Origin of the sequence: Microbacterium sp. Yaish 1 (assembly GCF_002245215.1) — a bacterium.
In the GTDB taxonomy this organism is placed as follows: domain Bacteria; phylum Actinomycetota; class Actinomycetes; order Actinomycetales; family Microbacteriaceae; genus Microbacterium.
In genome coordinates, this window is record NZ_NPMR01000001.1 from 1,524,858 (window position 1) to 1,924,248 (window position 399,391).

Annotated in this window: 365 protein-coding genes, 4 tRNA genes and 2 riboswitches (1 of these 371 running past the window's edge); of the genes, 201 read left to right on the forward strand and 168 right to left on the reverse strand. The window is 70.8% G+C overall.

What is annotated here, in order from left to right:
- The 6 genes from CI089_RS07290 to CI089_RS07315 all read right to left on the reverse strand — a co-directional run.
- Positions 1–622 carry the 5' end (the start) of a sensor histidine kinase gene (locus CI089_RS07290; RefSeq protein ID WP_094260861.1) on the reverse strand. It extends 1,898 nt beyond the left edge of the window, so the window shows 622 of its 2,520 coding nt (coding positions 1–622); its start codon is at positions 620–622; its stop codon lies beyond the left edge, outside the window.
- Between the two features lie 35 nt (positions 623–657).
- Positions 658–1,266 (reverse strand): potassium-transporting ATPase subunit KdpC, encoded by a 609-nt coding sequence (gene kdpC, locus CI089_RS07295; protein ID WP_094260862.1) that lies wholly within the window; start codon positions 1,264–1,266, stop codon positions 658–660.
- Between the two features lie 21 nt (positions 1,267–1,287).
- Entirely contained in the window at positions 1,288–3,468 is a 2,181-nt protein-coding gene (kdpB, locus tag CI089_RS07300) for a potassium-transporting ATPase subunit KdpB (RefSeq protein ID WP_094260863.1), read from the reverse strand.
- Positions 3,468–5,150 carry a potassium-transporting ATPase subunit KdpA gene (kdpA, locus tag CI089_RS07305; RefSeq protein WP_094260864.1) on the reverse strand — a complete coding sequence of 561 codons (1,683 nt, stop codon included), beginning with the start codon at positions 5,148–5,150 and terminating at the stop codon, positions 3,468–3,470. Before kdpA ends, kdpB begins: the two co-directional genes overlap by 1 nt.
- A 1-nt stretch (position 5,151) precedes the next feature.
- Complete coding sequence (gene kdpF, locus CI089_RS07310) at positions 5,152–5,238, reverse strand: K(+)-transporting ATPase subunit F (RefSeq protein ID WP_064955215.1); 87 nt, start codon at positions 5,236–5,238, stop codon at positions 5,152–5,154.
- A gap of 306 nt (positions 5,239–5,544) precedes the next feature.
- Positions 5,545–5,760, reverse strand: a complete 216-nt coding sequence (locus tag CI089_RS07315) for a hypothetical protein (protein ID WP_094260865.1) — start codon at positions 5,758–5,760, stop codon at positions 5,545–5,547.
- Between the two features lie 73 nt (positions 5,761–5,833).
- Here CI089_RS07315 and CI089_RS07320 point away from each other — a divergent pair, with 73 nt between their 5' ends.
- The 4 genes from CI089_RS07320 to CI089_RS07335 all read left to right on the forward strand — a co-directional run bounded on the left by CI089_RS07320 (position 5,834) and on the right by CI089_RS07335 (position 8,771).
- Positions 5,834–6,169 carry a TraR/DksA family transcriptional regulator gene (locus CI089_RS07320; RefSeq protein WP_094260866.1) on the forward strand — a complete coding sequence of 112 codons (336 nt, stop codon included), beginning with the start codon at positions 5,834–5,836 and terminating at the stop codon, positions 6,167–6,169.
- A gap of 164 nt (positions 6,170–6,333) precedes the next feature.
- On the forward strand, positions 6,334–6,699 hold the full coding sequence (locus CI089_RS07325; protein ID WP_094260867.1) for an ArsR/SmtB family transcription factor: 366 nt from the start codon (positions 6,334–6,336) through the stop codon (positions 6,697–6,699).
- Positions 6,700–6,754: 55 nt separating this feature from the next.
- A complete protein-coding gene (locus tag CI089_RS07330) occupies positions 6,755–7,732 on the forward strand; it encodes an SRPBCC family protein (protein WP_094260868.1) in 978 nt (325 codons plus the stop codon).
- 4 nt (positions 7,733–7,736) lie between these two features.
- On the forward strand, positions 7,737–8,771 hold the full coding sequence (locus CI089_RS07335) for a DUF1266 domain-containing protein (protein ID WP_256977625.1): 1,035 nt from the start codon (positions 7,737–7,739) through the stop codon (positions 8,769–8,771).
- 33 nt (positions 8,772–8,804) lie between these two features.
- Here CI089_RS07335 and sufU read toward each other — a convergent pair whose 3' ends face one another.
- The 8 genes from sufU to CI089_RS07375 all read right to left on the reverse strand — a co-directional run bounded on the left by sufU (position 8,805) and on the right by CI089_RS07375 (position 18,782).
- Positions 8,805–9,263, reverse strand: coding sequence for a Fe-S cluster assembly sulfur transfer protein SufU (gene sufU / locus CI089_RS07340; RefSeq protein ID WP_094260869.1), 459 nt, complete (start codon positions 9,261–9,263; stop codon positions 8,805–8,807).
- Positions 9,260–10,588: a SufS family cysteine desulfurase gene (locus CI089_RS07345; RefSeq protein WP_094260870.1), complete on the reverse strand. Its 1,329-nt coding sequence runs from the start codon at positions 10,586–10,588 to the stop codon at positions 9,260–9,262. The genes sufU and CI089_RS07345 overlap by 4 nt, the downstream gene beginning before the upstream one ends.
- A 149-nt stretch (positions 10,589–10,737) precedes the next feature.
- The gene (locus tag CI089_RS07350; RefSeq protein WP_094260871.1) at positions 10,738–12,801 is read right to left on the reverse strand and encodes an APC family permease; all 2,064 of its coding nucleotides are present in this window, start codon (positions 12,799–12,801) and stop codon (positions 10,738–10,740) included.
- Positions 12,802–12,880: 79 nt separating this feature from the next.
- Complete coding sequence (locus CI089_RS07355) at positions 12,881–13,636, reverse strand: hypothetical protein (RefSeq protein ID WP_094260872.1); 756 nt, start codon at positions 13,634–13,636, stop codon at positions 12,881–12,883.
- A 168-nt stretch (positions 13,637–13,804) separates the two neighbouring features.
- On the reverse strand, positions 13,805–14,770 hold the full coding sequence (locus tag CI089_RS07360) for a hypothetical protein (RefSeq protein WP_094260873.1): 966 nt from the start codon (positions 14,768–14,770) through the stop codon (positions 13,805–13,807).
- Entirely contained in the window at positions 14,767–15,981 is a 1,215-nt protein-coding gene (locus CI089_RS07365; RefSeq protein ID WP_094260874.1) for an amidohydrolase, read from the reverse strand. Before CI089_RS07365 ends, CI089_RS07360 begins: the two co-directional genes overlap by 4 nt.
- A 65-nt stretch (positions 15,982–16,046) precedes the next feature.
- Positions 16,047–17,051, reverse strand: a complete 1,005-nt coding sequence (locus CI089_RS07370) for a LacI family DNA-binding transcriptional regulator (protein WP_094260875.1) — start codon at positions 17,049–17,051, stop codon at positions 16,047–16,049.
- Positions 17,052–17,066: 15 nt separating this feature from the next.
- Entirely contained in the window at positions 17,067–18,782 is a 1,716-nt protein-coding gene (locus tag CI089_RS07375) for a glycoside hydrolase family 13 protein (RefSeq protein WP_094260876.1), read from the reverse strand.
- Between the two features lie 78 nt (positions 18,783–18,860).
- Between CI089_RS07375 and CI089_RS07380 the strand changes: the two genes are divergently transcribed.
- The 8 genes from CI089_RS07380 to CI089_RS07415 all read left to right on the forward strand — a co-directional run bounded on the left by CI089_RS07380 (position 18,861) and on the right by CI089_RS07415 (position 28,196).
- Positions 18,861–19,379 carry an adenine phosphoribosyltransferase gene (locus CI089_RS07380; protein ID WP_094260877.1) on the forward strand — a complete coding sequence of 173 codons (519 nt, stop codon included), beginning with the start codon at positions 18,861–18,863 and terminating at the stop codon, positions 19,377–19,379.
- Positions 19,380–19,438: 59 nt separating this feature from the next.
- Complete coding sequence (locus CI089_RS07385; protein WP_143738935.1) at positions 19,439–20,080, forward strand: helix-turn-helix domain-containing protein; 642 nt, start codon at positions 19,439–19,441, stop codon at positions 20,078–20,080.
- Positions 20,081–20,220: 140 nt separating this feature from the next.
- Positions 20,221–21,825 (forward strand): NCS1 family nucleobase:cation symporter-1, encoded by a 1,605-nt coding sequence (locus CI089_RS07390; protein WP_094260879.1) that lies wholly within the window; start codon positions 20,221–20,223, stop codon positions 21,823–21,825.
- Entirely contained in the window at positions 21,822–22,541 is a 720-nt protein-coding gene (locus CI089_RS07395; RefSeq protein WP_094260880.1) for an aspartate/glutamate racemase family protein, read from the forward strand. The genes CI089_RS07390 and CI089_RS07395 overlap by 4 nt, the downstream gene beginning before the upstream one ends.
- A gap of 83 nt (positions 22,542–22,624) precedes the next feature.
- Positions 22,625–24,031 (forward strand): allantoinase AllB, encoded by a 1,407-nt coding sequence (gene allB / locus CI089_RS07400; RefSeq protein WP_094260881.1) that lies wholly within the window; start codon positions 22,625–22,627, stop codon positions 24,029–24,031.
- The gene (locus CI089_RS07405) at positions 24,028–25,647 is read left to right on the forward strand and encodes an AtzH-like domain-containing protein (RefSeq protein ID WP_256977626.1); all 1,620 of its coding nucleotides are present in this window, start codon (positions 24,028–24,030) and stop codon (positions 25,645–25,647) included. The genes allB and CI089_RS07405 overlap by 4 nt, the downstream gene beginning before the upstream one ends.
- A complete protein-coding gene (locus CI089_RS07410; RefSeq protein ID WP_094260882.1) occupies positions 25,644–26,882 on the forward strand; it encodes a pyridoxal-phosphate-dependent aminotransferase family protein in 1,239 nt (412 codons plus the stop codon). Before CI089_RS07405 ends, CI089_RS07410 begins: the two co-directional genes overlap by 4 nt.
- Positions 26,883–26,885: 3 nt before the next feature.
- Positions 26,886–28,196: an allantoate amidohydrolase gene (locus CI089_RS07415; protein ID WP_143738937.1), complete on the forward strand. Its 1,311-nt coding sequence runs from the start codon at positions 26,886–26,888 to the stop codon at positions 28,194–28,196.
- A 329-nt stretch (positions 28,197–28,525) separates the two neighbouring features.
- Here CI089_RS07415 and CI089_RS07420 read toward each other — a convergent pair whose 3' ends face one another.
- Genes CI089_RS07420 through purS form a run of 3 tightly spaced genes read right to left on the reverse strand, consistent with a single transcriptional unit; the run spans position 28,526 to position 30,427 of the window.
- Positions 28,526–29,455, reverse strand: coding sequence for a 2-hydroxyacid dehydrogenase (locus CI089_RS07420; RefSeq protein WP_094260883.1), 930 nt, complete (start codon positions 29,453–29,455; stop codon positions 28,526–28,528).
- Between the two features lie 25 nt (positions 29,456–29,480).
- Complete coding sequence (gene purQ, locus CI089_RS07425; protein WP_094260884.1) at positions 29,481–30,185, reverse strand: phosphoribosylformylglycinamidine synthase subunit PurQ; 705 nt, start codon at positions 30,183–30,185, stop codon at positions 29,481–29,483.
- Entirely contained in the window at positions 30,182–30,427 is a 246-nt protein-coding gene (gene purS / locus CI089_RS07430; RefSeq protein WP_023953132.1) for a phosphoribosylformylglycinamidine synthase subunit PurS, read from the reverse strand. Before purS ends, purQ begins: the two co-directional genes overlap by 4 nt.
- Before the next feature lie 233 nt (positions 30,428–30,660).
- Here purS and CI089_RS07435 point away from each other — a divergent pair, with 233 nt between their 5' ends.
- The 5 genes from CI089_RS07435 (at position 30,661) to CI089_RS07455 (ending at position 36,500) form a co-directional block, all read left to right on the forward strand.
- On the forward strand, positions 30,661–31,923 hold the full coding sequence (locus tag CI089_RS07435; protein WP_094260885.1) for an ABC transporter substrate-binding protein: 1,263 nt from the start codon (positions 30,661–30,663) through the stop codon (positions 31,921–31,923).
- A 72-nt stretch (positions 31,924–31,995) separates the two neighbouring features.
- Positions 31,996–33,051 carry a carbohydrate ABC transporter permease gene (locus tag CI089_RS07440; protein ID WP_370877331.1) on the forward strand — a complete coding sequence of 352 codons (1,056 nt, stop codon included), beginning with the start codon at positions 31,996–31,998 and terminating at the stop codon, positions 33,049–33,051.
- Positions 33,048–33,965: a carbohydrate ABC transporter permease gene (locus CI089_RS07445; RefSeq protein ID WP_094260886.1), complete on the forward strand. Its 918-nt coding sequence runs from the start codon at positions 33,048–33,050 to the stop codon at positions 33,963–33,965. Before CI089_RS07440 ends, CI089_RS07445 begins: the two co-directional genes overlap by 4 nt.
- Entirely contained in the window at positions 33,962–35,479 is a 1,518-nt protein-coding gene (locus CI089_RS07450) for a GH1 family beta-glucosidase (RefSeq protein WP_256977629.1), read from the forward strand. Before CI089_RS07445 ends, CI089_RS07450 begins: the two co-directional genes overlap by 4 nt.
- A 7-nt stretch (positions 35,480–35,486) precedes the next feature.
- The gene (locus CI089_RS07455) at positions 35,487–36,500 is read left to right on the forward strand and encodes a LacI family DNA-binding transcriptional regulator (RefSeq protein ID WP_094260887.1); all 1,014 of its coding nucleotides are present in this window, start codon (positions 35,487–35,489) and stop codon (positions 36,498–36,500) included.
- Between the two features lie 107 nt (positions 36,501–36,607).
- On the opposite strand, the gene CI089_RS07460 is transcribed toward CI089_RS07455, so the two are convergent.
- Together CI089_RS07460 and CI089_RS07465 are read right to left on the reverse strand one after the other, a co-directional pair.
- Entirely contained in the window at positions 36,608–37,948 is a 1,341-nt protein-coding gene (locus CI089_RS07460) for a uracil-xanthine permease family protein (RefSeq protein ID WP_094260888.1), read from the reverse strand.
- A gap of 133 nt (positions 37,949–38,081) precedes the next feature.
- Positions 38,082–38,963, reverse strand: a complete 882-nt coding sequence (locus CI089_RS07465; protein WP_094260889.1) for a phosphoribosylaminoimidazolesuccinocarboxamide synthase — start codon at positions 38,961–38,963, stop codon at positions 38,082–38,084.
- An 86-nt stretch (positions 38,964–39,049) separates the two neighbouring features.
- Between CI089_RS07465 and CI089_RS07470 the strand changes: the two genes are divergently transcribed.
- Both CI089_RS07470 and CI089_RS07475 read left to right on the forward strand, forming a co-directional pair.
- Positions 39,050–39,673, forward strand: a complete 624-nt coding sequence (locus CI089_RS07470) for a PadR family transcriptional regulator (protein WP_094260890.1) — start codon at positions 39,050–39,052, stop codon at positions 39,671–39,673.
- The gene (locus CI089_RS07475; protein ID WP_094260891.1) at positions 39,670–41,160 is read left to right on the forward strand and encodes a DHA2 family efflux MFS transporter permease subunit; all 1,491 of its coding nucleotides are present in this window, start codon (positions 39,670–39,672) and stop codon (positions 41,158–41,160) included. Before CI089_RS07470 ends, CI089_RS07475 begins: the two co-directional genes overlap by 4 nt.
- A 23-nt stretch (positions 41,161–41,183) precedes the next feature.
- Here CI089_RS07475 and CI089_RS07480 read toward each other — a convergent pair whose 3' ends face one another.
- From CI089_RS07480 to purD, 5 genes are all read right to left on the reverse strand, one after another.
- Positions 41,184–41,717, reverse strand: coding sequence for a hypothetical protein (locus CI089_RS07480; RefSeq protein WP_094260892.1), 534 nt, complete (start codon positions 41,715–41,717; stop codon positions 41,184–41,186).
- Between the two features lie 8 nt (positions 41,718–41,725).
- Complete coding sequence (locus tag CI089_RS07485; RefSeq protein WP_094260893.1) at positions 41,726–42,250, reverse strand: hypothetical protein; 525 nt, start codon at positions 42,248–42,250, stop codon at positions 41,726–41,728.
- Between the two features lie 2 nt (positions 42,251–42,252).
- The gene (locus CI089_RS07490; protein ID WP_094260894.1) at positions 42,253–43,941 is read right to left on the reverse strand and encodes a hypothetical protein; all 1,689 of its coding nucleotides are present in this window, start codon (positions 43,939–43,941) and stop codon (positions 42,253–42,255) included.
- A gap of 232 nt (positions 43,942–44,173) precedes the next feature.
- A complete protein-coding gene (locus CI089_RS07495) occupies positions 44,174–44,539 on the reverse strand; it encodes a hypothetical protein (RefSeq protein WP_143738939.1) in 366 nt (121 codons plus the stop codon).
- 55 nt (positions 44,540–44,594) lie between these two features.
- Entirely contained in the window at positions 44,595–45,866 is a 1,272-nt protein-coding gene (gene purD / locus CI089_RS07500; protein WP_094260896.1) for a phosphoribosylamine--glycine ligase, read from the reverse strand.
- A gap of 35 nt (positions 45,867–45,901) precedes the next feature.
- Here purD and CI089_RS07505 point away from each other — a divergent pair, with 35 nt between their 5' ends.
- The 7 genes from CI089_RS07505 (at position 45,902) to CI089_RS07530 (ending at position 53,556) form a co-directional block, all read left to right on the forward strand.
- Positions 45,902–46,270: a sterol carrier family protein gene (locus CI089_RS07505; protein WP_023953115.1), complete on the forward strand. Its 369-nt coding sequence runs from the start codon at positions 45,902–45,904 to the stop codon at positions 46,268–46,270.
- 51 nt (positions 46,271–46,321) lie between these two features.
- Positions 46,322–47,245 carry an HtaA domain-containing protein gene (locus CI089_RS16590; protein WP_256977632.1) on the forward strand — a complete coding sequence of 308 codons (924 nt, stop codon included), beginning with the start codon at positions 46,322–46,324 and terminating at the stop codon, positions 47,243–47,245.
- Positions 47,242–48,351, forward strand: coding sequence for a heme/hemin ABC transporter substrate-binding protein (locus tag CI089_RS16595; RefSeq protein WP_306426962.1), 1,110 nt, complete (start codon positions 47,242–47,244; stop codon positions 48,349–48,351). The genes CI089_RS16590 and CI089_RS16595 overlap by 4 nt, the downstream gene beginning before the upstream one ends.
- Positions 48,348–49,397: a FecCD family ABC transporter permease gene (locus CI089_RS16600; protein ID WP_373441584.1), complete on the forward strand. Its 1,050-nt coding sequence runs from the start codon at positions 48,348–48,350 to the stop codon at positions 49,395–49,397. The genes CI089_RS16595 and CI089_RS16600 overlap by 4 nt, the downstream gene beginning before the upstream one ends.
- Complete coding sequence (locus CI089_RS07520; protein WP_373441592.1) at positions 49,388–50,179, forward strand: heme ABC transporter ATP-binding protein; 792 nt, start codon at positions 49,388–49,390, stop codon at positions 50,177–50,179. The genes CI089_RS16600 and CI089_RS07520 overlap by 10 nt, the downstream gene beginning before the upstream one ends.
- Positions 50,180–50,283: 104 nt before the next feature.
- The gene (locus CI089_RS07525; RefSeq protein ID WP_179223266.1) at positions 50,284–53,169 is read left to right on the forward strand and encodes an HtaA domain-containing protein; all 2,886 of its coding nucleotides are present in this window, start codon (positions 50,284–50,286) and stop codon (positions 53,167–53,169) included.
- Between the two features lie 63 nt (positions 53,170–53,232).
- Entirely contained in the window at positions 53,233–53,556 is a 324-nt protein-coding gene (locus CI089_RS07530; RefSeq protein WP_094260900.1) for a potassium transporter Trk, read from the forward strand.
- 20 nt (positions 53,557–53,576) lie between these two features.
- On the opposite strand, the gene CI089_RS07535 is transcribed toward CI089_RS07530, so the two are convergent.
- Together CI089_RS07535 and nagE are read right to left on the reverse strand one after the other, a co-directional pair.
- Positions 53,577–54,188 carry a zinc-binding alcohol dehydrogenase gene (locus CI089_RS07535; protein WP_094260901.1) on the reverse strand — a complete coding sequence of 204 codons (612 nt, stop codon included), beginning with the start codon at positions 54,186–54,188 and terminating at the stop codon, positions 53,577–53,579.
- Positions 54,189–54,261: 73 nt separating this feature from the next.
- A complete protein-coding gene (gene nagE / locus CI089_RS07540; RefSeq protein ID WP_094260902.1) occupies positions 54,262–56,181 on the reverse strand; it encodes an N-acetylglucosamine-specific PTS transporter subunit IIBC in 1,920 nt (639 codons plus the stop codon).
- Between the two features lie 98 nt (positions 56,182–56,279).
- Here nagE and CI089_RS07545 point away from each other — a divergent pair, with 98 nt between their 5' ends.
- The 5 genes from CI089_RS07545 to CI089_RS07565 all read left to right on the forward strand — a co-directional run bounded on the left by CI089_RS07545 (position 56,280) and on the right by CI089_RS07565 (position 62,455).
- A complete protein-coding gene (locus CI089_RS07545) occupies positions 56,280–57,425 on the forward strand; it encodes an ROK family transcriptional regulator (protein WP_094260903.1) in 1,146 nt (381 codons plus the stop codon).
- 51 nt (positions 57,426–57,476) lie between these two features.
- Positions 57,477–58,262, forward strand: coding sequence for a glucosamine-6-phosphate deaminase (gene nagB, locus CI089_RS07550; protein ID WP_094260904.1), 786 nt, complete (start codon positions 57,477–57,479; stop codon positions 58,260–58,262).
- A 387-nt stretch (positions 58,263–58,649) separates the two neighbouring features.
- On the forward strand, positions 58,650–59,768 hold the full coding sequence (purM, locus tag CI089_RS07555; protein ID WP_094260905.1) for a phosphoribosylformylglycinamidine cyclo-ligase: 1,119 nt from the start codon (positions 58,650–58,652) through the stop codon (positions 59,766–59,768).
- A 6-nt stretch (positions 59,769–59,774) separates the two neighbouring features.
- Entirely contained in the window at positions 59,775–61,235 is a 1,461-nt protein-coding gene (gene purF, locus CI089_RS07560) for an amidophosphoribosyltransferase (protein ID WP_094260906.1), read from the forward strand.
- Positions 61,232–62,455 carry an MFS transporter gene (locus CI089_RS07565; RefSeq protein WP_094260907.1) on the forward strand — a complete coding sequence of 408 codons (1,224 nt, stop codon included), beginning with the start codon at positions 61,232–61,234 and terminating at the stop codon, positions 62,453–62,455. The genes purF and CI089_RS07565 overlap by 4 nt, the downstream gene beginning before the upstream one ends.
- Positions 62,456–62,464: 9 nt before the next feature.
- Here the strand turns inward: CI089_RS07565 and CI089_RS07570 are convergent, their stop codons facing one another.
- The gene (locus tag CI089_RS07570) at positions 62,465–62,641 is read right to left on the reverse strand and encodes a DUF3073 family protein (protein WP_023953093.1); all 177 of its coding nucleotides are present in this window, start codon (positions 62,639–62,641) and stop codon (positions 62,465–62,467) included.
- A gap of 148 nt (positions 62,642–62,789) precedes the next feature.
- Between CI089_RS07570 and CI089_RS07575 the strand changes: the two genes are divergently transcribed.
- Positions 62,790–63,320: a universal stress protein gene (locus tag CI089_RS07575; protein ID WP_094260908.1), complete on the forward strand. Its 531-nt coding sequence runs from the start codon at positions 62,790–62,792 to the stop codon at positions 63,318–63,320.
- A gap of 51 nt (positions 63,321–63,371) precedes the next feature.
- Here CI089_RS07575 and CI089_RS07580 read toward each other — a convergent pair whose 3' ends face one another.
- The 4 genes from CI089_RS07580 to CI089_RS07590 all read right to left on the reverse strand — a co-directional run bounded on the left by CI089_RS07580 (position 63,372) and on the right by CI089_RS07590 (position 66,820).
- Entirely contained in the window at positions 63,372–63,980 is a 609-nt protein-coding gene (locus CI089_RS07580) for a PadR family transcriptional regulator (protein WP_094260909.1), read from the reverse strand.
- Between the two features lie 2 nt (positions 63,981–63,982).
- Positions 63,983–64,933: a DUF4097 family beta strand repeat-containing protein gene (locus CI089_RS07585; RefSeq protein ID WP_094260910.1), complete on the reverse strand. Its 951-nt coding sequence runs from the start codon at positions 64,931–64,933 to the stop codon at positions 63,983–63,985.
- Positions 64,934–65,108: 175 nt separating this feature from the next.
- Positions 65,109–65,273, reverse strand: a complete 165-nt coding sequence (locus CI089_RS16430; protein ID WP_023953086.1) for a hypothetical protein — start codon at positions 65,271–65,273, stop codon at positions 65,109–65,111.
- A 197-nt stretch (positions 65,274–65,470) separates the two neighbouring features.
- On the reverse strand, positions 65,471–66,820 hold the full coding sequence (locus tag CI089_RS07590) for an HNH endonuclease signature motif containing protein (RefSeq protein WP_094260911.1): 1,350 nt from the start codon (positions 66,818–66,820) through the stop codon (positions 65,471–65,473).
- 150 nt (positions 66,821–66,970) lie between these two features.
- Between CI089_RS07590 and CI089_RS07595 the strand changes: the two genes are divergently transcribed.
- Both CI089_RS07595 and CI089_RS07600 read left to right on the forward strand, forming a co-directional pair.
- Positions 66,971–67,240, forward strand: a complete 270-nt coding sequence (locus tag CI089_RS07595; RefSeq protein WP_023953083.1) for a DUF7218 family protein — start codon at positions 66,971–66,973, stop codon at positions 67,238–67,240.
- A 1-nt stretch (position 67,241) separates the two neighbouring features.
- Positions 67,242–68,204, forward strand: coding sequence for a DNA topoisomerase IB (locus CI089_RS07600; protein ID WP_094260912.1), 963 nt, complete (start codon positions 67,242–67,244; stop codon positions 68,202–68,204).
- Between the two features lie 116 nt (positions 68,205–68,320).
- Here CI089_RS07600 and CI089_RS07605 read toward each other — a convergent pair whose 3' ends face one another.
- The 8 genes from CI089_RS07605 to CI089_RS07640 form a co-directional block, all read right to left on the reverse strand.
- Positions 68,321–69,715 (reverse strand): MFS transporter, encoded by a 1,395-nt coding sequence (locus tag CI089_RS07605; RefSeq protein ID WP_023953080.1) that lies wholly within the window; start codon positions 69,713–69,715, stop codon positions 68,321–68,323.
- 161 nt (positions 69,716–69,876) lie between these two features.
- Complete coding sequence (locus CI089_RS07610) at positions 69,877–70,647, reverse strand: SDR family NAD(P)-dependent oxidoreductase (RefSeq protein WP_094260913.1); 771 nt, start codon at positions 70,645–70,647, stop codon at positions 69,877–69,879.
- Between the two features lie 11 nt (positions 70,648–70,658).
- Positions 70,659–71,630, reverse strand: coding sequence for a 3-hydroxyacyl-CoA dehydrogenase family protein (locus CI089_RS07615; protein ID WP_094260914.1), 972 nt, complete (start codon positions 71,628–71,630; stop codon positions 70,659–70,661).
- Positions 71,631–71,653: 23 nt separating this feature from the next.
- The gene (locus CI089_RS07620; protein WP_256977638.1) at positions 71,654–72,547 is read right to left on the reverse strand and encodes a sugar phosphate isomerase/epimerase family protein; all 894 of its coding nucleotides are present in this window, start codon (positions 72,545–72,547) and stop codon (positions 71,654–71,656) included.
- A gap of 147 nt (positions 72,548–72,694) precedes the next feature.
- Positions 72,695–73,417 (reverse strand): GntR family transcriptional regulator, encoded by a 723-nt coding sequence (locus tag CI089_RS07625; protein WP_094260916.1) that lies wholly within the window; start codon positions 73,415–73,417, stop codon positions 72,695–72,697.
- Between the two features lie 31 nt (positions 73,418–73,448).
- Positions 73,449–74,189: a triose-phosphate isomerase family protein gene (locus CI089_RS07630; RefSeq protein WP_094260917.1), complete on the reverse strand. Its 741-nt coding sequence runs from the start codon at positions 74,187–74,189 to the stop codon at positions 73,449–73,451.
- Positions 74,190–74,199: 10 nt separating this feature from the next.
- Positions 74,200–74,655, reverse strand: a complete 456-nt coding sequence (locus CI089_RS07635) for a ribose-5-phosphate isomerase (protein ID WP_023953069.1) — start codon at positions 74,653–74,655, stop codon at positions 74,200–74,202.
- Position 74,656: 1 nt separating this feature from the next.
- Positions 74,657–76,387 (reverse strand): dihydroxyacetone kinase family protein, encoded by a 1,731-nt coding sequence (locus CI089_RS07640; protein ID WP_094260918.1) that lies wholly within the window; start codon positions 76,385–76,387, stop codon positions 74,657–74,659.
- Positions 76,388–76,503: 116 nt separating this feature from the next.
- Between CI089_RS07640 and CI089_RS07645 the strand changes: the two genes are divergently transcribed.
- The 4 genes from CI089_RS07645 to CI089_RS07660 all read left to right on the forward strand — a co-directional run bounded on the left by CI089_RS07645 (position 76,504) and on the right by CI089_RS07660 (position 83,876).
- On the forward strand, positions 76,504–76,908 hold the full coding sequence (locus CI089_RS07645; protein ID WP_256977640.1) for a fluoride efflux transporter FluC: 405 nt from the start codon (positions 76,504–76,506) through the stop codon (positions 76,906–76,908).
- On the forward strand, positions 76,905–77,291 hold the full coding sequence (locus CI089_RS07650) for a fluoride efflux transporter FluC (protein WP_256977642.1): 387 nt from the start codon (positions 76,905–76,907) through the stop codon (positions 77,289–77,291). Before CI089_RS07645 ends, CI089_RS07650 begins: the two co-directional genes overlap by 4 nt.
- A gap of 120 nt (positions 77,292–77,411) precedes the next feature.
- Positions 77,412–80,861: an efflux RND transporter permease subunit gene (locus CI089_RS07655; RefSeq protein WP_256977643.1), complete on the forward strand. Its 3,450-nt coding sequence runs from the start codon at positions 77,412–77,414 to the stop codon at positions 80,859–80,861.
- A gap of 774 nt (positions 80,862–81,635) precedes the next feature.
- Positions 81,636–83,876 (forward strand): DEAD/DEAH box helicase, encoded by a 2,241-nt coding sequence (locus CI089_RS07660; protein WP_094260919.1) that lies wholly within the window; start codon positions 81,636–81,638, stop codon positions 83,874–83,876.
- Between the two features lie 867 nt (positions 83,877–84,743).
- On the opposite strand, the gene CI089_RS07665 is transcribed toward CI089_RS07660, so the two are convergent.
- Entirely contained in the window at positions 84,744–85,808 is a 1,065-nt protein-coding gene (locus CI089_RS07665; RefSeq protein WP_094260920.1) for an Rv2578c family radical SAM protein, read from the reverse strand.
- An 88-nt stretch (positions 85,809–85,896) separates the two neighbouring features.
- On the opposite strand from CI089_RS07665, the gene CI089_RS07670 reads away from it, so the two are divergent.
- Positions 85,897–87,096: a M15 family metallopeptidase gene (locus CI089_RS07670; RefSeq protein ID WP_256977644.1), complete on the forward strand. Its 1,200-nt coding sequence runs from the start codon at positions 85,897–85,899 to the stop codon at positions 87,094–87,096.
- A gap of 121 nt (positions 87,097–87,217) precedes the next feature.
- On the opposite strand, the gene CI089_RS07675 is transcribed toward CI089_RS07670, so the two are convergent.
- The 5 genes from CI089_RS07675 to CI089_RS07695 form a co-directional block, all read right to left on the reverse strand.
- Entirely contained in the window at positions 87,218–87,787 is a 570-nt protein-coding gene (locus tag CI089_RS07675) for an ECF transporter S component (protein WP_094260921.1), read from the reverse strand.
- Positions 87,784–88,695, reverse strand: a complete 912-nt coding sequence (locus CI089_RS07680) for a siderophore-interacting protein (protein WP_256977645.1) — start codon at positions 88,693–88,695, stop codon at positions 87,784–87,786. Before CI089_RS07680 ends, CI089_RS07675 begins: the two co-directional genes overlap by 4 nt.
- Before the next feature lie 108 nt (positions 88,696–88,803).
- Positions 88,804–89,622 (reverse strand): energy-coupling factor transporter transmembrane component T, encoded by an 819-nt coding sequence (locus tag CI089_RS07685; RefSeq protein WP_094260923.1) that lies wholly within the window; start codon positions 89,620–89,622, stop codon positions 88,804–88,806.
- Complete coding sequence (locus CI089_RS07690) at positions 89,619–91,418, reverse strand: ABC transporter ATP-binding protein (protein WP_094260924.1); 1,800 nt, start codon at positions 91,416–91,418, stop codon at positions 89,619–89,621. The genes CI089_RS07685 and CI089_RS07690 overlap by 4 nt, the downstream gene beginning before the upstream one ends.
- A gap of 75 nt (positions 91,419–91,493) precedes the next feature.
- Positions 91,494–92,036 carry an ECF transporter S component gene (locus tag CI089_RS07695; protein WP_094260925.1) on the reverse strand — a complete coding sequence of 181 codons (543 nt, stop codon included), beginning with the start codon at positions 92,034–92,036 and terminating at the stop codon, positions 91,494–91,496.
- 191 nt (positions 92,037–92,227) lie between these two features.
- On the opposite strand from CI089_RS07695, the gene CI089_RS07700 reads away from it, so the two are divergent.
- The gene (locus CI089_RS07700; protein WP_094260926.1) at positions 92,228–95,839 is read left to right on the forward strand and encodes a S8 family serine peptidase; all 3,612 of its coding nucleotides are present in this window, start codon (positions 92,228–92,230) and stop codon (positions 95,837–95,839) included.
- Positions 95,840–95,929: 90 nt separating this feature from the next.
- On the opposite strand, the gene CI089_RS07705 is transcribed toward CI089_RS07700, so the two are convergent.
- Positions 95,930–96,577, reverse strand: coding sequence for an FMN-dependent NADH-azoreductase (locus tag CI089_RS07705; RefSeq protein WP_094260927.1), 648 nt, complete (start codon positions 96,575–96,577; stop codon positions 95,930–95,932).
- A 72-nt stretch (positions 96,578–96,649) separates the two neighbouring features.
- Here CI089_RS07705 and CI089_RS07710 point away from each other — a divergent pair, with 72 nt between their 5' ends.
- Positions 96,650–96,979: a winged helix-turn-helix transcriptional regulator gene (locus tag CI089_RS07710; RefSeq protein ID WP_094260928.1), complete on the forward strand. Its 330-nt coding sequence runs from the start codon at positions 96,650–96,652 to the stop codon at positions 96,977–96,979.
- A gap of 7 nt (positions 96,980–96,986) precedes the next feature.
- Here CI089_RS07710 and CI089_RS07715 read toward each other — a convergent pair whose 3' ends face one another.
- Positions 96,987–97,427, reverse strand: a complete 441-nt coding sequence (locus CI089_RS07715; RefSeq protein ID WP_094260929.1) for a hypothetical protein — start codon at positions 97,425–97,427, stop codon at positions 96,987–96,989.
- 483 nt (positions 97,428–97,910) lie between these two features.
- Positions 97,911–98,279, reverse strand: a complete 369-nt coding sequence (locus CI089_RS07720; RefSeq protein ID WP_094260930.1) for a nuclear transport factor 2 family protein — start codon at positions 98,277–98,279, stop codon at positions 97,911–97,913.
- Positions 98,280–98,703: 424 nt separating this feature from the next.
- Here CI089_RS07720 and CI089_RS07725 point away from each other — a divergent pair, with 424 nt between their 5' ends.
- Positions 98,704–98,883, forward strand: coding sequence for a hypothetical protein (locus CI089_RS07725; RefSeq protein WP_094260931.1), 180 nt, complete (start codon positions 98,704–98,706; stop codon positions 98,881–98,883).
- A 245-nt stretch (positions 98,884–99,128) separates the two neighbouring features.
- Here CI089_RS07725 and CI089_RS07730 read toward each other — a convergent pair whose 3' ends face one another.
- The gene (locus CI089_RS07730) at positions 99,129–100,133 is read right to left on the reverse strand and encodes a pirin family protein (protein WP_256977646.1); all 1,005 of its coding nucleotides are present in this window, start codon (positions 100,131–100,133) and stop codon (positions 99,129–99,131) included.
- On the reverse strand, positions 100,130–100,471 hold the full coding sequence (locus CI089_RS07735) for a GNAT family N-acetyltransferase (protein ID WP_094260932.1): 342 nt from the start codon (positions 100,469–100,471) through the stop codon (positions 100,130–100,132). The genes CI089_RS07730 and CI089_RS07735 overlap by 4 nt, the downstream gene beginning before the upstream one ends.
- A 128-nt stretch (positions 100,472–100,599) precedes the next feature.
- Between CI089_RS07735 and CI089_RS07740 the strand changes: the two genes are divergently transcribed.
- The 3 genes from CI089_RS07740 to CI089_RS07750 all read left to right on the forward strand — a co-directional run bounded on the left by CI089_RS07740 (position 100,600) and on the right by CI089_RS07750 (position 104,365).
- Positions 100,600–102,855 (forward strand): carbon starvation CstA family protein, encoded by a 2,256-nt coding sequence (locus CI089_RS07740; RefSeq protein WP_094260933.1) that lies wholly within the window; start codon positions 100,600–100,602, stop codon positions 102,853–102,855.
- A 3-nt stretch (positions 102,856–102,858) separates the two neighbouring features.
- Positions 102,859–103,152 (forward strand): YbdD/YjiX family protein, encoded by a 294-nt coding sequence (locus tag CI089_RS07745; protein WP_094260934.1) that lies wholly within the window; start codon positions 102,859–102,861, stop codon positions 103,150–103,152.
- A gap of 238 nt (positions 103,153–103,390) precedes the next feature.
- Entirely contained in the window at positions 103,391–104,365 is a 975-nt protein-coding gene (locus CI089_RS07750; protein WP_256977647.1) for a glycoside hydrolase family 3 N-terminal domain-containing protein, read from the forward strand.
- Positions 104,366–104,405: 40 nt separating this feature from the next.
- Here CI089_RS07750 and gtfA read toward each other — a convergent pair whose 3' ends face one another.
- Genes gtfA through CI089_RS07775 form a run of 5 tightly spaced genes read right to left on the reverse strand, consistent with a single transcriptional unit; the run spans position 104,406 to position 110,017 of the window.
- The gene (gene gtfA / locus CI089_RS07755; RefSeq protein WP_094260936.1) at positions 104,406–105,884 is read right to left on the reverse strand and encodes a sucrose phosphorylase; all 1,479 of its coding nucleotides are present in this window, start codon (positions 105,882–105,884) and stop codon (positions 104,406–104,408) included.
- Positions 105,885–105,906: 22 nt separating this feature from the next.
- Entirely contained in the window at positions 105,907–106,872 is a 966-nt protein-coding gene (locus CI089_RS07760) for an alpha/beta hydrolase (protein ID WP_094260937.1), read from the reverse strand.
- Complete coding sequence (locus CI089_RS07765; RefSeq protein WP_064955134.1) at positions 106,869–107,693, reverse strand: carbohydrate ABC transporter permease; 825 nt, start codon at positions 107,691–107,693, stop codon at positions 106,869–106,871. The genes CI089_RS07760 and CI089_RS07765 overlap by 4 nt, the downstream gene beginning before the upstream one ends.
- Entirely contained in the window at positions 107,690–108,652 is a 963-nt protein-coding gene (locus tag CI089_RS07770) for a carbohydrate ABC transporter permease (protein ID WP_094260938.1), read from the reverse strand. Before CI089_RS07770 ends, CI089_RS07765 begins: the two co-directional genes overlap by 4 nt.
- A gap of 9 nt (positions 108,653–108,661) precedes the next feature.
- Positions 108,662–110,017, reverse strand: coding sequence for an ABC transporter substrate-binding protein (locus CI089_RS07775; RefSeq protein WP_094260939.1), 1,356 nt, complete (start codon positions 110,015–110,017; stop codon positions 108,662–108,664).
- A 134-nt stretch (positions 110,018–110,151) separates the two neighbouring features.
- On the opposite strand from CI089_RS07775, the gene CI089_RS07780 reads away from it, so the two are divergent.
- The 15 genes from CI089_RS07780 to CI089_RS07850 all read left to right on the forward strand — a co-directional run bounded on the left by CI089_RS07780 (position 110,152) and on the right by CI089_RS07850 (position 138,019).
- Positions 110,152–111,240 carry a LacI family DNA-binding transcriptional regulator gene (locus tag CI089_RS07780; protein WP_094260940.1) on the forward strand — a complete coding sequence of 363 codons (1,089 nt, stop codon included), beginning with the start codon at positions 110,152–110,154 and terminating at the stop codon, positions 111,238–111,240.
- A gap of 14 nt (positions 111,241–111,254) precedes the next feature.
- A complete protein-coding gene (locus CI089_RS07785) occupies positions 111,255–113,840 on the forward strand; it encodes a DEAD/DEAH box helicase (protein WP_094260941.1) in 2,586 nt (861 codons plus the stop codon).
- A gap of 945 nt (positions 113,841–114,785) precedes the next feature.
- The gene (locus CI089_RS07790; protein ID WP_094260942.1) at positions 114,786–115,322 is read left to right on the forward strand and encodes a DUF1697 domain-containing protein; all 537 of its coding nucleotides are present in this window, start codon (positions 114,786–114,788) and stop codon (positions 115,320–115,322) included.
- 73 nt (positions 115,323–115,395) lie between these two features.
- Positions 115,396–117,501 carry a DNA helicase RecQ gene (recQ, locus tag CI089_RS07795; RefSeq protein ID WP_256977648.1) on the forward strand — a complete coding sequence of 702 codons (2,106 nt, stop codon included), beginning with the start codon at positions 115,396–115,398 and terminating at the stop codon, positions 117,499–117,501.
- Between the two features lie 195 nt (positions 117,502–117,696).
- Complete coding sequence (locus CI089_RS07800; protein ID WP_094260943.1) at positions 117,697–119,817, forward strand: acyl-CoA dehydrogenase family protein; 2,121 nt, start codon at positions 117,697–117,699, stop codon at positions 119,815–119,817.
- 60 nt (positions 119,818–119,877) lie between these two features.
- A complete protein-coding gene (locus CI089_RS07805) occupies positions 119,878–120,525 on the forward strand; it encodes a DNA-3-methyladenine glycosylase I (protein ID WP_094260944.1) in 648 nt (215 codons plus the stop codon).
- Positions 120,506–122,881 carry an ATP-binding cassette domain-containing protein gene (locus CI089_RS07810; protein ID WP_094260945.1) on the forward strand — a complete coding sequence of 792 codons (2,376 nt, stop codon included), beginning with the start codon at positions 120,506–120,508 and terminating at the stop codon, positions 122,879–122,881. Before CI089_RS07805 ends, CI089_RS07810 begins: the two co-directional genes overlap by 20 nt.
- A 151-nt stretch (positions 122,882–123,032) precedes the next feature.
- The gene (locus CI089_RS07815) at positions 123,033–129,104 is read left to right on the forward strand and encodes an Ig-like domain-containing protein (RefSeq protein ID WP_094260946.1); all 6,072 of its coding nucleotides are present in this window, start codon (positions 123,033–123,035) and stop codon (positions 129,102–129,104) included.
- A 56-nt stretch (positions 129,105–129,160) separates the two neighbouring features.
- Positions 129,161–130,132 carry an AAA family ATPase gene (locus CI089_RS07820; protein ID WP_023953002.1) on the forward strand — a complete coding sequence of 324 codons (972 nt, stop codon included), beginning with the start codon at positions 129,161–129,163 and terminating at the stop codon, positions 130,130–130,132.
- Complete coding sequence (locus tag CI089_RS07825; protein WP_094260947.1) at positions 130,132–131,565, forward strand: DUF58 domain-containing protein; 1,434 nt, start codon at positions 130,132–130,134, stop codon at positions 131,563–131,565. The genes CI089_RS07820 and CI089_RS07825 overlap by 1 nt, the downstream gene beginning before the upstream one ends.
- A complete protein-coding gene (locus tag CI089_RS07830; protein WP_094260948.1) occupies positions 131,565–133,856 on the forward strand; it encodes a transglutaminase-like domain-containing protein in 2,292 nt (763 codons plus the stop codon). The genes CI089_RS07825 and CI089_RS07830 overlap by 1 nt, the downstream gene beginning before the upstream one ends.
- On the forward strand, positions 133,853–134,236 hold the full coding sequence (locus tag CI089_RS07835; protein ID WP_094260949.1) for an FHA domain-containing protein: 384 nt from the start codon (positions 133,853–133,855) through the stop codon (positions 134,234–134,236). Before CI089_RS07830 ends, CI089_RS07835 begins: the two co-directional genes overlap by 4 nt.
- Positions 134,237–134,241: 5 nt before the next feature.
- Positions 134,242–135,057: a PP2C family protein-serine/threonine phosphatase gene (locus tag CI089_RS07840; RefSeq protein WP_094260950.1), complete on the forward strand. Its 816-nt coding sequence runs from the start codon at positions 134,242–134,244 to the stop codon at positions 135,055–135,057.
- Entirely contained in the window at positions 135,057–136,352 is a 1,296-nt protein-coding gene (locus tag CI089_RS07845; protein ID WP_094260951.1) for an FHA domain-containing protein, read from the forward strand. Before CI089_RS07840 ends, CI089_RS07845 begins: the two co-directional genes overlap by 1 nt.
- On the forward strand, positions 136,349–138,019 hold the full coding sequence (locus CI089_RS07850; protein ID WP_094260952.1) for a serine/threonine-protein kinase: 1,671 nt from the start codon (positions 136,349–136,351) through the stop codon (positions 138,017–138,019). Before CI089_RS07845 ends, CI089_RS07850 begins: the two co-directional genes overlap by 4 nt.
- Positions 138,020–138,026: 7 nt before the next feature.
- Here CI089_RS07850 and CI089_RS07855 read toward each other — a convergent pair whose 3' ends face one another.
- The 4 genes from CI089_RS07855 to CI089_RS07870 form a co-directional block, all read right to left on the reverse strand.
- The gene (locus CI089_RS07855) at positions 138,027–139,406 is read right to left on the reverse strand and encodes a serine/threonine-protein kinase (protein ID WP_094261308.1); all 1,380 of its coding nucleotides are present in this window, start codon (positions 139,404–139,406) and stop codon (positions 138,027–138,029) included.
- Positions 139,407–139,522: 116 nt separating this feature from the next.
- A complete protein-coding gene (locus tag CI089_RS07860; protein ID WP_094260953.1) occupies positions 139,523–139,978 on the reverse strand; it encodes a recombinase family protein in 456 nt (151 codons plus the stop codon).
- Between the two features lie 47 nt (positions 139,979–140,025).
- Complete coding sequence (locus CI089_RS07865) at positions 140,026–141,726, reverse strand: cation:proton antiporter (RefSeq protein ID WP_094260954.1); 1,701 nt, start codon at positions 141,724–141,726, stop codon at positions 140,026–140,028.
- Positions 141,727–141,741: 15 nt separating this feature from the next.
- Positions 141,742–142,746 (reverse strand): malate dehydrogenase, encoded by a 1,005-nt coding sequence (locus CI089_RS07870; RefSeq protein WP_094260955.1) that lies wholly within the window; start codon positions 142,744–142,746, stop codon positions 141,742–141,744.
- A 258-nt stretch (positions 142,747–143,004) separates the two neighbouring features.
- Here CI089_RS07870 and pip point away from each other — a divergent pair, with 258 nt between their 5' ends.
- Positions 143,005–143,982, forward strand: coding sequence for a prolyl aminopeptidase (pip, locus tag CI089_RS07875; protein WP_071919453.1), 978 nt, complete (start codon positions 143,005–143,007; stop codon positions 143,980–143,982).
- Positions 143,983–144,054: 72 nt separating this feature from the next.
- Here the strand turns inward: pip and CI089_RS07880 are convergent, their stop codons facing one another.
- Positions 144,055–145,041, reverse strand: coding sequence for a LacI family DNA-binding transcriptional regulator (locus CI089_RS07880; protein ID WP_094260956.1), 987 nt, complete (start codon positions 145,039–145,041; stop codon positions 144,055–144,057).
- 220 nt (positions 145,042–145,261) lie between these two features.
- Between CI089_RS07880 and CI089_RS07885 the strand changes: the two genes are divergently transcribed.
- The 5 genes from CI089_RS07885 to CI089_RS07905 all read left to right on the forward strand — a co-directional run bounded on the left by CI089_RS07885 (position 145,262) and on the right by CI089_RS07905 (position 150,258).
- On the forward strand, positions 145,262–146,083 hold the full coding sequence (locus tag CI089_RS07885) for an ABC transporter permease (protein WP_036304705.1): 822 nt from the start codon (positions 145,262–145,264) through the stop codon (positions 146,081–146,083).
- Complete coding sequence (locus CI089_RS07890) at positions 146,080–146,877, forward strand: ABC transporter permease (protein WP_094260957.1); 798 nt, start codon at positions 146,080–146,082, stop codon at positions 146,875–146,877. Before CI089_RS07885 ends, CI089_RS07890 begins: the two co-directional genes overlap by 4 nt.
- Positions 146,874–147,866 carry an ABC transporter ATP-binding protein gene (locus CI089_RS07895; protein WP_094260958.1) on the forward strand — a complete coding sequence of 331 codons (993 nt, stop codon included), beginning with the start codon at positions 146,874–146,876 and terminating at the stop codon, positions 147,864–147,866. Before CI089_RS07890 ends, CI089_RS07895 begins: the two co-directional genes overlap by 4 nt.
- Positions 147,867–147,954: 88 nt before the next feature.
- Positions 147,955–149,037 carry an extracellular solute-binding protein gene (locus CI089_RS07900; protein WP_094260959.1) on the forward strand — a complete coding sequence of 361 codons (1,083 nt, stop codon included), beginning with the start codon at positions 147,955–147,957 and terminating at the stop codon, positions 149,035–149,037.
- Between the two features lie 99 nt (positions 149,038–149,136).
- Positions 149,137–150,258, forward strand: a complete 1,122-nt coding sequence (locus tag CI089_RS07905; RefSeq protein WP_256977656.1) for an adenosine deaminase family protein — start codon at positions 149,137–149,139, stop codon at positions 150,256–150,258.
- A gap of 114 nt (positions 150,259–150,372) precedes the next feature.
- Here CI089_RS07905 and CI089_RS07910 read toward each other — a convergent pair whose 3' ends face one another.
- From CI089_RS07910 to CI089_RS07925, 4 genes are all read right to left on the reverse strand, one after another.
- On the reverse strand, positions 150,373–151,977 hold the full coding sequence (locus tag CI089_RS07910) for a DEAD/DEAH box helicase (RefSeq protein ID WP_094261310.1): 1,605 nt from the start codon (positions 151,975–151,977) through the stop codon (positions 150,373–150,375).
- A gap of 331 nt (positions 151,978–152,308) precedes the next feature.
- Positions 152,309–152,569 carry a glutaredoxin family protein gene (locus tag CI089_RS07915; RefSeq protein WP_023952954.1) on the reverse strand — a complete coding sequence of 87 codons (261 nt, stop codon included), beginning with the start codon at positions 152,567–152,569 and terminating at the stop codon, positions 152,309–152,311.
- Positions 152,570–152,708: 139 nt separating this feature from the next.
- Complete coding sequence (locus CI089_RS07920; protein ID WP_094260960.1) at positions 152,709–153,836, reverse strand: glycosyltransferase; 1,128 nt, start codon at positions 153,834–153,836, stop codon at positions 152,709–152,711.
- A gap of 95 nt (positions 153,837–153,931) precedes the next feature.
- Positions 153,932–155,089 (reverse strand): polysaccharide deacetylase family protein, encoded by a 1,158-nt coding sequence (locus tag CI089_RS07925; protein WP_094260961.1) that lies wholly within the window; start codon positions 155,087–155,089, stop codon positions 153,932–153,934.
- A gap of 261 nt (positions 155,090–155,350) precedes the next feature.
- Here CI089_RS07925 and CI089_RS07930 point away from each other — a divergent pair, with 261 nt between their 5' ends.
- The 7 genes from CI089_RS07930 (at position 155,351) to CI089_RS07960 (ending at position 161,959) form a co-directional block, all read left to right on the forward strand.
- On the forward strand, positions 155,351–157,372 hold the full coding sequence (locus CI089_RS07930; protein WP_094260962.1) for a glucose PTS transporter subunit IIA: 2,022 nt from the start codon (positions 155,351–155,353) through the stop codon (positions 157,370–157,372).
- Between the two features lies 1 nt (position 157,373).
- Positions 157,374–158,855, forward strand: coding sequence for a glycoside hydrolase family 1 protein (locus CI089_RS07935; protein WP_094260963.1), 1,482 nt, complete (start codon positions 157,374–157,376; stop codon positions 158,853–158,855).
- Between the two features lie 24 nt (positions 158,856–158,879).
- Positions 158,880–159,728, forward strand: a complete 849-nt coding sequence (locus CI089_RS07940) for a PRD domain-containing protein (protein WP_094260964.1) — start codon at positions 158,880–158,882, stop codon at positions 159,726–159,728.
- Between the two features lie 51 nt (positions 159,729–159,779).
- Complete coding sequence (locus tag CI089_RS07945) at positions 159,780–160,661, forward strand: DUF72 domain-containing protein (RefSeq protein WP_094260965.1); 882 nt, start codon at positions 159,780–159,782, stop codon at positions 160,659–160,661.
- Positions 160,662–160,705: 44 nt separating this feature from the next.
- A complete protein-coding gene (locus tag CI089_RS07950; protein ID WP_094260966.1) occupies positions 160,706–160,981 on the forward strand; it encodes a hypothetical protein in 276 nt (91 codons plus the stop codon).
- 62 nt (positions 160,982–161,043) lie between these two features.
- Positions 161,044–161,181 carry a hypothetical protein gene (locus CI089_RS07955; protein ID WP_256977658.1) on the forward strand — a complete coding sequence of 46 codons (138 nt, stop codon included), beginning with the start codon at positions 161,044–161,046 and terminating at the stop codon, positions 161,179–161,181.
- A gap of 82 nt (positions 161,182–161,263) precedes the next feature.
- Complete coding sequence (locus CI089_RS07960) at positions 161,264–161,959, forward strand: SOS response-associated peptidase (protein WP_094260968.1); 696 nt, start codon at positions 161,264–161,266, stop codon at positions 161,957–161,959.
- A gap of 400 nt (positions 161,960–162,359) precedes the next feature.
- On the opposite strand, the gene CI089_RS07965 is transcribed toward CI089_RS07960, so the two are convergent.
- The 3 genes from CI089_RS07965 to CI089_RS16255 all read right to left on the reverse strand — a co-directional run bounded on the left by CI089_RS07965 (position 162,360) and on the right by CI089_RS16255 (position 164,413).
- On the reverse strand, positions 162,360–162,860 hold the full coding sequence (locus CI089_RS07965) for a hypothetical protein (RefSeq protein ID WP_143738942.1): 501 nt from the start codon (positions 162,858–162,860) through the stop codon (positions 162,360–162,362).
- Between the two features lie 579 nt (positions 162,861–163,439).
- Positions 163,440–163,778, reverse strand: coding sequence for a hypothetical protein (locus CI089_RS07970; RefSeq protein WP_143738944.1), 339 nt, complete (start codon positions 163,776–163,778; stop codon positions 163,440–163,442).
- Positions 163,779–163,795: 17 nt separating this feature from the next.
- Entirely contained in the window at positions 163,796–164,413 is a 618-nt protein-coding gene (locus CI089_RS16255; RefSeq protein ID WP_143738946.1) for a hypothetical protein, read from the reverse strand.
- Between the two features lie 549 nt (positions 164,414–164,962).
- On the opposite strand from CI089_RS16255, the gene CI089_RS07975 reads away from it, so the two are divergent.
- Positions 164,963–165,406 carry a CPBP family glutamic-type intramembrane protease gene (locus CI089_RS07975; protein WP_094260971.1) on the forward strand — a complete coding sequence of 148 codons (444 nt, stop codon included), beginning with the start codon at positions 164,963–164,965 and terminating at the stop codon, positions 165,404–165,406.
- Here the strand turns inward: CI089_RS07975 and CI089_RS16605 are convergent.
- From CI089_RS16605 to CI089_RS08025, 9 genes are all read right to left on the reverse strand, one after another.
- Complete coding sequence (locus CI089_RS16605) at positions 165,363–166,184, reverse strand: histone-like nucleoid-structuring protein Lsr2 (RefSeq protein ID WP_256977660.1); 822 nt, start codon at positions 166,182–166,184, stop codon at positions 165,363–165,365. The genes CI089_RS07975 and CI089_RS16605 overlap by 44 nt on opposite strands.
- A 250-nt stretch (positions 166,185–166,434) precedes the next feature.
- Positions 166,435–167,031 (reverse strand): TetR/AcrR family transcriptional regulator, encoded by a 597-nt coding sequence (locus CI089_RS07990; RefSeq protein ID WP_094260972.1) that lies wholly within the window; start codon positions 167,029–167,031, stop codon positions 166,435–166,437.
- Between the two features lie 182 nt (positions 167,032–167,213).
- Positions 167,214–168,269: a hypothetical protein gene (locus CI089_RS07995; RefSeq protein WP_094260973.1), complete on the reverse strand. Its 1,056-nt coding sequence runs from the start codon at positions 168,267–168,269 to the stop codon at positions 167,214–167,216.
- A 457-nt stretch (positions 168,270–168,726) separates the two neighbouring features.
- Complete coding sequence (locus CI089_RS08000; protein WP_094260974.1) at positions 168,727–169,155, reverse strand: ester cyclase; 429 nt, start codon at positions 169,153–169,155, stop codon at positions 168,727–168,729.
- The gene (locus tag CI089_RS08005) at positions 169,152–171,311 is read right to left on the reverse strand and encodes a GMC oxidoreductase (protein ID WP_179223267.1); all 2,160 of its coding nucleotides are present in this window, start codon (positions 171,309–171,311) and stop codon (positions 169,152–169,154) included. The genes CI089_RS08000 and CI089_RS08005 overlap by 4 nt, the downstream gene beginning before the upstream one ends.
- Before the next feature lie 59 nt (positions 171,312–171,370).
- On the reverse strand, positions 171,371–171,778 hold the full coding sequence (locus CI089_RS08010; RefSeq protein ID WP_094260976.1) for a Dabb family protein: 408 nt from the start codon (positions 171,776–171,778) through the stop codon (positions 171,371–171,373).
- Positions 171,775–173,034 (reverse strand): MFS transporter, encoded by a 1,260-nt coding sequence (locus tag CI089_RS08015; protein WP_094260977.1) that lies wholly within the window; start codon positions 173,032–173,034, stop codon positions 171,775–171,777. The genes CI089_RS08010 and CI089_RS08015 overlap by 4 nt, the downstream gene beginning before the upstream one ends.
- A 411-nt stretch (positions 173,035–173,445) precedes the next feature.
- The gene (locus CI089_RS08020; RefSeq protein WP_218823025.1) at positions 173,446–173,760 is read right to left on the reverse strand and encodes a VOC family protein; all 315 of its coding nucleotides are present in this window, start codon (positions 173,758–173,760) and stop codon (positions 173,446–173,448) included.
- A 51-nt stretch (positions 173,761–173,811) separates the two neighbouring features.
- Positions 173,812–174,258 (reverse strand): MarR family winged helix-turn-helix transcriptional regulator, encoded by a 447-nt coding sequence (locus tag CI089_RS08025; RefSeq protein ID WP_179223268.1) that lies wholly within the window; start codon positions 174,256–174,258, stop codon positions 173,812–173,814.
- A 79-nt stretch (positions 174,259–174,337) separates the two neighbouring features.
- Between CI089_RS08025 and CI089_RS08030 the strand changes: the two genes are divergently transcribed.
- Positions 174,338–174,724, forward strand: a complete 387-nt coding sequence (locus CI089_RS08030) for a hypothetical protein (RefSeq protein ID WP_094260979.1) — start codon at positions 174,338–174,340, stop codon at positions 174,722–174,724.
- Positions 174,725–174,883: 159 nt separating this feature from the next.
- Here CI089_RS08030 and CI089_RS08035 read toward each other — a convergent pair whose 3' ends face one another.
- Together CI089_RS08035 and CI089_RS08040 are read right to left on the reverse strand one after the other, a co-directional pair.
- Complete coding sequence (locus CI089_RS08035) at positions 174,884–175,186, reverse strand: ArsR/SmtB family transcription factor (RefSeq protein ID WP_094260980.1); 303 nt, start codon at positions 175,184–175,186, stop codon at positions 174,884–174,886.
- Positions 175,186–175,635, reverse strand: coding sequence for a MarR family winged helix-turn-helix transcriptional regulator (locus tag CI089_RS08040; RefSeq protein WP_094260981.1), 450 nt, complete (start codon positions 175,633–175,635; stop codon positions 175,186–175,188). The genes CI089_RS08035 and CI089_RS08040 overlap by 1 nt, the downstream gene beginning before the upstream one ends.
- 27 nt (positions 175,636–175,662) lie before the next feature.
- Here CI089_RS08040 and CI089_RS08045 point away from each other — a divergent pair, with 27 nt between their 5' ends.
- Together CI089_RS08045 and CI089_RS16260 are read left to right on the forward strand one after the other, a co-directional pair.
- The gene (locus CI089_RS08045; protein ID WP_218823026.1) at positions 175,663–176,451 is read left to right on the forward strand and encodes an SDR family NAD(P)-dependent oxidoreductase; all 789 of its coding nucleotides are present in this window, start codon (positions 175,663–175,665) and stop codon (positions 176,449–176,451) included.
- Between the two features lie 424 nt (positions 176,452–176,875).
- On the forward strand, positions 176,876–177,244 hold the full coding sequence (locus CI089_RS16260; protein ID WP_143738949.1) for a hypothetical protein: 369 nt from the start codon (positions 176,876–176,878) through the stop codon (positions 177,242–177,244).
- Positions 177,245–177,630: 386 nt separating this feature from the next.
- Here CI089_RS16260 and CI089_RS08055 read toward each other — a convergent pair.
- From CI089_RS08055 to CI089_RS08065, 3 genes are all read right to left on the reverse strand, one after another.
- Positions 177,631–177,703: transfer RNA gene (locus CI089_RS08055), tRNA-Phe, on the reverse strand.
- 68 nt (positions 177,704–177,771) lie between these two features.
- Positions 177,772–177,845, reverse strand: a tRNA-Asp gene (locus CI089_RS08060).
- A gap of 21 nt (positions 177,846–177,866) precedes the next feature.
- Positions 177,867–177,939, reverse strand: a tRNA-Glu gene (locus tag CI089_RS08065).
- A 227-nt stretch (positions 177,940–178,166) separates the two neighbouring features.
- On the opposite strand from CI089_RS08065, the gene CI089_RS08070 reads away from it, so the two are divergent.
- Positions 178,167–179,585 carry a M23 family metallopeptidase gene (locus tag CI089_RS08070; RefSeq protein ID WP_256977662.1) on the forward strand — a complete coding sequence of 473 codons (1,419 nt, stop codon included), beginning with the start codon at positions 178,167–178,169 and terminating at the stop codon, positions 179,583–179,585.
- 77 nt (positions 179,586–179,662) lie between these two features.
- Here the strand turns inward: CI089_RS08070 and CI089_RS08075 are convergent, their stop codons facing one another.
- The gene (locus tag CI089_RS08075) at positions 179,663–180,196 is read right to left on the reverse strand and encodes an inorganic diphosphatase (RefSeq protein WP_094260985.1); all 534 of its coding nucleotides are present in this window, start codon (positions 180,194–180,196) and stop codon (positions 179,663–179,665) included.
- Between the two features lie 565 nt (positions 180,197–180,761).
- On the opposite strand from CI089_RS08075, the gene tilS reads away from it, so the two are divergent.
- The 17 genes from tilS (at position 180,762) to CI089_RS08160 (ending at position 196,380) form a co-directional block, all read left to right on the forward strand.
- On the forward strand, positions 180,762–181,763 hold the full coding sequence (tilS, locus tag CI089_RS08080) for a tRNA lysidine(34) synthetase TilS (RefSeq protein ID WP_094260986.1): 1,002 nt from the start codon (positions 180,762–180,764) through the stop codon (positions 181,761–181,763).
- A 9-nt stretch (positions 181,764–181,772) separates the two neighbouring features.
- Positions 181,773–182,324 carry a hypoxanthine phosphoribosyltransferase gene (hpt, locus tag CI089_RS08085; RefSeq protein WP_023952935.1) on the forward strand — a complete coding sequence of 184 codons (552 nt, stop codon included), beginning with the start codon at positions 181,773–181,775 and terminating at the stop codon, positions 182,322–182,324.
- An 84-nt stretch (positions 182,325–182,408) separates the two neighbouring features.
- On the forward strand, positions 182,409–184,424 hold the full coding sequence (gene ftsH / locus CI089_RS08090) for an ATP-dependent zinc metalloprotease FtsH (RefSeq protein WP_094260987.1): 2,016 nt from the start codon (positions 182,409–182,411) through the stop codon (positions 184,422–184,424).
- Between the two features lie 9 nt (positions 184,425–184,433).
- Complete coding sequence (gene folE, locus CI089_RS08095; RefSeq protein WP_023952933.1) at positions 184,434–185,024, forward strand: GTP cyclohydrolase I; 591 nt, start codon at positions 184,434–184,436, stop codon at positions 185,022–185,024.
- The gene (gene folP / locus CI089_RS08100) at positions 185,021–185,848 is read left to right on the forward strand and encodes a dihydropteroate synthase (RefSeq protein ID WP_094260988.1); all 828 of its coding nucleotides are present in this window, start codon (positions 185,021–185,023) and stop codon (positions 185,846–185,848) included. The genes folE and folP overlap by 4 nt, the downstream gene beginning before the upstream one ends.
- Complete coding sequence (gene folB / locus CI089_RS08105; protein WP_094261311.1) at positions 185,845–186,213, forward strand: dihydroneopterin aldolase; 369 nt, start codon at positions 185,845–185,847, stop codon at positions 186,211–186,213. Before folP ends, folB begins: the two co-directional genes overlap by 4 nt.
- On the forward strand, positions 186,210–186,758 hold the full coding sequence (gene folK, locus CI089_RS08110; RefSeq protein WP_094260989.1) for a 2-amino-4-hydroxy-6-hydroxymethyldihydropteridine diphosphokinase: 549 nt from the start codon (positions 186,210–186,212) through the stop codon (positions 186,756–186,758). The genes folB and folK overlap by 4 nt, the downstream gene beginning before the upstream one ends.
- The gene (locus CI089_RS08115; protein ID WP_023952928.1) at positions 186,755–187,243 is read left to right on the forward strand and encodes a DUF3180 family protein; all 489 of its coding nucleotides are present in this window, start codon (positions 186,755–186,757) and stop codon (positions 187,241–187,243) included. The genes folK and CI089_RS08115 overlap by 4 nt, the downstream gene beginning before the upstream one ends.
- Positions 187,191–187,799 carry a PH domain-containing protein gene (locus tag CI089_RS08120; RefSeq protein ID WP_094260990.1) on the forward strand — a complete coding sequence of 203 codons (609 nt, stop codon included), beginning with the start codon at positions 187,191–187,193 and terminating at the stop codon, positions 187,797–187,799. The genes CI089_RS08115 and CI089_RS08120 overlap by 53 nt, the downstream gene beginning before the upstream one ends.
- Entirely contained in the window at positions 187,796–189,547 is a 1,752-nt protein-coding gene (locus tag CI089_RS08125; RefSeq protein WP_094260991.1) for a PH domain-containing protein, read from the forward strand. The genes CI089_RS08120 and CI089_RS08125 overlap by 4 nt, the downstream gene beginning before the upstream one ends.
- The gene (locus CI089_RS08130) at positions 189,544–190,248 is read left to right on the forward strand and encodes a DUF2520 domain-containing protein (protein WP_094260992.1); all 705 of its coding nucleotides are present in this window, start codon (positions 189,544–189,546) and stop codon (positions 190,246–190,248) included. The genes CI089_RS08125 and CI089_RS08130 overlap by 4 nt, the downstream gene beginning before the upstream one ends.
- A complete protein-coding gene (locus CI089_RS08135) occupies positions 190,245–190,883 on the forward strand; it encodes a formylglycine-generating enzyme family protein (protein ID WP_094260993.1) in 639 nt (212 codons plus the stop codon). The genes CI089_RS08130 and CI089_RS08135 overlap by 4 nt, the downstream gene beginning before the upstream one ends.
- A 198-nt stretch (positions 190,884–191,081) precedes the next feature.
- On the forward strand, positions 191,082–192,599 hold the full coding sequence (gene lysS, locus CI089_RS08140) for a lysine--tRNA ligase (RefSeq protein ID WP_094260994.1): 1,518 nt from the start codon (positions 191,082–191,084) through the stop codon (positions 192,597–192,599).
- 96 nt (positions 192,600–192,695) lie between these two features.
- Positions 192,696–193,862, forward strand: coding sequence for a DUF4192 family protein (locus CI089_RS08145; RefSeq protein ID WP_094260995.1), 1,167 nt, complete (start codon positions 192,696–192,698; stop codon positions 193,860–193,862).
- 5 nt (positions 193,863–193,867) lie between these two features.
- A complete protein-coding gene (locus CI089_RS08150) occupies positions 193,868–194,056 on the forward strand; it encodes a hypothetical protein (RefSeq protein ID WP_094260996.1) in 189 nt (62 codons plus the stop codon).
- A gap of 65 nt (positions 194,057–194,121) precedes the next feature.
- Positions 194,122–195,591: a cardiolipin synthase gene (cls, locus tag CI089_RS08155; protein WP_256977738.1), complete on the forward strand. Its 1,470-nt coding sequence runs from the start codon at positions 194,122–194,124 to the stop codon at positions 195,589–195,591.
- Between the two features lie 60 nt (positions 195,592–195,651).
- On the forward strand, positions 195,652–196,380 hold the full coding sequence (locus CI089_RS08160) for a hypothetical protein (protein WP_094260998.1): 729 nt from the start codon (positions 195,652–195,654) through the stop codon (positions 196,378–196,380).
- Between the two features lie 22 nt (positions 196,381–196,402).
- Here the strand turns inward: CI089_RS08160 and CI089_RS08165 are convergent, their stop codons facing one another.
- The 3 genes from CI089_RS08165 to CI089_RS08175 all read right to left on the reverse strand — a co-directional run bounded on the left by CI089_RS08165 (position 196,403) and on the right by CI089_RS08175 (position 200,704).
- Positions 196,403–197,770, reverse strand: a complete 1,368-nt coding sequence (locus tag CI089_RS08165; RefSeq protein ID WP_094260999.1) for a pyridoxal phosphate-dependent decarboxylase family protein — start codon at positions 197,768–197,770, stop codon at positions 196,403–196,405.
- A 67-nt stretch (positions 197,771–197,837) separates the two neighbouring features.
- Positions 197,838–199,559 (reverse strand): amidase, encoded by a 1,722-nt coding sequence (locus CI089_RS08170; protein ID WP_094261000.1) that lies wholly within the window; start codon positions 199,557–199,559, stop codon positions 197,838–197,840.
- Positions 199,556–200,704 (reverse strand): agmatine deiminase family protein, encoded by a 1,149-nt coding sequence (locus CI089_RS08175; RefSeq protein ID WP_094261001.1) that lies wholly within the window; start codon positions 200,702–200,704, stop codon positions 199,556–199,558. Before CI089_RS08175 ends, CI089_RS08170 begins: the two co-directional genes overlap by 4 nt.
- Before the next feature lie 63 nt (positions 200,705–200,767).
- Here CI089_RS08175 and CI089_RS08180 point away from each other — a divergent pair, with 63 nt between their 5' ends.
- Positions 200,768–201,475 (forward strand): TetR family transcriptional regulator C-terminal domain-containing protein, encoded by a 708-nt coding sequence (locus CI089_RS08180; RefSeq protein WP_094261002.1) that lies wholly within the window; start codon positions 200,768–200,770, stop codon positions 201,473–201,475.
- Here CI089_RS08180 and CI089_RS08185 read toward each other — a convergent pair.
- Both CI089_RS08185 and CI089_RS08190 read right to left on the reverse strand, forming a co-directional pair.
- Positions 201,444–203,063 carry an amidohydrolase gene (locus tag CI089_RS08185; protein ID WP_094261003.1) on the reverse strand — a complete coding sequence of 540 codons (1,620 nt, stop codon included), beginning with the start codon at positions 203,061–203,063 and terminating at the stop codon, positions 201,444–201,446. The two genes, CI089_RS08180 and CI089_RS08185, sit on opposite strands and share 32 nt — an antisense overlap.
- Positions 203,060–204,307, reverse strand: a complete 1,248-nt coding sequence (locus CI089_RS08190; RefSeq protein ID WP_094261004.1) for an MFS transporter — start codon at positions 204,305–204,307, stop codon at positions 203,060–203,062. Before CI089_RS08190 ends, CI089_RS08185 begins: the two co-directional genes overlap by 4 nt.
- Before the next feature lie 154 nt (positions 204,308–204,461).
- On the opposite strand from CI089_RS08190, the gene CI089_RS08195 reads away from it, so the two are divergent.
- Positions 204,462–205,088, forward strand: a complete 627-nt coding sequence (locus CI089_RS08195) for a TetR/AcrR family transcriptional regulator C-terminal domain-containing protein (RefSeq protein ID WP_179223269.1) — start codon at positions 204,462–204,464, stop codon at positions 205,086–205,088.
- Positions 205,089–205,181: 93 nt separating this feature from the next.
- Positions 205,182–205,850, forward strand: coding sequence for a ThuA domain-containing protein (locus CI089_RS08200; protein ID WP_094261006.1), 669 nt, complete (start codon positions 205,182–205,184; stop codon positions 205,848–205,850).
- A gap of 27 nt (positions 205,851–205,877) precedes the next feature.
- Here CI089_RS08200 and CI089_RS08205 read toward each other — a convergent pair whose 3' ends face one another.
- The 6 genes from CI089_RS08205 to CI089_RS08230 all read right to left on the reverse strand — a co-directional run bounded on the left by CI089_RS08205 (position 205,878) and on the right by CI089_RS08230 (position 212,878).
- Complete coding sequence (locus tag CI089_RS08205) at positions 205,878–206,576, reverse strand: sirohydrochlorin chelatase (RefSeq protein WP_094261007.1); 699 nt, start codon at positions 206,574–206,576, stop codon at positions 205,878–205,880.
- Positions 206,573–207,718 (reverse strand): uroporphyrinogen-III synthase, encoded by a 1,146-nt coding sequence (locus CI089_RS08210; protein WP_094261008.1) that lies wholly within the window; start codon positions 207,716–207,718, stop codon positions 206,573–206,575. Before CI089_RS08210 ends, CI089_RS08205 begins: the two co-directional genes overlap by 4 nt.
- Positions 207,715–208,944, reverse strand: coding sequence for a uroporphyrinogen-III C-methyltransferase (gene cobA / locus CI089_RS08215; RefSeq protein WP_094261009.1), 1,230 nt, complete (start codon positions 208,942–208,944; stop codon positions 207,715–207,717). Before cobA ends, CI089_RS08210 begins: the two co-directional genes overlap by 4 nt.
- Positions 208,941–209,348 (reverse strand): nitrite reductase small subunit NirD, encoded by a 408-nt coding sequence (gene nirD / locus CI089_RS08220; RefSeq protein WP_094261010.1) that lies wholly within the window; start codon positions 209,346–209,348, stop codon positions 208,941–208,943. Before nirD ends, cobA begins: the two co-directional genes overlap by 4 nt.
- Positions 209,345–211,921: a nitrite reductase large subunit NirB gene (gene nirB, locus CI089_RS08225; protein WP_094261011.1), complete on the reverse strand. Its 2,577-nt coding sequence runs from the start codon at positions 211,919–211,921 to the stop codon at positions 209,345–209,347. The genes nirD and nirB overlap by 4 nt, the downstream gene beginning before the upstream one ends.
- A gap of 75 nt (positions 211,922–211,996) precedes the next feature.
- Complete coding sequence (locus tag CI089_RS08230) at positions 211,997–212,878, reverse strand: formate/nitrite transporter family protein (RefSeq protein WP_094261012.1); 882 nt, start codon at positions 212,876–212,878, stop codon at positions 211,997–211,999.
- Positions 212,879–213,055: 177 nt separating this feature from the next.
- Here CI089_RS08230 and CI089_RS08235 point away from each other — a divergent pair, with 177 nt between their 5' ends.
- The 7 genes from CI089_RS08235 to CI089_RS08265 all read left to right on the forward strand — a co-directional run bounded on the left by CI089_RS08235 (position 213,056) and on the right by CI089_RS08265 (position 219,242).
- Entirely contained in the window at positions 213,056–213,853 is a 798-nt protein-coding gene (locus tag CI089_RS08235) for an MOSC domain-containing protein (protein WP_094261013.1), read from the forward strand.
- Between the two features lie 247 nt (positions 213,854–214,100).
- Positions 214,101–215,138 carry an Ldh family oxidoreductase gene (locus tag CI089_RS08240; RefSeq protein ID WP_094261014.1) on the forward strand — a complete coding sequence of 346 codons (1,038 nt, stop codon included), beginning with the start codon at positions 214,101–214,103 and terminating at the stop codon, positions 215,136–215,138.
- Between the two features lie 44 nt (positions 215,139–215,182).
- A complete protein-coding gene (locus CI089_RS08245) occupies positions 215,183–215,767 on the forward strand; it encodes a methyltransferase (protein WP_094261312.1) in 585 nt (194 codons plus the stop codon).
- A 42-nt stretch (positions 215,768–215,809) separates the two neighbouring features.
- Entirely contained in the window at positions 215,810–216,577 is a 768-nt protein-coding gene (locus CI089_RS08250; RefSeq protein ID WP_094261015.1) for an IclR family transcriptional regulator, read from the forward strand.
- A gap of 255 nt (positions 216,578–216,832) precedes the next feature.
- The gene (locus CI089_RS08255; protein ID WP_094261016.1) at positions 216,833–218,179 is read left to right on the forward strand and encodes a TRAP transporter large permease subunit; all 1,347 of its coding nucleotides are present in this window, start codon (positions 216,833–216,835) and stop codon (positions 218,177–218,179) included.
- Between the two features lie 11 nt (positions 218,180–218,190).
- Positions 218,191–218,430, forward strand: coding sequence for a hypothetical protein (locus CI089_RS08260; RefSeq protein ID WP_143738951.1), 240 nt, complete (start codon positions 218,191–218,193; stop codon positions 218,428–218,430).
- The gene (locus tag CI089_RS08265) at positions 218,430–219,242 is read left to right on the forward strand and encodes an NAD(P)-dependent oxidoreductase (protein WP_094261018.1); all 813 of its coding nucleotides are present in this window, start codon (positions 218,430–218,432) and stop codon (positions 219,240–219,242) included. The genes CI089_RS08260 and CI089_RS08265 overlap by 1 nt, the downstream gene beginning before the upstream one ends.
- 48 nt (positions 219,243–219,290) lie before the next feature.
- Here the strand turns inward: CI089_RS08265 and CI089_RS16435 are convergent, their stop codons facing one another.
- On the reverse strand, positions 219,291–219,464 hold the full coding sequence (locus tag CI089_RS16435; protein WP_179223271.1) for a hypothetical protein: 174 nt from the start codon (positions 219,462–219,464) through the stop codon (positions 219,291–219,293).
- 3 nt (positions 219,465–219,467) lie between these two features.
- Between CI089_RS16435 and CI089_RS08270 the strand changes: the two genes are divergently transcribed.
- Positions 219,468–220,166, forward strand: coding sequence for an alpha/beta hydrolase (locus CI089_RS08270; RefSeq protein WP_179223272.1), 699 nt, complete (start codon positions 219,468–219,470; stop codon positions 220,164–220,166).
- Between the two features lie 38 nt (positions 220,167–220,204).
- On the opposite strand, the gene CI089_RS08275 is transcribed toward CI089_RS08270, so the two are convergent.
- Both CI089_RS08275 and CI089_RS08280 read right to left on the reverse strand, forming a co-directional pair.
- Positions 220,205–220,930, reverse strand: coding sequence for an SDR family oxidoreductase (locus CI089_RS08275; RefSeq protein ID WP_094261020.1), 726 nt, complete (start codon positions 220,928–220,930; stop codon positions 220,205–220,207).
- Positions 220,923–221,615, reverse strand: a complete 693-nt coding sequence (locus CI089_RS08280; protein WP_094261021.1) for a TetR/AcrR family transcriptional regulator — start codon at positions 221,613–221,615, stop codon at positions 220,923–220,925. The genes CI089_RS08275 and CI089_RS08280 overlap by 8 nt, the downstream gene beginning before the upstream one ends.
- A 99-nt stretch (positions 221,616–221,714) precedes the next feature.
- Here CI089_RS08280 and CI089_RS08285 point away from each other — a divergent pair, with 99 nt between their 5' ends.
- The 7 genes from CI089_RS08285 (at position 221,715) to mhpA (ending at position 228,634) form a co-directional block, all read left to right on the forward strand.
- Positions 221,715–223,070, forward strand: a complete 1,356-nt coding sequence (locus tag CI089_RS08285) for an MFS transporter (RefSeq protein WP_094261022.1) — start codon at positions 221,715–221,717, stop codon at positions 223,068–223,070.
- A gap of 62 nt (positions 223,071–223,132) precedes the next feature.
- The gene (locus CI089_RS08290) at positions 223,133–224,068 is read left to right on the forward strand and encodes a 3-carboxyethylcatechol 2,3-dioxygenase (protein WP_094261023.1); all 936 of its coding nucleotides are present in this window, start codon (positions 223,133–223,135) and stop codon (positions 224,066–224,068) included.
- 23 nt (positions 224,069–224,091) lie between these two features.
- Entirely contained in the window at positions 224,092–224,955 is an 864-nt protein-coding gene (locus CI089_RS08295; RefSeq protein WP_218823027.1) for an alpha/beta fold hydrolase, read from the forward strand.
- The gene (locus CI089_RS08300; protein ID WP_218823028.1) at positions 224,952–225,779 is read left to right on the forward strand and encodes a 2-keto-4-pentenoate hydratase; all 828 of its coding nucleotides are present in this window, start codon (positions 224,952–224,954) and stop codon (positions 225,777–225,779) included. The genes CI089_RS08295 and CI089_RS08300 overlap by 4 nt, the downstream gene beginning before the upstream one ends.
- Before the next feature lies 1 nt (position 225,780).
- A complete protein-coding gene (locus CI089_RS08305) occupies positions 225,781–226,245 on the forward strand; it encodes a nuclear transport factor 2 family protein (RefSeq protein WP_094261024.1) in 465 nt (154 codons plus the stop codon).
- The gene (locus CI089_RS08310; RefSeq protein WP_094261025.1) at positions 226,242–227,012 is read left to right on the forward strand and encodes an HpcH/HpaI aldolase family protein; all 771 of its coding nucleotides are present in this window, start codon (positions 226,242–226,244) and stop codon (positions 227,010–227,012) included. Before CI089_RS08305 ends, CI089_RS08310 begins: the two co-directional genes overlap by 4 nt.
- Positions 227,009–228,634: a bifunctional 3-(3-hydroxy-phenyl)propionate/3-hydroxycinnamic acid hydroxylase MhpA gene (gene mhpA, locus CI089_RS08315; protein WP_094261026.1), complete on the forward strand. Its 1,626-nt coding sequence runs from the start codon at positions 227,009–227,011 to the stop codon at positions 228,632–228,634. Before CI089_RS08310 ends, mhpA begins: the two co-directional genes overlap by 4 nt.
- Positions 228,635–228,820: 186 nt before the next feature.
- On the opposite strand, the gene CI089_RS08320 is transcribed toward mhpA, so the two are convergent.
- From CI089_RS08320 to CI089_RS08345, 6 genes are all read right to left on the reverse strand, one after another.
- Positions 228,821–228,894, reverse strand: a tRNA-Gly gene (locus CI089_RS08320).
- 25 nt (positions 228,895–228,919) lie between these two features.
- On the reverse strand, positions 228,920–229,285 hold the full coding sequence (locus CI089_RS08325) for a hypothetical protein (RefSeq protein ID WP_094261027.1): 366 nt from the start codon (positions 229,283–229,285) through the stop codon (positions 228,920–228,922).
- A 43-nt stretch (positions 229,286–229,328) separates the two neighbouring features.
- The gene (locus CI089_RS08330) at positions 229,329–231,554 is read right to left on the reverse strand and encodes a beta-glucosidase family protein (protein WP_094261315.1); all 2,226 of its coding nucleotides are present in this window, start codon (positions 231,552–231,554) and stop codon (positions 229,329–229,331) included.
- A 78-nt stretch (positions 231,555–231,632) separates the two neighbouring features.
- Positions 231,633–232,529 (reverse strand): carbohydrate ABC transporter permease, encoded by an 897-nt coding sequence (locus tag CI089_RS08335; RefSeq protein WP_094261028.1) that lies wholly within the window; start codon positions 232,527–232,529, stop codon positions 231,633–231,635.
- Complete coding sequence (locus CI089_RS08340; protein WP_094261029.1) at positions 232,526–233,542, reverse strand: carbohydrate ABC transporter permease; 1,017 nt, start codon at positions 233,540–233,542, stop codon at positions 232,526–232,528. Before CI089_RS08340 ends, CI089_RS08335 begins: the two co-directional genes overlap by 4 nt.
- 8 nt (positions 233,543–233,550) lie before the next feature.
- A complete protein-coding gene (locus CI089_RS08345) occupies positions 233,551–234,855 on the reverse strand; it encodes an ABC transporter substrate-binding protein (RefSeq protein WP_094261030.1) in 1,305 nt (434 codons plus the stop codon).
- Between the two features lie 206 nt (positions 234,856–235,061).
- On the opposite strand from CI089_RS08345, the gene CI089_RS08350 reads away from it, so the two are divergent.
- Entirely contained in the window at positions 235,062–236,075 is a 1,014-nt protein-coding gene (locus CI089_RS08350; RefSeq protein ID WP_094261031.1) for a LacI family DNA-binding transcriptional regulator, read from the forward strand.
- A gap of 46 nt (positions 236,076–236,121) precedes the next feature.
- The gene (dcd, locus tag CI089_RS08355) at positions 236,122–236,727 is read left to right on the forward strand and encodes a dCTP deaminase (RefSeq protein WP_094261316.1); all 606 of its coding nucleotides are present in this window, start codon (positions 236,122–236,124) and stop codon (positions 236,725–236,727) included.
- Between the two features lie 68 nt (positions 236,728–236,795).
- Here dcd and CI089_RS08360 read toward each other — a convergent pair whose 3' ends face one another.
- Positions 236,796–237,404 (reverse strand): hypothetical protein, encoded by a 609-nt coding sequence (locus CI089_RS08360; RefSeq protein WP_094261032.1) that lies wholly within the window; start codon positions 237,402–237,404, stop codon positions 236,796–236,798.
- 112 nt (positions 237,405–237,516) lie between these two features.
- On the opposite strand from CI089_RS08360, the gene CI089_RS16610 reads away from it, so the two are divergent.
- From CI089_RS16610 to CI089_RS08375, 3 genes are all read left to right on the forward strand, one after another.
- Positions 237,517–238,041: a MarR family winged helix-turn-helix transcriptional regulator gene (locus tag CI089_RS16610; RefSeq protein ID WP_256977680.1), complete on the forward strand. Its 525-nt coding sequence runs from the start codon at positions 237,517–237,519 to the stop codon at positions 238,039–238,041.
- Positions 238,042–238,119: 78 nt separating this feature from the next.
- A complete protein-coding gene (locus tag CI089_RS08370; protein ID WP_094261033.1) occupies positions 238,120–239,787 on the forward strand; it encodes a BCCT family transporter in 1,668 nt (555 codons plus the stop codon).
- Between the two features lie 70 nt (positions 239,788–239,857).
- Positions 239,858–240,304, forward strand: a complete 447-nt coding sequence (locus CI089_RS08375; protein ID WP_094261034.1) for a GNAT family N-acetyltransferase — start codon at positions 239,858–239,860, stop codon at positions 240,302–240,304.
- A gap of 6 nt (positions 240,305–240,310) precedes the next feature.
- Here CI089_RS08375 and CI089_RS08380 read toward each other — a convergent pair whose 3' ends face one another.
- Both CI089_RS08380 and CI089_RS08385 read right to left on the reverse strand, forming a co-directional pair.
- The gene (locus CI089_RS08380; RefSeq protein WP_256977681.1) at positions 240,311–241,768 is read right to left on the reverse strand and encodes an MFS transporter; all 1,458 of its coding nucleotides are present in this window, start codon (positions 241,766–241,768) and stop codon (positions 240,311–240,313) included.
- 110 nt (positions 241,769–241,878) lie between these two features.
- A complete protein-coding gene (locus tag CI089_RS08385) occupies positions 241,879–242,598 on the reverse strand; it encodes a response regulator transcription factor (protein WP_094261035.1) in 720 nt (239 codons plus the stop codon).
- A gap of 329 nt (positions 242,599–242,927) precedes the next feature.
- On the opposite strand from CI089_RS08385, the gene dnaK reads away from it, so the two are divergent.
- The 5 genes from dnaK (at position 242,928) to CI089_RS08410 (ending at position 247,552) form a co-directional block, all read left to right on the forward strand.
- Positions 242,928–244,796: a molecular chaperone DnaK gene (gene dnaK, locus CI089_RS08390; protein ID WP_094261036.1), complete on the forward strand. Its 1,869-nt coding sequence runs from the start codon at positions 242,928–242,930 to the stop codon at positions 244,794–244,796.
- Positions 244,797–244,798: 2 nt separating this feature from the next.
- The gene (locus CI089_RS08395) at positions 244,799–245,425 is read left to right on the forward strand and encodes a nucleotide exchange factor GrpE (protein WP_071918640.1); all 627 of its coding nucleotides are present in this window, start codon (positions 244,799–244,801) and stop codon (positions 245,423–245,425) included.
- 11 nt (positions 245,426–245,436) lie between these two features.
- Positions 245,437–246,441 (forward strand): DnaJ C-terminal domain-containing protein, encoded by a 1,005-nt coding sequence (locus CI089_RS08400; protein ID WP_094261037.1) that lies wholly within the window; start codon positions 245,437–245,439, stop codon positions 246,439–246,441.
- Between the two features lie 92 nt (positions 246,442–246,533).
- Positions 246,534–247,019 (forward strand): heat shock protein transcriptional repressor HspR, encoded by a 486-nt coding sequence (locus tag CI089_RS08405; protein WP_094261038.1) that lies wholly within the window; start codon positions 246,534–246,536, stop codon positions 247,017–247,019.
- 80 nt (positions 247,020–247,099) lie between these two features.
- Positions 247,100–247,552 (forward strand): DoxX family protein, encoded by a 453-nt coding sequence (locus CI089_RS08410; RefSeq protein ID WP_094261039.1) that lies wholly within the window; start codon positions 247,100–247,102, stop codon positions 247,550–247,552.
- A gap of 38 nt (positions 247,553–247,590) precedes the next feature.
- On the opposite strand, the gene CI089_RS08415 is transcribed toward CI089_RS08410, so the two are convergent.
- Positions 247,591–248,184: a hypothetical protein gene (locus tag CI089_RS08415; protein ID WP_094261040.1), complete on the reverse strand. Its 594-nt coding sequence runs from the start codon at positions 248,182–248,184 to the stop codon at positions 247,591–247,593.
- Between the two features lie 255 nt (positions 248,185–248,439).
- On the opposite strand from CI089_RS08415, the gene CI089_RS08420 reads away from it, so the two are divergent.
- Positions 248,440–249,588: a glycosyltransferase gene (locus CI089_RS08420; RefSeq protein WP_373441593.1), complete on the forward strand. Its 1,149-nt coding sequence runs from the start codon at positions 248,440–248,442 to the stop codon at positions 249,586–249,588.
- A gap of 2 nt (positions 249,589–249,590) precedes the next feature.
- Positions 249,591–250,697 (forward strand): glycosyltransferase family 4 protein, encoded by a 1,107-nt coding sequence (locus CI089_RS08425; protein ID WP_094261042.1) that lies wholly within the window; start codon positions 249,591–249,593, stop codon positions 250,695–250,697.
- Here the strand turns inward: CI089_RS08425 and CI089_RS08430 are convergent.
- Positions 250,627–250,887: a hypothetical protein gene (locus CI089_RS08430; RefSeq protein WP_094261043.1), complete on the reverse strand. Its 261-nt coding sequence runs from the start codon at positions 250,885–250,887 to the stop codon at positions 250,627–250,629. The genes CI089_RS08425 and CI089_RS08430 overlap by 71 nt on opposite strands.
- Before the next feature lie 71 nt (positions 250,888–250,958).
- Between CI089_RS08430 and CI089_RS08435 the strand changes: the two genes are divergently transcribed.
- From CI089_RS08435 to CI089_RS08450, 4 genes are all read left to right on the forward strand, one after another.
- The gene (locus CI089_RS08435; protein ID WP_094261044.1) at positions 250,959–251,957 is read left to right on the forward strand and encodes a helix-turn-helix domain-containing protein; all 999 of its coding nucleotides are present in this window, start codon (positions 250,959–250,961) and stop codon (positions 251,955–251,957) included.
- Positions 251,958–252,021: 64 nt separating this feature from the next.
- Positions 252,022–254,256 carry an ATP-dependent Clp protease ATP-binding subunit gene (locus tag CI089_RS08440; protein WP_094261045.1) on the forward strand — a complete coding sequence of 745 codons (2,235 nt, stop codon included), beginning with the start codon at positions 252,022–252,024 and terminating at the stop codon, positions 254,254–254,256.
- Positions 254,257–254,658: 402 nt separating this feature from the next.
- Complete coding sequence (locus tag CI089_RS08445; RefSeq protein ID WP_143738953.1) at positions 254,659–255,357, forward strand: immunoglobulin domain-containing protein; 699 nt, start codon at positions 254,659–254,661, stop codon at positions 255,355–255,357.
- Positions 255,358–255,480: 123 nt separating this feature from the next.
- Positions 255,481–256,305, forward strand: a complete 825-nt coding sequence (locus tag CI089_RS08450; RefSeq protein ID WP_094261047.1) for a UbiA family prenyltransferase — start codon at positions 255,481–255,483, stop codon at positions 256,303–256,305.
- Positions 256,306–256,313: 8 nt separating this feature from the next.
- On the opposite strand, the gene CI089_RS08455 is transcribed toward CI089_RS08450, so the two are convergent.
- From CI089_RS08455 to CI089_RS08495, 9 genes are all read right to left on the reverse strand, one after another.
- On the reverse strand, positions 256,314–257,471 hold the full coding sequence (locus CI089_RS08455) for an FAD-dependent oxidoreductase (RefSeq protein ID WP_094261048.1): 1,158 nt from the start codon (positions 257,469–257,471) through the stop codon (positions 256,314–256,316).
- The gene (locus CI089_RS08460; RefSeq protein ID WP_094261049.1) at positions 257,464–258,162 is read right to left on the reverse strand and encodes a methyltransferase domain-containing protein; all 699 of its coding nucleotides are present in this window, start codon (positions 258,160–258,162) and stop codon (positions 257,464–257,466) included. The genes CI089_RS08455 and CI089_RS08460 overlap by 8 nt, the downstream gene beginning before the upstream one ends.
- Positions 258,153–259,370 (reverse strand): type III polyketide synthase, encoded by a 1,218-nt coding sequence (locus CI089_RS08465; RefSeq protein ID WP_094261050.1) that lies wholly within the window; start codon positions 259,368–259,370, stop codon positions 258,153–258,155. The genes CI089_RS08460 and CI089_RS08465 overlap by 10 nt, the downstream gene beginning before the upstream one ends.
- A 101-nt stretch (positions 259,371–259,471) precedes the next feature.
- Positions 259,472–260,053 (reverse strand): nitroreductase family protein, encoded by a 582-nt coding sequence (locus CI089_RS08470; RefSeq protein WP_094261051.1) that lies wholly within the window; start codon positions 260,051–260,053, stop codon positions 259,472–259,474.
- 171 nt (positions 260,054–260,224) lie between these two features.
- Positions 260,225–261,313: an ABC transporter permease gene (locus CI089_RS08475; RefSeq protein ID WP_094261052.1), complete on the reverse strand. Its 1,089-nt coding sequence runs from the start codon at positions 261,311–261,313 to the stop codon at positions 260,225–260,227.
- Positions 261,310–262,206 (reverse strand): ABC transporter ATP-binding protein, encoded by an 897-nt coding sequence (locus CI089_RS08480; protein WP_094261053.1) that lies wholly within the window; start codon positions 262,204–262,206, stop codon positions 261,310–261,312. Before CI089_RS08480 ends, CI089_RS08475 begins: the two co-directional genes overlap by 4 nt.
- 136 nt (positions 262,207–262,342) lie before the next feature.
- Positions 262,343–263,107, reverse strand: a complete 765-nt coding sequence (locus CI089_RS08485; RefSeq protein WP_094261054.1) for an ABC transporter ATP-binding protein — start codon at positions 263,105–263,107, stop codon at positions 262,343–262,345.
- On the reverse strand, positions 263,104–264,162 hold the full coding sequence (locus tag CI089_RS08490; RefSeq protein ID WP_441338598.1) for a FecCD family ABC transporter permease: 1,059 nt from the start codon (positions 264,160–264,162) through the stop codon (positions 263,104–263,106). The genes CI089_RS08485 and CI089_RS08490 overlap by 4 nt, the downstream gene beginning before the upstream one ends.
- Positions 264,132–265,175, reverse strand: coding sequence for an ABC transporter substrate-binding protein (locus CI089_RS08495; protein WP_094261055.1), 1,044 nt, complete (start codon positions 265,173–265,175; stop codon positions 264,132–264,134). The genes CI089_RS08490 and CI089_RS08495 overlap by 31 nt, the downstream gene beginning before the upstream one ends.
- A gap of 128 nt (positions 265,176–265,303) precedes the next feature.
- Between CI089_RS08495 and CI089_RS08500 the strand changes: the two genes are divergently transcribed.
- Together CI089_RS08500 and CI089_RS08505 are read left to right on the forward strand one after the other, a co-directional pair.
- Complete coding sequence (locus CI089_RS08500; protein ID WP_094261056.1) at positions 265,304–267,115, forward strand: glycoside hydrolase family 15 protein; 1,812 nt, start codon at positions 265,304–265,306, stop codon at positions 267,113–267,115.
- Positions 267,116–267,188: 73 nt separating this feature from the next.
- The gene (locus CI089_RS08505; protein ID WP_256977685.1) at positions 267,189–268,523 is read left to right on the forward strand and encodes a DUF2029 domain-containing protein; all 1,335 of its coding nucleotides are present in this window, start codon (positions 267,189–267,191) and stop codon (positions 268,521–268,523) included.
- Positions 268,524–268,535: 12 nt separating this feature from the next.
- Here CI089_RS08505 and CI089_RS08510 read toward each other — a convergent pair whose 3' ends face one another.
- The 3 genes from CI089_RS08510 to CI089_RS08520 form a co-directional block, all read right to left on the reverse strand.
- A complete protein-coding gene (locus CI089_RS08510; RefSeq protein ID WP_373441594.1) occupies positions 268,536–269,177 on the reverse strand; it encodes a response regulator in 642 nt (213 codons plus the stop codon).
- Positions 269,178–269,233: 56 nt separating this feature from the next.
- A complete protein-coding gene (locus tag CI089_RS08515; RefSeq protein ID WP_094261058.1) occupies positions 269,234–270,520 on the reverse strand; it encodes a sensor histidine kinase in 1,287 nt (428 codons plus the stop codon).
- Between the two features lie 72 nt (positions 270,521–270,592).
- A complete protein-coding gene (locus CI089_RS08520) occupies positions 270,593–271,432 on the reverse strand; it encodes an exodeoxyribonuclease III (RefSeq protein WP_094261059.1) in 840 nt (279 codons plus the stop codon).
- Between the two features lie 63 nt (positions 271,433–271,495).
- On the opposite strand from CI089_RS08520, the gene CI089_RS08525 reads away from it, so the two are divergent.
- From CI089_RS08525 to CI089_RS08535, 3 genes are all read left to right on the forward strand, one after another.
- The gene (locus CI089_RS08525) at positions 271,496–271,990 is read left to right on the forward strand and encodes a metallophosphoesterase family protein (RefSeq protein WP_094261060.1); all 495 of its coding nucleotides are present in this window, start codon (positions 271,496–271,498) and stop codon (positions 271,988–271,990) included.
- Positions 271,991–272,054: 64 nt separating this feature from the next.
- Complete coding sequence (pyrE, locus tag CI089_RS08530) at positions 272,055–272,633, forward strand: orotate phosphoribosyltransferase (RefSeq protein ID WP_094261061.1); 579 nt, start codon at positions 272,055–272,057, stop codon at positions 272,631–272,633.
- A 113-nt stretch (positions 272,634–272,746) separates the two neighbouring features.
- The gene (locus CI089_RS08535) at positions 272,747–273,838 is read left to right on the forward strand and encodes an alkene reductase (RefSeq protein WP_094261062.1); all 1,092 of its coding nucleotides are present in this window, start codon (positions 272,747–272,749) and stop codon (positions 273,836–273,838) included.
- A gap of 314 nt (positions 273,839–274,152) precedes the next feature.
- On the opposite strand, the gene CI089_RS08540 is transcribed toward CI089_RS08535, so the two are convergent.
- A complete protein-coding gene (locus CI089_RS08540; RefSeq protein WP_256977687.1) occupies positions 274,153–274,557 on the reverse strand; it encodes a winged helix-turn-helix transcriptional regulator in 405 nt (134 codons plus the stop codon).
- A gap of 76 nt (positions 274,558–274,633) precedes the next feature.
- On the opposite strand from CI089_RS08540, the gene CI089_RS08545 reads away from it, so the two are divergent.
- Positions 274,634–275,044 carry a RidA family protein gene (locus tag CI089_RS08545; protein ID WP_094261064.1) on the forward strand — a complete coding sequence of 137 codons (411 nt, stop codon included), beginning with the start codon at positions 274,634–274,636 and terminating at the stop codon, positions 275,042–275,044.
- Between the two features lie 22 nt (positions 275,045–275,066).
- Here the strand turns inward: CI089_RS08545 and CI089_RS08550 are convergent, their stop codons facing one another.
- Positions 275,067–275,252, reverse strand: coding sequence for a hypothetical protein (locus tag CI089_RS08550; RefSeq protein ID WP_094261065.1), 186 nt, complete (start codon positions 275,250–275,252; stop codon positions 275,067–275,069).
- 109 nt (positions 275,253–275,361) lie between these two features.
- Positions 275,362–276,171: an HAD-IIA family hydrolase gene (locus CI089_RS08555; protein WP_023952774.1), complete on the reverse strand. Its 810-nt coding sequence runs from the start codon at positions 276,169–276,171 to the stop codon at positions 275,362–275,364.
- Positions 276,172–276,213: 42 nt separating this feature from the next.
- Here CI089_RS08555 and CI089_RS08560 point away from each other — a divergent pair, with 42 nt between their 5' ends.
- A complete protein-coding gene (locus CI089_RS08560; RefSeq protein ID WP_094261066.1) occupies positions 276,214–277,176 on the forward strand; it encodes an SDR family NAD(P)-dependent oxidoreductase in 963 nt (320 codons plus the stop codon).
- Between the two features lie 6 nt (positions 277,177–277,182).
- Here CI089_RS08560 and CI089_RS08565 read toward each other — a convergent pair whose 3' ends face one another.
- A complete protein-coding gene (locus CI089_RS08565; protein WP_094261067.1) occupies positions 277,183–277,821 on the reverse strand; it encodes a metal-dependent transcriptional regulator in 639 nt (212 codons plus the stop codon).
- Between the two features lie 38 nt (positions 277,822–277,859).
- On the opposite strand from CI089_RS08565, the gene CI089_RS08570 reads away from it, so the two are divergent.
- Positions 277,860–278,507, forward strand: coding sequence for a TrmH family RNA methyltransferase (locus tag CI089_RS08570; protein ID WP_094261068.1), 648 nt, complete (start codon positions 277,860–277,862; stop codon positions 278,505–278,507).
- Positions 278,508–278,525: 18 nt separating this feature from the next.
- Here CI089_RS08570 and CI089_RS08575 read toward each other — a convergent pair whose 3' ends face one another.
- Both CI089_RS08575 and CI089_RS08580 read right to left on the reverse strand, forming a co-directional pair.
- On the reverse strand, positions 278,526–279,035 hold the full coding sequence (locus CI089_RS08575; protein WP_143738954.1) for a hypothetical protein: 510 nt from the start codon (positions 279,033–279,035) through the stop codon (positions 278,526–278,528).
- Between the two features lie 82 nt (positions 279,036–279,117).
- Entirely contained in the window at positions 279,118–280,434 is a 1,317-nt protein-coding gene (locus CI089_RS08580; RefSeq protein WP_094261070.1) for an MATE family efflux transporter, read from the reverse strand.
- 70 nt (positions 280,435–280,504) lie between these two features.
- Between CI089_RS08580 and CI089_RS08585 the strand changes: the two genes are divergently transcribed.
- Genes CI089_RS08585 through CI089_RS08600 form a run of 4 tightly spaced genes read left to right on the forward strand, consistent with a single transcriptional unit; the run spans position 280,505 to position 286,218 of the window.
- Positions 280,505–282,301 (forward strand): alpha/beta fold hydrolase, encoded by a 1,797-nt coding sequence (locus CI089_RS08585; RefSeq protein ID WP_094261071.1) that lies wholly within the window; start codon positions 280,505–280,507, stop codon positions 282,299–282,301.
- Positions 282,302–282,347: 46 nt separating this feature from the next.
- Entirely contained in the window at positions 282,348–284,345 is a 1,998-nt protein-coding gene (locus CI089_RS08590) for a M13 family metallopeptidase (protein ID WP_179223273.1), read from the forward strand.
- 46 nt (positions 284,346–284,391) lie between these two features.
- Positions 284,392–285,315, forward strand: a complete 924-nt coding sequence (locus CI089_RS08595) for a serine hydrolase (RefSeq protein ID WP_094261073.1) — start codon at positions 284,392–284,394, stop codon at positions 285,313–285,315.
- Positions 285,316–285,345: 30 nt separating this feature from the next.
- Positions 285,346–286,218: a hypothetical protein gene (locus CI089_RS08600; RefSeq protein WP_094261074.1), complete on the forward strand. Its 873-nt coding sequence runs from the start codon at positions 285,346–285,348 to the stop codon at positions 286,216–286,218.
- 50 nt (positions 286,219–286,268) lie between these two features.
- Here CI089_RS08600 and purU read toward each other — a convergent pair whose 3' ends face one another.
- The 6 genes from purU to CI089_RS08630 form a co-directional block, all read right to left on the reverse strand.
- Positions 286,269–287,141, reverse strand: a complete 873-nt coding sequence (gene purU, locus CI089_RS08605) for a formyltetrahydrofolate deformylase (protein WP_094261075.1) — start codon at positions 287,139–287,141, stop codon at positions 286,269–286,271.
- Positions 287,142–287,273: 132 nt separating this feature from the next.
- Positions 287,274–287,909 carry an alpha/beta fold hydrolase gene (locus CI089_RS08610; protein WP_094261076.1) on the reverse strand — a complete coding sequence of 212 codons (636 nt, stop codon included), beginning with the start codon at positions 287,907–287,909 and terminating at the stop codon, positions 287,274–287,276.
- A 168-nt stretch (positions 287,910–288,077) separates the two neighbouring features.
- Positions 288,078–289,271 carry a cobalamin-independent methionine synthase II family protein gene (locus CI089_RS08615; RefSeq protein WP_094261077.1) on the reverse strand — a complete coding sequence of 398 codons (1,194 nt, stop codon included), beginning with the start codon at positions 289,269–289,271 and terminating at the stop codon, positions 288,078–288,080.
- Between the two features lie 102 nt (positions 289,272–289,373).
- Positions 289,374–289,643: a hypothetical protein gene (locus CI089_RS08620; protein ID WP_094261078.1), complete on the reverse strand. Its 270-nt coding sequence runs from the start codon at positions 289,641–289,643 to the stop codon at positions 289,374–289,376.
- Positions 289,644–289,664: 21 nt separating this feature from the next.
- On the reverse strand, positions 289,665–291,158 hold the full coding sequence (locus tag CI089_RS08625) for a peptide MFS transporter (RefSeq protein WP_094261079.1): 1,494 nt from the start codon (positions 291,156–291,158) through the stop codon (positions 289,665–289,667).
- A gap of 20 nt (positions 291,159–291,178) precedes the next feature.
- Entirely contained in the window at positions 291,179–292,576 is a 1,398-nt protein-coding gene (locus CI089_RS08630) for an MFS transporter (protein WP_094261080.1), read from the reverse strand.
- 75 nt (positions 292,577–292,651) lie between these two features.
- Between CI089_RS08630 and CI089_RS08635 the strand changes: the two genes are divergently transcribed.
- A complete protein-coding gene (locus CI089_RS08635) occupies positions 292,652–293,383 on the forward strand; it encodes a GNAT family N-acetyltransferase (protein WP_179223274.1) in 732 nt (243 codons plus the stop codon).
- A 21-nt stretch (positions 293,384–293,404) separates the two neighbouring features.
- Here the strand turns inward: CI089_RS08635 and CI089_RS08640 are convergent, their stop codons facing one another.
- The gene (locus CI089_RS08640; protein WP_094261081.1) at positions 293,405–294,211 is read right to left on the reverse strand and encodes an SDR family oxidoreductase; all 807 of its coding nucleotides are present in this window, start codon (positions 294,209–294,211) and stop codon (positions 293,405–293,407) included.
- 153 nt (positions 294,212–294,364) lie between these two features.
- Positions 294,365–295,771 carry an SPFH domain-containing protein gene (locus CI089_RS08645; protein WP_094261082.1) on the reverse strand — a complete coding sequence of 469 codons (1,407 nt, stop codon included), beginning with the start codon at positions 295,769–295,771 and terminating at the stop codon, positions 294,365–294,367.
- 140 nt (positions 295,772–295,911) lie between these two features.
- Between CI089_RS08645 and CI089_RS08650 the strand changes: the two genes are divergently transcribed.
- The gene (locus tag CI089_RS08650) at positions 295,912–297,300 is read left to right on the forward strand and encodes a glycine--tRNA ligase (protein ID WP_094261083.1); all 1,389 of its coding nucleotides are present in this window, start codon (positions 295,912–295,914) and stop codon (positions 297,298–297,300) included.
- 104 nt (positions 297,301–297,404) lie between these two features.
- On the opposite strand, the gene CI089_RS08655 is transcribed toward CI089_RS08650, so the two are convergent.
- Positions 297,405–301,004, reverse strand: coding sequence for an endo-1,4-beta-xylanase (locus tag CI089_RS08655; RefSeq protein ID WP_094261084.1), 3,600 nt, complete (start codon positions 301,002–301,004; stop codon positions 297,405–297,407).
- Between the two features lie 97 nt (positions 301,005–301,101).
- Positions 301,102–301,680 (reverse strand): HhH-GPD-type base excision DNA repair protein, encoded by a 579-nt coding sequence (locus CI089_RS08660; RefSeq protein ID WP_094261085.1) that lies wholly within the window; start codon positions 301,678–301,680, stop codon positions 301,102–301,104.
- A 40-nt stretch (positions 301,681–301,720) separates the two neighbouring features.
- On the opposite strand from CI089_RS08660, the gene CI089_RS08665 reads away from it, so the two are divergent.
- From CI089_RS08665 to CI089_RS08690, 6 genes are all read left to right on the forward strand, one after another.
- A complete protein-coding gene (locus tag CI089_RS08665; RefSeq protein WP_179223275.1) occupies positions 301,721–303,115 on the forward strand; it encodes a protoporphyrinogen/coproporphyrinogen oxidase in 1,395 nt (464 codons plus the stop codon).
- 94 nt (positions 303,116–303,209) lie between these two features.
- Positions 303,210–303,569 carry a hypothetical protein gene (locus CI089_RS08670; protein ID WP_094261087.1) on the forward strand — a complete coding sequence of 120 codons (360 nt, stop codon included), beginning with the start codon at positions 303,210–303,212 and terminating at the stop codon, positions 303,567–303,569.
- 1 nt (position 303,570) lies between these two features.
- Positions 303,571–303,981 carry a phage holin family protein gene (locus tag CI089_RS08675; RefSeq protein WP_094261088.1) on the forward strand — a complete coding sequence of 137 codons (411 nt, stop codon included), beginning with the start codon at positions 303,571–303,573 and terminating at the stop codon, positions 303,979–303,981.
- Positions 303,971–304,237, forward strand: coding sequence for a hypothetical protein (locus CI089_RS08680; protein ID WP_094261089.1), 267 nt, complete (start codon positions 303,971–303,973; stop codon positions 304,235–304,237). Before CI089_RS08675 ends, CI089_RS08680 begins: the two co-directional genes overlap by 11 nt.
- A 230-nt stretch (positions 304,238–304,467) precedes the next feature.
- Positions 304,468–305,268, forward strand: a complete 801-nt coding sequence (locus CI089_RS08685; RefSeq protein ID WP_094261090.1) for a uroporphyrinogen-III synthase — start codon at positions 304,468–304,470, stop codon at positions 305,266–305,268.
- A gap of 70 nt (positions 305,269–305,338) precedes the next feature.
- Positions 305,339–305,758, forward strand: a complete 420-nt coding sequence (locus CI089_RS08690; RefSeq protein WP_094261091.1) for a hypothetical protein — start codon at positions 305,339–305,341, stop codon at positions 305,756–305,758.
- Here CI089_RS08690 and CI089_RS08695 read toward each other — a convergent pair.
- Both CI089_RS08695 and CI089_RS08700 read right to left on the reverse strand, forming a co-directional pair.
- Entirely contained in the window at positions 305,725–306,546 is an 822-nt protein-coding gene (locus CI089_RS08695; protein ID WP_094261092.1) for an ABC transporter permease subunit, read from the reverse strand. The two genes, CI089_RS08690 and CI089_RS08695, sit on opposite strands and share 34 nt — an antisense overlap.
- Positions 306,543–307,475: an ATP-binding cassette domain-containing protein gene (locus CI089_RS08700; protein WP_094261093.1), complete on the reverse strand. Its 933-nt coding sequence runs from the start codon at positions 307,473–307,475 to the stop codon at positions 306,543–306,545. Before CI089_RS08700 ends, CI089_RS08695 begins: the two co-directional genes overlap by 4 nt.
- 86 nt (positions 307,476–307,561) lie before the next feature.
- Between CI089_RS08700 and CI089_RS08705 the strand changes: the two genes are divergently transcribed.
- The 3 genes from CI089_RS08705 (at position 307,562) to CI089_RS08715 (ending at position 310,289) form a co-directional block, all read left to right on the forward strand.
- Positions 307,562–308,632 carry an enoyl-CoA hydratase/isomerase family protein gene (locus CI089_RS08705; RefSeq protein WP_094261094.1) on the forward strand — a complete coding sequence of 357 codons (1,071 nt, stop codon included), beginning with the start codon at positions 307,562–307,564 and terminating at the stop codon, positions 308,630–308,632.
- A gap of 65 nt (positions 308,633–308,697) precedes the next feature.
- Positions 308,698–309,621, forward strand: coding sequence for a DnaJ domain-containing protein (locus CI089_RS08710; RefSeq protein WP_094261095.1), 924 nt, complete (start codon positions 308,698–308,700; stop codon positions 309,619–309,621).
- Entirely contained in the window at positions 309,621–310,289 is a 669-nt protein-coding gene (locus CI089_RS08715) for a class I SAM-dependent DNA methyltransferase (protein ID WP_143738958.1), read from the forward strand. Before CI089_RS08710 ends, CI089_RS08715 begins: the two co-directional genes overlap by 1 nt.
- Here the strand turns inward: CI089_RS08715 and CI089_RS08720 are convergent.
- The gene (locus CI089_RS08720) at positions 310,252–311,604 is read right to left on the reverse strand and encodes a D-alanyl-D-alanine carboxypeptidase (RefSeq protein WP_179223276.1); all 1,353 of its coding nucleotides are present in this window, start codon (positions 311,602–311,604) and stop codon (positions 310,252–310,254) included. The genes CI089_RS08715 and CI089_RS08720 overlap by 38 nt on opposite strands.
- 37 nt (positions 311,605–311,641) lie before the next feature.
- Positions 311,642–311,751: riboswitch (TPP riboswitch) on the forward strand.
- On the opposite strand from CI089_RS08720, the gene CI089_RS08725 reads away from it, so the two are divergent.
- The 3 genes from CI089_RS08725 to CI089_RS08735 all read left to right on the forward strand — a co-directional run bounded on the left by CI089_RS08725 (position 311,746) and on the right by CI089_RS08735 (position 314,704).
- Positions 311,746–312,381 carry an ECF transporter S component gene (locus tag CI089_RS08725; RefSeq protein WP_094261098.1) on the forward strand — a complete coding sequence of 212 codons (636 nt, stop codon included), beginning with the start codon at positions 311,746–311,748 and terminating at the stop codon, positions 312,379–312,381. It overlaps the preceding riboswitch by 6 nt.
- A gap of 2 nt (positions 312,382–312,383) precedes the next feature.
- Positions 312,384–313,916: an ABC transporter ATP-binding protein gene (locus CI089_RS08730; protein WP_441338597.1), complete on the forward strand. Its 1,533-nt coding sequence runs from the start codon at positions 312,384–312,386 to the stop codon at positions 313,914–313,916.
- The gene (locus CI089_RS08735) at positions 313,913–314,704 is read left to right on the forward strand and encodes an energy-coupling factor transporter transmembrane component T family protein (protein ID WP_094261099.1); all 792 of its coding nucleotides are present in this window, start codon (positions 313,913–313,915) and stop codon (positions 314,702–314,704) included. The genes CI089_RS08730 and CI089_RS08735 overlap by 4 nt, the downstream gene beginning before the upstream one ends.
- A gap of 25 nt (positions 314,705–314,729) precedes the next feature.
- Here CI089_RS08735 and CI089_RS08740 read toward each other — a convergent pair whose 3' ends face one another.
- Entirely contained in the window at positions 314,730–315,710 is a 981-nt protein-coding gene (locus CI089_RS08740) for a sugar-binding transcriptional regulator (protein WP_094261323.1), read from the reverse strand.
- 121 nt (positions 315,711–315,831) lie between these two features.
- Here CI089_RS08740 and CI089_RS08745 point away from each other — a divergent pair, with 121 nt between their 5' ends.
- The 3 genes from CI089_RS08745 (at position 315,832) to glpK (ending at position 319,968) form a co-directional block, all read left to right on the forward strand.
- On the forward strand, positions 315,832–317,550 hold the full coding sequence (locus CI089_RS08745; protein WP_094261100.1) for a glycerol-3-phosphate dehydrogenase/oxidase: 1,719 nt from the start codon (positions 315,832–315,834) through the stop codon (positions 317,548–317,550).
- A 104-nt stretch (positions 317,551–317,654) separates the two neighbouring features.
- Positions 317,655–318,407: an MIP/aquaporin family protein gene (locus CI089_RS08750; protein ID WP_094261101.1), complete on the forward strand. Its 753-nt coding sequence runs from the start codon at positions 317,655–317,657 to the stop codon at positions 318,405–318,407.
- Positions 318,408–318,453: 46 nt separating this feature from the next.
- Positions 318,454–319,968: a glycerol kinase GlpK gene (gene glpK / locus CI089_RS08755; protein WP_094261102.1), complete on the forward strand. Its 1,515-nt coding sequence runs from the start codon at positions 318,454–318,456 to the stop codon at positions 319,966–319,968.
- Positions 319,969–319,977: 9 nt separating this feature from the next.
- On the opposite strand, the gene CI089_RS08760 is transcribed toward glpK, so the two are convergent.
- Together CI089_RS08760 and CI089_RS08765 are read right to left on the reverse strand one after the other, a co-directional pair.
- On the reverse strand, positions 319,978–320,487 hold the full coding sequence (locus CI089_RS08760; RefSeq protein ID WP_094261103.1) for a GNAT family N-acetyltransferase: 510 nt from the start codon (positions 320,485–320,487) through the stop codon (positions 319,978–319,980).
- A complete protein-coding gene (locus CI089_RS08765; RefSeq protein ID WP_094261104.1) occupies positions 320,472–321,209 on the reverse strand; it encodes an aminoglycoside 3'-phosphotransferase in 738 nt (245 codons plus the stop codon). The genes CI089_RS08760 and CI089_RS08765 overlap by 16 nt, the downstream gene beginning before the upstream one ends.
- A gap of 146 nt (positions 321,210–321,355) precedes the next feature.
- Here CI089_RS08765 and CI089_RS08770 point away from each other — a divergent pair, with 146 nt between their 5' ends.
- The 3 genes from CI089_RS08770 to CI089_RS08780 are packed head-to-tail and all read left to right on the forward strand — an operon-like array spanning position 321,356 to position 323,750.
- On the forward strand, positions 321,356–322,117 hold the full coding sequence (locus CI089_RS08770; RefSeq protein WP_094261105.1) for an SDR family NAD(P)-dependent oxidoreductase: 762 nt from the start codon (positions 321,356–321,358) through the stop codon (positions 322,115–322,117).
- Positions 322,114–322,911 (forward strand): enoyl-CoA hydratase/isomerase family protein, encoded by a 798-nt coding sequence (locus CI089_RS08775; RefSeq protein WP_094261106.1) that lies wholly within the window; start codon positions 322,114–322,116, stop codon positions 322,909–322,911. Before CI089_RS08770 ends, CI089_RS08775 begins: the two co-directional genes overlap by 4 nt.
- On the forward strand, positions 322,908–323,750 hold the full coding sequence (locus CI089_RS08780; protein WP_094261107.1) for an SDR family oxidoreductase: 843 nt from the start codon (positions 322,908–322,910) through the stop codon (positions 323,748–323,750). The genes CI089_RS08775 and CI089_RS08780 overlap by 4 nt, the downstream gene beginning before the upstream one ends.
- A gap of 20 nt (positions 323,751–323,770) precedes the next feature.
- On the opposite strand, the gene CI089_RS08785 is transcribed toward CI089_RS08780, so the two are convergent.
- Genes CI089_RS08785 through CI089_RS08810 form a run of 6 tightly spaced genes read right to left on the reverse strand, consistent with a single transcriptional unit; the run spans position 323,771 to position 330,941 of the window.
- Positions 323,771–324,766 (reverse strand): ornithine cyclodeaminase family protein, encoded by a 996-nt coding sequence (locus CI089_RS08785; RefSeq protein WP_094261108.1) that lies wholly within the window; start codon positions 324,764–324,766, stop codon positions 323,771–323,773.
- Positions 324,763–325,983 (reverse strand): amidohydrolase family protein, encoded by a 1,221-nt coding sequence (locus CI089_RS08790; protein WP_094261109.1) that lies wholly within the window; start codon positions 325,981–325,983, stop codon positions 324,763–324,765. The genes CI089_RS08785 and CI089_RS08790 overlap by 4 nt, the downstream gene beginning before the upstream one ends.
- A complete protein-coding gene (locus CI089_RS08795; RefSeq protein ID WP_094261110.1) occupies positions 325,980–327,524 on the reverse strand; it encodes an ABC transporter substrate-binding protein in 1,545 nt (514 codons plus the stop codon). Before CI089_RS08795 ends, CI089_RS08790 begins: the two co-directional genes overlap by 4 nt.
- A complete protein-coding gene (locus CI089_RS08800; protein WP_094261111.1) occupies positions 327,521–329,131 on the reverse strand; it encodes a dipeptide ABC transporter ATP-binding protein in 1,611 nt (536 codons plus the stop codon). The genes CI089_RS08795 and CI089_RS08800 overlap by 4 nt, the downstream gene beginning before the upstream one ends.
- Positions 329,128–330,027 carry an ABC transporter permease gene (locus CI089_RS08805; protein ID WP_094261112.1) on the reverse strand — a complete coding sequence of 300 codons (900 nt, stop codon included), beginning with the start codon at positions 330,025–330,027 and terminating at the stop codon, positions 329,128–329,130. Before CI089_RS08805 ends, CI089_RS08800 begins: the two co-directional genes overlap by 4 nt.
- Positions 330,024–330,941, reverse strand: a complete 918-nt coding sequence (locus CI089_RS08810; protein WP_179223277.1) for an ABC transporter permease — start codon at positions 330,939–330,941, stop codon at positions 330,024–330,026. Before CI089_RS08810 ends, CI089_RS08805 begins: the two co-directional genes overlap by 4 nt.
- A 188-nt stretch (positions 330,942–331,129) precedes the next feature.
- Here CI089_RS08810 and CI089_RS08815 point away from each other — a divergent pair, with 188 nt between their 5' ends.
- Complete coding sequence (locus CI089_RS08815; protein WP_094261114.1) at positions 331,130–331,819, forward strand: GntR family transcriptional regulator; 690 nt, start codon at positions 331,130–331,132, stop codon at positions 331,817–331,819.
- Between the two features lie 21 nt (positions 331,820–331,840).
- Here CI089_RS08815 and CI089_RS08820 read toward each other — a convergent pair whose 3' ends face one another.
- Complete coding sequence (locus tag CI089_RS08820; protein WP_094261115.1) at positions 331,841–332,323, reverse strand: GNAT family N-acetyltransferase; 483 nt, start codon at positions 332,321–332,323, stop codon at positions 331,841–331,843.
- Positions 332,323–333,192: a Cof-type HAD-IIB family hydrolase gene (locus tag CI089_RS08825; protein ID WP_094261116.1), complete on the reverse strand. Its 870-nt coding sequence runs from the start codon at positions 333,190–333,192 to the stop codon at positions 332,323–332,325. The genes CI089_RS08820 and CI089_RS08825 overlap by 1 nt, the downstream gene beginning before the upstream one ends.
- A 35-nt stretch (positions 333,193–333,227) precedes the next feature.
- On the opposite strand from CI089_RS08825, the gene mmuM reads away from it, so the two are divergent.
- Entirely contained in the window at positions 333,228–334,112 is an 885-nt protein-coding gene (gene mmuM, locus CI089_RS08830) for a homocysteine S-methyltransferase (RefSeq protein ID WP_094261117.1), read from the forward strand.
- On the opposite strand, the gene CI089_RS08835 is transcribed toward mmuM, so the two are convergent.
- The 4 genes from CI089_RS08835 to CI089_RS08850 all read right to left on the reverse strand — a co-directional run bounded on the left by CI089_RS08835 (position 334,105) and on the right by CI089_RS08850 (position 339,566).
- On the reverse strand, positions 334,105–334,980 hold the full coding sequence (locus tag CI089_RS08835; protein ID WP_094261118.1) for an HAD family hydrolase: 876 nt from the start codon (positions 334,978–334,980) through the stop codon (positions 334,105–334,107). The genes mmuM and CI089_RS08835 overlap by 8 nt on opposite strands.
- 83 nt (positions 334,981–335,063) lie before the next feature.
- Positions 335,064–336,479, reverse strand: a complete 1,416-nt coding sequence (locus tag CI089_RS08840; RefSeq protein ID WP_094261119.1) for a glycoside hydrolase family 1 protein — start codon at positions 336,477–336,479, stop codon at positions 335,064–335,066.
- Positions 336,480–336,607: 128 nt separating this feature from the next.
- Positions 336,608–338,467 (reverse strand): beta-glucoside-specific PTS transporter subunit IIABC, encoded by a 1,860-nt coding sequence (locus CI089_RS08845; RefSeq protein ID WP_094261120.1) that lies wholly within the window; start codon positions 338,465–338,467, stop codon positions 336,608–336,610.
- A 187-nt stretch (positions 338,468–338,654) separates the two neighbouring features.
- Positions 338,655–339,566 (reverse strand): PRD domain-containing protein, encoded by a 912-nt coding sequence (locus CI089_RS08850; protein WP_094261121.1) that lies wholly within the window; start codon positions 339,564–339,566, stop codon positions 338,655–338,657.
- A gap of 94 nt (positions 339,567–339,660) precedes the next feature.
- Between CI089_RS08850 and rlmN the strand changes: the two genes are divergently transcribed.
- From rlmN to CI089_RS08900, 10 genes are all read left to right on the forward strand, one after another.
- A complete protein-coding gene (gene rlmN, locus CI089_RS08855) occupies positions 339,661–340,902 on the forward strand; it encodes a 23S rRNA (adenine(2503)-C(2))-methyltransferase RlmN (RefSeq protein WP_094261122.1) in 1,242 nt (413 codons plus the stop codon).
- 55 nt (positions 340,903–340,957) lie between these two features.
- Complete coding sequence (locus CI089_RS08860; RefSeq protein ID WP_094261123.1) at positions 340,958–341,971, forward strand: aldo/keto reductase family protein; 1,014 nt, start codon at positions 340,958–340,960, stop codon at positions 341,969–341,971.
- A gap of 12 nt (positions 341,972–341,983) precedes the next feature.
- A complete protein-coding gene (locus CI089_RS08865; protein WP_094261124.1) occupies positions 341,984–342,475 on the forward strand; it encodes an NUDIX domain-containing protein in 492 nt (163 codons plus the stop codon).
- A 48-nt stretch (positions 342,476–342,523) separates the two neighbouring features.
- Complete coding sequence (locus tag CI089_RS08870) at positions 342,524–342,826, forward strand: hypothetical protein (protein ID WP_023952676.1); 303 nt, start codon at positions 342,524–342,526, stop codon at positions 342,824–342,826.
- Positions 342,823–344,094: a hypothetical protein gene (locus tag CI089_RS08875; RefSeq protein WP_094261125.1), complete on the forward strand. Its 1,272-nt coding sequence runs from the start codon at positions 342,823–342,825 to the stop codon at positions 344,092–344,094. Before CI089_RS08870 ends, CI089_RS08875 begins: the two co-directional genes overlap by 4 nt.
- A 23-nt stretch (positions 344,095–344,117) precedes the next feature.
- On the forward strand, positions 344,118–344,732 hold the full coding sequence (locus CI089_RS08880) for a hypothetical protein (protein WP_094261126.1): 615 nt from the start codon (positions 344,118–344,120) through the stop codon (positions 344,730–344,732).
- Positions 344,729–345,613 (forward strand): hypothetical protein, encoded by an 885-nt coding sequence (locus CI089_RS08885; RefSeq protein WP_094261127.1) that lies wholly within the window; start codon positions 344,729–344,731, stop codon positions 345,611–345,613. Before CI089_RS08880 ends, CI089_RS08885 begins: the two co-directional genes overlap by 4 nt.
- A gap of 9 nt (positions 345,614–345,622) precedes the next feature.
- Positions 345,623–346,252 carry a hypothetical protein gene (locus CI089_RS08890; RefSeq protein WP_094261128.1) on the forward strand — a complete coding sequence of 210 codons (630 nt, stop codon included), beginning with the start codon at positions 345,623–345,625 and terminating at the stop codon, positions 346,250–346,252.
- Between the two features lie 62 nt (positions 346,253–346,314).
- The gene (locus CI089_RS08895) at positions 346,315–346,923 is read left to right on the forward strand and encodes a hypothetical protein (protein WP_094261129.1); all 609 of its coding nucleotides are present in this window, start codon (positions 346,315–346,317) and stop codon (positions 346,921–346,923) included.
- Positions 346,924–347,024: 101 nt separating this feature from the next.
- Complete coding sequence (locus CI089_RS08900; protein ID WP_143738960.1) at positions 347,025–347,492, forward strand: hypothetical protein; 468 nt, start codon at positions 347,025–347,027, stop codon at positions 347,490–347,492.
- Positions 347,493–347,674: 182 nt separating this feature from the next.
- On the opposite strand, the gene CI089_RS08905 is transcribed toward CI089_RS08900, so the two are convergent.
- Complete coding sequence (locus CI089_RS08905; RefSeq protein ID WP_036304688.1) at positions 347,675–348,205, reverse strand: ribonuclease H family protein; 531 nt, start codon at positions 348,203–348,205, stop codon at positions 347,675–347,677.
- Positions 348,206–348,311: 106 nt separating this feature from the next.
- Between CI089_RS08905 and CI089_RS08910 the strand changes: the two genes are divergently transcribed.
- Genes CI089_RS08910 through CI089_RS08925 form a run of 4 tightly spaced genes read left to right on the forward strand, consistent with a single transcriptional unit; the run spans position 348,312 to position 352,649 of the window.
- Entirely contained in the window at positions 348,312–348,974 is a 663-nt protein-coding gene (locus CI089_RS08910; RefSeq protein ID WP_179223278.1) for a GntR family transcriptional regulator, read from the forward strand.
- The gene (locus CI089_RS08915) at positions 348,971–350,491 is read left to right on the forward strand and encodes an MmgE/PrpD family protein (protein WP_094261132.1); all 1,521 of its coding nucleotides are present in this window, start codon (positions 348,971–348,973) and stop codon (positions 350,489–350,491) included. The genes CI089_RS08910 and CI089_RS08915 overlap by 4 nt, the downstream gene beginning before the upstream one ends.
- Positions 350,491–351,417, forward strand: coding sequence for a methylisocitrate lyase (gene prpB, locus CI089_RS08920; protein WP_094261133.1), 927 nt, complete (start codon positions 350,491–350,493; stop codon positions 351,415–351,417). Before CI089_RS08915 ends, prpB begins: the two co-directional genes overlap by 1 nt.
- Positions 351,418–351,458: 41 nt before the next feature.
- Positions 351,459–352,649, forward strand: a complete 1,191-nt coding sequence (locus tag CI089_RS08925; protein ID WP_094261134.1) for a bifunctional 2-methylcitrate synthase/citrate synthase — start codon at positions 351,459–351,461, stop codon at positions 352,647–352,649.
- A gap of 38 nt (positions 352,650–352,687) precedes the next feature.
- Here the strand turns inward: CI089_RS08925 and CI089_RS08930 are convergent, their stop codons facing one another.
- The gene (locus CI089_RS08930) at positions 352,688–356,473 is read right to left on the reverse strand and encodes a choice-of-anchor I family protein (protein ID WP_094261135.1); all 3,786 of its coding nucleotides are present in this window, start codon (positions 356,471–356,473) and stop codon (positions 352,688–352,690) included.
- A 119-nt stretch (positions 356,474–356,592) separates the two neighbouring features.
- Here CI089_RS08930 and CI089_RS08935 point away from each other — a divergent pair, with 119 nt between their 5' ends.
- Positions 356,593–357,369 (forward strand): enoyl-CoA hydratase-related protein, encoded by a 777-nt coding sequence (locus tag CI089_RS08935; RefSeq protein WP_094261136.1) that lies wholly within the window; start codon positions 356,593–356,595, stop codon positions 357,367–357,369.
- A gap of 45 nt (positions 357,370–357,414) precedes the next feature.
- On the forward strand, positions 357,415–358,308 hold the full coding sequence (locus CI089_RS08940) for a cytochrome b/b6 domain-containing protein (protein ID WP_256977700.1): 894 nt from the start codon (positions 357,415–357,417) through the stop codon (positions 358,306–358,308).
- A 49-nt stretch (positions 358,309–358,357) separates the two neighbouring features.
- Here the strand turns inward: CI089_RS08940 and CI089_RS08945 are convergent, their stop codons facing one another.
- The 3 genes from CI089_RS08945 to CI089_RS08955 all read right to left on the reverse strand — a co-directional run bounded on the left by CI089_RS08945 (position 358,358) and on the right by CI089_RS08955 (position 361,542).
- A complete protein-coding gene (locus CI089_RS08945; protein WP_094261137.1) occupies positions 358,358–359,749 on the reverse strand; it encodes an HNH endonuclease signature motif containing protein in 1,392 nt (463 codons plus the stop codon).
- A gap of 225 nt (positions 359,750–359,974) precedes the next feature.
- Positions 359,975–360,481 (reverse strand): GNAT family N-acetyltransferase, encoded by a 507-nt coding sequence (locus CI089_RS08950; protein WP_094261138.1) that lies wholly within the window; start codon positions 360,479–360,481, stop codon positions 359,975–359,977.
- 62 nt (positions 360,482–360,543) lie between these two features.
- Positions 360,544–361,542: a hypothetical protein gene (locus CI089_RS08955; protein ID WP_143738961.1), complete on the reverse strand. Its 999-nt coding sequence runs from the start codon at positions 361,540–361,542 to the stop codon at positions 360,544–360,546.
- 117 nt (positions 361,543–361,659) lie between these two features.
- Positions 361,660–361,756: riboswitch (TPP riboswitch) on the forward strand.
- Here CI089_RS08955 and thiM point away from each other — a divergent pair.
- From thiM to CI089_RS09005, 11 genes are all read left to right on the forward strand, one after another.
- Positions 361,747–362,571, forward strand: a complete 825-nt coding sequence (thiM, locus tag CI089_RS08960; RefSeq protein ID WP_094261140.1) for a hydroxyethylthiazole kinase — start codon at positions 361,747–361,749, stop codon at positions 362,569–362,571. It overlaps the preceding riboswitch by 10 nt.
- Entirely contained in the window at positions 362,568–363,215 is a 648-nt protein-coding gene (gene thiE / locus CI089_RS16440) for a thiamine phosphate synthase (protein ID WP_179223279.1), read from the forward strand. Before thiM ends, thiE begins: the two co-directional genes overlap by 4 nt.
- A gap of 32 nt (positions 363,216–363,247) precedes the next feature.
- Complete coding sequence (gene thiD / locus CI089_RS08965) at positions 363,248–364,714, forward strand: bifunctional hydroxymethylpyrimidine kinase/phosphomethylpyrimidine kinase (RefSeq protein ID WP_256977703.1); 1,467 nt, start codon at positions 363,248–363,250, stop codon at positions 364,712–364,714.
- A gap of 9 nt (positions 364,715–364,723) precedes the next feature.
- Complete coding sequence (locus tag CI089_RS08970) at positions 364,724–365,776, forward strand: LacI family DNA-binding transcriptional regulator (protein WP_094261326.1); 1,053 nt, start codon at positions 364,724–364,726, stop codon at positions 365,774–365,776.
- A 121-nt stretch (positions 365,777–365,897) separates the two neighbouring features.
- The gene (locus tag CI089_RS08975; RefSeq protein ID WP_094261141.1) at positions 365,898–367,229 is read left to right on the forward strand and encodes an extracellular solute-binding protein; all 1,332 of its coding nucleotides are present in this window, start codon (positions 365,898–365,900) and stop codon (positions 367,227–367,229) included.
- Positions 367,226–368,197 carry a carbohydrate ABC transporter permease gene (locus CI089_RS08980; RefSeq protein WP_023952636.1) on the forward strand — a complete coding sequence of 324 codons (972 nt, stop codon included), beginning with the start codon at positions 367,226–367,228 and terminating at the stop codon, positions 368,195–368,197. The genes CI089_RS08975 and CI089_RS08980 overlap by 4 nt, the downstream gene beginning before the upstream one ends.
- Positions 368,194–369,111, forward strand: coding sequence for a carbohydrate ABC transporter permease (locus CI089_RS08985; RefSeq protein ID WP_094261142.1), 918 nt, complete (start codon positions 368,194–368,196; stop codon positions 369,109–369,111). The genes CI089_RS08980 and CI089_RS08985 overlap by 4 nt, the downstream gene beginning before the upstream one ends.
- Before the next feature lie 59 nt (positions 369,112–369,170).
- Positions 369,171–370,712, forward strand: coding sequence for an arabinosylfuranosidase ArfA (gene arfA, locus CI089_RS08990; protein WP_094261143.1), 1,542 nt, complete (start codon positions 369,171–369,173; stop codon positions 370,710–370,712).
- Between the two features lie 81 nt (positions 370,713–370,793).
- Positions 370,794–371,354, forward strand: coding sequence for an acyl-CoA thioesterase (locus CI089_RS08995; protein ID WP_094261144.1), 561 nt, complete (start codon positions 370,794–370,796; stop codon positions 371,352–371,354).
- 54 nt (positions 371,355–371,408) lie between these two features.
- On the forward strand, positions 371,409–375,104 hold the full coding sequence (locus tag CI089_RS09000; RefSeq protein ID WP_094261145.1) for a bifunctional proline dehydrogenase/L-glutamate gamma-semialdehyde dehydrogenase: 3,696 nt from the start codon (positions 371,409–371,411) through the stop codon (positions 375,102–375,104).
- 36 nt (positions 375,105–375,140) lie between these two features.
- Positions 375,141–375,422 carry a hypothetical protein gene (locus CI089_RS09005; protein ID WP_094261146.1) on the forward strand — a complete coding sequence of 94 codons (282 nt, stop codon included), beginning with the start codon at positions 375,141–375,143 and terminating at the stop codon, positions 375,420–375,422.
- Here the strand turns inward: CI089_RS09005 and CI089_RS09010 are convergent.
- Positions 375,392–376,018, reverse strand: coding sequence for a TetR/AcrR family transcriptional regulator (locus CI089_RS09010; protein ID WP_094261147.1), 627 nt, complete (start codon positions 376,016–376,018; stop codon positions 375,392–375,394). The two genes, CI089_RS09005 and CI089_RS09010, sit on opposite strands and share 31 nt — an antisense overlap.
- A 49-nt stretch (positions 376,019–376,067) precedes the next feature.
- On the opposite strand from CI089_RS09010, the gene CI089_RS09015 reads away from it, so the two are divergent.
- Complete coding sequence (locus CI089_RS09015; protein ID WP_094261148.1) at positions 376,068–376,388, forward strand: hypothetical protein; 321 nt, start codon at positions 376,068–376,070, stop codon at positions 376,386–376,388.
- Positions 376,389–376,460: 72 nt separating this feature from the next.
- Here the strand turns inward: CI089_RS09015 and CI089_RS09020 are convergent, their stop codons facing one another.
- The gene (locus CI089_RS09020) at positions 376,461–377,351 is read right to left on the reverse strand and encodes an aldo/keto reductase (protein ID WP_094261149.1); all 891 of its coding nucleotides are present in this window, start codon (positions 377,349–377,351) and stop codon (positions 376,461–376,463) included.
- 185 nt (positions 377,352–377,536) lie between these two features.
- Here CI089_RS09020 and CI089_RS09025 point away from each other — a divergent pair, with 185 nt between their 5' ends.
- The 4 genes from CI089_RS09025 (at position 377,537) to CI089_RS09040 (ending at position 382,293) form a co-directional block, all read left to right on the forward strand.
- Positions 377,537–378,661, forward strand: a complete 1,125-nt coding sequence (locus CI089_RS09025; protein WP_094261150.1) for an aminotransferase class III-fold pyridoxal phosphate-dependent enzyme — start codon at positions 377,537–377,539, stop codon at positions 378,659–378,661.
- Between the two features lie 187 nt (positions 378,662–378,848).
- Positions 378,849–380,525 (forward strand): circularly permuted type 2 ATP-grasp protein, encoded by a 1,677-nt coding sequence (locus CI089_RS09030; protein ID WP_094261151.1) that lies wholly within the window; start codon positions 378,849–378,851, stop codon positions 380,523–380,525.
- Positions 380,519–381,451, forward strand: a complete 933-nt coding sequence (locus CI089_RS09035) for an alpha-E domain-containing protein (protein ID WP_023952605.1) — start codon at positions 380,519–380,521, stop codon at positions 381,449–381,451. The genes CI089_RS09030 and CI089_RS09035 overlap by 7 nt, the downstream gene beginning before the upstream one ends.
- Positions 381,448–382,293: a transglutaminase family protein gene (locus CI089_RS09040; RefSeq protein ID WP_094261152.1), complete on the forward strand. Its 846-nt coding sequence runs from the start codon at positions 381,448–381,450 to the stop codon at positions 382,291–382,293. The genes CI089_RS09035 and CI089_RS09040 overlap by 4 nt, the downstream gene beginning before the upstream one ends.
- Here the strand turns inward: CI089_RS09040 and CI089_RS09045 are convergent.
- The 6 genes from CI089_RS09045 to CI089_RS09070 form a co-directional block, all read right to left on the reverse strand.
- The gene (locus tag CI089_RS09045; protein ID WP_094261153.1) at positions 382,277–383,887 is read right to left on the reverse strand and encodes a DHA2 family efflux MFS transporter permease subunit; all 1,611 of its coding nucleotides are present in this window, start codon (positions 383,885–383,887) and stop codon (positions 382,277–382,279) included. The genes CI089_RS09040 and CI089_RS09045 overlap by 17 nt on opposite strands.
- 104 nt (positions 383,888–383,991) lie before the next feature.
- Positions 383,992–384,822, reverse strand: coding sequence for a hypothetical protein (locus CI089_RS09050; RefSeq protein ID WP_094261154.1), 831 nt, complete (start codon positions 384,820–384,822; stop codon positions 383,992–383,994).
- 177 nt (positions 384,823–384,999) lie between these two features.
- Positions 385,000–385,722 carry an ABC transporter ATP-binding protein gene (locus CI089_RS09055; RefSeq protein WP_023954398.1) on the reverse strand — a complete coding sequence of 241 codons (723 nt, stop codon included), beginning with the start codon at positions 385,720–385,722 and terminating at the stop codon, positions 385,000–385,002.
- On the reverse strand, positions 385,719–386,756 hold the full coding sequence (locus CI089_RS09060) for an ABC transporter ATP-binding protein (RefSeq protein WP_094261155.1): 1,038 nt from the start codon (positions 386,754–386,756) through the stop codon (positions 385,719–385,721). Before CI089_RS09060 ends, CI089_RS09055 begins: the two co-directional genes overlap by 4 nt.
- On the reverse strand, positions 386,746–387,726 hold the full coding sequence (locus CI089_RS09065; RefSeq protein ID WP_023954402.1) for a branched-chain amino acid ABC transporter permease: 981 nt from the start codon (positions 387,724–387,726) through the stop codon (positions 386,746–386,748). The genes CI089_RS09060 and CI089_RS09065 overlap by 11 nt, the downstream gene beginning before the upstream one ends.
- 5 nt (positions 387,727–387,731) lie before the next feature.
- The gene (locus CI089_RS09070) at positions 387,732–389,006 is read right to left on the reverse strand and encodes a branched-chain amino acid ABC transporter permease (protein ID WP_179223280.1); all 1,275 of its coding nucleotides are present in this window, start codon (positions 389,004–389,006) and stop codon (positions 387,732–387,734) included.
- Between the two features lie 251 nt (positions 389,007–389,257).
- On the opposite strand from CI089_RS09070, the gene guaB reads away from it, so the two are divergent.
- The gene (gene guaB / locus CI089_RS09075) at positions 389,258–390,763 is read left to right on the forward strand and encodes an IMP dehydrogenase (RefSeq protein WP_094261156.1); all 1,506 of its coding nucleotides are present in this window, start codon (positions 389,258–389,260) and stop codon (positions 390,761–390,763) included.
- A gap of 117 nt (positions 390,764–390,880) precedes the next feature.
- On the opposite strand, the gene CI089_RS09080 is transcribed toward guaB, so the two are convergent.
- Both CI089_RS09080 and CI089_RS09085 read right to left on the reverse strand, forming a co-directional pair.
- Positions 390,881–391,714 carry an endonuclease domain-containing protein gene (locus CI089_RS09080; protein ID WP_094261157.1) on the reverse strand — a complete coding sequence of 278 codons (834 nt, stop codon included), beginning with the start codon at positions 391,712–391,714 and terminating at the stop codon, positions 390,881–390,883.
- 207 nt (positions 391,715–391,921) lie between these two features.
- Positions 391,922–393,031, reverse strand: a complete 1,110-nt coding sequence (locus tag CI089_RS09085; protein ID WP_094261158.1) for an FAD-dependent oxidoreductase — start codon at positions 393,029–393,031, stop codon at positions 391,922–391,924.
- A 76-nt stretch (positions 393,032–393,107) separates the two neighbouring features.
- On the opposite strand from CI089_RS09085, the gene CI089_RS09090 reads away from it, so the two are divergent.
- The 5 genes from CI089_RS09090 to guaA all read left to right on the forward strand — a co-directional run bounded on the left by CI089_RS09090 (position 393,108) and on the right by guaA (position 398,952).
- Positions 393,108–394,796: an ABC-F family ATP-binding cassette domain-containing protein gene (locus CI089_RS09090; RefSeq protein ID WP_094261159.1), complete on the forward strand. Its 1,689-nt coding sequence runs from the start codon at positions 393,108–393,110 to the stop codon at positions 394,794–394,796.
- Between the two features lie 57 nt (positions 394,797–394,853).
- On the forward strand, positions 394,854–395,972 hold the full coding sequence (locus tag CI089_RS09095; RefSeq protein WP_023954414.1) for a GuaB3 family IMP dehydrogenase-related protein: 1,119 nt from the start codon (positions 394,854–394,856) through the stop codon (positions 395,970–395,972).
- 70 nt (positions 395,973–396,042) lie between these two features.
- Complete coding sequence (locus CI089_RS09100; RefSeq protein ID WP_094261328.1) at positions 396,043–396,843, forward strand: SURF1 family protein; 801 nt, start codon at positions 396,043–396,045, stop codon at positions 396,841–396,843.
- 10 nt (positions 396,844–396,853) lie between these two features.
- Entirely contained in the window at positions 396,854–397,375 is a 522-nt protein-coding gene (locus CI089_RS09105) for a DUF3817 domain-containing protein (protein WP_023954418.1), read from the forward strand.
- The gene (guaA, locus tag CI089_RS09110; protein ID WP_094261160.1) at positions 397,372–398,952 is read left to right on the forward strand and encodes a glutamine-hydrolyzing GMP synthase; all 1,581 of its coding nucleotides are present in this window, start codon (positions 397,372–397,374) and stop codon (positions 398,950–398,952) included. The genes CI089_RS09105 and guaA overlap by 4 nt, the downstream gene beginning before the upstream one ends.
- The last annotated feature ends 439 nt before the right edge of the window (positions 398,953–399,391 follow it).

The window sequence follows — 399,391 nt, forward strand, 5'->3', positions numbered from 1 at the left end:
CGAGCCACAGCAGCGCGAGCTCTCGCAGCGCCGTCAGATTGCCGAGCCGGAAGTAGTTCGACAGGGCGGCGTCGATGCGCTCGGCCGGGTAGACGAGGCCGGCGGCGAGGCGGTCGCGGAGCGACGGCGGTGCGAGATCGACGAGCTCGATCGGGTCGGCCGAGCGTACGACGGCATCCGGCACCGTCTCGCGCTGCGCGACGCCGGTGATCTGCTCGACGACGTCGCCGAGTGACTCGATGTGCTGGACGTTGACGGTCGTGATGACGTCGATGCCGGCATCCCGGAGTTCCTCGACGTCCTGCCAGCGCTTCTCGTTGCGCGATCCGCCGACATTGGTGTGGGCGAGCTCGTCGACGAGCGCGACACGCGGGGCGCGGGCGAGCACGGCCTCGAGGTCCATCTCGTCGAGCGTGACGCCGCGGTGCTCGAGGCGGCGGCGCGGAACGATCGGCAGGCCCGCGGTCATCGCGGCGGTCGCGGCGCGGCCGTGGGTCTCGACGATCGCGACGACGACGTCGATCCCGGCATCCTGAAGCCGGCGTCCCTCCTCGAGCATCTCGTAGGTCTTGCCCACGCCCGGCGCCGCTCCCAGCAGCACCCGCAGCCGTCCCCGCTTCACGGCATCACCCTAGTTCTCCGCGTGCCCTGGAGAGCTCATCGCGCGAGGCCGTCCAGCGCCGCGTTCAGCTCGACGACGTTCACCCGCGGCTCGCCCAGGAACCCGAGGTCGCGGCCGGCCGTGTGCTCCGCGACGAGGTCGCGCACCTCGGCATCCGACAGTCCGCGCTCCGACGCGACGCGGGCGACCTGCAGCTCGGCGTACTCCAGCGAGATGTGCGGGTCGAGGCCCGACGCCGAGGCGCTGACGGCATCCGCGGGCACATCCGAGACGTCGACGCCCTCGCGGTCGGCGATCGCCGTGCGCCGCTCCTCGATGGCTGCGACGAGGTCGGCGTTGTTCGGACCGAGGTTCGAGCCGCTCGAGGCGGCCGCGTCGTAGCCATCGCCGGCCGCCGAGGGGCGCGACTGGAAGTACTGCGGCAGGGCTTCGCCGTCGGCATCGGTGAACGACTGGCCGATCAGCGACGAGCCGACGACCTGGCCCTCCGCATCACGCAGCAGTGATCCGTTCGCCTGCGCCGGCAGCGCGAGACCGACGAGCGAGATGAGCAGGGTGTAGCCGACCCCGAGGACGAGGGTGAGAACGACCATCGCGCGGACGGCGACGGCGGAGGTGCGCAGTGAGGCGCGAGCGGTGGACATGACAGGTCTCCAGGAGGGGGCTCAGAAGCCCGGGATGAGGCTGACGACGAGGTCGATCAGCTTGATGCCGACGAACGGGGCGATGACGCCGCCGAGCCCGTACACGACGAGGTTGCGGCTGAGGATCGACGAGGCGCTCGCCGCGCGGTATCTCACGCCGCGCAGCGCGAGCGGGATGAGCACGATGATGACGATCGCGTTGAACACGATCGCGCTCGTGACGGCGGATGCCGGGGACGACAGCTGCATGATGTTCAGCGCCGCGAGCCCCGGGAACACCCCCATGAACATCGCGGGGATGATCGCGAAGTACTTGGCGATGTCGTTCGCGAGCGAGAACGTCGTGAGGGCGCCGCGCGTGATGAGCAGCTGCTTGCCGATGCGGACGATGTCGATGAGCTTGGTCGGATCCGAGTCGAGGTCGACCATGTTGCCGGCCTCCTTCGCCGCCGACGTGCCCGTGTTCATCGCGACACCGACGTCGGCCTGCGCGAGGGCGGGGGCGTCGTTGGTGCCGTCACCGGTCATCGCGACGAGGTGACCGCCCTCCTGCTCCTTGCGGATCAGGGCGAGCTTGTCTTCGGGCGTGGCCTCGGCGAGGAAGTCGTCGACACCCGCCTCTTTCGCGATCGCGGCGGCGGTCAGCGGGTTGTCGCCCGTGATCATGACGGTGCGGATGCCCATCGAGCGCAGCTCGTCGAAGCGTTCGCGCAGGCCGTCCTTGACGACATCCTTCAGGTGGATGACGCCCAGCAGCGTCCCCGCGCCTTGCGGGTCGAGGGTCGCGACGGCGAGCGGCGTGCCGCCGGACTGCGCGATCGCGTCGGCGTGGTGCAGCAGCTCGGCGCGGGCCTCGGCCGAGACCGGCCGCGCCGAGGCGTCGAGCCAGGCGAGCACCGACCCCGACGCGCCCTTGCGCACCTGCGTGCCACCCGGCAGGTCGACGCCGCTCATGCGGGTCTGCGCCGTGAAGGCGACCGCCACGGCGTCGCGCGGCAGCTCGGCCACGACGTGCTGCGAGGCGGCGAGTTCGACGACCGAGGTGCCTTCGGGCGTCGGGTCGGACAGCGACGACAGGGATGCCGCGCGGGCGAGCTCCGCACCGTCGACGCCGGTCATCGCGACGAACTCCGACGCGCGGCGGTTGCCGTAGGTGATCGTGCCGGTCTTGTCGAGCAGCAGGGTCGTCACGTCGCCCGCTGCCTCGACGGCGCGGCCCGACATCGCCAGGACGTTCCGCTGCACGAGCCGGTCCATGCCCGCGATGCCGATCGCCGACAGCAGGGCGCCGATCGTGGTCGGGATCAGGCAGACCAGCAGCGCGACGAGCACCGGGATGCTGACGGGCGAGGCGCTGTACGACGCGATGGGGTTCATCGCCAGCACGACCACGACGAAGACGATCGACAGGCTCGCCAGCAGGATGTTGAGGGCGATCTCGTTCGGCGTCCGCTGCCGCGCGGCGCCCTCGACGAGGGCGATCATCCGGTCGACGAAGGTCTCGCCGGGCTTCGAGGTGATCTTCACGACGATGCGGTCCGACAGCACGCGCGTGCCGCCCGTGACGGCGCTGCGGTCGCCGCCCGACTCGCGCACGACGGGAGCGGACTCGCCCGTGATGGCCGACTCGTCGACCGTCGCGATGCCGTGCACGATGTCGCCGTCGCCGGGGATCAGCTCGCCGGCCTCGACCAGCACGACATCCCCGAGCCGGAGGTCGGCCGAGGGCACATCCTCGGTCGCGGCGCCGCGGGCCGCGGCATCCGTCCGCTCGTCGTACGAGACGACCCGCCGGGCGGTCGTCGTGGTGCGGGTCTTGCGCAGCGCCTGGGCCTGCGCCTTGCCGCGGCCCTCGGCGACCGACTCCGCCACGTTCGCGAAGAACACGGTGAGCCACAGCCAGATCGCGATGCCCCAGGTGAACCCCGCCGGGACGGCCGTGCCGCCCGAGGTCTCGGGACCGCCGAGGAACGGCTCCGCGATCGCGATCGCCGTCGTCAGGGCCGCGCCGACCCAGACGAGGAACATGACGGGGTTCCGCCACTGCGCCGCGGGGTTGAGCTTGCGGAGGGCGCCGGGGAGGGCGGCGCCGACCTGCTCGAGGCTGAAGGCGCCGCGGCGGCGGGTCGCCGCGGTGGTGGCGTCCGGGTCCGCGGCGGACGGGCCGGATGAGGGCCGGGTTTCGGTCAGAGGGGCAGACATCAGGAGAGTCCTTCGGCGAGGGGGCCCAGGGTGAGGACCGGGAAGTAGGTGAGCGCGGTGATGATGACGACGACGCCGGCGAGCAGGCCCGCGAACTGCGGACGATGCGTCGGGAGCGTGCCGGCGCTCGAGGGCACGGTGTCTTGAGCGGCGAGCGACCCGGCGAGGGCGAGGACGAGCACGATCGGGATGAACCGGCCGAGCAGCATCGCGACGCCGAGCGCCGTGTTGAGCCACGGGGTGTTGGCGGTGAGACCGGCGAAGGCCGAGCCGTTGTTGTTCGCCGCGGAGGTGAACGCGTAGAGGACTTCGCTGAGGCCGTGCACGCCCGGGTTCCAGATCGAGGTGCTCTCGACGTCGGCGCGGACGGCCGGGATCGCGAAGCTCAGCGCGGTGCCGGCGAGCACGAGCGCCGGCGTCACGAGGATGTACAGGCTCGCGAGCTTGATCTCGCGCGGCCCGATCTTCTTGCCGAGGTATTCGGGCGTGCGCCCGATCAGCAGACCGCCGACGAACACCGCGAGGATCGCGAGCACCAGCATCCCGTACAGCCCTGAGCCGACGCCGCCGGGCGCGATCTCGCCGAGCATCATGTTGAGCATCGGCATCATGCCGCCGAGGGGCGTGAAGCTGTCGTGCATCGCGTTGACCGCGCCGGTCGAGGTGAGCGTCGCCGCGCCGCCGAACAGCGCCGACGCGGCGACGCCGAACCGGGTCTCCTTGCCCTCCATCGCGGCGCCGGCGAGCTGCGTCGCCGTGCCGCCGCCGGACGCCTCGGCCCACGAGCCGAGGGCGATCGACGTGAGGAGGATCCCGCCCATGACCGCGACGATCGCGTAGCCCTGGCGGTCGTCGCCGACGATGCGGCCGAAGGCGCGCGGCATGGCGAACGGGATGACGAGGAGCAGCAGGATCTCGAACAGGTTCGTCCACGGCGCCGGGTTCTCGAACGGGTGCGCGGAGTTCGCGTTGAAGAACCCGCCGCCGTTCGTGCCGAGCAGCTTGATGGCTTCCTGGCTGGCGACCGGTCCGCCGGGGATCGACTGCGCCCCGCCGGCGATCGTCTGCACGTCGGTGAAGCCCGCGAAGTTCTGGATCACGCCGCCCGCGAGCAGCACCACGGCCGCCACGATCGCCATCGGCAGGAGGATGCGGCCGAGCCCGCGCACGAGGTCGACCCAGAAGTTGCCGATCGTGCCGGAGCGGCGATAGGCGAACCCGCGCACGAGGGCGATGGCGACGGCCATGCCCACCGCGGCCGAGACGAAGTTCTGCACGGCCAGGCCCGCGAACTGCACGGTGTAGCCGAGCGTCGTATCGGGCGAGTACGACTGCCAGTTCGTGTTCGTGACGAACGAGACGGCGGTGTTGAACGACAGGTGCTCGCTCGGCGCGGGAAGACCGAGGCTGAAGGGGAGGAGCGGCTGGAGGCGCTGCAGCCCGTAGACGATCACGACGCCGACGAGCGAGAACAGAAGCACGCCCCGGGCGTATGCCTGCCAGGTCTGTTCGGCGCGCGGGTCGACCCCGATCAGGCGGTACACGCCCCGCTCGACGGCGAGGTCGCGCGGCGAGGTGTAGACGCGGGCGATGTAGTCGCCGACCGGCCGGTACAGCAGGACGAGGATGAGGACGAGGGTCGCGATCTGCAGCGACGCGAACCCGATCTGCGCGGCATCCACGTCAGAACCGTTCGGGCCGCACGAGGGCGACGACGAGGTAGACGATGGCGGCGACGGCCAGCACCGCCGCGAGGAGCGAGAAGACCATCACAGCTTCTCGACCCCCCGGGCGATGAGGCCGGCGAGGGCGAAGAGCGCGAGGATCGCGGCGAGATAGATGAGGTCGAGCACGAGACCCGATGCAACACCCCGTCGGATGCCGCGACCGCGGTCCTCACGGAATCCATACGGCCTCGCGCCCGCTCCTCACGCCGCCCTCACGGTTCGATGGCGATACATCCGTCGGACGGGCGGTGCTGGTGTCGCCTCGTACCTGCGCAAAGACGACACCAGCACCACCGGTCCTGCAGATGTAGCGCAAGCCCGGGCCTCCCGGCCGGATCAGGCGGCGGGGTCAGGGGGCGAGCGGCGGCATCTCGTCGTCGATGACCCCGATGCCGACGGCGTGGTGGCTCGGCTCCTCGTCCTTCTGTTCGGGGGCCTTGGGCTCTTCGCCCGGCTCCTTCGCGACGCTGGGCTCTTCGAGCTCCTCCGTCGAGGGGTTCTCGTCGGGGGCGTGCTGGGCGCCCTCGTCGGCGTGCTCGGCCTCGTTGTCGTGGTGATCGGTCATGTCGTACTCCCTTCCACTTCCAGCGTGCGCCGATCCGGCCGCCGATGTCACCGGCTTGACGTAGGGTCGCGGGATGGACCCGGAAGCGCGGCTGCACGAGCGCAAACGCGAGCTCACCGTGCAGCTCGACCGGCTGGATGCCGACGACGACAGCCTTCGTCACGACCGCGCCGACGCCACCGCCGACGACGAGCACGACCCCGAGGGGTCGACGCTGTCGGGGGAGTGGCAGCGGGTCGAGGCGCTGCGCCGCGCGGCGCGGGCCGAGCTCGCCGAGGTCGAGGCCTCCCTCGCCCGCGTCGCCGCGGGCACCTATGGCGTGTGCGCGAGCTGCGGCCGCGACATCCCGGTCGAGCGCCTCGAGGTGCGCCCCCACGCGACGATGTGCGTCACCTGCGCTTCGCGCTAGCCACGCCCGTAGCTGTCCACGCCGCCCGCGTCCGGCCGAACGTCGGCGAATCGCGCGAGATTCGGGCGGATGCGGCATCCCGGTCCGAGTTTCGCGCCGATCTCCGAAATTCGTTCCGCCGCGGGTGTTGACACCGACCACCCCGAGCCCTAACGTACAACCAAATGGTTGCACGAAACGAACCCCGGGCGAGCGAGCGGAGCGAGCTGAGCGATGACGACATCGACCGCCTCTTCCACGCGCTCGCGACGGCGACGCGTCGCGACATCCTCCGCCGCACGATCGAGCACGAGCAGTCGGTGTCGGCGCTCGCGGCCGACTACGACATGTCGTTCGCCGCGGTGCAGAAGCACGTCGGCGTCCTCGAGACGGCCGGCCTCATCGTCAAGCGGGCCGAGGGGCGCGAGCGCCTCGTCCGCGCCGATCCGGCCATGATCGCCCGCGCGCGGGCCCTGCTCGCCCGCTACGAAGACCTCTGGCGTGCCCGCGTCGACCGGCTCGACGCCCTGCTCGCCGAGCCCGAAGACTGACACCCGCAGGCCCGCACACCCACCCACGCGCACCATCCGTTCGAAGGAGAATCCGATGCCCGTCACCGACATCACCACCGATGCCGAGAACCTCACGATGACGCTCGTGGCGGATGTCGCCGCGCCCGTCGACCGCCTCTGGCGCGCGTTCACGCAGCCTGCACAGCTCGAGCGCTTCTGGGGTCCTCCCGGCTGGCCCGCGACCTTCACGCGGTTCGACTTCACCCCGGGCGGACGAGCGCAGTACGCCATGTCGAGCCCGCAGGGCGAGAAGTCGCGCGGCACCTGGGAGTTCATCGCGATCGACGAGGGCCGCAGCTTCGAGGTGCTCGACGCGTTCGCCGACGAGAACGGCGAGCCGATGGAGCAGTTCCCCGCAATGCGCATGGTGTTCTCGTTCGAGACGACCGACGCCGGCTCGCGCCTGACGAACGTCACCTACTTCACCTCGGCCGAGGGGCTCGAGCAGGTCATCGCGATGGGCGCCATCGAGGGCTCGCGCCTCGCCATGGGCCAGCTCGACGCGGTCGTGCAGGACCTCCGTGCCTACGCGCAGGGGCAGGGCACGCGCGTCGAACTGCTCGACGACACGCACGTGCGCATCACCCGGTTCATCGACGGTCCGCGCGAGCTCGTCTGGCGCGCGCACCACGAGACCGAGCTGCTGAAGAAGTGGATGCTGGGTCCCGACGGCTGGACCATGACGGTCGCCGAGCCCGCCACCGAGGTCGGCGGGACGTTCCGGTACGCGTGGGAGCAGGAGGGCGCTCCCGAGACGGCGTTCGGTTTCGAGGGTGAACTGCTGCAGCTCGACGCGCCGCGCCGCGAGGTCACGACCGAGCGGATGTCGGGAGTCGAGGGGCCCGGCACCGTCAACGACCTGCAGCTGTACGAGGAAGACGGCGCGACCCTGCTCACGCTCCTCGTCGAGTATCCCGACAAGGAGACGCGCGACACGGTCCTCGCCACCGGCATGGCCGACGGCATGGAAGACTCCTACGCCCGCCTCGAGGCGGAGGTGCTGTCAAAATGATGGGGTGACCGAACCCGTGATCGCCCTGCAGAATCATCCCGGCGACGTGGAGTTCCCCGTCCGCCCTCGGCGGCGGTACACGCGGATGCTGGACGCGCGGCGCAAGGCCGACCCGAAGGCCATGCGCAAGCGGGCCCTCCCCGTGACGGCGATCGCGGTGCCGATCGGCATCCTGGGCTTCGTGCTGTCGTACGTGTGGGTGGGCAGCGAGGATTTCGGGAACAACCTGTTCGGTCTCTTCCTCGGGATGTGCGCGGGCCTGCTCGTCGCGTCGATCGTCCTCGCGGTGCGCGACGCCCGCGCTCCGCGCAACGCGCAGCGGCAGTATCTCGCGCTCGCCGCGCGGAGTCCGCTCACGCCGCGGCAGCAGCAGATCCTCGCGCTCGACGCCGCCAGTGACTTCTCGATGCGCGGGTGGAACTCGTCGCTCGCCTTCACACCGACCTTCGCGGAGCTGCCGCAGGACCTGCGTGCCAAGCACCGTGACGGCGCCGATGGATCGCCGTGGTTCGCGATGCCGCTGCCCGGCATGCAGCAGCTCCGCGCTGCGCTCGACGAGCAGTTCAAGATCGTGTCGCGCTCCGACGCCGAGCTGCTGGTGGCCGACACGCTCGCCCGCGGCGTCCTCTCGACACGGTTCGCCGAGGTCGCGCGGAGCGATGCAGCCGAGCACATGATGTCGCGCATCGCGGCCCTCACCGACCTGCCGGTCTTCGACATCCACGATCTCGCGCGTGGCGACGAGGAGCGTCCGCCCCGGCTGCTGCTGGCCGCCGACATCGAGCGCGCGATCGGCGGTGTCCGCTACGCCTACGTCGCCGGCTACCTGACCGCCGACGAGGCGTGGGCGCTGCTCGAGCCCCTCGCGACGCGCGCGTTCACCACGTACCGCGATCGCGACGAGTACTGGCGCGAGGTCGTCATCGCGACGGCGTTCCGCACGGACTCGCTCGAGTCGGTGCAGCGCCAGCGCGAGACGCTCGCGGAATTGCAGCGATCGGACTGGCCCGCGGCATCCGTCGCCTGGCCCGCGGCCTGACCGGCGCCCGGCTTGCCCGGACGCGGCGCGCGTTCAGGCCCGGCCGAGACCGTCTTCGAGGGCGACCCAGGCGAGCATCGCGCACTTGACGCGCGCCGAGAACTTCGAGACGCCCGACAGGGCCGCGGCATCGCCGAACGTCTCCTCGTCGAGGGGGATGCTGCCCCGCGAGCGCAGCGCTTCGCGGAAGCGTTCGATGAGGGCGGCCGCGTCGGCCCGCGTCATCCCGGCGCCCTCAATCTCCTCCTCGACCAGCGCGGCGAGCATCGACGCCGAGGCCTGCGAGATCGAGCAGCCGGTGCCCTCCCACGAGACCTCGGTGATGCGGTCGCCGTCGACGGCGACGCGCAGCGTGATCTCGTCGCCGCAGACGGGGTTCTTCTGGTGCGAGTCGGCGTGCGCCGCGTCGCCGACGTCGTGGAGCGGGTTGCCGACCGGGTGCTTGGAGTGGTCGAGGATGAGCTCCTGGTACAGCGAGTCGAGCCCGGTCATGCGTGCGCCCCTTCGGCCTGATCGGTGACGCCGAAGAAGCCGCGGATGCCGCGCACCGCGTCGAGGAACAGGTCGACGTCGTCCTCGGTGTTGTACAGCGCCGTCGAGGCGCGGACGGATGCCGTCATCCCGAACTGCCGGTGCAGCGGCGCGGCGCAGTGGTGTCCGACCCGCACGGCGATGCCCTGGGCGTCGAGGAACTGTCCCGCGTCGTGCGCGTGCACGCCCGCGACGTCGAACGACCACAGGCCCACGCGCTCGGCGCCCGGTGCGTCGCCGAGCAAGCGGACGCCGGGGATCTCCCGGAGGCCCGCGCCCATGCGCTCGGCGAGGGCGACCTCGTGCGCATGGATGTTCTCGGGGCCGACGTCCTGCAGGTAGCGCACGGCCGCGGCGAGACCGATCGCGGGACCGACGGCCTGCGTTCCCGCCTCGAACTTCTGCGGAGCCGGAAGGTACTCGGCGTGGTCGAGCGTGACGGTGGTGATCATCGACCCGCCGGTGAGGAACGGCGGCAGCGCGTCGAGCACCTCGGCCCGGCCGTACAGCCCGCCGATCGCGTAGGGGCCAAGCATCTTGTGGCCGCTGAACACGGCGAGGTCGACGCCGAGCGCGGGGAGGTCGAGCGGCAGATGCGGGGCCGACTGGCACGCGTCGAGCACGGTCGTGGCTCCCACCGCCTGCGCGAGCGCGACGATCTCGGCGACCGGGTTGACGATGCCGAGCACGTTCGAGACGTGCGTGAAGGCGACGATCCGGGTGCGTTCGCCGACGATGGATGCCGCGGCATCCAGATCGAGCGTGCCGTCGGCCCGCGCCGGGATGTGGCGGAGCACCGCGCCGGTGCGCGCGGCGAGCTCCTGCCACGGGATGAGATTGGCGTGGTGCTCGATCGCCGTCGTGACGATCTCATCGCCCGGGGCCAGCGCGTAGGGGGCGGACGCCGGCGCGCCGCGGCCGAGCGTTGCGTTGCCGATCGCGTAGGCGACGAGGTTGAGGCCCGCTGTCGCGCCGCTCGTCCAGACGAGCTGCTCGGGCTGGGCGCCGACGAAGCCGGCGACGGCGGCGCGGGCATCCTCGAAGAGATCGGTCGCCTCGGCGGCGAGGGTGTGCGCGCCGCGGTGGACGGCGGAGTTGGCGTGCGTGAGGAAGTCGCGCTCGGCGTCGAGGACCGCGGTGGGCTTCTGGCTCGTCGCGGCGGAGTCGAGGTACACGAGCCGGTGCCCGTTGACCTGCTCCGAGAGGATCGGGAAGTCGGCGCGCAACGACACCGCGTCGAGCGGGCTGACGCGCGGCGAAGCGGCGGGAACGGCGGGAGAGCTCACCCCTCTAGGCTACGCCCGCCCGTCGGGCCGGGCTCGGGCGCGGGTCGGCGGGCGGCGAGAACGTACCGCCGCCACCAGAACGCACCGTGCCGGGTACGCGCTCAGCGAGAGGGTGCGTTCTCGCGGCGGCCCGGGCGCCGGGCCCCGGGTCAGCGCTCGTCGGGCGAATCGGTGTGTGCCACGAGGCCGTAGGTGGCGGAGGCGCGGCCGGCGCGGTCGTCGCCGGGCATCGGGCGCGAGCGCCGACCGTAGACGATCTCCGACGAGTCGAGCAGCCAGGGCACGAGGGTGATCTGCACGCCGTGCACCATCATGAGCTGCTGCGCGATGCGGCGGGCGCGCCGGTTGTGCAGGAACGTCTCCCACCAGTGCCCGACGATGTACTGCGGCAGGTAGACCGTCACCACCGACGAGCCGTGCTTCTCGCGGTACTTGCGGATGAAGGCGGCGAGGGGAGCGGCGTACTGGCGGTAGGGCGACTCGATGATGACCAGCGGCACCGGCATCCGGTGCACCTCCCAGTCGGTCTGCACCTCCTGCGCGGATTCCTTCGACACCGCCACGTGCACGGCGATCGTCTTGTCGTGCTTGGCCGAGAGGGCGTAGTCGACGGCCTTCGCGACGGGCTTCTGCAGGCGGTTCACCAGGACGAGGGCGACGTCGCCCGTCGAGCCGTAGTGCACGTCGTCGTCCATCGCGATCTCGTGCTCGACGTCGCGGTAGTAGCGGCTGACGCCGACCATGAGGAACGCCAGGATCGGGATCGCGATGAACACCAGCCAGGCCCCGTGGGTGAACTTCGTCACGGTGACGATGACGAGCACCGCGACGGTGAAGGTCGCGCCGATGCCGTTGATGAGCAGCCCCCGGCGGGCCTCCGCGCGGTCGGCGGCGGTGGAGGGATGCAGCAGCCGCAGCTCGCGCCGCCAGTGCTTGACCATGCCGACCTGGCCCAGCGAGAACGACACGAACACGCCGATGATGTACAGCTGGATGAGCGTCGTCAGGTCGGCCTGGAACACCACGAGCACCAGGATCGCGGCGAGCCCCAGGATGATCATGCCGTTGGAGAAGACGAGTCGGTCGCCCCGGGTGTTCAGCGACTTCGGCGCGTACCCGTCGCGGGCGAGCACAGCGCCCAGCAGCGGGAAGCCGTTGAACGCGGTGTTCGCAGCGAGCAGCAGCACACACGCGGTCGCCGCCTGGATGATGAAGAACGGGATCGACCCCATGCCGAAGGTGGCAGCCGCGATCTGGGCCATGAGGCTCGGCTGCGGTTGGTTGACGCAGTCGAAGCCGACGAGGGCGCAGGGATCCTCCGCGTAGTGGACGCCGGCGATGAGACCGAGCGCCGTCAGGCCCGAGAACAGCAGGATGGCGATCGTGCCCATCATGACGAGTGTCTTCTGGGCGTTCGCGATCTTCGGGGCACGGAAGGCCGGCACACCGTTCGAGACGGCCTCGACACCGGTCAGGGCCGAGCAGCCGCTCGAGAACGCCCGCAGGATCAGGAGGATGAGCGCGACCTGGCTGAGGCTCTCGGCCTCCATCGCGAACTGCGCGCTCGAGGCGACGGGGGCGTCGCCGAGCAGCGTGCGGATGAGCCCCGTCGCCACCATGACGCCGACGGAGCCGATGAAGATGTAGGTCGGCACGGCGAACGCGGACGATGCCTCGCGGACGCCGCGGAGGTTGACGATGATGATGAGGACGACGAACCCGACGGCCAGTTCGACCCGCCAGGGGGCGAGGCTCGGCAGCGCCGAGATGATGTTGTCGACACCGGATGCCACCGACACGGCCACCGTGAGGATGTAGTCGACCAGCAGTGCGGCCGCGACGACGACTCCGGCCTTCTCGCCGAGGTTCGTGCGCGCGACCTCGTAGTCGCCGCCGCCCGACGGATACGCCTTGATGAGCTGCCGGTAGCTGAGCACGACCACGATGAGCAGGGCCACGACCGCCAGTGCGACCCACGGGCTGAACGCGAGCATCGCCGTGCCGCCGATCGCCAGGATCATCAGCAGTTCCTGGGGTGCGTAGGCGACCGACGACAGGGCGTCCGAGGCGAAGATCGGCAGCGCTCGGCGCTTGGGGAGGAGCTGCTCGTCGAGCTTCTCGGAATCGAGCGGATCGCCGATGAGGATGCGCTTGGCGATCGGCGTGGAATCCTCGCCGGGCTCGCGACTGTCAGTGGTCACGGCGGGCGACATTACGCCTGGCGCGGCATCCTGCGCAATCTCGCCGCGCCGAGCGTCACCAGAGTGTTGCCGAACCGCGTCTTCCGCTGACCTAGAGCCGCGAGTACGGGGCGTAGTCGATGGCGGTCACGTGCGTCGCGTCGGGGTCCGAGTCGGCGAAGACGCTGTAGGTGAGGTCCTCGGTCGACCCCGCCTCCGGCCAGCGGCCCGTGCGCTCGATCTCGAAGGAGAACCGCAGCCCGCCGTCCCGGAACTCCGACTCATCGTCGGGGCCGGCCGCGCGCGCGGCGTCGACGTCCATTCCGATCGCGAGGCCGAACTCAGGAGCGAGCGCGACACCTCCCACCTCATTGGCGGTGATCGCCGCGCGGGTCGGGATGCCGTACTCGTTCCGCGGCTTGTCGCCGGGGACCTCCACCATGTCGTAGAGGGTGAAGCCTCGCCAGTCGTAGATCGTGTAGTCGGGGAAGTGATTGCCGTCTCCGGTCTGGACGCCGAGCTCGGGCTCGGCGCCGAACGCCTCGGTCAGTGCGGCGACGGCAGGCCCGACCTCATCGCGCCAGCGGAACTCGAGCAGCGCCGATCCATCGTCGGCGAGGATCGTGAAGCCGGTCGCCGCCATGACCACCTCGGCCGCGACGGGAGCCGCATCCGTCGGCGGGGGTGTCGGCGTGGGCGTCGGGGTCGGCGCCGGTGCCGCGCTGGTCGGTGCAGGGGACGACGGTGCCGCCGCAGGCTCGTCGTCACGCTGCGTGAGCAGGAACACGACGACCGCCGCCACGACCAGCAGCACCCCCGCCACGATCGAGAGCACGATGAGGGGCCGCCGCGGTGTCGCTGTGGTCATACTCGCCATCCTGGCAGGGGAGTCACCGACGGCGGCATCCCGGGGCGGTACACGGATGCAACGAATCGGTTACGACGCGCCGGGTACGGATGCCGCGCCGCGGCGTGTCGGCGACGATCCCTTGCATCGCGGCGCGGGGCCCCACCCGGGGACCGACCCGCGACCAGGTCAGCGGCCGGCGCGGAAGGTGTAGGTGACGGTGACCTTGCTGCCCTCGACCGTGACGGCTGCTCCGAAGCGGCGCTGCCCGTCCTGGTAGAAGGTGTTGCGGTCCGAGCCGAACACGAACGAGCCGCCCTGGCCGGAGTCGGGACCGAGCGCCGCGACCTCGTCGGCCGACATGTCGAGCTCGACGCCGAAGTCGTCGGTCACCGGCACGTCGATGTCCGAGTCGTAGGAGATGAACGTCGGTGCCGGAACCTCGGCTCGCGGACGGTTGCTCTCGCTGAGGTAGACGTCGTAGAGCCGGAAGCCCTCCCACGCGTAGATCTTGTACGCGTAGTTCTCCGCGTCACCGTTCTGGAAGTCCTCCGTCGGCGCCGCGCCGAAGAGTTCGGTGAGGGCGGCCACGGCCGGGGCCGCGTCATCCGCCCACGCGTGGGTGAAGACCGTCGAACCGCTCGCGTCGCGGATGGTGAACCCGTCGGCTGTCACCGCGACGCCCGACGTCGCGGCTGCGCTCGGGCTCTCCGACGGCTGCGGGGTCGCCGACGACTGCGGGATCGACTGCGTCGCCGGAGCCGTCGGCACCGGGTCGGCCGCGGGCTCCTGACGCTGCGACTGCTGCGACAGGTAGATCGCGAACACCACGACGACCGCGACGACCAGCAGGCCGGCGATGCTGGAGAGGATGACGAGCAGACGACGATCGCCGCCGCCGCCGTCGTCGCTCCGCTCTGCCGGACGCGGCGCGAGGGGCTCGTCGGGCCAGTCCGCCATGACGGACGGCATCCCCGACCCCTTCTCGCGCTTGGGGCCGGGCTCGCGCGACGCGCGGGGCTTCTTCGCGCGGGGCTCGCGGGGCCCCCGGGGTTCGCGGGGCTCCCGCGGCGCCTTCTCGCGCTTCGCGCGCTCGGGCTTGGCCGGCGGCTCGTAGGGCTCGAAATCGGCGAACGGGTCGTTGGGGTCGCTCATGCGAGGAACTCCTTGGCTGCCACGACGAGGTTCTCGACGCCGCGCTCGATCGTCGGATGCATGACCGGCGCGAAGAACGGGGAGTGGTTTGTGGGGATGTCGCGCTCGACGGTGCCCGCCGCGACGGCATCCGCGAACTTCTGCGGGTCGACGCCGCCCCAGAACCAGAACACGAGGGGGACGCCGGCCTCGCGCGCGAACCACGAGACGTCCTCGCTTCCGGTGAACATGCCGGGGTCGACGACGCTGCCCTCGCCGAACGCGCGCTCGAAGGCGGCGGTCAGACGGGCCGTCGCGGTGTGGTCGTTGATCGTCGGCGGCAGGGTGTGATCGGTCGTGATCGTCGGCTCGGTCTCGGCGCCGGATGCCGCGGCCTCGGCGCGCACGATCCGCTCGACCTTCGACATGACGCGCTCCCGGGCCGCGTCGTCGGGGTATCGCAGGCTGAGCTCGAGCTTGGCCTCGGCGGGGATGATGTTGTTCTTCAGGCCGGCGTGGATCGAGCCGACCGTCACGACGGCGACGTCGCGAGGGTCGACCTCACGCGAGACGATCGTCTGCAGCCGCATGACGGTGGCCGCCGCCATCACGACCGGGTCGATCGTGGAGTGCGGGCGCGAGCCGTGTCCGCCGCGGCCGTGGAGCACGACCGTCAGGCCGTCGGATGCCGCCATCTGCGTGCCGGGTCGCACGCCGATGACACCGGCGGGCAGCGGCGTGACGTGCTGGCCCAGCACGATGTCGGGCTTCGGGAAGCGGTCGAGCACGCCGTCGGCGATCATCGCCTGCGAGCCCGCGCCGTACTCCTCGGCGGGCTGGAAGACGGCGACGACGGTTCCCGACCACTCGTCGCGCGTCGCGAGGAGCTGCTCGAGCGCCCCGAGGAGCGCCGTGACGTGCATGTCGTGGCCGCACGCGTGCATGACCGGCACGTCGTTGCCGGCCGGGTCGACGCCGCGCGCCGTGGAGGCGTAGTCGAGGCCGGTCTGCTCGGGAACGGGCAGGCCGTCCATGTCGGCGCGGAGCCACACGACGGGACCGTCTCCGTTGCGGATCGCGGTCACGACACCGGTGCGGCCGATGCCCTCCTCGTACTCGAGACCGAGCTCGCCGAGCCGAGCCGCGATGACAGCGGCCGTCCGCGTCTCCTGGAACGACAGTTCCGGGTGCCGGTGCAGGTCGGTGTAGAGGGCGTCGAGGTCCAAGGCCATGCTTCGAGCCTACGGGAGGGTGCCTGCGCGCCGCCCGGGCGCCGTTGCGGGGCCCGCGGCGCGACTCAGGCGGGTGGCGCCGTGCTCGACCGCTCCACGAGGGCGAAGTCGAGGTCGGCCGGGGGCTCGGACGCCGCCCCGCGCAGCGCGGCGATCATCGCCGAGGCCACACGCTCGCCCTGCCGTCCCGGGAACTGGTCGACCGTCGTGAGGCCGAAGAACCCGCCGAGGTCGTGACCGTCGACCCCGATGACCGACACGTCCTCCGGCACGCGCAGCCCGAGCTCGCGCGCCGCCAGCATCGCACCGATCGCCATCTCGTCCGAGGCCGCGAAGATCGCCGTCGGTCGTGCTTCCGCGTCGCGGAGCAGCCGTGTCGCGGCGTCGTGCCCTCCGGCCATCGTGAAGTCCCCGGCGGCGAACCGGTCATCACGCACCGGCAGGCCGGCCTCGGCCAGGGCCGCCTCGAAACCGCGGCGACGCTGCGACGGGATGTGGAAGTCGCCCTCGAACTGCGGATGCAGACCGATGTGGGCGATGTCGCGGTGCCCGAGGCCGAGCAGGTGCTCGGTCGCCGTCCGCGCCACCTCGATCTCGTCGACGGTGAGCGATCGCAGGCCGGGCAGCTGCCCGCCCATGGCGATGACCGGCAGGCCGAGGTCGCCGAGCTGCGCGATCTCGTCGCGCGCGAGCGCCATCGACACGACGATCACCCCGTCGACCCGCTGACGTCGGAGGGAGGTCGCGAACACCCGGCGGCGCTCGTCGGCCTCGGCGGTCAGGGCGTACAGCGCGACGTCGTAGCCGTCGCGCTGGAGTGTCGCGGCGATGCCCGTCAGCACGCGCGAGAAGAACCAGCGGTCGAGGATCGGCACGAGCACACCGATGTTGCGGGTGCGTCCGGACGCGAGGCTCGATGCCGCCGACGAGACGACGTACCCGAGGTCGGATGCCGCACGCAGCACGCGCTCGCGCGTCGTGGGCGACACCGGGCCGCGGCCGCTGAGGGTGCGGGAGACGGTCGCCGTCGAGACCTCGGCGCGTCGCGCGACGTCGTCGATGCCGACCATCTCCCGCTCCTCTCGTCAGCTCGCGCGGATCCAGACCGCCGCGTCGACGGGCAGCTCGGAGCCGTCTCCGGCGCTCGCGGCGAGGCCGGCGACGCTCGAGACCAGGATCTCACCGGCGGGCAGTGCGACCGCGCTCGTGCCGGTGTTGGCGACGACGAGCACGTCGCCGTTGCGGAACGCCACGACGTCGTCGCCCAGCTGCAGGTCGACCCACTCGAGTGATCCGGCGCCGAGGTCGTGCCGGCGGCGCGCCGCCAGCAGTTCGCGGTACAGCGTCAGCGTCGAGGTCGGGTCGCCGTCCTGGGCGGATCGGGCCAGCCCCTTCCAGTCCTCCGGCTGCGGCAGCCACGAGGCGCCCGTGGGGCTGAAGCCGTAGCCGGGGGCGTCGGCCTCCCACGGGATCGGGACGCGGCATCCGTCGCGGCCGTAGCGCTCGCCGTCGGTGCGGAACCAGGTCGGGTCCTGGCGGGCGTCGTCGGGCAGGTGCACGACCTCGGGCAGCCCGAGCTCCTCGCCCTGGTAGAGGTACGCCGAGCCGGGAAGGGCCAGCATGAGCGTCGTCGCGGCGCGGGCACGGGCGAGGCCCACGACGGGGTCCGGCTGGCCGGGGGAGTCGGGTCCGAGGCCGTGACCCTGGGGGTTCTCGGCCGTCAGCGCCAGGCGGGAGGCGTGGCGGACGACGTCGTGGTTCGACAGCACCCAGGTCGCCGGCGCGCCGACGGCGGGGAAGGCGCGCAGCGACTCGGAGATCACCTCGGTGAGATGGTCGGCGTCCCACTCGGTCTGCAGGTACGGGAAGTTGAACGCCTGGTGCATCTCGTCCTGGCGCACCCACAGGGCGGTCTCGTCGACCGTGGGCAGCCACGCCTCGGCGCACAGGGCCCGGTCGCCTTCGTACTCGGCGAGGATGCGGTTCCATCGGCGGTAGATGTCGTGCACGCCCTCCTGGCCCCAGTAGGGGACGTCGAGGCTGTCGCCGCCCATCGATCCGGCGTCCTCGGCCGGCACGAAGTCGGGCAGGCCGTCGGACTTGACCAGTCCGTGGGCCACGTCGACGCGGAAGCCGTCGACCCCGCGGTCGAGCCAGAAGCGGAGGATGCGCTCGAACTCGTCGCCCACCTCGGGGTTGGCCCAGTCGAAGTCGGGCTGGGTCGAGTCGAAGAGGTGCAGGTACCACTGGCCCGGCGTGCCGTCGGGGTTCGTCGTGCGCGTCCAGGCGGGGCCGCCGAACACCGACTCCCAGTTGTTGGGCGCCTCGTCGCCGTTCTCGCCCTTGCCGTCGCGGAAGATGTAGCGCGCGCGCTCCGGGCTGCCCGGCTCGGCGGCGAGGGCCTTCTGGAACCACGCGTGCTGATCCGACGAGTGGTTGGGGACGAGGTCGACGATGACCCGGATGCCGCGGGCGTGCGCCTCCTCGAGCATCGTGTCGAAGTCGGCGAGCGTGCCGAACAGCGGGTCGACGTCGCAGTAGTCGGAGACGTCGTACCCGGCATCCTTCTGCGGCGACCGGAAGAAGGGACTCAGCCACACGGCGTCGACGCCGAGGTCGGCGAGGTCGCCCAGGCATGAGGTGATGCCGGCGAGGTCGCCGATGCCGTCACCCGACGCGTCGGCGAAGGAGCGGGGGTAGATCTGATAGATGACGGCGGTGCGCCACCACTCGGCGCCGGGCCGGGAGATCCCGATCGGGGCGAGGGTGGATGCCGCCGTGTCCACGGAGGAGGAGGTCATGGCGCTCACTCTAGTGCAAGCGCTTGCAGTCGCGCCGTCACCGTCGGTGGCCTCTCGAAACGGGCCTAGGGTGGTTCGGTGACTTCCGACCCCCTCGAGCACGCCGAGTCGCTCATCGCGCTCATCCCGGACTTCCCCGAACCGGGCATCCTCTTCCGTGACATCTCGCCGCTGCTCGCCGACGCCACCGCGCTGCGCAGCGTCATCGACGCGATCATCGCGCCCTTCGCCCGGGAGTTCGACGTCGTCGCCGGCGTCGAAGCACGCGGATTCCTCATCGCCGGCGCCGTGGCCGCCGCGAGCGGCGTCGGCATGGTGCCGATCCGGAAGGCCGGCAAGCTGCCGCGCCCGGCGGCATCCGTCTCGTACGACCTCGAGTACGGTCAGGCGACGATCGAGATGGCGGACGACCTGCCCCGCGGTACCCGCGTGCTGCTCGTCGACGACGTGCTGGCCACGGGGGGAACCCTGCGTGCCGCTCAGCGCCTGCTCGAAGGCCTCGGGCACCGGACCGTCGGGACCGCCGTCCTGATGGAGCTCACCGAGCTCGGCGGGCAGGACGTCTGCGGTCCGGTGCACACGATCTTCCGCGTCTGACGCCGTCCGCGGATCGGATCCGCGCGGCCGTGGCGCCGGCGCCGTCTATCATCGGTGCCGTGGGAGCCGATCGCGCGGAGGCCGACCTGCCCGCGTCGATCGGGCGGAGGCTCCGAGCGCTGCGCGCGCGGACCGGGCGATCGCTCGCCTCGGTCGCCCGTGAACTGGGCATCTCGGCCAGCGCGCTCTCGCAGATCGAGACCGGGGCCATGCAGCCCTCGGTGCACCGGCTCGTCGAGCTGGTGGGCGTGCTGGGCGCGCCGGTGTCGGCGATCTTCGACGATCACGCCGTCGCGGCCTCGCCCGACCCGGGTGCGCCGGGCGACCTCGCCGAGCCGGTGCCCGGGGTGTTCGTCGCCCGGAGCGGCACCGAGACCACGGCCCACCTCGGGCAGGGCGTGACCTACCGCCGGCTGACCCCCGTGCCCATCCCCGGCGTCGAGCACTTCGAGTCGACCTACCCGCCCGGCGCGAGCTCGAGCGCCGACGGCGGCCTGCTCGTGCACGCCGGCTACGAGAGCGGGCGGGTGGTCAGCGGAACCCTGACCTTCGAGTTCGTCGACGGCGAGGTCGAGCTCGGCCCCGGCGAGTCGCTCTCGTTCGCGGCATCCCGTCCGCACCGCGTCGCCAACCGCACCGACCGCGTGGCCGTGGCGACGTGGCTCACGGTCGTGGGCGCCACCGCTCCCGCCGCCGACTGACCCGCGCCGGGCATCTTCACACCGTCGTTACACGGCGGAAACCAGCCCGCGCGCGTTAAGTCATAGCTTCATGTCTCAGCTCCACCTCACCCAGGCTCCACCTCGCCGGGGCATTGCGCCCCTCCCTGGAAGGCACGCACATGACAGCTCCCGACAACACCCTCGCCCCGGTGACGGCGCCGCACGACCTCGTCGCCGCCGCCGGCCATCCCGGGGGAGGAGGCGACGTCCGGCCCGGCTACGACCCGCGGCTGGCGAACGAGGATCTCGCTCCGCTCCGCAAGCAGAAGTGGACCTGGTACAACATCTTCGCCTTCTGGATGTCGGACGTGCATTCCGTCGGCGGCTACGTCACGGCGGGCTCGCTCTTCGCGCTCGGCATCGCCGCGTGGCAGGTGCTCGTGGCTCTCGTGGTCGGCATCGTCATCGTGCAGGTCTTCGCGAACATGGTCGCCAAGCCCAGTCAGAAGACGGGCGTGCCGTATCCCGTGGTCAACCGCGCCATCTTCGGGGTGCGCGGCGCGAACATCCCCGCGGTCATCCGGGGCATCATCGCGATCGCCTGGTACGGCGTGCAGACCTTCCTGGCGGCGCAGTCGCTGAACATCATCTTCCTGAAGTTCATCCCCGGATCCGCGGCACTGCTCGACGTGAGCTTCCTCGGCCTCTCGGCGCTCGGGTGGATCTCGTTCTCGATCCTCTGGGTCGCCCAGGTCGCGCTGTTCTGGAACGGCATGGAGGTCATCCGCCGCTTCATCGACTGGGCCGGTCCCGCCGTCTACGTCGTGATGATCGTGCTCGCGGTGTACCTCGTCAGCCAGGCCGGCTGGGAGAACATCGACCTCAACCTCTCCGACCCCGCCGCCGCACCGCACGACGTGTGGGGCACCCTCGGACTCATGGCGATGGCCGTCGGCATCGTCGTGGCGTACTTCGCGGGGCCGATGCTGAACTTCGGCGACTTCGCGCGGTACGGCCGGTCGTTCAGCCAGGTCAAGAAGGGCAATTTCTGGGGCCTTCCGGTGAACTTCCTGTTCTTCTCGATCCTGACCGTGCTGACGGCGGCCGCGACCGTGCCGGTGTTCGGCGAGCTGCTGCTCGACCCCATCCACACCGTCGAGGCGATCGACACCCCCTTCGCGATCCTGCTCGGCGGGCTGACCTTCGTCACCGCGACGGTCGGCATCAACATCGTCGCGAACTTCATCGCGCCCGCCTTCGACTTCTCCAACGTCGCGCCCCAGAAGATCTCGTGGCGCATGGGCGGGATGATCGCCGCGGTCGGATCGGTGTTCCTCACGCCGTGGAACTGGTACTCGGACGCCACCGCGATCCACTACTCCCTCGGCATCCTCGCGGCCCTGATCGGTCCGCTGTTCGGCCTGCTGATCGCCGGGTACTACATCGCGGCCAAGCAGCGGATCCGCACCGACGACATGTTCACGATGAGCGAGAGCGGGGCGTACTGGTATCGGAAGGGGTACAACCCGAACGCGATGAAGACGCTCGTCGTCGCCGGCGTGCCGACGATCCTGCTGGCCATCCTGCCGAAGACCTTCGCCGACATGGGGCTGTTCGACGTCTCGTGGATCGGGAACTTCACCTGGTTCATCGGGTGCGGTCTCGCGTTCGCGGTGTTCGTGCTCTTCGAGCGTCGCGACCCGCAGGTCCCCACGTTCGCGGGCGAGACCGAGGGCATCTCGGACGGCACCCTGCCCGAGCCCGCGCCGGGGTCCGTCGCGTGAGGATCACCCTGATCAACCCCAACACCTCCCGGGCGATGACGGCGAAGATCGGCGCCGCCGCCCGGGAGGTCGCCGGGCCCGGGGTCGAGGTCGTCGCCGTGAACCCGACCGACGGCGCGGCCGCGATCGAGAGCCACCTCGACGAGATCGCCGCCGCCCGCTCGGTCGTCGAGATCATCGAGGCCGACCTCGCCGCCGGCGGCAGCGACGCGTACGTCATCGCGTGCTTCGGCGACCCCGGGCTCGACGCCGCGCGCGAGCTCGTCGACGTGCCCGTCATCGGGATCGCCGAGGCTGCGATGCACGTCGCGACCCTGTCCGGCCGTCGGTTCGCCGTGGTCACGACGCTCGGGCGGACCCTCGGCCGGGCGCGCGATCTGCTCGCCCGGTACGGGATGACCTCGGCGTGCGCCTCGCTCGTGGCCTCCGGCATCCCCGTGCTCGATCTCGAGGACACCGGCTCGGACGCTTTCGAGCGCATCGCGGCGCTGTGCGCCGCCGAAGTGGCGGGCGGGGCCGACGTCATCGTGCTCGGGTGCGCCGGGATGGCCGACCTCTGCCATGCGCTGTCGGAGCGGGTCGGCGTGCCCGTCGTCGACGGGGTCGGTGCCGCGCTCGGGCTCGCGTCGGCGATGGTCCGGATGCGGGTGGGGACGAGCAAGCGCGAGGAGTACGCCGCCCCGCCGCGTCGTCACGAGAGCGTTACATCGGGGTGACCCCGGCGGCGGTGTTAACCCATAGCTTTATATTCGACACGGATGCCGCATCCCGCGACGCCCGTTCCGACCCGGGAGATCTCGTGACCGCACCGCCCTCATCGCGCTTCGTCGTGCGTGCCCGCCGCGTCTTCGACGGCTCGGACCTCGTTCCCGCGGCCGTCGTCGTCGAGGACGGGCTCATCACCGCCGTTCTCGACGAGGACGCGCCGGTCGCGGATGCCGCGGACCTGCGAATCCCCGCCGACGCCGTGCTGCTGCCGGGGCTCGTCGACTCGCACGTGCACGTCAACGAGCCCGGACGCACCGAGTGGGAGGGCTTCGGCTCGGCGACGCGGGCCGCGGCGGCGGGCGGCGTCACGACGATCGTCGACATGCCGCTGAACTCCATCCCGCCGACCACGACCGCCGCGGCGCTCGCGGTCAAGCGGGCCGCCGCTGCGGCATCCGCTCGTGTCGACGTCGGGTTCTGGGGCGGGGCGGTGCCCGAGAACCTGGGTGCGCTGGCGCCCCTCCACGAGGCCGGCGTGTACGGGTTCAAGTGCTTCCTCGCGCCGTCGGGCGTCGACGAGTTCGGCCACCTCGACCGTGTCCAGCTGCGCCGTGCGATGGCGGAGGTCGCCGAACTCGGCTCGCGGCTCATCGTGCACGCCGAGGACCCCGCGCTGCTCGGCGCCGACGGAGCGCTCGGCCGCGGCTACGGCGCGTTCCTCGCGTCGCGTCCGGCCACGAGCGAGGCGTCGGCGATCGAGGCCGTCATCGAGGCCGCACGCGAGACCGGTGCCCGTGCCCACATCCTGCACCTGAGCGACGCGCGGTCGCTGCCCGCCATCCGGGCGGCCCGTGCTGCCGGCGTCGACCTCACGGTCGAGACGTGCCCGCATTACCTGACGATCGTCGCCGAGGAGATCCCCGACGGCGCGTCGGAGTTCAAGTGCTGCCCGCCCATCCGCGAGGCCTCGAACCGCGACCTCCTGTGGGAGGGGGTCGTCGACGGCACGATCGACGCGATCGTCAGCGACCATTCGCCCTCGACCGTCGACCTCAAGCGTGCGGGTGACGGCGACTTCGGCCTCGCCTGGGGCGGCATCTCCGGGCTGCAGGTCGGGCTGTCGGCGGTCTGGACCGAGGCGCGCGAGCGCGGCATCCCCCTCGAGACGATCCTGCCGCTGTTCACGACGGGTCCCGCGGCCGTCGCCGGCCTCGACGCCGTCGGGCGCATCGCCCCCGGTGCCCCGGCGCACCTCGCCGTCTTCGCACCCGACGACGTCGTCCACGTCGACGCGCGCGAGCTGCGTCACCGCAACCCGATCTCCGCCTACGACGGCCGCGTGCTGACGGGACGGGTGCGCCGGACCTGGCTCCGAGGCGAGGTCGTGTTCGAGTCGGGAGCGGATGCCGCCGCCGCCGTCGCCCGCACGGGAGATCCAGGGGGCCGGCTGCTCTCGAGGAGCGGCGCCCTCGTCGCGGTCGGGCAGGGCGCGTCGTGACCGGCCCCGCCGAGGACATCCCCGCCGCAGACATCCCCGCCGACCTCGCGGCGGCCTTCGCGGACTACGAGCGCGCGATCGTCGAGAACGACCTGGCGGCGCTCGACGCCGCGTTCGCACCGCGACCCGACACGATGCGCGCGGATGCCGCAGGCCTGCTCGTCGGCCACGAGGCGATCAGCGCGTTTCGTGGTGCGCGGGGCGGGGTCGCGGCCCGCGAGATCGAGACGATCGAGTACCGGCCGCTCGCGCCCGACGTCGCGCTGCTGATCTCGGTCTCGCGCTACGCCGCGGGCGGGACCGGCCTGCAGACCCAGCTCTGGCAGCGCATCGATGGCCGCTGGCTCATCACCGCGGCGCACGTGACACCGCGTCCGCAGGCGTTCGACCGGTCCATCTGGCGCGCCGTCGGCGACCCGCTGCACCCGGCTGCCGGGGAGGGGCCGCTCGCGGGGCTGACCGTCGCGGTCAAGGACCTGTTCGCGATCAGCGGCGACCGCATCGGGGCCGGAAACCCGACCTTCCTCGATTCCGCGCGGCCCGAGACGACGACGGCACCCGCCGTCGGCGACCTGCTGCGCGGCGGGGCGTCGCTGCGCGGCATCGCCCGCACCGACGAGTTCGCGTACTCGGTCGCCGGCGACAACGCCCACTACGGCACCCCGCCGAACGTCGCGCTGCCCGGGGCGCTCCCGGGCGGCTCATCGAGCGGGCCGGCATCCGCTGTCGCGGCGGGTCACGCCGACATCGGCCTCGCGACCGACACTGCGGGATCGGTGCGCGTGCCCGCCTCGTACCAGGGCCTGTGGGGTCTGCGGACCACGCACGACCTCGTGCCCCGGCAGGGCATGCTGCCCCTCGCGCAGAGCTTCGACACCGTCGGGTGGCTGACCCGCGACGGCGCGACGCTCGAGCGCGTCGCCGAGTGGAGCCTCAGCTACGACGGGTCGGAATCGACCGAGAACGTCCTCGGCGAATCCGCCCACGACCTGCCGTGGCGCTTCGTCGTGCCGGAGGAGATCGTCCGCGCCGCCGAGCCCGACACCCGGCGCGCGTTCGCGGCCCTGCTCGACCGCCTCGCGGCATCGGCCGAGCCCGCCCCCGTCACGTCGGCCGCGATCGGTGATCTCGACGAGTACCTCGACCCGTTCCGCGTCGTGCAGGGCGCGGAGGCCTGGCGCAACAACGGTGCGTGGCTCACGCGGCATCCCGGAGCCACGGGAGCCGCGGTCGCCGACCGCTTCCGCGCCGCCGCCGCCGTGACTTCCGACGACGAGACCCGGGCGCGCGCCGCGCTCGAACCCCTCGCCGACCGGCTGCGCTCCCTCACCGACGACACGGTGCTGCTGCTGCCGACCGTGCCGGGTGCCGCGCCGCCCCGCACCGCGCGCGGCGAGGCGCTCGACCACGTGCGCCGCGCGACGCTGCGGATGACGACGCCCGCCGCCGTCGCCGGTCTGCCGGCGATCTCGATTCCGCTGCTCACCGTGCCGTCCCCGCTCGGCGCCGCGCCGGTCGGGGTCAGCCTCGTCTCGCGAGCCGGCACCGACCTCGCCCTCGTGCGGCTCGCCCGCCGCCTGTTCTCGCTCCTTGACCCCCGGATGGACCCCCGATGACGACCCCGACCGTTCACATCCCCGGACCGATCGATCCGCCCGCGCGTCTGCTGATGGGCCCCGGGCCGATCTCCGCCTACCCCAGCGTGCTGTCCGCGATGTCGGCCGCCCTCGTCGGGCAGTACGACCCCTTCATGACGCGCACCATGACCGAGACGCAGGAGCTCTACCGCGCGGTCTGGAACACCCGCAACGATGCCACGATGCTCATCGACGGCACGAGCCGCGCCGGCATCGAGGCGGCGATCGTCTCGCTCGTCCGGCCCGGCGACCGCGTGCTCGTGCCGGTCTTCGGACGCTTCGGGCACCTGCTGGCCGAGATCGCCGAGCGTGCGCTCGCCGAGGTGCACACGATCGCGACCGAGTGGGGACAGGTCTTCACGCCCGCCGCGATCGAAGAGGCCGTCGTCCGGGTCAAGCCCACGCTGCTCGCGCTCGTGCAGGGCGACACCTCGACGACGATGAACCAGCCGCTCGATGAGATCGGCGCGATCTGCGCGAAGCACGGGGTGCTGTTCTACTCCGACGCGACCGCTTCGCTCGGCGGCAACGAGTTCGACGCCGACGACTGGGGCCTGGATGCCGCCACCGCGGGGCTGCAGAAGTGCCTCGGCGGTCCGAGCGGCTCGGCGCCCATCACGCTGAGCGAGCGAGCCGTCGAGGTCGTGCGCTCACGGGCGCGCATCGAAGCCGGCATCCGCGAGCCCGGCGACCCCGACGCGGCCGACTTCGTCAGGTCGAACTACTTCGACCTGGGCATGATCCTCGACTACTGGGGTCCGCGCCGGCTCAACCACCACACCGAGGCGACCTCGATGCTCTACGGCGCCCGCGAATGCGCCCGTGTTCTGCTGCTCGAGGGGCGAGACGAGGTCATCGCGCGGCACCGTCTCGCGGGTGCCGCGATGCTCGCCGGCGTGCAGGCGCTCGGGCTCACGGTCTTCGGCGACGTCGCGCACAAGATGAACAACGTCGTGGCCGTCGAGATCCCCGAGGGCGTGCCCGGCGACGAGGCGCGCGCCGCGCTCCTCACCGACTTCGGCATCGAGATCGGCACATCGTTCGGCCCGCTTCACGGCCGTGTGTGGCGCATCGGGACGATGGGCTACAACGCCCGGCAGGACGCCGTGCTGACGACCCTCGCCGCCCTCGAAGCGGTGCTGCGCCGCTACGGTGCCGCGGTGCCGGTCGCCGGTGGTGTCGAAGCGGCGGCGGACGTCTACCGGGGACGCTGAGCCGTGGCATCCGCTCTTCTCTCCGTGTCGCCCGAACGCATCGCCGCCGCAGCGCGTCGCGTGATGTCGCGCTGCGACGAGCTGGCCCGCATCAGCGCCGCGCCCGACCGCATCGAGCGCGTGTACCTCTCACCCGAGCACGCACGCGTCAACCGTCTCGCCGCCGAGTGGATGCGCGAGGCCGGCATGACCACCCGCCAGGATGCCGCCGGCAACCAGCTCGGCCGGCTCGACACCGCCGGCGACGAGCCCGCGCTCATGATCGGGTCGCATCTCGACACGGTGTCGGACGCGGGGCGCTACGACGGCATCGTCGGCGTGCTGATGGGCATCGAGGTCGTGCGGATGCTGCGCGAGCCCGCGGGCGACGACGGATCGTCGTGGCGCTCGCCGCTGCCCTTCGCGCTCGAGGTCGCCGCCTTCTGGGACGAAGAGGGCACGCGCTTCGGCAAGGCGCTCCTCGGCTCGTCGGCGGTCGGCGGCGTCTGGGACGACGACTGGTGGACCCTCGCCGATGCCGAGGGGACGACCCTCGCCCAGGCGTTCCGCGAGTTCGGTCTCGACCCCGCCCGGATCGGCGAGGCGTCCCGCCGCCCGGGTGAGCTCGTCGGGTACCTCGAGGCCCACATCGAACAGGGACCGGAGCTGCACCGCCGCGGTGAGTCGCTCGCGGTGGTGTCGTCGATCGCCTCGGCGCGACGGTTCCTCCTGTCGGTCGAGGGGGAGGCGCGGCATGCCGGCGGCACGCCCTACGACATGCGCCGCGATGCGCTGCTCGGCGCGTCCGAGGCGGCTCTCGCCGTCGAGCGGGTGTGCCGGGCCGAGCACCACATCATCGGGACGGTCGGCCAGTTCGAGGCGTTCCCGGGCGGCGTGAACATCGTGCCTGGCGAGGTGCAGTTCTCCCTCGACCTGCGGGGCGAGTTCGACGGTGAGCGCGACCGCGTGTGGCGCCGCCTCTCGGCGGAGCTCGACGAGATCATGGGGCGCCGCGGACTGCGCTGGCAGCACCGCGAGATCCACAACGCCGCGGCGGTCGCGTGCGCGCCGCTCTTGCAGGACGTCGTGCGGGAGGGCATCCGTGCGACCGCCGGCGAGGCGACCGACGAACCGCCCGCGATCTTCAGCCGAGCCGGGCACGACGGCATGGCCCTCGGTGGCCTCACCGACATCGGGATGCTGTTCCTGCGCAACCCCGACGGCATCAGCCATCACCCCGACGAGGACGTCTCGGCGGCCGACGTCGCCCGCGGCATCCGGGCCCTCGCAGAGTCGGTCCTGCACCTCGCCGCCGATCGCCGCGCCGCGGCCTGACCCGCCCCGCCCTACCGAGCCCCGCCGCGCCGTGGCTCGACTCGCGTGCCGTGCGCAGGCTGGACGGGGCTCGGGGCGATCTTCGGGGCGCCTCCGCCACCCGCATCCTGTGGACGGGACCGCGGGCCGCGAGCACGAACCGGCCCCGCGAGCTGCCGGGGCTGCGGGGACTGGCTCCTGCTCCGACCACCGACAAGCCGCGCCGCACGCCTCGGAACGGACCGGATTCAGGCTGAACCCGTCGTCAGCGGGGCAGATGTCGCATTCGAGGGCTTTCAGCCTGTTGGCGGCACACCGCAGAGACGAGCGCCGCGCCGCGGCGTGACCCGTCAGGCGTCGACGATGTTGACCGGCTCCTCGCCGGCGGCGAGGCGCTCGATCTGGGTGCGGACGAGCTTCGCGATGCGCGGACGCATCGCGTCGGCCGCCCCGCCCACGTGCGGCACGACGAGCACGCCGGGGGCGCGCCACAGCGGGTGGTCCTCCGGCAGCGGCTCGGGGTCGACGACATCGAGCGCTGCGCGCAGGCGCTCGGCCTGCAGCTCGGCCACGAGCGCGTCGGTGTCGAGCACGGTGCCGCGACCGACGTTGACGACGAGTGCGCCGTCGGGGAGCAGCGCCAGCTCGCGGGCGCCGATGAGCCCCTTCGTCGGCTCGCCGCCGGGGAGCGTGATCATGAGGATGTCGGTGCGCGGCAGCAGCTCGTCGAGCTCGTCGATGCCGTGGATGTGGACCCCGTCCTCATCGCGCGCGCGGGACGCGACCGGGACGATCGTCGTCTCGAAGGGGAGCAGGCGGGATGCCACGGCCTTGCCCACGCCGCCGTAGCCGAGCACCAGCACCGTGCGGTCGGCGACGCTGAGGCTGAACTGCGGTGCCCACCGGGCCGATTCCTGGTTGCGGACGTAGTCCGCGAGGTCGCGCTGTGCGGCGATCGTGAGGCCGACCGCGATCTCGGCCGTCGCGGTCTCGTGGACGCTCGATGCGTTCGCGAGCCTCGTGCCCTCGGGAAGGTACGCGCCCATGCCCTCGTAGCCGATCGACTGGCTCTGGAGGAGCCCGACCTCCACGCCGTCGAGCGCGCTGAGCAGCCGCTTGCCCGACATGTAGGGCGGCACCACCATGTCGAACGCATCGCGGGGTGCCGGGGAGTGGAGGTCCCAGACGACAAGCTCGACGCCGTCGGGGAGAGGGCCGATGTCAGCCGCCAGCTCATCGGTGGGAACGCTGACGACGACGCTGCGGGGGGATTCGCTCATGCCCCCAACGCTACCGACCCCGCACTCAGACGCGGGCGAGCACCGCGGCGACGGCCGACGTGAAGAACGTGAGTCCGTCGGTACCCGAGCGCATCGCCTCGGTGGTGTTCGGGCCGAAGCCGGGCTCGACGGCGTGCTCGGGATGCGGCATGAGTCCGACGACGTTCCCGCGCTCGTTCGTGAGGCCGGCGATGTCGTCGAGCGAGCCGTTGGGGTTCACGCCGCGGTAGCGGAAGGCGACGAGGCCGTCGCCCTCGATCTGCTCGAGCGTCTCGGCCGAGCAGGTGAAGCCGCCGTCGGCGTTCTTCAGCGGGATGACGATCTCCTGGCCGGTCTCGAAGCCGCTCGTCCAGGCGGTGTCGGCGTTCTCGACGACGAGACGCTGGTCGCGGCGGATGAACTGCTGGTGGGCGTTGCGGATCAGGCCGCCCGGCAGCAGGTGCGCCTCGACGAGCATCTGGAAGCCGTTGCAGATGCCGAGGATCGGCATGCCCTTCGCGGCGGCGTCCTTCACCTCGGCCATGATCGGCGCGAGCGCCGCGATCGCGCCGGCGCGGAGGTAGTCGCCGTAGCTGAAGCCACCGGGCAGGACGAGCGCGTCGACGCCGTCGAGGTCGTGCGAGCCGTGCCAGAGTGCGACGGGCTCGGCACCGGCGAGGCGGACGGCGCGCTGCGCGTCGCGGTCGTCGAGCGAGCCCGGGAAGGTGATGACACCGATGCGCGCGGTCACTCCACGACCTCGATGTTCACGACGTCCTCGATGACCGAGTTCGACAGGATCTCGTCGGCGATGCGGCGAGCGGTCTCGAGCGTCGCGTCATCGGCGCGGTCGACGGTGAGCTCGAAGCGCTTGCCGATGCGGACGTCGGAGAAACCGGCGACGCCGAGGCGGGTGAGGGCCCCCGACACCGCCTTGCCCTGCGGATCCAGCAGCTCGGCCTTGGGCATGACGTCGACGACGATGGTGGGCATTGCTCGCTCCGGAGGTCGCGGGATGGGTGCGCGACCAGTCTACGGGTGGGATGCCCGCCTCGTTCGCCGCATCCGGCCGGTCTCGTGACCGGATCGTGACCATCGTCTTCGGTAGTGCTGTCTTGTGCTCTTGGGAGCGCTCCCGTATGGTCATGGTCAATCGGTGAGAGCGCTCCCATAGTCGGGTGCGAACCGCCGCGCACCAGATACCCGCAATCACGAAGGAGTGACACGTGAATTCACGCGCACTGCGGCGGATCGGCCTCGTGGCCGGCGTCGCAACCACCTCGGCCATCGTCCTCGCCGGATGTTCGGGCGGAGGTGACCAGGCCGCATCCGGTGGCGACTCCGACACCGTCACCCTCGCGACGTTCAACGACTTCGGCTACACCGACGAGCTGCTCGCGGAGTTCACCGAGGAGACCGGCATCAAGGTCGTCCACACCAAGGCGGCGACGTCGAACGACGCGCGCACCAACTTCTTCCAGAAGCTCGGCAAGACCGGCCTCGCCGACGTCGAGGGCGTCGAGGTCGACTGGTTCCCCGAGATGATGCAGTACTCCGACCTGATCGCGCCGGTCCCGGGCGAGCTGAAGGGCCGCTGGCTCGACTGGAAGGAGAAGGCCGCGACGGATGCCGAGGGCAACCTCGTCGCGTACGGCACCGACGTCGGACCGCAGGCTATCTGCTACCGCGCCGACCTGTTCGAGGCCGCCGGCCTTCCCACCGACCGCGAAGAGGTCGCGAAGCTCTTCCCGACGTGGGACGCCTTCTTCCAGGTCGGCAGCGACTACGTCGCCAAGACCGGTCAGCCCTTCATCGACTCCGCGAACTCCGTCCTCCAGGGCGTCGTGAACCAGCTCGAGGTCGCGTACGAGGAGCCGGACGGCACGGTCATCGCGACCGAGAACCCCGACATCCGCGCGGCCTACGACACCGTCGTCGACAAGGCGATCCCGATCGCCGCCTACCCGGGACAGTGGACCGACGACTGGTACGCCGCCATGGCCAGCGGCAAGTTCGCCGCGATGCTGTGCCCGCCGTGGATGCACGGCATCATCGAGGGCGAAGCGCCCGACATCGCCGGCTGGGACATCGCCAACGCGTTCCCCGAGGGCGGCGGCAACTGGGGCGGTTCGTACCTCGTGGTCCCCGCGAACGGCAAGAACCTCACCAACGCGCAGAAGCTCGCCGACTGGCTGACGTCTCCCGAGACGCAGATCAAGGCCTTCAACAACGCCGGTACCTTCCCGAGCCAGCCCGAGGCGCAGTCGAGCCCCGACCTGACCGGGTTCGTCAGCGAGTACTTCAACAACGCACCCACGGGTGAGATCGGCATCGACCGTGCCAACGCGATCACCGTGACGACCTTCAAGGGTCCGAAGTACTTCCAGTTCCACGACGCCCTCGGCAACGCGATCACGCGCGTCTTCGACGGCATCGAGGACAAGGAGACCTCCTGGAAGACCTGGGTGAACGAGGTCGGAAGCTTCTGACCCGCCCCGCCGGGGCGCACCGCATCGCCGGTGCGCCCCGGCGCTCCCCGCTCACGCACCCGAAGGACGATCGTGACCACGACACAGCAGCGCCCGGCGACGCGCTCCCCCCGAAACGACGACGGCGGTCGTCCCCCGCGGGTCATCTCTTTCTCGCAGAAGCTCAGCAAGTGGGACATCCGCTTCTCGCCGTACCTCTACATCTCGCCCTTCTTCATCATGTTCGCGATCGTGGGGCTCTTCCCCATCGCGTACACCGCGGTGATCTCGTTCATGGACTGGGACCTCATCCGCGGCGAGGGTGAGTTCATCGGATTCGACCAGTACATCTGGATCCTCTCGCAGCCCCACTTCTGGACCGCGCTGCGCAACACGTTCAGCATCTTCCTGCTCTCGAGCGTTCCGCAGCTCGTGCTCGCGATCTTCATCGCGGCCGTGCTCGACCGCAACATCCGCGCTAAGACGTTCTGGCGCATGGCGGTGCTCGTCCCCTACGTCGTCGCGCCCATCGCCGTCGGCCTCATCTTCAACGCGATGTTCGCCGACCAGTCGGGCTTCATCAACGGCATCCTCCAGTCGATCGGCATCGGCGCCATCCCCTGGCACGTCGAGCCGTTCTGGAGCCACATCGCGATCGCGACGATGGTGAACTACCGCTGGATGGGCTACAACACCCTCATCCTGCTCGCGGCCATGCAGGCCGTGAACCGCGACTTCTACGAGGCCGCCACCGTCGACGGCGCCGGGCCCGTGCGGCAGTTCTTCTCGATCACCCTGCCCTCGCTCAAGCCGACGCTCATCTTCGTCATCATCACCGCCACGATCGGCGGTCTGCAGATCTTCGACGAGCCGCGCGTGTTCGACCAGGCGGGCCGTGGCGGCTCGGCCCAGCAGTGGCTGACCATCACGCTCTACCTCTACGACGTCGGCTGGGGGCAGTGGAACTTCGGGCGCGCCGCCGCCATGGCGTGGATCCTCTTCCTCATCATCGTGCTGATCGGACTCGTGAACCTCGTGGTCACCCGGACCCTGGTCCGAGACGAGGGGCTGAGGCGCGAGCTCAGCAAACGGCAGCAGAAGCAGCAGGCCAAGCAGGCGCAGCGCGCGCTGAAGGAGAACCAGGCATGAGCACCATCGGCACTCCCGCCCCTCTCGCCACGGTGGAAGAAGGGATCCCGACCGCTCGCGAGCAGCGTCGCGGAGCCCGCGCCCGCCGCATCCGCGGCAGCCGGCCCGGGATCTGGACCTACGGCATCCTCGGCGCCGTCTTCCTCTCGGCGGTGTTCCCCCTGTACTGGTCCTTCGTGATCGGTTCGGGCGACTCCACCACCCTCCGCAAGCCCTTCCCGTGGATCCCGGGTGGGAACTTCATCGACAACGCGCTGTCGGTCATCTCCAACCCGGCCGTCAACTTCTGGCCGGCGCTGTGGAACTCGATCTACAGCTCGTTCCTCATCGCCGCCGCCGTCGTGATCACCTCGACACTCGCCGGCTGGGCCTTCGCGAAGCTGCGCTTCCACGGCGGTCCGGCGCTGCTGGTCTTCGTCATCGCCACGATGGCCGTGCCGCAGCAGCTCGGCGTCGTCCCGCTCTACATCCTGTTCTCCGAGCTCGGCTGGACGGGGCAGATCGGCGCCATCATCATCCCGGCGCTCACCAGCGCCTTCGGAGTGTTCTGGATGACGCAGTACCTGCGCCAGGCGGTGCCCGACGAGCTGATCGAGGCCGCGCGCGTCGACGGCGCCTCGATGATCCGCACGTTCTGGACCGTCGGCATGACCGCGGCGCGTCCGGCCGCGGCGATGCTGTTCCTCTTCACGTTCGTCGGAGCGTGGAACAACTTCTTCTGGCCGTTCATCGTGCTCGACCGGCAGAACCCGACGCTTCCCGTGGCGCTGTCGCTGCTGCAGTCGAACTACTTCGTCGACTACTCCGTCGTGCTCGCGGGCGTCATCCTCGCCACCATCCCGCTGCTGCTGCTGTTCATCTTCGCGGGCAAGCAGCTCGTCAGTGGCATCATGGCCGGGGCGGTGAAGGGATGACCCTGAACCTCGACCGCACTCAGCAGGAGAACATGAACGCTTCGCGCAGTTTCCCCACCAACTTCCTCTTCGGGGCAGCCACCGCGGCGTACCAGATCGAGGGCGCGGCCTTCGAAGACGGTCGTACCGCGTCGATCTGGGATGCGTTCGCCCGTGTTCCCGGTGCCGTGATCAACGCCGACAACGGCGATGTCGCGTGCGACCACTACCACCGCTACCGTGACGACGTCGCGCTCATGAAGGAGCTCGGTCTCGACACGTACCGGTTCTCGACCTCGTGGTCGCGCGTGCGCCCCGACGGCGGCCCGCTCAACCCGAAGGGCGTCGACTTCTACGAGCGGCTCGTCGACGACCTGCTCGGCGCCGGCATCATCCCGTGGCTGACGCTCTACCACTGGGATCTGCCCCAGGCCATCGAGGAGCGGGGCGGCTGGACGCTCCGCGAGACGGCCGACCGTTTCACCGAGTACGCCCTCGACATGCACGATGCTCTCGGCGACCGCGTGCACCACTGGACGACGCTCAACGAGCCGTGGTGCTCGTCGTTCCTCAGCTACACCGCGGGAATCCACGCTCCCGGACGGTTCGACATCGGCGACGGCATGCTGGCCGCGCACCACCTGCTGCTCGGTCACGGGCAGACCGTCGCCGCGCTGCGCGAACGCGACTCGTCGCTGTCGCTCGGCATCACGCTGAACCTCACGGTCGCCGAGCCCGCTGACCCTGCCGACGCCGCCGACGTCGACGCGGCGCGACGGATCGACGGCCAGTTCAACCGCTGGTTCCTCGACCCGATCTTCCGGGCGGCCTACCCGGGCGATATCGTCGCCGACATCGAGAAGGTGGATGCCGCGGCGGTCGCGCGCTGGCGCGATGCCGTGCGTCCGGGCGACGAGGCGATCATCGCGCAGCCGCTCGACGCCCTCGGGGTGAACTACTACCACGGCGAGTTCGTGGGCGGTCGTCCCGACCCGAACCCGCCGACCCCGGGAGACGCTCCGACCGATCGCAAGACCGGGTCGCCCTGGCCCGCCGGTCACGACATCTACTGGCACGAGCGGGGCCTGCCGCGGACGTCGATGCACTGGGAGGTGCAGCCCGCCGGGCTGACCCAGCTGCTCGAGCGTGTGTGGACCGAGTACGCCCAGCCCGTGGGCACGATCCTCTATGTCACCGAGAACGGCGCCGCCTACGACGACGAGCTCGTCGAGGTGGACGGCGAGAAGACGGTTCCCGACGCCGAGCGCACCGAGTTCCTGCGGGTTCACCTGGGCGCGATCCTCGATGCGCAGGAGGCCGGTGTCGATGTGCGCGGCTACTTCTACTGGTCGCTGCTCGACAACTTCGAATGGGCCTGGGGCTACGAGAAGCGCTTCGGGATCGTGCACGTGGACTACCACACTCAGGAGCGGACGCTGAAGGACAGCGCGAAGGAGTATCGTCGGGTCATCGCAGATCGTGCGATCGACGTTCCCGCCGCGGCGGACGCCGCCCGGACCGCCGTCCCGAGGTAGCCCACCTGTGATCTCCGACCAGAACCGGACGGCCGCGACCATCGAAGAGGTCGCGGCCGTCGCCGGTGTATCGCGCTCGACCGTGTCGCGCGTCGTCAACGGCTCGACCGCCGTCAGCCCCGCCGCCCTCGAGTCGGTGCGCCGCGCGATCGCCGAGCTCAACTACGTCCCCAACCGCGCGGCGCGTTCGCTCGCGAGCCGGTCGACGATGGCGATCGCGCTCGTCGTCCCCGAGGACACCAACCGCGTGTTCGGCGACCCGTTCTTCGCCTCGGTCGTGTCGGGCATCAACTCGCGCATCAGCCGCAGCGACTACGTGCTGAACCTGATCATGGCCAGCGCCGACCCCGGAGACAAGACCGCTCAGTACGTGCGCAGCGGCGCCGTCGACGGCGCGATCATCGTGTCGCACCACACGAGCGACACATTCATCGAGCGCATCGCCGCGGCGATCCCGGTCGTCTACGGCGGCCGTCCCGTGCGGTCACGACCCGGCGACTATTACATCGACGTCGACAACGTCGCCGGTGCGCGGGATGCCACGGCCTACCTCATCGGCCGCGGATGCCGGCACATCGGCGCGATCACGGGTCCGCCCTCCATGCCCGCCGGCGTCGACCGTGCCGAGGGCTACCGCGCTGCGCTCGCCGAGTCGGGTCTTACGCCGGCTCCCGTCGTCCAGGGCGATTTCACGACCGAGTCGGGTGCCGTCGCCATGCGCGCCATCCTCGCGGCGGGGGAGCCGCTCGACGGCCTCTTCGTGGCGAGCGACCTCATGGCGCGCGGTGCGATGCAGGTGCTCGCGGCCGAAGGCATCCGGATCCCCGACGAGGTCGCGGTCGTGGGCTTCGACGATTCGCCGGTCGCGCTGACGACCGAGCCGCAGCTGACGACCATGCGGCAGCCGTCGTTCACGCAGGGCGAGTGCATGGCCGACGTGCTGATCGCCCGGCTCGCGGGGATGTCGCCGCCCGAGGTGACGATCCTCGACACCGAGCTCATCGTGCGCGGCTCGGCCTGACGCTCCCCGGGTGTTGCCGAGTGCACGGGTAAACGCCGAGTGCACGGCATCCTCGCGTCCGAAAGTCGTCCTTTCGACAGGATGCCGTGCACTCGGGCGCGCTGCGCTTACTGGGGGTCTCCTCCCAGGGGGCCTACGGCGGGGATGGGGCCGCCGTCGTCGGCACCGGTCTTGCGCCAGCGGGCGATCGCGTTGCCCGCGTGGTAGATCACGAGGGCGGCGACGGTGCCGAGGACGATCGCGCCGAACTGCAGCGAACCGAAGTTCATCGCGAACCCGGCGATCGCGATGACGAACGACACCGCGACAGTGTACTGGTTGACGGGGCGCGAGAAGTCCACGCGGTTGTCGACCCAGATCTTGATGCCGATGACGCCGATCAGGCCGTAGAGGGCCGTCGTGACGCCGCCGAGCACGCCCGCGGGGATCGTGTTGAACACCGCCCCGACCTTCGGCGAGAACGCGAGCAGGATCGCGACGGTGCCGGCCACCCAGTACGCGGCGGTCGAGTAGACGCGGGTCGCGGCCATGACGCCGATGTTCTCGCCGTAGGTCGTGGTGCCCGAGCCGCCGAAACCGCCCGCGAGGGTCGTCGCGACACCGTCGGCGATGAGGGCGCGACCGGTGTGCTTGTTGATCGACGGGTCGTCGGTCATGGTGGCGACGCCCCGCACGTGGCCGACGTTCTCGGCGATCAGCACGAGCACGACCGGCAGGAACATCGGCACGATCGACCAGGCCGCGGCATCCCCGATCGCCACGAGATGGAAGTCGGGCAGACCGAACCAGGCGGCAGCCTCGACGGCCTCGAACTCGACCTGCCCGGTGACGGCGGCCACGACGTAGCCGACGATCACGCCGAGGAAGATCGAGATGCGGCCGAGGAATCCGCGGAACAGCACGCTGAACAGGATGACGGCGCACAGGGTCACCGTGGCGACCTCGGGCTGGAGCTGGAAGTTGTTCCACGCGGCGGGTGCGAGGTTGAAGCCGATCAGCGCGACGATCGCGCCGGCGACCACGGGCGGCATGAGCTTCTCGATCCAGCCCGTGCCGAAGGCCTGCACGATGAAGCCGACCGCCGCGAGCAGCAGGCCCGCGACGACGACGCCGAGGAGCGCCTGGGTGATCTGCTCGGCGGTCTCGAGGCGGTTGCCGCCGTTGAGCGCCGTGATGGGAGCGATGAACGCGAACGACGATCCGAGGTAGCTGGGCAGCTTGTTGCGCGTGATGAGCAGGAAGACGAGGGTGCCGAGACCCGAGAAGAGCAGGGTCGTCGAGACCGGGAAGCCGGTGATGATCGGCACGAGGAACGTCGCACCGAACATCGCGACGACGTGCTGCGCGCCGATCGCGATCGTGCCGGGCCAGTTCAGGCGTTCGCCGGGCTTGACGACGGCGCCGCGCGCGACGGTGCGGCCGTCGCCGTGGAGGGACCAGATGGGCATGGGACTCCTCGGAAAGGATGAGGGATTCGGGATGGAGCGCGAGAGCGGCCCCACCCTATCTGTGAGATCCCTGGATGCCGCGTCGGCGCTCCGCGGGGCGGCCCGACCCGTGCCGTGAAGTACCGAACCGGCGTCAGCCCGCGAGCGTCTCGAGCAGCTCGCGGTACTTGGCCGCGGTGCGCTCGACGATGTCGGCGGGGAGGGACGGGGGAGTGCCGGTCTTGTCCCATGCGCCCGCCAGCCAGTCGCGCACGATCTGCTTGTCGTAGCTCGCCATGCGCTCGGCGGGCGTCGTGCCGGTGCGCCAGGCCTCGGCATCCCAGTAGCGCGAGGAGTCGCTCGTGAGGACCTCGTCGGCGAGGGTCAGCACGCCGTCGGAGTCGAGGCCGAACTCGAACTTCGTGTCGGCGAGGATGAGCCCCTTGTGCTCGGCGACGGCGGCTGCGCGCCGGTAGATCTCGAGCGACGCGTCGCGCAGCGCGGCCGCGGTCTCGGCGCCGACGAGCTTGACGGAACGCTCGAACGAGATGTTCTCGTCGTGCTCGCCGAGGGGCGCCTTATAGGCCGGGGTGTAGATCGGCTCGGGAAGCCGGTCGCCGTTCTGCAGGCCGTCGGGAAGACGGATGCCGCACACCGTGCCGTTGTCGGAGTACTCGGCCCAGCCCGTGCCCGTGAGGTAGCCGCGCACGACGCACTCGATCGGCTGCATGTCGAGCTCGCGCACGACCATCGCGCGGCCCGCCACCGCGGCCGGCGGCTCGACGCCGGCGAGCAGGTGGTTGGGTACCCGGCGCCCGCCGTCGCCGCCCGCGAGCTGGGCGAACCACCACAGGCTCAGGCGCGTCAGCAGCTCGCCCTTGCCGGGGATGCCGGGCTCGAGCACGTGGTCGAACGCGCTGACGCGGTCGCTCGCGACCACCAGCATCCGGTCGGCCGGGCCGTCCGCCGGGCGATACAGGTCGCGGACCTTGCCGGAGTAGACGTGCTTCCAGCCGGGCAGATCGAGGGCGCTCACCCGGCCATTATCCCGGAGCGTGGAACCCCGCGACGACTCGTGAAAAAGGGCGTATAGTCCACATGGACTAATCGAGAGGGGGTGCCATGCCGGATGCCGTCGACCGACTCACCCCGCTGGGGCTGATGCTGCTCGCGCTGCTGCACGAGGACGACATGCACGCCTACGAGATGGTCCGTCTGCTCCGCGAGCGCAAGGCCGACCGGCTCGTCGCCCTGACCCACGGGACGATCTATCACACGGTCGCTCGCCTCGAGCGGCAGGGCTTCATCGCCGAGGTCGGCACCGATCGCGACGGCAACCGTCCGGAACGGACGACCTACAGGCTCACGGAGGCCGGCGCCGACATGATGATCGCGTGGGTGCGGCGCGAGCTCCCCGCCGTCGACCGCCCCGATCGTTTCCGCGTCGCGCTGGCCGAGTCGCACAACCTCGACCGCGGCGAAGTCGTGGCGCTCCTCAGCGAGCGGCGGGACGCCCTGGCGGCATCCCTCGACGCGCACCGTCAGGCGCGCGATCACGCGATCGAGCGCGGCTCGTATCCCCAGTTCTGGATCGAGGTGCACCGCGAGACGGCTCTGCTGTCGGCGGATGTCGCCTGGCTCGACGAAGCGGTCGAGTACATCCGTCGTCCCGACACCGTGTGGGGGGTCACCGACCTCGCCCCGACCGACCGCTACCTGGCACAGAGAGAAGCTGCCCGCGCATGAGCGAGAGAACCAGCACCGTCCGCGTCCCCGAAGGCGCCGCGCCCGCCGTCAACCCGTGGCCCGCCCTGTGGGCGATGGTCATCGGGTTCTTCATGATCCTCGTCGACACCACGATCGTCTCGGTCGCGAACCCGGCGATCAAGGCCGCGCTCGACCCGTCGACCGGCAACCTCGACAACGTCGTGTGGGTCACCTCGTCGTACCTGCTCGCGTACGCCGTGCCGCTGCTGGTCACCGGCCGTCTGGGCGACCGGTTCGGGCCGAAGAACATCTACCTGATCGGGCTTGCGATCTTCACGCTCGCCTCGCTCGCCTGCGGGCTCTCGGGCTCGCTCGCCGTGCTCGTGATCGCGCGCGCCGTGCAGGGTCTCGGCGCCGCCCTCATGACCCCGCAGACGATGGCCGTCATCACCCGCACGTTCCCCGCCGAGCGCCGCGGCGCGGCCATGGGCCTGTGGGGTGCGACCGCCGGTGTCGCGACCCTCGTCGGACCGCTCGCGGGCGGCCTTCTCGTCGACGGCTTCGGGTGGGAGTGGATCTTCTTCGTCAACATCCCTGTCGGCGTCGTGGCGTTCGTTCTGGCGTGGCGCCTGGTGCCGCAGCTCGAGACCCACCCCCACCGCTTCGACGTCGTGGGCGTCGTGCTCAGCGCGATCGGGCTCTTCCTCATCGTCTTCGGTCTGCAGGAGGGCGAGCACTACGAGTGGGCCGCCGGCATCTGGGCGATGATCGCCGCGGGCGTCGTCGTCATGGCGGTGTTCGTCTGGACGCAGGGCCGGACCAAGAGCGAGCCCCTCGTTCCGCTCGAGCTCTTCCGCGACCGCAACTTCGCGATCTCGAACCTCGCGATCGCCGCGGTCGGGTTCACGGTGACGAGCATGGCGCTGCCCATGGCGTTCTTCACGCAGCTCGCGCGGGGCCTCACACCGACGCAGTCGGCGCTGCTGCTCGTCCCGATGGCGGTGCTCTCGGGCGCGCTCGCACCGTTGGCCGGCCGCATCCTCGACCGGGTCGACCCGCGTCTGCTGCTCGTCCCCGGTCTGACGCTGATGGTCGTGGGCCTCGTCGGCTACGCGCTGCTCATGAACACCGAGGCGCCGGTTCTGCTGCTGCTCATCCCTGCCGCGATCATCGGTGTCGCCAACGCCGGTATGTGGGGGCCGCTCGCCACGACCGCGACCCGCAACCTGCCGCCGCGTCAGGCGGGCGCCGGCTCGGGCATCTACAACACGACCCGCACGGTCGGCTCGGTGATCGGCTCGGCAGCGATCGCGGCCTACATGCAGTCGCGGCTGACGGCGAACCTGCCGGGTGCCGGGGATGCCGCGAGCGGCGACTTCGGTGGCGGCGGCGCGATGCCTCCCGCGATCGCCGAGGGCTTCTCCGCCGCGATGGCGCAGGCCATGATCCTGCCCGCGATCGTCATCGGGGTCGCCGTGATCGTCGTGATCTTCCTCAAGCGCCCGGCGCACCTCGCGAAGCGCTGAGAGCCGGCCTCTGACCAGTGCGGTCAGAGGCCGGGCTCGAGGGGGTCGTCGCCGCGGGGTGTGAGGGGGGATTCGACGTAGATCTGCATTCCTTCGGCGCGGTCGGGGACGGTGGTGTTCCAGATCACCCGGACGAACCACCCCTCGCTGTCGTCCTCGGCGCGCCGGTATCCGTCGGAGAACGAGGTTCCCTCGTTCCGGGTTGCGATTCGTTCGTAGGTGAATCCTTCGGAACGGAGGTATGCGTCGATGATGGCCGCGACGCGCTCGGACGTGCCGACATCGTCGATGAAGCTGCGTTCGTCGACGATGCGCCAGTACCCGTATCTGGCTTCTTCCCGGCCAGGAAGTGTGTCCAGGAAGGCCCATCGGGACTCGACGTATGGTCCGATGCGGGTGAGGTCTTTAGGCACCTGTTCCGCGATGGCGGTGTAGAGGCGTTCCGTTTCGTCTCGGTATTCCACGGCTCTGCTGTTGACGAACATCGAACACCCTCCCAGCACGAGAACGAGAGCCGTGGCGAGACCGGCGGTGAGCGTGCGGAGGGTTCGGTTCATCGGTGGGGTCAGAGGCCGGGTTCGAGGGGGTCGTCGCCGCGGGGCGTGAGGGGCGACTGGACGTAGATCTGCATTCCTTCGGCTCGGTCGGGGACGGTGGTGTTCCAGATCACCCGGACGAACCATCTGCCCCCGTCCTCGTCGACGCGCCGGTACCCGTCGGAGAACGAGGCTCGGTCCTCTGTGGTGCTGATTCGCTCGTAGGTGAATCCTTCAGAGCGGAGGTATGCGTCGATGATGGCTGCGACGCGCTCGGACGTGCCCGGTTCGTCGATGAAGTTGCGCTCGTCGATGACGCGCCAGTACCCGGACCGGGCCTCCCTTTGAGGCAAGAGCGTATCCAGGTCCGCCCACCGGGATTCGACGAATGGCTCCCCGTCGGTGACTTCCGTGGGCACCTGTGCCGCGATGGCGGTGTAGAGGCGTTCCGTTTCGTCACGGTATTCCACGGCTCTGCTGTTGATGAACATCGAACACCCTCCCAGCATGAGAACAAGAGCCGTCGCGAGACCGGCGATGAGTATGCGGCGCATGGTCACTCGATTCTCACGTATCGCGGTTGATAGCCGTCGATGAGGTAGCCCGGTAGGGACACCGGCCCGTCCGGCGTCATGATGATCTCGTCCGGGACGAAGAGCTCAGCCTCGCCGCCGGTGACGACAGCGGCGACGTTTTGCATCGCGGTTGAATCGGGCATGAAGACGCTACTGTGGCTGTCGACCATCGGTGGCTGCCCGTTGCCGGGCTCGTTGTACGCCTCGAGCCAGGGGCTATCAGGGTCGGCGGCGTCGATGCGCCCGGTCTCGAGCCGCGTCACCCCCGGCGCCGTGAGCGTCGAGGGGCCGTGGACGAGGTCGACGAACGGGAGCGGACCCTGCAGAAGACCCACGACGGCGTCGTTGCGCGCCATCAGCGCGTAGTGCGGAACATCGCCGGTGTGCGGGAAGTCCGCGATCGTCTCGTTCCCCTGTCCGAGCCCCGCGGCCGAGACATAGACCACCTTGTCAGCCTCCAGACCTGCTGCCTCGGCGAGCCCCACCGTCGCGCCTCCGTAGGAATACCCCACCATCGACAGGTCGGCCCCCGCGGGCCGAGCGATCGCGTTCGTGAAAGCGGCCAGACGCGGAGCGAGAGCATGGGAGTAAGACGCGTCGACGGCTTGGGAGAGGTCCTGGGGAAGCGCGCCACCAACCCACTGGAACACAGCCGTGCGCGCGGTTCTCGTCGCGTCCGAGATAATCCATCCTTGCTGGCCGATATCAGCAATGTTAGAGCCCGTTCCTGGCACTGACACCGCTACGTGTTCGACCCAGTGAGGGATATCTCCGGTGGCAGGGTCGAGCAGACCGTAATAGACGGCGATCGCGTCTCGTGAAGGATCAAATACAGCCAGCTGAGTACCCTCGACGCGCTGCCGGGTGCCTCCTTCGTCGAGAAACGATCCTTCGCTCTCGAGCATCGCCCGCCAGGCGTCGATGTGTCGCTGGTTCTCGGCGAGGGCCTGCCGGAGAAGTATTCGATCCTCTGGCGCGGTCCGCGGGTCGTCGAGCTGCATCCGGATGCGAGCGTTCTGGGCCTCTTTCGCGGCGACCGCCGTTTTCATCGATCGCTCGTTCGCGGCGAACCGATCAGCGAGTCGTACCCCGTCCAGGTTCCCGACGAGAAGCGGAACGCTCGCGACGAGTGCCGCCCTCGTCGCGAGATCGGTCGCCGCCCACCACTCGCGTACGCGTTCTGCGTCGGGAGGTGTGTCTCGAAGCAGATCGAGCCAGCCCGGATGCAGCGCGAGCAGCGGCGCGGCCTGCGTGCCGCCGTGAGCCGACAGCCGACGCAGGATGGCCATGTCGATGCCGTCGGCGAAGCGCGCGTGCTGGGCTGTCGCAGACGCCGCAGTCGTGACGGCTCCGGCAGATCCCGTAGCGATGGCTCCGGCGGTCACATGCCAGGGCGGGGAGGAGATACGCGACAGCCGCTGTTCGCATTCATCGACCGCGTCGTCGATCAACCGCCGGATCCGTACGCATTCGTCGCGAAGTCGCTCGTTCTGCTCGTACTGACCGGGAGCCCACGCGTCGCTCGCCCCCGCGTCGGCGCCGAGGTCGGTGACACCGTCGCGGTGAGCATCCACCTGTCGATGCAATGCGGACATCTCGCTCTCGAGCGCCCGGATGCGGCCCCGGGCGATGGCGAGCGCGTCGGCCAGAGACTCAGCGGCATCCGCCATCCCCCGAATGCCTCGGCCAGGTCTTCGCCCGCGTCGTGCACCGGCGTCATCGACGCGGCCAGTCTCGGAGTGTCGGGGGTCTCGTACGACAGGGTGATTCCCCGCCACGCGGCGACGGCGTCGTGCGAGCGTTCCGGAATGCCGGCCACCGCTTGGCGCAGCGTCTGCGCTGACTGGGCGAGCGCGTCTGGATCGGCCGGGAGAGTCGGGATCTCGGCGGTCGAGATGAGCGTCATCGCGGCCCGAACCCCCGTCCCGAAGCTTCCCCGAGCGAGCGACGTGCGCCCGTGGCTGCCGACGCCGCAGCGCCGGTGGTCGCGGTCATCGCCTCGTCGCTCTCCACGAACGCGAGCGTGGCGCGCTGTGCGGCATCCAGGATCGCGCGGCCTCGCCCGATCATCCCCGGTCCCGTCAGGCGCCGAGGCTGCGTGACCATCGCTGCGCGCTCGCGGAGTCGAGACAGCGAGCCCAGAGCGCCGACCACATCGTCTGCCGCGTCGAGAGACCTGTCGACGGAGACGGACAGATCGTCGATCGCGGCTGCCGTCGTTTCTGACACCCGCATCACGGCGGCGACGTCCACCGAGTATTGAGCCACCGTTGGACGGTATCGCGCTCCGACAAACGCGCAAGGGCTGCGCCGCCGCGTGACGTCAGTCCGCGACGCGGGCGGCGATGTCGGTGCGGTGGTGCGAGCCTTCGAGGCTGATCTCCGCGAGGGCGCGGTAGGCGCGGTCGCGGGCCTGGGCGAAGTCGGTGCCGCGGGCGACGACGTTGAGCACGCGCCCACCCGTGGCGACGAGCCCGTCGACCGACTCGGCGGTCGCGGCGTGCGCGAGGTGCACGCCCTCGACGGATGCCGCGGCGTCGAGCCCCGTCAGCGCCCGGCCGGTCATCGGGTTCTCGGGGTACCCCTCGCTCGCGAGCACGACGGTGACGGCGGCATCGTCCGAGAACGTCGGGTCGGGCTCGGACTCCAGTCGCCCGCTCGCCGCGGCCATCAGCAGCTCTGAGAGCGGCGAGGTCAGCCGCGCGAGCACGACCTGCGTCTCGGGGTCGCCGAACCGCGCGTTGAACTCGATCACCTTGATGCCCGACTCGGTGAGGATCAGGCCCGCGTAGAGGAGGCCGATGAACGGCGTGCCCTCGGCGTCGAGGTGGCGGATGACGGGCTCGGCCACGTCGCGCGTGACCTCGGCGACGAATTCGGCCTCGCTGCCGAACCGATCGGCGAGCCAGGGGAGCGGCGAATAGGCGCCCATGCCGCCGGTGTTCGGGCCGGCGTCGCCGTCGTAGGCGCGCTTGTAGTCCTGGGCGGGGCTGAGGGCTCGCACGGTGTCGCCGTCCGAGACGAAGAAGAGCGACACCTCGGGGCCGGCGAGGAACTCCTCGATCAGCACCGGGCCGCTCGCGAGGTAGGTGTCGGCGTGGGCGAGCGCCGCGTCACGGTCATCGGTGACGATGACGCCCTTGCCGGCGGCGAGGCCGTCGGCCTTCACCACGTGGGGGGCGCCGAGCTCGTCGAGCGCGGCCTCGACCTCGGCGCGGCTCCGCGCGCGCACCGCGCGCCCCGTGGGCACACCGGCCTCGTCCATGACGCGCTTCGCGAAGGCCTTCGACCCTTCGAGCTGCGCGGCGACCTTTCCAGGCCCGAAGACGGGGATGCCGCGTTCCCGCAGCGCATCGGCGACACCGGCGATGAGCGGGGCTTCGGGCCCCACGATGACGAGATCGACGTTGGCGCTGCCGGCGAACTCGGTCACCGCGACCGGGTCGTTCTGGTCGAGGCCCGGGACGATCTCGGCATCGCGCGCGATGCCGGCGTTGCCGGGGGCCGCGAGCAGGTCGTGACCTGCGCCTTCCGCGGCGAGAGCGAGGATGATGGCGTGCTCGCGCGCGCCCGAGCCGAGGACCAGGATCTTCACCCGGCCAGCCTACCGACCGGGCTAGCGTGGAACCCATGGCCCGCAGCATCCTCACCGCCGATGGTCGCGCCGCGCTCGCCGCCGTCGCTGCCGCCGATGCGTCCGGCGAGAAGCCCGCCCGCACCGACCTGGCGACGGCCGTGCGCTACCTGTTGCAGCTGCTCGTCGAGAAGGCGCCCGGCAACTCGGTCGAGATGCGGGTGCCGCCCTTCGGCGCCGTGCAGGTCGTCGAGGGTCCTCGACACACGCGCGGCACTCCCCCCAACGTCGTCGAGACGGATGCCGCGACCTGGATCGCCCTCGCCCTCGGCGACCTCGCCTGGGCCGATGCCGCGGCCGCGGGCCGGCTGCGCGCGTCGGGCACCCGCGCCGATCTCGGAGCGCTGCTGCCGCTGCGGCCCTGACGCCGGCTCCGATAAGGTTAGGCAAGCCTGACCTTATCTCTGGAGTCTGCTGTGCGCTCTTCCCTTCTGACCCGGGCCCCCCTCGGGGCGCTCGCCGCCGCGTCGATCGTTCTCGGTGTGGCGAGCCCCGCCCTCGCGATCGGCGACGCCGCGCCCGTCGAGCACCGGACCGCGGCGACCTCGCCGCCCGCCTGCGACATCACCGACGCGACCGTCACGTGGGGCTTCAAGGAGTCGTTCCGCTCGTACATCTCCGGCTCCATCGCGAAGGGGGCATGGGAGCCGTTCGGCGGCGTCGGCTACGAGACGCCCGCGTTCACCTGGACCGGCGGCACGGGCAGCTACGACCCCGCGACCGGCACCGGCTCGATCGCCTTCCCCGGCGGCATCCGGTTCACGGGGCACGGTGGCCTGCTCGACTCGACGGTCCAGAACGTCACGCTCGAGATCGCGCCGGCGGCGGGGCGTGTTCTCGTCGACCTCGCCGGAGTCTCGATGGAGAGCGCGCTCGCCGGCGACGACACCGTCGTCACGACGCCCCAGGTGCCGCTCGTGACCCTCGACCTCGCGGGTATGGAGAGCGCGGTCTCGGGGGACGCCGTCACCCTCGCCGCCGCGGATGCCGCCACCGCGATCACCGAGGAGGGATTCGCCGCCTTCGGCAACTACGAGACGGGCACCGCGTTCGACCCGCTGTCGTTCACCGCGAGCGGGGTGTGCGCGGCCGCCACTCCGACGGCGGAGCCATCACCCGTCGTCGATGCGTCACCCGCCGCGGATGCCGCGGAGGCGGGCGATGGCGAGAGCGGATCGAGCGACGCGCTCCCGGTCGCGCTCCTCGCCGCGATCGGCGGTGCGCTCGTTGCGACGATCGGCGGGTCGACCGCAGCGATCGTCGCCTCGCGTCGCAAGCAGCGGAAGGCCCCCGCCGGCGGTGGGCCCGCCGATCACGCCGACGACGGGCCGGCCGCGTGAAGCTGCGGAGGCTCCTCGTCGCGGCGCTCGCCGCTGCGGCCCTGTCGCTCAGCGCGTGTGCTCCGGCGGCGACGTCTCACAGCGAGGCCGCGGGGCAGGTCGTGATCGACCGACCCCCGCTGAGCGAATTGGCGCCGGTGCCCGACCCGCGCTCGCTCGAGGGCCCCTCGACCGCGGTCCTCGCCGACGCCGCGGTCGAGCCGGTCGTGACGGATCCCGCCCAGAGCCTGCCCGTCACCGTGACCTCGCACGATATCACCGGCGATGTCGAGGTGACGGTGACGGACACCTCGCGCATCATCGCGATGGACCTCTCCGGCTCGTTGGCCGCGACCGTCTGGGGTCTCGGTCTCGGCGGCGATCTCGTCGGCCGCGACGTCTCGACGACGTTCCCCGGCGCGGCGGACCTACCGGTCGTCACGGGAAGCGGACACACGGTCAATGCCGAGTCGATCATCGGCCTTGCCCCGACTCTCGTCATCACCGACGGCAGCATCGGGCCGGTGGACGTCGTGCAGCAGCTGCGGGATGTCGGCATCACGGTGGTCTTCGTCGAACGCTCCGCCTCGTTCGCGGGCGCCGCCGATCTCGCGCGGTCGGTGGGCGACGTGCTCGGCGTGCCCGACGCGGGCGAGCAGCTCGCCCAGCGCATCGCGAGCGAGGTCGACCAGACGCGTGCTCAGATCGCCGCGCTTGCACCGGAGGCCGCGGCGGACCGGCTGCGCATGGTCTTCCTCTATCTGCGCGGCACGGCGGGGGTGTACTACCTCTTCGGCTCCGAATCGGGCGCCGACCAGCTCATCGCCGCGCTCGGCGGGGTCGACGTCGCCGGCGAGCTCGGCTGGAGCGGGATGCAGCCTCTCACCGACGAAGCGATGGTCGCCGCCGACCCCGACCTCATCCTCGTGATGACCGCCGGGCTCGAATCGGTCGGCGGCGTCGACGGCCTGCTCGCCGACAAGCCCGCGATCGCGCTGACCGCAGCCGGCCAGCATCGCCGCTTCGTCGACATGGCGGACGGACAGATCCTGTCGTTCGGGCCGCGCAGCGCGGGGGTGCTCGACGCGCTGGCGCGCGCTGTCTACGCGCCCGATCCCGCCTCGTGAGCGGGCGTGCCGCGGGCCGACGCGGAGTTCTCGTCGCGATCGTGAGCGCGGCGCTGCTCGTGGTGGGCGTCGTGCTCTCGGCCGGGCTCGGTCAGCTGCCGGTCGGGCCCGCCGAGGTCGTCGGGTCGTTGCTCCGCGCCATCGGCATACCCAGCTCGTGGGCGCCGACCGAGCCGCTCATCGAGCAGACGCTGTGGCAGATCCGTTTCCCGCGCGTCGCGATGTCCCTCCTGGTCGGCGCGCTGCTCGCGGTCGCCGGTGCCGTCATGCAGGCGATCTTCGCCAACCCGCTCGCCGAGCCGGGAGTCGTCGGTGTCTCGTCGGGCGCAGCCGTCGGCGCGGCCGCCGCGATCACGCTCGGCGTCTCGTTCCTCGGGCCGTGGTCGATCGCGGTCTGCGCCTTCGCGGGCGGTCTCGTCGCGACCTTGGTCGTCTATGCCGCCGCCCGCGCGCAGGGCCGGACCGAATCGATCACGCTCATCCTCACGGGCATCGCCGTCAACGCGTTCGCGGGGGCCGCGCTGGCGCTCCTGATGTTCGCGGGAGACACGGCGTCGCGCGAGCAGATCGTGTTCTGGCAGCTGGGCTCGATGAACGGCTCGCGCTGGACGGAAGTCGCGGTCGTCGCCCTCGTCGGAGCGCTCGGCACCGCGGCATCCCTCGCTCTCGCGCGCCGCTACGACCTTCTGGCGCTCGGCGATCGCACCGCCGCCCACCTCGGTGTGCGCGTCGAGGCACTGCGGGTCGGGTCGATCGTCCTCGTCGCCCTGCTGACCGGCGTCGCGGTCGCGTTCGTCGGCATCATCGCGTTCGTCGGCCTCGTCGTGCCCCACATCATCAGGATGCTGGTCGGACCCGCGCACCGTGAGCTCATCGCCCTGTCGGCGATCGGCGGCGGGGTCGTGCTCGTCTACGCCGATCTCCTCGCGCGGACCATCGTCGTCTCGGCAGACCTGCCGATCGGCATCCTCACGTCGCTCGTCGGCGGACCGTTCTTCTTCTGGCTCATCCGCCGCACCCGCCGCACCGCCGGGGGCTGGTCGTGACCGGGGTCGCCGTCGAGGTGCAGCACGCGAGCCTGCGGTTGGGTGACGCCACGATCCTCGACGACGTGACGGCGGATGTCGGCTACGGCCGGCTGCTCGCCCTCGTCGGGCCCAACGGCGCCGGCAAGTCGAGCCTGCTCTCCCTGCTGACCGGTGACCGCGCGCCCACCTCGGGTGACGTCGGTCTCGACGGGCGCCCGGTGGGCCAGTGGTCGGCCCGCGAGCTGTCGCGACGGCGGTCGGTGCTTTTGCAGGCGAACCAGGTCGCGTTCTCGTTCACCGCGGGCCAGGTCGTCGCGATGGGGCGAACCCCCTGGATCGGAACCGAGCACGCCCGCTTCGACGACGCGCGTATCGCTGAAGCAATCGAGCGGGCGGATGTCGCGCACCTGCTCCATCGCGCGTTCCCGTCGCTCTCGGGCGGCGAGAAGGCACGCGTCTCGCTGGCCCGCGTGCTCGCGCAGGACACCCCCGTCGTTCTGCTCGACGAGCCGACGGCGGCGCTCGACCTCCGGCACCAGGAGGACGTCCTCCGTGTCGCACGCGACCTCGCCCGTGACGGGCGCGCGGTGGTCGTCGTGCTGCACGACCTGTCGCTCGCCGCGGCGTATGCCGACGAGGTCGCGATGATCGATGGCGGCCGGCTCGTTGCGCGGGGCAGCGCCCGCGAAGTGCTCACGGCGGAGCGGGTCACGGCCGTCTACGGCACCGAGGTGCGCGTGCTCGACGATCCGGACACCGGCCGCCCCGTCATCCTGCCGCGCCGTCACGCCGAGCACTGACTATCAGCCTCTTCACAAAACCTGATTAGGTAAGGCTAAGCTAACTCAAGTCGCGTGCCCGACGCGCGAGCTTCACCTGCATCGAGATTCGGAGGGTTCCCATGATGAGAACCAGGAGGGCGGCGCTGCAGCGTCCGCTCGCGAGCGTGCTGACCGGCGCGCTCATCGCCATGGCCGCCGTCGTCGGCGTCGCCGCACCGGCAACGGCCGCCGGCCCCACCCTGACGACGTCGACCACCGTCGTCGCGAACGAGAAGATCACGGTCGCCATCACCGGCACCGGCTTCGAGGTCGCCCCCCAGTACCCGGGCCAGCCGAGCCGGCACGCCTACGTCGCCCTCGTCGAGAAGGGCGACCTGACGGTCGACCAGGCGACCACGCCCAACGCCTCACTCGACGTCTCGGCCGCGGGCGAGATCACCGGAAGCCTCGACCAGACCGCGAGCGAGCTCGATCGCACGAAGGCCTACGAGGTCATCTCGTGGCCGTCTCGTTCGTTCCCCTCCGAGGCGAACCTCCTCGCCCGCGCCGACGTCTCGATCGACTGGGACGCGCTCTTCCCGGCCGTCGCCGAGTCGACCACGACGACCCTGGCGGCCTCACCCGACGGAACGGCCGTCGAGGGCACCGACGTCACCCTGACGGCGACGGTCTCGCCCGCGGCATCCGGGTCGGTCTCGTTCACGGCCGGCGATGCGTCGCTCGGCTCGGCTCCGGTCGACGGCGGCGTCGCGAGCATCGTCACCTCGTCGCTCGCCGTCGGCACGCACAGCATCGCGGCCGCGTTCACCCCGGCTGATACCACGGCCTACTCCGCCTCGACCGCGCCGGCGCTGAGCTACGCGGTCACCGCGAAGGCGAGCGAGCCCGAGACTCCGGCGCGGGTGCCCACGCTCACGCTGTCGAAGTCGACGGGGCTCGACCCCGCGGGTGAGGAGATCACCGTCACGGGCACGGGCTACGACCCCGCCCAGCCGATCTACCTCACGACGTGCACCGACCGCCCGCTCGCAGAGGTCGACTTCGCCTTCATCGCGGCGGGATGCACGAGCGGCGCGAAGCTCGTCACCTCGACGCCCCGCACCGACACCATGGTGAAGTTCGCGGAGGACGGATCGTTCGAGACCACGCTGACGGTCGCGCCGAAGGGCGAGACCACGGCGGTCTACACGATCGCCGACCACACCGGCATGACCAACCGCACGCAGGACGCGAAGGCGGTCGTGTCGTTCGCGACGACCACGCCGACCGAGCCGCTCCCCGCGCCGACGCTCACGGTCACCCCGAACACGGATGTCGACCCGAGCGGTGCCACGCTGACCGTCGAGGGACGCAACTACCGCCAGAGCGAGGTCGGCGCCGGCTTCGCGCTGCGCTTCGGCTGGGTCGCCGAGACCTGGAAGCCCAGCGAGGGCGCCGCGGATGCGGCCCGCCCGTCGATCTCGTACGTCCGCGTGTCGGGTGAGCCGACCGGCGACGCCAACCTCTCGTGGACCGAGAACGCCGACGGCACGGTCGACTTCACGTGGACAGTCCAGGTCGATGAGAAGTCCGCGAACGAGAAGCGCCCCGGCGACGACTACCGCCTCGGTGTCTTCACCTTCGGCAACAAGGCGTCGCAGGGCCTGCAGCCCGACAACGAGCTCTTCGTGCCCGTGACGTGGGCCGCGGTCGCGTCGCAGCCCGAGCCGACGAAGAGCCCGAGGATCACGGTGACACCGAACGCCGACCTCGACCCGGCCGTGGCCAACACGCTCACGGTCTCGGGCACCGGTTTCGTCGGCGACAGCGCCGTGAACGGTGCGTACGTCGTCTTCGGCGAGAAGTCGCTCTGGGCCGGCGCCGGCCCGCTGCCCGCCGAGGGCTGGGTGCAGCTGGCCTGGGTGCGCCCGGGCTCGATCGTGGGTGGTGCCTTCACCGTCGACCTGACCGTCCCCGCCGGCTCGCTCGACCCGACGAAGAGCTACCACGTCGCCACCTCCGCGGCGCATGCGCTGTCGATCACCGACCGCACGCTCGACACCTTCGCCGACGTCACCGTCGCGCAGCCGGCGGCCCCGTTCGTCGCGTTCGCGGGCTCGGCGACAGTCGCCCAGGGCGGAGTGCTCGCGTTCACCGGCGGCGGTTTCACGCCCGGCGACGTCGTCACGGCCGTGGCGCACTCCGAGCCGGTCACGATCGGCACGGCGACGGCGGATGCCGGCGGACGCGTGTCGTTCTCGTGGGCGGTTCCCGCCGGCTTCGCGACGGGCGACCACACGCTCGAGCTCAGCGTCGGCGGTGCCGTCGCGGCATCCGCGCCCTTCCGGGTCACGGCTGCCGCTGTCGCCGCAGCCGTCGAGTCGCCGGCCGCGCCGTCGTGCGTCGCCCGGTCGGTCTCGGGAGCGACGATCGAGTGGGGTGTGAAGGAGTCGTACCGCTCGTACATCACGGGCCCGATCGCCAAGGGAGAGATCTCCGGTGGGTGGGGCAGCGGTTCGGGAGCGTACAGCCCCGAGAACGAACGCGGTCGCGTCAGCTTCGGCGGCTCGGTTCACTACACCGGCCACAGCGGTCTGCTCGACATGACCCTGTCGAACCCGCGGGTGCAGATCACCGGCGCGAACACCGCCTCGCTGATCGTCAACGTGCAGTCGAAGGGATACAACGGGTCGCCGGATGTGAACGCGAACGGCGTCGTCTTCGCGACGCTCTCGCTGCCCGCCGCCACGACCACCGCCGACCGGATCAGCTGGACGGGCGCATCGGCCACGCTGACGGCAGCGGGCGCCGAGGCCTTCGCCGGCTTCTACTCGGCCGGCGAGGCGCTCGATCCCGTGAGCATCGCCTTCCCGCTCGGCGCCGAGGTGCCGTGCGACGCCTCGACCGACGCGACCCTCGCCGCGACCGGTGGACAGGCTCCTGTCGACACTCTGTGGCTGGGAGCCGGGATGCTGCTGATCGGCGTGCTCGCCGTGTCGTTCACGCGTCGTCGTCGCAACCTGCTCTGACGACTCGCTGAGCCCTCTCGTCGCACCGCCCGGGCATTGCTCGGGCGGTGCGACAATGGAGTCATGGCTGAGGAGATCACCGAACGGGTCGAGTCGGCGCGCGTGCGTCGCGTGCCCAAGTACAGCGTGTTCCTCCTGCTCGGCGCCGCGGCGGGCATCATCGCCGCGCTGGCCCTGACGTTCGGCATCCCGGACGAGGGAGTCAGCACCAACACCGGCCTGCAGTACTCGGCGGGGCAGGTGTTCGGATTCATCGCGCTCGGCGCCATCCCCGTCTGCATGGCGATCGCGGGCGTCATCGCCCTCGTGCTCGACCGCGCCGCGCGTCGGCGCACGCGCGAGGTGCGTATCCTGCACGAGCGCGTGCGCACCGTCGACGACGCCTGACGCCGGGCTCGCTCCGCGGGTCAGGCGATCTCGGCGATGATCGGTGCGATCGCGGCGTCGAAGGCCACGACGTCGCTGCGCAGCCCGTCGGTGACGGCGATCGTGAGCGCGCCGATCCACCACACGCCGCGCTGGCTCAGCGGCAGCACCTGCACGTTCAGCTCGAACGAGTGCGCCCGCCGGCCGATACGGCGTTCGTGCTGCGCGAGCGCCCCGGCGTACGCGCGGTAGGCGACGGCGCCGGCTCCCGACGAGCGCGAGGTGTACCGGGCGTGCACGTCACGCGCGAAGGCGACAGCCTCGGCCGCATGCGGCCGCATCTCGTGCTCGAGCCGCTCGAATCCCTCGGTCGGCAGCGCGACGAGCGTGTCGAAGCCGTCGACGAGATCGAGCGGCACGGGGGAGGGATGCGCGAGCGGCTCGACCGTCATCTCCCAGTACGCTCGCCACTGCCGCTCGAGCTCGGCCTGCGTCTCGGGGTCGCGCTCGACGGATGCCGGCTCGATGCCGCGCAGGTGCGGCAGCTCGTCCGGAGTGCGGATGCCGAGCACCTGGCGCAGGTACAGCGCGACGACGACCGAGGGCGCGGCATCCTCCCGCACCACCCACTCGGGAGACTTCGCCGCGCTCATGGCGCCAGTTTAGAGCGGGGGTGACGGGGTGCGGCCGGTGCCGAGGCGATGACGCTCGACACCGGCCGAGGCGTCACTCGAACTCGATCGACGCGTGCTCGTTGTTCAGCACGATGACCGGCGTGATGGGGGAGTATCCCGCGCCGCGGATGACGCCCGTGTCGATGCGGAGCAACGGATGCCCCGCGTGCACGCCCTCACCCTGCTGGACGAGTGCCTGGAACCCGCGGCCCTTCAGGTCGACGGTGTCGATGCCCACGTGGATCAGCAGCTCGGTGCCGTCGTCGAGGGTCATGCCCACGGCGTGACCGGTCGGGAACACCGTGGTCACGGTGCCGTCTGCGGGGGCGACGACGGTGTCTCCGGACGGGTCGATCGCGAGGCCGGGGCCCATCGTCCCCTGCGAGAACATCGGGTCGGGAACCTGCGCGAGCGGCACGACCGCGCCGGCGATGGGCTGGCGCAGCCGCACGACGGCGGGAGCGGTGGTCGTCACCGCCCCGTCGGCCTGCGGCGACGCGGATGCCGCGGGCGGCTCGACCTCGCGTCCGGCGAGCACGTCGTCCATCGCGTCCTTCACGAACTGCACGTTGAGTCCGTAGACCACCTGCACCGACTTCGCGCCCGAGATCATCGTGCCCGCGGCGCCGGCGCGCTTGAGCGCATCGCTGTCGACGCGCGACGTGTCGGCGACCTCGAGCCGCAGGCGGGTCGCGCAGTTGTCGAGCTGGACGATGTTCTCCTTACCGCCGAGGCCCGCGATCATCTTCTCCGCGGTGGGGCCGTAGCCCGCGTCGCGGCCCGCGGTCGCGGCATCCGCGTCGAGCGCGTCGTCGTCCTCGCGGCCCGGCGTCTTGAGCCGGAACTTCAGGATGAGGAACCGGAACACCACGAAGTAGACGACGAACCAGAACACGCCCATCACGGGGATCATCCAGGGGTTCTGCGCCAGCGGGTTGAACCAGCCCAGCACCAGATCGATGAAGCCCGCCGAGAAGCCGAAGCCCATCCGGGTCGGAAGCAGCGCCGCGATGAAGACCGAGATGCCGGTGAAGACCGCGTGGACGAGGTACAGCCACGGCGCGAGGAACATGAACGAGAACTCGAGCGGCTCGGTGATGCCGACGAAGAACGCGGCGACGGCCGACGAGAGCAGGATGCCCGCCACGACCTTCTTGCGCTTGTCCTTGGCGGTCACGTACATCGCCAGGGCGGCGCCCGGCAGGCCGAACATCATGATCGGGAAGAAGCCGGTCATGTACTGACCCGTCACGCCGTAGACGCCGTCGCCGTTCGCGCCGCCGAGGAAGTTGTTGAGGTCGTTGATCCCGGCGACGTCGAACCAGAACACCGAGTTCAGGGCGTGGTGGAGGCCGAACGGGATGAGCAGGCGGTTGAGGAACCCGTAGAGCCCGGCGCCGACGGGGCCGAGGGTGGCGATCCACTCACCGAAGGTCACCAGACCGCCGTAGACGAACGGCCACACGAACAGCAGCACGACGGCGACGACGAGAGATATGCCCGCCGTGACGATCGCGACCGAGCGCTTGCCGGAGAAGAACGACAGGGCGTCGGGGAGCTTGACGTCCTTGAAGCGGTTGTAGGCCCACGCCCCGATGAGGCCGCAGATGATGCCGACGAAGACGTTCTTGATGTTCCCGAACGCCGGATCGACGTCGGCGACGTCGGCGATGCCGAAGAACTGCGCGACCGTGGCGGGGGCGAGGAGCGTCGTGACGGTGAGCCACGAGACGAGGCCGGCGAGGGCCGAGGTGCCGTCGGACTTGTCGGCCATGCCGATCGAGATGCCGATGGCGAAGAGGAGTGCCATGTTGTCGAGGACGGCGCCACCGGCGGCGAGGAGGAACGCCGAGACGATGTTCTCGCCTGCTGCCTTGTCGATCCAGTTGCCGACTCCCATGAGGATGGCGGCGACGGGGAGCACGGCGACCGGCAGCATGATCGACCGGCCGAGTCGTTGGAAGAATTTCACGGGTCACTCCGATGTGCGCGAGGGAACGGGGTTCTGACAGTATTGGTTAAGAACGTTTCCGAATTATTTCTCGGGAACTGTACTCGATCGGGGAACGTATGACTACGACGTCAGCGGAAGGCGCTGCTTCGCCGAGGGCGCGCGGCCGCCGCATCCGTCCCGAGGATGCCCGCAGCAACAACCGTCGCCTCGTCCTGCAGGCGCTCCACCGCGAGGAAGGGCTGTCGCGCGCGGACATCGCGCGTGCGACCGGGCTCTCCCGCGTGACGATCTCCGATCTGGTCGGTGAGCTCGTCGACGAGCAGCTCGTCGTCGAGAGCGGCCGTGGACACCGGTCGGGGCCCGGCGCGCCCTCTCGCGCGCTCGCGCTGTCGCGGTCGTCGCGCAACGTGGTCGCCGTGTCGATCTCGAGCGGCGACACGATCGAGGGTGCGGTCGTCGACCTCGGCGGAGGTGTGATCGCCCGCGAGGTCGTCGAGCGACGCGGCGCGACCGGGCCGGAGGCGCTCGCCGTGCTCGGTGACCTCATCGATCGGCTCGTGCGCGCAGCCGAGGCCCCCATCCTCGGGATCGGCGTCTCGACGCCGGGGGTCGTCGACGGCGCGGGGGTCGTCCGCGAGTCGTCGCACCTCGACTGGCGCGACGTCGAGCTCCGCGGCATCCTGTTCGAGCGCACCGGTCTGCCGGTCTCGGTCACCAACGGGCTCAACGCCGCCGGCATGGGCGAGCTGAGCTTCGGCAAGGTCGACCACGACCTGTTGCTCGTCCGGATCGGCGCCGGCGTCGGAGCCGCGGTCATCATCAACGGCGCGGTCGTCCACGGACGCAACTGGGCTGCGGGCGAGATCGGCCACGTCGTCGTGACGGAGGGCGAGGGGCCCGTCTGCGCGTGCGGGCGGACCGGATGCCTCGAGGCCTGGCTCTCGGTGCCGAAGCTCGAGGCGCGGCTCGCCGCGGCGCCCGACGCCGAGGCCGCGCTGCTCGTTCGCCACGAGGCGGGGCGGTGCCTCGGCGTCGCGCTGTCACCGCTCGTCGCGACACTCGGATTGACGGATGTCGTGCTGAGCGGGCCGGCCGAGCTGATCGATGGTGAGCTCATCGGCGCTGCGCGCGACGCGATCTCAGCCCGCGTGCTGCCGATCCTCTTCGACGACCTGACCGTGCGCCTCGCCGAGACGCACGGCGACCTCCGGCTCCGGGGAGCGGCGGCCCTCGTGCTCTCGGAGACCCTGGGACTCACCTGACCCGCGGCGCGGAATCCGCCCTCCAACCGACCCCCGAAAGAAGGAAGAGCCATGGCTGAAGTCGTCATCGTCCCCAGCGAGCAGGAGGCGGGCCGACTCGTCGGCGACGCGATCGTCGACCTCATCCGTCGGCGTCCGGATGCCGTGCTGGGACTCGCGACCGGGTCGACGCCGCTCGCGGTGTACCGGCACCTCGCCGAGCGCGTGCGCGGTGAGGACATCGACGTCTCGCGCGTGCGCGGGTTCGCGCTCGATGAGTATGTCGGGCTCCCCGCTGGCCACCCGGAGAGCTACCGCAGCGTCATCGAGCGCGAGGTCGTCGAGCCCGTCGGGTTCGATCCGGCCCGCATCGAGGTGCCGCACGGCGACCTCGACGGCATCGAGACGGCGGGCGAGCAGTACGAGGCCGCCATCCGGGCCGCCGGTGGGGTCGACCTGCAGATCCTCGGCATCGGCCGCACCGGGCACATCGGCTTCAATGAACCGGGCAGCTCCCTCGCCTCGGAGACGCGCGTGAAGACGCTCACCGAGGAGACGCGGGCCGACAACGCGCGCTTCTTCGACTCGCCCGACGACGTGCCGATGCACTGCATCACCCAGGGCATCGGCACCATCCTGCGCGCGCGCCACCTCGTGCTGCTCGCCTTCGGCGAAGCCAAGGCGGATGCCGTCGCCGCGGCCGTCGAGGGACCGGTCAGCACCTCGGCGCCGGGCTCGGCCGTGCAGCTGCATCCGCATGTCACCGTCGTCATCGACGAGGCCGCCGCAAGCGCCCTCGCCCAGACGCGCTACTACCGGCACGCGTGGGCCAACAAGCCCGCCTGGCAGGGCATCTGACCCGGGACCTCTGCGACCCGCGAGCGCCGACCGCGGCGAGCCCGCAGCCGAGGCTCGGGCTTGCTGCGCCGCGAACAGGCTGAGCGGCGCAAGCCGCCCGCCAGGCGGGGTTCGGTGCGGTTGAGCCTGTTCGCGGCACGGCTCGCGGCGTCGGCGCGGCTGGTCCGGCGGTAGGGCAAGCCGGGGGTGCGTGGTTCGGTGGGGCCCTGGGCCGCCCGACCGACTGTCCCGCCGACAGGCTGAGCTGCGCCTCGCCGCGCCGCTGAGGGCCGTCGGCCCGCCTGAGCCTGTTTGCGGCACGCCCGCGAGCCCCGCCGAAGCGGCCGATTCAGGCCCGCGAGACACGCCCGGCGCTCGGCCGCCCCGCGGGCCGGTACTCTGGATGCCGTGGCCTCGAGTCCCACTGATCCCTATACCCAAGCCGGCGTCGACACCGCGGCGGGAGACCTCGCCGTCGAACTGATGAAGTCGGCGGTCCGGCGAACCCACGGCGACGAAGTCCTCGGGGGTGTCGGCGGTTTCGCCGGCCTCTTCGATGCGACCGCGCTGCTCGGCTACACGAAGCCGCTGCTGGCGACCTCGACCGACGGCGTCGGCACGAAGGTCGCGATCGCGCAGGCCATCGACAAGCACGACACGATCGGGCAGGACCTGGTCGGCATGGTCGTCGACGACATCGTCGTGGTCGGCGCGAAGCCGCTCTTCATGACCGACTACATCGCGTGCGGCAAGGTCGTGCCCGAGCGCATCGCCGACATCGTGCGCGGCATCGCCGACGGCTGCTCGGCCACGGGCACCGCGCTCGTCGGCGGCGAGACGGCCGAGCACCCGGGCCTGCTGGGCGTGAACGACTACGACGTCGCGGGTGCCGCGACCGGTGTCGTCGAGTCCGAGCAGGTGCTGGGCGCCGATCGGGTGCAGGACGGCGACATCGTGCTCGCCCTCGCCTCGAGCGGCCCGCACTCCAACGGCTACTCGCTGATCCGCCACATCATCACGGGCGCGGGCATCGGCTACGGCGACCAGGCCGCCGACTTCGGCCGCACCTGGGGCGAGCAGCTGCTCGAGCCGACGCGCCTGTACACCTCGCCGCTGCTGCGCCTGATCGGCGAGCTCGGCGACGGTATCCACTCCCTCAGCCACGTCACGGGCGGCGGCATCGCCGCGAACCTCGCGCGCGTCCTGCCGAAGGACACGTGGGTCGACGTCGATCGCGCGACCTGGTCGCCGTCGCCGGTCTTCCGCGTGCTCGCCGACCTCGGCGGCCTCGAGCTCGAGCGCACCGAAGGCACCTGGAACCTCGGCATCGGCTTCTTCGCCGTCGTGTCGCCGGCGGCAGCGGATGCCGCGATCGCGGCGCTTCGCGCGGACGGCATCGACACCTGGCAGGTCGGTGTCGTCTCGACGGGTCCGCGTCCCGCGGGCGACTACGAGCAGGGCGCCAAGGGCGTCGACGGCGGGGCCGTGCGCCTCGTCGGCGGGTACCGCGAAGCAGGAGTTAACTGACCCCCTATGTGCGGAATCGTCGGAATCGTCGGGCAGTCCCCGGCGAACCAGGAGATCTACGACGCCCTCCTGCTGCTGCAGCACCGCGGCCAGGACTCGACCGGCATCGCGACCGCTGAGAACAGCGGCGTCTTCCACATCTTCAAGGCCAACGGCCAGGTGCGCGAGGCGGTCCGTACCCGCGACATGCGTTCGCTGCTCGGCAACATCGGACTCGGCCACGTCCGCTACGCCACGAAGGGCACGGCGTCGAGCGAAGAAGAGGCGCAGCCTTTCTACGTCAACGCCCCGTACGGCATCGTGCTGGTGCACAACGGCAACCTGACCAACACGCGCGAGCTGACCGACGAGCTGTTCCGCAAGGATCGCCGCCATCTCAACACGAGCTCCGACACCGAGCTGCTGGTGAACGTGCTCGCCAACGAGCTGCAGGCCACCATCTCGGGCCTCGACCTCGACCCAGACCAGGTTTTCCAGGCCGTCGAGCGCGTGCACGAGCGAGTCGAGGGCTCGTACGCCGCGATCGCCCTGATCGCCGGGCACGGCCTGCTGGCCTTCCGCGACCCGTTCGGCATCCGTCCCCTCATCCTGGGCACCCGCCGGGCCGAGAACGGCCGTGACGAGTGGACCGTGGCATCCGAGTCGCTCGTGCTCGAGAACGGCGGCTTCGAGGTCGTGCGCGACATCGAGCCCGGCGAAGCGGTGTTCATCGACGCCGAGGGCACGCTGCACACGCGTCAGTGCGCGCAGCAGACGCAGCTCGCACCGTGCTCGTTCGAGTACGTGTACCTCGCCCGCCCCGACTCGATCATGAACGGTATCTCGGTCTACGAGGCCCGCCTGCGCATGGGCGAGCGTCTCGCCGACACGATCGCGAAGTACACCCCTCAGGGCGCGATCGACGTCGTCATGCCGATCCCTGATTCGTCGCGTCCCGCGGCGATGCAGGTCGCGCGCAAGCTCGGCATCGAGTACCGCGAGGGCTTCTACAAGAACCGCTACGTCGGCCGGACGTTCATCATGCCGGGCCAGGCCGTGCGCAAGAAGAGCGTGCGCCAGAAGCTCAACGCGATGTCGAGCGAGTTCAAGGGCAAGAACGTCCTCCTCATCGACGACTCGATCGTGCGCGGCACGACGTCGAAGGAGATCATCCAGATGGCCCGGGATGCCGGTGCCAAGAGCGTCACGTTCGCGTCGGCTGCGCCTCCCGTGCGTTACCCGCACGTCTACGGCATCAACATGCCCTCGCGTCACGAGCTGATCGCGCACGACCGGACGATCCCCGAGATCGCCGAGGAGCTCGGCTGCGACTATCTCGTCTACCAGGAGATCGACGACCTGAAGGCCGCGATCGTCGAGGGAACGGACATCGTCGACCTCGACATGAGCTGCTTCGACGGACGCTATGTCACGGGAACCGTGAGCGAGGAGTACCTGAACTGGGTCGAGGGCACCCAGCAGTCGTGACTTCGCTCTGGCGGGGGCGCGTCCTCGCGTTCCTCGGCGTCATCCTCGTCGCCTTCTCGCTGCGCTCGGCCGTTGCGTCGCTGTCGCCGATCCTCACCGAGATCGACGCGGACCTCGGCGTGCCGTCGTGGGTGGCCGGCCTCATCGGCGCGGCGCCGCCGGTGTGCTTCGCGGTGTTCGGGGTCATCACCCCGATCCTCGAGCGGCGGTTCGGCCTGCAGCGACTGGCCGTCGCCGCGATGGTCGTCGCGGCGGCTGCGCTGCTCGGTCGCGCGCTCGCGCCGGATGCCGGCATCCTGCTGATCGCCACGACCGTGCTGTTCGCCGCGATCAGCATCGGCAACGTCGTGCTGCCGCCGCTGATCAAGACGTACTTCCCCGACCGGGTCGGCACGATGACCGCGGTGTACTCGACGATGCTGGCCGTCGCGGCTTTCGTGCCGCCGCTCGTCGCGGTGCCGATCGCCGACACAGCGGGATGGCGGTTCTCCCTCGGACTGTGGTCGGTGTTCGCCGTGCTCGCGGTGATCCCCTGGCTCGTGACGCTGCGCCGGTCGCGCGTCGCGGCGGCCACGGCGGATGCCGTCATCGCCCCGCCCCCGTCGCCGAACGTGCTCAGCCGCCTCGTGCGCCTGCCGATGGCGTGGGCCGTCGCCGTCACCTTCGCGGTGTCGGCATCCAGCGTCTACGCGTCGTTCGCGTGGCTGCCGATCATCCTCGTAGACCTCGCGGGCGTATCCCATGCCGCCGCCGGTTCGCTCCTCGCGCTGTTCGGCGCGATGGGCTTGCCGTGGTCGATCATCGTGCCGCTCGTCATCACGCGCTGGCAGCGGCTCGGCGTGATCTACGCCGTCGCGGCGTCGGCCGGGCTCGTCGCCGTCGCGGGGCTGCTTCTCGCGCCGGGGTCAGCGGTCGTGCTGTGGGTCGTGCTGCTGGGCACGCCGCAGATGCTGTTCCCGGCTGCGCTGGTGTTCATCCAGCGCAAGGCGAGGACGCACGAGGGCACTGTCGCTCTGAGCGGATTCGCGCAGAGCGTCGGCTACGCCGTGGCAGCGGTGTTCCCCATCTCGTTCGCGCTCCTGCACGAAGCGACGGGCGACTGGACGGCCCCGCTCATCATGGTCGGTGTGCTGATACTCGCTGCGATCCCCGCGGGGATCGTCGTCACGCGTCCCCACACGATCGAGGACGAGTGGGAGCAGCGCCACGGCGCATGGTGATGAGCCCGGTCAGGCCTTCTCGTCCTCGTACTCGTCGGAGTACTGGTCAGCCCACTTGTCGACGTACTGATCGTCGTCGGAATGAGCGAGCTCCTTCTCGAGCGAGGAGAAGTTGACATTGTAGGTGTCGTACTTCAGCTCACGCGCGATCTTGGTGTGCTTCGCCTTTTGACGGCCACGCCCCATGCGAGACCCCCTCATTTCTGAGTCACGGGCTGTTCAGCGGTGCCCGGAGCATTTCACGATCCGGCGCTGCGCCGGGGAAGAGTAGCATCAAGAATAACACGGGGGCCCCGAGCCATCGCCGGTGCCGCCGCTGAGACAGGGGGCGACCATGGCCGATCAGCACTCCGCAGGCGACGAGAGCCGCCTGCCGTCGACGCCCGTCATCGCGGGAGTCATCCCCGGGCAGTCGCCCCGCGTCGTGGTCGAAGCGGCCCGATACGCCTCGATGCTCGGCGTCGGGCTCGTCATCGTGCACGTCGACGTCACGCGGTTCGTGACCTACGAGGACCCCGACGGCTACGTCCACACGGCTCCCATCGACCTCGGGGCGGTCTCGAGCGCGGCGCAGCTCGAGCAGATCCGAGCGGCCGCGGCGGAGGCGCTCCGGTCGTCCTCCGTGGAGTGGACCGTGCATCAGCTCGTCGGAGACCCGGCGCTCGCGATCAAGCACCTCGCCGACCGGCTCGACGCGAAGCTGCTCGTGGTCGGTACGCGCCGCCGCGGCATCGGTGAGTCGATCCGCGAGTTCTTCACGGGCTCGGTGGCGGCGCGGCTCGCACATCGTCAGCAGCGCCCGATCCTGGTGGTGCCGCAGGGGCAGACCGTCGCAGACGACGAGGACCTCTGGCCCGAGCCCTGAGCGGCCCGGAGCAGAGGTCCTCGTCGCGGTGCGACGCGGCATCGCGCGTCGTCAGCCCCGCAGGGCGCGCAGCATGTCTTCACGGGTCCGGGCGAGCGCTCCGACGAGGTCGTCGACGACGGATGCCGTGACGTCGCCGTCGCGCGCGATGTGCGAGCGCAGGTCGGCCTTGACGTTCGCACGGAACTCGGCGATCGCGGCATCCGCCCGCTGCGCCTGCGCGCGGGCTTCGGCGCGCGGGTTCTCGGTCGGCGACGGACGCGTGGCCGTCTCGTGATCGAGGTTCGCGGCCGCCGCGAGGTCGGCTTGGAGGCTCTTCATCGCGGCGCGCACACTGCCCCGGACTTCGTCGGCGATGAGGCGGATGCTGTCCGCCAGGCCGGCCTGGATGCCGTCGAGGTCATGGCGGCGGGCCGAGAGCTCGTCGCGACCGGCATCCGTGATCTCGTAGATCGTCTTGCGACCGTCGACGGTCTTGGTCACGAGTCCCTCGTCCTCGAGCTTGGCCAGGCGGGGGTAGATCGTGCCGGCGCTCGGCGAGTACGTCCCGCCGGTGCGCTCGGTCAGGGCCTGCATGAGGTCGTAGCCATGGCGCGGCGACTCGTCGAGCAGCGACAGCAGGTAGAGGCGCAGGTCGCCGTGGGAGAAGACGGGCGGCATCGTCAGTGCTCCTCGCGGCGGTCCGCGTCGTCTTCGGCCGGGGTGGGCTCAGCGGGGGTGGGCTCGGCCGGGGTGGTGGGCGCCGCTTCGCCCGCCACTTCGGGCGTGCTGCTGGCGGTGACGTCGGTGGCGGTGGATGCCGCGCGCCGCAGAACGGTCAGGTCGCCCGAGACCGAGTTGGTGCGGACATCTACGAACGATCCGCTGAGTTCACCGGTCGAGCCGGCGAAGCTCGTCAGCGGCCCGGCGCCCTGACCGGAACGCACGACCCCGTCGATGAGCACGCGTCCGCTGACGCTTCGCACCTGGTAGTTCGCGGGCAGGCTCTCGTCGAGGCGCACGGTCGCGTCGCCGCCCACGGTGTGGAGCGTGATCGACTGGATCGGACCGGACGAGTCGACGAGCATGGCGCCCGACACGGTGTCGATGTCAGCCGCGCGCAAGGTGCCGATCGCCGACACGTCGCCCGACACGGACTTCGCAGTGAGCGCTCCGGTCAGCTCGCGAGCCTGTACGTCGCCCGAGACGGCGTTGGCGTTCACGTCGCCCGTGATCCCGTCGATGATGATGTCGCCCGAGACGGTGTTCACCCGCGCATCGGCCGTGAGACCCGACACGAGCGCGCTCGCGCTGACGACGCCGAGCGTGAGGTCGGTGCCTCGCGGGACGGCGACGCTGATCTCGGCTTTCGGCCCGGACGACCCGAAGTTGCGGAAGACCTGCGTGAAGTTGTCCCAGCGCAGCTGCGGGTGGTCGATCTCGACGACGTCGCCGGTCGCTTCGATACGGAGATCCTTGCCGGTGACGGCGTGCACCTCGATGCGGACGCCCGGTTCGTCGTGGGCGACGATGTCGATCTGACCTCCGACCATGCTCACCTTGAGCTTGCGGATGTCGTCGATGTCGATCACCCGCGTCTCGTCGGGGTGGACGATCCATTTCTGCAGTGTCATGGCGCTTCCCTCTCTCAGGCGACGGCTGCCGCGAACTATTCGCGATATATCGCGTGTGCTGACGGTAACACGATATATCGCGATTCGTCCAGAGGTCCTCGGAGCACGTCGCCGTGCGGCTCCGGAAATGCAGAACGCCCCCGCCGAAGGCGGAGGCGTTCGCGCAGCGCGGCGGTCAGACGCGCTTGTTGCCGCTGATCACTCGGAAGAGGAACGCGATGAGCGCGATCACACCGACGATCAGAGCAACCCAGAGCAGCCAGCTCAGGGCGCTGTTCAGGCCACTGACGATCGCGAGCACGATCGCAACGACGATGATGATGATGAGGAAGATGTTCATGGGGGCTCCTTGTCTGTCTCCCAATGTCCGTCCCACTGCGAGACGTTCCGACCCCGTGAAGGGCTGACCGCAACGTTAGAGAATGCCGAGCGTAAGTGCCGAGGCCTTGACGATCGATTCACTGCGGTGGTACTGCCCGTGCGCGACGCGGGCACGCGCGAGCGCGCAGGGCGCACGCACCTCACCCGGTGGACTCGTCAGAACGGCGGAGGCCCGGGGTCGGGTGGCGCGGCGATGGTGAAGGCGACGAGTGGTGGTGGTGCGTCTTCGCGGTAGACCCGTCCGGTGGGTGAGGTCCACACGAGCCGCCCGCCCGGGAGTTGTCGTACTCGCCATCGGGTGTGGTGTTTGACGTCGTGGTGTCGTTTGCAGAGGTTGGCGAGGTTGCACACGTGCGTGGCTCCGCCGTCGGAGGCGGCGATGGTGTGGTCGAGTTCGCACCTGATGGCGGGTTGTCGGCATCCGGGGAACCGGCAGTGCCGGTCCCGCGCCCGCAGCAGTCTGATCATCGCGGCGGTAGGCCGGTAGCTGTCGCACTCCAGCACGGTTCCGGTGACGGGGTGGGTGAGCAGCCGGTCCCACGAGGTCGCGTTGCCCGCGAGCTCGCGCGCGGTCGCGGCGTCGATGGGGGAGCGGCCGGCCAGGTCGGCGGGCCCATCATCCTGGCCCATCAGTGTCAGCGCGGATACCGCGACTTGCACGTGTGCGCGGATCGCTCCGAGCGTTCCGTCGCCGTCACTGGTCGCGGTGGGGTCGAGGGCGGGCGTTCCGGCGAGCAGCAGGTCGGAGAACACGTCGGCGCGGACCTGGTCGATCGTTCGGGCATCGTCGATGAACGATGACCCGTCGCCGGTTCCGGCGTCGACAACTTCGTCGGCCTGTGCCCGTGCGTTGATGATGTCCCGTGCCTGCCGCGTGAGCCGGTCCACGATCCCGTCGGCGATCACAGTCGGCAGCGTCGCGATCAGGTCCGACATCCCATCCGAACTGGGCTGCACCCGCACGCACCGTCCCGCCGAGGCTTCTTCGTGCCGCTCGGTGAAGCTCCGCGGGTGCATGCGTTCGGCGATCATCCGCAGTGCCTCCAGCACCCGGTTGGGCCGTTCGCCCTGGCAGCGCTCGATCGCGGCGCGTTCGAACTCCGCCCGTTCCGCCGCGGGCACGAGGCACCCGACCTCCTGGATGACCCGGACGTGGCCGCGGACGATGCGCCCGTCTTCCCACGCCGCCATCGTCACCGGATAGTTCTCGACCAGATCTCGCGCCTCGTCGATCCGCCGCTGCAAGGTCCGGTCGGTCGTGACGAACACCCCAGCGAGCTCGGCGGCGATCCCGCGAAGCGCCATCTCCCGCGCCCTGACCTTCTCCGACGCGCCCGCTGATTGCTTCTCCGCGAGAACCCCCGCTGCCGCGAGCACCCGAACCTCACGAATCTGCGCCAACCGCGCAGCATCCGCCGCTCCCTCGGCATCCGCGACGAGCTGAGCGAGGACGTCGACGTCACCGTCGCTGCCGATCCCGCCGCCATACCCATCGTTCGAATACATGTTCTAATTTTGCCACGCACCTCCGACATCGCGCCCGACTATCCACAGGAGCGCCACGCAGGGTTACGCCCTCCCGCGAATGCCTGTCAAGCACCTGCGACGACCCTCGCGACGGTCGTAATCTCGGCCTGACGAAGAGGGGAGACCGCAATGCCACAGGGACGCGGATCGAACAGTCTCAAAGACCCCGAGCTCTACGAGGAGCTGCGCGAGGACGGTGCCTCGAAGGAGAAGGCCGCTCGCATCTCGAACGCCGCCGCCCGTGACGGCCGCAAGAAGGTCGGCAGCCGGGGCGGGCAGTCCGGCGACTACGAGGACTGGACCGTCGATGAGCTGAAGAAGCGCGCCAAGGAACTCGGCATCTCCGGGTACTCCGGCAAGAAGAAGGCGCAGATCATCTCGATGCTGCGCAACCACTGAGGTGGCCCGACTCGTCCGGGTCCGGCCCGATGTGGATGCCGGCATCCGGCGTATCCGCTCGGGCAAGGGCTTCCGGTATACGGATGCCGACGGCGGGGCGGTCGGGCGGCGCGACCTCGCCCGCATCCGAAGCATCGTCATCCCGCCTGCCTGGAAGGACGTCTGGATCTGCGCGGATCCGCAGGGGCACATCCAGGTCGTCGGAACCGATGATGCGGGCCGCCGACAGTACATCTACCACCCCGACTGGACCCGCAGTCGCGACAAGGGCAAGTACGCCCGCGCGCTGCAGCTCGCCGAATCCCTGCCGCGCGCCCGATCCCGGGCGACCGCGTCGTTGCGGCGCACCGACCTCGACCGCGAGCGCGTCCTCGCCGCGGCATTCCGGCTGCTCGACCGGTCGGCGCTGCGCATCGGTTCGCAGCGCTACCTGCTGCAGCACGGCAGCCGCGGGCTGACGACGCTCCGGCGCCGCGACGCCTCGGTGGCCGACACCGTCGTGAGCCTGGCTTTCTCGGGCAAGAGCGGGCAGCGGCAGGCGCTCGAGATCCCCGACCCCGATCTCGCGACGGCGATCATGCTGCTGATCGAGGGGCGGCCCTCGTCGCCGTTGCTCGCGTGGCAGCGGCAGCGCCGGCGGGTGCCGCTCACCCCGAACGACGTCAACGCGTATGTCCGTGCGCTGACGGGCGGCCCATTCACCGCCAAGGACTTCCGCACTCTCCGGGGCACCGTCGTCGCGGCGGACGCCCTCGCACGCATCGGCATCGCTGAGACGGCCCGGGCCGTGCATCAGGCCGAGGTCGAAGCCGTGCGCGCCGCCGCGACGGCGCTGGGGAACACCCCCGCGGTCGCGCGCAGCTCGTACATCGACCCGCGCGTGTTCGAACGCTATCGCTCGGGGATGCTGCTCGACACGACGGTCTCGCCCGAGACGGCCATCCGTTCGCTCGTCCTCGGCTGACGCGCGGCTCGCGCGAGCACGCCGAACCGCCACGCCGAACCGCCACGCCGAGCCGCCACGCCGAAACGGCCCGGGCCGCACGAGGCGACACCGGGCCGTTCGAAACGCGCGACGCGTCAGCGGCGCTGGGGCTCTCCCGAGGTCAGGAGGGCGTCGGCCTTCGAGCTGAAGAACCGGGTCGCCCACATCATGACGGCGGCGAGGAACGCGAACAGACCCAGCGACACCACGCCCCAGGCTCCGCTCTCGGTCGGGACGGCCTCGTTGATCCCCGTGCGCATGATCGGGGCGACGAAGCCGCCCAGGTTGCCGAGGGAGTTGATGAGGCCGATGCCGGCGGCGGCCGCGGCGCCGGTGAGGAACGAGGTCGGGAACGACCAGGTGATGGGGCCCGTCGAGAGGAACGCGGCGACCGCGACGGTGATCGCGATGATGCCGAGCAGGCCCTGCCCGTTGGCTCCGGCCCACGCCGACACGAGGATGGCCGAACCCGTCACGAGGAAGAACAGAGCACCCCAGACGCGACGCCGGCGCACGGTGTCGGCGTGCTTGCCGACGTAGTAGCAGGCGAACAGGCCGACGGCCCACGGGATGGCGGACACGAGGCCGACCTGCCAGCCGACCGACTCTCCGATGAGGTTCGACACCTGCTGCGGAAGGTAGAACGTGGTGCCGTAGACGGCGATCTGCAGGCAGAAGTAGATGACGGTGAAGTACCAGACCTTCCAGCTGATGAGCGCCGCGCCGATGCCGCGGGGCCCATCGGATTCCTTCACCGTGTCTTCGTGCTCCATCACCGCCTTCAGCGCGGCCTTCTCGTCGTCATCGAGGAACTTCGCCTTCTGCGGTGAGTCGACGAGGAAGAACAGCGCCGCGATACCGGCGACGACCGCCATCATGCCCTCGACGAAGAACATCACCTGCCAGCCGGCCCACGGGGTGACCTGGTCGCCGATGCTGATCAGCCCGCCCGACAGCGGGGCGCCGAGCATCTGCGAGAAGGGCTGCGCGAGGTAGAACAGCGCGAACATCTGCACGCGGCGCTTGTTGGGGAACCACTGCGCGAGGAACATGATGACGCCGGGGAAGAGGCCCGCCTCCGTGACGCCCAGGAGGAAGCGCAGCACGATGAACATCGTCTCGCCGTTGACGAAGGCGAAGAGCGAGGCGACGATGCCCCAGGTCACCGCGATGCGGGCGAGCCAGAAGCGCGCACCGAACTTGTCGAGCAGCAGGTTCGAGGGGATCTCGAAGAGGGCGTAGCCGATGAAGAAGATGCCGGCACCGAGAGCGTAGGCCCCCGCGGAGATGCCCCGGTCGACCTCGAGGGCGGACTCGGCGAACCCGACGTTCGTGCGATCGAGGAACGCGACGAAGTACAGGATGATGAGCATCGGCATGAGCCGGTAGGTGGCCTTCTTGATGCCGCTCGCCAGGTGCGGGCTGCTCAGCAGCTCATTCGCGACCGTGACGTTGGCCCGCGTGGCGGGACCGTAGTCCGATGAGGACACAGTGACTCTCCTTCGAGTTCGTGTGGGTGTGACGGGGTGACGAGGCGGCGGTTCAGCCGCCGAGTGAGGGGATGATCAGGACGAGGCCGACGACCACGCAGATCACCCCGATGGCCAGGAACCCGAGGCGTCCGCGGGACCAGTTGCGGTTCACGGGAGTCTCAGTGCATGTAGAGGCCACCGTCGACGTTCAGGGTCTGGCCCGTCACGAATCCGGCGTCCTCGCTGATCAGGTAGGCCACCGCCGCGGCGATGTCGGTGGGGGTGCCGATGCGCGGCAGGACGCCGTCGGCGGCCATCGCCTCCTTGCGCTCCTCCGTCAGCGTTCCGCCCATGATGTCGGTGTCGATCGGGCCGGGCGAGATGACGTTCGCCGTGATGCCGAGCGGGCCGAGCTCGCGGGCGACCGAGCGCATCAGGCCGATCACGCCCGCCTTCGCCGCCGAGTAGGGCGTCTTCGAGAAGGTGCCGCCGCCGCGCTGCGCCGACACCGACGAGATGCCCACGAGGCGCCCCACGCCGTTCGCGACGAGGGTGCGGGCGACGCGCTGGGTGACCCAGTGCACGCCGTCGAGGTTGATCGACTCGACGCGGTGCCATTCCTCGGGGGTGACCTCGAGGTAGGGGATGGGGGACGAGACGCCGGCGAAGTTCACGAGGGCGACGATCTGCGGCAGCGACGCCTCGAGCGTGTCGATCGCGGCGACGGCCTGCTCGCGGTCGGCCACGTTCGCGCCGACGCCGACGGCCCGCACGCCGTGGGCCTCGGCGACCTCGGCGGCGGTGCGCTCGGCGGCCGCGGCGTCGACGTCGACGATGCCGATGTGCCAGCCGCGTTCGGCCAGGTGGAAGGCCGTCGTGCGGCCGATGCCCCGGGGGCTCGCGGCGCCGGTCAGGATGACGGTGCGCTCAGCGGGGAAGACGGATGCCATGGCGTGTTCTCTCAGTCCTGTGCGGGGTGGATGGGGGCGGGGCCGAGCTCGTCGATGAGCTTCTTCATCGCGACGTACGCCTTGTTGCGGTAGGCGATGAGCTCGGGCGTGCGCTCGGCGGGGACGTCGAGGAACCCGGCGCCGGACTTCGTGCCGAGCTTCCCGGCCGAGACGAGCTGGTCGAGGATGGGCGGTGTCGCGAACCGCTCGGGGAACTCCGTCTGCAGCGACGCGTAGCAGAAGGCGTACACGTCGAGTCCGGCCATGTCGGCGATCGCGAACGGCCCGAAGAACGGCAGGCGGAAGCCGAAGGTCGTGCGCACGATGGTGTCGATGTCCTCCGGCGTGGCGACGCCCTCCTCCACCAGCTGCGTGGCTTCGTGGAAGAGCGCGTACTGCAGGCGGTTGAGCACGAACCCGGTCGCATCCTTCACTCGGGCCGTCTCCTTGCCCGTCGCGGCGACGATGGCCTCGACGACGGGGAGGACCGTCTCGTCGGTGCCGGCGTGCGGGATCAGCTCGACGCCGGGGATGAAGGGGGCGGGGTTCGAGAAGTGCACGCCGAGGAAGCGGCCGGGCTCGGTCACGGCTTCGGCGAGGCGTCCGATGAGGATCGTCGAGGTGTTGCTGCCGATGATCGCGTCGGGCGCGGCCGCAGCCGAGATGCGGCGGAGGGTCGCGTGCTTGATCTCGATCTTCTCGGGCACGGCCTCCTCGATGAAGGAGGCGCCGGCGACGGCATCCTCGATCGTCATCGCCGTGATGCGCTCCGCGATGACGGCGCTGGCGTCGGCGGGGAACAGGCCGTCGGCGGCGAACTGCGCGGCCTCGGCGATGAGGCGGTCGCGGTTGCCGCGGGCGACCTCGATGTCGACGTCGGCGATGCGCACGTCGGCGCCGGACAGGGCGAGCGACTGCGCGATGCCGCCGCCCATGTAGCCGCTGCCCACCACCGCGTACACGGGGCGTTCGTTCTCGGTCATGACGTTCTCCTCGTCGGTGTCGGTCAGGCTCCGGCGGTCGCCGGAAGCAGGGAGGTCAGGTAGTCGCGGTTGCGGGCGCAGACGCCGAGGCTGTCGCCGCCGTACTGCTCCATGAGGAACGGGCCGCGGAACCCGAGCTCGAGCGCGCGGGCGACCATCGCCCGGTAGTTGATGAGGCCGAGCTCCATGCTCGTCGGCGTCGAGGTCTGCCAGCTGCCGTCGGCCGCCTCGTCGCGCGCGTAGTTCTTCATGTGCCAGTAGTTCGCGTAGGGGAGGGTCTTCTCGTGCATCTCGCGCCAGTCCTCGATGGGACGGTGCAGGCGCACGAGGTTGCCGATGTCGGGGTTGAGGCCGACGTTGTCGAGCCCGATCTCCTCGATGAGGCGCACCGCGCTGTCGGCGGTACCGAGGTAGGTGTCCTCGTACATCTCCAGCGACATCGGCAGGCCGACGGATGCCGCGTGCTCGCCGAGTTCGCGCAGCCGGCGCACCGCGAGCGCGCGGGTGTCGGCGTCATCCGGGTCGACCGGGCCCGGCGCGGTCCAGAACCACAGGGCCGCGCGCTGCGCCTCGCTGAAGGGCTGGTGAAGGCCGGTCGAGAACACGCGCATGCCCAGTTCGGCCGCGGCGTCGATGGCGCGGTGCGCGTACGCGAGGTTCTCTTCGCCCTTGCCCGGCTGGATGACGCTCTGGCGCTGCACGTGCACCGAGACGAGCTCGATCCCGTGGCTCGTCGCGATCGACGTCAGCTCAGCGCGGCGGGACGCGGTCAGTTCGGACGGGCGGATGTGGCTGTCCGCGATCTCGATCGCGGTGAAGCCGAGCCGCTCGACCTGCGCGAACATGTCGTCCCAGGTCTCGGCGGGTGCGTCGTGCAGACGCGTTCCGTCTGCGGCGACCGGGGCGAAGCCGTGCATGCAGACCGCGATCGGGCCGGGCGTAGGGGCGGACGGGTGCGACGGTGCATTCATGGCGACTCCATTGGCGAGCGGGTCCGGCTGAGGACTCCCGTAGATCCTATAGGAAATAGAGAACGCTGCAAGAGGGAGTTCGCGGCGAGGGGCTCAGGCCTGCTCGAGTCCGAGCGATCGCTGGCGCACCTGCTCGAGGTGGTGGAGCATCGATCGCTCGGGGGCGTCGGGGTCGTCCGTGGCGAACGCGTCGACGAGAGCCTCGTGCTCGGCGATCGCCTCGCGCACGTCGGTCACACCGTGCCGGACCGACTGCCGCATCCGGTGCAGCTGGGCTCCGAGGGTCTCGGACATCTCGGTGAGATACCGGTTGCCGCAATGGTCGAACACGACCCGATGGAACGCGGCGTCCGCGACGAAGTAGGCCGCGGTCAGCTCGAGGTCGGCCGTCCCGGCGTTCAGGGCCTCGATGACGCGCTTGCCGATGCTGCGGTGCTCTTCCTCGGCGGCGCGGAGCTCGTCGATCATCTCGGGGGATGCGGGCGTCGCGAGGCGCGTGGCATGCGTCTCGAGCATGATGCGGGCGTCGAAGAGCTCGCGCAGCTGGTCGAGCCCGAGGGGCGGTGCGACGCGGTAGCCCCGCAGCGCCTCGCGCGTGACGAGTCCGGTGCGCTCGAGCTGCACGAGCGCTTCGCGCACCGGGGTCTGCGACACGTCGAGCTGGCGCGCGATGGTGTCGATAGACAGGCGGCGACCCGGGACGGCCTCGCCGCTGAGCAGCAGCTGGAGGATGCGCTCGTAGACGTGATCGCGCAGGCCGCGCCGCTCGATCGTCGCATCGAGTCCCCGCAGGTTGCCGTCCCGTGATGCGGTCATCGTCCCTCTTCCGGTTCGCACGGAGCGCACCTCACCCCGAGAGGGCGTCCACCTCATCGAGGATGTCACGAACTGCGCGCGGGTCGTGCGCGAACCGGCCGAGGAACAGGCCGTCGACGTCGTCCGAGATGGTCGACAGCAGCCCCGGCCCCGCACTGCCGCCGTAGATGATCGAGATCTCGCGATCGGCGGCGGCGATTCGAGATCGCAGGCCCGAGCAGACCGACCGGATGTGATCGGATGTGGCGGGCGCCGGAGCGCCGATCGCCCACAGCGGTTCGTAGGCGATCACGACCGCGCCGGTGGCGCCCGCGCCGTCGGCATCCGCGAGGGCGCTGCGCACCTGCTGCGCGCACGTCGAGATCGCGGCGTCGATCCCCGCCTCGTCCTCCTCGCCGACGCAGACGACCGGGACGAGCCCGTTCCGCAGCGCCGCATGAGTCTTCGCGGACACCACGCTCTCGGTTTCGCCGAACAGACGGCGCCGCTCGGCATGGCCGACCTCGGCGTAGCGGCATCCGAGCTCGGCCAGGACCGCTCCCGAGACCTCACCGGTGTAGGCGCCGGCGTCATGGGCGGCGAGGTCCTGCGCCCCGATCGCCAGGCGCCCCGCGCGTTCGAGAGCGCCGGGGATCGAGGGGAACTGGGGTGCGACGAAAGCCGTGACGCGGTCGCGCGCCGCGTGCTCCTCGAGGATCGCCGCGACCTCCGACACCCAGGTCAACGTGCGGGCGTGCGTGAAGTAGGTCTTGAGGCTCGCGCCGATGATCATCGGGCGGACCTCACCCCTCTTCGTACGCGCAGATCTCGCGCACCTTCTCGGCCGAGGCGCTCGAGGTGTCGAAGGTGTAGGTGAGCCACTCCGCCGCGAGCCGCCGCGCCAGCTCGATTCCCACGACGCGCTGGCCCATGCAGAGCACCTGGGCGTCGTTCGACAGGATCGATCGCTCGACCGAGTACGAGTCGTGCGCCGTCACGGCGCGGATGCCGGTGACCTTGTTCGCCGCGATCGCGACTCCGAGCCCCGTGCCGCAGATGAGGATCGCGCGGTCGGCCTCGCCGTCGCGCACGCGCTCCGCGGCGGCCGTCGCGACCGCGGGGTAGTTGGTGTGACTGTCGGCGTCGACACCGACGTCGATGACCTCGGCGACGAGGGGGTTCGCCTCCAGGTCGGCCTTGATGCGTTCTTTGTACTCGTAGCCGGCGTCATCCGAGCCGACGATCAGTCGCAGTGCCATGTCAGGCGTCCTCCTTCAGGACATCGAGAACCGTGCGGGTCACCAGCGCGAACGAGACCGCGCCGGGGTCGGGGGTGCCGAGGCTCCGGTCGCCGTGCGTACGGGCACGACCGAGCCGGGCGGTGAGCTGGGCGGTCGCCTCGGCGGCGGCCTGTGCGGCGTCGGCGGCGGTGGCCCACGCGTCGAGCAGGGCATCGCCCTGGGCGAGTCGGTCGCGGAGCGTGTCGGCGAACGGCACGATCGCGTCGATCATCGTCTTGTCGCCGACCGTGGCCTTGCCGAACGACATCACGGCATCCTTCATGCGCCCGACGCCCGCGGACAGCAGGGCGGCGTCGACCGCGTCGTCGTCGCCGAGGGCCGCGCCGAGGTCGAGGAGCATCTCGCCCCAGATCGCGCCCGACGTGCCGCCGCCCTTGTCGGCCCATGCGTCGCCGGCGTGCTGCAGCGCCGTCCGGGCGCCCGCGCCGGCGGCGACGGCGCGTGAGGCGGCGGCCGCGGCTGCGCGACTGCCGCGCTGCATGCCGATGCCGTGGTCGCCGTCGCCCGCGATGCGGTCGATGCGTCCGAGCTCCTCGGCCTGGTCGTCGAGCATCGCCGCGACGGCGTCGAGGGCGCGGGCGGCGACGGCGGCCGCGCGGCGCGACGCCTCGGATGCGGGCGCGATCGCCTGCCTCTCGTCGTCATCGTCATCGTCATCGTCGGCAGCGGCCACCGCGACGCGGCCGTCGATCGAGCCGCGACGGAACGCCGGGGTGTCGCATGCGGCGTGCCACAGCCGGTCGAGCTCGTCGTCGAGCCAGAGGAGGGTGAGCGAGACGCCCGCCATGTCGAAGCTCGTGCAGAACTCGCCGACCTCGGGCGAGACGACCTCGACTCCCGCTTCGGTCAGCAGGCGGTCGACGGCCGCGTACACGACGTAGAGCTCCTCGTACTTCACGGAGCCGAGACCGTTCAGGATCGGCACGACGCGACCGGTCGGAGCGGCGCCGTCCGGTCGTTCTTCGAGCAGGCGCTCGACGAGCAGCTGCGCGAGCTCGGCGGCGGTGGGGATGTCGACCTCGTCGATACCGGGTTCGCCGTGGATGCCGAGACCGACCGCCATGCGTCCCTCGGGCACGGTGAAGAGCGGCTCGGTCGCGCCGGGGAGCGTGCAGCCGCCGAAGGCGACCCCGAGCGAGCGGGTGCGGTCGTTGGCGAGCCGGGCGAGGCGCTCGACGTCGTCGAGGTCGAGGCCCTCCTCCGCGGCCGCGCCGGCGATCTTGAAGACGACGAGGTCGCCGGCGATGCCGCGCCGCTTCTCGCGCTCATGAGCGGGGGCGCTGGAGATGTCGTCGGTGACCGTTACGGTGCGGCAGTCGATGCCCGCCTCGCGAAGGCGGTCCTGGGCTTGGGTGAAGTGCAGGACGTCGCCGGCGTAGTTGCCGTAGCTGAGCAGTACCCCGCGGCCCTCGTGCGCGGCCTTCGCGACGGATCGCACCTGGTGGGCCGAGGGCGACGCGAACACGTTGCCCATGACCGCGCCGTGCGCCAGGCCGGGGCCGACGAGCCCCGCGAACGCGGGGTAGTGGCCGCTGCCGCCCCCCACGACGACAGCGACCGTCGGCTCCGCGCCGCGGGTCGAGCGGACGACGCCTCCCGTGACGGGGCGGACCCACCGGGCGGATGCCGCGACGAAGCCGGCGACGGAATCCTCGACGAACTCGTCGGGGTCGTTGAACAGACGCGTCATTGCGTTCTCCTCTGCGTCGGGGGAGCGGACCTTTCGTCGATCCTATAGGAAACGAGCTCAGGCGCGACCCGGAGTGGCGGCATCGGTCCGTGTATCCGGGGGTCTACGGTGGCGACGTGGTCGAGCGGGCGCGCATCTCGCCGCTCACGCTGGTCCTCGTCGTGATCGGCGGTGCGGCCGGCGTCGCCGTGCGAGCCGCGCTGACTCTTCCGTTCACGGGATGGGCTCACCCCCTCGCGGTGCCCGCTCTGACGCTCGGATGCAATCTGCTCGGCTCCTTCCTGCTCGGCGTCGTCGTCGGCCGGTGGGCGGTCAGCCGGCCGCGGCTCCGCGCGTTCGCGGGCACCGGTGTGCTCGGCGGCTTCACGACATACAGCGCCTTCGCGGTGCAGTCCATCCAGGTCGCCACCGCCGCGCCCGTCGTGGGCCTGGCCCTCGTCGTGGTGAGCCTCGTGGGCGGACTCGTCGCTGCGGCACTCGGGCTGGCCCTCGGTACCCGTCGCGAAGAGGGGGCGGCATGAACGGGGTGAGCGGCGGGATGCTGGTAGCCCTCGTCGTCGCGGGCGGTGCCGGAGCCGGCATCCGATACGTCCTCGACGTCGTCCTCACGCGCGGCCGGCGAGACGCCTTCCCCGTCGGCATCCTGATCATCAACGTCACCGGCTCCGGGCTCCTGGGATTCCTGACGGGGCTCGGCACGCTCGTCGCGCCCGACTGGCTGGCCGTGCTCGGGGTCGGGCTGCTCGGCGGATACACGACGTTCAGCACGGTGTCGGTCGAGACGCTCCAACTGGCGCGGCGGGGCCGCCGCGACTGGGCGATCGTCAACCTCGTCGGCACCTTCGCCATGGCCGTCGTCGCCGCAGCGATCGGCATCGTCATCGGGGGATTGCTCCCAGGCTGAGCCCACGCTTCGTCGACGGCCCCGTGGGATACTGAAGCCGATACATCCATGTATCGACGAGCGCATCGCGCTCGCCTGCACCACACCTACAGCGCCGGTCCGGTGCGCCCGAGGGAACCCGTGTCGAAACTCGCCGTCCTGAGCCTGAAGAACCGCGCGCTCATCGCGCTCATCACGATCGTCGCCGCGGTGTTCGGCGGCCTCGCGCTCACGAACCTCAAGCAGGAGCTCATCCCCTCGATCGAGCTGCCACAGCTCTCCGTCGTCACGACCTACCCGGGCGCGTCGCCCGAAGTCGTCAACACGGATGTCTCGACCCCCATCGAGACGGCGATCCAGGGCGTGCCCGGGCTCGAATCGACGACGGCGACCAGCTCGACGAACGCCTCGATCATCCAGGCCTCGTTCACCTATGGCACCGATCTGGCCACGGCGGAGCAGAAGATCCTGCAGGCCATCAACCGGATCAACAGCCAGCTGCCCGACGGGGTCACCCCGAACGTACTGAGCTTCTCGCTCGACGACCTGCCCGTGATCCAGCTGGCCGTCACCGGCTACGACGACGCCGAATCGGTGCAGGCCCGGCTCGAGAGCACGGTCATCCCCGACCTCGAAGACGTCGACGGCGTCAACGCGGCCCAGGTCGTCGGCGGCCGGGTCGAGCGCATCACGATCACCCCCGACCAGACCGCGCTCGCCGAGGCCGGCTTCACGCAGCAGGCCATCCGCGACGCGCTCGACCAGAACGGCGTGCTGTTCCCCGGCGGCGAGATCACCGAGGGCGACCAGTCGCTGACCGTGCAGACCGGCGCGAAGATCGCCTCGGTCGACGAGCTGTCGGCGCTGCCGCTCGTGCCGACGGATGCCGCGCAGCTCGCCGGCGGCACGACCACGATCGGCGACGTCGCCACCGTCGCGCAGGAGCCGTCCCCGATCACCTCGATCTCGCGCGTCGACGGCGAGCCCGCCCTGACCATCGCGGTCACGAAGCTCCCCGCCGCCAACACCGTCGACGTCTCGCGCGGCGTCCTCGACGCGCTGCCCGCGCTCGAAGACGACCTCGGCGGCGACGCGCAGTTCACGGTCGTCTTCGATCAGGCGCCGTTCATCGAGCAATCGATCGAGGCCCTCGCGCAGGAGGGTCTGCTGGGCCTCGTGTTCGCGGTGCTCGTGATCCTCGTGTTCCTGCTGTCGGTGCGCTCGACGATCGTCACCGCGATCTCGATCCCGACGAGCGTGCTCATCACCTTCGTCGGCATCCAGGCGTTCGGCTACTCGCTGAACATCCTCACTCTCGGTGCCCTCACGATCGCGATCGGCCGAGTCGTCGACGACTCGATCGTCGTCATCGAGAACATCAAGCGGCACTACGTCGAGGGAGCCGACAAGCTCGCGGCCATCACCCTGGCCGTCCGCGAGGTGGCCGCCGCGATCACCGCCTCGACGATCACGACCGTCGCGGTGTTCCTGCCGATCGCCTTCGTCGGCGACCTGACCGGCGAGCTGTTCCGGCCCTTCGCCCTGACCGTCACGATCGCGATGTCGGCGTCGCTGTTCGTCTCGCTCACGATCGTCCCGGTGCTCGCGTACTGGTTCCTCCGCCCGGGCAAGCCCGTCGTCACTCCCGACGGCCGGCGCATCGACCCCGAAGACCCCGAGGCGCCGCCGTCGCGACTGCAGAAGGCGTACCTGCCGATCCTCCGCTGGACCCTGCGTCACTCGGCCGTCACCCTCGTGCTCGCGGTTCTCGTGCTCGGTGGCACGCTCGCCGCCGTGCCGCTGATGAAGACGAACTTCCTCGGCGACTCCGGTCAGAACACCTTCACGATGACGCAGACGCTCGGGCCCGCGGCATCCCTCGAAGCGGAGGATGCCGCCGCCGAGCGCGTCGAGGACGCGATCACCGGCCTCGAGGGGATCGACGCCGTGCAGGTGTCGATCGGCTCGTCCGGATCTCAGCTGCGCGACGCCTTCTCGGGTGGAGGCGGCGGAGTCACCTACTCCATCACGACCGACAGCTCGGCCGACCAGCTCGACGTCCGCGACCGCGTGCAGCGCGCCGTCGCCGACCTTGAAGGCGTCGGCGACATCCAGATCGCCGCGGGCGGCGGCGGATTCGGCTCGAGCGACATCGAGATCGACGTCACCGCGCCCGACCAGACGGCGCTGCGCGAAGCGACCGACGCGGTCGTCGCCTCGCTGCAGGATGCCGACGGCGTCAGCCAGGTCACATCGAACCTCTCGGCCTCGCTGCCGTACATCGCCGTGACCGTCGACCGCGACGCGGCGGCATCCCGCGGTCTGTCGGAGGTCGCGGTCGGCGGCATCGTCTCGGGCACGATGCAGCCGCAGTCGATCGGCACCGTCGAGATCGACGACACCTCGCTCACCGTCTACCTCGCGGCGTCGCAGGCGCCCGCGTCGATCGACGAGCTGCGGCAGCTGACGATTCCCACGGCCGGCGGTCCCATTCCGCTGCAGGACGTCGCAACCGTCGAGCAGAGCGAGGGGCCGACCTCGATCACGACGCAGCGCGGTCAGCGCACCGCGACGGTCACCGTGACGCCCGCGGGCGACGACCTCAACGCGGCATCCGTCATCGTCTCGGACGCGCTCGACACTGTCGAGCTGCCGCAGGGCGCGGATGCACGGATCGGTGGCGTGCTGACGCAGCAGCAGGATGCCTTCGCGCAGCTCGGACTCGCCGCGCTCGCCGCCATCCTCATCGTCTACATCGTGATGGTCGCGACATTCAAGTCGCTGCGGCAGCCGCTGCTGCTGCTCATCTCGGTGCCGTTCGCGGCGACGGGAGCGATCCTGCTGCAGATCGCCACGGGCGTGCCGCTCGGCGTCGCCTCGCTCATCGGTGTGCTGATGCTCATCGGCATCGTCGTGACGAACGCGATCGTGCTCATCGACCTCGTGAACCAGTACCGCGAGAAGGGGCTGTCGGCCCACGACGCGACGATCGCGGGAGGATCTCGCCGTCTGCGACCGATCCTCATGACCGCGCTCGCGACCATCTTCGCGCTGACGCCCATGGGGCTCGGCATCACCGGCCACGGCGGGTTCATCTCGCAGCCGCTGGCGATCGTCGTCATCGGCGGGCTCATCTCGTCGACGCTGCTGACCCTGCTCGTGCTGCCGACCCTTTACAACCTCGTCGAGGGAGCGCGCGAGCGCCGCGCGGCGCGGCGCCGGGGTGAGGGTGCGGGTTCGGGTGCTGGTGTTGGTGCTGATGCTGGTGCTGGTTCGGCGGGGGACGGGGCGTCTGCGGTGCCCATGACCCGGCGCGAGCGGCGCCTCGCGGAGGCGGCTACGGCCGAGCCGACCCACCTCGTCGTTCCGGTCGACGGTTCGCCCGATGCGCCGACGCACCTCGTCATCCCCGTTGCGCCGGACGACCACGACCACGACCACTCCGGTGAGGGTGATCGCGCGGGCGCCGGCGGTGCTGGCGGTGTCGGACGGACGGTGGATTCCGGTGAGCCGGGCGTCGGGTCGTCCCGTCGACAGGATCAGCGCATCCCCGGGCCTTCCCGGGGACCTCGTCGCCGCCGTCTGGCCTGATTGCGGCACGCTCCCGGGCTGAGCCGGGCTGCCGCGCTGCTGGTTGGCCGGGCTGCCGGTTCGCGGGTTTGTGGGGTCGGGCCGTCCCGTCGACAGGCTCAACGCGCCCCGGGCCCCGTCGCGGATCCGGTATCCACCGTCTGGCCTGATTGCGGCACGCCGCGGGCTGAGCCGGGCTGCCGCGCTGCTGGTTGGCCGGGCTGCCGGTTCGCGGGTTTGTGGGGTCGGGCCGTCCCGTCGACAGGCTCAACGCGCCCCGGGCCCCGTCGCGGATCCGGTATCCACCGTCTGGCCTGATTGCGGCACGCCGCGGGCTCGCGCCGGGGCCGCTGCGCCGCCGGACGCGCCCAGGGTGCTCGGCGTGGCGGGACACCCGTGCGCTCGTCGGCCGGGTTGCCGCGATGCAAGGGATTGCGCCCGGCGCGCCGTGGTCGGGAGCGATGCGCCGGGGTGTTGCGCCGGAACCCTTGCATCTCGGCCCCCATTGCCCCCACCCCCAGCCCCCACCCCCACCCCCCAGCCCCCAGCCCCCAGCCCCCAGCCCCCGGGGCCCGGGGCCCGGCGGGCGGATTCTCAGGCGGATGCCGTATCGTGGGCGGGTCGGCTCTGGGCAGCGCGTGATCGCGACAGGTTTTGTGAGTCCATGGGGCCGATGGTGAGCGCCGATCGGCGCGCATGACCATCATGTGAATGGCCCCCGGCCGACGGATGTCCGGGTTTGCCCGCGTGCGCGCGGGCGCTGTTCTCGTGCAGAGAACCCAGAAGGACACACCCATGCCCAAGAACAAGAAGCCGGCCGGCGGCCGCGCGCAGAACTTCGAGCCCCGCTACGGCAAGAAGACCTCGTACCAGGACGCGAAGCGTCGCCCTGGCCAGTCCTCGGCCGGAACCCCCGGCAGCAAGAGCCCGGGGCACCGCGGTTACCGTGCCGAGAGCGAAGACACCGGTCGGAAGAATCGCTGGTCCTCGCAGGACCGTGCGGGTCGTGACGAAGCGCGCGGCATCCGTTCGCAGGCCCGTGACGACCGCGGCGGACGTGGCGAGCGCTCCTTCCGTGATGACCGGGGTGGTCGTGACGACCGTGCGCCTCGCGAGCAGCGGGGCTACGGAAACGACCGCCGCTCGGATGCCGGTGGCCGGCGCCCCTACGAAGCGCAGCCTCGCGACGACCGCCGGACGTTCGGTGACGCCCGTCCCTCCTTCCGCGACGACCGTCCGCGTCGCGACTTCGGCGACCGACCGGCCCGTTCGTTCGATGATCGTCCCCGTCGTGACTTCTCGGACCGACCGAACCGCGATGACCGACCGCGTCGTGACGACCGCCCCGCGCGTTCGTTCGACGATCGCCCCCGCCGCGAGTTCGGCGACCGCCCGAACCGCGATGACCGTGCGCGCCGCGACTTCGGCGACCGACCGGCCCGTTCGTTCGATGATCGCCCCCGTCGTGACTTCTCGGACCGCCCGAACCGCGACGACCGTCCGCGTCGTGACTTCGCGGACCGCCCGCGCCGCGATGACCGCCCCGCGCGTTCCTTCGACGACCGCCCGCGCCGCGACGACCGCCCCGCGCGTTCGTTCGAGGACCGTCCCCGTCGCGATTTCGGTGACCGCCCGAGCCGCGATGACCGTCCGCGTCGCGACTTCTCGGACCGTCCCCGTCGCGACGACCGTCCGGCGCGTTCGTCCGATGACCGTCCCCGTCGTGATTTCGGTGACCGCCCGAACCGTTCGGACTGGAACGCCGAGACCAAGTCGAAGGCCCACCAGGACCACGTCGACACCGTCCACGAGCGCCTGCAGGCGGAGGCCGTGGATGCGGCATCCGTCGCCCAGTCGTCGTTCGCCGACCTCGGCCTCGGCGACAACATCGTCCGTCAGCTCGAGGCTCTCGGCGCGGCATCCCCGTTCCCGATCCAGGCGGCCACCATTCCGCCGATCCTCGAGGGCAAGGACGTTCTCGCCCGTGGCCGCACCGGTTCGGGCAAGACCATCGCGTTCGGTGCTCCGCTCGTCGAGTCGATCCTGCGCAGCCAGGCCGGCAAGCGCCGGGAGTTCGGGCGTTCGCCGAAGGCACTGATCCTCGCGCCGACGCGCGAGCTCGCGCTGCAGATCGACCGCACCGTCCAGGCGATCGCGCGCAGCGTCGGACTCTTCACGACGCAGATCTACGGCGGAGTGCCGCAGGCGCGTCAGGTCGGTGCGCTCAAGAAGGGCGTCGACATCATCATCGGCACCCCCGGTCGCATCGAGGACCTGCAGAACCAGGGCAAGCTCGACCTCTCCGAGGTGGGAATCGTCGTCCTCGACGAGGCCGACCACATGAGCGAGCTGGGCTTCCTCGAGCCGATGCAGCGCATCCTGCGCCTCGTCCAGGACGGAGCCCAGAAGCTGCTCTTCTCTGCGACGCTCGACCGCGAGGTCGCGGCGCTGGTCGACGAGTTTCTCGTCGAGCCCGCCGTCTACGAGGTCGCGGGCGAGAGCCAGGACACGTCGACGATCGACCACCGTGTGCTCGTCCTCGACCACCGTGACAAGGCCGAGATCCTGAACTCCCTCGTCGACCGCGACGGCAAGACCCTCGTCTTCGCGCGCACCCGCGCTTACACGGAGATGCTCGCCGAGCAGTTCGAGGATGCCGGGATCGCGGCGGTCGCCCTCCACGGCGATCTCAACCAGGGAAAGCGCACGCGCAACCTGCAGCGCCTGACCGACGGCAAGGTGCGAGTGCTCGTCGCGACGGATGTCGCTGCCCGCGGCATCCACGTCGACGACATCGATCTGGTGATCCAGGCCGACGCTCCCGACGAGTACAAGACCTACCTGCACCGCGCAGGACGCACCGGTCGTGCCGGTCGTTCGGGCGCGGTCGTCACCCTGATCACGCGTCAGCGTCGTCGTCGCATGACCGAGATGCTCGAGCGGGCCGAGATCGACGCGCCCTTCGACGATGTGCGTCCCGGTGACGACATCCTCGAGGAGGTCTCGGGTCGCCAGCTGGCGAACGTCGACGCCTGACCCGACGCCGGGCTGACGCCCCGCCGAGCGCTGCGACCTGACGGTCATGGCGTTCGGCGGGGCGCTTCCGTTGGGCGCGGCGTCCGCGGGGTGTGCCGTCCACAGGATGAGAGGCCGTCTGGGCCGCTGGGTCGACTCCGGATCAGGTGTGAGCCTGCTGGCGGCCCGGCTCGGCTCGGCCCGGCCCGGCCCGCGGCCGTGCGCGTGGGCGGGGCTGCCCGCCCGGCCCGCGGCTGGTGCCGCGACCCGATGGCTCGCGGCTGGTGCCGCGACCCGATGGCTCGCGGCTGGTGCCGCGACCCGATGGCTCGCGGCTGGTGCCGCGACCCGATGACCCCGCGGTCCGTGCCGTGGCTCGTGGCGCCGCGACTCCGCGGTGAGCGCCGCGACTCCGCTGCTCGTGCCGTCTGCAGGCTGAGCGGTGGTTCCCGCCCCGCGGCGGTCCCGGATTGTGCTCTGAGCCTGCTGACGGCACGAGATCGGACGGCACGAGATCGGGCTGCAGCGCTCCCGGCATGGTCGAGGCGAGGCGTGCCGAGGCCTGGCGCCGCTCGGCACTGGCGCCGCTCGGCACTGCCACCGCTCGGCACCGCCGCCGATCTCGTGCCGTCCGCAGGCTGAGCGCTCCCGACGGAGGTGCGATAGGTCCCGGTGGCGGGTAGAGCCTGGAAGAGGCACCGAACCGAGCCCGGCGGCACCGTTGATCCGCGGCGGGAACCGGCGGCACAGTAGACGCGCGGCGCGAGCACAGCAGACGCGCGGCGCGAGCACAGCAGACCCGCGGCGCGACGCCCCAGCGGCGGGACGCCCCGAGCCGCACCCGACGCCGCGATGGATCGCCGCGGGGCCCGCGGGCTCAGAACGGGCTCAGAACAGGGTCGGAACGGATGCCGCGGCAGCGGCCCGGCCGCGCGAGGTCGTGACGACCGGCCCCGGCCGGAACCGCCGGGTGCTCGGCTGCGCCTCTTCCTCTTCGAGGCCGCCGCGAAGTCGATGCCGTGCGAGCAAGGGCCGGACTCGCGCTGCGAGCATCCGCCGGTAGCCCTGGGGCGCCTGCACAGAGGCCCCGGGGTACAGGCCGCGATACGCCGGAACGAGATCCGGCCGCTCGCGCGCGAGCCACTGCTGGAACCACGGCTTGACGCCTGGCCGCAGGTGCATCGCGCCGTAGACGACACGGGCGGCACCGGCGTCCGCGATGCGCCTGAGCGCGTCGTCGAGCACCTCTACCGAGTCGGTGAGATGCGGCACGATCGGCATGAGGAAGACCGTCACCCGGAATCCCGCGGCGCTCGCGGCTCGCACCGTGTCGAGGCGCGCGGCGAACGTCGGCGCGCCGGGCTCGAGCAACTGGCGCAGCGGCTCGTCGAGCACCGCGATGGACATCGCGAGATCGACCGGCACGGAACGCGCCGCCTCGGCCAGCAGCGGCAGATCGCGTCGCAGCAGCGTGCCTTTGGTCAGCACCGAGAACGGCGTGCCACTGTCGACCAGTGCCGTGATGATGCCGGGCATGAGCCGGTAACGGCCCTCCGCCCGCTGATAGGGATCGGTGTTCGTGCCGAGGGCGACCTGCTCGCGCGCCCAGCTCGGCTTCGAGAGCTCGCGACGCAGCACGTCGGCGACGTTCAGCTTGACGACGATCTGCGAGTCGAAGTCGGCGCCGGCATCCAGGTCGAGGTACTCGTGCGTGCCGCGGGCGAAGCAGTAGACGCAGGCATGCGTGCAGCCCCGGTACGGGTTGACCGTCCAGTCGAACGGCATCGCCGACGGGCCCGGAACCCGGTTGAGCGCCGAACGCGACATGACCTCGTGAAAGGTGACGCCCGCGAACTCGGGCGTCGTGACCGACCGCACCAGGCCGTTGAGTGTTTCCAGGCCGGGGAGGGCAGCGGCATCCGTCACGCCCATCTGCTGCCCCTGCCATCGCATGAGAAGATTCGAACAGAGATTCGAAGCAATGTCAATCGCTGGGGAGGCGAGACCCGCGGTCGGCGGGCACGCAGGGCAGAATGAAGGCGTGGCGCACCCGACCGAGCCCGAGACGCGTCGCTCGCGACGCGAGCGGTCGCCCCAGACGCGACCCCTTCCGACGCGCCGTGAGCTGCGTGAGCGCGGCCTCGCTTCGGGGTCCGCCATGTCGCGTCCGACCGAGGACGCCGCATCCGCGCCGGCGCGCGAGGGCGGTGGCTCGTCGGAGCCCGGCGTCTTGACGGCATCCGTACGCCTGCCGGCATCCGTCTACGTCCGCCGCCGCGCCGTCGCCGGCGCTGCCGCCCTAGCGCTCGTCGGGCTCGTCGTCGCGGGCGCCACCGGCATCACCTCGGCGCTGAGCGGATCGGATGCCGCTGCCACCGACCCCGTCGCCGCACTCCTCGGAGACTCGGCGGGCGATGTGCCCATCGCGTCGACCCTGCCCGCGCCCGCGCAGTCCGGCGGCGCAGACCCCGCCGCTCAGCCGGCTGACGATGCGGCGACGGATGCCGCGGCCACGAGCGACATCTGTTCAGCGCCGGGCTTCGCAGAGGCGCTCTCGTCCGGCTCGGACGCCGACGTCATCGCCGCGGCCGGGGGAGCCGAGCCGTTCCGCGCCGCGATCGCCGCCGGTGCCGCCTCGTGCATCGACCTGCACGAGGCCCGTCGCACCTGGGTCGTGGTCAACAAGCTGAACGCGCTCAACCCGATCGACTACTGGCCCGAGCCGCAGGCGCGCGCCGAGGGCGTCGAGCGGACCAGCGGCGGACACATGCGAGCCGACGTGGCGGCAGCCCTCTCGCAGCTCGCGGCAGCCGCGCGCGACGAGGGTGCGGGCGAGATCGGGGTCAACAGCGGGTTCCGCTCGTACGACTTCCAGGTGTCGACGTATCGCAACTACGTCGGGCAGCTCGGCCAGCGCAACGCCGACCTCACCAGCGCGCGCCCCGGTCACAGCGAGCATCAGACCGGCCTCGCCGTGGACGTCGTCGCGTGCGATGGGGGGTGTGGTGCCATCGAGCAGTTCGGCGGCACGGCGCAGTCCGACTGGGTCGCCGCGAACGCGCATCGCTTCGGCTTCATCATCCGCTACCCCGACGGCTACACCGACACGACCGGCTACGAGTACGAGCCCTGGCACCTGCGCTACATCGGCCCCGAACTGGCGGCGCTCTACGCCGACGCCGGCTACCGCACCCTCGAAGACTTCTTCGGGATGCCCCCGGCCCCGGCCTACGCCGACTGACCCGGCGGGCCCGGCGCTCGCGCCCGCTCGTCGACTCGCCAGGTTCTGCGGATGCTGCTCAACCCGCATCCGCATTTTTCGGCGAGTCGACGGAGGAGGGAAGGGGGAAGGGTGAGAGGGGTCAGGCGGGGGTGCGGCGCCGGGCGAGGGTCGCGACGCCGGCGGCGCGCAGGCGGTCGCCGATCAGGATGCCGAGCCACGTCGCTCCGACGCAGCTGGCGATGCAGAGGGCGACGAACCCGATCAGCACGGGCGCGGTCATGCTCCACAGATCGAACGACTGCGCTGCGAACACGGGATACGTCGCGCCGATGATCGCGGCGCCTGCATAGTTCAGCCATGTGTTCCAGCGCCGGTAGAGCGTCGCGAGGAACGGCAGTTCGGGGAAGAACGACCAGTAGAGCATCGTCGCGACCGATCCGATCGTGAAGAACGGCGCAAGCACGAGTCCCGAGATCAGCCCCACGAGCAGCCCCGCTCCCGGGCGTTCCAGCAGCCTGAGGGCGATGACGGCGGGCAGAACCCACAGCCCGGCGACCGCCACCGTCGCGAACGGCACCGTGAGGAACAGGGTCGTCGACGCGACCCACGCAGGCGCGAGCAACGCGGTCGCCGCGACGCCGATCGCGGCGCACGTCAACAGGTATGCCGTCGAGACACGCGCGGCGCGCGATCGCGGTGCCGCGGTCATGCTCGCGTCTCCCGCTCCGTCGTGGCTCGGCGTTCATCATCCGGCGCGTGCTCGGATGCCGCCTGGGGCTTGGGGGTCGGCGAGCCCGCGCCCTCACGCCAGTAGCCGACGAGACTGATCTGCTCCTTCGGGACGCCGTGGTCGGCGATGAGCATCCGTCGAGCGGTGGTCGGAAGCGACTGCTCGCCGACGATGAAGGCGTGAAGCGGCTGCGCCGGCAGCGCGTCTGCGGCCAGCCCGCTGAGCGTGGCGAGGGCGGCTGACCCCGGCTTCGCTTGCGGATCGCGGAGGAGCCATCGGACCTCGACCCCGGGCGGGGCCTCGAACTCGAGGACGTCGTCGCTCGACGGGGCTTCGATGAATGCGGTTCCGGATGCCGTTGCCGGAAGCGACGCGCAGATGGAGGCGACGGCCGGTGCCCCCGTCTCGTCGGCGACGAGCAGCACCCGGTCGACACCTCGCTCGGGGTTGAAGCGCAGCCCCTCGTCGATGATGACGACGCTTTCTCCCTCGTGGGCCTGCGAGGCCCAGCGTGAGGCGGGGCCGGCGGTCGGTCCCGAGCCGTGCAGCACGAAATCGACGTCGATCTCGGCGCCGCCCGACGGCCCCGCCGGCCGGTACGCGCGCACCGAGTAGTTGCGCATGACCGGCCGTTCGCCCTCGGGGATGCGGAGGTACTTCAGGTACCCGAACAGCTTGTTCGCCTTGGCCGGGATGCGATCGAGTGCCTCATCGCCGCCGAGCGGCAGGAAGAGACGGAACCACTGGTCGTAGCCGAGCGGTACGAACCGGTCGATGTCGCCGTGGCCGAATGTCACCCGCATCCAATGAGGAGTGAGGCGTTCGGTGCGCACCACCTCCAGACGCACCAGGCCGGGCGTCGTGGGCTTGACGAGTTTGCGGGTCATGCGCAGCATCCTTTCCGGGCTCGCCACAACCCGTCGACTCGCCGACAAATGCGGATGCTGGCGCTCCCGCATCCGCGATACGTGGCGAGTCGACGGGTGTGGCCGGCATCAGGGGGTCCAGGGGAAGAGGGCGACGAGGATCGCGGCCGAGGCGATCCAGAAGACCGCGACGAAGACGACATCGCGCCGGCGGAACGGCACGAGGTGCCGCTCGGTGCGATCGCGGTGAGCGCCGAAGGCGCGCGAGTCCATCGCGAGAGCGACGCGTTCGGCGTGGCGGATGGCCCCCGCCAGCAGGGGGACGACGTAACCGCCCCACCTCGCGATCGCCGCGAACGGCCCCCGCCCGCCGTGCGCGCCGCGCACGCGATGCGCCTGTCGGATGAGGTCGAGCTCGTACCCGAAGCGCGGCACGAACCGGAACGCCGCGAGCGCCGTGTAGCCCACCCGGTACGGCACACGCAGCTGCTGGACGGTTGCCCGCACGAGGTCCGGCCCCGTCGTGGTGAGCCCGGCGATGAACGCCAGCGCGGCGATCGCGCCCAGCCGCAGGCCGGTCGCCATCCCGATCTCCAGCGCCCCGGCGTGCAGGCTCCACGCGCCGAGCTGGAGCAGCACCGGGGTGTCCGCCACCCGCGCCGCGTCGACCCACAGCGACATCCCGGCGCCGACGAGCAGGATGCCGATGGGCACGGCGACCGCGAGCAGCAGAACGGTGCGGACGGTCCAGCGCGCGCCGGCGAACAGCACCGCGTACGCGAGCGCGAGCAGCGCGAGAGGCGTCACGAGGTCGCGCGTGAAGATGAGGGCGACCATCGCGGGCAGCGGGGCCGCGAGCTTCGCCAGCGGGTTGAGCTGGAACAGCAGCCGACGCGAGGGCGGTGCTGACGCATAGGGATCGAGTGCGGTGCTCGCCGTCGCGCTCATCGCGGCTCCCGAGGCAGATCGCGAAGACGCGCGACGCCCGCCAGCTCCGGGAAGGTCTCGAGCCCGTGCAGGGCGCGGCGCAGCGGCGGCATCCGAAGCGCCGCGGAACGCAGCAGCTCCTCGTCGCCGAGGATGTCTGCGGTCGGACCGTCGGCGACGATGCGGCCGTCTCCGACGACGACGCAACGCTCGGCGTACTCGCTCACCAGCTGCATGTCGTGCGTGACGACGATGATCGTCGTGCCGTCGCGGTTGAGGTCGCGCAGCACGTGCAGCAGCTCATCGGCGCGGGCGCGGTCCTGGCCGAACGTCGGCTCGTCGAGGGCGAGCACGGGAGCGCCGGCGATGAGGGCCGTGCCGACGGAGAGCCGGCGCTTCTGGCCGCCGGACAGCAGGAACGGATGCCGGTCGGCGTGCGCCTCGAGGCCGAAGCGGTGCAGCATCCGATCGACGCGCTCGCGGATCTCCTCGGCGGGCACCCGCTGTCGGCGCAGGCCGTGGGCGAGCTCGTCGAAGACGGTGTGCGCGACGAACTGGTGCTCGGGGTTCTGGAAGACGAACCCGACGCGCTCGGCCACCGCCCGAGGATCCGCCCGGCTCGGGTCGATCCCGCCGATGTCGATGCGCCCCCGCGGACTGGGGACGACGCCGGCGATCGCCTGGACGAGGCTCGTCTTGCCGGCCCCGTTGGCCCCGACGATCGCGACGAACTCGCCGGCCGCGACCTCGAGGTCGACGTCGTGGAGCACCGTCGCGCGGCCGCGGCGCAGCGTCAGGGCACGCACCGAGACCGCCGGCGTCGGCGCGTGCGCCGGAGAATCGCGCGAAACTCGGACCGAACCGGAGGTCTCCCCCGACGATGCCGCGATTCTCCGATTCTCGGCACCGGATGCCGCGGCCTCGAGCCCCGCGCGCAGCTCTTCGGGTGTCAGGGGGAGCGGGTCGAGCGGATAGCCCGCTTCGCGCAGGTGCAGGGCCGCGATGGTCGACACCGGCAGCCATACCCCGATCTCGTGCAGCTCGGCCGCCCGTTCGCGCAGCACCGCGTCGATCGGACCGTCGGCGATGGTGCGACCGCCATGGTCGAGCACGACGACACGGTCGGTGAAGCCGATCGCCGCGTCGAGATTGTGCTCGACGAGCAGGATCGCCCGGTCGCCGGCGGCAGCGATCTCGCCCAGGGCGGCGTAGACGTCTTCGATGCCCTCGGGGTCGAGGTTCGCCGTGGGCTCGTCGAGCACGAGCAGGGGCGACTCCATCGCGAGCGCGCACGCGATCGCGAGGCGCTGGCGTCCGCCTCCGGAGAGACGGTCGGGGTTCTCGTGCCGCCGCTCCCAGAGCCCCATTCGGCGCAGCGCCCGCTCGCTCCGCGCGAGGACATCGTCGACGGGCAGCCGCAGGTTCTCGGGGCCGAAGGCCACCTCGTCGAGCAGGGTGCCGGTGACCAGCTGCGCGTCGGGGTCCTGGAAGACCATGCCGACGCGCGTCGTGAGCCGGGGGATCGGGGTGGCCGTGGCATCCTCGCCCGACACGAGCACCGTGCCCTCGGTCGTCGCCGGGATCGACTGCGGGATCAGCCCGTTGAGCGTCAGTGCGACCGTCGACTTGCCCGAACCGCTCGGCCCGAGGAGCAGCACGACCTCGCCGGGAGCGACGGAGAACGAGGCGCCGCGGGTAGCCGCGGCATCCGATCCCTCGTAGGTCACCGCGAGATCGCGCACAGCGAGCAACGGCGCGGATGCGGTCGCGGCGACCGGCGTTCCCGCCGTGGCGGCACCGGATGCGGCGGATGTCACGGGCGTCCTCGGATCGGATCGGATGCGATTAGCTTAGCCGACCCTAACTTGGCCCGGAAAGGCCGGCGGGGGTGCTCAGCGACGGGCGACGCCGGCGCGGCGCAGGCCGACGCCGATCCACAGCCCGATCGCGGTCCAGACGACGGGGCCGAGCACGGCGAGAGTCAGGTACGTGATCTGGGCCCACAGCGGGAGGGCGCTGAGGTGAGCGGCGAAGAACACCGCGAGGGCGACGACGACGCCGATCACGAGACCCGAGACGAAGAACCGCCACGGCGCCCACGAGCGGTAGCGGACGAGCGCGGCGACGCCCTCCTGCAGACCGCCGAACAGCACGGCGGTCCCGAGGAACTGGAACGTGTAGGGCGGCGCGACCGCCGACGACGCGAGCGCCGCGATCAGGTGCGTGATGAGCGCGACCCAGGGCAGGCGCAGGGTCTCCTGCGCGACGATCCCGGGCAGCACGTGGATGCCGAGGAGGAAGCCGTAGACGATCGGCAGACCCGTGATGACGGGGGCGGCGAGCCATCCTTCGATGCCGCCGAGCAGACCCGTGGCGACTCCGATGGCAGCGCAGACGAGCAGAACGCGCGTGGAGAGACGGGATGCCGGGGCCACCCGCCCAGCCTATGGGACGCGCGCACGGCGCCTCCCTCCCCGGCCGTGAGAAATGCGCCGGTCGGGGCGCTGCTTCCGTGACCTGAATGAAAGCCGAGGGTTCCTTGTGTCGGAACTGTGAGCTAGGTTGACTTCACCGCGCGCCGACGACGCCGCGCGGACTGCTCATCCATCCCCCCACTGGAGCGCACATGGTTCGCACCACCCTGCGAACAGTCGCGGCCCTATCCCTGGCCGCACTGTTCACGAGCTCTGCCGCAACGGCATCCTTTGCTGCAACGGGAGAGGGGGTGAACATCCCGGTTCCGATCGAGAGCGAGAGCGGGCGCTACATCGTCCTGCTCGATGAGGCTCCTGTCGCGACCTATGAGGGCGGCGAGGCCGGCCTCGCGCCGACCAAGCCCGACGAGGGCGAGCGTCTCGACGCTCAGTCGCGCGCCGTCACCGACTACTCCGGCTTCCTCGAGCAGCGTCAAGAAGAGGTCGCGAGCGAGGTCGGCGCGACGCCCGACGCGACCTACCAGACCACCCTCAACGGGTTCGCGGCTCAGCTGAGCGCCGACCAGGCGGGCAAGCTCGCCGCCAAGAAGGGCGTGCTCGGCGTCTTCCCCGACGAGATCCGTCACGTCGACGCCGTGCCGTCGACCGAGTTCCTCGGGCTCGAGGGCGCCGGCGGCGTCTGGGAGAAGGTCGGCGGGATCGACGCGGCGGGCGAGGGTGTCGTCGTGGGCGTCGTCGACACGGGCATCGCGCCCGAGAATCCGGCGTTCGCGGGCGACGCGCTCGGAACCTCGCCGGGCGAGCAGCCCTACCGCGACGGCGACGAGGTCGTGTTCACGAAGGCCGACGGCGGCGAGTTCCGCAGCACGGTCGTCGACCAGGGCGCCGGAACGAAGGATGCCTGGGACCCGTCGCTCCTGAACACCAAGCTCATCGCCGCGCACTACTTCGGCGACGGCGCCGCCGCCAACGGGTTCTCGTTCGCCGACGACCACCTGTCGCCGCGGGACGGCGACGGACACGGATCGCACACCGCGAGCACCGCCGCGGGCAACAACGGCGTCGAGGCCACCGTCGAGGGAATCGACTTCGGCTCGATCTCCGGCGTCGCACCGGCTGCCAAGGTCGCGTCGTACAAGGCCTGCTACGTCGGGCCCGACCCGCTCGTGACGACCGACGACATCTGCGCCCTGAGCGATCTGCTGGCCGCGATCGACCAGGCCGTCGCCGACGGCGTCGACGTCATCAACTACTCGATCGGCGGCGGCTCGGCCACGACCGTGCTCGCGCCGGAAGACATCTCGTTCTTCAACGCGGCTGCGGCCGGTGTCTTCGTCGCGACGAGCGCCGGCAACTCCGGACCCGACCCGGTCACGGCCGACCACGCGTCGCCGTGGTACGCCACGGTCGCGGCATCCACGATCCCGACGTGGGAGGGCACCGTCCGGCTCGGCGAGGAGGGTGACACGTCCGCCGCGCAGTTCGCGGGAGCATCCGTCTCGGTCGGCTTCGGCGACACGATCTCGGGCCCGTCCGTGTTCGCCGGCGATGCCGGCCTGGCCGGCGCCACGACACCCGAGCTCTGTCTGCTCGGCTCGCTCGACCCGGCGAAGGTCACCGGCAAGATCGTCGTCTGCGACCGCGGTTCCAACGCCCGCATCGAGAAGTCGCAGGCGGTCGAAGAGGCCGGCGGCATCGGCATGATCCTGACCAACGTCACCCCCGCCTCGCTCGACAACGACTTCCACTCGGTTCCCACCGTGCACGTCGCCGACACCGCCCGCCCGGCCGTGCTCGAGTACGTCCAGGGCGGCACCGACCGCGTCGTCACCCTGATCGGCGAGAACGTCACCGGCACCGAGACCCCGGTTCCTCAGGTGGCGGGCTTCTCGAGCCGCGGACCGATGCTCGCCGACGGCAGTGACGTCATCAAGCCCGACATCACCGCTCCCGGCGTCGCGATCCTCGCGGCCACCGAGAACGGCATCGGCGAGGACCCGACCTTCGGCATCCTCTCGGGCACCTCGATGTCGTCGCCGCACGTCGCCGGACTCGCCGCGCTCTACTTCGGCGAGCACCCTCAGGCGACGCCCGCCGAGGTGAAGTCGGCGATGATGACCACCGCGTACGACACCGTGGATGCCGCAGGCGGCACCGTCACCGACCCGTTCACGCAGGGGGCCGGTCAGACAGACCCGACGAAGTACTTCGAGCCGGGACTGCTCTACCTGAACGGTCCGGCCGACTGGGCTGCCTACCTGCAGGGCCTGGGGCTGCGCGACTTCGGTGTCGACCCGATCGACCCGAGCGACCTCAACCTGCCGTCCATCGGCGTCGGTGCGCTCGGCGCGCCGCAGACGGTGACCCGTACGATCACGGCGACCGAGGCCGGGACGTACGAGGCGCAGGCATCCGTTCCCGGCGTCGACGTGCAGGTCTCGCCGTCGTCGGTGACCCTCGGGGCCGGCGAGTCGGCCACGGTCGAGATCACGCTGTCGCGCGTCGACGCTCCGATGGGCGAGTGGGCCACCGGCTTCCTCACCTGGACGGGCGGGGCGAACGACGTGCGCTCGCCGATCGCGGTGTTCCCGGTGCCGGTCGATGCTCCCGAGTCCGTGTCGGGCACCGGCACGACCGGCTCGGTCGACGTCACGGTCGCGCCGTCGCTGACGGGTGAGATCGACCTCGGCCTGTCGGGTCTCGTGCCGCAGGAGCTGCGCGTGAACCCGGACTTCCCCGAGGTGCCCGGCCACTCCGGTGACCAGGACTCGTTCTACGACGAGGGTGAGGCCGGCTTCAACACCTATGAGATCGTCGACGTCCCGGAGGGCACCGAGTTCGCGCGGTTCGCCGTCGAGACCGAGGCGACGGAGACGACCGACCTCGATATGACCGTGTACCGCGTGGTCAGCCCCGACGACCTGCGCTACTACGAGCAGTGGTCGTCGGCGACGGCATCCGCCAACGAGGCCGTCTCGCTCACGACTCCCACCGCGGGCACGTACCTGGTCAAGGTCAACCGGTACTCGTTCAGCGAGCCCTTCACCTACGACCTCACCACTGCGGTCGTGGCGGCGGGAGCGACGGGCGGCGAGTTCACCGCGTCCCCCGACCCGCTGCCGACGGTGCAGGGCGAGAAGGCGACCTACACCCTGTCGTGGGCGGGCCTCGAGCCCGAGACGTCGTACCTCGGCGTCGTTCGCTACGGCGAGTCTTCGATCCGGACGATCGTCGAGGTCGAGTCGGGCCAGGGGGCGCCGGTCGCGGTCGTCGCTCCCGAGGTGTCGGGTTCGGCGAAGGTCGGAGGCACCTTGAAGGCGACCGCCGGTGAGTGGGACCCCGCAGAGGTCAGCGTCGCCTACCAGTGGCTTCGCGGTGGTGAGCCCATCGAGGGTGCCACCTCGGCGTCGTACAAGGTGACGCGCGCCGATGTCGGCACGGCGCTGTCGGTGCGGGTCACCGCGACGGCGGAGGGCAACCCCCAGACCGGAACCGCGGTCTCGAACGAGGTGTTCGTCAAGTTCGCCTCGGCGACCACCGTGTCGCTCAACCGTTACGTCGGAACGGCCTCGCAGCCCTACGTCGTCTCGGTGAAGGTCACGCCGACCGGGGGCGCCCCCGCGACGGGAACCGTCGACATCTGGGTGAACTCGACCCGGTACAGCGCGGATGTCGTCGACGGCACGGCGCGGGTCGAACTGCCCCGGCAGTCGCGCGGGCTGAAGGTCGTCGTCGCCACCTACAACGGCAGCGACACGATCGAGGGATCGCTGGGGCTCAGCGGTTTCGTCGTCCTGTGGTGATGACCGGCTGACGCACTGCGGTGCGGTCGCGCGGGGCGCTCGGACTTCGGTCCGGGCGCCCCGTCGTCACGGGCGACCCGACGTCGTGTTTCAGGCGGTGAGGGATGCGGCGAGCGTGCGGCCGGCGCTGACGGCATCCCGCTCGGCGTTCGCGCGCAGCTCGGCGGCCGCTTCGGTGAAGGCGTCGAGCGCGGGGTTCACGCCGACGAGCGTGAAGGGACGGTGGACGACCGTGAGGTCGAGCCCCCAGACGTCTTCGAAGACGCGCCGAAGCCACCCGGTCGAGTGGTCCCAGCCCTCCTTGGGGCTGCCGGCCTCGTAGTTGCCGCCCAGCACCGTGACGAGCGTCGCCGGCTTGCCGCGCAGAGCGGTTCCCTGCGGGTCGATGCGCGGGTCGGTGTAGGCCAGGTCGAACCACGTCTTCACGTGCTGCGAGACGCCGTAGTTGTACAGCGGCACGGTGAAGAGCAGGGCGTCGGCGCCGATCAGCTCGTCGGCCAGCTGCTCGCGCAGCGCGATCGCGTTGCGCTGGCCATCGGTCTGCTGATCGGCGGGCGTGAAGCCCGCGGTCACGGCGTCGCGCCAAGCAGTCGCGGGGATCGGGTCGGCGGCGATGTCGCGGCGAACGACGGAGCTGGTGGGGTGGGCGGCGAGCCATTCGGCCTCGACGAGGTCGCCCAGCTCACGGCTGGCCGAGGTGGCGGGGAGGATGCTGGCATCCAGGCGGAACAGGGTCATCCGCTTCTCCGATCAGAGTGGCTATGAAAAACAAAGCGGCTTCGGGAACGGTAGCACACGTACGATGGAGGCATGACCGAGCCCCATGACGCGCGACAGTGCGACGCCGCGGTGTCGCACGCGTTCTCAGTGCTCGGCAAGCGGTGGAACGGCATGATCGTCGACGTGCTCGGACAGGGCGAGCTCTCGTTCGTCGGCCTGCGTCGCGCCGTCGCCGGCATCAGCGACGCGGTGCTCTCCGACCGGCTCACCGAGCTCACCGATGTCGGACTGGTCGTCCGGCGGGTCGAGCCGGGACCGCCCGTCGCGGTCACCTACGCGCTGACCGAGGCCGGCTCGCGCCTGGTGCCGATCCTCAGCCAGCTCGGCGAATGGGCCGACGGCAACCTCACGCGGCGCTGAGGCCGTTTCAGGAAGTCTTGGTCGCGGCCTCCTGCGCCGGAGTCCAGGCGTAGAACGTCCCGTCGCTCTCCGCCACCGCCCACTCGGCGCAGACGGAGACGCGATCGATGGCGTAGACATCGGGAGCCGAGGCGATCTCCATGGTCGGAGCGGAGGTCCGCTCGACGTCCTCGCACCCTACGAGGCCCGTGTCGCTCGAGAAAACGATCGACTCGGCCTCGGCGCGGGTCGACACGACCCGTGTGATCTCGCGAGCGTCGGGCGGCAGCCACGCCGGTGCTTCGCCGCGCGCCTGCGCGAGTTCCTGGGCCGTCGCGTAGGAGCTCTCCGCTCGACCGTAGGCGACCGAATCGATGGCGGCGCAGCCCGACAGGGTCAGCAGGATGGCTGCCATGCCGAGGGCGGCGGCGCCGGGCGGGAGGTCACGGGGAAGGCGGGGCTTCGTCATGACATCGACGCTACGAACCGCCGTCGTCCGCGTCGTCGCTCGCCTGGATGAGCGGCATCAGCCTCGCGGATGACGTCACGCCCGTCGCCGGCGACGTGAACAAACGCCAACCGTTCAGTTGGATTCTGATAGCGTTATTCCAACCGAACGTTTGGAGATCCTCATGCGACCGCTTCCGCGACCTCTGCAAGCACTCGTGACGTGGGCCGTGATCCTGCCGCTCTCGCTCGGAGTGTCGGCTCTCATCGCTCCGATGACCGCTGGCTGGCCCGATGTCGCGAGGACAGCTTTGGTGATCACAGTCGTCGTGCCGCTCGCTGTGTTCTGGGCAGTGCCTCTGCTCGCTCGCGCCGTGCAGCGGATGCGGGGCACTCCGGCTGCGGTGATCGCGGCGTCGTGTCCCGCCCCGGGCCTTGCGCGCAAGTCGTCGACCACGTCGGCCTGCGCGACGGATCCGGGCGAGGCCTCCGGTCGCGGCGGCGGTCACTTCCAATCGCCTTCCCAGGTGTAGAGATCGTCGGTGACGGCGTACTCGCGAAGCTCGGCGATCCTGCCGTCGCGCTGGGTCGCGATCGTCGCTCCCAGAAGCGTCCGGTCCTCACCGTTCTGGTGGTACTCGAACCGCCACTCGGCGACGAGGCGATCTCCGGCCTGGAACTCGTTCGTGATCGTCCAGTCGAGCACGCGTGACCCCTGCTCGTTCCACTTCTCGCACCACTGCCGCACGCGTTCCCGGCCGTAGTACACCGGCCCGAAGCTCTCGGTGATCACGACATCCTCGGTGACGGTCTCGACGATCCGCTCGGTGTCGTTGGTCTTCCAGGCTGCGATGTAGTCGGTGAGAGCGCTCATCCGACCATTCAACAACCGTGCTTCGCCCGCGCGGACCCGGCGCAGTTTGCGCCGACAGCGAAGGTGACTCCTCCGTGTCGGTCGGCGCCTGTTGACTGGCGGGCATGAGACGGGTCCCCGCTCACGGACGAGCTTTCGCGCGGCCCCGACCGGGCTCGGCGCTCGGGGCTGACGACGGACGAGGAGCAGGAGGGCCTGGCCGCCGTCCGCTAGATCGTTCACGTCTCCTGGCGCGCGGCCGAAGCTGTCGGCGTCGACACGCCGCGGGCAGGGCGCCGCTACGGTGTGGGGGTGAGATCGCCCAGCGCTTCGGATGCCGACGGAGACGAGCAGATTCGGTATGTGCCTCTGCGCTCAGCCGATGAGTACTGGGCGGCACCTCAGCGGCGCCAGGCCCGTGAGCTGGAAGCGCGCTGCGCAAGACGTGATCGATGAAGTGCTCGACCTCGTTCGGGCAGACGGAGTGGGCGGCGAGTCGTTCCCCTGGGAGGAGTATGCGGAAGCCGCACGAGTGCGCGGCATCGAGCTGGAGCCAGCGGAGCTGAAGGGCCTCCCGTACGCGGTGCTCATCTCAGACGAGGTGACGAAGATCTTCGAGTTCTGACTCCGCGCTCAGCTCTAGGCTGGTCGGCCGCGCCCGGCTCGCCCATAACGACTTCTCGCTGTCGTGCAACGTTCGACCGAGGTCCGGCCATGTACTCGGTGAGCACCGAGGAGGACTCCATGGACACATCGATTGATGACCTGTTGCGGGCAAGTGCCCCGTAGCGCGTATCGACGGACGGAATGGTCGCGGTGACCGGCGACGACGCGACAGCCGCGCGGGTCGCGGAAGCATGAGCCCCGGGGTCAGAGCCGCCGGCGGCGGGGCGTCAGCCGCACGTGCGGGAGCGGCGGGGCGGGGATGCGCTCGTCGCCGTGGCCGACGACGTGGCCGAACCGATCGGATGCTGTTTCCCACTCCTCGCGCGCGACCTCGATCTCGTCGTGGCTGCGGCCGACGAAGTTCCACCACATGACGATCTCGTCGCCGAACGGCTCCCCGCCCAGGAGGAACACCGTCGCCTCCTCGTCTCCGGCGGTCAGACGGATGCCGCGGCGTCCGTCGCCGAGGTACAGCAGAGCGCCGGGCGCGACGGCATCCTGCGCCCCAGCATCCGCGTCAGCATCCGCCGCATCCGTGCCGTCGACCCGCACCGATCCGAAGACCGGTACGACGGCGTACTCCCACGCGGTCTCGAGGGGCAGGTCGACGACCGCCCCGGCGGGCAGTCGCAGTTCGGCGCCGACGATCGGCGTGTGCATCGTCGCGGGCGAGGCGCTTCCGGCGAGCTCGCCGACGACGACGGTCGCCGTGGCCCCGCCGCCGAGGTCGAGCTCGGGCAGGCCGACGTGACGCTCGAAGTCGGGGGCGCCGTGGCGACGTTCCTCGGGGAGGGCCACCCACAGCTGCAGGGCGTCGAGCGGGATCGGCTCGTCGCCGACCGAGTACTCGGAGTGGGCGATGCCGGCACCGCTGGTCATGATGTTGAGCGCCCCGCGCTCGATGACGACGTCGCTGCCGAGCGTGTCGCGGTGGTGCACCTCGCCGGCGAGCGGCCAGGTGACGGTCTGCAGTCCGATGTGCGGATGCGGCTCGACACGCATCCGCGTGCGCTGCGGGCCGAACCGGTCGAGAAAGCACCAGGCGCCGACAAGCGGCAGATCGCGCTGTGGCAGAAAGCGGTGCACCGACATCGCCCGCACACCGCCGAGCGGCACCTCGCGCGCCTCGAGCAGCGCCCGCCGGGGCCCGGGGGATCCGGCCCCCGGGTCTTCGTCGACGGGCGCCGTCTCGGCGTCGAAGCGGGTCACGCCGACGGTTCCGCCGGGGCAGCGGCGTCGGCGGCATCCTCGTCGCGCCACGCGATCTTCAGGCCCGACACCTCGTTCTCACGCAGGAACTTCACGATGAACGGGCACTCGGGAACGACGGTCTCGCCACGGCGTGCGACGTCGGCGAGGGCATCGGCGGCCAGCGCCTTGCCGAGGCCGCGCCCACCGAAGGCCTTGTCGACCTCGGTGTGATCGAACACCAGGCGCCCCTCGTCGTCGCGCCGGAAGGCGGCGAAACCCGCGGTCACGTCGCCGACGTGGAGGTCGTAGCGGTCCTGCTCGTCGTTGCGGATCACGGTGGGGGTCTCGTCGGTCATGGTGATCTCCTCTCGATCACCTCCACGGTAAGGCCGGTCGAGACCATTACGACCGAATACCGGGATTGCCTCGGAGCGTCCGCCTAAGCTGGGAAAACGCAATGAAGCGCCTTCCCCCAGGAGAACCGATGCCTCGATCCTCGTCCGACATCGCCACTGATCCGAAACTGCCGCCGGTCGCCGTCTCCGACGAGCAGCACCGTGCCGCCGCGCGCTGGACGCCGCTCAAGGTCGTGATCTGGATCGCGATCGCCCTGCTCGGCGGACTCGCGTGGGTCATGCTCGCCGTCGTCCGCGGCGAGACGGTCAACGCGATCTGGTTCGTGTTCGCCGCCGTGTGCACCTACCTCATCGGGTACCGCTTCTACTCGAAGGTGATCGAGCGCTACCTGCTGCGCCCCGACGACCGGCGGGCGACACCGGCCGAGGTCAAGCAGGACGGCAAGGACTACGTCCCCACCGACCGCCGTGTGCTCTACGGCCACCACTTCGCCGCGATCGCCGGCGCCGGTCCGCTCGTCGGTCCGGTGCTCGCCGCGCAGATGGGCTTCCTGCCCGGGACGATCTGGATCATCGTCGGCGTCGTCGTCGCGGGCGCCGTGCAGGACTACACCGTCCTCTTCTTCTCGATGCGCCGGGGCGGCCGGACGATCGGGCAGATGGCCCGTCAGGAGCTCGGGCGCATCGGCGGGACCGCCGCGATCGTGGCATCCCTGCTCATCATGCTGATCATCGTCGCGATCCTCGCGCTCGTCGTGGTGAACGCGCTCGGCGAGAGCCCGTGGGGCGTCTTCTCGGTCTCGATGACGATCCCGATCGCCCTCTTCATGGGCGTCTACCTGCGCTACCTCCGGCCCGGCAAGGTCACCGAGGTGTCGATCATCGGGTTCGTGCTGCTGATGGGCGCGATCATCGCGGGCGGATGGGTCGCCGACACGGCCTGGGGTCAGGAGATCTTCCACCTCGACCGCACCGTCATCGCGTGGGGCATCATCATCTACGGCTTCATCGCCGCGGTGCTGCCGGTGTGGCTGCTGCTCGCTCCCCGCGATTACCTGTCGACCTTCATGAAGATCGGCGTCATCGTCATGCTCGCCGGGGCGATCGTGCTCGTCCGACCCGAGATCTCGGTGCCGGCGGTGACGATCTTCGGCGAGAACGGACTCGGCCCGGTGTTCGCCGGCCCGCTCTTCCCGTTCCTGTTCGTCACGATCGCCTGCGGCGCGCTCTCGGGATTCCACGCGCTCATCGCCTCGGGGACGACGCCGAAGCTCGTCGAGAAGGAGCGTCAGACGCGCTTCATCGGCTACGGCGGCATGCTCATGGAGTCGTTCGTCGCGATCATGGCGCTCGTTGCCGCGATCTCGATCGACCAGGGCATCTACTTCGCGATGAACGCGCCCTCGGCGGCGACCGGGGGCACCGTCGAGGGTGCGGTCGCCTTCGTCAACTCGCTCGGTCTCACCGGGGTCGAGATCACGCCCGATCTGCTGATCTCGACCGCGGCCGACGTCGGCGAGGAGTCGATCGTCTCGCGCACCGGCGGGGCGCCGACCCTCGCCCTCGGGCTCGCGCACATCATGCAACAGGCCCTCGGCGGCCAGGCGATGATGTCGTTCTGGTACCACTTCGCGATCATGTTCGAGGCGCTGTTCATCCTCACCGCCGTGGATGCCGGAACCCGCGTCGCCCGCTTCATGCTGCAGGACTCCATCGGCGCCTGGATCCCGAGATTCCGCGACGTGTCGTGGCGTCCGGGCGTGTGGATCACGACGGCGATCATGGTCGCCGGGTGGGGCGCCATCCTGATCCTCGGCGTCACCGACCCGCTCGGCGGCATCAACACCTTTTTCCCGCTGTTCGGCATCGCCAACCAGCTGCTCGCGGCGATCGCGCTCGCCGTCGTCCTCGCGATCGTCGCGAAGCGCGGGCGCTCGTACGTGAAGTGGATCTGGATCATCGCCGTGCCGCTGGCCTTCACCGCGGTCGTGACGATCACCGCGTCGGCGTACAAGATCTTCTCGCCGGTGCCCGCGATCGGCTACTGGGCGAACCACTTCCGCTACCGCGACGCCCTCGCGTCGGGCGACGAGAGCCTCGGGCCGGTGGCGACGGTGGAGGCGGTCATCCGCAACACCGGCGTCCAGGGCACCCTGTCGATCGTGTTCGTGGTCCTCGCGATCATCGTGATCGTCTCGGCCGTCGTGGTGGCCGTTCGTGCGATCGTGCGCGGCGGAGGAGAGGAGACCGAAGACCCCGCCGTGCCTTCTCGCCGCTTCGCGCCCGCCGGCTTCATCCCCACCGCCCCCGAGCGCGAGCTCGAGAGGGAGTGGGAGCCGCTGCTCGCCGAGGAACGGGCCGAGACCGCCCGCCGGGGGCACTGACCGATGACGCTCGCGCACAACTCCTCAGAATCGGCGCCTCTCGGCCCGGGAACCGCGGTTTCCGCGCCGCCGCGCACCGGATCGAAGGAGTTGTGCGCGCGCGCCGGTCGGGCCGTCCTCCGCGCCGCCCGCGCCGTGCACTGGTACGTCACCTCGCTCATGGGCGACAACGCGTATGCGACGTACCTCGCGCACCAGCGCCGGACGCACCCCGACACCCAACCCCTCACCGAGCGGCAGTTCTGGCGCCAGCGCATGGACGACCAGGACCGCAACCCGGGTGCGCGCTGCTGCTGACCGGGTGACCATGGAGGAATGACCCGCACCCCCGCCGCCTCGCGCGCTGCCCGTTCCGCGTTCGCCGCTGGCCTGGCCGGGATGCTGGCGCTCGCCGTCGGCTGCGCCCCCGAGCCCGGGACCGGCCGACCCGTCGACCCCCGTCCCGAGCTCGACAGCTCCCGCCAGCCCGACCCCCACAGCCTCACCCGATCCCGCCGCGGCTCTCGGGCTCGAGGGCTGCGTCGGCCAGGTGCTCATGGTGGGCACGCCCGTCGACACGGTCTCGCCGGATGCCGCAGCGGCGATCCGCGATCGCGGCGTCGGCGGCCTCTTCCTGCACGGCCGCTCGAGCTCGGGAGTCGAGGCCACGGCGGCTCTCGTCGCGCAGTTCCGCGACCTTGCGCCGGAGGGCTCGCCGAAGCTCTGGGTCGCGACCGATCAGGAGGGCGGCGAGGTTCAGGTGCTGAGCGGACCCGGGTTCGACGAGATGCCCTACGCCATCCGGCAGGCCGACCTCGGCCCCGACGCGCTCCGCACCGCGGCCACCACGTGGGGCGGGCAGCTGGCGGCTGCGGGCATCGACGTCAATCTGGCCCCCGTCGCCGACATCGTCACGAGCGCCGACACCCGATTGAACAACCCGCCCATCGGTGCGCTCGGCCGGCAGTACGGCTACGACGAGCAGACGGTCGCCGCGGGCGCCGGCGCGTTCGCCGACGGGATGCGCGCATCGGGCGTGCTGCCGACGTTCAAGCACTTCCCGGGGCTCGGGCGGGTGGATGCCAACACCGATTACACCGCGGAGGTGCTCGACACGGCGGTCTCGGCGGACTCGCCGGATGTCGACGTGTACCGCGCGCTCACGGAATCCGGCCCGTCGCTCGTGATGGTCGGCACGGCGCGCTATCAGAACATCGATCCCGACCACCCGGCCGCGTTCTCATCGGCGGTGCTCGACCTGCTGCGCGACCGCGTCGGCTTCGACGGCGTCGTGATCACCGACGACCTCTCGGCCGCGGCCGCCGCGGAGATCGTCGCGCCGGGCGATCGGGCCGTCGAGGCGCTGTCGGCGGGGGTCGACATAGTGCTCGCGTCGGCCGATCCGACGGTGCTCCCCGCGATGTACGACGCGGTGCTTTCGCGGGCCGAGTCCGATCGGGAGTTCGCCGCGCGGGTGGACGAGTCGTGCGGCCGGGTGCTGGCCGCGAAGGATGCCGGCGCGGCCGGCTGATGCTGCGCGTGAGGCGGTCGCCCGCCCCACCCGCCTCGGCTCAGTCTCCCGCGAGACGCGCGTGCGACCAGGTGCTCGTCGCCGAGCCGTCGGTCGCCGTCAGCTGGAACGATGCGTCGTCGAGATCGAAGCCGAGCGTGACCGACGCGTCGGCGGCATCCCACCGCAGCTCGCCGTGCGTGTCTCGCACGTCGTGCGAGAACGTGCCGGCGAAGGCGGGGTGGGTGGCGCGCAGCCGGAGCGCGTCGAGCTGGAGCCCGACGACCGGTCGCGCCAGAGCGGCCTCGATTTCGTCGGGTGTGTAGTGGTGCCGGTTGACGTCGCGGCCGACGCCGGTGGCCGTCAGCAGCTCCATGTCGTTCTCGCCGGCGAGGAGCCCGACGTAGTACACCTGCGGGATGCCCGGCGTCATGATCTGCAGCAGCCGTGCGAGCGCATAGCGCCGGTCGTCGCGGCCGAGAGCGTCGTAGAACGTGCAGTTGACCTGGTACAGGTCGAGATTGGATGCCGCGGCCCCGGTCGCCTGGCGGCTGGTACCGCCGCTGGCGTCGTGGATCGCCTCGACGAGCGCGTCGATCTGCGCGGGTTCGAGGAGTCCCGGCTCGCCGGGGGCGAGATCGCTCACGCCGACGTCGATGATGCCGATGCCGTCGTGGGTGTCGAGGACCGTGATGGAGTTGGCGGGTCGGATCTCGAGCCAGCGCTCGAGCGGGCGTGAGTCGCGCGCGTGCAGCGCGTGCAGCACGAGGGGCGGCAGCGCGAAGTCGTAGACGTAGTCGACCGTCCGCGCGATGGCGATCTGCTGCGTGTGGTGGCCGTGGATCTCGAGCAGCACCTGGGCGCCCCGAGCGTGGGCGAGCTCGAGGATGCGCTGCGTGTAACGTTCGGTGGCCTCCGTCATGAAGCAGCTCGTGCCGGCCTCCTTGCCCGTGTAGCCGACGGCGTCGAGCCGGAGCATCGAGGTGCCGCCCGCGACGAGCGCGTCGATGACCGCGGTCAGGTACTCCCAGGCGGCGTCGGTGCGGAGATCGATGTCGATCTGCTCCGACGTGAACGTGGTCCACACGAGCCGCATCCGGTCGCCGAGGACGATGGCGGTGAAGGGGAGGCCCGGGCGCGGGCGGTAGATGCGGGTCAGGTCGGCCTCGGTGACGCCGCCGGGGAAGACGGAGTCGAGCGTGAGGAACATCGGCGCGAACGGCGAGGCATCGCCCCGTCGGCGGACGTCGGCGAAGGCTGCCGAGTCGGCGGAGACGTGGTTGACGATGAGGTCGCTCATGACCGTGTGGGTCTCGCTCAGCGCGCGGACGTCGTCCCAGGTGCCCAGCCGCGGATCGATCGACGCGTGGTCGACCGGGTCGAAGCCGGCGTCCGCGCCGTCGAACGGGGTGAAGTAGGGCAGCAGGTGCACGCCGCCGAAGGCGCCGGACAGCCGGGTCGCGAGCAGGTCGCGGATGCCGGCGACGGTGCCGCCGAGGCGGTCGACGTAGGTGATGAGCTGGGGGGAGTCAGGGTTCATGGGTCGGGAGTTCTTCCGGGGGTCAGATGCGGTGGAGCAGGCGGCGCAGCCAGTCTTCACGGGCGCGCCGCGCGTCGCGCGCGAGGACGGTCCACGGCGCGAGGAAGTCGAACGCGTGCGCCCCGCCGGGCCAGACGTGCAGCTCGGCGTCGCCGCCGTCGGCCCACATCCGGCGGGCGAAGGCGACGCACTCGTCGCGGAACGTCTCCGCCGAGCCGACGTCGATGAAGGTCGGAGGCAGTCCAGCGAGCGAGTCGGCCACGGCGGGCGACGCGTACGGCGGGACATCGCCGTCGACATCGGCCAGGTAGGCGGCCCAGGCGGTCGCGTTGGCGTCGCGGTCCCACGAGCCGTGACCCGCCATCTGCCGTGCCGAGTCCGAGTCGGAGCGGTGGTCGAGCATGGGGCACAGCAGCACGAGGCCCGCGATGCGCGGACCGCCCCGATCGCGGGCGAACAGGGCCGTGGCCGCGGCGAGACCGCCCCCGGCGCTGACCCCCGCGACGATGATGCGGTCGCCGTCCAGGGCGGCGGGGGCGTCGGGCCCGGCCAGCCAGCGAAGGGCGGCAGCGGCATCCTCGAGGGCTGCGGGGTACGGGTGCTCGGGGGCGAGCCGGTACTCCACCGAGACGACCGCGCAGCCGGTGCGCTCGGCGAGCTCCGCCGTGGCCGGCATGTCCGAGTCGGCGTTCCCCGCGATGAGGCCGCCTCCGTGCAGGTGCAGGATGACGGGCGCCGGCCGGCGCACGACGGCGGGCGTGTAGACGACGACGCCCACCGGCGGGTCGTCCTCACGCCACCCGGGGACGAGCAGCTCGTCGCGATCGAAGGCGCCGTGCGCGGTGAGCTCGGCGAGCGGAGCCGCGACCCCCGACTCGCGCACGCGCGGGATCTCCGCGCTCGTCATCGACACGACCACGAGGTCGTCGAACTCGACGAGAGCACGCGCGACGGCGTCGTCGAAGGGCGGTCGTGCGACATCCGTCATCCCTTCACCGCCCCCTGCAGCAGAGCCGCCACGAACTGACGCTGGAAGATGAGGAACACCAGCAGCGTCGGCAGCAGAATGAGGATCGACCCGGCGCACAGCAGCGGGATGTCGGTGCCCCACTGGCCCTGGAACGCGCCGAGCGCTCCGGCCATGGTCCGCTTGGTCGGGTCGTCGACGAGGACGATCGCGAGCAGGAACTGGTTCCAGGTCCACAGGAACAGCAGGATCGCGAGCGACGAGATCGCCGGGCCCGACAGGGGCACGTGGATGCGCCAGAACAGCTGCCATGTCGTGGCGCCGTCGATGCGCGCGGCCTCGGTGAGCTCGTGCGGCATGTTGACGAAGTGCGCCCGCATCCACATCACGGCGAACGGCATGAACAGGCCGATGAGCGGCAGCACGATCGCCAGCTGGGTGTTGAGGAGGCCGTAGCCCTTCATCTGGTAGTAGATCGGCACGATGATGCCCTCGAAGGGCAGCGTCAGGCCGAGGACGAACAGCACGAAGATCGCACGGGCGAAGGGCACCCGCAGGTGGCCCAGCGCGAACCCGGCGAGTGTCGCGATGACGAGCGAGATCGGCACGACGCCGAGCTCGATGAGGGCGCTCGATCCGAGCATCTTGAGCATGTCGGCCGACTGGAACGCGAGCGCGAAGTTGTCCCAGTGCGGGGTCTCGGGCCACGACAGGCCCTTGGGGTACGTGCCGGGCTCGTGGAGCGCGGTGACGAAGAGCGTGATGAACGGGATGATCGTGAACGCCATCACCACGATCAGGACGATGCGGCCCGTCCAGGCCTCGACGGCGGAGGTTCTCATGCGTCTTTCTCGCTTCCGCGCGTGATGCGGTTCAGGGGCAGGACGATCACCAGCACGAGCACCGTCAGCACGACGGCGAGGGCCGACGCCTGCCCCACCTCGCGCTGGAAGAACGCCAGGTAGTAGATCTCGAGACCGGGCACGGTGGTCGAGCCGCCGGGACCGCCCTGCGTGGAGATGTAGATGATGTCGAAGCTGCGGAGGGCGTTGATCACCGTGATGAGGATCGCGACGCCGAGTTCCTGGCGCACCGCGGGCAGCGTCACCGTGAAGAACTCCCGAACGGGGCCCGCACCGTCGATGCGGACGGCCTCGTAGAGCGCCGGGTCGATCTTGGTCATGCCCGAGAGCATGAGCAGCATGCACAGCCCGAGCGAGACCCACGCTCCGATGACGCCGACGGCGGGAAGGGCGGTGTCGAAGTCACCGAGCCACGCGCGGGTGACGCCGCCGAGTCCCACCAGGCGCAGGGCCTGGTTCACCAGGCCGTCGGCGGCGAGCAGCCACGTCCACATGATGCCGGCCGCGACGAGGGGGATCACCTGCGGCAGGAACAGCACGGTGCGCGAGATGCCGGCCAGACGGCTGCCGCCGAGCTTGCGGATCAGGGCGGCCGAGACGAGCCCGAGGATGACCGGCACGATCGAGAAGTACAGGATGAGCTTCAGCGCGTTGAGGATCGGGACGAGCAGCGTCGAGTCGGTGAAGATCCGGATGTAGTTGTCGAAGCCCGCCCACGTCGCGGTGGTGATCCCGTCCCAGTCGTAGAACGAGTACTGGACGGTCGAGCCGAGGGGGATGAGCACGAACATCGCGTAGGCGATGAGCGCGGGGGCGATCAGGGCGAGACCGATCGACCTCTCGCGCAGGCGCCGCATGGTGACGCGGCGCCTGCGCGGCCGAGAGGCCGACGAGTCCCGGTTTGCCCGGCGGTCGCCGAGCTGTCCGGTGACGGTCATCGGGGCGGCCTACTCCTTCTTCTGGCTGAGGTAGTCGGACTGCACCTTGGTCAGCAGGCCGTCGGCGGTCTGCTTTCCGGCGAACAGCTCCTGGAGGTTCGGCGTCAGCGTCTTGGCGTAGATCGACCCGGTCGCGTTGGCGATGAAGTCCATCGAGCCGTTGTTCGCCGAGAGCTCGGCGCCGGCGGCGAGGGTCTCGGCGGTGACGCTGCCCTCGGCGATCTCGGGCATGAAGGCGTCGGCCGGGCCCATCGGGTGCGATCCGCCGGACTCGACGGCGATGGTGCGAGCCTTCTCGTCGGTGGCGACCCAGTTGAAGAAGAAGGCCGCGCAGTCGGGCTCGTCGGCGTAGGCCGAGACGCCGTACGTCGTCGGCGCCGACATCGCGCCGACCTGGCCGCCTGCCTCGACCGGGGGCATGAGGAAGAAGCCCACGTTGTCGGGCATCTGCGCGTCGAGGTTGCCCGACTCCCAGTCGCCGTTGAAGATGAAGACGCTCTCGCCGCCGATGAAGCGGCTCATCATCTGCGAGTAGTCCATCGAGTTGATGTCGGGAGCGAAGTAGCCGGCATCGATCCAGCCCTTCAGGTGCTCGGCCGCCTCGAGGTTCTCGGGGGTGTCGATCGTGGCGTCGTCCTTGAGGAAGATCCAGTCGTTGATCTTGCTGGGCTCACCGTACGAGGCCATGAGCGCCTGCAGCGGGAAGGCGAGGCCTCCGGTCGCGCCGCCGTTGAACTGCGCGACGGGCGTGAGCCCGGCATCCTTGGCCGCCTGCAGGTAACCGTCGAGCTCGGCGAGCGTCGCGGGCGGCTCGGTCATGCCGGCCTGCGCAGCGAGGGTCTTGTTGTAGAAGACACCTGTCACCGAGTAGTTGATGCCCATGCCGTACAGCGGGCCGTCGCCGCGCTGTCCGTTCTCGTCGACGCGCAGCTGCTCGAGCTGCGACGTGGGCCACTGGTCCCATCCGTAGGCCTCGGCGTAGGGATCGAGGTCGTAGAGCAGGTCGCTGTCGACCAGGTCGACGATCGTGGGGAGGCGCATGATGTCCGGCGGCGAGTCGACCAGCACGCGGGGCGCGTTCTGGGTGATGACGGCGAACTGGTCTTCGCGCAGGTTGACGGTGACGTTCGGGAACTGCTTCTCGAACTCGGTGGCGAGGTCGCTGAAGACCGGGAAGCCCGTCTCGACGTAGGCGTCGAGGGTGACGTCATCCGTTCCGCAGGTCGTCTGGATCGGACCGCCGGATGCCGCGCCTTCGCCGGCGGGTGCGGCGCTCGGCGGAGCGCAGGCCGAAAGGGTGACCGCGACGGCGAAGCCGGTCGCCGCGGTGGTGAGAACACGTCGTCGCATTCGTGTCGACATCATCGTCTACCTTCTGTGGGTGGTGGAGGGGCAGGTGCTGCTAACACGAAATAGCACCTGGGCTAAAACGTACTAGCCAGTGGCGGTTCTTCGCAATCGCGGCATACTGAAGCTGCACCGGAGCGAGAGGGGGAGAGATGAACCGCAAGCGCGTCACGTTGGCGCAGGTCGCCGCGGAGGCCGGGGTCGCGGCATCGACGGCATCCCTCGTGCTCGCCGGACGCGGCAGCGAGCTGCGTCTGTCGCGGGCGCTCCAGGAGCGGGTGCGCGCGGCCGCCGAGCGGCTGGGATACCGTCCGAACGCCGTCTCGGTCGGGCTCCGCACGGGCAGCACCCGCACGCTCGCCTTCATCTCCGACTCGGTTGCCTCATCGCGCCTGGCCGGCGAGATGATCAAGGGCGCCATCGACGCCGCCCGTGCCCGCGGGTTCCTCGTCTTCGTCGGCGAGACCGGCGGCGACGTCCAGCTCGAACGCCAGCTGCTCAACGCCATGTTCGACCGGCAGGTCGACGGCCTCGTTCTGGCGTCGATGATCACGCACCGCCGGGCACTGCCGCCCGAGGCGACGCGCAGTCCCGCCGTCCTGCTCAACCTCGAGGTCGACGGCGCGACGGATGTTCCGCGGGTGCTCCCCGACGAGTACGCCGCCGGTCGCGAGGCGGTCGGTCACCTGCTCGAGCGCGGCCACCGCGACATCCACCTCATCGGCGCCGGCCCCACCGAGGACGACGTGCCGCCGTTCTCGCTCGGCGCGCAACAGCGACTGCACGGCATCCTCGACGCGCTGCGGGATGCCGGGCTCGAGCCGGCATCCGGAAGCCCCGTCATCCAGTGGCTGCCGCCCGAGGGATTCCGGCTGACCTCGCAGCTGCTCGACGGAGGAGTCGTGCCGCAGGCCCTGATCTGCTTCAACGACCGCCTGGCGATGGGTGCGTACCAGGCGCTCGGCGAGCGGGGCCTCGCGGTGCCCGACGACGTGTCGGTCGTCTCGTTCGACGACGTCTCGTTCGCCCAGTGGCTGCGGCCGGGGCTCACGACCTTCGCGCTGCCCCACCGGGCGATGGGCAAGCGAGCCGTCGAGCTGCTCATCGACCGCGTCGAGGCGGCGAAGGATGACACCGGTGCGGGCGATGAGGCGGTCGCACCGTCGCTGCTGCCCATGCCGCTGCGCGTCCGGGCGTCCGTGCGAGAGGTCGACGCGGCGACCGCCGTTCCACGGGCGTAGGGCAGACTCGAGGGATGACCTCCGCGCCGCTGCTCGACCTCATCGGCCCGGATCCCTCCGACGACGCGATCTACGACGCCTTCACCACCTGGGCGGAGGGGCGCGGGCTCACGCTCTACCCGGCGCAGGACGAGGCGGTCATCGAGCTCGTGTCGGGGGCGAACGTGGTGCTGGCCACCCCCACCGGCACGGGCAAATCGCTCGTCGCGGTCGCCGCGCACGCGGCATCCGTCTCCCGCGGCGGGCGCACGTACTACACGGCTCCGATCAAGGCGCTCGTGAGCGAGAAGTTCTTCGCACTCGTCGAGATCTTCGGGGCCGAGAGAGTCGGCATGGTGACGGGCGATTCGTCGGTCAACCCCGAGGCGCCGATCATCTGCTGCACGGCCGAGATCCTCGCCAACCTGGCGCTGCGCGAGGGAGCCGGCGCCGACGTCGACCAGGTCGTCATGGACGAGTTCCACTTCTACGGCGACCCCGATCGCGGCTGGGCCTGGCAGGTGCCGCTGCTGACCCTGCCGCGCGCGCAGTTCCTGCTGATGTCGGCCACGCTCGGCGACGTCACCGACCTCGCCGACGACCTCTCGCGTCGTACGGGGCGGCGGACGGCCCTGGTCACCGGCGTCGAGCGGCCGGTGCCGCTGCACTTCTCGTACGAGCGGCGCCCCGTGCACGACGTGCTCGAGCGGCTGCTCGAGGAGCGCGAGACCCCGGTCTACATCGTGCACTTCTCGCAGGCCGCCGCGCTCGAGCGTGCGCAGGCGCTGTCGAGCGTGAAGATCACGACGCGCGAGCAGCGGGATGCCATCGCCGAGGCGATCGGCGGATTCCGCTTCACGACCGGCTTCGGCAAGACCCTGTCGCGCCTCGTGCGGGCGGGCATCGGCGTGCACCACGCCGGGATGCTGCCGCGCTACCGGCGCCTCGTCGAGACGCTCGCCCAGCGCGGGCTGCTGAAGGTCATCTGCGGCACCGACACGCTCGGGGTGGGCATCAACGTCCCGATCCGCACCGTCGTCATCACCGCGCTGTCGAAGTACGACGGCACCCGGATGCGGCAGCTCACCGCCCGCGAGTTCCACCAGGTCGCGGGCCGTGCGGGACGCGCCGGGTTCGACCCGCACGGCAACGTCGTGGTGATGGCGCCGGAGTGGGAGATCGAGAACGCCGTCGCCCTCGCGAAGGCCGGCGACGACCCCGCCAAGCGCAAGAAGATCGTGCGCAAGAAAGCGCCGACGGGCGTCGTCAACTGGGGCGAGGGCTCGTTCGAGCGGCTCGTCGAGGCGCAGCCCGAGCCGCTCACGCCGCAGTTGCAGCTGACGGCGGCGATGCTGCTCAACGTCATCGGGCGCGGGGGCGACGTGTTCGGCAACGTCCGCTCGCTCGTCTTCGACAACCACGAGCCCCGCGCCCGGCAGTACGCCCTGGCCCGCCGGGCCCTGGCGATCTTCCGGACCCTGGTCGCCGCCGGCATCGTCGAGGTCGTGCGCCCCGCTTCTTCTGCTTCTGCTTCTGCCGTCGACTCGCCACGGAATGCGGATGCGGGGGGTGCGGCATCCGCAGTCTCTGGCGAGTCGACGATCAGGCTCACGGTCGACCTGCAGCCGAACTTCGCGCTCAATCAGCCGCTGTCGCCCTTCGCGCTCGCGGCGATCGAGCTGCTGTCGCCCGACGACGCCGAGACCGGCACCGGCCACTACGCGCTCGACGTCGTGAGTGTGATCGAGGCGACGCTCGACGACCCGCGCGCGATCCTGTCCCAGCAGGAGTACAAGGCCCGCGGCGAGGCGGTCGGCGCGATGAAGCGCGACGGCATCGAGTACGACGAGCGGATGGCGCTGCTCGAGGAGATCACCTGGCCCAAGCCCCTCGCCGACCTGCTCGCCCAGGCGTTCGAGACCTTCGCGTCGAGCCAGCCGTGGGTGCGCGACTTCGAACTGTCGCCGAAGTCGGTCGTGCGCGACATGTTCGAGCGGGCGATGTCGTTCGGCGAGTTCGTGTCGTTCTACCAACTCGGACGCAGCGAGGGCCTCGTGCTGCGCTACCTCAGCGACGCGTACCGGGCGATCCGCCAGACGGTGCCCGCAGAGGCCCGCACCGACGACCTCATGGACCTCATCGAGTGGCTCGGCGAGCTCGTGCGGCAGGTCGACTCGAGCCTCGTCGACGAGTGGGAGTCGCTCGCGCACCCGACCGACGACCCCGACGCTCCCGTCGTGCCGCCCGCGCCGCCGTCGGTGCTGACGAACCGTCGCGCATTCACGGTGCTGGTGCGCAACGAGATGTTCCGCCGCGTTCAGCTCGCTGCCCTGCAAGACGACGAGGCGCTCGAAGCCCTCGACCCCGAGGTCGACTGGCCGGAGGTCCTCGACCGCTACTACGACGACCACGACGAGATCCTCACCGGTGGGGCGGCACGCTCGCCGGGGCTCTGCGTCATCGACGAGTCCGTGGCCCGCGACGGCATCTGGCGCGTCGAGCAGATCATCGACGACCCCGCCGGCGACCACGACTGGCGCATCCGGGCCGAGGTCGACCTCGAGCAGTCCGTCGAGGCCGGGACCGCCGTGGTGCGCGTGACCGAGGTCATCCGCCTCTGACCTCGGGGTCGTCGGTCGCGCCGTAGACAGGCTGTGCGGTACTTCCGGGCGGCCGCCGTGTTGGCGGGCCGCGGTGCCGAGGCCGGCCGGCTGTATTGGGGCCGGGCCGGGCGGCTGTGGTGGGGCCGGGCCGGGCGGCTGTATTGGGGGCGGGCCGCGCGGCTGTGTTGGGGGCGGGCCGCGCGGCTGTGTTGGGACGGCCGTTGTGCCGTCGACAGGCTGAGCGTGGATCTCAGTCGAGTTCGGGGTCGATTGAGGCCCCTGAGCCTGTTCGCGGCACGTGGCACGCGGTCGAACGGGGCCAGGCGAGTGCGATGCGCGGCTCTCGCTGTTTGCGACGGTTGACCAGGGCCCGACGGCAGCAGCCCGGCTCTGACCGCTGTGCCCGTGCCGGTGCTGTGCCTTGCCGTGCCGTCGACAGGCTGAGCGTGGATCTGAGTCGGGTTTGGGCTCGGGTGAGGCCCCTGAGCCTGTTCGCGGCACGTGGCACGCGGCACGCGGCCGAGACCGGCTCTTCCGGTTTCCGTCGGTGCTCGGGCTCTCCTCCGGGATTCCAGACTCCGGGCTGTGCGGCGAAACCGCGCCTCGCGTCGGTGCCGTCGACAGGCTGAATCTGACCTCGGCGCCGGCAGGGGGCCGGATACGGCGGCTGAGCCTGTTTGCGGCACAGAAGTCCGGCGGGCGGTGCTCGGGCGGTGGCCGGCCGGCTTGGGCAGAGCCGCGCTCCGGCCGTGCCGTCGACAGGCTGTACGTGAGTTCGGGGTGCCGCGGCCGCCGATACGAGCGGCTCAGCCTGTCGACGGGACGGGACGGGACGGGACGGGGTGGGGCGGGACGGGCGAGGACGAAACGGGACGGGCGAGGTGGGGGCGGCGACGGCGGGGCGCCGGCCACAGCACGCGCGCTCGATCATCGGATGTCGCGGGCCCGGGGCATGATGAGGGCGTGGCCACACATCTCGGGTTCCTGCGGGCGATCAACCTCGGCGCGACGCGCGTCTTCCCGAAGGACGACATCCGCCGGGTGACCGAGGCCGCCGGCTTCGAGAACGTCGTCACGCACATCAACACCGGCAACATCCGCTTCGACACGCGCATGCGATCCCGCGCGAAGCTCGAGCAGACCCTCGAGCGGGCCTACGCGGCCGATCGTGGCTTCGACGTTCCGACGATCACGTTCCGCGCCGACGAGTTCGCCGCACTCGCCGCCGAGGCGCTCGCCGTGAGCGCGGCGAACCCGGGCCTGGCCCGCCATTACGTGTACCTGCTCAAGGACGAGCTCGACGCCGACACCGCCGACCGGGTCGAGTCCCTCGCGACTGCCGCCGGTCGCATGCTCGTGCGCGGCCGCGCCGTCCACGCGCTGCTCGAGCCCGGATACCAGGACGGCACCGTCGATCCCCTGGGCGCGGCGAAGCTCCTCGGCGTCGCGACCAACCGCAATCTCAACGTCGTCGTGACGCTCGCCGAACGATGGTGCTGACGACAGTCGCGGCGACTCCGCACCTGTGAACGCACGGAGCGGGATGTCGGATGCCGCGGCTATCGTGAATCGAGTGAGTCGAGAGCAGCAGTCCTGGGATGCCGATCCCTACGCCGACCTCGACTGGAACCCCGACGAGTTCGCCCCGCCCGAGGATTTCGACGCGCCGCCGCCCCCCGAGTTCGACGGCTACGGCGCTGCCGTCGCCCGCGCCACCCGCGACCGCGCCGACGCCGCGGCGTCGAGCGATTCCCCGCCCTCGGCCCGCGGCACCGCGAACCCGGCCCGCGCGGCGGCGCCGTCGCGCTCCGCGCCGACGGCGGCCCCGGCCGCCGTCCTCTCCCTCGCGCGCCGCGACTTCACCGGCGCCGACCCCCGCACCGTACTCAAGGAGGTCTTCGGCTACGACGACTTCCGCGGCGACCAGGGCGACATCGTCTCGCATGTCATCGGCGGCGGGGATGCCGTCGTGCTCATGCCCACCGGCGGCGGCAAGTCGATCACCTACCAGGTGCCCGCGCTCGTGCGCCCGGGAACGGGACTCGTCGTCAGCCCGCTCATCGCGCTCATGCACGATCAGGTCGACGCCCTGATCGCCAACGGCGTGCGGGCGGCCTATCTGAACTCCACGCAGTCTCCGGGCGAGCGCGCGGGCGTCGAGCAGGCCTACCTCGCCGGTGAGCTCGACCTGCTCTACGTCGCTCCCGAGCGCCTGAGTGTGCCGCAGACGACGCAGCTGCTCCAGCGCGGCGCTCTGAGCGTCATCGCGATCGACGAGGCGCACTGCGTCTCGCAGTGGGGGCACGACTTCCGTCCCGACTACCTCGCCCTCGGCGACCTCGACGAGCGGTTCCCCGGGGTGCCGCGGATGGCTCTCACCGCCACCGCGACCCGCGCGACGCACCAGGAGCTCACCGAGCGGCTGCGCCTGCCGCAGGCGCGTCACTTCGTCGCGAGCTTCGACCGACCCAACATCCAGTACCGCATCGAGCCGAAGGTCGACCCGCGGAGGCAGCTCGTCACGTTCATCCGCTCGATGCCCGAGGGGTCGGCTGGCATCGTGTACGCGCTCAGCCGCAAGTCGGTCGAGCAGACCGCCGACTACCTGGCCGCGCAGGGTCTCGACGCGCTGCCGTATCACGCGGGGCTGCCGGCTGAGATGCGGGCGAAGCACCAGTCGCGGTTCCTCCGCGAAGACGGTGTCGTCATGGTCGCGACGATCGCGTTCGGGATGGGCATCGACAAACCCGACGTGCGATTCGTGGCGCACATCGATCTGCCGAAGTCCGTCGAGGGGTACTACCAGGAGACCGGGCGCGCCGGACGCGACGGCGAAGCGTCGATCGCCTGGATGGCCTACGGCCTGGGGGATGTCGTGCAGCAGCGGCGCCTCATCGATCAGAGCCCCGGCGACCGCACGTTCAAGATGCGCATGGGGCAGCACCTCGACGCGATGCTCGCCCTGTGCGAGACGGTCGCGTGCCGTCGCCAGAACCTGCTCGGTTATTTCGGCCAGGACTCCGAGCCGTGCGGCAACTGCGACACCTGCCTCACCCCACCCGACACCTGGGACGGTCTGATCCCGGCGCAGAAGCTGCTCTCGACGATCGTGCGGCTGCAGCGCGAGCGCAACCAGTCGTTCGGCGCCGGCCACCTCGTCGACATCCTGCGCGGCGCGTCGACCGAGCGCATCCGCCAGCAGCGTCATGACGAGCTGGCGACCTACGGCCTCGGGTCCGACCTGTCCGACCAGGACTGGCGCAGCGTCATCCGGCAGCTGCTCGCCCGCGGCATCCTCGTCGCCCGCGGTGAGTACGGCGTACTCGCGGTCGGCGACGCCGGCGCGCCGGTGCTCAAGGGCGAGGTCGGCGTTCCCCTGCGGCGCGATGTGCTCGGACGGGGGCAGAACAGCGGCGGATCTCGCGTCCGCAAGGCGGCCGCGGCCGAGCAGGTCGCCGAGGGCGACCGCGACCTCTTCGAGGCCCTGCGCGCGTGGCGGGCCGAGCAGGCTCGCGAGCAGGGCGTGCCGGCATACATCGTCTTCGGCGACGCGACGTTGCGCGCTCTCGCCGATCGCCGCCCCCGCACGTCGGCCGACCTCGAGGGGATCACCGGCATCGGGGCGAAGAAGCGCGAGGCCTACGGCGACGCGGTGCTCGCGGTCGTGGCATCCCACTGACGGGCCGCCTCCCAGTGACGGGCCGCCTCCCACCGACGCGCCGCCTGCTGACGCGCCGGATGTCGCGGTCGCACAATCTGGGTCGCCGACGTACCGGCATCCCGTTGTGCTGATCGACCAACCCGCTTGGTGAGGTGTTGTGGAAGTCCTACCGTGATTATCGACTCCGATCCTTCCGACGTCGAAAGGCACGCGATGACCGACGCCGCTGTTCGTCCCCACAAGCCCGCAACCGCTGACCGCACGCCGGCCGGGGGTGCCCCGACCGCGCCCCACACCGCCGCCGAGGCTCATGAGCCCCGCATCGACATCGACGCGGTCACCGACATGCTGCTCGGAACGTGGGCGGCGACGCGTCGCGAGGCGCGCGAGATGATCAAGGACCCGGTGTTCTGGCAGATCCCGGGCGAGCCGATGGCCGAGCACCGCGAACGCGTGCTCACGCAGCTCCACCTCCTCGTCGAACGCGGTGCCTCGGGCCGCGGCTACCCGAAGGAGTACGGCGGCGACGGCGACAACGGCGCGAACCTCGCCGGCTTCCAGGAGCTCGTCCTGGCCGACCCCAGCCTGCAGATCAAGTCGGGTGTCCAGTGGGGTCTCTTCGGCTCGGCCATCCACCAGCTGGGCACGAAGCCGCATCACGATGCGTGGCTGCGCGACGCGATGGAGATGCGCCTGCCGGGCGCGTTCGCGATGACCGAGACCGGGCACGGATCGGATGTCGCGGCCATCGGCACGACCGCCACGTACGACCCCGAGACCGAGGAGTTCGTGATCCACACGCCGTTCCGCGGCGCATGGAAGGACTACCTGGGCAACGCCGCCGTCCACGGCAAGGCGGCGACGCTGTTCGCTCAGCTCATCACGGGCGGCGTGAACTACGGCGTCCACTGCTTCTTCGTGCCGCTCCGCGACGACGAGGGCAACTTCCTGCCCGGCGTCGGCGGCGAAGACGACGGCGTGAAGGGCGGTCTCAACGGCATCGACAACGGTCGGCTGCACTTCGACCACGTGCGCATCCCGCGCACGAACCTGCTCAATCGCTACGGCGACGTCGCGCCCGACGGCACCTACAGCTCCGACATCGCCAGCCCCGGCCGCCGGTTCTTCACGATGCTCGGTGCCCTCGTGCAGGGCCGCGTGTCGCTCGACGGCTCTGCCACGACGGCATCCGCGCTCGCGGAGTACATCGCCGTGACGTATGCCAACCAGCGCCGGCAGTTCGACTCGGGCGCCGGCACGGAAGAGGTCACCCTGCTCGACTACGGCCGGCACCAGCGGCGCCTGCTGCCGCGGATCGCGCAGACCTACGCGCAGTACTTCTCGCACGACGAGCTGCTGCAGGCTTTCGACGGCGTGTTCTCGGGGCGCACCGACACTCCCGAGCGGCGCGAGAACCTCGAGACCCTCGCCGCGGCGCTCAAGCCGCTGTCGACGTGGAACGCCCTGGACACCATCCAGGAATGCCGCGAGGCCTGCGGCGGCCAGGGGTTCCTCGCCGAGAACCGCATGGTCGACCTGCACCACGACCTCGACGTGTTCGCCACCTTCGAGGGCGACAACAACGTGCTCCTTCAGCTGGTGGGCAAGCGTCTGCTCAGCGACTACGCCAAGCAGTTCAAGGGAGCGGACGCGAAGGCCCTCGCGAAGTTCGCCGCCGTCTCCACCGCCGAGCGCGTCTTCCACGGCGCCGGGCTCCGCCGGCTCGGTCAGTCGGTCGCCGACTTCGGGCAGACGGCGCGATCGGTCGAGCTGGGGCTGCGGGCCGAACAGCAGCACGAACTGCTGACGGGCCGCGTCGAGCAGATGATCGCCGACATCGCGGCCGCCCTCCGGCCCGCGTCGAAGATGTCGCAGCAGGATGCCGCGGCCGTCTTCAACCAGCACCAGTCGGAGCTGATCGAGGCGGCTCGTGCTCACGGTGAGCTGCTGCAGTGGGAGGCCTTCGCGCAGGGCGTCGAGCGGGTCGATGACGAGGGTACGCGCCAGGTGCTGGTGTGGCTGCGCGACCTCTTCGGCCTGACCCTCATCGAGCGGCACCTCGCCTGGTATCTCATCCACGGTCGTCTTTCGACCCAGCGCGCGGCCGCCGTCACGAGCTACATCGACCGGCTCTGCGCGCGGCTTCGCCCGCACGCCCAGGATCTCGTCGACGCCTTCGGGTTCGCCCCCGAGCACGTCCGGGCGCCCATCGCATCGGGCGCCGAGGCGGAGCGCCAGCGCGAGGCGCGCGAGTACTTCGCAGAGCTCGCCGCGTCGGGCAGCGCGCCGGTCTCCGAGAAGACGCTCGCGAAGTCGGCCAAGCGGGGCTCCTGACCGGATGCCGCCCCGCCGGCCCCCGCGGGGGATGTCGGCGGGGCTCGCTAGCCTGACGGGATGGCGCACGACCTCATCACCGGACCCGACGGTCTCGCTCGCTGCGGCTGGGTCGGTGACGATGCGGAGTACCGGCGCTACCACGACGAGGAGTGGGGTCGTCCACTGCACGGCGACCGTGCGCTGTTCGAGAAGCTGAGCCTCGAGGGTTTCCAAGCGGGGCTCAGCTGGATCACGATCCTGCGCAAACGCCCCCGTTTCCGCGAGGTCTTCGCGGGCTTCGAACCGGCGCGGGTCGCCGCATTCGGGGCGACCGAGATCGCGGCCCTGATGGCGGATGCCGGCATCATCCGCAATCGAGCGAAGATCGAGGCCACCATTTCGAATGCGAGGCTGCTGCTCGACGTCGCCGACGGCGAGTTCGACGAGCTGATGTGGTCTTTCGCGCCCGGCGCGCCGCGGCCCCGCCCAGCGACACTCGCGGAGGTGCCAGCGGTGACCGCCGAGTCGGAAGCGATGAGCAAGGCCCTGCGGCGGCGCGGGTTCCGGTTCGTCGGGCCGACGACGATGTACGCGCTCATGCAGTCGGCCGGCATGGTCGACGACCATATCGTCGGATGCCATCGAGCTCTCGCTCTCGATGCCGCGAAGCCCCACAATGGGGAGGTCCGCATCGAGAGGATGTCCGATGGCCGCCGCATCCGCTGAGAACGCCGCCGATTCGCACGAGGTCATCCGTGTCCGCGGCGCCCGTGAGAACAACCTGGACGGCGTCGACGTCGACGTCCCGAAACGACGCCTGACCGTCTTCACCGGGGTCAGCGGATCGGGCAAGTCCTCGCTCGTCTTCGGCACGATCGCCGCTGAGTCCCGGCGTCTGATCAACGAGACCTATCCGACCTTCGTCCAGCAGTTCATGGCGCAGATCGCGCGTCCGGAGGTCGACGCGCTCGAGAACATCAGCCCCGCGATCATCGTCGACCAGGAGCGGATGGGCGCGAACGCCCGATCGACCGTGGGCACGGCGACCGACGTGCACGCCATGCTGCGCGTGCTGTTCAGCCGCATCGGCGAGCCGTTCGTCGGCTCACCGCAGGCGTTCTCGTTCAATGTGCCGTCGGTGTCGGGGGCGGGGGAGATCACGGTCGCGGTCGGAGGCGACGCGGGCCGAGCGGAACGACGGTCCTTCCAGGTGACGGGCGGAATGTGTCCCGACTGCGAGGGCCTCGGCGAGGTCAGCGACATCGACATCGACGAGCTGGTCGACCGGTCGAAGTCGCTCAACGAAGGGGCCATCCGGGTTCCGGGCTACAGCGCCGACGGCTGGATGGTGCGCGGATACAGCGAATCGGGGCTGCTCGATCCCGACAAGCCCGTGGCCGACTACACGGATGCCGAACTCGCGGACTTCCTCTACAGAGAGCCGACCAAGGTCAAGATCCAGAGCATCAACATGACCTACGAGGGGCTCGTGCCCCGCGTCACGAAGTCGATGCTGCAGAAGGATCGCGACGCGTTGCAGCCGCATGTCCGGGCCTTCGTCGAGCGCGCGGTGAAGTTCATGCCCTGTCCGGCATGCGGCGGAACGAGGCTCAACGCCGGGGCGCGGTCGGCGAAGATCGCCGGGGCGAGCATCGCCGACGCCGCAGCCATGCAGATCACCGACCTCGCCGAGTGGCTCGCATCGATCGATGCGCCGGGCGTCGAGCCGCTGCTCGCCGGGTTGCGGGCCACCGTGCAGTCCTTCATCGACATCGGACTGGGATACCTCTCGCTCGATCGGTCGTCGGGCACCCTGTCGGGCGGCGAGGCTCAACGGACGAAGATGATCCGGCATCTCGGATCGAGCCTGACGGACGTCACGTACGTCTTCGACGAGCCCACGGCCGGGTTGCATCCCCACGACATCCAGCGGATGAACGACCTGCTGCGCGGCCTGCGCGACAAAGGCAATACGGTGCTCGTCGTCGAGCACAAGCCCGAGGTCATCGAGATCGCCGATCACGTCATCGACCTCGGGCCCGGGGCGGGTCGCCACGGCGGGAGGGTGCAGTTCACGGGATCGGTCGCCGAGCTGCGGGCTTCCGACACGCTGACGGGCCGGCACCTCGATCACCGGGCCCAGCTGAAGCCGGCGGTGCGCTCGGCCACCGGCATCCTCGAGATCCGGGGCGCGACGGCCAACAACCTCAGGTCCGTCGATGTCGACATCCCGCTCGGGACTCTCACCGTCGTCACCGGTGTGGCCGGCTCGGGCAAATCGTCGCTCATCCACGGCAGCCTCGCGGGGCGGGAGGGGGTCGTCGTCGTCGATCAGTCGCCGATTCGCGGCAATCGGCGCAGCAGCCCGGCGACCTACACGGGACTGCTCGATCCGATCCGCTCGGCGTTCGCGAAGGCGAACGGGGTCAAGCCGGCTCTCTTCAGCGCCAACTCGCAGGGGGCGTGCCCGGCCTGCAAGGGACTCGGCGTCATCGTGACGAAGCTCGGCATCACCGCGTCCGTCGAGACGGAGTGCGATGTCTGTCAGGGGTCGGGGTTCAGCCCCGAGGTGCTTCGATACACCCTCGACGGGCGCACCATCGCGGACGTGCTCGCGCTGAGCGCGGCGGGGGCGGCCGAGGCGCTGCCGGCGCGCGTGGCGGGCGGCATCCTCTCGCGCCTCATCGACGTGGGCCTCGGGTACATGACGCTGGGGCAGGCGCTCAGCACGCTCTCCGGCGGTGAGCGGCAACGGTTGAAGCTCGCCATCTCGATGGCCACGTCGGGCTCGGTCTACATCCTCGACGAGCCGACGACGGGACTGCACCTCGCCGACGTCGACAACCTTCTCGCGCTGCTCGACCGCCTCGTCGACGCCGGGAACTCCGTCATCGTCATCGAGCATCACCAGGCGGTCATGGCGCACGCCGATCACATCATCGACATCGGCCCGGGCGCCGGTCGCGACGGCGGGCGGGTCGTGTTCGAGGGGTCGCCGGCCGACCTCGTCGCGGGCGCCGACACCCTCACGGCACAGCACTTGGGCCGGTACGTCGGGACGAGCGGGGGATCGGGGCGATGATGCACACCTTCGAGATGGTTGACATGGGGAGAACTCCCCATGTCAACCGACAAATCCGGCACCCCTCCTGACATAGGGTGGTTCCGCAGTTCAACCAGTGCGAGCCCGGAAGCCGGGCCCATCACCGTCGCCCCGGGGGGAGCCGAGCCCAATGACGTCGACCTCGTGGCTGCGGGCACGCCCGCGGACGTTCCTCTCCGCCGGAATCGTCACCGTCGCCGCGCTGACCATCGGGACCCTCGCCGTCGCGTACAAGGGCGAGCCCACGACCGAGGTCGACCTCCACGACGGCGGCGTGTGGGTGACCAAGCAGTCGAGCCTGCTCGTGGGGCACTACAACAACGAGTCCCGCGTGCTCGACGGCAGCCTGCGCACGACCTCCGCCGAGTACGACGTGCTCCAGTCGGGCCCGCGTGTCGTCGTGGTCGACGCCGACGGGTCGGCGATGTCAGCCGTGGACCCCGCGAAGGTCGTCCTGTCGGGCACCGCCGAGGTTCAGCCGGGAGCGCAGATCGCCCTCGGCTCCGACACCGTCTCGGTGCTCGACGCCGCCGGAGACCTGCGCACCGTGCAGTTCGCGGGTGTGAACGGCTTCAGCTTCGAGGGCAACGAACCGATCGCCGAGCTCGGTGAGAACGCGACGGCGACTGTCGGCACCGACGGCACGATCTATGCCGCGTCCGCCGCTGGCGCGTCCCTCTACGCCTACGCGCCGATCGGCGACGGCACCGTCGCCCAGACGGCCGAGCGCCGCCTCGAGGGCATCGCCGAGGATCACGAGCTCGCGATCACGTCGCTCGGGCAGACACCGTTCGTCCTCGATCGCGAGACGAACGTGCTCTACGGCGGCGACGGATCGCAGACCGATCTTCCTCCCGATGCGCTGCTGCAGCGTCCGTCCAACTCCGCAGAGACGCTTACCGTGAGCACGCGCGGCGCGTTGCTCCGCGTGCAGCCCGGTGGTCAGACGACGACGATCGAGGCCGGCGCCGAGGGCACGCCGGCGGAACCGGTGTACGTCGGGGGCTGCGCCTACGGCGCCTGGTCGGGGTCGGGCGTCTTCGTCCGGGACTGCGCGGACGATGCCGACGACGTCGTGCAGAAGATCGAGGGCATCGACCCGTCGGCCAAGCTCGAGTTCCGCGTCAACCGGGATGTCGTCGTGCTCAACGACGTGTTCGGCGGTGCCGCCTGGCTGGCGAGCGAGAACATGCAGCGCGTCGACAACTGGACCGACATCACCCCGCCCGAAGGCACCGGCGACGAGGAGCAGGAGACGACCGAGGAGACGGTCGAGACCGCGCTGCCCGAGCGCACGGACGAGAACACGCCGCCGATCGCCGTCGACGACTCGTTCGGCGTGCGTCCCGGTCGCACGACCGTCCTGCCCGTCCTCTTCAACGACACCGATGCCGACGGCGACGTGCTCGTAGCCGAGGCGACGAGCAAGCCCGCGTTCGGTGAGATCTCGCAGATCCAGAACGGCGGTGCGCTGCAGATCGCGGTGCCGGATGACGCTTCGGGGTCGACGTCGTTCACTTACACCGCCGACGACGGCCGCGGCGGCGAAGCGTCCGCGACGGTGCGGCTCTCGGTGCGCGGCGACGACGAGAACTCCCCGCCCGTCCAGCAGCGCATCACGCCGGTCACCGTCGAGGCCGGCGGCACCACGTCCTACAACGTCCTGAGCGAGTGGATCGACCCGGACGGCGACGACATCTTCCTGAAGTCGGTCCAGCCCGACGGCGGCGACGAGGCCGACTTCACCTCCGACGGCCAGATCACCTATCGCGCGATCGGCGCCGTGCAGGGGCGCAAGGACGTGCCCATCGTCGTCTCGGACGGCAAGGATGACGGCCCGGGAGTCCTTCGGATCGACGTGCGCCCGCCCGGAACCACCGTCCCCGTCACCAACGCCGACCACGTCGTGACCCGGGTCGGCCAGTCCGTCACGGTCTCGCCGCTCACCAATGACACGAGCGCGGGCCGCGAGCCGCTGCGCCTGACGCGCGTCGACGAGGTCGAGGGTGCGACGATCCAGCCCGACTTCGCTGAGCAGACCTTCACCTTCACCTCCGATGTCGTGAACACGTACTACGTCGACTACCTCGTGTCGGCGGGGCCCAACAGCGTCCCCGGGCTCGTGCGCGTCGACGTCCTGCCGGCGGCGGACACCAACCTCCCGCCCGTCGCGGTGCGAGATGTCGCGCTCCTGCCGACCGGCGGCGACGTGCTCGTCAACGTCCTGGGCAACGACACCGACCCGGCCGGCGGCATCCTCGTCGTCCAGTCGGTGACCGCCGACCCCGAGGGCGGCGTCACGGCGGCCGTGCTCGGTCACGAGACCGTCCGCATCACCGACCAGGGCTCGCTCAGCGAGCAGACCCGCGTGTCGTACACGATCTCCAACGGCGATCAGTCGGCCACGGGCGAGATCGTCGTCATCCCGATCCCCGCACCCGACCGGCTGCGGCCACCGGTCGCCAACAACGACACGGCGGTCGTGCGCGTCGGCGACGTCGTGACGATCGACGTGCTCGCCAACGACACGCATCCCAACGGCGACACGCTGCACGTCTCGCCCGACCTCGTGCCCCCGCTCATCGACGAGGCCGACGGCCAGGTGTTCGTCTCGGAGGACAAGCTCCGGTTCCGCGCCGGTGACGAGCCCAAGACCGTCAACGCCACGTACGAAGCGGTCGACAGCTCGGGTCAGCGTGCCGGCGCGTACGTGACGATCCAGATCCTGCCGCGCCAGGATGACGCGAACGCCGCCCCGCGCCCCCGCGACCTCACCGCGCGCACGCTCAGCGGATCGAAGGTCACGATCCCGGTGCCGCTCGACGGCATCGACGAGGACGGCGACTCGGTCGAGCTGATCGGCATCGCGAGCTCGCCGAGCAAGGGCCGCATCGTCGAGACCGGATCGAACACGTTCGTCTACGAGGCGTTCGACACGAGCGTCGGCTCGGACTCGTTCACCTACCGGGTGCGCGACCGCCTCGGCAAGGAGGGGACCGCCCGCATCCAGGTGGGCATCGCGCCTCCCGAGACGACCAACCAGGCGCCGTATGCCGTCAAGGATGCCGTGATCATGCGGCCCGGTCGCCAGGTGGCGGTCTCGGTGCTCGCCAACGACTCCGACCCCGACGGCGACCAGTTCGGCTTCGCCGCCGACGCGCTCGAGGTGCCGGATGTCGACGGGCTCGCGGCCGAGGTGTCGGGAGAGCAGGTCGTCATCACCGCGCCCGACGTGCCGATGAACACGAGCATCCAGTACACGATCGAGGATGCGCGCGGGCTGACGGCGACGGCCCCCGTGCAGATCACCGTCGACCCCGACGTGCCGCTGCAGCGTCCCATCGCCCGCGACGATCGCGTGCGCGCCGAGGACGTCGATGAGAACGGCGTGGCCGAGGTCGCGGTGCTCGACAACGACGACGACCCCGACGGCACCCGCAGCGCGTTGCGCGTGACGCTCGGTACCGGCGGCGAGAACGCCACCGTGCGCCCGAACGGAACGGTGTCGGTGCCGCTGACCGACGAGCGTCAGCTCATCACCTACTTCATCACCGACGAGGACGAGCTCACCGCGGCCGCCTTCATCCACGTGCCCTCGCTCGCCGAGCTTCCCCCGAGCCTGATCTCGACCGAGGCGCTCGTCGTGAAGAGCGGTGAGACCGTCGAGCTGCCGCTGTCGGAGTACGTGCGCGCCTCGGGCGGACGCGACGTCGTCGTCACGGAGGCCGAGAAGGTCGCCGCGGCCCACTCCGACGGGGCATCCCTCGTCAAGGACGAGCGGACCCTCGTCTACACCTCCGCCGCCGACTACTTCGGTCAGGACGCCCTGACCTTCGAGGTCACCGACGGCTCCGGTCCTGATGACCCCGAGGGTCGCAAGGCGACCCTGATGATCCCCATCACCGTCACGCCGCCCGACAACCGGCCGCCGACCATGATCGGCGCGCAGATGGAGGTCGCCCAGGGCGAGGATGCGCGGACCCTCGATCTCGCCGCGCTGGCGACCGACCCCGATCCGGGAGACGCCGAGAAGCTGCGGTTCGCGATCGTCGGCAGTGCGCCCGACGGGCTCACGGCGCGCGTCGACCGATCGGTGCTGTCGGTGGAGGCGAGCACCGACGTCGCCAAGGGGTCGTCCCTGCCCGTGCAGGTGAGCGTCACCGACGGTGAGTCCGACCCGGTGACGGCGACGATCACGGTCACCGTCACCGCCTCGACGCGCCCCCTCGCCACGGCGAACGTCGATGTCATCGAGCAGGCCGACCAGGGCAAGACCATCTCGGTTCCCGTGCTCGACAACGACGTGAATCCCTTCCCCGGAACGCCGCTGAAGATCGTGGGCGCGTTCAGCGAGTCCACGGGCGGCGACGCCCGGGTCGCAGGTGACCGGGTCGAGGTGACCAGCCGCGCCGACTTCGTGGGGACTCTGGTCGTGCGCTATCGGGTCCAGGACGCAACGGGGGACCCCGACCGCGAGGTCGACGGTCAGATCCGCATGACCGTGCAGGGGCGTCCGGACGCGCCCGGCAAGCCGACGGTGACGAGCGTCGAGAGCCGCACCGTGGTGATGTCGTGGTCGCCGCCCATCGACAACGGCGCATCGATCACCGGTTACACGGTGCGGTCGACCTCGGGTTCGTACACCCGCGAGTGCCGTTCGACGACGTGCACGCTCGACGGGCTGACCAACAACGTCGAGTACAACTTCGTGGTCACCGCGACCAACCGTGTCGGCGAGTCCGACCCGTCGCTGCCGTCCGAGACCGCGCGTCCCGACCAGCGGCCCGACACCCCGAACCCGCCGACCCTCGCCTTCGGCGACCGCAGCCTCGACGTGTCGTGGACGGTTCCGCGTACCGAGGGTTCGCCCGTCGAGAGCTACAGCCTGCAGATCTCGCCGGCACCGCCCTCCGGCGTCGCCGAGAAGACCGGCGTCACCGGTACCCGGATCACGTGGGACGGCCTGCAGAACGGCGTGCAGTACCAGGTGCGCGTGCGGGCCCACAACCGCGCACCGGAGCCGTCGAGCTGGAGCGTCTGGTCGCAGGCGATGGTGCCCGCCGGCAAGCCGGACGCGCCCGGCGCGCCCTCGACCCAGCGCCTGAACCCGGTGGGCAACCGGTCGCAGATGCAGGTGAGCTGGAACCAGCCGGCGAACAACGGCGACGCGATCGCGGGCTACCAGCTGCAGGTGCGCCGCGGCGGCGCCACCGTCGACACGATCAGCGTGCCCGCCGGCCAGACGAGCCAGGCTGTCACCGTCGACACCTCCACGACCGACTACACCTTCGTCGTCCGCGCCCAGAACAAGGCGGGCTGGGGCGAATGGAGTGCGGCATCCGCACCGCGTCGCGCCTTCACCCCGCCGGGTGCGCCGACCGGCATCAGCGCGAGCGAAGGCGACAACCGCGTCACCGTGTCGTGGACGGCGGGGCCGCTCAACGGCGCGAACCCAGGCGAGGTCACGTACCAGTACTCCGTCAACAACGGCGGCTGGCGCAGCGACTGGGTCGGCGGCGGCAACGGCGGATCGGGCACGATCGGCAACGGCCAGGTCAACAACAACGGCACCTACACGGTGCGGGTTCGTGCCGTCGCGACGGCGGACGGATCGCGCTACGAGGGCGAGCCGTCGGCGGCATCCAACCAGGTCGCGCCGTACGGCCAGATCGGCAATCCCTCGGCGAACGCCACCCGCGACGGCAACCGGGTCACGCTGTCGTGGTCGTCGCCCGCACGCAACGGACGCGACGTCACCACGGAGATCAGCATCAACGGCGGCGGCTGGCAGCGCGTCGACGCGAGCGGATCGAGCCAGCGCGGCGACGTCGGCTACAGCAGCACGCAGACGATCGAGGTCCGGACGTCGGCCGCGGGCAGCAACACGACGACGGCTCGCGCCCAGGTCCGTACGCCCGATGCTCCGCCCCCGCCCAAGCCGCGCGCGTACCTGACGAAGGGCTCACCGGTCGGCGGATGCGTCAACGGGTGCTACTACTTCGTCATCAACACCGAGAACTTCCCGGCGGGCAGCTACCAGATCGACTGCATGCGGAACGGCAGCGCGTTCAACGACTACAAGGGCCCCTTCCGCCTCGAGGCGAACGGCTCCACGCAGATCACCTGCCACCTCGGTGCGGACGGTTACGACGCCTGGGCCGTGATCCGCGGCTGGGGCGATACCGAGCACACGCGCTGGTAGTTCCGGCAACCCTCCATCCCCGGCATCCACTCATCACGAGGAACGAGAACGAACGAATGAGCATGACACCCGAGCAGGCAGCGTGGTTCCGCGACACCTTCGCGCGCCTGATCGACAACGTCGACGCCGCCCTCCTCGGCAAGCGCGAGGTCGTCGCCCTCGTCCTGTCGGCGATGATCGCCGAGGGGCACGTGCTGCTGGAGGATGCACCCGGCACGGGCAAGACGAGTCTGGCGAAGGCGATCGCGGCGAGCGTGCAGGGCACCTCGACGCGCATCCAGTTCACGCCCGACCTGCTGCCCTCCGACGTCACGGGTGTGACGATCTACGATCAGGCCAACAAGCGCTTCGAGTTCCACCGCGGACCCGTCTTCGCCTCGATCGTCCTGGCCGACGAGATCAACCGTGCCTCGCCCAAGACGCAGTCGGCGCTGCTGGAGGTCATGGAGGAGTCGCGGGTCACCGTCGACGGCGTCGCGCACGAGGTCGGTCGCCCGTTCCTCGTCATCGCGACGCAGAACCCGATCGAGCAGGCGGGTACCTACAAGCTGCCCGAGGCCCAGCTCGACCGCTTCATGATCAAGACGTCGATCGGCTACCCGACCCTCGCGGTCTCGGAGCGCATCCTCGTCGGCGCCGTCGACCGCAACCCGTCGGCGAGCCTCAAGCCGGTCATCACGACGCGCGCGGTGGGCGAGATGGCCGACCTGGCCGCGACCGTCCACATCGACCCGGTCGTCGCGCGGTACGCCGCGCAGATCGTCGAGGCCACGCGCGAGGCGTCGGCGACGCGCCTCGGCGTCTCGGTGCGCGGCGCCATCGCGATGATCCGTATCGCCAAGGTGTACGCGGCCGCGCAGGGACGTCACTACGTCGTGCCCGACGACATCAAACTGCTCGCGCTGCCGGTGTGGGCCCACCGTCTCGTGCTCGACCCCGAGGCGGAGTTCACCGGCACGACCGCCGAGACGGTCATGAACAACGCCCTCGCCGACGTCGAGGCCCCCCTCGCGCGAGCGGACGCTTGATGGCCACACCCCCTGCCGCCTCGACCCCGACGCGCCGACCGCGCCGGGGCCGAGGCGCTGCCGGCGGCGAGGGTGCGGCCGACCGCGCGGCGGGTGCCGGCGCCGACTCCCGCACCGTCGGCGACACGACGCGAGACGCCGACGCGACCCTGCGGGTGGGCACGACGACCCTGTCGGCCGACGCCGCCCCCGTCAACGCGGAGACGCCGTCGCGGCTGGTCCTCTGGCTCGAACGCCTCGAGTCGTGGTGGGCGGTCGCGCGCCGCGGCATCCGTCTGGTCACGCGAACGGTCCGTCCGCTGGGCTGGGTGCTGCTGTTCGCGACCGTGCTGCTATGGGTCGTCGCGCTCAGCTTCGGCTGGCAGGAGATGGTCATCGCCGCCGTCATCCTCACCGCCATCGTCGTCATCAGCGTGCCGTTCCTCTTCGGCGGCACGGCGTACGACGTCGACCTCGATCTCACGCGCACCCACGTGGTCGTGGGCGAGCGCGCGATCGGCGGACTGACCCTCGTCAACGGCACGTCGCGCTCGATCCTGCCGTCGCGGGTGGTCCTGCCCGTCGGGTCGGGTCGCGGCGAGTTCGACGTCCCGCGGCTCGCGCCCCAGGCCGCCCACGAAGAGCTGTTCGCCATCCCCACGACCGCCCGCGGGGTGCTCGCGGTCGGCCCGGTCAGTGTGCTGCGCGGCGACCCACTCGGACTCTTCGAGCGCAGCAGCGACCGCCGTCAGGCCGTCGACCTCTACGTGCATCCGCGCACCGTCCCTCTCGAGGGGCTCTCGCTCGGGCGCCTGCGCGACCTCGAGGGGCTTCCCTCGTCGCAGCTGGCTCGTGACGACGTGTCGTTCCACGCGCTGCGCGAGTACCAGCCCGGAGACGACCTGCGTCACGTGCACTGGAAGTCCACGGCACGCGTCGGCGACCTCATGATGCGTCAGTACGAGGAGACGCGCCGGTCGCACTTCGTGCTGGGGCTCTCGACGTACGCCGGCGACTACGCCGACCCCGACGAGTTCGAGCTCGCGATCTCCGCGGCCGGCTCGATCGGACTGCGCGCCCTGCGCGATTCCCGCATGCTCGAGGCGCGCACGCAGCGCGGTCCGCTCCGCACGCAGGGGCCGCGTCGCCTGCTCGACAACCTGTCGGCTCTCGAGCACTCGCGTCAGCGCGACGGGGGCATCGTGGCCCTCGCCGGGACGATCGCGATCAACTCGCACGGCATCGCCATCGTCGTCCTGTTCTGCGGCTCGGGTGCCGACCCCGCCGAGCTCAAGCTCGCCTGCTCGCGACTGCCCCAGGGCGTCCGGGTGCTCGCCGTCGTCGCCGACCGCTCGGCCGACGTGCCGCTGCTGCGCCGCGTCGGCGACGCCGACGTCATCTCCATCAGCGCGCTCGACCAGCTCGCGCCCGCGATGCGGAAGGTGCTCTCGTGATGTCGCCCGCCCGCCGCCGGCTCGTGCTCGACCTCGTCGCCGTCGCGCTGCTCCTGTCTGTGGCGATCGTCGGCTTCGGGCCGACGTTCGACGGCGGTGCGTACCTCGTCGCGGGATTCGGCGCACTGGTCATCGGCGTCGGCATCGCCTGGGTGTGCGCCCGCCGCCGCTGGGGCGTGCTGCTCACGGCGGGCCTGACCGTCGCGGCCTACTTCATCTTCGGAGGCGCGCTCGCACTGCCGCAGACGGCGCTGTTCGGCGTCATCCCGACGCTCGACACCTGGACGCAGCTCGCCCTCGGCTCGGTGCAGTCGTGGAAGCGCCTGCTCACGACGGTGGCTCCGGTGGCGCCCTACGACGGGCACCTGATCGTCCCGTTCCTGCTGACGCTCGTCGCGGCCGTCCTCACGGCTTCGCTCGCGCTGCGCCTGCGTCAGGCGGCGTGGGCCCTGATCCCCGTGACCGCGTTCCTCGTCACGCAGATCCTGCTCGGGATGACCGAACCCGCCGTTCCCGTCCTGCAGGGCGTCGTCTTCGCCGTCGTCGCATCGGTGTGGCTCGCGCTGCGGCAGGCGTGGGACCCCGACAACGCCGCCGTTCGCATCGAGCCGACGGCGACCTCGGATGCCGCGACCCTCCGGCACACGCGCCTGCGTCGCCTGATCTCGGGAACCGCCGTCGTGGCCGTGGCCGTGGGCGCGGGCGTCGCGACCGCCGCCGTGGCCAGTCCGCCGTCGACGCGGTACGTGCTGCGTGACATCGTCATCCCGCCCTTCGACGTCAAGCAGTACCCGAGCCCGCTGCAGGGCTTCCGCGGTCTCGTGCGCGATGACGCGGAGACGCCGCTGTTCACGGTGCAGGGTCTCCCGGAGGACGGCCGCATCCGCCTGGCGACGATGGACGCCTACAACGGCATCGTCGTCAACGTCTCGGACGAGGGTGCGGGATCGTCGAGCTCGTTCACGCCGCTCCGTTCGAACATGTCGCCCGACGCCGAGGGCGTGCCCGGGCAGCTGCAGTTCGAGATCGACGAGCTGCGCGGCGTGTGGCTCCCCGACGCGGGGGCCGTCCGCTCGATCGAGTTCGAAGGCGAACGTGCCGACGAGCTGCGCCGCACCGCGCACTACAACGACGCCACCGGGACGGCGGCCGTCACCGCGGGGCTCGCTCCGGGCACGACCTACACGGTCGACACGGTGTTCCCCGTGCTGCCGACGGACGAGGCGCTCGCCGACGTCGCGTTCGCGCCGGTGAAGATGCCGAAGCAGGAGGGCATCCCCGACGGTCTGTCGCAGATCGCCACGGATGCCGTCGGTGACGCCGATACGCCGATCAAGCAGGTCCGCGCGCTGGTGGACTGGCTCTCGACCGACGGGTACTTCAGCCACGGTCTCGAGGACGACCCGTACTCGCCCTCCGGTCACGGCGCAGCCCGCATCACGAGCTTCTTCGGCGGCGACGAGATCATCGGCGACGACGAGCAGTACGCCGTCGCGATGGCCCTGCTGTCGGCTCAGCTGGGCATTCCGGCGCGGGTGGTCATGGGCTGGCACCCCGACGAGGGCGATACCGCCGACGAGTTCACCGCGACCGGCGACAACGTCCACGCGTGGGTCGAGGTCGCGTTCGAGGGGTACGGGTGGATCCCGTTCGACCCGACGCCCGACGAGGACAACGAGCCGAACGAGCAGACGACGACTCCGCGGGCCAACCCCAAGCCGCAGGTGCTGCAGCCGCCGCCTCCCGCTCAGGAGCCGGCGGAGCTGCCGCCCGCGATCGCGAACGACCGCGACCAAGAGGAGGAGGACGACCCCGGCTTCGACTGGATCGGCGCGATCCTCGCCCCGGTCGGCATCGGCATCGGCGTCCTCGCGATCATCTTCGCGCCGTTCGTGATCATGGGCGCCGTCAAGACCGCCCGGCGCACGAAGCGGCGAAACGCCGACAAGCCCGCAGACCGCATCTCCGGCGGCTGGGACGAGCTGATCGACCGCGCGGTCGACCTCAATGCGCCGGTCGCCTCGGGTGCGACGCGCACCGAGAGCGCACGGGTCGTCGCCGCAACCATGGACCAGCCCGACGTGACCGCACTCGCGACGTCGGCCGATGCGCGCGTGTTCGGACCGGGCGAGCCCACCGCAGAAGACGTCGACGCCTTCTGGCGCGAGGTCGATGCGATCGTCGTCGGCATGAGCGGTCGCGTGTCGGTGTGGCGCCGGCTGCGCGCTCGCCTCAGCCTGCGCTCGCTGCTGCGGGGCCGGACGCGGCGCCCCCGGAAAGGCGGAGCATGAGCGCGATGATCTTCGACACCGAACCGCTCGCGGGGGTCCCCGACATCCGGAGCGGCGCGCGTGCGCTGCTGTTGTGGGATGACGGCACTCGCACCGCCGTATACGGTCGTACCGTCTTCGGCCGGGACCCTCACCGCGGCGCCGGAGCCGACGCGATCGTGCTCCGCGACGAGACGTTGACGCTGTCGCGAACGCACTTCGAACTGGTTCCCCTCGAGCCCGGCGGTCTCGCCGTCATCGACCGCGCGTCGACGAACGGGGTCGTCGTGACCCGCGGAAGCGACGGCGTCCCGGTGGTGCCGGGGACGCAGACGGTGCTCCGCAGCGGCGACCGGCTCGACCTCGGTGATCGCTGGCTCGTCGTCGAGGTCATGCGGTGACGCCCATGTCGGTGCGGGTCGGTCACGGCGCAGCCACGCACGCCGGGCTGCGCGGGCGCGCGAACGAGGACTCCTACCTCGCGGCAGCACCCGTCTTCGTCGTGGCCGACGGCATGGGCGGGCACGAGGCCGGGGCGCGGGCGAGTGCGGCTGCGGTGGCCGAGTTCGAGCCGCTGGTCGGCGTCGCCGCGGTGTCGAACCAGGACGTGCGGGCTGCCATCGAACGGGCGCGGGCGAACATCGACGCCCTCGCCAGCGGCCAGCGAGCGGCCGGGACGACCCTGACCGGGGTCGTGCTCACCCGTGTGGGAGACGCCGGTTATTGGCTGACGCTCAACATCGGCGACTCGCGCACGTACCGGTGGGCGCGCGGCCGCCTCGAGCAGATCAGCGTCGACCACTCCGTCGTGCAGGAACTCGTCGACTCGGGGCAGATGGACGCCGAGACCGCCGCGCGACACGCACGGCGCAACGAGATCACCCGAGCGCTCGGGGCCGGCAGCGCCGGGCAGGCGGATTTCTGGATGCTGCCGGCGGAGAGCGGCGACCGCATCCTCGTCTGCTCGGACGGTCTGTCCACCGAGCTCGACGACGAGCGGATCGCCCGTATCCTCGACGAGGAGACCGAGCCGCAGGATGCCGCGCAGCGACTGGTCCACGAGGCGTTGCTGCACGGTGGTCGCGACAACGTCACGGTGATCGTCATCGACGCGCTGGGCGACGGCGGTGACGATGTGTACGACACCGTGCCGTCCGCCCAGCCGGATGACGCAGACATAGACACCCGGCCGCGCGCAGCGGCCGCAGGGGGGAGAGGCTGATGGTCGAGGTCCGCTACGTTCCGGCGACGGGCGCGGAGCACTGGCGCGTCGCACTCGCGCCCGCGGCGGCCGTCGCCCTGCCCGCGAACGTGTCGATCCCGACGGTCGAGGCCGTGTGGCGGCGGCTGGAGGAGCGAGGGATCGGTGCCGTCATCGAGGCCCTCACCGGCGCGTTCGGCACCTCGCTCGCGGCCATCCCCGACTTCATCCTGGCCATCGTCGAAGGTGATGGGCTCCGTGTCGCGGTGCGCGGGCCGGTCGAGCTCGTCGTCGAGACCGAGTCCGGGCCGCTGTCCGTCTCGGGGCACGGGGTCTCGACGTGGGCCGAACGTCACATCCCGGGTGTCCGGCGCGCGTCGGCTCTCTTCGCCGAGGCGGCGGACGAGGCCGCGTCGCTCCCCTTCGTCGAGGGCGTCGTCGCGGCGGACTCCGTCACCGTCGACCTGACGGACGCTCGGCCGGGCGTCCGCTCCGCGAGCCCCTTCGTCGCAGCGCCGACCGCACCCCCGCGTGCGCCGGCGCCGGTGCCCGCGCCGGTGCCGGTGGTCGCCGCCCCGGCAGCCGCCGCCGAGGCACAGCCCGAGCCCGCCGCAGTGCCCGAGCCGCGCGTCACTGCGCCCGCGACTGAGGCCGAGGCGGGGCCGGCGGACGACGACATCCCGTTCGACGAGTCGCCCGGCGCCCAGACCTTCGTCCCGCTCGGCGACACGGCCGCCGCCGACGAGCACGCGATGATCTGGGGAGAGACGGTGGTCCGGCCGACGCTGCCCGCCGAACAGTCCGACCCGGCCGACGCGGCCCTCCCCGCCGACGACGCCACCGTCGTGTCCTCCCCGGCCGGTCCGGCCGGTGATCACGACGGCGAGACCATCGCCGTCGCCGACATCCGCAGCGCGCGACGGGGCGAGCCGGCGGTCTACGAGTCGACCGAGATCGTCCCGGCTCGTCGCCTCGCGCGGGGCCGTATCCGTGTCTCGGACGGGCAGGTCGTGGAGCTCGACAACACCGTCATCGTCGGACGGCGTCCGCGGTCGTCGCGATCCACGGGCGACATGCTCCCCACGCTCGTCGCCGTCGAGAGCCCCGAGCAGGACATCTCGCGCAATCACGTGGAGATCCGGGCGGAGGGCGAGCACGTCCTCGTGGTCGACCTCGACACGACGAACGGCTCGGTGCTGCTGCGCGGCGGCAACGACCCGGTGCGGCTGCATCCGAACGAGCCGACGATGGTCGTCTCGGGCGACGTGCTCGACATCGGTGACGGCGTCACGATCGCGTTCGAGGACCTGCCGTGAGCGCGAAGCGGCCCCCGGCGCCGCCGCCAGAGCTGCCCGGGTTCACCTACCTCGAGCTGCTCGGTTCGGGCGGCTTCGCCGACGTCTACCTGTACGAGCAGCACCTGCCTCGCCGCAAGGTCGCGGTGAAGGTGCTGCTGCCGGAGCGGATGGCGGGCGGCTCGGTCGAGCAGTTCACCGCCGAGGCGAACGTCATGGCGATGCTGTCGACGCATCCCGCGATCGTGACGATCTACCAGGCCGGTCTCGCCGACGACCAGCGGCCGTACCTCGTGATGGAGAACTGCCCGCGGCCGAACCTGCAGGTGCGCTACCGCGCTGCGGCGTTCTCGGTGGCCGAGGCCTTGCGCGTGGGCATCCAGGTCGCGGCTGCGGTCGAGACGGCGCACCGTGCCGGCATCCTGCATCGCGACATCAAGCCGGCCAACATCCTCGTGACGGAGTACAACCGGCCCGCGCTGACCGACTTCGGCATCGCGACGACGACCGACGGCGCCGACGAGACCGCGGGGATGTCGATCCCCTGGTCGCCGCCCGAGGCGTTCGGCGAAGGCGCGGATTCGGGCGTGCGCTCCGACGTCTACGCGCTGGGCGCCACGATCTACACGCTGCTGGCGGGCCGTTCTCCCTTCGAGCAGCCCGGCGGCCGCAACGGCGCCGCCGATCTCATCCAGCGGATCGAGACCGCGCCGCTCGAGCCCCTCGACCGCGCCGACGTGCCGCCGTCGCTGCAGCAGGCGCTCGCTCGTGCGATGGCGAAGAGTCCCGCGGCGCGCTTCGACAGCGCGGTGGCGTTCGCCCGTGCGCTGCAGCGCGTGCAGATCGAGCTCGCCCATTCGGTGACCCCGATCGACATCCTCGACGATTCCCCCGACGCCGAGGAAGAAGAGGATGCCGACGGCGAGCTGACGCGCGTCCGCGGCATCGTGAGCATCGAGCCGACGACGGCGCCTCCCGCCGGGTCCACGCGCCGCAAGGGCGGGGCGAATGCGACCTCGCCGTTCGCCCCGACCGCCTCGGGATCGCCGTTCGCCCCGGCGGCCCCCGACGAGACCGTGCTGCGCCCCTCGGCACGTGCCGGGCAGGACGCCACCGTCCGCCGTCCCCGCACGGTCGAGCCGGCCGCCGATCACACGGTGCAGCGCGGGGCGACGGCGTCCGGGGCGACCGCGAGCGCGACGGGCCCGGATGCCGTCGCGGTCGCGCCAGGGGAGGGAACCCCCACCGGCACGGCCCAGGAGGTCGCACCGGGGCGCTCGCGGTCGTGGCTGTGGATCGCCCTCGGCGGCGTCGCCGCGGCGCTGATCGTGGCCGTCGTCGTGGTGGCGAGCATGCTCCAGCCGTCCACCCCCGCCGAGCCGCAGGCGAGCGAGTCGCCCTCCAGCGCGCCGCAGGACCCGCTCGCCGGCTTCGTGCCGCGTGTCGGCGACCTCGCGGGCGCGGCGGCGGGTGCCGACGTGACGTTCACCTGGACCAACCCGAACCCCGCCGAGGGCGACTCGTACCTCTGGTACCCCGTCACGCTCGACGGGGCGAGCGCACCGCAGCGCGTGGAGCACGAGACCGTCACCGTGCCGGCCGACCCGTCGGGCCGGACCTGCATCGAGGTGCAGCTCGTGCGCGCGAACGGCGGGGCAGGGGATGCCGTGCGGGGCTGCACGCCCTGACGCCGCGTCAGCCGCGGCCGGGCTTGTCCTGATCGCGCTTGCTCTCCCGCTCCTCGGCCTTCTTCTGCTCGTCGGCGGCCTTCTTCGCCTCCTGCTCGGCCTTCTTCGCCGCCTCCTCGGCGGCCTTCCGGTCGGCCTCCGACCCCGGTCCTGGGCCGGTCGTGTCCTCCACCGGCGGGGCGGGCTGTTCACCGGACTGGTCCGACTGATCGGTGACGACGGTGGCGGGCTCGGTCTCCTCGGTGGGCGCCGGCTCCGGGTCGGGAGACTGTTCGGTGTCGGCGGGAGTGGTCGGCGGGGCTTCGGGCGCCGCACCCGCAAGACCGAGGCCCGTGAGCGTGGCCGCCGCGAGAGCGGCGGCGGCGAGCCCGCCGATGAGGCCGAGTCGCGCGCGCGAGGGGTGACGACGCGCTGACGGGGCCGGGTCGGGTGCGGCCTCGGGGAGGATCCGCGTCGGGCTGGTCGGGCTGGTCGGGGTGATGACGGCCGCCGCCGGGAGCGTCGCCGCCGCGGCCGCCGCAGGGATCACGGGACGAGTCGGTGCCGCGGGTCTGCGGGCCAGGTCGGATGCCGCCGCGAACACCTCGGCCGCACTGGGCCGGTCCTCCGGCCGCATGGCGGTCATGCCGCGCAGCAGGGCGACCCACCCGGAGTCCAGGGTGTCGGGGATCTCGGGTGCGACGGTGAGTCGTGCGAGTGCTTCGCCGAACCCCTCGGCGCGGGGAAAGGCGCGCTGGCCGGTCAGCGCTTCGAGCACGACCAGGCCGAGCGCGTAGATGTCGGCGGGCGGAGCGGGCGGCGCCCCGGTGAGCTGTTCCGGGGAGAGGTACGCGGCCGTTCCGATGACGGTTCCCGGCTGGGTGAGCCGAGCGGCGTCCACGAGCACCGAGATCCCGAAGTCGGCGAGCTTCGCGCCCGATCGGTTGCCGAGGGGTGGCACCGGCGCCAGGAGGACGTTCGACGGTTTGATGTCGCGGTGCACGATGCCCGCGTCGTGCACGACGTGGAGCGCTTCGGCGAGGTCGGCCGCGAGAGCCGCCGCGTCACCGGCCGGGAGAGGCCCCTCGGCGATGCGCGCGGCGAGGGTCGGGCCGTCGACGAACTCCATGACGAGGTACTCCGCGCGGCCCGGAGCGAGCTGCGCGTCGTAGAGCGTCACGAGAGCGGGATGGTTGAGCGAGGCGAGCACGGTCATCTCGCTGCGCGCGCGGGAGGAGGTGCTCGCTCCCTCCATCTCGGGGCGCAGCAGCTTGATCGCCACGGTGCGCCCGAGGAGGACGTCCTCAGCCCGATGGACCCGGGCCATGCCGCCGTGGCCGACGCATTCGCCCAGCCGGTATCGACCGTCGAGCATCGCCTCCGTGGGCGGAGGTTCGTTCGTGACCATGGCGTCCTCCTGCGACCGCATCCCCGGGTCGGATCGGCCACGCTCAACCGTAGAGATCGCCCGGCCGCATGCCAGGGTCTTGACACCGGGCGGCGGAGCGGGGCGGATGCCGCGGGTCAGACCTGGCGCGAGCCGAGCACCTTCACGATGACGGACCGACGGCGCAGCTCGGCGATCGTCCTTGTCTCCTCGTCGGCGTTGCGGCCGAGCGCGTGCACGTCGGAGACGACGACGACGTCACCCGCGGTCAGGTGACCGAACAGTCGCGACAGGCGCTCCTGCCAGCTCTCGCCCGTCTCGGGGGCCGGATGCCGGAAGCCCTCGATCGGAACGCCGAACTGGGCGAGCGCGTCGCGCTGAGCCACGATGCTCGGCATGTCGTCGCGTGAGACGACGAGGCCGACGAGGCGAGCTCCCGCGGGGCGCGCGGCCCACCATTCCGGACTCGGCTGCAGCGCCGCGAAGCTGTCGGGCAGCTCGTCGACGGGGGAATCGGGCAGCGCGATCGTACGCGTCTCGGCGTAGTCCGCCGCCGGGCGCGTGGTCCGGTCGTCGTCGGTCGGGGTGCTCACCTTCTCATTGTCGCCGACGCGAGAACGGTTTTCACCACGAGTTCGCCTCAGACGTCGTTCTGACGCATCTCCAGGCTCACCTGCTGCGCGTCGAGCCGGCGCTGCGACTCGCGCAGCACCTCGGACGAGAACGCGCCCTCTCGCGACAGCTCGAGCAGTCGCGAGCGCATCGCGCCGATGAGCAGCAGCTGCAGCTCGCGGGCGAGGGCACCGGCATCCTCGTCGGCCGCGTGCTCGAGTCGGCGCCGCGCGATCGTCAGGGTGCGGGCATCCCATCTGCCGCCCTCCTCCACGGCGAGCGTCGGGTCGGCCAGCCGGTCGAGCGCGGCCGTCCGCAGCTCGGCGTCGAGCGCTTCCTCCTCTTCGCGCAGCAGTGACGTGTCGGCGGCCGCGCTCGGGATGCGCAGCGCCCGCACCAATGCCGGCAGGGTGAGGCCCTGGAGGAGCAGGCTGATGACGGCGACCAGGAACGCGGTGAGGATGAGGAGCTCGCGTTCCGGCGTCTCACGGGGGAGGGTCTGCGCCGCGGCGAGGGTCACGACCCCGCGCATCCCGGCCCACACGATGATCGTGCCGTGCTTCCAGCCCAGCGGCGATGCCTCGTAGTAGTCGAGGTCGTTGAACGCCCGGGTGACCCGGCTGCGCATGCTCTCCAGACGCCGGCGCGTGGCCCCGGGGTCACGGCCGCGCCCGGCGAAATCGGGTGGCAGGCTGTCGAGGCGCTCCGAGATCTGCTCGAGGCGGTCGCGCTGGCGCAGGCGCGCGCGACGCCCCTGGAAGAAGATGAGCCCCGCGACGTAGACGGCGCGGATGGCGAGCAGGATCGCGAGCGAGCCGAGGGCGAGCAGGATCGCCTTTCCGGGACCGCTCTGCTGCCGGAAGTTGTCGTCGAGGATGCCGCGCAGCTCGAGCCCCATCACGAGGAAGACCCCGCCCTCGAGGACGAGCTCGACCGTGCGCCAGTTGATCTCGTCCGAGACCCGCTGCTCGGCGGTGAAGCGCCGTGCGGCGCCTTGACCCGTGGTGATGCCCGCCGCGACGGCGGCGACGAGCCCCGAGCCGCCGAGGTGCTCGGTCGGCAGGTACGCCACGAAGGGAACGATGAACCCGAGGGCGGTGGCGGCGACCGTGTTCATGCGCGCCCGGATGCGCAGGTTCAGCCCGCCGACGACGACCCCCACGATCACGGCGGCGACGATCCCCCAGACGAAGGTCCCGACCGTGTCGGCGAAGGCGAACCCGCCGGCGACCGCGGCGATCGCGCTGCGCAGCAGAACGAGGGCGGTGGCGTCGTTGATGAGGCTCTCGCCTTCGAGGATCGTCACGACCCGCGGTGATATGCCGAGCCGCTTGACGATCGAGGTCGCGACGGCGTCGCTCGGGCTCAGCACCGCCCCGAGCGCCACGGCCAGCGGAAACCCGAGCTGGGGCAGGACGAGGGTGAGGAAGCCGCCGATTGCGAGCGCGCTGATGACGACGAGCGCGACGGCGAGCCCCGAGATCGACGGCAGGTCGCGCCGGAACTCGACCGCGGGCAGGCGCACGGCCGCCGCGTAGAGCAGGGGAGGCAGCACACCGACGAGGATCAGCTCGGGGTCGACCTCGAAGTCGTCGAGGATCGGCAGCCACGACGCGGCGAGCCCGACCGCGACGAGGATCAGCGGACCCGCGACGCCCAGGCGCTTCGACAGGGATGTCGAGAGCGCGATCGCGACGACACCGAGGATGAGTCCGGGCAGCAGTTCCACGCGTCCGGGTGCCCGTCAGAGGATGCCGAGGGCCCGGACGGCGTCGCGCTCGTCGATGAGCTCGGCGACCGAGGCGTCGAGCCGTGCCCGGCCGCGTTCATCGAGCTCGAGTCCCGTCACGACGCGATAACCCGAGCCGTCGCTCGTGACGGGGAAGGAGCACACCAGCCCCTCGGGCACGCCGTACTCGCCGCGCGATACGACGGCGGCCGAGGTGCGCCGGCCGTCCGTGCCCAGCACGTCGTCGCGCACGTGACGCAGCGCTGCGTTCGCGGCCGATGCGGCCGACGACGCGCCGCGCACCGAGATGATCTCGGCGCCGCGCTTCGCGACACGGGGCACGAACTCGTCGTCGAGCCAGGCCCGCGCGGCATCCGTTCCGCCCAGTCGGTCGGCGAGCGCGTCGATCGCGGGGCGCCCGGCGACGGTCGCGGTGGCGATGTCGGGGAACTGCGTGGCGGAGTGGTTGCCCCAGATGACGACGCCCTCGATGTCGGTCACCGGCACCTCGAGCTGTGCGGCGAGCTGCGCCACGGCGCGCTCGTGATCGAGGCGGGTCATCGCGCTGAAGCGCTCGGCCGGCACGCCTTCGGCCGCCGACGCCGCGATCAGAGCGTTCGTGTTGGCGGGATTGCCCACGACCAGCACGCGGACATCGGATGCCGCGGATGCCGCGATGGCCGCGCCCTGCGGGCCGAAGATGCCCGCGTTGGCGGCGAGCAGGTCGCCGCGCTCCATGCCGGCCGATCGGGGCCGGGCACCCACGAGCATCGCGATGCTGGCACCCGCGAACCCGGTGCGCGCGTCATCCGTGACCTCGACCGAGCGCAGCAGCGGGAACGCGCAGTCCTGCAGCTCGAGCGCGGTCCCCTCGGCGGCGCGGACGCCCTCGGGGATCTCGAGCAGGCGGAGGTTCACGGGCCGCTCGGGGCCGAGCATCTCGCCGGCGGCGATGCGGAACAGCAGGGCGTAGCCGATCTGACCGGCCGCGCCGGTGACGGTGACGGTGGTGGCGTCCATGTGCCGAGCCTATTCCTGCCGCCGGGCGGGGCGCGTGGCGGAGCGCGACGCGGTCGCGGATGCAAGGGATCCGGGCCGACACCCCGTGATGGATGCCGCACGGCCGGGGTGTCGCGGCCGATCCCTTGCGTCGCGGCGTGGTGAACCGGACCACAGCGGCGGATCCCGGCTCGTCGCCGTGCGGCGACGCGGTGGGCGACGCGCCGCAGGTACGGTAAAGCGCATGAACGAACGCGACCGCGGAGCCGCACGGTGAGCGTGTCGGCCGCCCTGGCCGGCATCCTGTATCCCGAGATCGAGCCCTACGAGACGGGCTTCCTGCTCGCCGGCGACGGCCAGCGCGTCTATTGGGAGCAGTCGGGCAATCCCGAGGGCAAGCCGGTCGTGTTCCTGCACGGCGGCCCCGGCGGCGGAACCTCGCCGTGGCACCGCCGCTTCTTCGACCCCGAGGCCTACCGGATCATCCTGTTCGACCAGCGCGGCTGCGGGAAGTCGACGCCGCACGCGAGCGATCCGGCCGCCGACCTGCGCTACAACACCACGTGGCACCTCGTCGCCGACATCGAGCTGCTGCGTCGCAACCTCGGCATCGACCGGTGGCAGGTCTTCGGCGGCTCGTGGGGGTCGACGCTCGCGCTCGCCTACGCGCAGTCGCACCCGGATGCCGTCTCCGAGCTGGTGCTGCGCGGGATCTTCACGCTGCGGCGCCACGAGCTCGAGTGGTTCTACGAGGGCGGGGCGGCGGCGCTGTTCCCCGACCTGTGGGAGGACTATCTCGCCCCTGTCCCGGTCATCGAGCGGAGCCGACTGATCGAGGCGTACCACCGGCTGCTGACCGATCCCGATCCGGCGGTGCACGTTCCCGCCGCCCAGGCCTGGACGCGCTGGGAGGCCTCGACCGTGACCCTCCGTCCCGACCCGGAGCTGGTGGCCGGGATGACGGAGGCCGAGTCGGCGACCGCGTTCGCGCGCATCGAGAACCACTACTTCCTCCACGGCGGATGGCTGCGCGAGGGGCAGCTGATCGAGGATGCCGCGTCGGGCCGCCTCCGCGGCATCCCGGGTGTCATCGTGCAGGGCCGCTACGACGCGTGCACGCCTCCGATGACCGCGTGGGACCTGCACCGGGCCTGGCCCGAGGCCGAGTTCGTCATGGTCGACGATGCCGGCCACTCGGCCGGTGAGCCCGGCATCGCCGCAGCCCTCGTCGCCGCAACCGACCGCTTCGCTCGCTGACCCGCACCGCGCAGCGCCGCCACCGTCGCCGAGAACGCACCGCCGCCGCGACAACGCACCGCGGATGGTGCGTTATCGCGGGGAGAGTGCGTTCTCGGCGGAGCGGGCCGGGGGCCAGTGCACCGATACGTCGAGGCGTCGGCGGGTGGGGGCGGACGCCGGGGACACGAGCATCGGGAGGAGCGCGGCCATCGCTTCGCGGCCCAGCTCGTCACCGTCCACGTCGATCGCGGGCACGTCGTCGGCTCCGATCGCCTCGGCCACCAGGCGTTCCGCGCTGACGACGATCTCGCCGGGCGAGGCGACGCCACGGGCGCGAAGCGCGAAGACGAGCCCGAGCCCGATCGACGTGGCGTAGGGGACGACGGCGGTCGCGCCCGAGTCCATGACCGCGTCAGCGGTCGCGACACCCGCCGCGAACGTCGCCGGAAAGGGGCCGAGCGCGGTCAGCTCGACGCGCTCGCCGACCGCGGCTTCGATCGCGGCCGAGCGCTGCCGGTCCTGCCACGAGCCGTCCGGCCCGCCGAGGTACACGATTCCGCGGTGCCCGGCGTCGGCCAGGCGCGTCGCGAGCTCGGCGAAGGCGCTCGCGGTGTCGGCCACGATCGAGGTCATGCCCGCGATCTCGCGGTCGACGAGGACCGTCGGTCCGAAGGCGCCGGCGGCGCGCACGATGTCGTCGGGACCGCGCGGGGCGACGAGGATGCAGCCGTCGACCTGCCGAGCGAGGCGTTCGAATCCCTCGAGCCCGTCGACGTCGTCGAGCCGGTGCACCGCGACCGTGAGCTGCAGGTCCGACTCGCGCGCACGTTCCTGGGCCCCGGCGATGATCGGCGTGAAGAAGGCGTTGTCGAGGGTCGGGACGACGAGCGCGACGATGCCGCTGCGTCCTCGGGCGAGGTGGCTCGCCGCTCGATTGGGGATGAAGCCGAGCGTCTCGGCAGCGGCGCGCACCCGCGCGACCGTCTCGGGCGCGACGAGGTCGGGGCGACTGAGCGCCCGGGATGCCGTCGACTTCGACACACCCGCGTGCGCGGCGACATCGGCGAGTGTCGTCACCGCGCCCCCCCTTCATCCCGCCGCTTCGTCCCGCCGCCGCATGGCGCGACGGTCCGCTCATCCTACTGAGCCGAAGCAACCGGTTGCGTCGCCGTTGGACGGCGGTTTTACACGGTGTTAACACGAATGGTCGCAGGCCTCCCCGCGTGGGCTCTACGGTAGAAACAACCGGTTGCGCAACCGGTTGCGCCCGCACCCCTCGCACGAACGGAGTTCGCTCGTGGTTTCACGCCGCACCGGACTGCTGGCCCTCCCCGGGCTCGCGCTCCTGCTGGCGGGGTTCCTCATCCCGTCGATCGCGATGCTGTTCGCCCCTCCCGGCGTCAGCCCGGTCGACATCCTCGAACGCCTCGGTCGGATGCTGACCGACCCGTTCGATCTCGCGATCATCGGGCGCACGGTCGGTCTCGGCCTCATCGTCACCGTGATCTGCATCGTGCTGGGGTTCCCGATCGCCTACCTGCTCGCCCGCTCAACGTCGCGCTGGTCGGGTGTGCTGCTCGCCCTCGCGATCTTCCCGCTGCTGCTGAGCAACGTCGTGCGCACCTTCGGCTGGCTCGTGCTGCTGGGGTCGAACGGCGCGATCGGGCAGCTCCTCACCGGCCTCGGCCTCGTCGACCGTGCACCGCAGCTGCTCTACACCGAGCTCGCGATCGTGCTGGGTCTGACGCAGCTCTTCCTGCCGCTGGCGATCATCTCCTGCTACTCCGCCGTCGCTCAGGTCGACCCCGGACTGGATGACGCCGCGCGCGGTCTCGGCGCGAGCCGCACCCGCACCTTCTGGGGCATCGTCGTGCCGCTCTCGGCGCCGGGCATGGTCGTCGCGTCGACCCTCGTCTTCGCGGGGAGCGTCACCGCCTACACGACCCCCTACCTGCTGGGCGGTTCGAGCCAGCGGATGCTGTCGACGCAGCTCTACTCGTACTCGAGCGTCACGATCGACTGGGCGGCGGCCAGCGCGACGGCCATCATCATGACGGTCCTCGTCTTCGCCGTGTCGGGCCTGTCGGCCGTCGCCGGACGACGGGGGGCCACCGCGTGAAGACGAGTCGTCCCGTCGCGGCATCCCTCGCCGTCGCCGGATACATCATCATGATCGTGCCGATCCTCTTCGTGGTCGCCACGGCGTTCACGGGCGGACGCAGCCTGCGCTTCCCGCCCGAGGGCTTCTCGCTGCAGTGGTTCGAGGCCGCGCTGAACTACGACCCGTTCATCAGCGCGCTGCTGTCGAGCCTCCAGCTCGCCCTCATCGCGACGGTGCTCGCGCTGCTCATCGGCGTCCCGGTGACGCTGGCCATCCACCGCGGCCGGCTGCCCGGCAAGGGACTCGTCGAGGGGCTGTTCCTCTCGCCGCTCATCGTCCCCGAACTCGTCGTCGGCCTTGCGCTCTATCAGCAGCTGATGATCGGCCTGCGCCTCGACAACTTCCCGGTGCTGCTCATCGGCCACACCGTGCTGATGCTGCCCTACGCGGTGCGGGTCACCGGAGCATCGCTCGCACTCGCCGATCCCGGCATCGAGGAGGCCGCCCGCGGCCTCGGCGCCTCGCCGCTGCGCGCCTTCTTCTCGGTCACGCTGCCCTTGCTGCGCCCCGGCATCTTCTCGGCCGGACTGCTGAGCTTCGTCACCTCGTTCAACAACGTGCCGCTGTCGCTGCTGCTGCAGAGTCGTGACTTCCGCACGCTCCCCGTCACCATGCTCGACTACGTCCAGCAGAGCTACGACCCGATGGTCGCAGCCACGAGCACCATCATTCTCGCGGGCACCGTCGTCATCGCCGTCATCGCCGAGCGCACGGTCGGCTTCGCCCGCATCTTCGGAGGGATCAACCGATGACCACCGCAGCAGAGTTCGTCGGGGTGACCCAGCGCTTCGGCGACTTCACCGCCGCCGACGACATCGACCTCGCCATCCCGTCGGGGCAGCTCACCACGCTGCTCGGGCCGAGCGGATGCGGCAAGACCACCTCGCTGCGGATGCTCGCGGGCTACACGCAGCCCACGTCGGGCCGCATCATGATCGCGGGCGAGGACGCCACCCGCACCCCGCCCGAGCGGCGCGGGCTGGGCATGGTGTTCCAGTCGTACGCGCTGTTCCCGCACATGAGCGTCGCCGAGAACGTCGGATACGGCCTGAAGCTGCGCAAGGTCCCGGCAGCGGAGCGCCGCCGCCGGGTCGAGGAGTCGCTCGACCTCGTCGGTCTCGGGCACCTCGCGGCGAGCCGGCCCAAGAAGCTCTCGGGCGGGCAGCAGCAGCGCGTGGCCCTCGCCCGTGCCATCGCCATTCGCCCGACCCTGCTGCTGCTCGACGAGCCGCTGTCGAACCTGGACGCGCGACTGCGCGTGCAGATGCGCGCCGAGATCCGCCGCATCCAGTCCGAGACCGGCCTCACCGTCGTGCTCGTCACGCACGACCAGGACGAGGCGCTCGAGATGTCGGACCGCATGGTCCTCATGCGCGACGGTCGCATCATGCAGGAGGGTGCGCCGTCGGAGGTGTTCACCGCTCCCGCGAACCGTTTCGTCGCGGAGTTCCTCGGCTACGAGAACTTCCTCGCCGCCGCGGACGGGACGCTCACGACCGTGCGTCCCGAGCACCTCGCCCTCGGCTCTCCCGCCGACGGCACCGGGCTCGCGCTCGACGGAGTCGTGCTCGACGTCGCCTACCGCGGCGTCGACCGTCTCGTGACCGTCGAGACCGCCGACGCCAGCGGCGCGGCCGTTCGTCTCATCGCGGATGTCCGCGACGAGGCCGTTGCCGCACGCCCGGGCGACCGGGTCACCGTCACCGCTCCCAGCGCCCGCCTCATCCGTCTCGCGGCCTGACCTCCGCAGACATCCCGCTCCACACGTTCCACCCGCACCAGCACCCGCACCCCTGCGGCCCGCCCGCAGAGCTCCGAGAGGAACCCGCATGATCCGCACCCGCACCAGCCGCGTCCTCGCGGCATCCGCCGCCGTCGCCGCCACGGCCCTCGTCGTCACCGGTTGCTCCGGCGGGGCGGGAGACTCCGGTGACGGCGGGTCGAGCGACTCGATCGTCGTCAGCGCGTTCCCGTTCGGGGTCGAGCAGTTCCAGCAGGCGATCGTCGACCCGTTCACCGAGAAGACGGGCATCACGGTCGAGATCGAGACCGGCTCCAACGCCGACCGTCTGTCGCAGCTGCAGCTCGCCGGTGGTGACGCAGGGATCGACGTCATGCTGATCTCCGACACCTTCGCAGCCTCCGGCCAGGAGAAGGACCTGTTCCAGGACTTCGACGAGTCCGACGTCCCCAACCTCGCGAAGATCGCCGACTTCGCCGTCGAGGAGGGCTACGACGGCCCGGCCTACAGCTACCAGCTCAACGGCACGCTGTACAACACCGACGAGCTGGATGCCGCGCAGGCCGCCGACTGGTCGCTCTACGCCGACTCCGCCTACAGCGGCCGCCTCGCCTTCCCCGACATCGCGGTGACCGCCGGTCAGCTCGCGGTCTCGGGCGTCGCGTCGACCTTCGGTGACGGCCCCTACGACATCGACACCGCCTACACGACGATCGGCGGATGGGCCCCCAACATCCTGCAGTTCTACTCGTCGTCGACCGAGGTCACCAACCTCCTCACGCAGGGCGAGATCGTCGCTGCCGACGCCCTCAGCGGCTTCGCCACGACGCTCATCGCCTCGGGCGAGCCGGTCGCGTGGACCGCGCCCGCCGAGGGTCGCTACATGGCGACGAACCGTGCCATGATCCCCAGCGGAGCGAAGAACCTCGAGGGCGCGTACGCCTTCATCGACTACCTGCTCTCGGTCGAGGCGCAGACGGCGTCGGCCGAGATCGTCGGCGACCTGCCCGTCGCCCTCGACGCCACGATCCCCGCCGAGATCACCGCCGTGGTCGGTGACATCGCGGCCGACCCGATCGCGGCGGGCTACGCCACGCTCGACCCTGCCGAGATCGTCCCGAACCGCGCCCAGTGGGTCGAGCGGTTCGCGCGCGAGGTCGCCTCGCGCTGATCCAGACCGCCCGGCCGTCGAGCACCCCCCCATCCTCGGCGGCCGGGCCTCTTCCCGCGGTTCTCCGACCGCATCGCTCCACGACGCACGAACGGCACCATGACCTCCGCAGCATCCCTCCCCGCCGAGTACCTTCAGCGCCTGCCGAAGGCCGACCTGCACTGCCACCTCATCGGCACCGTGCGCGCGTCGACGTTCGCGGAACTCGCCCGCCGGGAGTCGCTCGAGCTGCCGGCCGACCCCGAGCGCATCTTCGCCGACATCAACTCGCTGCCGCCCGACCCGGCGCTGTACCGCAACACGCGCATCCCGGTTCCGCAGCAGCGCGGCGCCGATGAGCCCGAGGTGTCGTACTCGCTCTTCCAGGTGTCGAACTGGGTGGTCGAGGTGCTCCGGGATGCCGACGACCTGACCCGCATCGTCTACGAGGCGTTCGAGGACGCCCACCGCCGCAGCGGCACCCGCCACCTCGAGCTGTTCTTCGACGCGCTGCCGCCGCACCTCGAGTCGCTCGGATACCTCGGCGCGGTCGAGGCCTACGCAGAGGGCATCCGCATGGCGGAGCGCGACTTCGGCATGAGCGGGCTGATGATCCAGGGCATCGACCGCAGCCGCAGCGGCGAGGAGGCCCTCGCCGTCGTCCGCCGCGTCGTCGACAACCCGCATCCGTACGTCGCGGGCATCGGTCTCGACAACCTCGAGACCGCCGGTCCGCCCGAGCGTTTCGTCGACGCCTACCGCCTGGCGGGTGAGGCCGGCCTCGGCCGTACGGCGCACTCGTCCGAGCACGCGCCGACTGCGGTCAACACCATCACTTGCCTCGACCTGCTCGGCTGCGACCGCATCGACCACGGGTACTACGTGCTCGAGGACGACGCCGTCGTCGAGCGGATGCGCGAGGATCAGGTCGCGTTCACCGTGGCCTCGACCACGTCACGCCGCTCGTGGCGGCCCTGGCGTCGCGCGTCGATCGCCGCGATGCTCGAGGCCGGGCTCAACGTCATCCCGTGCTCGGACGACCCGGGCATGTTCCCCACGACCCTCGCCGCGGAGTACGAGATCGTCGCGGACCAGATCGGCGCCACCCACGAGCAGGTCCGCCGCATGGCGATCTCGTCGTTCGAGGCATCCTGGCTGCCCGCCGAGCAGCGCGCCCGTCGCGTCGCCGAGGTCACCGCCGAGATCGACGCCCTCGACGCCGAGTTCGCACTCTCGGTCTGAGCCGCACGCCGCGCGCGCCGAGAACGCACCGTCGCCGCGAGAACGCACGGTTGAGGGTGCGTTCTCGCGGCGAGCGTGTGTTCTCGGCGGGATGGCCCGCGCCGGATGCGGAGGTCAGCGACCGCCGCGGCGGCCGGCGCTGTTCTGGCGCACGACCGAGCCGACCATGAGCTTGCCGCCCGCGGCACCGCCGTTCGACGACGCGCGACGGCCGGTGCGGCGCGGGTTGCCCGCGGGAGCGGCGTCGCGCGTCTCGCGCGGCGCGCGGTCGGCGGTCTGACCGCCGCGCGAGGACTGCTGCCCACCGCGGCTCTGCTGCTGGTCGCGCTGCCCGCCCGCGCGTGCGCCCTGGCCGTCGCGGCCACCGGCAGCGCCCTGGCCCTGACCCTGGCCGCGTCCGCCGCGACCGCGGCCACCGCCGGAGCGACCGGCGCCGTTCGACGAACCGCCCTCGCGGGCATCGCGCGCGGCGCGCTTGCGCTGGGCGTTGGCGCCCTGGCTCGTGCCGCGGGGTGCGACCTCGACGGGGGCCGGGGTGACGTAGGGGGCGACCTTTCCGACGAGGGCGACGACCTCGGGCGATTCGGCCGTGACCGTGATCGGGGTGACGGCGATGGCGGCCTTGCGGAGCAGATCCTTGACGTCGCGCTCCTGGCCCGGCATCACGAGGGTGACGACGGCGCCCTCGGCGCCTGCGCGGGCGGTGCGGCCCGAACGGTGCAGGTACGCCTTGTGCTCCATCGGCGGGTCGACGTGGACGACCAGCTCGACGTCGTCGACGTGCACACCGCGCGCGGCGACATCCGTCGCGACGAGCACCTTCGCGGCGCCCGACGAGAACGCGGCGAGGTTGCGGTCGCGCTGCGGCTGCGAGAGGTTGCCGTGCAGATCGACCGAGGGGATGCCCTGCGAGGTCAGCTGCTTGGCGAGCTTCTTCGCGGCGTGCTTGGTGCGGGTGAAGAGGATGCGGCGGCCCATGCCCGACGCGAGCGTCTTGACGACATCCTTCTTCTCCTCGGCGCCGGCGAGGTGGAACACGTGGTGGGTCATCGCGGCGACGGGCGAGTGCGCCTCGTCGACCGAGTGCAGCACCTCGTTCTGCAGGAATCGCTTCACGAGCTTGTCCACGCCGTTGTCGAGCGTCGCGCTGAACAGCATCCGCTGTCCGTCGCGCGGCGTCTTGTCGAGGATGCGGGTGACAGCGGGGAGGAAGCCGAGGTCGGCCATGTGGTCGGCCTCGTCGATCACCGTGATCTCGACCGAGTCGAGCGTCAGGTGGCGCTGCTGCAGCAGGTCTTCGAGGCGGCCCGGGCAGGCGACGACGATGTCGACGCCTGCGTTCAGCGCCTGCACCTGTCGGTTCTGGTTGACGCCGCCGAAGATGGTGGTCGTCTTCATGCCGTAGGCCGCCGCGAGGGGCTCGAGGGTCGCGTTGATCTGCGTCGCGAGCTCGCGGGTCGGGGCGAGGACGAGGCCCAGGATGCGGGCAGCGCGGCGGCTGCCGCCGGCCAGCTCGCCACCGAGGCGCGCAGCCATCGGGATCGAGAAGGCGAGCGTCTTGCCCGAGCCGGTCTTGCCGCGGCCGAGCACGTCGCGTCCGGCGAGCGTGTCGGGAAGCGTGTCGACCTGGATCGGGAAGGCGGTGGTCTTGCCGTCCTTCGCGAGCGCTTCGACGAGGGGAGCGGGCACGCCGAGCGTGCGGAAAGTGGTGTCAGTCATGAGGGAGCGTTTCTCCGGGCGCACGTCGGCGCCCTGATCGGTGGCCCGGATGCGGGTGCGCATGCGGGGTCGCCGTACGAAAGAGTCCGCGGGATGCCGGTCGTGACCCGGTGGGGCGGAAGGCGTTCTACGACGCGTGCGGCGCGAGCGCGCCACAAGAACCCTCAGCCTATCAGTGCTCGCCTGTCCGTCGGCCCGGACCCCGGCGGCGGTCGGTATGCCGCGATGCAAGGGATTCGGCCCGACACCCCGGCCCAACGGCATCCGTCACGGGGTGTCGGCCCGGATGTCTTGCATCCGCGCCCGGCGCAGAGAGCGCAGTGCGCCCGGGTCAGATGAGCGAGAGCTCCCGCAGCTTGGCTGCGACGTCGTCGTTGCTCGGCTCGACGTGGTGCGTCGCGTCGGGGTAGACCACCACGGGGATCTGCGTGCGGCCCGAGATCTCACGCGCGACGTCAGCCGCGGCAGGCTCCGCCTCGAGGTCGATGTAGGTGTAGTCGACGCCGAGCTCGTCGAGCTGAGCCTTCGTGCGGCGGCAGTCGCGGCACCAGTCGGCGCCGAACATCGTGATCGTGTCGGTGGAAGCGGTCATGCCTCCAGGGTACGTCCGCCCCGAAGACCCGGGGGCGGGCAGCGTCCGCCCCGATCCCGCCCAGCGCGTACCGTTCACGCGAGAACGCACCGCCCCGCGAGCTATCTCGACGAGGCGGTGCGTTCTCGGCGCGAAGGGCTCAGTACTCGGCGGCCCGGGCGCGCTCGGGGGCGGCCTCGAGCACGGCCGGCACTCGCTGGCTCTTGGGCGCGTACACGACGAGCGCGTGGAACACGAAGCGCACGACGAACGCCGCGATCAGGGTCAGCCCGGCGGCGATGACGCTCGGGATGTGCGCGTTCTCGACGAGCACCCACAGCACCGGGATCCGGATGATGGCTTCGGCGTTATTGAAAGCGAACGACTTCACGAACCGCTGCGTCATGCTGCCCGATTCCGAGCGCATGTCGGAGAAGACGAGGTATTCCAGCAGCAGGAAGTTGCCGATGATCGTGATCTCACTGGCGATGATGGATGCCGGCAGGTAGTCCATCCCCAGGCGGATGAGACCCCACATGATCACGAGATTCGCGATCGCGCCGACACCGCCGACGAGGGCGAACGCCGACATCCGCCCGAAGCGGAGCATCAGCAGCTGCGTCAGGAACCGGATGCCCTGCGTGAAGGTCGCCTTGGACGAGCCGGCGTATCGCGGCGCGAAGGCGAACGGCACCTCGGCGACGCGCATGTGGCGCCGCGCGAGGATCTCGAGCAGGATCTTGAAGCCGCGCGGACGCAGCGCGTCGACGTCGATCGTGTCGCGGTCGACCAGGAAGAACCCGGTCATCGGGTCGCTGCACTCGCTGAGCTTCCGCGGGAACATCGCCTTGGTCAGCAGCGTCGACGCGCGCGAGACGGTCGTCCGCGTGGCGTCGGCGAGTCCCCTGGAGTCGCCGCCGGCGATGTAGCGCGAGGCCACGACGATGTCCACGTCGCCGCGGTCCGCTCTTGCGAGCAGCCGCGGGATGTCCTCGGGCGGATGCTGCAGGTCGCCGTCCATCACGAGACACCACGACGAGTTCGCGGTGCGGATGCCTTCGACCACGGCCCCGCCGAGTCCCGCGACCGGCTCGTCGCGGTGGACCAGGCGCACCGGGAAGTCGGCGGTCTTCGCCGCCCGCTCGATGATCGCGGGGGTGTCGTCGGTCGAGTCGTCGACGAAGACGACCTCGATCATCCGGTCATCGACCGCGTCGCCGATCCGTCGCAGCAGCTCCACGACGTTCGGACCCTCGTTGAAGGTCGGGACGACGATCGTCAGATCCATGGAGCGCTCGCAAGTCGAAACGGACGGGGGAATTCACACAGTACTGAGGATTCATATGCGTACAAGCGGTTGACTCTTTGGATATCGCCTGAGATTCACCCGATGGCCTTCTTGATGTCATCCACGGTCATGCCGTAGTTGACCCGCACCACGGGCAGGGCCAGCTTGTCGGTTCCGATCGAGACGTAGCCGGGCTCGATGGTGCGAGCCATCTCGAAGCCCGCGTCGGCGACCGCCCGCTTGGCGGCGTCGTTGTAGTGGCCGAACGGATAGGCGACGACCTCCTTCGTTCCGCCGAGCACGTTCGCCGAGGTGTCGAGGTCGGAGACGATCTCGTCGTGGGTCCAGGTGACGATGCGGCCCTTGCCGTCGGCGCCCGCGGCGTGCATGTCGTGGGTGTGCGAGCGTTTGAGCACGTAGGGCGTGAGCTCGGGGCCGGCCCCGTTGACCGTGATCACGAAGGATGTCGTCATCACCCGGTACTTCTCCACCAGCGGCACGGCGAGCTCGAGCCACGACGGGTCGGCGTCGTCGTCGGTGATGATCACCGAGTGGTCGGGCAGGAAGAGCCTGCCGTCGATGAAAGCGCTCAGCTCCGGCCACGTCGGCAGGTAGAACTGCTGCTCGGAGATGTAGCGCAGGTGGGCTTCCCAGTCGCCGACGTAGGCGTAGTTGCCCCGCAGCCAGCCGGACTCGCCCTCGGGCTTGGTGGTGAACTGGTGGTACATCAGGATCGGGATGCGCGTCTTCGCGGCGGCGTTGTCGGCGGCGCTCATCCACGCGGCGTGAACGGTCCGCTGCTGCGCGTCGCAGGCGACGGCATCCGCGCCGTTGAGCCGGCCGGGGATCGACAGGGCCGCGGCATCCTCGGCGGTGTCGTACCAGCCGGCGAACACCATGCCCTCGCGGGCGGGGATCGGAAGCGACGCATAGGGCTTCCCCTGCGTCTCGAGCACCGGGGCGATGTCGATCGCGTCGCCGGTGAACGACACGGCGCACGCGTTCGGGTCGTTCGCGTCGGCGACGAGCTGTTCCGCCGGCGACAGCGGTTCGGGGGTCGGCGTCTCGGCGTCGGGCGTGGGAGCGGCCGCGGATGCAGCCGGGTCGGGCGCCGTGCTCGCGCGCTGCATCGCGTCGACGGCGAACCAGCCGCCGACCGCGGCGACGAGCAGGATTCCGGCGACCGCCGCGCCGATGCCGATCGCCCGGCGCTTGCGCTGTCGCCGCGCGTTCGAGCGTCGCGTTGCGGCCATCGTTACTCCCCCTGTGGTGCCCGGTGCGTCCGTCGAATACTAGGGCGCGCGCCTGAGGATGCACGGCCGATGCGACACTCGCTCCCGCTGCCCGAGAAGTCCGGTGCGCGGGCGCTCCAGGCTGGTGCTACAGTGACCTCACTACGACCACAGGGCGTAACCGACTAGTCGGGCGGAACCTGAGATCGTCACCGGATTCTTCGTGAGTCCGACGACGACCTCAGGTTTTTTTGTTGCCCGAAACCGAGCAGGAGGTCACTGATGACCGCATCGACACCACCCGCGCCGCCGCACGACCGCGACGCGATCTCGAGCGAGATCCTCGAGGCGATCGGGGGCGCCGGCAACGTGCGACGCGCCTGGCACTGCATCACCCGGCTCCGCTTCGACCTCGTCGACAACGGTCGCGCCGACCTCGACGCCATCCGCCGTTCCGGTGTCGCCGGTGCGCAGTTCAGCGGGGAGCAGCTGCAGGTGATCGTCGGCACCGACGTCGCGGCGCAGTACGCGTCGCTGTCGCGCCTGCTCGACGGTGCAGCCGCAGCCGCGGCACCCGCCCCGGTCGAGGCGCCCGCCGCGGCGGCATCCCGATTCTCCCCGCGCCGCCTCGTCAATCTGCTCTTCGAGACGTTGTCGGGGATCTTCACCCCGATCCTTCCCGCGATCGTCGGTGCCGGTCTGCTGAAGGGGCTCGTCGCCATCGCCACCCAGGCGGGCTGGCTCTCGGCGGGCAGCGATCCGCACCAGGTGTTCACGCTCATCGCCGACGGGGCCTTCGTCTTCCTGCCCTTCCTCGTCGCGGCATCCGCCGCCCGCCGGTTCGACACCGACCTGTCGCTCGCGCTCTCGGTGCCCGCGGCGCTGATGTATCCGACGATCGTCGCGGGCGCCGGCGCGATCGCGGACGGGGGCCCCGCGGGACTCGACCTCTACGGCCTCGCCATTCCGTTCGTCGACTACGCGAACTCGGTGATCCCCGCCATCCTCGGCGTCTACGCGCTGTCGAAGGTGCACCGCCTGATCGACCGGATCGTTCCGGCCGTGCTCAAGATCGTCGTCACCCCCGTGCTCACGCTCCTCATCGTCATCCCGCTCACCCTCATAGCGCTCGCGCCGCTCGGGCACTACGCGGGCGTGTACGTCAGCGACGCGGCGGTGTGGCTCATGCAGAACGGCGGCGTCTTCGCCGGGATGCTGCTCGGCGGTCTCATGCCGCTCATCGTGATCACCGGAATGCACTACGCGTTCTTCCCGACGACCTTCCAGTCGCTCGCGACGCGCGGATACGACGTCATCCTGCTGCCGTTCAACCTCGTGGCCAACCTCGCCACGGCCGGCGCGACCATCGCCGTCGCGATCCGGGTGCGCAGGATGCGCGCTCTGGCACTGTCGACGGGGTTCACCGCCTTCCTGGGCATCACCGAGCCCGCGATCTATGGTGTGACGCTGCGCCTCAAGCGTCCCTTCTTCTTCACCCTCGCCGGCGGCGCGGTGGGCGGTGCCTACGCCGGCCTCTTCGCGCTGAAGACGTACGGCTTCGCGGTGCCCGGACTCGCGTCGCTGCCGCTCTACGTCGCACCCGACGGCTCCGCCAACCTGATGCACGCTCGCATCGCGATCGCGCTGTCGTTCACCGTCGCCTTCATCCTCACCCTGCTCTTCGTCGAGCCGCGCCGCCGGACCCCGGGCACCGACGGGGCGGAGGCCGGTGCCGCGTCGTCTCGCCGCGCGCCGAACTCGTCGCCGCGATCCGGGGGAGCGTGGGATGCCACGATCGCGGTCGCCCCGCTCGCCGGACGCGTCATGCCGCTGTCGGCCGTCCCCGATCCGACGTTCGCCGACGGGCTGATGGGGCCCGGGGTCGCCATCGCGCCCCGCGGCACCGAGGTCGTCGCGCCCTTCGACGGGACGGTCGAAGCCATCGCCGCGACACGGCACGCCATCGGCCTGCGCGACGAGCGCGGCACCGAGATCCTCATCCACGTCGGCATCGACACCGTGACCCTCCCCGAGGGAGCCTTCGCGGTCCATGTGGAGCAGGGGCAGCGCGTGCTCGCCGGTGACCGCCTCCTGTCTTTCGACACCGCCGTCATCGAGGCCGCGGGGCTGAGCTCCATCACGCCCGTCGTCGTGACGAACGCGGGCTCGGCCGGCGACATGTCGCCCCTCGTCGAGCCGAACGGAACCGACGTCGACGCCGGCGAGCCCCTCTTCGCCGTCACGCCCGCGCGGCGTGATTTGCCGGCCACCCAGACCCATTCCCGAGAACAAGGAGAGAACTGAGATGACAACCTCAGCCGCATTCCCCGCCGACTTCCTCTGGGGCGGCGCGACCGCCGCGAACCAGATCGAGGGCGCTGCTCAAGAAGGGGGCAAGGGTCTGTCGACCTCCGACTTCGCCCGCTTCGTCCCGCCGATGGCGGACGGCAGCGTCATCGACTTCACGTTCGACGCGACCTCGCAGCAGGTCGAAGCCGCGCTCGCGGGCGAGGACGACCCCCAGACGCTCTATCCGAAGCGTCACGGCATCGACTTCTACCACCGCTTCCGCGACGACATCGCGCTGTTCGGCGAGCTGGGCTTCGGAGTGTTCCGGATGTCGATCTCCTGGGCGCGGATCTTCCCGACCGGCTTCGAGGAGGAGCCGAACGAGGAGGGCCTCGCGTTCTACGACCAGGTGTTCGACGAGCTGCTCGCCCGCGGCATCCGGCCTCTGGTCACCCTGTCGCACTACGAGATGCCCATCGAGATCTCGCGCCGGCTCGACGGCTGGCTGAGCCGCGAGACGATCGGGCTGTTCGAGCGGTTCGCCCGGACGGTGTTCGACCGCTACGCCGACAAGGTGAAGATGTGGATCACGTTCAACGAGATGAACATGAACCTCACCAGCGTCTACACCGGGGCGGGCGTCTTCCCCGACCGCGTCGCCGGACGTGAACTGCAGGCCGCCTACCAGGCGACCCACCACCAGTTCCTCGCGGCGGCGAAGGTCGTCGCGATGGGGCACGAGATGATGCCCGACGCCCAGATCGGATGCATGATCTGCCGCCTCGAGACGTACGCGGCCACCTGCAAGCCCGAAGACGTCATGCGGGCGACGCACGAGGACAACCTCAACCTCTTCTACCCGGACGTGCAGGTGCGCGGCGAGTACCCGACCTACATGAACCGGTACTTCGCCGAGAAGGGCATCGAGATCGTCACCGAGCCCGGCGACGACGACATCCTGCGCGCCGGCACCGCGGACTTCATCTCGATCAGCTACTACATGACGTACCTCGCCGAGGACCGTCCGGATGCCGATGACATCTCCGGCAGCCTCGTGAGCAAGCTGAAGAACCCGTACCTCGAGCTCAGCGCCTGGGGCTGGCCCGTCGACCCCGTCGGGCTCCGCATCGCGCTCAACAAGCTGTGGGGGCGGTACGGCAAGCCGCTGTACGTCGTCGAGAACGGCCTCGGTGCCGTCGACACGGTCGCCGAGGACGGCGCGATCCACGATGACTACCGCATCGACTACCTGCGCAAGCACCTCCTGCAGGTGCGCGAGGCGATCGCCGACGGCGTCGACGTGCGCGGCTACACCTGGTGGGGGCCCATCGACCTCGTCAGCTGCTCCACCTCGCAGATGACCAAGCGGTACGGCTTCATCCACGTCGACCAGGACGACTACGGGCGCGGTACGCTCGCCCGGACGAAGAAGGACTCCTTCGCCTGGTACCAGCGGGTGATCGCCACCAACGGCGCCGCACTCGATTCCGACGACTGACCACCACGACGAGCGAGACCCGACATGCTCACTGTTCACAAGGTGCTGAACAACAACGTCATCCTGTGCGCGGATGAGCACGGTCAGGAGTACGTCGCCACGGGACGCGGGATCGCGTTCCTGCTGCCGGTCGGAGGGGTGGTGGATCCCTCGAAGGTCCACCGCCTCTTCGTCAGCACCGACAGCGAGCACGGTGTGCGGCTGGCGTCGCGCATCGCCGCGCTTCCTCCGGCGGACGTCGAACTCGCCATCGTCGTCGCCGAGGCCGCGGGGGGCGAGTTCGGGTCGCACATCGTCGACCGGCTCGTCGTCCCGCTCGCCGACCACCTCGGCGCCGCGTTGCAGCGGCAGCGGGCCGGCATCGGGATCGACTACCCGCTGCAGTGGGAGACGCGAGCGTTCCACCCGCGGCAGGTCGAGTTCGGGCGGCGGGCGGTGGACATCGTCGAGGAGCAGACGGGGGAGCGCCTGCCCGACATCGAGGCCATCCCCATCGCGCTGCACGTCGTCAACGCCGAGCTCGGCACCGATTCGGTCATGGACACGATGGACATGACCGGCACGGTCGCGTCGTGCATCGCGCTCGTGCGCGGTGAGCTGAGACTCGACGGCGCGTCATCCGATCACGCCACGGCGCGGTTCGCCAGCCACCTGATCCACCTGCTGGCACGCCGCCGCACGGGCAAGCGGCCCGTCGACGAACTGGCGCCGTTCCTCGTGCCCTTCGCCGCCGAGCATCCCCGCGAGTACGCATGTGCGCGGAAGGTCGCGGCCGAGATCTCGCGGGCAGGCGAGCCGGATATCGACGAGGAAGAGGTGCTTCTGCTCACCCTCCATATCGTCCGGCTCGCGCTCGATGCGAAGAACGGCTGACCCTTCGCAACCCCCTTCATGTCGGTGCCGCGCGGCCGGTAAGCCTGATGCATGACCTCGTACGCAGCTCCCGCGGGTTCGGGTCGGGTGCGCGTCGGCATCTCGGGGTGGCGGTACGCCGGGTGGCGCGGTGACTTCTACCCCACGGGACTCGCGCAGCGGCGCGAGCTCGAATACGTGGGCGAGCGGATGTCGACGGCCGAGCTCAACGGGTCGTTCTATTCGCTGCAGCGCCCGTCGAGCTATCAGCGGTGGCGGAGCGAAGTGCCCGCGTCGTTCGTCTTCGCGGTCAAGGGCTCGCGCTACGTCACGCACATGCTGCGCCTGCGCGGTGTCGAGACGGCGCTGGCGAACTTCTTCGCCTCGGGAGTGCTCGCGCTCGGGCGGCAGCTCGGTCCGGTGCTCTGGCAGCTTCCCGAGCGCGAGGAGTTCGACGCCGCCGTACTCGCAGAGTTCTTGGCGCTCCTGCCGCGGACGACGGGCGAGGCCCTCGCGCTCGCCGAGCGGCACGACGAGCGCCTCGACGGCCGCGCGTGGCTCGAGATCGAGGACGACCGGCCGATCTGCCACGCTCTCGAGCCTCGGTCGGCCGGGTTCGGGACGGATGCCGCGCTCGCGCTGCTCCGTTCGCACGACACCGCTCTCGTGGTGGCGGACACCGCCGGACGCTTCCCCCGGTTCGAAGAGGTCACGACCGCGGGGCACGTGTACGTCCGGCTGCACGGCGCGACCGACCTGTACGCCAGCGGGTACACCGACGCCGAGCTCGACGAGTGGGCGGACCGCATCCGGGGATGGGCCGACGGCTCGGCGGCATCCGATGGTCGTCCGCGCGACGTGTGGGTGTACTTCGACAACGACGCGCGGGGGAGGGCGCCGCACGATGCCGTCGCGCTCGCGCGGCGGTGCGATGCGGCATTCATGCGTGGTTGAAGCCCGGGGGCGTTGCGCTCATCTCGGTGGATTAGGGTGACCGGATGTTCCGCAAGACCCGCTCCGAGCGTGAGCGAGAGCTCGACGACGTGCTTCGCGCCATCGCCGACCACCCGCTGTCCTCCGAGGAAGTGCGGCAGGCGAATTCGCTTATCGAGCAACTCGACGGTGAAGATCCGTCGGTCGTCAACGACTCTCTCGCGAGCCGCGGTCTTCCGTCGCTGGATGCTCTGGGAAAGATGCAGCTGAAGCACGGGCTCGCCTTCGGCCGCCTCCATCGGCGGCGCTACAAGCTCGAGAAGAAGCTCGGCCGAACCTGAGCCTCTCGCCCGTCGGTGCGATGCGGCGTTTAGGCTCGGCGGGTGACCGATCGGGATGGCGCGTGAGCGCGCAGCCGGCACCGTGGGTCTGCCCGACCTGCGGCGATCCGCTGCGCTTCGAGATCCTCGACGACGAGGCGTTCCTCGTGGCATGGTCGTGCCTGAACTGCGGACTCGTCCGGGTCACCGAGCCGGTCTGAGCCCGAGGCGTCTCCGTACCTCGGCCAAGGTGCAGAGGTATCCGCTCGACGCCGCCCCGCCCCGGGCCGTAGGGTCGCTGACATGTGCGGGCGATTCGCGAACGACGCCAAGACGGACGAGCTGATCCGGGAGTACGTCGCCGAGGGTGGCGACCCCGAGGAATGGGTGAAGTCCTGGGCCGGGGCCTACTCGATCGCGCCGACCGAGGATGCTCCGATCGTCCGCGACCGGGGCGAAGGGCGGGTGCTGGAGCTCGTCCGCTGGGACTGGCAGAAGCCGGCGAATCGCCCGCGGGGCGGTCCGATCATCAACGCGCGGATGGAGAAGCTCGGCCAGGGATTCTGGGCGCCGGCGTTCAGCGCGGCTCGGTGCATCGTTCCGATGCGGGGCTACTTCGAGTGGACCGGCGGCAAGACCCCGAAGACCCCGCACTTCCTCCACGGCGACGGCTTGCTCTCGGCTGCCGGGCTCACCTGGTCGATGGAACTGCCGACCGGCGAGAAGACGCGTTGCTTCGTCGTCATCACCCGCGAGGCTCGCGATGCGAGCGGACAGGTGCACGACCGGATGCCGGCATTTCTGACACCGGATACCTGGGATGCCTGGCTGACGCCCGAGAAGGTCACCGGTGACCGCAAGGCGGAGACGCTCGCGATGCTCGAGCACACGTCCGGTCAGGTCGCCTCGACGATCCGCGAGCACGTCGTCGACCGGAAGGTCAGCAACTCCCGCACGGTCGATCCCGCAGACCCGACGCTGCTCGAGCCGGTGGCCTAGCGATAGGCGCCTTGCACGCCCCGCCACCAGCCCGCCCCGCCAACCGGTCCCACCGGATCCAGCTCCTCACCCAGAACCTCGAACCTCTCCGGCACGGCACTTTCGCAGCCCCCGCAGCCCCGGCCGCACCAGCGCACCCATCTACCAGCAGCTGCACACCGACGCGATCGCACCCTGCCTGAACTCTCCACCCGTACCGGGCTCGACGTCCATCGCACCCGCAAGGCCCTCCGCCGCCTCGCTAACCACGGGCTGGTGGAACGCCCCGATGCCGGATGCATCCGGGCGACGCGTTCCGCCGACAGAGCGCAGATCCACGCGATTTCCCGCCGCGATGCGGGCTCACGCTTCGCGCCGCTGATCCTCGTGCTTGCTTGGGAGAAAGCACCCGGCTTTCTGGTTAGCGCTCGATCACGAATAGGTCGCGCTCGAGAACTTCGATCAGTCCTCGGACAGACCCTTCGCGCTTGTTTGGGACGAAGTACGTCCATGTCAGAACCCCCACGATCGCGGCAGCTGGCAGCAGGCCGGCACCCGCGATCGGAGGTACGACCTGCATGGCTGCTGAGAACCGTTCCACCGCCATTCTCGCCATCTCGATCGGCTCAGCCGAGTCCACGGGCGGCGATGCAGATGCGAGGACCGTCACCACGCCGACGTAGACCGCGACAGCCAGTGCACCTGGTCCTGCGATGAGCGCGGCGATGCCGACGGTGTCGCGGCCCTGAGCCTCGAACTTCTGGAGACGACCGCGCAAGGATGTGAGTACGTACCGGATCTCGTGGGGCGTGCGGTCAGGATCACTCTTCCAGAGATCAACTAGCTTGGCCGCTGCCGGCCAATCTAGCCCAGGTAACGCTGAGAGGTCGTGTTGCGATCCTTTCGGACGTGATTTGAACATTCGCTCAACCTACCGTTGCAACGCACGCGCGATGCAAAGCCAGCGGAAATGCTGCCCGTAGGCGACACCCGCAAAGCGTCCGCAGCACCATCGCGCTGCGCGCGCTGTTTTGCCGTGAAACGCGAAGCCCTCACCCAGAGCGACCGTGCCGCCGCGTTCCAGCAGCTCGCGTTCGAGGGGCTGAGCGTGACCGCGATCGCCAAGCGCACCGGCACCAAGACCGAGGAGGTCAAGACCGCCCTGACCGTCGCCCCATCGCGATCATCGAGCAGACCCCCACCCAGGCAGGACGCGTCGCCCTCGCGATCATCCTCGGCGGGATCGAGAGCCACACCAGCAAGAGCACCTCGCGCTACCCCACCGCTGCCGACGCCGCGTACTTTGCCCAGCTCACCGCGTGGGGCGACGCGCTCACCGACGTCGAGCAGATCGTTACCGCCGCTGCAGAGGGCGACCAGGACTGAACCACCCAAGGGCCGCTCGTGCGGCCCTTCGGTGGCCATCGCATCCAAGAAAATCGAAGCCAAATGGCCATCTTGCTTCCCAAAGGGACGCCTAACGCCCTTCGGGCGCATCTCTCTACTGCGCGGTGCGGTTCGTGGGGCCATCGCCGGTCTTCAGACCGGTCGGTGTAACCCGAACCACAGCGACAGTCGGCTGAGAAGCGATCAGCTCCTCCACATGAATCCCCAGCAAACCGACCGCCGCCATGCCGCCCGACGGATCATCGTCGATCTCTCCGAGCGCGAGCAGGGCGTCTGCCGCCATCATTCGCGCCATGGCGGCAACGTCCTCTTCCGATGCCATCACCTGAACGGGGGGCCCACCGGGGCGGGAGAGGAGGAAGCCTTGGTCATCAACATTATCGAGGCGAAAAGCCTCGCTCAGCGTGGCTTCCAGCTTTTTCCGATGACTCACGACTTCCTCCTCATGCATTACTCGTTGCCCGTGCAGTGTCCAGTCGCAGGGAATGCTGTGATGATGTTGTTGCTACGTACCCCCGCCGCGACGCGAACGATTGTGGTGCCCACCGTCTGATTGTTCTGCGTGTTCACAAGGTAGATCTTCCTGGAGTAGCACTTCGAGTCATTTGAGGGCCTGTCCTTCACGACCTCTGGACTTGCCAGCGCGCCGTTGATGCCGATATCAGCAACGTCTCGCCAGTTCTGTCCAGTGAGGGCGGACTTGCTCTCCCAGTCTCCCTGATGTCCTGCCTTGATGTGGAAGTACCCAAAGTTCGCGTTCCCGCAGCGCAAGATCTTCCCCTGCGGGAAAGAGCGCACAACCTTCTGCGGATCGACCCCGACACCGCAGCCAGCCCAGGTTACAGGGTCAGCGGCGGCACTGAAGGCCTCTGATCGAGCCTGCGCTGCCTCAACCCCAGCCGGCGACGGGTCCGCGGTCCAGATGAGCTCGGAGGCTGCCTCAGGGGGTGCCTCGGGGGACGGCTCCGCCGTTGTGGCGTGTGCTGTGGTTGCGGCGGACGATAGCAGCATCCCTAGGCCGAGTGCGGCAAGGAGGGTCAGCGACCGGCGTCGATGGGTTCGTAACATGCGGATCTCCTTCTGCGTATCTCGTGGTCTCGTTCTCTGGAGTGAGATCGAGATGAGTCACGGTTGGTTGCTAGCATTCGCTCGGCAGAAGTCAGATCCCATGTGATTCGCGCTGTGGATTTTCTCCTGTGGCGGCGCTACTATCCGTCGCTGCCGGTCGATCGGAGGCAAGGGAACCACCGCTCGTGAAGGTTGAGAACGTTCGACACGCGGATCAGCGTGCTAAGTCGCGGGTTCAAGAGTTTGGCGCCGGAGGACGGGTCCTCGAATCGTCTGTAGGTTGAGAGTGCGATGCCCGAGTCGAGGGCAACCCGCTCCTGCGATAGCCCGTCGTGGCGGCGCGTCGACCACAGTTGTTCTCTTATGGCGCAGAGCACGGTGAAACGCTGAAATTCTTCGAGACTTTCTGCCATCGGCATGTCAAGCGGCCTGAGTCGCATGGTCTGTCGGCCTTTCCGTGGGGTCATTCTCAGCCTCCTACAGCTTGTGAAATCCCGCTACCCCTCCCCGCCACCTCTTCGCACTCAGCTGCGAGCGTTCCCTGTCGCCATGTTCGCGATGGGCAGCGGCTTCATCGCCCGAGGTGCGATCAGTGAGAACTTCGGCCTCACAATGAACGGCTACCCGCAGCCCGACTACGACACTTTCAGCAGTCGCCTCCTCGGGCTAGCCGATCCCATGATGGCCGGGCCTACCGAAGAGCTCGTGCTTATGGCTCTCGTAGTCACGGCCCTCCGCACCGCTGGTTACTCGCGGTGGGCCGTGTGCGTGACCGCCGTCGCGGTGCGTGTTCCGTTCCACCTCCACTACGGGTGGGTAGCGCTCGGCCTGACCGTTCGGGCCCTGCTGATCATCGTCCTTCACTGCCGGACCAACGCTCTTTTCGCGATCGTGCTCGCTCACGCCGCGTTCAACGGGCTGAACTACCTCGACGATCTCGGCGTCGCTATCAAATGGTTGCTGATCTTCTCTGGCCTGGCGATCGTCTGGTAGAAGTTTCACAAGCGCCTGCCCACCGGGAAACGTGCACGCTGATCACCGAGGCGAGCCGGGCACAGGGGTTGCTGCCGACGCCCAGACCCAGGCGCGGTGCTCGACCTCGCCGACGAGAAACCGGATGGCCATGGCGTCCGCCGTCCACCGGCATGCCTGCCCATCGACCCACACCGGAGTCGCACCGAACCGCACCCACGCACGGGCTTTGGCTTCGGGTCGATCGTGACCGGCTCGGTGTCCAGGCCGATTTCTCGCGGGAGAGAGACTGGAGTGGGCCGGCGTCTCGCGCGATGCGCTCGAGGATCTTCGCGTCCATCCGGCGGTCGACCGCCGCGGCGTAGCGCCTGTTTGTTCCCATCCCGACGCCCTGCACCCAGGGTAGCCTGATGCGAACATATGCTCGATGAGACCGATGCGCGATCCGGCAGGACGCGCCGTCGCCGGCTACGTCAGTTAGCGGCGTTGTACGCGTCCGTGACGGCCTGGGGGTGCGGCCCCGCTTGTTCACCTCGTAGCCGTTCTCAGCGGCCCAGCTGCGGATCGCGGAGAGGTCGCTCGCACCGCGGCTGCGCCGTGTCCCGTTGCGCGCCGGTCGTCCGCCTGCAGCCTTCCGGCCGGCGGCGATGTATGGCTGCAGCAGCTGTTCGAGCTTCTCCCGGTTCCCCTCGGACAGGTCAATCTCGAAGTTCTGCCCCTGATAGGCGAACGTGACCGTTTCAGCGTCCTCGGTGCCGTCAAGGTCATCGGTGATGTAGACGATGCTGCGCTGTGCCATGCGCCCGACGCTATCGCAGCGATATCAGCCACAACACCGTGCAGCTGGCGGCACGCGCTCATTTGAGTGGACGATCCGCGTTCCGCGGATCGCGGCGCCCGCACCCCTGCGGGGCGCTCGTATTTCCGCCTGGAAGCCTGCGGCATCGTACGGCTCCACATCAACCGGCTGAAATGGGCAGCGACGCTCACTGCCTGATTCAGGCCGCCTCGCGAGTAAGGGAAACCGCTCTACAGGGCGCAGCGAGCGGCTATGCGCCCGAGCCTGCCCACGATGCGAGCAAGGGTTCGACCGCCAGATCGGTAAGAATCTTGATGCGGTCGAGCCCATCCGGGAGCGCGAACGCCGTCGCCGCCAATCCCATAGAGACAGCCCACAAGATCTGCGCCTGATCCATAATGTCGATCGACGGCGCGTGCGGATGGTTCCGGACCCACTCCGCCAGGGTCTCCTCAGTGACGGCGATTACACCGTGCGCTGCGGCAAGACGGCGATCCGTTGGAACATCAACGCCACCCATACCGTGCATGAAGAGGAACATGCGCCGATGCTGTTCTGCGAATCCGAGGTAGGCGTCGACGAGGGCTCGGGGCGAGCGATGGGGATCCTGCATCACGGCGTCTCGTAGCGTTGCTGCTAGCCGGTCGTATGCATCGATCATGACGGCGTCGAGGAGATCCGACTTGTCCGCAAAGTGCTGATAGACGATGGGGGCCGTGTAGCCGATCTCGGCGGCAACGCGGCGCACGTTCACCGCCGATGCTCCCTCGGAAGCGACGATGTCTCGTGCCGCGAGGAAGATTCGCTTTCGGTTACTGGCATGCAACTGCTCTCGTCGAGAGGTCACTGCGGATCGATCTCCTTGCGCGCGCCGGCAACCGACGGGACGACTTCAATGGGCATAGACCGACCCGCGAGCGGGATCGGACGTCGCCGATGATCAAGATCGCATCACACTACCTCGCGGTCCCGCGAGGCTGGTGGGCACACGCGGGACCGCACTAAAGATCGCGCTCGAACGCTGCGCGGTCAGGAACGCCTGCTGTTGCGGATACGCCACCGCGACCAGGCGAGAAGGAGGACCGCCACCGCGAGCGTCGTCAGAGCGAAAGCAACACCCGGTAGCACTGACGGAGCACCGGTTTCGGCGAGCATCCCTGTCTTGCTCGGAACGGCGTCGGGGCTGGGTGTGGAGGTCGTCACACTCGGAGATGGCGTCGGGCTCGATGCGGGAGTTGGGCTGGGCGGGGGAGTCGAGCCGGGCGGGGGAGTAGGCGTTGGAGTGGGCGTTGACCCCTCGCCCGTTCCGTCACCTCCCTGGCGGACGACGACCGCGTTGACGGGCGTCCCCGATGTGTTGCCGACGACGATGGTGGCGCTGTTCTTGTACGATCCCGCAGTTCCTCCGTCTGTTACCCGCGTGGCGAACTGCACGTCGTAGAAGTAGCCCTCCTGCGTGACGAACGTCACGCTGTCGGGGGTGCTGGTGTAGGACGAGCGATCGGCGGGGGCCCAGGGGCCGGGGACCTCGACTCCGCCGCTGTTGACATAGGTGCCGGGAGCTTCCCACAGGGTCGGCATGGACTCTCCCGCGATCTGAGTGACGAGTTCCTGATTGCCGCCGGGGGTGTCGGTCACGGTTACTGTGTTGCCGCCCACCATTCCGTCCGGTCCACTGCCGATCGTCACCGTCCATCGGATGTATCCGGTAGCGGGGTCATAGTTGCCGCCCTTGGCGTTGTCGCGGCCGGCGAATGCGCAGTTCTCGGTGCACGGACCGCCGGGGGCGGGGGGCGGTGTCACGACTGTCGTCACCGAGGTCCCGCCGACATCGAAGGTCACGGTCTCTGAAGAGTTCACCGTCTTCAGCACCGTCACCCAGAAGCGAAACGTGCCGCGCAGGTCCACGGGATTCGCCGCAATGTACGCCGACGACAGGGCGCAGTCGAGCTGAGTTGCGGTGACCGTGCACTGGCCGACCGCCGCACCCTGCGGGTCAGTGAGAGTGAATGCATCCGAGCGCCCCTGCAGTTCGGAGGGGAGGTCGATCGTGAATCCCGCCGGTGACGCAGGGTTGTCTGGCAAGGACCAATTCCCTGTGATCTCTGCACTCGATCCCGACTGGACCGTGCTCGAAGTGAACGACAGGGCATCGATCTGAGCGTTCGTCGTGTATCCACCGACTCCTTGTGCCGAAGCCGCTGGGGCCATCAGCGCTGTGATGAGAGCGAGCCCGCTGACCAGGGGTGTCCAGCGGCGGCGCTGCGCCGGAGGGCGCTCAAGATGGGATGGTGCGGGTCGCATGCGGACCTCCTCGGGTTCTTGCGCAAGCCGTTCGACGGGATCTCTCGGTCTGCGCGATCGGCCGCAACGCAGAATGCTAACGCGGTGTTTTTTCTATCACTGTTATACACATGTTGGCCAACGTTGTCAGCGGTGTTGCAACGCTGGGCTTCCCAGCGTGCGCTCTGCGTGATCGAAGCAGTCATCCATATGGCGTAGCCACCGGGCGCAGCGTCGACCTCGGACCTCTTGAGGCTGGCTATGGCTGACGGAGCTCGATCTGCTGGGTAAACCACAAGCTGTCGGCGTTAGCCCAGTACTCGCAGATGCGATTGTCGTCGTCGACCCGCAGCGTGTCGGTGCCGAAGAACTCCACGGCACGCCCCGCAGGAGCGGTTGCACTCGGGAGGGTGCCGGAGTAGGTGCCGTTCGCCCGCCACCGAAGCGCGATCACGTTGCCATCTCGGAACGGCCCCAGTTGCACGGTAAATCGCAGGTCGAGCAGCACCGCGTGGATGCCGCGGATCCACCCGTTGAGACCATCTCGACCCCGCGTATCGCTAGGGGCCCCACCCATCAGGGGCGCGGCGTGAGAGACGAACCGCTCGGCGACGATGCGTTCGGTCAGGGCAAGATCGCCGTTCCAGAGGGCGACCCACGCGTGCGCCAGATCGTGCGTGGTGTTCATGATGCATCCTTTCGGGGAGAGCGAGGGGAGTGGGATATCAGGTCGCGGGTGAAGACCGCGGCGAAGCGTAGGAATGCACGACGGCGACGCAGGAACGTGAACCCGGTGCCCCGGACGGAAGCGCCGTTTCTCACGACGTCGAGAGGCAGGATGCGCAGGTGCGTCGTGAAAGCCTGTGTGCCGTCCGCGGCGCGGACGGTGAGTGCTACTCGCGTCGTGGAGCGGTAGCGCGCGAGGATGCCGCGACCGACCTGCTTTTTCACGCCGACGGCCGTCCACTCGCGCTCCGTGCCGTCAACGAAACGAAGGTCATAGCGCATCAGGTAGTCGCGGCCGGGCGGGAAAAGCTGGAACGTGCCTGTCACTGCGTGAGTGCCCGGCAAGTCAGCCAACGACAGCGTTCCAGTGACGTCCAGATGCCGCAACGGATCCTCGTTGAAGCGGGCGAGGCTGGGCATCGACAACGTGACGTCGAGACATCCTGCGCCGGGCCTGTCCAGCGGCACTTCGCGGATGGTTTCGTGGATGGTGACGCCGTCTTCCTCGGTGACGTATCTGCGGCGCTGCATCCATGCGGATGCTGCGTCTTCGGGAACGGGTAAAGGTCGTGTGGTGGTCATTTCGGGTGCCTGCCAATGGGGGTTGCCGAGTGTGGTTCGGATGAAGAGCTCAATGGCGCGCTCGGCGGTGGCGAGGATTGTGGCCGATGGGTTGACTCCTGTCGAGCCGGGCAGGGCGGCCCCATCCATTACGTACAGGCCGGGGTAGCCGTGCACCTGTCGATCGTGTCCGACCACTCCGTTGTTTCTGTCGGTGCCCACGGGGACGCCACCGAGTGCATGGACGGTGACGGGGGTTCTCAGCAGCGACCACGTCGCTACTGGGTGGACTCGGCTCTTGAGGAGTCGAGCGACGGCGGGACCGACACGCTCCTCGGCCGCATATAAGCGGGCCTGGCGGCGATTGATCCATCTCAACCGCAGCGCTCCGTGGCGGTCGAGAGTCAACCGACCGCTACCGGCATCGTGCCCCATCGACAGCAGAGCGACGGTCTTCTTGTTGTCGAAACCACGGAGCCGGCGCCACCGCTGACGAAGCCGGCGCAACGGGAGCGCGTGGTGTAGAAGCTCCGAAACGACAAGCGGGACGGCACCGTCCTGAAGCTGGAACCATACCGGTCGTGACCGTTCCCAGACGTCGAGAATCGTCGTCGTCGTGATGGTGGGACCCGTGGTGAGGTCACCGGGAACGTGGCGCAAGTTGCTCATGGCGAGGTAATCGCCGTTGCCTGAGAATCGTGTGCCGAGGTGCCTCGAGAGAAGGGGAAGAGTGCCATCGACATCGCGCGCACGCAGCAGCAACTCGGTCGACGCCACCGCTCCGGCAGCGAGGAACAGATAGCGAGCTCTCCAGTGCGCCGTGGTGCCATCAGACGACCTGGTCTTCACCGCCCAGGCGTCCCCATCCTGCTCCAGCCGGATCACCTCGGCGTCGGTGACGCTCTGCGCGCCGTGCGCTTCCGCGACGGCGAGGTAGTTGTGATCGAGTGAGTTCTTGGCTCCCTGGTTGCAACCTGCGACGCAGTCTCCGGAGAAGGTGCAGCCGCGTTGTGGGCTACCGAAGCGGTTCGGCTGCCACATGAGCGGGTCGCCGAACCGGACGGCGAGATTAGGGCGAAAGGTAGCCGAGGCGATCCCCATGTCTTTACTCAGCCCCTCGATGGTCGCGGTGCGATCCGGTACGCGCCCCGTAGACGGATCCGTTTGCACGGGAGTCACCTCGAGCATCGACGCGGCGAGGTCGTAGTAGCGATCGAGCCCGGCGCGGCGCACGTCAGCCGTCCATCGATCGTCGAGCGTCTGATCGACGGGTCGGGCGAATACATTCGCGTAGGCGAGGGACCCCCCACCCCACCCGGCCGCCTGAACCGAGATCATTGACCGCAACCAGCGCACGTCATAGAGCCCTCGCCCTCGTGCCCACAACCATCCGTCGTTCAGAAGAGGCGTGCGTGGAAAGTCGCCCGGTCTCCAGCGACGCCCACGTTCGAGCACCGTCACACTGAAGCCCGCCTGGGCAAGCCGCGCAGCGGTGACGGCGCCACCGAAGCCGCTTCCGACGACCAGAGCATCGGTTTGCACGGTCTGCTCGATCACCGCTTCTCCAGGAGGGTCAGCCGGGGTGGATGACCCGGGGTCGTCCACCCCGGCGGGAATCACGGCGTCGGCGCGGCGCTGCCGCGGTAGACAGGCAGATCTCGCACCAGCTGAGTCAGAGCTGCATCGCCGTCGTAACGACGCCGATGCAGCTCGGCGATCCGGTCGCCGATCTCGGGTTCAGCGTCATCGGTGATATCGAAGGAATCGAAACGCTCGAGCAACGGCAGGCCGATGCGATCAGTGTGGGCGTGAGAGGGAGCCATGAGGTACTCCCAGTACCCGTCCAGGTCATCGATGACGAAGACGGCGCCGTACTCGAAGTCGCCACCGAAGTCCGGACCGACAACGAACGAGCGCACCGCCTCGATCTGCTCGCCCTGGTTGCGGAGGCTTGCGAGAGCTTCGGCCTTCTGCTTGGCGCTGACGCCCTCCTTGAACGTGAAACGGTTGCCGTGATAGATCACTTGTTCTGTCCTTTCTTTCGGGGACGCCCGGCATCGGACGATGCGCGAGACGAGGAGAGAATCTCCGGCACAGCGAGGGCGAGGGCCACGGCGGCTACGACGGCACCTCCGTATGCGAAGGTCGCCCCGATACCCGCGAGGTCGACGAGTGGTTGCGCGAGGATCGGCGAGACGAACTGCCCGGCGAAGATCGCCGAAACGAGCCCGCCGAGCAACACCCCGCGACGTGCTGAGCCCGCGAGTTCGCTGATCCAAAAGTTGAGGTTCGGGACTGTTACACCGACACCGATCCCGCCGACGAAGGCGCCAAGAAGCGGTCCCACCCACGACGCCGGTGCGCCGACGCCGATTACCACCCACCCGATGCCGAGCAGACCGAGGCCGACCGCGGCAACCGTCGCGGGTGCCATGCGGCGCCGTAAGGCGGGGAACCACAGCGAGCCGATAACTCCGGTTGCCATGCTCGCTGCGACCACGAAGCCCGTGGCCGTCGTCCCCACACCAAGATCATCAAGGATGAACGGCAACTGCGTCGGGGCGAGGAAGAACACCGCCGTCGAACCGAAGGCAAGTGCATAGATACTGACGATCGATGTGACGCCGGGTCGTAGACCGGCATCCAACTCGTCGACCTGGACTTGACCGTCGAGGGGAGGAGCGAGGCGGGTCGCCAGCACGAGCGGTATCAACAGCAGCGCGACGGCGTAGATGCCGAACGGTGCGCGCCAGTCGACAGTGCTAAGCCAGCCCGCGAGCGAAAGGAAGACGACGCCACCGAGGCTGGCGAAGAGTTGCTGCCCGCCGAGCAGTCGCGCACGCTCCTCCCCTCGCCACAGGCTGGCGATGGTGGTGCTAACCGCTGTCATAATCGCCCCCACACCCACTCCCAGCACGATGCGGCTGACCAGAAGCGGCAGAGGATCGGTGACGATCAAACCCGCCGACCCGCTTAGTGCGTACAGCATCAGTCCCCCGAAGAGCACGGGGCGCGTGCCAATCCGAGATGCCAAAGTCCCGGCGAGCGGAGCAGTTAGGGCGATCGCTGCTGAGGTGATCGTGATGACGATTTTGACCAGGAGATCCGCGCCAGGCACGGCCTCATAAGCCACACGCATCGCTGGCAGGCTCGGCGAGATCACCGCCGCGGCCATGATCGTGAGCGTCGACGCCGCCAGCACGGTCGCTGCGGTCTTCCGGGTCGGTGCCTGCACGATCTGGGATGCACCGAGGGGTGCGGTGATGCGCTGACGGGACATGTGGTTCACCTCCACCTCTAAATATAACAGCGTTAGATTTTCTGGCGGAAGGGCACAGTTGACGGTGGTGGCACTTGTCGGGCGGCCGCAGGGGCATGCAGCTCTTCGACCCAGGTAGCCGGGGGATCCGGCCTTCTGGGTGACGAGCGTCCCGCGCTACTGCAGTCGTTATGACCCGGAGCTCCCGCATCGGACTGCCGACGAAAAGCCATGGGAAGGGACATGCTCCCGCGTTCGTCCTGACGGGCAGGCTGACGGCGCCAGCTTCAAGCCGCGATGCTGAGGGACACCCACGTGGCGGGCGCTTGGCGTCGCCACGGGCGAGGCCAAGCCGGGTGCTGGCGGACGAGGTCTATCTGTAGCTGGAGAATTCCAGCAGGTTCCGGTCGGGGTCGCGGATGTAGACACTAGTCATCGTCCCGAGCGCGCCGGAGCGCATGATGGGCCCACTTCGATCGGGATGTCTGCGGTGACGATTGCCGTGCGCATTGCTTTGGGGTCGGTGTTGACGACGAAACAGAGGTCTGCGCTGCCTGGGGTAGGGTGTGCCGCCGCCGGCTGAAAAGAGTGTCCGTGTTCGTGGAGGTTGATCTTGCTCCGCCCAAACCGGAGTGCGTGGCGGCCGTCTTCAACGACGTGTTCGAAGCCCAGCCGTTCGTAGAACGCCACCGACTCGTCGATGGATCCGACGGTAAGGACAAGATGGTCGAGTCGATCGATGAGCATACGTCCTATTGTGTTCGCCAGGTTCCCGGATGGTTTGGGCTGAGGCAGTGGCTACTCGGTCGCCGCGAGCGGCGTGGCAGTGAAGCGGGATAGGAGTGCCGCGAGCGTCGCTCGCTCGGCATCCGACCAGGTGCGTGTGTGATCGGCGATCACGGCCTCCAATCGACATCGAGTCTCGGCGATGGCAGTGCGTCCCCGCGGCGTGAGCGACAGAAGTGCTTGACGTCGGTCGCCCGGCCCAGGCTGCTGGGTTACGAGGCCGGCTCGGATCAATTCGGTGGCTCGTCGACTCACAACCGAACGGTCGAGGCCGAGCCCCGGAGCCAGGTTCGCCGCCGAGAGCGGCTCGCTCGATCGAGCCAGGGAGCTCAGGATCGGGTAGTTCGTCTCGGTGAGGCCCGGCGCCACGCCGAGTGTGACGGCCCGATAAAGACCACTGCGGAACCCGCGCGTGAGGATGACGCCCAGGGCGTTCGCGATCGTTGCTGCCGAGCTCATGACTAGAGCGTATGTGTGCAAGCCGCACGCGTCACTGATACGGTGACTGTGTGCAGATTGCACAGATGGGAGATTCGTCATGGCTGACATCGCAACAGCGCTGACAGCGCTCCTCAATGACCGAGACAGCTCGGTCGACGAGACCATCGATCGGCACTTCGCTGAAGGCTATCGGCAGAAGACAGATGGGCTCTGGAGTGATCGTGCGCAGTTCACGGACCACATCGCGCATCTGCGGGCGATTGTGGCACACGCTGAGGTACGAGTTCTCGACGAGCTCGTCCAGGGCACCGCGTACGCGGACCGGCACGAGGTCCACGTCACGAAGACGGACGGGACGCTCGTCGTGCAGGAGGTCTACCTCTTCGGCACCCTTGCGGAGGATGGACGGTTCGCGGAGGTCCACGAAGTGACCCATCTGCTTCGCGGAAACGAGGCCGACCGGAGCCTGGGGACCGCCTCATAGATTTGGAGCTGGGACCTACTCTCGCGGACATCGCCATCGAGCCGGAATCAGGTTAAAGGCGGAAACTACTTCGACGGCCGTCGCTGAACTCATCGCTCGAGTTGTCCTGCGAACTGCGAAGCGAGCCGAACTGCGGAACACCGTCGGAGCGTGAAAAGGCTACTTTGGGGGTTCTTCGGTTACGTGTGTCAACCAGTCCCACAGCTCGAATAATGGTCCGGTTGCGAGTTCATTGATCGTCCGTGTCCCATGCTTCGTGGTTCTCGCGATGCCGGCCTCGCGGAGGATCCCGAGGTGGTGTGAGGCCCGGAACCTCGTGATGCCGAGGCTGATCGCAAGCTCGGTGATCGACATTCCCTCCACGCCGTCGATCCAGCGGTGGGTCATCGACGCCGGCCTGCTCGTGGAGGCACCAAAAGGCGCCACGGGATCGAGCTGTTCTGCGAAGCCGGGGGTCTGCATCAGTGCTCCTCGTCGCGCTCGCCCGCCAGAGCCTGGACGCCGCCCCAGAAGTCGGCCGCCGCCGCCGCGGGCTCGAGAAGCGCAACGCGGACCGCCCGCGCGTGCGCCGGCCGAGCCCGGCCCGCCCTGTCGCGACCGTCATCAGTCGCGACGATCTGCCGGCGGGCAGCGCCGCCCGACGTCGCTGTGCTCACGAGAAGGCCCCGCGCCGCCATGCGGCTCAGCTGCCGAGAAAGCCGGCTCCGATCCCAGGCCAGTGACGCGGCAAGCTGGTTCTGTCCAAGCGTGCCGTCACCCAGCTCAACAACTCGAGTGAGCACCGCAAAATCGGGGCCGGAAAGCCCGGACGCGGACTCGATCGCCCGCTCGACCGCTTCGTTCACGGCGGCCTGGGCATGCTTCCATGCCTCCCACTGAAGGGTCTCCGCAGCGCTCAATGAGGTTGACATGGAAACAAACCCTCCTACTATGTGTACGTGACAACATCAGGGTATCCGACTCAACACCATGCCGTGCTCATCACCGGCGGTGGCGACGGCATCGGATTCGGGCTTGCCCGCCGCTACGTCGAACGTGGTGATCGCGTCATCGTGACGGGCAGGCGCGAAGAGCGCTTGGAAGCCGCAGCGGCGAGCGTTCCGGGGCTCGAGACGTACGCGAACGACATCGGATCGCCGGAAGCGCGGGAAGCGCTCGCAGCGCTCATCGGCTCGACGATGCCCGACCTGGACACGATCATCAACAACGCCGGCGTGCAACGCCGCGTGCCCCTCGCCTCTGACGACGAGCCCTGGAGCGCAGCCCGAGCCGAGATCGAGATCCTCCTCGACGGCCCCATTCACCTCAACCGACTCCTCATCCCCCAGTTGCTCGACAGTGGGCGCGACTCGCTCATCGTCGACGTCACCTCGGGGGGTGCGTACTTGCCGCAGACGTTCGCGCCCGTGTACAGCGCGTCCAAGGCCGCCCTGCACAGCTACACGGTGAATCTCCGATGGGCGCTAGCGGAAACGAGGATCGGGGTCACGGAACTCATCCCGCCCGCCGTGGCCACCGCCCTCGCTGGGGAGAGGGATCGCCACGGTGCCGACGTCGACGAGTTCTGCGACACCGTGTTCCCCCTCCTTGACGGCAGTCACGATGAGGCCGGATTCGGTTTCACCGCATCCGACACCTTCCGTTCTCTCCTCGACCTCCAACGCGAACTGTTCGAGGCCTCCACAGGCCCGTCCACCGTTGCGCGCTACCGGGAGGCGTCCGCATGAGCGCCGATCAGAACAAGCGGATCGTGCAGCGCTACTACGACCTCGTTTTCGGAGGGCGAGTGGGCGCAGGCTGACGACCTCGCGGGGTGGACAGGAGGTGACGGCGCGAACGCAGGCCGCCTGCGGGGAGACAGGGCACCGGTCCCGCCGGCTTGGAGCCTCACCGCCGATGAAACACATTGCCGGGCCCGCCGGCTTGGTCTCTCATCGCAACCCCGCTGCTACGCAGGCGGGGGGTCATTGCTTCTGCGTAGATCCTAGATCACGCGACGGACCACTGGTCAGGAACGATCGATTCCGGACGGCGACGGCGACAACCGAGGAAGACGTCGGGCTTGTTCGGCGTGTCTTGCGGGGCTCTCATACAAGGGTATGGACACTGGCTCTGCACCCGCCTTCCGTTTTCTCCCGAGGAAGGCAAACCATGAATCTCTTCTCTTCTGACTGGCAAGCAGCCGTAACGGTTGCGGTTTCCGTAATCGGACTAATCGCGACGTTGTACACCGCTTTTGGCTCGACCGCGCGACGCCTCCGCAGCGATCTCACTACAGACGTCAAACTTGTTGCCGAGCTCGATGGTGATGTGAAAGATGACCTTCAAGAGAGCGTCACCGAGCGTTCCTACCGCCTAGTCGCGGCTACCCGCTATTCAAGTCTGACGTGGTACGAGGCTGGGCTTGCTCTCTTGCTGGCCCCGGTGTTCTGGCTACTGTTCAGTACGCCCGGTCAACTGCACGCACTTGCTGAGGACGACGCGGTCGAACCCATACTGAGGTGCTCGATCGCGTCGTAGCCGGCGAGGTCGCCCGGGATGCTGAACCCTGAGCGACGGGATGAATCTGCCTTTTGGTAGGCCACGGCAGAGCTGTGTGCCGTGACGCCATGCGGGACGTTCACCGTGTAGTCGTTCATGGGCCCGACCCTAGCGAGCGCTACCTCGGCTCAGTAAACCGCTCCCCTGTTTCGTCGCAGCTGACAGGCGGAAACCTTGCTGCCGGCCGACGCGGCTAGCGAATGGGTGACCTTGCGGGCGTTCCGATTCGCTTCGCTCGCTCGACGGTCGGGGGATCGGAGCGTCGTGCATGAGCCGAAAACCGATCCTCACCAGGGCAAAAGCAAAACCCCCGCCATGTAGAAGCTAGGCGAGGGTTTCTGGGGCCGTTGTAATGACGGTCCGTGTGGCTCCGACGGGCGTCGATCCCGTGACCTCACGATTTTCAGTCGTGCGCTCTACCAACTGAGCTACAGAGCCGCATGGCGTCAGAGATGCCATGTCCTAGACGAAAGGCCCTCTGAAGACAAAGGGCCTGTCGCTCGGAGCGACCCTGACGGGACTTGAACCCGCGACCTCCGCCGTGACAGGGCGGCACGCTAACCAACTGCGCTACAGGGCCATGCTTATTAAGTTGTGGGAGTGACCCCAACGGGATTCGAACCCGTGCTACCGCCGTGAAAGGGCGGCGTCCTAGGCCGCTAAACGATGGGGCCGAGCGAACCCAGACCCGGGAGTCAAACGTTCACGCTTACCGAGGGACAAGCATATGCGATCCGGCGCCGATGTGCGAATCGGGGGCGTGGCGTCCGCCGCCCGGGCGTGTCTGCGGGGCACAATGGCCCGGTTCGCGCGCGCCGGACGCAGCCCCGACGCTTTCGTCGATGTGACGTGTGTTGCTACTGTGAACGAAGTTGCCCACGCGATATGGAGGATCACCCGCGTGCGATACGAGAGCCTCGACTCCCCGGAAGACTGCGGTTGCGCCCCGACGCCCGCAGAGAGCAAGAAGCTCTCGCAGCTGATCTCGCGTCGCGGCGCCCTCGGCCTCGGCGCCGTCGGCTTCGTCGCAGCGACGGCGTTCCTCGCCCCCGGCATCCCCTCCGCCTTCGGTATCGAGGGCTACCCGTCGTGGGATGACGTGCAGCGCGCCAAGGGTAACGAGGCCGCGAAGGCCGCTGAAATCGCGCGCATCGAGAAGCTGATCGCCGACCTCACCGCCGACGTCGCCTACAAGCAGGCCGAGGCCGAACGGCTGGGAGCCGAGTACGCCAAGGCGCAGGCCGACTTCGAGGATGCCGCGTACCGCGCGACCTCGCTTCAGGAGCAGGCCGACGCCCAGTCGGCAGCCGCTCTCGAGGCGGCCCGCCGAGCCGGAAAGCTCGCGGCGCAGCTCTACCGCAACGGCGGCGACGACACGAGCCTCAAGCTCTTCTTCTCCGACTCTGCTGCGAGCGCCGATGATCTGCTCGCCCGACTGGGCACGATGGACAAGCTGCTGCAGGCGAACCGCGGCGTCTACACGGATGCCGTCGCCGCCCGCGAGACCGCGCAGAGCCTGAGCGACCAGGCCGGCGTGGCCCGTGACGAGCGCGACCGCCTGCAGAAGGAGGCGGAGCAGAAGCTCGCCGCCGCTCAGGAAGCAGCAGCGGTCGCCCAGGCCGCTCTCGAAGAGCAGACCGCCAACATGGCGACCCTGCAGGCTCAGCTCGCGGCGCTCAAGGATGAGACGGCGGCCACGGTCGCCGGCTATCAGGCGGGGGTCGAGGAAGAGCGTCGCCGCGAAGAGGCCCGCAAGCAGCGCGAGCGCGAAGAAGCAGCCCGCCGTGCGGCCGAGGAAGAGCGTCGCCGTCAGGAAGCAGCAGCCAACGCCGGCAACAGCGGCGGCGGTGGCGGCGGAGGCGGCGGAGGCGGCGGTGGCGGCGGTGGTGCTGGTCAGGTCCAGCCCTCCGGATGGGTCCGCCCCGGCCCCGGCTACATCAGCTCGTGGTTCGGCAACCGCGGCACGATCTGCTCGAACGGGTACTGCACCACGGGCCACCGCGGCATCGATTTCGCCGGCGGTTGTGGCGCGCCGATCTATGCCGCCGCATCCGGGACGGTCGTCCACGCCGCCTACACCGGCGACTGGGGCAACTACATCAAGATCGACCACGGCGGCGGCATCATCTCGGGCTACGCGCACATCCAGAACGGCGGCTATAACGTCGGATACGGACAGCGCGTCTCAGCCGGACAGGTCATCGCCTACGCCGGCAACACCGGCATCTCGCAGGGCTGCCACCTGCACTTCGAGATCTACCAGGGCGGCGTCCGCATCGACCCGGCGCCGTTCCTGCGCAACCGCGGCATCTCGGTCTGAGCCTCAGCGCTCACGAGCTCGGAACGACGAAGGGGCGGATGCCGCAGCATCCGCCCCTTCTCGCGTCCGGGTGAGACTCAGAGCGAGTTGGGCGCTTCGCCCTCACCCTGCGTCTTGGTCTGGCCCTCGTGCTCCTCGAAGCGCTCGAACGCCTCGGCGACGAGACGCTCGGCCTCGGCGGCGTTCGCCCACTCGTCGACCTTGACCCACTTGTTGGGCTCGAGGTCCTTGTAGTGCTCGAAGAAGTGGCCGATCTCGTTCTTGGTCCAGTCGTCGATGTCGTCGACATCCTGGATGTGGGCCCAGCGCGGGTCCTTCGCCAGCACGGCCACGACCTTGTCGTCGCCGCCGGCCTCGTCGCTCATCTTCAGCACGGCGACGGGGCGGACCTTCGCCAGCACGCCGGGGTAGACGTCGCGGTCGAGCAGCACGAGCACGTCGAGCGGGTCGCCGTCTTCGCCGAGGGTGTTCTCGAAGAAGCCGTAGTTGCTGGGGTATCCCATCGGCGTGAACAGCACGCGGTCGAGGAAGACCCGGCCGGTGCCGTGGTCGACTTCGTACTTCACGCGGCTGCCGCGGGGGATCTCGATGACGGCGTCGTACGCGCCCATACGTGTGCTCCTTCGATAAGACGGTGGGATGCCGCCGTCCAGCCTACTTCGCGCCGCCCGCCGTGCCGTATACAGGCTCAGCGCGGGTTTCGCGCCCGAGGTCGAGCTGTCGACGGCCCCCAGCCTGTTGACGGCCCGAGCCCCCGGGTGACGGGCGGGTTCGGCGGGTGGCGGTGGCCGGTGCGCCTCCCCGCGTCGTGCTGTGCCGTCCGCAGGCTCAGCGCCGACATCAGGCTGCCGCGGGGGTCCTGATACCCGCTGAGCCTGTTGACGGCACGGGCCCGGCCGCCCGGCGGGGCACGGGCCCGGCCGCCCGGCGGGGCACGGGCCCGGCTTCCCGGACGGCGGGAGCCCAAGCGTCGGCTGCCGAGCGGCACGGGGCCGGCTGTCGGTTACCGGCTGTGCCGTCCGCAGGCTCAGCGCCGACATCAGGCTGCCGATGGGGTCGCAACGCGAGCTGAGCCTGTTGACGGCACGGGCTCGGCCGCCCGGCGTCATGGGCCCGGATGCCGGACGGCGCGACCCGTGAGCCTGACGACGGCACAGGCCCGGTTACCGTAGGGGCGTGCCGTCGCTGAACCCCGCCCTCGCCGAGGTCCGTCGCGCCGTGCGCGCGTCGCTGTCGGCACTGCCCCTCGGCAGCACCGTGATCGTCGCGCTCTCGGGCGGCCCCGACTCGCTGGCGCTCGCCGCGGCGACCGCCTTCGAGGCGCCGAAGCTCGGCCTGCGCGCCGCCTCGGTGACGGTCGACCACGGGCTGCAGGCCGGCTCCGACGAGGTCGCGCTCGCGGCCGCCCGCACCGCCGCGGAGCTCGGTCTCGACCCGCTGGTCGTGCGCGTCGAGGTCGGCACCGCGGGCGGGCCCGAGGCCGCGGCCCGTGAGGCGCGCTACGGCGTGCTGCGGGATGCCGCGCGTGACGCGGGCGCCGCCGCCGTGCTGCTGGGCCACACGCTCGACGACCAGGCCGAGACGGTGCTGCTCGGGCTCGCTCGAGGTGCGGGCTCGACGAGCCTCGCGGGCATGGCGCCCGATCGGACCGACGTCGACTCCGGCGTGCGGTGGCTCCGCCCGCTGCTGGCGGTGCGGCGAGAGACCACGGTCGCGGCGTGCGCGGCGGCTGGGCTCGACCCCTGGCTCGACCCGCACAACCGCGATGACCGCTTCCGGCGGGTGCGGGTCCGCGAGCGCGTGCTGCCGCTCCTCGAAGCCGAGCTCGGTCCGGGCGTGGCCGAGGCGCTCGCCCGCACCGCCGAGCAGCTGCGCGAGGATGCGCAGGCCTTCGACGACATGATCGCCGAGACGATCGAAGACATCGTCGAGCCGGCCGAGGCGGGCATCGCGATCTCGGTCGCCGCGCTCGCCGCCAACCCGCCGGCGCTCCGCCACCGCATCATCCGCCACGTCGTGCAGAGCGAGTTCCACGAGAGCCTGACGCGCAGCCAGACCCTCGAGGTCGCCCGGCTCGTGACCGACTACTCCGGCCAGGGACCGATCGACCTTCCCGGATGCCGCGCCCGCCGCGTCGGCCGACTCGTCGAGTTCTCGGCGGGCGGGAGCGGCGCCTAAACTCGTCGCATGCGTGCCGCCGAGATCGCCGACCAGCTCACCGACGTCCTCGTCACGGAGGAGGAGATCCAGGCCAAGCTCGCCGAGCTCGCCGCCCGGGTCGAGGCCGACTACGAGGGCAAGGAGCTCATCCTCGTCGGCGTCCTCAAGGGCGCCGTGATGGTCATGGCCGACTTCGCCCGCGCGCTCAAGCGCGACATCACGATGGACTGGATGGCGGTGTCGTCCTACGGCGCGAGCACGAAGTCGAGCGGTGTCGTCCAGATCCGGAAGGACCTCGACGCCGACCTGCACGGCAAGCACGTCCTGATCGTCGAGGACATCATCGACTCGGGCCTCACCCTCAGCTGGCTGCTCGAGAACTTCCAGTCGCGCGGTGCCGAGTCGCTCGAAGTGCTCGCGCTCCTGCGCAAGCCCGAGGCGGCGAAGGTCGAGATCGACTGCCGGTACGTCGGCTTCGACATCCCGAACGACTTCGTCGTGGGCTACGGCCTCGACTACGCGGAGAAGTACCGCAACCTGCGGGATGTCGCGATCCTCGCGCCCCACGTCTACAGCTGAGCGGTCTTCGCGTGGCGGCTCCCGGTACGCCCAAAACGAACGCACAGAGCCCGCATAGTCGTCGCGGGGTAGCCTGATCGCACCATGGACGTCAAGAAAGTCACGCGCAACCCGCTGATGTACGTGTTGCTCATCGGCGCGCTGCTGCTGATCGGCTTCATGCTGATCTCCAGCCTCACCGGCGCGAAGCAGATCACGACCCAGCAGGGCTTCGAGCTGCTCAAGGGCGACACCGTCACGAAGGTGCAGACCACGGACGGCGATCAGCGCGTGGATCTGACGCTCTCGGAGGACTTCGAGGGCTCGAAGCAGGTGCAGTTCTACTACACCTCCGCGCGTGCCGACGAGGTCGTCGCGGCCGTCGACGCGGCGAACCCCGCCGACGGGTACAACGACGTCGTGCCGCGGGCCACGTGGTTCGACGGCTTCCTCTCGCTCATGCTGCCGCTCGTGCTGCTGGGCCTGCTCTTCTGGTTCCTGATGTCGAGCGCGCAGGGCGGCGGCAGCCGCGTCATGCAGTTCGGCAAGTCGAAGGCCAAGCTCGTCACGAAGGAGACCCCGACGGTCACCTTCGGCGACGTGGCCGGCTCCGACGAGGCCATCGAAGAGATGCAGGAGATCAAGGACTTCCTGAAGGACCCGACCAAGTTCCAGGCCGTCGGCGCCCGCATCCCGAAGGGCGTGCTGCTGTACGGCCCTCCCGGAACCGGTAAGACGCTCCTCGCACGCGCTGTCGCGGGCGAGGCGGGCGTGCCGTTCTACTCGATCTCGGGCTCGGACTTCGTCGAGATGTTCGTCGGTGTCGGCGCGAGCCGCGTTCGCGACCTCTTCAAGGAGGCGAAGGAGAACTCTCCCGCCATCATCTTCATCGACGAGATCGACGCCGTCGGCCGCCACCGCGGTGCCGGCATGGGCGGCGGTCACGACGAGCGCGAGCAGACGCTCAACCAGATGCTCGTGGAGATGGACGGCTTCGACCCGAAGGTCTCGGTGCTCGTCATCGCGGCGACCAACCGCCCCGACATCCTCGACCCGGCGCTGCTGCGTCCGGGCCGCTTCGACCGGCAGATCGGCGTCGACGCGCCCGACCTGAAGGGCCGCCAGAAGATCCTCGAGGTGCACGGCCGCGGCAAGCCGCTCTCGCCCTCGGTCGACCTCGCCGTCATCGCGCGCAAGACTCCGGGCTTCACCGGCGCCGACCTCGCGAACGTGCTGAACGAAGCGGCGCTCCTGACCGCACGCTCGAACGCGCAGCTGATCGACATGCGCGCTCTCGACGAGGCGATCGACCGCGTCATCGCCGGTCCCCAGCGCCGCACGCGCGTCATGAAGGACAAGGAGAAGCTCATCACGGCGTACCACGAGGGCGGCCACGCCCTCGCCGCCGCGGCGATGAACCACTCCGACCCGGTCACCAAGGTCACGATCCTCCCGCGCGGCAAGGCGCTCGGCTACACGATGGTGCTGCCGCTCGAGGACAAGTACTCCGTGACCCGCAACGAGCTCCAGGACCAGCTCACCTACGCGATGGGCGGACGCGTCGCCGAGGAGGTCGTGTTCCACGACCCGACGACCGGTGCCTCCAACGACATCGAGAAGGCGACCGGTATCGCCCGCAAGATGGTCACCGAGTACGGGATGACGACCGAGGTCGGCCCCGTCAAGCTCGGGTCGTCGTCGGGCGAGGTGTTCATGGGCCGCGACATGGGGCACGGACGTGACTTCTCGGAGCGCATCGCCGAGCGCGTCGACGCCGAGGTGCGGCTGCTGATCGAGCAGGCCCACAACGAGGCGTACGAGGTCATCAACGCCAACCGCGACATCCTCGACAAGCTCGCGCTCGCCCTGCTCGAGGAGGAGACCCTCGACCACCTGCAGCTCGCCGAGATCTTCAAGGACATCAAGAAGCTCCCGCCGCGCCCGCAGTGGCTCTCGAGCCAGGACCGCCCGGTGTCTACCCTTCCCCCGATCGACGTTCCCAAGCGACGCGAGGAGGCCGGGCTGGCGGCATCCACCGTCGCCGAGACGGAGGCCGAGGCCGCCGCCGAGCGGGCTCCGCACCGTCGCCCCTCGGGGCAGGCTCGACCCGCGACCGCGTAGGCTCGGGGCGTGGCCGTCGATCGCGAACGCGTCGCCGCCCTCGTGCGCGACCTGCTCGAGGCGATCGGGGAGGACCCCGACCGTCCCGGGCTGAAGCAGACCCCGCAGCGGGTCGCCGACGCGTACGCCGAGTTCTTCTCGGGAGTCGGCGCCGACGCCGCCGAACCGCTCGCACACACGATCTCGGTGGCGCGAGGTCCGGCACCCGACACGCTGCCGTCGGGCGCGGTCATGGTGCGCGGCATCCGGTTCCGCTCGTTCTGCGAGCACCATCTGCTGCCCTTCGCGGGCCACGCCCACATCGCGTACCTGCCGGGCGAGCAGGTCGTCGGGCTCGGCGCGCTTCCGCGCGTCGTCGACACCCTGGCGGCGCGGCCGCAGGTGCAGGAGCGTCTGGGCGAGCAGATCGCCGACACGATCGCGGGTGCGCTCGACGCGCGCGGCGTGCTGGTCGTGCTGGATGCCGCTCACGAGTGCGTCACGATGCGCGGCGGACGTCAGACGGATGCCTCGACCGTGACGGTCGCCGCGCGCGGCGTCTACACCGAGCCGGCCGAGCGGGCCGAGCTGATCGCCCTGATCTCGGGCGGTGCGGCATGACGGCGATCATGGGCATCCTCAACATCACGCCCGACTCGTTCAGCGACGGCGGGCGGTACCTCGATCTCGACGCCGCGATCGGCCATGCCGAGACGCTGCGTCGCGCCGGCGCCCACATCGTCGACGTCGGCGGCGAGTCGACCCGCCCGGGCGCCGAACGCGTCGACCCCGACCTCGAGCGCGGACGCGTCGTCCCGGTGATCGAGGCGCTCGCGGCGCTCGGGATCGTCGTGAGTGTCGACACCATGAACGCCGGTACCGCCGCAGCCGCCGTCGCCGCCGGGGCCCGGATCGTCAACGACGTCTCGGGGGGTCTGGCCGATCCCGATATGTTCGCCGCTGTCGCGGCATCCGACGCAGACGTCGTCATCGGACACTGGCGCGGACACTCGACGGACATGTACGCCACAGCCCGCTACGAGGACGTCGTCGGAGAAGTGGTCGCCGAGCTCCAGGAACGCGTGAGCGCGGCGGCCGCGGCCGGCATCGCCCCCTCGCGCATCGTCCTCGACCCGGGCATCGGCTTCGGCAAACGGGGCGAGCAGAACTGGGCCGTGCTGCACCGCCTCGACCGCATCGTCGGGCTCGGCAAACGGGTGCTCGTCGGCACGAGCCGCAAAGGCTTCCTGCGCGAGGCGATCGGAGACGCCCCCGGCGCGGACGGCACCGACGCGGGCGCCACCGATATCGACCGTCGCGACCTCGCGACCGCCGTCACGAGCGTGCTGGCCGCCGACGCCGGTGCGTGGGGCCTGCGGGTGCACGATGTCGCGACGACCCGAGACGCGCTGGCGGTGCGCTCGCGGTGGCGGGAGGGCTCATGAGCGATCGCATCACGCTGCGCGGCATCCGGGCCGTCGGGTACCACGGCGTCTACGAGCACGAACGACGCGAGGGGCAGGAGTTCATCGCCGACGTCGAGCTCCACCTCTCGCTGGCCGACGCCGCCGCGAGCGACGACGTCGCCGACACCGTCCACTACGGGGAGCTGGCCGAGCAGGTCGCCGCGATCCTGTCGGGCGAGCCCGCGGACCTCATCGAGACGGTCGCCGACCGTATCGCCCTCGCGGCCCTCGCTTTCGATCGCGTGGATGCCGTTGCCGTGACCGTGCACAAGCCGCAGGCGCCCATCGCGGTGCCGTTCGGCGACGTCAGCGTGACCCTCACTCGACGACGGGAGAACCGATGAGCCGCCGCCTCGCCCAGGAATCGCCCGAGGCCCGTCCGGCCGAGAACCCCGCCGCGCGACGAGCCGTCGTCGCGATCGGCGCGAACCTCGGCGACCGGGCCGAGACCGTCGCGGGCGCGATCGCGGACCTCGACCGGCTGCCGCTGACGCGGGTGGTGCGCGCCGCCGAGCCGATCGAGACGGTCGCGCTGACCCTCGACGGCCCGGATGCCGCGGCCCCCGCGTATCTCAACTCCGTGGCCCTCGTCGAGACCAGGCTCGCCCCGAGCGTGCTGCTCGGCTACCTGCACGCGATCGAGGAGCGTCACGGCCGGGCCCCGCGCTCGGCCGACCAGGCCCGGTGGCAGGATCGCACGCTCGATCTCGACCTCATCGCGCACGGCGACGTCGTCTGCGACACCCCGGCCCTCGTGCTGCCGCATCCGCGTGCTCACGAGCGCGACTTCGTGCTCCGGCCGTGGCTCGCGGTCGACCCCGACGCCGTGCTCTCCGGACGCGGGCGCGTCGATGCGCTGCTGGCGTCTCTGCCCGGGAGCGCGACGTGAGACGCACGTCTCCCGCGACCCTCATCGTGTCGGCGGTGCTCGGCATCGCCGCGGGGTTCGTCATCGATCAGGTGCTCACGGGTGCGGGCCGCGCGACATTCACCCCGTCGGTCATGCTCCCCGTGCTGTTCGTGCTGCTGGGAGTCTCGGTCATCGCCCTCGCCCTGCCGATCCGCCGGGCGACCCGGGGCCAGGCTCCGCGGGTCGACCCGTTCCGGGCGGTGCGCGTCGCGATGCTCGCGAAGGCGTCGAGCATCGTCGGGGCGCTCGTCGGCGGTGTCGGCGTCGGCCTCCTGCTCTTCCTTCTCACACGGCCGGTCCCGCCGTCAGTAGGCTCAACGGGAGCGGTCGTCGCCGCGATCGTCGGAGCCGTGGTGCTCGTGGCGGCCGGCGTGATCGCAGAACAGCTCTGCACCATTCGGAAGGACGACGATGACGACCAGCCCGGACCACCCGAGCCCGACGCCACTCCCTCCCACCACTGACGCTGCGGAGCCGAGCGCGATCGACGCCACCCTCGATGCCGGCACCTACGACCGCATCCGCGAGCCGCGCGGCGCCGGGCGCCTCGCCCTCGAGCAGGGCGTGTGGCACCAGATCTCGCGGAAGTACCTCGCCGTGCAGCTGATCAGCAACGGGTTCATCCTGGCGATCGTCGTCGCGGTGATGCTCGTGCTGCTCCTGGTGGCCGATCAGTCGTGGGCGCTGATCCCGGGCATCATCCTGATCGCGCTCACCGTCGCGGGCATGGCGATCCTGCCACGCCAGGTGCGCTCGATCGGCTACCAGCTCCGCGAGGACGACCTCGTCTTCCGTCGCGGCATCCTGTGGCAGCGCATGGTGGCCGTGCCCTACGGGCGGATGCAGCTCGTCGACATCACGCACGGGCCGCTCGATCGCGGCTTCGGCATCGCGCAGTTGAAGTTCGTCACCGCCGCTGCGGCGACGGGCGTCGTGATCCCGGGCCTGACGCAGCAGGCCGCCGAGGCGCTGCGCGACCACCTCATGTCGGTGGCGGAATCGCGGCGGACCGGGCTGTGACCGATCCCGTTCCGACCCCGCCCCCGGCCGGCGCGGCGGTCTCCGCTCCGCCGTCCGAGCTCGTCCGCTCTCCGCTCAGCGACGGCGAGTGGCACCGGCTGCATCCGCTGACGCCGCTGCTGCGCGGCGGACTGGCGCTGCTCGTGGTGCTCGGCATCGTCGTCGCGAACATGCGCGATCGGCTCGTCAGCATCTTCGTGCCGGCGCTCGCGCCCGACGCCCCGATCGAGGAGTGGGAGGAGTACGAGGCCGCCGGCGATCCGATCGGCTGGGTGCTGGCGAACAACCTCCTGCTGATCGCCCTGCTCGTCACCCTCGGTGTGCTCGCGCTCATCATCGGGGCGTTCTACCTGTCGTGGCGCTTCCACACCTTCCGCATCACCGATGACGACGTCGAGGTGCGCAGCGGCATCCTCTCGCGCACGCAGCGCCGCGCGCCGCTCGACCGGGTGCAGGGCGTCAACCTCACCCGCCCCGCGGTCGCGCGGCTTCTGGGCGCGGCGAAGCTCGAGATCGTCGGCGCGGGCACCGACGCGAACGTCAAGCTCGAGTACCTCTCCACCGGCAACGCCGAGACGATTCGCGCCGACATCCTGAGGCTGGCCTCGGGGCAGCGCCTGGCCGAGCAGCGGGCTGCCGCGGCAGCGGCCGGCGGCGCGCGCATCGCGGTGGCCGACACCGTCGCCCGCGGCATCACCGGTCTCATCGAAGGCGACGATGCGGATGCCGCTGAGCCCGAGTCCGTCGTGCGCATCCCGCCCGGGCGACTGATCGGGTCGCAGCTCGCCAGCTGGGGCACCGTCGTGATCCTCGCGGGCGCCACCGCGCTCGCGATCGCCCTGTCGCAGGGCGTGTTCTGGGTGCTCTTCGCCTACTTCCCGGCACTGCTCGGTTTCGGGGCGTACTGGGTGCGGACGATCGTGAAGTCGTTGCGCTACTCGATCGCGCCGACACGCGACGGCGTGCGCGTGACGTTCGGACTGCTCACGACCGTGTCGGAGATCCTGCCTCCCGGACGCATCCACGCGGTGGAGATCACGCAGTCCATCCTCTGGCGCGGATTCGGGTGGTGGACGGTTCGGATCAACCGCATGACCGGCCGGAGCGCGTCCGACACGACGACCGATCAGTTCACCACGGTCCTTCCCGTCGGCACGCTCGCCGACGTCGAGCGGGTGCTCGGCCTCATCCTGCCGTCGGTCAGCGAGGAGGAGCGCGCGGCGATCGTCCGCGACGGTGTGCTCGGCGGTTCGTCCGCCGGGGGATACGTCACGACGCCGCGGCGGGCACGCATCGTGCGTCTGCTGTCGTGGCGGCGGAACGGTCTTGCGATCAACGGCGACCTGCTGATGCTGCGACGCGGGCTCATCTGGCGCATGCTCGCGGTGCTGCCGCTCGCGCGGCTGCAGTCGGTCGCGCTGCACCAGGGCCCGGTCTCGCGCGGGCTGCGGGTGGCAACGCTGCGCGCTCACACGGTCTCGGGTCCGGTGCTCACCGCCGTCGCGGGCATCGACCGCGATGACGCGATCGCGGCGTTCGAGCGGGTCGCCCGGGTGGCCGTCGCGGCGGCGGCATCCGACCGCTCGCACCGCTGGGCGGAGACGACGGATGCCGCTGGAATGACGGATGCCGACGCGCTGACGGATGCCGTCGAGCCGGTGACGCCCGTTCCGGCGCCCAGCCCGAGTGCCGGCCCCAGCCCCGTGCCGCCTCCCGCGGGGGAGACGTCACCGGAGAGCGGGCGATGACCGCGAGCTCGCGCCTGGGCGTCGGCATCATCGGCGCGGGGCGGGTCGGACCGGTGATCGGCGCGGCGCTCGCGGGTGCCGGCCACGCGCTGACCGGCGTCACCGCGGGGTCCGACCGGGAACGCGTCGACGCGGTCATCCCGGGGGTGCCCGTGCTCGACGCCGACGAGGTCGTGCGCCGGAGCGAACTGGTCGTGATCGCGGTGCCGCACGATGAGCTCGGTCCGCTGGTCGGCGGTCTCGCCGAGCTCGGCGCCTGGCAGGTCGGGCAGCTCGTGCTGCACACCGACCCCGGGCATGGGCTCGACGTACTGGCGCCGGCGGCCGCGCGAGGAGCCATCCCGCTCGCGGTGCACCCGGCGATCGCCTTCACCGGATCGACCCTCGACCTGCGCCAGCTCGCGGGCGCCTACGCCGCTGTGACCGCGCCGGCTGCCGTCCTGCCGATCGGACAGGCGCTCGCCGTCGAGCTGGGCTGCGAGCCCGTCGTCGTCGCCGACGCCGACCGTCCGGCCTACGGCGAGGCGATCGCGACCGCGACGCAGTTCGCCGCGTCGATCGTCCACCAGTCGGCCGCGTTGCTCGAGGATGCCGGAGTCGACGCCCCGGGGCGCTTCCTCTCGACGCTCGTGCATTCGACGGTCGACCGTGCGCTCACCGCCGCGGGCCGGGGCGCTGACCCCGACGACGAACTGCTGTGAGCGACGTCGAGCTCGCCCGCATCCCGGCCGGAGAGCTGCCCGTCGCCGGCGCGGGCCGGGGGCCACGGGTCGAGTCCTTCGAGATCGGCGTCTATCCCGTGACCGAGGAGCAGCTCGGGGAGGTGCTCGGGGTCACCGCGGCGCACCCCCGCCGCCCGGCCGTCGCGGTGTCGTGGCTGCGGGCCGTGCGCTTCTGCAACGCGCTGTCGGAGTGGGAGGGACTCGATCCGGCCTACGCCGTCGACGGCGACGAGGTGCACTGGTACGACGACGCCGACGGGTACCGGCTGCCGACGGAGATCGAGTGGGAGTACGCCTGCCGTGCGGGTTCGCGGGCGGCGCAGTACGGACCGCTCGCCGAGATCGCCTGGACCGCGGCCGACAATCTCTCGTCGCCGCAGAACGTGGGCAGGCGGCATCCGAACCTCTTCGGCCTGTTCGACATGCTCGGCAACGTCTCGGAGTGGTGCTGGGACCTCTTCGCGCCCGACACCGGCTCGCGCGACCGCGTGTTCCGGGGCGGCGGGTTCGCCGACGCCGCGACATCCGTGCGGGCGGGCACGCGCCGCGGGGCGCGCGCCGACAGCGCGCACGACGACATCGGCCTGCGCGTCGCCCGCGGCGCGGTCGCGTAGCCGGTTGGCTCGGCGCTGCCGGCGGCGTTCTGGGTGCACATTCGTCGGACCGGCGGTGCTGGAGTCGTGCCGCGGCGCCGCCCAGGCGACACCAGCACCGCCGGTCCGACGGGTGTATCGCCGAGCACCGGTGCATCGCGAAGCAGCCGCGGTGCGCTCGGTAGACTGGCACGTCGAATCCCGAGGAGTTTTTCTGTCATGAGCGACGCGCCCGTGCCCCCCGTCGACGACGCCGACGACGTCATCGAGCAGAAGGCCGTGCGCCTCGCCAAGCGCGAGCGGCTGCTGAGCGAACGAGCGGATGCCGCCGGCGGCGCCTATCCCGTCGCCGTGGCCGTCACCGACACCATCCCGGCGCTGCGCGAGCGCTACGCCGACCTCGAGGCGGGCGCCGAGACCGGCGTGACCGCATCCGTCGCGGGACGTGTCGTGTTCAGCCGCAACACCGGCAAGCTCTGCTTCGCGTCGCTGCAGTCGGGTGATGGCAGCCGTATCCAGGCCATGGTCTCGCTCGCCGAGGTCGGCGACGAGTCGCTGCAGGCGTGGAAGGAGCTCGTCGACCTGGGCGACCACGTCTCGGTCACCGGTCAGGTCATCTCCAGCCGCCGTGGTGAGCTGTCGATCATGGTGTCCGCCTGGCAGATCGCGTCGAAGGCGCTGCTGCCGCTGCCGAACCTGCACTCCGAGCTGAGCGAGGAGAGTCGCGTGCGCTCGCGCTTCCTCGACCTGATCGTGCGCGACACCGCACGCGAGACCGTCGTGGCCCGCGCCAAGGTCAACGCATCGCTGCGTCGCACGTTCGACGAGCACGGCTTCCTCGAGGTCGAGACCCCGATGCTGCAGGTGCAGCACGGTGGCGCCGCCGCGCGCCCGTTCATCACGCACTCGAACGCCTTCGACACCGAGCTGTTCCTGCGCATCGCGCCCGAGCTGTTCCTCAAGCGCGCGGTCGTGGGCGGCATCGACCGCGTGTTCGAGATCAACCGCAACTTCCGCAACGAGGGCGCCGATTCGACCCACAGCCCCGAGTTCGCGATGCTCGAGGCCTATCAGGCGTACAGCGACTACAACGGCATCGCCGATCTGACGCAGGAGCTCATCCAGAACGCGGCGATCGCCGTCGCGGGCTCGACGACCGTCACGTGGGCCGATGGCACCGAGTTCGATCTCGGGGGCGAGTGGGACCGCATCTCGATGTACGACTCGCTCTCGGCCGCCGCGGGGCGCGACATCACGCCCCAGACCTCGCTCGAGGAGCTCCAGGCGCTCGCCGCGGAGGTGGGCGTCGTCGTGCCCGAGAAGGTCGCGACGCACGGCAAGCTCGTCGAAGAGCTCTGGGAGCACTTCGTCAAGGGCGGGCTCGAGCGCCCCACCTTCGTCATGGACTTCCCGGTCGACACGTCGCCGCTCGTCCGCGAGCACCGCACGATCGCGGGTGTCGTGGAGAAGTGGGACCTCTACGTCCGCGGCTTCGAGCTGGCGACCGGCTACTCCGAGCTCGTCGACCCGGTCATCCAGCGCGAGCGTTTCGTCGAGCAGGCCAAGCTCGGCGCCCGCGGCGACGACGAGGCGATGCGCGTCGACGAGGAGTTCCTGCGCGCCCTCGAGCACGGGATGCCGCCCACCGGCGGCATGGGCATGGGCATCGACCGCCTGCTCATGGCCATCACGGGGCTCGGCATCCGCGAGACGATCCTCTTCCCGCTGGTCAAGTAACCGTCGATTCCTGCGAGTTCAGAAGGGCCGTCCGGGTTTCCACATCCTGGTCCGGCCGGGCTCTGCTCCGCCTCGCCCGGCGCCAGCCTGGTCTGCATGACCACGACTGTTCGCGCCGCGGATGCCGCGCACTTCCTCTCTCTCGTTCCTCATCTGCTCGGCTTCGCTCCGAGCCGCAGCCTCGTCGTGGTGCCCTTCGCGGGGTCGCGGAGCCTCGGGGCGATGCGCGTCGACCTGCCGGCCGGCGCGCTCGGTGACCTCGACAGTGCCGCCGCGACCATCGTGGGAATGGTGTGCCGCATTCCGGATGCCGATGCCCTGACGGCGATCGCGTACGTCCCGGAGTCGGCGGCTGACGGGTTGCCGGGGGTGCCCGTCCTGGCGGCGGTGAGCCGGGCAGCCGACGTCTGCGGCGTGCGGGTCGTCGACCTGCTGACCGTCGCGACGGACGGCTGGGGATCGCATCTCGATTCGTCGTGCCCGGCGGGTGGCAGGCCTCTCGCCGAGATCGAGCGGGCCGCTGCGCGGCACGGCGATCCGGGCCCCGGTCCCGCGGTCGATCGCGATCACGCATCGGGCGCCGAGCTGCCGCGGCGCAGCGCCGCAGAACGCCGCGTGGTGGGCGGCGCGCTCCGCTCGCTCGAGACGGCGCTCGCGGTGGTGTGCGGTATCCCGCGGGTGGGCGGCGGCCGGCGGCATGAGCGCGACGCGGGGGCGGAGGGCGGCGTCGACCCCGCTGCGCTCGAGGCGGCGTGCGAGCTCGACGACCCGCCGCGACTGTTCGAGCGGGTGCTCGCGGGCGATCCCGCCGAGTTCGACCCCCTCGTCGTGGCGCTGCTGGTGTGGTGCCTGTCGCGCCCGTCGCTGCGCGATGTCGCCCTCGTGCAGTGGGCGACGGATGCCGACCGTGGCGAGGACGCCCTCGAAGCGCAGCGCCGGTGGGAGCGAGGCGAGGAGTATCCCGAACGGCTCGGGCGCATCATGTGGGGCGACGGCGACAGGCCCGACCCCGACCGCCTGCTCGCCGCGCTCGCGGTGGTGCGCGAGGTCGCCGCGCTGGCTCCGCGACGACTGCGGCCCGGACCGCTCGCGCTGTGCGCTTGGCTCGCCTGGGCGCTCGGTCGATCCACGCACGCGGCGTCATACGCCGAGCGTGCGCTCGAGATCGATCCCGATCACGGGCTCGCAGAGATCCTGCTGTCGTTCGCGCAGATCGGCCACCTGCCCGACTGGGCCTTTCATCAGCGGGGACACGTACGATAGGGGGCATGGACGAATACGTGAGCGCGGTCATCTGGTCGCTGTTGCCGACCCTCGTGGTCTCGGTGCTCTTCGTCTTCGTCCTCCGCGGCATCCTGCGCATGGATCGGACCGAGCGCCGGGCGTACGCGAAGATCGAGGCGGAGGAGCGCGCAGCTCGAGGGCTCGCGCCCGCGCCCGACAGCTCGACCCCCTGAACCCGTGGGATGAGCGGTTGCGCCCGATACGCTGATTCCGAGGAGATCGGAGGGGCGGCGTGACGATCGAGTTCACCGCGTTCGAGTTCCCCGGCTGGTGGCTCGTCCTGGTCTTCATCGCCGACCTCATCATCCGCATCACCGCGATCATCGTCGTTCCGCGCAACCGGCGCCCCACCGCCGCCATGGCGTGGCTGCTGGCGATCTACTTCATCCCGTTCGTCGGGGTCCTCCTCTTCCTCCTCATCGGCAACCCGCGCCTGCCGCGGAAGCGGCGCCGGATGCAGCGTGAGATCAACCAGTACATCCGCGAGACCAGCGAGGGGCTCGACTTCGGCACCCTCCGACCCGACGCCCCCGCGTGGTTCACCTCGGTCGTCACGCTCAACCGCAATCTCGGTGCGATGCCGCTCGCGGGCGACAACGGCGCGGAGATCATCTCCGATTACGAGGAGAGCATCCGCCGCATGGCGGAGGAGGTGCGCAAAGCCGAGCGTTACGTGCACGTGGAGTTCTACATCCTCCAGTCCGACAAGACGACCGACGTCTTCTTCGCGGCGCTCGAAGAGGTCGCCGCGCGCGGTGTGACCGTGCGTGTGCTCCTGGACTACTGGGCCAACCGCGGCAAGCCGAACTATCGCGCCACGGTGAAGCGCCTCACGGCGATGGGTGCGGACTGGCACCACATGCTCCCGGTGCAGCCGCTGCGCGGCAAATACCAGCGCCCCGACCTTCGCAATCACCGCAAGCTCATCGTCGTGGACGGCCGGGTGGCGTTCACGGGGTCGCAGAACATGACCGACTCGACCTACAACCTCAAGAAGAACATCAAGCGTGGCCTGCACTGGGTCGACCTGATGGTGCGGGTGCAGGGTCCCGTGGTGGCGAGCATCGACGCGGTGTTCCTCTCCGACTGGTACAGCGAGACCGGCTCGGCGCCCTCCGAAGACGTGGGTCTGTTCGAGCTCGAGAGCGGGCCGGGCGACCTGGACTGCCAGATCGTCCCGTCCGGGCCCGGGTTCGAGTTCCAGAACAACCTCAAGCTCTTCACCGCCCTGCTGTTCGCGGCGCAGAAGCGCGTGATCATCGTCAGCCCGTACTTCGTACCCGACGAGGGGCTGCTGCTGGCGGTGCAGACGGCCTGCCAGCGCGGACTCCAGGTCGAGCTGTTCGTCTCGGAGGAGGGCGATCAGGCGATGGTCTACCACGCCCAGCGCAGCTACTACGAGGCGCTGCTGCGGGCGGGCGTGAAGATCTGGATGTACCGGAAGCCCTACATCCTGCACACGAAGAGCCTGACGATCGACGACGACGTCGCCATCATCGGTTCGAGCAACATGGACATGCGCTCGTTCGGTCTGAACCTCGAGATCTCCATGCTCGTGCGTGGCGAGGAGTTCATCGCCCAGCTGCGTCAGGTCGAGGACCAGTACCGGTCGCTCTCGCGTGAGCTCACCCTCGAGGAGTGGATGAAGCAGCCGCTGCGCTCGACGGTGCTCGACAACCTCGCGCGCCTGACCTCTGCGCTGCAGTGACCTGTTTCTGAGACGGTGCGCGCTGGCGCGACACTTTCGGGATGACGGAAGGATGAGACCATGACGACGACACGCACGACCGCGGCATCCGCTCTGCTGCTCCTCTCGGCGCTCGCGCTCGCCGGCTGCGCCACGACCCCCGGCGGGGCCGCGCCCGGCACCTCCGCGTCCGGCGCGCCCGGCTCGGCGGCGCCGTCTCAGGACGCCGACGTCGAGGCGGCGTGGCTCGACGGCGGGCGTGCCGTCGGTCTCGTGACCTACGGCAGCTCCTCGTGCCAGCCCGTCGTCGGCGAGGTGACGGCGTCGGGACAGACGGTGACCGTCGAGCTCACCGACCCCGAGGGCACCGCCTGCACGCGTGACTACGTGCCGCGAGCGTCGTATGTCGGGCTGCCGGCGGGCGTCGACCCCACGCAGGACGTCGACATCGTCGTTGCCGGGGGATACACCGGTGACGCGGAGCTCGACGGGGTCGCCGGGCTCACGGCTCCCACGGGCGAGCTGATCGGCGACATGGTGCCGAGCGCCGGCTGGTTCGACGATGCGGGCCTGGTGCTGCTCACCTGGGGCTCGTCGAGCTGCCCGCCCGTCTTCGAGACCGTGGCCCTCGACGGAGACACGGTGCGCGCCACGGAGGCCGCCGGAGCCGCCGATCAGGTCTGCACGATGGACTACGCGCCCCGGCTGAGCGTGCTCGGGGTCGAGGGCGTCTCGGACGACGCCCGTCCGGGTGAGATCGTGCTGGTGTCGCCCGCGGGCGACGAGCAGCGCATCGCCATCATCGGCTGACGCCGCTCAGCCCGCGTGCCGCTCAGGCCATCGTGTCGAGGATGCCGGTCAGGTCGTCGTAGGTCGTCCGGGGGTTGAGGATCGCGAACCGGGCGTTCGTCCGACCGGCGTGGCTGCTCGGGGTGACGAACGCGTGCTGACGCTCGAGCAGATCCGACGACCAGCGCGCATAGTCCGACCGCTCCCACCCGACTCGCTCGAACACGACGACGCCGAGCTGCGGGCGGCGAACGAGGGTGAGCTCGGGTCGCCGCTCGATCTCGACCGCGATGCGCTCGGCGAGCTCGATCGACCGCGTGATCGCATCGCGGTACACGTCGGTGCCGTACGTCGCGAGCGAGAACCACAGCGGAAGACCCCGCGGCCGGCGAGTGAGGTGCACGGCGTAGTCGGACGGGCTCCAGTCGGAGGTCTCGGTCAGCGTGTCGAGGTACTCGGCGTGCTGCGTGTGCGCCCGTCGCCCGAGCTCGGGGTCGCGGTAGATAAGTGCGCACGCGTCGAACGGGGCGAACAGCCATTTGTGGGGGTCGACGATGACCGAGTCGGCGTTCTCGACACCGGCGAAGCGGTGGCGTGCGACCGGTGAGAGCATCGCGGCGAGTCCGTAGGCCCCGTCGACGTGAAGCCAGACGCCGTGCTCGCGCGTGACCGCCGACACCGAGGCGATGTCGTCGACGATGCCGAAGTTGGTCGACCCGGCGGTCGCGACGACGGCGAAGACGCTCTCGCCGTGCTCCGCGAGGGCGGCGCGCACCGCCTCGCCCCGCAGCATGCCGTCATCCGCGACGGGTACCGCGACGACGTCGACGTCCATGACACGGGCGGCCGAAGCGATCGAGGAATGAGCCTCGGAGCTGCAGACCACGCGCCAGCGCTCGGGTCGGATGCCGCGGGCCCGGGCGGTCTCGCGAGCGGCAACGAGCGCGGACAGGTTGCCGAGCGTGCCGCCCTGCACGAAGACACCACCGGCGCTCGCGGGCAGCCCGAACTCGTCGGCGAGCCAGCGCAGCACCTCGTTCTCGGCGTGCACGGCACCGGCGCCCTCGAGCCACGATCCGCCGTAGAGCGCGCTCGCCGAGACGACGAGATCGAACGCGGCGGCGGCCTTCGACGGCGCGCTCGGGATGAAGGAGAGATAACGGGGGTCGTCGGTCGAGATGCACGACGGGGCGAGGATGTGCTCGAAGACGCCGATGGCCTTGCGGGCGCCGATGCCGTCCGCGTCGATCGTGCGCCCGGCCAGGCGCCGCAGTTCGGGCAGCGGCAGGGGCTTGTCGAGCGGGGTGTCCTCGGCGAGGAGCCGGCCGCGCGAGTACTCCAGCACGAGGTCGACGATCGCGCGGGTCTCATCGGTGACGTCGTGCATGCGGGCGGGAAAGCGCTCGGTCATGGGTCCTCCTTGCGTCGAGGGTAGTTCTGTCGGGCGGGGCCGGGGCGGCGCGTCCGGGGCGGGGCGGTCAGGTCAGCGGCGGGGTGCGCGGTGGTGCGACCCGGCGAGGGGCGAGCGCCTCGACGGCCGCGCCGAGGCGGAGCAGTGCGCTGTCGTCGTACGCGCGTCCGGCGATCGTCAGGCCGACCGGCATCCCGATGTCGGGGAGGAGTCCCATCGGAACCGTCACGGTCGGGATGCCGAGGTGGCGGATGGCGAGGTTGCCGTTGGCGACCCAGGTGCCGTTGCGCCACCCGATGTCGGCCGACGCGGAGTTGACGTCCATGTCGGCGGGAGCGACATCGGCGACGGCGGGGAAGACGACGGCGTCGAGGCCCGCGGCATCCATCCATTCCTCGAGGTCGACGCGCCGGGTCTCCTCGAGTCCGCGGAGCCCGGCCTCGAGATGCGGGATGTCGGTGAGCGCCATGCCCGGGTGCGCGCGGACCCAGCCGGGGTACTCGGCGATGTCGTCGTCGAAGCCGTCGTAGCGGTCGGGCAGGGCGCCGTCGGGATGCGGGAAGATCCGCGCTCCGTCGACGCCTGCGAGACCGGGGAGGGCGGGGTCGCCGTTGGCGCGGAGGAAGTCGTCCCAGGCCCACGCCGACAGATCGACGATCTCGCGGCGCAGGTACTCGGTGCTCACGCGTCCGTTCGTCGCGATGGACCCCGCGCCGGGCCGGTCGTTCTCGTAGCGCGACACGACGGGGAAGTCGGTCTCGACGACCTCGGCTCCGGCTGCCTCGAGGTCACCGCGGAGCATCCGCCACAGCGCCTTCACGCCCGGCCGCGTCTCGATGCGCTGCCCGGTCGGCCCGCCGATGCCGGGGGAGTCGGCGGTGCCGGCATCCGGATCGGCGCCGATGTACATGCGCGGGATGCCGATGCGCCGGCCGGCCAGCACGGCGCGGGCGTCGGCGGGGCTCGCGACGGCGAGGTCGCGGTAGCTCGGCGGGCGGACGGCCGAGGCGGCCGGGATCTCGACCCAGGGCTGCATCCGCCAGAAGTCGCCGCGAGGGTCGGGATCGTCGGCGACGACGATGTCGAGCACGGCGAGCAGATCGGCCATCGTGCGGGTGTGGGGGACGACGACATCCATCGTCGGGACGAGCGGCCAGTTGCCGCGCACCGAGATCACACCGCGCGACGGGGTGTAGGCGCAGAGAGCGTTGTGCGAGGCCGGCCCGCGCCCGCTCGACCACGTCTCTTCGCCGAGCCCGAACGCGGCGAAGCTCGCTGCGGTGGCCGTTCCCGAGCCGTTCGACGATCCCGACGCGAACGGGGCGGTGAGATAGTCGGCGTTGTACGGGCTCTCGGCCCGCCCGTAGAGACCGCGCTGCATGCCGCCGTTGGCCATCGGCGGCATGTTGGTCAGCCCGAGGCAGATGGCGCCGGCGTCCCGCAGTCGCTCGATCGTGAAGGCGTCGCGCTGCGCGACGAGGTCCGCGAACGCGGGGCTTCCGGCAGCGGCGGTCAGGCCGCGCACGAGGTAGCTGTTCTTCGCGGTGTAGGGGATGCCGTCGAGCGGGCCACGGCTCTCACCGCGCGCGCGACGCTCATCCGACGCGCGGGCTTCGGCGAGGGCATCCGGGTTCCGCACGACGATCGCGTTCAGTGCGGTGGCGGTATGCGGGCCGTCGTAGGCGTCGATCCGGGCGAGGTAGGCCTGGACGAGCTCGACAGCCGTGGCGTCGCCGTTCGCGAGTGCCGCCCCCAGCTCACCGATGGAGGCCTCCCAGACCTCGATCACCGCTCTGTCTCCGCTGCTCTTCTCGTCGAGTCGCCAGGAAGTGCGGGTCCGGCGGGGGCGGCATCCGCAGAGTTCGGCGAGTCGACGGGGGAAGGGGAAGGGGAAGGGGAAGGAGAGGGCAGGGCGGGCTGCTGCTGCGTGATGCAGTGGATGCCGCCGCCGCGGGCGAAGAGCGGCCGGGCGTCGACGGTCACGATGCGACGGCCGGGATAAGCGTCGGCGAGGATGCCGCGGGCGCGGTCGTCGGCCACGGGGTCGCCGAAGCCGCAGGCGATCACCCCGCCGTTGACGACGAGGTGATTGACGTAGCTGAAGTCGACGAAGCCCTCGTCATCGCGCAGCTGCGCGGGGCCGGGCAGGTCGACGATCTCGAGGCGCCGGCCGGCGGCATCCGTCGCGGCTTCGAGGGCGGCGCGGATCTCGGGCATCACGGCGTGGTCGGGGTGCGCGGGGTCGGGCTGCGCGTGCAGCAGCACACGGCCGGGCGCGGCGAAGGTCGCCACGATGTCGACGTGGCCGTTCGTGCCGAACTCGTCGTAGTCGCGCGTGAGCCCGCGGGGCAGCCAGATGGCCGTGTCGGCGCCGATCGTGCGCAGCATCTCGGCCTCGACGCGCGCCCGGTCGGCGAAGGGATTGCGTCGCGCGTCGAGCTGGACGGTCTCGGTCAGCAGCACGGTGCCCGCACCGTCGACGTGGATGCCGCCGCCCTCGTTGACGAGCATCGAGCTGACCAGCTCCGCTCCGACATGGGCCGCGACGAGGCGGGCGTGCTCGGCGGAGAGACGCCAGTCTGCCCAGTCGGGAGCGCCCCACCCGTTGAAGATCCAGTCGACGGCACCGAGCACGCCCGGCCGGTCGTCGTCGACGACGAATGTGGGACCGTGGTCGCGCATCCAAAACTCGTCGACGGGCGTCTCGTGCTGCTCGACCCCGCTGCCGAGGAGGTCGCGCGCTCGCGCCGTCTCAGTCGGATCGACCAGCATCGAGACGGGCTCGAACTCGGCCACGGCGCGGGCGACCGCGGTCCAGGCGGCGTACCCTTCGGCGCGATCCGCCTCGGTGTCGCCGAGGGTGAACCCGACGCGCGGGAAGGCCATCCAGGTGCGCTCGTGCGGCGCGGTCTCGGCCGGCATCCTCCAGGGCATCGCGTTCCTCCGGATCTAGTTGATCAGTTGATCAATTGCTGGGAAGCGTACAGACTGGCGGGCATGGCGTCAAAGGATTCCGCGGGGCGAGCGCGGCTGAGCGGAGAACAGCGCCGCGCGCAGATCGCCGCCGCCGCCGAGCGCATCGCCCGCGAGCAGGGACTGAGCGCGGTGACCCTCCGTGCCGTCGCGGCGTCGGTCGGCGTCGGCCCGGCGCTCGTCGCGCACCATGCCCCGAGCATGGACGACGTCGTGGCCGGTGCGTTCGACACGATCGTCGCGGCTGAACTGCGCGATCTCGTCCTGATCGCCGATAGGGCGAGCCGGGCTGTTCGCGACGCCGGTGACGGCCGCACTCCCGCTTCGAACACCGACGCTGATTCCGGTGCCGCGGCAGCCCTCGCGGCTGTTCTCGCCACTCTCCTCGACGGGTCGCGTGCGGACGTCACCCTTGTCTGGGTGCAGTCCTGGGCTCTCGGCGGACGCAATGCTGCGCTCGCCGAGCGGGTGCGGGCCCAGATGGATGCCTGGACCCGCTTCCTCGCCGGCATCGTGCGGTCCGGCGTCGCATCCGGGTGCTTCCGTGTCACCGATCCCGAGGCCGTCGCCGCGCAGTTGCTCGGCATGATCGACGGACTCAACGCGCACGCCCTCGTGTCGTGGCGTGACGCGGACGAGCGCTCACGCCTGATGGCGCTGTCGGCGGGAGCGATGCTCGGGATCGACGCGGAGACGCTGCTCACAGGCGATGCTGCACTTCCCCACCCATAACAGTCAGCACGACCCGGCCGCCGAGCAGCGAGCCCGGGCCGTCCCGGAACGGGTCGATGTCGAGCACCGCGAAGTCCGCGACGCAGCCAGCCTCGAGTCGGCCCCGGTCTTCGGCGCCGACGACGGACGCGGCGGCCTCGCGGGTGGCATGCGCGATCGCCTCGGCGAGCGTCACCGCCCCCGCAGGGTCGTAGGGTTCGAATGCGGGATCGAGAGCCGAACGGCGGGTAGCCGCGACGTACAGGTTGGCAAGGGCATCATGGGGTGCTGTTGGGGCATCGGTCGAGAACGCCAGACGTGCGCCGGCATCGAGATACTCGCGCCAAGGGAAGGCGCGTTCGGTCCGCTCGTCGCCGAGCATCGCGGCCCAGTTGGCGAAGATCGCCGGATCGGCGTGAACGGGCTGCATTGATGCCGTCACGCCGAGTCGTGCCATCCGCCCCGCCGTTTCGTGCGCCGCGTACTCGAGGTGCTCGATGCGGTGGCGGCGAGAGCGGTTCGGCTCTGCCGCGGCGGCGGCCTCGAGCGCGTCGAGAGCGATGTCGCTCGCGCGGTCGCCGATGGCATGCAGGGCGATCTGCAGACCGGCGGCATCGGCTGCGGCGACGACGGGATCGAGGTGATGCGCGGGCCAGATCGGCTCGGCGTTCGAACCGTCGGCGTAGGGATGCCGCATTGCGGCGGTGCACGCGTCGATCACGCCGTCGAGCACGAGCTTGATCCCGATGATCCGGATCACCGCGTCCGAGGTCTCACGGGCCAGCTCGGCCGCGCGTGCGACCTGGGCCAGGTTCTGTTCGTGGTCGCCGGTGTTGACGACGAGCCAGTGCGCGGACACCCGCAGGGGGAGCGTCCCGCCCCGGCGTGCAGCGGCTCTCCGGAGCGCGGCGAGTGCGCGGTCATCGAAGGCCATGTCGACGACCGTCGTCACGCCGCTCGCGACGTAGGCCGCCAGCATCCGCTCGACGGCGTCGTCGCGGTCGGCGTCGGTGGACACCTCGGCGAGCAGGCCCCAGGCGAGCTGCTGGGCGGCGGTCTCGTACAGCATCCCGTCCGCGTGCCCGTCCGCGTCCCGGGAGATCCGGCCTCCGATCGGGTCGGGGGTGTCGTCATGGATGCCGAGCTCGGCGAGCGCGGCTGAGTTGACCCAGCATGAGTGCAGGTCGTTCGCATCGAGGTAGACCGGGACGTCGCTGACGACGGCGTCGATCATCGCCGCGGTCGGGCGCTGCGGGCCCACGGAATCGAACAGCCATCCCCGGCCGAGGATGCGGGTTGCCCGGGGTGCAGTCTCGCGAGCCGCGCGCAGCCGCTCCTGTATCTCGGTGAGGTCCCGCGCGTCGGTGAGCTCGACTTTGCCGAGCGCCTCGCCGAGCATGACCAGGTGGGTGTGGACGTCTGCGAACCCGGGGACGACGAGACGCCCGCCGAGGTCGACCGCTCGAGCATCGGCGCCTGCGGCGGAACGCGCACCGGAATCGTCGCCGACGAACGCGAGGCGCCCGTCGTCGACCACCAGGGCCTCCGCCCACTCGGCATCCGTCGCGCCGGTGAAGATCCGACCGCCGGTGTAGAGCTCGCGCGTCATGCCGCGACCTCGGTGTCGCGGACGAGGGCGGTCCGTGAGTCGACACGTTGCGAGACCCGCGCGATCGCTGCAGCGGGAATCGCCAGGGCGAGGCTCGCGACCGCCAGGACGGTGACGAATCCGACGTAGCCCGCGATGCTCACGATGGCCGCACCGATGACGGGCGTGAGTGCGGAGCCGACGAGGTACACGGCCATGAGCGGACCCGACCAGCGGCCGGTCTCGTCGAGTGCGGAGGCCGTCGCGACGAAGAACATGAACGACATCGCGTAGACGGTGTTCCAGATGATGAACACGGCGATGAACAGGGTCGGGTCGGTGACGAACCCGAGTGCGATCTTCAGCGCGCCGCCCGTCACCAGCAGCACCGTGAGGGGGATGACCCGCCCGAAGCGGTTGCCGGCGATCATCAACCCCACCGAGCCCAGCAGGCCGCCCGCGGTCGCGCCGCTCAGCGCTACACCGAGCCCTTCTGCCGTGAGGCCCGTCTGGTCTCCTCCCATGACGCCGGCCATGGCCCACAGCGAGTCCTCGCTGGCGGCCCAGAGGGCGAAGACGACCAGGATGCCGAAGCCGGCCCAGGCGGCGCGGGCCTCCGCCGGCCGACGTACGCGCAGGGTGCCGGTCCTGGGGATCTCGATCGGCATTGCCTCTGCCGGGGCGGCGGGACCGCGGTCGTCGGACATGGGGGCCGCAGGCAGCCAGCGCGAAGCCGCGAGACCGAGAAGCGAGAAGACCGCGAGGGTGCCGAACACGTCGATCGCGGCCAGGCCCATGAGCGGAACGATCGCGAGGACGATCGTGATGACCCCCCGGTTGGCCAACCCGTAGAAGCCGGCGGCGCGGTCGGGATTGCGGAAGGCGGCCAGCGCCGCACCCGACGCCGCCACAGCCCCGCCGGCACCGAGCCCGCCGATGAACAGTCCCGCTATCACGAGCGCGCCTATGCCCCCGAGCGCGGCGGCGCCGAAGCCGATCGCACCGAGCCCCAAGCCGACCCGCGCGACCGCGAGGCGCCGAGGGCCTGCGCACAGCGGCGCGATCGCGAGCCCGGCGACGGCGGTCGCGAGCAGCGTCGCGGTCACGATCCAGCTCGCGGTGAGGGTATCGAGCTCGAGCTCTTCCCGGAGCGCCGTGATCATGTACGGCGAGAGGTTCACTCCGAGGTAGCCGGCGATGCCGATGATGAAGGTCGAGCTCGCGGTGGGCCAGCGCAGGGGGACGCGCAGGGACAGGTCGGTCATGGGTTCTCCTGTTCGTTCGGGCACGACGGTGTGCGGAGGCGAGGTCTCGCGGGTTTACCGAACGGTATTCGGTTATTGTTACCACCACGTGACGGATCTGAGAAGGGCGGATCTCGCGATTACGCTGAGGCTGAGCAGATCCGAAGGGAATCCGATGCCCCGACCCCGGCAAGCGCTGCTGTCGCCAGACGTCATAGCCGACGCCGCGATGGCGCTGATCGACTCGGGGTCGCCGTTCGGGGTCAACGCCCTCGCTCGCAGGCTCGGAGTCACTGCGTCGTCCCTCTACCACCACGTCGACGGCCACGACGCGATCATCGAACTCGTACGGGGCCGTCTCGTGCGCCGGTACACCCCCGACCTTCCCCGCGGCACCTGGGAGGAGATCGTCGAGCGGACGGTGCGGCTGCAGCGTGCCATGTATGCCGGTCATCCCGCGCTCGTTCCGCTCATCGTCGGCAAGACCATCACTGATGAGGGGGTCATCGAACAGTACGACGTCCTTGCCACGGCGCTCGTCGAGGGAGGCTTCCCGCGCGCGGACGTGCTCTCGATCGTCGCCGTGATCGATTCGTTCGCTCTGGGGTTCGGTCTCGACCTGGCCTCGCCGGAGAACATCTGGGAGCCCGAGAACGACACGCGCACGCTCGGCGCCCTCATCGCCGACGGGCCGAGCGGTCGCGAACGCAGCGACCGCGCTTTCGAGGTCGGGCTCGCCGTGCTGCTCGACGGACTCCGCTCGCGCCTCGCCGCGAGCGCGCCGCCTGACCCGGAGCACTGAACCGCTGTCACAGGCGGCGTCGATTCTCAACCCGTCGGCGGGTGGGGCGCTGGGCCCCTACGGTGGGAGCACGCACGCGAGGGGGACACGGCCATGTCACATCGAGCACTCGTCCTGACCGGATCGGGTCGGTACGCCGACCCGTGGCATCCCTTCGCGGAGGTCGGGGCCGAGGTCGCCGACATCCTCCGCCACCGCGACTGGGACGTCGCCGTGTCGGACGACGTCGACCAGGGCATGGCGAACCTCGAGGGTTACGACCTCGTCGCGGTCTGCGCGGGCGATCCCTGGCGCGGCGGCAGCAGCCTGACCCGCGGCGCCCCGCCGTCGTCGGTGGCGGGATTCGCCGCGGCGCTCGAGCGCGGCATCGGAGTGCTGGCCGTGCACTCGGCCGTCTCGTCGCTGCGCGATTATCCGGAGTGGGCACCGGCGCTCGGCGCGATCTGGCTGCCCGAGCTCTCGTTCCACCCGGAGGCGGGCGAGATGACGGTGCAGGTGGAGCCGGAAGCCGTGCCCGTCGAGGTTCCCACGACGTTCCACACGCACGATGAGCGCTACTGCGCGCTGCAGCGGCTCGGGCAGCGAACCGTCGTGGCGTGGCACGAGGGCGACGGCGCGAAGGAGGCCGCGGCGTGGGTGCGGGAGTACGGTGGCGGCCGCGTCGCGGTCGACGTGCTCGGTCACGACGCGCGCGCGTTCGAAGCCTCGGGGCACCGCACGCTCGTCGCCGCTCTCGCGGCTTGGGCGGTCGCGGGCAGCTGAGTCCCCCGCGTGAGACGTTCTGAGGCGTCAGCGCAGCGCAGCGCGGTACCGCTCGACGACGACGGCCGCCACCGCGTCGTCGGGGGCGAGAGGGTCGGTCACGACGTCGGCGCCGGCGCCCGCGATCACGCCCGCGAAGTGCCCGGGCGCGAGGACGTAGCTCGCGGCGAAGACTCGCCTCGCCCCGGCGGAGCGCGCGGCCGCGACCGCGGCGCCGATGCGGATGCCGGCTCCGGCGGCGAAGCCCACCGACACCGGCATCCCCAGGTGCGCGGCCAGCAGCTCGGCCATCGCCGCGACGTCGACCTCGGCCGCCGGGTCGGACGATCCCGCCGCTGCGAGCACGACGGCCTCGGCGCCCGGCTGCGCGCCGCCCGCGCCCAGGCCGGCGGCGCGCAGTCGCTCGGCGAGCAGACCGGCCAGCAGGTCGTGCGGTCCCAGTGCGGGCGTCGCGAGGCACGGGCCGTGGGCCGCCGCGACCGCGCGCGCGATGTCGACCCGCGTGTGGAAGCCGGTGGAGAGCAGCAGAGGCACCACGACGGATGCCGCCCCCGCGGGCACGCCCGCCACGACGGCGTCGATCTCGGGCTGCTGCACGTCGACGAACGCCTCCTCGACCAGCACCCCCGGGAGCATGTCTCGGACCCGGGACACCACCCCGGCGATCGCGGCGCGCCCCTCGCGGGAGCTCGTCCCGTGGGAGCAGGCGATGAGGACCGGCGTCATGGTGTCGCTCCCGTCGTCGTGAGGTCGAGGCGGTAGCCGCGCTTGACGACCGTCCGGATGAGGCCGGAGCACCCGAGCGCTTCGCGCGTGCGGGCGATCGCGACGTCGAGGGCGTGGTCGCCGGCGCTCGAACGCGGAAGCGACCGCTGCAGGTGGGCGCGGCTGACGACGCCGCCCGCCGCGGTGAACAGCGCTTCGAGGATGAGGGTGGAGGTCGGTGAGAGCGGGATGACGCGGCCATCGAGAACGGCGGCCGCGCTGCGCAGCTCCAGCCGTCCCGCCGGCGTCGGGAGCGAAGGCGCGTGCCCGCCGCCGAAGTGGGTGACCACGGCACGGACGAGCGAGCCCAGCCGCCCGCGCTCGGCGATGAGAGGTTCCGCTCCGGCGCCGCGGAGGGGAGCCGCGGTGATCGGCCCGACGGCCGCGAGAAGCAGCCGCCGGCCCCGCGCCCGCCGGACGATCTCGTCGATGACACCCTCCCGCCGGGCCGTCGCGATCCATTCCGCTGCGCCCGGAGCGGACGTGAACAGCACGGCGTCGACCTCGCCCTGCGCGGTCGCGACGACCGAGCGCGCGACGGCCGCCGGATCCGGCGGCGGCCCCCACCGGTACACCGTGAGGCTGACGACATCCGCGCCCGCCCCCGTGAACAGTTCGTCGAGGCCGTCGGCTCCGGAACCGTGATGCTGCACCGCGACGCGGCGACCGCGCACGCCTTCGGCGAGCAGGAACTCGCCGAGCTCGCCAGAGGTCTCCGACTCGGCGACCCAGTCGGCCAGCAGGCCCGCTTGCTGGATCGCGCCGCGCGCCTTGGGCCCGCGGGCAACGATCTGGGCGCCCGCGAAGGCGTCGTGCAGATCGTCGAGGAGCCCGGCTTCGTCGGCTGCCTCCATCCAGCCCCGGAATCCCACGCCCGTCGTCACGACGACGACATCCGGCGGATCGGCGATCAGCGAGCGCGTCGCCGAGATGAGAGCCTCGTCATCGATGTGCGGCACGATGCTCAGCGCCGGGGCATGGCGCACGGTCGCTCCGTGCCGCTCGAGCGCCGTCGCGAGCTCGTTCGATCGACGATCGACGGCGATGACGATCGTGCAGCCGCCGAGGGCGGCCGAGAGCGCGGGACGGACGGACTGGTTCACCGGATGGCGCGCTCCCGCTCCTCGGCCGGCGCGAGCAGCAGGCCCGCTCGGGCGACCTCGCCGATCACGATGACGGCGGGATTCGCGACGCCGGCGGCTGCGGCATCCGCGAGCACCGTCGCGAGCGTCGATCGGGTCGTGCGCTGCTGCGGCGTGTGCCCCCGCTCGACGATGGCGACCGGGCGCTCGAGAGGAGCACCCGCGGCCCGCGCGGCCTCGACGATGCGCGGCAGTGCGGCGACGCCCATCAGGAAGACGGTCGTGATCGCGTCGTCGCCGAGCGCCGCCCGTGTCGACGTCGTGATCGGCCCCTGGCCGTTGGCGACGTGGAGCCCGCCCGAGACGCCGCGGTGCGTGACGGGGATGCCGGCGGCTTGCGGCACCGACACGATGCTCGTCAGCCCCGGTACGACTTCGACCGGGATGCCGGCCGCGTGGCAGGCTGCGACCTCCTCGCCACCGCGGCCGAACACGAACGGGTCGCCGCCCTTGAGTCGAACGACGCGCTTGCCGGCGCGGGCATGGGCCACCAGCAGGGCGTTGATCTCGTCCTGTGTCACCGGGTGGTGGCCGGGCTGCTTGCCGACGTCGATGACCTCGACCCCGGGCTCGAGCTCCTGAAGAACGTCGACGGGGCCGAGCCGGTCGGCCACGACGACATCCGCTTCGGCGAGGAGGCGCCGGCCCCGCACCGTCATGAGGTCGGCCGGACCCGGGCCGCCGCCGACGAGATCGACCCGGCCACCGCCGCGGCGGCGTCGGCGCAGCGGCAGCATCCCCGCACGCAGCGCGGCGGCGATCGCGTCGCGCAGGCGCACGGCGCGCCGCGGGTCGACGCCCGCGTCCGAGGCGACCCCCACGATGACGTCGCCGCTGCGGGTCTCGGCCGCCAGCCGCGCCGAGCCGTGAGCCCCGTCGGAGGTGTTCACGCAGAAGATGCGGTCCGATTCGCACCACGCCGCGACCGCGGCATCCACCCGGGGGATGCCGGTAGCGGTGTGCACGAGCCACGCGTCGGCGATGTCGTCCGGCCGCACGTCGCGCGGCAGCCAGGTGAGGCCGTGCGCGGTCACGACACCCCGCATGGCGTCGCCGAGGGCGGGGGACACGACCCGGACGTCCGCTCCTTCGTCGAGGAAACGGCCGATCCGCCGCGCGGCGACGGCGCCGCCGCCGACGAAGACGACGCGGCGGCCGGTGAGCGAGAGCCCGAGCATCGTCGTCATACCGCACCTCCGTCGCGGATGAAGACGGTGCCTTCGCCGTCGACGGTGACCGGCCAGACCGGCAGCATCCGCTGCTCCTTGCCCTGGGTGTCGAGGCACGCACCCGTCCGCAGATCGAAGACCTGCTTGTACATCGGCGACGCGACCGTGGGGGCGTCGCCGCGGGTGCCGACGATCCCGCGCGACATGACGTTCGCGCCGCTGTACGGGTCGAGGTTGGCCGTCGCGTGGACACGACCGTCGTGCAGGAGGAACAGGGCGATCTGCCGGTCTCCGAGCAGCGCCGCACGGCCACGCTCGACCTCGAGGTCGTCGAGCCGGCACACCGCCGTCCACGCCGAGCTGCGGCTCCGCGCGCGGGGCGCGCTGCCGGTCTCGGTCGCCGTGTCGTCCACCAGGGTCATCGCCGCACCTCCAGGGTCGTGCCGGCGATGAGCACGCGGTCGTCCGTGCGTTCCTCGGCGGTCGCGGGCCGCGGCTGACCTCGCTCGACGGTGTACGCCAGCGACGGGTCGGGAGTCGTCGGCGCGTTGACGAACGACGCGAACCGCCGTAGCTTCTCGGGGTCGGCGAGCGTCGCCGCCCACTCGTCCTCGTACGCGTCGATGTGGCGCGCCATCGCGGCATCCAGATCGGCGCAGATCCCGAGCGCGTCGTCGAAGATGACGGCGCGCAGACCGTCGATCCCGCCCTCGAGGTCTTCGAACCACGGAGCCGTCCGCTGCAGCCGGTCGGCCGTCGAGATGTAGTACATCAGGAAGCGGTCGATCGCCCTCAGGAGGGCGTCGTCGTCGAGGTTCTCGGCCAGCAGCACCGCGTGACGCGGAGTGAACCCGCCGTTTCCGCCGACGTAGACGTTCCACCCGGTCTCGGTCGCGATGACCCCCACGTCCTTGCCGCGGGCCTCGGCGCATTCGCGGGCGCATCCCGAGACCCCGAGCTTGAACTTATGGGGAGCGCGCAGTCCGCGATACCGCAGCTCGAGGCGCACCGCCATGCCCACGGAGTCCTGCACGCCGTACCGGCACCAGGTCGACCCGACGCACGACTTCACGGTGCGCAGTGACTTGCCGTACGCGTGACCCGACTCGAAGCCGGCCTCGACGAGCCGCCCCCAGATCGCCGGCAGCTGTTCGAGCCGGGCCCCGAAGAGGTCGATCCGCTGGCCGCCGGTGATCTTGGTGTACAGGTTGAAGTCCTGGGCGACCTGCGCGATCACGAGCAGTTTCGCCGGGGTGATCTCGCCGCCCGGGATGCGCGGGACGACGGAGTAGCTGCCGTCCTTCTGCATGTTCGCCATGACGTGGTCGTTCGTGTCCTGCAGCGTCGCGTTCTCGCCGTCGAGCACGTGACGGCCGGTGAGGGTCGACAGGATGCTGGCGAGCGCGGGCTTGCAGATGTCGCATCCGCGCCCCGCGCCGAAGCGCTCGATCACGGCGCTGAACGTCGTCAGGCCCGACACCCGCACCGCGTCGAAGAGCTGCCGGCGCGACAGGTCGAAGTGCTCGCAGAGGGCGTTGCTGACGGTCGCCCCCGACTTCGCGAGCTCGGCGCCGACCAGCTTCTTGATCATCGGGACGCACGAGCCGCACGCGGCTCCCGCCTTCGTGCAGGCCTTGACGGCGGCGACATCCGTGCATCCCTCGTCGTGGACGGCCGAACGGATGCCGCCCGCCGTCACGCTGTTGCACGAGCAGACGAGGGCCGCATCGGGCAGTTCGCCGGTCGGGGCCGCGACGCCGCCGTCCGGCATCAGGTAGGCGACCGGGTCGCCGCCGAGCGCGCCGCCCACGAGGGGACGCAGCGACCCGTAGGCCGACGCGTCACCGACGAGGATGCCGCCGAGCAGCGTCTTCGCGTCGTCCGAGAGCACGAGCTTCTTGTAGACCCCGGCCACGGGGTCGGCGTACACGACATCGAGCGCTCCGGGCGTCTCGGCGAACGCGTCGCCGAAGCTCGCGACATCCACGCCCGACAGCTTCAGCTTCGTCGACACGTCGAAGCCGCCGAAGCTGGCCTCGAGCCCGAGCAGGCGCGTCGCGGCCACCTCGGCCATCGCGTAGCCGGGAGCGACGAGCCCGACGCACTGCCCGCCGAAGCTGGCGACCTCGCCGATCGCCAGGATGCGGGCATCCGAGGTGTCGCACCCCTCGTCGATCACGACGCCGCCGCGCGGGTCGACGGCGAGGCCTGCGGCGCGCGCGAGCTCGTCGCGGGGCCGGACGCCGACGGTGAAGACGACGACGTCGGTGCGCTCCCACGTGCCGTCGCGGAACTCGAGCCCGACCACCTGGCCGGTGCGATCGGCGTCGAGCCGGGTGGTCAGCGCCGAGGTGCGCACCGCGATTCCCCGTGCCGTGATCAGGCGGCGCAGGGCATCTCCGGCCGGAAGGTCGAGCTGAGCCGACATCAGCCTGTCGGAGGACTGCACGACGGTGCAGTCGACGTCGAGTCCCTGCAGGGCGCCCGCCGCCTCGAGGCCGAGCAGGCCGCCGCCGATGACGGTTCCGGTGAGCGGCCGGCCGAGCTCGGCCGACCGGCGCTGCACGAACGCCTCGAGCGCTTCGACGTCGTCGAGGGTGCGGTAGACGAAGCAGCCCTCGTGGTCGTATCCGTCCACCGCCAGCCGGGCCGCGTACGAGCCCGTCGCGAGCACGAGCCGGTCGTAGCCGATGCGCTCGCCGGAATCGAGGAGCACCTCGCCGGCGTCGCGGTCGATGCCGGTGACGGTGCGCCCGCGGAGGAACCGCACGCGCGCGTCGTCGAACGGCGACCGATCGAGCTCGAGGTCTTCGGTGGAGGCGCCGGCGAAGAACGACGTCAGCCCGACCCGGTCGTAGGGGTGTCGCGGCTCGTCGCCGACGACCGTCACCCGCCAGGTGTCGTCGGCGCGGCTCAGCAGGCTCTCGACGAAACGGTGGGCGACCATCCCGGCACCCACCACGACGACGTGTCGGGTGGGGCCGGTGGAGCTCATGTCGTGACCGTACGCGGGCGAGGTTGCGGCGCCGTCAGCGGCGTGTTTCCGGCTGTTTACGGTGCGGACCATGCGTCACACCCGGGCGGTTGCGGGCTCGGCGGCGGCCGGCTCGGCGATCCCGGTCGCGCGGGTTCGCTTCGGCGCGCGCACGCGGCGCGGTGAGGTCGGCCGGCCGTAGGTGAAGTAGAGCGGGATCGCGACGAAGACGAGGCCGCCGACGAGGTTGCCGAGCACGGTGGGGATCTCGTTCCAGATCAGGTAGTCCATGATCGTGAAGTCGCCGCCGAGGAGGAGCCCCGAGGGGAACAGGAACATGTTCACGATCGAGTGCTCGAATCCCATGAAGAAGAAGAGCATGATCGGCATCCACATCGCGAAGATCTTGCCGATGACATCCTTCGAGATCATCGCCAGCACGACGCCCGTCGCGACCATCCAGTTGCACAGGACGCCGCGGACGAAGAGCGTGAGCATGCCCGCCGCGCCGTGCTCGGCGTAGCCGACGGTGCGACCCTCGCCGATGTGGCCGATCGCCTGGCCCACCTCGTTCGGCGGGGTCGAGAACCCGTACGTCACGACGATCGCCATCAGCACGGCCACGGTGAAGGCGCCGATGAAGTTGCCGAGGAACACCAGCCCCCAGTTGCGCAGGATGCCGCCGAGCGTCACCCCCGGCCGCCGGTCGAGCCAGGCGAGCGGTGCGAGCACGAAGACGCCAGTCAGCAGGTCGTAGCCGAGCAGGTACAGCATGATGAAGCCGATCGGGAAGAGCACGGCGCCGAGCAGCGGCATCCCCGTCGTCACGGTGATCGTCACGGCGAAGGCGGCGGCGATCGTGAGGACGGCGCCGCCCATGATGGAGCGGATGAGCGTGTCGCGGGTCGACAGCATGACCTTCGACGCGCCCGCGTCGATGACGGTCTGAACGAGCTCGGTGGGCTTGACGTAGGACATCGCGTCCTCCTTCGGTCGAGAGCCGGTGGGTATGGTGCTCGACGCTAGAGGCGGGGTGTTTCCCCGGCGGTCTCGCTGATCGTCCGTTCCGTTACCTCTTTCTCTCTTCGGGCCGTCGGTGGTTGTGAGATCGCCGGCTCTGGTGGCGATTCGGGCGGGGTGGTGCAGAGTAGCGGTGTGCCCGTCGTCTCCGCCCTGTACCGCTATCCCGTCAAGGGGTTCACGCCCGAAGCGCGCGACGCGCTCGTCGTCCAGCCCGACGGGCGGATCGCCGGTGACCGGGTGCTCGCGTTCCGCTTCGCCGACGCGGTGGAGCCGGAGGATGCCGATGGCCTCGAGTCGTGGCCGAAGAGCCGCGGCCTCGCGCTCATGGACTTCCCGGCGCTCGCGCGCGTGGCGCTGGACTTCGACGCCGACGCGCGGCGGCTGCGGCTGAGCGTCGATGGCGCGGTGCTCGCGGAGGCGGGGCTCGACGACGCCGGGCGGCGCGAGCTCGAGGAAGCCGTGACCGCGTTCGTGCAGGCGTCGGGCGACGCGCGACGACTCGACCGCGAGGGGGTGCTGCCGCTGCGACTCGTCGGCGACGGCGCGACCTCGCGCTTCCAGGACCGGGCGCGCGGCTACGTCTCGCTGCACGGTGCCGCCTCGGTCGAGGACGTGGACGCCGCGGTGGCCGCGCCCGTCGACAGTCGGCGGTTCCGCTCGAATATCGTCGTTTCGGGTGCCGGGGCGTGGGATGAGCTGGGGTGGAGCGGCCGCATCCGCATCGGCGACGTAGCGTTCGACGTGCAGCGCCCCATCGGGCGGTGCGCCGCGATCATGGCCAATCCCGACACGGGCGAGCGCGACGCGCGCCTCCTGCGCGTGCTGACGACCGAGTTCGATCAGGCGGAGCCGACCCTCGGGATCCTGCTCCTGCCCGCCGACGGCGGGGGAGTGGTGCGGGTGGGCGACGAGGTCGTTCTCGAGGGCTGAGTCGGGGTGTCGGCATCCGGCTGTGCGAGCCGGGATGCAAGGGATCCGACACGGCACCCCGGGAGGGATGCCGCCGACCCGGGGTGTCGGGCACGAAGCATTGGATCGCGTTGCGGGCGGGCGGGCGGGCGGGCTGGCCCGACCGATCGATCGAGCCTGGCCGTCGCCAGACCTGCCGTGCTAGTTTCATTGCACGCACTGACATTGCGGCTAGTGAAACATCGACCATCTCGACGGGGAGACGGCTATGGCGACGAGTATGGAACTGCGACGGTTCGCGACAGATATCCTCGTTGCTGCCGGGATGCGCCGGCAGAACGCCGACGTCGTCGCGGCGGTGATGATCGGCGCCGATCTCTCAGGTGTCCACTCGCACGGGGTTGCGCGCCTTCCCGTCTATCTGCAGCGCGTTGACGCTGGCGTCATGGTCATCGATCCGGAGATGACGGTGTTGCGCGCTCGCGGCGCGACCGCCCTCCTGGACGCCGCCAACGGGTTCGGCCAGGTGGCGGCCACCCGGGCGATGGCGCACGCGATCGAGCTGGCTCGCGACCACGGTGCCGGAGTCGTCTCGGTCGCCCGGTCGAACCACTTCGGCGTCGCCGGACACTACGCGCGTGCCGCGGCGGAGAGTGGATTCGTCGGCATCGCGCTCACGAATGCGTCGCCAGCCATGCCGCCGTTCAACGGCACCCGTCGGGTGTTGGGCACCAACCCCATCGCGATCGGTATCCCCTCGCGCAGTCGCCCCCTTGCCGTCCTCGACATGTCGTCGACGACGGTCGCGCGCGGCAAGATCCGGCGCGCATTCGACAACGGTGAGACCGAGATCCCCGCGGGCTGGGCCACCGACTCCGGCGGCGTGCCGACGACGGACCCCGCCGTCGCGCTGACGGGCAACCTCGCGCCACTCGGCGGCCCGAAGGGCGCGGGTCTGTCGCTCGTGATCGATCTGCTCGCGGGCGCTCTGTCCGGCACGGGGCCGGCGGGCAGCGTCGTGGGTCTGCCCGACGCGTCGGCGGCATCCGGCACCGGCCACCTGCTCATCGCGCTCGATCCCGAGGCTTTCGGCGGCGCCGAGCGATTCGACGCCCTCGTCGAACGGTCGCTCGACGACGTCGCAGGCATGGATGCCGCAGACGGAGGCCGCGTCTTCTATCCCGGCCTCATCGAGCACGAGCATCGCGAACGCGCCGAGCGCGACGGCATCCCGCTCACGGACGCCGATCACGCCCGCCTGCGCGTCCTCGCCGACCGTTTCGGGCTCGCCGAACCACCCCGCTGACCACCACGATGCGCGCCGCGAGTTCGGCGCCGAAGGAGAAGAACATGACCGAGAACACGAACCTGATCGAGCGCCTGGGTGCGCTTCCGACAGCCAACGTCGCAGACGCGATGGAGCGGCTGGGCGTCGTCGACGCCGAGATCGGCCCGGTGTGGCGCGGTGCCCGCGTCGCCGGCCGCGCCGTGACCGTCGAGGTCGCCGAGGGAGACAACCTCGGCATCCATCGCACGCTCCCCGACATCGGCCCCGGTGACGTCCTCGTCGTGAACGGTCACGGCGCCCGCAACCGCGCGCTGATCGGCGAGCTCGTCGCCGAGCGGCTGCGGGTGCGAGGGTGTGTCGGGATCGTCATCGACGGCGCGGTGCGCGACGCGGAGGAGCTCGGCGAGCTCGGCTTCCCGACGTTCGCACGATCGGTCACGCCCGCGGGGCCGTACAAGAACGGTCCGTGGCGCCATCACCGCGCCGTGGCCGTCGGCGGCGTCGTCGTCGCCCCCGGCGACATCGTCCTCGGAGATGCGGACGGCGTGGTGGTCGTCCCGGCTGCGGAGGCCGAGGAGGTCCTCGGTCGGGCGGAGGCCAAACACGCCGACGAGTCGCAGATCAGGGAGTCGATCGTCGCGGGCTGAGCCGGTCCCCGCGAATCGTGCCGACCTTGCGAGAATGAGGTCATGCCCGATACCCCGGATGCCGCGAACCAGCCGACCGTTCGCAGCGTCGAACGTGCGTTGGACATCCTCGAGATGCTCGAACGCTCCGACGGCCCGCTGCGCCTGGTCGATCTGAGTCGAGGCACCGAGCTGCATGCGGCGACCGTCCTCCGGCTCGTCGGCGTGCTGCACCGGCGCGGCTTCGTCCAGCACGACGACACCGGGGAGTACCGCTTGGGTGTCGCGGGCCTCGGCATGGCCCACCGCTACCTGCAGTCCGACCCGCTCGTCGTGCGGTCGCGCCCGCACCTGCAGGAACTCGCGCGCACCACGGGTCTCACCGCCTCGCTGTACGCCCGTTCGGGTGAGTCGCGGGTGCTCGCGGCACGCGTGGACGGACGCGATCCGCTGCGGTACCAGCTGCCCCTCGGGCGGCGGCTGCCGCTGTTGGTCGGCGCGGGGCGGACGATGCTGGCGTTCCTGCCGGATGATGAGCGCGAACGGGTGCTCGGGCACGCGCGCGAGTTCCGCACCGCCGGCGGAGAGGTCGTGACGCCCGAGCTGCTTCGCGCGTCGGTCGACGGCATCCGAGCTGCGGGTTTCCACATCTCGGTGTCCGAACGTGACGTCGGCGTCGCGGCCGTCAGTGTGCCCGTCCTCGACCGCGAGGGCGCCGTCGTGGCCGCCGTCTCGGTGCTCGGCCCGGACGAGAGCACGACCAGCGAGGCGCTCCGCGGGTGGGCCCCGGAGCTGCGCCGGGCGGCTCACGCCATCGCTCTCTCCCTCTGACCCTCGGCTCTCGACTCTCGCCTCGGCTGCCACCGGCGCGGCATTCGACGCGTGACGTGCCACGTCCGGCCGGCGGAGGCGTCGGCTGGTCATGTCCGCTTGACAAGCGCATCATGCATCCTGTGAAATGACGTTTCACTTGACGCAAGCCAACTGTGTCTGACGAAACATTGTCGCCGCCAGGTGACCACCATCGCGAGCAAAGGAGCTGCGAGTGATCAACGATGATCCGACCCCCACGACGGAGGTGCCCTCGTGCCCGTAGCCGTCATCGCCCTCTTCGTCTTCCTCGCGATCATCGTGGTGTGGAACGTCGTGGTGAAGCGCAGCATGGCCGAGGCGATGCTCCTCGGCTTCGTCGCGACCGTGCTCTTCGCCGGATTGCAAGCGCCCCAGGTGGCGCGTGACGCCATCGTCGACGCGAGCTCGAACGAGGTCATGTATGCGGCGATCGCATTCATCTTCATGACCTACCTCGTCGAGCGGACGGGGACGATCGCTCGCCTGATCGAGATCCTCACGAGCCTGCTGGGCGGACTCCGCGGCGGGCCGGCGATCGTCGACACCGTCGCCTCCGGCGCTATGGGAGCCGTGGCCGGCGGTTCCAACACCGGCAATGCCGCCACGAGCGGCGTCATCACCGGCCCGTGGATGACGCGCACGGGGTGGAGCAAGGCCCGAGCCGCGACGGTCATCGCCGGCAACGCGGGGCTCGGCGCAGCGCTGCCGCCGAGCGCGTCGATGGTCATCATGATCGGATTCGCAGGCAGCCTCGTCACCACGAGCTCCGTCTACCTTGCGCTGTTCGTCGCCGGCGTCTACCAGTTCCTCATCCGGATGCTGCTGATCGCGTGGTTCGTCCGCCGCGACGGCATCCGCAAGGTCGCCGGCGAAGAGCGTCCCGCCGTCGGTCCGGCGGTGCGCCGCAACTGGACCTCGATGCTGATCTTCCTCGGCGCGATCATCCCCGTCTCGATCACGATCGGTCCGCTCGCCGACTTCCTGGCCGCGTCCCCCCTGTCGGACGCGATGGGCTCGGTGTCGCTGATCACCTGGATCCCCGTCCTCATCATCCTCATCAGCGCGGCCGTCGGCTGGCGTCAGCTGCCGCGCACCGGGCGCGAGTGGTGGGAGTTCTTCGGGGGTGCGGCGTCGAAGTACTACGCGATCGGTGCCCTGCTCTTCTTCGCGATCGCGGCGAGCGAGGTGCTCGGGTCACTCGGTCTCGCTGACGACGTCGACGCATTGCTCGGCAACCTCGACATCCCCGTGTGGCTGCTCGTGGCGCTCGTCGGATTCTTCGTCGTGCTCGTCGCCGGCCCGCTGTCGTCGACTGCGACGCTCAGCGCCGTCGGCCAGGTCTCGCTCGTGACCCTGGTCGCCGCCGGGGTCGACCCGCTCCTCGCCGTCATCGCGATCCTCGTGTTCGCCTCGACCGAGGGCGCCTCGCCGCCGGCATCCGGTGCGATCTTCGTCGCGAGCGGCATCACCGGCGCGAGGCCGGAGCAGACCTTCATCCCGCTCGTCGTCTACTACGTCCTGCCGTTCTTCGTCCTCGGCGTCCTGATCGCCGTCGGCGTCGTCCCCGTCCCCATCACCTGAGAGGCATCCTCATGCGGAAAACGCTCGATAGAACCGTCACGGGAGTCTTCGCGCTCGCCATGATGGCGTTCCTCGCGCTCGCCTGCGCGCTCGTGCTCACCCAGATCGTCGGGATCGTGTTCGTGCTGCCCGACCTCGTCGTCGCCGCCGAGGTGCTCTTCAAGGGGCCGGCCATCGTGGGAGCGGTCGTGGTCTCGCTGCTCGGCTACGCGCTGTTCAACATCCGCGGCGAGAAGCCGGTGGAAAGCTGATGGGCGCTGTGAACGCCGCGCGAGACGAGGCCGGGAATGCGATCACTCTGGCTGTCATCGGGCTCGGCGAGGCCGGGCGTCTCTATGCCCAGGGGGCTGTTGCCGCGGGATATGCCGTGACCGGGTACGACCCGTTCGCCCCCGAGACGCCGGAAGGGGTCAGGCGTGCGGCGACGCTCGCGGAGGCGGTCGCGTCGGCCGAGATCGTACTCACCCTCACCACCGCGTCGTTGTCGGAACAGATCGCGGCCGAGGCCGCGCCGCACCTGCGGGCCGATGCGACCTACGTCGACTGCACGACCGCTTCCCCGGAGGTGCTGCTGCGCGTCGCTGAGGTCATCGAGACGGCTGGGCCGGCGTTCGCGGATGTCGCGATCCTCGGGCCTGTTCCCATCCGGGGAGCCGCAACCGACGTGATCGTGTCCGGATCGGGGCGTGCCGTGGCGATCGAGACGCTGCGCTCGTTCGGTGCCTCCGTCGAGGACGGGGGCGAGGTCGCGGGAGACGCGTCGGCGCGCAAGCTCCTGCGCAGCATCCTGATGAAGGGGCTGGGTGCGATCATCACCGAGGCGCTCGCGGCCGGGCGGGCGGCGGGATCGGAGCAGTGGATCCGCGATCAGATCGCGCGTCAGCTTGCCGGAGATGGACACGCGGTGGTGGAACGCCTCGAGCGGGGGACGCGCACCCATGCGGTGCGGCGCGCGCACGAGATGGCGGCCGTCGCGGATTACCTCGAGTCGCTGGGCGTCGCTCACGACATGGCCACGGCCACCCAGCGCACGCACGAACGCGTCGCCGCCGAGAAGGAGTGACGCCGGGCCGCGGCATCCGTTCGTCGATGCCGCGCGAGGCCCGACGCTCTACCCGGGCGACGGGGCCGACCCGGTGGACCCGGTGGAACCGGTAGTGGCGGCCAGCAGCGACCGCTGGATGGGGCGGTAGTGCTCGACGACCGCGCGCTTGTAGCCCTCGACGCCGCGGCGCTCTGTGCGACCCATGGTGTGACCGCCCGGGAGGAGCGGGTCGAGGGTCATCCGGTGACGATCTTCGAACCGGCGGGGGAGCTGGCGGCTCGCGTCGTGTTCCTCCATGGCGGCGGGCTCGTGGCAGGCAACCGTTACGACGGAGTGGACACGCTCCTCCGGCACGCCGGGACGCTCGGGCTGGAGGTCTGGAGCGTGGAGTATCCCCTCGCGCCGCAATCGACGCTCGGCGAGATGGCGCGGGTCGCTCTGGCGACGATCCGCGCGGCCCGTGACCGGCGACCGCTGCTGCTGGCCGGGCAGAGCGCCGGGGGAGCGGTGGCGGCCACGGCTGCCCTGCGGTCGCGCGGTTCCGCGTCGACCGCAGACGGCCTGATGCTCATCTGCCCGATGCTCGCCCGCGCCGATGAGCTCTCCGCTCGTCAGTTCGCGGATGATCCGTCGTGGAGCGCGCGCAGCAACGAGACGGCGTGGTCCGCCGCGCTCGGACCGGATGACGCGCCGCCGGCCGAGTCGCCCGATCTCACCGGGTTGCCCGCGGTCTACCTCGACTCCGGCTCCGCCGAACTCTTCCGGTCCGCCATCCTCTCGTTCGCCGACCGCGCCTGCAGAGCCGGCGTCGCCACCGAGCTCCACGTCTGGTCGGGGGCCTTCCACGCCTCCGACTGCGTGGACGAGAGTGCTGCGCTGTCGTCCCAGTCCCATGACGCCCGACGCGACTGGATCGAGCGGTGGCTCCGAGACGAGCTCTGAGCGGCTCGCTTCCCCGAGCAGACCGACGGCCCGGCCCATCAGAGAGCGCGCGTCTCGCCGCCGTCCACCCGCAGATTCTGCCCGGTGATGTAGGACGACTCCGCCGTCGCGAGGAACCGGACGACGCGGGCGAGCTCCGCGGTGGTCTGGGCCCGTCGGAGCGGGATTCCCGCCGTCCACGCCTCGGGCACGGCCGAGATGTCCTCCTTCGTGAAGCCGGGAAGGACGTTGTTCATCCGGATGCCGTGGGGGCCGTACTCGGTCGCATAGAGCTTCGTGAACGAGGCGAGGGCGGCGCGCATCGTCACCGACACCGGGAAGGACGAACTCGGTTCCAGCGCGCCGGCCGTGGAGATGTTCACGATGGTGCCGCCTCCTCCGGCGAGGAGGTGGGGTGTGACGAGGCGGGCCATGCGTACGACGTTGAGGAGGTAGAGGTCGACCCCGTTCAGCCACTCGTCGTCGGTGATGCTGAGAACGGGCCCGCGTGCGGCGTGCCCGCTGCTGTTGACGACGGTGTCGATTCGGCCGAATCGCGACAGGGCGAGGTCGACGAGCGCACTCAGATCATCGACGTCGGTGTTGACCCCGTCGATGCCGACCCCGCCGAGGGATTCGGCGAGTTCGCGCCCGCGTCCCGAGGGGGAGAGGACGGCGACGCTGTGATCCGAGGCGAGTTCGCGCACGCACGCTGCTCCGATGCCGGAGCCGCCGCCGACCACGATGGCGACGGGTTTCGTGACGTACTCACGGGGTTCAGCCATGCGCGGACCCCGCAGTACGGCGGGTGATGAGCGATTCCATGGCGTCCGCGGCGAGTTCCGCGTAACGCGCGAAGTCGACGTCGTCGCCGGCGGCTGCGGCTGCGCGGAACCCATCCGTCAGCGCGCGACCCATCATGGCCAGATCCCGCGCCAGCGCGTCGGCGGCTGCGTCATCCATCTCGGGCAGGTCGGCCCGCAGCTTCGTCACGACGAAGCCGAACATCTCCCGCCTGATCTCCAGATACCGCTGCCGCGCCAGATTGTCGGCGAGTCGACGCTCGAAGGCGAACACGAGGCCGATGCTCCAGAACGCCGCTGCGGGGTCGCTGTCTCCGGCCGAGGCCGCTGCCGACCCGCTGATGCTGCGGTGCAGGAATTCCCGGATCCCGCTCACGTCGGCATGGCTGGTGCGCCACACATCGAAGCAGTAGTCGAGCAGCTCGACGAACAGCTGTTCCTTGTTCTGAAAATGCCAGTACACCGACCCGATGGGCAGCCCCGCCGCTCGCGCGACATCCGCCATCGTCGTGCCCTCGTACCCCGCCGCCATCGCCCGCCCCAGCACTGCTTCCAGGATGGCGCGCTTCGACTCGGCCGACGCCTGGTGAGCTCCGCGCCTCGTTGTCACGGGTTTCTCCTCCGCCGTTCGAATGACTTGACACCACGGGGCGCCGGCCACGATCATAACAACACGTTCTAGAACCACGGTTCTAGAACTCGCGTTTCAGTGACGCGCATGCGGACGGCGAAGATGCCCCGCTACTCCAGAGACAGAGAGGCCTCCGTGAGGATCACAGACCACATCGCCGACTCGAAGATGAGTTCGCTCCAGATCCGCGCCGTCGTCATATCGATCGTGCTCGTCGTGCTCGACGGCTACGACGTCGCCCTGACGTCGTTCTCCGCGCCCTATCTCGAGCGTGGGCTGGCCGTCTCGAAGACCGAGCTGGGGCTCGTCATGTCGGGCGCCCTCATCGGCATGCTCGTCGGTTCCATCGTCGTCGCGCCCCTGGCGGATCGAATCGGTCGCCGCAAGATGGGGGTCATCGGCGCGAGCACCATCGCGATCGGTATGTTCATCGGCCCGTTCGCCTCGGCAGAGCTCGGGACGGGTCTCCTCGTCGTCAGTCGGATCGTCACCGGCATCGGTGTGGGCGCCCTGGTATCGGTCGTCGGCGTGATCCTCTCCGAGTACACCAACAAGCGGGTCTACCCGTTTGTCATGGCCGTCTACGCGGCGGCGATCAACATCGGCGGCCTCCTCGGCTCCACCATCGTCGGGCCGATGCTGGCCGAACACGGCTGGCAGCTCGGCTGGTGGGTCGGGTTCATCCTCAGCGCGATCGCCGCCGTGGCGACATTCCTGCTTCTGCCCGAGTCGCTCACCTGGTTGGCCGCTGGACGGCATCGTGACTCCCTGCCGCGTCTGAACGGAATCCTCACCAAGATGGGTCAGCCCGCGATGTCGGCTCTCCCCGAGACGCAGACGGTCACCGTCGTGAAGGCGCGCGGTGCGCTCCGCACCGTCTTCACCGGCCGTCTGGGGGTGCACACGTTGCTGATGATCGTGGGCTACGTCGCCTACATGGTCAGCTTCTACTTCATGACCAACTGGGCGCCGGCCTCCGTCGCGAGCGCGAACGCCGACCCGGCACTCGCGCCGCAGCTGGTCGCGGCGTTCAGCCTCGGCGGCATCGTCGGAAACGTCGTCTTCGGCCTGCTCGGAAACCGCATCAATCTGCGGATCCTCACCCCGATCTTCCTCGTGTTCGCCACCGTCACGCTGGCGGCCTTCGGAGTCATCGGCCCGGCCATGCCGACCGCCTGGTGGGCTCTGTTCGTCGCGTCGTTCTTCGTCTGCTCGGGCACCGCGGGCTTCTACGCCATCGTTCCCAAGCTCTATCCGACGCTGGCCCGGTCGACGGGATACGGCATCGTCATCGGCGCCGGCCGGTTCGGCGGCATCGCCGCCCCGATTCTCGGCGGTGCGGTCTTCGACGCAGGCTGGGGGATGGGCGTCGCGTTCACGGTCTTCTCGATCCCCATGCTCGTCGCCGGCGTCTTCATCCTCGTTCTGCACGCGGATACGAAGCGCATCGCGGCGCGCGAGGCCGCCGCCCCCGTAGCCACAGCGGCCTGACGGCCGCGCCCTCCACCGCACCACGCCGGCGTGACGCCGGCCCGAACAAGAGGAAACAACACATGACCCTCGCCGTCGCAGCACTGTCCCACGCGCCGTCGTTCGGCAACGTCGATCCCGGTGGCTCGACATTCGCCGAGATCACCCGAGCGATCGATGACGTGACCTCCTTCGTCACCGAGTTCGACCCCGAGGTGGTCGTCGTCTTCGGCCCCGACCACTTCAACGGTCAGCTCTACTCGAACATCTCGCCCTGGGTCGTCGGGGCCCAGGCCGAAGGTGTGGGCGACTACGGCACCACAGAGGGCCCGATTCCGGTGGATGCCGAGGTCGCTCGGGAGCTTCACGCCCGGGTCCTCGAGCAGGGCATCGAGATCGGCCGGTCCGAGCGCATGAAGGTCGACCACGGCATCATGCAGCCGGTCAACTTCCTGTTCGGAAAAGAACTGACCCGGCCGATCGTTCCCGTCTTCGTCAACTCGCTCGCTGTCCCGCTCACCCCGATGCGGCGGGTGCGCGAGATGGGAGAGGCATTCGGTCGAGCGGCGCAGGCCCTCGACAAGCGCGTGCTGTTCCTGGCCTCGGGCGGCATCTCGCACGACCCGCCGATCCCGCGCTGGGACGGCGCCCCGGGCACCCTGCGTGAGCGGCTCATCGACTACGCGCCGAGCCGGGAGGAGCGGCTGCAGCGCGAGAGCATGATCGTATCGGCGATCCAGAAGATCGCCGACGGCGAGGGATCGAGCGACCCGCTCAACGAGGAATGGGACACCCTGCTGCTCGACACCTTCCGTTGCGGTGACCTCTCGGCCGTCGACGAGTGGGACAACACGTGGTTCCTCGCCGAAGGCGGCTCGGCGGCACACGAGATGCGCAGCTGGATCGCGGCGTACGCGGCGTTATCCACCGCCGGCGCGTACGAGTTTCCCGTCGACCGCTACTGGGCGGTCAAGCGGTGGGCGGCGGGCTTCGCGATCCAGGCGGCTCGGACCGCATGACCCGGGATCGAAGGTGCCGCCCCGTGACGTTCTGGGAGGCGCTCGCCGACCTGCCGCACCGCCTGCACTACGTCGATGTCGGGCCCTGGCGCACCCGTGTTCTCGACGTCGGCACCGGCGATGAGGTCGTGGTCCTCGCGAACGGAACGAGCGGTCACATCGAAGCGTGGACGCAGAACGTCCGCGCTCTCGTCGAGGGCGGTTACCGGGTGGTGGGATACGACTACCCGGGCCACGGCTACACGACCCTCACCGAGCGCGACCTCGAGATCGCCGACTACGAATCGCACCTCGCCGGTCTGCTCGACGCGCTCGGTCTGGCGCGCGTGCATCTCGCGGGAGAATCCCTCGGCGGGTGGCTGGCCGTGAAGTTCGCCATCGGCCGGCGGGATCGGGTGCGCTCGCTGGTGCTCAGCGCGCCGGGTGGCCGCGTCGTGGGTGACCAGCGCGTCGACAAGGCTCAATCCGTCAGCCGTGCGGCGGTGACGGATCCGACCTACGAGAACGTGGAACGCCGTCTGCGCGTCGTCATCCACGATCCCGAGATGATCACCGGGGAGCTGGTCCGGGTCCGCCAGGCGATCTACCGCCGAGACCCCGACGGCGCCAACATGGCGCACATCTCCGTCCTCCGGCAGCCGGAGGTGCGGTGGCGGAACCGGTTGACCGACGAGGACCTCGGCGCGATCGACGTCCCGGTCCTGTTCATCTGGACCGACCACGAGCCGACGGGAGATGCCGCCGAAGGCGCGCGCCTCGCGTCGCTCATCCCGCGCGGCGAGTTCCTGCTCGCCGAGGGGGCCGCCCATTGGCCGCAATGGGAAGCTGCGGAGCTCGTCAACGCCGCGATGGTCGCCTTCCTCGCGCGGCACGGAGGTGACGCGTGACCCGGGATGACGGGGCGAACACCGTGCAACCCGTCGTGCCCGCGGAGGTCATCCGCGAGATCGCTCGCGAGCTCCATGACGCGCGCGTGGGGGTGCGCACCATCCCGTACGTGAGTCCCCGCTTGCCGGAGCACGACCTCGGCTCGGCGTATGCGATCTCCGCCGAGCTCGCCGCGCTGCGCGAACGCGAGCTCGGGGTGCGCCGGGTGGGCCGCAAAGTCGGTCTGACCAATCCGCTGGTCCAGGCGCGCGTCGGGATCGACGAGCCCGACTACGGCATCATCCACGACGACATGGTGTTTTCATCGGGCACGACGCTCTCGGCATCCCGGTACAACCGTCTGCTCATCGAGGCCGAGGTCGCCTTCGTCCTCGGCCACGACATCCTGGAACCGACGCTCGAGGCGGTCGTCGCGGCCATCGATCACGTGACACCCGCGTTCGAGATCGTCGATTTCCGCTACGCGGGGAGTGTCGGAAAGATCGTCGACACCATCGCGGACAACGCCGGATGCAGTGGTCTCGTCCTCGGTGAAGAGCGACACCCGTACGGCAGCGTGGACCTGCGTTCCGTCGAGATGGTGATCACCGCCGGCGCCGACGAGATCACGCGCGGCGTCGGCAGCAACGTCCTCGGCGACCCGGTGAACGCCATCGTGTGGCTGGCCGAGACCGCCATCCGCACGGGTGAGCCGCTGCGGGCAGGCGAGGTGCTGCTGTCCGGTTCCGTCGGGTACATCGAACCCTGGCCGATGGACGTCGAGTGCGTCGCGGCGTTCACGGGGCTCGGCCGCGTCGTCGCAACAGTTGATTCGGAGAAATGACATGACAGATCACCGCCCCGTGGACCCCATCACCCGGATCGAGATCGAGCAGCTCATCTGCGAGATGCTCTACCGCCTCGACCATGACCAGGCAGACACGACCTGGGAGCTCTACACGTCCGACGGTATGTCCGTCGGACCGATGGGCGACATGGATCGCGAGGCGATCAGGTCTTGGGGTGCTCAGCGTGCAGCGCGCACCGACATCGTCGGACGCCACTTCATCGGCGGCATCCGGTTGACGCAGGATGGCGACGAGGTCGAGGGAACCGTGCAGTACCTCACCTTCCGCGACACCAACACGCCGGTCACCCAGCCCGCCTCCGTCGGCGAGTTCCGCGAGCGCTATCGCAAGGTGGACGGGCGCTGGCGATTCGTGCGTCGCGAGGTCGTCCCGATCTTCGGTGGTCAGGCGGCGGCGGCGCACGCCGCTCGTCTTGCTGCCGGCGGGGACGTCGAGCGATGAAGCCCCATGACCTCGGCGGACGTCGGCCGGTGCTGTTCCACCAGGCGCTGCCCTCGCTCTCCGAGCCCGAGTGGGCGGTCGCCGCCGGGTACGACGGTGTGATCCTCGATCTGCAGCACGGGGAACTCGGCCTGGAAGCAGCGTGCGGCATCCTGCGGTCGCTCCCGCGCGCCTCCGCCTACTCCTACGCGAGGGTGGGTGGCGTCGACGCGGCCGTCATCCTGCGGCTGCTCGACAGCGGGGCCCGGGGGATCATCGCGCCCACCGTGGAATCCCGGGCGCAGGCGGAAGCGCTCGTCGCGGCGACCAAATATCCCCCGGTCGGCAATCGCAGCATCGGCCCTTCTCGCCCCGGGCTCTACCCGGGCGAGAGCTACACCGAGGCAGGGAACGTCGCGGTCTCGGCGATCGCTCAGATCGAGACGCGCGCGGGGATGCAGCACGCGGAGGAGATCGTCTCGACACCCGGCCTCGACTCCATCTACATCGGCCCGGCCGACCTGGCTGCCTCCCACGGCCTGCCGGCTCGGGGCGACTGGGAAGACGGCCCGGTGTGGGATGCGATCGGACGGCTGCGCGAGCTGACCACGGCGCATGGCGTCACGCTCGGCATCTATTCCGGCCGGCCCGCGTACACGGCCGATCTGTTCTCGCGGGGCCTCGTCGACTACGTCGGCCTCGGAATCGACCTCGTCCTGCTGAACCACGCGTTCCAGGGCGCCATCACGGCGCTGGCGACAGCGCGATCTTCGGAGAATGCCTCATGAGCGAGTCCACGGACGTCCTCGTCATCGGTGCCGGTCCCGTCGGACTGACCATCGCCAATCTTCTCGGCCAGCACGGCGTGAACGTGCTCGTCGTCGACCGGAACGACGAGCTGATCGATTATCCGCGCGCCGTCGGCATCGATGACGAGGCGCTGCGGACGATGCAGACTCTCGGACTCGTGGATCAGGTGCTGCCGCACACCATCCCGGATCAGAAGATCTACATGATCAACGGCGCCCGGACGATCCTCTCGGAAGTCAACCCGACGACTCGCGAGTTCGGGTGGCCGCGGCGCAACGGTTTCGTGCAGCCTCTCGTCGACCGTGTGCTCCTCGAGGGGCTCGATCGGTTCCCATCCGTCGATGTGCGCTTCGGCACCGAGGTGGTCGATGTCGAGGAAGAGACGGATGCCGCCGTGGCGGCGCTCGCCGACGGCACGAGCGTGCGCGCGAGCTACGTCGTCGCCGCCGAGGGAGGAGCATCCGCGACGCGGAAGCGGCTCGGCATCTCGTTCGATGGCGAGACCCGTCCCAGCGACGGGATCGTCATCGACGTCGCGAACGACCCCATCGGCACTCCCCACGCGGTGTTCGGCGGCGACCCGGCCCGCAGCTACGCCACCATCGCGCTGCCGCACGGCATCCGGCGGTGGGAGTTCACGTTGCAGGAGCATGAGGACGCCGCGCTCGTCGACGACGACGCGTTCGTCTTCGAGCTGCTCGCCCCGCACGTGCCCGACCCCGCTCGTCTCGACATCATCCGCCGCCGGGTCTACCGGCACCATGCCCGGGTGGCCGGCAGGTTCCGCGATGGGCGGGTCTTCCTCGCGGGCGACGCAGCGCACGTCATGCCCGTCGTCGGAGGCCAGGGATGGAACTCGGGCATCCGGGACGCGTTCAATCTGGGCTGGAAGCTCGCGGCCGTGGTCACGGGGGTCGCCGACGATGCGCTGCTCGACACGTACGAGCAGGAGCGCCGCGGCCATGTGACGCAGATGGTCGCGGTGTCGCTCGGCATGGCGAAGGAGATGACCGACCACGACCCGGTGGCCGCCGCCGAGCGCGACCGCATCGCCGCCAACCGCACTCCGGAGGAGCGGGAGGCGCAGCGGCGGCAGGCGTTCAAGCCGCAGCCGAAGTTCGATGCCGGCGTGGTCGTGCACCGGGCTTCGCCGACGTACAAGTCGTTGCCGGACCGTGACGCCACCTGCAACGCCGGGTCGATCTTCCCGCAGCCGTGGATGGCCGACGCCAGCGGTCGGGAGGTTCGTCTCGACGACGCCACCGGCCAGGGATGGCGGGTACTGATGTGGAACAACGACCCCTCGGTCTTCGTGACGGAGCGGACCCGAGAGGTGCTCGGGAAGCTCGACGCCCGCCTCGTCCAGATCGTGCCCCGCGCGCAGCTCACGTGGGCCCGCGAACGTGCCGGAGCGGATGTCATCGTGGTGGGCGACCGGGGCGGGGAGGAGAGCCTGCAGGCCTGGTTCGACGCGCACCCCGTCGGTGCGGTCGTCCTGCGTCCGGACCACGTCATCGCCGCGGAGTGTCTGGCTCAAGAGCTGGAGGACGTGTTGATCGAGGTCATGGCAGCGGCCTCAGTGTCACTCGACATGCCCTGATCGGACGGATCGACGCGGCGTGAGGACGAGCCGGGATGCAAGCGATCTTCTCGGACACGCCGGGTGGGATGCCGCGGCGCCGGGGTGTTGGCTGGAAACCCTTGCATCCCGGCACGGGCGGGGCGGCTCGACGGCAACCGCACAGATGCGAAAGGGACGCGACCGGTGGCCGCGTCCCTTTCGCAGTGGAGGGGCTGACGGGAATCGAACCCGCGCTATCTGCTTGGGAAGCAGATGTTCTGCCATTGAACTACAGCCCCACGCACCCGGAGGTGCTCGGTCAGCTTACCCCACAGGGCCCGGACCGCCCGAAGCCGGACCACCCGGTGCACCAGGAGCAGCCGGCCCACCCGGCCCACCCGGCCCGTACCCGCCCGGCGCGGGCGGAGCCTGCGGATACGGCGGCGCCGGGCGCGGACCGGCACCATAACCACCGACACCACCGCCACCGGCACCCCCGACACCGCCACCACCCGGGAACTGCCCGCCGCTCTCGCGCATCGCGAGCAGCATCCCGTTCTTCACCGCCGTGCGCATCAGCAGGTAGCTCACCCAGAGGATGAGCGCGATCGTCCCGAGGTAGATCGCGATGCCGAGCACGATGAAACCGATGCCGAAGGCCGCCGCGGGCCCCGCGTAGTCGTTGTACATGGCCCGCACACTATCGCTCGAGCGGGCCGCGCACGACCCCTGGTCACCGCTCGATCGCGACCTCGACGATCCGCCGGTCGGATGCCGCGACGCGGTGCACCTCGCCGACGATCTCGGTCGCCGCCTCGGTCTCGCGCTCCGCGCACGACGGTCCGACCCAGAGCTCGATCTCGCCGGGCTCGACGATGCGCACGCCCTCGCGTCCGGTGAAGGCCAGCCGCGTGGTGGGCACGTCGAACGAGACGGTCGCCTCGGCGCCGGCGTCCAGCTCCACCCGGGCGAAGCCGAGCAGCTGCGCGACCGGACGCGTCGCGCTCGCGTGGACGTCGCGGGCGTACAGCTGCACGAGGTCGGTGCCCGCGCGCTCGCCCGTGTTCCGCACGCGCACGGTCGCCGTGAAGGCGTCTCCGGCCGAGACCGACTCGGTCACCGACAGACCGGCCCGCTCGAACGTCGTGTAGCTGAGCCCGTGCCCGAACGGCAGCGCGGGGGTGCTGTCGGCGCTCGTGATCTCGTTCGGCCCGCCGAGGATCGGGTGCAGGTAGCTGTAGGGCTGCGAGCCCGACGAGCGGGGGAGCGAGACGGGAAGGTGACCCGACGGCGAGACCTCGCCGCTCAGGACCGCAGCGATCGCGGCACCCCCCTCTTCGCCGGGGAAGAAGGTCTGCAGCGCCGCCGCGACGGCCCCCTCGCCCGAGAGCGCCCAGTCGATCGCGTACGGCCGCCCCGACAGGACGACGAGCACGACCGGGGTGCCCGTCGCGACGAGGCGCTCGACGAGCTCGCGCTGCACGCCCGGCAGCTCGAGCGAGTCGGCGTCGTTCCCCTCGCCGACGGTGCCCCGCCCGAACAGTCCGGCCCGGTCGCCGACGGCGACGATGGCGACATCGGCCGCGCGTGCGGCATCCTCCGCCTCGGCGAAGCCCGACCGGTCGTCGCCCTCGGCCTCGCAGCCGCGCACGACGGTGACCTCGGCGTCAGGCATGGCGTCGACGAGGGATGCCGCGAGCGTCGGGATCTCGAATCCCATCGGCACGCCCGGGTGGTGGGCGAGCACGTGGTTGGCGAACGAGTAGCAGCCCATGAGCGCTTCCGAGCTGTCGCCGTTCGGTCCGATCACGGCGACGCGGCGGGGCGACGCGAGCGGCAGCACGCCGTCGTTGGTCAGCAGCACGACCGATTCCTCGGCGAGGCGACGGGCGACGGCGCGGTGTGCGGGCGAGTCGAGGTCGATGCTCGCGGGCGGGTCCTCGAAGGTCTCGTCGAGGAGGCCCAGCTCCTCCTTCTGGATGAGCACGCGACGCACGGCGCGATCGATGAGCGCCTCATCGACCTGACCCGCGCGGACGCGCTCGGCGAGCGGTCCGACGTAGGCGTCGCCGGTCGGGAGCTCGACGTCGATGCCGGCCTCGAGGGCGAGCTGCGCGGCCTCGCCGCGGTCGCGGGCGACGGCGTGCATCGTCTGGAGGAAGGCGACGGAGAAGTAGTCCGACACGACGGTGCCGTCGAAGCCCCACGTCTCGCGCAGGAGGTCGGTGAGGTAGGCGGGCGTCGCCGCCACCGGCACCCCGTCGATCTCGGCGTACGAGTTCATCACCGAGCGCACGCCGCCGTCGCGGACAGCCATCTCGAACGGCGGCAGGAACACGTCGGCGATCTCGCGCGGACCGGCGTGCACCGGCGCGTGGTTGCGCCCCGCCTGCGAGCCGGAGTAGCCCACGAAGTGCTTCAGCGTCGCGTGGACTCCCGTGCTCTGCAGGCCCCGCACGTATGCGGTGCCGATGACACCCACCACGTACGGATCTTCCGCGATGCACTCGTCGACGCGGCCCCAGCGGGGGTCGCGGATGACGTCGAGCACCGGAGCGAGCCCCTGGTGGATGCCGAGCTCGCGCATCGACTCGCCGATGAGCGCCCCCATCTCCTCGACGAGCTCGGGGTCGAACGCCGCGCCCCACGCGAGGGGCGTGGGGAAGGTCGCCGCCTGCCACGCCGCCAGCCCCGTCAGGCACTCCTCGTGCACGAGGGCGGGAATTCCCAGACGCGTCTCGCGGACGAGGCGGCGCTGTTCGTTCCACAACCATGCCGCCCGCTCGATCGGGTCGACGGGCCGTGTGCCGTAGACGCGGGTCAGCTGGCCGAGGCCGTGGACGGTCGCGTCGGCGTAGGCGGTCGACGACGCCATCTCGCCCGCCATCGGGGCGACGACCTCATCGCCCTGGTCGACCCAGAAGCCGACCAGCTGGGCCAGCTTCTCGTCGAGGGTCATGCGCGCGATCAGGTCGGAGACGCGCGTCGAGACGGAGATATCGGTGAGGGTCACGGTTCGTGCTTTCTCTACGGGGGATCAGCCCTTGACGGCGCCGGTCAGGCCACCGACGATGCGGCGCTCGAACAGGCTGAAGAACGCCAGGGCGGGAAGCATCGACAGGGATGTGAAGGCGAGAACCTTCGCCGTGTCGACCGAGTACTGCGACGAGAACGCCTGCACGCCGAGCGGCAGGGTGAACGTCGCCTCGTTGTTGAGGATGAACAGCGGGAGCAGGTAGCTGTTCCAGCTGCCGATGAAGGCCAGGATGCCGACCGTGATGACGCCGGGAACCGACAGGGGCAGCACCATCCGCCAGAAGAACGACAGGCGCCCGCATCCGTCGATGAACGCCGCCTCCTGGATCTCGTCGGGGATCGCCCGCAGGAACGGCACCAGGATGATGATCGTCATCGGCAGCGCGAACGCGATCTGCGGCAGGATGATGCCCGCGAGCGAGTTCATGAGGCCGAGGTCGCGGATGACGATGTACAGCGGCGTGATCGCGACGGTGATGGGGAACATCAGGCCCGAGGCGAAGACGGCGTACAGCACCCCGCGGCCGCGGAACCGGTACCGGGCGAGGATGTAGCTCGCCATGAGGCCGAGCAGCACGGCACCGATCGTCGTCGCGCCGGCGGCGATGGTGGAGTTGAGCACCTGCTGCCAGAACTGCGAGCCGGTGAGCACCGCCAGATAGTTCTCGATGTTCCACGGCGACGGCCACCCGGCGGGGTCGACGGTGATCTGGGCGTTGCTGCGGAAGCCTCCGATGATGATGTACAGCACCGGCGCGAGCATGAGTGCGATCACCACGAGGGCGACGAAGTACACGACGGGGCTGCCCCAGGGCAGGCGTTCCTTGCGGCGTCCGCGACGCCCGGTCGGTGCCGGCGCGACGATCGCGCGCGTGGCGGGGGAGGTGAGGGCGGTCATCGCTCCTGCTTCCCTTCGGTGATGGCCCCGGCGGTGTCACGACGCAGCACGTAGCGCTGGTAGATGATCGCGACGACGAGGGAGATGAGGAAGATCACGACGGCGACGGCGTTTCCGTAGCCGTAGCTGCCGGCGTTGCGGCCGTTGACGACCATGTAGGTGGCCATCGTCGAGGTGCCCGCTGTCGACGCGACGTACTGACCCCAGATGATGTAGACGAGGTCGAACAGCTGCAGTGCGCCGATGATCGACAGGAACGCCCAGATGCGCAGGGTCGGGGCGAGCAGCGGCAGGGTGATCCGCCAGTGCATCTGCCAGTAGCCCGCGCCGTCGAGGGCGGCGGCCTCGTAGAGCTCGTCGGGGATGCCCTGGAGGCCGGCGAGGAAGAGGATGACGGCGAAGCCGACGTACTTCCAGGTCAGGATGCCCATGAGGGTCCAGATGGCGATCGAGGGGTCGGCGATCCAGTCGCGTGTGAGCGCCCCCAGGCCGAGCTGCTCGAGGGCCCCGTTGAGGGCGCCCTGGGTCTGCAGCATGAGCCCGAAGCCCGTGCCGACGACGACCTCGGCGATGACGTAGGGCACGAAGATCAGTACGCGGATGATCGACTGTCCCCGCATGCGGCGGTTGAGCAGCAGGGCGAGCAGGACCGCGACCGGCCCCTGGAGGACGAGGGATGCGACGACGATGATCGCGTTGTGGCTGAGGGCCTCGACGAACGTGGGGTCGGTGAGGATCGTGATGTAGTTCTGCAGGCCGACGAACTCGGTGGGCGGCCCGTAGCCCTGCCAGCGGAAGAAGCCGTAGTAGGCCGCCATCACCACGGGGAAGATGACGAACCCGACGAACATCACCAGGGCGGGGCCGACGAGCACCGCGATCTCGAGGCGACCCGACCAGCCCAGGCCTCGGCGGCGCCGGGAGGGCGAGGGCGTCGTGGTGACGCCCTCGCCCCGGGCCGCGAGATCCACGCCGCCGGCGGAGTCCGCGACGGCTGTCTCGCTGAGCGACATGATGCGGATCAGCCCTTCTTCGCTGCGTCGGAGACCGACTGGATCATCTGCTCGGGCGTGCTCTTGCCCGCCAGCAGGTCGACGACTGCGACGTTGAGCGCGTTGCCGACGTTCTGCCCGAGGACGGTGTCGAGCCACTGCGAGACGAAGGGTGCCTTGTTGTACGCGGCGAGGACCTCCTGGAGGTACTCCTCCTCGACCGCCTCCTGCGCGACCGAGTTCACCGGCGGGGCGTTGAACGCCTTGTAGTAGGCCTCCTGCTGCTCGGCGCTGGCGAGGAAGTTCAGGAAGTCGGCGCACTCCTTCGGGGCCTTGGCCGAGCAGGAGTATCCGTCGACGCCGCCCATGATCGAGCCGGGCTCACCCGCCCCGCCCGACAGCTCGGGGAAGGGGAACCACGCCAGGTCGGGCAGCGGCTGCTCGTCCGGCGTGAGCGACGCGATGACGCCCGGGTTCCAGGCGCCCATGAGCTCCATGCCCGCCTGGTGGTTGGCGATGAGGCCCGCGCTGCTGCCCGCGCCCTGCTGAGCCGAGGTCGTGAGGTAGCCCTCGTTGAACGGCTGCAGCTGGGCGAAGTCGGCGAGGTCCTCGGCCGACTTCAGCCAGCACTCGTCGCTGAAGTCCTTCGAGTCGCCGGTCTTCTCGATCGTCTCCGGGCTGCACTCGCGCAGGGCGAAGTTGTAGAACCAGTGCGCCGCCGGCCAGGCATCCTTCGCGCCGAGGGCGATGGGCGCGATGCCGGCATCCTTGAGCTGCCCGACGACGGTCTCGAGGTCGTCGATCGTGGTGGGGGTCTCGGTGACTCCGGCCTGCGTGAACAGGTCGGAGCTGTACCAGAAGCCGCTCGGGAGCACCGCGAGCGGCATCGCCCACACCTTGTCCTGGTAGGTCTCGGCCTTGAACGAGCCCTCGGAGATCTCCTCTTTGGCGGTGTCGCCGATGAGGTCCGTGAGGTCCATGAGCTGGCCGGCCTGCACCATGGCGGCCATCTTGCCGCCGCCGCGCTGCAGGAAGATGTCGGGCGGGTCGCCCGCGTTGAGCGCGGTCTGGAGCTTGCCGTCCATGTCCTCGTTCTGCACGGACTGCATCGAGATCTTGACGTTCTCGTTCTCCGCCTCGAACGCGGCGATGGCGTCCTTCCAGAACTCCTGGCCGGGGCCGGTCGTCGAGTTCTGCCAGAGCGTCATCTCGACGGTGCCGTCGGCGCTGCCTCCGTCGCCGTTGCCGCTGCAGGAGGTGAGGGCGAGCGCCCCCACCGCCAGGACGGCTGCCGTGACGGCCGCCTTGCGGCGAGCCGTGATGGTGCGTGCCATGTGATTCCTTCTCTCTTCGTTGAGTGGACATCTGCCGATGAGCGCGCCGCGGCCGGGCCCGGGCTGGGCTGCTCGAACCGCCGAGCGGCGATGCTCGGTGTCGTCGGACATTCGCTGGTGCTGTCGGACACCGAAAGTTTGCGCGGGCAACAAAGAGGTGTCAAACGTTTTCGAAAACGGTTTCCATTTCGGGCTAGCATGCGGTCATGGACCGACGACGACCCACCATCCACGACGTCGCGGAGCGTGCCGGCGTCTCCGTGTCGACCGTGTCGAAGGCCGTCAACGGGCGTTACGGGGTCGCGACGGCGACCGTGGATGCCGTGATGGCGGCCGTCGCCGAGCTCGGATACGAGTCGAGCCTCATCGCCAGCAGCATGCGTTCACGCTCGACCGGTGTGATCGGCGTGCTCGTCGCCGACTTCGAGCCGTTCAGCGCCGAGATCCTCAAGGGCGTGGGCGAGGCTCTTCGCGACACCAGCTACGACCTGCTCGCCTACTCGGGGTCGCGCGGTGACGAGGAGGGGTGGGAGCGCCGGTCGCTGTCCCGCCTGAGCGGAACGCTGATCGACGGGGCGATCATGGTCACCCCGACCGTGGTCAAGGCGAGCGCCGACGTCCCGCTCGTCGCGATCGACCCGCACACCGGTCCGGCCGATGTTCCCATCGTCGAGAGCGACAGCTACGGCGGCGCCCGCGAGGCGACGGCCTACCTCATCGGCATGGGGCACACGCGCATCGGCTACATCGCCGGGCGCGCCGACCTGCGCTCGTCGATCGCGCGCGACGCCGGATACCGTCGGGCGCTCGCCGACGCCGGCATCCCGTTCGACGCGACCTACGTCGGCTCGGGGCGCTATCGCGAGGCGACGGTGCGCGAGGTCGCGATCGAGATGCTGTCGTCGCCGAACCGGCCCACCGCGGTCTTCGCGGCGAACGACGTATCGGCCATCGCGATCCTGCAGGTCGCCGCCGAGCTCGGGCTCGAGGTCCCCCGCGATCTGTCCATCGTCGGATTCGACGACATCCCCGAGGCGACACGGCTCCCGGTCCCTCTCACGACGGTGCGTCAGCCGATGGGGCGGCTGGGCGCCGCCGCCGTCCAGATGCTGCTGGCCCTCATGCGCGGCGAGACCCCGGCCGCCACGCACCTCCGGCTCCCGACGAAGCTCGTCGCCCGGCAGACGACCGCACCGCCGGTGCGGCAGCGGGCCGGATGACGGCCGGATGACGGCGTCGCACCGCGTCGCGCTCTAGGCTGTGTGCGTGCTGCTGAGTGATCGCGACATCCGTGCCGGAATCGATCAGGGCCGCATCGGCCTCGACCCGTGGGATGCCTCGATGGTGCAGCCCTCGAGCGTCGACGTGCGCCTCGACCGATACTTCCGGCTGTTCGACAACCACAAGTACCCCTTCATCGATCCGGCGCAGGACCAGCCCGAGCTGACGCGCCTGATCGAGGTCGAGCCGGACCAGCCGTTCATCCTGCACCCCGGCGAGTTCGCGCTGGGGTCGACCTTCGAGCAGGTGCGCCTCGGTGACGACGTCGCCGCGCGACTGGAGGGAAAGTCGTCGCTCGGGCGTCTCGGCCTCATCACCCACTCGACGGCCGGGTTCATCGATCCCGGGTTCTCCGGCCACGTGACGCTCGAGCTCGCCAACGTCGCGACTCTGCCGATCAAGCTCTGGCCGGGCATGAAGATCGGTCAGCTCTGCTTCTTCCAGCTCAGCTCGCCGAGCGAGAACTCCTACGGATCGGGCCCCTACGGCAATCGCTACCAGGGGCAGCGCGGGCCGACGGCATCCCGCTCCTTCCAGAACTTCCACCGCACCGACGTCGGCACGAACGACGCCGGGTCGCGCGGCGCCTGACGCCCGGTCCGAGATGCACGACGGCCCCGGGGTGTGAACCTCGGGGCCGTCGTTCGGGATGTCGCGGATCAGGCGGCGTCGCGCCCGGCCGCGAAGCCCGCCGTGAAGCCGCGTTCGAAGGCGCGCTCGCCGCGGCGCGGGTGCTCGCCGTGCCGCGGGTGGTCGCCGAAGCGAGGGCCGCAGCCGTGGCCGTGACGGTGACCGTGGCCGTGCCCGAAGCCGTGCCGGCCGCGAGGGCCGAATCGGCGCGGTGAGCTCTCGTCCCAGCCGAGCTCACGGGCGATCGCCTCGAGCGAGGCGAGGGTGGTGGCGTAGTCCGCGTCCGTCACGGTGCCGCGCACGCGATCGCGGACGCCGCTCACGAGCGCGTGGATGCGGTCGCGTTCGCGCCGTCCCTCTTCGGTGATGATCCAGGCTCCGTCGCGCTCGACGGCCCAGCCGCGAGCTGCGAGGGAGCGGACGCGCTTGCCGCCCCGCTGCACGCGCTCGGCGAGCCCGGGGATGTCGCGCTCGCCGGCCAGGACGTTCAGAACCGCCCAGTCGCGGCGGTCGAGCCCTTCGGCGGACAGCGTCCGATGCATCTCGGACGACAGGGCCGTCTCGGCGGCGCGCATCCAGAAGGTCAGCGACCGCGTGCGCGGTTCGGGAGTCTCGGAGGTGTTGTCGTGCGTGTTCATGGTGTTCCCTTCGTGGGTCGGTGCGTCCGACCCGAGATGTATGTCATGTGTCATGTATATGCACTATGACATGCAGATGAAGTGCATGTCAAGTCGCATGTATTCTCGGAGCATGACGGCCTCCGACGACCCACAGATCGATGCCATCGCCGACGCCCTCGGTCGCCTGCGCGGACTGCGGCGGCTCGGGCCGGGCGTCGAGCGCGGATCGCATGCTCACGGACCGTTCGGGGTTCACGGCGGTCACGGCCCGCACGGCCATCACGGCGGCCCGTTCGCCGAGGGACGCAGCAGGATGGCGGGGCTCGCCCGCCTGCGCATGCTCGAGGCGCTCGTCGCGGCATCCCACCCGCTGACCGTCAGCGAGATCGGCGAGGCGATCGGTGTCGACCAGCCGCGTGCCTCGCGGCTCGTGCAGCAGGGGGTCGACCTCGGCCTGGTCCGCCGGGAAGCCGACCCCGACGACGCCCGCCGCACCCGCATCGCGCTCACCGACGAGGGGCGCCGATTCGCGCAGGGCGTGCGGGGTGAGCGTCGCGCGGCCCTCGGCAGCGCGCTCGACGGGTTCACCGACGACGAGCGCGCCGAGCTGGCCCGACTGCTCACCAAACTCGCCGACGCCTGGCCGCGCCCCTGACCCTTAGCCGGTGTGACCACCGAGGGCAACTGGCCTTCCCCGCTTTGCGTCGCGCCGGTATCCTGCCACCCTGGTTCGGTGAGTACCGAGAATCAGCCCTCTCCCGCAGAACGCATAGCCGCGGTATCCAGTCCGGGCACGATCGCCCGCTGGGTCTTCTGGCCCGCCGCGGTCGTGATCGTCGGGTTCAGCGCGTTCGCGATCATCTTCCCCACCACGGCCGAGTCGTTCTTCGGCGCCATCCAGACCTCGATCGTCGACTCGTTCAACTGGTACTACGTCCTCATCGCCGCCTTCTTCGTCGGCTTCGCGATCTTCGTGGGCTTCAGCCGCTTCGGCGACATCAAGCTCGGGCGCGACGACGACGAGCCCGAGTTCTCGACGGGCTCGTGGTTCTCGCTCCTCTTCGCGGCGGGCATGGGCATCGGTCTCGTCTTCTACGGCGTCAGCGAGCCCCTCAGCCACTTCGTCGACCCGCGTCCGGGCGTCACCGGCACCGAGCAGCAGCTCGCGCAGAGCGCTCTGACGCAGACCTACCTGCACTGGGGCGTGCACGCCTGGGCGATGTACGTCGTCGTCGGGCTCGCCCTCGCGTACGCGATCCACCGTCGCCGCCGCCCGATCTCGATCCGCTGGGCGCTCGAGCCGCTGCTGGGCAACCGTGTCCGCGGCGCCGCCGGCAACGTCATCGACGCGGTCGCCCTCGTCGGCACGCTGTTCGGCGTCGCCACCTCGCTCGGCCTCGGCGTCATGCAGATGGGATCCGGGCTCGAGTTCATCGGCCTCCCGCCGATGAACGACGCGATGCTCATCGGTCTCATCGCGATCGTCTCGGTCTTCGTGCTCTTCTCGGTCATCTCCGGAGTGACGAAGGGGATGAAGTGGCTCTCGAACTTCAACCTCATCGTCGCCGGCCTGCTGCTGCTGTTCCTGCTCTTCGTCGGACCGACGCAGTTCCTGCTGCGCGAATGGGTGCAGTCGATCGGCGCCTACATTCAGAACTTCATCGGCCTCTCCTTCACCGTCAGTGCTCTCCAGGGAGCCGCGGGTGAGGCGTGGCAGGCGCAGTGGACGTCGTTCTACTGGGGCTGGTGGATCTCGTGGGCACCCTTCGTCGGCATCTTCATCGCTCGCGTCAGCAAAGGCCGCACCGTCCGCCAGTTCGTCGCCGGCGTGCTGCTGGTCCCCACGCTGATCGGCATCCTGTGGTTCGCCGTCCTCGGCGGCTCGGCGCTGTACCGCGAGCTCGAGCAGCCCGGGTCGATGCTCGCGGCAGACGGTTCGGTCAATCTGCAGGGGGCCCTGTTCCAGCTGCTCGAGAGTCTGCCCGCTGGCGGAGTGCTGACGATCGGAGCCATCGTCCTGATCGCGGTGTTCTTCGTCACCTCGGCCGACTCGGGCGCGCTCGTCATGGGCATGATCGCGACCGGCGGAAATCCCGAGCCGCCGCGCTGGGTGCGCGTGTTCTTCGTCATCACGACCGCCGCCCTCGCGAGCGCCCTCCTGCTCGCCGGCGGCCTGCAGGCGCTGCAGACGGCCGCGATCCTGATCGCCCTGCCGTTCTCGATCGTGATGCTGCTGATGTGCTGGTCGACGGTGCTCGCCTTCCAGCGCGAGCGCCGGGCGTACGCCCGCGCGGAGCGGGCGCAGTTCATCGAGCGGATCGGCGACCACTACGGGCTCGAGGTCGAGGAGCCGAACGAGCGGGGAGTGCGCTTCCCGTGGATCGGCGGCAGGCGCAGCTGACACGGCCGCAGCAAATCGTCGCGACGGCGCCGGGCACGACCGCTCGGCGCCTTCGTCGTACGCTGGGCGGATGCCCCCGGTGTCTTCCGCCCGTCTGACCGATGTCCCCGCCGAGACGCTCTACCGCCTGCTCTGGCTGCGGGTGAGCGTCTTCGTCGTCGAGCAGGCCGCTGCCTATCCGGAGCTGGACGGCCGCGACCTCGAGCCCGACACCGAGCTCTTCTGGATCGAAGACGACGGGCAGGTGCTGGCGACACTCCGGCTGCTTCGCGATGCCTCGGGAAACGCCCGCATCGGCCGCGTGGCGACCGCGGCCGACGCGCGCGGCCGCGGTCTGTCTGCCCAGCTCATGCGTGCGGCGGTCGAGCGCGCCGGCGAGCGGTGGCCCGGGGCTGCGATCGACCTCGACGCGCAGAAGCACCTCGCCGACTGGTACGGGAGGTTCGGGTTCGCGATCAGCGGGCCGGAGTTCTCCGAGGACGACATCCCGCACGTGCCCATGCGCCGCGTCGCCTGAACCCGGTCAGCGGATGCCGGCCTGCTTCGGCAGTCGCACGAACAGCAGCAGCACGAGTCCGAGGAGCAGCACCACCGCGATGCCCAGCACGCCCCAGATGATGCCGCCGAACCAGGCGATGAACAGCGCCCACATCGCGGGGGAGAGGAAGCTCGCGACGCGTCCGGTCGTGGCGTAGAGGCCGAAGATCTCACCCTGCATCCCCGGCGGCGTCACCCGGGCCAGCAGGGAGCGGCTGGCGGCCTGCGCCGGGCCCACGCACCCCGAGAGGATCAGCCCGGCGATCCAGAAGACGATCGATCCGGCATCCTGCAGCACGAACAGCAGCACGGCGACGGCGATGAGACCCGACAGGGTCGCGACGATCACGGCGCGTGCCCCGAACCGGTCGTCGAATCGTCCGGCGACGATCGTGGACGCACCGGCGACGAGGTTCGCGGCGATGCCGAAGACCATGACCTCCGTCGCGGAGAACCCGAAGGCACGCGCAGCCAGGACGCCTCCGAAGGCGAAGACGCCCGCGAGCCCATCGCGGTAGACCGCGCTCGCGAGGAGGAACCAGAACGTCGGACGCTCGGTGCGATAGAGGCGGACGATGTCGGTCACCAGATGCTCGTACGCCGCGAGGAACCCGATCCTCTCGGCGCTGTGCGGTGCCGCGCGCTCGGGCACGTTCACCAGCAGGGGGATGGCGAAGACGATCGTCCACACACCGCAGCCCACCGCGATGAGCCGGTAGGCGAGACCGTTGCTCGTGTCCATCCCGAACCAGTCGGCGAAGGTCAGGGCGACCACGAGGGCGAGCGCGATGATGCCGCCGATGTAGCCGAGCCCCCAGCCCAAACCGCTGACTCGTCCGATCGTGCGGGGTGTCGAGACCTCGACGAGCATGGCGTTGTAGTTGACGCCCGCGATCTCCGAGACGACAGCGCCGAGGGAGAGCACGATCGCGCCGTACCAGAAGAAGGCCGGGTCGGCGAAGGTGAAGAACAGGGCGAACTGCAGCAGCGCGAGGACGACGGTGAACACCCCGAGCCAGCGCTTCTTGCGCCCCGACCGGTCGGCGGTCTGTCCCAGCACGGGGGCGAGCAGCAGGATCAGGATGCCGGCGGCCGTCGAGGCCACGCCGTAGCCGCTCGCCAGCTCGGCCAGTGCCGCCTCCTTCACCGGGTCGGTGTCGGGCAGCGCCGCGATGTCGGCGGGGAGGAACGAATCCGAGACGAGGAACAGCGACGCGAAGACGAAGGTGAGGATGACGGAGTTGAAGGGCTGCGTGGCCCAGTCCCAGAGCGCCCACGACACCACGGCCTTGCGGGAGATCGGCTGCTCGTCGACGTCACGGGTCCGCATGGCCGCGATGCGCCCGAGGGCCTGCGTGTCGGCCGCCGTGGGAGGCGCGGGCACGCCGGCATCGGGTGACTCTGGGGAGCGGCCTGCGCCGGGTGGGTCGGTCTCGGGTGACATGCCGGGCACGCTACGACCTCTCCGTGAACACTCGGTGCCGCCGGTCGGCGGCGCGCCGCGTCATCGCGACGGGGTCAGCGTATCCGTCGCCTGGCGGGCGAGCGCGCTTTTCAGTCGCGACGCGCGAACCGGTAACCGATGCCGCGCACCGTCTCGATCCAGCGGCCCGTACGGCCGTCGTCGCCGAGCTTGCGTCGCAGGTTCATCAGGTGCACCTCGACCGCGTGGAGATCGTGTCCGCTGACGTGCTCGCCGTGGGCGCCGCTCTGCCGGCGCAGCATGAGCGCGATCCACGACTTCTCGATGACGTCGCCGGGGCGCTGCATGAGCGCCTGCAGGACGTCGAACTCGGAACGGGTGAGATCCAGCGACCGGCCGTCGAGCTCGACGCGGCGCGAGCCCGGGCTCAGTCGCAGTCCGCCGGCTTCGAGCCACGCCCCCGGCGCCGACTCGCCGGACTGGAGGGTGCGCGGGCGGCGCATCAGGGCGTCGATGCGGGCGCGCAGCTCGTAGGGGCGCCAGGGTTTGATGACGTAGTCATCGGCACCGCTGCGGAACCCCTCGACCGTCGCGGTCTCGTCGTCGACGGCACTGATGATGAGCACGTACCCGTCGTGGAACGCGCGGATGCGGCGGACGGCCTCGAATCCGTCGATCCCGTCGAGCTTGACGTCGACGGTCGTGAGGTCGGGACGCAGCAGGCGGACCGCGTCGACGCCGGCCGGACCGTCGGGGAAGGCGTGCACGGCGAAGCCGTGCTGCTCGAGGGTCTGGGTCAGCAGCCGACGGAGGTCGTCGTCATCCTCGATGACGACTGCGCTGCGAGTCATGGCCGCCTCCGTGCGCGCGGGAACGCTCGACGACCGCCCATCGCGGGCTCGATGTCGACGAGAGGCGAGTTCGGGTTCACGCTTCTTGTCATGGGTGGACTCAACATATAGCGCCCCCCTGGGAGGATCCGATGATCCGGCCTCAGGGTTGCTCAGCGTTACCTCAGGTCATCGTCACCGGCTCACACGGTCGAGTCACGAACTTGATACGACTGGACTCAAGTTCTCTTGACAGGCTTTTCCGCCGCGAGTACAGTTGAGTCATCGCGGCTCAGGTTGGGCCGCCGCAGACTTCCGATCCATTCGAACCGCAAGTAAGGAGACAACTCATGGCACGTGCAGTGGGTATCGACCTGGGCACGACGAACTCCGTCGTGGCCGTCCTCGAGGGCGGCGAGCCCAAGGTCATCGCCAACGCCGAAGGGCTCCGTACGACCCCCTCGGTCGTCGCGTTCACCAAGGACGGCGAGGTCCTCGTCGGTGAGACCGCCAAGCGGCAGGCCGTCACCAACGTCGACCGCACGCTGACCTCGGTCAAGCGCCACATGGGCACCGACTGGAAGACCCAGTCGATCGACGGCAAGGCGTACACGCCGCAGGAGATCTCGGCCCGTATCCTCCAGAAGCTCAAGCGCGACGCCGAGCAGTACCTGGGCGACACCGTGACCGACGCCGTCATCACCGTCCCCGCGTACTTCAACGACGCCGAGCGCCAGGCCACCAAGGAGGCCGGTGAGATCGCGGGCCTCAACGTCCTGCGCATCATCAACGAGCCGACGGCCGCCGCGCTCGCCTACGGGCTCGACAAGGGCAAGGAGGACGAGCTCATCCTCGTCTTCGACCTCGGTGGTGGCACCTTCGACGTCTCGCTGCTCGAGGTGGGCAAGGACGACGACTTCTCGACCATCCAGGTGCGCGCCACCGCCGGTGACAACCGCCTCGGTGGTGACGACTGGGATCAGCGCATCGTCGAGTACCTGATCAAGCAGTTCAAGGACACGACCGGCGTCGACGTCTCCGGCGACAAGATCGCCCTGCAGCGCCTCAAGGAGGCCGCGGAGCAGGCGAAGAAGGAGCTCTCGAGCTCGCAGTCGACCTCGATCAACCTGCCCTACCTCTCGCTCACCGACTCGGGCCCCGTGTCGCTGTCCGAGACGCTGTCGCGTGCGAAGTTCGAGGATCTCACCAAGGACCTGCTCGACCGCACGAAGAAGCCCTTCGAGGACGTCATCCGCGAGGCCGGCATCAAGGTCGGCGACATCGACCACGTCGTGCTCGTGGGTGGTTCCACCCGCATGCCCGCCGTGTCGGAGCTCGTGAAGAAGGAAGCCGGCAAGGAGCCCAACAAGGGCGTGAACCCGGACGAGGTCGTCGCCGTCGGCGCCGCGCTGCAGGCCGGTGTCCTCAAGGGCGAGCGCAAGGACGTCCTCCTCATCGACGTCACCCCCCTGAGCCTCGGCATCGAGACCAAGGGCGGCATCATGACGAAGCTCATCGAGCGCAACACCGCCATCCCCACCAAGCGCAGCGAGACCTTCACGACCGCCGACGACAACCAGCCGTCGGTGGCCATCCAGGTCTTCCAGGGCGAGCGCGACTTCACCCGCGACAACAAGCCGCTGGGAACGTTCGAGCTCACCGGCATCGCGCCGGCCCCGCGCGGCATCCCGCAGGTCGAGGTCACCTTCGACATCGACGCCAACGGCATCGTGCACGTCTCGGCGAAGGACAAGGGCACCGGCAAGGAGCAGTCGATGACCATCACGGGCGGCTCGTCGCTTCCCAAGGAGGACATCGAGCGCATGGTGCGCGAGGCCGAGGAGCACGCGGCCGAGGACAAGAAGCGCCGCGAGGCCGCCGAGGTCCGCAACCAGGCCGAGACCCTGTCGTACTCGATCGAGAAGCTCATCGCCGACAACGCCGACAATCTCCCCGAGGACGTCAAGTCCGAGGTCCAGGGCGACGTCGACGCGCTGAAGACCGCGCTCGCGGGCGATGACGACGACGCGGTGAAGACCGCGTTCGACAAGCTCAACGCATCGCAGGGCAAGCTCGGCGAGGCGATCTACGCGCAGGGTCAGGCCGACCAGGCGCCGGGCGCCCCGACCGACGCTCCGACCGGCGACGCCGGTGCGACGGCATCCGATGAGGACGTCGTCGACGCCGAGGTCGTCGAAGACGAGGACGAGAAGAAGTAATCATGACCGACAAGGACTTCGAAGAGCCGCACGGCGATGACGAGGTCCTCGGCGAGGAGGGGTCGGACGCCCAGGCGTCCGGCCCCGACGCGCACGAGGCCTCCGGAGCATCGGATGCCGCGGATGCCGCGGCTGCGGACGACGAACTGACCATCGACGACATCCTCGGCGCGACGCAGTCCGACGAGGCGGCCGTCGCCGAGGCGCCGGCCGAGGAGCACGACCTGCTGCTCGACCTCAAGCGCGTGCAGGCCGAATACGCCAACTACCGTCGGCGCACCGAGGACCAGCGCGAGGCCGAGATCGAGCGCGCCAAGGGCTCGGTCGCGAAGGGCCTGCTGCCCGTGCTCGACGACCTCGACCGCGCCGACAAGCACGGTGACCTCGTCGAGGGATCGCCGCTCGCGGTGATCGCGGACAAGCTCCGCGGGGTGGTGGCGCGCTTGGGCGTCGAGTCCTACGGCGCCGCCGGCGACGCTTTCGACCCGCAGCAGCACGAGGCGATCTTCCAGGCGCCCACTCCGGGCACGGCCGAGCCGACGATCCTCGAGGTCGTCGAGGTCGGCTACCGCCTCGGCAGCATCGAGCTGCGTCCGGCGAAGGTCGTCGTCGCCGTGCCGGCCGAATAGGAGGCAACGACATGGCCAGTCAGGACTGGTTCGACAAGGACTTCTACAAGGTGCTGGGCGTCTCCAAAGACGTCTCCGACAGCGACCTGAAGAAGACCTACCGCAAGCTCGCGCGCAAATACCACCCCGACTCGACGCAGGGAGACCCCGCGGCCGAGGCGAAGTTCAAGGAGATCAGCGAGGCGTACTCCGTGCTCTCCGACAAGGAGCAGCGCGCCGAGTACGACCAGATCCGGGCGATGGGGTCGGGCAGTGCCCGCTTCACCGCGGGTGGCCAGGGCGCCGGTGGCTTCGAGGACGTCTTCAGCGCCTTCAACCAGGGTACGCGGGGCGGCGCCGGAGCGCGCGGCGCGGACTTCGACGACATCTTCGCGATGTTCAACCAGCAGACCGGGCGATCCAGCCGCTTCGGGTCGGGCGGCTTCGGCCGCTCGACCGGAGGGTTCCAGGGCTTCGGCGGGCCGCAGCGCGGCGCCGACGTCACGGCTCGGACGACGCTCGACTTCGCGACCGCGGTGCGCGGCGACACCGTCACGCTCCAGGGCGAGGACGGCAAGCCGTTCAAGGTCAAGATCCCGGCCGGGGTCAAGGACGGACAGAAGATCCGGCTGCGCGGTCGCGGGCGTCCCTCGCCCGACGGCGGCGAGTCGGGCGACATCGTCGTGACCGTGACGGTCCGGCCTCACCCGGTCTTCACGCGCGACGGGCTCAACCTCCGTGTCGTGGTGCCGGTGACCTTCACCGAAGCCGCTCTCGGCGCCACGATCGAGGTGCCGACGCTGGGCGGCGACCCCGTCAAGCTGCGGGTCGCTCCCGGCACCCCGTCGGGCCGCGTCCTGCGGGTCAAGGGGCGCGGCGTGAACACGTCCAAGGGCACGGGCGATCTTCTGGCCGAGGTCCAGGTCGCCGTTCCCGCCCATCTCGACGAGGAAGCCCGAGCGGCCCTCGAACGATTCGCGGAGGTCGAGCCCCGCGAGAACCCCCGCGCCGACCTGATGAACAAGGCGCGCGGCTGACCCACCCGCTGTCGGCCTGCCGCACCCGGATCCCACGGAACGGGGCGGCGGGCCCGACGGCGACACCCTCGAGGCCCAGGAGGTGACCAACCATGGCTGAAGACGACATCGACGAGGACGCCCCGATCTTCGCGATCGCGGCCGCGGCGGAGCTGGCGGCCATGCACGCGCAGACCCTCCGGCAGTACGACCGACTGGGGCTCGTCGTGCCGGGGCGCACGCAGGGCGGGTCGCGACGCTATTCCCTGCGGCACATCCGTCAGCTGCGGGAGGTGGCGCGGATGTCTGCGGAGGGCATCAGCCTCCCCGCCATCGCGCGCATCCTGGAGCTCGAGAACGAGGTCGCGGGACTCCGTCGCGAGGTGCGCGACCTCGAGCAGCGCCTCCGCGAGGAGATGCAGCAGCGTCCCGGCGCGCGGGTGTTCGCCGCCGGTGCCACCGGCGCGGTCGTGACCCTGCGTCACGGGGCGCGTGTCCGGCGTGCGACGGAGGTCGTGCTCTACCGCCGTCCCTCCGACCCGCCCGCGCCCGCGCAGCGAACGGCGGAGGAAGCTCTGCAGCAACGCATAGGAGATTGAGAAAAGACGTTCATAGTTTGGACGGATCCCCCCGTTTCGCGCCCTCGGGCGCCCGGTTCCGTTCCGAAGGATCGTCTCTCATGCCGAACGCCACCGTTCCCGCTTCCGTCCCCTCCACCGCCGCCTCGGTCGGCCTCCTCATCCTCCGCGTCGCTCTGGGCGGCATCTTCATCGCCCACGGCGCGCAGAAGATCTTCGAGGACTCCCTGCCCGCCACCGCCGACGCCTTCGCGGGCATGGGTGTACCGCTCGCCCCCGTGCTGGGCCCGGCTGTCGCCGTGCTCGAGCTCGCCGGCGGCATCCTGCTCGTCCTCGGCCTGCTCACGCGGCCGATCGCGCTGCTGCTCGCGGTCACGATGGTCGTCGCGCTCGTGCTCGTGCACCTGCCGGCGGGATTCTGGGCCGCCGACGGCGGCTACGAGTACGTCGCGGTCCTCGCGGCCGGCGGTGTCGCTCTCGCGCTGACGGGAGCCGGGCGTCTCTCCGCCGACCACGCGTTCCTGCGCGGCCGCGCCCCCCGCTGGCTGGCCTGACCCCGTCCCCCCCGTCGTGCGCGACGTCGTGCGCGGGGTCAGGCGGGTGGGAGGCGGAGGGTGCCAGCCGACTCGTCGAGGGTCAGGTCGTCGACGACGCGCAGCGAGCGCGCGAGGTGATCGAGCTCTTCCAGAACCGTGCCCACGCGCTCGCGATCGCTGCACACGGCCGACAGGGTCACGAGGTGGGTTCCCGTGTCCCACGTGTACGAGACGAACGGCGGCGTCCGCGGATCAGGCGGCAGCGTCATCACGAGCTTCTCGCCCGCCCCGAGGTAGGGGGAGCGGAAGTCCTCGGTGTCGTCGTACTCCATCGGCATCATCGCTCGCGCGGTCCGCACCTGCGGCGTCGCCTCCTGCATCTGCGCGAGGACGACGAGCAGCTCGGGGTCGGCCTTCCACATCCAAGCCCGCACCCGACCGTTCGCGCGGCGCATGAGCATCGGCACCGCCTGGCTCGCGGCCCACGCGGCGAAACGCCCGCCCGGGCGCGGCGTGGCGCCCATCGCGGCGTTCGCCTGGCTCAGCAGCATCCCGATGGCGCGCTTGCGCGCGCGGCGTCCGGAGAATCCGAAGGATTCCGTGACGGGTACCCAGCGGGCGGGGTCGGCATCGGCTTCGAGTCGGGCCATGACCCCAGCCTAGGGATGCCGCCTGAGTGCTCGCCCCCGTCTTCCGTGCAGCCCGGCGCAGGCCCGCGTCGCCCGGTTTCCCCCAACGCCGGGCCGCCTCCCGGAAGCCCCAAGACCGCTCGGGTAAGCTCGGGCGCGCCGCGTCGGCCACAGCCGGCGGCACTCCGCCGTACAGATTGGGCCTGACCCGTGACCGAATCCACGACGACCGAGGGTGTTCCCGCCGACAGTACGCGCGCGCCGCTGACCATCGTGATGGGCGCCGACACCTTCGCACCCGACGTCAACGGCGCCGCCCGTTTCGCCGAGCGGCTCTCCGCCGGCCTCGCCGCCCGCGGTCACGACGTGCACGTCGTGACGCCGAGCGTGAAGCACTCGCAGTCGGGCGTCTTCACCGAGAACATCGAGGGCGCCGACCTCACCGTCCACCGCCTGCCCGGGTGGCGCTGGTACCCGCACGACTGGCTGCGCTTCGTACTGCCCTGGCGCTCGAAGCACTACGCACGGCGCGTGCTCGACTCGGTCAAGCCCGACGTCGTCCACAGCCAGTCGCACATCGTCATCGGGCGCGGGCTCACGCGCGAGGCGCGCAAGCGCGGCATCCCCGTCGTCGCGACCAACCACGTCATGGCCGAGAACGTCATCGACTTCACGACGCTCCCGCCGTTCCTCGACAAGATCATCATCAAGCTCTGCTGGGACGACGCCAAGCGCACGTTCCTGATGTCGCGCGCCGTGACGACTCCGACGCGCAAGGCCGCGGAGTTCCTCGAGGACACGATCGACATCTCGGGCGTCATCCCGATCAGCTGCGGCATCGACAAGCGCAATTACACCCCCGACCTCACGCCGCGGGAGCACCGCCGCATCCTCTTCGTCGGACGTCTCACGACCGAGAAGCACGTCGAGGTCACCCTGAAGGCCGTCGCCAAGCTCGCCCCCGAGCTGGACGTCCACTTCGACATCGTCGGTGGCGGCGACCAGCGCCGGAACCTCGAGCAGACCGCGCAGCAACTCGGCATCAGCGACCGCGTCACGTTCTACGGGCGCACCGACGAGGCCGACCTGCGGGCGGCGTACACGCGAGCCGACGTGTTCGCGATCGCGTCGATCGCCGAGCTGCAGTCGATCGCGACGATGGAGGCCATGGCCTCGGGGCTGCCCGTCGTGGCGGCGGATGCCGTCGCCCTGCCGCACCTCGTCCAGTCCGGTGTGAACGGCTACCTCTTCGAGCCCGGAAACGTCGACGATCTCGCCGACAAGCTGCGCCGGGTGCTCACCGCCTCTCCCGAGGAGTACCTGCGGATGCAGCAGGCCTCGCTCGAGGGCGTCGAGATCCACGACATCGAGCGCACTCTCGACACCTTCGAGAAGCTCTACCGCGGCGAGCCGCTCGACGCGTGACGATGCGGCTCTTCTTCGACGCGCGCTACATCCGCACCGACTTCCACGACGGCATCAGCCGCTTCTCGCACGAGCTCGCCCACGCCGTCTTCGCGGCGGCTCCCGCCGAGGAGGTCGAGGTCACGTTCATCGTGCACGACCCCGCGCAGGTCCCCTTCCTGCCGGAGGGGGCACCGCACGTCGTGCTGCACGCCCCCACGTCGATGCTCGAGCCGTTCGCTGCCCTGCGGCTGAACCGGCATCGGCCCGACGTGGTCTACTCACCCATGCAGACGATCGGCGCGCTCGGCCGGCGGTTCGCCCTCATCCTCACGCTCCACGACACGATCTACTACCGACACCGCACGCCTCCGCGTGACCTGCCGTGGTTCGTGCGCGCGGGCTGGCGGCTCTTCCACCTCTCGTACGCGCCGCAGCGTGCGACGCTCAACGCCGCAGACCTCGTCGCGACCGTCAGTGAGACGAGCAAGCGGCAGTTCGCCGACGTGAAGCTCACGAAGCGCGAGGTGGTCGTCCTGCCCAACGCGCCGCAGCGTCTGGCGGACCTCGCGCCGGCGACGGCGATGCCGGGAGCCGCCAAGCCGCGCAACATCGTCTACATGGGCTCGTTCATGCCCTACAAGAACGTCGAGACGCTCGTCCGCGCGATGCAGTGGCTGCCCGGCCGGACGCTGCACCTGCTGAGCCGCATCTCGGACAGCCGGCGCGCCGAGCTCGAGAAGCTCGCGCCCGCCGACGCCCGTATCGTCTTCCACGGCGGGGTGACGGATGCCGAGTACGCGGCGCTCCTGGCCGATGCGGGCATGCTCGCGACGCTGAGCCTCGACGAGGGGTACGGGCTGCCGATCGCGGAGGCCCTCGCGCTGGGGGTGCCGGCGGTGGTCAGCGACATGGAGATCTTCCACGAGGTCGGCGGGGACGGTGCGCTCTACGTGCCGCCCCGTGACCCGCGCGCGTTCGCGGCGGCCGTCGAGTCGCTCGACGACGATGACGCTCGTGCGGCGCTGGTCGCGGCGGGTCGTGCGCACATCGCCCGGTTCACCTGGGCGGAATCGGCGTCGCGACTGCTCGCGGCATCGCGTCGCGCCCGCGCGCTCCGCGCCCGCTGACCTCGGCTGATCCCTCGACACGGCGCCGGCTGGCGGTGGGGCGCGTCGGGGCGGCCTCGTCCCGCGGCGGCATGCGCGTCGCGTCGGTGGGCACTCGGCGGTAGCCGTCGCGCGCGACCACTGCGAGGGTGCCCGTCACCGCGGCGATGACGACGAGGGCGACGGCGAGAAGAAGCATGTCGGAATCCATGGCAGAAACGCTACGATGGGCGTCATCCTGCCGATACTGGCGGAGATGACGGTATTCGGAGGATTCCTGCCATGCACACGGTCGCCTGCGTCGTCCAGCCCGGATTCGCGCCCTTCGAGTTCGGCCTCGCCTGCGAGGCGTTCGGTCTCGACCGCAGCGACGAGGGGATCCCGAACTTCGACTTCCGGGTCGTGGCGCCCGATCCTGGCGTGGTCCCGGCCAATCTCGCGTTCTCGCTCAACGTCGACGCGGGACTCGAGTTCGCCGACGAGGCCGACCTGGTGATCATCACGCCTATTCCGCGCGAGAGCTGGGATGCCGTCGACGAGCGGGTCACGGCGGTGGTTCGCCGCGCGGTCGAACGCGGGGCGTGGGTGCTCACCGTCTGCAGCGGCGCGTTCGTCGTGGCGGCGGCGGGTGTGCTCGACGGCAAGCGCGCCACGACGCACTGGCGCTACGCCGAGACCATGGCGCGCATGTATCCGCTCATCGAGGTCGACCCCGACGTGCTCTACGTGCAGTCCGACCGGATCATCACGTCTGCCGGCACCGCGGCGGGGCTCGACGCCTGCCTGCATCTGCTGCGGATCGAGCTCGGCGCCGAGGCGGCGAACACGATCGCCCGGCGGATGGTCGTCCCGCCTCTCCGCGACGGCGGGCAGGCCCAGTTCATCGCACGGCCGCTGCCCGAGGCGGCGTCGCTCTCGCTCGCGCCCATCACCGACTGGATGATCGCGAACCTCGACCTCGACCTCTCGGTCGACCTGCTCGCATCGCGCGCTCACATGTCGCCGCGGACCTTCGCGCGGCGGTTCAAGGCCGACTACGGCACGACCCCGGCGGCGTGGCTCGGGCGGCAGCGGATCCTGCGGGCGCAACGCCTGCTGGAGCGCACCGACCTCGGGCTCGACCAGATCGCGGCGGACAGCGGATTCGGGTCGGCATCGGTCCTGCGGCAGAACTTCGCCCGGGCTCTGGGGCTCAGCCCGAGTGCATATCGAGCTCGGTTCGCGTGCACCCCCGAGGCGGCCTCGGCCGCGGGGGCGGCAGCGGAGGCCGTAGCGTCCTGAGCGTCGCGGTGATAAACTTGAGTCACACAGGCTCAAGTTTGAGCCGAGAGATTTCAGGAGAGATATGAACGCCACACAGCAGCCCGGACAGGAGGAGGCGCAGAGCGCCCTCGAGCAGTTCGGCATCAACCTCACCGACCGGGCCCGGCAGGGCAAGCTCGACCCCGTGATCGGGCGTGACAGCGAGATCCGCCGCGTCAGCCAGGTGCTCACGCGACGCACGAAGAACAACCCCGTCCTCATCGGCGAGCCCGGCGTCGGCAAGACCGCCGTCGTCGAAGGCCTCGCTCAGCGCATCGTCGCGGGCGACGTCGCCGAGAGCCTCAAGAACAAGGAGCTCGTCTCGCTCGACATCTCCGCGCTCGTGGCCGGCGCCATGTACCGCGGCCAGTTCGAGGAGCGGCTGAAGAGCGTGCTCAAGGAGATCACCGAGTCGGACGGCCGCATCATCACCTTCATCGACGAGCTGCACGTGCTCATGGGCGCGGGCGGCGGCGAGGGCTCGGTCGCGGCATCCAACATGCTCAAGCCCATGCTCGCCCGTGGCGAGCTCCGCCTCATCGGCGCGACCACCCTCGACGAGTACCGCGAGTTCATCGAGAAGGATGCCGCTCTCGAACGCCGCTTTCAGCAGGTCTACGTCGGTGAGCCGAGCGTCGAGGACACCATCGCGATCCTCCGCGGCCTCAAGGAGCGCTACGAAGCCCACCACAAGGTCGCGATCTCGGACGGTGCGCTCGTGGCCGCGGCATCCCTCTCGAATCGCTACATCCCGGCCCGGCAGCTGCCGGACAAGGCGATCGACCTGATCGACGAGGCCGCGTCGCGCCTGCGCATGGAGATCGACTCCGCGCCGCTCGAGATCGACGAGCTGCGCCGCCACGTCGACCGGCTGAAGCTCGAGGAGCTCGCGCTCAAGAAAGAGAAGGATGCCGCTTCGCGCGAGCGTCTCGAAGCCCTGCGCGCGACCCTGAAGGACGAGCAGCAGAAGCTCGACGACCTGCAGGCGCGATGGGAGCGCGAGCGGGCGTCGCTCAACCGGGTCGGTGACCTCAAGACGCGTCTCGACGCGGCGCGTGTCGAGGCCGAGCGCGCCCAGCGCGAGGGCAACCTCGAGAAGGCGTCGCGCCTGCTGTACGCCGAGATCCCCGCGCTCGAGCGCGAGGTCATCGAGGCGGAGCGCGCCGAGACCGCCGTCGACGGTCCCGAGCGGATGGTCAACGAGCAGGTCACCGACGAGGACATCGCCGCCGTGATCGCCGCGTGGACCGGCATCCCCGTCGGGCGTCTGCTGCAGGGCGAGACCGAGAAGCTCGTGCGGCTCGAGTCCGAGCTCGGCAAGCGCCTCATCGGGCAGAAGACCGCGGTCAAGGCCGTCGCCGACGCCGTGCGCCGCTCGCGCGCGGGCATCAGCGACCCCAACCGCCCCACCGGCTCGTTCCTGTTCCTGGGGCCCACGGGTGTCGGCAAGACCGAGCTGGCGAAGGCGCTCGCCGAGTTCCTGTTCGACGACGAGCACGCCATGGTGCGCATCGACATGTCGGAGTACGGCGAGAAGCACTCCGTGTCGCGGCTTGTCGGTGCCCCTCCCGGGTACATCGGCTACGAGCAGGGCGGCCAGCTCACCGAGGCCGTTCGGCGCCGTCCGTACTCGGTCGTGCTGCTCGACGAGGTCGAGAAGGCGCACCCCGAGGTCTTCGACGTGCTGCTGCAGGTCATGGACGACGGCCGCCTCACCGACGGCCAGGGCCGGACGGTCGACTTCCGCAACGTCATCCTGATCCTGACGTCGAACCTCGGATCGCCGATCCTCATCGACCCGACGCTGAGCCTCGAGCAGAAGCGCGAGCAGGTGCAGATCCTGCTGCGCCAGGCGTTCCGGCCGGAGTTCCTCAACCGCCTCGACGACACCGTCATGTTCGAGGCTCTCAGCCAGGACGACCTCGCGCAGATCGTCGAGCTCTCGGTCGACGCGCTCCAGCGGCGCCTGAAGGACCGGCGCCTCTCGCTCGCCGTCACGCCCGACGCGCGTGCCTGGCTCGCCGAGCGCGGCTACGACCCCGTGTTCGGGGCCCGGCCGCTGCGCCGTCTCATCCAGTCCGAGATCCAGGACCGCCTCGCGATGGCCATCCTGTCGGGCGGGGTGCGCGACGGCGACATCGTGCGGGTCGACGTGGCCGCCGACGGGTCGGCGCTCGTCCTCACGAGTGCCGGTCCCGCGGCGGAGCCCGCCGGTGCCGGTGCCGCCGGTGCCGGAGGAGACGACGACGTGATCGAGGCCGAGCTCCTCGACGACTGATCGATTGCTCGTCCGCGGCGTCGCGTGCGGCCTTCGGGCTGCTGGACGTGCCGTTGACAGGCTGAACGGCGAGAGACCGGCACGGCGGGGTCCCTGAGGGCTGCTCAGCCTGTTCGAGGCACGGCCCGGACCGGGGCGCGCGGAGCCGTGCCGTGCCGGGCCGGGGCCGCGGGCAGAGGCGCGCCGAGCCGCCGGCGTCCCGAGATCGCGTGCCGTCGACAGGCTCGACGGCGCCCGTGAGGCAGCCGCGGGCGCGGAGGCGGTCCAGAGCCTGTTGGCGGCACCGCCCGCCCGGCGAATCGCGGGCCACGACCGCACCACGACCGCACCCTGAGGGCACCTACGCGACGGGCCGGTGCCCTCAGGGTGGGCACGGGGGCACTCATTTCGGCTGCAGTGACGGTGGCGGCGGTGTGGCCGGATGTGGTCGGTCAGGCGGTTGCCGGTGGTGAGGTCGAGGTGCGGATCTACAACATCAACGAGATGCACGCGGGCTCGCTGGAGATCACGGCCCGGGAGGGCACCCGGATCACGGGTGGGCGGACGAATGTCGGCAACCTCAGCCTCGTAGTCGCCGAGGACGGTCGTTCGGCGGTGAGTTCTCGGGCCATCAACGGCTGGGGTGCAGCGGGTGCGAGCGCGTGGGTGACGCTGCAGGTCGATCCCGACGCGGCTACCGGGTCGGTTCTCGCGGGCGGCCAGGGACGGGTTATCAATAGTGTCGGTGTGCCCAACATGGTGATTTCGATCGCGGTGGAGGTGCTCGGGGCTCCCGAGATCACGCAGCATCCGCAGGACGTGAGCGTCGTCGAGGGGCAGGGAGCCGTGCTGAGCGCCGCTGCGTCGGGGCATCCTGCTCCGACCGTGCAGTGGCAGACGTCCACGGATGCCGGGACGTCGTGGGTCGACATCGCCGGCGCGACCGGCGCGGAGTTCTCCATCGACGACGCGCGACTGGCGATGGATGGCACTCTCTACCGGGCGATCTTCACCAACAACGCGGGCACCGCCGTCACGGAATCCGCTCGCCTGAGCGTGCGGGAGGTGCGCTACCTGAACCTCTCGGTGCGCCCGATCGTCCGGCTCGTCGACACCCTCTGAGTCCGTGGTCTGAGCCCCTGACCCGTGCCGCGAACAGGCTGAGCGCAGCCGCGACGCCGGATTCCGGGGTCTGCGAGGTGCTCAGCCTGTTCGCGGCACGCGGCGACGTGAGAGTGTGGGGGAATGCGCACGGTCCGGGCCCTGTGGGGCGCCTCACATCCCGGGCCCTCCGTCGTGGTGACGGCCCTCGCCCTCGCGCTCGGCCTCGCGGCGGGGCTGGAGCCCTGGCGGCTGGTGGTGCTCGTGGCATCCGTGCTGTTCGGTCAGCTCTCGATCGGCATCTCGAACGACGCGATCGACCGCGAGCGCGACCGCGCCGTCGGGCGCACCGACAAGCCGCTCGTCCGCGGTGAGGTCTCGAATCGTGCGGCGTGGATCGCGGCCGGAGCGTCCGTCGTCATCGCGCTCGTTCTCTCAGCGGTACTCGGATGGGGGATGCTGCTCGCCCATGCCGTGACGATCGTGTCGGCCTGGTCGTACAACCTGGGGCTGAAGTCGACGCCGGTGTCGGTCGTTCCGTTCCTCGTGAGCTTCGGGCTCTTCCCCTCGCTCGCGACCCTCTCGTCGCCCGACCCCGCGCTCGCTGCCCCGTTCGCCGCCGTGGCGGGGGCGGCCCTCGGCGCCGCGGTGCACCTGACGAACGTCCTCCCCGATCTCGAGGACGACCGCGACACCGGCGTGCGCGGGCTGCCGCATCGTCTCGGAGCGCCCGCCTCGGTGCTCGTCGCGGTGGCTGGGATCGTCGTCGCCGCGATCGCGGTCCTCGTCGGAGGAGGCAGTCAGAGCGTGCTCGCCTGGCCGTTCTTCGGCGCCGTGCTCGCGCTCGCGGTCGCCGTCGTCGTGCGGATGCGGCTGCGGGGTCCTGACCGCACCGGGTTCCGCCTCGTCATGGCCGCGGCTCTCGTGCTCGCCGCCCAATTGGTCGTCGCCGCCGGCTCGCTGCGCTGACCCGCGCATCAGCGGGCGGCGGCGTCGAGACCCATCGCATAGGCGTTCGGGACGAGCGAGCCGGTGGCGGCGAGCACGCGCCCGAGCATCCGGGTGCGCACCGCGTGCGTGGCGGCGCCGACGGGGCGGCCGAGCCGCATGTTCACCGCCGCCAGGCGGCCCGCGGTCCGGGCCGAGCGCAGGCGGTCGCGCTCCCACTCCGCGAGGCCGGCGACGGGTTCGATCCCGGTGCGGATCCAATCGGCGAGCAGCGGCGCGAGGGTCGCGGCGTCGAGCAGGCCGAGGTTCATCCCCTGTCCGCCGATCGGGCTGATCTCGTGCGCGGTGTCGCCGATGACCGTGACCCGGCCGCGGCGCAGAGCAGGCGCGAGCACGCGCCGCACGCGGAAGCCGGTGGCGCCGGTGAGAGCGTCGGCGGCATCCGATTCGCCGCGATCGCGCATCGCTGCGCGCAGGCGCTGCAGACGCGCCTCGGGCTCGTCGAACGCGGTGTCATGCGGCCCGGGCGGCGCGTCCCACGCCACGAAGCGACGGCGGGCGTCGGGCAGCGGGAAGGACTCGAGCACGCCGGACGCCGCGAGGTGCACGACGGCGACGTCGGCGTCGGGTCTTCCGGGCACGTGCGCGTCGCTCATCAGGTACCGATCCGGATAGCCCGTGCGTCGCACGGCGTTCGGCCGGAACACGAGGTCGCGCGCGCCGACGCCACCGGCGATGACGGCGAGCGGCGCCGACAGCTGCCCGGGCCCGCGGGCGCCCGAGGTCTCGAGCCGCACGTCGGCGGGCCCGGGTGTCACGCGGGTGACCGCGACTCCGCGCAGCGGCGACGGTGCGCCGAACGCGAGAGCGCGCTCGGTGAGGGCCTGCGGGAGTGTGGCGACATACGGATGCCGCACCGACAGGCGGTCGAAGCGGACGACACCGAGCAGCGTGCCGTCACTGCGGGCCTCGCCGCGCGACACGCGCACCGCGTCTGCAAGGATCCGGTCGGTCGCGCCGCCCTCCTCGAGCGCGGCGAGGACGGGGGCATGGAGCCCGATCGCGCGCGAGCCGTCGCCGGTGCGCTCGCGCCGCTCGAGCACGGCGACGTCGACGCCCCGCCGCGTGAGCTCGGCGGCGAGCAGCATCCCGACGGGGCCGGCGCCGACGACGATGACGTCAGGCACGCCCCGCTCCCACGGCGAGCACGCGGAACGGTGCCGGTCGCACGACGTGCCACTCGCCACGACCGGCCAGCGTCGTCCGGAGCTCCCGAGCACGGTAGCTGCGCCGGATCGACCGCAGGCCGTCGGTGCGCAGGAACGTCCCCTGCTGGAGCGGCAGGATCCCGGCGGCGTAGAGCGCGTACGCTGCGTGCCCGCGCTCGATGTCGGCGTGCAGGACGACGCCCCGAGACAGGGCGAGCGAGTCGGCGATGAACGCGTCGAGCTCGGACGCGCCGAGGTGGTGCAGCACGTGATTCGAGATGACGGCGTCGAAGCGCTCGCCGCTCGCGCGCAGCGCGGTCGAGTCGGTGCTGCGGAACTCGAGATCGGGCCGACTGCGCTCGCGCGCGACGGCGAGGGCGCGCGGATCCGGGTCGATGCCGAGCCAGCTGACGTCGAGGCCGTCGCGTTCCGCCAGCCGCGCCAGCCGGGCGGTGACGTCGCCGCCGCCCGATCCGATGTCGAGGACGCGCGCGGGACGATCCAGGCGCGCCAGGGCGGGACGCAGATGGCGACGCCATACGGTTCCCCAGCCGCTGACCGCGCGGTTGACGATGTCGAAACGGCGCAGGGTCTGCGCGAGGGCGTCCGGATCGCAGTCCGGGTCGTCCATCAGCTCGCGCAGGTCGACGTCGCGGTGCCTCAGGTCCATGACGCGACGGGTTCCGCCCGCACGGCATCCGTCGGCACGGTCTCGGCGGCCCCGGTGCCGGCTCCGGCCGCGACCCCCGCCGTGAGGAGTGCGGCCTCCATCGTGAGTCCCGGCCCGAACGCCAGCGTCGCGATCGTCTCGCCGTCGCGCAGGCCGTCGCCCGAGAGCAGCGCGCGGAGGATGAAGAGGATCGTCGCGCTCGACATGTTGCCGTAGTCGCGCAGGACCGCCCGCGATGCGGCGAGCGCCTCGGGCGGCAGCTCCAACCCCGACTCGACGCGGTCGAGGACGGCTCGGCCACCGGGGTGCACGGCCCACGTGTCGACCCGGGCGTCGCCGATGACGTCGGCCACCGCGGCGCGGATCTCGCGACCGATGATGCGCGGCACCTCGGCCGTCAGCACCATGTCGAAGCCGGCGTCCCCGATCGTCCAGGTCATGTCGCGCTCGCCGTCGTCGGTCACCGCGGTCGCGAACCGGTCGAGGTCGAGCCACCGCTCACCGCGGCGAGCGGGATCGGCGCTGACGACCGCCGCGGCCGCGCCGTCGGCGAACAGCGACGCCGCGAGGATCTGATCGGGGTCGTCGGCGATGCGGAAGTGCAGCGTGCACAGCTCGGCGCAGACCACGAGCACGACGGCGTCGGGCTGGGCGGCGCACATGCGTGCCGCTGCCCGAAGCGCCGGGACGGCGGCCGCGCAGCCGATGAATCCCAGGTGGTAGCGCTCGACGGTCGTGGGAAGGCCGAGGTCGCGCACCAGCCGGTAGTCGGGCCCCGGCGCGTACATGCCGGTGCACGACACGGTGACCACATGCGTGATCTCTCCCGGCGCGACGGATGCCGCCGACAGGGCCTCGCGCGCCGCGCGCGCCGACAGCTCGGGGGCGAGGGCGATATAGGTGTCGTTGCGCGTGCCCGTCGAGGGTGAGAGCAGCGCTCCGTCGTCGGAGATGACGGGAAGGGATGCCGGGTCGCCGGCGGCCGGGCCCGCGGCATCCGATCGCGCGGTTCCGGGCTCGAGCGCGTCGGCGAGATCGGTCAGCACGGTGTGCCGCGTCTCGATGGCCGAGGCGTCGAACGCCGCGCGGACCAGTCGCTGCGACAGTCGTCCTATGCCGGGCTGCGCGGCGAAGAGGTCGCGCACGGCGTTCTGATGGAGCACGGCCGGCGGCACGGCGGTGCCGATCGACAGGATGCGGGCGGTCATGCTTGACGATAACCGGCCGGCGGCCCCGGAGGCGCGGGGGTGTCGCACCTCACAGCCCTCGTCTATGGTGCGAGCGCCCCCGTGCGACGCCGGCGGGCGGCTCAGTCGTCGATGACGACCGATTCGACCACGGGCCGGCGGGTGCGGGGCGAGAGCTCGCGCTCGCGGACGGCGGCGGGGGCGGCGTCGATGTCGCCGAGGTCGCCGACGGCCATGACGGTGACGGGGGTGAACGGGGCCTCGATGCCGAGCTTCGCCGCGAGGGCGGCGGCGTCGAATCCGGTCATCTGGTGGGTGTAGAGGCCGTCGGCGTGCGCCTGCACGGTGAAGTGCGCGGCGGCCTGGCCGAGGTCGTAGAGCGCGGTGGGCACGGGCTTGCCGTTGTTCTCGGTCTGCGCGATGAAGACGATGAGCGCGCCCGCGGGGCCGGCCCAGGCCTGGTTGAACTCGACGAGCGTCGAGACGACCTTCTCGTGGGTCTCGGTGCCGCGACGAGCGACGACGAAGCGCCAGGGCTGCGCGTTGAAGGCCGACGGGGCCCAGCGCGCCGCCTCCAAGGCGCTCGCGAGGGCGTCCTCGTCGACGGGGGAGACCTCGTCGTACAGGCGCGTGCTCCAGCGGGCGGCGAGGATGTCGAGGACGGGGGCGTCGGTCTCGGCGACGCGCTCTTCGATGAGGGACATGGGATTCTCCCGGGTTCGTGCGGACAGCGTCGGACTCCATCGTCCCGTCACGTGCGAACCACCGCGCGTTCGCCGACATTCCCCGTCACGAGAAACTCATCGCCGTCCTCCGGGGTGGGCCCGGAGGACGGCGATGCGGCGGCAGGGCGGGGCTGCCCAGCGGTGTACGGCTCAGCGGCGCAGGGCCTCGCTGAGCTTGACGCGGGCGCCCATGCGCAGGAGCGAGTTCTCGTAGATCTTCGCCCCGACGAGGATCGCACCGACGCAGGTCAGCAGCAGGATCGCGAGCGAGAGCAGCGGCTCCCACCACAGCGCGTCGCCGAGGAACAGGCGCATCGGCATGCCGACCGGTGCCGAGAAGGGCACGTACGACATGATCCCGAGGATCAAGGGGTTGTTCCAGGCGAAGATGACGAGGAAGTACGGCGCCATCACGAGCAGGATGAGCGGGGTCGTGGTCGCCCCGATGTCCTCCTGACGCGAGACCATCGCGGCGGCCGCGGCGAAGAGCGCAGCCAGCAGCACGAAGCCGAACAGGAAGAACACCGCGAACCAGGCGATGGGGGCGCCGATTCCCGTCAGCAGCGCGGTCTGATCAGTGACCGTGAGACCGATCACCGCGACGGCGGCGAGGATGAGGATCTGCCCCATAGCCAGCACCGTGTTGCCGATCACCTTGCCCGCGAGCAGAGCCCGGACGGGCACGGCCGAGATCAGCAGCTCGACGACGCGCGTCTGCTTCTCCTCGACGACCGACTGGGCGATCGTCGCGCCGAAGGTCTGCGCCGAGAGGAAGAAGATGGCGCCGAAGCCGATCGCGACGATGTAGCCGAGGAAGCCGGCGTCGCCGGAGGGGTCGAGCAGCTCGACCTTCGGCAGCTGCGCGAGCGCCAGGAGGATGCTGTTCGACACCGACGTGTCGCCGATGACGACGTAACCGGTCGGGGCCGACGCGTCGGCGACGATCGCGGCGTCGACGTCGCCGTCGCGCACCGCGCTCTCGGCGGCGGCGCGGTCGGCGACATCCTTCACGTCGAGGCCGGGAGCGTTCTGGACGTACGAGGCGGCGTCCGGGGTCACCGCGACGGGCGAGCCGCTGTCGTTGCCCGCCGAGAAACCGCCCCAGATCACGAGCGCGAGCGCGCCGAGGAAGAGGATCGCGAACGAGATGACGAACGACTTGCTGCGGAGCTTCGAGCCGATCTCGCGCTCGGCGACGAGCCACGTGCTCTGGGCGAATGAGGGGGATGCGGTGCTCACGGGGCGACCTCCTGGATGACGTCGGTGAAGATCTGGGCGAGGGACGGATGCCGCGGCGTGAAGCTCGCGACGTCGCCGTGCTCGACGGCGCGGCGCAGCACGCGCTGCGCGGTCTCGTCGGCGTCGACGTCGAACAGGGCGTAGCCGCCGTCGAACTCGACGACCTCGACGCCCGGCTCGGTGCGGATCCAGCCGGCGTCTCCGGTGGAGACGAGCTCGTAGCGGTGACCCTGGTGCTCGCGGCGGAGCCCGTCGCGGGTGCCGGCGGCGCGGATGGTGCCGCCGGCGATGATGACGAGGTCGTCGCAGAGGCGCTCGACGACGTCGAGCTGGTGCGACGAGAACAGCACGCCGACGCCCTGGGCCGCCCGCGTCTGCAGGACACCGGCCACGACGTCGACGGCGAGGGGGTCGAGCCCCGAGAACGGCTCGTCGAGGATCAGGACCTCGGGGTCGTGCACGAGAGCGGCGGCGATCTGCGCGCGCTGCTGGTTGCCGAGCGACAGCGTCTCGATGTTGTCGTTCAGCCGCTCCCCGAGACCGAGTTCCTCGAGCAGGGTACGGGCGCGCGACGTGGCCTCCGGCTTCGAGAAGCCGTGCAGCCGGGCGAGGTAGACGATCTGCTCGAGCACCTTCATCTTGGGATACAGCCCGCGCTCCTCGGGCATGTACCCGAAGCGGCGGCGGTCGGCGGCGGTCACCGGCGCCCCGTCGAGGGTGACCTCGCCCCGGTCGCGCGAGAGCACGCCGAGCATGATGCGCATCGTGGTGGTCTTGCCCGCCCCGTTGCCGCCGACGAAACCGGTCAGGCGCCCGTCGGGCACTCGGAACCCCACGTCGTCGAGCACGCGGTGCGTGCCGTAGTTCTTGGTGATGCCGCTCAGTTCGAGCATTCCGCCTCCTTAGCCGATGACTCCACGCTAGGGAGCGGGCGGGGGCGGGCGGATCCCCCGTACGGCGGATCGTGCCGCGATCCGCCCCGCCCGGCGGGGGAGCCGCACGGGGGAGCGGGGGCGGGCGCGGACCGCGTCAGCGGCGCAGGTAGGTGATGACGGGGTGCCCGTCCCGGGCGTCGGCGGTGACCTCGGCGGCCACCCCGTAGACGTCGGCGATGAGCTCGGCGGTCAGCACATCGGCGGGGGCTCCGGCGGCGACGACCCGGCCCGACCGCAGCACCATCACGGCATCGCAGTACATCGCCGCGAGGTTCAGGTCGTGGATCGCGACGATGCACGTGACAGGCAGGTCGCAGACGAGCTCGAGCAGGTCGAGCTGATGCCGGATGTCGAGGTGGTTGGTGGGCTCGTCGAGCAGCAGCTCGCGCGGCTCCTGAGCGAGAGCGCGGGCGATCTGCGCGCGCTGGCGCTCGCCGCCCGAGAGGGTGTGCCAGAGCCGGTCGGCCCGATCGGTGAGACCGACGTGCGCCAGGGCGCGGTCGATCGCCGCCTCGTCCGCCGCCGGGTCGCCGCCGAAGGCGGCGCGGTGCGGGATGCGGCCGAGGCGCACGACCTCGCGCACGGTGATATCGACCTCGGTGTCGGCGTGCTGCGTCACGGCGGCGACGGCGCGCGCGACGCGTCGCCGGCCGAGAGAGGCGAGGTCCTCGTCGTCGAGGGTCACGAGACCGGCATCCGGCCTGACGAGCCCGTGCAGCAGGCGCAGCAGCGACGACTTGCCCGATCCGTTGGGGCCGAGCAGGCCGAGCGTCCGCCCGGGCTCCGGGCGCACGCTCACGCCGTCGACGACGAGCGTTCCCGAGCGCGTCCACGACAGGTCGCGTGCGGCGAGGGTCATGCGCGGTTCCTCCGGCGGGCGAGCAGGGCGATGAAGACGGGCACCCCGACCAGGGCGGTGCCGACGCCGACGGGGAGGGGGGTCGGCGAGAAGGCGACGCGCGAGCCGGCATCCACCCACACCATGAAGACCGCTCCCGCGACGATCGTGGTGGGGATGAGGCGGCCGTGGCGCGACCCGACGAGCAGGCGTGCCATGTGCGGCAGCACGAGGCCGACGAAGCCGATCGCGCCGGCGACGCTCACGAGGGTGGCGGTGATCAGCGCCGTCGTGACGAGCAGGATGCCGCGCGTGCGGGCGATGTGGATGCCGAGGGAGGCTGCGACCTCGTCGCCGAAGACGAACGCGTCGAGCGCCGAGGCGTACCGCAGACACAGCAGAGAGCCCAGCGCGACGACGACGGCGCACAGCACGACGTCGTCCCAGCGGATGCCCTCGAGTGAGCCGAGCAGCCAGAACATCACGCCGCGCGTCTCGTCGGCGTCGGCGAACGCGAAGATCACGAGCGAGGTGAGCGCCGAGAACAGCTGCGTGCTCGCGACGCCGGCCAGGACCACGCGGTCGTTCCCGCCCCCGGCGAGGCGCGAGAGCAGGAGCACCACCGCGAAGGCGACGAGCGCGCCGATGAACGCGCCCCCGGACAGGCCGAGGGCGGCGCCGCCGAGACCGAGCACGCCGATCGCGACGGCGCCGGTGGAGGCGCCGGAGGAGATGCCGAGGATGAAGGGCTCCGCGAGGGGATTGCGCAGAAGCGACTGCATGATGACGCCGCAGAGCCCGAGCCCCGCACCGCACGTCGCGGCGACGAGAGCGCGCGGCAGCCGCTCCTCCCAGACGATCGCGTCCTTCGCGGCCTTGACGGGGATATCGGTCAGGCCGAGGTGATTGGTGACGATGTCGCGGACGTTGACGAGCAGGATGTCGGCCGGGCCGAGCGTGATCGCGACGCCGACGGACAGGACGAGCAGCAGGATGCCGCCGCCGAGCAGCGCGGCCGTGGCGAGGGGGCCGCGGGTGCGGGCGCTCAGAGCTCGTCCCGGTGCTCGTCCATCCAGCTCTCGATCTTCTCGAGTCCGTCGACGAAGCGGATCGAGGGGTTCAGCTCGGCGCCGTGCAGCGCGATGTAGCGCTGATTGCGCACCGCGTCGATCGTCCGGGTCAGGGGATCCGATTCGAGGAACGCGACCTTGTCGTCGAGCCGGTCGCCGGGGAACCGGTCGCGCTGCAGGTCCCCGAGGACGAGCACCTGCGGGTCGCGGTCGACGAGGTCCTCCCAGGTCGTGGCGGGCCAGTCGTCGTCGAGGTCGGCGTAGACGTTGGTGAACCCGGTCGTCGAGGCGAGCAGCGCCGCCGATCCGAGCCCGCCCGCGACATACGGGGTCTTCGTGTCGGCGAACCAGAAGGCCACGGTCGCTCCGGCGGCGTCGATGCCTTCGGTCGCCGCCGCAGCCCGCGAGCGCAGGTCGTCGACGAGCTTCTCGGCCCGATCGGACACGTCGAAGATCTGACCCAGCTCGGTGATCTCCTGGTAGAGCGCGTCGACGGTGAGCGCTGTGGTGCGGGTGCCGCCACCGTTGATGCTGACGCCGTTGTCGCAGTCGGTCGGCGAGAGGTAGCTGCCGATCCCGGTCTCGTCGAACCGGTCGCGCGTCGCGACGCCGCCCTGCGTGAAGTGCCGTCCGAACGAGGCGGTGACGAAGTCGGGGTCGGCCCCGAGCACGACCTCGTAGGTGGGCGCGTTGTCGGCCAGACGGGGCACCTTCTCGTTCGCTGCGGCGAGCGAGGGCAGGATCGGGTCGGTCCACGAGGCCGTGCCCACGATCCGGTCCTCGAGCCCGAGCGAGAGCAGGATCTCGGTCGAGTTCTGATCGAGCGAGACGATGCGCTGCGGCGCGGCCTCGACGGTGATCGAGCGGCCGCAGTTCTCGATCGTCAGGGGGTAGGTGGTCTCCCCGTTCCCCGCCGGGGCGGCCGCGCCGGCGGGGACGACCTCCGACGCGCCGCATCCTGCGAGGACGAGTGCGGCCAGCGGGATGACGGCGAGGCTGGCGAGAAGGCGATGACGCACGGGTGACTCTTTCGTTCGGGGGATCCGCCGGTTCGGGACACGGGGACGGCAGAAGGATAGCCTCGCCTAACCGGCATCCGCCAATCGCCGTGTTGGCGGATCGGACCCCCGGGCGCGATGATGCGAGGATGCCCGCACCCATCGAGCGCTACGCCCTTCTCAGCAACTGCCGCAGCGCCGCCCTCGTGTCCGACTCGGGCGATCTCGACTGGCTGTGCCTTCCCCGCTACGACTCGGGCTCGATCTTCGGCGCGCTGCTGGGCGACCGCTCCCACGGATGCTGGAGCCTGCGTCCGCGTGACCCCGGCGCCATCGCGACGCGGCGGTACGACGGCGACACCTTCGTGCTCGTGACCCGGTGGGAGTGCGCCGACGGCACCGCCGAGGTGCACGAGTTCATGCCGGTCCTCGACGGGGTCGATGCGGTCGTCCGCCGCGTCGTCGGTGTCGTGGGCGAGGTCGACTTCGTGAGCGAGGTGCGGTTGCGGTTCGATTACGCACGGGCCGTTCCCTGGGTGCGGCAGATCGGCGCGGCGGACACCTCCGATGCGCTGCCGACGGGCGTCCTGCTCGCGGTGGCCGGACCCGATGCCGTCACGCTGCGCGGCCCTCGGCTCGTCGCCGAGGACACGATGCACCGGGGCGAGTTCCGCATCGGTGCCGGCAGCACGGTCGACTCGGTGCTGCGCTGGGAGCCGTCGTACCGCGAGGTGCCTCAGCCCTTCGACGTCGACGACGCCCACGAGCGAACCCGCGCCTGGTGGACGACCTGGGCGCGGCGCATCCGCGACGGCGGCCGATGGGGCGACCGGGTGCTGCGCTCCATGCTGGTCCTGCGTGCGCTCACCCACGCCGAGACGGGCGGTATCGTCGCCGCCGCGACGACCTCGCTGCCGGAGGACTTCGGCGGTTCGCGCAACTGGGACTACCGGTACGTCTGGCTGCGCGACGCCGCTCTCACCCTCGAGGCCTACATCTCGCACGGCTATCTCGAGGCCGCGGCGCGCTGGCGCGACTGGCTGCTGCGGGCGGTGGCGGGCGATCCCGCCGACGTTCAGATCATGTACGGCATCGCGGGGGAGCGCGACCTGCCCGAGCGCGAGCTGGACAGCCTGCCCGGCTACGCGGGATCCGCGCCCGTGCGCATCGGCAACGGCGCGGTCGACCAGTACCAGGCCGACGTCGTCGGCGAGGTGATGGTCGCTCTCGAAGCCGCCCGCATCGCCGGCGTCACCGAGACCTCGTTCTCGTGGGCGCTGCAGCGCGCGCTTCTCGATCAGGTCGTCGCCTGGCTCGACCGCCCCGATCACGGCATCTGGGAGATCCGCGGCGAACCGCAGATGTTCACCCATTCGCGCGCGATGATCTGGGCCGCGCTCGATCGCGGCGTCCGGGCCGTCGAGGAGCACGGACTCGACGGGGACCCCGCCAGGTGGCGGACCCTTCGCGACCGCGTGCGCGCCGAGATCGACGAGCGCGGCGTGGATGCCGCCGGCGGGCACTTCACGCAGCACTTCCGCACCGACGAGGTCGACGCCTCGTTGCTCCTGCTCCCGGCCGTCGGGTTCTGCGCCCCCGACGATCCGCGCATGCTCGCGACCGTCGCGCGCATCGAGAGCACGCTGCTGCGCGAGGGCCTGGTGATGCGCTACCGCACCGAGGCCGGCGTCGACGGGCTCGCCGGCACCGAGCATCCCTTCCTCGCCTGCTCGTTCTGGCTCGTCGAGCAGTACGCGGCGACCGGACGCATCGATGACGCCACCCGGCTCATGGACCGCCTGTGCGGGCTCGCGAACGACGTCGGGCTGCTGTCGGAGGAGTACGACGTCACCGGAGGAAGACAGGCGGGCAACACCCCGCAGGCGCTGTCGCATCTCGCGCTCGTGGGCGCCGCAGATGCGCTGGCGGGCCACGGCGGACGCGCGGCGCACCGCCGATGAGCCGATCCGGGCCGCCGACCGGCGCCGCCCGGGCGTTCATCGTGCGGATATGCGCGGGGCCTATGATGCCCGGGTGACGTCTCTTCCGGCATCCCCCCGAAGCTCGACGCGACGCCAGCGTTTGGCGGCGTTCGGCCGAACCCGTCGAGGTCTCGTCACCGGATTCGTGGCCTTCCACGCCGCCTACATCCTCGCCCTCCTGCCCCTCATCATCGCGGGCGGCACGGAGGGCGATCTGCCGCTGTACCGGCAGTGGGCGCAGGATGCCGTGCAGGGCACCTGGCCCATCATCGACTTCGAGTGGGTGTACCCGGCGGGGGCGCTGCTGCCGATCGTCGCGCCGATCGCGCTCGGCCCCTACCTGTACCAGCTCGTCTGGCTGCTCATGCTCGCCGGTGCCAACTGGCTCGCACTCGCCGCGATCGCCGGCGCCCGGTTGCAGCGGCGCTCGGCTTACCCGGCCGCCTGGTACTGGCTGCTCAGCATCCTGCTTCTCGCCCCCGTGTCGATGCTGCGCCTGGAGGGGTTCGCCGCACCGCTCGCCATCGCCGGGCTCGTCTGGGTCTCGCGGCGGCCGGTCGTGGCCGGAGCGCTCATCGCGCTGGCGACCTGGATCAAGGTCTGGCCCGCCGCCATCGCGGCCGCGGTGGTCGCCGTGTGCCGCAGCCGCTGGTGGGTCGCCCTGGGCGGCATCGCGGCCAGCGTCGTCATCATGGTCGCCGTCGTCCTCGCGGGCGGGTCCGCCAACCTCTTCAGCTTCCTGACGATTCAGGGAACACGGGCGCCGCAGCTCGAAGCGCCCATCGCAACGCCCTGGGTCTGGGCGACGATCTGGGAGATGCCCGGCGCGCGGATCCAGCAGAACTACGAGCTCGCGACCCGCGAGGTCATCGGGCACGGGGCCATGGCTGCCGGAGAGATCGTGGGGTGGCTCATGATCGCCGCGTTCGTGGCGATCGCCCTGCTGCTGGTGCGTGCGCGGATGACCTGGGTCGCCGGCGCACCGCGCACCGAGGTCGCGGAGGGACGCCTCGTCGTGCTCGGGGCCTTCGCCCTCACCGCGGCGCTCATCGTCTTCAACAAGGTCGGCTCGCCGCAGTACATGCTGTGGCTCGCCCCGATCGTCGTGGTCGGGCTTCTCGTCGACCCCGACCGGTGGCGGACGCCGGCGAAGTGGATGGCGGTGACGAGCTTCCTGACGACCCTCGTCTTCCCGATCTTCTACATGCCGCTCGTGCACGCCGACCCGTTCGCGGCGAGCCTCCTCCTCGCGCGCAACGTGCTGCTCATCGCCCTGTTCGTGTGGAGCATCCAGGCGCTCTGGCGGGTCGCGATCCCGCGAGCCGCCCGCGACATCGCGGTGCCGCTGCCCCGTCCCTCGCTCTCGCCCGTCTCCGACCCGGCCTGAGGTCGCGGCGGGTCAGGCCCACCCGTTGCGGTGCGCCAGGACGACGGCGGCCACCCGGTCGCGCGCCCCCAGCTTGATGAGGATGTTCGACACGTGCGTCTTCACCGTCGCGTCGCCGATGAACAGCTCTCGGGCGATCTCGGCGTTGCTGAGCGCCCGCGCGAGGAGGCGCAGCACCTCTGCTTCGCGCTCCGTGAGGCCGTGGTCGGCGGGCGTCGACGACGGTGGCGAAGTGGGTGCATCGGCCGCGGGCGCCGCGCCGGCCGGGCCTCCCGCGAATCGCTCGATGACCCGGCGCGTGACCTCCGGAGCGAGGAGGGCATCGCCGGCGGCCGCCACCCGGACGGCGGCGGCGAGTTCTTCGGGCCCGGCGTTCTTCAGCAGGAAGCCGCTGGCTCCGGCCTGCAGCGCCTGAAACAGGTAGTCGTCGCGGTCGAAGGTCGTCACGACGACGACCGCGCTGGAGTTCTGCGGGTCGGCGACGATGCGACGGGTCGCCTCGAGCCCGTCGAGGACCGGCATCTGCACATCCATGAAGACGACGTCGGGCCGCAGCCGGGCGACCGTCTCGACGGCCTCGGCGCCGTCGCCGGCCTCGCCCACCACCTGGATGTCGCCGCTGGCCTCGAGGATCATGCGGAACCCGGCCCGCATGACGGCGTGATCGTCGACGAGCACGACCGACGTGGGGGTGGGCGTGATGGTCGTGCTCACGCGAGAACCCCCTCGGTGCTCGGCTGGGACGACCGCGCGCCCGCGGGAACACGGGCCCGGACGAGGAAGCCGCCGCGCGGCCGCGGTGCCGCCTCGAGCCATCCGCCCGATGCGGCCGCGCGCTCGCGCATGCCCACGAGACCGAGGCCCGGTGTCGACCCGAACCGCACCCGCCCATCGTTGGCGACCTCGAGCTCGATCTCGTCGCCGTCGAACCGCAGGCGCACGTCGGCCCGTGCGTCGGGTCCGCCGTGGCGGCGGGCGTTCGTCAGCGCCTCCTGCGCGATGCGGTAGAGGTTCACCTGAGCGACCTCGGATGCCGCCACCGGCTCGCCCACGACGCTGAAGGTGGTCGGCATCCCGTTCTCCTCCGAGTAACGCACGAGCTCTTCGATCGCGTCGAGCCGCAGCGTCGAGTCATGCGGCGCGGCGGCATCCGGCGTCCGCAGCGTCTCGAGCAGCTGCCGCAGCTCCGTCAGCGATGCCCGTGCCGACTCCTCGACCACGGTGAGCGCGCGCCGCGCCGCGTCGGGGTCGCGGTCGAGCACCGTGCGTGCGGCGCCGGCCTGCACACCCATCGCCGAGACGTGGTGCGCGACGACGTCGTGCAGCTCGCGGGCGATGCGGACGCGGTCGAGCGCGACCGCCTGGGCCGCGGTGATCTCGCGCTCGTGCTCGAGCTCGCGGGTGCGCTGTTCGAGCTCCTCGCGGCTGAGCGCGCCCGCGTAGGCCCGCTCGCCGAAGGCGAAGGCCCCCGCGAAGAAGACGACGTTGAAGAGGAACTGCAGCATCATCATCGCCGCGACCGGGGAGAACAGCGAGAACTCCGCGGCGCTGTCGCTGCCCTGATCGCTCGCCGCCTGGAACATGGCCGCCAGCAGCCAGAAGAACATGCCGATGATGACCACGACGCGGACGATCATCGCCCGGCGCCGGTCGACGACCCAGGCGCCGACCGAGTACATCGCGATGAACAGGGCGATGCTGCCGACGTACATCTCGGGGACGTGCACCGACATGCCGATGAAGTACACGACCGCGACGGCGATGAGCGACACCTCAGGGATGCGGCGACGCAAGGCGAGCGGCGCCGTCAGCGCGACGCAGTAGAGCAGGCCCCAGCCGAGGTGCGGGGAATCGTCGCCCCAGACCTGGGCGACGCTTCCGAGCCAGGTGCTGAGGATCGCGCTCACGAGCAGCGCGGCGGCGAGCCACAGGTCGTTGCGCAGCTGCTCGGGCGTCGGGGCGAGACGCTCGTCGGGAACGGGGGTGGCCACGGACATGCCTTCCACGCTACGGGGCGCACCGGGGCGCGGCATCCCCCGCGCGGGGGAGCCCGGGGGCCGGCGCGAGGGTCAGAAGATCATCGGGCGATCGTCGTCGTCGCCACCGTCGAGGTCGAGGTCGACGACGACGGGAACGTGATCGCTGGGCGCCTCGCCCTTGCGCTGGTCGCGGTGGATGGCTGCGCCCGTGACCGCGTCGGCGAAGGCCGGCGAGCCGAGGATGAAGTCGATGCGCAGGCCCTCGTTGCGGGGGAAGCGCAGCTGCTTGTAGTCCCAGTAGGTGAACCCGGTCGGGACCAGCGGGCGCACCGTGTCGGCGAGCCCGGCATCGAGCAGCGCCTGGAAAGCGGCGCGCTCGGCCGGAGACACGTGGGTCGTGACGCCCTCGACGAGCGTCGGGTCGCCGACATCCTCGGGGGTGGGGCAGATGTTGAAGTCGCCGGTGAGGGCCAGGGCGAGGTCGGGGGATGCTGCCAGGGTGTCGCGCGTGTACTGCTCGAGCGCCTGCAGCCAGTGCAGCTTGTAGACGTAGTGCGGGTCGTCGAGCGACCGGCCGTTCGGAACGTACAGGCTCCACACTCGGACGCCGCCGACCGTCGCGGCGATGGCCCGCGCCTCCTGCGGCGCGTCGGGACCCTCGTGGCCCTTGAGGAAGCCCGGCATTCCGGGGAAACCGATCTGCACGTCGGTCATCGGCTCGCGGCTGGCGATCGCGACGCCGTTCCACTGGTTCAGGCCGTGCAGTTCGACGTGGTAGCCCGCCGCCTCGAACTGCTCCATCGGGAACTGCTCGGGCTTGCACTTGATCTCCTGCATCGCCAGGACGTCGATGTCTTCGTTCACGGCGAAGCCGACGATGCGGTCGACGCGAGCGCGGATCGAGTTGACGTTCCAGGTGGCAAGACGCATGCCTCCAGCCTATTCGGCGCCTCGGACGTCGCCGGCTGCGCGGCATCCGGATACCGTCGGGGGATGGCCACGCGACTGCTGCTCATCGCCGACACGCACATCCCCGGGCGGGCGCGGGCGCTGCCGGATGCCGTGCTCGCCGCGGCGGATGCGGCGGACCTCATCGTCCACGCGGGCGACTGGGTCGCGGCATCCGTCCTCGACGAGCTCGAGCGGCACGGCGAGGTGCTGGGGGTGTGGGGCAACAACGACGGAGCCGACCTGCGCTCCCGGCTGCCCGAGGTCGCGCGTCGCACGATCGAGGGAGTCCGGTTCGCGGTCGTGCACGAGACCGGCGCCGCGCCGGGGCGCGAGCGGCGGATGGATGCGGCCTACCCCGACGACGACGTGCTCGTCTTCGGGCACAGCCACATCCCCTGGGACACGACGACCCCGCGCGGGCTCCGGCTGCTCAACCCCGGCTCGCCCACCGACCGGCGCCGCCAGCCGCACAAGACCTTCCTCGCGCTCACGGTCGACGCGGGCGAGCTCCGCGATGTCGACCTCGTCGTGGTGTGAGCGGTGGCGGTCGGCGGGGACGGGCGGCACAGGGCGTGGGCGGGTCGCTCGTAGAATCGGGGTCATGACCGTCGCAGGCACGCCCGAGCTCGAAGCCGACCGCCAGGACCTCATCCGGCTGATCCAGGACGAGGCGGTGTTCCACGGCGACTTCACCCTCTCGAGCGGCAAGAAGGCGACCTACTACGTCGACATGCGGCGGCTGACCCTCGACCACCGCGCTGCGCCCGCGATCGGCCGCATCATGCTCGACCTCATCTCGGACATCGACGGCGTCGTCGCCGTCGGCGGCCTCACCCTCGGCGCCGACCCGATCGCGAACGCCGTCATGCACGAGTCGGTGCACTCGGGTCGTCCCCTCGACGCGTTCGTCGTGCGCAAGGAGCCCAAGGACCACGGCCGCGGCCGCCAGATCGAGGGCGCGGATGTCGCGGGCAAGCGCGTCGTCGTCGTCGAGGACACCTCCACCACCGGTCAGTCCGCGCTCAAGGCCGTCGAGGCGCTGCGGCGTGAGGGCGCCGAGCCCGTCGCCGTGGCCGTCATCGTCGACCGCAAGACCGGCGCGCAGTCGGCGGTCGAGGAGGCCGGCCTGCAGTGGCTCGCTGCGATCGACCTCGACGATCTGGGCCTCGCCCCGCAGTAAGGCGCTTCACCTGGCAGCATCCGCCGCTTCCTGCCGCGTGAGGGGGCATGAACTGCCAGGCGAACCGCCCCGCGGAGGAATAGTGCGCGGGGCCGAGGCGGTTGCGATCGGGTATGAGCCTGTACGAGCCCGCCGTCTTCGGCGCCCTGAACCTGTCGAACCGCGTCGTCATGGCGCCGCTCACCCGCACTCGCGCGGGCGAGGACGGCGTCCCCACCGACGTGATGGTCGAGTACTACCGCCAGCGTGCGGGGCAGGGGCTCATCGTCACGGAGGGCACGTGGCCGGTCGTCGAGGGCAAGTCGTACCCCGGGCAGCCCGGCATCCAGACCGAGGAGCAGATCGCGGGCTGGCGACGCATCGCCGACGCCGTCCATGAGGCCGGCGGCACCATCGTCATGCAGCTGATGCACGGCGGACGCGTCTCGCACCCCGACATCACCGGTGCCGACCGGGTCGTCGGTCCGAGCGCCTTGGCCGCGCCGGGGCAGACCCGGACTCCGAAGGGCAAGGCCGACATGCCGATCGCCCACGCCCTGACCGGCGAGGAGATCCCCCTCGTCGTGGAGCAGTTCGCGCAGGCCGCGCGCAACGCCCTCGCGGCCGGGCTGGACGGCGTCGAGGTCCACGGCGCCAACGGGTACCTCGTGCACGAGTTCCTCTCGCCGGTGTCGAACGTGCGCGACGACGAGTACGGCGGGTCGCCCGAGAATCGCGCGCGCTTCGCGGTCGAGGTCACGCGGGCCGTGGCCGCAGCCGTGGGAGCCGACCGCACCGGCATCCGCCTGTCGCCGCAGCACAACATCCAGGGCGTGCTCGAGCACGACGACGCCGACGCCCTCGCCACCTACACGGCTGTCGCCGAGGGGCTCGCCCCGCTCGGGCTCGCTTTCGTCGACGTGCTGAGCGCCGACCCCACGGGCGACCTCGTGCAGCGCATCCGCCGCACGGCCGGCGCGCCGTTCATCCTCAACTCGGGCTTCGGGTCGCCCACGACCCGCGAAGAGGCCGAGACGCTCGTGACGTCGGACTGGGCGGATGCCGTCGCCGTCGGCCGTCCCGTCATCGCCAACCCCGACCTGGCGGCACGGTGGCAGCAGCGCGCCGAGCTCAACGAGGCGCGGCCCGAGCTCTTCTACGGCTCGACCGCCGAGGGCTACACCGACTACCCGTTCCTCGACGAGGTGCGCGCCGGCGCAGTCTGACCCGGGGTGCCCGGGCTCCCTGGTTCGCGGGCGCATCGCATGCCCGAGCCCGACCCGTCCCGTCCCGTCCCGTCCCGTCCCGTGCGCAGGCTCAGCCGCGAGGTAGGGCGGCCGGGGGCGTCCCGGATGCCGCCGAGCCTGCGCACGGGACGAGCAGTCGGCGGTTCGGCCTCGTGTCGACATCGAGTCGAGGCCCGACCCGCCGTCCTGGGCGCGGGTCCGCTGCGTCCCGTCGACAGGCTGAACCGGGGTAGGCGCGCCCCGGAACCAGGCTTACCGCCGTCGAGCCTGTCGGCGGCACGGCCATCGCGCCGCTAGGACCCCTCCCCGGCCCGGGGTGTCTCGTCCATCGCGTCGTCGAAGCGGCGACGTGCGTCCTCGATGCGGGGCATGTGCTCGTACGCCCAGGCGAGGATGACGTCGACGGGCGGACGCAGCGTCTTGCCGAGCGGCGTGATCCGGTACTCCACGGCGACGGGCCGGGTGCTGAGGACCACGCGCTCGACGATCCCGTTGCGCTCGAGGCGCCGGAGGGTCGCGGTGAGCGACTTCTGCGTCACGGCGGGGATCGCCCGCCTGAGGGTGCTGAACCGGGCGGGTGCGTCGCACAGCTCGTTCAGCACCGCGAGCGACCAGCGGTCGAGCACCTGGTCGAGCAGCTCGCGGTGCGGGGCCCTGATCTCGAATCGGTCCGTGGCGGCGGGGGCGGTATCGGTCACGCTACCCAGTCTCGTTGAAGTGACCTCCGAACACCAGGTATCCATGAGATACCAACGTTGATGCGAGGAGCTTCACATGACCGTCCGCCTGTCGTCCCCCGATTCACTGATGCAGCCCGTTCCGTACCACCACGTCGCCCTGGCCACGGGAACCCGCCACGTCCACGTCGCCGGCCAGATCTCCCGCACCGCCGATGGCAGGCCCGTCGCTCCGGGCGATCTCGCCGGTCAGGTCGCCCACGCCCTGCGCAACACCCACGCCGGGCTGGCCAGCGCGGGCGCGGGGCTCGGCGACGTCGTCCGCTTGACCTTCTACGTCACGGGGTGGGCGCCCGATCGCATCGCCGATTTCATGGCGGGTGTCCAGGAGGTGGCCGAGGAGATCGGGTTGCCCACGCCGATGCCGCCGGCCTCGCTCATCGGGGTCGACTACCTCTTCGAGCCCGACGTCCTCGTCGAGGTCGAGGCCACCGCGATCCTCGACTGACTCCCGGCGGCCGGCCCCGGGCTCAGCCCCGGAAGACGGGCAGCTGCGAGGCGAGGCCGAGCAGCAGGCCGAAGAACATGAGCAGGATGATGCCGCGCCGCGTCGACCCGCGATTGGTGCCGTCGGTGCCGATCTGCTGGTTGCGCACGAAGATGATGAGCGCGATCAGCAGCACCGCGAGCCCCGTGAGCGCCAGGACGATCGACATCACTCGTCGTCTCCGCCCCGTCGCCGGACGAACTGCACGATCACGATCACGAGGGTGGTCGTCAGCATGAGCGCGACGCTGATCAGCAGCAGGTTCTGCTCGAACTCGTTCACAGGATGCCCGGGTCCTCGGTCTCGTACGGCTCCGCCTCGAGCAGGTCGGCGACGGAGTCGAGGATCTCGTCGGGACGGAAGGGGTAGCGCTCGATCTCGGCGTCGTCCGAGATGCCGGTGCGCACGAGCACGGTGTGCAGGCCCGCCTCGATGCCCGCCACGACGTCGGTGTCCATGCGGTCGCCGATCATGCCGGTGTTCTCGGAGTGCGCTCCGATGCGGTTCATCGCGGAGCGGAACATCATGGGATTCGGCTTGCCGACGACGTACGGGCTCTTGCCGGTCGCGTGCGAGATGAGGGCGGCGAACGAACCGGTGGCGGGGACCACGCCCTCGGGGGTCGGGCCCGTGGCATCCGGGTTCGTGATGATGAAGCGTGCGCCGGCGTTGATGAACCGGATCGCCTTCGTGATGGCGTCGAACGAGTAGTTGCGCGTCTCGCCCACGACGACGTAGTCGGGGTCGGTCTCGGTCATGATGTAGCCCGCCTCGTGCAGGGCCGTGGTCAGGCCCGCCTCGCCGATCACGAACGCCGAGCCGCCGGGATGCTGCGACCGCAGGAAGTCGGCCGTCGCGAGCGCCGACGTCCAGATGCGGTCCTCCGGAACCTCGAGCCCCGACCGCGCGAGACGCGCGCTGAGGTCGCGCGGCGTGAAGAAGGGGTTGTTGGTCAGCACGAGGAACGGCGTGCCCGTCTCGCGCCACTGCGCGAGCAGTTCCGCCGCACCCGGGATGGGGTGGTTCTCGTGGACGAGGACGCCGTCCATGTCCGTGAGCCAGCACTCGATATCGGCGCGTGTCCGCATGGCCCCAGCCTAGCCGTGGCGATCCGGCCGTAGTCTTCACTCGTGGCCCGCGACGACTGGAATCCCCGCAAGCTTCCCGACCTGTCGGGCAAGCGGTACCTCGTCACGGGTTCCAACGCGGGGCTCGGCTACTTCGCCACGCTCCAGCTCGCCTCCGCCGGGGCTCACGTCATCATGACCGGTCGCAGCCCGCAGCGCCTCGCGACCGCGCGCGCCTCGGTCGCGCGCTCTCTTCCCGAGGGGGTGGGCTCGATCGAGACCCTGCTGCTCGACACGAGCAACCTGGGTTCCGTCCGCGCCGCCGCGGCGACCGCGCGCGGGCGCAAGCCCCTCCACGGTCTGCTTCTGAACGCCGGTGTCGTCCACCCGCCCCGGCAGCGCCGCACGACCCCCGACGGCCATGAGCTGGTGTTCGCCACCAACGTCCTCGGCCATTACGCGCTCGCGGGGGAGCTGCTCATCGCGCTCGCCGCCGGTCGCGGCCGCATGGTGTGGGTCGGCTCGGTGTCGACCTCGATCTGGAAGTACGACCCGACCGACATCGAGCTCGAGAGCGACTACTCGCCCTGGCGCGCGTACGTCCAGTCGAAGGTCGCCACGACCTCGCTCGGCCTCGAGGCAGACCAGCGCCTGCGGGCGGCGAGCGTGCCCGTCTCGAGCCTGGTCGCCCACCCCGGGTATTCCACGAGCGGGCGCACCCGCGGCATCGCGGGGATCAACGAGCCCACGCGCATGACGCGCTTCACCGACAACCTCCAGGTCGCCGTGACGCAGTCGAAGGAGCGCGGGGCGTGGCCGCTCGTGCGCGCGCTGGTGGATCCGGATGCCGCGGGCGGCGAGTTCTACGGCCCGGCCGGTGTGCTGCGGGGCGAACCGCGCGTCGCGACGCCCGCGGCGATCACGCGCGATCCCGAGATCGCCGCGCGCCTGTGGTCGTACTGCGAGCACACGACCCGCACACCGTGGCCGTATCTGAAGGCGAGCCGGACGCGCGCGAGGAGCTGATGGCGCTCAGGCGGTGACCCAGATGGCCGCGGCGGCGCCCGGCGGCAGCACGACGGAACCGCCGCCGTCGAGCTGGACGCTGTCGCGTCCGCTGACGATCAGGGTGTGACCGACGTCGATGCCGCGTTCTTCGAGCGCTCGCAGGAGCGCCGGGTCGCGGTCGCTCACGCGCAGGATGCGGCCCTCGTGGCCGATCGTGGCCTCGGCGAGCAGCACGAACGGCTCGCGATGAACCTCGCCGTCGGCGTCGGGGATCGCGTCGCCGTGCGGATCGAAGCGCGGATCGCCCAGTCGCTCCGCGATGCCCGCCAGCAGGCGGTCGCTGATGGTGTGCTCGAGCACCTCGGCCTCGTCGTGCACCTCGTCCCAGGCGTACCCGAACTCCCGCACCAGCCACGTCTCGATGAGCCGGTGACGCCGGATGATGGATGCCGCCCGCCGGCGGCCCGTCTCGGTGAGCGTCACCGGGCCGTACGGGCGATGCGACACGAGGTCTTGCGAGGCGAGCTTGCGCACCATCTCGGTGACCGTCGACGGTGCGAGCCCGAGCATCGCCGCGAGCTGCGACGGGGTGATCGGCGCCGACTGCCACTCGGTGTGGTGGTAGATCGTCTTCAGGTAGTCGTCGACGGCGGGGGAGGGCACACTCCAGATTATCCGCGGCGGCGGGATAGCCTGTCCCGGTGACCCGCCCCGACCCCGCCGACGCCGACGCGGAGCCGCAGCTGCCGGTGGGTGTGGGGCCGTGGCCGGGCGGCCCGGACGCATGGCCCGACGACCCCCGGTACGACCCGCAGCTGCTCGCTGACGGCGACCGGCGCAACGTCGTGGACCAGTACCGCTACTGGCGGCTCGAGGCGATCGTGGCCGACCTCGACGAGCATCGGCATCCCTTCCACGTCGCGATCGAGAACTGGCAGCACGACATGAACATCGGCTCGATCGTGCGCAGCGCCAACGCGTTCGGCGCGGCGGAGGTGCACATCGTGGGACGCCGGCGCTGGAACCGCCGCGGCGCGATGGTCACCGACCGCTACCAGCACGTCCGCCACCACGAGGATGTCGCCTCCTTCGCCGCGTGGGCCCGCGAGAACGACCTCCCGATCGTCGCGGTCGACAACGTCGCGGGGTCGGTTCCGGTCGACCGGGCCGATCTGCCCGAGCGGGCCGTGCTGATGTTCGGTCAGGAGGGGCCGGGGCTCTCGGCCGAGGCCGTGGCCGCGGCATCCGTCGTCGTCGAGATCACGCAGTACGGCTCGACCCGATCGATCAACGCGTCGGCGGCCGGCGCCGTCGTCATGTACGAGTGGTGCCGGCGCTGGGCTCGGTGAGCCCACCCCGACCGGAGGTCACCGCTCGGGGTGACGGTCGGGCGTGACGGCGTAGACGAACAACCCCGTCGCCGATGCGCTGAGCTCCACCGTGGCGTCGGCGGGCACGTCGCGGATGCCGTGAGCCTCGGCGTTCTCGTCGACCGCCGCGCAGGTCACCTCACCGCTGTCGAGGGTCTCGCCGTTCACCGTCACGGTGTAGGTCAGCCGACTGCCCGAGCCGGTGACGCAGGCGATCGTCACGACGGCGGGGGCCTCGCCCGCGGAGACCGAGATGATCGGTTCGCCGCCGGGATCGAGGACACCCGCCTCGCGCTGAGTCCACGAGGCGCCGCCGAGCGCGTTCTCGGGGATGACGGTGTCGGCCCAGCGCTGGGCGTCGTCCGCGGTGGGACGGGGGAGCGTGCGTGCATCGTCGGACGGGGTCGCGACCTCGACCGGCGGAGTCCGTTCCGCGCAGCCGGAAGCGAGCATCCCGACCGCGAGCACGGCGATGCCGGCGGTGGCGACAGAGGTGAGCTTCGGCATGCCGCCACGGTACGGGCCGAGGCTGAGGTTCGCACGTGAGCGAGGTTTCGACCCGATCACAGTTTCGCGCGGACGGCGCCGTTCACACGGCGATGCGCAGCCACGCGCCCCGGCGCACGCGCCAGCCGAGCGTGAGCAGTCGGGCGATCATGTACACGCCGAAGAACGCCGCCGCGAGCCAGGCCAGGCCCGCCGCGCCGTCGGGATGCAGCGCCCCGATGATCAGGAGCGCGGGGATGAACGGCACGAGGTTGAGCCCGCCGGCGAGGGCGAGGTAGCGCGCATCGCCCGCGCCCATCAGAACGCCGTCGAGGACGAAGACGACGCCGCACACGGGCTGGGCGATCGCGAGGACGAGCAGGGCCGGCTGCACGAGCGCGGCGACCGCGGGATCGCCGGTGAACAGCAGCCCGATGACTCCCGACGTCGCCGCGATCAGACCGCCCACGAGCACTCCGAACCACGCGCCCCACGCGACGGTCCGCCCGAGCACGCGCCGGACGAACGTCTCGTCGCCGGCACCGAGACCGCGTCCGATCAGAGCTTGCGCGGCGATCGCGAGGGCGTCGAGCGCGAAGGCCGCGGTCGAGAAGATCGTGAAGGCGACCTGCCACCCGGCGAGCTCGCTCGTTCCCAGTCCCGTCGCGACCGCGACGGTCGCGAGCAGCGCCGCCCGCAGCGAGACCGTGCGGAGGAACAGCCAGCCGCCCAGACGCGCCGACCCGCGCATGCCGTCGGCGCGCGGCCGGAGCGACGCCGAATGCCGGGCGGCGAGACGGCCGATCACGACGGCGTAGGCGCCGACCATGCCCCACTGGGCGATGACGGTGCCCATGGCCGATCCGGCGATCCCCCACCCGAAGCCGTAGATGAACAGGACGTTCAGCAGGGCGTTCGCCCCGAATCCGAGACCGGCGATCCACAGCGGGGTGACGGTGTCCTGCATCCCGCGCAGCAGCCCGGTCGCCGCGAAGACGACGAGCATCGCCGGAAGCCCCCACATCGACAGGCGCAGGTAGGTCTCGGCATCCGTCGAGACGGCCTCCCCGGCGCCGAACAGGCCGACCAGCAGCGGGGTCGCGAGCGAGCCGGCGGCCGCGAGCACGGCGCCGAGACCGAGCGCGAGCCACAGCCCGTCGATCCCCGCGCTCACCGCGCTCGTGGAGTCGCCCGCCCCGAAGCGGCGCGCCACCGCCGGCGTCGTCGCATACGCGAGGAACACCATCAGGCCCACGATCGTCTGCAGCACCGCGCCCGCGATGCCGAGGGCCGCCAGCGGCACGACGCCGAGGTGGCCGATGAGCGCGGCATCGACGATGAGGAACATCGGCTCCGCGATGAGGGCCCCGAGGGCGGGAACGGCCAGCCGCAGGATCTCGCGGTTGAGCGTGGGCGCCATGAGACGAGCCTAGGGCTGCGTCGCCGCATCCCCGGTTACCGTTGATCATCGGCCGAGGGAGAGGACGGGGATGCGGCTGCTCAAACGCCTGGCGATCGCGCGCCTGCACGCGCGGCTGCCGACGTGGGTCCGCGTCGTCGTCGCCGCGGCGGCCGTCGTGCTCGGCGTCGTCATCGTCATCCGCCCCACGACCGCTCTCGACGTCCTCGCCTGGCTGATCGGCGGCGGAATGGCGCTGACCGGTCTGCTCGAGCTCACCGGACGGGAGGGCGAGGCGCACCGGCCGCGCTGGCGCACGGCGACCGGCGTCGCCTGGCTGGTCGGTGGAGCGATCGTCCTCCTCGCGCCCGGACTGACGGTGCGCGTCGTGGCCGTCGTCGTGGGCGTGCTGCTCCTCGGGGGCGGCATCCTCGGCGTCATCGCGGCGTTCGGGCGGGGACGGACGTGGGATGCGCGCATCGCCGACGCCGCGTTCGGGGCGTCGGGCGTCATCTTCGGCGCGCTCGCATTGTTCTGGCCCGACATCACCCTGCTGGTGACCGCCGTCGTCTTCGGCGCCCGGCTGATCATGAGCGGCGTCGTCGACCTCTGGACGCGGCTGCGCCGCCGCCGCGACGACCGGGCCGCCGACCGTTCGGGCGCGGACGGACCTCCTCGTCGGCGCTGGGGGCGCACGGTCGTCGCGATCGCCTCGGTCGCGCTGGCGGTCACCACGACGATCGTGACCGCGCCGCTGCGCGAGGGATCGACGGTCGTCGACGACTTCTACGCGGCGCCGCGCAACCTGCCCGACGAGCCGGGACGTCTCGTGCGGGCGGAGCCGTTCGAGGCGGGCATCCCGGCGAGCGCCCGGGGGTGGCGCATCCTGTACACCACGACGGGCGTCGACGGGGAGGTGCGCGTCGCGAGCGCCATCGTCGCGGTGCCGCGTGAGGGCGACGGGCAGTGGCCGGTGATCGACTGGAACCACGGCACCACGGGGTTCGCGCAGCACTGCGCCCCGTCGCTGCAGCCGCGGGGACTGTGGGCGGGGGCGTTCTACATGCTGCCGCGAGCCATCAAGGAGGGATGGGCGGTCGTCGGCACCGACTACATCGGACTCGGGACCGAGGGGCCTCATCCGTACCTCGTCGGCCTGCCGAGCGCGCACGCCTCGCTCGACGCCGTGCGCGCGGCGCGCGAGCTCGAGGAGGCCGACCTCGGAGCGCGGACCGTCGTGTGGGGGCATTCGCAGGGCGGCGCTGCCGCGCTGTGGACGGGCGCCGTCGCCCGGGAGTACGCCCCCGAGGTCTGGGTGCGGGGCGTGGCCGCGCTCGCTCCGGCGAGCGACCCGGCGGCTCTCGTGCAGGGCATCTCCAGCGTCACAGGCGGGAGCATCTTCGCCTCCTATGCCTTCGCCTCGTTCTCGGCGATCTACCCCGAGATCGAGTACCGCGACTATGTGCGCCCCGGCGCCGAGACGGTGCTGCGGCAGATGTCGGAGCGGTGCCTGTCCGACCCGACGATCGTGCTCTCGGTGGCTGCCGCGCTCGGGATGAGCCGGGATCCCGCGCTGTTCTCGCGGTCGCCGGCATCCGGGGTGCTCGGTCGTCATCTGCGCGAGAACACGGCACCGCTTCGCTCCACGGCGCCCGTGCTGCTGGCGCACGGCGGAGCCGACAGCGTCATTCCCGTGCAGACCCAGGCCGCCTTCGTCGACCGGATGTGCGCGGCGGGTCAGGACGTCGATTTCCGCACGTACGCGGGGTTCGAGCACGCGGGAGTCGTCGAGCGTCCGTCGCCCCTCATCGACGAGCTGTTCGACTGGACGAGGGACCGTTTCGCCGGCATCCCGGTTGCCGAGGGATGTACCACCACAGAACGCTGAACGCCCTCGGAAGTTCCTGTCGTCCGGTCGGCCTAGCATGGGTGCCATGACCGACCCCGTCCTCCCCTCCGGTATCGACATCGCCGAGCTGAGCCCCGAGATCCGACCGCAGGACGATCTGTTCCGGCACGTCAACGGCAGCTGGCTCGAGCGCACCGAGATCCCCGACGACAAGGCGCGCTGGGGCTCGTTCCACGTCATCGCCGAGCAGGCCGAGAGCGACGTCCGGGCGATCATCGACGACGCGACGTCGGCCGAGCCGGGCACGGTGCAGCGCAAGATCGGCGACCTGTTCACGAGCTTCATGGACACGGCCCGTATCGACGAGCTCGGCGCCGAGCCGCTGCGCCCGCAGCTGGCGCGGGTCGACGCGGTCGACTCGATCCCGGCGCTGCTGAGCACCGTGGGCGAGCTCGAGCGCGAGGGCATCGGCGGCATGATCGGCACATTCATCGAGCCCGACCCGGGCAACCCCGAGCGCTATGTCGTGTTCTTCGTCCAGGGCGGGCTGTCGCTTCCCGACGAGAGCTATTACCGTCTCGACGGCTTCGCCGCCACGCGCACCGCGTTCCGCGGCTACGCCGAGCGCATGCTCGAGCTCGCCGGCGTCGAGGGCGCCGCGGAGCAGGCCGACCGCATCGTCCGGCTCGAGACCGAGCTCGCCACGCACCACTGGGACAACGTCCGCAACCGCGACGCCGTGGCGACATACAACCTGCACACGTGGGACGAGGTGCGAGCCCTCGCGGGCGTCGACCTCGACCCGTGGCTCGAGGGTCTCGCTCCCCGGCACCGCGACGGCTTCGCCGAGATCAACGTCAACCAGCCGAGCTTCCTCTCCGGGCTCGGCACGCTGCTGACCGACGAGCACCTCGACGACTGGAAGGCCTGGCTGCGGCTGCAGGTCGTGCGTGCGTCGGCGCCGTTCCTGCCCGACGCGTTCGTCGCCGAGAACTTCGCCTTCTACGGGACGCAGCTCACCGGCGTGCCCGTGAACCGCGAGCGCTGGAAGCGGGGCGTCAGCATCGTGCAGGCGGCTCTCGGTGAAGCGGTCGGCGAGATCTACGTCGAGCGGCATTTCCCGCCGCAGGCCAAGGTCGAGATGGATGCCCTCGTCGACAACCTGATCGAGGCGTACCGGCAGTCGATCACGGGCCTCGAATGGATGACGCCGGCCACGCGCGAGCGTGCGCTCGAGAAGCTCGCGGCCTTCACTCCGAAGATCGGCTACCCCGACCGCTGGAAGGACTACTCCGCGCTCGAGATCGATCCCACCGACCTCCTGGGCAACGTCCTGCGCTCGACCGAGTGGGAGTACGAGCGTCAGCTCGCCAAGCTCGGCCAGCCGATCGACCGTGACGAGTGGCACATGACGCCGCAGACGGTCAACGCCTACTACAACCCGCTGATGAACGAGATCGTCTTCCCCGCGGCGATCCTGCAGCTGCCCTTCTTCTCGTCCGAGCGCGACGCCGCGGCGAACTACGGCGGCATCGGTGCGGTCATCGGCCACGAGATCGGGCACGGCTTCGACGACCAGGGCAGCGCCTACGACGGCACCGGCGCGCTCAACGACTGGTGGACCGACGCCGATCGCGCTGCGTTCGAAGACCGCACGCGTGCACTGATCGACCAGTACAACGCGCTCGTGCCGCGGGGGCTCGGCGAGGAGCACACCGTCAACGGCGCGCTCACGATCGGCGAGAACATCGGCGATCTGGGCGGCCTCGGCATCGCCCTGAAGGCGTACCGGCTCCACCTCGCCGCCACGATGACGGAGGAAGAGCTGGCCGAGGCGCCCGACGGCCCCGTGATCGACGGCTTCACGGGTGTGCAGCGGCTGCTGCTCAGCTGGGGCCAGATCTGGCAGCAGAAGGGGCGTGACGCCGAGACCATCCGGCTGCTGACGATCGACCCGCACGCCCCCAACGAGTTCCGTTGCAACCAGATCGTCCGTAACATCGATGCGTTCTACGACGCATTCGGCGTGACCGAGGGAGACGAGCTGTGGCTCGCGCCCGAGCGCCGCGTCACGATCTGGTGATCACCCGAACCGAATCGCTCAGACTGACTCCGACGGAGACGAGAACATGACGGTGGACGGATCCGAATCCTCCTCCGGGACCGCCCGCTCGCGCGCGGAGCGGCGCGCCGGCGCGCGCCCGCGCCGTCGCTCCGGCGTGCCGCGTCGAGGGTTCGCGTCGACCGAGAAGGCGCTCGACGCTCTGGCGGCATCCGGGGCGCGGGTGTCGGTGCGGGTCAGCGACCTCGACCGGGGCACACCGGTGCTCGCGGGCGACGACTTCGTCACGCTGCCGGTCGCGGGCATGGGCATCGTCCCGTTGCTGATCGAGGTGGCGGCGCGCTTCGAGGCCGGAACCCTCGACCCGCTCGAGATCGTCGATCGGTCGACCGTCGGCGACGTCGCGGTCGCGGGGCTCTGGCGCCATCTCGCGGCGCCCGCGCTGCCGCTCGGCGATCTCGCGGTCCTGGCCGCGTCGACCGGCGACGCGCTCGCCGCCAATGCCCTGCTCGAGCGGGTCGGCCTCGATGCCGTGCGCGCGCGGATCGGAAGCCTCGGGATGCCGCGCACCGCGCTGCTCGACCGGTTCCGCGACAGCCGTGGGCCCGACGATGCGCCGCATTACGCTCTCGGCACGGCGCGCGAGCTCGCCGCGATGTTCGCGGCCCTCGTCAACACCGACGTCGTCTCGCCCGGCGTGAGCGCCCAGGTGTCCGAGTGGTTGAGTCTGAACCACGATCTGTCGCTCGTCGGCTCGGTGACCGGACTCGATCCCTTCGCGCACGACGACGACAAGCACGAGCTGCTGTTCGTCAACAAGACCGGTCGGGCCGACGGCATCCGCGCCGAGGCCGGTGTGCTCGCCGGCCCCCGTGCCGGGGTGTCGTACGCGCTGCTGGTCGGGTTCGACGACCTGTCGATGAGCGACCGCCTGCGCGCTCATGAGGCGTTCCGCGCGTTCGGATTCGACCTCATGGAGTACGTCTTCTGACACGCGTCCGGGGAGCATTAGCCTGGGGGAGTGAGTTTGCTGGACCCCCGAGAAGCCGCACGACGTGAACAGGCCAAGTATCGGGGGACCGCCTCCGCGCTGACCGCGAGCCTGATCTGGGGCATCCTGTCCGTCGCCGCCGCGGGCGTCGTCGGGTTCGCCATCGGCGGCATCTTCGAGCAGCTGCGGGTCGTGAACATCAACAGCGTGTTCGGCACCCGCGACACCGGCGTCCCCCTGGCTCTTCGCGGGTGGGGCCTGCCCGTCGGCATCCTTCTGCTGATCGTCTGCATCGGGCAGTACGGCAAGTGGAACCACCGCTTCAGCCCCCGTGAGAAGGGCTACGCCGCGATCGGGCCGCTCACGATCATTCTGGCCGGGTTGGCGATCGGCACGTGGGTGGCGACGACGATGTGGATCGCGCCCGACGCGGTCGGCGTCGCCGTCGACCCGACGTTCGGACAGAATGAGCCGTGGGGCGTCGGCGAGTGGATCCTGTACGCCGGCCAGTGGTGGCTGCCCGGTCTTTTCGCGCTTCTCGCGGTGCTCAGCTACATCGCACGGGTGCGCTCCCTCGCGACGCGCCGCCGCAACAACGCGGTCATCTCGCGCCTTCTGGCCTCCGGCTCGCGCGTGGACGCGGAGATCGTCGACGCACCCCTGCCGGCGCACGACGCGTCGCGGATGGCCGCGTCGCTCGTGGCGAAGTTCACCGATGCCGTCGGCACCGATCGGTGGGTCACGACCATGGTGCTCATCGCGCCACGCGAGGTGCCGGCGGTCGGCGATACGCGTCCGCTCGTGTTCGATCCCGCCGACCCCGGCGACACGACGCGCATCTTCCTGTCGCCGACCGGTAAGACGGGCCCCGACGACTTCGAGCCGGTGCAGCCCGCGAGCTGAGACCCCGCCTGCGAGCTGCCGCCCGGGCTAGCGAGAGACCCCGCGCGCGGTCAGAAGACGATCGTGTGGTTGCCGTGTCGGATGACGCGGTCCTGCGCGTGCCACAGCACCGCGCGTGAGAGCACCTGGCGCTCGACGTCGGCGCCGCGGCGGGCGAGCTCGGCCGCGGTGTCGGCGTGGGTCACGCGGATCGTGTCCTGCTCGATGATCGGCCCCTCGTCGAGGTCGGTCGTGACGTAGTGGCTCGTCGCGCCGATGAGCTTGACGCCGCGTTCCTTGGCCTTCTTGTAGGGCTCGGCGCCGATGAAGGCGGGGAGGAACGAGTGGTGGATGTTGATGACGGGAACGCCCAGCTTCTCGAGGAAGTCCGACGACAGGATCTGCATGTAGCGGGCGAGGACGACGAAGTCGACGTTGCCGACGAGCAGCTTCAGGATCTCGGCCTCGGACGCCGACTTGTCGGGGCCGGGCGTCGAGGGGACGTGGAAGAACGGGACGTTGAACGAGCGGACGTCCTCGGCCGAGGTGGTGTGGTTCGACACGACCATCGGCACCGTCACGGGGAGGTCGCCGCGGCGGTGGCGCCACAGCAGGTCGAGCAGGCAGTGGTCCTGCTTCGAGGACAGGATCGCCATGCGCTTGGGCACCGACTGGTCGGTCAGCGACCACTGCAGATCGAAACCGGCGAGCGTCTCGCCGATCTCGGCTTCGATCGACGGGCGGTCGACCGCGAAGTTCGGCCGGTGGAAGACCACGCGGCAGAAGTAGGCGCCTCCGGTCGGGTCGTCGGAGTACTGGTCGAACGCGACGATATTGCCTCCCACACGGGTGACCATCGCCGACAGGGCGGCGATGATGCCCGGCTGGTCCTGCCCGTGCACGATGAGGCAGGCGTGGGCGGGGTGGAGCGCAGAGTCGGTCATCCTTCGATTCTGCCCTGTCCGCCGGGCGGTGCCGGCACGCTCAGCCCGTCGACTCGCCAGATTCTGCGGATGCGGCAGGTGCGGCATCCGCGTTTCCTGGCGGGTCGACGGGGAAGGGAGGGGGAAGGGGGGTCAGTCGACGTCTAGGTAGTCCTCGATGACGAACGCGGCCTCGCCGGCGTGGGTCGCCGGGAAGAGGTGCCCGCCGCCCTCGAGGGTCACGAGGCTGACGAGGCCGGGAGCGGCGGCCTGCAGACGCTCGCCGTTCGCGGGCGGCAGCACGTCGTCGTCGCCGCCCTGGATGAGCATGACGGGCACCGTCGGGGCCAGCGCCCGCCACTCGTCCGCCGAGACCGAGGCCGCGGCTGCCGCCTGCAGCGGCTCGAGGTCGGTGCGGGGCTCGTCGCCCTCCGCGCCGAGCAGCAGCACGCCGTCCACGCGGTCGGTGTGGTCGATCGACACGATGCGCGCGACGGCGCCGCCGAAGGCGTGCCCACCGACCCAGGCGTCGCCGAGTCCGACGTGGTCCATGACGTCGACGACATCCTGTGCCAGGTCGTGCAGCGTGACGCCCTCCGTCTGGGCCGTGCGGTAGCCGACCCGCAGGATGCGGAAGTCCTCCTCGGCCAGCACGTGCGCGAGGGTGCCGAGAGCGGCGACGTTGCTGTACCCCGGGATCAGCACCAGGACCGGCTCGCTGCCGGCATCCTCGACGTAGGGGATGGCGCGGCCCTCGGGCTCGAAGATCTGCGGCTGTGTGTCGGTCATGGCTCCCTCTCGCGGTGTCCTGCGACCTTTCACGCTAGTCGAATCGGCTGGGCGCCCGCGGTCGCGGATGCAATGGATCCTGGTCGACACCCCGCTGGTGGATGCCGTTCCCCGGGGTGTCGTCGATGATCTCTTGCATCGCGGGCCGGCCGCCGCGGGGAGGAAGGGTCAGACGCGCGAGGCCGCGATGCGGGCACCCTCGCCGAGCGAGGCGAGCTTGGCCCAGGCGATGTCGGGGTGGATGCGGCCGCCGAGCCCGCAGTCGGTCGAGGCGATCACGCGGTCGGGCCCGACGATGCTCGCGAAGCGCTCGATGCGCTGAGCGACGAGCTCGGGGTGCTCGACGACGTTGGTCGCGTGGCTGACGACGCCGGGCACGAGCACCAGGTCATCGGGCACGGACGTCTCCGCCCACACGCCCGACTCGTGCTCGTGGCGGACGTTGCCGGCCTCGAACGAGATCGACCCGACGTTCGCCTCGAGCACGACGGGCAGGATGTCGGCGAGAGCGACGTCCGTCGTGTGCGGTCCGTGCCACGAGCCCCAGCACAGGTGCAGCCGCACGAGCTCCTTCGGGAGCCCCGCGATCGCGTGGTTGATGGCCTCGATGCGGATGCGGGTGAACGCCCGGTAGTCAGCGATCTCGGGCTCCGGGTTGATCTGGTCGAAGTTCTCGGCGAGCGAGGGGTCGTCGAGCTGGACGATGAGACCGGCGTCGGTGATCGCCTTGTACTCCTCGCGCAGGGCGTCGGCCCACGCGAAGATGTGCTCCTCGTCGGCGTCGTAGTACTCGTTGCGCACGCGTGCGGCCGAGCCGGGGGCGATCGCGGTGAGGAAGCCCTGCTCGCCGTCGCGCAGCGTGGCCTTCAGGTTGGCGATGTCGGATGCCACGGCCGCGTGCCCGCGGTAGGCGATCGGTCCGGTCGTCGTGGGGAACGCGGTCGCGGTCGCCCCCGCTTCGACGGCTTCGGCGTAGACGGCGGGGAAGAGCTGCCGGTCGCGGCGGTCGAGGAACGAGGTGAGGCGGATGCGGCCGGGCTCGGAGCGCACGGGCGGCTCGTTGAACGCGTTGACCTCGGTCAGCGACAGGCCGCTCACCCGCTGGAACGAGTACGACCACCACGCGCCGTAGTCCACGGCGTTCGACATCGCCTTGCCGAACTCGCCGTCGCCGACCTGCGTCACGCCCGCCTCGCGCTGGCGCGCGACCACATCGGCCACCGCCTGCGCGGTCAGCTCCGTGAACTCGGGGCTCGACTGCAGGGTGAAGCCGTCGTCGGCGAAGGTGCGCGCGCGGTTCGCGTCGATGAGGGCCTGCGTGCGGGGGAGGCTGCCGGCGGTGGTCGTGGTGATCTCGGTCATGAGCGTCGCTTTCTCATCGGGTGCGCCCGCGACTCTAGCGCCGGGCCCGCAGCGGCCCGGCATCCGGCCGTCATCGTGTGACGATGCCGCCCGCGCGGGCGCTCACCAGACGATGCCGCCGCCGACCGAGATGCCGCCCCACGTCAGCAGCACGAAGATGCCGGCGAACACGACCGGGGCGATGCCTGATCCGCTGCGGGCGAGGCCCTTCAGGAGTGCGATCACGACGAGCACGGCGGCCACGAGCGAGAGGCCCCCGCCGAGGACGAAGCCGATGAACAGCGGGATCGGCATGAGGATGAGCCCGAGGAGGCCGATCCAGAAGGCGGCCCAGGCGGTGGGGTTCGAGCGGCGCACGGCGGAGGAGGACATGCCTCCATTCTCCCGCGTGTGTCAGCGGACGTCGCGCATGAGCGCGAGCACCGGCTTTCGGGCCGCGGCGAGGGCGAGGCCGAGGACGATCGCGATGGCGGCGAGGATCGAGAAGTAGGGCACCTCGTTCTCGGGGTCGTAGAAGGGCGCGAGCAGTCCCGAGATGGCCGTACCCAGCGAGACCGAGAGGAAGAACAGCGCGACCATCTGCGTCTGGAACCTCGCCGGTGCGAGCTTCGTCGCGGCCGACAGCCCGACGGGCGAGATCAGCAGCTCGGCGACGGTGAAGACGAACAGGATGCCGACGATGGCGAGCAGCGGCGTCGCCGAGGGGCCGTCCGAGGCGAACGGCAGGAAGAGCAGGAACGCCAGTCCCATGACGATGACGCCCGCGGCGAACTTGATCGGCGTCGAGGGCTGACGTGTTCCGAGCTTCGTCCACAGGGCCGCGAAGACCCCCGAGAGGATGATGATGAACACGGGGTTGATGGAATTGACCCAGTCCGGCGGCATCTCCCATCCGAGGATGTTCCGGTCCAGCCGCTTCTCGGCGTAGATCGGGATGACGGTGAACTGCTGCTGGTACAGCGACCAGAAGGCGACGCTGACGATGAACAGCGGGATGAAGCCGTACACGCGCGACCGCTCGGTCGAGGTGATCCGGGAGCTCGAGATGATCACGGTGAAGTAGGCGATCGTCGCCGCGATGACGACGATGACGACGACGAGCGACAGGTTGTCGGCCCGGATGACCCCGAGGGCGATGAGGAGCGCGATGGCCGCGATCGCCGCCACGGCGATGCCGATGACCAGCGGGTAGCGCGACCGGGGGAGCGGGTTGGGAACGCGACGCGCGGCCTCGGGGAGCGACCGGCGTCCGATCGCGTACTGGATCAGGCCGATGGTCATGCCGACCGCGGCGGCCCCGAACGCCCAGTGGAAGCCCAGGCTCGTGCGCAGGAAGCCCGTGAGGAGCGGCCCCGCGAAGGCGCCGAGGTTGATGCCGAGGTAGAACAGCGAGAATCCGGCGTCGCGGCGGGGGTCGTGCTCGGAGTAGAGGGATCCGACGACCGCCGTGGCGTTCGCCTTCAGCCCGCCCGAGCCGAGCGCGACCAGCACGAGTCCGACCGCGACCGACAGCAGCCCCGGGAGCACCGCGAGCGCGACGTGGCCCGCGACGATGATGATCGCGCTGAAGAAGAGCACGCGCTCGGAGCCCAGCAGGCGATCGGCGATCCACGCGCCGAGGATCGTGGAGAGATAAACCGCTCCGCCGTAGGCGCCGACGATGCCGAGGGCCGTGGGCTCGGGCAGGCCCGCCCCGCCCTGCGAGACCGAGAAGTAGAGGTAGTAGACCAGGACGATCTGCATGCCGTAGAAGCTGAAGCGCTCCCACAGCTCGACGCCGAAGATGTGCGTGAGCGCCCAGGGCTGCCCGAAGAAGCGGCGGTCGTTCCGGCTGTCGCCGGAGGGATGGGGGCGGGATGCGGTGGTGGCTGCGTCCTCGTGGCTCATGGATGCCGACGATACGCCGCTCAGGGCAACGACGGGCGCGCCTCGTGCGGATCGCGGCGTTGCGGTATGCACAGCGCGACGGCGAGAGCGATCACGGCGGCGCCCAGGCCGAGGGCGAACGACATCTGGAACGCCGCCGGTGTCGGCACGGCCACACCGTCGCGCTCGAGGGAGAACGCGGCGAGCACGGCGCCGATCAGTGCCGCGGCGGTGCTCGTCCCGAGCGAGCGGAACAGGGCGTTGAGCCCGTTCGACGCGCCCGTCTCGGTGGGCGGCACCGAGCGCATGATGAGCATCGGCATGCCGGCGTAGCCGAAGCCGATGCCGACGCCGATGAGGAGGTTCGCCACGAGCAGGTGCCACACCTCGGAGGCCCACACGAGGGAGAATCCGTAGGCGAGGATCAGGGCGATCGAGCCGAGCACGAGCAGCAGCCGGGGGCCGACGGTGCGCGCCAGGCGTCCCGAGAACGGCGAGAGCACCATCATCACCAGGCCCGCCGGCATGACGATCAGGCTCGCCTGCAGCAGCGTCAGCCCGAAGCCGCCGACCGCTTCGGGAAGCTCGAGCATCTGCGGGTACGACACGTTCGAGGCGAAGAGCGAGAAGCCGATCGCGACCGACGCGAGGTTCGTCAGCAGCACCGCCGGGCGAGCGGCGACGCGCAGGTCGAGCAGCGGATCGGCGATGCGCAGCTCGAACCAGCCCCACACCAGCAGGACGAGGATGCCGCCGAGGCCGCATGCGAGGGTCGCCGCCGACGTCCAGCCCCACGTGTTCCCGCGCGAGACGGCGAGAAGCACGCCGGTCAGACCGATCGCGAGCCCGATCGCCCCGACGAGGTCGAAGCGGCCGGGCGTCCGCAGCACGCTCGGCGGAACGATGAGCACGACCAGCACGAGCACGATCGCGCCCAGGCCCGCCGACATCCAGAACAGCACGTGCCAGTCGCTCGTCTCGGTGATGAGCGCGCTCACGGGCATGCCGACGGCGCCGCCGACGCCGAGGGTCGCCGACATCAGCGCGATCGCCGCGTCGACGCGGTTCTCGTGCAGCACGTCGCGCATGATCGAGATCCCGAGCGGCACGACGCCCGTCACCGCGCCCTGCAGTGCACGCCCGACGATCACGCCGACGATGTCGGTCGACAGCGCCGCGACGATCGACCCGACGATGAGCAGGCCGAGCAGCACGAGCACGATGCGGCGCTTGCCGTACATGTCGCCGAGGCGCCCCGCGATCGGTGTGAAGACCGCCGCGGCGAGCAGCGTGGCGGTGACGACCCACGCCGTGTCCTCGCGGCTCGCGTCGAGCAGTTCCGGCAGCTTCGACTGGATCGGGACGACGAGCGTGAACATGAACGACGAGGCCAGCCCCGCGATGGCCAGCACGGCGACGATCGCACCCTGCCGCGGCATCCGGGTGAGTCTTCGTCGTTGGTCGTCGCCCGATGCCATCCCTTCAGGCTATCCGCGGCGGCGTAGGGTGGGCTCATGAGCGAGAGCGTTCCCCCGATCGAAGCCGACGTGCCCGCGGGGATCGACATCCGCCCCCTCGAGACCGTCGCCGACATCTTCGCCGGCGCCGCGGTGCTGCGCGAGGTGTGGGGCGGCGACCGCGATTCGGTGCCCACGAACCTCATGCGCGCCCTCGCCTACTCCGGCAACTACGTGGTCGGCCTCTTCGACGGCGACCGGGTCATCGGGGCATCGGTGGCGTTCTTCGCCGAGCCCGGAGCGCGGTCGATGCACTCGCACGTGACCGGTGTGCTGCCGGAGTACCAGCAGCAGGGGCTCGGACGCGTGCTCAAGCAGCACCAGCGGGCGTGGGCCTTCGCGCGCGAGGTCGGCACCATCACCTGGACGTTCGACCCGCTGTTCGCACGCAACGCGCACTTCAACCTGCAGGTGCTCGGAGCCCGCATCAGCGACTACCTCGTCGACCAGTACGGGCTCATGGACGACGGCATCAACCGCGGCGAGGTCACCGACCGTCTCATGGTGACGTGGCCGCTCGCCGCGCCGCCGCAGGAGCGTCCGTCCGACGACCGGATCGTCGCGACGATCGAGGTGCCCGACGACATCCACGCCATCCGGGCCACCTCTCCCGCTGAAGCCGACGCCTGGCGCGACCGCGTGCGCGCGCAGTTCCTCGAGCACTTCGCGGCCGGGCTCTCCGTCGGCGGCTTCGACGACGAGCGCGGCTACCTCCTCGTCCGGCCCTGACCTGCGCCCCGCGCGGCGCGGTTACTCCGCGCCGGCGTCGCGCCAGTCGTCGGACTCGAGGTGCGAGCCGGCCTGCGGTCCCATCTGCAGCATCCCGCCGTCGACGACCCAGGTCGCGCCGGTGACGTACGACGATGCGGGCGAGGCGAGGAAGGCCACGACGGCGGCGATCTCCTCGGGCTTACCGGGGCGCGGGATCGGGATGCCGGGACGGTGGGTCTTCTCGGCCTCGTCGCCCTCCATGTCGTTGATGGGGGTCGCGATCTCGCCCGGCGCGACCGAGTTGACCGTGATGTCGCGGGGGCCGAGCTCCTGCGCCATCGTCTTCACGAGGCCCTCGAGCCCGTGCTTGGAGGCGACGTAGGCGGCCGAGCCGACCCGCGGCTGCGAGCCGTGGACGCTCGTCACCGCGATGATGCGGCCGCCGTCGCCGGCATCCGCCATGAGCTTCGCGGCTGTCTGCATTCCGAGGAAGGCGCCGTCGAGGTTGAGCGCGACGACCGTACGCCAGCCGTCGAGGTCGAGGTCGAGCACGGGTCCGCCGGTGCCGCCGCCGGCGTTGTTGACGAAGACGTCGAGGCCGCCGAGCTCCGCGGCGAGGTGCTCGATGACGCCGGGCACCTTCTCGAACTCGGTCGCATCGAACTGCGCGACGACGGCCTTGCGACCCCGGGCCCGGACGCCCTCGGCGGTCTCGTTCGCGCCCTCCTCGTCGGAGTGCCAGGTGACGCCGACATCCATGCCCGCGTCGGCGAGGGCGAGGGCGGTCGCGCGACCGATCCCCGAGTCGGAAGCGGTCACGATGGCACGGCGAGGAGTGAACGTCATGCCCCGACGCTACGAACCCTCGGCGCGGTGTCGCACCCGGTTGACAAGCGCGAGCGGCAACTCCTCAGATCCCGGTGTCCGAAGACGACGAAGCCCCGTCATCACGCGGGAGGTGAGACGGGGCGTCGTCGGATCTGAGGAGTTAGCGCGGGGTCACTCCGCCGAAGGCTCCGCCGGAGCCGGAGCCGGAGCCGGAGCCGGAGCCGGCGCCGCCTCGTCCTCGCGCAGGCCCTGGGCGACGCCGCGGCCGGTGGCCTGGCCCTGGATGATCTGGCGCAGATCGATGCCGGTCGTGGCCTGCACGGCGTCGAAGGTCGCGCGCATGCTCGACGCGCTCTCCGAGGCGATGTGGCTCGATGCGCCGTCGCCGCCGAGCACCGTGATGGAACCGACCTTGTCGAAGCCGCGGGCGAACTCGGTCATCAGCGGCACGAGGGCCTCGATCGCGCGCTGGGCGAGCAGGGCCTCCTGGTTCTGGGCGATGGCGGCGGCCTCGGCCTCGATCGCCTCGGCGCGGGCCTCACCGGCCAGGCGCACGGCGTCGGCCTCGGCCTGGGCGCGCAGGCGCGTGGCCTCGGCCTCTTGCGCGGCGATCTGTGCGCGGGCCTCGGCGGCCTTGACCTCGGCGTACGCGTCGGCGTCGGCCTTGCGCTGGCGCTCGTAGAGCGAGGCGTCGGCGACCTTCTTGATGTCGGCGTCGAGCTGGGCCTGCCGGTTCTCGGCGGCCTGCAGCAGCACGTCCTGCTCGCGCTGCGCGCGGGCGAGGGCCTCGGCCTGCTCCGCCTCGGCGCGTGCGCGGCCGACCTCGGCGGAGGCGGCGGCGGAGTTCTTGTCGTACGCGGTCTGCTCGATGAGGTTCGCCTCGTCGGTGGCGAGCTGACGCGCCTTGACCTCGCGGGCGGCGTTGATGCGGGCGACCTCGGCCTCGCGGCGCACCCGCTCGACCTCGGTCGCGCCGAGGGCGTCGATGTAGCCGTTCTTGTCGGTGATGCCCTGGATCTGGAACGAGTCGAGGATGAGGCCCTGAGCCAGCAGGTCGCTCTTGATGCCCTCGGCGATCTGGTCCGACAGCTTCTGGCGGTCCTTCATGAGCTGCTCGACGGTCAGCGTCGCGACGACGCCGCGGAGCGCGCCCTCGAGCTGCTCGGTCGTGAACTGCTCGATCGCGCCGTCCTGCGACAGGAAGCGCTCGGCGGCGCGACGCACGAACTCCGGGTCCGAGCCGATCTTCACGAGCGCGACGCCCGCGACCATGACGGTGACGCCGTTGGATGCCTGAGCCGTGGGCTCCATCTTGATCTGACGTGCGCGCAGCGAGATCATCTCGGCGCGCTGGGTCAGCGGGTTGACGAGGGCGCCGCCTCCGGTGATGACCGAGATGCGCGAGGAGTCTCCCGCCGCGTTCTTCTGGTTGCGACCGACGACGACGAGCGCCTGGTCGGCCTTGGCGACCTTGTACCAGGCCCGCACCATGATCAGCAGGAAGATCAGAAGGATGATGACGGCGATCACGGCGATGCCGCCGATCACGAGCGCGCCTCCGGCGAATAGAGCTTCCATGCTGACCTTTCCCGTGCGTAACGATGTGTGCTTCGACCGTATCGGGGTCGGCCTGCGCGGCGCGACTAGAATCGGGGATGCCGTTGTCTGCGGCATCCGCGCCGCTGGCGCATCCCGAAAACGACCATGAGGAGCCACCTGTGGCCGAGCAGTCCCGCCTCGACAAAGTCATCGCCCTCGCCCGTCACCGCGGGTTCGTCTTCCAGGCGGGGGAGATCTACGGCGGTTCGCGCTCCGCGTGGGACTACGGTCCCCTCGGCACCGAGCTCAAGGAGAACATCCGCCGTCAGTGGTGGCAGACGTTCGTCCGCGGCCGCGGCGACATGGTGGGCCTCGATTCGTCGATCATCCTGCCCAAGCGCGTCTGGGAGGCCTCCGGCCACGTCGCGACCTTCACCGACCCCCTGGTCGAGTGCCTGCAGTGCCACAAGCGCTTCCGGGAGGACACCCTCATCGAGGACTTCGAGGCGCGCAAGGGCCGCAAGGCCGAGAACGGGCTCGGCGACGTCCCGTGCCCGAACTGCGGCACGAAGGGTCAGTACACCGAGCCCAAGTCGTTCTCGGGTCTCGTGAAGACCTACCTCGGCGTCGTCGACGACGAGACCGGCCTGTACTTCCTGCGCCCCGAGACCGCGCAGGGCATCTTCGTGAACTTCTCGAACGTGCTCACCGCGAGCCGCAAGAAGCCGCCGTTCGGAATCGGCCAGGTCGGCAAGGCGTTCCGCAACGAGATCACGCCGGGCAACTTCATCTTCCGCACGCGCGAGTTCGAGCAGATGGAGATCGAGTTCTTCACGCCGCCCGCCGAGGCGCAGCAGTGGTTCGAGCACTGGGTCGAGGCGTGCTGGAACTGGTTCATCGAGCTGGGCATCGACGCCGACAACATGCGGCGCTTCGACGTTCCCGAGGACGACCGCGCCCACTACTCCGCCGGCACGATCGACGTCGAGTACCGCTTCGGATTCCCGGGCAAGGAGTGGGGCGAGCTCATGGGCGTCGCGAACCGCACCGACTACGACCTGGGCAGCCACTCCGAGGCATCCGGTCAGTCGCTGACCTACTTCGACCAGGCATCCGGCGAGAAGTACACGCCGTACGTGATCGAGCCCTCGTTCGGCCTGACGCGCGCGATGATGGCGTTCCTCGTCGACGCCTACGACGAGGAAGAGGTGCCGAACGCGAAGGGCGGCGTCGACACCCGCACCGTGCTGCGCCTCGACCCGCGCCTGGCTCCCGTGAAGGTGGCCGTGCTGCCGCTCAGCCGCAACGAGCGCCTATCGCCGCTGGCGCGCGAGGTCGCCGACGCGCTCCGCGGCCGCGGCTGGAACATCGACTTCGACGACGCCGGCGCGATCGGGCGCCGCTATCGCCGTCAGGACGAGGTCGGCACGCCGTTCTGCGTCACCGTCGACTTCGACTCGCTCGACGACCGCGCCGTCACGGTCCGCGACCGCGACTCGATGGCACAGGAGCGCATCGCGCTCGATGCGCTCGAGGGCTATCTCGCCGAGCGCCTGCGCGGCGCCTGACGCACCGTCGGGCGGAGAACGACGCGAACCTCGGAGCCATCCTGCGATGGACTCCGAGGTTCGCGCGTTTCTCCGACGTTCGCGCCTGAGGGCGGGCTCGCGGGTCAGCGGGTGCGGCGGCGCCGCAGCGCCAGGAACAGTCCGCCCGCGGTGAGCAGCACCGCCGCGGCGAGCGCCGCGCCCCACGGCAGTTCGCCGCCCGTCGCGCTGAGGCTGCCGCCCCCGCCGGACGTGCCGCCGCCCGCGCCGCTGCCGCCCGTGGCGCCGCTCACGACCGTCACGGCAACGCGGATGTCGTCGAACCCGGGCGATGTGATGACGAGGGTGTGCTCTCCGACCTCGAGGTCGCGGGGGATGGCGACGGCGAAGCGCACCCCGCCCGACGCATCGGCCGCGGGGATGCCGCTGACGACGATCGGATCGCTGTAGAGCGTGGCGCCGATCTGCTGCTGCGGCTCGAGGCCCGAGACCCGTACGGGCAGCGATCCGCCCTGCGCCACGCGGCCGTCGCCGATGTCGACCGTCGCCCACGCGTCGGGTTCGCCGGGCTCGCCGGGCTCGCCCGGTTCTCCGGGCAGGGTCACCGACTCGACGAGGTGCACGACGCCCCACCGCGAGGTGGTCTGGTAGCCGGTGCCGGTCGGCTCGGCCCACGTGTGCACGGCGAAGCGCGAGCCGCCGCGGGCGTCGTTGACCTGCGCGTCGAAGCCCTGGAAGGTGCCCGCGCCACCGAGCGGAACGTCGCTCTGTCCGCCCGACTGACCGACGAGGTCGATGGCCGCCTCGACGATGTACCCGTTCGCGGTGCGCGCGGTCGCGCTCTCGAGCAGCCGGGACCGCTGGAGCGCCTCGTTGCCCGTGCCGAAGGTGACGTCGCCGTCGACGGTGATGCGGATCTGCGTGTCGTTGGGGCCGTACGCCCCGCTCTTGGTGTTGCCGAGATCGAGGAAGATCTCGACGCCGTCGCGGTTCCAGGGGTCGCTGTTCGACGTGTCGATCTCGGGGTCGACGACCTCGAACAGCGTGTACAGCACGTTGTCGCGCCAGAGCGTGCGGACCGTCGCCTTCGCCCCGGCGGCGTCGCCCTCGACGCGCTTGGCGGTCTCGATCCGCGGGGCGGCGGCCCACGCGTCGTCCACGACCGCGTCGACCGTGATCCCGTCAGCGCGGGGGATCTCGAGGTACGACAGCTCCTCGTAGAAGGTCAGCTGACCCGTCGCCCCGGCCGAGTTCCATGATCCCGCGAGCCCGTCGGCACCGAAGACGCGGACGTCGAACGCGGCTGTCGCGCCCACGGCGGGGGCTTCGTGCGGCAGCCGGACGACGGAGTAGAACGCGCCCTCGGCCTCGACGGTCCGTCCTGCGAGGTCGCCGCCGGCGCCGAAGACGGCCTGCCCGTCGCCGTAGGTGAACTCGATCCGCTCGGGGCGCACGTTCGAGCGGACCAGCACCGTGAGATGGTCGTCGCTCCAGCGCGTCTGGAAGCCGCCCGCGTCGCCGGTGAGCGGATGCTCTGGCAGGTTGCGCCACGCGGGGGAGTCGACGATCGCCCCGTCGAGGTCGACGTCGCCGCGGAACACATCCGCGGTCGTCACGAGCGGCGGCAGCCCGTCGTCCTGGCCGATCGCGCCGAAGAACGCCGACTTCGCGCTCAGGTCGCCCGCGAACAGCAGCGGTGCCTGCTCCGAGCGCCACGAGCGGGCATCGGTGAGCCCCCAGACGGTGACCGAGTACAGGCCCTCGGATGCCGGCGCTCCGGCGTGGTAGTCGCGGAACACGTCGAACGCGTCGCGGTAGTAGTACCCCTGGCGCGCGAGGTTCGCGGCGGTGGCGGGATTGACCGTGACATCGAGCTCGGTGACGGCCTGCATGAGGCCGAGACCGGCGAACCGGTCGAGCGTGCTCTCGAGAGCGCTGACGGGGGTGTTGATCGAGACGTGGAACTGGTGGCCCACCCCGTCGAGCGGCGTCCCGGCATCCAGCATCCGGCGGATGAGGGCCTCGTACTGCGTGCCCTTGGCGTCCTGCTCGGTGTTGTAGTCGTTGATGAACAGCTTCACCGGCCGGTCCGAGCCCGGGGCGGCGTAGTCGACGTTGAACGCCTGGTCGGCGAGCCGGAAGGCGAGGTGGATGAACTCCTCGCCGAGGACGTCGTGCCACCGGCTGGTCCGCAGGCCGTCGGGCGTCACCTGGTCGGAGATGACCTCGTTGACGACGTCCCACGCGACAAGGGGGTTCGTCTCGGATCCGAAGAGGCCGTAGTCGTCGGCGATCGAACGGGCGACATCGTCGATGTGGGTCGCGAGCCGGTCGCGCAGCAGCTGCTTGTCGGCCTCCGAGTCGGTGAGCTCGCGCCCCGACGCATCCTGGAAGAACCAGTCCGGGGTCTGGGCGTGCCACAGCAGCACGTGCCCGTAGAGGCGCAGGTCGCTCGCGGCGGCGTAGTCCAGCAGCGCGGTGGCCTGCGGGTGGCGCTGGAACTGCTGCTGGTCGTCGTACCAGGCCTCGACCTTCATGTGGTTCTCGGGCGTGATCTGGTCGAAGTGGTGCCGGAGCAGGTCGGATGCCGCACCGCCGGTCTCGCGCTGATCGATCGCGACGCCGACGGGGAAGTCGGTCGTGTTCTTCAGCGGCGTGAGATCGAGGTCGCCCTCGCCGGCCTCGGGCACCGTGACCCGGACCTGATCGACGAGGAACGGCGAGGTGTTGCCGGAGTTGTAGCGGGCCTCGATGTAGAGCTCGGCTGCGGCGTCGTATCCGGGGATGGTGATGTTGCCGGCGACGGTCGTCCATCCGGCCGCCGAGACGCTCTCGGCCTGCAGGAGGTTGGTGTAGGTGACCGTACCGCCGTCGTCGGTGCGCATCGAGACGGTGAGGCCCTGGCCGGGGTCTGTGCCGGGGGCGAAGCGCATCGCCGCCGAGAACGCGTGGGTCTGTCCCGCGAGCAGCGTGTCGGCGACATCCAGGAGGATGCCGTCGCCTTCGTGCGTCCGGTCGGTGACGAGAGCCGCGTGCGACGACTCGTCGGCTCCGCCCGGCACGGCCTGGACGGTCGGTCCGGCGCCGCTCGACCCGACCCGCGGCTGCCAGGCGCCGAGGGAACCGTCGTCGAACGTGCTCTCGATCAGGACGGTGCCGGGGGCTTGGGGACCGGTTCCGGGTTCCGTGCCCGGACCGCCGTCCGTCGCCGTGACGGTGACGTCGTCGATGAGGTAGGTGTACGCGGCAGCGCCGGTGATGTCAGCCGTGCCGAGGTAGAGCCGGACGCTCTCCGTCGTCGCCGGCGACGTCCACGTCCCGGTGACGGTCGTCCAGTCGTCGGCGGAGATAGTCGTGTTGCCGATCCAGGTGTATCCCGGGACCCCGACCCAGCGCGCCTGGGTGTCGGGCGTGCCCGGGGCGAGCCGGACGCGGGCGCTGACCGTGTAGGTCGTCTCGGGCTCGAGGACCCCCGGCGCGGTCTGGACGCCGACGTAGTCCGCGTCGCGATCCTGCACGACGAGGGCTCCGTCGGCGTAGCCGAGGGTCGAGTCGCCACCGCCGCTCTGCGTCAGCCCGTCACCGAGCGATGGAGTCGAGAAGTCGTTGGCGATGACGGGGGCGGCGGCGGTGGGGGCTGCGGCGGCTCCCGTCGCGGCGAGCAGCGGTGCGGCGAGGGCCGCGGTCGCCGCGACTGCCAGTATTCGGGGTCGACGAATTCGCATGGTTCGAGCGCTCCTTTGCGCAGACCGGGGGAACGGATTGTCGACTACTCAAACATATCCGCCGTGTTCCGCCAGCCTTTTCGAAAACCCCCGGTGATCAGGAGCTCGCAGCCTCCTTCGCAGCGGCTTTCGCCGCGCGCTTGTACTCGCGCACCTTCGTCAGCGACTCGGGCGAGACGATGTCGGCCACCGAGCGGAACGAGCCCTCGTCACCGTAGGAGCCCGCCGCCTCGCGCCAACCGGCGCCCGTGAAGCCGTACTGCTTGCCCAGCAGCGCCAGGAAGATCTTCGCCTTCTGCTCACCGAACCCCGGCAGCGCCTTGAGCCGCTTCAGAACGGTGGGGCCGTCCGGGTCGCCGGAGGTCCAGATCGCCGACGCGTCGCCGCCCCAGTCGTCCACGATCGTCTGGCACAGCGTCTGCACGCGGCCGGCCATCGACCCGGGGAACCGGTGCACGGCGGGCGTCTGGCGGAAGACCTCGACGAACTCCTCGGGGTCGTAGCCCGCGATCGTCGCCGCGTCGACCGAGCCCGCGCGCTCGCGGATCTTCAGCGGCCCCGTGAACGCCGTCTCCATGGCGATCTGCTGGTCGAGCAGCATCCCGATCAGCAGCGCGAGCGGGTTCTCGGTCAGCAGCTGATCGGCGGCGGCGTCGTCGGTGATGTGCAGGCTCATGCTCTCCATGTTCTCATCGGCGAGACGGCAGGATGGGGGGATGACGGATCTCGTGACCCACGCCCACGACACCCGCGTCGTCGTGGTCGGCGGGGGAATGGCGGGCATCGTCGCGGCTCTCGAGTGCGCGCGGCTCGGCCTGCGGGTCACCATGATCGAGGCCGGCCCGCACCTCGGCGGCTCGCTCGATCGCGCGACGCTGGGCGACCTGACGGTGGATGCCGCGGCCGACGGCCTCCCGGCGTCGGCGAAGACCCTCGCGACGCTGATCGACGAGGTCGGGCTGGCCGGTGACCTCGAGACCGCCCGCGACGACGAGCTCTGGCTCGGCGCCGGTCCGGCCGGGCCCGCGCCGGCACCCGCCGAGACCGTGCTCGGCATCCCCGCCAATCCGTGGGCCGAGGACGTGCGGCGGCACATCGAGACGCGCGGTGCCTGGAGGGCCTATCTCGACCGTGTGCGCCCGCCCCTGACCGTCGGGCGGCGCCGCAGCCTCGGCGAGCTCGTGTCGTCGCGCATGGGCGAGCGTGTGCGCGACCGCCTCGTGGCGCCGTACGTGCTCGCCGTCCACGGCGTCGCGCCCGAGTACATCGACGTCGACGCCGCCGCCCCGTCGCTCAACCCCGCGCTCACGCGGACCGGCTCGCTCAGCGGCGCGGTCGCGCAGACCCTGCGCCCCGGTTCACCCCGGCGCCGGGCTCCGCGCGGCGGGCTGTTCCGCCTGATCGATGCGCTCGACGCACGCCTGCGGGACTACGCCGTCGACATCCGCACCGGAACGGCCGTGACGGAGATCCGTCGGGAGCGCGACACGTGGCTCGTGCGTGCCGAAGGCGTCGAAGAGCCGGTACCCGCCGATCTCCTCGTCGTCGCGGCAGACGAAGACACCGCCCGCCGATTGCTGTCCCCGCACGTCGAGCTTCCCGCGAGCGCCGAGCCGCGCCCGCAGCCGCTGGACGTCGTGCTTCTGCGCATCGCGGGAGTCGCCCTGCCCGATCGCGGGTCGCTCATCGTCGGCCCGGGGGCCGCGCCGGTCGCCGTGCGTCCGATCTCGCGGACGTGGCCCTGGATCGGCGAAGCGCTGGCCGAGGGCGAGCACATCCTCCGGGTGACGGTTCCGTACACCGGCGCGCCCGACGCGGATGTCGTCGAGACCGCCCGCGCCGCGGCATCCGAGCTGTGCGGAGCGGCGATCCCGGCGGACGCCGTCCGAGTCTCGGCGCGCCTCACCTACTCGCGCGCGGCACCGGCGTCGCTGCTCGGTCACGACGAGGCGGTCCACAGCATCCGTGCCCGCGCACGCTCGGTGCCGGGGCTCGCGCTCGTGGGCGGGTGGCTGGCGGGCAACAGCCTGGAGCGGGTCGCCGCCGACGCGATCGCCGAGGCCGACGCGGCGCGCCACGCGGTGCTGTGGCGCGGGGTCGATCCGGCATGATAGTCGGCCCCGCTCGGTTACGGGAGTGGATACCTGAGGCGGCATACGGCGATAGCCTGGGACCACGCAGCAACGTCGAACGTGAGGAGACCCCATGAGGGGCAAGATTGGCATCGCCGTCGGACTCGCCGCGGGCTACGTGCTCGGGGCACGCGCCGGGCGTCAGCGCTACGAGCAGATCAAAGACAAGGCCCAGCAGGTCTGGGAGCTCGATCCCGTGCAGAAGCAGGTGGGTAAGGTCACCGAGCTCGGCAAGTCCGCCGCCCTCGCCGTCCCCAGCGTCGTCTGGGACAGCGCGAAGAAGGTCGTCAAGGCCGCGAGCAAGAGCGGCACTCCCGGTGAGAAGCTCGACGCGGCCGTCTCCGAGGGCGAGAAGGCCGCCGGTGACGTGCGCAAGGCCGCCGAGCGCGACGCGCGCAAGGTCGCCGACGCGAGCGCCGTGGCGGACAGCTGAGATGAGCACGCCCCGCGGATTCCGCGACCGCGCCGACGACAGCCTGTTCACCCTGATCGGCGAGATCCCCGAGCTGGTCCGCAACCTCGTCGTCGCCGAGATCGACTCGGCGAAGGCCTGGGCGAAGAAGACGGGCAAGGATGCCGGCCTCGGCGGCGTCTGGTTCATCGTCGCGCTGTTCTTCCTCTTCTGGACGATCCCCGCGATCGGCGCCTTCGCGATCATCGGACTGTCGTCGTGGCTGCCCGCCTGGGCGGCGTCGCTCATCGTCATCGGGATCCTCCTCGTGGTCGCCGCCGTGTTCGCGGTGCTGGGGCTCCTGCGCTTCAAGCGCTTGAGCTCGCGCCAGAACCCCGCCCAGGCGATCTCCACCGACGCCAAGATCGTGAAGGAAGTGGCCGATGAGTTCTGAGCTCCCCGACACCGCCGTACCGCTGGGTATCACCGATCCGGTCGAGAAGGCGCGCGCCGAGCTGAAGGCCGCGCTCGCCGCGATCGAGCACAGGGCGAACCTCCCCAAGCGCGCCGTCATCGCGACCGACCGCGCCAGCCGTGAGGCGCGCGCATACGCGCAGCGCAACCCGGCCGGCGCCACCGCGGCCGCGGTGGGCGTCGCCGTCGCGGTGGGGGCCGTGGTCTGGGGCATCGCCCGACTGATCGCGCGCTGACCCCGTCGGGTCCGCCCATCGGGCGGGAGGCTATCCGTTCTCGGCCAACCGAGTCCGGATCGATACCTCCCGCCGCCGCCTCGCGTCCGCAGCGGAGTATGCTCGGACAACGAGGCAGCGGCGATGGAGCGGATGCTGCCGATGTTGCGCATTCGGGCTTGCACCGCCCGGAGAAGGAACGTGCGTCGGCCGCTCTTCCGGGGGCGGTCGCGCCTCACGAGAGCCACCATATGCATGTCGAGCCCGGCCCCGCAGAGCCGCAGAAGCCCCTCCGGGGGTGGCGTGTGCTCGTGCCGCGCGGAGGCCCCTGGGGAGACCAGGTCGCGGCTCTCCTGCGTTCGCACGGTGCCACGCCGGTCATCGCGCCGCTCGTCAACTTCGCGCCCACGACGGATGTCGCCGATCTCGAGGGGGCGCTCGCCGAGCTCGCGGCGGGGGCTTTCGACTGGATCACTCTGACGAGCGCGACGACCGTCGACGTCCTCTACGCCTACCGGGCGGAGATCCCGGCGCACACGCGCGTCGCCGCGGTCGGCGAGACCACGGCCGCCGCGCTGACCGCCGTGGGCTACCGCGTCGATCTCGTGCCGGACGAAGACGATTCTGCGGCGGGCCTGGCCGAGCAGATCCTCGCCATCGAGCCCGAGCCCACGCGCGTCCTCGCGCTGCGCAGCGAGGTCGCCAAACCGGTCCTGACCCGGATGCTCGTCGAAGCGGGCCACGACGTCCGCAGCGTCGTGGCGTACCGGACCGTCGGCGTCCCGGTGACCGAGCGCATCGCCGCCGATGTCGCGAGCGGGCGCATCAACGCCGTGCTCGTGACGAGCGGCTCCGTCGCCGAGCAGGTCAGCGAGCAGTTCCCCGACCTCCCCGCCTCGACCCTGATCGCGGCGATCGGCCCCCGCACGGCGCGCGACGCACGCAAGCTCGGTCTCGCCGTCGATGTGGTCGCGGCCGAGACGACGATCTCGTCGCTCATCGACGCGATCGCGCGCCAGCCGGCGCCGGCATCCGACGCCCCCGCGCCGTGACGTGATCGCGGTCGCGATCGTTGCCGGTCTGTGAGCATTTCGTGAGCGTCCGACTGGCAGACTGAGATGCATGGTGACGCTTCTGCTCGACTCCGCTCAGCTCGAAGTCGTGCTGTCGGTGACCGAGCGCGCAGCGGCATTCCGTCAGCGGAATGTCCTGGTGTCACGGGAGAACATCGCGCGCGTGCAGCTGACGGATGACGCCTGGTCGTGGCTGCGCGGGGTGCCGCGTCCGGGGCTCCTGGTGCCCGCGGTCATCGCGGCGGGTTCCTTCGAGTCGGCCGGTGGCACCGATTTCGTGCTCGTCCGGCGTCGCCGGCCGTCGGTCGTGGTCGATCTCGAGGGCGACCACGAGTTCCAGCGGCTGATCCTGACGACGCGGCACGGGGTCGCGCTCGTGCGTGCCCTGCGCCTCGAGGTCGAGGACGAGCCCGCAGACGTCGCGGATCTGGTCGATCAGGCGACGTCGCGCCGCCACGACACGGCGTAGCCGATCACGGCGAACACGACCGCGTAGGCCGCGAGCACGAGCCCGCCCGCCCACCATTCCAGCGGCTGGCCGGCGCTGCCGCCCATGGCGGCGTAGATGCTGTCGCCCGCGAGCGCATCCGAGGCGGCGCCCGGGAGGAAGCGCACGACGTCGGCCAGCCCGTCGACCATGCTCGCCCCCACGCGGGCGATCGGCTCGACGAACTGGGTGAAGGCGAGGATTCCGACGACGGCGGCGATCTGGTTGCGGATCAGGGTGCCGAGCGCGATGCCCACGAGCACCCAGAGCACGAGGGCGAGCAGCATCCGTCCGAGGAACGCCCAGGTCTCGGGACGGCCGAGCTGCGGGTCGACGCCGAACAGGGCCAGCATCCCGCCGCCCGCGGCGACCGTCGACCCGACCGCGGCGACGCCGAAGACGAGGCCCATGACGATGCCGGCGATCATCTTGGCCGCCAGCGCGACGCCGCGCCGGGGCGTGGCCAGGAAGGTCGGCGTCAGGGTCTTGTGGCGGTACTCGCCGGTCACGAGCAGCGAGCCCACCACGAGCGGGAAGACGTATCCCATCGCGGTCGCGAGTCCGTAGATGAGGCTCGGCAGTCGCTCACCGAGCCCGGTCGGCAACGATGTGGTGCCGGGAAGGGAACCGTTCTCGCCGGCCGCGAAGACAGCGGCCATGCCGCCGGCCGTTCCGCCGATGTACAGGACGAGGACGATCAGGAGCACCCACCAGACCGAGGTGGAGAACTGCTTCGTCAACTCCGATCGGGTCGCGTTCACGAGGTTCATCGCGTCTCCTCCCCGGTCGCGGCCGACGGGTGGACGCGCGCGCCGCTCACCAGTTCGAGGAAGACCTCCTCGAACGCCGGCCCCTTGCGTTGCAGCGCGGTCAGGGCGATGCCGGCGTCGGCGGCGATGCGTCCGACCGTCGGGGCGTCGGCCCCGCGCACGGCGAGGCCGGTACGACGTTCGTCGCTCTCGAAGCCGGCGGCCGAGATGGCGCGGCGGAGCGCTTCACGGTCCTCGGCGTCGACGACGGTCGCGATCTCGTCCTGCGGCACGACGTGCTCGATGCCGCCCTGGTAGACGAGACGCCCGCGCGTGATGATCATGAGCGAGTCGACGGACTGCTGCACCTCGGCGAGCAGGTGCGACGAGACCAGCACGGTGCGGCCCTCGGCCGCGAGGTCGCGGAGGAATCGGCGGATCCAGCGGATGCCCTCGGGGTCGAGTCCGTTCGTCGGCTCGTCGAGGACCAGGACGCCCGGGTCGCCGAGCAGGGCGTAGGCGAGGCCGAGGCGCTGCCGCATCCCGAGCGAGAACCCGCCCACCTTCCGCCCGGCGACGTCGCCGAGACCGACGATGCCGAGGGTGTCGTCGACGCGCGCGGCGGGGATCCCGGCGGCGTGAGCGTAGACCCGCAGGTGCGCCGCGGCGGAGCGGCCGGGGTGGAAGCTCGAGGACTCGAGGACGGCGCCGACGGTCTGCAGCGGGTGCTTCAGATCGCGGTAGCGCTGGCCGCCGATCGTGGCGGAGCCCGACGTCGGGGCGATGAGCCCCAGGAGCATGCGCAGCGTCGTGGTCTTGCCGGCGCCGTTGGGTCCGAGGAAGCCGGTGACCGCGCCGGGTTCGACCCGCGCCGTGAGACCGTCGACCGCCGCGACGGGGCCGAAACGTTTGGCCACGTCGCTGAACTCCAGCACCTGTCCGTCCGCCATCGCGCCCCCTCTCGCCGGGTGGTTCGGCTCCCATCCTGCCCGACACGCCGCGTTCACCGCGAACTCCGGGCGGTAGCGTGGCGAGGGTGACCGACGCCGCAGCATCCGATTCGCGTGTCCGGGCCCGTGTCGATCGTGCGCTCGGACACCTCACGCTCGACCGCCCGCGAGCCATCAACGCCCTCGACCTCGGCATGATCGAGAGCCTCGCCGCCGCGCTCGACGAGTGGGAGCACGACCCGGGTGTCGATGCCGTGCTGCTCGATGGCGCAGGCGAGCGCGGGCTGTGCGCCGGCGGCGACGTCCGCGGACTCTACGACCAGATCGTCGCGGGCGATGTGGCTGAGACGGCCCACTTCTTCCGTGCCGAGTATGCGCTCAACGCGCGGATCGCCTCGTATCCGAAGCCCGTCGTCGTCTTCGCCGACGGCGTCACGATGGGAGGCGGCATCGGGCTCGCCGGCCACGCGGCGGTGCGCGTGGTGACCGAGCGGTCGCGCCTCGCGATGCCCGAAGTCCGCATCGGGTTCACCCCCGACGTCGGCGGCAGCCTGCTGCTCGCCCGCGCGCCGGGACGCGTGGGTGAGTACCTCGCGCTGACCGGCGAATCGATGGATGCCGCCGACGCGATCTACGCCGGGTTCGCCGATCACCTCGTCCCGTCCGAGCGGCTCGACGATCTGCGCGACGCCCTCGTCAGCCGCGCCGACCCGCAGACCGCGACCGAGCTCGTCCTCCTGTTCGACGAGACCGCCGGGCCCGCTCGCCTCGAGGCCGCCCGGCCCTGGATCGACGACGCCTTCGCCGCCGACTCCGTCGCCGAGATCATCGACCGGTTGCGAGAGCGCCCCGAGCCGGACGCGCGAGCGACGGCCGAGCTGCTCGCGACCCTGCCGCCGACCGCTCTCGCCGTGACGCTCGCGGCCGTCCGCGCGGCGCGCGAGCGGAACGAGCTCCGAAACGTCCTGGCGCAGGAGTACGGTCTCGTGCTCTGGTTCGCCACGACGCAGCCCGACCTCGTCGAAGGCATTCGCGCCCGGCTCGTCGACAAGGACGGGACGCCGTCGTGGTCGCCGGCATCCCGTGCCGATCTCGCCCCGGATGTCGTGGCGCAGGCGTTCGCGTTCGAGCCGGCACCCGCCCTCTGGACTGACTGAGGTAATAGTCTCGGGATGCTGTGCTTCCGCGCCGTCCCGGGGCTGCGCCGCACGAGGGAGGGTTCGTGTTCGACAGTCCGCTGTCCGCGTCGGCATACGACGTGCTCGGGGTCGCGCCCGACGTCGACGACGAGGAGCTTCGCCGCGCCTACCGCCTCCGGCTGCGGCAGACGCACCCCGACACCGGCGGCGATGCCGTGAAGTTCGTGCAGGTGCAGCGCGCGTGGGATCTCGTCGGCACGGCCGCCGCCCGCGCCGCGTACGACCGCGGTCACGGTTTCGCCGACGCGCCGACGTTCTCGCCCGATGCCCCGACGTGGCGGCCGCCGCAGCGCCCCGCCGACACGCGCCCGCGGGCGCGGTCGTTCGGTCAGCCGGGCGGCTGGCGTCGCGAGCGCTACTTGACCCTCATCCGGGAGTGGGTCGGACGTGGCGCACCGGTCGAGGACCCCTACGACCCCGCCCTCGTCCGCACCGCGCCTCACGAGATCAGGCGGTTGCTGGCCGATGCGCTCGCCGAGGAGGCGACCGCCCGGGTCGTCGCAGACCTCGGTATGGGCTACACCGTCTGGCACGACGTCGCCGCCGATCCGCGGGATCCCGAGGCGAAGCTCGACCACGTCGTGCTCGGGCCCTCGGGGCTCTACGCCGTCCTGTCCGAGGACTTCGGCACCCCCGTGCGCACCCGGCGGGGCGAGTTGATCGGCGAGTGCGTCGACTCGCCGATCGCGACGCTCGTGCACCGGACGCGCGCGCTCAGCCGCGCGGCTCGGGTGAAGTTCAGCGGCGCGATCGTCGTCCTCCCCGACGACGACGTCGTGCAGGCCCTCGAGGAGCTCGGACGCGTGCGCGGGCTCGCCATCGCCGTGGTCGGCCGCTCCGCGCTCGCCACCGTGCTGCGCCGGGGCGTCGCCGGTGCGCGCGAGATCGGCGGCAACGAGCTGTTCGACGTCCGCACCCGCCTGCAGCAGACGGTGCGCTTCGTGTGATGTTGCGAGAATCGCTGCGCGCGGCTTACGACACGGTCGCTGCCGCCTACGCAGCCCTGTTGCCGGACGCGTCGTTCGAAGCCCCGGCGGATCTCGCGGTGCTCGAGCGCTTCCTCGCCCAGCTACCGCACGCCGCGCGCGTGCTCGATGCCGGGTGCGGGTCGGGGCGGATGCTGCGAGAGATGCGCGACCGCCGCCCGGACCTGCGTCTCGTGGGCGTCGACCTCTCGCCCCGGATGATCGAGGAGGCTCGGGCGGACTGTTCGTTCGCCGATCTGTACCTGGCGGACCTCGCGGAACTTCCGCTGGCTGACGGATCTGTCGCCGGGGTGCTCGCCTGGTATTCCGTGATCCACGCGAACGCCGACGAGCTCGCCGCAATCGCCGACGAGACCGCGCGCGTCACGACGGCCGGCGGACTCGTCCTCCTCGGGTTTCAGAGCGGCAGGGGAACGCGGCGAATCGAGCGTGCCTACGGTCACGACGTCGCCCTGGATGCAGTCCTGCACGATCCGCAGGATGTCGCGGCGGAGCTCGTCGCTCACGGATTCACTGTGCTCGAAGCGTTCGAGCGGTCGGCACGGGATGGAGAGCGCCATGCGCAGGGGTTTGTGCTCGCGCGTCGCGAGGTCAGTCCGCGAGGCCCCACAGCTGCAGCGGGTGGCTGAGGCGCCACCAGACGTCCGGGTCGGGGATGTCCGAGGTCAGGCGCAGGGTCGTCGTCGCCGAGCCCAGCGGGCCGGTGAGCGTCAGCTCGCCCGCGGTGTCGCCGGCGTCGCGCGAATCGCCGAGCTCGACGTTCGCGGCGGCCTGAGACGACTGCGTGTTCCAGAGCGCGACACGGACGTCGGACTCGGTGACGATCTCGGCGGTCGCGCCCCACGCGGTGGTCGCGGTGCCCGCGACGGTTCCCGCGGGAAGGGCCGGTGAGGCCGCGATCTCGCTGATCGTGCGATCGAGCAGCGCGGCCGTCGCGGAGTGACGGGTCTCGTCGTCGGGCTGATCGAGGGCGGTCGCGTACACGCGGACGTTGACACCGTCGACGTCGGTGTCCTTCGCGGCGACGAGGTTGTACGAACCGAACAGGCTGCCCGTCTTGACGCCGACGACCGCGGGGTCGGCGAGCAGGGCGTTGGTGTTCTCCACGAACCCGGCGCCCGGCAGCTCGACCGAGCGCTGCGCGACGATGCCCGAGATGACGGGGTTCGACATCGCGGTCTCCGCGAGGGCGATGACGGATGCCGGTGACGCCGTGTTCTCCGGATCGATACCGCTCGAATCGACGACGGTGACACCGCCCAGCTCGTGCGCCTGCAACCAAGCGTTCGCCGCCTCGACGTAGGCGTCCTCGTCGGGCCAGAGCTCGGACACGAGGCGGTCGGCGTAGTTGTTCGCCGAGCCGATCAGCACGCCCTGCAGCAGCTGGTACTGCGTGAGGACGCCGTCGACCGGGACGTCGAGCGCCGACTGGTCGTCGGCGAGGTAGGCGCGGTACTCCCGGCGGTCGGCGGAGGTGAACGCGAACTCCGGGCCCTGCTCGCCGTCGGCGAGCGGCATCCGGTCGAGCACGACGAGGGCGGTGACGAGTTTCGTGATGCTCGCGATCGACTCCGGCTCGCCGGATGATGCCGACACTGCTGCGAACCCGCCGACGGCCGTGGCCCCGGCGCCCTCGGCCGGCCACGCGGGCTGCGCGACGGGAGCGGCCGGCGCCGAGAGGGCGGCCGGCAGGATGGCGGGCGCGACGGCGTCCAGGGGCCACAGCAGCGTCGCCGCCGTGTATCCGCCCACGGTGAGCACGGCGATTCCCAGCGTCGAGAGCACGGCCGGTGCGGCCGAGCGTCGCGGCGGCTCGGTGAGCAGCTCGGCGTGCGCGAGCGTGTACGGGCCCGCCGAGGCGGCGGCGTCGCGACGGCCGTTCCCGCTGGCGACGGCGTCGTCGTCGAGCCACGCGAGGGCGACGCGCGGGGCGGGAGAGGTCACCCGCCCAACGTACAACGCGCGTGCGCCGATATACTTCATCGACAACCACGGGAGTCCGGTGAGCCGGGCTGAGAGGAAGCGATCCACGCTTCGACCGTCGAACCTGATCCGGATCATGCCGGCGCAGGGAGGAGAGAGAGAATGCACGCTGCTGCGTCCACCACCGAGTCCGATCGTCGCACCGGGCGCACGCCCGGCCGCTTCCGCTGGCGCGTCGTCGACATCGTCATCGCGAGCGTCATCGGCGTCGCCTGCGCCGCGGTGTTCCTGCTGTGGAACGTCGCCTACCAGGGGCCGTCCGCCGCGCTGACGCCGTTGCTCCCGGGCCTGCAGGGGCTGCTCGCAGGGCCCTGGCTCATCGCCGGAGTTCTCGGTGGCCTCATCATCCGCAAGCCCGGCGCGGCGCTCTACGCCGAGCTCCTCGCAGCGGTGATCTCGGCGCTCGTCGGCAACCAGTGGGGTCCGCTCACGATCGTCTCCGGCCTCGTGCAGGGACTCGGCGCCGAACTGATCTTCCTCGTCTTCCTCTACGCGTCGTGGCGTCTTCCGGTCGCGCTCCTCGCGGGTGCCGGGGCGGGCCTCGCGGGCGGCATCAACGACCGTGTCCTCTGGTACCCCGGTGCCGACACCCTGTTCACGTCGGTCTACATCGCCTCGACGACGATCTCGGGCGCGGTCATCGCCGGCCTCGGCGGGTGGCTCATCACCCGTGCCCTGGCACGGACGGGTGCCCTCAGCAGGTTCGCGGCCGGGCGCGAAGCCACCGCCCGCGTCTGACGGTGGGCGAGGACGCCGGCGCGGCGCGGCCCGCGACGCTCGAAGCCCGCGGCTGGGGGTGGCGCTATGCCACACGTCGCGCGTGGGCCGCGCGCGAGATGACGTTCCGGATCGACGCCGGCGAGCGGGTGCTGCTGCTCGGAGCATCGGGATCGGGCAAGTCGACGCTGCTGCAGGGCCTCGCCGGTGTGCTCGGGGGAGCGGACGAGGGCGAACAGGAGGGTGCGCTCCTCGTCGACGGTCAACCGGCGGCGGACGCCCGGGGCCGCGTGGGGCTGGTCCTCCAAGACCCCGACAGTCAGACGATCCTCGCGCGGGTGGGCGACGACGTCGCCTTCGGATGCGAGAACCTCGCCGTGCCGCGCGACGAGATCTGGCGCCGCGTGCGCGCTGCTCTGGATGCCGTCGGGCTCGACGTCCCGCTCGACCGGTCGACCGCCGCGCTGTCGGGAGGGCAGAAGCAGCGCCTCGCGCTCGCGGGCGTCGTCGCGATGCAGCCGGGCGCGGTGCTGCTCGACGAGCCCACGGCGAACCTCGATCCGGCCGGTGTGATCGATGTGCGGGACGCCGTCGCCCGCGCGCTCGACGCCACGGGGGCCACCCTCGTCGTGATCGAGCATCGGATCGACGCGTGGCTCCCGCTCGTCGACCGGGTCATCGTCCTCGCACCCGGCGGCGGCGTCGTCGCGGACGGCGACCCGCGGACGGTGCTGACCGAACGGGGCGCGGAGCTGGCGGCCGCGGGGGTGTGGGTGCCCGGCATCCGTCCGGTCCTCCCGCCGCGGCCGGCGACCTCGCCCGGTGACGCGCTGCTGTCGGCCGACCGCCTCGTCGTCGGGCGCACGGTTGGCGTGCCGGTCGCGGGCCCCCTCGACCTCGACCTGCGCGCCGGTGAGGTGCTCGGCGTCGTGGGGCCCAACGGCGCCGGCAAGTCGACCCTCGGGCTCACGCTCGCGGGGCTGCTCCCCGGGCAGGGCGGCGCCGTGCGCGCGGCGGACGAGCTCGCGGCGGGCGCGGCTCTCGTCCGCCGCTCTCGGCGACGCGACCGCGCGGACCCCGCGGACCCCGCGGCGTGGACCTCGACGGCGCTGCTGACGCGGATCGGCACCGTGTTGCAAGAGCCGGAGCACCAGATTTTGCGCTCGTCGGTCCGCGACGAGCTCGAGGTCGGGCCGCGCGCTCTCGGGCTCGAGGACGCCGAGATCGCGGCGCGCGTCGACGAGCTGCTCGAGCGGCTCCGGCTCGCCGCGCTCGCCGGGGCCAACCCGTACACGCTGTCGGGCGGCGAGAAGCGCCGTCTCACCGTCGCCGCGATGCTGGCGGCGCGTCCCCGGGTGGTGGTCCTCGACGAGCCGACCTACGGTCAGGATGCGCGCACCTGGTCTGAGCTGGTCGCGATCATCGCCGCCCTCCGCGACGGAATCGACGATCGCGGCCCGCGCGGGGTCGTCGCGATCACGCACGACGACGCCGTGCTCGACGCCCTCTCGGCACGCCGGTTCGCGCTGGCGGCGTCCGCGGGAGTCGGCGCATGACGGCCGTCGCGCAGCCCGCGGCCGTCCGTCGCGGGGTCGCGGCGCTCAACCCCGTGGCGAAGCTGCTGGCTGCGCTCCTCATCGCGCTGCCCCTGGTCATCACGATCGACCCGGTCTCGGCCGGCGTGGCTCTGCTCCTCGAGCTGCCGCTCCTGCTCGCATCGGGCGTCGGCTGGCGCCGATTCTGGATGCGGACGCTGCCGCTGTGGATCGCCGCACCCGCGGCCGCGGTCACGATCTCGCTCTACGGGGAACGGAGCGGAGCCGAGGTCTTCGCCTGGGCGTTCGTCCACGTCAGCGAAGGATCTCTCGCGCTCGGACTCGCGGCCGCGCTCCGCGTCCTGGCGATCGGGCTGCCGGCCGTCGTGCTGTTCATCACGGTCGACCCGACCGACCTCGCCGACGGGCTGGCCCAGATCCTGCGCCTTCCGGCGCGATTCGTCATCGGGGGACTCGCGGGGATGCGGATGCTCGGCCTGCTCGCGGAGGACTGGCGCGCCCTCGCACTCGCGCGACGGGCGCGCGGGGTGGCCGACGCCGGACGGCTGCGGCGCGCTCTGGGGATGGCGTTCGCGCTGCTCGTGCTCGCCATCCGGCGCGGTTCCGCCCTCGCGACGGCGATGGAGGCGCGGGCCTTCGGTGCGCCCGCGCGCCGCACGTGGGCGCGGGAGTCGCGGCTCGCGGCATCCGATGTCGCGGTCATGGCGGGCGGGCTCGTGATCTCGGTCACGGCGGTCGCGGTGTCGGTCGCGGTGGGCGCGTTCCACCCGATCTTCGGGCCGTCCTGAGATCGGCCCGTCCTGAGATGGGGCGTCAGGCCGCTCCGACCGTCGTCTCCGCCAGCCGCCGAGCGAGCGCCTCCTCCACGACGAGCTCGGTGATCAGTCCCGCCGCGAGCGCGCCGCGCAGCGCGTCGAGCTTGGTGAGGCTCGACACCGCGCACAGGCGACGGGGGATGCGGCGGATCGCTTCGAGCGACGGGCCGCTCGAGCGGGCGTTGAGCTCGATGCCGGTCGCCGAGCCGTCGATGCGGTAGAACACCGTCGCGCAGTCGCCGACGACGCCGTCGCGCAGCAGCGAGCGCAGGTCCTCGCCGGTGAGGTAGCCGCCGGCGTAGACGTGCGACGGGACGTCGGCGTGAGGCGAGCCGAGCCCGAAGACGAACACCTGAACGCGCGACTGCGCGTCGAGGACGCGCCGGATCGACCGTTCGCGCCACAGCAGCTGCTTGGTCAGCGGGTCGTCGAACAGCGCGGGCACCGGGAACTGCTGCACGTCGGTGCCGAACGCCTGCCCGAACCGCTCGAGGATCGCGCCGGAGTACGAGATCCCCGACGTCGACTCGTTGGCCGCGCCGTTCATCTGGACGATCTGCGAGTCGTGCAGCCGCTTGGTCGGTAGATGGCGGGCGATCGCCGACACCGTGGCTCCCCACGCGATGCCGATGCTGGCGTCGGGGTCGAGGGTCGACGACAGGACGTGCGCCGCCGTGCGCGCTGTGCGCTCGAGCCGTTCGGCGTCGTTCGTGCGCGGGGGCGTGCTGACGACGTGAACCGAGATGCCGAAGCGCTCGGACAGGCGCCGGGCCACCACGGAGTTCGCCTCGTGCGGCGAGTGCACCGTGATCTCGACGAGTCCGATGTCGCGAGCGTGAGCGAGCAGGCGCGACACGGACGAGCGCGAGAGCGCCATCTCGGACGCGATCTGATCCATCGTGCGGTCCTGGACGTAGTACAGCTGCGCCGCGCGCAGCGCGTCCCGTGTGCGTGCCTCGGCCTCGGCATCCGCGCTCATCGTCATCCGTCCTGCACATTCGTGCATCGCCGCGGCGCCGGTGCACGTTCGTGCATGACCGTTGCGCATTCGTGCGGTGAACCCCAGTGTAGATCGGGACAGCCGTGGAAAAGGATGCAGTATGACCGAGTCGACGCCGACCACCCGAGCGAACATCCGAGCCCTGCGCGAGCGCCCCCATGCCGAGGTCCTCGTCATCGGCGGAGGCATCAACGGGATCGCGACGTTCCGCGACCTCGCCCTCCAGGGGGTCGACGTGGCCCTCGTCGAGCGCGGCGACTACGTCAGCGGCGCATCGTCCGCGTCGAGCCACATGATCCACGGCGGTGTGCGCTACCTCGAGAACGGCGAGTTCCGTCTCGTGAAGGAGTCGGTGACCGAGCGCAACCGCCTCGTGCGCAACGCGCCCCACTTCGTCAAGCCGTTGCCGACGACGATCCCGATCCACCGCACCTTCTCCGGCATCCTCGCCGCCCCGTTCCGGCTGCTCGTGACGCACGGCCGCGGCAAGCCGCGCGAGCGCGGCGCACTGCTGATCAAGGTCGGTCTGATCATGTACGACACTTTCTCGCGCGACGGGGGATCGGTGCCTCGTCACCGGTTCCGCGGCCGCCGCAGCTCGCGGACGCAGTTCTCCGAGCTCGACGAGCGGTTCCGCTACACCGCGACGTACTACGACGCCTCGATGCACGACCCCGAGCGTCTCGCGCTCGACGTCCTGCGCGACGGCGCACGCGAGGACTCCGCCCGCGCGGCGAACTACGCTCCGGTCGTGGGCGCCGACGGATCGTCGGTGATCATCCGCGACGACGTCACGGGAGAGGAGTTCCCGTTCACGGCCGACGTCGTCGTGAACACCAGCGGGCCCTGGACCGACCTGACCAACACCGCGCTCGGCACTCCCACGCGCTTCATGGGCGGCACGAAGGGGTCGCACATCGTCCTCGACAACACCTCGCTGCTCGAGGCGACCGGCGGCAACGAGATCTTCTTCGAGGCCGCGGACGGCCGCATCGTCCTCATCTACCCGCTCAAGGGCCGGGTCATGGTCGGGACGACCGACATCGACGCCGACCCGAGCCGCCCCACGGTCTGCACCGACGATGAGATCGACTACTTCTTCGATCTGATCGGCCAGGTCTTCCCCGACATCGCCGTCGACCGCTCGCAGATCGTCTACACGTTCTCCGGCATCCGTCCCCTCCCGCGGCACGACGACCTCGCTCCGGGATTCGTCTCCCGTGACTACCGCATCGAGAAGGACCGTCTCGGCGACGTGCCCGTCCTCAGCCTCGTCGGCGGGAAGTGGACGACCTTCCGCGCTCTCGCCGAGCACCTCGCCACCGACGTCCTCGAGCTGATGCGGCGTCCGCGCCGCGTTGCGACCACCGACCTCGCGATCGGCGGCGGCGCCGGGTACCCGCGCAGCGTCGCTCAGCGTCGGCGCTGGATCGAGGCCCACCGCGGTGCGCACTCGGCCGAGTTCGCCGACCGCATGCTCGAGCGCTACGGCACTTACGCGCAGGAGGTGCTCGCCGCGCTCCCGGTCGCTCAGCAGGAGCTCGAGCACGCCCCCGGCTACTCGGTCGAGGAGATCGCCTTCCTCGCCGAGCGCGAAGAGGTGGTCACGCTCATGGACCTGCTGCTGCGCCGCACCTCGATCGCCTTCGTCGGCGGTGTCTCGATGGAGACCCTCTCGGAGGTCGCCGAGGCGGCCGCTCCGGTGCTCGGCTGGGACGCGGAGACCGTCCGCGCTCAGGTCGAGGAGGCCGCGCAGGCTCTCGAACAGGCCCACCGCATCGACGTCCGCACGTCGCGCCTCGCGCCTCTCCCCGCCTGACGCGCTCACAGACCCGGCGAGGCCCGACGCCGGATCACCCTCGGGCCGCCCTCTCGCACGGCGACGCCGCCGCGCGATGATTCTGCAGAAAGGTCGACGCTGACATGCACGACATCAATCTCGGGCTCTACTTCGTGTCGGAGCTCGTGGGAACGGCGATGCTGCTCCTGCTCGGCGGTGGCGTGGTCGCCAACGTCATCCTCGCCAAGTCGAAAGGCCTCGGCGGCGGGACGCTCATGATCAACTGGGGCTGGGGCCTGGCGGTGTTCGCCGGTGTGCTGGTGTCGTCGTACTCCGGCGCCCAGCTGAACCCGGCGGTGTCGATCGGGCTCCTGGTGGGCGGGAAGATCGAGTTCGTCCAGTTCCTCGTCGCGATCGCCGCCCAGTTCGTCGGCGCCTTCCTGGGCGCCGTGCTCTGCTGGCTCGCGTACCACGACCACTTCGACGCCGAGCCCGACCCGGCCAACAAGCTCGGCGTCTTCTCGACGGGCCCCGGCATCCGCGCCTACGGCTGGAACCTCGTCACCGAGATCATCGCGACCTTCGTGCTCGTGTTCGTCATCTTCGGGTTCGCCGATTACGGCGACATCGAGATCGGCACGCCGGGGTCGCTCGGACCCCTCACCGCGGTGCCGGTCGCCCTCCTCGTGGTCGGCATCGGCGCCTCGCTCGGCGGCCCCACCGGCTACGCGATCAACCCCGCCCGTGATCTCGGTCCGCGCATCGCGCACGCCGTGCTGCCCATCAAGGGCAAGAGCTCGAGCGACTGGTCGTACGCGTGGGTTCCCGTCGTCGGACCCCTCATCGGCGGTACGCTCGCGGCACTCGCTGCCGGCGCCCTGCTCGGCCTCGCCTGACCCCCTCCACCGAACCGACAACGCGAAAAGACAAGGACGTCACATCATGACCGACTACATCATCGCCCTCGACCAGGGCACGACCTCGAGCCGCGCGATCATCTTCGACAAGAAGGGCTCGATCATCTCCGTCGGGCAGAAGGAGCATGAGCAGATCATGCCGCGGGCGGGCTGGGTCGAGCACGACCCGATCGAGATCCGCGACAACATGCGCGAGGTCATCGGCATCGCCCTCGGCCGCGCCAACCTCACTCGCCACGACATCGCCGCGATCGGCATCACCAACCAGCGCGAGACCGCCGTCGTCTGGGACAAGAACACCGGCATCCCCGTCTACAACGCCATCGTGTGGCAGGACACGCGGACGCAGCCGATCGTCAACCGGCTCGCCGGTGACGCGGGCGTCGAGCGATACAAGGACATCGTCGGCCTGCCGCTGGCGACCTACTTCTCGGGCACCAAGATCGTCTGGATCCTCGAGAACGTCGAGGGTGCGCGCGAGAAGGCCGAGGCCGGTGACCTCATCTTCGGCACCACCGACACCTGGGTGCTGTGGAACCTCACCGGCGGCCCGTCGGGCGGCATCCACGCGACCGATGTCACCAACGCCTCGCGCACGCTCTTCATGGACCTCGAGACCCTCGAATGGCGCGACGACATCCTCGCCGACTTCGGGGTGCCGCGCTCGATGATGCCCGAGATCCGTTCCTCCAGCGAGGTCTACGGCGAGGCCCGTGAAACGTCGCTGCTGCGCGAGACGCCGGTGGCCGGCATCCTCGGCGATCAGCAGGCGGCGACCTTCGGGCAGGCGGCCTTCGACGCCGGCGAGAGCAAGAACACCTACGGCACCGGCAACTTCCTGATCTTCCAGACCGGAACCGAGATCGTGCGATCCGAGAACGGTCTGCTCACGACGATCGGCTACAAGCTCGGCGACGGCCCCACCCACTACGCGCTCGAGGGATCGATCGCCGTCACGGGGTCGCTCATCCAGTGGCTGCGCGACCAGCTCGGCATCATCTCGACGGCGCCCGAGGTCGAGAAGCTCGCGCTGTCGGTCGAGGACAACGGCGGCGTGTACTTCGTGCCCGCGTTCTCGGGCCTGTACGCGCCGTACTGGCGGCCGGATGCCCGCGGCGCGATCGTCGGGCTCACGCGCTACGCGAACCGCGGGCACCTCTCGCGGGCGGCGCTCGAAGCGACGGCCTTCCAGACGCGCGAAGTGCTGGATGCCGTCAACGCCGACTCCGGCGTGGACCTGGCTGAGCTGAAGGTCGACGGCGGCATGATCGCCAACGACACGCTGATGCAGTTCCAGGCCGACATCCTGGGCGTCCCCGTCGTGCGGCCGGTCGTCGCCGAGACGACCGCGCTCGGCGCCGCCTACGCCGCGGGTCTCGCGGTCGGGTTCTGGAGCGACCTCGACGAGCTGCGGGCCAACTGGCAGGAGGACAAGCGCTGGACGCCGAACGACGACGCCCCGGAGCGGGAGCGCCAGCTGCGGCTGTGGAAGAAGGCCGTGACGAAGTCGATGGACTGGGTCGACGACGACGTCCGGTGACGCCCGGCGTCAGAGCGGGAGCGCGAAGCAGACCGAGCGCGGCATCGTCTCGACGTAGGGCTCGTAGACGGGGATGCGGCTGAACCCCATCGACGTGTAGAGCGCGAGGGACTCGGGCTGCTGGAGGCCGGTCTGGAGGATCACGCGCTCGGCGCCGTCCGCGCGTGCGGCCTCGAGCGCCACCGACATGAGTCCGCGCGCGATGCCGAGCCCGCGGAACGCGGGCACCACGATGAGCCGCTTGATCTCCCACTCGTCGCCGAGCCGGCGCAGGATGACGTGCCCCGCGGGGGCCTCGTCCGCGCCGGTTTCGGCGACGAGGGCGATCAGCGTCGCGACGATCTCGTCGGGGTGCGTCGCGAGCGCGCGAGCGCGGGCGCGGCGTCGCTCCTCGGGCTCGTCGCCGTGGAAGCCGTCGTAGCGAGCGCCGAGGTCATCGTCGAGCTGTCGGCGCAGATCACGGGCGCGGGGATCGTCGTAGGGGGCGTCGATGATCCGCCAGGTCAGGTCTCGTTCCACAGCGACCGATAGTAGGCCAGCCGCTCCGGGTCGGGACGCACCCCGTATGCGGCGATGAGCGCGTCCTCCCAGCCGGGACCGTAGTTCCACTCGGTGCTCATCGCGGCGACGGCGATGTCGGCCCACCGGTCGGCGACGCCGAGGGCCCCCAGGTCGACGTGCGCGAGCCACCGTCCGTCGTCGTCGACGAGGGTGTTCGGGCAGCAGGCGTCGCCGTGGCAGACGACGAGGAGGTCGGGCTCAGGCGGCTCGCGGAGGGATGCCGGCACGGCGATGCCCCGGGCCGCTGCGGTGCGCAGCCGGTGCTCGACGCCCCAGTCGAACGGGCAGCCGGCGACGGGCAGGGCGTCGTGGAGGGCGCGGAGCCCCTCGCCGACGGCGCGCACGGCGGTGGCGGGATCCGCGACCCAGCGGGGATCGACCGCCGACCGGCCCGGCAGTGCCCGGGTCACGAGCCACTCGGTGTCGCCGTCCTCACCGGTCTCGACGACCTCGGGCACCGGCGTGAACCGCCCGGCCCATCGCAGGCGCTCCGATTCGGCGCGCATGGACGTCTCGAGGTTCCGCGGACCGATCTTGACGACGCGGCCGTCGTCGGTGCGGAACGTGAGGCCCCCGATCGCGTTGCGCCACAGCGGCGTCGCTCTCGCGCTGCGCGTGAGCCGTCGCAGCCGGGCGGAGAAGTCCGGCGGGACCGGGGCATCCGGCGGCAGCAGGGTCACAGGCCCATCCTGCCCGCCCGTCCCGCCCCGCTCGGTCTCACCCGCCGCATCCCTGCAGCGTGCCCCGACATCCGCTGCCGCCGGGCGCGGTGCCGTAGCCGGCCCCGGGCGTTCTAGGGTGGAAGGGCGAGTTCGAAGGAGAACACATGCAGATCGCGGGAGTCTCCGCCCTCATCACGGGCGGCGCCGGCGGACTCGGCGCGGCCACGGCGCGGCGCCTCGCCGCCGACGGCGCGCACATCACGATCGTCGACCTGCCGGGGTCGCCGGGCAGTGAGGTCGCCGCCGAGCTCGGCGGGCGGTTCGTCCCCGCCGACGTCACGGATCCGGACGAGGTCGCCGCCGCCGTCGAGACGGCCGGCCGCACCGCGCCACTGCGGATCGTCGTCAACTGCGCCGGGATCGCGCCGCCCGCCAAGGTGCTCGACCGAGAAGGGCACCCCACCCCGCTGCCGGACTTCGAGCGCGTCATCCGCATCAACCTCGTCGGCACCTACAACGTCGTGGCCCAGGCCTCGGCCGCGATCGCTCGGACCGAGCCGACCGAGACCGGCGCTCGCGGCGTCATCGTCAACACGGCCTCCGTCGCCGCCTTCGAGGGCCAGATCGGGCAGCCGGCCTACGCCGCGTCGAAGGGAGCGGTGCACGCGATGACCCTGCCGATCGCGCGGGAACTCTCGCGCTACGGCATCCGCGTCTGCACCATCGCCCCCGGGATCATGCAGACGCCCATGATGGCCGGGCTGCCGGATGCCGCGCAGCGCTCGCTCGGTGAGCAGGTGCCGTACCCGCAGCGGCTGGGTGCGCCGGAGGAGTTCGCCGCGCTCGCCGCCCACATCGTCGACAACGACTACCTCAACGGCGAGACGATCCGTCTCGACGGCGCGATCAGAATGGCACCACGATGACCGACACCGCATCCGACACCGTCCTGCTGCGGCGCGAGGGCGCGCTCGCGCGCATCACGCTGAACCGTCCGGCCTCCCTCAACGCCGTCGACGCCGAGATGGCCGCCCGCTGGCGCGAGGTCGCCGCCGAGGTCGCGGCAGACGCGTCGATCGGGGCCGTCATCCTGGATGCCGCGGGCCGCGCCTTCTGCGCTGGCGGCGACGTCGTGTCGATGTCGACCTCCGGGATGGGCGGCACGGCGGTCACCGAGACGGCCCGCGTGATCCACGACGGCATCACGTCGCTGACCACCGCGGCGGTGCCGATCGTCGCCGCCGTCCAGGGGGCGGTCGCCGGGGGAGGGCTCGGCATCATGCTGGTCGCCGACTACATCGTCGCATCGCCGTCGGCGGTCTTCGTCAGCAAGTACGCGAACATCGGGCTCACTCCCGACCTGGGTGTGTCGACCCTGCTCCCTGCCGCGATCGGCCAGCGGCGGGCCCTGCAGCTGCTGCTCCACGACACGGCGCTCGACGCCGCGACCGCGCTCGACTGGGGGCTCATCGCCGAGGTCGTCGACGATCCGGCAGCTCGCGCCCAGGAGCTCGCCGGATCCTGGCTGGACGGCGCGACGACCGCGTTCGGGCAGGCCAAGCGCCTCGTCCGCGAGGGCGCCGGGCGCACCCTCGCCGAGAACCTCGACGACGAGGCGCGGACGATCGGAACGCGCTTCGACACCCCCGAGGCGCGTGTTCGCATCGACGCGTTCGCCGCCGCATCCGCTCGCCGCACCCGAACCGAGGAGAACCGATGACCGACGCGAAGCCCCTGGCGGGCAAGACGCTGCTGATGTCGGGCGGAAGCCGCGGCATCGGCCTGGCCATCGCCCTCCGAGCCGCGCGCGACGGCGCGAACATCGCGCTGCTCGCCAAGACGGATCAGCCGCATCCGAAGCTCGAGGGCACCGTGCACACCGCCGCCGCCGAGATCGTCGCGGCGGGAGGCCAGGCGCTGCCGATCGTCGGCGACGTGCGGGACGAGGACTCCATCACCGAGGCCGTGCTGAAGACGCAGGGCGAGTTCGGCGGCATCGACATCGTGGTGAACAACGCCTCGGCGATCGACCTGTCGGGCACCCTGGAGCTGGGCACGAAGCGGTTCGATCTGATGCAGGCTGTCAACGTGCGCGGGACGTTCCTGCTGTCGCGGGCCGCGATCCCCGTGCTGCGCGACGCCGCGAACCCGCACATCCTGTCGCTGTCGCCCCCGCTCAACCTCTCGCCGAAGTGGCTCGGCGCGCACACCGGCTACACGCTCGCGAAGTACGGCATGACGATGGCGACCCTCGGGATCGCCGCGGAGTTCGCCGGCGACGGGATCGCCGCGAACACGCTCTGGCCCCGGACGACGATCGCGACGGCGGCGGTGCAGTACTCCCTCGGCGGCGACCGGATGATGGCCGCGAGCCGCACGCCGGAGATCTACGCGGATGCCGCCTACGAGGTGCTCGTCCAGCCCGCGCGCGAGTACACGGGCCAGACGCTCATCGTCGAGGACGTGCTCGAGGCGTCGGGCGTGACCGACTTCTCGGGCTACGCGGCGGTGCCCGGCACGCCGGACAGCGAGCTGTTCCCCGACGTCTTCCTCGACTGAGACGGCGCCGACCGGCCGGCTCAGGCGTTGAGGTCGATCCGCATCCCGACGCCGCGCTCGTGCGCCGCATCGAGCAGGACGGCGGCCACGGCGACGTCCTGCGCGCCGATGCCGACCGAGTCGAAGAGGGTGATCTCGTCGTGGTCGGCGCGGCCGCGCACCCGACCCGTGAGCACCTCGCCGAGGGTGCCCACGACGTCCTCCAGAGTGACGGCGCCGTCGGACACGGCGAGGAGGAGGTCGCCCGATTTGGTCTCCGCCGTCGCACGGTCGTCGACCCACACGGACGACCGGGCGAGCGCGGCGCCGTCGACCTCGCGCTCGTCGGGACGCGGGCGCGCACCGACGACGTTGAGGTGCTGACCCGGCCGCAGCCACGCGCCGGAGAGGATCGGATCCACCGACGGGGTCAGCGTGCAGACGACGTCGGAGGCGCCGACGACCTCGCGCGGTGAGGACGCCGCGACGATCTCGCCGTCCCAGTCACCCGCGCGCTCGACGTCGGCGGCGAAGCGCGCGACGGTGTCGGCCGAGCGCGACCAGACGGTGAGGCGTTCGAACGGGCGCACGGTGCGCAGCGCCCGGACATGCTCGCGCGCCAACGCCCCCGCCCCCAGCAGGCCCAGGGACCGGCTGTCGCCGCGGGCGAGCGCCCGGGTGGCGACGGCGCTCGCGGCCGCGGTGCGCACGCGCGTCGGGACGCGGCCGTGCAGCAGCGCGACCGGGGCGCCGTCGGCGCGGTCGACGACGAGGATCATCGACCGCTGGGTCGGCAGGCCGCGTGCCGCGTTGTCGGGGACGTCGGCGAGCAGCTTGACCCCCGCGAGGCCCGCCGCGTCGGAGACCGCGGCCATGAGGATGAACCGTCCCGTGTCGCCGGGGGTCGCCATCGAGGTGGGGCCGGGCTGGTGCGCCCCGCCGTCCGCGATCTCCGCGAACGCCCGCGCCACGGCCTCGAGGGCGGCGTCGCGGTCGACGAGGGACTCCAGCTCGGACGCCCCGAGAAGCAGCGTCACGCGGTCACCTCTCCGGTGAGCTCGAGCCCGTCGGCGACGACGACGCCGCGGTAGAGCACGGTGCGATCGGGGGACCGGTCCATGACCGCCGCGGTGACCGTGTCGCCCGACACGAGCACGAGGTCGGCCGGGTCACCCACGGCGAGCCCCGGGCGGTCGGCCGCACCGTTCAGGCCCGGCGCCCGCCCCATGACGGAGCGGCCGCCGACCGTGGCGATCGCGACGCAGTGCTCGATGTCCTCGTCGCGGCGGAAGCCGTTGGTGAAGGCGAGCTGCCACGTGCGGTCGAGCATGTCGGTGTTGCCGTAGGGCGACCAGTAGTCGCGCTGGCCGTCCTGACCGAGCCCCAGACGGATGCCGTACTCGGCGAGCAGCAGCGTCGGGAGAGGTGTCGGCGGGGCGATCGTCGCCATCGAGATGCCGAGCTCGCGCATCTCGTCGAGAAGGGGCCGCAGCTGCGCCTCCGGCAGGCGGCCGAGGCCGTACCCGTGCGAGATCGTGACCCGCCCCTGCATCCCCGTCGCGCGCGTTCGCTCGATGATCAGCTCGGCCGAGAACTTCGCCAGCTGATCGGGCTCGTGCAGGTGGATGTCGATCGGGGCGCCGTGCCTCTCGGCGATGCCGAAGACGATGTCGAGATGCCGCACGGGGTCGCGGTCGAGCGCGCAGGGGTCGATGCCGCCGACGACGTCGGCTCCGCGCGTCATGGCCTCATCGAGCACGTCGGCCGAACCCGCCTCGCGCAGCAGGCCCGCCTGCGGGAACGCGATGATCTCGACGTCGCAGCGTCCGGCATTGGCCTCGCGTGCGGCGACGACCGCGTCGAGGCGCTCGTGACCGGCGTCGACGTCGACCTGCGCGTACGTCCGGACGGCGGTCGTGCCGCGGGCGATCGCCCGCTCGAGGGTCGTCGCGACCCGCTCCTCGATCGAGGCCTCGGCCTCTCGCCAGTTGCGGCGGTCGTTGAGCATCATGTTCCAGACGCCGGGTGAACCGGTGTGGGGGCGGAACGGCAGGCCGATGCGCGTGGAGTCCAGGTGCACGTGGACGTCGGCGAACGAGGGGATCAGGATGCGGCCCCGTCCGTCGACGACGTCCGCGGCGGTGGTGTCGGCCGTGCCGGGGGCGGCGGTGCCGGTGATGACACCGCCGTCCACGATCACATCGGTGGTCGCGCCGCCCCAGGGGCGTACGCGGGAGAGGATGGTGCGGGTCATTCGAAGCTCGTCTCGGTGAAGTCGTACAGGCCGTCGGCGCGGGGGGTCCACTGCAGCGACGATCCGGCGGCGAAGTTGTTGGCGGGGACGTACAGCGGCACGAAGTAGACCTGCTCGTTGCTGTAGCCGAGCAGTTCGGCGAAGACGTCTTCGCGCTCGGCGCCCTCGACGCCGCGCTGGCGCTCGGCGAGCTCGGTGGTCGCGGGGTCGAGTGCGTAGTTGTTGTTGCCCGCCGGCTCGTAGAAGTCGGTCAGGGGCAGGTCGCCGTCGAGGGTGGAGGGAGCCCATGTGTTCAGGTAGATGCCTTGCATCTCCTTGCCGCGGACCTTGAGCGTGTGGCTCTGCTGGTCGGCGCCGCGCATGTCGACGGCGATGCCGACGGTCTCGAGGTAGCCCTGGATGCTCTGGGCCACTTCGCTCGAGAGCGGGATGCGGCCGTCGGTGGCGTAGTCGAAGGGGATCGGGGTGCCGTCGTACCCGGCCTCCGCGAGCAGCGCGCGCGCCGCCTCGGGGTCGTAGCCGATCGCCGCGACGTCATCGGAGTAGCCCTCGACGGCGGGTGCGAGCATCGCCTTCGCCGGCTCGGCGAGGCCGGCCAGCAGCGAGTCGACGATCGCCTCGGTGTCGATCGCGTGGCCGATGGCCTCGCGGACACGGACGTCCTGGAGCGGACCGGCCGTCGAGTTGGCGCCGAGGAAGACCACGCCGTTCGACAGCGCCGAGAACACCTGGGCGTTGCCGGCCGACTCGATGCTCGAGACCTGGGTCGGACCGATCTGAGCCACGTCGAGGTCGCCCGAGAGCACGCCGCTCGCGCGCGACTCGGCGGACGAGACCGGCTGCAGCGAGATGGTCTCGATGGCGGGCGCCTCGCCCCAGTAGTCCTCGTTGCGCACGAGGTCGTACGAGACGCCCGGGGTGATGCGGTCGAAGACGTAGGGGCCCGAACCGATCGGCTCGCGGGCGTAGGCGTCGGGACCCATCTCCTGATAGGTGTCGGCGGGGACGATCGAGATGAGCGAGGTGTTGCGGGGGAACGCCGAGAAGGGCTGCTTCAGGACGAAGCGCACCGTCAGGTCGTCGACCTTCTCGACGCGGTCGACCGACGAGAGGTAGGCGTAGTTCTCGCCCGTCGGGTCGCCGAGGATCGTCTCGTACGAGAACACGACGTCGTCGGCGGTGATCTCCTCGCCGTTGCTCGCGGTGACGTCGGGCTGGAGCGTGAACTCCCATTCGGTCAGGTCGGCGTTCGCGGTCCAGTCGGTCGCGAGCTTCGGCACCATCTCGCCGTCGGCGGTGATCTTCACGAGCTGGTCGTGCGTGTGGAAGAACACCGACAGCACAACCAGGGCACCCGAGCGGATGGGATCCATCGAGGTCGGGTCGGTGGGCAGGGCGGCGGTGATGGATGTCTGGGCCGAGCCCGAGGCGGAGCCACCGGACGGCGAGTCGAACCCGCCGGCGCAGCCGGCGAGCACGAGGGCGCCGAGGGTGAGGAGGGATCCGCCGGCGAGAGCGCGGCGGGAGGTGCGTCGGGTCATGCGAGTGCCTTTCGAGCGGTGAGACGGGGAATGGCGTCGAGGAGGGTGCGGGTGTAGGGATGCTGCGGGTCGGTGAAGACGTCTTCGGTCGGGCCGTGCTCGACGATGCGGCCGCCCTCCATCACGACGACCCGGTCGGCGATGCCGCGCACCACGCCGAGGTCGTGCGAGACGAAGAGGTAGGCGAGCCGGTGCTCGCGCTGCAGATCGCGCAGGAGGTCGAGCACCTGCGCCTGGATCGACACGTCGAGCGCCGAGACCGGTTCGTCCAGGAGCACGAGCGCCGGGTCGAGCGCGAGAGCGCGGGCGATCCCGACACGCTGACGCTGTCCGCCGGAGAGGCGTCGGGGCAGCCGGTCGTCGAACGACGGGTCGAGGCCGACACCCGCGAGCAGCTCGCGGACGCGGTCCGGGCTGTAGGCGTGCCGCACGCGAAGCGGCTCCGCGACGGATCCGGCGACGCTGACGCGGGGGTCGAGGGCCGACGAAGGGTCCTGGAAGACGATCTGCGCCCGGGCGCGCTCCGCGGCGGAACGTCCGGCGATGGCGGGGGCCGCGGCCGTGCCCGCGATCGTCACGCGGCCCGACGCGGCCGGGGTGAGCCCGAGGATCGCGCGCAGCAGCGAGGACTTGCCGCATCCGGACTCGCCGACCACGGCGAGGGTCTCGCCCGCCCGGATCTGCAGCGAGACGCCGTCGACCGCGCGCACGGTGCCACCGCGCCGGCCGGGGTACTCGACGACGAGGTCGCTCACCTCCAGCGCGATCTCTGCAGCAGGATCGACCACTGCGGCCGACGCGCGCGCGGGCGGTTCGTGCGCCGAGGGGACGGCGGCGAGCAGCATCCGCGTGTACTCCTCGCGCGGGGCGGCGAGCACGTCGGCGGTCGCGCCCCGCTCCACGATGCTCCCGGCGCGCATGACGGCGATGTCGTCGGTGTGCTCGCCCACGAGACCGAGGTCGTGCGTGATGAGCGCGAGCGCCGAGCCGGTGCGCTCGCGCACCTCGTCGAGCAACGCCATGACCTGCGCCTGCACCGTCACGTCGAGCGCCGTCGTCGGCTCGTCGGCGATGAGCAGCAGGGGGTCGTGGGCGATCGCCATCGCGATCATCGCGCGCTGCCGCATCCCGCCCGACCACTGGTGCGGTCGGGCTGCGGCCCGCTCGGCGGCGTTGCGGACCCCGACCGACTCGAGAAGCTCGACCGCGCGCCGCCGCGCGGCGCCGCGGCCGAGGCCGGGCGCGTGCACCCGGACGGCGCTCGCCACCTGCGCGCCGACCGCGCGCAGCGGGTTGAGCGACGACATCGGGTCCTGGAAGATCATGGCCGCGACGCGGCCCCGGCTCGACCGCAGCTCGCGGTCCGTGAGTGCCGTGACGTCACGCCCGTCGAGGAGGATCCGGCCGGCCGTCACGCGCACGCCCTCGGGCAGCAGCCCCATCGTCGCGAGCATCGTCAGGCTCTTGCCCGACCCGGACTCGCCGACGATCCCGAGCGCGCGGCCGCGCCCGACGTCGAGCGATACGCCGGTCACGAGCGGCCGGGGGCCGGTGGGGGTGACGGCCTCGAGGGACAGATCCTCGATGGTCAGGACGGATGCGGTCATCGCCGGCCTCCCTTGCGCAGCAGGGCGCCGCGCGCCTCCGCGGTGAACTGCTGACTGACGAACTGGGCTCCCGCGACGGCGAGGAACATGACGAGTCCGGGCAGGATGACCAGCCAGGGGTCGGTGGAGAGGTACTTCTGGCCGTCGAAGATCATCGCGCCCCAGCTCGGCGTCGGCGGCTGGACGCCCAGACCGAGGTATTCGAGCGACGCCTCGATGAGGACGATGGTGGCGATGTCGGTGGCGGCGATGATGAGGGTGTGCGGCCACACGTTGGGCACCACGTGGCGCGTGATGGTCCAGAGGGTGTCGGCGCCCTGCGTCAGCGGGGCGACGACGAAGTCCTGACGTCGCAGCGCCGCGGTGATGTTGCGCGTCACGCGGGCGTAGCCGACCCACCAGGTGCAGCCGACGACGAGGATCGTCAGGCCCGCGCTCGGCGAGACGACAGCGCAGATGGCGATGAGCAGCAGCACCACCGGCATCGCCAGCACCGTGTTCGACAGGACCGAGAGGCCGGCTTCGACCTTGCCCCCGAAGTAGCCCGACACGATCCCGACGGTCGTCCCGATGAGCGCGTTGAGGGCCACGATCGCGAGGGTGATGCCGAGGGTCACCGACGACGCCAGGGCCACCCGGCTGAACAGGTCACGGCCGAGCGGGTCGGTCCCGAGGGGGTGGGCCGGGTCGGTGAACGGCGGCAGCAGAGCCCGCGACAGGTCCTGACCCATCGGGTCGAACCCCGGCAGCACCGGCCGGAGCGCCGAGAGGGCGATGACGAGCCCGATCATGGTGAACCCGACGACGGCCGAGGGACGCAGCCGCAGGCGCGGGGGGCGCGGGGCGGTCGCGGGCGACGCGGTGACGGGGGCGGGAGCGACGGGCGTGAGGGTCATGAGTGAGCCGTCCGGGTGTCGATGCGGGAGACGAGGACGTCGACCAGGGTGTTCACGAGCACGAACATCAGGGCCACGAAGAGCAGGCCGGCCTGGACGATGGGGAAGTCGCGCTGGCTGACGGCGTCGGTGAGCAGGCTGCCGAGGCCGGGCCAGGCGAACACCACCTCGACGACGACGGTGCCGCCCAGGAGTCCGCCGAGGTTCAGGCCCGCCATGCCGAGCACGGGGGCGAGTGCGTTGGGGAGCATCTGCGTGAGCAGGATGCTCGCGCGGCTGTGCCCCTGCGCGAACGCGGTGCGGACGTAGTCCTGTTCGGCCTGCTCGCTCAGTGCGGCGTCGAGGAGGCGCAGGTACATGACGAACTGGCCCGTCGCGAGCGTGATGACGGGGAGCACCAGGCTGGCGGGGCTCGTCCGGCCCAGCGAGGGCAGGGCCCCGAGCAGGACGGAGAAGACCAGCACGAGCAGGAGGGCGAAGAAGAAGTCGGGGACCGACTGCCGCACGGCGCCGCTCCAGCCGACGATCGCGCGCAGCAGGCGGCTGCCGGTGAGCTGGATGGCGAGGGCCGCGATCAGCGCGAGGGCGAAGCCCGCGATGAAGGCCCAGAAGGCGAGTTCGACGGTCGCCGGGACGCGCTCGAGGACGAGGCCGAGGGCCGACTCGTGCCGGCGGTACGAATCGCCGAAGTCGCCGACGAACAGGCCGCCGAGGAAGTCGAGGTACTGCACGATGACGGGCCGGTCGAAGCCGAGGCGCGCGTTGAGCGCGTCGACGTCGGCGGCCGAGGCGTTGTCGGGCAGGAGCAGCGCCCCGGGCGCGCCGGTGAGGCGCCCGAGGACGAAGCCGACGGTCACCACCAGGAAGATCGTGGCGACGGCGAGGCCGAGGCGGCGGAGGAGAAAGGGGAGCACGAGCAGGACGCTATGGCACGTCGGCTCGCGGACCGGGCCGCGTAACGAACACGCAACACAACTCTTACGCTCGTGACACTTTGGCGTACCGAATCGCGTCTTTATGCAGCATCAGCGGGCTGAAATGACGATCCGGGATACCAAACCGGGATTGCCGCTTCGGCCGCCCGACCTGCCAGGATGGTCGGATGGACGACGAGACGGATGCCGCGGGGCGGCGCATCGCGCACGCCCTGCGGGAGCGGATCATCACGGGCGACATCGCGATGGGCGACAAGCTCGGCGAGCGCGACGTCGCCCTGCAGCTCGGCGTCTCGCGGGTTCCCGTCCGCGAGGCGCTGCAGCTGCTCGAGTCCGAGGGCTTCGTGTCGTCGTCGCACCGGCGGGCCGCGATCGTTCACACCTTCACGCTCGACGACGCCGTCGAGCTGTTCGACATGCGCATGCAGCTCGAGCCCTTCGCGGCATCCCTCGCCGCCCGCAACGCCGCGGCCGGCGCCGACACGACCCACTTGGTCGCCGCCCTCGAGGTCGCTCACGTCGCGCACGACGAGGACGCGCCGGCCTCGACCCGCAACTCGGATCTGCACGAGGAGATCTTCGCGCTCGCCGGCCACCGCCTCCTGCTGCGGATGAGCGGTCAGCTCACGGGCCGCACCCGCTGGCTGTTCCGCCTCACCCCGGAACGCGACACGGAGCGCCGGTGGGACGAGCACGACGAGATCGTCGAGGCCATCCTCGGCGGGCACACGGATCTCGCGTTCGCGCTCGCGGCCGCCCACGTCGAGCGCGGGCGGGTCGAGTCGATGCCCCGTCTGGCCGAACGGCTGCCGGCCGAGCCCGTGCGGCGTCGCCGTCGCGGCGCGTCGGCGCGCTGACCGCGCGTCCGGCGCAGCCGATCAGCCGAGCGGCTTGCGCAGGAAGATCTGGAAGGTGCCGTCGCCCTGCGGCACGCGCTCGGACTCGGCATACCCCTCGCGCTCGTAGAGGCGGAGATTGGCCTCGCTGAGCGAGCCGGTGAACAGCTCGGCCTCGCGCGCACCGGCCTGCCGTCCGCGTTCCTCGACCGCGGCGAGCAGCGCGGTGCCGAGACCGGATCCCTGCTGGTCGGGGGCGATCGCGATGCGCCCGATCAGCAGCAGCTCACCGTCGAGGCGGGCCCGCGCCGCTCCGACGATGCGACCGTCGTCGAGGGCGACGCAGCCGAGGTTCTCCTGCAGCTCTGCCCGGAGCTCGTCGAGGGTCTGCGTCAGGGGCGGCATGTCGGCCGCGTCGTAGATGAGGGCTTCGGAGACGAACGCGGCTCGCTGCAGAGTCAGCACTTCACCCGCGTCAGCGGGGTCGATGGGGCGGATGTCGCGGTCGCCGGCTTCGCGGGACATCAGGCGGCCGTCTCGGGGTCGATGATGCCGTGGCGGACGAAGGCGTTCCAGATGCCGTCATCGAGGACGCCGGTGGTGACCTCGCCGGCGATGCGCTGCAGCTGCGGGTCGGCCTCGGCCATCGCGATCGCGGTGCCGCAGACCTCGAACATCTCGACGTCGTTCCAGCTGTCACCGATTCCGATGGCGTCGGCGGCGTCGCGGCCGAGATGGCTCAGCATCGCCTGGATGCCGGTTCCCTTGTTCGTGCCGCGCATGCCGACCTCGCCGTTCGACCCGGTGGGCAGAGGCATGCTGCCCGGGATCACGTGGAACTCGTCGCCGAGGGCCCGCTGGGTCTTCTCTACGGCATCGGGGTCGGAGCTGACGAACACCGCTTTGGCGATGTGGTCGAGATCGGCCTCCTCGACCGGGGCGAAGCGCGGCGCGGCCACGACGTCTTCGGCGAGGGCCACGGTGGAGAGGTCTTCGGCGTGACGGCGCCGGCGTTCGGTGATGAAATCGGCGATGAACGACCGCACGCCTTCGCTCGCGTAGACCCCGGCGTGCGACTGGATGAAGTACCGGGTGCCCTGCTCGTCGAAGTAGGCCATGACGCGCTCGACGGCGGCGCGGGGCATCAGCTCGGCGAGCACCGTCTCGTCGCCGGAGACCGCGAGGGCCCCGCCGTTGGAGATGGCGCCGTCGAAGCCGATGTCGAGCACGCGGGGGTTGATGTCGCCGGCGGCGCGTCCCGTGCAGAGGTAGACGAGGTGCCCGCGTTCACGCGCGGCGCGAACCGCTGCGATCGTCGAGGGGGCGATCGTCTCGCCGTGCGCGAGGATGGTGCCGTCGACGTCCAGGAAGATGATGCGAGATTGCGACGTCACCCCTCCAGCGTAATGCGGCGATCTAGAGTGACGGCATGTCCGACGTCGCGACCGCCCTCGCCGACCGGGTGCTGCTGCTGGACGGCGGTCTGGGTACGACCCTCGAGGCGGGAGGACACGACCTCTCCGATGAGCTGTGGTCGGCGCGCGTGCTGGCGGAGGCTCCGGCGGACGTCCGCGCGGTGCACGCCCGGTTCGCCGCTGCCGGGGCGGACATCCTCACCACGGCGTCGTACCAGATCGGGTTCGACAATCTGGCCGCGGCGGGATTCGACGCCGCTGGCACCCGCCGGCTGCTGGACCTGTCGGTGCGGGTCGCCCGCGAGGGCGGGGCTGAGGCCGGGCGGGAGGTGCGGGTGGCTGCATCCGTCGGCCCGTTCGGTGCGACGCGGGCGGACGGCAGCGAGTACACCGGCGACTACGGTCTCACCGTCGCCCAGCTCGAGCGGTGGCATCGTCGTCGACTCGACGCGCTCGTCGCCGCCGGGCCCGACCTGCTGGCGGTCGAGACGATCGCCTCGCCGGCCGAGGCCGAGGCGGTCGCGCGTGCGGTCGAGGGCATCGGCATCCCGACATGGGTCGCGCTGTCGGCGGCGAGCACGGCGTTCGACGACGCGTCGCTGCGCGAGACCCTCGCGGCGATCTCGCGCGTGCCCGGTGTCGTCGCCGTCGGAGTCAACTGCTGCCCGCCGGCCGCCGTGGCATCGGCGCTGACGTCGGCCGCGGCCGCGGCCATGCCGTTCGTCGTGTACCCGAACAGCGGCGAGTCATGGGATGCCGATTCGCGCGTCTGGACCGGCGAACCGGGCCACGCGCTGGCCGACGCCGAAGACTGGATCCGGGCCGGCGCGCGCATCGTGGGCGGATGCTGCCGCACGATGCCCGACGACATCGCCGCTCTCGCCCGCCGCATCAGATGAGGCCGTGGCGGACGAAGGCGTTGTGGATCCCGTCGTCGTCGATCGCGGTCGTGACCTCGTCGGCGAGGGCCTGGACCTCGGGCGCGGCGTTGCCCATCGCGATCGCGGTGCCGCAGACCTCGAACATCTCGGCGTCGTTCCAGTTGTCGCCGATGCCGATCGCGTCGGCGGGGTCGACGCCCAGGTGGGCGAGCACCTCCAGGATCGCGGCGCCCTTGTTCACGCCGCGCGGCGCCACTTCGCCCGAACTGCCCTCCGGCAGCGGGATCGTTCCCGAGACGACGGCGAAGTCGGGGGCGAGCTCGGCGAGCAGGTCGGCGACCGCCTCCGCGTCGTGGCCGAGGATGACGGCCTTGGCGACCTCGGCATCCGAGAAGTGGACCTCGTCGTCGAAGGTCTTCATCCCGACGCTGAAGAACTCGAGCTCGTCGGGGTCGGCCCCGGCGGCCTGCGCGTCCTCGATGTGGCGGGCGCGGTCGCGTTCGAGGCGGTCCGCGAGCAGAGCCGGCAGGCCGGGGCTCGCGAACATGCGGTCGAAGGACTGGTAGTACCAGTGGATGCCGCGGGCCTCGAACGCGGCGCTCAGGCGCGCGACCTCGTCGGCGGTCATGAGCCGCGACACGATCAGCTCGTCGCCGACCCCGGCGAACGCGCCGCCGTTGGTGACGGCGCCGTCGAAGCCGATGTCGAGGATGCGGCCGCGGAGCTCGGCCATGCCCCGCCCCGTGCTCAGCAGCACGAGGTGGCCGTTCTCGCGGGCGCGGCGGACGGCGGCGACGGCGGATTCGGGCAGGTGGGTGCCGTCCTGCAGGAGCGTTCCGTCGACATCGAGGAAGACGGCGCGGCGGCGGAAGTCGGACGAGGTCATGCGATCCCCTCTCGGATGCGGAGAAGGGCGCGGTCGCGGGCCAGAAGGAGGGCCCCGCGACCGCGCCCGGTCGGGTCGGCGTCTCAGCGGGTGAGCGAGGCGCCGTTGGTGCGGATGACCTCGGCGTACCAGCCGAACGACTTCTTCTCGTAGCGCTCGAGCGTGCCGGTGCCGTCGTCGTTGCGGTCGACGTAGATGAAGCCGTACCGCTTGCTCAGCTGCGCGGTCGAGGCGCTGACGAGGTCGATGCAGCCCCACGAGGTGTAGCCGAGGACCTCGACGCCGTCGGCGATCGCCTCGCCGACCTGCACGAGGTGGTCGTTGAGGTAGGCGATGCGGTAGTCGTCGACGACCGTCTTGACACCGTCGACCTCGACGAGCTGGTCCTTCGCGCCCAGGCCGTTCTCGACGATGAACAGCGGCTTCTGCCAGCGGTCCCAGAACTGGTTGAGCACGAGGCGCAGGCCCACGGGGTCGATCTGCCAGCCCCACTCGCTCGCGTCGAGGGTCGGGTTCGGAACGCCGCCCATGATGTTGCCCTCGCCGGTGACCTTCTTCGCGGGGTCGGCGGTCGCGGCGACCGACATGTAGTAGCTGAACGACACGAAGTCGACCGTGTTGGTCAGGTCGTCGCGGTCCTCGTCGGTGATGTCGAGCTCGATGCCCTTCTCGGCGAGGGTGCGCAGGAAGTACCCGGGGTAGGCGCCGCGGGTGTGCACGTCGCCGTAGACGAGGTTCGAGTGGTCGAACGACATGACCTCCAGCGCGTCGGCGGGCGACGGCGAGAGCGGGTACACGGGCATCGACAGCACCATGCAGCCGATCTGAGCGCTCGGGGCGACCTCGCGCGCGATACGCGTCGCGCGGGCCGAGGCCACGAGCTCGTGGTGCATGGCCTGGTAGAGCTGCTGCTCCGTCAGCTCGTCCTTCGGGGTGTTGATGCCGCCCGACATGAAGGGCGCGTGCAGGAGCGAGTTGATCTCGTTGAAGGTCAGCCAGTACTTCACCCGGGCGCCGTAGCGCTCGAAGAGGGTGCGGGCGTAGTTCTCGTAGAAGCCGATGAGGCGGCGGTCGGTCCACCCGTCGTAGGTCTCGGCGAGGTGGAGCGGGGTCTCGTAGTGCGAGATGGTGACGAGCGGCTCGATGCCGTGCTTCTCGAGCTCGTCGAGGACGCGGTCGTAGAAGGCGAGGCCCTCTTCGTTGGGCTCGGTCTCGTCGCCCTTCGGGAAGATGCGGCTCCAGGCGATCGAGAAGCGGAAGGTCTTGAAGCCCATCTTGGCGAAGAGCGCGATGTCCTCCGCGTAGCGGTGGTAGAAGTCGATGCCGACGAGCTTGAGGTTGTCGGGGGTCGGCTCGTCGGTGCGGGCGCCGACGATGCCGCGGGGCATCACGTCCTGCACCGAGAGCCCCTTGCCGCCTTCGTCGTAGGCGCCCTCGAGCTGGTTCGCGGCGGTCGCGCCGCCCCAGAGGAATCCGTCGGGGAAGGTGGTGGTGCTCATGGCTCTCTCTCGTTTCGTATCGCTTGTCCCGATGGTGACGGGACTGTGTATCGCTGGTCCCGCGGGTGGCGGGACGGGTGGGGGAGGGGGCGCGGTCGGGTTCCGCGCCCCCTCGGTCGGGGCGTCGGTCAGTTCGCGAGCGCGGACTCGACGGAGACCGCCGTGAACAGCGGCTCGCCGTGCGCGATCGGGCCGGACGCCTGGTCGGTCAGAGCCGGGTACAGCTCGCCGTTGGTGACGATGACGGGCGTCGTCAGGTCGTAGCCCGCCCGCTCGATGGCGTCGCCGTCGAACTCGACGAGCAGGTCACCGGCCTTGACCTCCTGGCCGGTCGTGACCTTGACGTCGAAATGGGCGCCCGCGAGCTTGACCGTGTCGATGCCGATGTGGATGAGCACCTCGGCGCCGTCGGCGTGACGCAGGCCGATCGCGTGTCCGGTCGGGAACGCGGCTGCGACGGTCGCGTCGAACGGGGCGTAGACGGCGCCGGAACGCGGCTTGATCGCGACGCCGTCACCGAGGCTGCCCTCGGCGAAGGCCGCGTCGGGGGTCTCGCTGAGCGGCACGACCGTGCCGTCGACCGGGCTGAGAACGACGACGTCGTTGCCGGATGCCGCCGGGGTGGCCGCCGGTGCGGCATCCTCTTCGGGCTCCTTGAAGCCGACGATCGCGGTCAGCAGGAACGGGATGGCGATCGCGGCGGCGAGGCCGATGATGAGCATGACCATGTTCCCGTTGCCGAACAGGGCCGGGAGGGCCAGCCCGGAGGGCACGACGAACGCCGTCGAGAACACGCCGCCCATCGCGATGATCGCGCCACCGATCACACCGCCGACGATGCCGAAGGCGAAGGGGCGCTTGAGCGGCAGGTTGATGCCGTAGATGGCGGGCTCGGTGATGCCGGCGAGGAAGCCCGACAGCGTCGCGGGAGCCGCGAGCGACTTGAGGTTCTTGTTGCGGGCGCGCACCCAGACGCCGGCGACGGCAGCGGCCTGCGCGAGGACGGCCGCGAACACGGGGCCGATGAGGAGGATCTGACCGGTGGTCTGGTACTCGAGCGTGAACAGCGGCACGAGGCCCCAGTGCAGACCGAAGATGACGAAGACCTGCCAGAAGCCGCCCATGATGGCGCCACCGGCCCACGGGGCGTTCTCGAAGACCCAGCCGATGCCGTTGCCGAGCGCGCCGCTGAGGATCGCGGAGATCGGGCCGATGACCACGAAGACGATCGGGACGGCGATGAGCACGACGATCATCGGGGTGACGAAGCGGCGCACGGCGCCCGGGAGCTTCGCGTAGAGGAACTTCTCGGCGTGGCTCTGCAGCCACACGATCACGATGATCGGGATGACGCTCGAGACGTAGGTGACCATCGTGAAGGGGATGCCGAAGAACGTCAGCCCCTCGGCGCCGACGAGCGGGGTGATGGTCGGGTAGAGCAGCGCGGCCGCGATCGCGAAGGCGGTGAACTCGTTCGCCTTGAAGTAGCGCGCCGCGGTGAAGGCGAGTGCCATCGGCAGGAAGTTGATGAGACCGTCCGACAGGGCGTTGAGCACCGCGTAGGTCGAGTTGTCGGTGCCGATCCAGCCGAAGGTGACCGCCGCGGCGAGGAAGGCCTTGAGCAGACCGGTGCCCGCCAGCGCCCACAGCAGCGGCGTGAAGATCGCCGAGATCATCGAGATGAAGCGGTTGAAGAGGTTGCCCTTGGGGCCCTCGGATGCCGCGGCGTCGGAACCGGCGCCGAACTTCGAGATCTTGCCGATCTCGGCGAACACGTCGGGGACGTCGTTGCCGATGACGACCTGGTACTGGCCGCCGGCCTGGGCGACGGTGACGACACCGGGCACGGCCTTGACGGCGGCGGTGTTCGCCTTGGACTCGTCCTTCAGCACGAAACGCAGACGCGTTGCGCAGTGGACGAGGGAGGTGACGTTCTCCTCGCCGCCGACGCCCTCCAGGACGCCGGCCGCGGTCTTCGAGTAATCCATCGGGACTGCTCGCTTTCTGCCGCAGCATCGCGGCACTCGGGTGGAGGAAGCCGCCGTATCCCTGTTTCCGGGCAACAAAAAAACCTGAACTCGTTCACCGCCGATCAAAGCGATGTGAGTTCAGGTTTTGCCCGCTGCCGCGGTAACAATCCGGAGACTTCCGCAGGGCAGCGACGCCCTGCGAGGGTCACGGTACCACGCGTGGGGAGTCTTCGCCAGCGCCGTTGGCCCCGACCTGCGTCGCGAGCCGCTCGACGTGGACGATGACGTAGAGCAGCTCCTCGTCGGTCAGCTCCGACTCGGTCGCGGCGCGGACGTACGCCTTGACCTCCTCCGCGATCGCGTACGAGCGGGGATAGCTGTGCTTGGCGAACTCGAAGAACGAGGTGTCGGCGCTGCGCAGCATCGTCTTCGAGACCAGGCGCTGCAGCAGGAACTGGATGTGCAGGATGAAGCGCGCGTAGTCGGGGCTGTCGGTGTCGAGCTTGACGCCGAGGCCGTTCTCGACCGTCATGACGACGTGCTGCAGGCGGCGGAACAGCAGTGCGGCCGTGCCGTTGGGTTCGTCGCGCGTCGCGTTGAGCAGGTGCATCGTGAGGAACACGGCCTCTTCGGCGGGCAGCTCGCGATCGAGCGACTCGGAGATCGCCGTGGCCATGCGCTGCGCGGCCGAGAACTCGTGGGGATGCAGCACCCGCAGCTCGGGCATGTTGGTGGCAGGGATGCGGATGCCGTTGTCGAGCCGTTCGAGCACGAACTGGATGTGATCGATGACGGCCATCGTGAAGAACCGGTCGAGGTGGTGGCCGAGACGGCGCTCCGCCTCGTCGACGGCGCGGGTGACGGCTTCGACGACGGGGTAGGGGACATCGGTGAGCAGCTGTCGCTCGCGGTCACCGGCATCCCCCGCATCAAGGATGAAGGTCTTCTCGACCTTGTCGGGGTCGAGGGTGTCGGAGGGCTTCAGCTGGAATCCGAGTCCGCGCCCCATGAGCACGCGTTCGCGGCCGTGCTCGTCGAGGGTGATGACGACGTTGTTGTTCAGCACCTTATGCACGACGGTGCCGCGCGGGGGCGGGGCGACGTCGTCGAGGTTCATGGCTGAAGTCTAGAGCGGAGGGCTCGGGAGCCGCCGGGCGCGGCGAATGCCGGCGGCCAGCCTTCGCGCAGCCGGCGCCGGTACCCTGGATCATATGACCGATTCTGATCCCGTGCGCTCCACCAAGCCGCGTCAGGTGCGCCCCGCGACCGAGGGGTGGTCGCAGCAGAAGGACGAGTCCGGTCGCCCCCTCCTGCAGTTCGCGAGCCCGAAGCGCGGCAAGCCGCCCGTCCACCTCGCCGACCTCACTCCCGAGCAGCGCGTCGAGAAGGTCACGGAGCTCGGTATGCCCGGCTTCCGGGCCAAGCAGCTCGAGAAGCACTACTTCCGGCACTTCACCTCGGATGCCGCGGAGATGACCGACCTGCCCGCCGCCGGGCGCGACAAGCTCGTCGCAGGTCTGCTGCCGCCGCTTCTGACCGAGGTGCGCCGACTCGAGACCGATCGCGGCGACACGATCAAGTTCCTGTGGAAGCTCCACGACGGCGCTCTCGTCGAGTCGGTGCTGATGCGCTACACCGGCCGCATCACGCTGTGCGTGTCGAGCCAGGCCGGGTGCGGCATGAACTGCCCGTTCTGCGCGACCGGCCAGGCGGGCCTGACCCGCAACATGTCGGCCGCCGAGATCATCGAGCAGGTGGTCCGGGCGAACCGTCTCATCGCGGACGGCGGCCTCGGCGACCCGCGCAAGGTCGGGCACGAGGGCGAGCGCGTCACCAACATCGTGTTCATGGGCATGGGTGAGCCGCTCGCGAACTACGCCCGCGTCATGCAGGCGGTGCGCACGATGGTCGACAAGGATCACGGCATCGGCATGAGCGCGCGCGGCATCACGGTGTCCACCGTCGGCCTCGTGCCCGCGATCCAGAAGCTGACGAAGGAGGACATCCCCGTCACCTTCGCCCTCTCGCTGCACGCCCCCGACGACCAGCTGCGCGACGAGCTCATCCCCGTCAACTCACGCTGGAAGGTCGACGAGGCGCTCGACGCCGCGAAGGCCTACTTCGACGAGACGGGCCGGCGGGTGTCGATCGAGTACGCCCTCATCAAGGACATGAACGACCACGCGTGGCGCGCCGACCTCCTCGCCGAGAAGCTCAACGCGCGCGGTCGCGGCTGGGTGCACGTGAACCCGATCCCGCTGAACCCCACGCCCGGCTCGATCTGGACCTCGTCCGAGCCCGAGGTGCAGGACGAGTTCGTGCGACGGCTCAACGAGGCCGGCATCCCGACGACCCTCCGCGACACGCGCGGCAAGGAGATCGACGGGGCGTGCGGTCAGCTCGTGGCGACCGAGGACGACCAGCGCGCGGCAGACACCGTTCCCGCGGGTTGAGGTCATAAGACGCAACTCCGGCCCGTCCGGACCCACCGGGAGGTAGCGTTTTCCCATGGTTGAGTATCGCTACCTCGGCAACAGTGGGTTCAAGGTCTCGGAGATCACGTACGGCAACTGGGTGACGCATGCCTCGCAGGTGGAGAACGACGCGGCCATCGCGACCGTCCACAAGGCGCTGGACCTCGGCATCACCTCGTTCGACACGGCGGACGCTTACGCGAACACGGCCGCGGAGGTCGTGCTCGGCGAGGCGCTGAAGGGTCAGCCCCGCGAGACGCTCGAGATCTTCACGAAGGTGTACTGGCCGACCGGCCGCAAGGGGCCGAACGACCAGGGCCTCTCGCGCAAGCACATCTTCGACAGCATCAACGGGTCGCTCCGCCGTCTCGGCGTCGACTACGTCGACCTCTACCAGGCGCACCGGTACGACTACGAGACGCCGCTGGAAGAGACGATGCAGGCTTTCGCCGACATCGTCCGCCAGGGCAAGGCGCTCTACATCGGCGTCAGCGAGTGGACCGCCGAGCAGCTGCGCGAGGGTCACGCCCTGGCGAAGCAGCTCGGGTTCCAGCTCGTGTCGAACCAGCCGCAGTACTCGGCGCTGTGGCGCGTCATCGAGGGCAAGGTCATTCCCACCTCGCAGGAGCTCGGCATCTCGCAGATCGTCTGGTCGCCGCTCGCGCAGGGCGTGCTGACGGGCAAGTACCAGCCGGGCCAGCCCGTGCCGGAGGGATCGCGCGCCACCGACGAGAAGAGCGGCGCGAACTTCATCAAGCGCTTCCTGAACGACGAGGTGCTCACGGCCGTCCAGAAGCTGAAGCCGATCGCCGACGAGGCGGGCCTCACCGTCGCGCAGCTCTCGCTCGCGTGGGTGCTGCACAACGAGAACATCGCGGCGGCGCTCGTCGGCGCCTCGCGCCCGGAGCAGCTCGAGGACACCGTCAAGGCCTCGGGCGTGAAGCTCGAGCAGTCGGCGTACGACGCGATCAACGACGCCCTCGCCGGCGTCGCGGTGACCGACCCGGCCGAGACCGACAACGTCTCGCCGAAGACGCGCCCGGCCTGATCCGGGCTGATCGTGGTCACGACGAGCGCCGGCATCCTGCCCTACCGCATCGCTGCGGACGGCACGGTGTCGGCGCTCGTCGCGCACATGGGCGGGCCGTTCTGGGCCGCCAAGGATGCCGGGGCGTGGTCGATCGTCAAGGGCGAGTACGATCCCGACAGCGAGGCGGCGCTGGACGCGGCCCGTCGCGAGTTCCGCGAGGAGCTCGGGCTCGAGCCCCCAGACGGCGAGTACGCCGAGCTGGGCACGTTCTCGTACTCGTCGGGCAAGCGCATCACCGTGTTCGTCGTCGACGGCAGTGCCTTCGATGCTTCGGATGCGGTCTTCGGGGAGTTCGAGATGGAGCGGCCGCCGCGGTCGGGACGCACGGCGTCGTTCCCCGAAGTCGACCGGGTCGAGTGGGTCGACCTCGACCGCGCCCGCGAGCTGCTGGTGAAGGCTCAACGACCGGCCCTCGATCGGCTCGACCAACTCCTGGATGGGGAGAACTCCCCATCGCCGTGACCGCCCGAGTGTTCCTATGCTGTTCCACGACAACCTGGGGGGACCGCAATGGCCGACGGCGTAGACATTCCGCTCGACTCGATGCAAGCGCTCAGCGATGCGCTGAGCGACATCATCGCCGAGTTCGAGGACGCCGGCTCGCGCACCGGTGACCTGGTGGGTGCGATCGGCAACCCCCAGGGCGACAGTCGTCTCGCCCGTGCCGCCGAGGACTTCGAGTCCGAGTGGGACGACAAGCGTGAGACGCAGCGCCGAAACCTCGAGGAGATGAAGAAGCGCCTCGACGACGCCCGTGAGGGCTGGGAGCAGGCCGATCTGGAACTCGCGCAGAGCATGGAGTCAGCCGAATGACCGAGAACTCGTTCATCTACTCCCGTGAGGAGATGCCCTCGACGCCGGGTCGTCGGCGGGTGCGCAAGATCGAGGGTGATCCCGGTGCGATCAGCGCACGGGCGGCCGACATCGAGTCGCTCGGCGACAAGATGGCCCGTGCGGCGGCGACCCTTGAGCGGTTCGCCGACGGCACCGTGGGCCGTGGCGAGTCGTTCGAGGCGGTCCGCGAGCAGGCGAAGGAGGTCTACGAAGACCTGCAGACGGCGGCTCGCCGGTACCGCCCCAGTGGCACCGCGCTGGCGGCGTATGCGACCGCACTCAGCAGCGTCCAGGCCGACAGCGACTGGCGGGTCGACGGTGCGAACCGGACGTGGCCCGAGGTCAACGAGGCATCGCGCGCCCTGAGCGGTGCGGAGTCCGACCAGCACGAGTTCGACACTCAGGAACGCCTGCATCCCGACGTCGAGCAGACCGGCACGCGGCCCAGTACCGCCGGCGCGCAGGCCGCGTTCGACGCCGCGGTGTCGTCGTGGGAGGCCTACTGGGGAACCTACGACGCGCCTGTCGAGACATGGGAGTCGGCCTACGACACCGCCGTCAACAGCCTCGAGCGCACGAACGCCGACGGCGTGTCCGACAGCTTCTGGGACAACTCGATGCCCTTCGTCGAAGGGATGCTGACCGTGCTGTTCTACGTCGGCATCGTCCTGCTCGTCGTCGCGTTCTTCGTGACGGGTCCGCTCGCCCTCCTCGCGGGAGTCCTCGCGGCGGTGGCGGGCGTCCTCTCGCTGCTCGGCGAGATCGCGAAGCTGAATGCCGGACGCGGTGACTGGACGAGCGTCGCGCTCGCCGCGGTAGGCATCATCCCGTTCGGGAAGCTCGCGAAACTGGGCGACGTGGCCGCGGGTCTCACGGGCTCGGTGCGCTTCCCCCGCCTCACGGCCGCGTTCCGGCTCGGCGGTGAGGAATTCGCGCAGTACGGTCGAGCGCTGGATTCCTTCGTCGAAAGCCGGATGCCGGGTCTCTTCAACCGTTTCGACGACGCGGGTCAGCTCGTCTACCGCTCGCCGCACGGCCTCAACTCGCAGAACATGTTCCGCGGGCTGCAGACTCCGCTGTTCCTCGCGCAGGGCAACGGGTGGGTCGGCAGCATCCGCGGCGGATGGCAGGCGCTCGCGGGCAATCCGACGAACCTGGCGCAGGCGATCGGCGGCAGCGTCGACGCCTACACCGACATCGTCTCGACGCTCCGTGAGGGTCGCGATCGCATCGCCGCCGCGCTGTAGTGTCGGAGGGTGATCGGAGGCGCATGATCTCTTCGGATGCCGCCACCGCCGGCGTTCTCGGCCCGGCGCTGCTGTCTGCTCGGCCCGACCCGGAGCTGTGGTCGCTCGTACCCGTCGTCGAAGAGGCCGACCGCTGGCTGCACGGGCTCGTCGAGACGCACGGGCACGGCAACGAGCAGCGCATCGTGGACGCGGGGATACTCGCGCTCCGCACGCAGGTCGAGACCGACGCAGCGCTCGTCTTCCTGCTTCACGACGACCGGGCCGCGACCGTCGCATCGCTCGCGCTCTTCGCCTACGCGGACGTGCCGGCGCCGACGGATGCCGCTGACGCACTCCGTGTCGCCGAAGCGCTGACCCTCACGCCGTGGCAGGGCGAAGTGATCGATGTCGCCCCCGGGGATCACCGCGGATGGCGGGTCACCGTCCTCGAGTCCGCGAGCGGCGCTCCGGACGCGGACGAGGCAGTGCCGGAGCCTGAGGTGTTCGTCGCCGACTTCGTGTCGACCCTGTACTTCCTCGACGTGGCGGGAGGGCTCGTCATGGCCGTTCTCTCGCCGCTCCGGCCGGAAGCCGCGTTCCTGGCGCAGCGTGCTGCCGAGCAGGTCCTGGCGACACTCGAGGCGGTTCCCGCATGATGCCGGTGTCGGACGAGCAGGTCGAGACGCTGGTCGCGCGCGCCAAGCCCCGCGTCGAGTCGGCTATGGCCCTCCCGCAGTTCACACCCGGCATGGCCGAGGTCAACGTGTTCGACGTCGCCGGCCAGCGAGCCGTGGCTGATCGCGCGTCAGACGCCGTTCGCGACCTCGGCTCCGAGGCGGTGCGCCGGGCCAAGAGCGGACTCGTCCGCGATTACGGCGCGCGTAATCCCGAGCGCGGCTGGATCGGCTTCGCGATGTTCCTTTCCGTCGTGGCGAGCGTGCTGGCGGCTGCCTTCGCGTCGGGCATCCGCTCCGATCCGGCTGACGTGGCGATCGTGGCCACCATCCTCGCTGTGGTCGGCGCCCTCGCGAACGCGGTCTCACTCGCGGGCTCGAGGCTGCGACCGCTGAACCGGTTCGTCCTGCGCATGCAGCTCGTGACCTGCGTCGCCCTGGCTGCCGCGGTGGCGCTGAGCTTCTCCAACGGGCTCGTCGGGCCGGCCACGGCGCAACTCGTGTGCCTGGTCATCACGGTCATCGTGGGCATCGTCATCGTCGTCGTGCGCCGGCGCGACGACAGCGCGACCGAAGAGATCGACCTCTGCGTCGAGCGCGCCTATCTGAGCGCCATCGACGAGGTGGAGGCGGGGGCGCGCGAAGCGCAGCAACGGCTGGATGCCGAACTCGATCCAGGCACCGCTGCGGCGATCCTGCGCGTCCGCACGGTGCTGTTCGCCGACCTCGGCAAGCGCAATGCCGCTCTCGCCGCGTTCGACCCGTCCGCCCCGGTCGGTTCGGCGCTCATCGCCGCGAAGACCGACCCCGATCGCTGGCTCCCGGCTGCGCTCGCCAAGACGCGGAAGCGGCCGGCCCGCTAGTCCTCACCGATGAGCGACGTCGAATTCGCGGCGCAGCTCGCCGCCGTCCGCGCGGAGATCGCGCCGGCGCTGCCGCGGAACGTGGAACCCCGCACGGTCGAGCTCGCTGCGTTCAGCGCGGTCGGCGAGCGTGACCTGGCCCTGCGCGTGTGGCGCCGGGCGCGGCAGGCGGCCGACGATGCGCGTCGAGCTATCGGACGACGTCTTCGTGCCCGCCACGGTGCGAGGCACCCGGGCGGGTGGCCGCTCGCCGCGCTGTTCGTGGGAGCGCTGTGCGCGGCCGTGGCCGCCGCTCTCGGCAGCGGTGCGCGCTTCGACCCCGACGACATGGCGACGGCGACGGCCGTCCTCGCGGGCGTCGCGGCTATGGCATGCGTCGTCGTCATGATCGCGGCCCGCGGGCGGGCGTTGAACCGCGCCGTCATCCGCATCCACGGGGTCGTCACCGTCGGGCTTCTCGTCGCCCGGGTGCGCGACGCCGCAGACACCGAAGCCGTCGACACGGCGGTGAACGTCGGGCTGGCCGAGACGCCGCCCGAGGTCGAAGCGGTATCGCTGCGGTTGCGCTCGGAAGTCGCGGTCGCGCTCGGGCCCGAGCGTGCGCGCCGCATCGTCGAGCTGCGTGGGTCCCCGAGGTGATGCGCGATGCGATCTGACACAACCGGCTCGATAGGCTGGCACCCCCGACGGAAGGAACCCTTATGTCGCTGCGCGCGGAGCTGATCGGTGAGACCGTGAGCGAGCCGTCGTTCGCGGTGCTCCTGCCCACCGGCTGGGAGGCTCACACGCCCGACTTCGCATCGGTGGATGAGCGTGTCGACGCCGCCGTCGCGGCGCTCCCGGTCGCTTCCCGAGGTGCCGCGCTGGCGGCGCTGCGCGAGTCGGTGGCTTCGGCCCGTGCCGAGGCGACTCGCGCCGATGTCATCCGGGTCTTTTCGCCGTCGCAAGCCGGCGAGGACGACGCGATCCCGGTCTCGCTCGTCGCCTCGTGGCTCGTCGCACCCGCGGGAGCAACGGCATCCGATCTGGGGGCGACGATGGTGCAGCGCTACAGGGCTCGACCGCTCGACGAGCGCGGGACGATCCTGAAGTGGTCCGCGGCGAAGACCTCCACGATCGAGGGTGCGGAGGTGCGCACTGCGGGTCACGGCTATCTCATCCGCGTGCCCGACGAGCAGAAGCGAGCGCTCGTCTTCCGATCGACGATCCTCCAGCGTGTCGACGGGACCGAGATCCCCGACGGCATCGATGCGATGGAGCTCGTCTGCGACGCGATCGTTGCGAGCGTGCGCTGGAGGAAGCGCGCCTGACCGTGACGGACGAAGAGTCGATCAGAGTCGCAACCGAAGCCGCGCGTCGCAACGTGCACGGAAGCCTCGCTTCGCGGTCCTTCCACCCGCGCGACGCAGAGATGCTGGTATTCGACGCCGCCGGTCAGCGGGCGCACGCTGTGGAGATCTGGCACGCCGCTCGCTCGATCGGCGAGGAAGGCAACAAGTCGGCCCGGGCCGCGCTCCGCCGCCGCTACGGCGGTCGGGCACCGGGCGTCGGGTGGATCGGGTGGCTGCTGGTGATGGCTGCGATCTGCGCCGCCCTGGCGCTCGTCATGTCCGCGGGCTTCCGCGTTCGCGCGGAGAACCTGGAGGGGGTCGTCGTCGCGTTGAGTGTCGCCGCTGCCGTCCTGGTTGCAGCGACACTCTTCGGCGCGCGCTTACGGGCGACCGACCGTGCCCATGGCCGCATCCTCGTGACCGTGTGCGGTGCGCTCGTCGGCGCGGCAGTGCTCACGCTCGGTCGCGGCGCCGTCGTCGGGGGCGCCATCGTCGAGTCCTCGGCACTGGTCGCGCTGGCGGCAGACCGCCGACCGGCTGGGCCCTGAGCTTGCGGCCGCGATCGTTCGGATCCGCACTGCGGCGTTCGCCGAGGCGCCCGTCTCGCCCCACGGTCTCGATCTGGCGCGTTACGACGATGCGGTTGCCGCCGGTGGTGTGATCATCAGCGACTTCGCGGACCCCCGGGTCTGGCTGCCCCGCGCCCTCGCCGACAAGCTGTGACTCAGGGTCAGCGCTTCTTCTTCGGCGCTTCCGAGACGTCGAGCTTCTCGTGCAGCCCGCCGAGCGACGACCACGCGCTCGCCGTGCCCTTCGCGGCGTGCTCCGCGCCGCGCACGGCTCGCTCGTCGGCCCACTCGTTCAGGACGTGGCCGCGGTGCCCCCGGACGTGCTCGAGGATGACGTCGGGCAGCCCGCGCGCACGGCGGGCGTCGCGGGCGGCGATGAGCTGCTCGAGGATGTCGCGGTTCTTCGTCGGCGCGCCCGTGGAGGTCTTCCAGCCGCGGCGCCGGTGGCCGTCCATCCACGACGCGTACGTGTCGATCGCGTACTTGGAGTCCGCCTGAACGACGAGCTCGCGGACGTCGGGGTGGTCCTCGATCGCCTTCAGCAGCCCGAGGAGCTCGCCGATGTTGTTGGTGCCCTGCGGGATGGCTCCGGCGGCCCAGTGGCCGTCCTCGCCGACCCAGGCCCAGCCGGTCGGTCCGGGATTGCCCTTGCAGGCGCCGTCGGTGGCCACGGTGTATCGGTCGGAACTCACTCGGGCAAGGGTACCGGGGCCCGACTGGATGCGGTTTCTGTATACGTTCAGAACTGATTCGTGCGGTTCCAGCCCGCCACCGCGCTCTTGTGTATACAATCGCGGCATGGTGGCCGAGGGTGGAGCGCGAGCGGGAGAGCGCGCGTACGCCGCTCTGCTGACCGAGATCCAGAACGGCGACCTCGCGCCCGGCGCGGTGCTCGGCGAGGTGGAGCAGGCGACCCGACTGGGCGTCAGCCGCACGCCGCTGCGCGAGGCCCTGCGACGGCTCGCGGCCGACGGCCTCGTGCGCCAGGCCTCACCGCGGGTGACGGTCGTCGCCGACATCGATCGCGACGACATCCGATCGCTCTTCGAGGTGCGGCGTGCGCTGGAAGAGACCGCCGCACGGCTCGCGGCATCCCGGGGCGACGCCGCGCTGTTCGCCGAACTCGCCGCGGCGTTCGAGCGCACGGCGCAGCCTGAAGCGCCAGCCGCGGGCGACCCGGACGCGTACTACGCGCTCATCGCACGCTTCGACACCGCCCTCGACGACGCGGCCGGCAACGCCTACCTGACGTCGGCGCTCACGAAGGTCCGCGCTCACCTCGTGCGAGTTCGCCGCCTCGCGCGCGACAACCCGGCGCGGCTCGCCGCGTCGATCGGTGAGCACCGGCTCATCGCGAGCGCGATCGCGGCCCGCGACGCCGACCTGGCGGCCCACGCCACCCATGTCCACTTGCACAACGCCCTGACCAGCATCCTCGACTCCCTGGAGGCATCCGCATGACCGTCAGCCATCACGTCCGCGTCCATCGCAGCGACGAGGAGTTCGCGCGCGAGGACCAGCTCGCCTGGAAGATCGCGGAGGTCGCCGTCGACCCCGTCGAGGTCGAGCCCGCCGTCGTCGAGATGATCGTGAACCGCATCATCGACAACGCCGCCGTCGCGGCGGCATCCCTCACCCGGGCGCCCGTCAGCTCGGCCCGTGCGCAGGCACTCGACCACCCGGTCTCGCGGGGAGGTGCGGGGGCGAGCGTGTTCGGTGTGACCGACGTCACCAGCCCCGAGTGGGCCGCGTGGGCGAACGGCGTGGCGGTGCGCGAGCTGGACTACCACGACACCTTCCTGGCCGCCGACTACTCCCACCCCGGCGACAACATCCCGCCCATCCTCGCGGTCGCCCAGCACGTCGGCGCCGACGGCGCGGCGCTCGTCCGAGGTCTCGCGACCGGCTACGAGATCCAGATCGACCTCGTGCGGGCCATCTGCCTGCACAAGCACAAGATCGACCATGTCGCCCACCTCGGGCCTTCGGCCGCCGCGGGCATCGGCACGCTGCTGGGCCTCGACACCGCGACGATCTACCAGGCGGTCGGCCAGGCGCTGCACACGACGACCGCGACGCGGCAGTCGCGCAAGGGCGAGATCTCGACCTGGAAGGCGCACGCGCCCGCGTTCGCCGGCAAGCTCGCGGTCGAGGCCGTCGACCGTGCGATGCGCGGCGAGACGAGCCCGAACCCGATCTACGAGGGCGAGGACGGCGTCATCGCGTGGCTGCTCGACGGACCGGATGCCGCCTACGCGGTGCCGCTGCCGGCGCCGGGTGAGCCCAAGCGCGGCATCCTCGACTCGTACACGAAGGAGCATTCGGCCGAGTATCAGGCGCAGGCGTGGATCGACCTCGCCCGCAAGCTCCACGGCGAGCACCCCGAGCTGCTCGACCCGGCGAACGTCGAGAGCATCGTGCTGCACACGAGCCACCACACGCACTACGTCATCGGCTCGGGCGCGAACGACCCGCAGAAGTACGACCCGACCGCGTCGCGCGAGACGCTCGACCACTCCATCCCGTACATCTTCGCGGTCGCGCTGCAGGACGGCGGCTGGCACCACGTCGACTCGTATACGCCCGAGCGAGCGGCCCGCCCCGACACGGTCGCCCTGTGGCAGCGGATCACGACGGCCGAGGATGCCGAGTGGACGCGGCGCTACCACTCGGAGGATCCGGCGGAGAAGGCGTTCGGCGGACGCGTCGAGATCCGGATGGCCGACGGCTCGACGATCGTCGACGAGATCGCCGTCGCCGACGCCCACCCGCTGGGGGCCCGGCCGTTCGCCCGCGAGGACTACATCCGCAAGTTCCGGATCCTCGCCGAGCCGGCGCTCGAACCGGCCGAGATCGAGCGCTTCCTCGACCTCGCCCAGCGCCTGCCCGAGCTCACGGCTGACGAGGTGCGCGAACTGAACATCGTCGCGCGCGACGGAGTCATCGCGTCGGCGCCGAACCCGCGGGGGCTGTTCTGATGCTGTATTCGCGGACCACGGCGGCCGACAAGCGCCGCATCCTCCGGGAACGACTCGCGAGCGGTGAGACGCTGCGCTTTCCGGGAGCGTTCAACCCGCTCTCGGCCCGACTCGTCGAGCAGCACGGCTTCGACGGCGTGTACGTCTCGGGCGCGGTCATCGCGGCCGACCTCGGACTGCCCGACGTCGGCCTCACCACGCTCAGCGAGGTCGCCGGACGCGGACAGCAGATCGCGCGGATGACCGAGCTTCCGGCGATCATCGACGCCGACACGGGCTTCGGCGAGCCGATGAACGTCGCCCGCACGATCCAGACGCTCGAGGATGCCGGGCTCGCCGGCTGCCACATCGAGGATCAGGTCAATCCGAAGCGTTGCGGCCATCTCGACGGGAAGAGCGTCGTCGACGAGAACACGGCCGTGGGCCGCATCCGGGCTGCCGTCGACGCCCGGCGCGACGCGAACTTCCTCATCATGGCGCGCACCGACGTTCGGGCGATCGAGGGGATGGATGCCGCCGTCGACCGCGCCCGCGCGCTCGTCGACGCCGGAGCCGACGCGATCTTCCCCGAGGCGATGCGCGACCTCGCGGAGTTCGAGGCGATGGCGTCGGCCGTCGATGTGCCGATCCTGGCGAACATGACCGAGTTCGGGAAGTCGGAGCTGTTCACAGTGGACCAGCTGCGCGACGCGGGCGTGCGGATCGTGATCTGGCCCGTCTCGCTGCTGCGCATCGCGATGGGGGCGGCGGGCCGCGCGCTCGACGAGCTCACGACGGCCGGGAATCTCACCGCGAAGCTCGATGAGATGCAGCACCGCGCCGACCTGTACGACCTCGTCGACTACGAGGGCTACACGCGCTTCGACTCCTCGGTCTTCGACTTCACCCTGTCGACTCGCCAGAATGAGTCGATCGACCGGGGCTGAGACCCGCGAATTCTGGCTACTCGACGGAGAGGGAACAGAACATGACCGAGCAAGACATCCGCAAGGGGCTCGTGGGGGTCGTCGCCGATGTGACGGCGATCTCGAAGGTGAATCCGGAGACGAACTCGCTGCTCTACCGGGGGTATCCGGTGCAGGAGCTCGCCGCGACCCAGCCGGTCGACGCCGTGGCGCATCTGCTGTGGCTCGGCGAGCTGCCGAGCGATGACCAGCTCGCCGAGCAGCGTCGGCGGGCTCGGCCGCACCGGGCGCTGCCGCCGGAGCTGCGGGAGGCGATCGATCGGATGCCGGTGGACGCGCACCCGATGGACGAGGTGCGGACCGCCGTGAGCGTTCTCGGTGCCCTCGACACCGCCGGCGCGGCATCCGTGCTCGACGCGGTCGGGACGCCCGAACGCAACCTCGAGCGCAGCCTGCGTCTGTTCGCGGTGCTGCCCGCCATCGTCGCGTACGGACAGCGTCGCCGTCGTGGCCTCGACATCGTCGAGCCGCGCGACGATCTCGACGACGCGGCGAACTTCCTGTGGATGACCTTCGGCGAGGAGCCCGATCCGGTCGTGGTCGACGCCTTCAACCGGTCGCTGATCCTCTACGCCGAGCACTCGTTCAACGCCTCGACGTTCACGGCTCGGGTCATCGCCTCGACGCTCAGCGACCTGTACTCGGCCGTCGTCGGGGCGATCGGTGCGCTGAAGGGACCCCTGCACGGCGGCGCCAACGAGGCCGTGATGCACGTCTTCGACGAGATCGGGGATGCCGCCGCCGTCGAGGACTGGCTCGACCGGGCGCTCGCCGAGAAGCGCAAGATCATGGGCTTCGGTCACCGCGTCTACAAGCGCGGCGATTCGCGGGTGCCGACGATGAAGGCGGCGCTCGACGCGCTGGTCGCCCACTACGACCGCCCGGATGTCGCGGAGCTCTACGACACCCTCGAGCGCGAGTTCACCGGACGCAAGGGCATCTATCCGAACCTCGACTACCCGTCGGGGCCGGCGTACAACCTCATGGGCTTCGACACGGTGACCTTCACGCCGCTGTTCGTCGCGGCCCGCGTGGTCGGATGGACGGCGCACATCATGGAGCAGTACGCCGCGAACGCGCTCATCCGGCCGCTGTCGGCGTACGACGGCCCCGACGAGCGGCACGTCGACGGGTACGTCGCCGACGAGGCCGAGGTCGAGGCAGCAGAGCGCCCCGAGGAAGCCGCCGGCTGACGGCTCCCTCGGGGCTGGTTCAGGCGGATGCGGGCGGGTCAGGCGGCTCGGCGGCGACGCGCCGCGACCAGCAGGCCACCGAGCGCGAGAGCGAGGATGCCCGCCACTGCGAACCCGATCGGCGCGGTCCCGCCGGTGACGGCGATCGTCCCGGCCGGCGCGGCCGTGACCGTCACGCCGACCTCGATCGGCGTGAGCGAACCCGACGTCACGACGAGGCGGTGCGCGCCGACCTCGAAGTCACGCGGGATCGCGATCGAGAACACCGTGCGGCCGGAGGCGTCGGCCGCGGGGATGCCGCTGACGACGATCGGCTCGCTGAACAGTGTCGCGGCGATCTGCTGGCCCGGCTCGAGGCCGGTCACGGTGACGGCCAGCGTGCCGCCCTGCGTGACGGTGCTGCTGCCGAGCTCGACGGTCGCCCACGGCTGTGCAGGCTCACCGGGCTCGCCGGGCTCACCGGGCTCGCCGGGCTCGCCGGGGGCGCCGGGCCCGGGGAAGCCGGGCTGCTCGACCGGGGGCTGCTCGCCGGCGAGGTAGGCGCGGTTCGCCGGTGCGGGTGACACCGGGCCGACGGCGGCGAAGAACTCCACCGTCGCCTGCAGGTCGACCTGGCCCGAATCCGCCGTGCCGGTGCCCGTCGCGAAGGTGCCGAAGTTGTCGCCGCCGCCCGCGAGGAACGAGTTGGTGACGACGCGGATCTTCGTGGTGGTGTCGTCGAGCGCGAGCTGCTCACCGTTCAGCTGCATCGAGCGGATGTGCGAGCCTCTCGTCGCCTCGGGGGCGTACTCGAAGGTGAAGCCCTTCGACACGCCCATCGCGAGCTTGGGACGCGACGCTCCGTCCGGCTGCCACTGCTCCTCGAGCACCTGCTTGATCTGTGCCGGGGTGAGCTCGAGCGTGACCAGGGTGTTCGCGAACGGCTGGACGTTGGCGACCTCCCGGTACGACACAGCGCCGTTGTCATCGCCGAACAGCAGGTCGGCGCGCAGGCCGCCCGGGTTCATGAACGCCACCTCGGCGTCGCGTCCGCCATAGGCGGGGTTCTGCGACGTGGCCCACAGGTAGACGTCGGCGACGGTGTTGCCGAGCGTCGAGTGCACGCCGCGGTCCTCCGAGCCCGACGCGGTCTTACCGCGCAGGATGTCTGCGGTGATCGAGCCGACCTGTACGCGCCCCTTTTCGTCTGCCACGCGCACCGCGTCCGCGACGACCTGGGCCGTCTCGGTGTCGGGGTAGGCGATGTACTGGCCGACCGTCGTGTCGTACAGCGACACCGTGCTCGGGGTGATCGACTCGAGGTCGCCGGCATCCGTCAGCTCGATGTCGAGCGAGCCGAGCGTCGTGCCGTACTGGTGAGCCTGGATCACCGGGCGGCCGCCGATCTCGCACGCGTACTTCTGGTGCGTGTGAGCGGAGACGATCGCGTCGATGTCGTCGGACGCACCGCGGACGAGGTCGCCGAAGTCGCCGGTCTCGGTCGCGATCGCGGCGCAGTCGGAGCCGGCGGATCCCTCGTGGGCGAGCAGCACCACGATGTCCGCGCCCTCGGCGACGGCGTCGGCGGCAGCATCGTTGGCCGAGGCGACCTGGTCGCGGAACTCGATGCCGGTGATGCCCTGCGGGCTGACCATACCGGCGGTCTGCTCGGTCACGGTGCCGACGAATGAGACCTGCGTGCCGTCGACGTCCTTGATCGTGTACGGCTTGAGCGCGTGCTCGTCGGTGCCCTTGCGGAAGACGTTCGCGCCCAGCGCGAAGTCGCTGAAGGCACCGGCATCCGCGTTCTCCTCGAATCGAGGGATGACACGCTCGGTCAGGTCGTCGAACCCGCGGTCGAACTCGTGGTTGCCGACGGCGCTGACGTCGAGGCCGGCGGTCTTCAGCGCGTCGATCGTGGGGGTGTCCTGGTCGATGAACGATTCGAACGCCGATGCGCCGATGTTGTCGCCCGCCGAGACGAACAGCGTGTTCGGGTTCTGCCGTCGGAACGACTCCACGGCCCCTGCCAGCACCGCGGCGCCCGCCACGCCGTTGGACTCCGGCACGAGACGGCCGTGGAAGTCGTTGATCGTCAGGATGCGGATGTCGGGCTGCGTCACCGGAGCGCCGCCGAGGAGCTGCTCGATGCCGTACACGGTCGTGCTGCCCGACACCTCGTTGCCCACGACGAGGAGAGCCTGTCCCGAGGGCGAGCGATGGGCCGGGATGAACTGGATCCCCTCGGGGCCGAGGTCGCCCGCAGCCGGCGAGTCGGCTGCGGCGCTGAAGTCGCGGTTGTTGACGTACGTGACGTAGGCCGGTGCCTTCGGGTCGGTGATGTCGTAGACGATGACGCCGCCCACGCGCTCGAACCCGATGAAGGCGTACGTGCGCCCGCCGACCGTGCCGATCGAGAGATTCTCGGGCTCGGGGCCCTTGTCGTCGCTGCGTCCCTCGAGGTTGGCCTCGGTGTGGTTCGAGTTGACGTACTCGGGCGCGACGCGGGCGAGGATCCGCTCGAACTGGTCGCCCGAGTCGAACACGAGCGTGCCGTCGGTGCCCCAGATCGAGAACGAGCGACCGCCGAAGGAGTACAGCTCGTCGTAGCAGCTGCCGTCGGCGCGCAGCCCGTTCTCGATCGAGACATTCAGACGTCCGAGGGCTGCATCCCCGAGCTGCGCGGCGAGGGGCGAGTCCGCGCAGACGGCGGGAAGGCCCTTCTTGCCGAGATCCTTCACGCGGACGGCTTCGACGTATTCGCCCCATTCGCGGGCGTCGCCCTCGTTCGCGGTGACGAGGTAGGTGGTGGCCTTGCCGCCAGCCGTGGCCGAGTACGACTGGATGCCGTCGGGCATGTACATGCCCTTCAGTCCGGCGTACTCGGTGATGTTGATCGCGCCGTCCTTGTCGCTCGCGTCGAGCCCGTTGCCGACCGCGCCGTGATCCTTGAATCCGAGCGGGAGCACCTTGGTGATGTCGGCCTTGGCGAGGTCGACGACGGCGATCGCGTTCGCCTCCTGCAGGGCCACGTAGGCGGTCGTGCCGTCGACGGTGATGTACTCCGGCTCGAGGTTGCGGCTCACACGATTGGCGGTGAGGGGCTTGTCTGCCTGGTCCGGTGCGGCGACGTCCGGTCCGAACACGCGCACGCCGGCGGGAAGCGTCTTCGAGCCGCCGGCCTCGAACGCGCCGAAGCCCGCGATCCGCACGGCCGACTGCGCGGGCGCGGACACGGTCTTGGGGAGAGCGACGACGCCGATCGAGCCCTCCGGGTCGACCGAGAAGTCGTCGGCGGGCTCGCCCTCGTTCGCGACGACCGCGTAGGCGCCGTCCTTCGAGATCGTGACCATGTCGGGCAGTGCGCCGACGGAGACCGAGCCCAGGCGGGTCGAGGCCGCGTCGTCCGCGTTCGCGTCGAAGAACACCAGCGTTCCGTTCGCGGTCTTGTCCTCCGCCTCGAAGGCGACGACACCGAGGCCGTCGTCGCGGATCGCGAGGGAGTTCGCCGTGCCGGCATCCGAGATGGTGAACAGCTCGACCGGCGCGGTCGGGTCGCTGTTGTCGAGTACGGTCACCGAGCCGGCCTGCGCGTTGACCACGTAGAGGCGATCACGGTACGACTGGACGATCTCGGCGGCCGACTCGTCGAAGACGCCGGTCTCGTGCGTGCCGATCGGTGTGAGCGCGAGTGTGGCGCCCGGAGCGGAGTCGGTGATCGGATCGCTGACGATCGCAGCGGATGCCGTGGTGAGCGGGGTCAGCGCGAGGGTGCAGGTGAGCGCGGCCGTCGCGACGGCGGCGAGCGTGCGGGGAACCGTGCGGCTCCGGGCAGGCGAAGGCATGGGTGTCCTCTGGTCGGGTGAACGGGTGCAGGTCGTGAGTACTCCGCGGACGTGTCCGGGATGTGAATGCCCGGCAACCGGCCGGAGACGCACGGTGGGGCGCGTGGCACGATGAGGGGATGAGCGACTACACGACGATCATCAGCGAGACGCGAGGACGCGTCGGCTGGCTGACCCTGAACCGGCCCGAGGCTCTGAACGCCTTGAACTCGACGCTCGTGACCGAGCTCGCCGACGCGGCGACGGCCTTCGACCGGGACGAGGCGATCGGGGCGATCGTCGTGACCGGCTCGGAGCGCGCGTTCGCGGCGGGCGCGGACATCAAGGAGATGGCGGGAAAGAGCGCGCGGGATATGTCGATGGACAACCCCTTCGCCGCGCTCGAGGAGTTCGCCCGGGTGCGCACCCCCGTCGTCGCGGCGGTCGCCGGGTTCGCGCTCGGCGGCGGGTGCGAGCTGGCGATGATGTGCGACATCGTGCTGGCCGCCGACACCGCGGTGTTCGGGCAGCCAGAGATCGACCTCGGCGTGATTCCGGGCATCGGTGGGACGCAGCGGCTGGCGCGTGCGATCGGCTACTACAAGGCCGCCGAGCTCGTGTTGACCGGGCGGCGGATGCCGGCGGACGAGGCGGAGCGTGCCGGCCTCGTGTCGCGCGTTGTTCCGGCGGCGCAGCTGCTCGACGAAGCCGGCGCGGTGGCCGATCGGATCGCGTCGCGATCGCTCCCTGTCGCCTATGCCGCAAAGCAGGCGCTGCGCGCCTCGCAGGAGACGACCGCGGCCGAAGGCCTGCGTCTCGAACGGACGCTCTTCGCGTCGCTGTTCGCCCTCGAGGACCAGAAGGAAGGCATGGCGGCCTTCGCCGAGAAGCGCAGCCCCGAGTTCCGACACCGCTGACCTTCTGCGGTGCTGCTCGAACGCGGGTCCGCCGCACGCCGACGGGTGACGTTGATCGTGATCGTCGGCGTGGCCGTGGTGCTCGCGGCCGCGGGGGCGGTCGCGTCTGCGCGCTGGATACTGAGTCTCGATGCGATGCGCGGGTTCGTCGAGCGGTACCCGGGCGCATACTCGCTGCCGGCTGGGGCGCCCGTCGGGATTCCGCCGTGGCTCGCGTGGCAGCACTTCTTCAACGCCTTCCTGATGGTGCTGATCATCCGCACGGGTCTGCAGGCGCGGAAGGAGAAGCGTCCGAGGGTGTTCTGGTCGCCGCGGGGCCGTCCGAAGCGCCGGACGAGCCTCACGATCTGGTTCCATCAGGCGCTCGATGTCCTCTGGATCGGCAACGGCGTCGTGTTCGTGATCCTGCTCTTCGCGACCGGACAGTGGATGCGCATCGTGCCGACGAGCTGGGAGGTCGTGCCGAACGCGGTGTCGGCGACGTTGCAGTACGTGTCGCTCGACTGGCCGACGGAGAACGGCTGGGTCAACTACAACAGCCTGCAGCAGCTCGCGTACGCCACGACCGTGTTCGTCGCAGCCCCGCTCGCGGTGGCCACCGGAGCGCGGCTGAGCACCGTCTGGCCACGCGGCGACGGGAGGATCAACCGCCTGTATCCGATCGAGTGGGCGCGACGTCTGCACGTGCTGGTGATGCTCTTCTTCGTCGTCTTCATCGTGACCCATGTCGCTCTCGTCCTGGCCACGGGAGCGCTCCGCAACCTCAACCACATGTATGCCGCACAAGGATCGGCGGACCCGACGGCCTACGCCGACAACTGGACCGGCTTCTGGCTGTTCGTCCTGTCGCTCGGCGTCATCGTCGGTGCGTGCGTCGCCGCTCGTCCCGCCGTTCTCGTACCGATCGCGCGCCTGTTCGGCACGACCGTCACCCGTTGACGCGCGTGGATGCCGCGCGGTGTCGCAGCCCTGACCGGCTTGGCCGCCGTCAAAAGGGTGGCGGTTCATCCGGCGGTGGTCCGCCGGTTCCGGCATCCGGTGGAGGATCGGGGGTGGCGATGGTGAAGCACACCGCGGGTATGGGGACGTCTTCGCGGTAGACCCGGCCGAGGGGTGAGGTCCATTCCAGGACCCCGCCGCCGATCTGCCGGACTTCCCACTTGGTGAATTGCTTCATGGAGTGGTGTCTTTGGCAGAGGTGGGCGAGGTTGAAGATGTGGGTGTGCCCGCCGAGGGCGTGGTCGATGGTGTGGTCGAGTTCGCAGCGGATCGCGGCTCGTCGGCATCCGGGGAACCGGCAGTGCTGATCCCGGGCCATCAGGAGTTTCTTCATCGATGCGGTGGGCCGGTACGTGTCGATCTCGACCGGTGTGCGGGTGACGGGGTCGATGAACAACCGGTCCCACTCGCTGACCTGCCCGGCGAGCTGGCGGACCGTGTCGGCGTCGACGAGGCCGGCGCCGACTGCTTCGGCGGGGTGCTCGTCGCGCCCCATCAGGGTTTCGGCGGTGACGGCGACTTGCACGCGTGCCCGGATGGCGCCGAGCCCGCCGGCCCGGTCGGTCCCGTAGGTCGGATCCACCACGGGTGCTCCACCGAGGACGAGGTCGCCGAGGATGTCGGCCCGCAGCTGATCCATCGTCCGCGTATCGGCGGGCTCAGCCGCCCCGGCAACATCCTCGCCACCCGCCCCGGCACCACCAGCGCCCGCGCCCGCCGCCCGGGCATCCTTCACCGACTGCCCCATCTGCGTGAGCCGGTCGAGCATGCCCGCGGCGATGACGGTCGGGAGGTTGGCTACGAGGTTCGACATCCCGTCCGTGCCGTGGAACACCCGTACGCACCGCTCCGCCGCCGCGGTCTTGTGCCGCTCGGTGAACACCTGCGGGTGAAGCCGGGCCGCCAGAGCCTCCAGCGTCCCCCGCACCCGGGAAGGCACATCCCGCTCGCACACCCCGACCGCCGCTTCTGCATACGACTCCCGCACCTCATCCGGCACCCCGGCACCCACCCGCACGACCACATCGACGTGGCCGCGTTCGATCCGCCGCGCAACCCACGCGTCGAACACCGCGGGGTAGTCGTCGATGACCGTCATCGCGTGGTCGATCTCACCCTGCAGGCGACGATCCGTCAGCCGCGCCATCCCCGCGGCTTCGGCCGCGACCGACCGCAGCTCCATGTCCGACGCCATCCCACGAACCCCATCACGGCGCGCGTCGTGCAGCGCGGCGTGGCCCAGATCGGCCAGCGCTCGGGTGCGGGCGACGTCGGCGGCGTGCGAGAGCTCGAGCGCCTCGGCATACCGCGAGAAAGCGAGCGCCTGCGACGGCGCGGGGGTTCCGCGTCCCGTTTCGCCACCCCGGCCATTCGCTGTCATGTTCCCATCATGCCAGTGGGTTACGACATCCACGTCGAACATATGTACGATTGTGGGTAGCTCGCTACTGAGCTCGACCGGGGAGGAAAGACGCCGGTCACGCCGAACAGCCGACGCCGAACAGCCGACGCCGAGCAGCCGAGGCCGCTAGCCGAGGCCGAACAGCCCGCCGCGGCCAGTCAGCCCGCCGCAGCCGGGCGGGCCGCAGCGGGGGCGAACTCCGGCTCAGCGGACGAAACGGACCTCGGTCAGCGTCTCGCCGAGGAAGGGCTCGGTGTGCGTCTGCCCGTCGAGCGTGAAGCCGTTGCGCTCGTAGAAGCGGTGCGCGCGGGGGTTGTCCTCAGCGACCCACAGGTAGATGCCCTCGTCCTTCTCGACGGCGGCGTCGAAGAGGCGCTGGCCGATGCCGGTGCCGTGCCACGCGTCGAGGAGGTAGATGAAGTAGAGCTCGCGCATCCGAGGGGCGTCGCGATCGCGAGCCGGGCCCGACCCCACGAAGCCGACGATCTCGCCGCGGACCAGCGCGGCGTGCATCCGGAAGTCCTCGCCCTGCGCAGCCCAGTGCGTCCACAGCTCGGCGAGTCGCCGGGGCGAGACGCTCTGGAGTGCGGCGGTGCTGATGAGGTGGTCGTAGGTCTCGTGCCAGCAGGTCGCGTGCACGCGCCCGAGGGCTTCGGCGTCGACATCCCGCACCGGACGGACGACGATGTCGGTCTGCAGTTCGGCTTCCATGGCCAGACTCTACGCGCGGGGGGCGGTGGCGTGAAATCGAGCGAGGCGGGTTGCGGCCGGGGTCATCGGGCACCGGCCCCGGCCCCGTCGCCGACCGCAGCCGCGGCCTCGTCGCTCGTCGCCGCCTCGATCGAGACCAAGCCGACCTCTCCGGGCGTCCACCCTGCCGCGGCCAGGCGGTCGCGGAGCGCCTCCTCGACGGCAGCCTGGTCGCCGTCGATGCGCACCCGCGTTCCCGTCCGCATCGCGTCGACGACCGCATCCGGATCGAGCGTCCGAGCTGCCGCGACCAGGTCGTCCTTCATCCGATCCGCCCGGGCGGGGCCGAGCGCGGCGCGCACGATGTCGAACGAGACCAGCGCGACCGCCCATGTCGGTCCCCGTTCGCGTTCGAGCCTCGCGGCGGCACGCTCGCGCTGCGCCGCCAGCGCCGCGCTCCGGTCCGACAGGATCATCAGCAGCGCGACTCCGGTGAGGAGCACGAGCGCAGCCCCGGCGACGGTCGTGGGCACGACCGACAGTGCCGCGCGGTAGAGGGGCGAATCCCATCCCGCCGTGAGCCCGACGACGGCGCGGCACACGGAGAAGACCCCGTACGCCGCCATGGTCACCGCGAGCAGCCGGGACCCGCGTCTCGCGGCGATGGCCGGCTGCCTCGCGGCCGCGCTGGTCAGCCCGCAGGCGACAGCCACGACCACGACCTTCACCGCGAGGGATGCCGGCATCCCGACCGTCGTGGACACGACGCCGACGACCGCTGCGAGCGAGACCGCGATGCCGGCGCGGGCGAAGACGCCGCCGCTCAATGAGCCCAGTCCGGCGAAGACCAGACCGGGCGCCAGAACCATGGCGATGTCGCTGATGACGAGGGTCGCGGCGTCGCCGGTCTTCGTGTGCACGAGGTACAGCAGGCTCGCCGCCGTCGCCGAGAGTGCCCCGACGATGCCGAACCGCAGCAGTCCGCCACGGCGGCGCCAGCTCGGCCGCAGGGCGAGCAGCCCGACGAGTCCGGCGATGGTCGCCAGGCACGCGCAGACCAGCGCGACGCCTGCTGTCAGCACGGCCCCCACCCCCTCGCGCACCGGCCCGTGAGCGCGCTCACTCGCAACCTACGCGCTGCGAGGGCCGGGAGAAAAGCTCCTGAGCATCCTGGTGTCGAAACCGGCCTGCTATGGTCGTGTCCCGACACGGGGTGCCCGCGACCGCGAGCTGAGATCAGACCCGTCGAACCTGCTCCAGTGCAATGCTGGCGAAGGGATGTCGAAATGCGCGATGTCGTGCCCACCGTCCGAGGACCGGAAGCGGCGCTCCGAGCGCTGCGGGATGCCGTTCCGCTCACCCACTGCGTGACCAATGCCGTCGTCACCGGGTTCACCGCGAATGCGCTGCTCGCGCTCGGGGCGAGTCCTGCCATGGTCGACATCGCCGGTGAAGCGGGGATCTTCGCCGGGATAGCCGACGGCGTCCTGGTCAACCTCGGTACCCCGAATCCGCAGCAGCAGGCCAGTGCCCGAGAGATCGTGGCGGCGACGCGACGGTGGGTGCTCGATCCCGTCGCGGTCGGGATGCTGCCGATCCGCACCGCCCTCGCGGCGGAGCTCGTCGCCGCTCGTCCGGCGATCATCCGGGGCAACGCCTCGGAGGTCGCGGCGGTCGCCGGCGGCGGCTCCGGTGGGCGCGGCGTCGACAGCGTCGACGATCCTGACTCGGTGCAGGCTGCGGCCGCCGACCTCGCGCGCCGGACCGGGACGGTGGTCGCGGTGTCGGGAGCGGTCGATCTCATCACGGACGGCGAGCGGGTCGCGCGGGTACGCGGGGGAGATCCCCTGCTGACCCGAGTCACCGGCGGAGGCTGTTCGCTGGGCGCGACGATGGCGGCCTTCCTCGGCGTCGTCGAGCCGTTCTCGGCGGCGATCGCCGCGTCGGTCGTCCACAAGCAGGCTGCCGAGGCCGCGGCATCCGCCTCATCCGGCCCCGGCTCGTTCGCCGTGGCGTTCCTCGACGCGCTCGCGGCGCTGACCCCCGGAAACCTCGACGAGTCTCGGGTCGAGACGCACCTCGCGGCCGCGGCCGCGGAGGCGACGCGGTGACCCGCCGGGTCGATCTCGCTCTGCACCTCGTCACGGATGATCGGCTCGATGTCGACGCGCTGCCGTCGATCGTCGACGCCGCCATCGACGGGGGCGTGACCGTGGTGCAGCTGCGCGACAAGAGAGTGAGCGCTGCGGAGCTCATCCGCCGGGCCCGGATGCTGTCGGACGTGATCGCCGGACGGGTCCCCCTGCTCATCGACGATCGTGTCGACGTCGCCCTCGCCGCGCGCGACGCCGGGGCACGCGTCGACGGGGTGCATCTCGGCCAGAGCGACATCCCGCCCACGACCGCTCGGCGAGTCCTCGGGGCGAGCGCGGTCATCGGGTGGACGGCGAACACCGAGGCGCACCTGCGGGCCGCTCATGCGATGCCGGACGGCACGCTCGACTATCTCGGGGTCGGGGTGATCCGGCCGACGGCGACGAAGGCCGACCACCCGCCGGCCCTCGGCGTCGACGGATTCGCCGAACGCGCCGCGGCCACGCCGCTCGCGTGCGTCGCGATCGGCGGCGTCCGGCCCGACGACGTCGCTCCGCTCCGGCGCGCCGGAGCCGCCGGGGTCGCCGTCGTCTCGGCGATCTGCGGAGCGGCCGATCCTGCCGCCGCGGCCCGTGCCTTCGCCCGCGGGGCGGACCGGTGACCGCGGGGGCACCGGCGCCCCGGGGGCCTCGCGTGCTGAGCATCGCCGGCACCGACCCCTCGGGCGGCGCCGGCATCCAGGCCGACCTGAAGTCGATCGCCGCGATGGGCGGCTACGGCATGGCCGTCGTCACGGCGCTCGTGGCGCAGAACACCCGCGGTGTGCGGGCGGTGCACGTGCCTCCGGCTGAGTTCCTGCGCGCGCAGCTCGACGCCGTGGGCGACGACGTCGAGATCGACGCGATCAAGATCGGGATGCTGCACTCCGAGCCGCTCGTCGCGGTCGTCGACGACTGGCTCGCCCGCCGGGGCGATGACCTCGTCGTGCTGGACCCCGTCATGGTCGCCACGAGCGGCGACCGCCTGCTCGACACCGCCGCGGAGGCTGCGATCCGCGCCCTCTGCCGGCGCGCCGCCCTCGTGACGCCCAACCTCCCCGAACTGGCGGTCCTGGCGGAGGAGCCGGTCGCGCGGTCGTGGCCGGATGCGCTCGCGCAGGCGCAGCGCTTCGCCCGTGCGTCAGGTGCGGCCGTGCTCGTCAAGGGCGGGCATCTCGCCGGCGAGGACTGCCCCGACGCGATCGTGACGCCGGACGGCGTCGCCGCAGAGGTCGCGCGCCGCCGCATCGCCTCGACCAACACGCACGGCACCGGGTGCTCCCTGTCGTCGGCGATGGCGACGCTCGGCGCGAGCGGAGTCGACTGGACCGACGCCCTCCCGCGCGCCACGGCGTGGCTGGCCGGTGCGATCACGGCGGGCGCGGCGCTCGGCGTCGGGCGGGGCAACGGCCCCGTCGACCACCTGCACGAGCTGCGCCCGCACCTCCCGTCGCCCGTGTCGTGGACAGAGCGCGCCTGGGCCGAGGCCGCTCCGCTCCGGGCAGCCGTCGACGCGTGCGCCTTCGTCGACGGGCTGCGCACGGGATCGCTCGATGAGCAGGTGTTCGCCTGGTACCTCGAGCAGGACGCGCTGTACCTCTCGGAGTACGCCCGCGTGCTCGCCCGCGCGAGCGCCCTCGCCCCGCGAAGCGAGGAGCAGGTGTTCTGGGCGGAGGCCGCCGCCTCCGCGATCGCGGTCGAGTGGGAGCTGCACCGCTCGCGGATCGGAGCGGATGCCGCCGACCCCGGCCCCGTGACGCTCGCGTACACCGATCACCTGCACGCCGCATCCGCCCGCGGCTCGTACGGCGAGCTGGTCGCCGCCCTCCTGCCGTGCTTCTGGCTCTACTCCGATACGGGCGAGCGGTTCGCAGCGGCATCCCACCCGCAGCATCCCTATCGGGACTGGCTCTCGACCTATGCCGACCCCGCGTTCGCCGCGTCGACCCGTGCCGCGATCGAGATCGTCGACCGGGCCGCCGCAGACGCATCGGCGTCCGAGCGCGAGCGGATGAGCGTCGCGTTCGCGAGGTCGATGCGACACGAGCTCGCCTTCTTCGAGGCCCCCGTCGCAGCGCTGGTCGGCGGAACGCGGGCGGGAGGGGCTGTGCGCGGGGCCTAGTCTGTGCTCATGCCGAAGGGAAGAGCCGGCCGAGCCACCATGAAGGATGTGGCGGCGCTCGCCGGAGTCTCGGCGAAGACGGTCTCCAACGTGCTGACGGGCACCGCGGTCGTCCGTCCCGAGACGCAGCAGCGCGTGGAGTCCGCCATGCGCGAGCTCGACTTCGTGCCCAATCTCAGCGCCCGCGGCCTGCGGAACGGCCGCTCCGGTGTCATCGCCATCGCGCTGCCGGATCTCGCGACGGCGTACTCCGCCGAGATGCTGCATCACCTCGTCGATGCGGCGCACCAGCGCGGCTATGCGGTGCAGATCGAGGAGACGGCGCTCGAGCCCGAGCGGGAGCGCGACCTCGTCTCGCGGGCGCGACAGCATCTCGTCGACGGTGTCGTGCTCAACCCGATCCGCATCGAGGACAGCGTGGTCGACCGCGACGAGCGGCTGCCGCCCGTCGTGCTCATCGGCGAGGTCGAGCAGCACGTCACCGACCGGGTCCTCGTCGACAGTCGCGCGGGGGCTCGCGACGCCGTCGCGCATCTGGTGGCGCGGGGGGCGCGGCGCATCGCCGCGATCGGGGGCGACGACCAGCCCGAGCTCGCCACGGCGACGAGCCGCCTGCGCCTCGCGGGCGTGCGCGATGCGCTGGCCGAGGCGGGCCTCGCGCACGACCGGCGTCGTGAGATCAATGTCCTGCCGTGGAACATGGAGGCCGGCGCGATCGGTGTCCGGACGCTGCTCGAGCGCCGGGTCGACGTCGATGCCGTGCTCTGCTTCACCGACTCGATCGCGGTCGGCGCGCTGCACGAGCTGGCGCGTGCGGGCTTCCGGGTGCCGGACGACGTGCTCGTGTGCGGCTTCGACGACATCGAGCAGTCGCGCTACACCACGCCCGAGCTGACGACCGTGTCGTTCGACCGCGTCGAGTTCGCGCGCGCGACCATGGCGCTCCTGGAGGAGCGCATCGCGGCGCGTGACATCCCGGTCCGCGCCGTCGCGATCGCGCATCGCGTCGTCGCCCGGGCCAGCACGGGTGCGTCGCCGCGGGGCGTGTCCGCGCAGCGGTGACGTCCGGCCGCAGCGCGCGGATGGCAGCATCCGGCATTTTTCTTGCGCATTGATTACATCGATGTAAAAGTAGGAGAGTCCTTGGTTGTCACGATGTCGTGCCGTCACAAAGGAGTGACCGATGGCCCCACCCCTCGAACTCAGTCGGCGCCGGTTCCTCACCGGAGCCGCCGCCCTCGCCGGAACCGCCTTCCTCGCCTCGTGCGCCGGTCTCCCCGGCGCCACGGGTGCTCGCACCCTCCAGTTCTGGCACCTGCTCTCCGGCGCCGACGGCGTCACGATGTCGGGCCTGATCGACGGCGTCAACGCCGCGCAGTCCGACTATCGCGTGCGCCCCACGGTGCTCGCCTGGGGAGAGCCGTACTACACGAAGCTCGCGATGGCGGCCGCGGGCGGGCGAGCGCCCGACGTCTCGGTCATGCACGCGTCGCGCGTCGTCGGCTATGCGCCGGGCGGGCTGCTCGACACCTGGGACACGGGGCGCCTGGCCGACCTCGGCGTCGACGCGAGCACCTTCACCGACGCCATCTGGCGAAAGGGGTTCATCGGCGACGACCTCTACAGCGTCGCGCTCGACGCGCACCCGTTCATCCTGATGTACAACACCGACATCTGCGCCGAGGCGGGCGTGCTCGACAGCGACGGCAAGCTGCTGCCGATCACGTCGCCCGACGACTTCCTCGAACTCGGACGGGCCGTGGCCGCGGTCTCGGAGTCTCACGGGCTGTCGTTCGGCTATCTGGGCGACGGTGCGCAGATGTGGCGTCTGTTCTACACGCTCTACACGCAGCACGGCCTCGAGATCGAGCTGCCCGAGGGAGGCACGGCGGAGATCGACGAGGATGCCGCGGTCGCGGCGCTCAGCTTCATGCAGCAGCTCCTCGACGACGAGATCGCCTCGCGCAGCGCCGACTACCAGAGCGCGATCGCCGAGTTCGCCACCGGCCGCAGCGGACTGTTCCTCACCGGCGTCTGGGAGCTGCGCTCGATGCAGCAGCAGAATCTGCCGATCGACGCCGCGATCATCCCGGCCGTGTTCGGCACCCCGTCGGTCTACGCCGACTCGCACTCGTTCACACTGCCGCACCAGAGCGCACCCGACGAGGAGACCCGCGATCTCGTCTACCGCTTCGTCGCCGACATCCTGAAGGGCTCGTTCGACTGGGCAGGCGCCGGGCACATCCCCGCCTACCTCCCCGTCACGCAGTCCGCCGCCTATGCCGACCTGCTGCCGCAGGCGCACTACGCCGAGGCCGCAGAGCTCGTCCGGTACGACCCGCCGGCGTGGTTCACCGGCTCGGGCTCGCGCTTCCAGGCCGACTTCGGCGCCGCCGTGCAGAACGTCCTGCTCCAGGGCGCCGACCCGGCCCAGGCGATCGCACGCTTCCGCGCGGGGGTCGACCTGCGCCTGCAGACGCCGAACCCGGCCGCACCGGAAGGAGCCCGCGCATGACCCTCGACACCGGATCCGGCCGCGCCGGTCTCGCCGACACGGCCGCGACGCGGACGATCGTCACCGGCGACCGCACGCGGCGGCACCGTCACGTCGGCGACCGCGGAGAGCAGCGCATCGCCTGGACCTTCCTCGCGCCGTTCCTCGCCGCCTTCCTTCTCTTCCTCGTGTGGCCCCTGCTGCACGGGCTCTATCTGAGCTTCACCGACCAGTCGCTGACGGGCGCCGGCGGCTCGTTCATCGGCATCGCGAACTACGTCGAAGCGCTCGGTGACCCCGTCATGTGGCGCTCGCTCGGCAACACCGCCTGGTTCACGGTGCTCTCGACCGTGCCGCTGGTCGTGCTCGCCCTCGTCATGGCGCTGCTCGTGCAGCGCGGCCTGCCCGGGCAGTGGCTCTGGCGGCTGTCGTTCTTCATGCCGTACTTGCTCGCCTCCACGGTCATCTCGCAGATCTGGGTGTGGATCTTCAACCCGCAGATCGGCGCGGCCAACGGCATCCTCGAGGCGTTCGGGCTCGAGCCGATCGCGTGGCTGCAGAACCCCGACACCAACATGCTCGCGATCGTCGTCGCGACGGTGTGGTGGACGATCGGCTTCAACTTCCTGCTCTACCTCGCGGCCCTCCAGAACATCCCCGAGACCCAGTACGAGGCCGCATCCATCGACGGTGCGGGGGAGTGGCGCAAGCTCTTCTCGATCACGATCCCGCAGCTCGGGCAGGTCACCGTGCTGATCGTCATCCTGCAGGTGCTGGCTTCGCTGAAGCTGTTCGATCAGGCGTACCAGATGCTCGGAGGCATCGCGAGCGAGACGACCCGCTCGATCGTGCAGTACATCTACGAGTCCGGGTTCGTCGGGTACCGCTTCGGCTACTCGGCGGCGATCTCGTACGTCTTCTTCGCCGTGATCGTCCTGATCGGCGTCATCCAAGCCCTCGCCACCCGTCGCCGGAAGGAGCACTCATGAGCGCCGCCACCGCCAGCTCCACAGCCACGCGCGCCGTCGTCGCCCCGGGGGTCGGCCCCGATCCGCGGAGCCGCAAGCCCGGTCAGCGCCGATTCAGCGCGATCAACGTCGTCGCCTTCATCGCCCTCGCCCTCATGGCGATCGGCTGGCTGCTGCCGTTCCTGTGGGCGGTCGCGACGGCCTTCAAGACCGAGACGGATGCCGCATCGGGCGCCGGCGGCTGGGTGGGCGAGAGCGGGCCCACGACCGAGGCGTTCACCTCGATCCTCTCGCAGGGCAACGTCTGGGTCTGGGCCGGCAACAGCCTCTGGACCTCCGCCGTGATCACCCTCCTCACCGTCGCGATCTCGGCCGTGGCCGCGTACGCGTTCTCGCGGCTGGAGTTCCGCAGCAAGAAGTTCCTCTACGGCGCGGTGATCGCCTCGATCGTCATCCCGCCGCAGGTGCTGATCATCCCGCTCTTCTACGAGATGCTCGCCTTCAACCTCGTCGACACCCCGTGGGGCCTGATCCTGCCGCAGGTGGTCGCCCCGGCGATGGTGTTCATCCTCAAGAAGTTCTTCGACCAGGTGCCGATCGAGCTCGAGGATGCCGCGCGGGTCGACGGCGCCGGACGCTTCCGGGTGTTCTGGTCGATCGTGCTGCCGCTGTCGCGGCCGATCCTCGGCGCCGTCGCGATCTTCATGTTCATCGGCGCGTGGAACAACTTCCTCTGGCCATTCCTCATCATCAACGACACGACCCTCATGACCCTGCCGGTGGGACTCCAGACCGTCATCAGCGCTTACGGCGTGCAGTACGCGCAGGTGATGGCCCAGGCCGTGCTCGCCTCCGTGCCGCTGATCGTCGTCTTCCTGGTGTTCCAGAAGCAGATCGTCCGCGGCGTCGCCACGACCGGTTTCGGCGGTCAGTGACCGGCGCGCCCGCGCCGTCGCCCGCCCCGGCATCCCCACCCCGAAAGAACAGGAGCATCATGCCCCGCGCCCGCATCGTCCTCGATCGCGACTTCACCGTGGCCGACGTGCCGCGCCGCCTCTTCGGCTCGTTCGTCGAACACATGGGCCGCTGCGTCTACACCGGCATCTACGAACCCGGTCACCCGCAGGCCGACGACCGCGGCTTCCGTCGCGACGTCCTCTCGCTCGTGAAGGAGCTCGGCGCCACGGTCGTCCGCTACCCCGGCGGCAACTTCGTCTCGGGCTACAACTGGGAGGACGGCGTCGGTCCCGTCGCCGACCGTCCGCATCGGCTCGACGGCGCCTGGCACACGGTCGAGACCAACGCGTTCGGGCTCCACGAGTTCGTCGACTGGGCGCGCGAGGCCGAGGTCGAGGTCATGGAGGCGGTCAACCTCGGCACGCGCGGTGTCGACGAGGCCCGCGCGCTCGTCGAGTATGCCAACCACGCCGGCGGCACGTACTGGTCCGACCTGCGTCGCCGCAACGGCGCAGCCGCCCCGTTCGACATCCGCCTGTGGTGCCTCGGCAACGAGCTCGACGGGCCGTGGCAGATCGGCCACAAGACCGCGCACGAGTACGGCCGGCTCGCGCAGGAGACGGCCAAGGCCATGCGCCTGGTCGACCCCGACATCGAGCTCGTCGCGGTGGGGTCGTCGAACCGGCAGATGCCGACCTTCGGCACGTGGGAGCACACGGTGCTCACCCACGCGTACGACGAGGTCGACTACATCTCGATGCACGCCTACTACCAGGAGGACGGGGGAGATGCGGCATCCTTCCTCGCCGAGGCGGTCGACATGGACGCCTTCATCGACGGCGTCGTCTCGACGATCGACGCGGTGAAGGCCGCGGGCAAGCATCGCAAGCAGGTCGACATCTCGTTCGACGAGTGGAACGTCTGGTATCAGCGCGGCCTCGACACCGAGGACCAGCCGCACATCGTCTCGGCGTCGAAGGAGTGGCGTGCTCACCCGCGCCTCATCGAGGACACCTACAACGTCACCGACGCCGTCGTGGTCGGGACGTTCCTGCACAGCCTGCTGCGTCACGGCGACCGCGTGCGCATCGCCAACCAGGCGCAGCTGGTCAACGTCATCGCCCCGATCCGCTCGGAGGAGGGCGGACCGGCCTGGCGACAGTCGATCTTCTGGCCGTTCGCCCGCATGTCGCAGCTGGCGCAGGGCCGCGTGCTGCGCCTCGCGATCGATTCCGACCAGACGCCGACGGCGAAGTTCGGCGATGTGGATGTCGTCGACGCGGCCGCCACGTGGGACGAGGCGACCGGCCGCGTCGCGCTGTTCGTGGCGAACCGCTCGCTCGAGTCCGAGACCGAGGTGTCGCTCGAGCTGCGCGGGCTGGGGGCCTCGGGCGTCGCGTCGGCCGAGGTGCTGACGGTGCCCGAGGGCGGCGACCGGCGGTCGGCCAATACGGAGCACGACCAGGATGCCGTCGGCCTCGTGCCTCTGCGCGGCGTCGGCCTCGACGAGGGCGTGCTGCGGGCGACCCTGCCCCCGCTGTCGTGGGCGGTGATCGTGCTCGACACCACCCGCGCCTGACCGCCACGAGGGCCGACGCTTTGTGGAGGGAGTACAACGGATGCCCGTGGAAGCACCGGTGATCCGATAGCGTCGGCCCTCGTGAACGTGTGGCTCCGGACCCTGCTGACGATCTGGCGAGCGAAGCGACAGCTGCGCAGGAACGGCCCGCGACCGCTCATGGCGGTCGGCCGGGTGAAGCTGCGGACGCTGCCGACCGACATCGATCTGCTCGGGCACATGAACAACGGGCGGTACGCCTCGCTGTTCGACCTCGGCCGGTTCGACCTGCTGGTGCGCAACGGCATCTGGGACACCTTCCAGGAGAAGGGCTGGTACGGCGTCGTCGCGAGCAGCACGATCACCTTCCGGAAGTCGTTGAACCTCTGGCAGCGCTTCACGATCGAGACGCGCCTGCACGGACACGACGACAAGTCGGTGTACATGGTGCATCGTGCGGTCGTCCGCGGCGAGGTGTACGCCGAGATGGTCGTGCGGTCGCGGTTCCTCCGTCGCACGGGCGGCATCGTGCCCCTCGACGAGCTGTTCGACGTGCTCGGCCGACGCGACGACCTGCCGCCGCTCGAGCCGTGGATGACCGAGTGGGCCGCCGCGACGGCGCTGCCGTCGACCCGCGCCCAGGCGCCCAGCGTCTGGGAGTGATCCCCCCGGGCGAGGCGCCGCCTCGCGGCGGCACTCGCGACATAGGCTGACGGCATGTCCGACACCGCTTCGTCCGGCACCACCCCGCCGGGCTTCCCCGCCGACGATCCCCTCGCCCAGCAGGCAGTGGACCTGGCTCGGAAATGGGTGCACACGTCGGCCGATTTCCCCGCGGATGCCGCCGCGCAGCGCCTCGCCGGCGTGCTGCGCGACCCGAACGGGCTGCCCTTCACGATCGGCTTCGTCGACGGTGTGATGCGCCCCGAGAGCGTGACCGCCGCAGCGACCCGGCTGCACCACGTCGCCCCGCTCGTCCCCGAGTTCCTGCCGTGGTACCTCCGCGGTGCCGTGCGCGTCGGCGGCGCCGTCGCCCCGATGCTGCCGACCCCGGTCGTGCCGATCGCCCGCACGGCGCTGCGCGAGATGGTCGGACACCTCGTCGTCGACGCTCGACCCCACAAGCTCGGCCCGGCGATCGCCCGGATCCGCGAGTCCGGGGCCCGCCTCAACCTCAACCTCCTGGGCGAGGCCGTGCTCGGCGAGGACGAAGCCCGCCGCCGGCTCGCGGGCATCCACGAGCTGATCCGCCGCGACGACGTCGACTACGTGTCGGTCAAGGTCTCGGCGATCGTCAGCCGCATCTCGATGTGGGCGTTCGACGAGGTCGTCGCCGATGTCGTCGAACGGCTGCTGCCGCTCTATCTGAGCGCTGCCGAGGACGGCACCTTCATCAACCTCGACATGGAGGAGTACCGCGACCTCGACCTCACGATCGCCGTCTTCACCCGCCTGCTCGAGGACGAGCGGCTTCGGGGCCTCGAGGCGGGCATCGTGCTGCAGGCCTATCTGCCCGATGCCGCCGACGCGCTCGACGAGCTGACGGCGTGGGCGCAGGCCCGCGTCGCCGCCGGGGGAAGCCGCATCAAGGTGCGGCTGGTCAAGGGCGCGAACCTCGCGATGGAGCGCGTGGACGCGACGATCCACGGCTGGCCGCTCGCGACCCACGCGAGCAAGCTCGACGCCGACGCGATGTACCTCCGCTGCCTCGACCGCGCCCTGCGGCCGGAACGCAGCGCGGCGGTGCGGCTCGGCGTCGCCGGCCACAACCTCTTCGACATCGCCTACGCCTGGCTCCTCGCCGGCGAGCGCGGCGTGCGCGACGACATCGAGATCGAGATGCTGCTCGGCATGGCTCAGGGTCAGGTCGCCGCGGTCACGAGCGACGTGGGCCACGTGCTGCTCTACGTGCCGGTCGTCCGGCCCGACGAGTTCGACGTCGCGATCAGCTACCTCGTCCGCCGGCTGGAGGAGAACGCCTCGAGCGAGAACTTCCTCTCCGCCGCGTTCGACCTCGCGACCGATGCGAGCCTGTTCGAGCGCGAGCGCGACCGGTTCCTCGCCTCGCTCGAGCGCGCGGCCGACCCGGCGCTGCCCAGTTCGCCCAACCGCACGCAGGACCGCACGCTCTCGCTCCGACCCATCGCGCCGCAGCGCATCACGCGCGACCCCGCCGAGGGTGACGACGGTCTCACGCAGGCGGTGCTCGGGATCGCCGACGCCGCCGGCCGCTCAGACGACACGACGGCGCTGGGCCAGCGCGACGACGTCCTGTTCGGCGGTGAGCGTTTCGTCGAGACGGCGGTGTACGCGCCCCGCGAGACGCGCCGCGCACCGGCATCCGGGGCCCCCGGTTTCGCCAACACCCCCGACTCCGACCCCGCGCTCGCGGTCAACCGGGAGTGGGCCCGCGGCATCCTGTCACGGATCGCCGGGAGCACGGCCGGTGACGAGACGATCGCGGCGGCGCGGGTCGACGACGCCGGAACGCTCGACGAGATCGTGGCGCGGGTCGGGTCGGCGGCATCCGCCTGGGGCGCGATGGCGGCAGCCGACCGCAGCGCCGTGCTGCTCGCGGCCTCGCGAGCGCTCGAGTCGCGCCGGGCCGAGCTCATCGAGGTCGCCGCATCCGAGACCGGCAAGGTGCTCGCCGAGGCCGACGTCGAGGTCAGCGAGGCGGTCGACTTCGCCGCCTACTATGCGGCGACGGCGCGCGAGCTCGACCGGGTGAGCGGTGCCGTCTTCCAGCCGGCCTCCGTGACGGTGGTCACCCCGCCGTGGAACTTCCCGCTCGCCATCCCCGCCGGCGGCGTGCTCGCGGCCCTCGCGGCCGGCTCGGGCGTCGTCTTCAAGCCCGCGCCGCAGGCCCGGCGCTGCGCGGCGGTCGTCGCCGAGGCGCTGTGGGATGCCGGTGTGCCCCGCGACCTCCTCGCGCTGGTCGACATCGACGAGGGCGATCTCGGCCGACGCCTCATCACCCACCCGTCGGTCGACCGCGTCATCCTCACCGGTTCGTGGGAGACGGCGGCGCTGTTCCGGTCGTGGCGGCCCGAGCTGCCGCTGCTGGCCGAGACCAGCGGCAAGAACGCGATCATCGTCATGCCCTCGGCAGACCTCGATCTGGCCGCGTCCGATCTGATCAAGAGCGCGTTCGGGCATGCCGGTCAGAAGTGCTCCGCCGCGTCGCTCGCGATCCTCGTCGGGCCGGTCGGCCGGTCGAAGCGGTTCGCGCGTCAGCTCGTCGATGCCACCCGTTCGCTGCGGGTCGGCCCCCCGACCGATCCGCGCAGCGAGGTCGGACCCGTGATCGAGCCGCCGCAGGGCAAGCTCGAGTGGGCGCTCACCTCGCTCGAGGACGGTGAGCGCTGGCTCGTCGAGCCGCGTCGTCTCGACCTCGGCGACGACACCGCGGGCCGGTTCTGGTCTCCGGGCGTCAAGGTCGGGGTGAGTCCGGGGTCGCGCACGCACCTCGAGGAGTTCTTCGGTCCGGTGCTCGGCATCATGCACGCCCGCACGCTCGAGGAGGCGATCGAGCTGCAGAACGCCGTCGCCTACGGCTTGACCGCAGGCCTGCACACGCAGGACGCCGCCGACCTCGCCACCTGGCTCGACCGGGTCGAGGCCGGCAACCTGTACGTCAACCGCGGCATCACGGGCGCCATCGTCCAGCGTCAGCCCTTCGGTGGCTGGAAGCGGTCGTCGGTGGGCGCGGGAACGAAGGCCGGGGGACCGAACTACCTCATCGGTCTCGGCTCGTGGCGGGCCTCGAGCGGGTCGGCGTCCAGCACGCTGCACCTGCGCGGTCTCGACTCGCGCATCACGACGATCATCGAGTCGGCTCAGCCCACGCTCGACTACGAGTCGTTCGAATGGCTGCGGCGGGGTGCGCTCTCGGATGCCGTCGCGTGGGACCGCGAGTTCGGCCAGGTGCGCGACGTGTCCGGCCTCGGCGTCGAGCGGAACCTGTTCCGGTACCGCCCGGTAGACGTCGCCGTGCGCGCGTCGTCGGACGCCACCTGGCAGGCGGTGCTCCGCGTGATCGTCGCGGGCGTGCGGGCCGGGTCGGGCGTGACGCTCAGCTCGCCGGTGGGCCTGCCTGCCGAGGTGCGGCGGGCGCTCGGCGAGGTCGACATCTCGGTGTCGGTCGAGACGGACGGCGAGTGGCTGCAGCGCATCGCCGCGGCGGATCGGCGCCCCGGCCGCATCCGCCTGGTCGGGTCGCGCGACGCGGTGGCCGAGCTGCGGACGGCGATCGCGGGGGCGACCGAGGGCGATCCGGATGTCGCCGTCTACGCCGACGAGGTCACGACGGCCGGCCGCATCGAGCTGCTGCCGTTCGTTCACGAGCAGTCCATCACGATCACGGCGCACCGCTTCGGCAACCCCGACGACTGGTCCGAGGCGGTCATCTGACGTGCGGCTGCGGAGCCGTCTCGGTAGCGTGGCGGGATGACGGATGACGCAGCCGCTGCACCCACGATGATCCTCGCCCGCCTGTCGGTAGAGCGCGAATCGCTCCTCGGCGCCGCGTTCATCGGGCTCGGGGCGGTGGGGCTCGCGATCGCCGTCATCGCGTTGGCGTTCTCGCCGTCGCTCAGGCTGCCGGTGCTCGTGGGCGTCGGCGCGGGGGCGGTGCTGCTCGTCCACGGCATCCTGCGGCGTTCGGCTGCCGCCCGCGCCGCGGCCGCGCTCGACCGGCTTCAGTCCGCCCCGGCCTCCGCCTCTCGCTGAGCCGCGTCGAACTGAGCTGGGGGCGCTGCGCGAAGCCCCTCGGTGAACGCGTCGAGTACCGCGGTGACGTGGGCGTCGAGCGACGCTGCCGTCGGCTCGGGATCGAGGCCGAGGAGGCGCCGACGGTGCGGTTCGCCGAGCAGCGCGCCGAAGAGGTGCGCGGCGCGGCGCTCGTCGCCGCCCAGCTGAGAGGCAAGATAGCGCTGCGCCGCGAGGGGGCCCGCGTCGTAGAACGCGCGTGAGATCGCGTGGTCGTCGAGCGCGACCGCGACGGCTGCGCGGTGCAGGCCGACTGCCCGGTCGGCGAAGAGCGCGGTCGCGACCAGGGTGCAGGCGTGCCGGAGGTCGCGCGCTCGGATGTCGAGGTAGCCGTGCACATCGGTCACCGCGGCGCGGAGGAGTGCCGGCTTGTCGCCGATCCGGTCGTAGATCGTGCGCTTGGTCACGCCCGCCTCCTGCGCGATCGCATCGAGCGAGGCGGCGTGGAAGCCGACTGCGACGAACAGCCGCGCCGCGACGGCGATGATGCGGGCGTCGCGTGCGGCCTGCTCGTGGGCGGGCGGCCGTCCGCGGCGGCGATCTCCGGGCGAGGGCATGCCGACAGGCTAGCAGAATGATACGGTGGCGTTTCATTAAGGAGGCGCCATGGACGAGATCGTCTGTCACATCGCGATCGCCGACGACTGGGGCATGAGCCGGAAGTTCGGCGAGTACGAGGTCGCGACACGGGGTATGCCCTGGGAGCCGGGCGGCCACATCCGGGCCTGCGACCCCGCGGACGTGGCCGATGTCGTCGCGACGGTCTACGCCGACGTGCGGCTGCCGCTGCTGCGGATCGACTGCAGTGTCGAGGGTCTCGCGCGCAGCGGCATCGAGGTGACGCGGGTGGACGGCCGTCCCCGCATCCTCGGGCCCATCCCGATGAACGCGGACGTCGTCGTCGGCGAGCATCCCCTCACCGCCTGAGGTGGACCGCACGCGCGACGGCCCGCCCCGGTCGGAGCCGGGAGCGGGCCGTCGCGATGGGTGCGCGGGGGATCAGCCGCCGATGCCGACCGAGTGCGACAGGCGTGCGCGCTCGTCGCCGGAGAGCTCGAGGTCGACAGCCTTCGCGCTGTCGACGATCGACGCGGCACGACGCGCTCCCGGAATCGGGATGACGGTGTCGCCGAGTCCCAGCTCCCACGCCAGCACGACCTGCTGCGGGCTCACGCCGTGGGCGCGGGCGACCTCGCCGAACACGGCGAAACGATCGCCGATCGAGCGTGCGCCACCGCCCGTGCCGCCCAGGGGGCTCCAGGGGAGGAACGCGATGCCGCGGTCGGCGCAGTAGCGCAGCTCGTCGTAGCTTCCGGGATGCCGCGGCGAGAACTCGTTCTGGACGCTCGTGAGGTTGCCCTCGCCGAGCACCTGCTCGGCGATCTCGATCTCTTCGACGCTCGCGTTCGAGATGCCGACCGCGCGGATCTTGCCCTCCTGCTGCAGCGTCTTGAGGTTCTCCATGACCTCGCCGTAGACCATCCAGCGGTCGGGCCGGTGGTACTGGTAGAGGTCGATCACGTCGACCCGGAGTGCTCGGAGCGAGGCCTCGACCGCCTTCCGGAGGTAGTCGAGCGAGCCGTCCCGGCCCCACTTCTCGCCCTCGCTGCGCGTGATGCCACCCTTCGTGGCCACCACGATCTGCGAGCGGTCGCCGCCCCACGTGGCGAGGGCCTCGGCCATGATCTCCTCGTTGTGCCCCATCGTGTCCCAGCTCGGGGCATAGATGTCGGCGGTGTCGAGCAGGGTGATGCCCGCGTCGAGCGCGGCGTGGACCGTGGCGACGGCATCCTCGCGGTCGGGGATCTGCTTGTCGTTGTTCATCGAGACGGGCATCCCGCCCAGGCCGATGGCCGAGACGGTGAACGGTCCGAGGGTGCGCTGCTGCATGGGTCTCCTTCGACGATTCGCGGGTGGTGTGGATCCAGCCTGTCAGGCGTGACGGCGAACGGGCAGGACCTTGCGCATCGGACCGCGATGTCTCTCAGCGGAGCCCGAAGGGCCCGGGGGAGAATGGATGCCGGCCGCCCGGCGACCCGCCGCCGCGTGCGCGACCGCCGAAGCCAGGAGCCCGAATGACGATCGCCGACCACCACACCGCGCCCGACGTGAGCGAGAGCGGCAGCTCGAAGCGCGCCCTCGCGGGACCCGCGCCGCTGCTGCCGGTCATGGCCGCGACAGGCGAGGGAGCGTGGGTGACAGACGTCGAGGGGCGTCGCTACCTCGACCTGACCGCCGATCCCGCGCTCACCTTCGGGCACCGCCACCCCGCCCTGCTCGCCGTCGCGACGGAGCAGCTCGGACGGTTGACCGCCCTGAGCGCCGTCGTCGCGGACGACCGCGCCGACGGCTTCGCCGACGCGCTCGCCGCGCTGCTCGGCGCCGAGGCGGTGCTGCCGGCCGCCACCGGGCCCGACGCTCTTCGCGCCGCCGTCGAGGCGGCGCTCGGCGCAGCGCCCCGGACGACCGTCGTGGTCGCGGCGGGCTCGCACCCCGAGCTCGCGGCGTCGGGTGCTGTCACGGTGCCGTTCGGCGACATCGACGCGCTCGCCGCGGCGCTCGACGACACGGTCGCCGCCGTCGTCCTCGAGCCCGTGCAGGTCGCAGCGGGAGTCATCGCCGCACCCGCGGGGTACCTCGAAGCCGTGCGGCAGGCGTGCGCCGACCGCGGGGTCGCCCTGATCCTCGACGAGACCCGCAGTGGCCTGGGCCGGCTCGGCGACACCGTCGCGCTCGCCGGGGACGGGGAGGCGCCCGATCTCCGCGTGCTCGGCCCGGCCCTCGGCGGAGGCATCGTGCCCGTCGCCGCCGTCGTCGGGAGCCGTGCGCTGCTCGACGCGGCCCGCGGTGCGGCATCCCCGTCTCCGCTCGCGAGCGCCCTCGCGCACCGCGTGGTCGAGATGCTCGAGGCGGGCGAGCTGCAGACCCGGGCCCGTGCGCTCGCCGAACACCTCGCCGGGCGGATCGAGACGCTCGCAGGGGCGGGGGCCGTCGCCGTGCGCTCCGCAGGGGTGTGGGCGGGCGTCGACCTCGACCCGACGGTCGTCACCGCCGCTGAGGTCGCGCGGCGCCTCGTCGCGCGCGGTGTCCTCGTCGATGTCGCCGGTGACGCGACGATCGTGCTGGCCCCGCCGCTGGTCATCCGGGCGACCGAGCTCGACTGGGCGATCGAGCAGCTGCGCGTCGTGCTCGCGGCCTGACCCCCCCCGGGCCGCGATACATCTGCAGGACCGGTGGGGCTGGTGTCTACGCCCGCCGACAGCGGGACGACATCAGCCCCACCGGTCCGACGGATGCATCGCCGAACCTCCGCGCCGGATGTCAACCCGGCGGGCGAAACGAGCCGGGAAACACTGACGCAACACAGCCCGGATTAGGCTCGCACCCATGGGTGACCTCTTCGACGGATACGGCTCGACGCTGACGCCGCGCAAGACCGTATCGGGGGTGCCGCCCTACGACGAGATGTTCGAGGTCTCGGGCACTCTGCCCGCTCCCGGCAGCTCGCGCGCGGCGTACCGCGAGCTCTACCAGGCGCTCGCGCAGATGACCCAGGAAGAGCTCCGCGGACGCACTGAGTCGCTCGCGAGCTCGTACCTCGCACAGGGCGTCACCTTCGACTTCGCGGGGGAGGAGCGCCCCTTCCCGCTGGATGCCGTTCCCCGCGTCATCGACTACGACGAGTGGTCGCACGTCGAGTCGGGCGTGAAGCAGCGCGTGCGTGCCCTCGAGGCGTTCCTCGACGACGCGTACGGCCACCAGTTCTGCGTCCGCGACGGCGTGCTGCCGGCGAAGCTCATCGCCTCGTCGCAGTACTACTACCGGCAGGCGGCCGGCATCCGGTCCGCGAACGGCGTGCGCATCCAGGTCTCCGGCATCGACCTCATCCGCGACGAGCACGGCGAGATGCGCGTGCTCGAAGACAACGTCCGCGTGCCCTCGGGGGTCAGCTACGTCATCTCGAACCGCCGGGTGATGGCCCAGACCCTGCCCGAGCTGTTCGTCTCGATGCGCGTGCGCCCCGTGGGCGACTACCCCAACAAGCTGCTGCAGGCGCTGCGCGCCTCGGCCCCTCCCGGAGTCGACGACCCCAACGTCGTCGTCCTCACGCCGGGCGTCTACAACTCCGCCTACTTCGAGCACACGCTGCTCGCGCGACTCATGGGCGTCGAGCTCGTCGAGGGCCGCGACCTGGTCTGCTCGGGCGGCAAGGTGTTCATGCGCACGACGCGCGGCCCGCAGCGCGTCGACGTCATCTACCGCCGCGTCGACGACGACTTCCTCGATCCGCTGCAGTTCCGCGCTGACTCGATGCTCGGCGCCCCGGGGCTCATGCTCGCCGCTCGCCTGGGCAACGTCACGATCGCCAACGCCGTGGGCAACGGCGTCGCCGACGACAAGCTGCTGTACACCTATGTCCCCGACCTGATCCGGTACTACCTCGCGGAGGAGCCCATCCTCAAGAACGTCGACACCTGGCGGCTCGAGGACCCGGGCGCGCTCGAAGAGGTGCTCGACCGGCTCGACGAGCTCGTCGTGAAGCCGGTCGACGGCTCGGGCGGAAAGGGACTCGTCGTGGGTCCGGATGCCTCGCCCGCCGAGCTCGAGAAGCTCCGCAAGAAGCTGCTCGCCGACCCGCGCGGCTGGATCGCCCAGCCCGTCGTCATGCTCTCGACGATCCCGACGCTCGTCGAGGACGGCATGCGTCCGCGCCACGCCGACCTCCGCCCGTTCGCGGTCAACAACGGCGAGGAGGTGTGGGTGCTGCCGGGCGGCCTCACGCGCGTCGCGCTGCCCGAGGGCCAGCTCGTCGTCAACTCCAGCCAGGGCGGCGGATCGAAGGACACATGGGTGGTCGGCGGCGATGCGCCCCGGACGGCCGAGTACAGCCAGGGCAACCTCGCCGGGCTCGTGGCCGACCAGGCGTCGACGCAGGCGATCCCGATCATCTACGACGAGCAGGACGAGCCGGCCCATTCGCCGCAGGACCACCCCGGCGGTCTGAGCGAGCAGCAGGAGCAGCAGCAGCAGGAGCAGCAGCAGACCGGCGGTGCGACGTGCTGAGCCGCATCGCCGAGAGTCTCTTCTGGATCGGACGGTACATCGAGCGGAGCGACGGCACCGCCCGCATCCTCGATGTGCACCTGCAGCTGCTGCTCGAGGACCCGTGGATCGACGAGGACACCGCCTGCCGGTCGCTCCTGTCGGTCATGGGCTCCTTCCCTCCCGAGGGGCTCGACACCGTCACCCGTCAGGACGTGCTGACCCGGCTCGCGGTCGACCGCACCAACCCGTCCAGCATCGCCTACTCGCTGCAGTCGGCCCGCGAGAACGCCCGCCGCGCGCGCGAGATCGTCTCGACCGAGCTGTGGGAGACCCTGAACACGACGTACTCCCGGATGCCGCGGCGGCTCAACGCCGAGAAGGTGCACGAGTTCTTCCACTGGGTGCGCGAGCGCGCGGCGCTCGCCGTCGGCGTCACCGACTCGTCGACGAGCCGCGACGAGGCCTGGCAGTTCTTCACGCTCGGCCGCTCGATCGAGCGCACCGACATGACGGCGCGGCTGCTCGCGACCCGGTCGCTGACCGAGGAGTCCGGCCCGTCGTGGACGACGATCCTCCGCTCCTGCGGCGCGTACGAGGCGTACCTGCGCACGTACCGCGGCATGCCGAGCGCGCGCAACGCCGCGGAGTTCCTGCTGCTCGATCGGCTCTTCCCGCGCTCGATCATCCACTCGATCCAGCGCGCCGAGGAATGCATGAGTGCGATCGATCCGGTCGCCGACCGCGTGGGCCACTCCAATGCGGTGCTCCGTGCGCTCGGCCGCATCCGCAACGACCTCGAGTACCGGCCGCTGGGCGAGATCCTGTCGGAGCTGCCCGAGCACATGGACAACGTGCAGAAGGTGACCCGCGAGGCCTCCGAGGCGATCCGCAGCCGCTTCTTCCCCACCGCGGCGGAACCGAACTGGATCGGAGAGACCTCGTGAAGCGTCTGCGCATCGAGCACACGACCGGGTTCACCTATCCCGGCGACGTCGCCGCGTCGTACAACGAGGCGCGGATGCTGCCGAGCTCGACTGACAGCCAGTTCGTGCTGAGCTCACAGCTCGACATCGACCCGACGACGGCGGTCAACCACTACGTCGACTACTTCGGCACCCGGGTCGCGGCGTTCGACGTGCTGGCCGCCCACCGCGCGCTGGCGATCACAGCCCGCTCGCTCGTCGAGGTGCGGCCGCGCCCCATCGAGCACCGCCAGATCTCGTGGGAGGAGCTGGCCGCCGAGACCGAGCGCTCGATCCACACGGTCGAGCAGCTGGGGCAGACCGCCCGCACCGCGCCGCATCCGGAGGTCGTGCAGCTCGCCCGCGAGATCGCGGCCTCTCACGACGAGCCGGGGCCGGCGGCGCACGCGATCGCGATCGCGATCGGGGATGCCGTGGAGTACATGACCGGCGTCACGGGAGTGCACTCGACGGCGGCGGAGTCGTGGCCCGAGCGCAAGGGCGTGTGCCAGGACATCGCGCACATCACCCTCGGGGCGCTGCGCAGCGTCGGCATCCCCGCCCGCTACGTCTCGGGATACCTGCATCCCGACCCCGACGCGCAGGTCGGCGTGCCGGTGACGGGCGAGTCGCACGCCTGGATCGAGTGGTTCGCCGGCGATTGGCAGGGCTTCGATCCGACGAACAACGTCGAGATCAGCGACCGGCACGTGCTGGTCGGGCGCGGCCGCGACTACAACGACGTCCCGCCGCTGCGCGGGGTGTTCGCTGGGCCCTACAAGAGCGCGCTGCACGTCACGGTGACGATCACGCGCGAGGCGTGACCGCCGCGGCATCCGCTTCGTCCGCCTCGCGGCGGGTGCCCCGGCCGAGGGATGCCGTCGCGGCGAGGCCCAGCACGAGGAAGCCGGCCGCGGCGAAGCTCGCGGCGCGCGTGCCGTCGGAGAGGGCGGCTTTCGCGTCGGTCGCGATGTCGGCGGTCTGCGGTGAGGCCTCGAGGCCCGCGATCGCACCGCCCGCGCTCTCGACGACGGCGCTGACGACCTGATCGCGCTGCTCGCCGGGGATGCCGCGATCGTCGAGCTTGGCGCTGAGGGCGCCGGAGGTCGTCGAGAACAGGATGGTTCCGAGGATCGCGATGCCGAGCGCGGCGCCGAGCTGACGGGCGGTCGACTGCGTGCCGGAGGCCTGCCCTCCCTCGGCGACGGGGACGTCGGCGAGGACGACCCCGGTCAGCTGCGCGGTGGCGAGGCCGACGCCGATGCCGTAGACGAACAGCGCCGGGATGAGCGGACCCCAGGTGGCGTCCGGCCCGATGACGAGGGCGACGCCGGCGACGCCGACGATCTCGGCCGCGAGGCCCGCGCGCACCACCCACACCGGCGCGACCTTGCCCGACAGGGCGCCGGCGAGCCCGCTCGCGACGAACGAGCCTGCGGCGAGGGCGAGCAGCACGAGGCCCGTCTGGACCGCCTCGAACCCGAGCGCGAACTGCAGCCACAGGGGGAGGGCCAGGATGATGCCGAACTCGCCGAGCGCGACGACGAGGGCGGCGAGGTTGCCGTTGCGGAACGACGGGATGCCGAAGAGCCCGAAGGCCAGCAGTGTGGGCTCGCCGGCGCGGCGACGGCGCACGCCCCAGACGATGAAGGCCGCGATCGCGAGGGCCGAGAGGCCGAACGCGATCGGGACGGGCGAGAGGTCGCCGGGCCACGATGCGCCGAAGAGCTCGGGGCGCTGGTCGACGGTCCACCAGCCGTAGGTGCGTCCCTCGATGAGGCCGAAGACGAGGGTGCCCATGGCGATGACCGACAGGACGGCTCCGATGACGTCGATCCCGACGGCTCCGCCGCGCGACTCGTCGACCGTCAGCAGGACGCCCACGATGATCAGGACGCCGAGCGGGATGTTGATGCCGAAGGCCCAGTGCCACGAGAACGTCGTCGTCAGCCAGCCGCCGAGCAGCGGGCCGACGGCGGCCATACCGCCGATCGTCGAACCCCAGACGGCGAAGGCGATGCCGCGCTCGCGGCCGCGGAAGGTCGCGTTCAGCAGCGACAGCGTGGTCGGCAGGATCATCGCGCCGCCGACTCCCTGGACGAAACGGGCGAGGATCAGCAGGTCGCCGCTCGACGCGAGCACCGCGCCCACGGAGGCGAGCGCGAAGACGACGACGCCGGTCAGCAGCATCCGGCGGCGGCCGACGCGGTCGGCGATGCTGCCGAAGACGAGCAGGAGCGAGGCGAACACGAGGGTGTACGCCTCCTGCACCCACTGCACCTGCGTCGAGGTGATGCCGAGGTCGTCGACGATCGAGGGGACGGCGACGTTGACGATCGTCGAGTCCACGATGATGAGCGCGACGGCGATGCTGATGAAGACGAGTCCCGCCCACCGGCGGCGTGCCGAAGTTTCCATGATTGCTAGAATAGCTAGCAAAATTGCGGGCACAAGGTGTGGTTCGCGCAACGCGAAAACGGCCGGTCCCGCGGGGAACCGGCCGTCTCGATCGAGCCCGTGGATCAGGCGGGCGGGTCGCCCGGGTCGAGCGTCTTCAGCATGTCCTCCTCGGCGGCGTTGTCGGCCGTGAGTTCGTCCTCGGTGGTCTCATCGCCGCCGCGGGGCGCGTCATCGGTGATCGACTGCTCGGCGCTGGGATCGTCGAGGTGACGGTCGCCGGTGGGCTCTTCGGACGGGATCGCGCTGTCGCCGGCGCCGCCGGCCGGGGTGTCGTGGCTGCTCATGGGCGCGACGTTACGCTCGCGGTCGCCGCGCGCGGCACCCCTTGACACGCGATCCGGCCGTGGTGCCCCCGCGGCATCGCGAATTTCCTGGTCGAGCAGGGGTTCGGGCAGCCCGGCCGCGACGACGGCGAGCCGGAAGTCGGTCTCGAGCGGCGACATCGCGCCTTCGCGGATGAGTCCCAGCGCTTCGACGAGCTTCGCCGAGCCGACTCGTCGGCCCGCGGCGACCGCATCGGTCAGCTCCTCGAGCGTGCTCAGCCGCTCCTCCGGCAGGCGCCGCCCCCGCTCCCCGACCTCGAGCTCGCCGGGGGAGTGGGCGCCCGTTCCCCACAGCACTGCCGCCGCGCGTCCGCAGGAGAACGCCCGTTCGCCCATGATCGAGGCATACGCCCGGGCATCCTCGAGCACCCGCTGCCGGGCGGCCTGATCCTCGGCGAGCGGGCCAGCCGGCGCGGCATCCTCTGCTCCGCGCCTCCGGCGCACGCCGCGGAAAGGCGTCTCGAGGTCTGCGGTGCGCGGCCGCTTGAGCGAGATGCCCGCCGCCGCCGCGTCGGCGCACGAGAACGCTCCGCCGAGGGTTTCGGGGAGAGGGTCGGGGCGTCGCGGCATCCCCCGATCCTCCTCGTCGAGTCCGCCCCGCGGGGCTCAGCGCCCGAGCATGTGCATCGCCCGCCCGCCCGTTCCGCGGGGGAGGAACCCCCGAAACGCAGTTCGCCTGGCAGCTCACGCCCCCTCCGCGCGCGTGAAGAGGCGAGAACTGCCAGGCGAACCAGGCGAAGCCCGGGCTCAGGTGCCCAGGGTGCCGAGGTAGAGGCCGATGACCTTGGGGTCGTTGAGCAGCTCCCGGCCGGTGCCGGTGTAGGCGTCGCGGCCCTGGTCGAGGACGTACCCGCGGTCGCAGATCTGCAGGCAGCGCCGCGCGTTCTGCTCGACCATGATGGTCGTCACGCCCGCCTTGTTGATCTCCGACACCCGCAGGAACGCCTCGTCCTGACGCGACGGCGACAGGCCTGCCGAGGGCTCGTCGAGCAGCAGCACGTAGGGGTCCATCATCAGCGCGCGCCCCATCGCGACCATCTGGCGCTCGCCGCCGGAGAGCGATCCGGCCCGCTGCTGCAGCCGCTTGGCGAGGTCGGGGAAGATGGATGTCACGAAGTCGGTGCGCTCGGCGACGACCTTCGGTCGCTGATACGCCCCCATCTGCAGGTTCTCCGCGATCGTGAGGCTCGGGAAGACGTTGTTCGTCTGCGGCACGAAGCCGACGCCCTTCGACACGAGCTTGTTGGCGCGCAGCCCCGTGATCTCCTCGCCGTTCAGCTTGACCGAACCGGAGCGCACCTTCACCTGACCGAAGATGGCCTTGAGCATCGTGGACTTGCCGGCGCCGTTGGGGCCGATGATCCCGACGAGTTCACCGGGAGCTGCGGTGAGGTTCGCGCCATTGAGGATGTTCACGCCGGGCAGATAGCCGGCGTGGACGTCGGTCAGCTCGACGACGTTCTCGGTCACTTGCGGTCCCCATCCTTCTCGGCATCCGCGGCGCCTACGGCATCCGCCGTCCCTGCGGCATCCGTCGTCGGCGCCTCGTCGATCGCCTGGTCGAGCTCGTGCACCGTCTCGATGAGCTCCTCCGCCTCGGGCGGCAGCTCGCCGGCGTGGCGGCCCGTCACGACGCCGAGGTCGACGTCCTGGTGTGCGCCGAGGTAGGCGTCGATCACCGCGGGGTTCTGCATCACGGTGTCGGGCGGGCCCTCGGCGACGACGCGTCCTTCGGCCATCACGACGACCCAGTCGGCGATGTGACGCACCATGTGCATGTCGTGCTCGACGAAGACGACGGTCATGCCGAGGTCCTTCAGATCGAGGATGTGGTCGAGCAGCGACTGCGTCAGGGCGGGGTTCACTCCGGCCATCGGCTCATCCAGCATGACGAGCACGGGATCGCTCATGAGCGCGCGCGCCATCTCGAGGAGCTTGCGCTGACCGCCCGAGAGCGACGCGGCGAAGTCCTTCTCCTTGGCGTCGAGCTTGAAGCGGGCGAGCAGACCGCGCGCCTTCTCCTCGATCTCGGCCTCCTGCCCCCGCCACAGGAAGGGCAGGATGCCGGCGAAGATCCCCTCGCCCTTCTGCTTCGGGGCGCCGAGCTTCATGTTCTCGAGCACCGTGAGCAGGCCGAGCGACTTCGTCAGCTGGAACGTGCGCACCTGGCCCATCCGGGCCGCCTTGAAGGCGGGGATGCCGGCGAGGTTGGTCCCGTCGAACGACCACGATCCCGCGTTGGGCTTGTCGAAGCCGGTCAGCAGGTTGAACAGCGTCGTCTTGCCGGCGCCGTTCGGGCCGATGAGGGCGGTGATCGCGCCGCGCGGGATCTCGAGGTGCTCGACGTCGACGGCGGTCAGGCCGCCGAAGACGCGCTTGACGCCGTCGGCGACGATGATCGGGTCGTTCTTCGCGACGCCGGGGCGGACCTCGCCGCTGCCGTCGTCTTTGTGCAGGCCGGTCGCCTTGGGGCGCGGCGTCGGGGGTACGACATCAGCGGACAAAGGTCAGCTCCTTCTTGCTTCCGAGGATGCCCTGCGGGCGGAAGATCACCAGCAGCATGAGCGCGACGCCGACCAGCACGAACACGAGCATCTGGCTCTGCTCGGTGGTCAGGAACGGCAGCCAGCCGATGTTGACGAGGGCCGGCAGCAGGTTCGACAGGAACGCGCGCACCACCCAGAACAGCACGGCGCCGAGCACCGGGCCGAAGATGGTGGCCGCGCCGCCGAGCAGCAGGGCGGTCCAGACGTAGAACGTCTGCGAGGTGACGTAGACGTTCGGGTTGACGTTGGTGCCCATGGCGGTGACGATGCCGCCGGCCGCGATGATGACACCGCCGACGATGAGCGCCTGCATCTTGAAGGCGAAGACGTTCTTGCCGAGCGAGCGCACGGCGTCCTCGTCCTCGCGGATGCCGCGGATGACGCGCCCCCAGGGGCTGCTCATGAGCAGCCAGACGAGGGTGACGACGATCGCGATCGTGATCAGACCGACGATGATGACCCACCACTGGTCGGACTGGTACGTCCACGGCCCGAAGCCCCAGCGTCCCGGAGGAAGCGGGTTGCTGGCGCGGAACCCGGCCTGGAAGCCTGAGAGACCGTCGGCCGATCCCGTCTGGTTGCGGAACGCCGACGTGAGGAAGAGCAGGCGCAGCACCTCGGCGGCCGCGATCGTGACGATGGCGAGGTAGTCGCCGCGCAGCCGGAGGGTCGGGATGCCCATGACGAGCGCGAAGACCACGGCGGCGATGAGGCCGATGAGTGCCGCCACCGGCCAGGCGAGCCCGAAGGTGAGGATCGAGATCGCGAACCCGTAGGCGCCGATCGCCATGAAGCCCGCGACGCCCATGTTGAGCAGGCCTGCGAAGCCGAAGTGAACCGACAGGCCGATGGCGGCGAGGATGTACCCGAGGGTCGCCGGGGCGAGGATCTGCGCCGCGGTGTTGCTGAGGATCTGAAGGAAGTTCACGATGCCTATCCGATTCGCTCTCGGCGCCCGAGGAGACCCTGCGGGCGGAACAGCAGGATGACGATCAGCACGACCAGCGCGCCGACGTACTTGAGGTCGGAGGGGATCCACAGCGTCGACACTTCGACGAGGAGCCCCACGATGATGGCGCCCACGAGCGCGCCGAACGCGGTGCCGAGACCGCCGAGCGTGACGGCGGCGAAGATGAGCAGCAGGATGCTGGTGCCCATGTCCCACTTGATGCCCGGCCGGAAGTAGGCCCACAGCACCCCGGACAGGCCGGCGAGCGCCGCGGCGACGACCCAGACGACCCGGACCACTGCGTCGACGTCGATGCCGCTGGCGGCGGCGAGCGACGGGTTGTCCGAGACGGCCCGCGTCGCACGGCCGATCCGCGTGCGCATGAGCCACCATGCGAAGCCGGCGATGACCACGAGCGAGACGCCCATGCTGATCACGTCGGTGAGGGTGAGGCGGATCGGGCCGAGGCCGGGGATGACCGAGGTCGAGCCGCCGGGGAGCTGGGCCGTCCCGCCGCCGACGAACATCTGGAAGATGTAGCGCAGCGCGAGCGAGAGACCGATCGAGACGATCATGAGCTGCACGGTGCCGAGGCCGCGGCGTCGCAGCGGTCGCCAGAGGCCGGCATCCATCGTCAGGCCGAACAGCGCCGAGACGGCGACCGCCAACGGGATCGCGATCCAGATCGGCAGACTGAACCCGGCCGAGAACAGCAGGGCGGCGAGCGCTCCGAAGGTGACCATCTCGCCGTGCGCGAAGTTCGACAGGCCCGTCGTGCCGAACACGAGCGAGAGGCCGATCGCGGCGAGGGCCAGCATGAGGCCGAAGTTCAGGCCGTTGACGGCGCGGGAGAGCAGCTGGTCGACGAAGCTCGTCGTCTGCCGTTCGGCCGCCTCGAGCGTGAAGTTGCGCGTGATCGTGCTCGTCGCGCCGAACTCCACCTCGATCGTCGATTCGAAGCCCTCCGGGACGGTCACCCCCGAGGGGAGGCTGTCCTCGACGAGTTCGACGGTGTAGGCGACATCTTTCGTCGGGACGCCGATCGAGAAGCTGCCTCTCTCGTTCGTCTCGCCTTCGGCTTCGAAGTCGCCGCCGGTCACGACGATGGTGGCCCCTTCCACGGGTTCGCCACCGGTGCGGACGTTGCCCGCGATCGTGAAGGGCAACGACTCGGCGTCGTCTCCTGCGGCCAGGGCGGGGGAGGCGATGCCCAGGAACGCCACGACGGCCAGGAGGCCGGCGATCAACGTCGAGAACATGCGCCTCGGGCGACGAGCAGCGCGCGTCATCGAAGTGATCGCCACTGGCACCTCCTGAGATAAGTGGACGAACGCCGAGAGGTACCGGTTCTGCTGGTGGCTTCGGCGACACCTGAACGTATGCGCTGATTGTTGCTTGCGTGTTTCCGGTGCGCAACAACGAATGCGGTGTGTCGTTTCGCGGATCTCGGGCGCGGGAATGCCGCGCGGCGCCGGGCGCTTAGAATCGTTGAGACTTCCAAGGAGTGCGCATGAGCGACTACAACGACCCGTTCGGATTCGTCGGCCTCACCTACGACGACGTCCTGCTCCTGCCGGGGCACACCGACGTCATCCCGTCCGAGGCCGATACGTCGTCGCGCGTGACGCGGCGCATCACCGTGGCCACCCCGCTGCTGTCGGCCGCGATGGACACCGTCACCGAGGCGCGCCTCGCGATCGCGATCGCGCGGGAGGGCGGCATCGGCATCATCCACCGCAACCTCTCCATCGAGGAGCAGGCGGCGATGGTCGACCGGGTCAAGCGCAGCGAGTCGGGCATGATCACCGACCCGATCACGACGACGCCCGACGCGACGATCGAGGAGGTCGACGCACTGTGCGGGCAGTACCGCATCTCGGGCCTGCCGGTCGTCGACGACGAGGGGCACCTGCTCGGCATCGTCACGAACCGCGACATGCGCTTCGTCTCGGGCTTCGAGCGGCAGACCACCAAGGTGCGCGACGTCATGACGAGCGAGAACCTCGTGACCGGTCGCGTCGGCATCGGGGCGAACGAGGTCATCGCGCTCTTCGCCCACCACCGCGTCGAGAAGCTCCCGCTCCTCGACGAGGAGGGCAAGCTCGCCGGTCTCATCACGATCAAGGACTTCGACAAGAGCGAGAAGTACCCCCTCGCCACGAAGGACGACCAGGGGCGACTGCGCGTCGGCGCGGCCATCGGCTTCTTCGGTGACGCATGGCAGCGGGCCGAGGCTCTCCGCGACGCCGGTGTCGACGTGATCGTCGTCGACACCGCGAACGGCCAGTCGGCGGGCGTCATCGACATGGTCAAGCGCCTGAAGGCGGATGCATCCTTCGAGCACATCGACGTCATCGGCGGGAACGTCGCGACCCGCGAGGGCGCCCAGGCGCTCATCGACGCGGGTGTGGATGCCGTCAAGGTCGGCGTCGGCCCGGGCTCGATCTGCACCACGCGCGTCGTCGCCGGTGTCGGCGTGCCCCAGGTCACCGCGATCTACGAGGCGTCGCTGGCCGCGCGCGAAGCCGGCATCCCGATCATCGCCGACGGCGGTCTGCAGTACTCGGGCGACATCGCCAAGGCCCTCGTCGCCGGCGCCGACTCGGTCATGCTCGGGTCGCTGCTCGCCGGAACCGACGAGTCGCCGGGCGAGATCGTCTTCCAGGGCGGCAAGCAGTTCAAGCAGTACCGCGGCATGGGGTCGCTCGGCGCGCTGCAGACCCGCGGCAAGAAGACCTCGTACTCGAAGGACCGGTACTTCCAGGCCGACGTCCCGAGCGACGACAAGCTCATCCCCGAGGGCATCGAGGGGCAGGTCGCCTACCGCGGCCCCGTATCGGCCGTGGCCTACCAGCTCATCGGCGGCCTGCGTCAGTCGATGTTCTACGTCGGCGCCCGCACCGTCGAAGAGCTGAAGGCTCGCGGCAAGTTCGTGCGCATCACCTCGGCCGGCCTCAAGGAGTCGCACCCCCACGACGTCCAGATCGTGGTCGAGGCGCCCAACTACAAGCGCTGACCCGCGCGCGCTGGAGCGCATACGGAGGAGATCTGCACATCGGAGGCCCGTCACGCGGCGGCCGCCCTCTGTTTTGCAGATCTCCTCTTGTGCGCCGGGAAGGGGCGGCGCCTGACATCAGCTCGCACGGTGCAGCCCCTGGGTGACGGCGGTCGCGATGAGGCCGTGCACGTGCGGCCAGTCGTCGACGACCTGGGCGTAGGTGACACGGATGACGTGGTAGCCGTGCAGCATCAGCCGTGCGTCGTGCTCGATGTCGGCGGCGCGTTGACGCCCCACGTGGTGGCCCCCGTCGATCTGCACGACGAGGCGCTCCCCGATGAGCAGATCGACCGGCCGACCGAGCAGCCACACCTGCTGCCGGAGGGGCACCCCGAGCCAGCGGAGCCGTAGCGGAAGCATCGTCTCGAGACCGGAGTCGGAGTAGGGCGACGCCTGAGCCCACAGTCGCCGCCCGGCCGGCGGCAGGTCGAGCCGGCCCAGCACCTCGCGCGAGGTCAGCTGCCGTCGCAGCGCGGATTCCCAGATCACGAGAGCGGGTTCGAGCGGCTGGCATCGGGCCACGGCCACCAGGACGTTCTCGATGCTGTCGACGAGAGCATCCGGATGCCGCGGCACGGCGGGCGTGTGCCAGTGCACAGTCGCTCGCCGGGTGGGGGCTCTGCCCGCGTGTGGAGGCGCCGCGACATGAGGTCGGTCCTCTTCGAGGACCCACAGGCCGAGTCGCCGCGCTGCGCTGATGCACGCGATGACGACGCCGTGACGCGCGGCCGCGAGGAGTTCCGGGTCCGCGTCCGGGAGCGCGACCCATCCACGGCGCACGCGGAGCAGAGCCCCCGTCGCAACGGCGGTCTGTACGCGATGCCGCGAGGCGCCGGCGTCGTGCAGTGCGGTGGTCCGAGCGACCCCGCCGTTTCGCCGCATCCACGACGTGAGGTGGCTTCCATCCATCCTCTGATGCTCGGCCGAGCGCCGCCTCCGGGGTGAGGTTCCGCAGCGGTTTGGGGATGCCCGCCCGCAGATGGGCCCAGGGGAGGAAAGCCCGCCACGGGGTTTCTCACCCCTACGAGAGGAGTTCTGCGCCAGGGAGGGAGTTCGCGCTTCGCGCCTCCTCCGCTGCGCTGATCCCCTCCGCTGCGCAGTCCGCCCGACCCGGGCTCACCCCGCCGGCAGCCGGAAGGGCGCGGCCGCGCGCGCCGTCGCATCCAGCGCGAGGTCGGCGAGGGTCGCGCCGACGCCCGGGGCGAACTTGAAGCCGTGGCCCGAGAACCCCGCGCCGACCACCACCGAGCCGACGCGATCGAGCACGAAGGCGCTGTCGTCGGTCGAGGTGTAGGTGCACGACAGGTGCACGGCCGAGTCGGGGTCGAGCCCCGGCATCCATTCCCGCACGTACTCGACGAGCGTCTCGTGGTGCGTCACCCGGTGCGGGCGCTCGTCGGGATCGACGACGTCCCCGACGCGGTGGAACCCGACCTTGACCCCTTCGCCGGGCGTCGGCATCCCGTACACCGGCGCCGGGTAACGCTCGGGGTCGAGCCGATGGTTGAACGAGGGCCACGGGCCCGCGGCGGGCGCGAAATGCGCCGGGGTCTCCTCGGTCACCGTCAGGCGCGGCAGACGGATGCCGGGCAGCAGGCGCTCGGTCCAGGCGCCGACCGTCGCGACGACGACGTCGGCCACCACCTCGCCGCCGGCCAGCCGCACGCGCGCCCCGCGCTCGCCGAGATCGTCGATGCCGGCGACAGGCGCACCCCAGCGCACCTCGCCGCCGCCGCCCTGCACGCGCCGCTCGAGCTCGAGCATCGCCGCGGAGGCCCGCGCCACGCCGGCATCCGCGGAGTACAGCACGTCGGTCTCGAACCGCATCCCCGGCCAGCGCGCGCCCGCCTCCACAGCCGAGAGCATCTCGGCGGGGATGCCGCGCGCGCCGAGGCTCCGCGCGATCGTCTCGAGCCCGTCGGCGTCGTCCGCGGCGCCGCCGAGGTCGCCGCCGACGCCGTGGGTCACGAGCCCATGCCGCCGCAGCAGCGGCTCGCCGTCGACCTCGCCGAGAGCGTCCCACCCGTCGCGGGCGCGCTGCAGCAGATCGAGGTAGTGGGCGTCGGCGTACGCGTTGTTGAAGTTCCGCGTCGCGCCGTGCGAAGCGCCGTGGGTGTGTCCGCGCCCGAAGCGCTCGAGGACGAGAGGACGTTCGCCGCGGCGGACGAGGGCCCACGCGGTGGCGAGGCCCATGATGCCCGCGCCGACGATCACGATGCGTGTCATCCCGCCAGCATCCCATCCGCCCCGGCGTGCGATAGCCTGGTCGGCTCCGCAGTGGAGCGGAAAGGCCCGGTCCACGATGGGATCGCTCGACATCCAGGGTGTGTCGTACACCCTCCCCGACGGCAGACCGCTGCTCGACGAGGTCACGTTCCGCGTCGGCGCGGGATCGACGACCGCGCTGATCGGTCAGAACGGCGCGGGAAAGACGACGCTGCTGCGCATCATCCGCGGGGATGCCGCGGCCCACGGCGGTGTCGTCCAGATCGACGGCGGCCTCGGGGTCATGGACCAGTTCGTCGGGCACGGCGGCGCCGGTGAGACCGTCCACGACCTGCTCATCTCGGTCGCGCCCGATCGCGTCCGCCGTGCCGCCCGTGAGCTGGATGACGCCGAGAACGCCGTGATCGCCTCCGACGAGCTCGACACCCAGATGCGCTACGCCGCCGCGATCGCCGACTACGCGGATGCGGGCGGCTACGAGTACGAGACGGTGTGGGACACCTGCACGACGGCGGCCCTCGGCGTGCCGTTCGAGCGGGCGCGCTTCCGCGAGCTGACGACGCTCTCGGGCGGCGAGCAGAAGCGGCTCGCTCTCGAGGCGCTGCTCCGCGGGCCCGACGAGGTGCTGCTCCTCGACGAGCCCGACAACTATCTCGACGTCCCGGGGAAGCGCTGGCTGGAGGAGCGGCTGCGCGAGACGGCGAAGACGGTCCTGCTCGTCTCGCACGACCGGGAGCTGCTCGCCCGCGCCGCCGATCGCATCGTGACGCTCGAGGCCGGGGGAGCGGGCAGCACCGCCTGGGTCCACGGCGGGGGATTCGAGACCTATCACCGCGCCCGCGACGAGCGCATGGCGCGCCTGGACGAGCTGCGCCGCCGGTGGGACGAGGAGCACGCGAAGCTGAAGCGGTTCGTCGCGGAGATGAAGGCGAAGGCGGCGGCCAGCGACGAGTTCGCGTCGCGCTACCGGGCCGCCCAGACGCGTCTGCGCCGATTCGAGGATGCCGGGCCGCCCGAGGAGCGTCCGCCGGAGCAGAACCTCGAGCTGCGGCTGCGCGGCTCGCGCACGGGCAAACGCGCGGTCGTGGCGGACGGGCTGGAACTCGTCGGCCTCATGCAACCGTTCGATCTCGAGGTCTGGTTCGGCGACCGGGTCGCGGTGCTCGGCTCCAACGGCTCGGGGAAGTCGCACTTCCTGCGTCTTCTCGCCGCCGGCGGCACGGCGCCGGACGCTCTGCTGGGGCACGTCACGGCCGTCGGCTCCGCGCTCGAGCCCGTCGCGCACGCCGGGACCGTGACGCTCGGTGCGCGGGTCGTCCCGGGCTGGTTCGCCCAGACCCACCGGCATCCGGAGTTCACCGGCCGCACGCTGCTGGAGATCCTGCACCGGGGCGACGACCGCCGAGCCGGGATGCCGCGGGATGCCGCGAGCTCGGCGCTCGACCGCTACGGACTCGTCCGCCAGGCCGAGCAGACCTTCGACAGCCTGTCGGGCGGTCAGCAGGCGCGGTTCCAGGTGCTGCTGCTCGAGCTCTCGGGGGCGACGCTGCTGCTGCTCGACGAGCCCACCGACAACCTCGACCTGACGTCGGCCGAAGCGCTCGAGCGCGCGCTCGCGGCGTTCGAGGGCACGGTGCTCGCGGTCACCCACGACCGCTGGTTCGCGCGCTCGTTCGACCGGTTCGTCGTCTTCGGCGGCGACGGCCGCGTCTACGAGTCGAGCGAGGCGGTCTGGGACGAGCAGCGGGTCGCCCGCGCTCGCTGAGCGCACGGCCGGTCCGGCTGTCGTGTCCGGACCGGCCGGTAGGCTGGAGGGGTGACCATGGAGATCGAGCTCGGCCGCGCCAAGCGCGCCCGTCGGGCCTACGCGTTCGACGACATCGCTGTGGTGCCCTCGCGGCGCACCCGCAACACCGAGGACGTGTCGACCGCCTGGTCGATCGACGCCTTCCAGTTCTCGATCCCGGTGCTCGGCGCCCCGATGGACTCGGTCACCAGCCCGCGGACGGCGATCATGCTCGGTCAGCTCGGCGGACTTGGCGTCCTCGATCTCGAAGGCCTCTGGACGCGGTACGACGACCCCGAGCCGCTGCTCGCCGAGATCGCCGGGCTGCCCGACGCGTCGGCGACGCGACGCATGCAGGAGCTCTACGCCGAGCCGATCAAGCCCGAGCTCGTGCGCGACCGCCTGGCCGAGATCCGCGCGGCGGGCGTCACGGTCGCCGGCTCGCTGACGCCGCAGCGCACGCAGGAGCTGTACGAGACCGTCGTCGCCGCGGGCGTCGACCTGTTCGTCATCCGCGGCACGACGGTGTCGGCCGAGCACGTCTCGAGCGTCGACGAACCGCTGAACCTCAAGAAGTTCATCTACGACCTCGACGTCCCGGTGATCGTCGGCGGCGCAGCGACCTACACGGCGGCCCTCCACCTCATGCGCACCGGTGCGGCGGGCGTGCTCGTCGGCTTCGGCGGCGGTGCCGCCTCCACCACGCGCGCGACGCTGGGCCTGCACGCTCCGATGGCGACCGCCGTCGCCGACGTCGCCGGAGCACGTCGCGACTACCTCGACGAGTCGGGCGGACGGTACGTCCACGTCATCGCCGACGGCGGTGTCGGCACCTCCGGAGACATCGTCAAGGCGCTCGCGATGGGTGCCGACGCGGTCATGCTGGGGGTCGCCCTGGCCCGTGCGACAGATGCTCCCGGTCAGGGATTCCACTGGGGGCCCGAGGCTCACCACGCTCAGCTCCCGCGCGGCCGCCGCGTGGCGGTCGAGCAGGTCGGCTCCCTCGAAGAGGTGCTCTACGGCCCGGCCCCGGTCGCCGACGGCACCGCGAACCTCATCGGCGCACTGAAGAAGTCGATGGCGACGACCGGCTACTCCGACCTCAAGGAGTTCCAGCGCGTGGAGGTCGTGGTGGCGCCGTACAGCGTGCGGTGACATGAACTCGATCGATCCCGCTCCGCCCGCCGCAGCGCCGCCCGTGTTCGCGCCGACGCTGCGCGAGGTCATGCTCCGCCCGTGGTGGCTCGGCATGCTCGCGTTCGCCCTGCTCGTGGCGGCGGTGTTCGCGTGGCTCGGGCAGTGGCAGCTCTCGCGCGCCGTCGACACCTCGCCGCCGCCGCCGGGGCAGACCGAGCAGGTGCGTCCCCTCGCCGACGTGACCGAACCCGGTGCGTACCTGCCCGAGCCGCTCGTGGGTCAGCGCGTCGAGGTGCGCGGTTCGTTCGTCGCCGACGACTTCGAGGTCGTCTCGTCGCGGTTCGATCGTGGCGAGGAGGGGTACTGGGTGACGGGCCAGCTCCGCGTCGACCCCGAGTCGGCCCGTTCTTCCGAACCGACCTCGCTCGCCGTCGCGGTGGGGTGGACGGCCGATCGCGCCGAGGCGGATGCCGCGGCTGCGGCCCTCGACGCCGACCCGCCGCAGGATGTCGTCCTCACGGGACGCATCATCTCCGACGAGGGCCCCGCGCTGCCCGGGCGCGGCGCCGATCCTCAGGAGATGACGCGGATGTCGCCCGCCGCGCTGCTCAGCCGCTGGCACGACACCGCGGGACTCGACGTCTACCGCGGCTATCTCACGTCTGCGGAGCCGTTCGGGGGCCTGACCGCGATCCACTCGCCGGCGCCCGACGAGCGGTCGAACGTCAACTGGCTCAACATCTTCTACGCCGTCGAGTGGGCGGTGTTCGCCGGCTTCGCCTTCTACATGTGGTACCGCCTGGCGAAAGACGCGTGGGAGAAGGAGCTCGAAGACCTCGAGGACGCCGCCGTCCCGGCCGCGGGAAGCGCCCCGCCGGGCCGCGACTAGACTGGACGCCATGCCTCGCGCCCCGAAACTCGCCACGTTCCCGGCGATCCGGAACGCTCTGCGCTTCTACCAGATCTGTTCGGTGATCACGGGTGTCGGTCTGCTGCTCCTGCTCGCGGAGATGATCCTGAAGTACACCCCGATCCACACCGAGCTCTTCGCCGGCGGCTCGGGGGGCCTCCTGTGGTTCGCGCCGGTGATCGCCGGCGCCGACTGCGAGTGGTGGTCGCTGTTCCTGCCGCAGACGAACTCGTGCGAGATGCTCTCGACGGGCGACGGATTCAACGTCTCGCTGGCGATCCTCGTCGTGCACGGCTGGTTCTACGTCGTGTACCTGTTCTCGTGCTTCCGCGTGTGGAGTCTCATGCGCTGGTCGTTCCCCCGCTTCATCCTGCTCGCGCTCGGCGGTGTCGTTCCCGCCCTGTCGTTCTTCATGGAGGCCCGCGTCGCACGCGAGGTGAGGACCTACCTCGCCGAGCGAGAAGCCGCTGAGGCAGCCGCATCCATCCCCGCCACGGAAGGCACCCGGTGACCACACAGACCGAAACGTCGCAGCGTCCTGTCCTCGTCGTCGACTTCGGCGCGCAGTATGCCCAGCTCATCGCCCGCCGTGTGCGTGAGGCGGGCGTGTACAGCGAGCTCGTCCCGCACACCGCGACCGCCGAGGAGATCGCCGCGAAGGAGCCGGTCGGCATCATCCTCTCCGGCGGTCCGTCGTCGGTGTACGAGCCCGGCGCGCCGGCCATCGATCCGGGCGTGTTCGATCTCGGGGTTCCGACACTCGGTATCTGCTACGGGTTCCAGGTGATGGCGCAGACCCTCGGCGGCGAGGTCGCCAACACGGGCCTTCGCGAGTACGGAGCCACCGACGCGACCATCGTCACGGAGGGCACGCTGCTCGAGGGGCAGCCCGCCGAGCAGAACGTCTGGATGAGTCACGGCGACCAGGTGTCGCGCGCTCCGGAGGGCTTCGAGGTGCTCGCCCGTACCGCCGCCACTCCCGTGGCCGCCTTCGCCAACGACGTGCGCAAGTTCTACGGCGTGCAGTGGCACCCCGAGGTGAAGCACTCCGACCACGGACAGAACGTGCTCGAGAACTTCCTGCACAAGGCGGCGGGGCTCCCCGCCGACTGGAACAGCGGCAACGTCATCGCCGAGCAGGTCGAGCGGATCCGTGAACAGGTGGGCTCGGGGCGGGTGATCTCCGCGCTGTCGGGCGGTGTCGACTCGGCCGTCTCGACGGCCCTCGTGCACAAGGCCGTCGGTGACAAGCTGACCGCGATCTTCGTCGACCACGGCCTCCTCCGGAAGGGCGAGCGGGAACAGGTCGAGAACGACTACGTCGCCTCGACCGGTGTCCGACTGATCACGGTCGATGCGCGCGAACGGTTCCTCGAGGCCCTCGCCGGCGTCAGCGACCCGGAGCAGAAGCGCAAGATCATCGGCCGTGAGTTCATCCGCGCGTTCGAGCAGGCCGAGCGCGATCTGATGGCCGAGGCGGCCGCCGACGGCGAGCCGATCCGGTTCCTCGTGCAGGGCACGCTGTACCCGGATGTCGTGGAGTCCGGCGGTGGCGCCGGCACGGCGAACATCAAGAGTCACCACAACGTCGGCGGCTTGCCCGAAGACCTGCAGTTCGAGCTCATCGAGCCGCTGCGGACGCTGTTCAAGGACGAGGTCCGCGCCATCGGGCGCGAACTGGGTCTGCCCGAGGCGATCGTCGGACGCCAGCCGTTTCCGGGGCCCGGCCTCGGAATCCGCATCGTGGGCGAGGTCACCGCTGATCGTCTCGAGATCCTGCGTGACGCCGACGCCATCGCGCGCGCCGAGCTGACGAAGGCGGGACTGGATGCCGAGATCTGGCAGTGCCCGGTCGTGCTGCTCGCCGACGTCCGGTCGGTGGGCGTCCAGGGGGATGGTCGCACCTACGGCCACCCCATCGTCCTGCGTCCCGTCTCGAGCGAGGACGCGATGACCGCCGACTGGACGCGGCTGCCCTACGACGTGCTGTCGAAGATCTCGAACCGCATCACGAACGAGGTCCGCGAGGTCAACCGCGTGGTGCTCGATGTCACGTCGAAGCCCCCGGGGACGATCGAGTGGGAGTGAGCGCGCCAGCGACGCTCCACAGCGAACGGCGGATGCCGCGGCCGAACAAGCCGCGGCATCCGCCGTTTTCCGCGTCATGACGGGGATCGTGGGCCTCCGAGCGACGCGCGACACGCCCGGGATGTCGCGCCGCTTTGCCACGATGCCGGGAGCCGCGTAACTTATTACTCGTTCGCCCCACAGGGAAGAGCGAAGGGCCGGAAGGCCGACGCCCCCTCAAGCGGAGAACGAATCCCATCCCAAACCTCTTGCGAGAACAAGACGCTTGCGTCTAGGATGGAACCTCCACCCCGAACAGCAGTCCTCGACTGTGCCGGAACCTCGTTCCGCAGGCAGATCGAAGCGCGTCGCGGGTGGGGTATGGTTGTGAAGTTGCCCTCTGGGCTGGCTGTGAGGTCAGTTGGGGGAGCGTCCGATCCTTGAGAACTCAACAGCGTGC

Coding starts and splice junctions, on each gene's coding strand:
- CI089_RS07615 (WP_094260914.1), bottom strand. CDS start 71,630: ATGACCGAGAACGAACGCCCCGTGTACGCGGTGGTGGGCAGCGGCTAC.
- CI089_RS08460 (WP_094261049.1), bottom strand. CDS start 258,162: ATGGACCTGAGGCACCGCGACGTCGACCTGCGCGAGCTGATGGACGAC.
- prpB (WP_094261133.1), top strand. CDS start 350,491: ATGCTGTATTCGCGGACCACGGCGGCCGACAAGCGCCGCATCCTCCGG.
- kdpF (WP_064955215.1), bottom strand. CDS start 5,238: ATGGTCTTCTCGCTCCTCGCGGCGGTGCTGGCCGTCGCCGCCATCGTC.
- CI089_RS07505 (WP_023953115.1), top strand. CDS start 45,902: ATGGCCCGCAGCATCCTCACCGCCGATGGTCGCGCCGCGCTCGCCGCC.
- CI089_RS08850 (WP_094261121.1), bottom strand. CDS start 339,566: ATGAACCTCGACGACGTCGCCCCGCCCCCGCGCGGCACCGTCGTGCAT.
- CI089_RS08550 (WP_094261065.1), bottom strand. CDS start 275,252: ATGTCGATCGTCCTGGCGCTCACGGGGCTCGCGGTGCTGCTGATCGCG.
- CI089_RS08815 (WP_094261114.1), top strand. CDS start 331,130: ATGGACGACGAGACGGATGCCGCGGGGCGGCGCATCGCGCACGCCCTG.
- CI089_RS08025 (WP_179223268.1), bottom strand. CDS start 174,258: ATGAGCTCGGCAGCAACGATCGCGAACGCCCTGGGCGTCATCCTCACG.
- CI089_RS07585 (WP_094260910.1), bottom strand. CDS start 64,933: ATGACACTGCAGAAATGGATCGTCCACCCCGACGAGACGCGGGTGATC.
- CI089_RS08325 (WP_094261027.1), bottom strand. CDS start 229,285: ATGTACAACGACTACGCGGGGCCCGCGGCGGCCTTCGGCATCGGTTTC.
- CI089_RS08700 (WP_094261093.1), bottom strand. CDS start 307,475: ATGGCGGACGGACAGGTGCTGGAGTTCAGCGACGTGGCCAAACGTTTC.
- CI089_RS07360 (WP_094260873.1), bottom strand. CDS start 14,770: ATGAGCGACCCCAACGACCCGTTCGCCGATTTCGAGCCCTACGAGCCG.
- CI089_RS08585 (WP_094261071.1), top strand. CDS start 280,505: ATGCGGCTGCTCAAACGCCTGGCGATCGCGCGCCTGCACGCGCGGCTG.
- folK (WP_094260989.1), top strand. CDS start 186,210: ATGAGCCGCCGCCTCGCCCAGGAATCGCCCGAGGCCCGTCCGGCCGAG.
- CI089_RS08525 (WP_094261060.1), top strand. CDS start 271,496: ATGGCCACGCGACTGCTGCTCATCGCCGACACGCACATCCCCGGGCGG.
- CI089_RS08595 (WP_094261073.1), top strand. CDS start 284,392: ATGACGGTGGACGGATCCGAATCCTCCTCCGGGACCGCCCGCTCGCGC.
- CI089_RS07370 (WP_094260875.1), bottom strand. CDS start 17,051: ATGGTCGGCATCGACGACGTCGCGCGACGCGCCGAGGTCTCGACGGCG.
- CI089_RS08465 (WP_094261050.1), bottom strand. CDS start 259,370: ATGACCGCCCGCATCCTGTCGATCGGCACCGCCGTGCCGCCGGCCGTG.
- cobA (WP_094261009.1), bottom strand. CDS start 208,944: ATGACGACGATGCTCGGGCTCTCGCTCACCGGCCGCCGCGTCGTCTTC.
- CI089_RS08805 (WP_094261112.1), bottom strand. CDS start 330,027: ATGACCCTCACGCCCGTCGCTCCCGCCCCCGTCACCGCGTCGCCCGCG.
- CI089_RS07480 (WP_094260892.1), bottom strand. CDS start 41,717: ATGAACCGAACCCTCCGCACGCTCACCGCCGGTCTCGCCACGGCTCTC.
- mhpA (WP_094261026.1), top strand. CDS start 227,009: ATGAGCGAGTCCACGGACGTCCTCGTCATCGGTGCCGGTCCCGTCGGA.
- CI089_RS08665 (WP_179223275.1), top strand. CDS start 301,721: ATGACGGATCTCGTGACCCACGCCCACGACACCCGCGTCGTCGTGGTC.
- CI089_RS07525 (WP_179223266.1), top strand. CDS start 50,284: ATGAGAACCAGGAGGGCGGCGCTGCAGCGTCCGCTCGCGAGCGTGCTG.
- CI089_RS08330 (WP_094261315.1), bottom strand. CDS start 231,554: ATGACCCTCGACGAGAAGCTGGCCCAGCTGGTCGGCTTCTGGGTCGAC.
- CI089_RS08555 (WP_023952774.1), bottom strand. CDS start 276,171: ATGCGGACACGCGCCGATATCGAGTGCTGGCTCACGGACATGGACGGC.
- CI089_RS07350 (WP_094260871.1), bottom strand. CDS start 12,801: ATGTCGCCCGCCGTGACCACTGACAGTCGCGAGCCCGGCGAGGATTCC.
- CI089_RS08745 (WP_094261100.1), top strand. CDS start 315,832: ATGACCGAGTCGACGCCGACCACCCGAGCGAACATCCGAGCCCTGCGC.
- folB (WP_094261311.1), top strand. CDS start 185,845: ATGAGCGATCGCATCACGCTGCGCGGCATCCGGGCCGTCGGGTACCAC.
- CI089_RS07535 (WP_094260901.1), bottom strand. CDS start 54,188: ATGAGCGCGGCGAAGTCTCCCGAGTGGGTGGTGCGGGAGGATGCCGCG.
- CI089_RS07810 (WP_094260945.1), top strand. CDS start 120,506: ATGGCCGCCGCATCCGCTGAGAACGCCGCCGATTCGCACGAGGTCATC.
- CI089_RS08510 (WP_373441594.1), bottom strand. CDS start 269,177: ATGCGGGCCGGGTTCCGCATGATCCTCGAGGCCAGCGGCGACATCCAG.
- CI089_RS08230 (WP_094261012.1), bottom strand. CDS start 212,878: ATGTCCTACGTCAAGCCCACCGAGCTCGTTCAGACCGTCATCGACGCG.
- CI089_RS08930 (WP_094261135.1), bottom strand. CDS start 356,473: ATGCCTTCGCCTGCCCGGAGCCGCACGGTTCCCCGCACGCTCGCCGCC.
- CI089_RS08280 (WP_094261021.1), bottom strand. CDS start 221,615: ATGATCGTGGCCGGCGCCCCGTGGTGTCAAGTCATTCGAACGGCGGAG.
- purS (WP_023953132.1), bottom strand. CDS start 30,427: ATGCCCACCATCGTCGTCGACGTCATGCCCAAGGCCGAGCTGCTGGAT.
- CI089_RS08020 (WP_218823025.1), bottom strand. CDS start 173,760: ATGCTCATCGATCGACTCGACCATCTTGTCCTTACCGTCGGATCCATC.
- CI089_RS07475 (WP_094260891.1), top strand. CDS start 39,670: ATGAGCGAGAGAACCAGCACCGTCCGCGTCCCCGAAGGCGCCGCGCCC.
- CI089_RS08725 (WP_094261098.1), top strand. CDS start 311,746: ATGCACGCTGCTGCGTCCACCACCGAGTCCGATCGTCGCACCGGGCGC.
- CI089_RS08590 (WP_179223273.1), top strand. CDS start 282,348: ATGACCGACCCCGTCCTCCCCTCCGGTATCGACATCGCCGAGCTGAGC.
- CI089_RS08200 (WP_094261006.1), top strand. CDS start 205,182: ATGTCACATCGAGCACTCGTCCTGACCGGATCGGGTCGGTACGCCGAC.
- CI089_RS08615 (WP_094261077.1), bottom strand. CDS start 289,271: ATGACCGAGATCACCACGACCACCGCCGGCAGCCTCCCCCGCACGCAG.
- CI089_RS08420 (WP_373441593.1), top strand. CDS start 248,440: ATGGGCGCCGACACCTTCGCACCCGACGTCAACGGCGCCGCCCGTTTC.
- CI089_RS08250 (WP_094261015.1), top strand. CDS start 215,810: ATGCCCGATACCCCGGATGCCGCGAACCAGCCGACCGTTCGCAGCGTC.
- CI089_RS07820 (WP_023953002.1), top strand. CDS start 129,161: ATGAGCATGACACCCGAGCAGGCAGCGTGGTTCCGCGACACCTTCGCG.
- CI089_RS08685 (WP_094261090.1), top strand. CDS start 304,468: ATGCATGTCGAGCCCGGCCCCGCAGAGCCGCAGAAGCCCCTCCGGGGG.
- CI089_RS08695 (WP_094261092.1), bottom strand. CDS start 306,546: ATGAACCTCGTGAACGCGACCCGATCGGAGTTGACGAAGCAGTTCTCC.
- CI089_RS08040 (WP_094260981.1), bottom strand. CDS start 175,635: ATGTCAACCTCATTGAGCGCTGCGGAGACCCTTCAGTGGGAGGCATGG.
- CI089_RS09085 (WP_094261158.1), bottom strand. CDS start 393,031: ATGACACGCATCGTGATCGTCGGCGCGGGCATCATGGGCCTCGCCACC.
- CI089_RS07870 (WP_094260955.1), bottom strand. CDS start 142,746: ATGGACGCCACCACCGTCACCGTCACCGGCGCGGCCGGTCAGATCGGC.
- CI089_RS07700 (WP_094260926.1), top strand. CDS start 92,228: ATGGTTCGCACCACCCTGCGAACAGTCGCGGCCCTATCCCTGGCCGCA.
- CI089_RS08030 (WP_094260979.1), top strand. CDS start 174,338: ATGGCTGACATCGCAACAGCGCTGACAGCGCTCCTCAATGACCGAGAC.
- CI089_RS08035 (WP_094260980.1), bottom strand. CDS start 175,186: ATGCAGACCCCCGGCTTCGCAGAACAGCTCGATCCCGTGGCGCCTTTT.
- CI089_RS07965 (WP_143738942.1), bottom strand. CDS start 162,860: ATGTTCAAATCACGTCCGAAAGGATCGCAACACGACCTCTCAGCGTTA.
- CI089_RS07800 (WP_094260943.1), top strand. CDS start 117,697: ATGACCGACGCCGCTGTTCGTCCCCACAAGCCCGCAACCGCTGACCGC.
- CI089_RS07770 (WP_094260938.1), bottom strand. CDS start 108,652: ATGACCGTCACCGGACAGCTCGGCGACCGCCGGGCAAACCGGGACTCG.
- CI089_RS07740 (WP_094260933.1), top strand. CDS start 100,600: ATGCCTCGATCCTCGTCCGACATCGCCACTGATCCGAAACTGCCGCCG.
- CI089_RS08780 (WP_094261107.1), top strand. CDS start 322,908: ATGACCGACGCGAAGCCCCTGGCGGGCAAGACGCTGCTGATGTCGGGC.
- CI089_RS09080 (WP_094261157.1), bottom strand. CDS start 391,714: ATGGATGGAAGCCACCTCACGTCGTGGATGCGGCGAAACGGCGGGGTC.
- CI089_RS07950 (WP_094260966.1), top strand. CDS start 160,706: ATGTTCCGCAAGACCCGCTCCGAGCGTGAGCGAGAGCTCGACGACGTG.
- CI089_RS07450 (WP_256977629.1), top strand. CDS start 33,962: ATGACCCTGAACCTCGACCGCACTCAGCAGGAGAACATGAACGCTTCG.
- CI089_RS16435 (WP_179223271.1), bottom strand. CDS start 219,464: ATGACCCTCGACCCGCTCCTCCCGGGCGGTCACACCATGGGTCGCACA.
- CI089_RS07905 (WP_256977656.1), top strand. CDS start 149,137: ATGACCTCCGCAGCATCCCTCCCCGCCGAGTACCTTCAGCGCCTGCCG.
- CI089_RS07460 (WP_094260888.1), bottom strand. CDS start 37,948: ATGCCCATCTGGTCCCTCCACGGCGACGGCCGCACCGTCGCGCGCGGC.
- CI089_RS08980 (WP_023952636.1), top strand. CDS start 367,226: ATGACCCTCGACACCGGATCCGGCCGCGCCGGTCTCGCCGACACGGCC.
- CI089_RS09090 (WP_094261159.1), top strand. CDS start 393,108: ATGGGATCGCTCGACATCCAGGGTGTGTCGTACACCCTCCCCGACGGC.
- CI089_RS09095 (WP_023954414.1), top strand. CDS start 394,854: ATGGAGATCGAGCTCGGCCGCGCCAAGCGCGCCCGTCGGGCCTACGCG.
- purF (WP_094260906.1), top strand. CDS start 59,775: ATGTGCGGAATCGTCGGAATCGTCGGGCAGTCCCCGGCGAACCAGGAG.
- CI089_RS16255 (WP_143738946.1), bottom strand. CDS start 164,413: ATGTTACGAACCCATCGACGCCGGTCGCTGACCCTCCTTGCCGCACTC.
- CI089_RS08680 (WP_094261089.1), top strand. CDS start 303,971: ATGAGTTCTGAGCTCCCCGACACCGCCGTACCGCTGGGTATCACCGAT.
- CI089_RS07685 (WP_094260923.1), bottom strand. CDS start 89,622: ATGAGCGCGACGGCGAGCACCGCACTCGATCCCTATGCGTCAGCACCG.
- CI089_RS07910 (WP_094261310.1), bottom strand. CDS start 151,977: ATGACTGACACCACTTTCCGCACGCTCGGCGTGCCCGCTCCCCTCGTC.
- CI089_RS08750 (WP_094261101.1), top strand. CDS start 317,655: ATGCACGACATCAATCTCGGGCTCTACTTCGTGTCGGAGCTCGTGGGA.
- CI089_RS08145 (WP_094260995.1), top strand. CDS start 192,696: ATGACCACGACTGTTCGCGCCGCGGATGCCGCGCACTTCCTCTCTCTC.
- arfA (WP_094261143.1), top strand. CDS start 369,171: ATGCCCCGCGCCCGCATCGTCCTCGATCGCGACTTCACCGTGGCCGAC.
- CI089_RS08690 (WP_094261091.1), top strand. CDS start 305,339: ATGGTGACGCTTCTGCTCGACTCCGCTCAGCTCGAAGTCGTGCTGTCG.
- CI089_RS08410 (WP_094261039.1), top strand. CDS start 247,100: ATGCCGAACGCCACCGTTCCCGCTTCCGTCCCCTCCACCGCCGCCTCG.
- CI089_RS08480 (WP_094261053.1), bottom strand. CDS start 262,206: ATGCTCGAACTGAGCGGCATCACCAAGAACTACGGCACGCACCGCGTG.
- nagB (WP_094260904.1), top strand. CDS start 57,477: ATGGCTGAAGTCGTCATCGTCCCCAGCGAGCAGGAGGCGGGCCGACTC.
- CI089_RS08345 (WP_094261030.1), bottom strand. CDS start 234,855: ATGGCACGCACCATCACGGCTCGCCGCAAGGCGGCCGTCACGGCAGCC.
- CI089_RS08740 (WP_094261323.1), bottom strand. CDS start 315,710: ATGAGCGCGGATGCCGAGGCCGAGGCACGCACACGGGACGCGCTGCGC.
- CI089_RS07915 (WP_023952954.1), bottom strand. CDS start 152,569: ATGACCGCTTCCACCGACACGATCACGATGTTCGGCGCCGACTGGTGC.
- dnaK (WP_094261036.1), top strand. CDS start 242,928: ATGGCACGTGCAGTGGGTATCGACCTGGGCACGACGAACTCCGTCGTG.
- CI089_RS08500 (WP_094261056.1), top strand. CDS start 265,304: ATGCCCGCACCCATCGAGCGCTACGCCCTTCTCAGCAACTGCCGCAGC.
- CI089_RS07765 (WP_064955134.1), bottom strand. CDS start 107,693: ATGAGAACCTCCGCCGTCGAGGCCTGGACGGGCCGCATCGTCCTGATC.
- CI089_RS08770 (WP_094261105.1), top strand. CDS start 321,356: ATGCAGATCGCGGGAGTCTCCGCCCTCATCACGGGCGGCGCCGGCGGA.
- CI089_RS07735 (WP_094260932.1), bottom strand. CDS start 100,471: ATGACCGACGAGACCCCCACCGTGATCCGCAACGACGAGCAGGACCGC.
- CI089_RS07320 (WP_094260866.1), top strand. CDS start 5,834: ATGGACCCGGAAGCGCGGCTGCACGAGCGCAAACGCGAGCTCACCGTG.
- CI089_RS08775 (WP_094261106.1), top strand. CDS start 322,114: ATGACCGACACCGCATCCGACACCGTCCTGCTGCGGCGCGAGGGCGCG.
- CI089_RS07445 (WP_094260886.1), top strand. CDS start 33,048: ATGAGCACCATCGGCACTCCCGCCCCTCTCGCCACGGTGGAAGAAGGG.
- CI089_RS07570 (WP_023953093.1), bottom strand. CDS start 62,641: ATGGGGCGTGGCCGTCAAAAGGCGAAGCACACCAAGATCGCGCGTGAG.
- glpK (WP_094261102.1), top strand. CDS start 318,454: ATGACCGACTACATCATCGCCCTCGACCAGGGCACGACCTCGAGCCGC.
- rlmN (WP_094261122.1), top strand. CDS start 339,661: ATGACCGATTCTGATCCCGTGCGCTCCACCAAGCCGCGTCAGGTGCGC.
- CI089_RS08160 (WP_094260998.1), top strand. CDS start 195,652: ATGACGACGACACGCACGACCGCGGCATCCGCTCTGCTGCTCCTCTCG.
- CI089_RS08310 (WP_094261025.1), top strand. CDS start 226,242: ATGAAGCCCCATGACCTCGGCGGACGTCGGCCGGTGCTGTTCCACCAG.
- CI089_RS07325 (WP_094260867.1), top strand. CDS start 6,334: ATGGTTGCACGAAACGAACCCCGGGCGAGCGAGCGGAGCGAGCTGAGC.
- kdpB (WP_094260863.1), bottom strand. CDS start 3,468: ATGTCTGCCCCTCTGACCGAAACCCGGCCCTCATCCGGCCCGTCCGCC.
- CI089_RS07610 (WP_094260913.1), bottom strand. CDS start 70,647: ATGGCATCCGTCTTCCCCGCTGAGCGCACCGTCATCCTGACCGGCGCC.
- CI089_RS08245 (WP_094261312.1), top strand. CDS start 215,183: ATGACCGAGAACACGAACCTGATCGAGCGCCTGGGTGCGCTTCCGACA.
- CI089_RS08985 (WP_094261142.1), top strand. CDS start 368,194: ATGAGCGCCGCCACCGCCAGCTCCACAGCCACGCGCGCCGTCGTCGCC.
- CI089_RS08205 (WP_094261007.1), bottom strand. CDS start 206,576: ATGACGCCGGTCCTCATCGCCTGCTCCCACGGGACGAGCTCCCGCGAG.
- CI089_RS08380 (WP_256977681.1), bottom strand. CDS start 241,768: ATGTCACCCGAGACCGACCCACCCGGCGCAGGCCGCTCCCCAGAGTCA.
- CI089_RS08840 (WP_094261119.1), bottom strand. CDS start 336,479: ATGAGCACCACCACCTTCCCCGACGGATTCCTCTGGGGCGGCGCGACC.
- CI089_RS09030 (WP_094261151.1), top strand. CDS start 378,849: ATGGGTGACCTCTTCGACGGATACGGCTCGACGCTGACGCCGCGCAAG.
- CI089_RS07375 (WP_094260876.1), bottom strand. CDS start 18,782: ATGACCTCCTCCTCCGTGGACACGGCGGCATCCACCCTCGCCCCGATC.
- CI089_RS08425 (WP_094261042.1), top strand. CDS start 249,591: ATGCGGCTCTTCTTCGACGCGCGCTACATCCGCACCGACTTCCACGAC.
- CI089_RS08625 (WP_094261079.1), bottom strand. CDS start 291,158: ATGAGCCACGAGGACGCAGCCACCACCGCATCCCGCCCCCATCCCTCC.
- CI089_RS07680 (WP_256977645.1), bottom strand. CDS start 88,695: ATGACCCGCAAACTCGTCAAGCCCACGACGCCCGGCCTGGTGCGTCTG.
- CI089_RS07780 (WP_094260940.1), top strand. CDS start 110,152: ATGAACCGCAAGCGCGTCACGTTGGCGCAGGTCGCCGCGGAGGCCGGG.
- CI089_RS07630 (WP_094260917.1), bottom strand. CDS start 74,189: ATGATCATCGGCGCGAGCCTCAAGACCTACTTCACGCACGCCCGCACG.
- CI089_RS08925 (WP_094261134.1), top strand. CDS start 351,459: ATGACCGAGCAAGACATCCGCAAGGGGCTCGTGGGGGTCGTCGCCGAT.
- CI089_RS07330 (WP_094260868.1), top strand. CDS start 6,755: ATGCCCGTCACCGACATCACCACCGATGCCGAGAACCTCACGATGACG.
- CI089_RS08575 (WP_143738954.1), bottom strand. CDS start 279,035: ATGCCGAAGCTCACCTCTGTCGCCACCGCCGGCATCGCCGTGCTCGCG.
- CI089_RS08275 (WP_094261020.1), bottom strand. CDS start 220,930: ATGGCTGAACCCCGTGAGTACGTCACGAAACCCGTCGCCATCGTGGTC.
- mmuM (WP_094261117.1), top strand. CDS start 333,228: ATGTCCGACGTCGCGACCGCCCTCGCCGACCGGGTGCTGCTGCTGGAC.
- CI089_RS09045 (WP_094261153.1), bottom strand. CDS start 383,887: ATGGAAACTTCGGCACGCCGCCGGTGGGCGGGACTCGTCTTCATCAGC.
- nirD (WP_094261010.1), bottom strand. CDS start 209,348: ATGACCCTGGTGGACGACACGGCGACCGAGACCGGCAGCGCGCCCCGC.
- CI089_RS08975 (WP_094261141.1), top strand. CDS start 365,898: ATGGCCCCACCCCTCGAACTCAGTCGGCGCCGGTTCCTCACCGGAGCC.
- CI089_RS08545 (WP_094261064.1), top strand. CDS start 274,634: ATGACCGTCCGCCTGTCGTCCCCCGATTCACTGATGCAGCCCGTTCCG.
- CI089_RS08440 (WP_094261045.1), top strand. CDS start 252,022: ATGAACGCCACACAGCAGCCCGGACAGGAGGAGGCGCAGAGCGCCCTC.
- CI089_RS07945 (WP_094260965.1), top strand. CDS start 159,780: ATGACCTCGTACGCAGCTCCCGCGGGTTCGGGTCGGGTGCGCGTCGGC.
- CI089_RS07545 (WP_094260903.1), top strand. CDS start 56,280: ATGACTACGACGTCAGCGGAAGGCGCTGCTTCGCCGAGGGCGCGCGGC.
- CI089_RS08340 (WP_094261029.1), bottom strand. CDS start 233,542: ATGTCGCTCAGCGAGACAGCCGTCGCGGACTCCGCCGGCGGCGTGGAT.
- CI089_RS08675 (WP_094261088.1), top strand. CDS start 303,571: ATGAGCACGCCCCGCGGATTCCGCGACCGCGCCGACGACAGCCTGTTC.
- CI089_RS07935 (WP_094260963.1), top strand. CDS start 157,374: ATGACAACCTCAGCCGCATTCCCCGCCGACTTCCTCTGGGGCGGCGCG.
- lysS (WP_094260994.1), top strand. CDS start 191,082: ATGAGCGACGCGCCCGTGCCCCCCGTCGACGACGCCGACGACGTCATC.
- CI089_RS07975 (WP_094260971.1), top strand. CDS start 164,963: ATGTTCGCGATGGGCAGCGGCTTCATCGCCCGAGGTGCGATCAGTGAG.
- CI089_RS07315 (WP_094260865.1), bottom strand. CDS start 5,760: ATGACCGATCACCACGACAACGAGGCCGAGCACGCCGACGAGGGCGCC.
- CI089_RS07930 (WP_094260962.1), top strand. CDS start 155,351: ATGACCGCATCGACACCACCCGCGCCGCCGCACGACCGCGACGCGATC.
- CI089_RS09010 (WP_094261147.1), bottom strand. CDS start 376,018: ATGCCCTCGCCCGGAGATCGCCGCCGCGGACGGCCGCCCGCCCACGAG.
- CI089_RS08945 (WP_094261137.1), bottom strand. CDS start 359,749: ATGACAGCGAATGGCCGGGGTGGCGAAACGGGACGCGGAACCCCCGCG.
- CI089_RS08195 (WP_179223269.1), top strand. CDS start 204,462: ATGCCCCGACCCCGGCAAGCGCTGCTGTCGCCAGACGTCATAGCCGAC.
- CI089_RS08180 (WP_094261002.1), top strand. CDS start 200,768: ATGGCGTCAAAGGATTCCGCGGGGCGAGCGCGGCTGAGCGGAGAACAG.
- CI089_RS07855 (WP_094261308.1), bottom strand. CDS start 139,406: ATGGTCACGAACGAACCTCCGCCCACGGAGGCGATGCTCGACGGTCGA.
- purU (WP_094261075.1), bottom strand. CDS start 287,141: ATGACCGACTCTGCGCTCCACCCCGCCCACGCCTGCCTCATCGTGCAC.
- CI089_RS07750 (WP_256977647.1), top strand. CDS start 103,391: ATGGTGGGCACGCCCGTCGACACGGTCTCGCCGGATGCCGCAGCGGCG.
- CI089_RS09000 (WP_094261145.1), top strand. CDS start 371,409: ATGTCCGACACCGCTTCGTCCGGCACCACCCCGCCGGGCTTCCCCGCC.
- CI089_RS08075 (WP_094260985.1), bottom strand. CDS start 180,196: ATGGGCGCGTACGACGCCGTCATCGAGATCCCCCGCGGCAGCCGCGTG.
- CI089_RS07760 (WP_094260937.1), bottom strand. CDS start 106,872: ATGACGGATGTCGCACGACCGCCCTTCGACGACGCCGTCGCGCGTGCT.
- CI089_RS07710 (WP_094260928.1), top strand. CDS start 96,650: ATGACCGAGCCCCATGACGCGCGACAGTGCGACGCCGCGGTGTCGCAC.
- CI089_RS08290 (WP_094261023.1), top strand. CDS start 223,133: ATGACCCTCGCCGTCGCAGCACTGTCCCACGCGCCGTCGTTCGGCAAC.
- CI089_RS07775 (WP_094260939.1), bottom strand. CDS start 110,017: ATGATGTCGACACGAATGCGACGACGTGTTCTCACCACCGCGGCGACC.
- CI089_RS08670 (WP_094261087.1), top strand. CDS start 303,210: ATGAGGGGCAAGATTGGCATCGCCGTCGGACTCGCCGCGGGCTACGTG.
- CI089_RS08260 (WP_143738951.1), top strand. CDS start 218,191: ATGCGGAAAACGCTCGATAGAACCGTCACGGGAGTCTTCGCGCTCGCC.
- CI089_RS07635 (WP_023953069.1), bottom strand. CDS start 74,655: ATGGCACTGCGACTGATCGTCGGCTCGGATGACGCCGGCTACGAGTAC.
- thiM (WP_094261140.1), top strand. CDS start 361,747: ATGCGCGATGTCGTGCCCACCGTCCGAGGACCGGAAGCGGCGCTCCGA.
- CI089_RS07485 (WP_094260893.1), bottom strand. CDS start 42,250: ATGCGCCGCATACTCATCGCCGGTCTCGCGACGGCTCTTGTTCTCATG.
- CI089_RS08450 (WP_094261047.1), top strand. CDS start 255,481: ATGCGCACGGTCCGGGCCCTGTGGGGCGCCTCACATCCCGGGCCCTCC.
- CI089_RS08405 (WP_094261038.1), top strand. CDS start 246,534: ATGGCTGAAGACGACATCGACGAGGACGCCCCGATCTTCGCGATCGCG.
- CI089_RS08130 (WP_094260992.1), top strand. CDS start 189,544: ATGACCGCGAGCTCGCGCCTGGGCGTCGGCATCATCGGCGCGGGGCGG.
- CI089_RS07490 (WP_094260894.1), bottom strand. CDS start 43,941: ATGGCGGATGCCGCTGAGTCTCTGGCCGACGCGCTCGCCATCGCCCGG.
- CI089_RS07720 (WP_094260930.1), bottom strand. CDS start 98,279: ATGAGCGCTCTCACCGACTACATCGCAGCCTGGAAGACCAACGACACC.
- CI089_RS07355 (WP_094260872.1), bottom strand. CDS start 13,636: ATGACCACAGCGACACCGCGGCGGCCCCTCATCGTGCTCTCGATCGTG.
- CI089_RS07840 (WP_094260950.1), top strand. CDS start 134,242: ATGTCGGTGCGGGTCGGTCACGGCGCAGCCACGCACGCCGGGCTGCGC.
- CI089_RS09015 (WP_094261148.1), top strand. CDS start 376,068: ATGGACGAGATCGTCTGTCACATCGCGATCGCCGACGACTGGGGCATG.
- CI089_RS08000 (WP_094260974.1), bottom strand. CDS start 169,155: ATGAACACCACGCACGATCTGGCGCACGCGTGGGTCGCCCTCTGGAAC.
- CI089_RS08735 (WP_094261099.1), top strand. CDS start 313,913: ATGACGGCCGTCGCGCAGCCCGCGGCCGTCCGTCGCGGGGTCGCGGCG.
- CI089_RS07960 (WP_094260968.1), top strand. CDS start 161,264: ATGTGCGGGCGATTCGCGAACGACGCCAAGACGGACGAGCTGATCCGG.
- CI089_RS08645 (WP_094261082.1), bottom strand. CDS start 295,771: ATGGAAGCTCTATTCGCCGGAGGCGCGCTCGTGATCGGCGGCATCGCC.
- CI089_RS08890 (WP_094261128.1), top strand. CDS start 345,623: ATGAGCGACGTCGAATTCGCGGCGCAGCTCGCCGCCGTCCGCGCGGAG.
- CI089_RS08535 (WP_094261062.1), top strand. CDS start 272,747: ATGAGCCTGTACGAGCCCGCCGTCTTCGGCGCCCTGAACCTGTCGAAC.
- CI089_RS08350 (WP_094261031.1), top strand. CDS start 235,062: ATGGACCGACGACGACCCACCATCCACGACGTCGCGGAGCGTGCCGGC.
- CI089_RS08875 (WP_094261125.1), top strand. CDS start 342,823: ATGACCGAGAACTCGTTCATCTACTCCCGTGAGGAGATGCCCTCGACG.
- CI089_RS08385 (WP_094261035.1), bottom strand. CDS start 242,598: ATGACTCGCAGCGCAGTCGTCATCGAGGATGACGACGACCTCCGTCGG.
- CI089_RS08305 (WP_094261024.1), top strand. CDS start 225,781: ATGACAGATCACCGCCCCGTGGACCCCATCACCCGGATCGAGATCGAG.
- CI089_RS08435 (WP_094261044.1), top strand. CDS start 250,959: ATGCACACGGTCGCCTGCGTCGTCCAGCCCGGATTCGCGCCCTTCGAG.
- CI089_RS07835 (WP_094260949.1), top strand. CDS start 133,853: ATGAGCGCGATGATCTTCGACACCGAACCGCTCGCGGGGGTCCCCGAC.
- CI089_RS08835 (WP_094261118.1), bottom strand. CDS start 334,980: ATGACCTCGTCCGACTTCCGCCGCCGCGCCGTCTTCCTCGATGTCGAC.
- CI089_RS08915 (WP_094261132.1), top strand. CDS start 348,971: ATGACCGTCAGCCATCACGTCCGCGTCCATCGCAGCGACGAGGAGTTC.
- CI089_RS07665 (WP_094260920.1), bottom strand. CDS start 85,808: ATGCGATGGCAGGGGCAGCAGATGGGCGTGACGGATGCCGCTGCCCTC.
- CI089_RS08895 (WP_094261129.1), top strand. CDS start 346,315: ATGTCGCTGCGCGCGGAGCTGATCGGTGAGACCGTGAGCGAGCCGTCG.
- CI089_RS07745 (WP_094260934.1), top strand. CDS start 102,859: ATGACGCTCGCGCACAACTCCTCAGAATCGGCGCCTCTCGGCCCGGGA.
- CI089_RS08470 (WP_094261051.1), bottom strand. CDS start 260,053: ATGTCCCTCATCGAAGAGCGCGTCGCCGAGACCGACGCCCCCGTCCTC.
- CI089_RS08335 (WP_094261028.1), bottom strand. CDS start 232,529: ATGACCGCCCTCACCTCCCCCGCCACGCGCGCGATCGTCGCGCCGGCA.
- CI089_RS07675 (WP_094260921.1), bottom strand. CDS start 87,787: ATGACCGCGGCACCGCGATCGCGCGCCGCGCGTGTCTCGACGGCATAC.
- nirB (WP_094261011.1), bottom strand. CDS start 211,921: ATGAGCTCCACCGGCCCCACCCGACACGTCGTCGTGGTGGGTGCCGGG.
- CI089_RS08515 (WP_094261058.1), bottom strand. CDS start 270,520: ATGTCCGTGGCCACCCCCGTTCCCGACGAGCGTCTCGCCCCGACGCCC.
- CI089_RS07920 (WP_094260960.1), bottom strand. CDS start 153,836: ATGGATCTGACGATCGTCGTCCCGACCTTCAACGAGGGTCCGAACGTC.
- CI089_RS07530 (WP_094260900.1), top strand. CDS start 53,233: ATGGCTGAGGAGATCACCGAACGGGTCGAGTCGGCGCGCGTGCGTCGC.
- CI089_RS09020 (WP_094261149.1), bottom strand. CDS start 377,351: ATGCAGCAGCGCACCCTCGGACCGTTCACCGTCTCGGCCATCGGCCTG.
- CI089_RS07420 (WP_094260883.1), bottom strand. CDS start 29,455: ATGAGCGAATCCCCCCGCAGCGTCGTCGTCAGCGTTCCCACCGATGAG.
- CI089_RS08360 (WP_094261032.1), bottom strand. CDS start 237,404: ATGAACACGCACGACAACACCTCCGAGACTCCCGAACCGCGCACGCGG.
- CI089_RS08520 (WP_094261059.1), bottom strand. CDS start 271,432: ATGCGTCTTGCCACCTGGAACGTCAACTCGATCCGCGCTCGCGTCGAC.
- CI089_RS07715 (WP_094260929.1), bottom strand. CDS start 97,427: ATGACGAAGCCCCGCCTTCCCCGTGACCTCCCGCCCGGCGCCGCCGCC.
- CI089_RS08790 (WP_094261109.1), bottom strand. CDS start 325,983: ATGACCCGCACCATCCTCTCCCGCGTACGCCCCTGGGGCGGCGCGACC.
- CI089_RS08265 (WP_094261018.1), top strand. CDS start 218,430: ATGGGCGCTGTGAACGCCGCGCGAGACGAGGCCGGGAATGCGATCACT.
- folP (WP_094260988.1), top strand. CDS start 185,021: ATGACGGCGATCATGGGCATCCTCAACATCACGCCCGACTCGTTCAGC.
- CI089_RS07845 (WP_094260951.1), top strand. CDS start 135,057: ATGGTCGAGGTCCGCTACGTTCCGGCGACGGGCGCGGAGCACTGGCGC.
- CI089_RS08640 (WP_094261081.1), bottom strand. CDS start 294,211: ATGACGTTCACTCCTCGCCGTGCCATCGTGACCGCTTCCGACTCGGGG.
- CI089_RS09105 (WP_023954418.1), top strand. CDS start 396,854: ATGCCTCGCGCCCCGAAACTCGCCACGTTCCCGGCGATCCGGAACGCT.
- CI089_RS08190 (WP_094261004.1), bottom strand. CDS start 204,307: ATGACCGACCTGTCCCTGCGCGTCCCCCTGCGCTGGCCCACCGCGAGC.
- CI089_RS07785 (WP_094260941.1), top strand. CDS start 111,255: ATGACCTCCGCGCCGCTGCTCGACCTCATCGGCCCGGATCCCTCCGAC.
- CI089_RS08610 (WP_094261076.1), bottom strand. CDS start 287,909: ATGACCGACACACAGCCGCAGATCTTCGAGCCCGAGGGCCGCGCCATC.
- CI089_RS08880 (WP_094261126.1), top strand. CDS start 344,118: ATGATCTCTTCGGATGCCGCCACCGCCGGCGTTCTCGGCCCGGCGCTG.
- CI089_RS08630 (WP_094261080.1), bottom strand. CDS start 292,576: ATGCCGCGGCAGGGTGCGATCGTCGCCGTGCTGGCCATCGCGGGGCTG.
- ftsH (WP_094260987.1), top strand. CDS start 182,409: ATGGACGTCAAGAAAGTCACGCGCAACCCGCTGATGTACGTGTTGCTC.
- CI089_RS08395 (WP_071918640.1), top strand. CDS start 244,799: ATGACCGACAAGGACTTCGAAGAGCCGCACGGCGATGACGAGGTCCTC.
- CI089_RS08900 (WP_143738960.1), top strand. CDS start 347,025: ATGCTGGTATTCGACGCCGCCGGTCAGCGGGCGCACGCTGTGGAGATC.
- CI089_RS08910 (WP_179223278.1), top strand. CDS start 348,312: ATGGTGGCCGAGGGTGGAGCGCGAGCGGGAGAGCGCGCGTACGCCGCT.
- CI089_RS08870 (WP_023952676.1), top strand. CDS start 342,524: ATGGCCGACGGCGTAGACATTCCGCTCGACTCGATGCAAGCGCTCAGC.
- CI089_RS09025 (WP_094261150.1), top strand. CDS start 377,537: ATGACGATCGCCGACCACCACACCGCGCCCGACGTGAGCGAGAGCGGC.
- CI089_RS07595 (WP_023953083.1), top strand. CDS start 66,971: ATGCCACAGGGACGCGGATCGAACAGTCTCAAAGACCCCGAGCTCTAC.
- CI089_RS08430 (WP_094261043.1), bottom strand. CDS start 250,887: ATGGATTCCGACATGCTTCTTCTCGCCGTCGCCCTCGTCGTCATCGCC.
- CI089_RS16430 (WP_023953086.1), bottom strand. CDS start 65,273: ATGAACATCTTCCTCATCATCATCATCGTCGTTGCGATCGTGCTCGCG.
- CI089_RS07830 (WP_094260948.1), top strand. CDS start 131,565: ATGTCGCCCGCCCGCCGCCGGCTCGTGCTCGACCTCGTCGCCGTCGCG.
- kdpC (WP_094260862.1), bottom strand. CDS start 1,266: ATGTCCACCGCTCGCGCCTCACTGCGCACCTCCGCCGTCGCCGTCCGC.
- CI089_RS08715 (WP_143738958.1), top strand. CDS start 309,621: ATGTTGCGAGAATCGCTGCGCGCGGCTTACGACACGGTCGCTGCCGCC.
- pyrE (WP_094261061.1), top strand. CDS start 272,055: ATGACCGTCGCAGGCACGCCCGAGCTCGAAGCCGACCGCCAGGACCTC.
- CI089_RS08950 (WP_094261138.1), bottom strand. CDS start 360,481: ATGGAAGCCGAACTGCAGACCGACATCGTCGTCCGTCCGGTGCGGGAT.
- CI089_RS09050 (WP_094261154.1), bottom strand. CDS start 384,822: ATGCCGCGACGCCCCGACCCTCTCCCCGAAACCCTCGGCGGAGCGTTC.
- CI089_RS16605 (WP_256977660.1), bottom strand. CDS start 166,184: ATGGCACAGCGCAGCATCGTCTACATCACCGATGACCTTGACGGCACC.
- CI089_RS07925 (WP_094260961.1), bottom strand. CDS start 155,089: ATGGCCGCAACGCGACGCTCGAACGCGCGGCGACAGCGCAAGCGCCGG.
- CI089_RS07620 (WP_256977638.1), bottom strand. CDS start 72,547: ATGCACGGCTTCGCCCCGGTCGCCGCAGACGGAACGCGTCTGCACGAC.
- CI089_RS08120 (WP_094260990.1), top strand. CDS start 187,191: ATGACGACCAGCCCGGACCACCCGAGCCCGACGCCACTCCCTCCCACC.
- CI089_RS08165 (WP_094260999.1), bottom strand. CDS start 197,770: ATGACCGAGCGCTTTCCCGCCCGCATGCACGACGTCACCGATGAGACC.
- CI089_RS07660 (WP_094260919.1), top strand. CDS start 81,636: ATGCCCAAGAACAAGAAGCCGGCCGGCGGCCGCGCGCAGAACTTCGAG.
- CI089_RS07625 (WP_094260916.1), bottom strand. CDS start 73,417: ATGACCGCATCACGGGACGGCAACCTGCGGGGACTCGATGCGACGATC.
- CI089_RS08375 (WP_094261034.1), top strand. CDS start 239,858: ATGCCCCCGGTGTCTTCCGCCCGTCTGACCGATGTCCCCGCCGAGACG.
- CI089_RS07470 (WP_094260890.1), top strand. CDS start 39,050: ATGCCGGATGCCGTCGACCGACTCACCCCGCTGGGGCTGATGCTGCTC.
- CI089_RS08795 (WP_094261110.1), bottom strand. CDS start 327,524: ATGACCCGACGCACCTCCCGCCGCGCTCTCGCCGGCGGATCCCTCCTC.
- CI089_RS09070 (WP_179223280.1), bottom strand. CDS start 389,006: ATGTTCTCGACGTTGATCGCCGGCCTCCTGGCCGTCGTGGCGTTCCTG.
- gtfA (WP_094260936.1), bottom strand. CDS start 105,884: ATGAACCCTGACTCCCCCCAGCTCATCACCTACGTCGACCGCCTCGGC.
- CI089_RS07895 (WP_094260958.1), top strand. CDS start 146,874: ATGACCACCGCAGCAGAGTTCGTCGGGGTGACCCAGCGCTTCGGCGAC.
- CI089_RS08175 (WP_094261001.1), bottom strand. CDS start 200,704: ATGCCCTGGAGGATGCCGGCCGAGACCGCGCCGCACGAGCGCACCTGG.
- CI089_RS16260 (WP_143738949.1), top strand. CDS start 176,876: ATGAATCTCTTCTCTTCTGACTGGCAAGCAGCCGTAACGGTTGCGGTT.
- CI089_RS08240 (WP_094261014.1), top strand. CDS start 214,101: ATGGCGACGAGTATGGAACTGCGACGGTTCGCGACAGATATCCTCGTT.
- CI089_RS07705 (WP_094260927.1), bottom strand. CDS start 96,577: ATGACCCTGTTCCGCCTGGATGCCAGCATCCTCCCCGCCACCTCGGCC.
- CI089_RS08655 (WP_094261084.1), bottom strand. CDS start 301,004: ATGCGAATTCGTCGACCCCGAATACTGGCAGTCGCGGCGACCGCGGCC.
- CI089_RS07390 (WP_094260879.1), top strand. CDS start 20,221: ATGACAGCTCCCGACAACACCCTCGCCCCGGTGACGGCGCCGCACGAC.
- CI089_RS16610 (WP_256977680.1), top strand. CDS start 237,517: ATGACGGCCTCCGACGACCCACAGATCGATGCCATCGCCGACGCCCTC.
- CI089_RS07640 (WP_094260918.1), bottom strand. CDS start 76,387: ATGACGCGTCTGTTCAACGACCCCGACGAGTTCGTCGAGGATTCCGTC.
- CI089_RS08580 (WP_094261070.1), bottom strand. CDS start 280,434: ATGGCGCCCACGCTCAACCGCGAGATCCTGCGGCTGGCCGTTCCCGCC.
- CI089_RS08620 (WP_094261078.1), bottom strand. CDS start 289,643: ATGTCCTCCTCCGCCGTGCGCCGCTCGAACCCCACCGCCTGGGCCGCC.
- CI089_RS09005 (WP_094261146.1), top strand. CDS start 375,141: ATGACGGATGACGCAGCCGCTGCACCCACGATGATCCTCGCCCGCCTG.
- CI089_RS07650 (WP_256977642.1), top strand. CDS start 76,905: ATGAACGGGGTGAGCGGCGGGATGCTGGTAGCCCTCGTCGTCGCGGGC.
- CI089_RS07900 (WP_094260959.1), top strand. CDS start 147,955: ATGATCCGCACCCGCACCAGCCGCGTCCTCGCGGCATCCGCCGCCGTC.
- CI089_RS07575 (WP_094260908.1), top strand. CDS start 62,790: ATGGCCGATCAGCACTCCGCAGGCGACGAGAGCCGCCTGCCGTCGACG.
- CI089_RS08800 (WP_094261111.1), bottom strand. CDS start 329,131: ATGACCGCATCCGTCCTGACCATCGAGGATCTGTCCCTCGAGGCCGTC.
- CI089_RS08150 (WP_094260996.1), top strand. CDS start 193,868: ATGGACGAATACGTGAGCGCGGTCATCTGGTCGCTGTTGCCGACCCTC.
- CI089_RS07815 (WP_094260946.1), top strand. CDS start 123,033: ATGACGTCGACCTCGTGGCTGCGGGCACGCCCGCGGACGTTCCTCTCC.
- CI089_RS08415 (WP_094261040.1), bottom strand. CDS start 248,184: ATGGCCCGACTCGAAGCCGATGCCGACCCCGCCCGCTGGGTACCCGTC.
- CI089_RS09100 (WP_094261328.1), top strand. CDS start 396,043: ATGCTCCGCCCGTGGTGGCTCGGCATGCTCGCGTTCGCCCTGCTCGTG.
- CI089_RS07825 (WP_094260947.1), top strand. CDS start 130,132: ATGGCCACACCCCCTGCCGCCTCGACCCCGACGCGCCGACCGCGCCGG.
- CI089_RS07410 (WP_094260882.1), top strand. CDS start 25,644: ATGACGACCCCGACCGTTCACATCCCCGGACCGATCGATCCGCCCGCG.
- CI089_RS08885 (WP_094261127.1), top strand. CDS start 344,729: ATGATGCCGGTGTCGGACGAGCAGGTCGAGACGCTGGTCGCGCGCGCC.
- CI089_RS08845 (WP_094261120.1), bottom strand. CDS start 338,467: ATGGATTACTCGAAGACCGCGGCCGGCGTCCTGGAGGGCGTCGGCGGC.
- CI089_RS08635 (WP_179223274.1), top strand. CDS start 292,652: ATGAGCGAGAGCGTTCCCCCGATCGAAGCCGACGTGCCCGCGGGGATC.
- CI089_RS08185 (WP_094261003.1), bottom strand. CDS start 203,063: ATGACGCGCGAGCTCTACACCGGCGGTCGGATCTTCACCGGCGCGACG.
- CI089_RS07580 (WP_094260909.1), bottom strand. CDS start 63,980: ATGCCGCCCGTCTTCTCCCACGGCGACCTGCGCCTCTACCTGCTGTCG.
- CI089_RS07940 (WP_094260964.1), top strand. CDS start 158,880: ATGCTCACTGTTCACAAGGTGCTGAACAACAACGTCATCCTGTGCGCG.
- guaB (WP_094261156.1), top strand. CDS start 389,258: ATGAGCGACTACAACGACCCGTTCGGATTCGTCGGCCTCACCTACGAC.
- CI089_RS08485 (WP_094261054.1), bottom strand. CDS start 263,107: ATGACCCTCGCCGCACGCGACCTGTCGTGGACGCGCTCGGGAACGCTC.
- hpt (WP_023952935.1), top strand. CDS start 181,773: ATGCGTGCCGCCGAGATCGCCGACCAGCTCACCGACGTCCTCGTCACG.
- CI089_RS08660 (WP_094261085.1), bottom strand. CDS start 301,680: ATGAGCCTGCACATCACCGACGACGCCGCCGCCGATCAGCTGCTGACC.
- CI089_RS08400 (WP_094261037.1), top strand. CDS start 245,437: ATGGCCAGTCAGGACTGGTTCGACAAGGACTTCTACAAGGTGCTGGGC.
- CI089_RS07805 (WP_094260944.1), top strand. CDS start 119,878: ATGGCGCACGACCTCATCACCGGACCCGACGGTCTCGCTCGCTGCGGC.
- CI089_RS08970 (WP_094261326.1), top strand. CDS start 364,724: ATGCCGAAGGGAAGAGCCGGCCGAGCCACCATGAAGGATGTGGCGGCG.
- CI089_RS08820 (WP_094261115.1), bottom strand. CDS start 332,323: ATGTCCCGCGAAGCCGGCGACCGCGACATCCGCCCCATCGACCCCGCT.
- CI089_RS08860 (WP_094261123.1), top strand. CDS start 340,958: ATGGTTGAGTATCGCTACCTCGGCAACAGTGGGTTCAAGGTCTCGGAG.
- CI089_RS08015 (WP_094260977.1), bottom strand. CDS start 173,034: ATGTCCCGTCAGCGCATCACCGCACCCCTCGGTGCATCCCAGATCGTG.
- CI089_RS07590 (WP_094260911.1), bottom strand. CDS start 66,820: ATGTATTCGAACGATGGGTATGGCGGCGGGATCGGCAGCGACGGTGAC.
- sufU (WP_094260869.1), bottom strand. CDS start 9,263: ATGACCGGGCTCGACTCGCTGTACCAGGAGCTCATCCTCGACCACTCC.
- CI089_RS08935 (WP_094261136.1), top strand. CDS start 356,593: ATGAGCGACTACACGACGATCATCAGCGAGACGCGAGGACGCGTCGGC.
- CI089_RS07365 (WP_094260874.1), bottom strand. CDS start 15,981: ATGGCCTTGGACCTCGACGCCCTCTACACCGACCTGCACCGGCACCCG.